The 453,051-nt window shown below is 56.2% G+C and carries 443 protein-coding genes, 8 tRNA genes, 6 pseudogenes, 1 riboswitch and 1 other annotated feature (2 of these 459 cut by a window edge); of the genes and pseudogenes, 169 read left to right on the forward strand and 288 right to left on the reverse strand.

Features of this window, described 5'->3' with window-relative positions:
- Window positions 1-1,039: the 5' portion of an FUSC family protein gene (locus MHZ89_RS07875; RefSeq protein ID WP_311782541.1), read on the reverse strand. 20 nt of this gene lie to the left of the window's left edge; the window shows 1,039 of its 1,059 coding nt (coding positions 1-1,039); it begins with the start codon at window positions 1,037-1,039; its stop codon lies off the left edge, out of view.
- Window positions 1,040-1,247: 208 nt separating this feature from the next.
- On the opposite strand from MHZ89_RS07875, the gene MHZ89_RS07880 reads away from it, so the two are divergent.
- From MHZ89_RS07880 to MHZ89_RS07890, 3 genes are read left to right on the forward strand one after another with little or no spacing between them, the layout of a single operon-like run.
- Window positions 1,248-2,000, forward strand: a complete 753-nt coding sequence (locus MHZ89_RS07880) for a gluconate 2-dehydrogenase subunit 3 family protein (protein ID WP_311782542.1) — start codon at window positions 1,248-1,250, stop codon at window positions 1,998-2,000.
- Window positions 1,997-3,760, forward strand: a complete 1,764-nt coding sequence (locus tag MHZ89_RS07885; RefSeq protein WP_311782543.1) for a GMC family oxidoreductase — start codon at window positions 1,997-1,999, stop codon at window positions 3,758-3,760. The genes MHZ89_RS07880 and MHZ89_RS07885 overlap by 4 nt, the downstream gene beginning before the upstream one ends.
- A complete protein-coding gene (locus MHZ89_RS07890; protein ID WP_311782544.1) occupies window positions 3,757-4,974 on the forward strand; it encodes a cytochrome c in 1,218 nt (405 codons plus the stop codon). Before MHZ89_RS07885 ends, MHZ89_RS07890 begins: the two co-directional genes overlap by 4 nt.
- A gap of 33 nt (window positions 4,975-5,007) precedes the next feature.
- Here MHZ89_RS07890 and dacD read toward each other — a convergent pair whose 3' ends face one another.
- Window positions 5,008-6,171, reverse strand: coding sequence for a serine-type D-Ala-D-Ala carboxypeptidase DacD (dacD, locus tag MHZ89_RS07895; RefSeq protein WP_311782545.1), 1,164 nt, complete (start codon window positions 6,169-6,171; stop codon window positions 5,008-5,010).
- A 64-nt stretch (window positions 6,172-6,235) separates the two neighbouring features.
- Here dacD and MHZ89_RS07900 point away from each other — a divergent pair, with 64 nt between their 5' ends.
- The 4 genes from MHZ89_RS07900 (at window position 6,236) to sbcB (ending at window position 8,650) form a co-directional block, all read left to right on the forward strand.
- Complete coding sequence (locus MHZ89_RS07900; RefSeq protein ID WP_311782546.1) at window positions 6,236-6,364, forward strand: hypothetical protein; 129 nt, start codon at window positions 6,236-6,238, stop codon at window positions 6,362-6,364.
- A gap of 92 nt (window positions 6,365-6,456) precedes the next feature.
- Window positions 6,457-6,615: a type II toxin-antitoxin system HicA family toxin gene (locus tag MHZ89_RS07905; protein ID WP_409373258.1), complete on the forward strand. Its 159-nt coding sequence runs from the start codon at window positions 6,457-6,459 to the stop codon at window positions 6,613-6,615.
- Window positions 6,616-6,678: 63 nt separating this feature from the next.
- Window positions 6,679-7,083, forward strand: coding sequence for a type II toxin-antitoxin system HicB family antitoxin (locus MHZ89_RS07910; protein WP_311782548.1), 405 nt, complete (start codon window positions 6,679-6,681; stop codon window positions 7,081-7,083).
- Between the two features lie 136 nt (window positions 7,084-7,219).
- On the forward strand, window positions 7,220-8,650 hold the full coding sequence (gene sbcB, locus MHZ89_RS07915) for an exodeoxyribonuclease I (protein WP_311782549.1): 1,431 nt from the start codon (window positions 7,220-7,222) through the stop codon (window positions 8,648-8,650).
- A gap of 27 nt (window positions 8,651-8,677) precedes the next feature.
- Here sbcB and MHZ89_RS07920 read toward each other — a convergent pair whose 3' ends face one another.
- The 6 genes from MHZ89_RS07920 to ltnD all read right to left on the reverse strand — a co-directional run bounded on the left by MHZ89_RS07920 (window position 8,678) and on the right by ltnD (window position 14,851).
- Window positions 8,678-9,703 (reverse strand): Gfo/Idh/MocA family oxidoreductase, encoded by a 1,026-nt coding sequence (locus tag MHZ89_RS07920; protein ID WP_311782550.1) that lies wholly within the window; start codon window positions 9,701-9,703, stop codon window positions 8,678-8,680.
- A 96-nt stretch (window positions 9,704-9,799) separates the two neighbouring features.
- Window positions 9,800-11,155 (reverse strand): GntP family transporter, encoded by a 1,356-nt coding sequence (locus tag MHZ89_RS07925; RefSeq protein ID WP_311782551.1) that lies wholly within the window; start codon window positions 11,153-11,155, stop codon window positions 9,800-9,802.
- Window positions 11,156-11,276: 121 nt separating this feature from the next.
- On the reverse strand, window positions 11,277-12,062 hold the full coding sequence (locus tag MHZ89_RS07930; RefSeq protein ID WP_311782552.1) for an HPr family phosphocarrier protein: 786 nt from the start codon (window positions 12,060-12,062) through the stop codon (window positions 11,277-11,279).
- The gene (locus MHZ89_RS07935; protein WP_311782553.1) at window positions 12,062-12,688 is read right to left on the reverse strand and encodes an aldolase; all 627 of its coding nucleotides are present in this window, start codon (window positions 12,686-12,688) and stop codon (window positions 12,062-12,064) included. Before MHZ89_RS07935 ends, MHZ89_RS07930 begins: the two co-directional genes overlap by 1 nt.
- Window positions 12,681-13,949, reverse strand: a complete 1,269-nt coding sequence (gene otnK, locus MHZ89_RS07940; protein ID WP_311782554.1) for a 3-oxo-tetronate kinase — start codon at window positions 13,947-13,949, stop codon at window positions 12,681-12,683. The genes MHZ89_RS07935 and otnK overlap by 8 nt, the downstream gene beginning before the upstream one ends.
- Before the next feature lie 2 nt (window positions 13,950-13,951).
- Window positions 13,952-14,851 carry an L-threonate dehydrogenase gene (gene ltnD / locus MHZ89_RS07945; RefSeq protein ID WP_311782555.1) on the reverse strand — a complete coding sequence of 300 codons (900 nt, stop codon included), beginning with the start codon at window positions 14,849-14,851 and terminating at the stop codon, window positions 13,952-13,954.
- A gap of 262 nt (window positions 14,852-15,113) precedes the next feature.
- Here ltnD and ygbI point away from each other — a divergent pair, with 262 nt between their 5' ends.
- Together ygbI and MHZ89_RS07955 are read left to right on the forward strand one after the other, a co-directional pair.
- Window positions 15,114-15,875: a DNA-binding transcriptional repressor YgbI gene (gene ygbI, locus MHZ89_RS07950; RefSeq protein ID WP_311782556.1), complete on the forward strand. Its 762-nt coding sequence runs from the start codon at window positions 15,114-15,116 to the stop codon at window positions 15,873-15,875.
- Between the two features lie 105 nt (window positions 15,876-15,980).
- Window positions 15,981-17,246, forward strand: coding sequence for a phosphatase PAP2 family protein (locus tag MHZ89_RS07955; protein ID WP_311782557.1), 1,266 nt, complete (start codon window positions 15,981-15,983; stop codon window positions 17,244-17,246).
- Window positions 17,247-17,293: 47 nt separating this feature from the next.
- Here MHZ89_RS07955 and MHZ89_RS07960 read toward each other — a convergent pair whose 3' ends face one another.
- Window positions 17,294-18,649: an APC family permease gene (locus tag MHZ89_RS07960; protein WP_311782558.1), complete on the reverse strand. Its 1,356-nt coding sequence runs from the start codon at window positions 18,647-18,649 to the stop codon at window positions 17,294-17,296.
- Between the two features lie 349 nt (window positions 18,650-18,998).
- Window positions 18,999-20,414 (reverse strand): glutamine synthetase family protein, encoded by a 1,416-nt coding sequence (locus MHZ89_RS07965; RefSeq protein WP_311782559.1) that lies wholly within the window; start codon window positions 20,412-20,414, stop codon window positions 18,999-19,001.
- A gap of 209 nt (window positions 20,415-20,623) precedes the next feature.
- On the opposite strand from MHZ89_RS07965, the gene puuD reads away from it, so the two are divergent.
- Genes puuD through MHZ89_RS07980 form a run of 3 tightly spaced genes read left to right on the forward strand, consistent with a single transcriptional unit; the run spans window position 20,624 to window position 23,244 of the window.
- On the forward strand, window positions 20,624-21,388 hold the full coding sequence (gene puuD / locus MHZ89_RS07970) for a gamma-glutamyl-gamma-aminobutyrate hydrolase (protein ID WP_311782560.1): 765 nt from the start codon (window positions 20,624-20,626) through the stop codon (window positions 21,386-21,388).
- A complete protein-coding gene (gene puuR / locus MHZ89_RS07975) occupies window positions 21,385-21,942 on the forward strand; it encodes an HTH-type transcriptional regulator PuuR (protein ID WP_311782561.1) in 558 nt (185 codons plus the stop codon). Before puuD ends, puuR begins: the two co-directional genes overlap by 4 nt.
- Window positions 21,943-21,966: 24 nt before the next feature.
- On the forward strand, window positions 21,967-23,244 hold the full coding sequence (locus tag MHZ89_RS07980) for an FAD-binding oxidoreductase (RefSeq protein ID WP_311782562.1): 1,278 nt from the start codon (window positions 21,967-21,969) through the stop codon (window positions 23,242-23,244).
- A 10-nt stretch (window positions 23,245-23,254) separates the two neighbouring features.
- Here the strand turns inward: MHZ89_RS07980 and MHZ89_RS07985 are convergent, their stop codons facing one another.
- Window positions 23,255-24,082: an SDR family oxidoreductase gene (locus MHZ89_RS07985; RefSeq protein ID WP_120453354.1), complete on the reverse strand. Its 828-nt coding sequence runs from the start codon at window positions 24,080-24,082 to the stop codon at window positions 23,255-23,257.
- Between the two features lie 147 nt (window positions 24,083-24,229).
- Here MHZ89_RS07985 and hisL point away from each other — a divergent pair, with 147 nt between their 5' ends.
- The 12 genes from hisL to MHZ89_RS08045 all read left to right on the forward strand — a co-directional run bounded on the left by hisL (window position 24,230) and on the right by MHZ89_RS08045 (window position 34,276).
- Window positions 24,230-24,277 (forward strand): his operon leader peptide, encoded by a 48-nt coding sequence (gene hisL / locus MHZ89_RS07990; RefSeq protein ID WP_100396937.1) that lies wholly within the window; start codon window positions 24,230-24,232, stop codon window positions 24,275-24,277.
- Window positions 24,253-24,373, forward strand: a sequence feature (His leader region). It overlaps the preceding gene by 25 nt.
- Window positions 24,374-24,423: 50 nt before the next feature.
- The gene (gene hisG / locus MHZ89_RS07995) at window positions 24,424-25,323 is read left to right on the forward strand and encodes an ATP phosphoribosyltransferase (RefSeq protein WP_120453352.1); all 900 of its coding nucleotides are present in this window, start codon (window positions 24,424-24,426) and stop codon (window positions 25,321-25,323) included.
- Between the two features lie 3 nt (window positions 25,324-25,326).
- Window positions 25,327-26,634 (forward strand): histidinol dehydrogenase, encoded by a 1,308-nt coding sequence (gene hisD / locus MHZ89_RS08000; protein ID WP_311782563.1) that lies wholly within the window; start codon window positions 25,327-25,329, stop codon window positions 26,632-26,634.
- On the forward strand, window positions 26,631-27,707 hold the full coding sequence (gene hisC / locus MHZ89_RS08005; RefSeq protein WP_311782564.1) for a histidinol-phosphate transaminase: 1,077 nt from the start codon (window positions 26,631-26,633) through the stop codon (window positions 27,705-27,707). Before hisD ends, hisC begins: the two co-directional genes overlap by 4 nt.
- On the forward strand, window positions 27,704-28,771 hold the full coding sequence (gene hisB / locus MHZ89_RS08010; RefSeq protein WP_311782565.1) for a bifunctional histidinol-phosphatase/imidazoleglycerol-phosphate dehydratase HisB: 1,068 nt from the start codon (window positions 27,704-27,706) through the stop codon (window positions 28,769-28,771). The genes hisC and hisB overlap by 4 nt, the downstream gene beginning before the upstream one ends.
- The gene (gene hisH, locus MHZ89_RS08015) at window positions 28,771-29,361 is read left to right on the forward strand and encodes an imidazole glycerol phosphate synthase subunit HisH (RefSeq protein WP_120453345.1); all 591 of its coding nucleotides are present in this window, start codon (window positions 28,771-28,773) and stop codon (window positions 29,359-29,361) included. The genes hisB and hisH overlap by 1 nt, the downstream gene beginning before the upstream one ends.
- On the forward strand, window positions 29,361-30,098 hold the full coding sequence (gene hisA, locus MHZ89_RS08020) for a 1-(5-phosphoribosyl)-5-[(5-phosphoribosylamino)methylideneamino]imidazole-4-carboxamide isomerase (RefSeq protein WP_311782566.1): 738 nt from the start codon (window positions 29,361-29,363) through the stop codon (window positions 30,096-30,098). The genes hisH and hisA overlap by 1 nt, the downstream gene beginning before the upstream one ends.
- Window positions 30,080-30,856: an imidazole glycerol phosphate synthase subunit HisF gene (hisF, locus tag MHZ89_RS08025; RefSeq protein ID WP_311782567.1), complete on the forward strand. Its 777-nt coding sequence runs from the start codon at window positions 30,080-30,082 to the stop codon at window positions 30,854-30,856. Before hisA ends, hisF begins: the two co-directional genes overlap by 19 nt.
- Window positions 30,850-31,461, forward strand: coding sequence for a bifunctional phosphoribosyl-AMP cyclohydrolase/phosphoribosyl-ATP diphosphatase HisIE (hisIE, locus tag MHZ89_RS08030; protein ID WP_311782568.1), 612 nt, complete (start codon window positions 30,850-30,852; stop codon window positions 31,459-31,461). Before hisF ends, hisIE begins: the two co-directional genes overlap by 7 nt.
- Before the next feature lie 76 nt (window positions 31,462-31,537).
- Window positions 31,538-32,014, forward strand: coding sequence for a YbaK/prolyl-tRNA synthetase associated domain-containing protein (locus MHZ89_RS08035; RefSeq protein WP_311782569.1), 477 nt, complete (start codon window positions 31,538-31,540; stop codon window positions 32,012-32,014).
- Between the two features lie 62 nt (window positions 32,015-32,076).
- Window positions 32,077-32,871 (forward strand): ABC transporter substrate-binding protein, encoded by a 795-nt coding sequence (locus tag MHZ89_RS08040; protein WP_311782570.1) that lies wholly within the window; start codon window positions 32,077-32,079, stop codon window positions 32,869-32,871.
- Between the two features lie 106 nt (window positions 32,872-32,977).
- Complete coding sequence (locus MHZ89_RS08045; protein ID WP_311782571.1) at window positions 32,978-34,276, forward strand: M14 family metallopeptidase; 1,299 nt, start codon at window positions 32,978-32,980, stop codon at window positions 34,274-34,276.
- A gap of 33 nt (window positions 34,277-34,309) precedes the next feature.
- Here the strand turns inward: MHZ89_RS08045 and gndA are convergent, their stop codons facing one another.
- The 22 genes from gndA to wbaP all read right to left on the reverse strand — a co-directional run bounded on the left by gndA (window position 34,310) and on the right by wbaP (window position 62,385).
- Complete coding sequence (gene gndA / locus MHZ89_RS08050; RefSeq protein WP_120453331.1) at window positions 34,310-35,719, reverse strand: NADP-dependent phosphogluconate dehydrogenase; 1,410 nt, start codon at window positions 35,717-35,719, stop codon at window positions 34,310-34,312.
- A gap of 164 nt (window positions 35,720-35,883) precedes the next feature.
- Complete coding sequence (locus MHZ89_RS08055; protein ID WP_311782572.1) at window positions 35,884-37,098, reverse strand: hypothetical protein; 1,215 nt, start codon at window positions 37,096-37,098, stop codon at window positions 35,884-35,886.
- A gap of 15 nt (window positions 37,099-37,113) precedes the next feature.
- On the reverse strand, window positions 37,114-38,235 hold the full coding sequence (locus MHZ89_RS08060; protein WP_311782573.1) for a glycosyltransferase family 4 protein: 1,122 nt from the start codon (window positions 38,233-38,235) through the stop codon (window positions 37,114-37,116).
- Window positions 38,235-39,137 carry a glycosyltransferase gene (locus tag MHZ89_RS08065; RefSeq protein ID WP_311782574.1) on the reverse strand — a complete coding sequence of 301 codons (903 nt, stop codon included), beginning with the start codon at window positions 39,135-39,137 and terminating at the stop codon, window positions 38,235-38,237. Before MHZ89_RS08065 ends, MHZ89_RS08060 begins: the two co-directional genes overlap by 1 nt.
- A complete protein-coding gene (gene glf, locus MHZ89_RS08070) occupies window positions 39,134-40,285 on the reverse strand; it encodes a UDP-galactopyranose mutase (protein WP_311782575.1) in 1,152 nt (383 codons plus the stop codon). Before glf ends, MHZ89_RS08065 begins: the two co-directional genes overlap by 4 nt.
- Window positions 40,286-40,288: 3 nt before the next feature.
- Window positions 40,289-42,190, reverse strand: coding sequence for a DUF4422 domain-containing protein (locus MHZ89_RS08075; RefSeq protein WP_311782576.1), 1,902 nt, complete (start codon window positions 42,188-42,190; stop codon window positions 40,289-40,291).
- A gap of 11 nt (window positions 42,191-42,201) precedes the next feature.
- Window positions 42,202-42,939 carry an ABC transporter ATP-binding protein gene (locus MHZ89_RS08080; protein ID WP_311782577.1) on the reverse strand — a complete coding sequence of 246 codons (738 nt, stop codon included), beginning with the start codon at window positions 42,937-42,939 and terminating at the stop codon, window positions 42,202-42,204.
- Window positions 42,939-43,706 carry an ABC transporter permease gene (locus MHZ89_RS08085; RefSeq protein WP_311782578.1) on the reverse strand — a complete coding sequence of 256 codons (768 nt, stop codon included), beginning with the start codon at window positions 43,704-43,706 and terminating at the stop codon, window positions 42,939-42,941. Before MHZ89_RS08085 ends, MHZ89_RS08080 begins: the two co-directional genes overlap by 1 nt.
- 302 nt (window positions 43,707-44,008) lie before the next feature.
- Window positions 44,009-45,022: a UDP-glucose 4-epimerase GalE gene (galE, locus tag MHZ89_RS08090; RefSeq protein ID WP_311782579.1), complete on the reverse strand. Its 1,014-nt coding sequence runs from the start codon at window positions 45,020-45,022 to the stop codon at window positions 44,009-44,011.
- A gap of 53 nt (window positions 45,023-45,075) precedes the next feature.
- Entirely contained in the window at window positions 45,076-45,972 is an 897-nt protein-coding gene (gene galF / locus MHZ89_RS08095) for a UTP--glucose-1-phosphate uridylyltransferase GalF (RefSeq protein ID WP_311782580.1), read from the reverse strand.
- Between the two features lie 275 nt (window positions 45,973-46,247).
- Window positions 46,248-47,588: a lipopolysaccharide biosynthesis protein gene (locus MHZ89_RS08100; RefSeq protein WP_311782581.1), complete on the reverse strand. Its 1,341-nt coding sequence runs from the start codon at window positions 47,586-47,588 to the stop codon at window positions 46,248-46,250.
- The gene (locus MHZ89_RS08105) at window positions 47,585-48,808 is read right to left on the reverse strand and encodes a glycosyltransferase (RefSeq protein ID WP_311782582.1); all 1,224 of its coding nucleotides are present in this window, start codon (window positions 48,806-48,808) and stop codon (window positions 47,585-47,587) included. Before MHZ89_RS08105 ends, MHZ89_RS08100 begins: the two co-directional genes overlap by 4 nt.
- Before the next feature lie 4 nt (window positions 48,809-48,812).
- Window positions 48,813-50,075, reverse strand: a complete 1,263-nt coding sequence (gene wcaK, locus MHZ89_RS08110) for a colanic acid biosynthesis pyruvyl transferase WcaK (RefSeq protein WP_311782583.1) — start codon at window positions 50,073-50,075, stop codon at window positions 48,813-48,815.
- A 186-nt stretch (window positions 50,076-50,261) separates the two neighbouring features.
- Window positions 50,262-52,472: a phage tailspike protein gene (locus MHZ89_RS08115; protein WP_311782584.1), complete on the reverse strand. Its 2,211-nt coding sequence runs from the start codon at window positions 52,470-52,472 to the stop codon at window positions 50,262-50,264.
- Between the two features lie 90 nt (window positions 52,473-52,562).
- On the reverse strand, window positions 52,563-53,597 hold the full coding sequence (locus tag MHZ89_RS08120; RefSeq protein ID WP_271152892.1) for a glycosyltransferase: 1,035 nt from the start codon (window positions 53,595-53,597) through the stop codon (window positions 52,563-52,565).
- A gap of 40 nt (window positions 53,598-53,637) precedes the next feature.
- A complete protein-coding gene (locus MHZ89_RS08125) occupies window positions 53,638-54,390 on the reverse strand; it encodes a glycosyltransferase family 2 protein (protein WP_120454182.1) in 753 nt (250 codons plus the stop codon).
- A 65-nt stretch (window positions 54,391-54,455) separates the two neighbouring features.
- On the reverse strand, window positions 54,456-55,373 hold the full coding sequence (locus MHZ89_RS08130; protein ID WP_311782585.1) for a glycosyltransferase family 2 protein: 918 nt from the start codon (window positions 55,371-55,373) through the stop codon (window positions 54,456-54,458).
- Between the two features lie 133 nt (window positions 55,374-55,506).
- Window positions 55,507-56,643: an EpsG family protein gene (locus tag MHZ89_RS08135; protein WP_311782586.1), complete on the reverse strand. Its 1,137-nt coding sequence runs from the start codon at window positions 56,641-56,643 to the stop codon at window positions 55,507-55,509.
- Window positions 56,644-56,881: 238 nt separating this feature from the next.
- A complete protein-coding gene (wzc, locus tag MHZ89_RS08140; protein WP_311782587.1) occupies window positions 56,882-59,059 on the reverse strand; it encodes a tyrosine-protein kinase Wzc in 2,178 nt (725 codons plus the stop codon).
- 12 nt (window positions 59,060-59,071) lie between these two features.
- The gene (locus tag MHZ89_RS08145) at window positions 59,072-59,506 is read right to left on the reverse strand and encodes a protein tyrosine phosphatase (protein WP_311782588.1); all 435 of its coding nucleotides are present in this window, start codon (window positions 59,504-59,506) and stop codon (window positions 59,072-59,074) included.
- A gap of 8 nt (window positions 59,507-59,514) precedes the next feature.
- A complete protein-coding gene (locus tag MHZ89_RS08150) occupies window positions 59,515-60,654 on the reverse strand; it encodes a polysaccharide export protein (RefSeq protein WP_311782589.1) in 1,140 nt (379 codons plus the stop codon).
- A gap of 297 nt (window positions 60,655-60,951) precedes the next feature.
- Window positions 60,952-62,385 (reverse strand): undecaprenyl-phosphate galactose phosphotransferase WbaP, encoded by a 1,434-nt coding sequence (gene wbaP, locus MHZ89_RS08155; protein WP_311782590.1) that lies wholly within the window; start codon window positions 62,383-62,385, stop codon window positions 60,952-60,954.
- Between the two features lie 798 nt (window positions 62,386-63,183).
- Here wbaP and MHZ89_RS08160 point away from each other — a divergent pair.
- Complete coding sequence (locus tag MHZ89_RS08160) at window positions 63,184-64,758, forward strand: TerC family protein (RefSeq protein WP_311782591.1); 1,575 nt, start codon at window positions 63,184-63,186, stop codon at window positions 64,756-64,758.
- 1 nt (window position 64,759) lies between these two features.
- On the opposite strand, the gene asmA is transcribed toward MHZ89_RS08160, so the two are convergent.
- The 3 genes from asmA to udk all read right to left on the reverse strand — a co-directional run bounded on the left by asmA (window position 64,760) and on the right by udk (window position 67,910).
- A complete protein-coding gene (gene asmA, locus MHZ89_RS08165) occupies window positions 64,760-66,583 on the reverse strand; it encodes an outer membrane assembly protein AsmA (protein ID WP_311782592.1) in 1,824 nt (607 codons plus the stop codon).
- A gap of 20 nt (window positions 66,584-66,603) precedes the next feature.
- On the reverse strand, window positions 66,604-67,185 hold the full coding sequence (gene dcd, locus MHZ89_RS08170) for a dCTP deaminase (RefSeq protein ID WP_033750209.1): 582 nt from the start codon (window positions 67,183-67,185) through the stop codon (window positions 66,604-66,606).
- A gap of 83 nt (window positions 67,186-67,268) precedes the next feature.
- Window positions 67,269-67,910, reverse strand: coding sequence for a uridine kinase (gene udk, locus MHZ89_RS08175; RefSeq protein ID WP_081140483.1), 642 nt, complete (start codon window positions 67,908-67,910; stop codon window positions 67,269-67,271).
- A gap of 296 nt (window positions 67,911-68,206) precedes the next feature.
- On the opposite strand from udk, the gene MHZ89_RS08180 reads away from it, so the two are divergent.
- The 3 genes and pseudogenes from MHZ89_RS08180 (at window position 68,207) to yegD (ending at window position 72,969) form a co-directional block, all read left to right on the forward strand.
- Complete coding sequence (locus tag MHZ89_RS08180; protein WP_311782593.1) at window positions 68,207-68,821, forward strand: phosphatase PAP2 family protein; 615 nt, start codon at window positions 68,207-68,209, stop codon at window positions 68,819-68,821.
- A 166-nt stretch (window positions 68,822-68,987) separates the two neighbouring features.
- Window positions 68,988-71,553 (forward strand): annotated as a pseudogene (locus MHZ89_RS08185) (diguanylate cyclase).
- A gap of 63 nt (window positions 71,554-71,616) precedes the next feature.
- Entirely contained in the window at window positions 71,617-72,969 is a 1,353-nt protein-coding gene (yegD, locus tag MHZ89_RS08190; RefSeq protein WP_311782594.1) for a molecular chaperone, read from the forward strand.
- 129 nt (window positions 72,970-73,098) lie between these two features.
- Here yegD and MHZ89_RS08195 read toward each other — a convergent pair whose 3' ends face one another.
- On the reverse strand, window positions 73,099-74,439 hold the full coding sequence (locus tag MHZ89_RS08195; RefSeq protein WP_311782595.1) for a carbohydrate porin: 1,341 nt from the start codon (window positions 74,437-74,439) through the stop codon (window positions 73,099-73,101).
- A 212-nt stretch (window positions 74,440-74,651) separates the two neighbouring features.
- Entirely contained in the window at window positions 74,652-75,611 is a 960-nt protein-coding gene (locus MHZ89_RS08200) for an aldo/keto reductase (RefSeq protein ID WP_311782596.1), read from the reverse strand.
- Window positions 75,612-75,849: 238 nt separating this feature from the next.
- On the opposite strand from MHZ89_RS08200, the gene MHZ89_RS08205 reads away from it, so the two are divergent.
- From MHZ89_RS08205 to MHZ89_RS08265, 13 genes are all read left to right on the forward strand, one after another.
- A complete protein-coding gene (locus tag MHZ89_RS08205) occupies window positions 75,850-77,073 on the forward strand; it encodes an MdtA/MuxA family multidrug efflux RND transporter periplasmic adaptor subunit (protein WP_311782597.1) in 1,224 nt (407 codons plus the stop codon).
- Complete coding sequence (locus MHZ89_RS08210) at window positions 77,073-80,195, forward strand: MdtB/MuxB family multidrug efflux RND transporter permease subunit (protein WP_311782598.1); 3,123 nt, start codon at window positions 77,073-77,075, stop codon at window positions 80,193-80,195. The genes MHZ89_RS08205 and MHZ89_RS08210 overlap by 1 nt, the downstream gene beginning before the upstream one ends.
- On the forward strand, window positions 80,192-83,266 hold the full coding sequence (mdtC, locus tag MHZ89_RS08215; RefSeq protein WP_311782599.1) for a multidrug efflux RND transporter permease subunit MdtC: 3,075 nt from the start codon (window positions 80,192-80,194) through the stop codon (window positions 83,264-83,266). The genes MHZ89_RS08210 and mdtC overlap by 4 nt, the downstream gene beginning before the upstream one ends.
- Before the next feature lie 19 nt (window positions 83,267-83,285).
- Window positions 83,286-84,692 (forward strand): multidrug transporter subunit MdtD, encoded by a 1,407-nt coding sequence (gene mdtD / locus MHZ89_RS08220; protein WP_311782600.1) that lies wholly within the window; start codon window positions 83,286-83,288, stop codon window positions 84,690-84,692.
- Window positions 84,689-86,077, forward strand: coding sequence for a two-component system sensor histidine kinase BaeS (gene baeS, locus MHZ89_RS08225; RefSeq protein ID WP_311782601.1), 1,389 nt, complete (start codon window positions 84,689-84,691; stop codon window positions 86,075-86,077). The genes mdtD and baeS overlap by 4 nt, the downstream gene beginning before the upstream one ends.
- 6 nt (window positions 86,078-86,083) lie before the next feature.
- Window positions 86,084-86,791: a two-component system response regulator BaeR gene (baeR, locus tag MHZ89_RS08230; protein WP_311783015.1), complete on the forward strand. Its 708-nt coding sequence runs from the start codon at window positions 86,084-86,086 to the stop codon at window positions 86,789-86,791.
- Window positions 86,792-86,911: 120 nt separating this feature from the next.
- Window positions 86,912-88,273, forward strand: coding sequence for a tRNA 5-hydroxyuridine modification protein YegQ (yegQ, locus tag MHZ89_RS08235; RefSeq protein ID WP_311782602.1), 1,362 nt, complete (start codon window positions 86,912-86,914; stop codon window positions 88,271-88,273).
- A 222-nt stretch (window positions 88,274-88,495) separates the two neighbouring features.
- Window positions 88,496-89,395, forward strand: coding sequence for a lipid kinase YegS (gene yegS / locus MHZ89_RS08240; RefSeq protein WP_311782603.1), 900 nt, complete (start codon window positions 88,496-88,498; stop codon window positions 89,393-89,395).
- A 322-nt stretch (window positions 89,396-89,717) separates the two neighbouring features.
- Window positions 89,718-90,932 (forward strand): D-mannonate dehydratase ManD, encoded by a 1,215-nt coding sequence (gene manD, locus MHZ89_RS08245; protein WP_120453254.1) that lies wholly within the window; start codon window positions 89,718-89,720, stop codon window positions 90,930-90,932.
- 10 nt (window positions 90,933-90,942) lie between these two features.
- On the forward strand, window positions 90,943-91,950 hold the full coding sequence (locus tag MHZ89_RS08250) for a Zn-dependent oxidoreductase (protein ID WP_311782604.1): 1,008 nt from the start codon (window positions 90,943-90,945) through the stop codon (window positions 91,948-91,950).
- 77 nt (window positions 91,951-92,027) lie between these two features.
- On the forward strand, window positions 92,028-93,311 hold the full coding sequence (locus tag MHZ89_RS08255; protein ID WP_311782605.1) for an MFS transporter: 1,284 nt from the start codon (window positions 92,028-92,030) through the stop codon (window positions 93,309-93,311).
- 64 nt (window positions 93,312-93,375) lie between these two features.
- Window positions 93,376-94,836, forward strand: coding sequence for a mannitol dehydrogenase family protein (locus tag MHZ89_RS08260; protein ID WP_311782606.1), 1,461 nt, complete (start codon window positions 93,376-93,378; stop codon window positions 94,834-94,836).
- A 100-nt stretch (window positions 94,837-94,936) separates the two neighbouring features.
- Window positions 94,937-95,623: a GntR family transcriptional regulator gene (locus tag MHZ89_RS08265; protein WP_311782607.1), complete on the forward strand. Its 687-nt coding sequence runs from the start codon at window positions 94,937-94,939 to the stop codon at window positions 95,621-95,623.
- Between the two features lie 109 nt (window positions 95,624-95,732).
- Here the strand turns inward: MHZ89_RS08265 and fbaB are convergent, their stop codons facing one another.
- The 4 genes from fbaB to MHZ89_RS22670 form a co-directional block, all read right to left on the reverse strand.
- The gene (fbaB, locus tag MHZ89_RS08270) at window positions 95,733-96,785 is read right to left on the reverse strand and encodes a class I fructose-bisphosphate aldolase (RefSeq protein WP_033750266.1); all 1,053 of its coding nucleotides are present in this window, start codon (window positions 96,783-96,785) and stop codon (window positions 95,733-95,735) included.
- A gap of 148 nt (window positions 96,786-96,933) precedes the next feature.
- Complete coding sequence (gene thiD, locus MHZ89_RS08275) at window positions 96,934-97,734, reverse strand: bifunctional hydroxymethylpyrimidine kinase/phosphomethylpyrimidine kinase (protein ID WP_120453244.1); 801 nt, start codon at window positions 97,732-97,734, stop codon at window positions 96,934-96,936.
- Window positions 97,731-98,525, reverse strand: coding sequence for a hydroxyethylthiazole kinase (gene thiM, locus MHZ89_RS08280; protein ID WP_409373243.1), 795 nt, complete (start codon window positions 98,523-98,525; stop codon window positions 97,731-97,733). Before thiM ends, thiD begins: the two co-directional genes overlap by 4 nt.
- A gap of 34 nt (window positions 98,526-98,559) precedes the next feature.
- Window positions 98,560-98,656, reverse strand: a riboswitch (TPP riboswitch).
- Between the two features lie 308 nt (window positions 98,657-98,964).
- Complete coding sequence (locus MHZ89_RS22670) at window positions 98,965-99,207, reverse strand: hypothetical protein (RefSeq protein ID WP_409373244.1); 243 nt, start codon at window positions 99,205-99,207, stop codon at window positions 98,965-98,967.
- Window positions 99,208-99,269: 62 nt separating this feature from the next.
- On the opposite strand from MHZ89_RS22670, the gene MHZ89_RS08290 reads away from it, so the two are divergent.
- A complete protein-coding gene (locus MHZ89_RS08290; protein ID WP_311782610.1) occupies window positions 99,270-100,229 on the forward strand; it encodes an AEC family transporter in 960 nt (319 codons plus the stop codon).
- 60 nt (window positions 100,230-100,289) lie between these two features.
- Here MHZ89_RS08290 and ahpF read toward each other — a convergent pair whose 3' ends face one another.
- On the reverse strand, window positions 100,290-101,858 hold the full coding sequence (ahpF, locus tag MHZ89_RS08295; protein WP_311782611.1) for an alkyl hydroperoxide reductase subunit F: 1,569 nt from the start codon (window positions 101,856-101,858) through the stop codon (window positions 100,290-100,292).
- Between the two features lie 71 nt (window positions 101,859-101,929).
- On the reverse strand, window positions 101,930-102,493 hold the full coding sequence (gene ahpC, locus MHZ89_RS08300) for an alkyl hydroperoxide reductase subunit C (RefSeq protein ID WP_103794092.1): 564 nt from the start codon (window positions 102,491-102,493) through the stop codon (window positions 101,930-101,932).
- Window positions 102,494-102,720: 227 nt separating this feature from the next.
- On the opposite strand from ahpC, the gene MHZ89_RS08305 reads away from it, so the two are divergent.
- On the forward strand, window positions 102,721-103,149 hold the full coding sequence (locus MHZ89_RS08305; RefSeq protein WP_120453215.1) for a GNAT family N-acetyltransferase: 429 nt from the start codon (window positions 102,721-102,723) through the stop codon (window positions 103,147-103,149).
- Window positions 103,150-103,172: 23 nt separating this feature from the next.
- Here the strand turns inward: MHZ89_RS08305 and apbC are convergent, their stop codons facing one another.
- Window positions 103,173-104,285 carry an iron-sulfur cluster carrier protein ApbC gene (gene apbC / locus MHZ89_RS08310; RefSeq protein ID WP_311782612.1) on the reverse strand — a complete coding sequence of 371 codons (1,113 nt, stop codon included), beginning with the start codon at window positions 104,283-104,285 and terminating at the stop codon, window positions 103,173-103,175.
- A gap of 163 nt (window positions 104,286-104,448) precedes the next feature.
- Here apbC and metG point away from each other — a divergent pair, with 163 nt between their 5' ends.
- The 6 genes from metG to sanA all read left to right on the forward strand — a co-directional run bounded on the left by metG (window position 104,449) and on the right by sanA (window position 111,360).
- Complete coding sequence (metG, locus tag MHZ89_RS08315) at window positions 104,449-106,479, forward strand: methionine--tRNA ligase (protein ID WP_311782613.1); 2,031 nt, start codon at window positions 104,449-104,451, stop codon at window positions 106,477-106,479.
- 90 nt (window positions 106,480-106,569) lie between these two features.
- On the forward strand, window positions 106,570-106,959 hold the full coding sequence (locus MHZ89_RS08320; protein WP_120453208.1) for a CidA/LrgA family protein: 390 nt from the start codon (window positions 106,570-106,572) through the stop codon (window positions 106,957-106,959).
- Window positions 106,952-107,644, forward strand: coding sequence for a CidB/LrgB family autolysis modulator (locus MHZ89_RS08325; protein ID WP_311782614.1), 693 nt, complete (start codon window positions 106,952-106,954; stop codon window positions 107,642-107,644). Before MHZ89_RS08320 ends, MHZ89_RS08325 begins: the two co-directional genes overlap by 8 nt.
- A gap of 119 nt (window positions 107,645-107,763) precedes the next feature.
- Entirely contained in the window at window positions 107,764-108,654 is an 891-nt protein-coding gene (cdd, locus tag MHZ89_RS08330) for a cytidine deaminase (RefSeq protein WP_311782615.1), read from the forward strand.
- 153 nt (window positions 108,655-108,807) lie between these two features.
- Window positions 108,808-110,505, forward strand: coding sequence for an NAD-dependent malic enzyme (locus MHZ89_RS08335; RefSeq protein ID WP_311782616.1), 1,698 nt, complete (start codon window positions 108,808-108,810; stop codon window positions 110,503-110,505).
- A gap of 135 nt (window positions 110,506-110,640) precedes the next feature.
- A complete protein-coding gene (gene sanA, locus MHZ89_RS08340; protein WP_120453202.1) occupies window positions 110,641-111,360 on the forward strand; it encodes an outer membrane permeability protein SanA in 720 nt (239 codons plus the stop codon).
- Window positions 111,361-111,593: 233 nt separating this feature from the next.
- Here the strand turns inward: sanA and mglC are convergent, their stop codons facing one another.
- The 7 genes from mglC to MHZ89_RS08375 form a co-directional block, all read right to left on the reverse strand.
- Window positions 111,594-112,604, reverse strand: a complete 1,011-nt coding sequence (gene mglC, locus MHZ89_RS08345) for a galactose/methyl galactoside ABC transporter permease MglC (RefSeq protein WP_120453200.1) — start codon at window positions 112,602-112,604, stop codon at window positions 111,594-111,596.
- Window positions 112,605-112,623: 19 nt separating this feature from the next.
- Entirely contained in the window at window positions 112,624-114,144 is a 1,521-nt protein-coding gene (gene mglA, locus MHZ89_RS08350) for a galactose/methyl galactoside ABC transporter ATP-binding protein MglA (protein WP_311782617.1), read from the reverse strand.
- Between the two features lie 69 nt (window positions 114,145-114,213).
- Window positions 114,214-115,209, reverse strand: coding sequence for a galactose/glucose ABC transporter substrate-binding protein MglB (gene mglB, locus MHZ89_RS08355; RefSeq protein ID WP_120453196.1), 996 nt, complete (start codon window positions 115,207-115,209; stop codon window positions 114,214-114,216).
- 314 nt (window positions 115,210-115,523) lie between these two features.
- Window positions 115,524-116,564 carry an HTH-type transcriptional regulator GalS gene (gene galS / locus MHZ89_RS08360; RefSeq protein ID WP_311782618.1) on the reverse strand — a complete coding sequence of 347 codons (1,041 nt, stop codon included), beginning with the start codon at window positions 116,562-116,564 and terminating at the stop codon, window positions 115,524-115,526.
- Window positions 116,565-116,711: 147 nt separating this feature from the next.
- Window positions 116,712-117,872, reverse strand: a complete 1,161-nt coding sequence (yeiB, locus tag MHZ89_RS08365; RefSeq protein ID WP_311782619.1) for a DUF418 domain-containing protein YeiB — start codon at window positions 117,870-117,872, stop codon at window positions 116,712-116,714.
- Between the two features lie 250 nt (window positions 117,873-118,122).
- Window positions 118,123-118,788, reverse strand: coding sequence for a GTP cyclohydrolase I FolE (folE, locus tag MHZ89_RS08370; protein WP_120453189.1), 666 nt, complete (start codon window positions 118,786-118,788; stop codon window positions 118,123-118,125).
- A gap of 125 nt (window positions 118,789-118,913) precedes the next feature.
- Window positions 118,914-120,041: a YbfB/YjiJ family MFS transporter gene (locus MHZ89_RS08375; RefSeq protein ID WP_311782620.1), complete on the reverse strand. Its 1,128-nt coding sequence runs from the start codon at window positions 120,039-120,041 to the stop codon at window positions 118,914-118,916.
- 104 nt (window positions 120,042-120,145) lie between these two features.
- Here MHZ89_RS08375 and ptrR point away from each other — a divergent pair, with 104 nt between their 5' ends.
- From ptrR to fghA, 3 genes are all read left to right on the forward strand, one after another.
- Window positions 120,146-121,057: a putrescine utilization regulator PtrR gene (gene ptrR / locus MHZ89_RS08380; protein WP_120453185.1), complete on the forward strand. Its 912-nt coding sequence runs from the start codon at window positions 120,146-120,148 to the stop codon at window positions 121,055-121,057.
- 88 nt (window positions 121,058-121,145) lie between these two features.
- Window positions 121,146-122,270 carry an S-(hydroxymethyl)glutathione dehydrogenase/class III alcohol dehydrogenase gene (locus tag MHZ89_RS08385; RefSeq protein WP_120453184.1) on the forward strand — a complete coding sequence of 375 codons (1,125 nt, stop codon included), beginning with the start codon at window positions 121,146-121,148 and terminating at the stop codon, window positions 122,268-122,270.
- 12 nt (window positions 122,271-122,282) lie between these two features.
- Complete coding sequence (gene fghA, locus MHZ89_RS08390; RefSeq protein ID WP_311782621.1) at window positions 122,283-123,125, forward strand: S-formylglutathione hydrolase; 843 nt, start codon at window positions 122,283-122,285, stop codon at window positions 123,123-123,125.
- A 51-nt stretch (window positions 123,126-123,176) separates the two neighbouring features.
- On the opposite strand, the gene MHZ89_RS08395 is transcribed toward fghA, so the two are convergent.
- The 5 genes from MHZ89_RS08395 to MHZ89_RS08415 all read right to left on the reverse strand — a co-directional run bounded on the left by MHZ89_RS08395 (window position 123,177) and on the right by MHZ89_RS08415 (window position 128,097).
- The gene (locus tag MHZ89_RS08395; RefSeq protein WP_120453180.1) at window positions 123,177-123,965 is read right to left on the reverse strand and encodes an ABC transporter ATP-binding protein; all 789 of its coding nucleotides are present in this window, start codon (window positions 123,963-123,965) and stop codon (window positions 123,177-123,179) included.
- Window positions 123,962-125,020 (reverse strand): iron ABC transporter permease, encoded by a 1,059-nt coding sequence (locus MHZ89_RS08400; RefSeq protein WP_033750328.1) that lies wholly within the window; start codon window positions 125,018-125,020, stop codon window positions 123,962-123,964. Before MHZ89_RS08400 ends, MHZ89_RS08395 begins: the two co-directional genes overlap by 4 nt.
- Window positions 125,021-125,244: 224 nt before the next feature.
- Complete coding sequence (locus tag MHZ89_RS08405) at window positions 125,245-126,711, reverse strand: amino acid permease (protein WP_311782622.1); 1,467 nt, start codon at window positions 126,709-126,711, stop codon at window positions 125,245-125,247.
- A gap of 129 nt (window positions 126,712-126,840) precedes the next feature.
- Window positions 126,841-127,707 carry a DNA-binding transcriptional regulator YeiE gene (yieE, locus tag MHZ89_RS08410; RefSeq protein WP_311782623.1) on the reverse strand — a complete coding sequence of 289 codons (867 nt, stop codon included), beginning with the start codon at window positions 127,705-127,707 and terminating at the stop codon, window positions 126,841-126,843.
- 9 nt (window positions 127,708-127,716) lie between these two features.
- Entirely contained in the window at window positions 127,717-128,097 is a 381-nt protein-coding gene (locus MHZ89_RS08415) for a YkvA family protein (RefSeq protein WP_311782624.1), read from the reverse strand.
- A 222-nt stretch (window positions 128,098-128,319) separates the two neighbouring features.
- Between MHZ89_RS08415 and nfo the strand changes: the two genes are divergently transcribed.
- Complete coding sequence (nfo, locus tag MHZ89_RS08420; RefSeq protein WP_120453172.1) at window positions 128,320-129,165, forward strand: deoxyribonuclease IV; 846 nt, start codon at window positions 128,320-128,322, stop codon at window positions 129,163-129,165.
- Between the two features lie 95 nt (window positions 129,166-129,260).
- Here nfo and fruA read toward each other — a convergent pair whose 3' ends face one another.
- The 4 genes from fruA to MHZ89_RS08440 form a co-directional block, all read right to left on the reverse strand.
- Window positions 129,261-130,952: a PTS fructose transporter subunit IIBC gene (gene fruA / locus MHZ89_RS08425; protein WP_311782625.1), complete on the reverse strand. Its 1,692-nt coding sequence runs from the start codon at window positions 130,950-130,952 to the stop codon at window positions 129,261-129,263.
- Between the two features lie 16 nt (window positions 130,953-130,968).
- Window positions 130,969-131,907, reverse strand: coding sequence for a 1-phosphofructokinase (gene fruK / locus MHZ89_RS08430; RefSeq protein ID WP_311782626.1), 939 nt, complete (start codon window positions 131,905-131,907; stop codon window positions 130,969-130,971).
- On the reverse strand, window positions 131,904-133,034 hold the full coding sequence (gene fruB / locus MHZ89_RS08435; RefSeq protein ID WP_311782627.1) for a fused PTS fructose transporter subunit IIA/HPr protein: 1,131 nt from the start codon (window positions 133,032-133,034) through the stop codon (window positions 131,904-131,906). The genes fruK and fruB overlap by 4 nt, the downstream gene beginning before the upstream one ends.
- A gap of 274 nt (window positions 133,035-133,308) precedes the next feature.
- Window positions 133,309-133,563: a YkgJ family cysteine cluster protein gene (locus MHZ89_RS08440; protein ID WP_311782628.1), complete on the reverse strand. Its 255-nt coding sequence runs from the start codon at window positions 133,561-133,563 to the stop codon at window positions 133,309-133,311.
- A gap of 160 nt (window positions 133,564-133,723) precedes the next feature.
- Between MHZ89_RS08440 and yeiP the strand changes: the two genes are divergently transcribed.
- The 9 genes from yeiP (at window position 133,724) to yejF (ending at window position 144,588) form a co-directional block, all read left to right on the forward strand.
- A complete protein-coding gene (yeiP, locus tag MHZ89_RS08445; protein ID WP_103794119.1) occupies window positions 133,724-134,296 on the forward strand; it encodes an elongation factor P-like protein YeiP in 573 nt (190 codons plus the stop codon).
- Window positions 134,297-134,369: 73 nt separating this feature from the next.
- The gene (locus tag MHZ89_RS08450; protein ID WP_311782629.1) at window positions 134,370-135,347 is read left to right on the forward strand and encodes a GTP-binding protein; all 978 of its coding nucleotides are present in this window, start codon (window positions 134,370-134,372) and stop codon (window positions 135,345-135,347) included.
- Window positions 135,348-135,389: 42 nt separating this feature from the next.
- On the forward strand, window positions 135,390-136,091 hold the full coding sequence (locus tag MHZ89_RS08455) for a phosphatase PAP2 family protein (RefSeq protein WP_311782630.1): 702 nt from the start codon (window positions 135,390-135,392) through the stop codon (window positions 136,089-136,091).
- A gap of 545 nt (window positions 136,092-136,636) precedes the next feature.
- A complete protein-coding gene (mepS, locus tag MHZ89_RS08460) occupies window positions 136,637-137,206 on the forward strand; it encodes a bifunctional murein DD-endopeptidase/murein LD-carboxypeptidase (RefSeq protein WP_311782631.1) in 570 nt (189 codons plus the stop codon).
- A gap of 226 nt (window positions 137,207-137,432) precedes the next feature.
- Window positions 137,433-139,013, forward strand: coding sequence for a cyclic di-GMP phosphodiesterase (locus tag MHZ89_RS08465; RefSeq protein WP_311782632.1), 1,581 nt, complete (start codon window positions 137,433-137,435; stop codon window positions 139,011-139,013).
- 50 nt (window positions 139,014-139,063) lie between these two features.
- Window positions 139,064-140,869 (forward strand): extracellular solute-binding protein, encoded by a 1,806-nt coding sequence (locus tag MHZ89_RS08470; RefSeq protein WP_311782633.1) that lies wholly within the window; start codon window positions 139,064-139,066, stop codon window positions 140,867-140,869.
- 10 nt (window positions 140,870-140,879) lie between these two features.
- A complete protein-coding gene (locus tag MHZ89_RS08475) occupies window positions 140,880-141,965 on the forward strand; it encodes a microcin C ABC transporter permease YejB (RefSeq protein ID WP_311782634.1) in 1,086 nt (361 codons plus the stop codon).
- Window positions 141,965-142,987, forward strand: coding sequence for an ABC transporter permease (locus MHZ89_RS08480; RefSeq protein WP_126689993.1), 1,023 nt, complete (start codon window positions 141,965-141,967; stop codon window positions 142,985-142,987). The genes MHZ89_RS08475 and MHZ89_RS08480 overlap by 1 nt, the downstream gene beginning before the upstream one ends.
- Window positions 142,988-142,989: 2 nt before the next feature.
- Window positions 142,990-144,588, forward strand: coding sequence for a microcin C ABC transporter ATP-binding protein YejF (yejF, locus tag MHZ89_RS08485; RefSeq protein WP_409373246.1), 1,599 nt, complete (start codon window positions 142,990-142,992; stop codon window positions 144,586-144,588).
- Here the strand turns inward: yejF and MHZ89_RS08490 are convergent.
- From MHZ89_RS08490 to rsuA, 3 genes are all read right to left on the reverse strand, one after another.
- A complete protein-coding gene (locus MHZ89_RS08490) occupies window positions 144,575-144,895 on the reverse strand; it encodes a hypothetical protein (protein ID WP_311782635.1) in 321 nt (106 codons plus the stop codon). The two genes, yejF and MHZ89_RS08490, sit on opposite strands and share 14 nt — an antisense overlap.
- A gap of 398 nt (window positions 144,896-145,293) precedes the next feature.
- Window positions 145,294-146,490: a Bcr/CflA family multidrug efflux MFS transporter gene (locus tag MHZ89_RS08495; RefSeq protein ID WP_311782636.1), complete on the reverse strand. Its 1,197-nt coding sequence runs from the start codon at window positions 146,488-146,490 to the stop codon at window positions 145,294-145,296.
- A gap of 10 nt (window positions 146,491-146,500) precedes the next feature.
- Complete coding sequence (gene rsuA, locus MHZ89_RS08500) at window positions 146,501-147,220, reverse strand: 16S rRNA pseudouridine(516) synthase RsuA (protein ID WP_311782637.1); 720 nt, start codon at window positions 147,218-147,220, stop codon at window positions 146,501-146,503.
- A gap of 164 nt (window positions 147,221-147,384) precedes the next feature.
- On the opposite strand from rsuA, the gene MHZ89_RS08505 reads away from it, so the two are divergent.
- Both MHZ89_RS08505 and rplY read left to right on the forward strand, forming a co-directional pair.
- On the forward strand, window positions 147,385-149,139 hold the full coding sequence (locus MHZ89_RS08505) for a DEAD/DEAH box helicase family protein (RefSeq protein ID WP_311782638.1): 1,755 nt from the start codon (window positions 147,385-147,387) through the stop codon (window positions 149,137-149,139).
- A gap of 130 nt (window positions 149,140-149,269) precedes the next feature.
- Window positions 149,270-149,554: a 50S ribosomal protein L25 gene (gene rplY, locus MHZ89_RS08510; RefSeq protein ID WP_033750384.1), complete on the forward strand. Its 285-nt coding sequence runs from the start codon at window positions 149,270-149,272 to the stop codon at window positions 149,552-149,554.
- A 70-nt stretch (window positions 149,555-149,624) separates the two neighbouring features.
- On the opposite strand, the gene yejK is transcribed toward rplY, so the two are convergent.
- Complete coding sequence (yejK, locus tag MHZ89_RS08515) at window positions 149,625-150,629, reverse strand: nucleoid-associated protein YejK (protein WP_311782639.1); 1,005 nt, start codon at window positions 150,627-150,629, stop codon at window positions 149,625-149,627.
- A gap of 158 nt (window positions 150,630-150,787) precedes the next feature.
- Between yejK and MHZ89_RS08520 the strand changes: the two genes are divergently transcribed.
- The 8 genes and pseudogenes from MHZ89_RS08520 to MHZ89_RS08550 all read left to right on the forward strand — a co-directional run bounded on the left by MHZ89_RS08520 (window position 150,788) and on the right by MHZ89_RS08550 (window position 155,901).
- The gene (locus MHZ89_RS08520; RefSeq protein WP_033750387.1) at window positions 150,788-151,015 is read left to right on the forward strand and encodes a YejL family protein; all 228 of its coding nucleotides are present in this window, start codon (window positions 150,788-150,790) and stop codon (window positions 151,013-151,015) included.
- Window positions 151,016-151,036: 21 nt separating this feature from the next.
- On the forward strand, window positions 151,037-152,791 hold the full coding sequence (gene yejM / locus MHZ89_RS08525) for an LPS biosynthesis-modulating metalloenzyme YejM (RefSeq protein WP_311782640.1): 1,755 nt from the start codon (window positions 151,037-151,039) through the stop codon (window positions 152,789-152,791).
- Window positions 152,792-152,862: 71 nt separating this feature from the next.
- Window positions 152,863-152,939: transfer RNA gene (locus MHZ89_RS08530), tRNA-Pro, on the forward strand.
- A gap of 509 nt (window positions 152,940-153,448) precedes the next feature.
- Window positions 153,449-153,553, forward strand: a pseudogene (locus tag MHZ89_RS22675) (STM2901 family protein); the annotation flags it as partial.
- 24 nt (window positions 153,554-153,577) lie between these two features.
- Window positions 153,578-153,910, forward strand: coding sequence for a DUF1493 family protein (locus MHZ89_RS08535; protein WP_311782641.1), 333 nt, complete (start codon window positions 153,578-153,580; stop codon window positions 153,908-153,910).
- Between the two features lie 172 nt (window positions 153,911-154,082).
- On the forward strand, window positions 154,083-154,415 hold the full coding sequence (locus MHZ89_RS08540) for a DUF1493 family protein (protein WP_311782642.1): 333 nt from the start codon (window positions 154,083-154,085) through the stop codon (window positions 154,413-154,415).
- A 483-nt stretch (window positions 154,416-154,898) separates the two neighbouring features.
- Window positions 154,899-155,102, forward strand: a complete 204-nt coding sequence (locus MHZ89_RS08545) for a hypothetical protein (protein WP_120453133.1) — start codon at window positions 154,899-154,901, stop codon at window positions 155,100-155,102.
- A 61-nt stretch (window positions 155,103-155,163) separates the two neighbouring features.
- Window positions 155,164-155,901, forward strand: a complete 738-nt coding sequence (locus tag MHZ89_RS08550) for a 4'-phosphopantetheinyl transferase superfamily protein (RefSeq protein WP_311782643.1) — start codon at window positions 155,164-155,166, stop codon at window positions 155,899-155,901.
- A gap of 124 nt (window positions 155,902-156,025) precedes the next feature.
- Here the strand turns inward: MHZ89_RS08550 and MHZ89_RS08555 are convergent, their stop codons facing one another.
- From MHZ89_RS08555 to MHZ89_RS08575, 4 genes are all read right to left on the reverse strand, one after another.
- Window positions 156,026-157,696, reverse strand: a complete 1,671-nt coding sequence (locus MHZ89_RS08555) for a multidrug ABC transporter permease/ATP-binding protein (RefSeq protein WP_311782644.1) — start codon at window positions 157,694-157,696, stop codon at window positions 156,026-156,028.
- An 84-nt stretch (window positions 157,697-157,780) separates the two neighbouring features.
- Complete coding sequence (gene alkB / locus MHZ89_RS08560) at window positions 157,781-158,422, reverse strand: DNA oxidative demethylase AlkB (RefSeq protein ID WP_311782645.1); 642 nt, start codon at window positions 158,420-158,422, stop codon at window positions 157,781-157,783.
- A gap of 17 nt (window positions 158,423-158,439) precedes the next feature.
- A complete protein-coding gene (apbE, locus tag MHZ89_RS08565) occupies window positions 158,440-159,471 on the reverse strand; it encodes an FAD:protein FMN transferase ApbE (RefSeq protein ID WP_311782646.1) in 1,032 nt (343 codons plus the stop codon).
- 526 nt (window positions 159,472-159,997) lie between these two features.
- On the reverse strand, window positions 159,998-160,453 hold the full coding sequence (locus MHZ89_RS08575) for a nuclear transport factor 2 family protein (protein WP_311782647.1): 456 nt from the start codon (window positions 160,451-160,453) through the stop codon (window positions 159,998-160,000).
- A gap of 105 nt (window positions 160,454-160,558) precedes the next feature.
- Between MHZ89_RS08575 and MHZ89_RS08580 the strand changes: the two genes are divergently transcribed.
- Window positions 160,559-161,122 carry a helix-turn-helix domain-containing protein gene (locus MHZ89_RS08580; protein ID WP_311782648.1) on the forward strand — a complete coding sequence of 188 codons (564 nt, stop codon included), beginning with the start codon at window positions 160,559-160,561 and terminating at the stop codon, window positions 161,120-161,122.
- 25 nt (window positions 161,123-161,147) lie between these two features.
- On the opposite strand, the gene ompC is transcribed toward MHZ89_RS08580, so the two are convergent.
- The gene (gene ompC / locus MHZ89_RS08585; protein ID WP_311782649.1) at window positions 161,148-162,260 is read right to left on the reverse strand and encodes a porin OmpC; all 1,113 of its coding nucleotides are present in this window, start codon (window positions 162,258-162,260) and stop codon (window positions 161,148-161,150) included.
- Window positions 162,261-163,191: 931 nt separating this feature from the next.
- On the opposite strand from ompC, the gene MHZ89_RS08590 reads away from it, so the two are divergent.
- The 3 genes from MHZ89_RS08590 to rcsB are packed head-to-tail and all read left to right on the forward strand — an operon-like array spanning window position 163,192 to window position 167,676.
- Window positions 163,192-164,346 carry an MFS transporter gene (locus tag MHZ89_RS08590; RefSeq protein ID WP_311782650.1) on the forward strand — a complete coding sequence of 385 codons (1,155 nt, stop codon included), beginning with the start codon at window positions 163,192-163,194 and terminating at the stop codon, window positions 164,344-164,346.
- Between the two features lie 23 nt (window positions 164,347-164,369).
- Window positions 164,370-167,024, forward strand: a complete 2,655-nt coding sequence (gene rcsD, locus MHZ89_RS08595; protein WP_120454172.1) for a phosphotransferase RcsD — start codon at window positions 164,370-164,372, stop codon at window positions 167,022-167,024.
- A gap of 1 nt (window position 167,025) precedes the next feature.
- Window positions 167,026-167,676 (forward strand): response regulator transcription factor RcsB, encoded by a 651-nt coding sequence (rcsB, locus tag MHZ89_RS08600; protein ID WP_033750421.1) that lies wholly within the window; start codon window positions 167,026-167,028, stop codon window positions 167,674-167,676.
- A gap of 65 nt (window positions 167,677-167,741) precedes the next feature.
- Here rcsB and rcsC read toward each other — a convergent pair whose 3' ends face one another.
- Complete coding sequence (gene rcsC / locus MHZ89_RS08605) at window positions 167,742-170,594, reverse strand: two-component system sensor histidine kinase RcsC (RefSeq protein WP_311782651.1); 2,853 nt, start codon at window positions 170,592-170,594, stop codon at window positions 167,742-167,744.
- A 192-nt stretch (window positions 170,595-170,786) separates the two neighbouring features.
- Entirely contained in the window at window positions 170,787-173,426 is a 2,640-nt protein-coding gene (gene gyrA, locus MHZ89_RS08610; RefSeq protein ID WP_311782652.1) for a DNA topoisomerase (ATP-hydrolyzing) subunit A, read from the reverse strand.
- Window positions 173,427-173,603: 177 nt separating this feature from the next.
- Here gyrA and ubiG point away from each other — a divergent pair, with 177 nt between their 5' ends.
- The 4 genes from ubiG (at window position 173,604) to yfaE (ending at window position 178,485) form a co-directional block, all read left to right on the forward strand.
- Window positions 173,604-174,332: a bifunctional 2-polyprenyl-6-hydroxyphenol methylase/3-demethylubiquinol 3-O-methyltransferase UbiG gene (gene ubiG / locus MHZ89_RS08615; RefSeq protein WP_311782653.1), complete on the forward strand. Its 729-nt coding sequence runs from the start codon at window positions 173,604-173,606 to the stop codon at window positions 174,330-174,332.
- Between the two features lie 395 nt (window positions 174,333-174,727).
- Window positions 174,728-177,013, forward strand: a complete 2,286-nt coding sequence (gene nrdA / locus MHZ89_RS08620) for a class 1a ribonucleoside-diphosphate reductase subunit alpha (RefSeq protein WP_311782654.1) — start codon at window positions 174,728-174,730, stop codon at window positions 177,011-177,013.
- Window positions 177,014-177,091: 78 nt separating this feature from the next.
- Window positions 177,092-178,222 carry a class Ia ribonucleoside-diphosphate reductase subunit beta gene (gene nrdB, locus MHZ89_RS08625; protein WP_120453110.1) on the forward strand — a complete coding sequence of 377 codons (1,131 nt, stop codon included), beginning with the start codon at window positions 177,092-177,094 and terminating at the stop codon, window positions 178,220-178,222.
- Between the two features lie 2 nt (window positions 178,223-178,224).
- Complete coding sequence (gene yfaE / locus MHZ89_RS08630; RefSeq protein WP_081140402.1) at window positions 178,225-178,485, forward strand: class I ribonucleotide reductase maintenance protein YfaE; 261 nt, start codon at window positions 178,225-178,227, stop codon at window positions 178,483-178,485.
- A 184-nt stretch (window positions 178,486-178,669) separates the two neighbouring features.
- Here yfaE and MHZ89_RS08635 read toward each other — a convergent pair whose 3' ends face one another.
- Both MHZ89_RS08635 and elaB read right to left on the reverse strand, forming a co-directional pair.
- Window positions 178,670-179,866 carry a nicotinamide mononucleotide deamidase-related protein YfaY gene (locus tag MHZ89_RS08635; protein ID WP_311782655.1) on the reverse strand — a complete coding sequence of 399 codons (1,197 nt, stop codon included), beginning with the start codon at window positions 179,864-179,866 and terminating at the stop codon, window positions 178,670-178,672.
- A 180-nt stretch (window positions 179,867-180,046) separates the two neighbouring features.
- Complete coding sequence (gene elaB, locus MHZ89_RS08640) at window positions 180,047-180,358, reverse strand: stress response protein ElaB (RefSeq protein WP_120453106.1); 312 nt, start codon at window positions 180,356-180,358, stop codon at window positions 180,047-180,049.
- A gap of 272 nt (window positions 180,359-180,630) precedes the next feature.
- Here elaB and MHZ89_RS08645 point away from each other — a divergent pair, with 272 nt between their 5' ends.
- On the forward strand, window positions 180,631-182,289 hold the full coding sequence (locus MHZ89_RS08645; protein WP_311782656.1) for a glucan biosynthesis protein: 1,659 nt from the start codon (window positions 180,631-180,633) through the stop codon (window positions 182,287-182,289).
- A 120-nt stretch (window positions 182,290-182,409) separates the two neighbouring features.
- Here the strand turns inward: MHZ89_RS08645 and MHZ89_RS08650 are convergent, their stop codons facing one another.
- The 15 genes from MHZ89_RS08650 to lrhA form a co-directional block, all read right to left on the reverse strand.
- Window positions 182,410-182,859, reverse strand: a complete 450-nt coding sequence (locus tag MHZ89_RS08650) for a GNAT family N-acetyltransferase (protein WP_311782657.1) — start codon at window positions 182,857-182,859, stop codon at window positions 182,410-182,412.
- A 63-nt stretch (window positions 182,860-182,922) separates the two neighbouring features.
- Window positions 182,923-184,380 carry an NADH-quinone oxidoreductase subunit NuoN gene (gene nuoN, locus MHZ89_RS08655; RefSeq protein ID WP_311782658.1) on the reverse strand — a complete coding sequence of 486 codons (1,458 nt, stop codon included), beginning with the start codon at window positions 184,378-184,380 and terminating at the stop codon, window positions 182,923-182,925.
- Between the two features lie 6 nt (window positions 184,381-184,386).
- Window positions 184,387-185,907: an NADH-quinone oxidoreductase subunit M gene (nuoM, locus tag MHZ89_RS08660; protein ID WP_311782659.1), complete on the reverse strand. Its 1,521-nt coding sequence runs from the start codon at window positions 185,905-185,907 to the stop codon at window positions 184,387-184,389.
- A 202-nt stretch (window positions 185,908-186,109) separates the two neighbouring features.
- The gene (gene nuoL / locus MHZ89_RS08665; protein WP_311782660.1) at window positions 186,110-187,945 is read right to left on the reverse strand and encodes an NADH-quinone oxidoreductase subunit L; all 1,836 of its coding nucleotides are present in this window, start codon (window positions 187,943-187,945) and stop codon (window positions 186,110-186,112) included.
- On the reverse strand, window positions 187,942-188,244 hold the full coding sequence (nuoK, locus tag MHZ89_RS08670; RefSeq protein WP_120453094.1) for an NADH-quinone oxidoreductase subunit NuoK: 303 nt from the start codon (window positions 188,242-188,244) through the stop codon (window positions 187,942-187,944). The genes nuoL and nuoK overlap by 4 nt, the downstream gene beginning before the upstream one ends.
- Window positions 188,241-188,780, reverse strand: coding sequence for an NADH-quinone oxidoreductase subunit J (gene nuoJ, locus MHZ89_RS08675; RefSeq protein ID WP_311782661.1), 540 nt, complete (start codon window positions 188,778-188,780; stop codon window positions 188,241-188,243). The genes nuoK and nuoJ overlap by 4 nt, the downstream gene beginning before the upstream one ends.
- Window positions 188,781-188,790: 10 nt before the next feature.
- Complete coding sequence (nuoI, locus tag MHZ89_RS08680; RefSeq protein WP_120453090.1) at window positions 188,791-189,333, reverse strand: NADH-quinone oxidoreductase subunit NuoI; 543 nt, start codon at window positions 189,331-189,333, stop codon at window positions 188,791-188,793.
- A gap of 11 nt (window positions 189,334-189,344) precedes the next feature.
- Window positions 189,345-190,322: an NADH-quinone oxidoreductase subunit NuoH gene (nuoH, locus tag MHZ89_RS08685; protein WP_033750471.1), complete on the reverse strand. Its 978-nt coding sequence runs from the start codon at window positions 190,320-190,322 to the stop codon at window positions 189,345-189,347.
- On the reverse strand, window positions 190,319-193,042 hold the full coding sequence (gene nuoG / locus MHZ89_RS08690) for an NADH-quinone oxidoreductase subunit NuoG (protein ID WP_311782662.1): 2,724 nt from the start codon (window positions 193,040-193,042) through the stop codon (window positions 190,319-190,321). The genes nuoH and nuoG overlap by 4 nt, the downstream gene beginning before the upstream one ends.
- Window positions 193,043-193,145: 103 nt before the next feature.
- Complete coding sequence (gene nuoF / locus MHZ89_RS08695) at window positions 193,146-194,486, reverse strand: NADH-quinone oxidoreductase subunit NuoF (RefSeq protein ID WP_311783017.1); 1,341 nt, start codon at window positions 194,484-194,486, stop codon at window positions 193,146-193,148.
- A 2-nt stretch (window positions 194,487-194,488) separates the two neighbouring features.
- Entirely contained in the window at window positions 194,489-195,004 is a 516-nt protein-coding gene (gene nuoE / locus MHZ89_RS08700; RefSeq protein ID WP_120453084.1) for an NADH-quinone oxidoreductase subunit NuoE, read from the reverse strand.
- A gap of 2 nt (window positions 195,005-195,006) precedes the next feature.
- Window positions 195,007-196,806, reverse strand: coding sequence for an NADH-quinone oxidoreductase subunit C/D (nuoC, locus tag MHZ89_RS08705; protein WP_311782663.1), 1,800 nt, complete (start codon window positions 196,804-196,806; stop codon window positions 195,007-195,009).
- Window positions 196,807-196,923: 117 nt separating this feature from the next.
- Window positions 196,924-197,601: an NADH-quinone oxidoreductase subunit B family protein gene (locus MHZ89_RS08710; RefSeq protein WP_033750488.1), complete on the reverse strand. Its 678-nt coding sequence runs from the start codon at window positions 197,599-197,601 to the stop codon at window positions 196,924-196,926.
- A gap of 15 nt (window positions 197,602-197,616) precedes the next feature.
- Window positions 197,617-198,054: an NADH-quinone oxidoreductase subunit A gene (locus MHZ89_RS08715; protein WP_311782664.1), complete on the reverse strand. Its 438-nt coding sequence runs from the start codon at window positions 198,052-198,054 to the stop codon at window positions 197,617-197,619.
- A 662-nt stretch (window positions 198,055-198,716) separates the two neighbouring features.
- The gene (gene lrhA, locus MHZ89_RS08720) at window positions 198,717-199,640 is read right to left on the reverse strand and encodes a transcriptional regulator LrhA (RefSeq protein ID WP_033791641.1); all 924 of its coding nucleotides are present in this window, start codon (window positions 199,638-199,640) and stop codon (window positions 198,717-198,719) included.
- 960 nt (window positions 199,641-200,600) lie between these two features.
- Between lrhA and MHZ89_RS08725 the strand changes: the two genes are divergently transcribed.
- Window positions 200,601-201,818 carry a pyridoxal phosphate-dependent aminotransferase gene (locus MHZ89_RS08725; RefSeq protein ID WP_120453076.1) on the forward strand — a complete coding sequence of 406 codons (1,218 nt, stop codon included), beginning with the start codon at window positions 200,601-200,603 and terminating at the stop codon, window positions 201,816-201,818.
- 68 nt (window positions 201,819-201,886) lie between these two features.
- Entirely contained in the window at window positions 201,887-202,486 is a 600-nt protein-coding gene (gene yfbR / locus MHZ89_RS08730; RefSeq protein WP_311782665.1) for a 5'-deoxynucleotidase, read from the forward strand.
- Between the two features lie 28 nt (window positions 202,487-202,514).
- Here yfbR and MHZ89_RS08735 read toward each other — a convergent pair whose 3' ends face one another.
- From MHZ89_RS08735 to yfbV, 3 genes are all read right to left on the reverse strand, one after another.
- On the reverse strand, window positions 202,515-203,174 hold the full coding sequence (locus MHZ89_RS08735; RefSeq protein ID WP_311782666.1) for a sugar phosphatase: 660 nt from the start codon (window positions 203,172-203,174) through the stop codon (window positions 202,515-202,517).
- A gap of 12 nt (window positions 203,175-203,186) precedes the next feature.
- Entirely contained in the window at window positions 203,187-203,681 is a 495-nt protein-coding gene (locus MHZ89_RS08740; protein ID WP_311782667.1) for a YfbU family protein, read from the reverse strand.
- A gap of 145 nt (window positions 203,682-203,826) precedes the next feature.
- Window positions 203,827-204,279 carry a terminus macrodomain insulation protein YfbV gene (gene yfbV, locus MHZ89_RS08745; protein WP_120453069.1) on the reverse strand — a complete coding sequence of 151 codons (453 nt, stop codon included), beginning with the start codon at window positions 204,277-204,279 and terminating at the stop codon, window positions 203,827-203,829.
- 340 nt (window positions 204,280-204,619) lie between these two features.
- Between yfbV and ackA the strand changes: the two genes are divergently transcribed.
- The 3 genes from ackA (at window position 204,620) to gabT (ending at window position 209,449) form a co-directional block, all read left to right on the forward strand.
- Window positions 204,620-205,822, forward strand: a complete 1,203-nt coding sequence (gene ackA / locus MHZ89_RS08750) for an acetate kinase (RefSeq protein ID WP_311782668.1) — start codon at window positions 204,620-204,622, stop codon at window positions 205,820-205,822.
- Between the two features lie 66 nt (window positions 205,823-205,888).
- Window positions 205,889-208,033: a phosphate acetyltransferase gene (pta, locus tag MHZ89_RS08755; protein WP_311782669.1), complete on the forward strand. Its 2,145-nt coding sequence runs from the start codon at window positions 205,889-205,891 to the stop codon at window positions 208,031-208,033.
- A 153-nt stretch (window positions 208,034-208,186) separates the two neighbouring features.
- Window positions 208,187-209,449 carry a 4-aminobutyrate--2-oxoglutarate transaminase gene (gene gabT / locus MHZ89_RS08760; protein ID WP_311782670.1) on the forward strand — a complete coding sequence of 421 codons (1,263 nt, stop codon included), beginning with the start codon at window positions 208,187-208,189 and terminating at the stop codon, window positions 209,447-209,449.
- Between the two features lie 103 nt (window positions 209,450-209,552).
- Here gabT and yfcD read toward each other — a convergent pair whose 3' ends face one another.
- Entirely contained in the window at window positions 209,553-210,071 is a 519-nt protein-coding gene (yfcD, locus tag MHZ89_RS08765; RefSeq protein WP_120453064.1) for an NUDIX hydrolase YfcD, read from the reverse strand.
- A gap of 113 nt (window positions 210,072-210,184) precedes the next feature.
- On the reverse strand, window positions 210,185-210,826 hold the full coding sequence (yfcF, locus tag MHZ89_RS08770) for a glutathione transferase (protein WP_311782671.1): 642 nt from the start codon (window positions 210,824-210,826) through the stop codon (window positions 210,185-210,187).
- A gap of 172 nt (window positions 210,827-210,998) precedes the next feature.
- On the opposite strand from yfcF, the gene MHZ89_RS08775 reads away from it, so the two are divergent.
- Window positions 210,999-211,919, forward strand: a complete 921-nt coding sequence (locus tag MHZ89_RS08775; protein WP_311782672.1) for a TIGR01777 family oxidoreductase — start codon at window positions 210,999-211,001, stop codon at window positions 211,917-211,919.
- A gap of 36 nt (window positions 211,920-211,955) precedes the next feature.
- On the opposite strand, the gene hisP is transcribed toward MHZ89_RS08775, so the two are convergent.
- The 15 genes from hisP to MHZ89_RS08850 all read right to left on the reverse strand — a co-directional run bounded on the left by hisP (window position 211,956) and on the right by MHZ89_RS08850 (window position 226,063).
- The gene (gene hisP / locus MHZ89_RS08780; protein WP_120453059.1) at window positions 211,956-212,729 is read right to left on the reverse strand and encodes a histidine ABC transporter ATP-binding protein HisP; all 774 of its coding nucleotides are present in this window, start codon (window positions 212,727-212,729) and stop codon (window positions 211,956-211,958) included.
- Between the two features lie 8 nt (window positions 212,730-212,737).
- Entirely contained in the window at window positions 212,738-213,454 is a 717-nt protein-coding gene (locus tag MHZ89_RS08785) for an ABC transporter permease (RefSeq protein ID WP_120453058.1), read from the reverse strand.
- The gene (locus tag MHZ89_RS08790) at window positions 213,451-214,137 is read right to left on the reverse strand and encodes a histidine ABC transporter permease HisQ (RefSeq protein ID WP_311782673.1); all 687 of its coding nucleotides are present in this window, start codon (window positions 214,135-214,137) and stop codon (window positions 213,451-213,453) included. Before MHZ89_RS08790 ends, MHZ89_RS08785 begins: the two co-directional genes overlap by 4 nt.
- Window positions 214,138-214,263: 126 nt before the next feature.
- The gene (gene argT, locus MHZ89_RS08795) at window positions 214,264-215,046 is read right to left on the reverse strand and encodes a lysine/arginine/ornithine ABC transporter substrate-binding protein ArgT (RefSeq protein ID WP_311782674.1); all 783 of its coding nucleotides are present in this window, start codon (window positions 215,044-215,046) and stop codon (window positions 214,264-214,266) included.
- A gap of 270 nt (window positions 215,047-215,316) precedes the next feature.
- Window positions 215,317-215,886: a UbiX family flavin prenyltransferase gene (locus MHZ89_RS08800; RefSeq protein ID WP_311782675.1), complete on the reverse strand. Its 570-nt coding sequence runs from the start codon at window positions 215,884-215,886 to the stop codon at window positions 215,317-215,319.
- A gap of 112 nt (window positions 215,887-215,998) precedes the next feature.
- Window positions 215,999-217,516, reverse strand: coding sequence for an amidophosphoribosyltransferase (purF, locus tag MHZ89_RS08805; RefSeq protein ID WP_120453053.1), 1,518 nt, complete (start codon window positions 217,514-217,516; stop codon window positions 215,999-216,001).
- A gap of 36 nt (window positions 217,517-217,552) precedes the next feature.
- Window positions 217,553-218,038 carry a colicin V production protein gene (gene cvpA, locus MHZ89_RS08810; protein WP_021509181.1) on the reverse strand — a complete coding sequence of 162 codons (486 nt, stop codon included), beginning with the start codon at window positions 218,036-218,038 and terminating at the stop codon, window positions 217,553-217,555.
- A 252-nt stretch (window positions 218,039-218,290) separates the two neighbouring features.
- Window positions 218,291-219,070 (reverse strand): cell division protein DedD, encoded by a 780-nt coding sequence (dedD, locus tag MHZ89_RS08815; RefSeq protein ID WP_311782676.1) that lies wholly within the window; start codon window positions 219,068-219,070, stop codon window positions 218,291-218,293.
- A complete protein-coding gene (gene folC, locus MHZ89_RS08820; protein ID WP_311782677.1) occupies window positions 219,060-220,334 on the reverse strand; it encodes a bifunctional tetrahydrofolate synthase/dihydrofolate synthase in 1,275 nt (424 codons plus the stop codon). Before folC ends, dedD begins: the two co-directional genes overlap by 11 nt.
- A gap of 86 nt (window positions 220,335-220,420) precedes the next feature.
- Window positions 220,421-221,332: an acetyl-CoA carboxylase, carboxyltransferase subunit beta gene (gene accD / locus MHZ89_RS08825; RefSeq protein ID WP_311782678.1), complete on the reverse strand. Its 912-nt coding sequence runs from the start codon at window positions 221,330-221,332 to the stop codon at window positions 220,421-220,423.
- Window positions 221,333-221,482: 150 nt separating this feature from the next.
- Window positions 221,483-222,145, reverse strand: coding sequence for a DedA family protein (locus MHZ89_RS08830; RefSeq protein WP_311782679.1), 663 nt, complete (start codon window positions 222,143-222,145; stop codon window positions 221,483-221,485).
- A 28-nt stretch (window positions 222,146-222,173) separates the two neighbouring features.
- Window positions 222,174-222,977: a tRNA pseudouridine(38-40) synthase TruA gene (truA, locus tag MHZ89_RS08835; RefSeq protein ID WP_120453044.1), complete on the reverse strand. Its 804-nt coding sequence runs from the start codon at window positions 222,975-222,977 to the stop codon at window positions 222,174-222,176.
- The gene (locus MHZ89_RS08840) at window positions 222,977-223,987 is read right to left on the reverse strand and encodes an aspartate-semialdehyde dehydrogenase (protein ID WP_311782680.1); all 1,011 of its coding nucleotides are present in this window, start codon (window positions 223,985-223,987) and stop codon (window positions 222,977-222,979) included. Before MHZ89_RS08840 ends, truA begins: the two co-directional genes overlap by 1 nt.
- A 104-nt stretch (window positions 223,988-224,091) precedes the next feature.
- Window positions 224,092-225,225 (reverse strand): 4-phosphoerythronate dehydrogenase PdxB, encoded by a 1,134-nt coding sequence (gene pdxB, locus MHZ89_RS08845; RefSeq protein ID WP_311782681.1) that lies wholly within the window; start codon window positions 225,223-225,225, stop codon window positions 224,092-224,094.
- A 58-nt stretch (window positions 225,226-225,283) separates the two neighbouring features.
- Window positions 225,284-226,063 carry an AraC family transcriptional regulator gene (locus tag MHZ89_RS08850; RefSeq protein WP_311782682.1) on the reverse strand — a complete coding sequence of 260 codons (780 nt, stop codon included), beginning with the start codon at window positions 226,061-226,063 and terminating at the stop codon, window positions 225,284-225,286.
- Between the two features lie 94 nt (window positions 226,064-226,157).
- On the opposite strand from MHZ89_RS08850, the gene MHZ89_RS08855 reads away from it, so the two are divergent.
- Window positions 226,158-227,054: a DMT family transporter gene (locus tag MHZ89_RS08855; RefSeq protein ID WP_311782683.1), complete on the forward strand. Its 897-nt coding sequence runs from the start codon at window positions 226,158-226,160 to the stop codon at window positions 227,052-227,054.
- A 100-nt stretch (window positions 227,055-227,154) separates the two neighbouring features.
- Entirely contained in the window at window positions 227,155-228,186 is a 1,032-nt protein-coding gene (flk, locus tag MHZ89_RS08860) for a flagella biosynthesis regulator Flk (protein ID WP_311782684.1), read from the forward strand.
- Between the two features lies 1 nt (window position 228,187).
- Here flk and MHZ89_RS08865 read toward each other — a convergent pair whose 3' ends face one another.
- Window positions 228,188-228,631 (reverse strand): rhodanese-like domain-containing protein, encoded by a 444-nt coding sequence (locus tag MHZ89_RS08865; RefSeq protein ID WP_311782685.1) that lies wholly within the window; start codon window positions 228,629-228,631, stop codon window positions 228,188-228,190.
- Between the two features lie 87 nt (window positions 228,632-228,718).
- On the opposite strand from MHZ89_RS08865, the gene MHZ89_RS08870 reads away from it, so the two are divergent.
- Window positions 228,719-230,155, forward strand: a complete 1,437-nt coding sequence (locus MHZ89_RS08870; RefSeq protein WP_311782686.1) for a PLP-dependent aminotransferase family protein — start codon at window positions 228,719-228,721, stop codon at window positions 230,153-230,155.
- Here MHZ89_RS08870 and MHZ89_RS08875 read toward each other — a convergent pair.
- A complete protein-coding gene (locus tag MHZ89_RS08875; protein WP_311782687.1) occupies window positions 230,127-231,302 on the reverse strand; it encodes an arabinose transporter in 1,176 nt (391 codons plus the stop codon). The two genes, MHZ89_RS08870 and MHZ89_RS08875, sit on opposite strands and share 29 nt — an antisense overlap.
- Window positions 231,303-231,397: 95 nt before the next feature.
- Window positions 231,398-232,618, reverse strand: a complete 1,221-nt coding sequence (gene fabB / locus MHZ89_RS08880; protein WP_311782688.1) for a beta-ketoacyl-ACP synthase I — start codon at window positions 232,616-232,618, stop codon at window positions 231,398-231,400.
- A 156-nt stretch (window positions 232,619-232,774) separates the two neighbouring features.
- On the opposite strand from fabB, the gene mnmC reads away from it, so the two are divergent.
- Window positions 232,775-234,787 carry a bifunctional tRNA (5-methylaminomethyl-2-thiouridine)(34)-methyltransferase MnmD/FAD-dependent 5-carboxymethylaminomethyl-2-thiouridine(34) oxidoreductase MnmC gene (mnmC, locus tag MHZ89_RS08885; protein WP_311782689.1) on the forward strand — a complete coding sequence of 671 codons (2,013 nt, stop codon included), beginning with the start codon at window positions 232,775-232,777 and terminating at the stop codon, window positions 234,785-234,787.
- A 31-nt stretch (window positions 234,788-234,818) separates the two neighbouring features.
- Here mnmC and MHZ89_RS08890 read toward each other — a convergent pair whose 3' ends face one another.
- From MHZ89_RS08890 to prmB, 6 genes are read right to left on the reverse strand one after another with little or no spacing between them, the layout of a single operon-like run.
- Window positions 234,819-235,100: a YfcL family protein gene (locus MHZ89_RS08890; RefSeq protein ID WP_311782690.1), complete on the reverse strand. Its 282-nt coding sequence runs from the start codon at window positions 235,098-235,100 to the stop codon at window positions 234,819-234,821.
- A 31-nt stretch (window positions 235,101-235,131) separates the two neighbouring features.
- Window positions 235,132-235,677, reverse strand: a complete 546-nt coding sequence (locus MHZ89_RS08895; RefSeq protein ID WP_126690023.1) for an elongation factor P hydroxylase — start codon at window positions 235,675-235,677, stop codon at window positions 235,132-235,134.
- Between the two features lie 50 nt (window positions 235,678-235,727).
- A complete protein-coding gene (locus MHZ89_RS08900; RefSeq protein ID WP_311782691.1) occupies window positions 235,728-236,525 on the reverse strand; it encodes a sulfite exporter TauE/SafE family protein in 798 nt (265 codons plus the stop codon).
- A 9-nt stretch (window positions 236,526-236,534) separates the two neighbouring features.
- Window positions 236,535-237,359 (reverse strand): penicillin-insensitive murein endopeptidase, encoded by an 825-nt coding sequence (gene mepA / locus MHZ89_RS08905; RefSeq protein ID WP_311782692.1) that lies wholly within the window; start codon window positions 237,357-237,359, stop codon window positions 236,535-236,537.
- Window positions 237,360-237,363: 4 nt separating this feature from the next.
- Entirely contained in the window at window positions 237,364-238,449 is a 1,086-nt protein-coding gene (gene aroC, locus MHZ89_RS08910) for a chorismate synthase (RefSeq protein ID WP_120453013.1), read from the reverse strand.
- A gap of 27 nt (window positions 238,450-238,476) precedes the next feature.
- Window positions 238,477-239,409 carry a 50S ribosomal protein L3 N(5)-glutamine methyltransferase gene (gene prmB / locus MHZ89_RS08915; protein WP_311782693.1) on the reverse strand — a complete coding sequence of 311 codons (933 nt, stop codon included), beginning with the start codon at window positions 239,407-239,409 and terminating at the stop codon, window positions 238,477-238,479.
- Window positions 239,410-239,569: 160 nt separating this feature from the next.
- On the opposite strand from prmB, the gene smrB reads away from it, so the two are divergent.
- Window positions 239,570-240,118, forward strand: a complete 549-nt coding sequence (gene smrB, locus MHZ89_RS08920; protein WP_081140321.1) for an endonuclease SmrB — start codon at window positions 239,570-239,572, stop codon at window positions 240,116-240,118.
- A gap of 33 nt (window positions 240,119-240,151) precedes the next feature.
- On the opposite strand, the gene sixA is transcribed toward smrB, so the two are convergent.
- The 4 genes from sixA to MHZ89_RS08940 form a co-directional block, all read right to left on the reverse strand.
- The gene (gene sixA / locus MHZ89_RS08925; protein WP_120453009.1) at window positions 240,152-240,634 is read right to left on the reverse strand and encodes a phosphohistidine phosphatase SixA; all 483 of its coding nucleotides are present in this window, start codon (window positions 240,632-240,634) and stop codon (window positions 240,152-240,154) included.
- A 204-nt stretch (window positions 240,635-240,838) separates the two neighbouring features.
- Window positions 240,839-242,953 carry a fatty acid oxidation complex subunit alpha FadJ gene (gene fadJ, locus MHZ89_RS08930; RefSeq protein WP_311782694.1) on the reverse strand — a complete coding sequence of 705 codons (2,115 nt, stop codon included), beginning with the start codon at window positions 242,951-242,953 and terminating at the stop codon, window positions 240,839-240,841.
- Window positions 242,953-244,263, reverse strand: coding sequence for an acetyl-CoA C-acyltransferase FadI (gene fadI, locus MHZ89_RS08935; protein WP_311782695.1), 1,311 nt, complete (start codon window positions 244,261-244,263; stop codon window positions 242,953-242,955). The genes fadJ and fadI overlap by 1 nt, the downstream gene beginning before the upstream one ends.
- A gap of 160 nt (window positions 244,264-244,423) precedes the next feature.
- Window positions 244,424-244,720 (reverse strand): YfcZ/YiiS family protein, encoded by a 297-nt coding sequence (locus tag MHZ89_RS08940; protein WP_311782696.1) that lies wholly within the window; start codon window positions 244,718-244,720, stop codon window positions 244,424-244,426.
- A 360-nt stretch (window positions 244,721-245,080) separates the two neighbouring features.
- Between MHZ89_RS08940 and fadL the strand changes: the two genes are divergently transcribed.
- Window positions 245,081-246,352 (forward strand): long-chain fatty acid transporter FadL, encoded by a 1,272-nt coding sequence (gene fadL, locus MHZ89_RS08945; RefSeq protein WP_311782697.1) that lies wholly within the window; start codon window positions 245,081-245,083, stop codon window positions 246,350-246,352.
- Window positions 246,353-246,589: 237 nt separating this feature from the next.
- Here fadL and mlaA read toward each other — a convergent pair whose 3' ends face one another.
- Genes mlaA through ccmA form a run of 10 tightly spaced genes read right to left on the reverse strand, consistent with a single transcriptional unit; the run spans window position 246,590 to window position 254,347 of the window.
- Window positions 246,590-247,354: a phospholipid-binding lipoprotein MlaA gene (mlaA, locus tag MHZ89_RS08950; RefSeq protein ID WP_311782698.1), complete on the reverse strand. Its 765-nt coding sequence runs from the start codon at window positions 247,352-247,354 to the stop codon at window positions 246,590-246,592.
- A 35-nt stretch (window positions 247,355-247,389) separates the two neighbouring features.
- Complete coding sequence (ccmI, locus tag MHZ89_RS08955; RefSeq protein WP_311782699.1) at window positions 247,390-248,601, reverse strand: c-type cytochrome biogenesis protein CcmI; 1,212 nt, start codon at window positions 248,599-248,601, stop codon at window positions 247,390-247,392.
- A complete protein-coding gene (locus MHZ89_RS08960; RefSeq protein ID WP_120452996.1) occupies window positions 248,598-249,056 on the reverse strand; it encodes a cytochrome c-type biogenesis protein in 459 nt (152 codons plus the stop codon). The genes ccmI and MHZ89_RS08960 overlap by 4 nt, the downstream gene beginning before the upstream one ends.
- On the reverse strand, window positions 249,053-249,607 hold the full coding sequence (locus tag MHZ89_RS08965) for a DsbE family thiol:disulfide interchange protein (RefSeq protein ID WP_311782700.1): 555 nt from the start codon (window positions 249,605-249,607) through the stop codon (window positions 249,053-249,055). Before MHZ89_RS08965 ends, MHZ89_RS08960 begins: the two co-directional genes overlap by 4 nt.
- Window positions 249,604-251,562 carry a heme lyase CcmF/NrfE family subunit gene (locus MHZ89_RS08970; protein WP_269950017.1) on the reverse strand — a complete coding sequence of 653 codons (1,959 nt, stop codon included), beginning with the start codon at window positions 251,560-251,562 and terminating at the stop codon, window positions 249,604-249,606. The genes MHZ89_RS08965 and MHZ89_RS08970 overlap by 4 nt, the downstream gene beginning before the upstream one ends.
- Entirely contained in the window at window positions 251,559-252,044 is a 486-nt protein-coding gene (gene ccmE / locus MHZ89_RS08975) for a cytochrome c maturation protein CcmE (RefSeq protein ID WP_120452990.1), read from the reverse strand. Before ccmE ends, MHZ89_RS08970 begins: the two co-directional genes overlap by 4 nt.
- On the reverse strand, window positions 252,041-252,274 hold the full coding sequence (gene ccmD / locus MHZ89_RS08980; RefSeq protein ID WP_120452988.1) for a heme exporter protein CcmD: 234 nt from the start codon (window positions 252,272-252,274) through the stop codon (window positions 252,041-252,043). The genes ccmE and ccmD overlap by 4 nt, the downstream gene beginning before the upstream one ends.
- Window positions 252,271-253,011, reverse strand: a complete 741-nt coding sequence (locus MHZ89_RS08985) for a heme ABC transporter permease (protein ID WP_126690032.1) — start codon at window positions 253,009-253,011, stop codon at window positions 252,271-252,273. Before MHZ89_RS08985 ends, ccmD begins: the two co-directional genes overlap by 4 nt.
- 59 nt (window positions 253,012-253,070) lie before the next feature.
- Window positions 253,071-253,730, reverse strand: coding sequence for a heme exporter protein CcmB (gene ccmB, locus MHZ89_RS08990; protein ID WP_311782701.1), 660 nt, complete (start codon window positions 253,728-253,730; stop codon window positions 253,071-253,073).
- The gene (gene ccmA / locus MHZ89_RS08995) at window positions 253,730-254,347 is read right to left on the reverse strand and encodes a cytochrome c biogenesis heme-transporting ATPase CcmA (protein WP_311782702.1); all 618 of its coding nucleotides are present in this window, start codon (window positions 254,345-254,347) and stop codon (window positions 253,730-253,732) included. Before ccmA ends, ccmB begins: the two co-directional genes overlap by 1 nt.
- 243 nt (window positions 254,348-254,590) lie before the next feature.
- Between ccmA and MHZ89_RS09000 the strand changes: the two genes are divergently transcribed.
- The 4 genes from MHZ89_RS09000 to MHZ89_RS09015 all read left to right on the forward strand — a co-directional run bounded on the left by MHZ89_RS09000 (window position 254,591) and on the right by MHZ89_RS09015 (window position 259,480).
- Entirely contained in the window at window positions 254,591-255,508 is a 918-nt protein-coding gene (locus MHZ89_RS09000) for a formate/nitrite transporter family protein (protein ID WP_120452980.1), read from the forward strand.
- Between the two features lie 435 nt (window positions 255,509-255,943).
- A complete protein-coding gene (locus tag MHZ89_RS09005; RefSeq protein ID WP_311782703.1) occupies window positions 255,944-256,321 on the forward strand; it encodes a hypothetical protein in 378 nt (125 codons plus the stop codon).
- A 535-nt stretch (window positions 256,322-256,856) separates the two neighbouring features.
- On the forward strand, window positions 256,857-258,224 hold the full coding sequence (locus tag MHZ89_RS09010; RefSeq protein ID WP_311782704.1) for a flagellin: 1,368 nt from the start codon (window positions 256,857-256,859) through the stop codon (window positions 258,222-258,224).
- A gap of 131 nt (window positions 258,225-258,355) precedes the next feature.
- Window positions 258,356-259,480, forward strand: coding sequence for a transposase (locus MHZ89_RS09015; protein WP_311782705.1), 1,125 nt, complete (start codon window positions 258,356-258,358; stop codon window positions 259,478-259,480).
- 492 nt (window positions 259,481-259,972) lie between these two features.
- On the opposite strand, the gene MHZ89_RS09020 is transcribed toward MHZ89_RS09015, so the two are convergent.
- The 24 genes from MHZ89_RS09020 to MHZ89_RS09135 form a co-directional block, all read right to left on the reverse strand.
- A complete protein-coding gene (locus tag MHZ89_RS09020; protein WP_311782706.1) occupies window positions 259,973-261,064 on the reverse strand; it encodes a tail fiber domain-containing protein in 1,092 nt (363 codons plus the stop codon).
- Window positions 261,065-261,127: 63 nt separating this feature from the next.
- A complete protein-coding gene (locus MHZ89_RS09025; protein ID WP_311782707.1) occupies window positions 261,128-262,213 on the reverse strand; it encodes a DUF6453 family protein in 1,086 nt (361 codons plus the stop codon).
- Window positions 262,213-265,395, reverse strand: a complete 3,183-nt coding sequence (locus MHZ89_RS09030; protein ID WP_311782708.1) for a host specificity protein J — start codon at window positions 265,393-265,395, stop codon at window positions 262,213-262,215. Before MHZ89_RS09030 ends, MHZ89_RS09025 begins: the two co-directional genes overlap by 1 nt.
- Window positions 265,396-265,455: 60 nt before the next feature.
- Window positions 265,456-266,046 carry a tail assembly protein gene (locus MHZ89_RS09035; protein WP_311782709.1) on the reverse strand — a complete coding sequence of 197 codons (591 nt, stop codon included), beginning with the start codon at window positions 266,044-266,046 and terminating at the stop codon, window positions 265,456-265,458.
- Window positions 266,047-266,114: 68 nt separating this feature from the next.
- The gene (locus MHZ89_RS09040) at window positions 266,115-266,540 is read right to left on the reverse strand and encodes a hypothetical protein (protein ID WP_311782710.1); all 426 of its coding nucleotides are present in this window, start codon (window positions 266,538-266,540) and stop codon (window positions 266,115-266,117) included.
- Window positions 266,541-266,614: 74 nt separating this feature from the next.
- On the reverse strand, window positions 266,615-267,325 hold the full coding sequence (locus MHZ89_RS09045; RefSeq protein WP_311782711.1) for a C40 family peptidase: 711 nt from the start codon (window positions 267,323-267,325) through the stop codon (window positions 266,615-266,617).
- Between the two features lies 1 nt (window position 267,326).
- A complete protein-coding gene (locus MHZ89_RS09050; RefSeq protein WP_311782712.1) occupies window positions 267,327-268,082 on the reverse strand; it encodes a phage minor tail protein L in 756 nt (251 codons plus the stop codon).
- Window positions 268,079-268,417, reverse strand: a complete 339-nt coding sequence (locus MHZ89_RS09055) for a phage tail protein (RefSeq protein WP_311782713.1) — start codon at window positions 268,415-268,417, stop codon at window positions 268,079-268,081. Before MHZ89_RS09055 ends, MHZ89_RS09050 begins: the two co-directional genes overlap by 4 nt.
- A 2-nt stretch (window positions 268,418-268,419) precedes the next feature.
- The gene (locus tag MHZ89_RS09060; RefSeq protein WP_311782714.1) at window positions 268,420-270,942 is read right to left on the reverse strand and encodes a phage tail tape measure protein; all 2,523 of its coding nucleotides are present in this window, start codon (window positions 270,940-270,942) and stop codon (window positions 268,420-268,422) included.
- 196 nt (window positions 270,943-271,138) lie between these two features.
- Complete coding sequence (locus MHZ89_RS09065; protein ID WP_311782715.1) at window positions 271,139-271,624, reverse strand: phage tail assembly chaperone family protein, TAC; 486 nt, start codon at window positions 271,622-271,624, stop codon at window positions 271,139-271,141.
- A 40-nt stretch (window positions 271,625-271,664) separates the two neighbouring features.
- Entirely contained in the window at window positions 271,665-272,168 is a 504-nt protein-coding gene (locus MHZ89_RS09070) for a phage tail tube protein (protein WP_311782716.1), read from the reverse strand.
- Window positions 272,169-272,223: 55 nt separating this feature from the next.
- On the reverse strand, window positions 272,224-272,589 hold the full coding sequence (locus tag MHZ89_RS09075; RefSeq protein WP_311782717.1) for a DUF3168 domain-containing protein: 366 nt from the start codon (window positions 272,587-272,589) through the stop codon (window positions 272,224-272,226).
- A complete protein-coding gene (locus MHZ89_RS09080) occupies window positions 272,586-273,071 on the reverse strand; it encodes an HK97-gp10 family putative phage morphogenesis protein (RefSeq protein ID WP_311782718.1) in 486 nt (161 codons plus the stop codon). The genes MHZ89_RS09075 and MHZ89_RS09080 overlap by 4 nt, the downstream gene beginning before the upstream one ends.
- A complete protein-coding gene (locus MHZ89_RS09085) occupies window positions 273,064-273,396 on the reverse strand; it encodes a phage head closure protein (protein WP_311782719.1) in 333 nt (110 codons plus the stop codon). Before MHZ89_RS09085 ends, MHZ89_RS09080 begins: the two co-directional genes overlap by 8 nt.
- Window positions 273,397-273,401: 5 nt before the next feature.
- On the reverse strand, window positions 273,402-273,623 hold the full coding sequence (locus MHZ89_RS09090; RefSeq protein WP_311782720.1) for a hypothetical protein: 222 nt from the start codon (window positions 273,621-273,623) through the stop codon (window positions 273,402-273,404).
- A 60-nt stretch (window positions 273,624-273,683) separates the two neighbouring features.
- On the reverse strand, window positions 273,684-274,010 hold the full coding sequence (locus MHZ89_RS09095) for a head-tail connector protein (protein WP_311782721.1): 327 nt from the start codon (window positions 274,008-274,010) through the stop codon (window positions 273,684-273,686).
- Window positions 273,958-274,191, reverse strand: a complete 234-nt coding sequence (locus MHZ89_RS09100) for a hypothetical protein (protein ID WP_271153007.1) — start codon at window positions 274,189-274,191, stop codon at window positions 273,958-273,960. The genes MHZ89_RS09095 and MHZ89_RS09100 overlap by 53 nt, the downstream gene beginning before the upstream one ends.
- A gap of 37 nt (window positions 274,192-274,228) precedes the next feature.
- The gene (locus MHZ89_RS09105; protein ID WP_271153006.1) at window positions 274,229-275,392 is read right to left on the reverse strand and encodes a phage major capsid protein; all 1,164 of its coding nucleotides are present in this window, start codon (window positions 275,390-275,392) and stop codon (window positions 274,229-274,231) included.
- Between the two features lie 11 nt (window positions 275,393-275,403).
- A complete protein-coding gene (locus MHZ89_RS09110) occupies window positions 275,404-276,072 on the reverse strand; it encodes an HK97 family phage prohead protease (RefSeq protein WP_311782722.1) in 669 nt (222 codons plus the stop codon).
- Window positions 276,073-276,089: 17 nt separating this feature from the next.
- Window positions 276,090-277,367, reverse strand: a complete 1,278-nt coding sequence (locus MHZ89_RS09115; RefSeq protein WP_271153004.1) for a phage portal protein — start codon at window positions 277,365-277,367, stop codon at window positions 276,090-276,092.
- A gap of 1 nt (window position 277,368) precedes the next feature.
- A complete protein-coding gene (locus tag MHZ89_RS09120; RefSeq protein WP_311782723.1) occupies window positions 277,369-278,901 on the reverse strand; it encodes a terminase TerL endonuclease subunit in 1,533 nt (510 codons plus the stop codon).
- Window positions 278,902-278,912: 11 nt separating this feature from the next.
- On the reverse strand, window positions 278,913-279,347 hold the full coding sequence (locus tag MHZ89_RS09125; protein ID WP_271153002.1) for a hypothetical protein: 435 nt from the start codon (window positions 279,345-279,347) through the stop codon (window positions 278,913-278,915).
- Between the two features lie 182 nt (window positions 279,348-279,529).
- A complete protein-coding gene (locus tag MHZ89_RS09130) occupies window positions 279,530-279,739 on the reverse strand; it encodes a serine acetyltransferase (RefSeq protein ID WP_311782724.1) in 210 nt (69 codons plus the stop codon).
- Window positions 279,740-279,751: 12 nt separating this feature from the next.
- Entirely contained in the window at window positions 279,752-280,042 is a 291-nt protein-coding gene (locus tag MHZ89_RS09135; RefSeq protein ID WP_311782725.1) for an HNH endonuclease signature motif containing protein, read from the reverse strand.
- A 135-nt stretch (window positions 280,043-280,177) separates the two neighbouring features.
- Here MHZ89_RS09135 and MHZ89_RS09140 point away from each other — a divergent pair, with 135 nt between their 5' ends.
- The gene (locus tag MHZ89_RS09140; protein ID WP_311782726.1) at window positions 280,178-280,840 is read left to right on the forward strand and encodes a DUF4145 domain-containing protein; all 663 of its coding nucleotides are present in this window, start codon (window positions 280,178-280,180) and stop codon (window positions 280,838-280,840) included.
- A gap of 10 nt (window positions 280,841-280,850) precedes the next feature.
- Here the strand turns inward: MHZ89_RS09140 and MHZ89_RS09145 are convergent, their stop codons facing one another.
- The 8 genes and pseudogenes from MHZ89_RS09145 to MHZ89_RS09180 form a co-directional block, all read right to left on the reverse strand.
- On the reverse strand, window positions 280,851-281,294 hold the full coding sequence (locus tag MHZ89_RS09145) for a lysis protein (protein ID WP_311782727.1): 444 nt from the start codon (window positions 281,292-281,294) through the stop codon (window positions 280,851-280,853).
- Window positions 281,284-281,787 (reverse strand): lysozyme, encoded by a 504-nt coding sequence (locus MHZ89_RS09150; protein ID WP_311782728.1) that lies wholly within the window; start codon window positions 281,785-281,787, stop codon window positions 281,284-281,286. The genes MHZ89_RS09145 and MHZ89_RS09150 overlap by 11 nt, the downstream gene beginning before the upstream one ends.
- Before the next feature lie 2 nt (window positions 281,788-281,789).
- A complete protein-coding gene (locus MHZ89_RS09155; protein ID WP_081140236.1) occupies window positions 281,790-282,041 on the reverse strand; it encodes a phage holin in 252 nt (83 codons plus the stop codon).
- A gap of 598 nt (window positions 282,042-282,639) precedes the next feature.
- Window positions 282,640-283,452 carry an antitermination protein gene (locus tag MHZ89_RS09160; protein WP_311782729.1) on the reverse strand — a complete coding sequence of 271 codons (813 nt, stop codon included), beginning with the start codon at window positions 283,450-283,452 and terminating at the stop codon, window positions 282,640-282,642.
- Window positions 283,453-283,473: 21 nt separating this feature from the next.
- A complete protein-coding gene (locus MHZ89_RS09165; protein ID WP_311782730.1) occupies window positions 283,474-284,490 on the reverse strand; it encodes a DUF968 domain-containing protein in 1,017 nt (338 codons plus the stop codon).
- Window positions 284,487-284,747 (reverse strand): hypothetical protein, encoded by a 261-nt coding sequence (locus tag MHZ89_RS09170; RefSeq protein ID WP_311782731.1) that lies wholly within the window; start codon window positions 284,745-284,747, stop codon window positions 284,487-284,489. The genes MHZ89_RS09165 and MHZ89_RS09170 overlap by 4 nt, the downstream gene beginning before the upstream one ends.
- Window positions 284,748-284,749: 2 nt before the next feature.
- On the reverse strand, window positions 284,750-285,310 hold the full coding sequence (locus MHZ89_RS09175; RefSeq protein ID WP_311783018.1) for a hypothetical protein: 561 nt from the start codon (window positions 285,308-285,310) through the stop codon (window positions 284,750-284,752).
- Window positions 285,311-285,631: pseudogene (locus tag MHZ89_RS09180) on the reverse strand (ORF6N domain-containing protein); the annotation flags it as partial.
- Window positions 285,632-286,249: 618 nt separating this feature from the next.
- Here MHZ89_RS09180 and MHZ89_RS09185 point away from each other — a divergent pair.
- Window positions 286,250-286,609: a hypothetical protein gene (locus MHZ89_RS09185; RefSeq protein ID WP_311782732.1), complete on the forward strand. Its 360-nt coding sequence runs from the start codon at window positions 286,250-286,252 to the stop codon at window positions 286,607-286,609.
- Window positions 286,610-287,144: 535 nt separating this feature from the next.
- Here the strand turns inward: MHZ89_RS09185 and MHZ89_RS09190 are convergent.
- The 7 genes from MHZ89_RS09190 to MHZ89_RS09220 form a co-directional block, all read right to left on the reverse strand.
- Window positions 287,145-288,467 carry a chromosome partitioning protein ParB gene (locus tag MHZ89_RS09190; RefSeq protein ID WP_311782733.1) on the reverse strand — a complete coding sequence of 441 codons (1,323 nt, stop codon included), beginning with the start codon at window positions 288,465-288,467 and terminating at the stop codon, window positions 287,145-287,147.
- A complete protein-coding gene (locus MHZ89_RS09195; RefSeq protein WP_311782734.1) occupies window positions 288,464-288,586 on the reverse strand; it encodes a hypothetical protein in 123 nt (40 codons plus the stop codon). Before MHZ89_RS09195 ends, MHZ89_RS09190 begins: the two co-directional genes overlap by 4 nt.
- Complete coding sequence (locus MHZ89_RS09200; RefSeq protein ID WP_311782735.1) at window positions 288,586-288,984, reverse strand: PerC family transcriptional regulator; 399 nt, start codon at window positions 288,982-288,984, stop codon at window positions 288,586-288,588. Before MHZ89_RS09200 ends, MHZ89_RS09195 begins: the two co-directional genes overlap by 1 nt.
- Before the next feature lie 15 nt (window positions 288,985-288,999).
- A complete protein-coding gene (locus MHZ89_RS09205) occupies window positions 289,000-289,884 on the reverse strand; it encodes a helix-turn-helix domain-containing protein (protein ID WP_311782736.1) in 885 nt (294 codons plus the stop codon).
- Complete coding sequence (locus MHZ89_RS09210; RefSeq protein WP_311782737.1) at window positions 289,874-290,056, reverse strand: DUF4222 domain-containing protein; 183 nt, start codon at window positions 290,054-290,056, stop codon at window positions 289,874-289,876. The genes MHZ89_RS09205 and MHZ89_RS09210 overlap by 11 nt, the downstream gene beginning before the upstream one ends.
- A 245-nt stretch (window positions 290,057-290,301) precedes the next feature.
- A complete protein-coding gene (locus MHZ89_RS09215) occupies window positions 290,302-290,766 on the reverse strand; it encodes a YmfL family putative regulatory protein (protein ID WP_271153150.1) in 465 nt (154 codons plus the stop codon).
- A gap of 50 nt (window positions 290,767-290,816) precedes the next feature.
- Complete coding sequence (locus MHZ89_RS09220) at window positions 290,817-291,056, reverse strand: YdaS family helix-turn-helix protein (protein ID WP_096073332.1); 240 nt, start codon at window positions 291,054-291,056, stop codon at window positions 290,817-290,819.
- A gap of 71 nt (window positions 291,057-291,127) precedes the next feature.
- Between MHZ89_RS09220 and MHZ89_RS09225 the strand changes: the two genes are divergently transcribed.
- From MHZ89_RS09225 to MHZ89_RS09265, 9 genes are all read left to right on the forward strand, one after another.
- On the forward strand, window positions 291,128-291,844 hold the full coding sequence (locus MHZ89_RS09225; protein WP_311782738.1) for a helix-turn-helix transcriptional regulator: 717 nt from the start codon (window positions 291,128-291,130) through the stop codon (window positions 291,842-291,844).
- 168 nt (window positions 291,845-292,012) lie between these two features.
- Entirely contained in the window at window positions 292,013-292,168 is a 156-nt protein-coding gene (locus MHZ89_RS09230; protein WP_311782739.1) for a hypothetical protein, read from the forward strand.
- 398 nt (window positions 292,169-292,566) lie between these two features.
- A complete protein-coding gene (locus MHZ89_RS09235) occupies window positions 292,567-292,725 on the forward strand; it encodes a DUF1317 family protein (RefSeq protein ID WP_311782740.1) in 159 nt (52 codons plus the stop codon).
- A gap of 10 nt (window positions 292,726-292,735) precedes the next feature.
- On the forward strand, window positions 292,736-293,179 hold the full coding sequence (locus MHZ89_RS09240) for a hypothetical protein (protein WP_311782741.1): 444 nt from the start codon (window positions 292,736-292,738) through the stop codon (window positions 293,177-293,179).
- Window positions 293,172-294,230 carry a hypothetical protein gene (locus MHZ89_RS09245; RefSeq protein ID WP_311782742.1) on the forward strand — a complete coding sequence of 353 codons (1,059 nt, stop codon included), beginning with the start codon at window positions 293,172-293,174 and terminating at the stop codon, window positions 294,228-294,230. Before MHZ89_RS09240 ends, MHZ89_RS09245 begins: the two co-directional genes overlap by 8 nt.
- A complete protein-coding gene (locus MHZ89_RS09250) occupies window positions 294,223-294,846 on the forward strand; it encodes a hypothetical protein (RefSeq protein ID WP_311782743.1) in 624 nt (207 codons plus the stop codon). Before MHZ89_RS09245 ends, MHZ89_RS09250 begins: the two co-directional genes overlap by 8 nt.
- Window positions 294,843-295,073: a hypothetical protein gene (locus MHZ89_RS09255; protein ID WP_311782744.1), complete on the forward strand. Its 231-nt coding sequence runs from the start codon at window positions 294,843-294,845 to the stop codon at window positions 295,071-295,073. The genes MHZ89_RS09250 and MHZ89_RS09255 overlap by 4 nt, the downstream gene beginning before the upstream one ends.
- A gap of 55 nt (window positions 295,074-295,128) precedes the next feature.
- Window positions 295,129-295,419, forward strand: coding sequence for an antitoxin PHD (locus tag MHZ89_RS09260; protein ID WP_311783019.1), 291 nt, complete (start codon window positions 295,129-295,131; stop codon window positions 295,417-295,419).
- Window positions 295,419-295,763 (forward strand): hypothetical protein, encoded by a 345-nt coding sequence (locus tag MHZ89_RS09265; RefSeq protein ID WP_311782745.1) that lies wholly within the window; start codon window positions 295,419-295,421, stop codon window positions 295,761-295,763. Before MHZ89_RS09260 ends, MHZ89_RS09265 begins: the two co-directional genes overlap by 1 nt.
- 212 nt (window positions 295,764-295,975) lie before the next feature.
- Here the strand turns inward: MHZ89_RS09265 and MHZ89_RS09275 are convergent, their stop codons facing one another.
- Complete coding sequence (locus MHZ89_RS09275) at window positions 295,976-297,145, reverse strand: site-specific integrase (RefSeq protein WP_311782747.1); 1,170 nt, start codon at window positions 297,143-297,145, stop codon at window positions 295,976-295,978.
- Between the two features lie 196 nt (window positions 297,146-297,341).
- On the opposite strand from MHZ89_RS09275, the gene MHZ89_RS09280 reads away from it, so the two are divergent.
- Window positions 297,342-297,416 (forward strand) — tRNA-Arg (locus tag MHZ89_RS09280).
- Window positions 297,417-297,578: 162 nt separating this feature from the next.
- Window positions 297,579-298,736: a tyrosine-type recombinase/integrase gene (locus MHZ89_RS09285; RefSeq protein ID WP_311782748.1), complete on the forward strand. Its 1,158-nt coding sequence runs from the start codon at window positions 297,579-297,581 to the stop codon at window positions 298,734-298,736.
- Between the two features lie 221 nt (window positions 298,737-298,957).
- Here MHZ89_RS09285 and MHZ89_RS09290 read toward each other — a convergent pair whose 3' ends face one another.
- A complete protein-coding gene (locus MHZ89_RS09290; RefSeq protein ID WP_311782749.1) occupies window positions 298,958-299,269 on the reverse strand; it encodes a phage repressor protein in 312 nt (103 codons plus the stop codon).
- Window positions 299,266-299,430 carry a hypothetical protein gene (locus MHZ89_RS09295; RefSeq protein ID WP_311782750.1) on the reverse strand — a complete coding sequence of 55 codons (165 nt, stop codon included), beginning with the start codon at window positions 299,428-299,430 and terminating at the stop codon, window positions 299,266-299,268. The genes MHZ89_RS09290 and MHZ89_RS09295 overlap by 4 nt, the downstream gene beginning before the upstream one ends.
- 335 nt (window positions 299,431-299,765) lie before the next feature.
- Here MHZ89_RS09295 and MHZ89_RS09300 point away from each other — a divergent pair, with 335 nt between their 5' ends.
- On the forward strand, window positions 299,766-301,202 hold the full coding sequence (locus MHZ89_RS09300; protein ID WP_311782751.1) for a hypothetical protein: 1,437 nt from the start codon (window positions 299,766-299,768) through the stop codon (window positions 301,200-301,202).
- Between the two features lie 36 nt (window positions 301,203-301,238).
- Here MHZ89_RS09300 and MHZ89_RS09305 read toward each other — a convergent pair whose 3' ends face one another.
- The 51 genes from MHZ89_RS09305 to MHZ89_RS09555 all read right to left on the reverse strand — a co-directional run bounded on the left by MHZ89_RS09305 (window position 301,239) and on the right by MHZ89_RS09555 (window position 334,986).
- The gene (locus tag MHZ89_RS09305; RefSeq protein WP_311782752.1) at window positions 301,239-301,643 is read right to left on the reverse strand and encodes a tail fiber assembly protein; all 405 of its coding nucleotides are present in this window, start codon (window positions 301,641-301,643) and stop codon (window positions 301,239-301,241) included.
- The gene (locus MHZ89_RS09310) at window positions 301,643-303,334 is read right to left on the reverse strand and encodes a phage tail protein (RefSeq protein WP_311782753.1); all 1,692 of its coding nucleotides are present in this window, start codon (window positions 303,332-303,334) and stop codon (window positions 301,643-301,645) included. The genes MHZ89_RS09305 and MHZ89_RS09310 overlap by 1 nt, the downstream gene beginning before the upstream one ends.
- A 27-nt stretch (window positions 303,335-303,361) precedes the next feature.
- Window positions 303,362-304,024, reverse strand: coding sequence for a hypothetical protein (locus MHZ89_RS09315; protein WP_311782754.1), 663 nt, complete (start codon window positions 304,022-304,024; stop codon window positions 303,362-303,364).
- A gap of 1 nt (window position 304,025) precedes the next feature.
- On the reverse strand, window positions 304,026-305,153 hold the full coding sequence (locus MHZ89_RS09320; RefSeq protein WP_311782755.1) for a baseplate J/gp47 family protein: 1,128 nt from the start codon (window positions 305,151-305,153) through the stop codon (window positions 304,026-304,028).
- 4 nt (window positions 305,154-305,157) lie between these two features.
- The gene (locus MHZ89_RS09325; RefSeq protein WP_311782756.1) at window positions 305,158-305,523 is read right to left on the reverse strand and encodes a phage tail protein; all 366 of its coding nucleotides are present in this window, start codon (window positions 305,521-305,523) and stop codon (window positions 305,158-305,160) included.
- A 10-nt stretch (window positions 305,524-305,533) separates the two neighbouring features.
- Window positions 305,534-306,139 (reverse strand): phage baseplate assembly protein V, encoded by a 606-nt coding sequence (locus tag MHZ89_RS09330; protein WP_311782757.1) that lies wholly within the window; start codon window positions 306,137-306,139, stop codon window positions 305,534-305,536.
- Complete coding sequence (locus tag MHZ89_RS09335; protein WP_311782758.1) at window positions 306,136-307,344, reverse strand: type IV secretion protein Rhs; 1,209 nt, start codon at window positions 307,342-307,344, stop codon at window positions 306,136-306,138. The genes MHZ89_RS09330 and MHZ89_RS09335 overlap by 4 nt, the downstream gene beginning before the upstream one ends.
- Entirely contained in the window at window positions 307,254-308,243 is a 990-nt protein-coding gene (locus MHZ89_RS09340) for a hypothetical protein (RefSeq protein WP_311782759.1), read from the reverse strand. The genes MHZ89_RS09335 and MHZ89_RS09340 overlap by 91 nt, the downstream gene beginning before the upstream one ends.
- Window positions 308,244-308,253: 10 nt before the next feature.
- Complete coding sequence (locus tag MHZ89_RS09345) at window positions 308,254-310,566, reverse strand: hypothetical protein (protein ID WP_311782760.1); 2,313 nt, start codon at window positions 310,564-310,566, stop codon at window positions 308,254-308,256.
- Window positions 310,567-310,630: 64 nt separating this feature from the next.
- Window positions 310,631-310,981 (reverse strand): hypothetical protein, encoded by a 351-nt coding sequence (locus MHZ89_RS09350; RefSeq protein WP_311782761.1) that lies wholly within the window; start codon window positions 310,979-310,981, stop codon window positions 310,631-310,633.
- 437 nt (window positions 310,982-311,418) lie between these two features.
- Window positions 311,419-311,859 carry a hypothetical protein gene (locus MHZ89_RS09355; protein WP_311782762.1) on the reverse strand — a complete coding sequence of 147 codons (441 nt, stop codon included), beginning with the start codon at window positions 311,857-311,859 and terminating at the stop codon, window positions 311,419-311,421.
- A gap of 178 nt (window positions 311,860-312,037) precedes the next feature.
- Complete coding sequence (locus MHZ89_RS09360; protein WP_311782763.1) at window positions 312,038-312,412, reverse strand: hypothetical protein; 375 nt, start codon at window positions 312,410-312,412, stop codon at window positions 312,038-312,040.
- A gap of 9 nt (window positions 312,413-312,421) precedes the next feature.
- Window positions 312,422-312,853, reverse strand: a complete 432-nt coding sequence (locus tag MHZ89_RS09365) for a hypothetical protein (protein WP_311782764.1) — start codon at window positions 312,851-312,853, stop codon at window positions 312,422-312,424.
- A 44-nt stretch (window positions 312,854-312,897) separates the two neighbouring features.
- Window positions 312,898-314,454 carry a phage tail protein gene (locus MHZ89_RS09370; protein WP_311782765.1) on the reverse strand — a complete coding sequence of 519 codons (1,557 nt, stop codon included), beginning with the start codon at window positions 314,452-314,454 and terminating at the stop codon, window positions 312,898-312,900.
- 59 nt (window positions 314,455-314,513) lie between these two features.
- The gene (locus MHZ89_RS09375; protein WP_311782766.1) at window positions 314,514-314,717 is read right to left on the reverse strand and encodes a hypothetical protein; all 204 of its coding nucleotides are present in this window, start codon (window positions 314,715-314,717) and stop codon (window positions 314,514-314,516) included.
- Between the two features lie 3 nt (window positions 314,718-314,720).
- The gene (locus tag MHZ89_RS09380) at window positions 314,721-315,542 is read right to left on the reverse strand and encodes a hypothetical protein (protein WP_311782767.1); all 822 of its coding nucleotides are present in this window, start codon (window positions 315,540-315,542) and stop codon (window positions 314,721-314,723) included.
- Window position 315,543: 1 nt separating this feature from the next.
- Window positions 315,544-316,188: a hypothetical protein gene (locus MHZ89_RS09385; RefSeq protein ID WP_311782768.1), complete on the reverse strand. Its 645-nt coding sequence runs from the start codon at window positions 316,186-316,188 to the stop codon at window positions 315,544-315,546.
- A 1-nt stretch (window position 316,189) separates the two neighbouring features.
- Entirely contained in the window at window positions 316,190-316,582 is a 393-nt protein-coding gene (locus tag MHZ89_RS09390) for a hypothetical protein (RefSeq protein WP_311782769.1), read from the reverse strand.
- Entirely contained in the window at window positions 316,582-316,827 is a 246-nt protein-coding gene (locus MHZ89_RS09395; RefSeq protein WP_311782770.1) for a hypothetical protein, read from the reverse strand. Before MHZ89_RS09395 ends, MHZ89_RS09390 begins: the two co-directional genes overlap by 1 nt.
- Before the next feature lie 45 nt (window positions 316,828-316,872).
- Complete coding sequence (locus tag MHZ89_RS09400) at window positions 316,873-317,997, reverse strand: P22 phage major capsid protein family protein (RefSeq protein WP_311782771.1); 1,125 nt, start codon at window positions 317,995-317,997, stop codon at window positions 316,873-316,875.
- Window positions 317,998-318,011: 14 nt separating this feature from the next.
- Complete coding sequence (locus MHZ89_RS09405; RefSeq protein ID WP_311782772.1) at window positions 318,012-318,764, reverse strand: DUF6651 domain-containing protein; 753 nt, start codon at window positions 318,762-318,764, stop codon at window positions 318,012-318,014.
- Between the two features lie 121 nt (window positions 318,765-318,885).
- Window positions 318,886-320,283, reverse strand: coding sequence for a DUF4055 domain-containing protein (locus tag MHZ89_RS09410; protein WP_311782773.1), 1,398 nt, complete (start codon window positions 320,281-320,283; stop codon window positions 318,886-318,888).
- Between the two features lie 11 nt (window positions 320,284-320,294).
- Window positions 320,295-321,782 carry a terminase gene (locus MHZ89_RS09415; RefSeq protein ID WP_311782774.1) on the reverse strand — a complete coding sequence of 496 codons (1,488 nt, stop codon included), beginning with the start codon at window positions 321,780-321,782 and terminating at the stop codon, window positions 320,295-320,297.
- A gap of 9 nt (window positions 321,783-321,791) precedes the next feature.
- On the reverse strand, window positions 321,792-322,310 hold the full coding sequence (locus MHZ89_RS09420) for a terminase small subunit (protein ID WP_311782775.1): 519 nt from the start codon (window positions 322,308-322,310) through the stop codon (window positions 321,792-321,794).
- 43 nt (window positions 322,311-322,353) lie between these two features.
- A complete protein-coding gene (locus tag MHZ89_RS09425; protein WP_255729652.1) occupies window positions 322,354-322,482 on the reverse strand; it encodes a hypothetical protein in 129 nt (42 codons plus the stop codon).
- A gap of 94 nt (window positions 322,483-322,576) precedes the next feature.
- Window positions 322,577-322,750, reverse strand: a complete 174-nt coding sequence (locus MHZ89_RS09430; RefSeq protein WP_311782776.1) for a hypothetical protein — start codon at window positions 322,748-322,750, stop codon at window positions 322,577-322,579.
- Window positions 322,747-323,283: a Rha family transcriptional regulator gene (locus tag MHZ89_RS09435; RefSeq protein ID WP_193406849.1), complete on the reverse strand. Its 537-nt coding sequence runs from the start codon at window positions 323,281-323,283 to the stop codon at window positions 322,747-322,749. The genes MHZ89_RS09430 and MHZ89_RS09435 overlap by 4 nt, the downstream gene beginning before the upstream one ends.
- A 190-nt stretch (window positions 323,284-323,473) precedes the next feature.
- Window positions 323,474-323,671, reverse strand: coding sequence for a hypothetical protein (locus MHZ89_RS09440; protein ID WP_145055753.1), 198 nt, complete (start codon window positions 323,669-323,671; stop codon window positions 323,474-323,476).
- Window positions 323,672-323,723: 52 nt separating this feature from the next.
- Window positions 323,724-324,167 carry a lysis protein gene (locus tag MHZ89_RS09445; protein WP_311782777.1) on the reverse strand — a complete coding sequence of 148 codons (444 nt, stop codon included), beginning with the start codon at window positions 324,165-324,167 and terminating at the stop codon, window positions 323,724-323,726.
- Window positions 324,157-324,660 carry a lysozyme gene (locus MHZ89_RS09450; protein ID WP_311782778.1) on the reverse strand — a complete coding sequence of 168 codons (504 nt, stop codon included), beginning with the start codon at window positions 324,658-324,660 and terminating at the stop codon, window positions 324,157-324,159. Before MHZ89_RS09450 ends, MHZ89_RS09445 begins: the two co-directional genes overlap by 11 nt.
- A 3-nt stretch (window positions 324,661-324,663) precedes the next feature.
- Entirely contained in the window at window positions 324,664-324,906 is a 243-nt protein-coding gene (locus MHZ89_RS09455; RefSeq protein ID WP_033756035.1) for a phage holin, read from the reverse strand.
- 307 nt (window positions 324,907-325,213) lie between these two features.
- Entirely contained in the window at window positions 325,214-325,726 is a 513-nt protein-coding gene (locus MHZ89_RS09460; protein WP_311782779.1) for an HNH endonuclease signature motif containing protein, read from the reverse strand.
- A 566-nt stretch (window positions 325,727-326,292) separates the two neighbouring features.
- Window positions 326,293-326,907, reverse strand: coding sequence for a hypothetical protein (locus MHZ89_RS09465; protein WP_311782780.1), 615 nt, complete (start codon window positions 326,905-326,907; stop codon window positions 326,293-326,295).
- Window positions 326,897-327,664 carry an HNH endonuclease signature motif containing protein gene (locus MHZ89_RS09470; protein WP_311782781.1) on the reverse strand — a complete coding sequence of 256 codons (768 nt, stop codon included), beginning with the start codon at window positions 327,662-327,664 and terminating at the stop codon, window positions 326,897-326,899. Before MHZ89_RS09470 ends, MHZ89_RS09465 begins: the two co-directional genes overlap by 11 nt.
- 123 nt (window positions 327,665-327,787) lie before the next feature.
- Entirely contained in the window at window positions 327,788-328,372 is a 585-nt protein-coding gene (locus MHZ89_RS09475) for a recombination protein NinG (protein WP_311782782.1), read from the reverse strand.
- A complete protein-coding gene (locus MHZ89_RS09480) occupies window positions 328,365-328,562 on the reverse strand; it encodes a hypothetical protein (RefSeq protein ID WP_311782783.1) in 198 nt (65 codons plus the stop codon). The genes MHZ89_RS09475 and MHZ89_RS09480 overlap by 8 nt, the downstream gene beginning before the upstream one ends.
- Before the next feature lie 338 nt (window positions 328,563-328,900).
- Window positions 328,901-329,284, reverse strand: a complete 384-nt coding sequence (locus MHZ89_RS09485; protein ID WP_311782784.1) for a phage protein NinX family protein — start codon at window positions 329,282-329,284, stop codon at window positions 328,901-328,903.
- Between the two features lie 150 nt (window positions 329,285-329,434).
- Entirely contained in the window at window positions 329,435-329,800 is a 366-nt protein-coding gene (locus tag MHZ89_RS09490; protein WP_311782785.1) for a hypothetical protein, read from the reverse strand.
- Complete coding sequence (locus MHZ89_RS09495; protein ID WP_311782786.1) at window positions 329,797-330,231, reverse strand: recombination protein NinB; 435 nt, start codon at window positions 330,229-330,231, stop codon at window positions 329,797-329,799. The genes MHZ89_RS09490 and MHZ89_RS09495 overlap by 4 nt, the downstream gene beginning before the upstream one ends.
- Complete coding sequence (locus tag MHZ89_RS09500) at window positions 330,203-330,400, reverse strand: hypothetical protein (RefSeq protein ID WP_311782787.1); 198 nt, start codon at window positions 330,398-330,400, stop codon at window positions 330,203-330,205. The genes MHZ89_RS09495 and MHZ89_RS09500 overlap by 29 nt, the downstream gene beginning before the upstream one ends.
- Entirely contained in the window at window positions 330,397-330,618 is a 222-nt protein-coding gene (locus tag MHZ89_RS09505) for a hypothetical protein (RefSeq protein WP_311782788.1), read from the reverse strand. Before MHZ89_RS09505 ends, MHZ89_RS09500 begins: the two co-directional genes overlap by 4 nt.
- Window positions 330,615-330,791: a hypothetical protein gene (locus MHZ89_RS09510; protein WP_311782789.1), complete on the reverse strand. Its 177-nt coding sequence runs from the start codon at window positions 330,789-330,791 to the stop codon at window positions 330,615-330,617. The genes MHZ89_RS09505 and MHZ89_RS09510 overlap by 4 nt, the downstream gene beginning before the upstream one ends.
- Entirely contained in the window at window positions 330,791-331,009 is a 219-nt protein-coding gene (locus MHZ89_RS09515) for a hypothetical protein (protein WP_311782790.1), read from the reverse strand. The genes MHZ89_RS09510 and MHZ89_RS09515 overlap by 1 nt, the downstream gene beginning before the upstream one ends.
- On the reverse strand, window positions 331,006-331,455 hold the full coding sequence (locus tag MHZ89_RS09520) for a hypothetical protein (RefSeq protein WP_311782791.1): 450 nt from the start codon (window positions 331,453-331,455) through the stop codon (window positions 331,006-331,008). The genes MHZ89_RS09515 and MHZ89_RS09520 overlap by 4 nt, the downstream gene beginning before the upstream one ends.
- Window positions 331,436-331,699 (reverse strand): DUF3850 domain-containing protein, encoded by a 264-nt coding sequence (locus MHZ89_RS09525; RefSeq protein ID WP_311782792.1) that lies wholly within the window; start codon window positions 331,697-331,699, stop codon window positions 331,436-331,438. The genes MHZ89_RS09520 and MHZ89_RS09525 overlap by 20 nt, the downstream gene beginning before the upstream one ends.
- Complete coding sequence (locus tag MHZ89_RS09530) at window positions 331,696-331,899, reverse strand: hypothetical protein (protein WP_311782793.1); 204 nt, start codon at window positions 331,897-331,899, stop codon at window positions 331,696-331,698. Before MHZ89_RS09530 ends, MHZ89_RS09525 begins: the two co-directional genes overlap by 4 nt.
- Window positions 331,896-332,747 (reverse strand): ATP-binding protein, encoded by an 852-nt coding sequence (locus tag MHZ89_RS09535; RefSeq protein ID WP_311782794.1) that lies wholly within the window; start codon window positions 332,745-332,747, stop codon window positions 331,896-331,898. The genes MHZ89_RS09530 and MHZ89_RS09535 overlap by 4 nt, the downstream gene beginning before the upstream one ends.
- Before the next feature lie 2 nt (window positions 332,748-332,749).
- A complete protein-coding gene (locus MHZ89_RS09540) occupies window positions 332,750-333,628 on the reverse strand; it encodes a hypothetical protein (protein WP_311782795.1) in 879 nt (292 codons plus the stop codon).
- Window positions 333,628-334,320 carry a GIY-YIG nuclease family protein gene (locus MHZ89_RS09545; protein WP_311782796.1) on the reverse strand — a complete coding sequence of 231 codons (693 nt, stop codon included), beginning with the start codon at window positions 334,318-334,320 and terminating at the stop codon, window positions 333,628-333,630. The genes MHZ89_RS09540 and MHZ89_RS09545 overlap by 1 nt, the downstream gene beginning before the upstream one ends.
- A gap of 20 nt (window positions 334,321-334,340) precedes the next feature.
- Window positions 334,341-334,628, reverse strand: a complete 288-nt coding sequence (locus tag MHZ89_RS09550; RefSeq protein ID WP_311782797.1) for a CII family transcriptional regulator — start codon at window positions 334,626-334,628, stop codon at window positions 334,341-334,343.
- A 139-nt stretch (window positions 334,629-334,767) separates the two neighbouring features.
- Window positions 334,768-334,986, reverse strand: coding sequence for a helix-turn-helix domain-containing protein (locus MHZ89_RS09555; protein WP_239315307.1), 219 nt, complete (start codon window positions 334,984-334,986; stop codon window positions 334,768-334,770).
- Window positions 334,987-335,084: 98 nt separating this feature from the next.
- Here MHZ89_RS09555 and MHZ89_RS09560 point away from each other — a divergent pair, with 98 nt between their 5' ends.
- Together MHZ89_RS09560 and MHZ89_RS09565 are read left to right on the forward strand one after the other, a co-directional pair.
- Window positions 335,085-335,717: a LexA family transcriptional regulator gene (locus MHZ89_RS09560; RefSeq protein ID WP_239315308.1), complete on the forward strand. Its 633-nt coding sequence runs from the start codon at window positions 335,085-335,087 to the stop codon at window positions 335,715-335,717.
- 299 nt (window positions 335,718-336,016) lie between these two features.
- Complete coding sequence (locus MHZ89_RS09565) at window positions 336,017-336,964, forward strand: P63C domain-containing protein (RefSeq protein WP_311782798.1); 948 nt, start codon at window positions 336,017-336,019, stop codon at window positions 336,962-336,964.
- Window positions 336,965-337,438: 474 nt separating this feature from the next.
- Here MHZ89_RS09565 and MHZ89_RS09570 read toward each other — a convergent pair whose 3' ends face one another.
- Complete coding sequence (locus MHZ89_RS09570) at window positions 337,439-337,645, reverse strand: hypothetical protein (protein ID WP_033748118.1); 207 nt, start codon at window positions 337,643-337,645, stop codon at window positions 337,439-337,441.
- A 328-nt stretch (window positions 337,646-337,973) separates the two neighbouring features.
- Here MHZ89_RS09570 and MHZ89_RS09575 point away from each other — a divergent pair, with 328 nt between their 5' ends.
- The 19 genes from MHZ89_RS09575 (at window position 337,974) to MHZ89_RS09665 (ending at window position 346,820) form a co-directional block, all read left to right on the forward strand.
- Window positions 337,974-338,294, forward strand: coding sequence for an antitermination protein N (locus tag MHZ89_RS09575; protein ID WP_311782799.1), 321 nt, complete (start codon window positions 337,974-337,976; stop codon window positions 338,292-338,294).
- Window positions 338,295-338,296: 2 nt separating this feature from the next.
- Window positions 338,297-338,974 (forward strand): phage antirepressor KilAC domain-containing protein, encoded by a 678-nt coding sequence (locus MHZ89_RS09580; RefSeq protein ID WP_311782800.1) that lies wholly within the window; start codon window positions 338,297-338,299, stop codon window positions 338,972-338,974.
- 56 nt (window positions 338,975-339,030) lie between these two features.
- The gene (locus MHZ89_RS09585) at window positions 339,031-339,342 is read left to right on the forward strand and encodes a hypothetical protein (protein WP_311782801.1); all 312 of its coding nucleotides are present in this window, start codon (window positions 339,031-339,033) and stop codon (window positions 339,340-339,342) included.
- Between the two features lie 176 nt (window positions 339,343-339,518).
- Complete coding sequence (locus tag MHZ89_RS09590; protein ID WP_311782802.1) at window positions 339,519-339,644, forward strand: hypothetical protein; 126 nt, start codon at window positions 339,519-339,521, stop codon at window positions 339,642-339,644.
- Between the two features lie 111 nt (window positions 339,645-339,755).
- Complete coding sequence (locus MHZ89_RS09595; RefSeq protein ID WP_311782803.1) at window positions 339,756-339,977, forward strand: hypothetical protein; 222 nt, start codon at window positions 339,756-339,758, stop codon at window positions 339,975-339,977.
- A gap of 21 nt (window positions 339,978-339,998) precedes the next feature.
- Window positions 339,999-340,139: a hypothetical protein gene (locus tag MHZ89_RS09600; protein ID WP_311782804.1), complete on the forward strand. Its 141-nt coding sequence runs from the start codon at window positions 339,999-340,001 to the stop codon at window positions 340,137-340,139.
- Between the two features lie 34 nt (window positions 340,140-340,173).
- On the forward strand, window positions 340,174-340,680 hold the full coding sequence (locus MHZ89_RS09605) for an HNH endonuclease (RefSeq protein ID WP_311782805.1): 507 nt from the start codon (window positions 340,174-340,176) through the stop codon (window positions 340,678-340,680).
- 267 nt (window positions 340,681-340,947) lie between these two features.
- Window positions 340,948-341,097: a hypothetical protein gene (locus MHZ89_RS09610; protein ID WP_311782806.1), complete on the forward strand. Its 150-nt coding sequence runs from the start codon at window positions 340,948-340,950 to the stop codon at window positions 341,095-341,097.
- On the forward strand, window positions 341,094-341,264 hold the full coding sequence (locus MHZ89_RS09615; RefSeq protein WP_311782807.1) for a hypothetical protein: 171 nt from the start codon (window positions 341,094-341,096) through the stop codon (window positions 341,262-341,264). Before MHZ89_RS09610 ends, MHZ89_RS09615 begins: the two co-directional genes overlap by 4 nt.
- Before the next feature lie 8 nt (window positions 341,265-341,272).
- Window positions 341,273-341,884, forward strand: a complete 612-nt coding sequence (locus MHZ89_RS09620; RefSeq protein ID WP_311782808.1) for an ERF family protein — start codon at window positions 341,273-341,275, stop codon at window positions 341,882-341,884.
- Window positions 341,884-342,522: an HNH endonuclease gene (locus MHZ89_RS09625; RefSeq protein ID WP_311782809.1), complete on the forward strand. Its 639-nt coding sequence runs from the start codon at window positions 341,884-341,886 to the stop codon at window positions 342,520-342,522. The genes MHZ89_RS09620 and MHZ89_RS09625 overlap by 1 nt, the downstream gene beginning before the upstream one ends.
- Window positions 342,512-342,907 (forward strand): single-stranded DNA-binding protein, encoded by a 396-nt coding sequence (locus MHZ89_RS09630; protein WP_311782810.1) that lies wholly within the window; start codon window positions 342,512-342,514, stop codon window positions 342,905-342,907. Before MHZ89_RS09625 ends, MHZ89_RS09630 begins: the two co-directional genes overlap by 11 nt.
- Before the next feature lie 25 nt (window positions 342,908-342,932).
- On the forward strand, window positions 342,933-343,283 hold the full coding sequence (locus tag MHZ89_RS09635; protein ID WP_311782811.1) for a hypothetical protein: 351 nt from the start codon (window positions 342,933-342,935) through the stop codon (window positions 343,281-343,283).
- A gap of 2 nt (window positions 343,284-343,285) precedes the next feature.
- On the forward strand, window positions 343,286-344,317 hold the full coding sequence (locus tag MHZ89_RS09640) for a phosphoadenosine phosphosulfate reductase family protein (RefSeq protein ID WP_311782812.1): 1,032 nt from the start codon (window positions 343,286-343,288) through the stop codon (window positions 344,315-344,317).
- 33 nt (window positions 344,318-344,350) lie between these two features.
- The gene (locus MHZ89_RS09645; protein WP_311782813.1) at window positions 344,351-344,632 is read left to right on the forward strand and encodes a hypothetical protein; all 282 of its coding nucleotides are present in this window, start codon (window positions 344,351-344,353) and stop codon (window positions 344,630-344,632) included.
- Window positions 344,629-345,216, forward strand: coding sequence for a hypothetical protein (locus tag MHZ89_RS09650; RefSeq protein WP_311782814.1), 588 nt, complete (start codon window positions 344,629-344,631; stop codon window positions 345,214-345,216). The genes MHZ89_RS09645 and MHZ89_RS09650 overlap by 4 nt, the downstream gene beginning before the upstream one ends.
- A 2-nt stretch (window positions 345,217-345,218) precedes the next feature.
- A complete protein-coding gene (locus tag MHZ89_RS09655; protein ID WP_311782815.1) occupies window positions 345,219-345,968 on the forward strand; it encodes a hypothetical protein in 750 nt (249 codons plus the stop codon).
- A 35-nt stretch (window positions 345,969-346,003) separates the two neighbouring features.
- Window positions 346,004-346,261, forward strand: a complete 258-nt coding sequence (locus MHZ89_RS09660) for a hypothetical protein (protein ID WP_311782816.1) — start codon at window positions 346,004-346,006, stop codon at window positions 346,259-346,261.
- A 364-nt stretch (window positions 346,262-346,625) separates the two neighbouring features.
- Entirely contained in the window at window positions 346,626-346,820 is a 195-nt protein-coding gene (locus tag MHZ89_RS09665) for an excisionase (protein WP_311782817.1), read from the forward strand.
- Window positions 346,821-347,262: 442 nt separating this feature from the next.
- On the opposite strand, the gene MHZ89_RS09670 is transcribed toward MHZ89_RS09665, so the two are convergent.
- The 27 genes and pseudogenes from MHZ89_RS09670 to MHZ89_RS09800 form a co-directional block, all read right to left on the reverse strand.
- Window positions 347,263-348,642, reverse strand: a complete 1,380-nt coding sequence (locus tag MHZ89_RS09670; RefSeq protein ID WP_311782818.1) for a VasL domain-containing protein — start codon at window positions 348,640-348,642, stop codon at window positions 347,263-347,265.
- 294 nt (window positions 348,643-348,936) lie between these two features.
- A pseudogene (locus MHZ89_RS22680) lies at window positions 348,937-349,411 on the reverse strand (hypothetical protein).
- A 14-nt stretch (window positions 349,412-349,425) separates the two neighbouring features.
- Window positions 349,426-349,881 carry a type VI secretion system baseplate subunit TssE gene (gene tssE, locus MHZ89_RS09680; protein ID WP_311782820.1) on the reverse strand — a complete coding sequence of 152 codons (456 nt, stop codon included), beginning with the start codon at window positions 349,879-349,881 and terminating at the stop codon, window positions 349,426-349,428.
- Complete coding sequence (gene tssJ, locus MHZ89_RS09685; protein ID WP_311782821.1) at window positions 349,881-350,426, reverse strand: type VI secretion system lipoprotein TssJ; 546 nt, start codon at window positions 350,424-350,426, stop codon at window positions 349,881-349,883. The genes tssE and tssJ overlap by 1 nt, the downstream gene beginning before the upstream one ends.
- Window positions 350,404-351,489: a type VI secretion system baseplate subunit TssG gene (gene tssG / locus MHZ89_RS09690; protein WP_311782822.1), complete on the reverse strand. Its 1,086-nt coding sequence runs from the start codon at window positions 351,487-351,489 to the stop codon at window positions 350,404-350,406. Before tssG ends, tssJ begins: the two co-directional genes overlap by 23 nt.
- Window positions 351,453-353,263: pseudogene (gene tssF, locus MHZ89_RS09695) on the reverse strand (type VI secretion system baseplate subunit TssF). The gene tssG and the pseudogene tssF overlap by 37 nt, the downstream one beginning before the upstream one ends.
- A gap of 219 nt (window positions 353,264-353,482) precedes the next feature.
- The gene (gene tssA / locus MHZ89_RS09700) at window positions 353,483-355,084 is read right to left on the reverse strand and encodes a type VI secretion system protein TssA (RefSeq protein WP_311782823.1); all 1,602 of its coding nucleotides are present in this window, start codon (window positions 355,082-355,084) and stop codon (window positions 353,483-353,485) included.
- Window positions 355,084-358,533, reverse strand: coding sequence for an ImcF-related family protein (locus tag MHZ89_RS09705; protein ID WP_311782824.1), 3,450 nt, complete (start codon window positions 358,531-358,533; stop codon window positions 355,084-355,086). The genes tssA and MHZ89_RS09705 overlap by 1 nt, the downstream gene beginning before the upstream one ends.
- On the reverse strand, window positions 358,530-359,651 hold the full coding sequence (locus MHZ89_RS09710; protein WP_311782825.1) for a hypothetical protein: 1,122 nt from the start codon (window positions 359,649-359,651) through the stop codon (window positions 358,530-358,532). The genes MHZ89_RS09705 and MHZ89_RS09710 overlap by 4 nt, the downstream gene beginning before the upstream one ends.
- 4 nt (window positions 359,652-359,655) lie before the next feature.
- Window positions 359,656-359,916: a PAAR domain-containing protein gene (locus MHZ89_RS09715; protein WP_311782826.1), complete on the reverse strand. Its 261-nt coding sequence runs from the start codon at window positions 359,914-359,916 to the stop codon at window positions 359,656-359,658.
- Between the two features lie 114 nt (window positions 359,917-360,030).
- A complete protein-coding gene (locus MHZ89_RS09720; protein WP_311782827.1) occupies window positions 360,031-360,291 on the reverse strand; it encodes a T6SS immunity protein Tli4 family protein in 261 nt (86 codons plus the stop codon).
- A 304-nt stretch (window positions 360,292-360,595) separates the two neighbouring features.
- Entirely contained in the window at window positions 360,596-361,579 is a 984-nt protein-coding gene (locus tag MHZ89_RS09725) for a T6SS immunity protein Tli4 family protein (RefSeq protein ID WP_311782828.1), read from the reverse strand.
- Between the two features lie 107 nt (window positions 361,580-361,686).
- Entirely contained in the window at window positions 361,687-363,213 is a 1,527-nt protein-coding gene (locus tag MHZ89_RS09730; protein ID WP_311782829.1) for a hypothetical protein, read from the reverse strand.
- A 216-nt stretch (window positions 363,214-363,429) separates the two neighbouring features.
- Window positions 363,430-364,431, reverse strand: coding sequence for a T6SS immunity protein Tli4 family protein (locus MHZ89_RS09735; RefSeq protein ID WP_311782830.1), 1,002 nt, complete (start codon window positions 364,429-364,431; stop codon window positions 363,430-363,432).
- 107 nt (window positions 364,432-364,538) lie between these two features.
- Entirely contained in the window at window positions 364,539-364,811 is a 273-nt protein-coding gene (locus MHZ89_RS09740; RefSeq protein ID WP_311782831.1) for a hypothetical protein, read from the reverse strand.
- A 158-nt stretch (window positions 364,812-364,969) separates the two neighbouring features.
- A complete protein-coding gene (locus tag MHZ89_RS09745; RefSeq protein ID WP_311782832.1) occupies window positions 364,970-365,971 on the reverse strand; it encodes a T6SS immunity protein Tli4 family protein in 1,002 nt (333 codons plus the stop codon).
- Window positions 365,972-366,078: 107 nt separating this feature from the next.
- Complete coding sequence (locus MHZ89_RS09750) at window positions 366,079-367,605, reverse strand: lipase/acyltransferase domain-containing protein (protein ID WP_311782833.1); 1,527 nt, start codon at window positions 367,603-367,605, stop codon at window positions 366,079-366,081.
- A 2-nt stretch (window positions 367,606-367,607) separates the two neighbouring features.
- Window positions 367,608-370,109, reverse strand: coding sequence for a type VI secretion system tip protein VgrG (locus MHZ89_RS09755; RefSeq protein WP_311782834.1), 2,502 nt, complete (start codon window positions 370,107-370,109; stop codon window positions 367,608-367,610).
- On the reverse strand, window positions 370,106-372,757 hold the full coding sequence (gene tssH, locus MHZ89_RS09760; RefSeq protein ID WP_311782835.1) for a type VI secretion system ATPase TssH: 2,652 nt from the start codon (window positions 372,755-372,757) through the stop codon (window positions 370,106-370,108). The genes MHZ89_RS09755 and tssH overlap by 4 nt, the downstream gene beginning before the upstream one ends.
- A gap of 171 nt (window positions 372,758-372,928) precedes the next feature.
- On the reverse strand, window positions 372,929-373,420 hold the full coding sequence (gene hcp / locus MHZ89_RS09765) for a type VI secretion system effector Hcp (RefSeq protein ID WP_023325816.1): 492 nt from the start codon (window positions 373,418-373,420) through the stop codon (window positions 372,929-372,931).
- A gap of 5 nt (window positions 373,421-373,425) precedes the next feature.
- Window positions 373,426-375,138 (reverse strand): OmpA family protein, encoded by a 1,713-nt coding sequence (locus MHZ89_RS09770; RefSeq protein ID WP_311782836.1) that lies wholly within the window; start codon window positions 375,136-375,138, stop codon window positions 373,426-373,428.
- Entirely contained in the window at window positions 375,135-375,824 is a 690-nt protein-coding gene (gene tssL, locus MHZ89_RS09775) for a type VI secretion system protein TssL, short form (RefSeq protein WP_311782837.1), read from the reverse strand. The genes MHZ89_RS09770 and tssL overlap by 4 nt, the downstream gene beginning before the upstream one ends.
- A complete protein-coding gene (tssK, locus tag MHZ89_RS09780) occupies window positions 375,821-377,161 on the reverse strand; it encodes a type VI secretion system baseplate subunit TssK (protein WP_311782838.1) in 1,341 nt (446 codons plus the stop codon). Before tssK ends, tssL begins: the two co-directional genes overlap by 4 nt.
- Before the next feature lie 17 nt (window positions 377,162-377,178).
- The gene (tssC, locus tag MHZ89_RS09785) at window positions 377,179-378,726 is read right to left on the reverse strand and encodes a type VI secretion system contractile sheath large subunit (protein ID WP_311782839.1); all 1,548 of its coding nucleotides are present in this window, start codon (window positions 378,724-378,726) and stop codon (window positions 377,179-377,181) included.
- A 30-nt stretch (window positions 378,727-378,756) separates the two neighbouring features.
- Window positions 378,757-379,251 (reverse strand): type VI secretion system contractile sheath small subunit, encoded by a 495-nt coding sequence (tssB, locus tag MHZ89_RS09790; protein ID WP_311782840.1) that lies wholly within the window; start codon window positions 379,249-379,251, stop codon window positions 378,757-378,759.
- Window positions 379,252-379,434: 183 nt separating this feature from the next.
- Entirely contained in the window at window positions 379,435-379,719 is a 285-nt protein-coding gene (locus MHZ89_RS09795; protein ID WP_311782841.1) for a hypothetical protein, read from the reverse strand.
- Between the two features lie 378 nt (window positions 379,720-380,097).
- Complete coding sequence (locus MHZ89_RS09800) at window positions 380,098-380,949, reverse strand: AraC family transcriptional regulator (RefSeq protein ID WP_311783020.1); 852 nt, start codon at window positions 380,947-380,949, stop codon at window positions 380,098-380,100.
- A 202-nt stretch (window positions 380,950-381,151) separates the two neighbouring features.
- On the opposite strand from MHZ89_RS09800, the gene MHZ89_RS09805 reads away from it, so the two are divergent.
- Complete coding sequence (locus tag MHZ89_RS09805; protein WP_311782842.1) at window positions 381,152-382,051, forward strand: EamA family transporter; 900 nt, start codon at window positions 381,152-381,154, stop codon at window positions 382,049-382,051.
- A gap of 35 nt (window positions 382,052-382,086) precedes the next feature.
- Here the strand turns inward: MHZ89_RS09805 and MHZ89_RS09810 are convergent, their stop codons facing one another.
- A complete protein-coding gene (locus MHZ89_RS09810; RefSeq protein WP_084882889.1) occupies window positions 382,087-382,323 on the reverse strand; it encodes a hypothetical protein in 237 nt (78 codons plus the stop codon).
- 275 nt (window positions 382,324-382,598) lie between these two features.
- On the opposite strand from MHZ89_RS09810, the gene MHZ89_RS09815 reads away from it, so the two are divergent.
- Window positions 382,599-383,819, forward strand: a complete 1,221-nt coding sequence (locus MHZ89_RS09815; RefSeq protein WP_311782843.1) for an MFS transporter — start codon at window positions 382,599-382,601, stop codon at window positions 383,817-383,819.
- A 120-nt stretch (window positions 383,820-383,939) separates the two neighbouring features.
- On the opposite strand, the gene MHZ89_RS09820 is transcribed toward MHZ89_RS09815, so the two are convergent.
- The 5 genes from MHZ89_RS09820 to MHZ89_RS09840 all read right to left on the reverse strand — a co-directional run bounded on the left by MHZ89_RS09820 (window position 383,940) and on the right by MHZ89_RS09840 (window position 387,868).
- On the reverse strand, window positions 383,940-384,815 hold the full coding sequence (locus tag MHZ89_RS09820) for an SMP-30/gluconolactonase/LRE family protein (protein WP_311782844.1): 876 nt from the start codon (window positions 384,813-384,815) through the stop codon (window positions 383,940-383,942).
- A 464-nt stretch (window positions 384,816-385,279) separates the two neighbouring features.
- Window positions 385,280-385,561 (reverse strand): hypothetical protein, encoded by a 282-nt coding sequence (locus MHZ89_RS09825; RefSeq protein WP_311782845.1) that lies wholly within the window; start codon window positions 385,559-385,561, stop codon window positions 385,280-385,282.
- A gap of 248 nt (window positions 385,562-385,809) precedes the next feature.
- Window positions 385,810-386,613 carry a hypothetical protein gene (locus tag MHZ89_RS09830; protein ID WP_311782846.1) on the reverse strand — a complete coding sequence of 268 codons (804 nt, stop codon included), beginning with the start codon at window positions 386,611-386,613 and terminating at the stop codon, window positions 385,810-385,812.
- A 10-nt stretch (window positions 386,614-386,623) separates the two neighbouring features.
- Complete coding sequence (locus MHZ89_RS09835; protein WP_311782847.1) at window positions 386,624-387,076, reverse strand: universal stress protein; 453 nt, start codon at window positions 387,074-387,076, stop codon at window positions 386,624-386,626.
- A 6-nt stretch (window positions 387,077-387,082) separates the two neighbouring features.
- On the reverse strand, window positions 387,083-387,868 hold the full coding sequence (locus MHZ89_RS09840) for an IclR family transcriptional regulator (protein WP_311782848.1): 786 nt from the start codon (window positions 387,866-387,868) through the stop codon (window positions 387,083-387,085).
- A gap of 146 nt (window positions 387,869-388,014) precedes the next feature.
- Here MHZ89_RS09840 and MHZ89_RS09845 point away from each other — a divergent pair, with 146 nt between their 5' ends.
- The 3 genes from MHZ89_RS09845 to ypdK all read left to right on the forward strand — a co-directional run bounded on the left by MHZ89_RS09845 (window position 388,015) and on the right by ypdK (window position 390,923).
- Window positions 388,015-389,619 carry an MFS transporter gene (locus MHZ89_RS09845; RefSeq protein ID WP_311782849.1) on the forward strand — a complete coding sequence of 535 codons (1,605 nt, stop codon included), beginning with the start codon at window positions 388,015-388,017 and terminating at the stop codon, window positions 389,617-389,619.
- Between the two features lie 4 nt (window positions 389,620-389,623).
- Window positions 389,624-390,652 (forward strand): HlyD family secretion protein, encoded by a 1,029-nt coding sequence (locus MHZ89_RS09850; protein ID WP_311782850.1) that lies wholly within the window; start codon window positions 389,624-389,626, stop codon window positions 390,650-390,652.
- Between the two features lie 199 nt (window positions 390,653-390,851).
- Window positions 390,852-390,923 carry a membrane protein YpdK gene (gene ypdK / locus MHZ89_RS09855; protein ID WP_120458224.1) on the forward strand — a complete coding sequence of 24 codons (72 nt, stop codon included), beginning with the start codon at window positions 390,852-390,854 and terminating at the stop codon, window positions 390,921-390,923.
- 40 nt (window positions 390,924-390,963) lie between these two features.
- Here ypdK and alaC read toward each other — a convergent pair whose 3' ends face one another.
- Window positions 390,964-392,199 (reverse strand): alanine transaminase, encoded by a 1,236-nt coding sequence (gene alaC, locus MHZ89_RS09860; protein WP_311782851.1) that lies wholly within the window; start codon window positions 392,197-392,199, stop codon window positions 390,964-390,966.
- A gap of 118 nt (window positions 392,200-392,317) precedes the next feature.
- A complete protein-coding gene (locus tag MHZ89_RS09865) occupies window positions 392,318-392,842 on the reverse strand; it encodes a GNAT family N-acetyltransferase (RefSeq protein WP_311782852.1) in 525 nt (174 codons plus the stop codon).
- Between the two features lie 263 nt (window positions 392,843-393,105).
- On the opposite strand from MHZ89_RS09865, the gene MHZ89_RS09870 reads away from it, so the two are divergent.
- Complete coding sequence (locus tag MHZ89_RS09870) at window positions 393,106-394,797, forward strand: sensor histidine kinase (protein ID WP_311783021.1); 1,692 nt, start codon at window positions 393,106-393,108, stop codon at window positions 394,795-394,797.
- Window positions 394,794-395,519, forward strand: a complete 726-nt coding sequence (locus tag MHZ89_RS09875; protein WP_311782853.1) for a LytTR family DNA-binding domain-containing protein — start codon at window positions 394,794-394,796, stop codon at window positions 395,517-395,519. The genes MHZ89_RS09870 and MHZ89_RS09875 overlap by 4 nt, the downstream gene beginning before the upstream one ends.
- Before the next feature lie 83 nt (window positions 395,520-395,602).
- On the opposite strand, the gene glk is transcribed toward MHZ89_RS09875, so the two are convergent.
- Both glk and MHZ89_RS09885 read right to left on the reverse strand, forming a co-directional pair.
- On the reverse strand, window positions 395,603-396,568 hold the full coding sequence (gene glk / locus MHZ89_RS09880; RefSeq protein ID WP_120458196.1) for a glucokinase: 966 nt from the start codon (window positions 396,566-396,568) through the stop codon (window positions 395,603-395,605).
- 157 nt (window positions 396,569-396,725) lie between these two features.
- Window positions 396,726-398,378 carry a thiamine pyrophosphate-binding protein gene (locus tag MHZ89_RS09885; protein ID WP_311782854.1) on the reverse strand — a complete coding sequence of 551 codons (1,653 nt, stop codon included), beginning with the start codon at window positions 398,376-398,378 and terminating at the stop codon, window positions 396,726-396,728.
- Window positions 398,379-398,595: 217 nt separating this feature from the next.
- Between MHZ89_RS09885 and mgrA the strand changes: the two genes are divergently transcribed.
- Both mgrA and MHZ89_RS09895 read left to right on the forward strand, forming a co-directional pair.
- Window positions 398,596-399,585: an L-glyceraldehyde 3-phosphate reductase gene (gene mgrA / locus MHZ89_RS09890; protein ID WP_311782855.1), complete on the forward strand. Its 990-nt coding sequence runs from the start codon at window positions 398,596-398,598 to the stop codon at window positions 399,583-399,585.
- Window positions 399,586-399,755: 170 nt separating this feature from the next.
- Window positions 399,756-400,097 (forward strand): DUF2502 domain-containing protein, encoded by a 342-nt coding sequence (locus tag MHZ89_RS09895; RefSeq protein WP_311782856.1) that lies wholly within the window; start codon window positions 399,756-399,758, stop codon window positions 400,095-400,097.
- Window positions 400,098-400,126: 29 nt separating this feature from the next.
- Here MHZ89_RS09895 and MHZ89_RS09900 read toward each other — a convergent pair whose 3' ends face one another.
- Together MHZ89_RS09900 and MHZ89_RS09905 are read right to left on the reverse strand one after the other, a co-directional pair.
- Window positions 400,127-400,720 (reverse strand): NAD(P)H-dependent oxidoreductase, encoded by a 594-nt coding sequence (locus MHZ89_RS09900; protein ID WP_311782857.1) that lies wholly within the window; start codon window positions 400,718-400,720, stop codon window positions 400,127-400,129.
- A 142-nt stretch (window positions 400,721-400,862) separates the two neighbouring features.
- On the reverse strand, window positions 400,863-402,101 hold the full coding sequence (locus tag MHZ89_RS09905; protein WP_311782858.1) for an Nramp family divalent metal transporter: 1,239 nt from the start codon (window positions 402,099-402,101) through the stop codon (window positions 400,863-400,865).
- Window positions 402,102-402,469: 368 nt separating this feature from the next.
- Here MHZ89_RS09905 and MHZ89_RS09910 point away from each other — a divergent pair, with 368 nt between their 5' ends.
- From MHZ89_RS09910 to MHZ89_RS09930, 5 genes are all read left to right on the forward strand, one after another.
- Window positions 402,470-403,660, forward strand: coding sequence for a NupC/NupG family nucleoside CNT transporter (locus MHZ89_RS09910; RefSeq protein ID WP_311782859.1), 1,191 nt, complete (start codon window positions 402,470-402,472; stop codon window positions 403,658-403,660).
- A 312-nt stretch (window positions 403,661-403,972) separates the two neighbouring features.
- Window positions 403,973-405,058 (forward strand): LLM class flavin-dependent oxidoreductase, encoded by a 1,086-nt coding sequence (locus tag MHZ89_RS09915; protein WP_311782860.1) that lies wholly within the window; start codon window positions 403,973-403,975, stop codon window positions 405,056-405,058.
- On the forward strand, window positions 405,058-406,038 hold the full coding sequence (locus MHZ89_RS09920; protein ID WP_311782861.1) for an ABC transporter substrate-binding protein: 981 nt from the start codon (window positions 405,058-405,060) through the stop codon (window positions 406,036-406,038). The genes MHZ89_RS09915 and MHZ89_RS09920 overlap by 1 nt, the downstream gene beginning before the upstream one ends.
- Window positions 406,035-406,625 (forward strand): cysteine dioxygenase, encoded by a 591-nt coding sequence (locus tag MHZ89_RS09925; protein WP_311782862.1) that lies wholly within the window; start codon window positions 406,035-406,037, stop codon window positions 406,623-406,625. Before MHZ89_RS09920 ends, MHZ89_RS09925 begins: the two co-directional genes overlap by 4 nt.
- Window positions 406,618-408,231, forward strand: a complete 1,614-nt coding sequence (locus MHZ89_RS09930) for a rhodanese homology domain-containing protein (RefSeq protein ID WP_311782863.1) — start codon at window positions 406,618-406,620, stop codon at window positions 408,229-408,231. The genes MHZ89_RS09925 and MHZ89_RS09930 overlap by 8 nt, the downstream gene beginning before the upstream one ends.
- 119 nt (window positions 408,232-408,350) lie before the next feature.
- Here the strand turns inward: MHZ89_RS09930 and MHZ89_RS09935 are convergent.
- Both MHZ89_RS09935 and MHZ89_RS09940 read right to left on the reverse strand, forming a co-directional pair.
- Window positions 408,351-408,426 (reverse strand) — tRNA-Ala (locus MHZ89_RS09935).
- A 45-nt stretch (window positions 408,427-408,471) separates the two neighbouring features.
- Window positions 408,472-408,547: transfer RNA gene (locus tag MHZ89_RS09940), tRNA-Ala, on the reverse strand.
- A 353-nt stretch (window positions 408,548-408,900) separates the two neighbouring features.
- On the opposite strand from MHZ89_RS09940, the gene MHZ89_RS09945 reads away from it, so the two are divergent.
- Window positions 408,901-409,689, forward strand: a complete 789-nt coding sequence (locus MHZ89_RS09945; protein ID WP_311782864.1) for a formate/nitrite transporter family protein — start codon at window positions 408,901-408,903, stop codon at window positions 409,687-409,689.
- A 109-nt stretch (window positions 409,690-409,798) separates the two neighbouring features.
- Window positions 409,799-410,152 carry a YfeC-like transcriptional regulator gene (locus tag MHZ89_RS09950; RefSeq protein WP_311782865.1) on the forward strand — a complete coding sequence of 118 codons (354 nt, stop codon included), beginning with the start codon at window positions 409,799-409,801 and terminating at the stop codon, window positions 410,150-410,152.
- Between the two features lie 36 nt (window positions 410,153-410,188).
- Here MHZ89_RS09950 and gltX read toward each other — a convergent pair whose 3' ends face one another.
- The gene (gene gltX / locus MHZ89_RS09955; protein ID WP_311782866.1) at window positions 410,189-411,604 is read right to left on the reverse strand and encodes a glutamate--tRNA ligase; all 1,416 of its coding nucleotides are present in this window, start codon (window positions 411,602-411,604) and stop codon (window positions 410,189-410,191) included.
- A gap of 271 nt (window positions 411,605-411,875) precedes the next feature.
- Here gltX and MHZ89_RS09960 point away from each other — a divergent pair.
- The 5 genes from MHZ89_RS09960 (at window position 411,876) to MHZ89_RS09980 (ending at window position 413,132) form a co-directional block, all read left to right on the forward strand.
- Window positions 411,876-411,951 (forward strand) — tRNA-Val (locus MHZ89_RS09960).
- A gap of 38 nt (window positions 411,952-411,989) precedes the next feature.
- Window positions 411,990-412,065, forward strand: a tRNA-Val gene (locus MHZ89_RS09965).
- Between the two features lie 41 nt (window positions 412,066-412,106).
- Window positions 412,107-412,182 (forward strand) — tRNA-Val (locus MHZ89_RS09970).
- A gap of 4 nt (window positions 412,183-412,186) precedes the next feature.
- Window positions 412,187-412,262: transfer RNA gene (locus MHZ89_RS09975), tRNA-Lys, on the forward strand.
- Window positions 412,263-412,784: 522 nt separating this feature from the next.
- Window positions 412,785-413,132, forward strand: a complete 348-nt coding sequence (locus MHZ89_RS09980; protein WP_311782867.1) for a FlxA-like family protein — start codon at window positions 412,785-412,787, stop codon at window positions 413,130-413,132.
- On the opposite strand, the gene MHZ89_RS09985 is transcribed toward MHZ89_RS09980, so the two are convergent.
- Window positions 413,129-414,049, reverse strand: a complete 921-nt coding sequence (locus tag MHZ89_RS09985) for a LysR family transcriptional regulator (protein WP_311782868.1) — start codon at window positions 414,047-414,049, stop codon at window positions 413,129-413,131. The genes MHZ89_RS09980 and MHZ89_RS09985 overlap by 4 nt on opposite strands.
- 95 nt (window positions 414,050-414,144) lie before the next feature.
- On the opposite strand from MHZ89_RS09985, the gene MHZ89_RS09990 reads away from it, so the two are divergent.
- Window positions 414,145-415,155 carry a bile acid:sodium symporter family protein gene (locus MHZ89_RS09990; protein ID WP_311782869.1) on the forward strand — a complete coding sequence of 337 codons (1,011 nt, stop codon included), beginning with the start codon at window positions 414,145-414,147 and terminating at the stop codon, window positions 415,153-415,155.
- A gap of 27 nt (window positions 415,156-415,182) precedes the next feature.
- Here the strand turns inward: MHZ89_RS09990 and MHZ89_RS09995 are convergent, their stop codons facing one another.
- The 3 genes from MHZ89_RS09995 to zipA form a co-directional block, all read right to left on the reverse strand.
- Window positions 415,183-415,401 (reverse strand): DUF3820 family protein, encoded by a 219-nt coding sequence (locus MHZ89_RS09995; RefSeq protein ID WP_120458179.1) that lies wholly within the window; start codon window positions 415,399-415,401, stop codon window positions 415,183-415,185.
- Between the two features lies 1 nt (window position 415,402).
- A complete protein-coding gene (gene ligA / locus MHZ89_RS10000) occupies window positions 415,403-417,421 on the reverse strand; it encodes an NAD-dependent DNA ligase LigA (RefSeq protein ID WP_311782870.1) in 2,019 nt (672 codons plus the stop codon).
- A 66-nt stretch (window positions 417,422-417,487) separates the two neighbouring features.
- The gene (zipA, locus tag MHZ89_RS10005; protein ID WP_311782871.1) at window positions 417,488-418,540 is read right to left on the reverse strand and encodes a cell division protein ZipA; all 1,053 of its coding nucleotides are present in this window, start codon (window positions 418,538-418,540) and stop codon (window positions 417,488-417,490) included.
- Window positions 418,541-418,758: 218 nt separating this feature from the next.
- Between zipA and cysZ the strand changes: the two genes are divergently transcribed.
- The 5 genes from cysZ to crr all read left to right on the forward strand — a co-directional run bounded on the left by cysZ (window position 418,759) and on the right by crr (window position 423,719).
- Window positions 418,759-419,526, forward strand: coding sequence for a sulfate transporter CysZ (gene cysZ, locus MHZ89_RS10010; RefSeq protein ID WP_311782872.1), 768 nt, complete (start codon window positions 418,759-418,761; stop codon window positions 419,524-419,526).
- Between the two features lie 142 nt (window positions 419,527-419,668).
- Window positions 419,669-420,640: a cysteine synthase A gene (gene cysK / locus MHZ89_RS10015; RefSeq protein ID WP_311782873.1), complete on the forward strand. Its 972-nt coding sequence runs from the start codon at window positions 419,669-419,671 to the stop codon at window positions 420,638-420,640.
- Window positions 420,641-421,028: 388 nt separating this feature from the next.
- Window positions 421,029-421,286, forward strand: coding sequence for a phosphocarrier protein Hpr (gene ptsH, locus MHZ89_RS10020; protein ID WP_007889063.1), 258 nt, complete (start codon window positions 421,029-421,031; stop codon window positions 421,284-421,286).
- Window positions 421,287-421,445: 159 nt separating this feature from the next.
- Complete coding sequence (gene ptsI / locus MHZ89_RS10025) at window positions 421,446-423,173, forward strand: phosphoenolpyruvate-protein phosphotransferase PtsI (RefSeq protein WP_311782874.1); 1,728 nt, start codon at window positions 421,446-421,448, stop codon at window positions 423,171-423,173.
- 42 nt (window positions 423,174-423,215) lie between these two features.
- Window positions 423,216-423,719 (forward strand): PTS glucose transporter subunit IIA, encoded by a 504-nt coding sequence (gene crr, locus MHZ89_RS10030; RefSeq protein ID WP_033753703.1) that lies wholly within the window; start codon window positions 423,216-423,218, stop codon window positions 423,717-423,719.
- 80 nt (window positions 423,720-423,799) lie between these two features.
- Here crr and MHZ89_RS10035 read toward each other — a convergent pair whose 3' ends face one another.
- The 10 genes from MHZ89_RS10035 to MHZ89_RS10080 form a co-directional block, all read right to left on the reverse strand.
- Complete coding sequence (locus MHZ89_RS10035; RefSeq protein ID WP_311782875.1) at window positions 423,800-425,167, reverse strand: ATP-binding protein; 1,368 nt, start codon at window positions 425,165-425,167, stop codon at window positions 423,800-423,802.
- On the reverse strand, window positions 425,164-425,844 hold the full coding sequence (locus MHZ89_RS10040) for a response regulator transcription factor (protein ID WP_311782876.1): 681 nt from the start codon (window positions 425,842-425,844) through the stop codon (window positions 425,164-425,166). Before MHZ89_RS10040 ends, MHZ89_RS10035 begins: the two co-directional genes overlap by 4 nt.
- A gap of 167 nt (window positions 425,845-426,011) precedes the next feature.
- The gene (gene cysM / locus MHZ89_RS10045) at window positions 426,012-426,893 is read right to left on the reverse strand and encodes a cysteine synthase CysM (RefSeq protein ID WP_311782877.1); all 882 of its coding nucleotides are present in this window, start codon (window positions 426,891-426,893) and stop codon (window positions 426,012-426,014) included.
- A gap of 76 nt (window positions 426,894-426,969) precedes the next feature.
- Entirely contained in the window at window positions 426,970-428,058 is a 1,089-nt protein-coding gene (gene cysA / locus MHZ89_RS10050; RefSeq protein WP_311782878.1) for a sulfate/thiosulfate ABC transporter ATP-binding protein CysA, read from the reverse strand.
- Window positions 428,048-428,923 (reverse strand): sulfate/thiosulfate ABC transporter permease CysW, encoded by an 876-nt coding sequence (gene cysW / locus MHZ89_RS10055; RefSeq protein WP_311782879.1) that lies wholly within the window; start codon window positions 428,921-428,923, stop codon window positions 428,048-428,050. Before cysW ends, cysA begins: the two co-directional genes overlap by 11 nt.
- A complete protein-coding gene (gene cysT, locus MHZ89_RS10060) occupies window positions 428,923-429,759 on the reverse strand; it encodes a sulfate/thiosulfate ABC transporter permease CysT (protein ID WP_311782880.1) in 837 nt (278 codons plus the stop codon). The genes cysW and cysT overlap by 1 nt, the downstream gene beginning before the upstream one ends.
- Complete coding sequence (locus MHZ89_RS10065; protein WP_311782881.1) at window positions 429,759-430,775, reverse strand: sulfate ABC transporter substrate-binding protein; 1,017 nt, start codon at window positions 430,773-430,775, stop codon at window positions 429,759-429,761. The genes cysT and MHZ89_RS10065 overlap by 1 nt, the downstream gene beginning before the upstream one ends.
- A 242-nt stretch (window positions 430,776-431,017) precedes the next feature.
- Window positions 431,018-431,629 carry an RpoE-regulated lipoprotein gene (locus MHZ89_RS10070; protein WP_311782882.1) on the reverse strand — a complete coding sequence of 204 codons (612 nt, stop codon included), beginning with the start codon at window positions 431,627-431,629 and terminating at the stop codon, window positions 431,018-431,020.
- A 64-nt stretch (window positions 431,630-431,693) separates the two neighbouring features.
- The gene (locus tag MHZ89_RS10075) at window positions 431,694-432,155 is read right to left on the reverse strand and encodes a DUF2919 domain-containing protein (protein ID WP_311783022.1); all 462 of its coding nucleotides are present in this window, start codon (window positions 432,153-432,155) and stop codon (window positions 431,694-431,696) included.
- On the reverse strand, window positions 432,151-432,576 hold the full coding sequence (locus tag MHZ89_RS10080; RefSeq protein ID WP_120458165.1) for a GNAT family acetyltransferase: 426 nt from the start codon (window positions 432,574-432,576) through the stop codon (window positions 432,151-432,153). Before MHZ89_RS10080 ends, MHZ89_RS10075 begins: the two co-directional genes overlap by 5 nt.
- Before the next feature lie 210 nt (window positions 432,577-432,786).
- On the opposite strand from MHZ89_RS10080, the gene amiA reads away from it, so the two are divergent.
- Both amiA and hemF read left to right on the forward strand, forming a co-directional pair.
- Window positions 432,787-433,653, forward strand: a complete 867-nt coding sequence (gene amiA, locus MHZ89_RS10085) for an N-acetylmuramoyl-L-alanine amidase AmiA (RefSeq protein ID WP_120458164.1) — start codon at window positions 432,787-432,789, stop codon at window positions 433,651-433,653.
- Between the two features lie 32 nt (window positions 433,654-433,685).
- Window positions 433,686-434,588, forward strand: a complete 903-nt coding sequence (gene hemF, locus MHZ89_RS10090) for an oxygen-dependent coproporphyrinogen oxidase (RefSeq protein ID WP_271152807.1) — start codon at window positions 433,686-433,688, stop codon at window positions 434,586-434,588.
- Here hemF and maeB read toward each other — a convergent pair.
- Entirely contained in the window at window positions 434,583-436,862 is a 2,280-nt protein-coding gene (gene maeB / locus MHZ89_RS10095) for an NADP-dependent oxaloacetate-decarboxylating malate dehydrogenase (RefSeq protein WP_311782883.1), read from the reverse strand. The genes hemF and maeB overlap by 6 nt on opposite strands.
- Before the next feature lie 372 nt (window positions 436,863-437,234).
- On the opposite strand from maeB, the gene tal reads away from it, so the two are divergent.
- The 3 genes from tal (at window position 437,235) to ampH (ending at window position 441,570) form a co-directional block, all read left to right on the forward strand.
- A complete protein-coding gene (gene tal, locus MHZ89_RS10100; protein WP_311782884.1) occupies window positions 437,235-438,185 on the forward strand; it encodes a transaldolase in 951 nt (316 codons plus the stop codon).
- A gap of 69 nt (window positions 438,186-438,254) precedes the next feature.
- Complete coding sequence (tkt, locus tag MHZ89_RS10105; protein WP_126689521.1) at window positions 438,255-440,255, forward strand: transketolase; 2,001 nt, start codon at window positions 438,255-438,257, stop codon at window positions 440,253-440,255.
- A gap of 145 nt (window positions 440,256-440,400) precedes the next feature.
- Window positions 440,401-441,570 (forward strand): D-alanyl-D-alanine-carboxypeptidase/endopeptidase AmpH, encoded by a 1,170-nt coding sequence (ampH, locus tag MHZ89_RS10110; RefSeq protein WP_311782885.1) that lies wholly within the window; start codon window positions 440,401-440,403, stop codon window positions 441,568-441,570.
- Here the strand turns inward: ampH and MHZ89_RS10115 are convergent.
- The 4 genes and pseudogenes from MHZ89_RS10115 to MHZ89_RS10130 all read right to left on the reverse strand — a co-directional run bounded on the left by MHZ89_RS10115 (window position 441,567) and on the right by MHZ89_RS10130 (window position 445,646).
- The gene (locus tag MHZ89_RS10115; RefSeq protein WP_311782886.1) at window positions 441,567-442,634 is read right to left on the reverse strand and encodes a DUF1176 domain-containing protein; all 1,068 of its coding nucleotides are present in this window, start codon (window positions 442,632-442,634) and stop codon (window positions 441,567-441,569) included. The two genes, ampH and MHZ89_RS10115, sit on opposite strands and share 4 nt — an antisense overlap.
- 245 nt (window positions 442,635-442,879) lie before the next feature.
- Entirely contained in the window at window positions 442,880-443,458 is a 579-nt protein-coding gene (nudK, locus tag MHZ89_RS10120) for a GDP-mannose pyrophosphatase NudK (protein WP_311782887.1), read from the reverse strand.
- Window positions 443,459-443,600: 142 nt separating this feature from the next.
- Window positions 443,601-445,097 (reverse strand): annotated as a pseudogene (gene ansP, locus MHZ89_RS10125) (L-asparagine permease).
- Between the two features lie 276 nt (window positions 445,098-445,373).
- Complete coding sequence (locus MHZ89_RS10130; protein WP_311782888.1) at window positions 445,374-445,646, reverse strand: DUF1471 domain-containing protein; 273 nt, start codon at window positions 445,644-445,646, stop codon at window positions 445,374-445,376.
- A gap of 251 nt (window positions 445,647-445,897) precedes the next feature.
- On the opposite strand from MHZ89_RS10130, the gene narQ reads away from it, so the two are divergent.
- From narQ to acrD, 3 genes are all read left to right on the forward strand, one after another.
- Entirely contained in the window at window positions 445,898-447,586 is a 1,689-nt protein-coding gene (narQ, locus tag MHZ89_RS10135) for a nitrate/nitrite two-component system sensor histidine kinase NarQ (RefSeq protein WP_311782889.1), read from the forward strand.
- A gap of 75 nt (window positions 447,587-447,661) precedes the next feature.
- Window positions 447,662-448,294, forward strand: coding sequence for a response regulator (locus MHZ89_RS10140; protein WP_311782890.1), 633 nt, complete (start codon window positions 447,662-447,664; stop codon window positions 448,292-448,294).
- Between the two features lie 170 nt (window positions 448,295-448,464).
- Window positions 448,465-451,581, forward strand: a complete 3,117-nt coding sequence (gene acrD, locus MHZ89_RS10145; protein WP_311782891.1) for a multidrug efflux RND transporter permease AcrD — start codon at window positions 448,465-448,467, stop codon at window positions 451,579-451,581.
- 97 nt (window positions 451,582-451,678) lie between these two features.
- Here acrD and ypfM read toward each other — a convergent pair whose 3' ends face one another.
- The gene (gene ypfM, locus MHZ89_RS22685; protein ID WP_143806259.1) at window positions 451,679-451,741 is read right to left on the reverse strand and encodes a protein YpfM; all 63 of its coding nucleotides are present in this window, start codon (window positions 451,739-451,741) and stop codon (window positions 451,679-451,681) included.
- A gap of 384 nt (window positions 451,742-452,125) precedes the next feature.
- Here ypfM and MHZ89_RS10150 point away from each other — a divergent pair, with 384 nt between their 5' ends.
- Both MHZ89_RS10150 and dapE read left to right on the forward strand, forming a co-directional pair.
- Window positions 452,126-452,494, forward strand: coding sequence for an ArsC family reductase (locus MHZ89_RS10150; protein ID WP_311782892.1), 369 nt, complete (start codon window positions 452,126-452,128; stop codon window positions 452,492-452,494).
- Between the two features lies 1 nt (window position 452,495).
- Window positions 452,496-453,051: the start of a succinyl-diaminopimelate desuccinylase gene (gene dapE / locus MHZ89_RS10155; RefSeq protein WP_311782893.1), read on the forward strand. 572 nt of this gene lie beyond the right edge of the window; only the first 556 of its 1,128 coding nucleotides appear in the window; the start codon lies at window positions 452,496-452,498; its stop codon lies off the right edge, out of view.

Consider the following 453,051-nt stretch of genomic DNA (forward strand, 5'->3'; position numbering starts at 1 on the left):
GGAGGAGATCGGTCATGCGCTCCAGCTGTTTCGCCAGCTCCAGGCTCAGCCAGACATAGCCATAGATTGGCGTCTCTTCCAGCCGTTCGCTGCCTGCATCGGCAATAAGCTGCTTCAGCTCGCGGGTAATTTCCGTCAGCTCGTGGCTGTTGGCCACCACCTCGTCTGTCTCGCCGCGCAGCGCCAGCACCGACAGCGCGCGCAGCGTCTTTTCGGTCATCTGCTGGGTGCGCCGCAGCGTCGCCGCGTTGAGCAAAATCAGATGCGTTTCGCGCGAGGCCCACCAGGCTTCGATCTGCATCTCGACCGTATTCACCATATTGCGGTTAATGGTCTGAATCGCCTCAAACACCGATTTCGGTATACGCGTCTCTTTACTGGCCGGTACCAGCAGCGCGCGCATTTTCACCACGCTGGTCAGCAGCTTGCCCAGCGGCTTTTTGAGACGCGGCTTCTCAATCAGGTTCGGCGAAAAACCGGCGTGATAAATTTTTGCGATCTCCGCCAGCGAGTCTGACAGCTGAATACGCCAGTGGGTATAAGCGCGCTGCGCCCAGATGGCGCTGAACAGCAGCGCCAGCAGCGAGCCGAGGATCACGTCGCCGCCGCGCCACAGCGCGACGGTAAAATCGCCCGCTGGCGCGCCCACCACCACGCTGAGCGTAATGCCAATCAGCAGCGCCATATAGGGATGTTTCCCTAACGTCAGGTAGCCGCACACCATCATCACGATACCGCACCACGCGAGCATGACCGGCAACGACATCAGCTCCAGCTTGAGCGCGATCAGGCCTGAAATCGACCCGGCGAAGGTGCCGCAGATGCGCTGAATGGCCCGCGGAAAAACGTTGCCCCAGGTCGAAATCGGCCCCATCACCACCACCAGCGTAATCAGCGGCCAGGTGCCTTCCGGAATACCAGTGAGCCGCACCAGCAAAAAGGTGAGTAAAAAGGCGATAGCAATGCGTACACCATGCACGCTGCGGTAGTGGCGGTAGAGCCAGAACTCGATATTCGATATGGGCTTATCTGGGCGCAAGATGGCTTTCCGGGTGAGGATCATAAAGTGCGTTATTTTATCCCATGACGTTGCTAAGGCTTACTGCCGCTTCTACATTTCAATACAGTTTTGACGCCTTCTTACAATTCTCAACACAGCCTTTACAAGCACACAAAACCATAAAAACAACCAGATAACCACTTACTTCGATTTTCGTTTATTTGATAACACGACTAAAGGAAGCGACATGAAGAAAAGAGCCAAAACTCTGCCGGGGGTGACGCGACGGCAGGTGTTAACCTGGTCTACGTTAGGCGTAGCCGCCACCGTCACGCGGGCGGCCGATGCCGTCTCTCTTAAAGGTTCGCCGGGCTGGACGCCCTTCTCCGATAATCCCCCTGAAACCTTCGATCAGCCCGGCTGGCTCTTTTTCACGCAGGAAGAAGCCGAAACCGTTGAAGCTATCGTTGACCGCCTGATCCCCGCCGACGAACTGAGCGTGGGCGGTAAAGAGGCGGGCTGCGCGCAGTTTATCGATCGTCAGCTACATGGTTTTTACGGCACCTTTGAACGCCTTTATATGGAAGGTCCGTTCCAGAAAGGCACTACCGAGCAGGGCGATCAGTCTGCGCTGGTGCCGCAACAGCGCTACCGCCAGGGCCTCGCCGCGCTTAACCGCTACGTCCAGCAGACCTCTAAAAAAAGTTTTAAAGAGCTGACGCCACAGCAGCAGGACGCGCTGCTGGAAGCGATGGAAGCGGGCAAAGTGCACTTTGAAGGCTTTGAGGCGCAGTCGCTGTTTCTTGAGGTGCTGAACAACACCATGGAGGGCTTTTTCGCCGATCCCATCTATGGCGGCAACCGCGATATGGCGTCGTGGAAAATGCTGGGTTTCCCTGGCGCGCGCTACGACTATCGCCCCTACATCGAACGTCATAACGAAGATCTGCATCTCGAGCCCATCAGCATCGGCCAGTGGAAAGCCAAGGATAAGCTATGAAAAAACTACCCAAAACGGACGTCGTGGTGATCGGCCTCGGCTGGGCGGGATCGATTATCGCCAATGAGCTGGCCGATGAGGGGCTGGAGGTCATCGGCATCGAGCGTGGCCCGTGGCGCGACACCGCGCGCGATTTTAATATCGGCACCGTCACCGATGAGCTGCGCTATGTTATGCGCGAAGAGCTGATGCTGCGCACGCGACAGAACACCTGCACCATGCGCAATAATCCTTCCCAGACCGCGCTGCCAATGCGCACCTGGGGATCGTTTCACCCCGGCAACGGCACCGGCGGCGCGGGCAACCACTGGGCGGGAATTACCTTTCGCTTCCAGCCGCATGAATTTCAGCTGAAAAGCTATCTCACCGAGCGTTACGGCGCAGACGCGATGCCCGGCGAGCTGGCTTTACAGGACTGGGGCACCACCTGGGAAGAGATGGAGCCGCACTATATGCAGTTCGAGCGCGTCGCGGGCACCTCCGGCTACGCGGGCAACCTCAACGGCGAGAAGCGCGAAGGCGGCAACCCGTTTGAAGGCCCGCGCAGCGGCGAATATCCGACGCCACCGCTGCGCCAGCCTTACGGCCCGACGCTGTTCGCCCAGGCGGCGAAAAACATGGGCTATAAGCCCTTCCCCGTCCCCTCTTCTCTGGTCTCCGAGGCCTATACCAATCCCTACGGCGTTACCATGGGGCCTTGTACTTTCTGCGGCTTCTGCACTAACTACGGCTGCGCCAACTACTCTAAAGCCAGCGCCATCACCACTGTGCTGCCCGCGCTGATGCGCAAAGAGAATTTTACGGCCTATACCAACTGCGAAGTGCTGGAAGTTCTGACTGACTCCAGCGGCAAAAAAGCCACCGGCGTAACCTATATCGACTCCTCCGGTGATACCTGGGAGCAGCCTGCCGATCTGGTGATCGTCGCTGCCTTTACTTTTGAGAACGTCCGGCTGATGCTGCTTTCCAAAATCGGCGAAGCCTACGATCCGGTCACCAACAAGGGTACCACCGGCCGTAACTACGCCTACCAGACCGCCAACAACGTGACGCTGTTTTTTGATGACAAGAACTTTAACCCCTTTATCGGCGCGGGCGCGGTCGGTATGGGCATCGATGAGTTCAACAACGATAACTTCGACCACAGCGGATTAGGCTTTTTGGGCGGCGGCAGTATCCGCGTCACGCCGATCGGCTCCGCGCCTATTGGTTATCGTCCGCTGCCGCCCGGCACGCCGAAGTGGGGATCAAAATGGAAGCGCGCGCTGAAAGATAACTACCTCAGCACTATGTCTATCGGCTGCGAGGCGAGCAGCTACACCACGCGCACTAACTATCTTTCGCTCGATCCTAACTACAAAGATCCACACGGCCGTCCGCTGCTGCGCATTACCTTCGACTTTTCGCAGAACGATCTGAAAATGGCGCAATACTGCACCGGTAAGGTGGCGGAAATCGCCAAATCGATGAATCCGCGTGAGATGATCGTCAAGCCGATGACCGGCCACTGGAGCAGCGTGCCCTATCAGTCCTCTCACGTTGTCGGCGGCTTTATTATGGGCGCCGATCCAAGCACCAGCTCGGTCAACAAGCATTTGCAGGTCTGGAACGTGCCGAACCTGTTTGTGGTGGGCGCATCCGCCTTTCCGCAAAATCCTGGCTATAACCCGACCGGCACCGTGGGCGCGCTGGCGTTCAAGGCGGCGCACGCTATCCGCACCTGGTATCTGAAACGTCCGGGGGAGATGATTACCGCATGAAAACGCTGAATGCACTCTCCGCCGCCGCGCTGCTGCTTGCCGCCAGCTTCAGCAGCCAGGCGCAGCCGGAATATGACCAGTATGCGCGCGGCAGCTATATCGCCACGCTTGGCGACTGTACCGCCTGTCATACCACCGATGCGAAACAGCCCTATGCGGGCGGCGTCAAGATTAATACGCCTTTCGGCGTGCTGGCTGGCGCGAATATCACGCCGGATCGTGAGACCGGCATCGGCACCTGGAGCTATGACGATTTCCGTCGCGCCATGACGGACGGGATCGGCCACGGCGGCAAGCGGCTCTATGGCGCAATGCCCTTTACTGCCTATACCAAAATGTCCGAGCAGGACCTGCAGGATCTCTGGGCATGGATCCAGACGCTGCAGCCGATCCACCACGAAGTAGAGACCAATCAGCTCCCCTTCCCGTTCAATATCCGCACCAGCCTTATTGCCTGGAACTGGCTTAACTTCGACAAAGGGACTTTTGAACCCGATCCGAAAAAGTCGGCGGAGTGGAATCGCGGTGCCTATCTGGTTCAGGGCCTCGGCCACTGCGGCACCTGTCACACCTCGAAAAACTTTCTTGGCGGCGACAAGAGCGATCGCTTTATCAGCGGCGGCGCGGTGGAGGGCTGGTATGCACCTAACCTTGGCGCGGATGCGCATACAGGGCTGGGCAAATGGACGCAGGAGGATATCGTCAGCTATCTGCGTACCGGCGTGAACCGCTACGCCATCGCCTCTGGACCGATGGCCGACGCAGTACGTCACTCTACCCAGTACTGGCGCGACGAGGATCTGCGCGCGGTAGCGACCTTCCTGAAAGAGGGTAAAACCCACGATGAGAAGGTGCCGCAGCCGCTGGCCGCCAGCGACGATCGTATGAAGCTCGGCGCGCAGATTTATGAAGCGAAGTGCTCAGCCTGTCACAGCCCAGGCGGACGCGGCGAAAGGAACATTTTCCCGCAGCTCGCCTCTAACCCGCTGATCAACCAGCCGGACGCCACCTCGCTGATCCGCGTGGTGAGCGCAGGCAGCCGCGGCGTGGATACCGACGCGCGGCCGACAGCGCCCGCTATGCCGGCCTTTGCTGGCGTGCTGGATGACGAGCAGATCGCCGCCGTACTGACCTATGTGCGTAACAGCTGGGGCAACGCCGCCGAGCCGGTGTCGGCCAGCGACGTCAAGGATGTGAAGGACGATCTGAAGTAAGCGCAGCAGGCGGCAAGGAGGCCGCCTGCTTTGTCAGAACTTCTGCTTCAGGTAATCCTGAACACGCGTGATAATCCCCGCCTCGTCTACCGCAGAGAGCGTCACCAGCGGATAGCTCGCCAGCTGTTTGTCTTTATCTATTACCTGAATCTCGCCAATGGTTTCGTTAGCCTTCAGCGGCGCTTCCAGATCCTTACGATTAATCACATATTTGGCCTTCACGTTCTGGATCTCGCTGCGCGGAAGCGACAGGAAGACATCATTCGCGGTGCCGACGGCGACGCTGTGCGGATTGCCGTACCAGACGTTTTCCGTTCCGATTTTCTTACCTGCATGGAACAGCTGTACGGTATCAAAGGTATTCTGGCCCCAGACTAGCAGCTTACGCGCCTGCTCTTCACGCCCTTTCGCGCTTTTTCCGCCCATCACCACCGCGATCAGACGATGCTGGCCGACGACGTTTGAGGCGATGATATTAAAGCCTGCCGTTTCGGTATGGCCGGTTTTCAGGCCGTCAACGTGCAGATTGTTATCCCACAGCAGGCCGTTGCGGTTGTTCTGAGTGATGCCGTTCCAGCTGAGGGTTTTCTCGCTGTACATGGCGTAGAAATCGGGTTCGCCGCTGATAATGGCACGCGACAGCTTCGCCATATCCAGCGCTGAGGAGAACTGGCCCGGCGCATCCAGGCCGTGTACGGTTTCAAAGTGGGTGTTGGTCAGTCCCAGCTTCTGCACGTACTGGTTCATCATATTGACGAAGTTCTGCTGGCTGCCCGCCACGTAATCGGCCAGCGCCACGCAGGCGTCGTTGCCGGAGTCGATAATCACGCCGCGGCTCAGATCGCGCACCGTTATTTTGTCGCCGGGCTTAATAAACATCAGCGAAGAGCCTTTAAACACCGGGTTGCCTGCCGCCCAGGCGTCTTTACCGACGGTCACAACGTCGTCGCGGGTGATTTTTTTCGCGTCGATGGCGCGGTCAACAACGTAGCCGGTCATCAGCTTGGTCAGGCTGGCGGGGTTGCGGCGCTCGTCAGGATTGCCTGCGGTCAGCACCTGCCCGGTGGTGGCGTCCATCAGTACCCAGGAGGCGGCATCAATCGACGGGGGCGTCAGGGGAAACGGCATATCGTCGGCGTGCGCCAGCGAAGCCAAAAGAAGAGTTCCAGTTACAGTGATCAACAGACGCCTTTTCAACACTTCATCCTCAAGGTTACAGGGAAAACAGCGGCTCGTTTTACGGCAAAAGGCATAAACAGGTTTGAATAAATTGAAAAAAAGTGTGATCGGCGGCGGGCTGCGCCGCAAAACCAGCGTTCTGCGCTTTCTTCAGAAGGTCATGCCGTCCATGCTTGCTGCCGTTCTGTTCTGTATTTCAGCGCTGATTTAATAGCGATCTGTTGGATAATTGTTTTGTGGTTATAGTGGGTATAAAATTGAGCCACATGGCACAGGGAGGTGCTCTTGAGTAGTAAAGAGGTCATGAAGCTCCTCAGGGAGCATGGCTGGGTGCTTATACGCATCAGAGGAAGCCATCATATATTTGTTAAGCCTGGTAAAAATTACCATATAACGCTTCCTCATCCGGAAAAGGACCTGGCTGCCGGTACGTTAAGAAAAATCATGAAGCTGATTAACTAACCTGGACAGGCTCCCGGCTTTTACAGCTCGCTATTTGATGAAGCGATGAAGAAGGACACGGTAATGAGATTTCCGGTTTATTTGCACCAATCCGACTCTGGTAGTTATTCAGGTTTTGTACCTGATATCGAAGGCTGTTTTTTTGCGGGCGAGACGGTAGATGACGCGATTGTCGATGCAGGCGCAGCGATAGATATTCATCTGGAAGCCTTAGCGGAGAGCGGCATGCCCGTGCCTCACACCAAAGGTATGGCATTTTACTTAGAGAGTGACGAGTGCCAGGGCGGCATATGGGCCGTTATCGATATTGATATCAGCAAGTATGAGGGTAAGGCGGTAAAGCTGAATATTACCCTGCCGCAAAGTCTTTTGACGCGCATCGACCGTTTCGTTGAATCACACCAGGAATTTAGCTCCAGAAGTGGTTTTTTAGCCGAGCTGGCGCGTCGCGAGCTGGCAAAAAGATAACTTATCGCTGCGCAATGCTCGGGCATTAATCATGCCCTGAGCCGGCAGACCGCGCAGCTACACGCAACCTGCTCTGGCGTGGTTGTGACTGGCGACGCAAGCGACTATGCTGTGCGTTGTTTTCCCAGTACAGGATATGCTCGTGCCCGCCTCTGAACGCACTTTCTTGTTTCACGATTATGAAACCTTCGGTAAAAGCCCGTCGCTGGACCGTCCGGCGCAGTTCGCCGCGCTGCGCACCGACAGCGACTTTAACCCGGTTGGCGAGCCGCAGATTTTCTATTGCCGCCCTGCCGATGACTATCTGCCACAGCCGGAAGCGGTAATGATCACCGGCATCACACCGCAGGTAGCGCGTGCGCGCGGCGTATCGGAGGCGGAATTCGCCGCCCGTATCTATGCCCTTTTTACCGAAGAGCAAACCTGCGTGGTGGGCTACAACAATGTGCGCTTCGATGATGAAGTGACGCGCAATATCTTCTACCGCAATTTCTACGATCCCTACGGCTGGAGCTGGCAGAACGGCAACTCGCGCTGGGATCTGCTGGATGTGATGCGCGCCTGCTATGCGCTGCGTCCGGACGGTATCGTCTGGCCGGAAAACGAGGATGGCTTCCCCAGCTTTAAACTTGAGCACCTCACCAAAGCCAACGGCGTGGCGCATGAGAATGCGCACGACGCCATGTCTGATGTCTATGCCACGCTGGCGATGGCGAAGCTGGTGAAGGAGAAACAGCCTAAGCTGTTCGATTTCCTGTTTACGCATCGCAACAAAAATAAGCTAATGACGCTTATCGACATCCCGCAAATGAAGCCGCTGGTGCACGTTTCGGGCATGTTTGGCGCGGCGCGCGGCAACACCAGTTGGATCGTGCCGCTGGCGTGGCATCCCGACAACCGCAATGCGCTGATCGTCGCCGACCTGGCAGGCGATATGTCGCCACTGCTGGAGATGGATGCGGATGCGCTGCGCGAGCGGCTCTATACCCGCAAAAGCAAGCTGGACGACAGCGAGTCCCCGGTGCCGATTAAGCTGGTGCATATTAATAAATGCCCGGTGCTGGCCCCGGCCAATACGCTGCGCCCGGAAGATGCGGCGCGACTCGGCATCGACCGCGACGCGTGCCTCGCTAATCTGGCGCTGCTGCGCCAGCATGCAGAGGTGCGGGAAAAGGTCGTCGCGCTGTTCGCTGAAGCAGAGCCGTTTACCCCGTCAGACGACGTAGACGCTCAGCTTTACGACGGTTTCTTCAGCGATGCCGACCGCGCAGGCATGAATATCCTGCGTCAGACTGCGCCCGCTAACCTGCCGGCGATGGATCTCACTTTCCAGGATGCGCGCGTGGCGAAGCTGCTGTTCCGCTATCGCGCCCGCAACTTCCCCGGCACGCTGGACGACGCCGAACAGCAGCGCTGGCTGCAGCACCGTCGTGAGGCGCTGAACGCCGATCGGGTGCAGGCGTTCCTGCTGGAGCTGGAGTCGCTGGCGAGCCTGCACGAAGAGGATGCAGAAAAAATGGCGCAGCTTAAGGCGCTGTACCACTATGCGCAGGAGCTGGTTTCCTGACGCCTTCAGGGCAGGCGCGCCCTGCCCTTAGCTCAGCGTGACCAGCTCGCCGCGCTCGGCGCTGAGCATCGCAGCGTCAAGCACTTCCAGCGTGCGTATCGCCTGTTCAGTCGTGACCGGCGGCGGCGAGCCGGTTCGGAAGGCCTCGGCGAACGCCTCGTAGTAGGCGTGATACCGTCCCTGCTCCGACTCCACACGCGTTTCGCCCTCGGCCGTTCGCAGCACGCCCCAGCGATCCGGCTGCTCGTAGCCCCACTCACTGAGATTGTCCGCCGGACGCTTACCCGCGAAAATAGCCTTCGCTTGCACGTCAGTGCCGAGCGAAACAAAGCTCCCTTCCTCGCCATAAAGACGCCATTCACGCGCGTCGAGGTAGCAGGTTTTGGTTGAAGAGAGATGAGAGTGAACGCCGCTCTTATGGATCAGGGTGATAACGAAGCTGGCGACCGTTGACCCTTCCGGGCGCGCGATCTTGTCCGTCTGGGCGAATACCGCCTTGACCGGGCCGAGCAGCCACACCGCCTGATCGACCAGATGGCTGCCGATATCACGCAGCAGGCCGCCCTGCTCGCCCGCTTCCAGCGTGTCCGGATCGTTATAATCCATGCGGCTGTGGACGCGCCAGAGCCGCCCCAGACGCTGCTGATCCAGCAGCTTTTTCACCGTCAGAATATCGGCGTCAAAGCGGCGGTTATGGTAAACCGACAGCAGCACCCCTTTTTTCTCCGCCGCGGCGGCCAGCTCACGCCCGGTTTCAGCATCCGGCGCAAAGGGCTTGTCGGCGATAACCGCAACGCCTGCGGCGATCGCCTCCAGCACCAGTTCGCGTCGGGTATGGGGCGGTGTCGTAATAGTGACGGCATCGACTCCCGCCTCAAGCAGCGATTTGAGATCGTTATAAACGGGGATATCGGGGAAATCGCGCTTTACTTTAGCGACGGTCGCGGGCGCGCGGGCGACGATCCCCGCCAGTTCAACGCCGCGCGCGGCGCAGATAAAGGGCGCGTGAAAGTGCTGTCCGCCGGTGCCATAGCCTACCAGTCCAATTTTCATCAGGTAACTCCCTCTTGTTGAAGGATTAAGAGTAAGCAACGCGCGGCCGGTTCGCCAGCGCGCGGCGTCTGTCAGGCCCGCACGACGCGCTGAGCGTTACACCAGCGCCCAGACCAGCCAGGTCAGCACAAAGCCCGTCAGGCCCATCAGCGTCGTCAACACCGTCCATGTTTTCAGGCCATCGCCCACCGACAGTCCCAGATAGCGCGTCACGACCCAGAAGCCCGCGTCGTTAACGTGCGACAACCCCAGACCGCCGAAACAGGCCGCCAGCGTCACCAGCACGCGCGCCATATCGCTGGTGCCGCTGACCGCGGAGGTAAGCAGGCCGCTGGTGGTCAGGATCGCCACCGTGGCCGAGCCTTGCGAGGCGCGCAGCGCCAGCGACAGAATAAACGCGGCGGGCACCAGCGGCAGATGCAGCGTCTCCAGCGTCGTGGCCAGCGCCTTGCCGACGCCCGACTCCACCAGCACTTTACCGAAGGCGCCGCCCGCGCCCGCCACCAGGATCACGCTCGCCGATCCCGGAATAGCGCGGCCGGTCAAATCCTCCAGCTTCTCTCTGCTCCAGCCGCGGCGGACGCCCAGCAGCCAGGCCGCCAGCGCCAGGGCAATCAGCAGCGCGATGGGCGGCGTGCCGATAACCGTCATCACTTTGCCCGGCAGGCTGTCGGCCGCCAGCAGCGAATGAGAGAGCGTGCCCACGACGATCAGCAGGATCGGCACCACAATCAACCCCGCGATAGTGAGCGCGCCCGGCGGCGCAGGCTCATTCTTCTTCTCCGCGCCTTCCGGCTTCGCCATTTGCAGCTGCTCCAGCACTTCAACCGACAGATGGTAGTGGCGGCGATTCATCAGCTTCGCCACATAGTAACCGACGATGCCGACCGGCACTGAAATCGCCAGGCCGATCATCATCAGCCAGCCCATATCGCTGTGCAAAATGCCCGCGGCGGCCGCTGGCCCCGGATGCGTTGGCAGCGCCACATGTACGGTCAGCATCACCCCCGCCATTGGCAGACCAAACTTCAGCGGCGAGACGCGCGCTACCTTGGTAAAGCCGTAGATCAACGGGATAACGATAATAAAGCCGACCTCAAAAAAGACCGGAATGCCGAGGATAAATGCCGCCATGGTCAGCGCCGCGACGGTGCGCTTAATGCCGAGGCTTTTACTGAAGCGCTGCGCCAGCGACTCCGCGCCGCCAGAGGCTTCGATCACCGCGCCGAGCATCGCCCCCAGCACGATAATAATGGCGATATGGCCGAGCAGGCCGCCCATGCCGCTCATAATGGTATCCATGATCTTCTCAGCGGGGATGCCTGTCGCGACGGCGACCAGCAGGCTGACGATCAGCAGCGCAACAAAAGGATGGACTCTGGCTTTAATGACCAGCAGCAGCAGTATGACGATGCTGGCGGTCGCAATGGCTAACAGCAGTGCGGTGGACATGGTAATCCTCAGATATCGTTATTTTTTTATGAATAAGGCGTACAGTGCTGCCTGGAACAGGCGCAGGATGACAAACGGATGAAAGCATCCCGACGCCGCAGCGCCGGGCTTAGCAGAACACTCAGCGTTTTTTCGCCCAGGGCGCAAACCAGCCGAGACCGTCCAGCGTGTTGCCGCGCGGGATATATTCGCAGCCGATCCAGCCGTCGTAGCCCACCTCATCCAGCAGCGTAAACAGCCAGGGGTAGTTGATCTCCCCTTCATCCGGCTCATGGCGGTCTGGCGCGGACGCGATCTGGATATGGCGGTAGCGACCGAGGTTCTCACGGATCAGACGGCTGAGATTGCCGTCCACCAGCTGCGCGTGGAACAGATCGAGCTGGGTAAAGACGTTGGGGCGATCGATGCGCGCCGCCATCTCCAGCGTCTGGTACTGGCTGGCATAGAGATAGTTCGGTTTAGTGACCGGATTGAGCGCTTCCAGCAGCAGGTTAATGCCGTGAGGCGCAAAGCGCTCTGCCGCATAGTGCATATTGCGCACAAAGGTGTCGGCGTATGCTGCGCGATCCGCGCCCGGCGGCACCGTCGCGGCCATGATATGCACCTGCGGCACCTCAAGCGCCAGCGCATACTCCAGCGCGCGGTCGATATCGGCGCGCGCTTCCGCTTCGCGGCCGGGAATCGCCGATACGCCCCATTCGCCCGCCGCCACGTTGCCCGGCGCGGTGTTGAACAGCACCAGCTTCAGTTGGTTTTCATCCAGCAGCTGCTTGAGCTGCGCCGCCGGATAGTCGTAGGGAAAGAGAAACTCCACCGCGTCGAAACCGGCCTGCGCCGCGGCGGCGAAGCGTTCGGTAAAAGGAACTTCATTGAACTGGGTGGATAAGTTTGCGGCAAACTTTGGCATTATCGGCTCCTTAATTCCGCCACTTCGCTCGCGCTAAGGTAGCGAATGGCGCGGTCGCCCAGGGTAAACATCAGTCGGGCGGTCTCTTCCAGCTCTTCGGTATTGTCTGCGGCTTCGCGCAGCGATTTACCCACCACAACCGGCCCGTGGTTCGCCAGCAGAAAGGCGCGATACTGGCCCGCCAGCCGCGACAGATCGTCCGCCAGCCGCTGATCGCCGGGTTTGTAGTAAGGCACTACCGGCACGTCGCCAACGCGCATTACCACGTAGGGCGTGAACGGACGGATACATTTTTGCGTATCCAGCCCCTCAAGACAGGAGAGCGCTGTCAGGTAGTGGCTGTGCAGATGCACCACCGCTTTGCATTCGGGATCCCTGGCGTAGAGCGCGCGGTGAAAGGCGATCTCTTTGGAGGGCTTATCGCCGGAGAGCCACTCCCCTGCCAGCGTCACTTTTGACAGGCGATCGGCCTCTAGCTCGCCGAGGCAGGAGCCGGTCGGCGTCGCCAGCAGGTTGCCATCCTCCAGCAGCAGAGAAAGATTGCCCGCAGAGCCGGTGGCGTAGCCGCGGGCGAAAAAGGAGGCGCCCAGCTTCACCATCTCTTCGCGGGCCTGTTGTTCAGTCATATGCAAACTCCGTTTGTGCGCGGCGGAAAAAGTGTTCGTCACCGAAATTGCCGGACTTCAGCGCCAGCGACAGCGGCTGATGGATATCGCGAACCCAGGGCACGCCTGGTGAAATCGTCGGCCCGATATGAAACGCCGTGACGCCGAGACTCTGCGCCACCACGCCGGAGGTTTCGCCGCCCGCCACGATAAAGCGCTGCCAGCCGCGCGCCTTGAGTTCGCGCGTTACGGCGGCAAAGAGCTGTTCCACCGCCTCGCTGCTGCGCTGCGCGCCATACTCGTGCTGAATCGCCTGTAGCTGCTGCGCGTCGGCGGTGGCGTAGAGCAGCGGCGCCAGCGGCTGGTCGCTGTGGGCGGCTACCCAGTCGCATAGCCTTTGCGCGTAGGCCTCCACGTTGTCCAGACAGCGCGCGACTTCAACTTCGCACGACGGCGCCTGCTGACGGTAGGCGCTGACCTGGAGATTGGTCATCTGCGAACAGGAGCCGGAGATGACCACGGCGCGTTTGCCCTGCGGACGCCCTGCGTTTTCCGCCTCGGCGCGGTCGCTGTCGGCCGTCGCCCACTGGCGCGCCAGGCCGATAGCCAGCCCCGAGCCGCCGGTAACCAGACGCATGTCGCGCAGCGCTTCGCCCTGCGTCAGCAAGTGCTGCTCGTGGAGGGCATCCAGCACCACGTAGTTAACGCCTTGCGCTTTCAGCTCGCTCAGCCTGTCGCGCACCGCCTGCGCGCCCTGGTCGAGCAGCGGCGCGGCGATAAGGCCCGCTTTGCCAGCCGCCTGACGCTCCATCAGACGCAGCAGATTGCTGTCGCGCATCGGCGTCACCGGATGGTGGCGCATACCTGAGTCGCTCAGCAGCTGCTCACCGACGAACAGATGACCGAGATAAACGGTGCGGCCATTGACCGGCAACGCCGGAGAGATCGCCGTCTGAGTTTCGCCCAGCGCCGCCAGCAGCGCGTCGGTTACCGGGCCGATATTGCCCTGCTCGGTGCTGTCGAAGGTCGAGCAGTACTTGAAGTAAAAGCGATCGCAGCCCTGCTCCTGCAGCCAGCGCAGCGCGGCCAGCGACTGGGCGATCGCCTGCTCCGCCGGGCAGGAACGCGACTTCAGGCTGATGACAATCGCCTGCGCGGTCAGCGCGTCATGCTGCTGCGGCACGCCGTTAAACTGGATGGTGGGCAGCCCGTTCTGCACCAGAAAACTGGCGATGTCGGTAGCGCCGGTAAAATCGTCGGCGATGATGCCTAAACGCGTCATGCTCACTCCTTCGCCTGCGGCAGCTGAATGCCGCTGAAAATTTTAATCACGGCGCTGTCATCTTCACGGCCGTAACCGGCGTTGCTGGCTTCCGTAAACATATTGAGCGCCGTGGAGGCGAGCGGCAGTGGGAAGTGCAGCGATTTGGCGGTATCCGCCACCAGGCTGAGATCTTTAACGAAAATATCGACGGCGGATTTCGGGCTGTAGTCGCCATCAACTACGTGTCGCATACGGTTCTCAAACATCCAGGAGTTACCTGCCGCGTTGGTCACCACGTCATACATGGTCTCCAGCGGGATGCCGGCGCGCGCCGCCAGCGCCATCGCTTCAGCGCCAACGGCGATATGCACCCCCGCCAGCAGCTGATGAATAATTTTAACCGTCGAACCGAGGCCGATTTCGCTGCCGACGCGGTAGACTTTCGCCGCTACCGCATCCAGCACCGGCTGCAGGCGCTCAAACGCCGCGTCGCTGCCGGACGCCATAACCGTCATTTCGCCCGTGGCCGCTTTCGCCGCGCCGCCAGAGACCGGCGCGTCCAGCATCAGCAGCTGGTGCTGCGCCAGCTGCTGCTCGATCTGCTGCGCATCCTGGGCGGAGATAGTGGACGAGACCATAACCACGGTGCCGGGCTTCAGCTTCGCCGCCAGGCCGTTTTCGCCGAACAGAATCGCTTTAACCTGCGCGGCATTCACCACCAGCAGCAGCACCCCGTCCAGCTGCTCGACAAATCCGTCGGCCGAGGTTTGCGCGTCACGTGCGCCAGCCTGCCGCAGCGTGTCCAGCGCGGCGGGATTAAGATCCACGCCCCAGGTGTTCAGCCCGGCGCGAATACAGGAAGTCGCCGCGCCCATTCCCATTGAACCTAAACCGATAACACAGACGTTTGAGAGTGGCACCGTAAGCCTCCGCTGTTAATTTAAGTGATTATTTGTTGTATGTTGTTAATACTGGCAGGATTACTGATGAAGAAACGTGCTATATGTCACATATTTTCACTAACCAGACTAATATTGAACATTTATTCACAACATACCCATCTCTATGATATTCATGGATTTTAACAGGCTATCCGCGCTTTCAACGCGGCAAAGATTTTCATTCGACTAGCTAAGCAAATGCTTTAAACTGTGAAAAATTGATAAGCAAGGAGTGCAAAAGATGATACCCATTGAACGCCATCAGCAGATTCTGGCGCTGGTCGCCGAACGCGGCGTGGTGAGCATTGCCGAACTGACGGAGCGGCTCGGCGTATCGCATATGACCATTCGCCGGGATGTGCAAAAGCTTGAGGAGCAAGGCGCGGTGCTGTCGGTTTCCGGCGGCGTGCGTTCGGCCGACCGGCTGGCGGCGGAGCCGTCGCACCAGACGAAGACCACGCTTTACAACGCCGAGAAGAACGCTATCGGCCGCTATGCCGCCCAGCATATTCCGCGCAACAGCTGCATCTATCTGGATGCTGGCACCACCACGCTGGCGCTGGCGCGCGAGCTGCTGGACCGTGAGGATCTGCTGGTGGTGACCAATGACTTTATGGTGACCAACCTGCTGATGGAGGCGAGCGGCTGTCGGGTGATCCATACCGGCGGCACTGTTTGCCGCGACAACCGCTCCTGCGTGGGCGAAAGCGCGGCGCGCAGCCTGCGCCATCTGGCGATCGATATCGCCTTTATCTCCGCCTCCTGCTGGGGCCCACGCGGGCTGTTTACGCCCGATGAAGATAAGGTCACGGTGAAACAGACGGTAAGCGACGTCAGCAGCAAGCGCGTGCTGCTGAGCGACAGCTCGAAGTACAACAAGATCGCCACCTTTCTGGCGCTGCCGCTGCACAGCTTCGACAGCATCATTACCGATACGCAGCTTAGCGCCGCCGCCCGCAGCGCGCTGAGCGAGGGGAGCTGGGAGCTGGTGCTGGCGGAGTAGCGACGCGCTAAATCCCCTTGAACCTCAGCGCTGCAATAAAAATGTCATCCTGCAGAGTTACCGTCAAAACCGGCAAGGTAATTCTCTGAATAACAGGATAAAAACATGAAATTACGTTTTACGCTTATCGCTGCGGCGCTGTTGCTGGCGCAGCAGGCGCAGGCAACCACGCTGCCGCAGGCGGCGGCACTGGCGCGCACCACCACCCCCGAATCGAACAGCCCGGCTTTTAACGCGCTGGAGCAGCAGATCCTGCAGGCGGAACGTCAGGCGTTGCAGAACGGCGCGCCGACGCTGACGCGCGACGCGCTGGAAAAGGCGAAGCAAACTCACGCGCAGGCGGACAGCGCCTGGCTCAAGGCGAGCGGCTACGACTTTCAGGTAAAAGCCAACCAGCAGGCGGGTATCGCCCTGCTCTCCAGCTTTACGGCGCTGCCGAAAACGGCGCTGGACGCTAACCGCGCCACGGTAGCGGACATTAACCTTAACGCCACCCAGGGCGCGCGACACCAGGCGCTGGCCGACGCGGAAGGCATCAGCTATCTCTATTTCACCGCCGACGCGCTCGGCCCGCGTCTCGGCAAAGCCTTCCTGGCTGCCTACGATAAAGGCGAGCTTGGCAAGGCGGCCGCGCTGATTAAAGCGACAGAGATCAGCACCAGCGCGGCGAAAAAGCACTTTAACTATCCGCGCCCCTTCCTGGCGGCGGGCAATAGCATCCATCTGGTGCCGGACGATGTGGTGGTAAAAGATGGCAAACTCTACACCGCCGACGGCGGATCCTTTCCCAGCGGGCATACCAATACGGGCGTAACTGACTCGCTGCTGCTGGCGCAGATGATCCCGGAGCGTTTTCAGGCGCTGCTGGCGCGCGGCGCGCGCTACGGCTACTCCCGTATCGTGCTTGGCGTGCACTACCCGCTCGACGTGATGGGTTCGCGCATGGTGGCCGAGCGTAACGTGGCGCACTTTCTTAACGATCCCGCCTATCGCAAGCTGTTCAGCGAGGCGCGTGACCAGCTACGCAGCGCGCTGGAGAAAGAGTGCGGCACTTCGCTGGTGGTATGCGCGCAAACCGTAAAAGGCGATGATAACTATCAGGATCCGGCAATGAAGACGTTCTACCGCTTCACCATGACCTACAACCTGCCGCGACAGCACATTCAGGCGCACGCGCTCAGCGTGCCGCAGGGAGCGGAGGTGCTGCTGGAGTCGGCGCTGCCGCAGCTTTCGGCTGCGCAGCGTCGCGCATTGATGGCGAAGACGGCGCTGCCGACAGGCTATCCGCTGTCGGGCGACACGCCGGAGCAGCAGTTCTGGCAGCGGCTGGATCTCAGCGCGGCCTTTGCGCAGGCGGGACATCGCGGATAAAAAAAAGGGTGAGGCCTGCGCCTCACCCTTTTTTAATCATCAGCGGATTAGACTTCTTCGCTGTACTGCGGCACCGGATTGCGGAAGCTGCGGGTAACAAACGCGAGGTAAACAATCCCCACGGCGGCCCAAATCAGGCCCAGCACCATCGAGCTTTCTTCCAGGTTAATCCAGAGCGCGCCAACCGTCAGCGCGCCGAGCACCGGCAGCACCAGATAGTTCAGGTGGTCGCGCAGCGTGCGGTTACGCTTCTCGCGGATCCAGAACTGAGCGATCACCGACAGGTTAACAAAGGTAAACGCCACCAGCGCGCCGAAGTTAACCAGCGCCGTCGCCGTTACCAGATCGAAACGAATCGCCATCAGCGCAACGGCGCCGACCAGCAGCACGTTCAGCGACGGCGTGCGCCACTTCGGATGGATATAGCCGAAGAAACGCTCCGGGAAGACGCCATCGCGGCCCATCACGTACATCAGACGCGAAACGCCCGCGTGCGCCGCCATACCTGACGCCAGCACAGTCACTACCGAGAAGATCAGAATGCCGAACTGCAGCACATGGCCAGCCACGTACAGCATGATCTCAGGCTGTGACGAATCCGGATTTTTAAAGCGCGAAATATCCGGGAAATAAAGCTGCAGGAAGTATGACGCCACGATAAAGATCAGGCCGCCAATCAGCGCCGTCAGGAAAATCGCGCGCGGAATGGTGCGCTCTGCATCTTTCGTCTCTTCCGACAGCGAGCTGATACCGTCAAAGCCAAGGAACGAGAAACAGAGAATTGTCGCGCCGGTAATCATCGGCACCACATGGGCGTCAGCGGACCAGAACGGCTGCGAACTGGTAAGCGTTCCCGCCCCTTCGCCGTGCGCCACGCCGTAAATTACCATGCCGGTGATACCGATCATCACCACAACCTGCAACACAACGATAACGCTGTTGAAGTTCGCCACGGTTTTAATGCCGCGCAGGTTGGACATCGTCATAAACGCCACCAGCAGCACCACGAAAATCCACGACGGAATGCCGGGCACCAGCGCTTCGAAATAGTTTTTCGCCAGCAGGATATTGATCATCGGCATGAACAGATAGTCCAGCAGAGATGACCAGCCGACCATAAAGCCGACGTGCGGACTGATCGCCTTTTGAGCGTAGGTATAAGCGGAGCCCGCAGATGGGAAGCGGCGTACCAGCTTACCGTAGCTTACGGCGGTAAACAGAATCGCAATCAGTGCAAAGGCATAGGCAGTGGCGACGTGACCGCTGGTCAGGCCTGAGACGATACCAAAGGTATCAAACAGGGTCATCGGCTGCATGTAAGCAAGGCCAATCATGACGACCGGAAGCAGGGTCAGAGATTTTTTCAGGTGCGCACGCTGTGGTGCTGAGGTATCAAGCGACATGTTTCAGACCTCCCTGAGCTGCAACCTGACTGGATTGCATCACGGGAGCAAGGAAGGCGGCATTATGAGCCAGCGCGGCGCCGTAGTCATCACGGAAACGAGAGCCAGCGCGGGCCGGCTGAATGAAAAACATTCCCATCTTTGTATCCTCAGTTCGTACGCTTGCGCGTTTTTTAACGTGTATCTATCCGGGCGCGCCCGGCCTCATGCGAATCGGCTAAGTACATGCAAAAAAAATAACCGAGGCTCTTAAAAGCATCGGTTATATTCGGATTTTTGCAGGCCGCATATTTTGCCCCAAAACGCAGGAAAAACACAAGACCCGCTAATAAGTATAGCCACTTTTTTCTCAGGCGTTTTTTAGCATCCAGTCAATCTCCGTAGCGGTGACCAGACGCTCGAACTGCATCATCTCGTGGCGCTTACAGCTGTGCCACACCGCGCCGAAACGCTCGCCCAGCAGTTTTTGCAGCGGATAGCTGCTTTCAAATTCACAAAGCGCCTCGCTCTGACGCACCGGCAGCGGAATGCCCTCCGCCTCGTGGCCATTGCCCTGTACCGGCTGCGGCAACGGCAGCGCGGTATCCAGCCCGTGCAGAATACCCGCCAGGATTGCCGACATCACCAGGTAGGGATTGGCGTCCGCGCCCGCGACGCGATACTCCACGCGGTGATTTTCCACGTCGCCGCAGGGAATGCGCAGCGCCACGGTGCGGTTGTTATGCCCCCAGGAGGCCCGCAGCGGCACATAGGCTTCCGGCACGAAGCGACGATAGGCGTTGACGTTAGGCGCCAGCAGCGCCATCGACGCCGGCATCAGGTCGAGCATACCTGCCAGCGCGCGCTTTAACAGCGGCGAGTCGCTGCCGTCGTCGGTAGCGAAGGCGTTATGATCGGCGGCGTCCAGCATGCTGATATGCACATGCATGCCGCTGCCCGCATACTCTTCATAGGGTTTAGCCATAAAGGTTGCGGTCATGCCGTGGTTCTCCGCTACCTGACGGATCAGCCTTTTAAGCTGTACCGCATGGTCGCAGGCGCTCAGCACGTCGCGGGTGTGATGCAGGTTGATTTCAAACTGCCCTGGCGAGGCTTCCGCCAGCGCGCCGTCGGCGGGAATATTTTGCTGACGCGCCAGCGCGTCGATATCGCGCAGCACCGCGCCAAAGTGATCCAGGTTATCGACAGAGTAGACCTGGCTCTGCATATTGCGTTCGCTGCTGCCCGGCGCACACGGCGGCTGAATATAGCCTTCGGCGTCGCGGGCCTTGTCTACCAGATAGAACTCCAGCTCTACCGCTACCACCGGAAACAGCCCTCGATTGCGCAGCTGCTGCCACAGTCGGTTAAGGACATTGCGGGGTTCAACGTCAAAGGGAGTGCCATCTTGGTTGCACATGGTCAACAGCAGTTGGGCGATGTGTTCAGGATCGGAAGCAGAGGGAACTAAGGTGCCAGGAACCGGCATACAGAGATTGTCAGGTTCGCCGAGAGATTGTCCGAGGCCGGCTTCTTCGACGGTATTACCGAGGATATCCATGGCGAAAACCGAGGCCGGGAAATAACACCCTTTTTCCAGTTTCGCCAGCGCGGCGACCGGGATGCGCTTACCGCGAAAGACGCCATTTAAATCATTTAATAAGATATCGACATACTGCGTTTCAGGATGGCGTTCCAGCCAGGTTTTCACCTCAAGCTGGAACGCGCTGGTTCGTCTCTCTTCACTGTGACGCGTGAAGTCTTCAACTTCCACGAGGTTCGTCATGTCCCACCCGCCTTCTACCGTTAGTTGGTTTGCGCAATGCTCAAAATAACAGCCACTCTTCTAACATAGCGCCAACACAAAAAGTGTGCAAATGTAACAAAACTGTTTGAGAAACAAACAGTGCGTTGCTAGATTGGAAAAATATTGCACACTTTTACCCTTTGCGTGCTCGATCGGTGAATTTTTTGAACAGCGAGTCGAGGAATGAGATGGGCATTATTTTTAACAACCCCTTGATCGGCGTAGCGATGTGCCAGATCGATAATGGCGGCCATCCCACGCAGTCGGTGCATAACAAATACCTGACGGCGATAACCCAGGCGGGCGGCGTGCCCCTTGCCCTGCCTCATCAGCTCTGCGAGACGCCCCCTCTGCTGGAGCAGGCGCTGGCGGCGCTTGACGGCATTTTGCTGACCGGCAGCCCAAGCAATATCGAACCCTGGCAGTATGGCGAAGCGGGTAAAGAGGCGCATATCGATCCCGGCCGCGACCGGCTCGCCTTCGCCCTTATTACCTGGGCCACCAGCCGCGGGATGCCGCTGTTTGGCATCTGCCGCGGCATGCAGGAGCTGGTGGTAGCCAACGGCGGTGCGCTGTGGCGCGATCTCGACCAGCTAAAAACAGGTCTGACGCACTATGAAGAGGCGACGCAGCCGTTAAACGTACAGTACGCGCCGGCACATGACGTTTTTCCCGAAGCGGACGGGCTGCTGGCGAGGCTGCTGGGAGACGACGCGCCGCTGGCGGTTAATTCGCTGCATCATCAGGGCATCCGCGAGACAGGCCCGCAGCTGCGCATTGAGGCGCGCGCGCCGGATGGCCTGATCGAAGCGGTCAGCCTGCGCCGCCATCCCTTTGCCCTCGCGGTGCAGTGGCATCCTGAATGGCAGCCGGAACATAACGACGCCTCGCGCGCGATTTTCGCGGGGTTTATTCACGCCGCACAGCACTATCACAAGGAAAAAACACCATGAACGATGCCGCTCTGGCGCCCGGACGACGTTTATCGCAAATCCGGCAAGAGTTGGGATTGTCTCAGCGTCGCGCCGCTGAACTGTCAGGCTTAACCCACAGCGCAATCAGCACCATCGAGCAGGACAAGGTTAGCCCGGCGGTCAGCACGCTGCAGAAACTGCTAAAAGTTTACGGGCTGTCGCTGTCGGAGTTCTTCTCCGAGCCTAAAGGTAATGATGCGCCAAAGGTGATTGTCCGCCAGGAGGATCTGGTGGAGATCGGCAGCCAGGGGGTATCGCTGAAGCTGGTAGACAACGGGCAGGCGCAGCGGTCAATCGGCATGCTGCTGGAGACCTATCAGCCCGGCGCCAGCACCGGGGAAAAGCTGCGTCATCCAGGGGAAGAGACCGGCACGCTGCTGGAGGGAGAAATCACCCTGGTGGTTAACGGACAACCTTACCACCTTAACGCGGGCGAAAGTTACGTGATCGATACCGGGCTGCCGCACAGCTTTACCAATCTCTCCGCGCAGCCCTGCCGTATCGTCAGCGCCCATACGCCCGCCAATTTCTGACGCATCCGCACGCAGGAGGTTGTGATGCAACACGTTGAAAGCTACTACGCGGCGTCCGCCAACGATCATGCGCCCTGGCCGATGCTGCGGGAGAGTATCCAGTGTGACGTCTGTATTATCGGCGCAGGTTTTACCGGCCTTTCTGCTGCGCTCTACCTGACTGAGGCGGGCTACGACGTTGTGGTGCTGGAGGCGGCGCGCGTCGGCTTCGGCGCCAGCGGCCGCAACGGCGGGCAGGTAGTGAACTCCTACAGCCGCGATGTAGACGTGATCGAGCAGCGCTACGGCAAAGAGAGCGCGCGTATGCTCGGCAGCATGATGTTTGAGGGCGCCGAAATTATTCGCGACCGCATCGACCGCTACGCCATCGCCTGCGACTACCGGCCCGGCAATATTTTCGCCGCACTCAACCTGCGCCAGATGAACCATCTGCGCCACCAGCAGCGGCTGTGGGAAAAGTATGGCAATCACGATCTGGAACTGCTGGACGAGCGCGGTATCCGGCGCGAAATCGCGACCGACCGTTATGTCGGCGGCCTGCTGGATCGGCGCGGCGGTCATCTGCATCCGCTTAACCTGGCGCTGGGCGAAGCCGAGGCGATCCGTCGTCACGGTGGGCGCATCTATGAAGGCTCGGCGGCGACGGCATTGAAGTATGGCGCGCCGAATCGGATCTCCACCGCCCACGGCGAGGTGAGCGCGACCTTCGTGATTTTCGCGGGGAATGCTTATCTGCCTTCGCAGCTGGAGCCGCGTCTGACGCGGAAAAGCATGGCGTGCGGCTCGCAAATCATCACCAGCGAGCCGCTGAGCCGCGATCGGGCGCTGGCGCTGCTGCCGAACAATCACTGCGTCGAGGACTGCAACTATCTGCTCGACTACTTCCGGCTGACGGCCGATAACCGGCTGCTCTATGGCGGCGGCGTCGTCTATGGCGCGCGCGATCCGGGGGATATCGACGCGCTGATCCGTCCCAAGCTGCTGCGTACCTTCCCGCAGCTGCGCGATATCGCCTTTAGCTATCGCTGGAGCGGCAACTTCCTGCTCACCCTCTCCAGGCTGCCGCAGTTCGGCCGGCTGGAACACAACGTCTACTTTATGCAGGGAGACAGCGGCCACGGCGTTACCTGCACCCATCTCGCCGGGAAGCTGATTTGTGAAGCGCTGCGCGGCGATGCGGAACGCTTCGACGCCTTTGCGAAGCTGCCGCACCTGCCCTTCCCCGGCGGACGGCGCTTTAAGGTGCCGCTGACCGCGATGGGCGCCGCCTGGTATGCGCTGCGCGATCGGCTCGGCGTGTGAGAGGCTGAGATTACGCCAGCGGCATTTTCGCCGGATCGTCGTAGCTGTACTCAAACCCCAGTTCGTTGCAGATACGCGAGCCGTCAATCAGCTTGCCGGTCTCGCCGGATGGCGAAGGCAAAAAGGTTGGCGGCGTCAGGCCCAGCTGGCGCGATACCGCCGGGTAAAAGGCGTCGCGCGACGGATGCTTCGGCGCGCAGAGGTTATAGACCCGGCCGCCTTTCGGCGTCTGCAGCAGCAGCGTAATCGCGCTTACAACATCGTCCAGATGCACCAGATTCACGCCGTGTGAGCCGTTACTCAGCCCGGTTTTCCCTGCCAGAAAGCGGCCAGGATGGCGGCTCGGCCCTACCAGACCGGCAAGACGCAGAATATCGACCTGGGTGCCGGGCAGATCGTGCAGCCAGCTCTCCAGTTCCGCCAGCGTCTTGCCCGCCACCGTTTCGGGCTGCAGCGCGCTGTTCTCTTTCATTACGCCGTTGCCGCTGCCGTAGACCGAGGTCGAACTGGTGAAAATAATGCGCGGCACCTGATTCGCCAGCGCGCTGTTCACCACGTTCTGCACCGCCTGCATATAGCTCTCGCCCCCTTCCGCCGTACGGCTGGCGGGCAAGGTGACCACCAGCGCGTCGACGCTGAACAGCATGGCGAGATCCTCGGCATCGCACTCTGTTTCCGGCGTCAGCCGTAACTGCACCGCGTCAATGCCGCAGCGTCGCGCCGCCTCGACGCCGTCCGGCGTGGTTTTACTGCCGGTGACCTGCCAGCCGCGCGCCGCCAGCGCGAGCGCGAGCGGCATGCCCAGCCATCCCAGACCGATAATTGCGACCTTCTTCATATTCTCTCCTGCGCTTGCCTCACTGCTGTTCATCTTAGTGCGCGCCGCTGCCGAACCGCAAAGATTAAAAAAGGGTTGCGCATCGCAGTTATCTTCGCTAGGTTAATCAGCACGCAAATGAATACTCATTCAGCAACGGAATTTTTTATGACACGCGTTCAGTTCAACCATCATCACCACCATCACCCTGACTAGTCTTTCAGGCGATGTGTGCTGGGAGACATTCAGATCTTCCAGTGGTGCGAACGCAAAGAGAACCCCCGGAAGATCGTCTTCCGGGGGTTTTTTTATGGGCTGGCGCAATACCTTTTCAGACAGGAATGAAAAAGAGGACAGGATCGATGTTAGATAACAAGCGCATTCGCATAGCTATGCAAAAATCTGGTCGTTTAAGCGATGACTCACGCGAACTGCTGGCGCGCTGCGGCATTAAAATCAACCTGCAGCAGCAGCGCCTGATCGCCTTCGCGGAGAACATGCCGATCGATATTCTGCGCGTGCGCGATGACGATATTCCGGGCCTGGTCATGGATGGCGTGGTCGATCTCGGCATCATTGGCGAAAACGTGCTGGAAGAGGAGCTGCTGACGCGCCGCGCGCAGGGCGACGACCCGCGCTACTTTACCCTGCGTCGCCTGGACTTCGGCGGCTGCCGCCTGTCGCTGGCGATGCCGGTAGATGAAGAGTACACCGGCCCGCAGTGTCTGAATAACGCCCGCATCGCCACCTCTTATCCTCACCTGCTGAAACAGTACCTCGACAAAAAAGGCCTCAATTTCAAACCCTGCATGCTGAATGGCTCGGTGGAAGTCGCGCCGCGCGCCGGACTGGCGGACGCGATTTGCGACTTAGTGTCAACTGGCGCCACGCTGGAAGCCAACGGCCTGCGTGAAGTTGAAGTGATCTACCGCTCAAAGGCGGTGCTGATCCAGCGCGATGGCGAAATGGCTCCAGAGAAACAGGAGCTGATCGATAAGCTGATGACCCGTATTCAGGGCGTTATCAAAGCGCGTGAATCCAAATACATCATGATGCACGCGCCGAGCGAACGTCTGGAAGAGGTGATCCAGCTGCTGCCCGGTGCCGAGCGTCCGACCGTACTGCCGCTGGCGGGCGATCAGAGCCGCGTGGCGATGCACATGGTCAGCAGCGAAACGCTGTTCTGGGAAACCATGGAAAAACTGAAAGCGCTGGGCGCCAGCTCGATTCTGGTGCTGCCAATTGAAAAGATGATGGAGTAAGCCATGTCCTTTATGACCCCCATCGAATGGCAGCAGTGCAGCGAGGAAGAGCAGCAGGCGCTGCTGCAGCGTCCGGCTATCGCCGCCTCCGACGCCATCAGCGCCACGGTGCGCGATGTACTGGAGCAGGTAAAGCGCAACGGTGACGCGGCGCTGCGCGAGTTCAGCGCGCGCTTCGACAAGGCGCAGGTAGAGGCGCTGCGCGTCACGCCAGACCAGATAGCGGCCGCTGGTGCACGCCTGAGCGACGCCCTTAAACAGGCGATGGCCGCCGCCGTCGCCAATATCGAAACCTTCCACAACGCGCAGAAGCTGGCGGCCGTGGATGTGGAGACCCAGCCCGGCGTGCGCTGTCAGCAGATCACCCGTCCGGTGCGCTCGGTCGGCCTCTATATTCCCGGCGGCTCCGCCCCGCTCTTCTCTACCGTACTGATGCTGGCGACCCCGGCGCGCATCGCCGGCTGCAGCCGCGTGGCGCTCTGCTCACCGCCGCCGATCGCCGATGAGATCCTCTATGCGGCGCAGCTCTGCGGCGTTGAAGAGGTCTTTCAGGTCGGCGGCGCGCAGGCGATCGCCGCGCTCGCCTTCGGCACCGAGAGCGTGCCGAAAGTAGACAAAATCTTTGGGCCGGGCAACGCCTGGGTCACCGAGGCGAAACGTCAGGTGAGCCAGCGTCTCGACGGCGCGGCGATCGATATGCCCGCCGGCCCGTCGGAAGTGCTGGTTATCGCCGACGAAGGCGCAACGCCCGCCTTTGTCGCTTCCGATCTGCTGTCGCAGGCGGAACACGGCCCCGACTCCCAGGTAATTCTGCTGACGCCATCGCTGACGCTGGCCCAGAACGTCGCCGAAGCAGTCGAGGCGCAGCTACAGGCCCTGCCGCGCGCTGCGACCGCGCGCCAGGCGCTGGCGAGCAGCCGTCTCATCGTCACGCGCGATCTTGAAGAGTGCGTGGCGATCTCCAATCAGTACGGCCCGGAGCATCTGATTATTCAGACGCGCCAGCCGCGCGATCTGGTGGACGCCATTACCAGCGCCGGTTCGGTGTTTCTTGGCGACTGGTCGCCGGAGTCGGCAGGCGATTACGCCTCTGGCACCAACCATGTGCTGCCGACCTACGGCTACACCGCCACCAGCTCCAGCCTCGGCCTGGCCGATTTTCAGAAGCGCATGACGGTGCAGGAGCTGACGCCGCAGGGCTTCCTGAATCTGGCTGCTACGATTGAAACCCTGGCCGCCGCTGAGCAGCTGGAGGCCCATAAAAACGCCGTTACCCTGCGCGTCGCCGCGCTGAATAAGGAGCAGGCATGAGCCGGAATATTGAAGAGCTGGCGCGCGATAACGTGCGCGCCCTGACGCCCTACCAGTCCGCGCGCCGCCTGGGCGGCAACGGCGACGTCTGGCTCAACGCCAACGAATTTCCGCTGCCGGTGGAATTTGAGCTGTCGCAGCAGACGCTGAACCGCTACCCGGAATGTCAGCCGAAGCTTGTGATTGAGCGCTACGCCGCCTACGCGGGGCTGACGCCGGAACAGGTGCTGGTGAGCCGCGGCGCGGATGAGGGCATCGAACTGGTAATGCGCGCCTTCTGTGAGCCGGGCAAAGACGCGATTCTTTTCTGCCCGCCGACCTACGGCATGTACAGCGTCAGCGCGGAAACCATCGGCATTGAGTACCGCACCGTACCCGCGCTGGAGAACTGGCAGCTTAATCTGCCCGCCATCGCGGAGCAGCTCGACGGGGTGAAAGTGGTCTATATGTGCAGCCCCAACAACCCGACCGGCAACCTGATCAACCCGGACGACATCCGCGCGCTGCTGGAGATGACCGCAGGAAAGGCGCTGGTGGTGGCCGATGAAGCCTATATTGAATTCTGTCCGCAGGCGACGCTGAGCAGCTGGCTGAAGGATTACCCGCACCTGGTGATCCTGCGCACGCTGTCAAAGGCCTTTGCGCTGGCCGGTCTGCGCTGCGGCTTTACCCTGGCGAACCCGCCGGTCATCGACCTGCTGATGAAGGTGATCGCGCCCTACCCGCTGGCAACGCCGGTCGCCGACGTCGCCGGTCAGGCGCTGAGCGACCAGGGCATCGCGCTGATGCGCCAGCACGTCGCCGAGCTGAACGCCAGCCGCGCCTGGCTGCTGGAGCAGCTCTCCCGGCTCAGCATCGTGCAGCAGGTCTTCCCGAGCGAAACCAACTATATTCTGGCGCGCTTCGACAATTCGCCTGCGGTGTTTAAATCCCTGTGGGATCAGGGCATTATTCTGCGCGACCAGAACAAAAATCCGGGCCTTGCGGGATGTCTGCGCATCTCAATCGGCACGCGTAAAGAGTGCGAGCGCCTGATCGCCGCGTTACAGGCTTTATCTGTGGAGAGAGCATGAGTCAGAAGACCCTTTTTATCGATCGCGACGGCACCCTTATCGCCGAGCCGCCTGAGGATTTTCAGGTGGATCGCCTGGAAAAGCTGGCGTTTGAAGCCAACGTCATCCCGGCGCTGCTGGCTCTGCAGAGCGCCGGTTACCGCCTGGTGATGATCACCAATCAGGACGGGCTGGGCACCAGCAGCTTTCCGCAGGCGGATTTCGACGGCCCGCATAACCTGATGATGCAGGTGCTCAGCTCGCAGGGCATCCGCTTTGACGACGTGCTGATCTGTCCGCACAAGCCGGAAGATAACTGCGACTGCCGCAAGCCGAAGACCAAAATGGTCGAGGCGTGGCTGGCGGAAGGCGCTATTGACGTGGCAAACAGCTATGTTATTGGCGACCGGCTGACCGATATCCAGCTGGCGCAGAATATGGGCATCCAGGGCATCCGCTTCGGCCGCGAAGGCGAGGACTGGAACGCTATCCAGGCGCGACTGACCCGACGCGACCGCCATGCGCTGGTTAACCGTAACACCAAAGAGACGCAGATTCAGGTCGAGGTCTGGCTGGACCGCGAAGGCGGCAGCAAAATCAACACCGGCGTCGGCTTCTTCGACCATATGCTGGACCAGATTGCGGTACACGGCGGCTTCCGCATGAATATCGAAGTCAAAGGCGATCTCTATATCGACGATCACCACACCATTGAAGATACCGGGCTGGCGCTCGGCGAGGCGCTGCTGAAAGCGCTGGGCGACAAGCGCGGCATTGGCCGTTTCGGCTTTGTGCTGCCGATGGATGAGTGTCTGGCACGCTGCGCGCTCGATATCTCCGGCCGCCCGCACCTCGAATTCAAGGCGGAGTTCAGCTATCAGCGCGTCGGCGATATGAGCACCGAGATGGTGGAGCACTTCTTCAGCTCGCTCTCCTACGCCATGATGAGCACCCTGCACCTTAAAACCAAGGGCAAGAACGATCACCACCGCGTGGAGAGCCTGTTTAAAGCCTTCGGCCGCACGCTGCGCCAGGCGATCCGCGTTGAGGGCAACACCCTGCCCAGCTCGAAAGGAGTGCTGTAATGAACGTGGTGATCCTCGATACCGGCTGCGCCAACCTCTCGTCGGTCAAATGGGCGGTGGAGCGTCTTGGCTACACGCCTGACGTCAGCCGCGATCCTGACGTGGTGCTGCGTGCCGACAAACTGTTTCTGCCGGGCGTCGGCACCGCGCAGGCGGCGATGAATCAGCTGGAAGAGCGCGACCTTGTGGATCTGATCAAAGCCTGCACCCAGCCGGTGCTGGGCATCTGCCTCGGCATGCAGCTGCTGGGCAGCAGCAGCGAGGAGAACGGCGGCATCAATACCCTCGGCATTATCGACGCGGCCTGCGGGCTGATGGATACCCAGGGCCTGCCGCTGCCGCATATGGGCTGGAACCAGATTATCGCTCAGGCGGGCAATCACCTGTTTCGCGGCATCGATGAAGAGAGCTACTTCTACTTCGTGCACAGCTACGCCATGCCAGTGAACGCCAGCACCATCGCCCAGTGCGATTACGGCCAGCCCTTCACCGCGGCGGTGCAGAAAGATAACTTCTTTGGCGTGCAGTTCCACCCCGAGCGCTCCGGCAAAGCGGGCGCGCAGCTGCTGAAAAACTTCCTGGAGATGTGATGATTATCCCCGCGTTAGATTTAATTGACGGCAAAGTGGTGCGTCTGCATCAGGGCGATTATGGCCAGCAGCGCGATTACGGCAGCGATCCGCTGCCGCGCCTGCAGGAGTATGCCAGCCAGGGCGCGAAGGTGCTGCATCTTGTAGACCTGACCGGCGCAAAGGATCCGGCGCAGCGCCAGATCCCGCTGCTGCAAACGCTGCTTAACGGCGTTGAGGCGATTGTGCAGGTCGGCGGCGGCATTCGCACGCGCGACGACGTCAGGGCGCTGCTGGATGCCGGCGCCAGCCGCGTCGTGGTCGGCTCCACGGCGGTGAAAGAGCCGGAGGAAGTGAAAAAGTGGTTTAGCGAGTTCGGCCCCGAGGCGATCGTGCTGGCGCTGGATGTGCGCATCGACGCGGCGAACCGTAAAGAGGTCGCCATCAGCGGCTGGCAGGAAGCGGCGGGCGTCACGCTGGAAGAGGTTATCGCGCAGTTTGCGCCGGTGGGCCTGAAGCATGTGCTCTGCACCGATATTTCGCGCGACGGCACCCTGAGCGGATCTAACGTCGCGCTCTATCAGGAAGTAACGGCGCGCTATCCCGATATTGCGTTTCAGTCTTCTGGCGGCATCGGCGGCATTGAGGATATCGCGGCGCTGCGCGGCAGCGGCGTTAAGGGCGTGATCGTCGGTCGCGCCTTACTGGAAGGTAAATTCACGGTTTCGGAGGCTATCGCATGCTGGCAAAACGCATAATTCCCTGTCTTGACGTGCGCGACGGTCAGGTCGTCAAAGGCGTCCAGTTCCGCAACCATGAGATCATCGGCGATATCGTGCCGCTGGCGCAGCGCTACGCCCAGGAAGGCGCGGACGAGCTGGTCTTCTACGATATCACCGCTTCCAGCGACGGCCGCGTGGTCGACAAAAGCTGGGTGTCGCGCGTGGCGGAAGTGATCGATATTCCCTTCTGCGTGGCGGGCGGCATTAAAAGCGAGCAGGACGCGGCGCGCATTCTGGAATTCGGTGCCGACAAAATTTCTATTAACTCACCTGCGCTGGCCGATCCTTCGCTCATCACCCGCCTGGCGGATCGCTTCGGCGTGCAGTGCATCGTGGTGGGAATTGATACCTGGTTTGACGAGGCCAGCGGCAAATACCATGTTAACCAGTATACCGGCGACGAAGCGCGCACGCGCGTCACCCAGTGGGAGACCCTGGAGTGGGTGCAGGAGGTGCAAAAGCGGGGCGCAGGCGAAATCGTACTGAACATGATGAACCAGGATGGCGTACGCAACGGCTACGATCTGGTGCAGCTGAAAAAAGTACGCGACGTCTGCAACGTGCCGCTGATCGCTTCCGGCGGCGCAGGCACCATGCAGCACTTCCTTGACGCTTTTGAACAGGCGAACGTCGACGGCGCGCTGGCCGCCTCGGTGTTCCACAAGCAAATTATTAATATTGGCGAGCTGAAGGGCTTTCTGAAAGAGAACGGAGTGGAGATTCGCGCGTGTTAACTGAAGAGCAACTGGCCCGCCTCGACTGGGCCAAAACTGAGGGCATGATGCCCGTTATCGTGCAGCACAACGTTTCCGGCGAAGTGCTGATGCACGGCTATATGAATCAGGACGCGCTGGCGAAAACCCTGAGCGAAGGCAACGTTACCTTTTTCTCGCGCACTAAACAGCGTCTCTGGACCAAAGGCGAAAGCTCCGGCCATTTCCTTAAGGTTGTGAGCATCACGCCGGACTGCGACAACGACACATTGCTGGTGCTGGCCGATCCTGTCGGCCCGACCTGCCACCGCGGCACCTCAAGCTGCTTCTCGCCCGCTGCGCCCGACTGGGCCTTTCTTTATCAGCTTGAGCAGCTGCTGGCGTCGCGCAAAAGCGCCGATCCCGCCAGCTCCTACACCGCGCAGCTCTATGCCAGCGGCACCAAGCGTATCGCGCAGAAAGTGGGTGAAGAAGGCGTCGAGACCGCGCTGGCAGCGACGGTTAATGACCGCCACGAGCTGACTAACGAGGCTTCTGACCTGCTCTATCACCTGCTGGTGCTGCTACAGGACCAGGATCTCGACCTTAGCGCCATCATTAATAATCTGCGCGCGCGTCATAAGTAGCCAGGTTACGTTGCTCAAGACCGGGAAATCCACCGGGCCTTGAGCAACACCGAGCGTATATTTCTCAGGAACCGCGATGACTACCCATGAAAAACTGCTCGCCCTGCTGGATCGGCATCAGGCGCGCTATCGGCTGATTACGCATGAAGCGACCGGCAAATGCGAGGCGGTGGCGGCAATCCGCGGCACAGCGGTGGGCCAGGGCGCAAAAGCGCTGGTGTGCCACGTCAAAGGCAACGGCGTTAAACAGCATGTGCTGGCGGTACTGCCCGCAGATCAGCAGGCGGATTTAACCAGCGTGGCGGAGGCGGTTGGCGGTCGGCGCGCCTCGCTCGCCAGCCCGGCGGAAGTGGATATGCTGACCGGCTGTGTGTTCGGCGCTATTCCGCCCTTCTCTTTTCACCCCGATTTGACGCTGGTGGTCGATCCGCTGCTGTTCGAGCGTTTTGAGGAGATCGCCTTTAACGCCGGTCGGCTGGACAGGTCGGTCATAGTCAATACCGACGATTATCGCCGCCTCTGTAATGCTAACGTAGTGAAAATAATCCAGTAATTGTCATCGTGATAGCAGGCAGGTACTCTGCTTAATTCAACATCACGATAAAAGAAGATTAAATGGCTATTTACACTCCCTCACGTCTGCGCGCTGCGCTGATGACTGCTCTGCTGGCAGGCTGCGCTTTTGGCGCGCAGGCGAAAATCGAACAGGTACGCTTCGCGGTCGATCCGACCTATCCTCCGTTTGAATCCAAAACCTCGCAGGGCAAGCTGGTCGGCTTTGATATCGATCTGGGCAATGCGCTGTGCCAGCAGATGCAGGCAAAATGCGTCTGGGTGGAAAGTCAGTTCGACGGCATGATCCCGGCGCTCAAGGCGCGTAAGTTCGACGCCATCCTGTCAGATATGGGCATTACCGAAGAGCGTCTGAAGCAGATCGACTTTACCGTACCGCTCTATGACACCCATACCCAGCTGATTGCGCGTAAAGGTTCCGGCCTGCTGCCGACCGCCGAGTCGCTGAAGGGTAAAACCGTCGGCGTGGAGCAAGGCACAGTGCAGGAGCGTTATGCGCGCGCCAAATGGCAGCCGTATGGCGTGAACGTCGTGCCCTATGGCGATCAGGCACAGGTAGAGAGCGACCTTATCTCTGGCCGCCTGGATGTGGTATTTACCGATGCGGCGCAGGCGGCAAACGGCTTCCTGAAACACCCACAGGGCAAAGATTTCGAACTGGCCGGCCCGATTGTACAGGATCCGATTATCGGTCCGGGAACCGCGATTGGCCTGCGTAAAGGCGATACCGAACTGAAAACCGCGCTGGATAACGCCTTCGCCGAAATCAAAAAGAACGGCACCTTCGACAAGATCCAAAAGCAGTACTTCGCTACTGACATTTCTGTCCAGCCGTAACCCTGGGGCGACGCAACTGGTCGCCCGCTTTAATTCGGCACTATACTTTTCTTCATTTCCAGGGCGCAGCTGCGCCCCTCCTAAATGACAGGATACTCAGCGCCTCATGCATCAACAACATCATCCTCTTCTTAGCGCCTCGCTGGGCACTCAGCGCGAAATCGTCAGCTTTCACTTCGGCGAAGAAAAACACAAGCAGGTTTATATCCAGGCGTCGCTACACGGCGACGAGATCCCCGGTATGGCAGTCGCCTGGTTTCTCAAGCAGAAGCTGGCGGCGCTGGAGTCCGCCGGCAGGCTGCGCGCGAGCTTTACGCTGGTGCCGGTGGCGAACCCGCTGGCGCTGAGCCAGCACTGGAACGGCACGCATCTGGGACGTTTTCATTGCGAGTCTGGTCAGGACTTCAACCGTCGCTTCCCCGCGCTGGGCGAAAAGCTGGCGGCGGAGCTGGCCGGCTCGCTGTCGCCGAACGAAGGCGACAACAAGCGGCTGATCCGCGATGCGATCGATCGCCACTATCGCGATGTAATCGCCAAAAATGAACTTGAGGCGCAGCGGTTTACCCTGATGCGCATGGCGAGCCAGGCGGATCTGATGATTGATTTGCACTGCGACTGGGAAGCGCTGCCCCATCTCTACACCACGCCGCACGCCTGGCCCGATATCGAGCCGCTGGCGCGCTGGCTGGGCAGCGAGGTGCAGCTGCTGGCGCAGGTTTCAGGCGGGGAACCCTTCGATGAAGCCTGCTGCGAGCCCTGGCTGACGCTGGCGGAACGCTTTGGCGACAGCTATCCAATGCCGCGCGGCCTGCTGCCGGTGACGCTTGAGCTACGCGGGGTACGTGATGTCGATCCTGACCAGGCGGAGCATGACGCGGATGCGATTATCGCTGCGCTGCGCGAAGGCGGTTATATCGCGGCTGAAGAGACCCTGATATCAGCAGAAGTGGCCGCCCCGGTGATTGGCGGCGATGAGCTGGCGCTGGTGACGGCCAACGCTGACGATATTGCAGGTATGGCGGAGAGTAGCGCCGCGGCGAGCGCGCTGGAAGCGGTGGATATGCCAGAAGAGATGGGCGTTATTAAGCAGCGTCACACTGAAGGCGCAGCCGCCGTCTCCCCTGCCCTTAAACATCCCGCAACGCCGCTGGCAGGCTGCGAGTATATTCATTCACCGGTATCGGGCCTGATCCTGCATCGCAAAAAACTGGGCGCGCATATTCGTCCGGGTGAAGTGGTCGCTGAGGTCGTCGATCCGATAACCGACAGCGTGACGCCGCTGGTGGCAGAGCATGGCGGCGTGCTCTATGCAAGGCACTGGGCGAAGTTCGCGACGGCGGGCATGCTGGTGGTCAGGCTGGCGGGAGATAAAGAGATTAGGAGCGGGGATTTGCTGGTGGGATAAAAAAAGGCTTCCTTATGGAAGCCTTTTTAATGATTAGTCCAGCCACTCGGTGTGGAACACACCTTCTTTATCGATGCGCTTATAGGTATGCGCGCCGAAGTAGTCGCGCTGCGCCTGAATCAGGTTAGCGGGCAATACTTCTGAACGATAGCTGTCGTAGTAAGCGATAGCGGCAGAGAAAGTCGGGGTCGGGATACCGTTTTGCACTGCATAAGCGACTACGTCGCGCAGCGCCTGCTGGTATTCGTCAGCGATATTCTTGAAGTAAGGAGCCAGCAGCAGGTTCGCGATATTGGCGTTTTCTGCATAGGCATCGGTGATCTTCTGCAGGAACTGCGCGCGAATGATGCAGCCAGCACGGAAAATTTTCGCGATTTCGCCGTAGTGCAAATCCCAGTTGTACTGCTCGGAAGCAGCACGCAGCTGTGAGAAGCCCTGCGCGTAAGAGACGATTTTGCCCAGGTAAAGCGCGCGACGCACTTTCTCGATAAATTCCGCTTTGTCACCGGTGAAAGCCTGCGCCTGCGGGCCGCTTAACACTTTAGATGCGGCAACGCGCTGTGTCTTCAGAGAAGAGAGGTAGCGGGCAAATACAGACTCGGTAATCAGAGAGAGCGGCTCGCCGAGATCCAGTGAACTCTGGCTGGTCCATTTACCGGTACCTTTGTTAGCGGCTTCATCCAGGATGACGTCAACCAGATAGTTACCTTCATCATCTTTCTTAGTGAAGATATCTTTGGTGATGTCAATCAGGTAGCTGCTCAGCTCGCCGTTATTCCACTCGGTGAAAGTTTTCGCCAGCTCTTCGTTGCTCAGACCCAGCGCGCCTTTCAGCAGCGCATAAGCTTCAGCAATCAGCTGCATGTCGCCATATTCGATACCGTTATGCACCATCTTCACGTAGTGGCCAGCGCCGTCTGGACCGATATAGGTCACACAGGCTTCGCCATCCTCAGCGCGGGCAGCAATTTTGTCCAGAATCGGCGCAACCAGCTCGTAAGCCTCTTTCTGTCCGCCAGGCATGATAGATGGCCCTTTCAGGGCGCCCTCTTCACCGCCGGAAACACCGGTACCGATGAAGTTGAAGCCCTGCTCAGAGAGTTCTTTGTTACGACGAATGGTGTCTTTGTAGAAGGTGTTGCCGCCGTCGATCAGGATGTCACCTTTGTCGAGATGCGGGGTCAGGGAAGCGATAGTTTTATCAGTCGCTTCGCCCGCCTGTACCATCAGCAGGATACGACGCGGTTTCTCAAGGGACTCTACAAACTCTTCGATGGTGTAGTAAGGCGCGAGTTTCTTGCCCTGGTTTTCTGCGATGACTTCGTCAGTCTTTTCACGTGAACGGTTGAAGATAGAGACGGTGTAACCGCGGCTCTCAATGTTGAGAGCCAAATTGCGGCCCATTACCGCCATACCTACAACACCAATTTGTTGTTTGGACATTTTCTACTCCTGTCTGAGTTTGAGGCTAATAATCATTCAAAATGAAATGAGCTTTGTTATCATACATCATGATACATGTAACATATAACAATATAAAAAAATCAAGCACTAACAGATAAAATATAGATTAATGAAACTATCAAGTTAGCATTAAAGGCGCTTGTTTATATTTTGGGCCGGTGTTGCTCTAACTCTTCTTCACAGGAGCGTACGCGTTCAATATATTTCTTTAGTTCAGAAGCTAAAACAGAGTTTTCTTTTTTCAGTTGTTCATAAAGATCTATTGCAGCATAAGCATCTAACGTCGACTGTTTTGATTTACGTTGCTCATATTCAAGTCGCCCTTGAAGATCAAGAATTATCGGCATTAAAACATCTGATGGATTTATATGCGAATCGCAATAACCAAAATTAGGATCAAAATTAACTAATGCTTGATCTATAATACGATTAAAATTAGACGGGCAATCGGGCTTTATCCAGTATTTTGTTAAGATAAAAGTAAGTATTTTTTTCTGAAAAATGTCCATCTTTTGAGGTTGCTGTGAGAATGCCTTTTTTAGGTCGTCTTTATCTGATAACGTGTTACAACATTTTTGCCACTCACAACTACCCGCACAAAAAACACTTGCTCCATCTATCAGCGCTTCAATCCCTACCCCTGAGTTAATTGTTATTACAGATTTCGCTTTTCTAATCAAATCATGAACATTACTATTTGTGCGAACAACCCATGGATTCTGTTGAGTTAAAAGGGTTATCTTTTCTTCAACAGCAAACGATTGACAAAAAGGGTGGCGTTTAACAAGCAGGTACACCTCTCTTTCTTTTGCTATTTCAGCAGCATCCTGAAGCAATTGTATACCATCATAATTACTATGCACTGAAACTGGATCATTTTGAACTTGCATAGGATAGAAAACAAAATCCTTAGCAACTTCTGGCAAGGCTTCATCTGATTGCGGATATTTAGAATTGCTTTTTTCAATAAATTCTTGTTGCCATTCCGCAAGAACACGACTAGCCGTATTTTCATCTATTTTCGAAATTTCTTTTTCATAATCATCGAAGTTTAATGCAATATCAGACCATCCAGAATAACCTGAAATATCCATAGAAAATAAGGGAGTAATAGCAGCCTCCTTCATTCTTATAACGTTTTTTTCTGCTCCCCATGAATGGTAAGAAAAAACTAACGTTCCTTTCTCAGGTTTACGAGATGCTTCGTCAGCTCCAAATGGGACTTCTCTAAAATACAGTGGAATTTTTCTTTCGGTTAAAGCCAAAATAAGATTGGTAATAAAAGATTTATGTTTATATCCATCAACCGGGTTTTTTGTCCATGAGACAGGAACTTCCACTACTATTTTATCAGGCATTCACATCTCCGCTTACTAAATTTTTTTATAAATTCCAAGCGTTTTCTGAATTACATATTTTGAGCAAAAGTGCGATTTAACTCTTTCATGAGCATTTAACCCAAATTCTACTCTTAAATTTCTATCATTCATTAAAAGCTCTAACTTTGAAGCTAAATCATCTAAATTCTTATCTACAATGAACCCTGTAAAATTATCAATAATTATGCTACTGCAACCTCCTGTATTATAAGCTACAGAAGGACGCCCAACCGCAGCGGCTTCAATAAGAATTCGTGGAACCCCTTCAGCATAGACAGAAGGTAAAGCAACGATATTTGAATTTTCAATTAATTGTCTTACATCGTTTCGCTGACCTAACCAGGTTATATCATTAGAGTCAGTCCATTTTTTTATCATATAATCAGGTATAGCATCAGGATCATTTTTAACCATGATCCCGGCCACCATTAGTTCACAGTAAATACCTTTTTTTTCGAGGGCCCTTTTCGCTTCAATTAAATCAGCTAAACCTTTGCTCCAGATAAGGCGACTTGCAAAAAAAACCACAGGTTTAGCATTAGCAGGATCCGGCACAAACTTGAATTCTTCAGTATTAATACCGGCCCCATCAATCACAGTTGTTTTTTCAGCATTGACTCCAGTGATAGAAATTATTCTGGCTCTGTCTTGCTCATGCTCGAATATCATGAAAACATCTGGCTTAGTACTTATCCAACGATAAAAATTAGAAACGCATTTTTTGAGGATTTTATATTTCTTAGTATTCGAGGAGAAAACACGTCCTAATCCCACAAAACTCATAACGAGTTTCTTTCGAAAAACTTTTGCATACAAACCACCAATAAGACATGGCTTTATTGTGATACAATGTATTATATCAGGATCTAAAGTGCGAAGAATATTAAAAGATTTTAAAAAATCTTTAATTAAGATTACTGGATTGAGTGATTGTTCTGACATTTTAGAATTATGAACGTTGATACCCGCTGCTTCTAAATGATTCATGATAGTTAAATCTTCGAAGCTACAAACAACGTGAACCTCATAACCAGTTTCTTTAGCTGCCAGGGCTCTTTCTTTCCAGTGTAGATTAAAATACCAGTCAGAATTGATATAAAAACAAAGTTTTTTCATTAAATTCTGCCACTCTTTGGTCCCTTAAACTTATAAGTCATCCCATCCCAAACGCCTCTAGTTAGATATTTAATATAGCTTAGTTTGTTATCAGATTTAATAACCATAAAATAACACTTTACTAGCCGGAGCAGTATGGACAATAAACTGAAAGGTTTGTTTTCTTGAAAATAATTTCTGGATAGAATTAAATTTCTCGATAAATAATAAATCTTCCATGGAGGCATGGCTGTCTTAGACTCCAGCACATCATGATAAAAAGTCAAATCCGGATTATAAATTATTTTATAACCCAATAGATTTAGCTCCCATGAAAAATAAACATCATCAAAATAGACAAATAAGTCTTTATTGATTTTATGATACATTCTCTTCAGTAGAGTAAAGTCGATAAATACCCCAACGAAGGAGAAAGTTACTACTTCTGACTTTCCAGAACGGTTGGCTTCAAACTGACAAGGTTCATTATAATAACGGATCAACTCTCCAAGGCTATTAGGGATTTTAAGCCAGGGAATATTCATTTTACAGCGCGATCCTTTCATATCAACAACATTGGTAGCAATAACGTCAGCGTCCTGTTTGTCACTTGAAATAAAATTGGCGAGTAAAGTAGAGTCCGGATAAGCATCATCATCAAAAAATAGCACCCAGTCTGGGTTGCTATTTTGTGCTAGCCATTCAGAGCCTTTAAAAAAGCCACCTGCTCCTCCCTCATTCACGTCGTTGAAAACTATTTTCAGGCGTGGATCCCGAAGCTCACGAAGCCATTCCTGTGTTGCATCAGTTGATGCATTATCGACAATAAGTATTTCGTGAAAAGGGAGCTGCTCTATTGCAGCCCAACATTTCTTTAATTTTTCGAGACGATTATAGGTGACTATTAAAGCAGCAATTTTCATCTGGGATTAACCACAAAAACTGGCATTTCCTGTTCATTCTGAAGGGCATCACGATACTTTTTGACAACATCTAATGCCTCTTTGATCGTAACATCCATATCCAGATAACGATAGGTGCCGAGTCGACCTATAAAGGTAATATTGCTTTCTTTATCAGCCTCATCCAGATACTGATTCAATAACTGCATTTCCCCCATCTGGCGAATAGGATAATAAGGGATATCTTTTTCTGAGCAAGCACGACTAAACTCTTTATAACAAACGCTCTTGTCATGACTCTCCCATGGCGCAAAGTATTTGTGCTCAGTAATTCTTGTATAAGGAACTTCAACTTCGCCATAGTTCATTACAGCACAACCCTGATAATCACCCTCGGTTTCGAAACGTTGAAAATCTAAAGTTCTATAACCCAGTCGACCTAAAGAAAAACCAAAGTAACCATCTAACGGGCCACTATAAAAAACGTGATCGTAATTATTCTTGTCTTCTTTAACGAAATTCTTATTTAATTCAACACTAATATTTTCATGGTTAAGAATTGATTCTACAATCGGTGTATAGCCATCCTTTGGCATTCCTTGAAACTTATGATTAAAATAATTATCGTCATAATTAAATCTCACAGGTAATCTTTTCAAGATAGATGCAGGTAATTCTTTAGGTTCCATACCCCATTGCTTAATAGTGTAACCTTTAAAAAAAGCCTCATATAACTCTTTCCCAACAAATCGGAGGGCCTGCTCTTCGAAAGTTTTGGGATCAACGATACTTTTATCGCCTTTAGATTCAATTAGCTCTTTAGCCTGCGAAGGATTACAAGTTTTATTAAAAAATTGATTTATTGTGTGGAGGTTAATGGGTAAAGAATAAACACTACCATTCACTGTAGCTTTTACTCTATTAGTATAGGGCATCATCTCACAATGGGCACTGATATAATTCCATACTTCTTCATTGTCTGTATGGAAAATATGCGGTCCATAAGTATGTACCATTACATTAGTATTAACGTCTCTCTCGCTATAGCAATTTCCAGCGACATGAGCTCTTGAGTCTATAATATGTACAAGATGACCGTCTTCCGCTAATTCACGTCCAATAACTGCACCTGAAAAACCTGCACCAACAATTAGAATATTCTTTTTCATAAGTTAACCTAAAATCATACGACGTACTCGGTAATAATTACGAGCGATCAATTGCCTGCGCTTACTGCCAACTGGCGCATACTTATTTAGATAAGGCATAAGCTTTCTTTTGATTTTAGTCTGGAAAAAAATTTTATCGTTGTTTCCAGGCTGCGCCTGCGCGGAAGTACCATTTAAACGATCATAAACTTCTTTTTGCCATGGTGTATTATTTATGTAGGATATAAAATTATCAAAAAAATCAACGTGAGGCGTATCCCACGGTTTATTTTCACCGGCAAAATGTATCATTTTCGGATTTTTTCGTGATTTCAAAAAACCCATATAAGTTTCAAAATTTAAATTAGGGAAGAAATCATCAGTATTACCATTACCATGATAAACGTTCCACTCATTAGGTAAATAATGAACGCGCTCATAAAAAACCTTGTTCATTATGTCTTGATCAAGAAACCAGTAGTTTCGTGATTTCAATGCATGCATTAATTTACCGTAGGTATTCTCTTTCTGCATTTGAACAATGTTAAAAAGAATAATACCGGCCTGAAAATAGCGATGGGAATTCTTCATCTCAAGTACATTTTCAAGATACTCTCTTGCAACTAGATTTTTTGGCTCATCTATATGTGCAATAGCGCCAAATTTGACAAATCCCTCCATTACTATATCTCTAACGGCAGCGATTAAATTATCACCGAGATCAATGTGAACCAGTTCTGCTACATCGCTTTCAACAATAGTATCAGCATCAATGAATAAAACTTTTTCAAACTCTGAGAAAATAGAAGGGATGAATAATCTTGCATAAGTTGCAGCGCTAAAATGCGCTCTTGTGTAAACGCTTTTCATTTCGCTAAACGCATTCACATCAAAAAAGCGAATTGAGAAGTTCTTTTTCCCATTGATTAGCGAGCAAAAGCGAGATTTATTTCTCGTTGAAACACCATTTTCTAAAACAACAATGTCATAGTTATCATCAGGATGGCTATTTTTGATAATAGAATTAATTAATGCACCACCGCTTAATGAGTAGTTCTCATCAAAGCATATTACTACAGGAATATTTTTCTCTTGAAAAGCAGGCTTAAGCTTACCATTAAAAGTTTCTGTTTTAACAAAAGTCCGCTGAAGTTCCTTTTTCTTTAATGAAAAGTTTTTTTCCTTATGTATAAGGAAAATATTAAAAAGCCTTTCAGATATATGTCCTATAACTCTTTTTTCCTGCGCGCTATAATTACGCAATGCAAAATTTCTTTCAAGATCATTGAAGATATTGAAAAGCCATTCTGAATATTCCGAAAAAAGATCAGACCTCATCACAAACATATTTGTATAATAGCCGTCATGTGCGCTATTAAATGTTTTGACTGCGGAAGCATACTCTGGATAAAGATATAGAAGGCTATCGATCGCTGACTGATAATCTTCGATATGTAAATGCTGTGAAATTTTATAATGTTCGTAATTATTTTTACTACCGGCCTGCTTAACGCTCCATTTTTTTGGCAAAAGAATATCGTAATCAGCTATCGCCTCAACTATAACTTTTTCATTGAGACCAAATTTCTCTTCATATTCCGGTGAAATAACATCTTCATTAACCACACCCCATACGTCTTCTGGATAATTTTGATTATTTGAGAAGTTCAGATGGCGCCTGTAGTGCATGAAGCCCACATACTCAGATGAAAGGTCGTTCTTCCAGACCCAATACTGAGCGGTTAATTCACAATAAAAAGGGTTTTTAAAAGAGATATTGTCGCCCGTATTATCACCATCGCAACATATGTCGTTAAAGCTGTTTGCCTTACCAACATGAATAGGCTTAATGACTGGTGACGACAAAAAGGCACTAGGCTTATGATGGCTAGTATAAATTTTTATTTTTTCTTTATAAATACTCATTCGATGTTTCCTTACATTGAAGAACGATACTGTTGCAATACGCTAACGGCATTACCACTCGCTTTTAATCGATGGTTTTCAATCCAGATAACGCGATCGCAAATTTTTTCAATGTCACTGAGGTTATGGCTGACAAATAAAATTGTGACGCCTTTTGATTTAAACTTATTTATGGTTTCCATGCATTTTTTTTGAAATGCATAATCCCCTACAGCTAATACTTCATCAATAATAAGTATATCTGGATCAACTTGAGTAATAACTGAAAAGCCTAACTTAGCTAGCATACCGCTTGAGTAAACACGAATAGGCTCATCAATAAACTCACCTAACTCTGAAAACTCAATAATCTTTTCTAATCTTTCATTTAATTGTTTGCGGCGCAAGCCAAGCAGTGTTGCGTTGAGTCGAATATTTTCTCTTCCGGTAAGTTCTGGGTGAAATCCGCCCCCCAGCTCCAGCATGGATGCAACTCTTCCTTTCGTTGTTACAGTTCCGGCTGAAGGCTTTATGACACCAGCAACTAACCCAAGAGAAGTACTTTTACCGGCACCATTTCGCCCAATGAGTGCTACTGACTCACCTTTATTGACGGTAAAGCTTATATCTTCAATAGCCAGATAACTCCTGCCTGAAAGCAGGGTAAAAGCGCGCCTCGGGTTGAAAATTAACTCTTTTATACCCGAACCAATATGGTGATATAATGGATAACGTTTTGTTACCCCTTTGAATTCTATTGCGACTTCCATTATAAGATCTCAGCAAACCGAAACTTTAATTTATTAAATACCCAAGAGCCAATAAGAAGCGTAATGATGCCCATTCCATATAAAGAAAGAATTTTTTCATAATCAACATAACCATTCATAAATAATTCCCTCCAGCTCAAGACCATATCCGCTAAGGGATTGTATTTAATTAGCCATTGATATTTTTCAGGGATCATATCTCCGGCGTAGAGTATGGGTGTACAATAAAAAAGTAGCATGATACCTAAAGTAATAAACCTTTCTAAATCTCTGAAGAAGAGATTCAAAGTCGAAAGAAAAAGCGCAATACCATATGAAAAAATTAACTGCGCCAGGCCAATTAATGGTATTCCATATAACCAGTTCCAGTGTGGAGTCATATTATAGACCAAAAGGAAAACAATAATTACTGGAATGGTACATAAAAAGTGCAGGCACTCCATCATGACATTACTGAACGGGATAACCGAACGAGGGAAAACTGTTTTTTTAATGATCTGCGCATTAGCAATAAAAGAAAAAAGGGAATTTGATGTTGTACTTGCAAACCATTGCCATGGGAATAATCCTGTTATTATAAATATAGTATAGTTAGGAATCTGTACCCGCATGATAAGCTTAAATATGAAGTAATAAATCATAGCAAAAAGCAAAGGATTTGCTATTGACCATAAATATCCTAAAAAGCTACTTTTGTATCGAACCTTGAGCTCTTTCTCAGTGATAACTGTTACTAAATCAATGAGATAACCTAAACTAAACTTCATACTTTACGCTCTGTATTCTACTTTCAAAAATGATTAATTTATGTTCGGTTAAGTGCATTAAACATGCTACCGCCCCTGGCTTAACAGCTACCAGTAGACTACACACTAAGCCACGCTTTAAGTTCGTTTGATAATGTTTTATAAATGCTAATAAGTAACTATTAATTACTTATGGTAACTGTCGCAACTTCTTTTAAACAGCTGATATTAACATTTCCTTGTAGGACTTAAAAGCACGCAAGTTCATACGATTAATAATGCAAAAAGCCTGCTCTATGACAGGCTTTTGTATAAATTTTCAGTTATTTAAATCCGTTCGGATTCTTCGACTGCCAGTTCCACGTATCCCGCATCATCTCTTCAATGCCGCGCGACACGCGCCAGTCCAGCTCTTTGTCCGCCAGGCTCGCATCAGCCCAGAAGGCTGCCAGATCGCCATCGCGACGCGGTTTGATCTCATAAGGGATCTGCTTGCCAGAAGCTGCTTCAAACGCCTTGATCATCTCCAGCACTGAGTAACCCTTGCCCGCGCCGAGATTGTAAGCCTTGTAACCCTCTACCTTCGGCAGATGATCCAGCGCTTTCAGGTGCCCTTCCGCCAGGTCGACAACGTGAATGTAGTCGCGCTGACAGGTGCCGTCCGGCGTCGGGTAATCGCCGCCGAACACGCCGAGCTGCGGCAGACGGCCAATCGCCACCTGCGCGATATAGGGCAGCAGGTTATTGGGAATGCCGGTCGGGTCTTCACCGATCTCGCCAGACTCATGCGCGCCGACCGGGTTAAAGTAGCGCAGCGCGATGGCTTTGAATTTTGGTTCGGCAAAGGCGAAGTCGCGCATCACGAACTCAATCATCAGCTTGGAGGTGCCGTAAGGGCTGGTCGTGCCGCCAATCGGCGTGGTTTCCACATAGGGAACCGGCGCGTCGGCGCCATAAACGGTGGCGGATGAGCTGAAGATAAAGTCGTAAACGCCAGCGGCGCGCATCTCTTCCAGCAGCACGACAGTGCCAGCGACATTGTTGTCGTAATACTCCAGCGGCATGCGGGTTGACTCCCCTACCGCCTTCAGTGCGGCGAAATGGATAACCGCCGTGATCTCATTGCTGGCGAAAAGATCGCGCAGGCAGGCGCGGTCGCGGACATCGCCTTCGACAAAGATCGCCTTTTTCCCGGCCAGCTTCTCGACGCGATTGATCGCCTCGCGCGAGGCGTTGCACAGGTTATCCAGTACTACAACGTCGTCGCCGCGCTGCAATAACGCCAGCACCGTATGGGAGCCGATATATCCCGCCCCGCCCGTTACTAAAATAGCCATGTGTGCTCCTGTCAAAGCTGCCGCGTCGATGCGCGGCAAAACGTGAGAAAAGGTTATTTTGCCAGAATTTTCTCGATAGCGGCGCGGAATTCCTGTCCCATGCCGTTGCTGCGCAGGCCGTAAGAGACAAACGCCTGCATATAGCCAAGCTTACGACCACAGTCGAAGCTGCGACCCGTCAGCAGCGCGGCGTCAACAGGTTTCTTCTGGCTCAGGCTGGCGATAGCGTCGGTGAGCTGAATACGGCCCCATGCGCCCGGCTCGGTGCGCTCAAGCTCGCCCCAGATGTCAGCGGAGAGTACATAGCGGCCGACCGCAGCCAGATCGGAGTTAAGCGGCGCCGGCTCTTCCGGCTTCTCGACGAAATTGGTGATAGTGCTGACGTCGCCTGGGTTATCCAGCGGCTGCTCGGTGGTGATCACCGAATACTCCCTGAGATCGGAGGTCGGCATATGCTGCGCCAGCACCTGGCTATGGCCAGTCTCTTCAAAGCGCGCCACCATAGCGGCCAGATTATAGCGCAGGTGGTCGGCGGTGGAGTCGTCCAGCAGCACGTCCGGCAGCACAACTACAAAGGGGTTGTCGCCAATCATCGGGCGAGCGCACAGGATAGAGTGGCCCAGCCCCAGCGGTTGCGCCTGACGCACGTTCATAATGGTCACGCCCGGCGGGCAAATTGATTGCACTTCGCTCAGCAGCTGACGTTTAACGCGTGCCTCGAGCAGCGCTTCCAGCTCGTAAGTGGTATCGAAGTGGTTTTCTACCGCATTTTTGGAAGCATGAGTGACCAGCACAATCTCTTTGATGCCCGCTGCAACGCATTCATCAACGATATATTGAATCATCGGCTTATCAACGACAGGCAGCATCTCTTTAGGAATTGCTTTCGTCGCCGGGAGCATATGCATACCGAGACCCGCAACCGGGATTACTGCTTTAAGCTTGGTCATATTTTTTCCATTTCATGAAGTGAATACGTGTGGTCGATTATGCAGTCTCGGCCAGAACAGCAAGTATAATCTTTATCTGAAAATCTGACACTAAATGCCTGTCATCCCTTAGAAATTCATCTTTTTCCCACTGTTCAGACACGCCATAAAGTGAGTAAAGACAAGCGCTAACCTACGCGCTAAAACCCTCGTCAGGGTCGGTTGCTGATAACGCGCAATGCCAGGCTAAAAAAGAATCGGGCGGCACAACGGCCGCCCTGGATAATACCCATTGATTAGAGCCAGCGTTCGAACCACTCTGGCATAATGAACAGGTTGAAATGATTCACCAGCACAATCACCGCGATAAATAGCGCTGACACCGACACCCACTGTCGCGCATAGGGCATAAAGCGGATGCCGATAACCGGCTTAATAAAGAACGGATGCGCGAAGGCAGAGATTAATACCTGCGAGATCGAGAGCGTCAGCGCCACGTAGAGCACGTTTGGCCAGATAAAGGTGGTTGCCAGCACCGCCAGCACCACCAGACTCGCCACGATATTCCAGTAGAACTCGACGTTGGTGCGGCCGTTCGCCTGCGAAATAGCGCCGGTCAGGCCGCCCATCGGACGCAGCATGCCAAACAGCAACATCAGCGGGATCAGATGGTAAACCTGCTCGTGAGACGCGCCGTACAGCACGCGCACAATCACCGGCGAGAGAATCCCGATAGCGAGGTACATCGCGCTGCTGAAGAGCATGATAACGAAGGTGCCCTTCAGGAACAGCTTTTTGAGCTGCTCGGGATCCTGCTGTTTCTCCGCGAAGCGCGGCAGCGCCAGGCGGTTAATCACCGGCGATACCAGCTTGAGCGGCTGCAGGATCAGCTCTTTCGCCAGCGAATAGATGCCGAGCATCTCTGCGCCCATAACCTTACCGACGATCAGAGCGTCCGCCTGAGTGCGCAGCTGGTTGATGGTCTGCGAGCCAAGCTGATAGATGCCGTAACGCACCGCGCTGATAAAGGTGGCTTTATCAAACTCCCAGGTGGGCCGCCACGCCTTTTCGCCGAAGGCGATCATGCAGAGAATGCGGGTGAAGGCATTGATAAACAGCCCAAGGATCGCCGCCGCCACCGTCAGCGATGTAAAGCAGAGCATCGCCACGGTACAGGCAAAAGCAAAGAGTTTGGTAGCCATCTCAATTTTGGCGAGCAACACCATACGTTTGGTTTTGATGTAGTGCGCCTGATACTGCGACAGGTGACCCAGCACGAGGAAGTTGAGGCTGGTCAGCATAATCAGCCCCACCAGCTCCGGCAGATGGTAGAACCAGGCGACCGGATACGCGATGCCGAGCAGGATCAAGCCGGTCACCAGGCTCAGCGAAACGTTAACCCAGTAAATAGTGCTCTGCTCGCGCCGGGTGATCTCCTGACGATGCACGAGATAGCTGCTCATCCCCATATCCTGCAACACGGTGGCGACCGCCAGAATGGCGTTAATAATCGCCAGCAGCCCCAGCTCGTGCGCTTCCAGCTTGCGCGCCAGCACGCTGAGCTGCAATACCTGCAGCAGCGCGGCGAAACAGGTACTGCCAAACAGCCATACCGCCTGTTTTTTCAGTCCGCTCACGCCAGCTGCTCCAGCAGCCGCGCCAGTTCTCCATAGGCGATATGCTGGTTGAACTCCGTTTCGACCTTATGTCGCGCCGCCGCCACCACCGGCGCCACGTCGATATCGCCCTGCGACAGCCTGAACAGCGTATCGGCCAGCGCCTCGGCGTCATCTTCCGGCACCAGCCAGCCTGAAACGTTGTTCTCAATCAGCTCAGGAATGCCGCTGTGGAAGGTAGAAACCACCGGCAAGCCCACCGCCATCGCCTCCATCAGCGCCACCGGTATTCCCTCCATATCGCCATCGGCGGCGGTTTTGGAGGGCAGCAGGAAGATATCCGCTTCGCTCAGGGCGGCGCGGATCTCCTCCTGCGGCTTAAAGCCCGGCATGCTGACGCAATCTTCCAGCCCGGCGTTGGCGATATGCTCGCGCATCATCGCATCCTGATCGCCGTTGCCGATAATGGTGAACTCAAACTGACCGCCACGCTGTTTCAGCAGCTCGCTGGCCTTCACCGCAACGTCGAGCCCCTTCTTCTCAGTGAGACGCGCCACGGAGACGATGCGCAGCGGCGAGTGAAACGCCTTGCGCGGCTTGAAGTTAAACTTCTCCGGCTCGATGCCCATGCGCGTGACGTGGATCTTCTCCGGCGGGCAGCCCATCTCAATCAGCTTGCGCTCCCAAAGATGACTGATCGGCAGCAGCAGCTCACTCTGTTCGAACAGATTGACGTAATCCTGCTTGTGCTCTTCCAGAATATGGCGGCGTGAAATATCCGCGCCGTGAAACACCGTCGCCTGCTTGCCGATCAGCACGCCCAGCTCACGCAGCTTATTCGCCAGCGCGCCCGCGTAGCCGAAATGAACGAGAAACACGTCGGCGGTATAGGGCTGGCGGGTATTCGCCACGATAGAGGGCAGCAGCAGCTTGCTGGACTGCGCGCCGTAGCGGCGTACGTTAAGCGAGCGGATCAGCGCGGGCTTCGCCACTTTCGGCAGCACCAGCTTCAGGCGCTGGTTGAGCTTGTCGATATTTGAGACTTTCTCTTCCGGCAGCAGATAGTGCGTGCGCGCCGCCAGCTGATATTCGTCAAAGGCCGCATGACGGTTCACCAGATCGCCGGGAAATACCGAGATGATCTCTACGTCATAGCCAGCGTCAATAAAATGGGTCACCTGGTTCAGCACGAAGGTCTCAGAGGCGACCGGGAAACGCATGGTGAAAAAAGTGAGTTTCATAGCATTACCCCAATACGTTGAGGATCTCTTCTGTGATCCGGTTACCGACTTCGCGCTCGTGCGCAACCGCCGTATCGACCTGCTGTTTAATGGCGTCATAATTCGCCAGCACGTCTTTGACTTTATCGATCAGCGAGCCGTCCATCAGGCTCTGCACGTCGGTCGCCATCTGTGGCAGGCCGAGCTGATTCATTACGCCCATCGACTTGTGTTCATAGTTGATAGCGACGGCAGGCGTGCCGAAGTTCATTGAAATAATGGCGGAGTGCAGGCGCGTGCCGATGGTGAGGTAGCAGTGGCTCAGCAGGATGCCCAGCTCCAGGTCGTTAAACTCATCCATAATGACATGGTAATGCTCCGGGCGCTCGATGCTGTCGCGCAGCGTCAGCGCCACCATGCGGTCATCTTTGGCGTAGCTGTCGATGCCGGTGCAGGTCGAGAAGGCGACCACCTGATAACCTTCGGCGATCATCGCGTTGATTACGCGGCCAAAAGCGGCTTCATACTCTTTCTGCGTCACGCCAAGACGCTTGTCGAACGGCGCCAGTTCGCGCACGGTAATCGCGATAGTTTTGCGGCTGCTGATAATATTTTGCCAGTGCAGCAGGTTGTGGCTCGGCTTTTCGACGCTGCGCGCGCGCACCAGAAAGGCGGTATCGACGCCCGGCGCGACCTTGCGCGTGGTGACGCCATCCTTTTTCATCAGATCGAGGCTGACCGATTCGCGCAGCACCAGGCTGTCAACCCGGTCAAAGACGAAGTTCGCCAGCGTGTTTACGCGTGGATTTTGAAAGGGGCCGACCGAGTGGCCGATCAAATAGAGAGGCTTCTTCGCCATCAGGGCGCAGAGCGCATGATCGAACTGCGTTACGCCGTAGAGATCGACGAAGAACGAGCCGCCGACCTGAATAATGGCGTCGTACTGCTTCAGGCTGTCGGTAAAGGCTTCCAGATGCGCCGGTACGGCGAAGGATTTAAACAGGCCGCCTTTTCCCAGATGCGCCATCATAATGTTCGGCATCAGCTGGTTGGCGACCTTGCGCTTTACCTTTCCAATCAATCCTTTAGCTGGCTTACTGTTGTGCAGAAACAGCGAATCCTGCTGAATGTCTTGCTGGAGCAAATAACCAGAGCTCGTTGGGTAACGGCTGATCACATCAATCTCTATGTCACTGCGGGCGGCATGTATCGAATCGATCAGCCCGCGGAGAATCGCGCCATCCCCGCGATTCCCACACGTATGGTTACCCACCAGTAAAATTTTCATTAAAAACTCCGAGAAATTTCTTTTTAATTTTTCCCCGACCTTTAGGTCTGCGATGCGCCGGGTAAACAAGCCGCCCTGTCCTGACGGGCAAAAGTAAACTCTGTGTTTAAAAAAATAACCAATATGCAATGTAAAAAAGCTCCAAAGGATGCTGCTCGCGCCCTTCCCTGGGCGCGGTACGTCAAACTAATCTTTCAAGGCGAAATAGGGTACGGCGCACTGTTCACCGTTAATCACCATTGAGATAAAGCCTTTCGGCTGGCTGGTATCGACCTGCTCGGCGCTGAGCGCGCGCGACGCCAGCAGCAGATCGCCCTGCTCATTGCCGCCGATGCCCGCTTTACCGTTGTGCAGGCTAAAGCGCTGCGGCGCGGCCTTGTTGCCGGACGGCGGCGTGCCTTGCACCATACGCGCGTCGACGCGCGCGCAGCGGCCGGTGGCGAAGCGATCGCGGGCGGTGCTTTTTATCAGCACCACGGCGGACGGCGTCCAGCCCGCCAGCTTGACGAAAATACGCGCGTCGGTGTCGTGCGGCGCAAGGTAGCGCACCTCCAGCACCGGCGAGCTGCCCTCCGCCGACCAGCTCGCTTCCGCCCCGCTCTTTTTGCGCTGCACGTGGATCACCGCGCGGCCGCCAGTGGTGCGGTCTTTCAGCGGGTTCATCAGCGGCTGGCTGGTGCTGCCGTTGCTGAAGTCGGCCTGGCCGAAGATTTCGATCTCCCAGCTGTCGCCGACGTCGGGCGAATAGAGCGTGCCCAGATCAAACCAGGTCTGCTGGTTGCTGTTGTTCACCAGCCGCCAGCGCGAGGTGAGATAGTTGTACTTCAGGCTGCCGTCGGTGGCGATGCCGTAGGACTCGACCCGCGTCGATCCCATCTCCCAGGCGCTGAGCAGGCGCTCGCCCTGCGCGGAGTTGTCGATCCAGCTGCCGGACTGCAGGCTGGTCTGGCGCATATTCAGGCGTGAGTTATGGGCGATCAGCGGATTTTTACAATCTTCAATGCTCAGGGCGTCGACGATCCACTGGCCGTTAGAGATATCGCCCGGGTAGTCGCAGTGTTCGATCCAGCCGTTATGAATAATCGACTGGCCGCAGCGCGGCAGGTTCAGCACTTTGGCGCCGCGACAGTTTTGCGCGTTAAAGTTAGAGAGCTCGATGGCGGTGCTGTGGTCCCAGGCGCCCTGTTTGCGGCCTGACCAGCCCGATTTGATAACGTCGCCGGTGCAGCGCGAGGCGTACCACTGGTCGATTTTACAGTCCAGCGTATCCTGCAGGCTTAGCGACACGCCGCCGACCCGGCTGAAGCGCAGGCAGGCGCCGCGGAAGAACTGTCCGCCTTCGCATTTGTTACTGAAAAAACCCTGAGTATTGGGGCGCTTATCAGTGTTGCCGTTGAAGATCAGGTTGGAAAGCTCGACCCAGCGCGCGTCGACCTTAAAGACGAAGTCGGACTGGCCGTCAGAGACGATGGTGGTTGCGGGGAAGTAGCCGAAGTTTACCATCGCGCCAGAGAGGCGGAAAAAGCGGCGCCCCTGCTGCGAGAAATCGATGGCGGAGACAAAAAAAGTGCCCGCGGGAAACTGCACGCAGATCGGCTGATCCGCCTGTTCCGACCACTGATACATCGCCTTGATGGCGGGCGCGGTGTCGGTTTTGCCGTCGGCGATGGCACCGAAGTCAAACAGCGAAAGCCGGTTAAAATCGTCTACAACGCGACGCCAGGAAAAGCCTTCACCGGCAAAGTTGACGCCGCCGTCGTCGCGAACCGTCTGGAAGCTGCCGATAAACTCGCCGCCGCCTACTTCCCGTCCTTCATGCCAGCTTTTCAGCTTGATCTTCGCCCCTTCAAACAGCGGGCGGGTTTTGCGCAGCTCCCCAACCGAGGCGATTTCGCCAATCAGCTGATAGCCATCCGGCTGCGCCAGACGCTGGCTGAACGCGGCCTGGCCCGGTCGGCTGACGTCGGGCATGTTAAACAGCGTGTTGCCGTCGTTATCCTTCACCGTCATTGAGTGGGTCGGATCGGCGATCAGCGCGGCGTTACCCTGGACAAAGCGCGCGAAACTGCCCTTATTGAGCGCAATCGGCTGAGTGATTTGCGCCAGCTTGCCGCTGGCGTCGCGCAGAAAGACCGGGATCTGGTTACCGGCCTGGCTGGCGTCGCTGCCCGCTTTGCCGATCCAGAGCTGGCCTTCAAAGTTCTGCCAGAACTGCGGCGGCATGGCGTAGAGGTTTTCCGGCGTCAGAATCGGCACGTCGCCCTTCGGCACTGCCGACGGGTCTACCGTTTTCAGGGCGACGCCGCTGTTTTTTGCCGCATGGCTGGAAAACGCACTGACGGAGAGTGCGGCAACAATGGAGGAGGCTGCGGTCTGCAAGACTTCTCTTCTTTTCATGCATCTAATCCCGTAGTCGATGGGGCCGCGCAATGGGCCATAACAGTGTTCCCTGAGGCACGTTGCAATCAGGTCCTTCCCTTGCCGCCGTTAAACCAGCGCCAGCCAGCTCTGTTTGATCTGCTTACCGTCGAATTTCAGCGCGGTAATTTTTGTTTTTTGACTCATGGCATAGAAGAGCGCGTCGTCGCTGGCGAGCTGATCCATACGCGCCAGGAAGGTCGCTTTGTCGTTCATCGGCACCAGGAAGCCATCTTCGCCCTGGTTGATAATCTCTTGCGGGCCGGTCGGGCAGTCATAGGCCACCACCGGCAGCGACCAGGATTTAGCTTCCAGCAATACCAGCGGCAGCCCTTCGTAGCGCGAGGTCATCAGCGCCATATCGCTGTCGCGGTAGTAGTCATTGATATTGCTGACGCGGCCGACAAAGTTAACGCTGCCGCTGATGCCGAGCGCCGCCGCCTGATCCTCCAGCTGCTGGCGCAGCTCGCCGTCGCCAGCGATGACCAGCGTCCATTCCGGATGGGTTTGCGCGAAGTCGCGCCAGATATCCAGCAGCAGATCGAACCCTTTCTGGTGATCGAGGCGGCCGACCGCCAGCGCCTGACGGCTGCGCGTCTTGCGTTCAAAAGATTTAAAGACCACCGGGTTAGGGATTTGCTTGCTCGGAATGCGCCAGCGGGAAAAGACCTGATGGTCTTTATCGGTCAGGACGATGACCTGATCGTAGTAGCGCAGCAGCAGGTACTTGAGGAGTTTGATCGGCTTGCTGAAGGAGTTGATGGCGATATGTTCGCAGGCATAGGCTTTAAAGCGTTTCTTCTTGCCGGAGAGCAGGCTCCAGAAAGCGAACATCACGCTCAGGCGTCCCATGCTGATGAGAAATACGCTGTCGACCTCTTCGCTGTGAATACGCTTCACGATGCTTTTGATCGGATTGCTGTGTCCCTCAAAGCTGACGATATTTTTGACATGCTCAAAGGGATAGAAGGTTTTACCGCTGCCTTCCAGCGAGTAGATGGTGACGTCATGCGTTTCGCCCAGACACTCGGACATAAAGTTACAGATGTTCTCAGTGCCGGCGTACGAATAGGCATCTTTGATCACCAGGACGATTTTTTTCATTTAACGCTACCCACCTCAAAAGAGTAAAAAGACAATCCGGTTATCGATGCTTGAGGGTAAACAGCACGCCGTTCACCATATACCAGCCGTAATAGTAATAGATTTTTAAAGGATTGTTTTTATAGATAATTCTTAATAATTCCAGGTGCCATTTAGCCGCTTTATTCTTGTTGCGCGACAGGGAATCGCCCAGTTCGTAATAGTTAACGAGAATGCTCTGGATCACGCGCGCCTGTTTGTAACGGGTGAAGAGTTCATAGAGAAACAAGAAGTCTTCGTGCCCTTTGCGCTGGAAGAAAATACCCTGCGGCGGACGGCGGAAGCAGACAGAAGAGAAGCAGACGCGATACTGCTTCTTCACAAAGCTCTCCTGTTGCAGAAAGGGTTTGCTGTAGGTGATGTCGTGATCGGCGTTTTTGGTTTTATAGTGATATTCGGTGATCACAAAATCATCGCCCGCAGCGATAGCCGCGGCCTGCTGCGCCAGTTTGTCGACGTGCCATTCATCGTCGCTGTCGAGGAAGGCAATAATCTCCTCTTTCGCCGCGCGCAGCCCGACGTTGCGGGTCTCCGCCGCGCCGAGGTTTACCTCATTGTCGAGAATGGTAATGCGCGGATCGTTACAGTGCTCGCGCACCAGCGCCAGCGAATCATCGGTAGATTTGTCGTTGATCAGGTAAAGATGCCAGTCTGGCCAGGTCTGGTTCATCACCGACTGCACTGCGCGTAAAACCGTCTGACGTGCGTTATACATCGGCATCACAATGCCTACGGTGCCAACATGATTCGTCATATTCATACCTGAATAAAAAAGTATCGTTCCGGGAAAACGCTCCCGCGTCGGGGAGCAAGAAAGAGTCAGGAAACCGCTTTTTCACCGCCCAGCCGCGCCCTTAGCTTGTCTTTCACGCGGTTAAGGAAATAGGCCCGGTTGTCTTTATTGGTGAGAAAGAAGTAGCGCGCGAAGGTCAGGCTCGCCATCAGCGACTTGCCGTCCATTTTGTAACGCAGCGGCAGCTTGAAAGCCTTGTAGGTGTCGATATCGCGCGAGGTCAGATGCGGCTTCATGGCATCCAGCCAGAAAAGCGAATATTTCACCGATTCGCCTTTATGCTTGGATCCAAATTTCGTGACCAGATGGTAGGTGGCGAGCGGACGCGCGATCATGACAAATTCATAGCCGAGACGATCGGCGCGAATGCAGAAGTCATAATCCTGATGGCGGATATAGCGCGTATCGAACTGGATGCGCGCGGCGTCTTCGCGCTTCAGCACGATGGTGCTGGTCTGGATAAAGCCGTAGCAGCCGAACAGATACTCCGCCACGGTTTCGTTTTTACCCGGCGTCTGCATCGGCATGACCTTCAGGAAAGTGCCGTCCTGATAGATGTTAACCTGGCTGTAGATAACGAATTTGCTTTTGCCCTGCGCTTCCAGCTCCGCAATTTTGCGGCTGGTCTCCAGAAGCTTGTCGGCGTGCCATTCATCGTCAGCGTCGAGAAAGCTGATATAGTCGCCCGTCGCCAGCTCGATCCCCTTGTTGCGCGCGCCTGCGCCGTTCAGTTTCACCTCAGAGAGCACCAGATTGATGCCCAGATCCTGATAGCGCTCGCTGTTGACTACCTCCGCCAGCGCCGCCGCATCGGCGGATTTGTCGTCAACGATAATCACTTCGAAATTGCGATAGCTCTGCGCCTTGACGCAGTCCAGCGTCGCGACAATCGACTGCGACGCGTTATACGCGGGTATTACAATGGAGAAACGAATGTCCTTCATGCCAGTACCTCTTAAAAACAGGGCTGAAATCTATAAAAAACGGACTGCGTACCGCGCGGCGGCGGCGGACGCAGTCCCGTCAATCAGTAAGGGTTACCGGAGCGATAACTGACCAGGTCGTATTCCTCTTTAACTAATGGAATAGTCTAAAGCCCTGAGCGACTTCGTAGCCGACCACGGCCTGCTTAAGAGAAATCGTGTTGTAGTAGAGATAATACAAAAGGAAAAAAGCAAACATGGCAAACATAGCTGGTTTCAATACGGGCCTGACCTGGTAGATCAGAAGGGAGATGATCACCGGCTCCACCTGCAACAGGTAGTTAGAGAGACGCGCACCTGATGAATAGTTATAAAAGAAGATACGAATAGCGCCGCCGATGGCAAACGTCAGAACCAACAGATAATTGAGGCGATACTGCTGGGGGTTATACTTTTTGATCTCATTGCTCAGCATGAAATAGACAAAAATAAACACCAGCATTACGTTTTTCAGGTTGGAGATTGAAAAGACGCCCCCTTCGGCTCCTGTGGCGTACTGGTTATTGTAGTTTTCAGCCCTTTCTCCTATCGCACCCAGATGTGTCGAAATAAGCGAAACAAAGCTGGTCCCGCCAACTTTGGAAGCGGGAACGCTCAGCACGATAATTGCCACCGGCCACCAACGAGAGTCGCGGATAAACAGGAAAGGTACAATCGAGACCACCATCACTGCGGTATTATGGCTTAAAAATGACAGAACGGTGAAACCTAACGCCATCCAGTAGCGTTTCAGATAGATATACCAGATAACCCCGAGAAACAGCGCCGAGCTGAGGCCGAAGCGGATCTGGTTCATATCTTTGTTGATAAAGATATGCGCCGAGTAGAGCGCCAGCGCCACAATTGGATAGGGCGACATCTTCTTAAAGAAGACCGCGTTTATCGCCACCGCCAGCAGGCAGAAAATAAACAGGAAAATATCGGCGTTGTGTGAAAACAGCGTAGTCAGATACGCCAGAATGAAAATCAGCGGTTCATAGCGGAAAAACGCCACCGTATTGGCAAAGCCGTTGACCTGAATACGGTTGATAAAATCGGCGAAAAAGCTGCGGTACTGATAATCATCCATGCCGGTGCCGAGACCGCGGATACCGCCGAACACCACCAGCGTTGCTGCGGCGATGCAGAGCAGATAAGTCAGGATGTGCGTAGTGCGTTCGTCTTTTTTCAGCAGGATTTCTACGATCGAAATCAGCAGCAGAAACCCTGATATATACCAATATGGAGCCATGGTGTGATTCCTTAATTCCACACGTTGCCAGCCCGACAGGCATTTACGCCCTGGCGCGAAGCTGCGCCTGAAAGCGTCTGCCGGTTGCTGAACCATTCTGTTATGGGCGCCCGCCCGGTTATGCGTGTTATGCGTGGCGTCTGGCGCGAAACACAGAATCACCTGTGTACATCGTTGCGTGTCGTCTTTAAGCGACGATAAAAAGGGGCGGTTACACCGCCCCGTTAATCGTCAAAGTTTAGCTTTTGGTCGGCTTGCCATATTCGTAGTCGTAATAGTCGTAGCCATAACCGTACGAGTTAGCCGCCTTACGCACCACGGCGTTGAGGATCACGCCCTTAATCTCGATGCCGTTCTGCGCGAAGCGCTTGAAGCTGACGTCGATCTCTTTAGTGGTGTTGGTTTCAAAGCGCGCCACCATCAGCGAGGTGCCAGCCAGTTTGCCGATAATTGAGGCATCGGTTACGGCCAGAATCGGCGGCGTATCGATCAGCACCAGGTCGTAGTTCTTGCTCGCCCAGTCCAGCAGCTCGCCCATACGGCGGTGCATCAGCAGCTCCGACGGGTTCGGCGGCACCTGGCCGCGCGGCAGGAAGTCAAAGCCATAAGGACCGCGCTGAATCAGCGCCGGGCTGAACTCGGTTTTACCCGACAGCACGTTAGAGAGACCAGACCGGTTCTCCGCGCCGATCAGCTCATGGGTATAGCCACGACGCATATCGCCATCGATGAACAGCACGCGCTGACCCGCTTTCGCTACCAGCGTCGCCAGGTTGGCGCAGATAAAGGTTTTACCAATGCCAGGGCTCGCGCCGGTGATCATCAGGATATTGTTCTTCGCTTCCATCATGGCGAAGTGCAGGCTGGTACGCAGGCTACGGATCGCTTCGATAGAGAGGTCAGTCGGGTTGCCCAATGCCAGCAGCGTTTCGTGCGGATCGGTTTTCACTTTATGACCGCGACGCGCCAGCGCTTCGGTATCCTTCTTACGCTGCCACTCAGACAGCGGCACGCTGGCATAGACGTTCATGCCCAGCTCTTCCAGCTGTTCCGGGTTCTCGATACCGTGATGCAGCATCGCTTTCAGCAGCACCAGGCCCACAGAGACAATCAGACCCAGCAGCAGGCTGGCGGCGATGATCAGCGCTTTCTTCGGCGCGACCGGCGCGTTGGCCGTTTCCGCGTTATCGATGATGCGCACGTCGCCGACGGTGCTGGCTTTACTGATGCCCAGCTCCTGCTGACGGTTCAGCAGCTGCATGTAGATTTCCTGACCTGACTGTACGTCACGCGTCAGGCGCAGGATCTCTTGCTGCGTCTGCGGCATCTGGGAAATTTTCTTGTTCAGCTGCGCCTGTTCGCCTTCCAGCGTTTTGCGTTTTTCCAGCAGCGCGCGGTAGGTCGGGTGATCTTTAGTGAACAGCTGCGATACTTCTGCTTCGCGGAAGGTCAGCTCGTTCAGCTGGCTCTGCACGCTGACGGAGGAGTCGAGCGCCGATTTCGCTTCCAGCGACATATCCACTGATTCGTTCTGGCGGCGGAAGGTGTTCAGCTTGTTCTCAGCGTCGTCCAGCTTGGCGCGCACCTGCGGCAGCTGGTTGCGCAGAAACTCGAGGCTCTTCTCAGCCTGCTCAGATTTGCGCTCAACGTTTTGCAGCAGATAGTTGTTGACGATCTGGTTCAGCACCTTGCTGATGTGGTCAGGATCTTCACCCAGATACTGCAGGCCCAGCACGCCGGTGTCTTTGCCTTTGTCAGCGACGGTGAGGTTCGCCAGCACTGAGTTAATCGCCTGCAGCTCGTTCAGTTTAGTAACGGTAAAGCTGGTGCCTTTGTCCGCCTGAATGTCGCTGACCAGCATGGTGATTTCGCCGTGCTGCTCAAGACGCCCTACCTGGCCTTTAAACAGCTCGTCGCCATCTTTACTTACGGTATAGGTGGTTGGGCCGGTCACTTCCAGCTCAACGCTGCGCTTGTCAACGGTGCGCGGGATCTCCAGACGCGAGATAGCAAGCTGCGCCGGTTTGTTGCCCATCAGGCGCGACAGCCCTTTCCCGATAACCGGAAAATATTTCTGCTCGACGACGGTATCCAGACCGAGATCGCTCACGGTCTTACCGATCACCATACGTGATTCCAGGATCTGAATCTCCGTATCGGATTCCGGCGTCGCCGGCATGATGCTTTGCAGATCGGAGAGCACGGTGCTGGTGTTTTTCTGCTCCACCTGCACCATAGCGTCGGCGCTGTAAATCGGTGTGGCAAACAGTGTGTAGAGCGTTCCCACCAGCATAAAGAAGGCGGTTACGGCGACAATGATCCAGCGGTGATCGATCAGCTGGCCCAAAAGGTGGCCAAGATCGAATCCCGTCGACTCCTCTCTTGGCGCGGTCATAACCTTATTTTTAATATTCATGGATAATCCCAACTATCGGCTTAGTACGTTGACCCATTTCTGGGTAGCGTTTTCCAGTAACCCGTAAACCTCTTCAAAGGCCTCACGACTCTTTCTGTACGGATCCGCGATTTCCTGTTGGTTGAGCCAGTGCCCAAGCAGCATGGTTTTTCCGCGCGCGGCTGGATCGATGCGACTGACCTGTTCGATGTGACGTTTCTCCATCACCAGAATCAGATCGAAATCGCGGCACATACTGGCGGTTAACTGCTGCGCTTGATGTCCCTCCAGCGAGAGGCCATGACGCGCAGCCACCTCGCTGGCGGTTTGATCCGCCGGATAGCCCTTCAGGGCGCCCAGACCCGCCGAAGCGACTCGTTTTTCCGGCAACGCGCGCTTCAGTAAGCGCTCTCCGGTTGGAGAGCGGCAGATGTTGCCGACGCAGACCACTAACACGGACGTAATCATGGCTAAACCTAGTTCGACCAGTTGCGGAAACGCAGCGCCGCTTCGCTCGCATCGTTGATGCCGGCGATGGTCGGCAGCAGCTGCGAAATCACGCGGTTCCAGCGCGTCAGCGGCGTGGAGGTGACATATACGATGTCGTAAGGCTCAAGTTGGAACTCGGTACCCATTACCATGGCCGCCGCATCTTTGGTGTTCAGCTGATAGATGTTGGCGATCTTGGTGCGGTTGGTGCCGCGAATCGGACGGATAACGAAGACGCCGGTAGCGTCTGCGGCCGTCTGATCCATGCCCTGCGCATTGCCCAGCGCTTCCGCCAGCGTCATGCCGCTGCGGTCCATCTTCAGCGTCGACTGCTGGCGCACTTCGCCCATGACGAAAACTTTGAGATCGTCGTTGCGCGGCACATAGAGGATATCGCCAGGGTAGAGCAGATGGTTCTGGCTCAGGTCGCCGTTCTGCATCAGCGCCTGCAGAGAGACGCGCTGCTCGGTGCCGTTGTGCGTCAGCACCACGTTGCGCCAGTCGGCGTCCGCCGCCAGACCGCCCGCGGCGTTAATGGCGTCCAGCACCGTCAGCGGCACGTTGGTGATCGGCTGCTGGCCGGAGGTGGTCACGGCGCCGGTCACGTAAGTTTTCTGCGACTTAAAGGAGGCGATGCTGACATCGACCTGCGGGCTCTCGATATACTGCGCGAGGCGGCGCGCGATCTCGCTGCGCACTTCGGTGACCGTACGGCCGACCACGCGAACCTTGCCGATATAGGGATAGAAGATGGTGCCGTCGGAGTGCACCCAGTTGCCGGTGTCGCTGGCGCTGCGGTACTGACCGGCAGGCGTCGTCAGCTCAGGGTGATCCCATACGGTCACGTTAACCACGTCGCCAATGCCGATGCGGTATTCATAGTTCTGGATTTCGTTCTGCAGCCCTGGGTTAGCCTGCGCCACCAGCGGCTTAGGACGCATCTGCTCGACCAGGCGCGGCGTTAACGGGAAAACATTGACGTATTTGTCGATGTCATAGTTGCTGTCCTGCTGCTCAACGACATCTTTTCCGCTAGTGGAAAGGTGCTGGCCAGGAACAACCGTACACCCTGAGAGAAATGTGGCGGATACCAGCATGGGTATCAATTTCGTTTTGATTGTAATCATCTAGATCTTCGCTATCAGTTATTGATTGATAGAGGCGAAAACGCCGCTGTGTAAGCGCTGAAAAAAAATAAACTCGCCAGCCTAAGCACTGAAAATGTCTGTCATTATCACTTGCTCCCTAACTCTTTTTGTTGCTGCCGTTTAACAGGATGGAATAAGCAAATGCGTATTATTACCTTCTGCATCAATTAACGGCTTCCTTCAGCCACGATAATGGCAGCTATCGCCAATGACGTTGCCAGCGGCGGCGTCTGAATCAGGGAGCGCCCGTACCGCGCTCCCCGCACTCGCCTGCTATCAATACGCCCCATCGCGCTTCAGTACGACACCCACCGTTTTGAACAAAATGGCGATATCGTTCCACAGCGACCAGTTTTTTACGTACCACGAATCGAAATAGACGCGCGTTTCGTAATCAACGTCGTTACGACCGCTGACCTGCCACAATCCCGTCATGCCTGGCTTCGCCATCAGGTAGTAGTCGACATCCCCGGCATAACGGCAAAGTTCATCTTCAATCACCGGGCGCGGACCGACGAGACTCATATCGCCGCGCACGACGTTCCACAGCTGCGGCAGCTCATCCAGACTGGTTTTACGGATGAAGTGGCCGACTTTGGTGATGCGTGGATCGTTTTTCAGTTTGAAATCTTTGTCCCACTCGGCGCGCGCTACCGGATCGGTGCGAAGCACCTCTTCCAGCACCTCTTTGGAGTTGATCACCATCGAGCGGAACTTCAGGCATTTAAATTTGCGGCCGTTCATGCCGACGCGTTCGTGACCGTAAATCGGCGGCCCACCGTCGCGTCCAACGAGGAAGCCGAGCACCAGCAGCGCAGGCAGCAGCATGATAATGATCGACAGCGCGCCAACGATATCGAACGCCCGCTTCAGGAAGCGCGAGGTGCGTTTCGCCAGATTGTTATTGACGCGCAGGATCATCACTTCATGGCTGAAGATGTAGGCCATGTCGGTACCGTAGAGCGGCACGCCGCGCAGCGTCGGGATAACGGAGACCGAGCGGCAGTTATGCATCGCCAGGTTTTTTAACCAGACGTCGCGGTACTGACTCTGTTCGTACTCGACCGCCACGATAAACTGCGTTTCGCTGTGGGTCAGGTTCCACAGTTCGGCCTCTTCGCGTAGCACCGGCACGCCGGAGATGCTCGCCTGCGGACAGGAGCCATCCACATCGTAAAAGGCGATAACGTCGAAACCCATCACCTCTTCACTCTGCAACGCCTGCCAGGCTTCCTGCGCATTTTTACTGCTGCCGATGATAATGGTCTGCTTTTTCCACAGGCCATAATGATTCAGCATGTGTTTAACCACGGCGCGTGACAGCGGAATTAATATCAGCGCCAGCAGCCAGGTCAGGAACCAGACGAAACGCGACATTTGCCACTGCGACAGCGCGGTAATCGACAGGTCGATAATGGAAAAAATAAGAATGGTACGAAAAACTTCTTTCAGCTCAAACCAGAATGGCTTGCGGTAGGTAAAGTGACGCAGCCTGACCCAGAACCATCCGACGCAAATTACCGACAGGAAAATATGCGTAGCAATTTTCAAATGCAGATCTTTTTCAGAAATATCTGCCAGTGGCGAATCAGACATCATATTAATTAACGCCAGCGCTATGAATAAAGCGGCGTTAAAACAAATTAAATCCGAACCGGCCAACAACAATTTAGTGAAAAGACTTTTAAACGTAATTTCAGTATCGCGCATATTTAACTCTTTATTTTATTTCCTTTAACCCATGACGCCCTGAGCTGTGTAATAATTGAGCGAATCAGTTTCTCGTCGACATATGCGTAACTGAGGGGAGTTCCAGGGTGCGTTCACGCCAATTTCCTTATCAAGCAAACAAGAAAATTTTTATAAATACCAACAGATTACTCTGACTTCACCTGCCGTGACGCACTGATTATTTTCTAAACGTAAAAGGCGTTTCAGGCACGCTACCGCCCTTGGCTGTCGCTGCCAATACCGCTTTTGATATCCTGTTTCCGGCCTGTCATTCCCGGACCGGCTGCCTGATGCATACCCACGGGACAGATCACATTTCACAACATTGGGTGCCAAATCTGTGGGCGAATATCAACATAAGCGCAGACTTTTAACAGCACGTTGCTATACTAGTTATTACTGGCTTCTTTACAAGTAGGCCCCGCCGTCCCCTGACTATTTTAGGAAAAAGACTACCAGTCATTAGTATTGAGGCCCGTCATTCGGCAAAATTGAAAGTGCAATACCCTGCGTAAAAATCAGATTAATTCCATATTCACCACGCTAATAAATTGCCTCGCTGCTGCGATGCATTTCAAATCGATTCATCAGTTATTCACCGGCTCGCAATCTTCTCCTTTACATCACGCTGTCATAATGATGAAAGAAAACGCCCATTCGCTTTCTATTATTATCCCGCGTTGTGCGCAACGTCGGGCGCGGCGACAAGTTGTGCCCTGCGCTTCACTCCACTATCCTCAGATTTTACTGACTTCTATATATTCAGGCGGCTAAGGCATGTTGGAGGTGTTTGCGGATCCCTCGCTGTGGGCGGGGTTAATTACGCTTATCGTTCTTGAACTGGTGTTGGGGATCGATAACCTGGTGTTTATCGCCATTCTGGTGGAAAAGCTGCCAGCCAAAGATCGCGATCGGGCGCGCGTTATTGGTTTACTGCTGGCGTTGCTGTGTCGTCTGCTGCTGCTGGCGTCGCTTTCATGGCTGGTCACGCTGACGCAGCCGCTGTTTACCCTGTACAGCCACCCCTTTAGCGCGCGCGATTTGCTGCTGCTGCTCGGCGGTTTGTTCCTGCTATTTAAGGCGACAACCGAGCTTAATACGCGGCTGGAGGGAGAGGACCACGGGCAGAATCAACATAATCGCGGCGCTAAATTCTGGCCAGTCGTAGCGCAAATTGTGGTGCTGGACGCTATTTTTTCGCTGGACGCGGTGATTACCGCCGTCGGCATGGTAAACCAGCTGCCGGTTATGATGACGGCGGTCACCATCGCTATCCTGCTGATGTTGCTGGCCAGCAAGCCGCTGACGCGCTTCGTCAATCGCCATCCCACCATCGTCATCCTCTGCCTGAGCTTTCTGCTGATGATCGGCTTTAGTCTGGTGGCGGAAGGTCTCGGCTTTGTTATTCCCAAAGGCTATCTCTACGCGGCGATCGGCTTCTCAATCGTCATTGAGGCGTTCAACCAGCTGGCGCAGCGCAACCGCCGCCGCGCCCTGTCAGCCGGGCGTTCGCTGCGCCAGCGTACCGCGGAAACCGTACTCCGGCTGCTGCGCGGCGAGGCGGATCGCGCCGAACTGGACCCGCAGAGCGCGTTACTGATCGCCGACAGCGATCAACACGCGCTGTTTAACCGCCAGGAACGCGTGATGATCGCCCGCGTGCTCAACTTCGCCCAGCGTCACGTCAATACCATTATGACGTCGCGGCACGATATTGAGCATATTAACCTGGACGACGATCCGGCGGAGATTATGGCGCGTCTCGACCGCAATCAGCATACCCGTCTGCTGATCACCGATCAGAGCAATGAATTGCTGGGCGTAGTGCACGCTATCGATCTGCTGCACCAGTCACTACACCACCAGTCGCTGGATTTACGCGCGCTGATCCGTCAGCCGCTGATCTTTCCGGAGCGTTTGACGCTGCTGCAGGCGCTGGAGCAGTTTCGTCAGGCGCGTACCCATTTTGCCTTTGTGGTGGATGAGTTCGGCTCGGTGGAAGGGGTGGTCACGCTCAGCGATCTGATGGAAACCATCGCTGGCAATTTACCGCTTGAAGGCGAAGAGATCGACGCCCGCTATGATGTGCAACCGCAGGGTGAAGGTCGCTGGATCGTTAACGGCAATATTCCACTGGAAGACCTGGCGCTCTACGTCAGGCTGCCGCTGGATGAGCGGCGCAGCTACCATACGCTGGCGGGCCTGCTGATGGATACGTTGCAGCATATTCCTGAAGAGGGGGAAACCCTGCAGGTCGGCAGCTATCTGCTGCGCACGTTGCAGGTGGATAACCATCGCGTACAGAAGGTCGAGATCCTGCAACAGCCGCAGGATCTCGATTATGAGGTGTGACTCAGGGACGCAGCAGCTTACGCAGGCTGTCGTTGTCGCTGTTTTTCGGCTGGCGATCCAGCCACTGGTTCAGACGCGACTTCGCCTCGCTCTGTAGCTGCTGACGCAACACTTCATCGACCGGCAGCGAATACTGAACGTTATTCCAGCTGCCGTACATGCGCAGCGGAATCGCCTGCTGCGACAGCAGCGCGACCAGCCGGTCGTCGCCTTTCCAGCCGGTAAGCGTCAGGCCGAAAGTCACATCCAGCTGCTGTGTCGGTATATTCACTTCGCCGCCGCCCTGTAATTTCAGGCGATCGCCCTCCCCTTTCAGATCGGTAAAGCGCAGCTCGCCGTTATTCAACGCCAGCGTGCCACCAAGCTGGCGGATACCCTGCTCGCTGCTCTCGTCGCTGCTGACCTTATCGCTGGCGCGCTCAACGGCGCGGCGCACCATCTGTTGCAGGTTAATCTGCGCCAGCCTGACGTCGCTGGCGTTCAGCTGCGCCTCACCACGCCAGTGGCGCTTGGCCGCATCCAGCGTAAGGCCTTCGCCGCTCAGGTCGCCATTAAGCGAAACCGCGCCCTGCATTGTCTGCGGCATGTCGAAAGCGGCGAGCAAAGGCTGAATGGCGACATGATTCAGCACCGGCTGAAGCGCGACGCGGGTTTCCGGCTGACGAATATCGACCGTCCCCGGCGCGGAGAAATCGCCGTCGCCCAGCTTACCGTTCAGCGCGCGCAGCGTTATCAGCCCCTGTTGACTGGTTACGTCAAGGGCAAAGTCGCGCAGCGACAGGCCGCGCCACACCGCGCTGTCCGCTTTTAAATTCACCGCCAGGTTCATATCGTTAAGCGGCGAATCGAGATTATTTTGCACGCGCGGGGCCGCAATGACCGGCGCACGCGCCACCGTTGCGTGCTGCTCCCCGCTGTTGCGGATCTGCGGCGCGTTGGCCATCAGGTTGTCGAAGTTAAGCTGCGTAGCGTGCAGCTGAAGCGCCAGCTGCTGCGGCGGCGTCAGGGTGCCGGTCGCCTCGCCCGTCAGCGCGCTGTCATTGGCGCTGAGCTGCATCTGGCTGAGCGTGAACTGCTGCGTATCGGCACGCCAGCTGCCCTGCGCACTCAGCGTGCCCTTAATGCCCTGTGGCGGTATATTGGCACCGCTTAACGCATAGGTAAGCTCGTCAATTTTACCGCTCAGGCGCTGCGGATATTGCGCGGCGTCGAGCTGGCCTTTCAGCGACAGCGTGGCGTTGCGCTGATTGCGCGTCAGGCTGGTGCTTAGCTCAATATTCGCCAGATGGCGATCGTCCTGATTGAGATTGAGATTAAGGTTGCGGAAATTATATTCTTCGCCGCCCGGCTGGCGCCAGATCAGCAGACTATTGGCCACGCGCAGCTGGCTGATATCGAACGACCAGCCGCTGGCTGGCGCGCTGGCATCGCTGCGTCCGGGGGCGATCGGAGCGTTCTGCGGCTGCTGCGGCTCGCTCTCTGGCGTGGCGCGCACTACGGCGTTGCTCAGCATCACCTGGCTGACGCTAAGCTGGTGCGACAGCAGCGGCCAGAGGTTAACGTCAAGCCGCATATTTTCCGCCGTGACCAGCGGCTGCGATGCGCCGGGCGCGGTCAGGCTCATACGGCCGGCCAGAATGCTGAGCTTAGGCCAGACGTGCCAGCGCAGATCGTCGCTCACTTCCAGCCGATAACCACTGCCTTGCTCGACCTGCTTCACCATATAGGAGCGAAAATCGTTAGGATTGACCAGCAGTACCAGCGCGGTCATACCTGCAACGATGACCACCAGTAAAATGGCCAGCGTGGTTATCACTCTCTTCATTCAATCCCCATATTCGCGGTTTAATCTTTGTCGATACGACTGGCGACAGCACCCTGCTGTCCGCGATATTTAGCGTCTTCACGACGGTTATAAGGACGCGCCGCCGGGCCAGAAAGCGGCTCAAAGCTCAGCGCGCCGATCAGCATGCCAGGGCGCAGCGCCAGCGGCAGCTTACCGGAATTATAGAACTCCAGGACAATGCGGCCCTGCCAGCCCGGATCGATGCGGTGCGCGGTGACGTGCACCATCAGTCCCAGACGCGCCAGTGACGAACGGCCATCCAGCCAGCCCACCAGATCGTCCGGAATCGTGACCGATTCGAAGGTCACCGCCAGCGCCAGCTCGCCTGGATGGAGGAAAAAGGCTTCGCCTTCCGGCAGCACAATCTCATCGCTCATCACGCGATCCAGCGCAGCGCTCACTTCATCTTTCGGACCGCTCAGGTCAATAAACGCCGCTGTGTGGCCCCGGAAAGTGCGGAACTGATTGCCCAGACGCACGTCAACGGTCGCGCCGTTGATGCGTTCTACCGGCGGACGCGGATCGATGGCTAAGCGGCCATCATCCAGCCAGGCTTCAATATCGCGGTCACATAATCTCATTAACCTGTCTCCATGATATAAGTGTAGCGAACAGCCTGAATCTCGCTCGTCAGGCGGTTCGCCGCGCGTCAGACCCGACGCGCCTATTCAAAAAACTGGTTTATTTTGGCCTTGAGGATATCAATAGCGATGCGGTTTTTCCCGCCGCGCGGCACAATAATGTCGGCGTACTGCTTCGAGGGTTCGATAAACTGCAGGAACATCGGACGCACAGTTTTCTGATACTGGCTCATCACTGAATCCATAGAGCGGCCGCGTTCGTTAACGTCGCGCTTCATGCGGCGCATCAGGCAGATATCCAGCGGGGTATCAACGAAAATCGAGAAGTTCAGCTCCTGGCGCAGGCGCGCGTCGGTTAACAGCAGAATGCCTTCAAGAATAATTACTTTCTTCGGCTTCAGGTGGATACTGTCGCGCGTGCGGGTGTGTTCGACATAGCTGTACACCGGTAAATCAATATCCTGGCCCGCTTTCAGCGCCTGCAGATGCTGCAGCAGCAGGTCATGATCCATTGCGCTGGGATGGTCGTAGTTGGTTTTTACCCTCTCTTCCATGGTGAGGTGGCTCTGGTCTTTGTAATAGGCATCTTCGGGGATGACACCGATATGCTCGTCACCAACCTGATCACGGATTTCACGATAGAGCGTGCTGGCGATTAAACTTTTTCCGGATGCGGAGGCACCGGCAATGCCCACAATCACGCACTGATGAGACTTGTCAGTCATACTTTTTAACGACCTGATACTGGAGCCTGCGCTGTACGCCGATTAAGCGTTTTGACGCAGGACGGGATGGAGAGGGTTTAGTAGGCGCTAAGTATAGGGATTTCATTCTTTTGACGCCAGAGAAAAGCCGCGGTCGGGATTTCAGAATTTACCCTTTTCAAACCGAAACCATTACCCGATAAACTAACGGGCAGTTTTGTTTTTATTTATGCGGCTGGCGCATCAGGCAGCGGAAGCGCGTTCCCGCCCGCTAATGGCGCGGGAAAATTCATGCCAGCCCACACTAAAGGAAGATTATGCACTGGAGAACATTGACCTATTTTGGCGACAGCATGCTGTTGATCCCGACTGCGGTGATCATCGCGCTGATCCTGCCGTGGAAGAGCGATAATCGCCGTACGGTCTGGTACTGGCTGCTCGCCTTTGGCCTGGCCGGTCTGCTGGTAAGCCTGTCGAAGATCCTTTTTCTGGGTTTCGGCATCGGCAGCGCCCGTTTTAACTTTACCGGCTTTAGCGGCCACAGCGCGATGTCGGCCACGCTCTGGCCGGTTATGCTGTGGCTGGTTTCCGGTCGCTGGCCAGCTCTGTTACGCCTGCTCGCTATCGGCGTCGGCTATCTTATACCGCTTATGGTGGGCTTCTCGCGCCTGGTGATGCATGCGCACTCCGCCAGTGAAGTGGCGACCGGGCTGCTGCTGGGCTTTACCCTCAGTTCCACTTTTCTGCTCAGCCAGCGCCGTACCGCGCTGAAGGGCTTTAGCTGGCCGCAGGTCGGCGCGGCCTTTTTAGTGCCGTTGCTGTTGATGGGCCATGGCCGCGTCGCTACAACGCAGCAGTTCCTTGAACGTTTCTCTGCTGATCTGGCCGGACTGGAAAAGCCCTTTACCCGCGCCGATCTGTTCCGCCAGTAACCCTTTCGCCTCTTTTTACGCGGTGAAAGAGCCGTCAATTAGTTGAATATCGCAGAAATTTGATTTAACAAACCCACGGCGACGGTGATGTGCTAGCATGCCCGCAAGAGTTATGACTGGCGCATTTTTCGTCATATAGACGCCGTGCGCGTTGCCGGGTTAGTGAATGAGTGTTGAACTGTTGCCCTCGCTGGACAAGCCACAAAACCGCCTGCTGAGCGCCCTGATTCTGGCGGTGCTCGCTTTTGTGCTGACGCTTTTTTGTCTGGAGCTGATCGTGTTCAGCGGGCGCCTTTCGCCGCTCTGGTTCTCGACCGCGCTGATGACTATCGTGGCGTTTCGCGCCCCTTCCCGCTCTGTCCCACTGCTGCTGCTGGGCTGCGTGGCGGGCACCGGCCTGGCGACTGCGCTGATAATCGGGCCTGAACTGGCGAATCTGAAATTCACGCTGTTGAATGTGCTGCAGGCGATCCTTGGTGGCGTTGTGCTGCGCGGGCTGCTCAATCGTCAGGCGCCGCTTAACTCCCTGCTCGACTGGCTGCGCTTTGTGCTGTCGGTGGGCATTCTTACTCCCCTGCTGGGCGGGCTGCTGGCGCTGTGGATGCTGAACATCCACGGCAGCGGCACCTTGCCCTTTCTCTTAACCTGGGTGATTTCCGAAGTTATCGGCATGCTGGCGCTGGGCCCGGTGCTGTTACTGATGCCCTGGCCGCTCAGAACAGGCTCGATCAGCCTGCGACGCCTGGCGGGGTTCCTTTTTAACCTGCTACTGACCGCAGGCGCGAGCTGGCTGGCGCTGCGCTTTATGCCCTGGCCGTTCACCTTTGATCGTGGTGGTTTTGTTCTGGTGCGCCGTCCGCCTGCCGAAGCGGGAGGCGTTTCTGCTGTTCCTGCTTAACGCCTGCACTATTTCGCTGGTTCTGGCGCTCGGCCTGGTGAGCATTGAAACGCCCGGCAACGCGCCCGGTCAGATAGCTAACTGGCTCCCCTTTCTGCTGGTGCTGATGCCGAGCCATGTGATGGCGCTGGTAATGGATGCCTTTCAGCGTGAGAAGCACCATATCAGCGAAAGCGAAACCCGTTTTCGCCACGCGATGGAGTATTCCGCTATTGGCATGGCGCTGGTATCGCCGCAGGGCGTCTGGCTACAGGTCAATAACTCCCTCTGCCAGACGCTGGGCTTTCCCGCCGCCGAACTGAAAAAGCTCACCTTTCAGCAGATTTCCCATCCCGACGATCTGGAGAACGATCTGCAGCATGCGGACAGGCTGCTGCGCGGCGATATTGATGCTTATACCATTGAAAAACGTTACTTCCGCAAAAACGGCGAAATCGTCTGGGCGCGCCTGACGGTGTCGCTGGTGCGCGACGCCGCGCGTAAACCGCTCTACTTTATTTCCCAGATTATCGATATCTCAGAGCTAAAACAGAGCGAGCAGGTTAATCGTCATTTGATGGAGCGCATTACGCTGGCGAACGAAGCGGGCGAAATCGGCGTTTATGAATGGAACCTTGTGCGCAATGAGATGATGTGGGATCGCCATATGTACGCGCTTTTCGGCCTGCCCGCGCACCAGCAGCCCAGCCGCGAGCTGTGGCGCAGTCTGGTGCATCCGGCGGATCGCGAGCGGCTCGATCTGGCGCTGCTGACGACACAGGAAAGCGCCGACGTTTTCGATATTGAGTATCGCATTCAGCGCGCCGACGGCGTACGCACGCTGCGCACCCAGGCGCGCCGCTTCTTCAATCAGGACGGACGCCTTGAACGCATGCTGGGCATCTGTCAGGACGTGACCCACCTGCGTAACCTTACCGACGCGCTGTTTCAGGAAAAGGAGCGGATGGCGATCACGCTGGACTCTATTGGCGAAGCGGTTATCAGCACCGACAGCGAAATGCGCGTGACCTTTATGAACCCGGTCGCGGAAAAGATGAGCGGCTGGCGTCAGGAAGAGGCGGCGGGCAAGCCGTTGAGCGATCTGCTGCATATCACCCAGGGACGTCACGGCGCGCCGGTTGAGAACCTGCTGCTCCGCCGCCTGCCGACAAAAAAACTCACCCCCGAACTGGATGACGAGCTGGTGCTGCACGCCGCTGACGGCGGCGTTGTAGAGATCCACTACAGCATAACGCCGCTGCGCACCCTGGCAGGCGAAGAGATCGGCGCGGTAATGGTGATTCAGGACGTCAGCGAATCGCGCAAAATGATGAAGCATCTCAGCTATAGCGCGCTGCATGACGCTTTGACCGGCCTGCCGAACCGCGCCAGCTTCGAACGCCAGCTTCAGCGTCTGCTGAACGACGCCGTTGAGCATCAGCATCAGCATGTGCTGGCTTTTATCGATCTCGATAAATTTAAAGCGGTCAACGACAGCGCCGGACACGCGGCAGGCGATGCGCTGCTGCGCGAACTTGCCGGGCTGATGCAGCGGCACCTGCGCGGCACCGATTTTCTGGCGCGCCTTGGCGGCGACGAGTTCGCCCTGCTGTTGCCGGAGTGCCCGATAGCGCAGGGGTGTGAGGTGGTGCAGCGCATCGTCTCGGCGGTCAATGGCTACACCTTTAGCTGGCAGAACGACACTTTCCAGGTCGGCGCCAGCGCCGGCCTGACGCAGTTCTCCGCCGCCAACGACGTCGGCGCAGAGGTCTTGTCGCAGGCGGATATCGCCTGTTATAACGCCAAAAAAGCGGGACGCGGGCGGCTGACGGTCTATACGCCAGAAGCGCGCTGAGCCGCTTGCCAGCCCCGCTCAGCTGCGCTAAAGTCGCCCCCTTTTTTCCGGGAGGGGCATCAGATGTTCATTGGTTTCGATTACGGTACGGCGAACTGTTCCATTGCGGTGTGCGAAAACGGCGCGCCGCGCCTGCTGACGCTGGAGCAGGGCCAGCGCCTGCTGCCGTCGATGATTGCCGCACCCACGCGCGAAGCGGTGAGTGAATGGCTCTACCGCCATCATCAGGTCGCAACGCCGGATGCGGAAACCACCGCGCTGCTGCAGCGCGCGCTGCGCTATAACCGCGAAGAGGACATCGAGGTTTCGGCCAGCAGCGTGCAGTTCGGACTGAACGCGCTGCATCACTATATGGTCGACCCGGAAGAGACCTGGTTCGTTAAATCCCCCAAATCCTTTCTCGGCGCCAGCGGGCTGAAACCGCAGCAGATCGCGCTGTTTGAAGATCTGGTCTGCGCCATGATGCGCCATATCCGCGAGCAGGGCGAAGCGCAGATCGACGGCGCTATCGACCAGGCGGTCATCGGCCGTCCCATCAACTTTCAGGGACTGGGCGGCGACGAAGCCAACGCCCAGGCGCAGGGCATTCTGCTGCGCGCCGCGAAGCGCGCCGGTTTCCGCGACGTAGAGTTTCAGTTTGAGCCGGTCGCGGCAGGACTCGAATTCGAAGCAACGCTGGATAAAGAGACGCGCGTGCTGGTGGTGGATATCGGCGGCGGCACCACCGACTGCTCGATGCTGCTGATGGGGCCAGAGTGGCGCAAGCTGTCGGACCGTCGTCAGAGTCTGCTCGGCCACAGCGGCTGCCGCGTCGGCGGTAACGATCTCGACATTATGCTGGCGTTTAAAACCCTGATGCCGCTGCTCGGCCTGGGCGGCAAGACGCAAAAAGGCACCGCCCTGCCCGCTCTGCCGTGGTGGAACGCGGTGGCGATTAACGACGTGCCGGCGCAAAGCGAGTTTTACTCTGCCGCCTGCGGCAAACTGCTGCGCGATCTGGTGCGCGACGCGGAACAGGGCGAGCTTGTGGCGCATCTGCTGAAGGTGTGGCAGCAGAAGCTCGGCTATCGTCTGGTGCGCGCCGCGGAGGAGAGCAAAATCGCCCTTTCCGATCGCGCCTCCTTCGACGCCAGCCTCGACTTTATCGCCCCGCAGCTGCACGCTGCCATCAGCGACGGAATGTTGCAGGAGGCGATCAACCAGCCGCTGGAGCGCATTCTGGAGCAGGTGCATCTGGCGCTCGCCAGCTGCGACACAAAACCAGAGGTGATTTATCTGACGGGTGGCAGCGCGCGTTCGCCGGTGCTGCGCGCCGCGCTGCAGCAGGCGCTGCCGGATACCCCCGTCGCCAGCGGCGATGATTTTGGTTCGGTAACGGCCGGTCTGGCGCGCTGGGCAGAGGTAATGTTTCGTTAACGTGCCAGCCTGAACGGGTGTGACAGAGAGCGGAGAGGTTCAGGAAGCGAGAGGCGGAGTGCCCAGAGCAAGATGCCCTGCGACAGGAACAACAATTAAGCGGCCCGTAGCGGGCCGCTTGCTGTTTTATCAGAAGTTGATATTGGCGCTGATGCCGCCAACAAAAGCATCTTTCACTTCGCTTACCGCGCCTGGCGCAACGATATATTGCAGGTTCGGACGCACCTGCAGCCATTTCGCCAGCTTCACGTTGTAGTAAAGCTCGTAGTTATATTCCGAACCATCCTGAATCGGCAGATAGGTCGGGCTGTTGAAGTCCGTCTCGCCGTTGGCGGCGTTCTGCTGACGCTGCGCGCGCGTGTAATCACTGTTGACGTGAATGCGAGCCGCGGCAATGCCGATCTCATCTTCCGGACGCGCGTCAAACGGCCCCGCCCAGGTAAAGGCAATCGACTGATAGTTATCGGTCTTCGAGGTTTTGTGATCGTTCATTACCGCCTGAACGGTCACGCCGATACCGCGGCTAACGTCGCCGCCCTGCGCGGTCAGCTGCTGTTGTAACAGCACATAGCCGCCATAGGCGTGATCTTTATCCTGATAGCCGCCGTCGCGCCAGCTGCCGTAAACGTCGCCGTTAACCGACGAGTAGTAGTAGCCGATGCGGTAGTTACCCGGCAGCTTGTCCGGGCCAAGAGTCGGTTTCCAGCCCAGTTCCACCGGCACCATATTGCCCTCGGAGTTGCTGGTATCCAGACGGAAACCGTCGCCGCGATCGTAGTTGGCGCTGTTCTGGTTATAGAAACCGACCTGGAAGAAGACCTCCGGCGTGATGTTAACTTTTACGCGTCCGCCCCACTGTGATACCGGCCAGTTAAACCAGCGATCGCCACGCCAGTTGCCCGCCTGCCCGCTGCCGAACGCCAGGTTCTGGAACTTGCTGTCGAAGTTATCGAAATCTTCGCCGACGGTGACGCGACCCGCTTTCAGGTTCACCACGTTGTCAAACAGGCCTTTACTCAGCCAGAACTGTGTCAGACGCCAGGTTTGTCCGCGTCCATACACTTCCTGCACTGAAGAGAGCATGCCGGTACGGCGATCGGCCACTTGATCGGAAATATTCTGGCCGTCGCGGTTGGTGATGGTCATCTGGAACTGTGCATCCTGCCAGTCGAGCAGCTTCTGCAGATCGAAATTGGCGCCGAACGCCCACTGATCGCTGTAGCGCATTGAGGTGTTGGTGTCGGCGCCGCCGCCGAGGTTCGATGCGCTTTCCATGGTGTAATTAACGTCAAATTTAATGCCGTCGTTTTCCAGCTGCGTTCGCGTGCCGCCCCAGTCGCCAAACATATAGGGCGAGTCGTAGCTGAACGCGTCTGCGGCCACAGCAGAAGCGCTAAGCATGGCGAACATCAGGGAGCCGGCCGCAACACGGCGCAGCGGGAAATGTTGCACTGCTTTTTTTCTGTTCATAATCGTTCTTCTTATCTGAATGAAGGTTATTTCCACGCAGAGGATAGTGCTGCGAAAAGTTCAACTTTTGTAAAAAAGTGCGCACGAATACGCAAAGAGACAGATTCTTCAAACAAGTGTGAGGGGGATCGCTGAACGGAAACGCGGTCAGGACGACCGCATTATATGGCACGCAAATTAAAGACGAGGCGTAAACGCCCCGTCTAACGTGCTTAGCTGCTGGCCTGCGCCAGTTTTTCGATCTCTTCTCGGGTAAGACGCAGCTGCGTCGCGCCGATCAGATCGTCCAGCTGTGCCAGCGAGGTGGCGCTGACGATGGGTGCGGTAATACTCGGTCGCGCAATCTGCCACGCCAGCGCGACCTGGGTCGGCGTCACGTTATGCGCCTGGCTGATTTCATCAAGGGAGGCGAGGATCTTCAGGCCGCGCGGATTAAGATATTTATCCACCACGCCCTGGCCGCGCGCGCTTTTGCTGGCGTCCGCGGCGCTGCGGTATTTGCCGCTCAGAAAGCCGCTTGCCAGCGAATAATAGTTAATCACGCCGAGGCCGTGTTGCGTCGCCACCGCCTCCAGCGCCGACTCATAGCCTTCGCGATCGTAGAGGTTATATTCGGGCTGCAGGGTCGCGTAGTGGGCCAGGCCCTGCTCTTCACTGATCTTTAGCGCCTCCTGCAGACGCGGCGCGCTGTAGTTAGAGGCGCCGATAGCGCGTACTTTGCCCTCTTTAATCAGCGAATCGAACGCGGCCAGCGTCTCCGCCAGCGGCGTATCCTCATCATCGCGATGCGCCTGGTAGAGATCGATATAGTCGGTTTGCAGACGGCGCAGCGAATCTTCTACCGCCTGACGGATATACTGCGGCTTCAGGCCGGTTTTCTCCGGCGACAGCTCCATGCCTACCTTGGTCGCCAGCACGATGCGGTCGCGTTTGCCGCTCTTTTTCAGCCAGTTGCCGATAATGGTCTCTGACTCGCCGCCTTTATTGCCCGGCGCCCAGCGCGAATAGACATCGGCAGTATCAATAAACCACAGCCCTCTTTCCACCAGCGCATCCAGCAAGGAAAACGACTTTTCCTGATCCAGGGTCCAGCCGAAAACGTTGCCGCCGAACGTCAGCAGCGGCACCTGAATGCCCGTATCACCGAGCTGACGGGTTTCAACCTGACTCATCCTTTTCTCCTTCTGCAGTAAATAACCTGTCCAAAAGCATAGCAAAAGCCAAAACATCTCTTTATACGTAATTCCTCCATAAGTTTGTTCCATGAGGGATACTCAGGCCGTCCTGACAGATATCCTTAATTCCTTCAACTTCTGCCCGCTTTGCGGGTCTACACTCTGCTATTTGCAGGCTGCCGCGTTTCAGCCTGCGTTTTGGGGATTTCGCTACTGCTGGAGAGCAAACGATAAGATGAACCGACCTTCCTTGTTGAAAAAAAGCCTGCTGGTGCTGGCGGTCATTGCCGCCGCCGCAGGGGGATACTACTGGTGGCATCATCCGGCACAGCCCGACGCCGATCCTCAGGCCGCCGCCCGACCGCACCGCGGCAAAGGGGGCGCAGGGGGCGCGCCAGCGCCGGTTCAGGCCGCCACCGCCGTTAGCCAGAGCGTGCCGCACTTTCTCAGCGGGCTTGGCACCGTGACCGCCGCCAGTACCGTTACGGTGCGCAGCCGCGTCGACGGCGAGCTGATGGCGATTCACTTTCAGGAAGGAGAGCAGGTTAAAGCGGGTCAGCTACTGGCGGAGATCGATCCGCGACCTTATCAGGTCGCCTTAACCCAGGCGCAGGGCCAGCTGGCGAAAGACCAGGCGACGCTGGCCAACGCTCGCCGCGATCTCGCGCGCTTTGAGAAACTGGCGAAAACCTCGCTGGTGTCGCAGCAGGAACTGGATACCCAGCGTTCACTGGTGAGCGAAACCCTGGGCACTATCAAAGCGGACGAAGGCAGCGTCGCCAGCGCCCAGCTTAATCTTACCTACAGCCGCATAACCTCGCCGATTGCGGGCCGCGTCGGCCTGAAACAGGTCGATGCAGGCAACTACATCACCAGCGGCGACACTAACGGGCTGGTGGTGATCACGCAGACCCATCCTATCGATGTTCTATTTAGCCTGCCGGAAAATGACCTGCCCGACATTATGCAGGCGCAAAAAAGCGGCCAGCCGCTGGTGGTCGAAGCCTGGGACCGCAGCAACCAGACGCTGCTGACGCAGGGGACGCTGCTCAGCATCGACAACCAGATTGACGCCACAACCGGCACCATCAAGATAAAGGCGCGCTTTGACAATCAGGACGACAAGCTCTTTCCTAACCAGTTCGTTAACGCGCGGCTGAAGGTCAATACCCTGCAGGATGCGATTGTGATCCCCACCGCCGCGCTGCAGATGGGCAATGAGGGCCACTTTGTCTGGGTGGTCAACAGCGACAACAAGGTGAGCAAGAAAAGCGTCACTGCCGGACTGCAGGACAGCCGCCAGGTGGTGATCACCGCCGGGCTTAGCGCAGGCGAACGCGTAGTCACCGACGGTCTGGATCGCCTGACGGAAGGGGCGCAGGTTGAAGTGGTTGCGCCGCAGAGCACCGCGCTGAAAAGCAGCCGCGCGGCGCAGCCGGCGAAAGGAGCGCGTGAGTAATGCAGGTAATGCCTCCTGACGCCAGCGGCGGGCCGTCGCGTCAGTTTATTTTACGTCCGGTTGCCACCACGCTGCTGATGATCGCGATTCTGCTGGCGGGCATTCTCGGCTACCGGTTTCTGCCGGTTTCGGCACTGCCGGAAGTGGACTACCCCACCATACAGGTGGTAACGCTCTACCCCGGTGCCAGCCCGGACGTCACGACCTCCTCCATTACCGCGCCGCTTGAACGCCAGTTCGGCCAGATGTCGGGACTGAAACAGATGGCGTCGCAAAGCTCCGGCGGCGCATCGGTCATCACCCTGCAGTTCCAGCTTACGCTGCCGCTCGACGTCGCCGAGCAGGAAGTGCAGGCCGCCATCAACTCCGCCACCAGCCTGCTGCCCAACGACCTGCCCAATCCGCCGGTCTACAGCAAGGTTAACCCCGCCGACCCGCCGATCATGACGCTGGCGGTCACCACCAGCAGCATGCCGCTGACCCAGGTGCAGGATATGGTGGAGACGCGCGTCGCGCAGAAGATCTCTCAGGTCTCCGGCGTGGGTCTGGTGACGCTCTCCGGCGGTCAGCGCCCGGCGGTTCGCGTGCAGATGAACGCCCAGGCGCTGGCGTCGCTGGGCCTCACCAGCGAACAGGTACGTACCGCCATCAGCAGCGCCAACGTCAACTCGGCGAAAGGCAGCCTCGACGGCCCGGAACGCTCCATTACACTTTCCGCCAATGATCAGATGAAGTCGGCAGAGGATTATCGCCAGCTGATTATCAGCTATAAAAATGGCGCGCCGGTGCGGCTGGGCGATGTCGCGACAATCGAACAGGGGGCGGAGAACCGCTGGCTCGGCGCCTGGGCGAACCGCGAGGCCGCCATCGTGCTTAACGTACAGCGGCAGCCGGGCGCCAATATTATCGCCACCGCCGATAATATCCGCGCGCTGCTGCCGTCGCTCACCGCTACGCTGCCGAAGTCAGTGAAGGTGCAGCTGCTGAGCGACCGCACGACCAATATCCGCGCCTCGGTCACCGATACCCAGCACGAGCTGATGCTGGCGATTGGCCTGGTGGTGATGATTATTTATCTGTTTCTGCGCAACGTGCCTGCGACCATTATCCCCGCGGTCGCCGTACCGCTCTCGCTGGTCGGCACCTTCGCCGCGATGTATTTCCTCGGCTTCTCCATCAACAACCTGACGCTGATGGCGCTGACTATCGCCACCGGCTTCGTGGTGGACGACGCTATCGTGGTGATTGAAAACATTACGCGCTACCTGGAGAAAGGCGAAACGCCTCTTGTCGCCGCGCTCAAGGGCGCAGGCGAAATCGGCTTTACCATTATCTCCCTCACCTTTTCGCTTATTGCGGTATTGATCCCGCTGCTGTTTATGGGCGATGTGATTGGCCGTCTGTTCCGCGAGTTCGCCGTCACGCTGGCGGTGGCGATCCTTATCTCCGCCGTGGTCTCGCTGACGCTGACGCCGATGATGTGCGCGCGTATGCTGAGCGCCGAATCGCTGCGCAAGCAGAACCGCTTTTCGCGCGCCAGCGAAGCCTTTTTCGAACGGGTGATCGCTGGCTATGGCCGCTGGCTGCGTAAGGTGCTGGCGCATCCCTGGCTGACGCTGTCGGTTGCGCTCGGTACGCTGCTGCTTACCGTACTGCTGTGGATCCTTATTCCGAAAGGCTTTTTCCCGCAGCAGGATAATTCGATTATTCAGGGTACGCTGCAGGCACCGCAGAGCGCCTCTTACGCCAGCATGGCAGAGCGCACGCGCGACGTCGCCTCGCTGGTTATGAAAGATCCGGCGGTGCAGAGCATGACCTCTTTCGTCGGCGTGGACGGCACCAATGCGGCGCTTAACAGCGCGCGCCTGCAGATTAACCTGAAGCCGCTAAGCGAACGCGATGACCGTATCCCGCAGGTGCAGCAGCGGCTGCAGCAGCGGGTAAGCCACCTTCCCGGCGTGACGCTGTGGCTGCAGCCGGTGCAGGATCTCACGATTGAAACCCAGTCGAGCCGTACGCCCTATCAGTTTACGCTCCAGTCCGGCTCGCTGGCGTCGCTCAGCAGCTGGGTGCCGAAGCTGCTGGACGCGCTGCGTCAGTCTCCTGAACTGCGCGATATCAGCAGCGACTGGCAGGATCAGGGGCTGGAGGCGTACGTTAACGTCGATCGCGACAGCGCTAGCCGCCTCGGCATCAGCATGGCCGATATTGATAACGCGCTCTATAACGCCTTCGGCCAGCGCCTGATTTCGACCATTTACACGCAGGCGAACCAGTACCGCGTGGTGCTGGAACAGGACAACCGCGCCACGCCGGGCCTGGCGGGTCTGGAAGGCATCCGGCTGGCCAGCGCCGACGGCGGCAGCGTGCCGCTCAGCGCCATCGCGAAGATTGAGCAGCGCCACAGCGCGCTCAGCGTCAACCATCTCGATCAGTTCCCGTCGGCGACCTTCTCCTTTAACGTCGCCGACGGCTACTCGCTGGGCGACGCGGTGAAAGCGGTCAGCGCGGCGGAAGAGCGGCTCGGTATGCCTGCGGAGCTGATGACCCAGTTCCAGGGCAGCACGCTGGCGTTCGAGGCGGCGCTGACCAGCACTGTCTGGCTGATCGTTGCGGCCATCGTGGCGATGTATATCGTGCTCGGCGTGCTCTATGAGAGCTTTATCCACCCCATCACCATTCTGTCGACGCTGCCCACCGCTGGCGTCGGCGCGCTGCTGGCGCTGATGCTAAGCGGCGGCGAGCTGGATATCATCGCCATTATCGGCATTATTTTGCTGATCGGCATCGTGAAGAAGAACGCCATCATGATGATCGACTTCGCGCTGGCCGCCGAGCGCGAACAGGGCATGGCGCCCTTTGACGCTATCTATCAGGCGTGCCTGCTGCGTTTTCGTCCGATCCTGATGACCACGCTGGCGGCGCTGCTGGGCGCCCTGCCGCTGATGCTCAGCACCGGCGTCGGCGCGGAGCTGCGCCATCCGCTCGGCATTGCGATGGTGGGCGGGTTGATCCTGAGCCAGGTGCTGACGCTGTTTACCACGCCGGTGATCTATCTGCTGTTTGATCGACTGGGTCAGGCCGCGCGCCGCCGCTTTAGCGGTCGGGAGGCGGAACAGTGAGGCTATTTGCGCTCTTTATTCATCGCCCGGTCGCCACCACGCTGCTGACTATCGCCATTGCGCTGGCGGGCGCGCTCGGCTTTCGCCTGCTGCCGGTGGCGCCGCTGCCGCAGGTCGATTTTCCGGTCATTGTCATCTCTGCCTCGCTGCCGGGCGCGTCGCCGGAAATTATGGCCTCGTCAGTGGCGACGCCGCTGGAGCGCTCGCTGGGACGCATCGCCGGCGTCAGCGAAATGACCTCTACTAGCTCGCTCGGCAGCACGCGCATTATTCTGGTATTTGACTTCGACCGCGACATTAACGGGGCGGCGCGCGACGTGCAGGCGGCCATCAACGCGGCGCAAAGCCTGCTGCCGACCGGGATGCCAAGCCGCCCGACCTACCGCAAGGTTAACCCGTCGGACGCGCCGATTATGATCGTGACGCTGACGTCGGATATCTATAATCCCGGCCAGCTTTACGACTACGCCTCCACCCAGCTGGCGCAGAAACTGTCGCAGATTGAAGGGGTCGGCGACGTGACGGTCGGCGGCAGCTCGCTGCCTGCGGTGCGCGTCGCGCTGAACCCGCAGGCGCTGTTTAACCAGGGCGTTTCGCTGGATGCGGTGCGTGAGGCGATCGCCAACGCCAACCAGCGTCGTCCGCAGGGCGCGCTGGAGGATCGCCAGCAGCGCTGGCAGCTGCGCACCAATGACGAACTGAAAACCGCCAGCGATTATGCGCCGCTGGTGGTGCACTACAGTAACGGCGCGGCGGTTAAGCTCGCCGACGTCGCCAGCGTGCGGGACTCGGTGCAGGACGTACGCAACGCGGGGATGGCGGACGGCAAGCCCGCGGTGCTGCTGCTGGTGCGTAAAACGCCAGAGGCGAACGTGATCGATACCGTCGACCGCATTCGCGCCGAGCTGCCGACACTACACGAAACCATTCCCGCCGCCATTGATCTGCAGATCGCGCAGGACCGCTCGCCCACCATCCGCGCCTCGCTGCATGAGGTCGAGCAGTCCCTGACCATCGCCGTGGTGCTGGTGATTATGGTGGTGTTTGTTTTTCTGCGATCCGGGCGCGCTACGCTCATCCCCGCCGCTGCAGTGCCGGTATCGCTGATCGGCACCTTTGCCGCGATGTACCTCTGCGGCTTTAGCCTGAATAACCTGTCGCTGATGGCGCTGACCATCGCTACCGGTTTCGTGGTGGATGACGCCATCGTGGTGCTGGAGAATATCGCGCGCCACGTCGAGGCAGGCATGAAGCCTTTGCAGGCGGCGCTGACCGGCGTGCGTGAGGTGGGCTTTACCGTACTGTCGATGAGCCTGTCGCTGATCGCCGTCTTTTTGCCGCTGCTGATGATCGGCGGGCTGATAGGCCGCTTTTTCTCGGAGTTCGCCATTACGCTGTCGGTAGCGATCGCCATCTCTATGGTGGTCTCGCTTACCCTGACGCCAATGATGTGCGCTTACCTGCTGAAGCCGCACAGGGCGCGCAGCCAGCCGCGTCGGCGCGGTGCGGGCCGCATGCTGCTGGCGATCCAGCAGGGTTACGGCCGCTCGCTGGGCTGGGTGCTGAACCATGCGCGCTGGGTGTTGTTGCTGCTTTTCGGCACGATCGCCCTCACCGTCTGGCTGTTTATTCAGGTGCCGAAAACCTTTATGCCGGAGCAGGATACCGGCCGACTCTCCGGCTCTATTTCCGCCGATCAGAGCATCTCCTTTCAGGCGATGCGCCAGAAGCTCCAGGATTTTATGGTGATCGTGAAAGCCGACCCGGCAGTAGAGAGCGTAGTGGGCTTTACCGGCGGGATGCGCACCAACAGCGGCTCGATGTTTATTTCGCTGAAGCCGCTTTCAGAGCGCAGCGAAAACGCGCAGGCGGTTATTGCCCGACTGCGCGCGAAGCTGGCGAAAGAGCCTGGCGCGAATCTCTATCTCAACGCGGTGCAGGATCTGCGCGCCGGCGGCCGCGAATCAAACGCCAGCTATCAGTATTCTCTGCTCTCTGACGACCTCGCCGCGCTGCGCGAATGGGAGCCGAAAATCCGCCAGGCCTTCTCCGCGCTGCCGCAGCTGGCGGACGTAAACTCGGATCAGCAGGATAAAGGCAGCGAAATGGCGTTGCTCTACGATCGTGAAAGCATGTCGCGCCTCGGCATCGATGTCTCTCAGGCGAACGCGCTGCTGAACAACGCCTTCGGCCAGCGGCAGATCTCCACCATCTATCAGCCGCTGAATCAGTACAAAGTGGTGATGGAGGTCGATCCGCGCTACACCCAGGATATCAGCGCGCTGAATCAGATGTTTGTGATTAACGACGACGGCAAGGCGGTTCCGCTGTCGTGGTTCGCCCGATGGCAGCCCGCCAACGCGCCGCTGTCGGTAAACCATGAAGGGCTCTCCGCCGCCTCGACCATCTCCTTCAACCTGCCGGAGGGCGTTTCGCTGTCGGAAGCCTCTGCGGCGATCGACCGCACGATGATTGCGCTCGGCGTGCCCTCCAGCGTGCGCGGCAGCTTCGCCGGCACTGCGCAGGTGTTTGAGCAATCGCAGAGCAGCCAGCTCTGGCTGATGCTCGCCGCTATCGCCGCCGTCTATATCGTGCTGGGGATCCTGTATGAGAGCTACGTTCATCCGCTGACGATCCTTTCGACGCTGCCCTCGGCGGGCGTCGGCGCGCTGCTGGCGCTGACGCTGTTCAATACGCCTTTCAGCCTTATCGCCCTTATCGGTATTTTGCTGCTGATCGGCATCGTCAAGAAGAACGCCATTATGATGGTGGATTTTGCGCTGGACGCGCAGCGCAGCGGCAATCTGAGCGCGCGCGACGCTATTTTTCAGGCGTGCCTGCTGCGTTTCCGCCCTATTCTGATGACCACGCTTGCCGCGCTGTTCGGCGCGCTGCCGCTGGTGCTCACCAGCGGCGACGGCGCGGAGCTGCGTCAGCCGCTCGGCATCACCATCGCTGGCGGGCTGATTATGAGCCAGCTGCTGACGCTCTACACCACGCCGGTGGTCTATCTCTATATGGATAAGCTGCGGCGCAGGCGCGGCAAAGTAGCCTGCCCGGTGGAGAGTTAAGGAGAGGAGAGAAAAGAAGATGAACGCCCAAAAAGCCACGGTTCGCTGGCAGCTATGGATTGTCGCTTTCGGTTTCTTTATGCAAACGCTGGACACCACCATCGTCAATACCGCCATTCCGTCGATGGCGCATGACCTGGGCGTCAGCCCGCTGCATATGCATTCGGTAATCGTCTCCTATCTGCTGACGGTGGCGGTGACGCTGCCGATGAGCGGCTGGCTGGCAGATCGCTTCGGCGTGCGCAATATCTTCTTCAGCGCTATTGTGCTGTTCAGCGTCGGTTCGCTGCTCTGCGCCTTCTCCTCAACGCTGGACCAGCTGGTGATGGCGCGCGTGGTGCAGGGCATCGGCGGCGCGATGATGGTGCCGGTCGGTCGCTTAACCGTTATGAAAATCGTGCCGCGCGAGCAGTATATGTCAGCGATGACCTTTGTGACCCTGCCGGGACAGATCGGCCCGCTGATCGGCCCGGCGCTCGGCGGCGTGCTGGTGGAGTATGCCAGCTGGCACTGGATCTTTCTGATTAATATTCCCGTCGGCATCGTCGGCGCTATCGCCACCATCACCCTGATGCCGAACTACTCCATGAAGACGCGGCGCTTCGACTTTCTCGGCTTTCTGCTGCTGGCCGCCGGCATGGCGACGCTGACGATGGCGCTCGACGGCCAGCGCAGCAGCGGTGGTTCGCCGCTGCTGCTGGGCGCGATGATCCTGATCGGCGTTTTCTCACTGCTGTTTTATCTGATGCATGCGCGCAGCAATGACAACGCGCTGTTCAGCCTGAAACTGTTTGACAGCCCTGTCTACTCGATTGGTCTGCTCGGCAGCTTTCTCGGCCGCATCGGCAGCGGCATGCTGCCTTTTATGACGCCGATTTTTTTGCAGGTCGGCATGGGCTATACGCCGTTTCACGCCGGGCTGATGATGATCCCGATGGTGCTTGGCAATATGGGCATTAAACGCGTGGTGGTGCGCATCGTTAACCTGTTCGGCTACCGCAATACGCTGGTTGGCACCACGCTGGCGCTCGCCGTAGTGGTGCTGCTTTTCCCGGTGGTGGCGCTGCTCGGCTGGATATGGCTGCTGCCGCTGGTGCTGCTGATGCAGGGCATGGTGAACGCGCTGCGCTTCTCCTCCATGAATACGCTGACGCTGAAAGATCTGCCGGACGAACTCGCCTCCAGCGGCAACAGCCTGCTGTCGATGATTATGCAGCTGTCGATGAGTATCGGCGTCACCATCGCTGGCCTGCTGCTGGGTGCTTTTGGCCAGGACGCGCTGGGCAGCAGCGACAATACCCATTCGCTGTTTATGACCGCTTACGCCTGCATGGCGCTGATTATCGCCCTGCCCGCGCTGGTGTTCTGGCGCGTGCCGAAGGAAACCAGTAAAAACGTCGATCTGCGACGCCGGAGAAAACCATGAAGTCCCCTTTGCGCCTGGGCATCAGCGCCAAACTCTTTTTAGCGATTTTTTCTACCTGCATGCTAGTGCTGATCACCATGCACTGGGGCGTGCGTTTGAGTTTCGAACACGGCTTTGTCGACTATATCAAGCGCGGCAACGAGCAGCGCCTCGCCATGCTGGGCGACGCGCTGGCCGATCAGTATGAACAACACGGCAGCTGGGATTTTCTGCGCCATAACGATCGACTGGTATTCACCATGCTGCGCTCGCTGGAGCAGAATCCCGACAGCAGCAACCAGCTGCCGCCACACGGCTGGCGTACCCAGTTCTGGATTATCGACCAGCAGTATAAGGTGCTGGCAGGGCCGCGCGCGCCGGTGCCGCCGGAAGGGTCGCGGCGCAATATCACCACCAGCAACGGCAAAATTGTCGGCTGGGTGGTCGGTTCGCCGCCGGAGCGCCTGACGCGCAGCACCGATATTAACTTCGATCATCAACAGAGGCGCACCAGCTGGCTGATCGTCGGCCTGTCGACGCTGCTGGCGGCACTGGTGACCTGGCTGATGTCGCGCGGCCTGCTGGCGCCGGTTAAACGCCTGGTGGCGGGCACGCACCATCTGGCGGCGGGCAACTTCGCCACGCGCGTCGAAGTCGGCAGCCACGACGAGCTGGGCCAGCTGGCGCAGGACTTTAACCGCCTCGCCAGTTCGCTGGAGAAGAACGAGAGCATGCGTCGCGCCTTTATGGCCGATATTTCCCACGAGCTACGCACGCCGCTGGCGATCCTGCGCGGCGAACTGGAGGCGATGCAGGATGGCGTCCGCCAGCTGACGCCGGAGGCGATCGGCTCGCTGCTGAGCGAAGTCGGCGTGCTGAGCAAGCTGGTGGACGATCTGCATCAGCTTTCGCTTTCAGACGAAGGTGCCCTCGCCTACCGCAAGCAGGCCACCGATCTGGTACAGCTGCTGGAAGTAAGCGCAGGCAGCTTTAACGAGCGCTATCGCAGCCACGGCCTGACGCTGACGCTGCAAATGCCGGACGAAGCGCCCTTTTTCGGCGATCCCGACCGGCTGATGCAGCTGTTCACCAACCTGCTGGAGAACAGCCTGCGCTATACCGACGCGCCGGGCCAGGTTGAGGTGCGGCTCTGGTATGAAGCGCCCTGCTGGCAGATGAGTTTTGCTGACAGCGCGCCGGGCGTGGACGCGCAGCAGCAGGCGAAAATTTTCGAGCGTTTTTACCGCACCGAGGGGTCGCGCAATCGCGCCAGCGGCGGCTCAGGGCTGGGACTGGCTATCTGCAAAAACATTGTTGACGCGCATGGTGGTCATATCGCTGCGGAGCACTCTGATTTAGGTGGACTGAAAATCACGCTACAATTGCGCTATGTCCCCCAGCCGTAACTGATGATGAACCCCGAAAAAACCGACCCGCTGATTCTGGTAGTGGAAGACGAGCCGAAGCTGGCGCAGCTGATGATCGACTATCTGGAAGCGTCTAACTACCGCACCCATCATATCGCCCACGGCAGCGAGGTGCTGCCTTTCGTCCAGCAGACGCCACCTGATTTGATGCTGCTGGACCTGATGCTCCCCGGCAGCGACGGGCTGACGCTGTGCCGCGAAATCCGCCGCTTCTCTGAGCTGCCGATTATTATGGTGACGGCGCGCACCGAGGAGATCGATCGCCTGCTTGGCCTGGAGATTGGCGCGGATGACTATATCTGTAAGCCTTTCAGCCCGCGCGAAGTGGTGGCGCGGGTGAAAACCATTCTGCGCCGCGTCAGACGCGCGCCGGAAGAGGCAGGCAAAACGTCACTGCTGAAAATTGACGAGAACCGTTTTCAGGCGAGCTGGCACGACCAGCCGCTGGAGCTGACGCCCGCTGAGTTCCGCCTGCTGAAAACCCTGGCGCTGGAGCCGGGAAAAGTTTTTTCGCGCGAGCAGTTGCTGAATCATCTTTACGATGACTACCGCGTCGTCACCGATCGCACCATCGACAGTCATATTAAAAATCTGCGGCGCAAGCTGGAAAGCCTCGACGCCGACCAGCCGTTTATCCGCGCCGTATACGGCATGGGTTATCGCTGGGAAGCGGATCTGTGTCAGTTGATCTAGATCAATTGATTCGCTCTCTCTGCCGCCTACAATTCCGCACCTTTTGCAGGGCCGTTAAGGTGACGACCGCTGCACGTGCCGCGCCAGGCGGCATGCTGACCTGACATCAGTGAGAACACCATGAAACCAGAACTGCTTTCTCCAGCGGGAACGCTGAAGAATATGCGTTACGCCTTTGCCTATGGCGCAGACGCGGTCTATGCCGGACAGCCGCGCTACAGCCTGCGCGTGCGCAATAATGAATTTACCCATGACAACCTTGCCAAAGGGATCGCCGAGGCGCACGCGCTGGGCAAGAAATTCTATGTTGTGGTCAATATCGCGCCGCATAACGCCAAGCTGAAAACCTTTATTCGCGACCTGACGCCGGTAGTAGAGATGCAGCCCGATGCGCTGATCATGTCCGATCCCGGTTTAATTATGCTGGTACGCGAAGCTTTTCCGCAGATGCCGATCCACCTTTCCGTCCAGGCCAATGCGGTCAACTGGGCGACGGTAAAATTCTGGCAGCAGATGGGGCTGACGCGCGTGATCCTGTCGCGCGAGCTGTCGCTGGAGGAGATCGCCGAGATCCGCCAGCAGGTGCCGGAGATGGAAATCGAGATCTTCGTCCACGGGGCGCTCTGTATGGCTTACTCCGGCCGCTGTCTGCTTTCGGGCTATATGAACAAGCGCGACCCGAATCAGGGCACCTGCACCAACGCCTGCCGCTGGGAATATAAGGTGGAGGAAGGCAAGGAGGACGAGGCAGGCAATATCGTTGAGGTACAGGAGGTGACGCCGACGCTGGGTATTGGCCAGCCTACCGATAAGGTGTTCCTGCTGGAAGAGAAGATGAAGCCGGGCGAGGTGATGAGCGCCTTTGAAGATGAACACGGCACCTACATTATGAACTCGAAAGATCTGCGCGCGGTAGCGCACGTCGAGCGCCTGAGCGCGATGGGAGTTCATTCGCTGAAAATCGAAGGCCGCACCAAATCCTTCTACTATTGCGCGCGTACGGCGCAGGTTTACCGCCGCGCTATCGACGACGCCGCAGCCGGTAAGCCCTTCGATCCAGAACTGCTGACCACGCTGGAGGGGCTGGCGCATCGCGGCTATACCGAGGGCTTTTTGCGCCGCCATACGCACGACAGCTACCAGAACTACGCGCAGGGCTATTCAATTTCGGAGCGCCAGCAGTTTGTCGGCGAATTTACCGGCGAGCGTCGCGGCGACTGGGCAGAAGTGGCGGTGAAAAATAAGTTTCTGCTCGGCGACAGCCTGGAGATCATGACGCCCAACGGTAATCTGAACTGCAGGCTGGAAGCGATGCAGGATGCGCGCGGCGCGGCTATTGACGTCGCGCCTGGCGATGGCCATCGCGTCTGGATACCGGTGCCTGCGGATGTCGGGCTGGCGTTTGGCCTGCTGCTGCGCAATTTCACCGACGGCAGCAGCACGCGCGATCCCCATAACAAATTACTCACGTCGCGAAAGTAAACGGATGAAGTTAGAACAGGATCACAGACCGCCGCTGCGCGCTCCTTTATAGTCGCGCCTGCTGCGAACGAGTAACAACTAATAGCTGTTGTATCAGGAACCACCTCATTCACCCGCCCGGCTCCCCCGTGCGGGTTTTCTTTTTTCCGCTTTTCTCCCGTAAATTTTCCCTCCTGACTATGCTATAAGCAGAAATCTTTGTGGGTTTTCAAGGAACGGATAATGGAAAAACAATCGCTTACTCTACTCATTCTTAATGGCAAAGGTGCAGGTAATGAGGATCTGCGTGCGGCTGTCACGACGCTGCGCGATGAGGGCTTTGCCATCGCCGTACGCGTGACATGGGAGAAAGGCGACGGCGAACGCTACGTCGAGGAAGCGCTGCGGCTGGGCGCAGAGACTATCGTCGCTGGCGGCGGCGACGGCACCATTAACGAAATCGCCACCGCGCTGACCGCCGTCGATGCCGCCCGGCGGCCGGTACTGGGCATTCTTCCGCTTGGCACCGCTAATGACTTCGCCACCAGCGTCGGCATTCCCGCCGAAATGGAGCCCGCGCTGCGCCTGGCGGTTCAGGGCAAGGCCCACGTTATCGACCTGGCGCGGGTTAATCAGGATCGCTTTTTCATTAATATGGCGACCGGTGGCTTTGGCACCCGTATCACGACCGAAACGCCGGAGAAGCTAAAGTCTGCGCTGGGCGGCGTCTCCTATTTTATTCACGGACTGATGCGGATGGACACGCTGAAGCCCGACAGCTGCGAGATTTCCGGCCCTGAGTTTCACTGGCAGGGCGACGCGCTGGCGATTGGCGTCGGCAACGGGCGTCAGGCGGGCGGCGGCCAGCGTTTGTGTCCGTCGGCGCTGATCAACGACGGCCTGCTGGACGTCAGCATCGTCACCGCGCAGGAGCTGCTGCCCACCCTGCTGCACTCGCTGACCAGCAACGACGACAATCCGAATATCGTGACCGCTAAACTCACCTCGCTGCGCATCGTTTCGCCAAATGAAATGACCTTTAACCTGGATGGCGAACCCCTCTCCGGCCGCGAATTCGACATTGAGGTACTGCCCGGCGCGCTTAGCTGCCGTCTGCCGCCGCAGTGCGCGTTGCTGGCCTGACGTTAACCGCGCGGGCATTGAGTTAAGCTCTGCCTTGACTAAAACCGGCTGCGCTGGCGTGTGCAGCATGGCCCGATGGTAAAAACACAACAGAAATATCCCTGCCTGCTCGTCCCGCGTCATTCACGGCGCGGGACGTTTTGCTTTTCGGGCCATGCTGCCCGCTTGTTAGCTTTTCTGCCGCTGGCGCGGGCTTCAGCGCTGCGCGCCAGCCCTGAAATTCTCTCTGTGATTGTCTTCACAACTCTGCAACCTCAACTTGTATGGTAGTATAAATGCGCGTACTTTTTCAGCATTGATTGCTGAATGAAGGCCACGGAAAATGAAAATTGTTAACGCTGAAGTCTTTGTTACCTGCGCAGGCAGAAACTTCGTTACGCTGAAAATCACCACCGATGAAGGCATTACCGGCATCGGCGATGCGACACTTAACGGCCGCGAACTGCCGGTCGCCTCCTACCTGAAAGATCATGTATGTCCGCAGCTGATTGGCCGCGACGCGCATCAGATCGAGGATATCTGGCAATATTTCTATAAAGGCGCCTACTGGCGTCGCGGGCCGGTCACCATGTCCGCTATCTCTGCGGTCGATACGGCGCTGTGGGATATCAAAGGCAAAGCCGCCAATATGCCGCTCTACCAGCTGCTGGGCGGCGCCTCGCGCACCGGCGTTATGGTCTATTGCCACACCACCGGCCATACCATCGATGAAGTGATGGATGACTACGCGAAGCACAAGGAGATGGGCTTCAAAGCGATTCGCGCCCAGTGCGGCGTGCCGGGCATGAAAACCACTTACGGCATGGCGAAAGGTAAAGGGCTGGCCTATGAGCCAGCAACCAAAGGGAACTGGCCGGAAGAGCAGCTGTGGTCAACGGAGAAGTACCTCGACTTTACGCCGAAGCTGTTTGAAGCCATCCGCGATAAATTCGGCTTTAACGAACATCTGCTGCACGATATGCATCACCGCCTGACGCCGATCGAAGCGGCGCGCTTCGGCAAAAGCGTCGAAGATTACCGCCTGTTCTGGATGGAAGACCCGACGCCCGCTGAAAACCAGGCGTGCTTCCGCCTGATCCGCCAGCATACCGTTACGCCGATTGCGGTCGGCGAAGTGTTTAACAGTATCTGGGACTGCAAGCAGCTGATTGAAGAGCAGCTGATCGACTATATCCGCACCACCATCACCCACGCAGGCGGCATCACCGGCATGCGCCGCATCGCCGATTTCGCCTCGCTCTATCAGGTGCGCACCGGCTCTCACGGCCCCTCGGATCTCTCGCCGGTCTGCATGGCGGCGGCGCTCCACTTTGACCTGTGGGTGCCGAATTTCGGCGTGCAGGAGTATATGGGCTTCTCCGAGCAGATGATGGAGCTGTTTGACGCCAACTGGCGCTTCGAAGATGGCTTTATGCATCCGGGCGACAAGCCGGGGCTGGGTATCGAATTTAATGAAAAGCTGGCGGCGAAATATCCCTATGAACCCGCTTATCTGCCGGTGGCCCGTCTGGAAGACGGCACACTGTGGAACTGGTAAGGAGCGCATCATGAAAAGCGTTGTTATAGAACAACCCGGCACGCTGGTTCTGGCGGAGCGTCCGTTACCTGCACCCGCTGCGGGCGAAGTACGCGTAAAGGTGAAATACGCCAGCATCTGTGGCTCCGACGTGCATATCTGGCATGGGCATAACCCTTTCGCTAAATATCCGCGCGTCATCGGCCATGAATTTTTCGGCGTGATTGATGCCGTCGGCGACGGTGTTGACGCCAGCCGCATCGGCGAACGTGTGGCGGTCGATCCCGTCGTCAGCTGCGACCGCTGCTATCCCTGCTCGGTAGGCCGCCCTAACGTTTGCACCACGCTGAGCGTGATCGGCGTACATCGCGACGGCGGCTTCAGCGAGTATAGCGTCGCGCCCGCCAGCAACGCCTATACCCTGCCGACGACCATCCCTGACAGGCTCGCCAGTATGGTGGAACCTTTCACTATCGCGGCCAATATTACCGCGTTCCTTAAGCCGCAGCCGCAGGATGTGGCGCTGATTTACGGCGCTGGCCCGATGGGCCTGACGGCGATTCAGGTGCTGAAAGGGGTCTATAAGGTAGCGCAGGTGCTGGTGGTGGATCGTCTGCCGGAGCGTCTTGAGCTGGCGCAGGCCAGCGGCGCGGATCGCGTCTTCAACAACGCCGAAGTGGCGCTGGCGGCGCAGCTGGAAGGGGTGCAGCCGACGCTGATTATTGATGCCGCCTGCCATCCGTCGATTCTGGCAGAAGCAGCGGCGATCGCCTCGCCCGCCGCGCGTATCGGACTGCTCGGCTTCTCCGGCGAGCCGTGTAGCATCACGCAACAAAGTCTCACCAGCAAAGAGCTGTCGCTGTTTACCTCTCGCCTTAACAGCCATCGCTTTCCACAGGTCATTGAGTGGATGGAACAGGGGCTGATCCAGCCAGAAAAACTGGTTACGCACTACTTTTCGCTCGATGAAATCGAACGCGCGATGACGCTGTTCGAAAAAGACCCCCGCACCTGCTGTAAGGTCGTTTTAGAGATGTAGCCGCCTTGCCTCACCGGGGATTCAGCCGGCAGTGCGCTGCCGGCCTACTATCACTATAAAAAAGCGTTGGAGCCACTATGTTTAAAAATCTGCGCTGGACAATTGTACTGCTGTTGTTTCTTGTTTACATGATCAACTACCTCGATCGTGTCGCCCTCTCCCTTACCCTGCCGCTGGTAGAAAAAGATCTGGCGATCAACGCTGAACAGTTCGGCATGATCTTCGGCAGCTTCTTCTTCGGCTATGCCTTGTTCAACTTCGTCGGCGGCGTCGCCACTGACCGCTTTGGCCCGAAAATCGTGCTTGGCCTGGCGGTTGGCATGTGGTCGCTGTTCTGCGGCATGACCGCGCTGGCGACCGGCTTCTGGTCGATGCTGATCCTGCGCGTACTGTTCGGCATGGCGGAAGGCCCTATTTGCGCCTCGGCCAACAAAGCGATTAACGGCTGGTTCCCGAAAAAACAGGCGGCCACCGCGATGGGCCTGCTGAGCGCCGGTTCGCCGCTGGGCGGCGCGGTAGCGGGCCCCATTATCGGCTACCTTGCGCTCGCCTTCGGCTGGCGTCCCGCTTTCGTTATTATCTGCCTGATTGGTCTGGTATGGATGGCGGTCTGGCTGTTTGTTTCAGCAGACAACCCGGCAAAGAGCAAGCATGTCTCGGATGAAGAGCGCGCGCTGGTTGATAAACTGAAAGCTGAGCAGCCGGGCGAAGAGGCAGATCTGGCGCAGGCGTCCCACGGCTTCGGCTACTATCTGCGCCAGCCGATTATTCTGGTCACCGCCTTCGCCTTCTTCTGCTACAACTATATTCTGTTCTTCTTCCTGAGCTGGTTCCCGGCCTATCTGGTGCAGGCACACGGCCTCGATATTAAATCGATGTCAATCACCACCATGATCCCGTGGATTGTCGGCTTCGTCGGCCTGGCGCTGGGCGGCTGGATCTCAGACAAGATCTTCAATATTACCGGCAAGTTACTGTTGTCCCGTAAAATTGTGCTGGTGGTCTCACTGTTCGCCGCCGCCATTTGTGTGGCGCTGGCGGGTACGGTAAAAGAGGTCAACTCTGCGGTGATGATGATGTCGATATCGATCTTCTTCCTCTATATCACCGGGGCCATCTACTGGGCGATTATTCAGGACGTGGTGCACAAGAGCCGCGTCGGCAGCATCAGCGGCTTTATCCATCTGGTAGGCAGCCTCTCGGGCATCATCGGCCCGATCGTCACCGGCTTTATCGTGCAGCATACCGGCAAGTTTGACAGCGCCTTTGTGCTGGCTGGCTGCGTCGCCGCCGTTGGCGCCTTCCTGGTGCTGTTCGTTATCCGCAGCCCGAAAGCGAGCAAGAAGCCGGTTTCGGTGTAAGCAGAACGTTTTACATGACTGAATCACGGGGCGCAGGACGCCCCGTTTGCCATAAGGACGGACTATGTTAGAGATTGATCGCCTTCCCGCCGACGTGCAGCGCCCGCGCTACGATCGCAGCAAACTGAAAACCCGCATGGTGCATATTGGCTTCGGCGCTTTTCACCGCGCGCATCAGGCGCTGTGCAGCGACAAGCTGGCGGAACAGGGCAGCGACTGGGGCTATTGTGAAGTCAACCTCAACAGCGGCGAGCTGATTCAGGCGCTGCGTCAGCAGGATCACCTGTATACCCTCACGGAAATGGCTGACGACTCGCTGACTACGCGGGTCATCGGCGTCATCACCTCAGCGCTACACGGCAAAGGCGATGGCATTGAGGCGGTCATCGCCGCCATGAGCCAGCCGGACGTGGCGATTGTCTCTATGACGGTAACGGAGAAAGGCTACTGTCATCATCCCGCCAGCGGCGACCTCAACCATGAACATCCCGATATCCTGCACGATCTGGCCCATCCCGATGCGCCGCGTTCGCTGCCGGGTCTGATTCTGGCGGCGATCCGCCGACGCCGCGACGCGGGACTGCCGCCGTTCAGCGTGATGTCCTGCGACAATATGCCAGAAAACGGCCACGTCACGCGCAATGTGATTGTGCAGCTGGCGCAGCGGCAGGATGGCGCGCTGGCGGACTATATTCAGCAGCATGTCACCTTCCCTTCCACTATGGTCGACCGCATCGTTCCGGCGATGACCGACAGCGCCTTTGCTCAGCTTGCCGAACGCCTCGGCTGTAGCGACCCGGTCGCGGTCGAAGCGGAACCCTTTTTCCAGTGGGTCATCGAGGATAATTTCGTCAGCGGCCGGCCAGCCTGGGAGCAGGCGGGTGCGGAACTGGTTAAAGACGTACTGCCCTTTGAAGAGATGAAGCTGCGCATGCTTAACGGCAGCCACTCCTTTCTGGCTTATCTCGGCTTCCTCTCCGGCTATGAATACATCAGCGACTGTATGGCCGATACCAGCCTGCGTACCGCCGCGCGCAGGCTGATGCTTGAGCAGCAGGCGCCGACGCTGCGCACGCCGGGCGTCGATCTCACCGCCTACGCCGACTCGCTGATCGCGCGTTACGAAAACCGCGCGATTAAGCACCGCACCTGGCAGATCGCAACCGACGGCACGCAGAAGCTGCCGCAGCGCCTGCTCGACAGCGTGCGCTGGCACCTGCGCAACGGCAGCAACTGCGATCTGCTGCTGCTGGGCGTAGCGGGCTGGATGCGCTATGTCGGCGGCGTGGATGAGCAAGGCGCGCCCATCGAGATCCGCGATCCGCTGAAAGCGGAGCTGGCGGAGCGCGTGGCTGCCAGTGCCGAAGGCGAAGCGCGCGTGAAAGCGCTGCTGGGGATGAAAGCGGTATTTGGCCAAGATCTGGCGCAGAATGCGGAAGTCGTCGCCACGCTGACGCGCTTCTGGCTGCAGCTGCGCGAGCATGGCGCGCGCGCCACCGTGGCGCAGATTGTTCATGCGCTGTAATTGTTCAGTAGCAAAAGCGCTGGCGCAGTCGCAGCGCGCTGATTAGACTGACACTTTCCCAACGGGCTGGCTACGGCCAGCCGTAATACGGATATGCCGCATGTCAATCGCCTATACCATCACCACCAGCGAACCGGTTAACCAGCAGATCTATCGTTATCTGCGGAAGGATATCGTGACCTGCGTCATCCAGCCGGGTTCGCTGCTGTCAGAAAAAGAAGTTTCAGCCCGGTTTAACGTGTCGCGCCAGCCGGTGCGTGAAGCCTTTATCAAGCTGGCAGAGGCGGGTCTGGTGCAGGTGCTGCCGCAGCGCGGCACCTTCGTGCGGAAAATCTCCGCGCGCCGCGTAGCGGATGGCCGGTTTATTCGCGAAGCGGTAGAGGTTTCGGTCGTGCGGCGTGCGGCGCTGGAGATTGAACCTGAGGCGCTGATGACGCTGGAGCACAATCTTCAGCTGCAAAAAATGGCGGCCAGCCGTCAGGACAGCCAGGCGTTTCTGAGCCTCGACGATGAGTTTCACCGGCTGATTGCCGAGAGCATTAACTGCGCGCTGGCGTGGGAGACGGTAGAAAATATCAAAGCGGCGATGGACCGCGTGCGCTTCCTGACGCTGAGCGAAGTCTCGCCGCCGGACAGCCTGATAGAGCAGCATGAGGAGATTTTGTCAGCCTTGAAAAATCACGATGCTGACGCTGCCGAAGCAGCAATGCGCCGTCATCTGCAGGAGATGATTTTCTCCATTACCCCCATTGCCGAGCGCAACAGCGAGTGGTTTGAGTCGCTGTAATCTCATAATAAAGAAGGCCAGCGCCCGGCTGGCCTTTTTCATCTCTTCACCTCAGGATCCGTAAGCATCTTATCCAGACCCCTTAAGCCGTCGGCGAAGCCGGGTTTAATCAGGCGATGGTGACCTCTTTAGAGAGATAGACATCCTGCACCGCATTGATCAGCGCCACACCATCCTTCAGCGACTTTTTAAACGCCTTACGCCCCAGGATTAACCCCATGCCGCCCGCGCGCTTATTGATGACCGCGGTGCGCACCGATTCTGCGATATCGGTTTCGCCCGCCGACGCGCCGCCCGAATTAATCAGCCCGGCGCGGCCCATATAGCAGTTCGCCAGCTGGTAGCGCACCAGGTCAATCGGGTTATCTGTGGTCAGGGTGCTGTAAACGCGTTCGTCGGTGTGACCGAACTTCACCGCCTTGTAGCCGCCGTTATTTTCCGCCAGCTTCTGCTTGACGATATCCGCGCCGATGGTCGCCGCCAGATGGTTAGCCTGTCCGGTGAGATCGGCGCTGGCATGATAGTCCACGCCATCTTTTTTGAAATCGTTATTGCGCAGGTAAGCCCAGAGTACCGTGACCATGCCCAGCTCGTGCGCGCGTTCGAAAGCGGCGGCGATCTCTTCAATCTGGCGGCGCGACTGTTCAGAACCAAAATAGATCGTGGCGCCGACGGCGACCGCTCCCATATTGAACGCCTGCTCGACGCTGGCATAGAGCGTCTGGTCGTACTGCGTCGGATAGCTCAGGGTTTCGTTGTGGTTCAGCTTCACCATAAAGGGAATACGATGCGCGTAACGGCGCGCCACCGAGGCCAGCACGCCATAGGTTGACGCTACGCAGTTACAGCCCGCTTCAATCGCCAGCTCAACGATATGTTTGGGATCGAAATAGTGCGGGTTGGCGGCAAAGGAGGCGCCCGCCGAATGCTCCACGCCCTGATCGACCGGCAGGATTGACAGATAGCCGGTGCCCGCGAGGCGGCCGGTATTGTATAGCGTCTGCATATTACGCAGCACCGCAGGCGAACGGTTATTGTCGATCATTACGCGATCGACATAATCAGGGCCGGGCAAATAGAGGTTTTCCGCGGGCAGGGCCAGACAGCGATGCTGAAGAAGAGAATCCGCGTCCTGGCCCAGTAACTGTACGATGTCCGTCATGTTAACTCCTGTCAGAAAAGAGGTGATGCGCCGGCGCAGACCGGCGCGAGCCACCACAGCCTGAACGTCGCAGCATCACGACGCAAATTGCTGACTCCATTTTTCAGACGGATCCGTAGCAAGATTTCTCATTCCAGGGCGTTCTGCCCTACCACCAGCGATGAAAATGGTGCACCGGCCCGATGCCTTTGCCTACTTCCAGCGTATCGGCCTGCATCAGTGCCTGTTGCAGCCACGCTTTCGCCTCGCGCAGCGTTTGCGCCCAGCTGTCATGACGCGGGCGCAGCGCCGCCAGCGCGGCGGAGAGCGAACAGCCGGTGCCGTGTGTATGGCGCGTGTTGACGCGCGGCGCGGTAAAGCGCTCTGCGCCCTCGCGCGTGATCAGCCAGTCCGGGCTTTCGCTGTCGCCAAGATGACCTCCCTTCATCAGCACCGCCTGGCAACCGAGCGCCAGCAGCGCGTTGCCCTGCTCCAGCATCGCCTCTTCACTGCGCGCTGGCGCGCACTCAAGCAGCGCTGCCGCTTCCGGCAGATTTGGCGTAATTAACGACACCTGCGGCAGAAGCAGCTCGCGTACGCTGGCGATCGCGTCTGGCGAGAGTAAGGGATCGCCGCTTTTCGCCACCATCACCGTATCCAGCACCACAAAAGGGATGTCGGCTCGTTTCAGCTTTTCCGCCACTTTTTGCACGATAGCGGTTTCCGAGAGCATGCCGATTTTCGCCGTATCGATGCGTACGTCGCTCAGCACCGAGTCGAGCTGCGCCGCCACAAAGTCTGGATCGATACGATAGACCGACTGCACGCCGCAGGTATTCTGCGCCACCAGCGCGGTAATGACGCTGGTTCCATAGGCACCGAGCGCTGAAAAAGCCTTGAGATCGGCCTGGATGCCTGCGCCGCCGCTGGGGTCGGTTCCGGCAATAGTCAGGGCGTTGATACGCTTCATGCGCGCGCCTCCTGTGCCAGCTGCCATAAGGCATCAATAAACAGCGTGGCGAAGCTGCCCGGCGCGCCTGTCTGCGCAGCGGCGCGTTCACCTGCGCACGCCATCACGCGGCAGGCGCTGGCGACGTTGTGCAGCCGCTCGCCAGGCAGGCTGCAAAAGGCCGCCACTACGGCGGAAAGCGCGCAGCCGGTGCCCACCACGCGGGTCATCAGCGCGCTGCCGCCGGGTACGCTCAAGGTCGTATCCCCGTCTGTGACGTAATCGACCTCGCCGCTGACGACTACCAGCGTTTGCGCGCGCTTCGCCAGGCTGCGCGCCGCCTCCAGCGCCGCTTCCGCCTGATGCTGCGTATCTACCCCACGCCCGCCAGCGCTCTGCTGCGCCAGCGCAAGGATTTCAGAGGCGTTGCCGCGCACCGCGGCAGGCCGCCGCGCAAGAAGCTGCTGGCTGAATTGAGTGCGCAGCCGCAGCGCGCCGACCGCGACCGGATCGAGCACCCAGGGCGTCTGCGCCGCCTCAGCGGCCTGTACCGCCGCCAGCATCGCATCGCGGCGGTCGCAGGTCAGCGTGCCGACATTGATCAGTAACGCATCGGCTATCGCGGCAAACTGCGCGGCCTCATCAGGATCGATCACCATCGCGGGTGAAGCGTGAAGCGCCAGCAATACGTTGGCGGTGAAGTTCTGCACCACGTCGTTGGTCATACAGTGAACCAGCGGCTGCTGCTGAACGAAACGGGCGAGAACGGGCGCGAAATGCGCGTCGGAAAAGCGTTGAGGTTGGTGGATCATCATTACTCCCAACCGGCGAACAAGAAGGCGAATGCGGTCAGGCATCTGACTTCCCTACGCTGGCATTATCCAGATCAGGTAATACGGGTATTTCTCAGCCTTCACGAAGAAGGGCACCCCGAGTCGAATGGTACGCCAGCAGCATAAGAGAGGCGGCCAGCGAAAGCAATATAGCTACCTCTAAAGAGGTATTACCAGTTAGCGTAGTTCAGCATGATCTCGATCAACCAGCCTGGGAGAAAAAAAGGGCTTAATGCTGCGGGTTTTAAATTAAGCGGCTGCCAGCAAAATATTTTATTAAATATTAGCGAGCCAAAAATATAGCGCATGGATCGGTTAGCGAAACCTCTGGTTTCGCCAGGCTGCACTGTCTGCCGCATAAACCCCGCCTGCCTGAGACAGTGAATAATAATGATAATTATCATCGCGTTAAAAACTTTCACTCAATTGCCGCCAGGCTCAGGAAAACAAAATGACGTTTTTTCCATTTATTCCGCATTGTCACCGCTGGCAGGATATTCATATTTCTCGCGCTTACGCCGTTGCGCCTAACGGCAGATCCTATTTTTCTACTTTTATTTCCGCCCGCTGTCGAAGATGCGACGAAATTATTCATCGCATCTATTACCGCGATATCAGCGATGCGCAGGCGCGCCGCTGGCTGGGTTAAAGACTGTTGCAAGGTGACGCTTTTGGCAACGTCATGTTAGGCTGATGTTACCCGATGCAGAAAACAGACGTGCCATGCCCAGCTTGCTTGATACGCTTACCCATCAGATTTACCTTTCCGCTCCGCTGTTTATTTTGATTTTCCTTGGCTATGCCCTGACGCGCATCGGCAAATGGCCGATAACCATCAGCGAAGGCATGAACCGCTTCGTGTTTAACGTTGCCCTGCCCTGCATGCTGTTCCGCGTTATGAGCGACTTCTATAAAAGCCCGCCGGTGGATGTGCGGCTGCTGCTGGCCTTTTTCGGCAGCTGCCTGCTGATTTTTATCCTTGGACGTATTGTGGGCGCGCGTCTGTTTAAGCTCGACGGCGTTGCAGGTACGGTTTTCGCGCTCGGCGGTATCTTCTCTAACAACGTGATGCTGGGTATTCCAGTGGCGACGGTGCTGCTCGGCCCGCAGGCGCTGCCTTCGGTGGCGCTGGTGCTGGTGTTCAACAGTCTTATCCTCTGGACGCTGCTGACGCTTTCCGTGGAGTGGGCGAAACAGGGAAGCTTTTCGCTGAAAGGCATCGGTCATACGCTACTGAGCGTGGCAAAAAACCCACTCATTATCGGTATCCTCAGCGGCACCGCGTGGAGCTTTTTAAAACAGCCGCTGCCAACTATCGCCGCCGAACCGCTGCGTATGCTCGGCTCTATTGCCGCGCCGCTGTCGCTGGTGACGCTCGGCATGAGTCTGGCGCACTACCGCGTGCGCGACGGGCTGCGTGAAAGCTATACCATCTGTTTGTTCAAGCTGATTTTACAGCCGATGACCATCTGGGCGATCGCCTGGCTGGTGCACCTTCCGCCGCTGGAAAGCCGGGTCGTGGTTCTGCTGGGTTCGATGGCGGTGGGCGTAAACGTCTATCTGATGTCGCAGAAGTTTAACGTGCTGACAGGCCCGGCGGCGGCCAGCATGCTCTTTTCTACCCTGTTTGCGGCGGTGACGACGCCGGTATGGATGATGCTGATGTCGATGGCGGGCTATTAAAAAAAAGGCCCCGAGACAGATATCCCGGGGCCGTTGCGTGGCTATCGCAAAAAATTAAACTTATTCAGCCGGTTTGGTGCGGATCAGGTAGTCAAAAGCGCTCAGCGAGGCTTTAGCGCCTTCGCCGCTGGCGATGATAATCTGCTTGTAGGGCACCGTGGTGCAGTCGCCCGCCGCGAATACGCCTTTCAGGCTGGTTTCGCATTTAGCATCAATCAGGATCTCGCCCATTTTGTTGCGCTCTACCGCGCCTTCCAGCCAGGTGGTGTTCGGCAGCAGGCCAATCTGCACGAAGATGCCGCTCAGCGCGATATCGTGCGACGTCTGGCTGTTGCGATCGATATAAGCCAGGCCGGTCACTTTGCTGCCGTCGCCTTTCACTTCCGTGGTCTGCGCGTTAAGGATCACGTCAACGTTTTTCAGGCTGCGCAGTTTGTTTTGCAGCACCTGGTCGGCGCGCATTTCGCCAGCAAACTCCAGCAGCGTAACGTGCTCGACGATACCTGCCAGGTCGATAGCCGCTTCAACGCCGGAGTTGCCGCCGCCGATAACCGCTACGCGCTTGCCTTTAAACAGCGGACCGTCGCAGTGCGGGCAGTAGGTAACGCCTTTGGTACGATACTGCTCTTCGCCCGGTACGCCCATGTTACGCCAGCGCGCGCCGGTGGCGATGATAATGCTGCGTGATTTCAGCACCGCGCCTGAAGCGGTTTCAATCGCGTGCAGGCCGCCCTCTTTCGCAGCCGGGATCAGCTTGATCGCGCTCTGGGTGTCAATCACATCAACGTCGTAGTCGTCAACGTGAGCGCGCAGCGAACCAGCCAGCTTAGCGCCTTCGGTTTTCTGTACGGAGATGTAGTTTTCGATATCCACGGTGTCGAGCACCTGGCCGCCGAAACGCTCGCCCATCAGGCCGGTGCGGATGCCTTTACGCGCTGAGTAAATCGCCGCTGCCGCGCCCGCCGGGCCGCTGCCGACAATCAGCACTTCATAAGCGTCACGCTTGTTCAGCTCTTCCGCTGCGCGTTTCTCCGCGTTGGTATCAACCTTACCGACGATTTCGGCGAGGCTCATGCGGCCCTGACCGAACTCTTTGCCGTTCAGGTAGACCGCCGGAACGCCCATCACGTTACGCTCGGTAATTTCATTCTGGAACATGCCGCCGTCAATCGCCGTGTGCGAGACGCGCGGATTGATAATCGCCATCAGGTTCAGCGCCTGTACTACGTCAGGGCAGTTGTGGCATGAGAGCGAGTAGTAAGTTTCGAAATGCAGATCGCTATCCAGCGAGGCAACCTGGTCGAGCAGGCTCTGCGTCTCTTTCGACGGATGACCGCCGGTCTGCAGCAGCGCCAGCACCAGCGAGGTAAATTCGTGCCCCATCGGCGAACCAGCAAAGCGTGGGCCGCTGTGTGAGCCAGGGTTAGTGATCAAAAACGACGGTTTACGCACCGGACGATCGTTCTCTTCGCGGAAGCTGACTTTTTCAGACAGGCTTGCGATATCCGCCAGCAAATCGCGAATTTCCGCTGATTTGGCGCCATCGTCCAGGGTGGCGATCAACTCAACAGGCCTGGTTAATTTCTCAAGGTAGGCCTTGAGCTGGGTTTTTAAGTTGGTGTCGAGCATAGTGAGTTCCTGTCAGAAGAAATCGGGTGCCGTAGCACCCGATAGAGAAGATCGAAAAGCCGGTACAGAAATTAGATTTTGCCAACCAGGTCCAGAGACGGAGCCAGAGTTGCATCGCCTTCTTTCCATTTAGCCGGGCAAACTTCGCCTGGGTGAGAAGCGACATACTGAGCAGCTTTCACTTTACGCAGCAGGTCAGACGCGTCGCGGCCGATACCTTCAGCAGTGATTTCGATCGCCTGGATGATACCTTCCGGGTCAACGATGAAAGTACCGCGGTCAGCCAGACCTTCAGCTTCGCGCATGATTTCGAAGTTGCGGGTCAGCGCGCCAGTCGGGTCGCCGATCATGGCATACTGGATTTTCGCGATGGTTTCAGAAGAACCGTGCCAGGCTTTGTGGGTAAAGTGGGTGTCGGTAGAAACAGAGTAGATATCTACGCCCAGTTTCTGGAATTCTTCGTAGTGGTCAGCCACATCACCCAGTTCAGTCGGGCAAACGAAGGTGAAGTCAGCTGGATAAAAGAAGAATACACTCCATTTACCTTCAACGTCTTTCTCAGTTACGTCGATGAATTCGCCGTTTTTAAACGCCGTGTTTTTGAACGGTTTAATTTTGGTATTGATGATAGACATCTGAAGTCCTCCGCTAAAAGATGTGATGTACGTTACAAAATTTTCGGGCCAACTTCTAATATGCAGTCGTTATCAATCAGATAAACGAAAGCTATCAAACGCGGCAAGCCGCACCGCTATTGACGCCGCCCCGGCATTCTACACGCAAAGCACATTGATTTAACGTCGTTTATCTTTTCACGGCAGAACTGCTAATTTTGTAGAAAAGGCGTTAAGGGAGTTTATCCGTGCTGATCCGTTCTTATACCGAAGCCGATCGTCCGTTTCTGAGAACCCTGTTTCTGGCCGCGCGCCGTCATAACTGGCGCTGGCTCGACGACAGCCACTGGCAGCTGGAAGATTTTGACAGCGTGATCCTGGGAGAGACCGTCTGGGTCGCCGAGCTTGAGGGTCATCGCGTCGGTTTCGCCGGCGTGCTGGAGAATGATAATTTTCTCCATAGCCTGTATGTCGATCCCGCTTATCAGGGCCGCGGCGTCGGCGCCGCGCTGCTGGAGAAAGTGCAGGCGCGCTTTACCAGCACCGGCGCGCTGAAGTGTCTGCTGATGAACAAGGCGGCGCAGGCGTTCTACCTTAAACACGGCTGGAAGATGATCGCGCAAGGCGAGAGCGAACAGGGAAAATATGTGCTGATGCACTTTCCGCTGGCGTCCTGACGCGACGCCAGCGGTACGCTGGCCTACAGCGCGCGGAAGGCGATATCGCCGGGGATCACTTCGCCCTGCCAGTAGAGCCGCGACGCGACGCGGCCCGCCAGCTGGCGATAGAGCGCGGTAAACTCGCTCTCCGGACGACGGATCACCGTCGGTTCGCCGTCATCGAGATCTTCGCGCAGGTTAATATGCAGCGGCAGCTGCGCCAGCAGCTGCGTCTGATAATCCGCCACCAGCTTTTCCGCGCCGCCCGTGCCGAAAATCGGCTCATGGAAGCCGCAGTGGCTGCAGATATGCAGGCTCATATTCTCTACGACGCCCAGCACCGGCACGTTTACCTTCTCAAACATCACCATGCCTTTGCGCGCGTCGATCAGCGCAATATCCTGCGGCGTGGTGACGACGATGGCACCCGTCACCGGCACGTTTTGCGCCAGCGTCAGCTGAATGTCGCCGGTGCCCGGCGGCATATCAAGCACCAGATAGTCGAGGTCCGGCCACAGCGTCTCATTGAGCAGCTGCATCAGCGCCTTACTCGCCATCGGGCCGCGCCACACCATCGCGTTATCGTCCGTCACCAGATAGCCGATAGAGTTAGTGGCGAGACCGTGAGCCATAATCGGCGCCATATGGGTGCCGTCTGGCGAGGTAGGACGCTCGTGCTCGGTGCCTAGCATATTCGGCACTGACGGGCCGTAGATATCTGCATCGAGAATGCCGACGCGCGCCCCTTCCGCCGCCAGCGCCAGCGCCATATTGACGGCGGTGCTCGATTTGCCGACGCCGCCCTTGCCGGAGCTGACGGCGATAATGTTCTTCACGCCGTTAACGCCGGGCTGGCCTTTGACGCGCTTCAGCGTGGCGATATCGTGGCGCAGCCGCCAGTCGATCGCCTGCGCGCCGGTCAGGCGCAGCAGCTCGGCGCTGGCCTGCGCTTTCAGCTCCTCAAAGGCGCTCGCCCAGGCGAACGGCATAACGAGTTCGATATGCAGCTTGTCGTCCAGCAGCGCCACATGATGCAGCGCTTTCAGCGTGGTGAGATTGTGATCGAGGGTTGGATGCCGGAAGCCGCTTAACACGCCCATAACCACGGCGCGCAGGGCTTCAGGTGAATGTGATGTCCGGGATTGTGCTGTCATCCCCACTCCTTGTTATTTTTTCTGTCGCTGGGTTCAGCGGTAACACAACAATCATATCAGATGTCGGCACCGTCGACGCCAGGCCGCCCTTGTGTTTACGCCCGCCAGGGCATGAGTTACCATCTAAGCCCGTTTTTTCAATCAACAGAAAGCTACGCAAACTATGACTCAAGTCGCTAAAAAAATAATGGTAACGTGCGCCCTGCCGTACGCGAACGGATCGATCCATCTCGGCCACATGCTCGAGCATATCCAGGCAGACATTTGGGTGCGTTACCAGCGAATGCGTGGCAATCAGGTCTATTTCATCTGCGCTGACGACGCACACGGTACGCCGATCATGCTGAAAGCGCAGCAGTTAGGCATCTCACCGGAGCAGATGATCGCCGAAATGAGTCAGGAACATCAGGTCGATTTCGCCGGTTTCAACATCAGCTACGACAACTATCACTCAACGCACAGCGATGAGAACCGCGTGCTCTCCGAGCTGATTTACACCCGGCTGAAAGAGAACGGTTTTATTAAAAACCGCACCATCTCTCAGCTGTACGATCCGGAAAAAGGCATGTTCCTGCCGGATCGTTTCGTCAAGGGCACCTGCCCGAAATGTAAATCACCGGATCAGTATGGCGACAACTGCGAAGTGTGCGGCGCGACCTATAGCCCGACCGAGCTGATCGAGCCGAAATCAGTAGTCTCCGGCGCGACGCCGGAAATGCGCGACTCGGAGCATTTCTTCTTCGATCTGCCTTCATTCAGCGCCATGCTGCAGGCCTGGACGCGCTCCGGCGCGCTGCAGGAGCAGGTCGCGAACAAAATGCAGGAGTGGTTTGAGTCCGGCCTGCAGCAGTGGGATATCTCACGCGACGCGCCCTACTTCGGCTTTGAGATCCCGGACGCGCCGGGCAAATATTTTTACGTCTGGCTGGATGCGCCGATCGGCTATATGGGCGCGTTTAAAAACCTGTGCGACAAACGCGGCGATATCGATTTCGACGAGTTCTGGAAGAAAGACTCCACCACTGAGCTTTATCACTTTATCGGCAAAGATATCGTCTACTTCCACAGCCTGTTCTGGCCGGCGATGCTGGAAGGCAGCGATTTCCGCAAGCCCAACAACCTGTTCGTGCATGGCTATGTGACGGTAAACGGCGCCAAGATGTCTAAATCGCGCGGCACCTTTATCAAGGCCAGCACCTGGCTGCAGCACCTGGATGCCGACAGCCTGCGCTACTACTATGCCGCCAAGCTCTCCTCGCGCATCGACGATATCGACCTTAACCTGGAAGATTTCGTACAGCGCGTAAATGCCGACATCGTTAACAAGGTAGTCAATCTGGCGTCGCGCAACGCTGGCTTCCTGACCAAACGCTTTGACGGCCAGCTGTCGGCCGAGCTGGCGGATCCGGCGCTCTACCAGACCTTTGTCGACGCCTCTGAGAAGATTGGCGAAGCCTGGGCGAGCCGCGAGTTCAGCCGCGCCATTCGCGAAATTATGGCGCTGGCCGATCTGGCGAACCGCTACGTAGACGAACAGGCGCCCTGGGTGGTAGCGAAAGAAGAGGGTCGTGACGCCGATCTGCAGGCGATCTGCTCTATGGGCATCAACCTGTTCCGCGTGCTGATGACCTGGCTGAAGCCGGTGCTGCCGAGCCTGAGCGAGCGCGCCGAAGCCTTCCTCAACAGCGAATTAAGCTGGGACGCTATCCCGCAGCCGCTGCTCAGCCATCAGGTAGCGCCGTTTAAAGCACTTTATGGACGTATCGAAATGACCAAAGTTAACGCGCTGATTGAAGCGTCAAAAGAGGATGCCGCAGCGGCCAGCAAACCGGCCGCTGGCCCGCTGGCGGATGCGCCGATTGGCGACACCATTACTATTGACGACTTCGCGAAAGTCGATATGCGCGTGGCGCTGATTGAAAACGCCGAACTGGTGGAAGGCTCCGATAAGCTGCTGCGTCTGCAGCTCGATCTGGGCGGTGAGAAGCGTCAGATTTTCTCCGGCATTCGCGCCGCCTATCCCGATCCTTCGGTCTTGATCGGCAAGATGACGATTATCGTCGCTAACCTCGCGCCGCGTAAAATGCGCTTCGGCGTTTCGGAAGGCATGGTGCTGTCAGCCGGTCCGGGCGGGAAAGATCTGTTTGTGCTCTCTGTAGACAGCGGCGCGCAGCCGGGTATGCCGGTTAAGTAAGGGGTACAGGCTGGATAAGGGCGACAACCATGTCGCCCTTTTTCATACTGTGTCCCGTATTATGTTGTGCCGTGAAAACAGGAGCCTGCTATGCCCACCGTGCTGTCTCTGTGCTGGCGCTACGTACGCGCCTTCGTCATCATCTATCTCTGTCTCTATGCGGGTAACGCCATCGCCGTACTGCTGCCGATCACTATTCCCGGCAGTATCCTCGGTATGCTGACGCTGTTCGCCCTGCTGGCGACGCAAATCCTCCCCGTGGACTGGGTTAAGCCAGGCTGCCATTTGCTGATCCGCTATATGGCGCTGCTGTTTGTGCCTATAAGCGTCGGCATCATGAACTACACCGATGTGCTGAGCGCTCAGTTCGGGCCGATTGTGGTCTCTATCGTTGTCAGCACCTTTCTTGTTCTGACCATTGTCGGCTGGAGCGCCCATAAAATTCATACGCGAAGCGTGCAGGAGAAACCCGGTGAGTGACATCTGGTGGTCGCTGCCGCTCAGCGTCGGCGCCTTTATGCTGGCGCGCCGCCTGGCGGCAAAGCTGAAAATTTCGTTACTCAATCCGCTGCTGGTAGCGATGGCAATCATCATCCCGCTGCTGCTGCTTTTGCAAATCCCCTATACGCGCTATTTCGCCGGCAGCCAGATCCTTAACCAGCTGCTGCAGCCGGCGGTCGTTGCGCTGGCGCTGCCGCTCTACGAGCAGATGCATCAAATCCGCGCACGCTGGAAGTCGCTTATCGGCGTCTGTTTTATCGGCAGCCTGACCGCTATGGTTTCCGGCACCGCTATCGCGCTGTGGATGGGCGCGACGCCGGAAATCGCCGCCACTATTCTGCCTAAATCCGTTACCACGCCCATTGCGATGGCGGTCTCCGCCTCGCTGCACGGCATTCCCGCCATCAGCGCCATCTGCGTGCTGATTGCCGGGGTGCTCGGCGCGGTATTCGGCCATATGGTGCTCAACCTGCTGGGGATAAAAACCCGCGCGGCGCGCGGGCTGGCGATCGGCAATGCGTCTCACGCGCTCGGTACGGCGCGCGCGGCGGAGGTAGATTACCAGGAAGGCGCGTTCAGCTCGCTGGCGCTGGTGCTGTGCGGCATCATTACCTCGCTGCTGGCACCCTTTATATTCCCGCTGCTGCTGCACGCGTTTGGCTAAAACTTTGCGATTGATCTCGCAAAGTTGAAACGATGCAAATCTGTTGCATTGTCAGAGCGATACAGATCACATATAACCCTTCAGGCGGCAATGGGCCGCCTGATTTTGACGAGGCAATCATGCATCCACGTTTCACCTCCGCCTTCGACGCGCTGCCCGCTGCTCTGCAAAGCGCGCTGCGTCCGGTTCTTGACGACGCGCAGTTTCAGGCGGTGCTGACGCCGGAGCAGGTCGCATCGCTGATGCAGCAGACACAGCTGGACGCCGATGCGCTTGCTCTGGCGCTGCTGCCGCTGGCGGCAGCCTGCGCCGTCGTGCCGCTCTCGCGCTTCAACGTGGGCGCCGTGGCGCGTGGCGTCAGCGGCCACTGGTACTTCGGTGCCAACATGGAGTTTACGGGCGTGGCGCTACAGCAAACGGTACATGCCGAGCAGAGCGCGATTGCGCACGCCTGGCTGCGCGGCGAGCGCCGTCTGGAAGCGGTTACCGTCAACTACACGCCGTGTGGCCACTGTCGCCAGTTTATGAACGAACTCAACAGCGGCACCGATCTGCGCATCAGCCTGCCTGGCCGCCGCGTCAGCACGCTGGGCGACTATCTGCCGGACGCCTTTGGCCCGCGCGACCTGAACATCACCACGCTGCTGCTGGATAAGGTAGACCACGGCTATCTGGCGGAAGGCGATACGCTGGCGCAGGCGGCAATCGCGGCTGCTAACCAGAGCCATGCGCCCTACAGCGGCTCCCACAGCGGCATTGCGCTGCGCACCTCGGGCGGCGCGATAGTCACCGGACGCTACGCCGAGAATGCCGCCTATAACCCGAGCCTGCCGCCGCTACAGGCCGCGCTGATCCTGCTGAATATGCAGGGCGAAGCCTGCGAAAATATCGAGGCGGCAGCGCTGGCTGAAGTGGAAAACGCCACGCTGAATCAGTTCGCGGCCACTCAGGCGACCCTGGCCGCGCTGGGCTGCACCCGGCTCGCACGCGTCACGCTGCGCAAAGGCTGAGGCGCGCAACACGCTTTTCAACAATTGCAATATCTTTTATTTACAAAAGCTGTACATCGGCGAGAAATTTCATAGGATCGTGCGCCAGCAGTACAAAAAAGAAGACTGGCGTCTGAGCTTTGCCAGACAACATCGCAACCGGAGCATCAATTCATGGAACATGAGTACGAAAGTAAGCGTCCGCTGTACATCCCCTACGCTGGCCCGATCCTGCTGGAATTTCCCCTGCTGAATAAAGGCAGCGCCTTCTCGCTGGAAGAGCGCAACGAATTTAACCTCAACGGCCTGCTGCCTGAAGCGGTCGAGAGTATCGAAGAGCAGGCTGAGCGCGCCTGGCGTCAGTTCCAGGATTTCAAAAACAATAACGATAAGCACGTCTACCTGCGCAATATTCAGGACACCAACGAAACCCTTTTCTATCGCCTGCTCGACAATCATCTCGAAGAGATGATGCCGATTATCTATACCCCAACCGTCGGCGCGGCCTGCGAACACTTTTCCGAGATCTACCGCCGCGCGCGCGGCGTCTTTATCTCCTATCCGAATCGCGCCCATATCGAAGATATGCTGCAAAACGCCACCAAGCAGAACGTGAAGGTGATTGTAGTAACCGACGGCGAGCGCATTCTCGGCCTCGGCGATTTGGGCATCGGCGGCATGGGCATTCCTATCGGCAAGCTGTCGCTCTATACCGCCTGCGGCGGCATTTCACCCGCTTATACGCTGCCGGTGGTGCTGGACGCCGGTACCAACAACCAGCAGCTGCTTAACGATCCGCTCTATATGGGCTGGCGTCATCCGCGCATTACCGGCGAAGAGTATGACGCGTTCGTTAATGACTTTATCCAGGCGGTTAAACGCCGCTGGCCGAACGTGCTGCTGCAGTTTGAAGACTTTGCGCAGAAAAACGCCATGCCGCTGCTGCAGCGCTACCGCGATGAAATCTGCTGCTTTAATGACGATATTCAGGGCACCGCCGCCGTGACCGTCGGCACGCTGATCGCTGCCAGCCGCGCCGCGGGCAGCCGCCTGTGCGAGCAGAAAGTGGTCTTCCTCGGCGCAGGTTCCGCCGGTTGCGGCATCGCCGAGCAGATTATCGCCCAGATGAAATCTGAAGGATTAAGCGACGAAGAGGCGCGCGCCCGCGTGCTGATGGTCGATCGCTTCGGCCTGCTGACCGACAAACTGCCAAACCTGCTCGATTTCCAGAGCAAGCTGGTGCAGAAAAGTGAAAACCTGAAGGAGTGGGATACCTCAAGCGATTCAATCTCGCTGCTTGACGTGGTGCGCAACGCCCGTCCCGATATTCTTATCGGCGTTTCCGGCCAGCCGGGGCTGTTTACCGAAGAGATCATCCGTGAGATGCACAAACACTGCGCGCGCCCCATCGTGATGCCGCTCTCCAACCCGACGTCACGCGTGGAAGCGACCCCAGCGGATATTATCGCCTGGACAGACGGCGCGGCACTGGTAGCGACCGGCAGCCCCTTCTCGCCGGTGAGCTGGAAAGGCAAAACCTATCCGATCGCGCAGTGTAACAACTCCTATATCTTCCCTGGCATCGGCCTGGGCGTTATCGCCTCAGGCGCGACGCGCGTTACCGACTCAATGCTGATGACGGCAAGCCGCGCGCTGGCCGACTGTTCGCCGCTGGTGAACGAAGGCGAAGGGCCGGTGCTGCCGGAGATTAAGGATATTCAGGGCGTATCGAAAATTATCGCCATGGAAGTCGGCAAAGCCGCGCAGCTGGCTGGCGTCGCGGTAGTCACGTCGGAAGATGTGCTGTCGCAGGCGGTGGCTAATAACTTCTGGCTGCCGCAGTATCGCCACTATCGTCGTACCTCTATCTGACAGACCAACGCCGGGCCGTCTCAGGCCCGGCAGTCGCGCAAAAATCCATCAGCCAGCCGGCAGTAACTTGCTTCGTGGCAGGTCCTCAAGTAGCCTTGATGCACCGAATTTTCCTGACCTCGAGCGCCCACGCGTATGTTGAAACGCGTTTTTATTGGTCTTCTGTTCATCATCTTACTGGTGGTGGCGACCGCGCTCGGCCTGGATCGCTGGATCAGCTGGAAAACTGCCCCCTATATTTACGAAGACGTCGCCTCGCTGCCGCATCGTCAGGTTGGCGTGGTACTAGGCACCGCGAAGTATTACCGCACCGGCGTCTATAACCAGTATTACCTTTATCGCATTCAGGGCGCGCTGAACGCCTACAACAGCGGCAAGGTCAACTATCTGCTGCTCAGCGGCGACAACGCCATGAGCAGCTATAACGAACCCATGACCATGCGTCGCGATCTGATCAAAGCGGGCGTCGATCCGCAGGATATCGTGCTGGACTATGCCGGTTTCCGTACGCTTGACTCCATCGTGCGCACGCGCAAGGTGTTCGACACCAACGACTTTATTATTATCACCCAGCGTTTCCACTGCGAGCGCGCCCTGTTTATCGCCCTGCATATGGGGATTCAGGCGCAGTGCTATGCGGTGCCCTCACCGAAAAATATGCTCAGCGTCCGTTTCCGCGAGGTGGGCGCGCGTCTCGGCGCGCTGGCCGATCTCTATGTCATGAAGCGCGAGCCGCGCTTCCTTGGCCCGCTGGTGCCAATACCGGCGGTGCATGAGGTGCCGGAAGATGCGCAGAGCTATCCGGCGGTAACGCCGGAGCAGCTGCTGGAAAGCGAGCAGAAAGCGCAGAAATAGAAAGAGCGGATGTCATTTTATTCAGGCAGCTCCGAAGCCTGTCCAGCGGGCGACAGGGGCTGTGGAGCAAAGCGTCCCGCGCCATGGAAGGCGCGGGCCGAGCGGGCAAGGATGCCTTAAGCGCCTTTGCGGAACAGCCCCTGTCGTCCGCTCAGCCTCTGACCCCCCAACCGGTACCGGCCAAATAAAAAGAGCGACCCGCAGGTCGCTCTTTTTTCAACATTCCTTCAGTGTTACTTCTTACGCGAGTACTTCAGCGAATCCAGCGCCACGGCGAAGATAATGATGCCGCCCTTGATAATGTACTGCCAGTAAGGGTTCACGCCGATATAGGTCAGACCGTAGTTGATCACGGTAAAGATGATCACGCCGGTCACCACGCCCGCTACCGTACCCACGCCGCCGGCAAAGGAGACGCCGCCCACCACGCACGCCGCGATAGCGTCCAGCTCATACATAAAGCCGAGGTTGTTGGTGGCACTGCCGATACGGCCCGCTTCCAGCATCCCGCCGAAGGCGTAAAACACGCCGGAAAGCGCATAGATAAGGATCAGGTTAAAGTTCACGTTAACGCCAGAAACCTTCGCTGCTTCCGGGTTGCCGCCGATAGCAAAAATGTTTTTGCCAAAGCGGGTTTTATTCCACAGGATCCAGACGAAAACGATAGCGATAATGGCGTAGAAAGTAATATAGGAGAGCTTAAAGTCGCCAAAGCGGAAGAAGCCCTGCGTGAACTTTGAGAAGCCCGTATCAAACCCGGCAATCGGCGACGCGCCAACAAAATCGTAATAGAGCGAGTTGATGCCGTACACGATAATCATGGTGCCGAGTGTGGTAATAAACGGGGTCACCTTGAGATAGGCGATAATAACGCCGTTCAGCAGGCCGATCAGTCCACCAATAACGCACACCACCAGAATAACCAGCGGAATCGGTACGGTTTCCAGCGTCGGGAAGACCTTATTGGCGTTTTCCATCGACTGCAGCAGCGTTGCCGCCACTACCGCCGCCAGCCCCACCTGACGACCGGCCGAGAGGTCGGTGCCCTGCGTAACGATCAGCCCCGCCACGCCCAGCGCGATAATAATACGCACCGAAGACTGGGTGAGGATATTACTCAGGTTCATCAGGCTTAAAAATGTCGGATCCTGGAAAATAATAATAGCCAGTAAAACCAGCAGAACGACATAAATGCCGCCCTCTTTCAGCCAGGTTAGCGCATTCTTTTTAGTAGTCGCTTTCATGTTAACAGCCCTTGCTTCATTAAAGGTGTAATGACGCTAAACGCAATATTTCGTTCTGCGTGGTTGTCTTGGTATCTACAATGCCCGCTACCTGACCGTTGCTCATCACCAGAATACGATCGGTAATGCCCAACAGCTCCGGCATTTCGGAAGAGATAATAATGATGCCCTTCTCTTTCTTCGCCAGCTCGGCAATCAGCTGGTAGATTTCGAATTTCGCGCCGACGTCAATACCGCGCGTCGGTTCGTCAAGCATCAGTATTTCAGGCTGGGTCAGCAGCCAGCGGCCGATAATAACCTTTTGCTGGTTACCGCCCGAAAGCGATCCAATTTGCGTGTGGTGCCCCGGCGTTTTTACACGCATGGCGTCGATAACCCACTGGGTATCGCTCTTCATGCGTTTATTGTCCAGCAGCCCGATATTGTTTTTATACTTCTTAATATTCGAGATTAACGAGTTAAACCCGATATCCAGATAGGCATAAATACCGGTAGAGCGACGCTCCTCCGTCACCAGCGCAAACCCGTGATTAATGGCTTCGTTGGCGCTGTGGTTATTAATCGCTTTGCCGTGGAGCTTAATAGTGCCGCTAACTTTCTCGCGAATACCAAACAGGGTTTCGACGATATCGGTACGCTTGGCGCCCACCAGCCCGGCAATGCCCAGAATCTCCCCTTTACGCAGATCGAACGAAACGTCGCGAATCGACGGCTGACGCAGCGACGTTAAATTACGCACCTCAAGAATGGTTTCGCCCGGCACGTTAGTTTTGTTGGGAAAACGCTGGTTCAGGGAGCGACCGACCATCATGGCGATGATCTTATCCATATCCAGCCCTTCCAGCGGCTGGGTGGCGATCCACTGCCCGTCACGCAGAATAGTAATTTCGTCGCACAGCTGGAAAATCTCTTCCATCTTGTGCGAGATATAGACAATGCCGCAGCCGCGATCTTTCAGCTTGCGGATAATGGTGAACAGATGGTTCACCTCTTTTTCCGTCAGCGAAGAGGTCGGCTCGTCCATAATGACGATTTTGGCGTCATAGGAGAACGCCTTGGCGATTTCAATCATCTGCATCTGCGAGACAGAGAGCGTCGCCACTTTGTCACGCGGATCGATATCAATATCCAGCTCGTCGAAAATCGCTTTGGTATCGCGATACATTTTATCCTGATCGACGAACGGGCCTTTTTGCGGATAGCGACCCAGCCACATATTGTCCATGACGGTGCGCTGTAAAACCAGGTTCAGCTCCTGGTGCACCATCGAAACGCCATTTTCCAGCGCCTCTTTTGAACTTTTAAAATCTATTTCCTCACCCTGAAACAGGATGCTCCCCGTATCTTTTTTATAAATACCAAACAGGCATTTCAATAATGTCGATTTACCGGCGCCGTTTTCACCCATCAATGCATGAACGGAGTGAGGCCGCACTTTTAAATTCACATTATCTAAGGCTTTAACCCCTGGAAATGATTTTGACACATTCGTCATTTCCAGCAGATATTCACGCTGCGCGGTCGGATTATCACTGGCCATAATTTACCTGGCTAAAAAAAGCGTTGGTCAAGTGAAAACAGGACGCGGCTCAGCCGCGCCCGGACAGGATTACTTCTGGAACTGAGACAGATTCTCTTTATCGACCGGAACGTAAGGTACGCGGACGATTTTGTCGGTAATTTTATAGCTGGTGCCTTCGGTGGCGGCTTTGCCGTCCGCCAGGTTTTTCGCCATATCCAGCGTTGCTTTCGCCTGGTTTTCAGCATCGTTCAGGACGGTGCCCGCCAGCGCGCCCGATTTTACCAGCGCCAGCGCTTCTGGCAGCGCATCGACGCCGAACACAGGAATAGAGGTCTTGTTATGTGCCTTCAGCGCTTCAACCGCGCCCATCGCCATGGCGTCGTTGTTAGCGATGACCACTTCGATTTTGTTGGCGTTCGGGCCAGAGAGCCACGCGTCCATCTTGTCTTTAGCCTGCGCGGTATCCCACATTGCGGTATCCATCGCCAGCTGCTGAGTTTTGATGCCGTCTTTGTTCAGGGTATCGATGACATACTTGGTGCGCGCTTCGGCATCCGGATGGCCCGGCTCGCCTTTCAGCAGCACGAACTGAATCTGACCATCTTTGTTCAGGTCCCAGTTCGGCGAGGCTTTCCAGTGTTTCTCAATCAGCTGGCCCTGAATAATGCCGGACTCTTTAGAGTCGGTGCCGACATAGTAAGCTTTGTCGTAGCTGGCCAGCACTTTCGCGTTCGGCTCTTTGTTGAAGAACACCACCGGCACGTCATTGCTGCGCGCTTTATCGATCACTACGGCTGCCGCAGCCGGATCCACCAGGTTAATCGCCAGCGCCTTCACGCCTTTCGCCATCAGCACGTCAATCTGGTCATTCTGCTTGGACTGGTCGTTCTGCGAGTCATTCATCAGCAGCTGCACGCCGCCGAGGTTTTTGGCTTCTTTCTCGATGTCCTTGCGTACCATCGACATAAAGTTGTCGTCATATTTATAGATGGTCACGCCGATACGCGTGTCCGCTGCGTGTGCCGTTGCGCCGAACATCATGCTGGCAACCAAAGCTGTAAGCGTGAAAACCTTCTTATTCATGGTATCTCCGGTTTTTTGCAGGGTAGTACTGGCTCAGACGCGTCAAACGCGTAAGAGCTTTCGGTAAAATAAGATTCGGCGAGTCAAAAAGAGGCGAGTGGTATCCCGCTACCCCGCTGAATCGCCGTCCAGAAACCTGACTTCCTTGTGCGACAACGCATCCTGAAGATGTGATGAACCTTTTCAACGGGTTGCTGAAACCACGCCAGCTGCGGTTATGGCGGCGTTACATAATGTTTCAGTCCGGTAAGACGCAGCCATCATAGTGAGCGGCATGTTAATTAACTGTGAATACAATCACAGATTGAAAACGGTTACATCAGGCTATCGCCTGAATTAGTGACAGACTCCACATTTTGTCGCTGAGCCACAGAATGACGACGCACCAGCGTCGGCATAAAGACATGCTGCGCGCTGGCGTCCAGCTGGCCCGCCGCGCCGCTCAGCGCCAGCTCTGTCGCCAGTTTTGCCATTGAAACAATGGGATAGCGCACCGTGGTCAGTTGAGGATCGGTGTAACGCGACATGGGAATATCATCGAAACCGATAATAGAGAAGTGCTGCGGCACCTGAATGCCGTTATCTTTCAGCGCGGTAAGCGCGCCGGCCGCCATGCCGTCGTTGTAGGCAAAAATCGCGCTGAGATGCACGTTACGCCCCAGCAGCTCTACCATCGCCGCTTCACCGCCCTGCATATCGGGTTCGGCGCTGGCGATCCAGCTCTCCTGCGGACGGATGCCCTGCTCCACCAGCGCCTGCTCCCAGCCTTCACGGCGCTGCTGTACATCTTCGATCGGATGGCTGGAACAGAGATAGCCGACGCGGCTATGTCCCTGCTGCAGCAGCATTCTGGTCGCCATCAGCGCACCAGCCACGTTATCCAGGCTGACGCAGCGATGGGCGAAGCCCGGCACGATGCGGTTTACCATCACCATGCCCGGCACCTGCTGCATAAAAGAGGCCAGCTCTTCGTCTGAAAGCGTTTTCGCGTGCACCACCAGCGCATTGCAGCGCTGACGGATCAGCACCTCAATCGCATGGCGCTCTTTATCTTCCTGATGCCAGGAGTTGCTGATCAACACATGTTTGTGCAGCCGCTGCGCCACGGTATCCACCGCTTTAACCAGCGCGCCGAAGAAGGGATCGGAGACGTCCATTACCACCACGCCGATGGTATCGCTCACCTGCGTCGCCAGCGCCTGCGCGTTGGCATTGGGGCGATAGCCCAGCGACTCCACGGCCTGCAGCACCGCATCGCGCGTGTCGGCAGTGACGGCGCTGCTGTTATTCAACACGCGTGAGACGGTCGCCACCGACACGCCAGCCAGACGGGCAACATCACGAATCGTTATCATGCAGCTGTTCCACAGAGGAAAAAAAGGCATCACGCCAGGAAGTAAACCCGGCGCTATTCTGTCAGGCGCGGCTAAACAGCAGCGTGAATCACGTCACACTGATGAAAACGGTTACATACAATTATGTAACCTTTGTGATGAACATCATTATCTGAATGAGGGACGATGCGGTGTTTTGCCTGCCGCCAGACGCGTCAGCCGCCGCCAGAGCCACTCAAGCGGCCCCTGCGGGAAAAAGCGCAGCCAGATCACCGAGAAGAGGATATTGACGAGCCAGACAGCAGGGACAAACGCCAGCAGCTGCAGGCGGTCGAAGCGCATAAAGAGGTCAAAGCGATAAAACAGCGTGGTGCAGATCAGCGTCTGCAGCAGGTAGTTGCTCAGCGCCATACGGCCGACGCACTGGATCGCCGCGCTGAAGCGCCAGCGGGCCAGGCGCGGCCAGTAGGCCAGAATAAGCGCGGCATAGCCGAGACTGATAAAGGGGCTGGCGAGATCGCGCGGCACCTGCAGATAGAAGCCGCTCCAGCGAAACGACCAGTGCAGCATCCACTGCGACACCACGCCGGACAGGGCAATGGCATAGCCTGTTATCAGCAAAAGCGCGGCGCAGCGGCGATAGTGCCGCGCGCTGAAGCCGCCGGTCAGCCAGCCGCAGCGCAGCAGCGCCGCGCCCATCATCATCAGGCCTGCCAGCTGCCAGCCATACTGCGCCGCCAGCGCCATCAGGCTGGAAGAGAGATGATCGAGACGGTTATGCACCGCTTCCCAGCCGCCGGCCAGCTTCCAGAAGCGTTCATACTCCAGATCGGCCGCGCCTGGCAGCCATGAACTGCTCGGTTCGGGAGCGGAGATGGAGCCGAAAATAAGCAGCACGCCGCAGCCCACCAGATAAAGCAGCGCGCCGGTATGAAACAGGCTGCGCGTTGAGGGCACGTCGCGCAGCATACGCCAGACGATCAGCCCGATAATGGCGTAATCAAGCAGGATATCCCCTTCCCACATCGCAATGGCATGGAACAGGCCGATAATCGCCAGCAGCGTCAGGCGCGCCGACAGCCAGCGGCCGCCGCGCGGCAGCTGGAGCTGCAGGCCCGCGCCAAACAACAGCGCGAACAGGGTAAGGAATTTCAGCTGCGCCAGGGTATCAAGCACCGCCCAGGTCCAGACCTCGTCGGTAGCCGGCTCGCCGTGCCAGGCAGGATTCAGATAAGCGGCGGAAGGTAAAGCGAAGCCGACGATATTAAGCAACAAAATGCCGAGGATGGCGCAACCGCGAATAAAATCCAGCGCATGATAACGTTGCATATCGGTCCCTGTTGAGGTGAGAAACAGAGGCGGCTTAAAGCCTGCTGGGGGATGGCGCAGACCGAAGAGCAAACGCCCCCGCGTCAGGAACAAACGTCGGAAGCGTTCTTGCACAACGCGGAGCCGTGGCCCGATAATAAAAGCGCCTCAAATAAGGCGCCTGTTCGCGAGCCGCGATCTCCTGTTTGCGTCTTTACGATCGGGCTTTCTCACCCTCGCAGGCGCATAGCCAACAGCCTCGCCCTGAGATTTAAATATGGCGTACCGCGCGCAGGAATTCCTGGCGGGTATTCTGGCTCGACTTAAACAGACCGCCCAGCGAAGTGGTGGTGGTTGCGCTGGTGGCATCCTTCACCCCGCGCGCTTTCACGCAGTAGTGCACCGCATCGATAGAAACCGCAACGTTGTTGGTACCAAGCAGCGTCTGCAACGCCACCAGCACCTGCTGCGTCAGACGCTCCTGCACCTGCGGACGCTGGGCAAAGAACTGGACGATACGGTTGATCTTCGACAGGCCGATCACCTTGTCTTTTGGAATATAGGCCACGGTGGCTTTGCCGTCGATAATCACAAAGTGATGTTCGCAGGTGCTGGTCAGCGTGATATCGCGCACCGTCACCATCTCATCCACTTTCATCTTGTTTTCGATGACGGTGATTTTGGGGAAGTTAGCGTAATCCAGGCCGGAGAACACCTCATCCACATACATTTTGGCGATGCGATGTGGCGTCTCCATCAGGCTGTCATCCTCAAGATCCAGATTCAGCAGCTGCATGACTTCAGTCATGTGGCCAGCGATCAGGCGCTTACGGGTTTCATCATCCATTTCACGCGTCGGCGCGCGTAACGGCGTCTCCAGGCCTCGCGCCAGCAGCGCTTCGTGAACCAGGATAGCTTCCTGACTAAGGGTGCTCATCGTACTCATCTCCGCAGGTGTAACGCCCGCCGGAGAGACCGACGGGTTCAATTCTGAGCGCGTATTGTGAAGCTTTCCGTTTGGGTAATCCAGTAATCAATCCAATCGGCGATGAAAGCTTTTCATTATGATCGTCGCCAGACCAGAAGACCGCCCACGGCCAGCCCCAGACCGGCGATCCACAGCGCCGGCTCCAGCCGGTGCAGCAGCGCGGTGGAGAGCGACGACAGCACCGGCCCCACCAGCTGCCCAATGGCGTAGCCAGTGGTCAGCAGTCCCGCCATATAGCGCGTATGCTGCGGCGCCAGCTCACGCGCACAGGCCAGCGCAAGCTGCACCACGCAGAGAAAGCCGCCACCCACCAGCAGCGCACCAATCAGCAGGCCGCTAAAGCCCGGCAGCCACGCCGCCGCCACCACGCCCAGCGCCTGCGCCCAGAGCACCAGCGCCAGCCGCCGGTGCGTGCTGGCGAGGCCGCGCGTCAGGATCCCCAGCGCAATGCCGACTATCGCCGCGCCGCCGAAAATCGGCCAGACGAACTGGGCGAATGCGCCGTCGGGAAAGCGCGCCGCCGCCATCTGTGACAGAAAAGTCGCAGGCAGAATATAGCCGAAGCCCGCCAGGCTATAGCTCAGCACCAGCCGTCGTAAATTTCTGGTCAGCACCAGCGGCTGCGGCGCCTGATCGGGTCGATGCAGATCGCCGACGCGGCGCGGCAAATTGCGCGCGACAGCGGCGATAAAGAGCAGCGCCAGCAGGCCGTAAGCCGCCCAGGCCAGCGAGGCGGAAACCTGAAGCGCATGCAGCTGCACCGCCAGCAGGCCGCTGATGAAAATCCCCGCGCCGGGTCCGGCGAAGACCGCCGCTGACAGGCTGGGACGGCCGTAATGATGCAGCTGTTCGCTGCTCCAGGCGGCAACCAGCACCAGCGCCATGCCGCTCGCCCAGCCGATAAGAAAGCGCACTGCCCCGTGTAGCCAGGGGCCGCTGACGCAGGCGGAGAGCAGCGTCAGGATCACCGCGCCCCAGACGCCCAGCTGCAGGCGCAGCTCGACGTGGCGCCTGGCGCGCATCGCGTCAAAGGAGCCGCACAGGTAGCCGAGATAGTTAAGCGCCGCGACCAGGCTGGCGCTGGTCAGCGTCAGCTGGCCGTCGTGTATCATCAGCGGCACCTGCGGCGTAAAGGCGAAACGTCCAATCCCCATCACCACGACCAGCGCCAGAAAGGCGCTGAGCGCCACGCGAAAAGCCATTTCCTTACTCCTGCGTTTTATTATCTCTTGCTTATAACATGCCAGCTTATTAAACTCACGAAAACTGAATAATTCATATCAAGTTGTTTACGAGAAAAGAATAAATGGATCTTGTCCAGCTACGTATGTTCTGTTCTGTGGCCGAAACCGGTTCGCTGGCGCGCGCTGCGGAACAACTCCATCGCGTCCCCTCTAATCTCACCACGCGGCTACGCCAGCTGGAAGAGGAGATTGGCGTCGACCTGTTTATCCGTGAGAAACAGCGCATTCGCCTGTCGCCGATGGGCCACAACTTTCTTAACTATGCACAGCGAATCCTGACGCTGAGCGACGAGGCGCTGAGTATGGCGCGCGCCGGCGAACCGGCGGGTAACTTCGCGCTCGGCTCGATGGAGAGCACCGCCGCGACGCGCCTGCCGGGCCTGCTGGCGGCCTACCATCAGCGCTTCCCGAAGGTCGCGCTGTCGCTGATCACCAGCACCTCCGGCGAGATTATCGACAAAGTGCGCGAAGGCACACTGGCCGCCGCGCTGGTTGACGGCCCGGCGCCTTATGACGATCTCAACGGCTGTATCGCCTTCCGGGAAACCCTGACGCTGATCACCAGCCTCGATCATGCGCCGGTGGAGAGCGCGCGCGACGCGCAAAACGATACGCTGTTCGCTTTTCGCAACAGCTGCTCTTATCGCGTGAAGCTGGAAGCCTGGTATCGCGACAGCGGCGTCGCGCCCGGCAGCGTCATGGAGATCCAGTCCTACCACGCGATGATGGCCTGCGTGGCGGGCGGCGCGGGTGTAGCGATGATCCCGGAATCGGTTTTAGCGCAGATGCCTGAGCGCGCCCGCGTGCAGGCGCATGAGCTGCCGCCGGCGTACCGCGATACTGCCACCTGGCTGATGTGGCGACGCGACGCTTTTACGCCCAACGTCGAAGCCCTGAAATATTTGATTATTGATATGTTTGACGACCGGCCGCAGGACGATCGGCTACTGCATCCGCTGCAGGTCGCAGACTAATTACTCAGTTACGCGCTATTTTTATTGATATCACGACCACGGACGCGACCGTTTCGGCGCGTCCTCATCTGACCGCAAGAGGGAATGCATGAACATGATCAAAACCCGCGCCGCCGTTGCCTGGGCCGCTGGCGAACCGCTGAAAATCGAAGAAGTGGATTTGATGCCGCCGCAAAAAGGCGAAGTGCTGGTGCGTATCGTTGCCACCGGCGTTTGCCATACCGATGCCTATACCCTGTCGGGCAAAGATCCGGAAGGCGTGTTCCCGGCGATTCTCGGCCATGAAGGCGGCGGCATTGTAGAAGCGGTAGGCGAAGGCGTGACCAGCGTCGAAGTAGGCGATCATGTAATCCCGCTTTACACGCCAGAGTGCGGCAAGTGCAAATTCTGCCTGTCGGGCAAAACTAACCTCTGCCAGGCGATCCGCTCTACCCAGGGCAAAGGCCTGATGCCGGACGGCACGACGCGCTTCTTTAAAGACGGCAAGCCGATTTTCCACTATATGGGCACCTCGACGTTCTCCGAGTACACCGTCGTCCCGGAAATTTCGCTGGCGAAAATCAGCAAAGAAGCGCCGCTGGAAGAAGTTTGCCTGCTGGGCTGCGGCGTCACTACCGGCATGGGCGCGGTGATGAATACCGCCAAAGTTAAAGAAGGCGATACCGTAGCGATTTTCGGCCTCGGCGGCATCGGTCTGTCGGCGATAATCGGCGCGAAAATGGCGAAAGCCGGACGCATTATCGGTATCGACATCAATACCAGCAAGTTCGACCTGGCACGCAAGCTGGGCGCGACCGATCTGGTGAATCCGAAAGATTATGAGAAACCGATCCAGGACGTTATCGTTGAGATGACCGACGGCGGCGTGGATTTCTCCTTTGAGTGCATCGGCAACGTCAACGTCATGCGTTCCGCGCTGGAGTGCTGCCATAAAGGCTGGGGCGAATCGGTAATTATCGGCGTGGCCGGCGCGGGCGAAGAGATCTCTACCCGTCCGTTCCAGCTGGTCACCGGTCGCGTCTGGCGCGGTTCCGCCTTCGGCGGCGTGAAGGGCCGCTCGCAGCTGCCGGGCATCGTGCAGGACTATCTGGACGGTAAATTCGCCCTGAACGACTTTATTACCCACACCATGCCGCTGGAAGAGATTAATGAGGCCTTCGATCTGATGCACGAAGGTAAATCTATTCGTTCGGTGGTGCACTTTAACAAGTAATCGGGAGGCGATATGGCAACCACGCTGGAACTGCTGGAAGAACACCGGATGTTCGGCGGCTGGCAACAACGCTGGCGACACCAGTCAGACGTGCTGAACTGCCCGATGACCTTCAGCATTTTTTTGCCCAGTCCGAAAGACGACACGCCGCCGCCCGCGGTGTGGTTTCTGGCAGGGCTGACCTGTACGGATGAGAATTTCAGCACCAAATCCGGCGCGCAGCGCGTCGCCTCGGAGCTGGGACTGGTGTTAATTATGCCGGACACCAGCCCGCGCGGCGATGCGGTCGCCAACGACGCCGCTTACGATCTTGGTCAGGGCGCGGGGTTCTATCTCAATGCCACCCAGGCGCCCTGGTCAGCGCACTACCGCATGTTCGACTACCTGAGCCAGGAGCTGCCGACGCTGATCGCCGGCAACTTCAATATCAGCGAGCGGCAGTCGATTATGGGACATTCGATGGGCGGCCACGGCGCGCTGATGCTGGCGCTGCGCCTCGGCAACCGCTTCGCGTCGGCGTCGGCTTTTGCGCCTATCGTCAATCCCAGCGAAGTGCCCTGGGGTCAGAAAGCGTTCAGCGCCTACCTGGGCGAGGACCGCGCAGCCTGGCGCGACTATGACAGCTGCGCGCTGATGCGCGAGGTGCAGTCGCGTCTGCCGATCCTGATCGATCAGGGGGACAGCGATCAGTTCCTGGCAGATCAGCTACAGCCGGAGCGGCTGGATGTGGTGGCAAGAGAGGTGGGATTCCCGCTGACGCTGCGCGTGCAGCCCGGCTATGACCACAGCTACTACTTCATCGCGACCTTCGTCGAGGATCATCTGCGCTTCCATGCGCAGCATCTGCTGGTGTAGAACGTTCAGGGCCGCAATGCGGCCCTGAATTTTAGCTGTGCGTCACGCTATTTAAACCAGCGCTGAATCCGCCAGCCCGTCGATCATTACCTGCGGCATCCCCTGCGAGCAGCGCTCAATACGTCCTTTCACGCCATAGACCTGCGCCAGCGTTTCCGGCGTAATCACCCGATCCGGCGCGCCGTCCGCTATCAACGCCCCCTCTTTCAGCATCAGCGCATGGTGCGCATGGCGTAAGGCGATATTAATGTCATGCACCACCACCACGGTGACGATATTGCGCTGGGCGGTTTCGCGCCGCACCAGATCCATCACATGGAACTGATAGTTAAGATCCAGCGCGCTCAGCGGCTCATCCAGCAGCAGCAGTTCCGGGCGACGGATCAGCGACTGCGCCAGGCCCACCAGCTGTTTCTGGCCGCCCGAAAGCTGATCGAGATAGCGCATCGCCAGATGCGAAATGCCAAGCTGTTCCAGCAGATACATCACTTCCGCTTCGCTGGCAGCGTTATGCAGCCCGCCGGACGCGCGCTGCGCCACGATAATCGACTCCAGCACATGCAGATGCACGCCCGCAGGCAGCGACTGCGGCAGATAGACCACGCGCCGGGCGCGGCGGGCAAAAGGCTGCTGCATCAGCTCTTCGCCGTTCAGCCAGAGTTCGCCCTGCCCTTTGTTCAGCCCGGCCAGCGCGCGCAGCAGCGTCGATTTGCCGCAGCCGTTCGGCCCCAGCAGCACCGTAATTTTGCCGCGCGGCAGCAGCGGTACGCTGAGATCCTCAATGACTTTGCGTTTCGGGTAGCCCGTGGTGAAGTGTTTTAACGTCAGTCCCTGGCTCATACATTCCCCCGGTGGCGCAGAATAATGCTCAGGAAGAAAGGCACGCCAACCAGTGAGGTGACGATGCCAACGGGAATAATCACGCCAGGGATCAGGTTTTTCGACGCCACCGACGCCATCGAAAGCACCAGCGCGCCGGTCAGGGCGCTGGCAGGCAGATAGTAGCGATGATCTTCGCCGAAAATCATGCGGGCGATATGCGGCGCCACCAGCCCGATAAAGCCGATTGGCCCGACAAAGGCAACCGCCAGCGCGGAAAGAATACTGATGCGCAGCAGCGTCGCGAGGCGCAAACGGCGCACGTCGATGCCGAAACTGACCGCGCGGTCTTCGCCGAGGCGCAGCGCGGTCAGCTTCCAGCTGCTGAGCAGCGAGAACGGCAGCAGCAGCGCAAATGCGGCGCTCAGCACGCCCAGCTTCTCCCAGGAGGCGCGCGCCAGACTGCCCATGGTCCAGAATACCAGGCCCTGCAGGGTATCTTCGCTGGCGATAAACTGCATCATCGACACCAGCGCGTTAAAGGTAAACACCAGCGCGATGCCAAACAGCACCACGCCTGAGGTAGAGACCCGCGTCCAGCGCGTCACGCCGTCGAGCATCAGCGCGGCGAACAGCGCAAAGACAAAGGCGTTGGCGGAAATCAGCCACTGATCCGGCACGCCAGGAATGCCGATACCGAGAATAATCGCCAGCGCCGCGCCAAAAGCCGCCGCCGAGGAGACGCCCAGGGTAAAGGGGCTGGCCAGCGGGTTATTCAGGATGGTCTGCATCTCGGCGCCCGCCAGGCCAAGACAAAATCCCACCACCACCGCCATCAGCGCATAGGGCAAGCGGATATCCCAGACGATGACGCGCGTACCGGCGTCGACGGTTGCGGGGTGAAGCAGAGATTGCCACAGCGTCGGCAGCGAGAGTCCAGCCGGGCCAAGCGTAAAGTCCAGCACCAGCGAGGCAATAATGGCCAGCACCAGTACGGCGATCATCAGCATGCGGCGGCGCAATACCTGATGATAGCGGCCCATAGCGCCCTGCGCGGGCAGAGTTGAGTCCGTCATAAAAAGCCTGTTCTAAAGGTTCGGTCGAAAACGCTGCCACAATAGAGCAGATGATAATAATTATCAATTCTTCAACCTAAACAAAAGGGCACCTTAACGCAAAAAGCGCGGCCCCGCCGCGCTTCCTGTGCTACCGCAAATAACAAGGCCCGAGCGCAAAGGCAACCCACGCTTCTGTGAGTCAGACGCTTTGCTCTGCGGGCCTCGTCATCTGTTCTGTAGCCTTACTCTTTGTGGATCGGGAATTCCATGTCGCTGTACTTCACGAAACGGGTGCCTCGCGTCAGCCTGTAGCCGAACCAGATAATCAAAAACAGCGGCAGTCCGATATAGGTAGCGGCGACGCCGTACCAGTCGATTTTGTCGTTAAGGAAAGCCTGATAGTTCTGGCCCAGCGTGATGATCAGACAGAGCACGAAGGCAAAAATCGGGCCGACCGGGAAAAAGCCTGAACGGTATGGCAGATCGTCAAGGCTGTGGCCCTGCGCGATATAGCCGCGACGGAAGCGATAGTGGCTGATGGCAATGCCCAGCCAGGCGATAAAGCCGGTCATACCAGAGGTATTCAGCAGCCACAGATAGACTTCCTGGTTGCCGAACTTCGAGGTCAGGAAGCAGAGACCCGCCACGACGGTGGTCGCCAGCAGCGCGTTGCGCGGCACGCCGCCTTTCGACAGCTGCGCGAAAATGCGCGGCGCTTTGCCTTCGCTCGCCAGGTTATAGAGCATGCGCGTTGAGGCATACATGCCGGAGTTGCCCGCTGACAGCACCGAGGTCAGGATTACCGCGTTCATCACCGCCGCCGCCGACAGCAGGCCCGCATTCTGGAACACCAGGGTAAAAGGACTGACGCTGATATCGGTTACATCGTTATGCAGCAGCTGCGGATCGGTATAAGGCAGGATCAGGCTGATAATCAGGATAGCGAAGATATAAAACAGCAGAATACGCCAGAAAACCTGACGCACCGCGCGCGGAATGTTTTTCGCCGGATCTTCCGACTCCCCCGCCGCGATGCCGATAAGCTCAGTGCCCTGGAAAGAGAAGCCGACTATCATCGCCACGCCAATCATCGCGGCGAACCCACCCGCGAACGGCGCTTCGCCGACCTGCCAGTTATGCCAGCCGGCATGTTCGCCGCCGCGCAGAATGCCAAGGATCATCAGTACGCCGACAACGATAAAGATAATGACGGTGGCGACCTTAATCAGCGAGAACCAGTATTCCGCTTCGCCGAAGCCTTTCACAGAGATGAAGTTAAGCAGGAACATCAGGCAGAGGAACAGCGCGCTCCAGATCCAGCCCGGCGTATCAGGGAACCAGTAGTTCATTACCAGCTGCGAGGCGACGAGATCCACGGCGATGGTGACCGCCCAGTTATACCAGTAGTTCCACCCCAGGGCGAAACCAAAGCCCTCTTCAACATATTTTGAACCGTAGGTGGCGAAAGAGCCGGAAACCGGCATAAAAGCCGCCAGCTCGCCGAGGCTGGTCATCAGGAAGTAGACCATCAGGCCAATCAGCGCGTAGGAAAGCAGCGCGCCGCCGGGGCCTGCCTGAGAGATAGTGGCGCCGGAGGCGACAAAAAGGCCGGTGCCGATCGAACCGCCGATGGCGATCATCGTCAGGTGACGCGCCTTTAACTCGCGTCGTAACGCAGGTTGTTGTGTTGTATTTGTGTCGTTATGCATGTGTAAACACTAGGCTCGCTAAAAATGAGGCGCGATTGTAGCAATTCACCCTGCCCTGTATAGCACTGGCGCCGTGTTATTAGTTACCTTCATGATCGCCGCTGAATTATAAGCAAAAACCTCTTGCGGCTACTCGCGGCAGTAAGAGAGAAAGCGGTTAAGCGCTCTGGAAAGGTGCTTCTGACGATGGTGAATACGGTAGAGGGTGCGCGTCAGGCGCGGCAGCGGAATCGACAGTTCCACCAGCGTTCCCGCCTCCAGCAGATCGGCGATAACGCGACGCGACAGACAGCTGATGCCCATATTGTGCCGCACCGCATGCTTGATCGCCTCTGAATTACCCAACTCCATGCCCAGCTGAAAGGCCGGCAGATGCGAGAGCAGCAGATAGTCGACGATTTCGCGCGTGCCGGACCCGCGCTCGCGCAGGATCCAGGGCGCGTTGCCGAGGCTCTCCAGCGTGACCGGCTGGCGCAGAATCTCCGCATCGGGCGCGGCGAACACCACCAGCTCATCCTCCAGCCAGGGATCGCTCACCAGTTCGGTCATATGACACGGCCCTTCAATCAGGCCGACATCGACGCGGAAATCGGCCACGGCGTTAATAACGTCCTGGCTGTTGCCAACGCTCAGCTCCAGCGGCAGGCCGGGAAAGTCGCGGCGAAAAGCGGCTATCATGCCCGGCAGCAGGTAATTGCCGATGGTGCTGCTGGCGTAAATACGGATTGCGCCGTTGTCCTCTTTAAACAGCTGTTCGATTTCACTCGCCTGCTCCAGCAGGCCAATGGCGCGCGGATAGAGCAAACGACCGTGTTCGTTCAGCACCAGCCGCTTGCCGACGCGATCGAACAGCTGTACGCCAAGCTGGCCCTCCAGGTCCGCCAGCGCCGCACTCACCGCAGACTGCGAGAGCGCCAGCACCTGCGAGGCCTGGGTCGTCGAGCCGCTTTTCAGCACCTCGGTAAACACTTCTATCTGACGCAGCGTGATATGCATGGTTTCTCCTCACATGGCGTAGCGATGCACGAGGTAAAACAGCACCGCCAGCCAGATCAGCACCATTAAAACCAGGCCAAAGCCGCTGACGACCTTTTTGCCGCGCGCGCGCTGCACTTCGGCGCGCTCCGCGCTGCTGATGCGCACGTCGCGCGGCAGCAGACGCAGCAGGATCAGCACGCCCAGCGGAATAATAATCGCATCGTCCAGCAGGCCGATAATCGGGATAAAGTCGGGAATAAGATCGATGGGGCTGAGCGCATAGGCCACCAGCCCAAACGCCAGCAGCTTAAACCACCACGGCGTACGCGGATCGCGGCAGGCGAACCACAGGGTCAGCACATCTTTTTTGATCAGGGCGGCCCAGCGGCGTAAACGGGCAAATAACATCTTTCGGCCTTATCGGTTTATCTGGTTGATTGCAAATATATTAGCAATTTCACCTTTAAGCCAGCGCGGCGCGTGGTTCATATGACATATACCGATCGGTCGATGTTCTGAACGTCGCGATTCCGGCCAGCCAGGTTCAATCTGCTGGCGCAGCATTTCTTGCATCAGGCGCATCGGGTATGATGCGGGCTTCTTTTAGTCAGCCTTTTCAGGAGAAGCGGCATGAAATATATCGGCGCACACGTCAGCGCTGCTGGCGGCGTAGATCAGGCAGTGATTCGTGCCCATGAACTGGAAGCCACCGCGTTTGCCCTGTTTACCAAGAATCAGCGACAGTGGAAGGCGGCCCCGCTCTCTGCCGCCACTATCGACGCGTTTAAAGCCGCGTGCGAAAAATATAATTTTGGCCCGCAGCAGATCCTGCCACACGACAGCTTTCTGATTAACCTCGGCCATCCGGTTATGGACGCGCTGGAAAAATCGCGCGCAGCCTTTATTGATGAGATGCAGCGCGCTGAGCAGCTGGGTCTGACCCTGCTTAACTTCCATCCCGGCAGCCATCTGAATCAGATTGAGGAAGAAGCCTGCCTGAAGCGCATCGCCGAGTCGGTGAATATTGCGCTGGATAAGACGTCGCAGGTTGTGGCGGTGATTGAAAATACGGCCGGTCAGGGCAGCAACCTCGGCTTCCGCTTCGAACATCTGGCGACGATTATCGAGCACGTTGAGGATAAATCCCGCGTCGGCGTCTGTATCGATACCTGCCACGCCTTTGCCGGCGGCTACGATCTGCGTACCGAAGCGGCGTGCGAAGAGACCTTCGCCGCCTTTGAGCGCATCGTCGGCCTGCAGTATCTGCGCGGCATGCACCTTAACGACGCCAAAAGCGCCTTTGGCAGCCGCGTCGATCGTCATCACAGCCTGGGCGAAGGCAATATCGGCAAAACGGTCTTTAGCTGGCTGATGAAGGATGCGCGCTTCGACGGCATCCCGCTGATTCTGGAAACCATTAATCCGGATATCTGGAAGGATGAGATTGCCTGGCTGAAGTCAGAGCAGAAAAGTTAAAGACGCGCTGCTGCTTTAAAGCAGCGGGTAAGGCTGAGGCAATAAAAAAGAAGGGAGCCATCTGGCTCCCTTCTCCTTTTCTGTTACGCCGGGGTTCAGGCTTTCGCCAGCTCCTCTTCCGGGCGTTTCAGAATGGCGTAACCCAGACCCGCTACTGCGGTGCCGACGATAATCGATACCAGGTAGCCCAGCACCGGCGTAATCGCGCCAGGAATAAGCAGCACGAACAGCCCGCCGTGTGGTGCCATCAGCTTCGCGCCGATATACATAGAGATCGCGCCGGTAATCGCGCCGCCGACGATACAACACGGCAGTACGCGCATCGGGTCACGCGCCGCGAAGGGAATCGCGCCCTCGGAGATAAAGCAGAGACCCAACACCAGCGCCGCTTTACCGCCCTCCTGCTGACCTTTATTAAACTTACGACGCGCAACCAGCGTCGCTACGCCCATCGCCAGCGGTGGCACCATACCCGCAGCCATAATCGCCGCCATCGGCGCGTAGGTTTGCGAACTGAGCAGCCCGACACCGAAGGCGTACGCCACTTTGTTCACCGGGCCGCCCATATCGGTACACATCATGCCGCCCAGAATCGCGCCCAGCAGCACCGCATTCGCCGTACCCATATTCGCCAGCCATGCGGTCAGGCCGCTCATGATCGCCGCGACCGGTTTGCCTACTACGTAGATCATCAGCAGGCCGGTGATCAGGCTGGCAAACAGCGGAATAATCAGGATTGGCTTCAGCGCTTCCATACTCTGCGGCAGTTTGACCTTGCCGCTGATCAGCTTCGCTGCGTAACCGGCGATGAAACCGGCGATAATGCCGCCGAGGAAGCCGGCGTTAATGCTGGTGGCGATCATGCCGCCAATCAGGCCTGGCGTCAGGCCGGGACGATCCGCGATGGAGAAAGCGATATAGCCCGCCAGCACCGGTACCATCAGCGCGAAGGCGCTGCCGCCGCCGATCTGCATCAGCGCCGCTGCCAGCGTGCCCGGCTCTTTAAAGGCGGTAATACCGAAGGCGAAGGAGAGCGCAATGCTCAGACCGCCCGCCACCACCATCGGCAGCATATAAGAGACGCCGGTCAACAGGTGACGGTAAGCGCCCGCTTTCTCTTTTTTCTCGTCCTGCTGTTCGCCGCTCTGCGCGCCAGCCGCTTTATAAGGTCTGGCTTCGACAACGGCTTTATCCAGCTCCTGCGCGGTTTTCTTCAGCGCCAGCCCGGTTGAGGTGCGGTACATCGGCTTGCCGGCGAACTTCGCCAGATCAACCTCGATATCCGCCGCGACGATCACCAGATCGGCCGCCGCCACTTCTTCCGGCGTAATCGCATTGCCTGCGCCGACCGAGCCGCGGGTTTCCACTTTCACCCACCAGCCGCGTTTGGTCGCTTCTGCCTGAATAGCTTCGGCGGCCATAAAGGTGTGCGCCACGCCGGTCGGACAGGCGGTGACCGCAACAATACGTTTCTGACCGCCTGACTGCGCGGCGGCTGGCGCCGCAGCGACAGCGGCTGGCTGCCAGGGTTTCGCTTCCGCTTTCGCCTGAGCAAGGAACTGCTCTGGCGCGCGTACGGCCTGCTGCACATCGCCCAGCCAGACCGGTTTGCCGTTCAGCGCGGCGTCGTTCGGCAGCTCGCGGCCGGCAACGATCACCAGCTCCGCTTCCGCCGGGTTTTCCGTCAGGGTTAAGCCAGCCTGCGCGGCGGCCGCCGCCAGACGCTGTTGCGCCATATAGGCAGAGGCCAGCCCAATAGAAGGATCTTTTATCAGCAGCGTTTTCATTATCGCTCTCCTGCTGTCAGTTAACGGGTTGTAAGTCGACGCGCGCCATCATTGCGGCCAACTGGGTACGATCGGTCACGCCGACGTTGCTCTGGCTGACGGCCATCGCCGCCACTGCCGTCGCAAGACGCAGCGTATGCTCGCTGGATTCACGCATCAGCAGGCCGTAGATCAGCCCGCCGACCATTGAATCGCCTGCGCCCACGGTGCTGACTACTTCACACACCGGCGGTTTGGCGATCCATTCGCCTGAGGCGTTAACCCAGAGCGCGCCCTCGGCGCCCAGAGAAATCACCACATGGGCGATGCCCTGCTCGCGCAGTTCATGCGCCGCGCCAATCACATCCTGCAGCGTCGGCAGTTTGCGACCGGCCCAGATTTCCAGCTCGCGGCGGTTTGGCTTCACCAGCCAGGGCGCGGCTTTCAGGCCCGCCACCAGCGCTTCACGGCTGCTGTCGAAAATAATGCAGGGGCAAAGGGTGCGCAGCTCGCTCATCCAGCGGGTAAAGGCTTCCGGCTGTACGCCCGACGGCAGGCTGCCGCTGACGCACACCATGTCGAACTGGCCCAGCCAGGTGAGCGAGTCGCTGGTAAAGCGATCCCAGTCCTGCTGGCTTACTTCAAAACCGGAGAAGTTAAGATCGGTAACGTCGTTGTTCTGCTCGGTGAGCTTGACGTTGATGCGGGTGCGGCCCGGCACCACCTGAAAACGGTTGGCGATGCCCAGCTCGCTGAACAGCTGCTGAAAGCCGTCCTGATTCTCTTTGCCAAGGAAGCCGCCGACCGTCACGTCAATGCCGAGATCCTTCAGCACTTTTGCCACGTTAATGCCTTTGCCCGCCGCGTGCAGTCCGGTAGTTTTCACCAGGTTGACTTCGCCGCGCTCGATCTCCGGGGTAAAACCCACCAGATCGTAGGCGGGATTCAGGGTAATAGTTGCGACGCGTCTGCTCATGCTACCCCCTCGCCCAGGCCGGAATTGATCGCCTCTTCAATGGCGTTCAGCGCCTGCTGCGCATCGTCGCCGCTGGCGGTAAAGCGCAGACGGTGACCTTTCTTCACGCCCAGCGCGACCACTTTCATCAGGCTACGGCCGTTGGCGGGTTTACCGCTGCCGTCGAGGTTAGTGACGGTAATATCACTGTTGAACTGTTTGATAACGCTGACCAGCGCCGTACCGGGACGCGCATGCAGCCCATGCTCGTTACGAATGGTGAACTCTGCGCTCAGCACCTCGGCCTGCTCGTCTACTTCGCTGGTCAGCAGCGCATAGAGGCCCGCTGCGTCCGCTTTCAGCAGGCGATCCGCCTTGCCGTTGAGCAGCAGCGCGCTGAGATAGCTCAATACCTCCAGCGGACGATCGTCGACGGCGGAAACCGTCACCAGCAGCGCCACTTTTTCGCCTTCGTGCTCGCCAGGGGTGGCGGTGCGGCTGACCGCGACCGCGCTGCGCAGATTGCCGCGGCGGCTGTCGCTCAGCCAGATGCCCTGCCCCAGGCTCAGCGGCGTCGCGGCCACTACGTCGGCGACAAAGCTGGCGTCTACTGCGCCAGCCGCCTGCAGGCGACCGGCATTAAGCGCCTGTAGCGTAATCAGATCGTTTGCGGCCACGTCTAAGGTAATCAGCGAGGTGTCGAAGCTGAATTCAGCCGGCTGTTTTTCACCCATCAGCAGCGCGCGCAGATCTTCCGCCGAGGCGGTTTTCAGCTGTTCGGCAATGCTGTCGTCGCTCAGCACATGCGTCAGCTGACGCAGCAGCGCCAGATGTTCGTCAGATTTCGCGGCGATGCCGATCGCCACATACGCGATCTGATCTTCGCCCCAGGCGATGCCCTGCGGAAACTGAAATACCTGTACGCCGGTTTTCAGCACCAGGTCGCGCGTATCGGTGGTGCCGTGTGGAATGGCGATGCCGTTGCCCAGGAAAGTTGAGGTCTGCTGCTCGCGCGCCAGCATGCCGTTAACATAGCCCTCCGCCACGTTGCCCGCCGCGGTCAGCGCCGCGGCGACCTGGCGGATAGCCTCTTCTTTGTTTTGCGCACTGGCTCCGGTGTGGATGGCCTGCAATTCGAGCTGGAACATATTTCTCCTCGCTTACTGAAATTGAATCGTTTCAGCCTGATGGCCGTTTAAAGCGCGGCGACGTTGCGCAAGGCGCGTGTCTGCTACGCTGAAACGTTTCAAGGAGTCTGGTACAGCGCACAAGGCCATGCAAGGAAATGCGTAAAATGCGTAGCAGATTTTTGACGTTACGCACAATTCAGAAGGGCCGGACGAAATTAAGAGGGTGTAAGCTGAAAGCGATGCTGTAACGACGCCTTAACCCGGCGTCAAAACGTCAGCACCGTCAGCAGGCTCAGGGTGCGGTATCCGCTTCCAGCTGCAGCAGGTAGACCATGGCATCGTGGCGAGTCGCGCCGCACATTTCGCGCGACGGCTGCAAGCCAGCGCAGACGGCGGGCCGCAGCGGGGAGCCGAACAGTTTGCAACGCAGATCGGCATCAAGCTGGATGCAGGGCGTATTCGCCGGTTTGCCATGCGGCATACCGGGGATCGGCGAAGAGATAGAAGGCGCGGTACAGCAGGCGCCGCACTGACTACGGCATTGCATGATGCGCTCCAGCGGGTATGAAGCCGCGACAATAACAGCCCGCGTACGCGAAAGCCATGACTGCGTTATGGCGCGCATTTTTTCCAGCGCCATATTGCCTGTTTAATCTGGCGCGAGTAACGTGGCGCGCATCGGAATCCTCCTTTAAGCGAGAGTTGCAATGCCAAGAGCGAATGAGATCAAAAAAGGGATGGCGGTAAGCTGGAACGGCAAGCTGCTGCTGGTCAAAGATATCGATATTCAAAGCCCAAGCGCGCGCGGCGCCGTCACGCTGTATAAAATGCGCTTCACTGATATTCGTACCGGTCTGAAGGTAGAAGAACGTTTTAAAGGCGACGATATCCTGGACGTTATCCAGCTCAGCCGCCGCAGCGTCACCTTCTCTTATATTGACGGCGACGAATACGTTTTTATGGATGACGAGGACTATACGCCTTACTCATTCAAGAAAGATCAGATCGAAGAAGAGCTGCTGTTTATTCCTGAAGGCGGCATTCCGGGCATTCAGGTGCTGACGATGGACGGTCAGGTGCTGGCGCTGGAACTGCCGCAAACCGTGGATATGGAAATTGTCGATACCGCGCCGGGCATCAAAGGCGCCTCCGCCAGCGCCCGTACCAAACCGGCCGGCATGAGCACCGGACTGAGCATTCAGGTGCCGGAATACCTGAGCAACGGCGACCGCATCCGCATTCATATCGCCGAACGCCGCTATATGAGTCGCGCTGACTAACCGCCGCAATTCATGTTATAAAGTAACATTATGGCCGCCTTCGCGGCCATTCTTGTTTAAAGAGGCAGAGAGCATGACGCGCGTAAATCTTATTACCGGCTTTCTTGGCAGCGGTAAAACCACCCTGCTGCGCCATCTGCTGGCGGGCAAGCCGGAGCAGGAAAAGTGGGCGGTTCTGGTTAATGAGTTCGGCGAAATCGGCATTGACGGCGCGCTGCTGCGCGACAGCGGCGCGGCGCTGAAGGAGATTCCCGGCGGCTGCATGTGCTGCGTCAACGGCCTGCCAATGCAGGTAGGGCTGAATATGCTGCTGAAGCAGAACCGCCCCGATCGTCTGCTGATTGAACCCACCGGGCTCGGCCATCCGCGCCAGCTGCTGGAGATGCTAAACGCGCCGGTCTATCAGCCGCACCTGCAGCTTAACGCCACGCTGACCCTGCTTGATGCGCGTCAGCTCGCTGACCCGCGCGTAACGGCGAATGAAAATTTCCGCGATCAGCTGGCGGCGGCCGACCTTATTATTGGCAATAAAAGCGATTGCTGGAGCGAAGATGACCGTCAGCGTCTGCAACAGTGGCAGGACGCCACGCTTAACGGCCGCCCTTTTATCGCCACCCGCTTTGGCGCAATCGACCCTGCGCTGCTCGATCTGCCGCGCACAAACCGTCAAACGCTGCCGCAGCCTGCGCATCATCATGCTCACCTTAAACGCGACAGCGGCCTTGCCGCGCTGCGCCTTGATGGCGGAACGCGCTGGCGGCGCGCGTTAAATGAAGGCCAGGGTTACGTTGCCTGCGGCTGGATCTTCGACGACGCGACGCTATTTGATGGCGCAGCGCTGCTCGACTGGGCGCGTCTTGCGCCGGTCGATCGCATTAAAGGCGTGCTGCGCACGCCGGACGGCTCGCTGCGCATTAATGGCCAAAAGGGCGCTATAGATGTCGAAACGCTCGCTGAGGTTGCGCCCGATAGCCGTATTGAACTGATCCACTCGCAGCCGGTGGACTGGAATCGTTTGCAGTCCCAGCTGTTGAGGCTTCGTTTAAACTAGCCAGGTTAGTTTCTGCCGTTAATTTTTATTTGAGTGAATACGATGCGCGCAACTCGTCTTATCACAATTTTGCTGCTCAACGCGCTTGGCGTTGTCCTGTTTCTTTCCTGGTATCTGCCACCCGATCACGGCTTCTGGGCAGCCGTCGATAAAGGGATCTTTTTCAGCTTCAATAACCAGATGGTCGATCACCCTGGCTTTGCCATGCTGGTGGCGATCACCAACTTCCGTGGTTTCGATCTGGTATCGCTGCTGGCGATGGGTGCGCTTTACCTCTTTTACTGGCGTCGTGAAACGCCGCCGGGCCGTCGTCGTCTGCTGGCGATCGGCATTACCATGCTGTTCAGCGCGGTTATCCTCAACCAGCTCGGCCATCTGTTACCGGTGCAGCATAAAAGCCCGACGCTATTTTTCGAAAATGCGCATCGCGTCAGCGAGCTGACCGGCATCCCGGCCAAAGACGCCTCATCCAACAGCTTCCCTGGCGACCACGGCATGATGCTGATGATTTTTGCCTGTTTTATGTGGCGCTATTTTGGCTTCCGCGCCTTTCTTATCGGCGCGGCTATCGTGGTGATTTTCGCGCTGCCGCGCGTGATGGCGGGCGCACACTGGTTTACCGATATTGCCGTCGGTTCGCTTTCGGTGCTGCTGGCTGGACTAAGCTGGGTGCTGCTGACGCCGCTGAGTGATGCCATTGTCAGCTTCTTCTACCGAAAACTGCCGGGCAAATATAAGCCCTGAATATTCCTGAACAGAACAAGACGAAATAGATTGATAAGCGCGGATGGAAGAATGGCCTTTTTCTTATCCCTCCGCGCTTAATAAAATCAGGTCATTATTATTAGCAAGCTAATTATCTGCTGATATAAAGAAAAGATTATGATGTTTTCTGCTGATAAAGGCGCTTTTTCCTGGCCTGTCCAGCCTCAACGCTCTTAAAAAGCGTCCTACCCGTAGAATTAGCCCTGTTTGTGCCGCTTATTTTAAGGATGATTTCTTAAAATTGTCGATAAAGTAACCACTCTGTTACAGACTGATTTCACATCAAAAAAAGCTATTAGAAATTACGTAAAACCACTCGCCACGGCGTCTGGAATCGGTTAACCTCCCATGCGTTGAGGGTACGGCAGCAGAAAATGCGGTTCTTTTTTATACCAAAACGTGTTCGTTAACACATTTTAGTAATTAAGGAATTGTCTTAGCGAGCATCGCTTATTAATCTCAATCCGTTTTGTCATCTGGCTGGCGACATTCTGTCGTAAGGACATCGAAGGAATATACGAACAATGGTCAAGTCTCAACCAATACTGAGATATATCTGGCGGATTGTGCCTGCAGTAGCGCTGGCAACTCTCCTCTCGGCATGCAGCAGTACCGGTCAACACGCAAGAAACGAGAATCATGACGTTAAAAACCAGAATGGTTTTTTACTTCAGGCGTCTCAGGATGAATTCGAAGAGATGGTGCGGAGCGTGGATGTTAAGTCCCGCATCATGGAGCAATATGCCGACTGGAAAGGCGTGCGTTACCGTCTCGGCGGCGACACCAAGCGCGGCATCGACTGTTCTGCTTTTGTTCAACGTACGTTCCGCGATCAGTTTGGTTTAGAATTGCCGCGTTCAACCTCTGAACAGCAGGACACCGGCAGTGAGATTTCACGCAACAAGCTGCGTCCGGGGGATCTGGTTCTGTTCCACGCCGGTTCAACGGGGCGTCACGTCGGGATCTATCTGGGCAACGATAACTTTGTCCATGCGTCCACCAGCAACGGCGTTATGATCTCCAGTTTGAACGACAGCTACTGGAAAAAACGCTACCGCGAAGGGCGTCGGGTATTAAGCCGTAATCCCAGCTAATTCCTGACCTTTGATCGTTTCTCAGCCAGAGAAAACAGAACGCTGCTTCGGCAGCGTTTTTTTATGCCCCTGTGCCAGATAAATAAGTAGTAATAACGTAAAAAGCGATTGTTTATCAGAAGAATAACGAGACATTTCCTGTCATCTCGTTATATTCTCATGACCTTCGCCAGAGAGCAGTCGTGCACAGTCAATAATAAAAGATAAGACAAGGGGAAAGCACTTCATGCCACTGTCCAGGGCGCTGATGCGCCAGGCCACCTATCCTCGCCGCATCGCCTGGAGCAGCGCGATTTTCGGTAGCCTGTTCTTTATTCTGTTTACCCTGACTCTGCTGACTTACACCTGGCATAAGCGGCAGAATCAGCATCAGCAACTGCTGCACGACAGCCGCGCAGATTTGCAGCAATCGCTGGATACGCTTGTCGCCAATACCCTGAATCCCCTTCTCTCTTTTACCCGTTTTGACTGCCATGCCATTAGTCAGGAGTTGACTTCCCGCGCCGCTTTCGCCAACGATCTGCGGGCGATTTTACTGGTGCGCGAGGGCAACGCCTTTTGCTCCTCGGCAACCGGGGCGTTTTCCCTGCCGCTTAATGCCATTTCAGACCAGACCGATCTCAGCCGGGATCGCGACCTCCGCCTGCTGAGCGGCACGCCTTTACAGCCCGGCAAGCCTGTTTTTGCGCTCTGGCTGCGTAATCCGCAAAGCGTGCAGTCCGGCGTGTTTGCGACCATTAACCTTAACCTGACGCCCTATCAGCTGCTGGCCTCTTACCATTCGGAAATCTCCGGCATGGCGCTGGTGGCGCAAAGCAGCGCGCTTACCAGCTGGCGACAGACCGTTATCCCCAACAGCGAACTGCCGCAGCAGCCGCTGATGCAGCTGCCGCTCGACGGCTATCCGCTGCAGTTTGTACTCTATGGCGATACGATATCGACGCGCGATATTCTTATGATTGTGCTGAGCGGCATTCTGCTGTCGCTGCTGGTCGGCGGCGGCTGCTGGTTGCTGCTCTCGCTGAATCAGCGCCCCGGCAAAGAGATCCTGCTCGGCATAAAACGTGGCGAGTTCTATGTGGAATATCAGCCGCTGATCAGCACCCATAGCGGACGCGCTTACGGTCTGGAGGCGCTGCTGCGCTGGAACCATCCCAGCGAAGGCATGATCCCGCCAGATATGTTTATCAGCTACGCGGAGTCGCTGAACCTGATTATTCCGCTGACGCGGCATCTGTTCGAACTGGTGGCGCGGGACGCGCACAGGCTCAATCCTTACGTGCCCGCCGGCACCCATATGAGTCTTAACCTTTCGCCGCTGCACCTGGCGTCGGAGAGTTTTCAGCAGGACGTTAAGCGCTGGATAGCGGCGATGCCGGATAACCATTTTAACTACGTATTTGAAGTGACTGAGCGCACTATGGTGCGGGATAAAAACGCCGGAGAAATTTTCGCCTGGCTTCATCAGAACGATATCCAGATTGCGATAGATGACTTCGGCACCGGCCACAGCGCGCTGATCTATCTTGAAAAATACCCCTTCGACTATCTCAAGATCGACCGCGGCTTTGTGCAGAGCATCGGGACGCAGACCCTGAACTCCCCGGTGCTGGACGCCGTACTCCATCTGGCGAAAAAGCTGAATCTGAAAACCGTGGCGGAAGGCGTGGAGACGGGCGAACAGGCGGCCTGGCTGGTGAAACACGGCGTCTGTCATATGCAGGGCTATCTGTTCAGCCGTCCCCTGAAGCCGGACCGCCTGATTGACTATTACCGCAGCCGCAGCCTGGCGACCCTGGCAGGATAGCGGGCCGCGCCGCCCCGGATGTTGAATGACGACAGGAGAGCGCTAACCTTATGCTGTTTCGCCTGATAATGCTGTTACTGGTCGCCCTTAGCGCCCCGCTGCGCGCGGAAGTGGTGCATGAAAGCCGCGCATTTGCCACGCTGGGCGAGCCCAAATATGCGGCCGACTTTAGCCACTTCGACTATGCGGATCCCGCTGCGCCTAAAGGCGGCAGGCTTATCCAGGCGGTAGTCGGCACCTACGACAACTTTAACCGTTACGCCTCGCGCGGCAATCCCGGCGCAGGCACCGAGGCGCTCTACGATCGGTTGTTTGTCGGTTCTGACGACGAGCCGGGCAGCTACTATCCGCTTATCGCCGAGTCAGCGCGCTATGCCGAGGATTTCCGCTGGATGGAGATACGCCTCAATCCGCGCGCGCAGTTTCACGACGGCACGCCGATTACCGCGCAGGACGTCGCCTTCACCTTTGATAAATTTATGCGCGAAGGCGTGCCGCAGTTTCGCGTCGTTTATCGCGGCGTGACGATCAAAGCGCTGGATAACCAGCGCGTCCGTATTGACCTGCCGAAGCCAGAAAAAGATTTGATGCTGGGGCTGCTGACCTTGCCGGTGCTGCCGCAGAAAGAGTGGCAGGATAAAAAATTCAATGAGCCGCTCAGTTCGCCGCCGCTCTCCAGCGGCCCTTACCGCATCAGCCGTTACAAGCTGGGTCAGTATATCGAGTACAGCCGGGTGAAAGACTACTGGGCGGCCGATCTGCCGGTGAACCGGGGCCGGTTTAATTTCGATACCCTGCGCTATGACTACTATCTTGACGATAACGTCGCGTTCGAAGCTTTTAAAGCGGGCGCGTTCGACCTGCGTGAAGAGACCTCCGCTAAAAAATGGGCGACCCAGTATCGCGGCCGTAACTTCGACGATCAGCAGATTGTCAAAGAGACCACGCCCAACAGGGTGTCGACCAATACCACCTGGCTTGCCATGAACAATGAAAAGGCTCTGTTCCGCGATCGTCGGGTTCGCCAGGCGATCACCCTGGCCTTCGATTTTGAGTGGATGAACAAAGCGCTTTTCTATGGCGCCTGTCAGCGGGTCAGCAGCTATTTTCAGAATACCGAGTACGCCGCGCAGGGTCTGCCGGATGCGGCGCAACAGGCGCTGCTGACGCCTTTTAAAGATCAACTGCCACCTGAGGTTTTCAGCGCGCCCTACGCGCCGCCGCGCACCGATGGCAGCGGCTACGATCGGGCTAACCTGCTGAAAGCGCTGGATCTGCTGCGTCAGGCGGGCTGGCAGGTGAAAAACCAGCAGTTGGTGAATGACCAAACCGGCCAGCCGATGCGCATTGAACTGCTGCTGCGCAGCGGCGCCAGCAACGACTGGGCCCTGCCCTTCCAGCATAGCCTGTCGCGTCTCGGCATCAGCCTGACGCTGCGCGTGGTGGATGCCTCACAGTACCTGCGCAGGCTGCGCGAAGGCGATTACGATATGATCGCCCGCGTTTATCTGGCGATGCCTACGCCCAGCTCAGATCTCCAGACCAGCTGGCAATCTGACTTTATCGACTCCTCATGGAACAGCGCGCGGCTCAAAGATCCGCTGGTCGATCACTTTGTCAAAGCCATCGTGGCGCATCAGGGCGACAAAGCGGCGCTGTTGCCGCTCGGCCAGGCGCTGGATCGCATCCTGCTGTGGAATGCGTATATGATCCCGATGTGGTACAACGCTGAAGATCGCATGGCCTACTGGGATAAATTCTCCCATCCCACGGTAAAGCCCGCCTATGCCAGCGGTCTGGAAAACTGGTGGTATGACGTGAACAAAGCCGCGCGTTTGCCGGCCGAACGACGCTGAGGAGCCTGAGTTGGCCGCCTATTTCTTGCGCAGAATGCTGCTGATTATTCCCACGCTGTGGGCGATTATTACGCTGAACTTTTTTATCGTGCAGATCGCGCCCGGCGGCCCGGTTGACCAGGCGCTGGCTAACATTCAGTTCGGCCAGACCACGGGCCTGCCCGGCGGCGGCGAGAGCGGCGCGCGCGCGTCCCTGAACCGCGCCAGCCCCGGCGATAACCAGTACCGCGGCGCGCGCGGCCTCGACCCGGAAGTGATTGCTGAAATTAAAAAACGCTACGGTTTCGATAAGCCGATGTGGCAGCGCTATGTCGAGATGCTCTGGAACTATGTGCGGTTCGATTTTGGCGACAGCCTGTTCCGCAGCGCATCAGTGCTGCAGCTGATTAAAGAGAGCCTGCCGGTTTCCATCAGTCTGGGGCTGTGGAGCACGCTGATTATCTATCTGGTATCGATTCCGCTGGGCATCAAAAAAGCGGTGCGCAACGGCAGCGCCTTTGACGTCTGGAGCAGCACCTTTATTATTATCGGCTATTCGGTGCCCGCCTTTCTGTTCGGCATTATGCTGATTGTCCTGTTCGCCGGCGGCAGCTATCTCGACTGGTTCCCGCTGCGCGGTCTCACCTCGCCGCAGTTTGACTCTTTCTCCTGGTACGGCAAAATCGCCGATTACCTGTGGCATATCAGCCTGCCGGTGCTGGCGACGGTGATTGGCGGCTTCGCCACTCTGACGATGCTGACCAAAAACAGCTTTCTCGATGAGATCCGCAAGCAGTATGTGGTGACGGCGCGCGCCAAAGGCGTGAGCGAGCGACGCATTCTTTATCATCACGTGTTCCGCAACGCCATGCTGCTGGTTATCGCCAGCTTTCCCGCCACCTTTATCAGCATGTTTTTTACCAGCTCGGTGCTGATAGAGGTGATGTTTTCGCTGAACGGGCTGGGCCTGCTGGGCTATGACGCCACTATTCAGCGCGACTACCCGGTGATGTTCGGCACGCTCTATATTTTTACCCTGATCGGCCTGCTGATGAATATCCTCAGCGACCTGACCTATACGCTGGTCGATCCCCGTATTGATTTTGAGGGCCGCTGATGCGCTTGTCTCCCGTCAATCAGCAGCGCTGGCTGCGTTTCCGCCACAACCGGCGCGGCTACTGGTCGCTGTGGATTTTTCTGGTTATCTTCGTGCTTTCACTCGGCGCCGATCTGCTCGCCAATGAAAAGCCGCTGCTGGTGCGCTACCAGCAGCGCTGGTTTGTGCCGCTGCTGGTCAGCTACAGCGAAAGCGACTTCGGCGGCGCACTGCCGACCGCCGCCGATTATCAGGACCCCTGGCTGCAGAAACAGCTGAATGAGAAAGGATGGGCGCTGTGGGCGCCGATCCGCTTTAGCGACAGCACCATCAACTTCGCGACTTCAACGCCCTTTCCCTCGCCGCCTTCGGCGCAAAACTGGCTGGGTACCGACGCCAGCGGCGGCGACGTGCTGGCGCGCCTGCTTTACGGCACGCGCATCTCGCTGCTGTTCGGGATTATGCTGACGCTCTTTTCCAGCGTTATCGGCATTATCGTCGGCGCGGTTCAGGGCTATTTCGGCGGCCGCATCGATCTTATCGGTCAGCGCGTGATCGAAGTCTGGTCCGGCATGCCCGCGCTGTTTTTACTGATCCTGCTCTCCAGCGTCATCCAGCCCAACTTCTGGTGGCTACTGCTGGTAACGGTGATTTTCGGCTGGATGGGACTGGTCAGCGTGGTGCGCGCCGAGTTTCTGCGCACGCGCAACTTCGACTATATTCGCGCCGCGCGGGCGCTGGGAGTCAGCGACGGGCGCATTATGCTGCGGCATATGCTGCCCAACGCCATGGTCGCCACCCTCACCTTTCTGCCGTTTATCCTGTGCGGTTCAATCGCTACCCTGACCTCGCTCGATTTTCTCGGCTTTGGGCTGCCCGTGGGGTCACCGTCGCTCGGCGAACTGCTGTTGCAGGGTAAGAATAATTTGCAGGCGCCCTGGCTGGGGCTGGCGGGCTTCTTTACGCTGGCGATCCTGCTGTCGCTGCTGATCTTTATTGGCGAAGCGGTACGCGACGCCTTCGATCCCGCCTGGGGAGGCTGATTATGTCGCTGCTGGCCATTCATCATCTTTCCGTCGCCTTTACCCGCGGCGGCGTGACGCGCACCCTGGTGGAGGATCTCTCCTTCAGTATCGACGCCGGCGAAACGCTGGCGCTGGTGGGCGAATCCGGCTCGGGCAAAAGCGTGACTGCGCTTGCGGTGATGCAGCTGCTGCCTGCGCCTCCGATGCACTATTCGGGCGGCGAAATTCTGTTTAACGGCGAGGATCTGCTGCGCGTCAGCGAGCGCAGAATGCGCGGCCTGCGCGGCAACCAGATGGCGATGATCTTTCAGGAGCCGATGGTCTCTCTGAACCCCTTACACACCATAGAGAAACAGCTTTATGAGGTGCTCTCCCTGCACCGCGGCATGCGGCGCGAAGCGGCGCGCGGGGAGATCCTCGGCTGCCTCGATCGGGTCGGCATCCGCCACCCCGCCTCGCGGCTGAACGATTTTCCTCATCAGCTCTCCGGCGGCGAGCGCCAGCGCGTGATGATCGCCATGGCGCTGCTTACCGAACCTGCGCTGCTGATTGCCGACGAGCCAACTACCGCGCTGGACGTCACCGTTCAGGCGCAAATCCTGCGCCTGCTGCGCGAGCTGCAGCGCGAACGTAATATGGGCATGCTGTTTATTACCCACGATCTGGGTATCGTGCGGCAGCTGGCGGACAACGTCAGCGTGATGCGCCAGGGTAAAATCGTCGAGCACAACAGCAGCCATGCGCTGTTCAGCCAGCCGCAGCATCCCTATACGCAGCAGCTGCTTGCGGCGGAGCCGGAAGGTCGCGCCGTACCGCTGCGTCCCGACGCGCCGCTGCTGTTGCAGGTGCGCGACCTGCGCGTGAGCTTTCCGGTCAGGCGCGGCCTTTTCAGACGGCAGGTGGCGGAAAAGGTCGCCGTCAGCAACCTCAGCTTCTCGCTGCGGCGTGGCGAGAGCCTCGGGCTGGTGGGCGAATCTGGCTCCGGCAAAAGCACCACCGGTCTGGCGCTGCTGCGGCTGCTCAGCGCGCAGGGCGAGATCTGGTTCGACGGCCAGCCGCTGCACGATCTGTCGCGCAGAGATCTGTTACCGCTGCGCCGTCGCATACAGGTGGTGTTTCAGGATCCGAACTCATCTCTGAATCCGCGTATGACGGTGCAGCAGATCATTGCCGAGGGGCTGGCGGTGCACGAACCCGCTCTCGACGCTGCCCAACAGGAAGCGCGCGTGATTGCGGTGATGGAGGAAGTCGGATTAGATGCGGCGAGCCGCCATCGCTATGCGGCGGAGTTTTCCGGCGGTCAACGCCAGCGGATCGCTATTGCGCGCGCGCTGGTGCTTGAGCCGCAGCTGATCGTGCTGGACGAGCCAACCTCTTCGCTGGATCGCTCGGTACAGAAACAGATTCTGACGCTGCTGCGCAGGCTACAGCAGCAGCACCAGCTGACCTATCTCTTTATCAGTCACGATCTACAGGTGGTGCGTTCGCTGTGTCATCAGGTGATGGTATTACGTCAGGGTGAAGTCGTGGAGCAAGGCGACTGCGAGAAGCTGTTCGCCGCGCCTGCCGCAGGCTATACGCGCGAGCTGCTGGCCTCAGCGCAACTCAGTGACCGTTAAAGGTTTCCGCGATCGCCACGCCCTGGTTTTTCAGGCAGCAGTTAGTCGCGCTTTCGTCGCTGCGCAAAATAAAGAGACAGGGCGACCCTTCGCACTCCGCCACTTTGCACTCGACCTGAATCGACGCCAGCGAATCCTGCAACTGATGCATGATCTCCCAGCCAAGATGGCCGTCATGGCTAATCAGGCGCAGCGCAATAAGATCCTGCTCGTTGGCGACGCCCTCTTCCGCCACGATAGCGCTATGAAGCTCGCTGGCCCAGCGAAAGCGCTGCGGCAGGCGATGCACGATGGAAAGTTGCAGCATAGTTAACAGATATCCCCAGAGCGATTAACTTCAGTCACGATGAACGTTGCATGCTGTTGCTGCTAAACGGCAGAAACGGACGTCAAGGCCTCCTCTCTCGTTTCCCACTAAACGAAGTGTGGAAAGATTGTTATTTGCGAGTCGGCTCGCATTTTGGCCTATTAGTACCGCGTTCATCGACAGTTAACAATCAGTTTAGACGCATTTCAGTTACTTTCTTAATCATTAATTTTCACATATAAGAAACATAACGGCTGTTGTGTCAGAGAACGAAGCGGGGAAAATGTAAAAAAGAGCGAGCGAAAGGTGCTGTTGCAACGGCGTTGACGCTGAAGGGGTTACCCCTGTCGCAAGGCCGCTCAGGACATTCCTGCGCGGCTTTACGCCAGGGCTGGCGCTTAGCGTCTGATTGCGCGGGGTCGCGACGCGTAGATAAAAAAGAGAACAGAGAGCGTGGCGCACGCCGCGATGGTGCCTACCATCGGCCAGGCGCTGTTAAAGCTGGCCGTTGACAGCAGCGCGCCGACCAGCGCGCCGACGCCAAAGCGCAGCGTGCCCGCCAGCGATGAGGCGGTGCCCGCCATATGGGGAAACTCATCCAGAATAACCGCCATGGCGTTAGATGAGACCATCGAGACGCAGCCGATAAACATGGCGACGCCCAGCACCATCGGAATAAAGCCCATGTGCAGCGCGCTAACCGCCAGCAGCCAGATGCCCATCGCGAACTGGATCAGCAGCCCGGCGCGGAACATCGCCAGCGGGCCAAAGCGGCGCACCGCGCGGCTGTTGATCAGCGTCATCACAAACAGAAACACCACGTTCAGCGCGAAGTAATACCCGAAGTTCTGCGGCGAAACGTGGTTTACCTCGATATAGACGAACGGACCGGCATTCAGAAAGGTAAACAGCCCGGCAAAAGAGAAGCCGCTCGCCAGCATATAGCTGAAGGCGCGCTTGTGGCGGAACAGCGTGACGAAATTACCCAGCATGGTGCGCAGGTGAAAACGCTGACGCTGTTCCGGCCTGAGCGTCTCGCGGATCTGCGTCATCACCATTACGGTGGTGATCAAGGCGGCGATTGCCAGCGTCCAGAAAATGGCGTGCCAGTCCCATGCCAGCAGCAGCCAGCCGCCGATAATCGGCGCCAGCAGCGGCGCGATGGTGGTGATCAGCATGACAAAGGACATCATGCGCGAGAAATCCTCTTTCGAGTAGCTGTCACGCATCAGAGCGTTAATCACCACGCTGGCCGCAGCGGCGGAAAGGCCGTGTAGAAAGCGCATAAGAATCAGCTGGTCAATCGACTGCGACAGCGCGCAGGCGGCGGCCGCACAGGCGAAAATTAGCGTGCCGAGCACAATCACCGGTTTGCGGCCGTAGCTGTCCGCCAGCGGGCCATATACCAGCTGACCGATGGCGAAACCAAGGATATAGAGATTAAGCGTCATCTGCACGCGACCCGCCGCTACGCCGAATTCGCGGGCGATCTGCGGCATCGCGGGCAGATACATATCAATGGAAAGCGGCATCAGCATCGCCAGCAATCCCAGAATCACTACCAGTCCTACCGCTGAGTTTTTATCCTTGCGCACGGCCGCTCCGCTATTTCTGTTTTAACTCGTCGGGCAGCCCGACGCTGGCAATTTCATCTTCCGTCAGCGGACGATATTCGCCCGGCTCCAGATCCGCATCCAGCACGATGCCGCCGATGCGCTCACGATGCAGCCCGACCACGCGATTGCCAACGGCGGCAAACATGCGCTTCACCTGGTGGTAGCGCCCTTCGCTGATCGTCAGCAGCACCTCGGTCGGCGTAATCTCTTCCATCTGCGCCGGTTGGGTCAGGGATTTTTCGCCGTGTAGCTGAATGCCTGCGGCGAACTGCTGCGCCACCTCTTCGGCGACGGGATGCTCCAGCGTGACGCGGTAGGTTTTCTCGCAGTGATGGCGCGGCGAGGTAATACGGTGCGACCACTGACCGTCATCGGTCAGCAGCACCAGACCGGTGGTATCGATATCGAGGCGACCTGCAGCGTGCAGCTTCCACGCGGTCGGCTCTTCAATAAAAAACAAGATGGTCGGATGATCGGGATCGTCCGTAGAGCAGACGTAGCCCTGCGGCTTGTTCAGCATAAAATAGCGCGGCCCTACCTGCAGCTGCAGCGGATTGCCGTCATATTCCACCTCATGCTCGGGCAGGATTTTGAAGGCGGTGTCGCGCACCACTTCGCCATTAACGGTGACTTTTTGCCCCCGGATTTCACGACCGGCAATTGCCCGGCTGACTTCCAGTTGCTGAGAGATGAATTTGTCGAGTCGCATGAATTCGCTTTGCCTGTTACTGCGGAGGGAAACTGAAACGGGGTTTTACCCGTTGAAAAAGTAGGGGAAGTATAGCCGGAACCGAGGCTGTCGCACAGAGCCGTTCCTGCGTTTCCTCTATTTTCATGGCATAATCTCGCTCAGTTTCGCAAAAGTGATCGGCAATGGCTTTTACTCTACGTCCCTATCAGCAAGACGCGGTTAACGCGACTCTCAATCATTTTCGTCGTCACGCCGAACCGGCGGTGATCGTACTGCCGACCGGCGCAGGCAAAAGCCTGGTGATCGCCGAGCTGGCGCGGCTGGCGCGCGGACGCGTGCTGGTGCTCGCGCACGTCAAAGAACTGGTGGAGCAGAACCACAGCAAATATCAGGCCTATGGCCTTGAAGCGGATATCTTCGCCGCCGGTTTGCAGCGCAAAGAGAGCCAGCGCAAAGTGGTATTCGGCAGCGTGCAGTCGGTGGCGCGTAATCTGGATCAGTTCGACAGCGCCTTTTCGCTGGCGATCGTGGATGAGTGCCATCGCATCAGCGATGACGACAACAGCCAGTATCAGCAAATTTTCAATCATCTGCGCCAGCACAATCCACAGCTGCGCCTGCTGGGCCTGACGGCGACCCCTTTCCGCCTCGGCAAAGGCTGGATCTATCAGTTTCACTATCACGGCATGGTGCGCGGCGACGAGAAAGCCTTTTTCCGCGACTGCATCTACGAGCTGCCGCTGCGCTATATGATCAAACACGGCTTTCTGGTGCCGCCGGAGCGGCTTGATATGCCGGTGGTGCAGTATGACTTTAGCCGTCTGACAGCGCAGGCCAACGGGCTGTTCAGCGAGTCCGATCTCAATCGCGAGCTAAAGCAGCAGCAGCGCGTGACGCCGCATATCATCAGCCAGATCGTGGAATTTGCCGAGGATCGGCGCGGCGTAATGGTGTTTGCCTCGACGGTAGAGCATGCGCGCGAGATCCTCACGCTGCTGCCGGACAATAGCGCGCTGATCTCGGCGGAGACCCCCGCTAAAGAGCGCGATGCGACGATCGCCGCGTTTAAGGCGCAGCAGCTGAAATTCCTGGTTAACGTCGCGGTGCTGACAACCGGCTTCGATGCGCCCCACGTCGATCTTATCGCTATTTTGCGCCCTACCGAGTCGGTCAGCCTCTATCAGCAGATTGTCGGGCGCGGCCTGCGCCTGTCGCCGGGCAAAACCGACTGCCTGATTCTCGACTACGCCGGCAACCCGCACGACCTCTTTACCCCGGAAGTGGGCGCGCCGAAAGGCGCCAGCGATAATGAGCCGGTACAGGTGTTCTGTCCCGCGTGTGGGTTCGCCAACACCTTCTGGGGCAAAACCACCGCAGACGGCATGATTATCGAGCACTTCGGCCGCCGCTGTCAGGGCGTGCTGGAAGATGACGAAGGCAACCGCGAACAGTGCGATTTCCGCTTCCGCTTTAAAAGCTGTCCCGACTGCGGCGCCGAGAACGATATCGCGGCGCGCCGCTGCCATCAGTGCGATAAAGTGCTGGTCGATCCCGACGATATGCTGAAGGCGGCGCTGAAGCTGAAGGATGCGCTGGTGCTGCGCTGCGGCGGCATGACGCTGGCGCATGGCCGCGATGATAAAGGCGAATGGCTGAAGGCGACCTATTTCGACGAGGATGGCACCAGCGTCGACGAACGCTTTCGTCTGAGTACGCCCGCTCAGCGTAAGGCGTTCGAACAGCTTTTTATGCGGCCGCATCAGCGCGCGCCGGGCGTGCCGCTCGGCTGGCAAACCGCGGCCGACGTGGTCGCGCTACAGCCGCTGCTGCGCCATCCCGATTTTGTGGTAGCGCGCGCTAAAGGGCAGTTCTGGCAGGTGCGCGAGAAGCTGTTCGACTATCAGGGACGCTTTCGCCGCGCCAACGAGCTACGCTAAACGGCGGAATCATTTGCCCGCCCCGCCCATTACCGCTATACTGCCGCCCGCTTTTGCATTCGCATTAGCCTTTGAACAACCCTCCTGTTGCTGGGTCGCCTGTAGCAGGAATTATTAAAGAGACATGATAATGTTGACCATCAACGCAGAAGTACGTAAAGAGCAGGGTAAGGGTGCGAGCCGCCGCCTGCGCACAGCGAACAAATTCCCGGCCATCATCTATGGTGGTAGCGAAGCCGCTGTTTCTATCGAACTGGACCACGACTCAGTAATGAACCTGCAGACCAAGCCAGGCTTCTACACTGACGTTCTGACTCTGGTTGTTGACGGTAAAGAAACCAACGTCAAAGTGCAGGCTGTTCAGCGTCACCCGTTCAAGCCAAAACTGCACCACATCGACTTCGTACGCGCCTAATCGCCTGCGAATCGATATAAAAACGCCGCTTATGCGGCGTTTTTTTTGCTGGCTGACAGCGCCTGCGCGCTTATTTGCCGCTGGTGCGTCGCTGCAGCTGATCGCGCAGGTTCGGCGGCGTGCCCTTAATGGTTAAGGTGTCGGTGGCCGGATCCCAGAAGATGCGCTCTCCCAGCAGCCCGGCGTCGAAGTTCAGCGTCAGACCGCCGCCGCTGCCAGAGAATTTGGTCAGCTGGCGCAGCGTGCTGCGATCCGCCGGAAAGTGCTCCTCCAGCTCATAGCCCTGCTCCTGCGTAAAGGCCTGAAAGGATTTCTCGCCAAGCGGCGGCAATTCCTTCGACAGATCCTCCAGCGCGATCTCCTCGCCCGCCTGCAGCTGCTCGTTGCAATAGCTGTAAACCTGCTGGCGATAGTTCTGCCGCTCGTTCTTATCAAGCGCCGATTCCGCGCAGTAATCATCCACCGCCTGCAGCAGGCCACGGTTTTGCGCTTTCGTATCAAGACCGACGCTGGCACCGAGGAAGTCCATAAAGAAATCGGCGACTTTGCGCCCTACGCGGCCGCGCAGAAAAGTCAGATAGCGCGTGGAGTCCGGCGTCAGCTCCCACTCGGTTAAGTCGATGCGCGCCACGATATCGGCATGGTTGATGTCCAGATAGTGGGTGCTGCTGATGTCGAGCTGCTCATTGACGCGCATGCTGCTCTGGCTGTTGAGCACCGCCACCAGCAGATACTCCACCGCCAGATAGCGATAGTGCACAAACAGCACTACGCCGCCTTCGGCGAAAGGATATTTGGCCAGCTCGTCGCGCAGACGGCCGGTCGCAGCGCGGCTGAACGCCAGGAAGTCATCATTGCCCTTCCGGCAGTTGCGCAGCGCTTCGGCCAGTTCGCTATCTTCGTTAAACAGACCGTAGGCTTTATTTTTAGCGCTGTAGACGCGGTGCAATTCCTCTACCATCGCTTCCACGGTAGCGTTGGCGGGCAGCAGCGTATCGCGCAGCACCAGCTCAAGCTGATTCTCGTCGCGCTTGATAAGCTGATGCAGGGCAATCTGGTCGATATCCAGACTCATGGTAGACTCTCCTTTTGGTTCAGGCGCGTATTCAAACACCGCCCGCACCGGCTTTCAACTCCATGCGATAGCCGATCGGTGCGCTTTCGATAAAATTGCGGTAAAAACCCTGTTGTTACGGTACTATATCGCCTTTTGAAACGAGATTAGTCGACGATATGCCACAATCATCCCGTTACAGCGACGAACGCGTGGAAAAACTCCTCGCGCAACTGGCCCAGGTGCTGCAGAAAGACAATGCGCCGACCGACCTTTCCCTGATGGTGCTGGGGAATATGGTAACCAACGTGATCAACAGCGACGTTGCGCCGGCGCAGCGCCGTTCACTGGCACGATCTTTCGCGGAAGCCCTTCAGGCCTCCGTACGTGACGACAACGCCCATTAATCGCTGATTTGACCGCATAATATGGTAACCAACCGGCAGCGCTACCGCGAAAAAGTGTCCCAGATGATCAGTTGGGGGCACTGGTTTGCTCTGTTTAATATTTTATTCGCGTTGATTTTAGGCAGCCGCTATCTGGTGGTCGCCGACTGGCCTGCTTCGCTCGCCGGGCGCATTTACGCCTTCAGCAGCTGGATCGGCCACTTCAGCTTTATTGTTTTTGCCGTCTACCTGCTGGCGATATTTCCCCTGACCTTTGTTGTGATGTCGCAGCGGCTGCTGCGCGTCCTGTCGGCGATTATCGCCACCGTCGGGCTGACGCTGATTATGGTCGACAGCGCGGTGTTCAACCGCTTCCATCTGCACCTTAATCCGGTGGTGTGGGAGCTGGTGATCAACCCGGACCAGAGCGAGATGGCGCGCGACTGGCAGCTGATGTTTATCAGCGTGCCGCTGATTTTCCTGGTGGAGATGCTGTTCGCCACCTGGAGCTGGCAGAAGCTGCGCAGCCTGAACCGGCGCTCGTTCGGCAAGCCGCTGGCGGCGCTGTTTATCAGCGCCTTTTTCGCCAGCCATCTGCTCTATATCTGGGCCGATGCCAATTTCTATCGTCCGATTACTATGCAGCGCGCTAACCTGCCGCTCTCCTATCCGATGACCGCCCGACGTTTCCTTGAGCGCCACGGCTTGCTGGACGCGCAGGCTTATCAGCAGCGCCTGATCCAGCAGGGCGATCCAGAGGCGGTTTCGGTGCAGTATCCGCTTAGCGATATCACCTTCCGCGATGGCGGCACGCGCAATAACCTGCTGGTAATCACCGTGAAAACGCTGAACGGCGGCGATATGGCAAAAACGCTGCCGCAGCTTAATCAGTTCGCCAGCGATAACGTGCGTTTTACCCAGCATTACAGCGCGGGCGATATCCCGGAAAAAGGGCTGTTTGGCCTGTTCTACGGTATTTCCGCCAGCTATATGGACGGCGTGCTGGCGGCGCGCATGCCGTCGGCGCTGCTTGGCGCATTAAGTTCGCAAGGCTACCAGTTTGGGCTTTTCTCATCGGAGGGCTTTAACCAGCCGCTCTATCGCCAGGCGCTGCTGACGGACTATACGCTGCCGAATACCGACAGCCAGCCCAACGCCAGCACTGTCACCCAGTGGCAAAACTGGCTGAACGGGCAGAAAGGCGACGGCAATCCCTGGTTCTCCTGGCTTGCGCTGGACGGCGTCGATCTGAACGGCACGACGGTAAAAACGCGTCAACGCAGCTACTTGCGTCAGGCTGCGACGATTGATGAGCAAATCCATAACGTGCTCGCTACGCTGGAGCAGCGCAATCTGCTGAAAAATACCGTGGTAGTGATTACTGCGCAACAGGGCGTGGCGCTGGACGGCGCCGCTGGTAACGTGGGCAATCGCGCGAACCTGCAGGTTCCGCTGGTCATTCACTGGCCGGATACGCCTGCGCAGACCATCGATCGTCTGACCGACCATCAGGATGTGATGGCGACGCTGATGCAGCGCCTGCTGCATGTGCGCACCAGCCCGGTGAATTATTCGCAAGGGGAAGATCTCTTCGCCGCGCAGCGCCGCCACGACTGGGTCGCCAGCAGCGAAGATAACCGTCTGGTGGTGACTACGCCTCAGGTGACGCTGGTGCTCAACAATAACGGCAGCTATCGCGCCTACGATGCGCAGGGCAATCTCCTGAAAGATCACCGGCCAGAGCTGGCGTTATTGCTGCAGGTGCTGACGGAAGAGAAGCGCTTTATCGCTAACTGATTATTTATGAGGCAGTTAGACGCCAGCTGCTTGCATTCCGGCGAAGAAACAGTAGACTAAGCCCCACTGTTCGGCACGTAGCGCAGCCTGGTAGCGCACTGTCATGGGGTGTCAGGGGTCGGAGGTTCAAATCCTCTCGTGCCGACCAAAATTCCCAACTAAAGCAGCCTGTTAAGGCTGCTTTTTTTATGCCTGGATTTTACGATGACAAAACCAGAGCAAGAAAATGCGTCTATGTAATGGCTTTACAGGCTCGCTATCCTTCCAGACGCGCATAATGATGTAAGTTACGTTTCCGGCACACTGGCCTCAGCGGTCGCCTTGCCCGCAATGTTTTATCCGTCGTCTGTGCGCCCTTCCAGGTTTTTAACCTGCTTAGTACCTCTTCGCCGCGCTCTGTGAACGGTGTGCTTCGAACTTACACGCCATGACGAGTGCTTCATCGAAGGATGGATACAAAAACAGCCAGAGCACGCGAAATTTTATCAGGTTAATTTCATTCTCAAATAAGAAGGAATACGTTCACCTCTTCTGTTTACTGAAGAGAGAATTTTCTTAATATAGAAAACGGTTCGCTGGTCGCCCCTTCTGGAGAATTGTATTCTGATAATCCTGCGGCCAGTTCCTCCTCCACAAGAAAAGCGTCGAGGGCAACGTATGGATACAGTTGAAGAGCTTAACGGAACATATTTCTATGCAGGACGATCAAACCTTACCGCCCCTGAGCTTTTTTTCATGGTTTTTGTAATGAATACTGCGAATTACTGCACGAGGTAAGGATAAATCATGGCAGATGATATTGAGAAGCGTATTTACTCGTTAGTCAGACGCTACAACGGCGTTTATTTATTTAATAACGAGAAAAAACAAAGAAAGCTCAATCCAAAGACCGATTTAGATACAGATATGCAGTTAGATGTAGGTGAAGCCGAAGATCTTATGGACGATTTTTTTACAACTTTCAACATTGATAAGGGCAACTTTAAAATAGAGACCTATTATCCTGACGTGCCTGTTTCATGGAACCCCTTTAAAAAAGTCCCGCCGATACCCGTCCCGGATTTCACCATCGGTATGCTGATTGAATCAGCGAAGGCCGGTCGCTGGTTATACGATTAAACACAAGCAAGGAGCGTCAGGACGGCCAAACTGATAACGGTGCGTAAGGTCAGTACCTTCACTGGGCGAACGGTTCCGCTGACTGGTGAAGTTATTTTAATTACCGATGTCTCCCGTATCATTTACTGCTCTGTACGTGACTACAAGGCTCTGACACAGAACAAAGTAAATTATGGTAGATGATATTGAACAACGTGTTATCGCTTTAGTTACCCGCTATAGCGGGAAATATATGTTCAGAAAGAAAAAGTATGACACCTACACAGCCTCCTCAAGCATTCATTTTGACGTAAAGTTAGATCAGGATGATGTTGAAGCGTTTGTCGAAGATTATTCACGCGATTTGAGTGTAAACATGTCAGATTTTGATATGCAAATCTATTATCCTGAAGTGAAATTTTCCTGGAACCCATTTAAAAAACCAGAGCCGGTTGATATTCCTGATCTCACTATTGACATGTTTATTCAGTCTGCGAAAGCAGGAAAATGGTTATATAAAAAATGAAAAGCATGAAGCGTTACAATGGGCGTAACTGTTCACTTATTTTTTGACCGATGAGGACGGTTCAGTGAGCCAGGGAGCTTGCCGCCCCCCTTTTGTTACTGCTGTGCCGGGCCTGAACCGCTCCTTTCCGCCATCGGGTCAGAAACATGGTCTATACTGACCTTTGTGTGTGGGTAACAAGAGGAGAGTTTATGCATTACATAGAAAAAGACGATCCAAACAACGCGCCGGAGTCAGGCGATAAACGTCCTGAGCCGGATCAGAAGCAGTAACCCACCAAGGCCGCCATGCGCGGCCTTTTTAATGGCTGTAATATATAAGAGAGTAAAAGATTTCTAACCCCTTCAGCTGCTTACTCTGTGCAATTATCCCTGACCGGTCTCACAAAAGTCGCAAGCCGCCGCGCTTTTTAACCTTAGTGAAACAAAAATGTCATAAAAAGTGATTATTCTAAAGTCCTCTGAATTTCGGATGGATATCACAATGGTTATCAAAGCGAAGAGCCTGCAGGATGCAGAAGAACTGCTTCATTCAGGCGTCAGTAAAGTGGAACTGGCTTACAATATCGGCAGCGACGATTTTTTTCGGCTGGCCTCTCGCTGGTGCGATCGCGGCGCGCGCATCACCAAGGGTCACAACCATTTCGTCGTTTCCGTGAAGGGTTTTGCCATTCCGCCTAACGACTAAACGGTTGTCGCAACCATGGCGGGCTGCTTTAATGCCCTTTTGCGCACTGCCGTGGAACCTCATGAATCTTCAAATGATTTCCCTGCCGCCTCCCGAAGGCGGCTTTATTTATGCTTCCCATATGCGCTGTGGCGATAACGTGCTGGCGCAGGCGCGCTTCGATCTAAACCTGTATGACGACGGCCTCAGCCTGCGCTGGAACCTGCCCATCCCTCCCGCTTTGCGCCGGGCAGTGAAAAAGCGTCGCGCCGAGTACCTTGCCAGCCGCTGGCTGACGCGCGAAGTGATGCGCGGCTTTGGCATCTCTGATTTCCTGCTGCAAAATCACAGCGATCGCTCTCCTGTCTGGCCGCCGGGTATTCAGGCGTCGCTGTCGCACACCGATGACGCGGTGGCGCTGGCCGTTACGCAGCAGCCGCGCTGCATTGGCGTCGATATCGAAATGACCATGAGCCAGCGCACCGCCGAGGAAACCGCCGCGGTACTGATGAGCGATGATGAGAATGCACGACTGCGCGCGCTGCCGCTGCCCTTTCCACAGGCCGCGACGCTGCTCTTCTCGCTGAAAGAGAGCCTGTATAAAGCGCTGTGGCCGCAGCTGCATCAGCCGATGGATTTTCATCAGGCGAGCCTGCAGGAGATCGACTTAACAACGGGCAAGGCGGTAATTTGTCTGAATGACTCTTTTAGCCAGGCTTTTGCCGCGGGTACGCGGCTGGAGGCGGAATTTCAGCTGGAGGCGGATCGGGTGCTGACGCTGCTGACCCATCCGCTTGTGGGCAATAAAAAACCGGCTTAGCAAGAAAGGCTAAACCGGTATAAACACAAGACGACAGAAAATATTCCAGGGAGGCAAAAACAGCTGTTTTTGCTGAAGCACAGCTTAACGCCAGCGCCAGGCCCCCCGCCACTAACCCTTTACGCTAAGCTTTTTCATTTTGCGGATAAGACAGATCGGTGCGCTGTACCGCATCCAGCGTCGCCATTTCACGCTCGCGTCCGGTCAGTTCGCTGAGTTTACCTTCGCGCATTTCAAGCAGACGGTCAGCATGAATAAAGTAGTGATCGTCGTGGCTGATAGCGAACACGGTTTTGCCTGACGCCTGCAGCCAGGGCAGCAGTTCACGATAGAAGACGCGGCGGAAATGGGGGTCCTGATCCGCTGCCCACTCGTCCAGCAGCAGCACGTCGCGCTCCTCAGCCGCCGCCAGCAGCAGCGCCACCCGCTTGCTCTGCCCTTTTGACAGCTGCAGGTTGAGTATTTTGTTGCCTTCGATTTTCAGCTTGTCCTGCATTTTCAGACGCTCAAGCCAGGCCTGTACCAGTTTAGGATTAGCGGGCACGCCCTCCCGGCCAATCAGCCTGTCGAACAGGTGCACATCGGTAAACACGGCGGAGAAATGCTTGCGCCAGTGGTCAAGCGCTTCCGCGCCGATCGGCTTGCCGTCCAGCAGCAGCGTGCCGGCGTGCGGCTGATAAAGGCCCGTCAGCAGCATCGCCAGCGTTGACTTGCCGCTGCCGTTGCCGCCAATCAGAAACACCAGCTCGCCGCGTCGCAGCGTCAGGTTGATCGGCCCGACTTCAAAGCCGTTTTTCCCGTAGTGGAAACTGACGTCGCGCAGCTCCAGCGTGCGCCACTCCGCCAGCGGCGGCAGCGTATGGAAGCCTTCCTGATAAGGAGCAAGATCGAAGGCGTTAAGCTTGCGAAACGCCACCTGCGCGCTGAGCAACGTCGGCAGCGCGCCAACCGCCGACAGCAACGGCGTGCGCAGGAACAGCAGCGTCAGCGAGAAGGTAGCCGCCACTGCGGTGTTCGCCCAGCCAAGACTGTTCGCCATAAAAAACACCATGCCGATAGCGCCAAGCGTCATGATATTTGACCAGTTCACCGCGCTGAGATGGTAGGTATCGGCGCGCACAATATGGTGACGATAAGCCTTCGCGTCCTCCTGATAAACGGTCTCGTAGATCAGCTGGGCGCGCTCGCGGTTAAGATGCAGCTCTTTGCGCCCTTCCGTCACCGTCTGGAAATCACGGTAGAGATCATCTTCAACCTCGCGCAGTTTCGCCATATGGCGATAAACGCGCGACACCAGCAGCCAGCCGCCCACCAGCGTAATCGCCATCCACAGGCTGGAGACCATCAACATTTTCGGCGACAGCCAGGCGAGATAGAGAGCAGAGCCCAGCGTGATGATGATGCCCTGAATCAGCTCCGGCAGGCGGACAAAGGCGATCGTAATCGCGCGGATATCGCTGGTCAGCCCGGCCAGCAGCTGCGCGTTGCCGATCTGCTCCAGCCGTTCGAGGCGGGTATCAAGAATGCGCTTAATAAATTCGCCGCGCAGCCGCCAGACAAACTGGTGCCCCAGCAGCGTCAGCGCCAGCTGTGCGGCGAGCGTCACCGCCATCAGCAATACCAGCTGCAGCAAAAAGCCGGGCAGGACGGAGAAAGAGGTATTGATGGCCGAGATCATTTCGCTGTTGATATAGGCGATCATGGCGATGCCGAGTACGGCGCTGAGCAGCGTCAGCAGAATGACGCCGATAAAAGGCCAGCGAAACTGGCGGAAAACAACCTTGAGCAAAGCCATAAATAAATCCAGCAGTCAGGAAAGCAGCCAGCAGTTTAAAGCGATGCGGAATGATAGCAATAGTTATTCGCAACAACGCCGCGCTCAGAAGGCGCGGCGGAAGGTCAGGTTGTAGCGGAATGCACCGGTAAGCGGATGGTCGCCAGGCTTGAGCGGTAAAATCCCGTGATAGCGCAGGCGCGACGGCCCGCCCCATACCACCACGTCGCCATGCTCCAGCAGCACGCGCTGGGTGGCATCACCACGCGCGAAACCGCCGAACTGAAACACCGCCGGTAGCCCCAGCGAAACCGATACGATCGGCTGATGCAGATCCTTCTCATCTTTGTCCTGATGCAGCGACAGCTTTGCGCCAGGCTCGTAGCGGTTTATCAGGCAGGCGTCGGGATTAAAGTGCGGGAACCCCGCCTCGCGCGCACAGTCGAGCGCCAGCTGACGAAACAGCGGCGGCATTGGCGGCCACTTGCGTCCACTCTCGCTGTCCTGTTCGGTGTACTGATAGCCGCGCGAGTTGCTCGACCAGCCGAAATCACCGCAGTTAGTCATTGCCACCGACATGCGATGACCGCCCGGCGTGATGCGATGATAAAACGGATTTTGCTGCGCTACCGCCAAAATTGCCGCCATCAGGGCAGGCGACTCTTCGCGCGCGCGACGGCGCAGGATCACCGCGCCTTCAGCCAGCGGCTCCTGCCACGGCGCTTCTTCGCTAAACAGGTCGAGCATTATTCCCCCTTGCGCTTTTATTCGCTGTCGATCAGAAATGCAGCAAACTGAGGCGACATCCAGCTGACGAATTTATCGCCCTCTTTACTGATAAGGTAGACCGCCAGATGCTGCTGCAGCGCCAGCGCTTTCGCCTTCTCGCTGCCCAGCACCATCAGTCCGGTATCCCAGCCGTCCGCCTCCAGCGCCGTCGTGGCGATAACCGTGGCGGAGACCAGCTTGTGCTCGATGGGACGGCCGGTCGCCGGATCGATGACGTGCGAAATGCGTTTGCCATCCAGTTCATAATAGTTGCGATAGCTGCCGGATGTGCTGATGCCGTGTCCCTGCAAATCGACGCGCGCCTGTACGGCGTTCTCGCTGTCGGTGGGCTTCTGAATTGCCACGCGCCAGCTCTGTCCCTGAGCATTCTGGCCGCGGCTCAATACCGCCCCGCCTACCGAAACCAGATAATTATTGATCCCTTCGCGCTCCATCAGCCGCGCCAGATGGTCGGTCGCGTAGCCTTCGCCCATCGTAGAGAGATCGACATAGAGTCCGGGTAGATCTTTTTGCAGCCACTGCCCTTCCACCGTTTCGATCACGCGCAGGTGCTGCAAGCCGGTTTGCGCTTTCGCCGCGGCGATTTCGGCATCCGTTGGGGTGTGCGCAGGCTGTTTTGCCGGGCCGAAGCCCCAGAGATTGACCAGTGGCCCCACGGTGATATCCATCGCGCCGCCGGTTTTCGCGCCGATACGCAGCGACTCAGTCACGATATCCGCCATATCGGCACTGACCGGCTGCGGCGCGCTCCCCTGATAGCGGTTAAAACGTGACAGCACCGAATCGGGCTTCCAGGTTGAAAGGGTCTGGTCGTCCGCGTCAAGCTGCTGCTGGATCGCCTGCTGCAATCCCGCTTTGCGAGCGGCGTCGACGCCCGCCAGCGATACGCGCCACACTGTCCCCATGGTTTTGCCTTCCAGCACCATCGCCTGTTGCGGCGTCGCCTTATCGCAGGCGCTCAGGAGGCAGATCGCCGCTGTCATTAGCAGAATATTCCAGTATCGCATTCTTCCCTCATCTGTAACGCTATATTCCAGCCTTAAACAAAGCATAACTAGTCAGTAAAGTAACCAAAAGCGGCTTGTAAACCCGCACAGCCTGGCACACTCTCTGGTGCTGTCCCGGCTGATAACAGGAGGCTTCTATGATCTATCTGATTCTCGCCATCGCTGGCGGCGTATTTATCTTCAGTATCATCAAGCTGCTGCAACAGCGGCGTCAAAAGCGGCTCGCATGGGGCGCAGCGCGCCAGCGCTGAGCAGAGCTGCACCAAAATGCTGCGGCAGTGTAGCAAAGTGCGCAAAGAATCCGTGGCTGTGAGAGCGATCGAGCTGGCATGAATAGTGCACTGTTTAGACCGGGTTTAATTCCGGGAGGTGCAGCATGCATAAATCATCGTCAAGGTTCAGCCAGTGGCAACAGTGGCTGAGTTTTTCCGCGTTTACTCTGGCAGGAACAGGATTTGAAGGCAGCGTGCCGCCGCAGCCTGAGAAAAAACAGGCGGCAAGGCGCAGGCGCATGCCGCAGTCATAATCACATACCCAGCTCGCTAAGCCCCGGATGGTTGTCCGGGCGCCTGCCGAGCGGCCAGTGGAAACGTCGTTCGCTGGCCGTAATCGGCAGATCGTTGATACAGGCGAAACGCTCGATCATCAGGCCATCAGCCCCGAAGCGCCAGTTTTCATTACCGTAGCTGCGAAACCAGTTGCCGCTGTCATCATGCCATTCATAGGCAAAACGCACCGCCAGCCTATCCTCATGCCACGCCCACAGCTCTTTGATCAGCCGGTAATCCAGCTCTTTCGCCCATTTGCGGCTGAGAAACGCTACCACCGCGTCGCGCCCCTGCACGCTTTCGCTGCGATTGCGCCAGCGCGTCTCCAGGCTATAAACCTGTGATACCCGCTGTGGATCGCGGCTGTTCCAGGCATCTTCCGCCATACGTACTTTTTGTATTGCACTCTGTTCGCTAAACGGAGGAAGCAGCATTGTCGTCTCCTGTGGTTGAAGTCAGTATGTAGACAGGTTTGTCTACTTGCTTTACTCTGCTGCATGTAGACAATTCTGTCTACTAAAAAAATCGCAGGCCTGATTATGCTCGCTCCGCTCCTTTTTGATCCTGACGCTTCGGCTCGTGACCGCATTCTGACCACGGCGCAGCGGCTCTTTTACCAGCAGGGTATTCGCGCCACCGGCATCGACAGAGTGATTGCAGAGGCTGGCGTGACCAAAGTGACTTTCTATCGCCATTTCCCGGCGAAAAACCAGCTTATCGCTACGGTGCTGGATTTGCGGCATCAGCGCTGGATGCAGGGATTTCAACAGGCGCTGGCACAAATACCCCTGTTACAGCACGCCCTGCCCGCCGCGCTGAAAAGCTGGTTTGATGAAGAGGACTATCGCGGCTGCGCCTTTATTAACGCCAGCGCAGAACTGGGCGATAGCCTGCCCGATATCAGTGTGCTGATTCGGCGGCATAAGCGAGAGATGGCGGACGCCATTGCGCTGCGGCTGGTGCCAGAAGAGCGGTGGAAAACCGGACAGATTATGTTGCTGGCGGAAGGCGCCATTGTGCGGGTACAGCTGGGAGAGGAGGCGGAAGCGGTAACGGCGGATTTAGCGGCTGCGCTGGCGGCCATTCTGCAAACGGGAGCGTAGCCCGCAGGCTACGCTCCTGACGGGTTTAGAACTGATAAACCAGGCCCAGCGCGACGATATCGTCGGTATTGATACCGGCAGCGTCGGTGAAGGCGTTGTCGTCCAGCAGGTTGATCTGGTAATCAACGTAGGTCGACATGTTTTTGTTGAAGTAATAGGTCGCGCCTACATCAACATATTTTTTCAGGTTCTGTTTGCCCCAGTTCTGCACGTCGGTGCCGCGTGAGCTAACGAACGCCAGAGACGGACGCAGGCCGAAATCGAACTGATACTGCGCCACCAGCTCCCAGTTATCCGCTTTGTCAGCGAAACCGTATATCGTATCGTCTGTAGAGCCGAAGCGCGTCGCGTTGTAGGAACGGCTGTACATCGCCGCCAGGTAGATGTTGTTGGCATCATACTTCAGGCCGCCGGTATAGACTTCCGCCTTGTCGCCGCGTCCCAGGACGCCTGGCGTTGCGCCGTTCTGGTTGTTGGTGCGGTCAGACTGGAACATCGCCGCGCCGATACCGAAGCCGGAGCCGAGATCGTAGGTGGTGCTCAGGCCCCAGCCGTCGCCGTTCTCACCCAGCACGTTACGGCCAGAGGTTTCACGGCTCGGGTTGTCGTTTTTGCCCTGATACTGAACGGCAAAGTTCCAGCCGTCCACCAGACCGAAGAAGTTAGAGTTACGGTAGGTTGCCATACCGTTACCGCGCTGGAACATAAAGTTGTCCGCGCCGTAGGTGTCGCCGCCGAACTCCGGCAGCACGTCGGTCCATGCGCCGATATCGTAAGCTACGCCGTAGTTACGGCCGTAGTCGAAGGAGCCTGCATCGCCGAACTTGATACCGGCGAAGCCAACGCGGGTGTAGCTGTCAGCGGTGCCTTCATTTTCCGACGTGTTCAGCGCCGCCTGATACTCCCACTGGCCGTAGCCGGTCAGCTCGTTGGAAATCTGGGTTTCGCCTTTAAAACCGAAGCGCAGGTAAGACTGATCGCCGTCATTACCGTCGTTATCTGAGAAATAGTGCAGACCGTCGACTTTACCAAACAGGTCTAATTTGTTGCCGTCTTTGTTGTAAATTTCCGCTGCGCTTGCAGAACCTGCTGCAACCAGCAGCGCGGGGATCATCAGGGAGAGAACGCGACGTTTCATTTTATTTACCCTCTGTTATGTGCCTTATTTTTGCCACTGCGAGCTGAACGCTTAAAAATTCAGCCGGCAAGCCATTGTTATTTTATAAAGGGCAATAAGCTATCACGAAAATGCTACGAAATTTCCAAAACTGTTTCATAGTTCGAAATAGTTATTTCTAATTGTAATTTTTGCGGAACTAATAACCAGCACGTATCGGTAAAAATTATCGCACAAAATAACAAGTGAATTTTTTCTCCTTAAATTTCATGTTATTAGAATCACTAATTTCTGAGCACTGAATGATAAAACACAGACGTCATCTGTGAATACAATAGATCCCGCTATCATCATTTATTTCATTATTACCTTCATTCACCCCGAATGAGATGTTTACCCTAATTCCCGCCGGGCCTGTATGCCCGGCATTTTTTTGCCCGAAAATTCCTTTTTAACCTGCCTCGTAAGTCAAAGCGGTAAATACGCTTAAAATATTAGCGCCTCGTCTTAGCACTTATTGTTAATAATCGCACATCAAGTTAATCGTTGTGTTTAATATTCTCACTAATAATTTATCACGGTAATAAAGCGTTATTTCTCTTGTGGCTACTGGACTTATTTCTCTTCAGCGCTGCGTTCGACGGGCTATATTTCGCTGAAAAATGCGCATCTCCTTATCGCTTTGCTTATGACCAGAACGGCCATTGTGCGCCCTGCCTCGGGCGAGGTTTTAAACGCGCTAAACAGGCTTTGGCAGAGAGGGGGCCTGGCTTTAGCGTCGCGGCATGTCACAGATGAGCCAGGAAAGTTCTGGAAAAGCGTTATGGCGGGGTAAAAGTCGTTAAAATGCCGGTTCTTATATGGAATTATCGTTACCCTGCCTTTACCGGCAACGCGTGCGGCTATGGCTTTAATGCTACACTTCGTCGCTTTAACACTCACGAAAATGACTATGACCGCACTGGACGCCGCATCACCCAGGAAACTTCACAACCGTGTCAGTCTGGGGACACGCCTCGTTTTTCTTATTGCCGGTCTCGGCATGTCCTCCTGGGCGCCGCTGGTACCCTTCGCCAGCCAGCGTCTGGCGCTGAGCGGCGCTTCGCTGGGCGCGCTTCTGCTCTGTCTGGGTATCGGTTCGCTGGCGGCAATGCCGGTAACCGGATCGCTGGTCGGCCGTTTCGGCTGCCGCCGGGTGATGCTCGGCTCTACGCTGGTGATCCTGGCGACGCTTCCGCTGCTGGCGACGCTGAACGTCATGTGGATGATGGCCGCGACGCTAATGATCTTCGGCGCCGGGCTGGGCATGCTGGATGTCGCCATGAACGTGCAGGCGGTTGAAGTGGAAAAAGCGGCACGCAAACCGATGATGTCCGGTTTCCACGGCTTCTTTAGCCTTGGCGGCATCCTGGGCGCAGGCGCGATCAGCCTGCTGCTGGGCGTTGGCCTGTCGCCACTCATGTCGGTCACGCTGGTGATGGCTCTGATGCTGCTACTGCTGGCTGTAAGCCTGCCGACGCTGATGAGCGAGCGCCTGCACCAGCCCGATCAGCCGTGGCTGGTGGTTCCGCGCGGCTTCGTCGCTTTTCTTGGCCTGCTCTGCTTTATTCTGTTTCTTGCCGAAGGCGCCGTACTCGACTGGGGCGCGCTGCTGCTGTTGCAAAGCCCGGATATGACGACCGCGCACGCGGGCCTGGGCTATGCGCTCTTCTCGGTGGCGATGACCATTGGCCGTCTGACCGGTGACAGGATCATTCACCGTTTCGGCCGTTTTCTCGTTATGCTGACGGGCGCGCTGACGGCGGCGGCCGGTCTGGCGCTGGCGGTATTTCTGCCCTGGCCGCAGATGGCCCTGCTCGCTTTTCTGCTGGTGGGCTTTGGTTTATCCAATACGGTGCCGATGTTATTTAATGCCGTCGGGAATCAAAAGGATATGCCCTCAAATCTGGGGATTTCCGCCATGACAACGCTGGGATATGCGGGTATTCTCTCAGGTCCGGCCTTAATCGGATTTATTTCTCAATGGCTGAGCCTCAGCGGTGCCTTTCTGCTCATCGCGCTGCTGCTGCTGGCTGTGGCCGCCAGTGCCCGACTGGTTGCGCGATGATTTCAGGTGCCTGACACGCTATGTTGCCCTTTAAGTTTCCACTGACATCCGGCAATGTCACTCGCTTTTTTGTGATTTTTAATCTGGTGCTGCTGCTGGCGCTGGGCTTTATGGTACACAACTCGGTCAACGCCTGGCTGACCGAGAAACGCTATGCTATGACCGATCTGGCGCGAGCGACGCAAAAACGTATCGACGCCTATCGCTTCGCCACCTGGCAAATCTATGAAAATCTCGCCACCAGCGCGGCGGGAAGCTCGCCGAACAGTAGCCTGCAGGAGACGCGGCTGCGTCCGGACGTCTACTATCTGGAAAAAACCCGCCGCAAGACGGAAGCGTTGATTTTCGGCTCGCACGACAGCAGTACGCTCGATATGACAATGCGCATGTCGAGCTACCTGGATACGCTGTGGGGCGCGGAGAATCCGACCTGGTCGATGTACTTCCTCAACGGTCAGGACAACAGCCTGATTATGATCTCTACCCTGCCGCTGAAAGATATGGCGACACGCTATAAAGAGAGTGCCATCAGTTCGCTGGTGGATGGCCGTCGCGCCGAGATGCTGCAGCAGGCCAATGCGCTGGACGAGCGCGAAAGTTTCTCGCCGCTGCGCCATTTCGCCTTTCAGAACGATCACTACTTTACGCTGCGCACGACTTTTAACCAGCCGGGCCATCTGGCGACGGTGGTCGCCTTCGATCTGCCGATCAACGATCTCACTCCGCAAAACATGCCGATTGAGAATTTCCAGCTGCGCCAGGACGCCACCCTGCCTGCCGCAAACGATCAGGAAGAGAGCGAGAACACGCAGATCGCTATCGTTAATCCTGACCTGGAGATAGCCGCCACCCTGCCGAGCACGCCGCTGCAGCTGGTCTACCGCGTGCCGCTTACCAGCCTGATGATGGATACGCTGCATAATCTGCTGTGGCCGCTGCTGGTGAACCTGGTGCTGTTTCTGCTCTCTTTCGCCGGCATGACGCTGCTGCGCCAGCAGTCGCTGCGCCCGAGCGAAAACCAGAGCGCAGAGCTGGATTCGCTGCGCGTGCTGAACGAAGAGATTGTCGCCAGCCTGCCGGTCGGCCTGCTGGTGTATGACTTCGCCAGCAACCGCACCATTCTCAGCAATAAGATCGCAGAACATCTTTTGCCGCATCTGAACCTGCAAAAAATCATTAATATGTCTGACCAGCATCAGGGCGTTCTGCAGGCGACCATTAACAACGAAGTTTATGAGATTCGCCATGCGCGCAGCGTGCTGTCGCCGCATACTCAGCTCTTTTTGATGCGCGACCAGGATCGCGAGCTGCTGGTGAACAAAAAGCTGCAAAAGGCGCAGCAGGTGCTGGATCGCAACCATCAGATGCGACAACAGCTGCTGCAAAACCTCGGCCACGCGCTGAATCGTCCGCTGGAGAAAGTGGTGGCGCAGCTGGTGCAGCTTAGCCAGCGCGACGAAGATGAAACCGTACTCGACCTGCTGGACCAGAGCCAAAGTCTGGCGCGGCTGGTAGACGATATTGTGCTGCTTAACCGGCTGGAAGCGCACGACTGGTCGCCCGACGCCAGCGTTTTCAGCCTGCAGGAGCTGCTGGACGAGATCGCCCTGGAAAGCCTGCCGCTGATGCGGCGTAAAGGGCTGTCGCTGGTAGTGAATAATCTGCAGCCCAATGATGAACAGCGGTTCGGCGACCGCCGCGCGCTGCGTAAAGTGCTCGCCACACTGATGCACTACGCGCTGACCACCACGCGCTGGGGCAAGATTTCCCTGACGGTGAGCGCCGATGAGGCCCGTCCGGAGCGTCTGATGATTGAGCTGGTGGATACCGGCGCGGGGCTGACCGTCGACGAGCTGGCGAACGCCGACTTCCCGTTCCTGGGCGAAACCAGCCAGGATCGTTACGGTCAGGCGTCCGGCATGGCCTTTTTCCTCTGTAAGCAGCTCTGCAAGCAGATGGGCGGCAGCCTGGACATTATCGCCAAGCCGGATATCGGCACGCGCTACTCTATTCAGCTTCCGCTGGCGGTAGAGCCGCAGACGGAAGAAGAAGAGGAGAAGCTGCTGGATGGCGTGACTGCACTTATCGAGATTGAGGTGGAAGACGTATACAAAATCGTCTGTCGCCATCTGGAAAACTGGGGCGCGCGCTGCCTGTCCCCTGAAGAGCGGCTGTCAGGCCAGGAACATGACGTGCTGGTGACCGACGATCCCGCCAGGCTGAGCGGCTGGGCGCTGCTGCTGGCGGAGGATGAGTTGGGACATCACGCGCTAAACGATCGGCAATACCGGGTCAACTTCAATCTCAGCAATGCGCTCCAGGATGCGCTGCTGGCTCTGATTGAACAACAGCTGGCCCATGATTCCATGGAGGAGAGTACAGAAGACGAGGAACTGACCCCGCTGCTCAGCGGTGGCTACTTCCAGCTGTTTACCGAGACAGTACCGCCTGATGTAAAGAGACTGTATACTGAGTCGGCGGAAAAGGACTACGCCATGCTTGCTCAGACAGCGCATCGCCTTAAAGGCGTGTTTGCCATGCTCAACCTGACGCCGGGCAAACAGCTTTGTGAAGAGTTAGAACAGCACATCAAAGCATGTGACGATTCAAACATTACAAATACCACCAGTGCCATCGACGCTTACGTCAATGAACTGCTGCAGCAAGGTAACCAATAAGATGAATAACTTAAATGTAATTATTGCCGATGACCATCCAATTGTTCTTTTCGGTATCCGAAAGTCTCTGGAGCAAATTGAATGGGTCAACGTTGTAGGTGAGTTCGAAGACTCAACAGCACTGATTAACAGCTTGTCAAAGCTTGACGCCAACGTCCTGATCACCGATCTCTCCATGCCTGGTGAGAAATATGGCGATGGCATCACGCTGATCAAATACATCAAACGTCACTATCCCGATCTGTCGATTATTGTTCTGACCATGAACAATAACCCGGCAATCCTCAGCGCCGTACTGGATCTCGATATCGAAGGCATCGTGCTGAAACAGGGCGCGCCAACCGATCTGCCGAAAGCGCTGGCCGCTCTGCAAAAAGGTAAAAAGTACACGCCGGAAAGCGTGGCGAAGCTGCTGGAGAAAATCAGCGCCGGCGGCTATGGCGACAAGCGTCTGTCACCGAAAGAGAGCGAAGTGCTGCGCCTGTTTGCCGAAGGCTTCCTGGTAACAGAGATCGCCAAGAAACTGAACCGCAGCATTAAGACCATCAGCAGCCAGAAAAAATCGGCGATGATGAAGCTGGGCGTAGATAACGATATCGCCCTGCTGAACTACCTCTCTTCCGTCAGCGCCACTCAAATCGACAAGGATTAACGCGCTGCACAGACGGCGCTAACGCGCCGTCTGTTTTTCCTTTCTCAAACCACGCTGACGCCAGCCTACCCTTCCCGCGTTTTTCTTACGCGCTCGGCGTAAATCGCCAGCGTGGTTTTCAGCACGTCCAGCGTTACGGGTTTCGACAGGCAGTTATCCATACCGGCTTCCATACAGCGCTGCTTCTCTTCCGCCAGCGCGTTAGCGGTCACGCCGATCACCGGGAAAGCATGGCCGAGCTGGCGCAGACGCTGCGTCAGGCGATAACCGTCCATATTTGGCATATTCACGTCGCTCAGCACAATATCGATCTCGCTGCGGCTGATTACGTTGAGCGCATCGACGCCATCCTGCGCGGTTTTCACCTGATAGCCCAGGGTGCCCAACTGTTCCGACAGCAGCATACGGTTGATAGGATGATCGTCGACAATCAGAATCATAATGTCGTCGTTGCTGATCACCTCCTCCGCTGGCGCAGAGAGCGCCAGGTTGGTCGCCGTATCGCTCTGGATAGCGATGCGGTAGATGCGCGCCAGCAGGCTCGGCAGCTCGTGCGGCGTCGCCGTACTGTGCAGCCAGCGTCCCGGCGCGATTTCACGCGGCATATCGATATGCGCGCCGCTGAAGATAATAACCGCGTGCAGCGGCTGGTCGGTTTCGGGTTCGTAGTCGGTGATCAATACGTCGTCGCTGCCCGCCTTGCCGGTATAGGGCTGGATATAAATGCCCTGCTGTTGCAGATCGCGCTCGATAAAGCTGGCGAGATAGTCGTTGCGCATATCGATCCACAGGGTTTTATCGTGCAGCCCGTCGAGAAGCGGCGGCGCAGGATGCTGGCCGTTATAGATCGGAATACGCACAATAAACTGACTGCCCATGCCAGGCTCGGAGTCCACTTCGATATCGCCGTCCATCATATTGGTCAGCTTTTCACAAATGGCCAGCCCCAGCCCGGTGCCCTGGAAGTTACGCTGTACGCCGTTACCCACCTGGAAAAAAGGATCGAACAGTCGCGTAATCTCTTTCGCAGGGATGCCGACGCCGGTATCGCGAATGCGGAACGCCAGATACCCCTCTTTCACGCTGGCATGCAGGATAATGCAGCCGGTGTGCGTGAACTTAATGGCGTTACTGAGCAGGTTGGAGATCACCTGCTGCAGCCGCAGCGGATCGCCATCCAGCGCCAGCGGCACGTCATGCTCGATAAAGCAGTAGAGCGTCAGCCGCTTTTTCATTACCAGCGACAGGTAGTTGCCCGCGATATGGCTAAGAACCTCACGCGGCGAGAAAGGACGCGGCTCGATTTTCAGCTGTTCCGACTCGATTTTTGAGAAGTCGAGAATATCGCTGATGATCTTCAGCAGCAGGCTCGACGAGTTATTCATCGCGGTCACCAGCGAATCGACCTCTTTCGGCAGCTGTTTGGTCTGCAGCAGGTCAAGATTGCCGATAATGCCGTAGAGCGGCGTGCGCAGCTCATGGCTGACGGTGGCGAGGAACATCGACTTCGACTGGCTCGCCTGCTCCGCCGCCTGCGCCATCTCCTGCAGCGACTGCTCCATGCGCACGCGCGCGGAGACATCCACCAGCACGCAGATCGCCACATTCTCATTGCGATAGCGCGAATGCACGAAGCTGATTTGCAGGTTGGTGTTGCTGCCGGTCAGCACGTCGACGAAATTAACCTGCTGGCTGCCGATAATTTCATTGAGCCGCTGGCGGTCTTCCTGCGTCAGCAGCGTCAGATAGTTATGCGCCAGCTCGTTACTGAGGATATTCGTGCCGTCGCGGGTGCGTAAAATACAGATGCCCACCGGCGCCGACGCGACGATTTTGCGGTTGAACTGCTCATGCTCCTCCAGCCGGTGCGCATTCTCTTCGGCCGGCAGGAACATCCGGCGCTCGAAAAGCCAGGCCAGGGTGAAAAGCACAATCGCACTTAGCAGATTCAGCAGCAGCGCGTTAATGATCATCAGCTTGAGCTGATCGACCAGCACGCGCGTCGATACCGACCACACCACGCTTAAATCAGAGGGCGGCAGCGGCTTTTTCAGCACCAGCTGCCGGTAGCCGTCAAGATAGCCGAACCAGCTTTTATCATCCGACAGATCGTCCAGCGAGAAGCCAGCGCCACCGCGGCGCGACGTCAGCAGCGGGCGATAATTCTCATCAATAATGGTGGCCACCACCGGCAGGCTGCCCGGCTGGATAAACTCGTCCAGGCGGATATTCTGCTCGACGCCCAGCAGCGCCTGCAGCTTATTAGCGACATAGACCGGCACCATCATATAAAAGGTGCCGACGCCGGGCTGCGCGCTGGCGTTGACCCAGTAGATCGGGTTGCGACGCTCTTCGTCGTTGCCGTTGCGATAGCGCAGCACGCGCTCGCGCAGCGCCTTCAGGCTGCGTTCGCGATCCACCTTGCTGCTGCCGATGCTAAAGTCCGCCAGACACTGGCTTTCGCCGCCGATAAAAAATACGCGGTTCAGCTCATAGGTTGAGGCGAAGTTGCTTTTCCAGTAGTTGATGTAGTAGCTGAGGGTGTCCAGCGAGTTGCGCCAGGTATTGCTCATCGAGGAGCAGTCGCCGTCGGAGAAGAGCGGCGTAAACTGCGGCAGCGTCGATTTGCCCGGCAGCACGCCGTTAAGCATATCCAGACCGCTGCTGGCGCTGGTAAGGCGGTTTTCAGTAATGTACTTCAGTTCGCGCATCACGTCGGCGGAGTGGCGCACATACCATTCCGCCTGACCGTAGTTGCTGGCGAACTCTTGCCGCACGCTGCTCTCTTTATCATGCAGCACGCTGATGATAAAGAAGGTGGTCAGCACCGCGCCCAGCGTCCAGAGCAGCAGCGCCAGCGCACGGAACAGGTAGCGTGAGATACGCAGCGTGGTTCGGAAAGAGACCAGATATTTCAAGGGAAACTCACTACGGCAAGGTTAATGACGGGCTGGCTTCAGAATGCTCATTACACTAGCTTTATCAGGGAAGAAAAGCCAGTCGGCATCTGCGCGTAACAAGCCGCGCCGTAAAAAACAACGGCAGGTCGGGTTGCCCTTTCCTGCCGTAAAATTCAGTGCCGCCCTCCCTGGCGGCGTGAGCCTGAAGCGTTACTCTTCTTCGTCCGCTTCCGGCGCGTCGTCGTCCGTTTCAGCTTCCGGCGCGATATCCTCTTCGCCTTCCGCCACGCTGCCGTCGATGGCGTCGAGCTCTTCCTCTTCCACCGGTTCGGCTACGCGCTGCAGGCCAACCACGTTCTCATCTTCCGCAGTACGGATCAGGATAACGCCCTGGGTGTTACGCCCCACGATGCTTACCTCAGAGACGCGGGTGCGCACCAGGGTACCGGCATCGGTAATCATCATGATCTGATCGCTGTCGACAACCTGTACCGCGCCAATCACCGGGCCGTTACGCTCAGTGACCTTAATGGAGATCACGCCCTGAGTCGCGCGCGACCGGGTAGGATACTCGCTAATCGCGGTACGCTTGCCGTAGCCGTTTTGCGTCACGGTGAGAATCGCGCCCTCGTCGCGCGGCACAATCAGCGACACCACGCGATCCCCTTCCGCCAGCTTGATGCCGCGCACGCCTGATGCCGTACGACCCATGGCGCGGACGGCGCTTTCCGCAAAGCGCACCACTTTACCGCCGGCAGAGAAGAGCATCGCCTCGTCGTTGCCGTTGGTCAGTGCGACGCCGATCAGCTCGTCATCTTCGCGCAGGTTCACGGCGATGATGCCCGCGCTGCGCGGACGACTGAACTCCTGCAGCGCCGTTTTCTTCACGGTGCCGCTGGCGGTCGCCATAAAGATATTGAAGCCTTCGGTATATTCGCGCACCGGCAGGATGGCAGTAATACGTTCGTCAGGCTGCAGCGGCAGCAGGTTGACGATCGGGCGGCCACGCGCGCTACGGCTGGCTTCTGGCAGCTGGTAGACCTTCATCCAGTAGAGGCGGCCGCGGCTGGAGAAGCAGAGGATAGTGTCGTGGGTATTGGCTACCAGCAGACGATCGATAAAGTCCTCTTCCTTGATGCGCGCCGCTGACTTGCCTTTGCCGCCGCGACGTTGCGCTTCGTAATCCGAAAGCGGCTGATATTTGACGTAACCCTGATGCGACAGCGTTACAACCACATCTTCCTGATTGATCAGATCTTCGATGTTGATATCGGCGCTGTTGGCGGTGATCTCGGTGCGGCGTTCGTCGCCGAACTGGTCGCGCATGGCGATCAGCTCTTCCCGGATCACTTCCATCAGACGCTCGGCGTTCATCAGGATATTGAGCAATTCAGCAATCTGTTCCAGCAGCTCTTTGTACTCGTCGAGCAGTTTTTCATGCTCAAGTCCGGTGAGCTTCTGCAGACGCAGATCGAGGATCGCCTGCGCCTGCTGTTCGGTCAGGTAGTAGCGACCGTCGCGGATACCGAACTCTTCGTCCAGCCATTCCGGACGCGCGGCGTCATCGCCCGCACGTTCCAGCATGGCGGAGACGTTGCCCAGATCCCACGGCTGCGCGATCAGGCCCGCTTTCGCCTCGGCCGGGTTCGGCGCGCGGCGAATCAGCTCGATAATCGGATCGATGTTAGCCAGCGCGATCGCCAGACCTTCAAGGATATGCGCGCGGTCACGCGCTTTGCGCAGTTCGAAAATGGTGCGGCGCGTGACGACTTCACGACGATGGCGCACAAAGGCTTCGAGGATCTCCTTCAGCGTCATGATCTTCGGCTGGCCCTGATGCAGCGCCACCATGTTGATGCCGAAAGAGACCTGCAGCTGCGTCAGCGAGTAGAGATTGTTCAGCACTACTTCGCCGACCGCATCGCGCTTCACTTCGATCACGATGCGCATGCCGTCTTTATCGGACTCGTCGCGCAGCGCGCTGATGCCTTCGACGCGCTTCTCTTTCACCAGCTCGGCAATTTTCTCAATCAGGCGCGCTTTGTTGACCTGATAAGGGATCTGGTGCACCACGATGGTTTCGCGGCCGGTTTTGGCGTCGGTTTCCACCTCGCCACGCGCGCGAATATAGATTTTGCCGCGCCCGGTGCGGTACGCCTCTTCAATGCCGCGGCGGCCGTTGATAATGGCCGCAGTCGGGAAGTCGGGACCCGGGATGTGCTCCATCAGCCCTTCGACGCTGATATCTTCGTCGTCGATATAGGCGAGACAGCCGTTGATCACTTCCGTCAGGTTGTGCGGCGGAATATTGGTCGCCATACCTACGGCGATGCCGGATGAACCGTTCACCAGCAGGTTAGGGATTTTGGTCGGCAGAACTTCAGGGATCTGCTCGGTGCCGTCATAGTTCGGAACGAAGTCGACGGTCTCTTTTTCCAGGTCAGCCAGCAGATCGTGCGCGATACGCGACATACGCACTTCGGTATAACGCATCGCTGCGGCGGAGTCGCCGTCAACGGAGCCGAAGTTGCCCTGTCCGTCCACCAGCATGTAACGCAGGGAGAAAGGCTGAGCCATGCGGACGATGGTGTCGTAAACGGCGGAATCCCCGTGTGGGTGATATTTACCGATAACGTCACCGACCACACGGGCGGATTTCTTATAGGGTTTGTTCCAGTCGTTACCCAGTTCGCTCATCGCGTAAAGTACGCGGCGGTGGACAGGCTTCAGGCCGTCACGAACATCGGGTAAGGCTCGGCCAACAATGACCGACATGGCGTAATCGAGATAGGAGCTCTTTAACTCTTCTTCGATATTGACCGGTGTAATTTCTCTTGCAAGGTCGCTCATGGAGCCGCTTTCCCTCTACATATGCCCGGATTTTAAAGGTGCGAAAGTATATCACACCCCAGCCCGCTGGTGAACGTTAACCACCGTTTTCACGCGCTTTTCCTCGCGCCGGAAAGGTGCCCCCGGCGGCAATAAGCGTTTATACTCAGTCAACATTTTTTCCGGAGTAATGATTCAATGAATGCACAACCGCAGGAAACGCAGCCCAACGTCGATGCGCAGGAAATCGCTAAGTTTGAGGCCGTCGCCTCACGCTGGTGGGATCTGGAAGGCGAATTTAAACCTTTGCACCGCATTAACCCGCTGCGTCTGGGCTTTATCGCGCAACACAGCAATGGTCTGTTCGGCAAGAAGGTGCTGGACGTAGGCTGCGGCGGCGGCATCCTGGCGGAGAGCATGGCGCGTGAAGGCGCAGAGGTTACCGGTCTCGATATGGGCGCCGAGCCGCTGCAGGTGGCGCGCCTGCATGCGCAGGAAAACGGCGTGACGCTCGACTACGTGCAGCAGACGGTGGAAGACCACGCCGAGGCGTTCGCCGGTCGCTATGACGTGGTGACCTGCATGGAGATGCTGGAGCATGTACCCGATCCCCGTTCGGTGGTGCACGCCTGCGCGCGTCTGGTGAAGCCGGGCGGCGAGGTTTTCTTTTCCACCATCAACCGCAACCCGAAGGCCTGGCTGATGGCGGTGTTCGGGGCGGAATATGTGCTGCGCATGGTGCCGCGCGGCACGCACGACGTGAAAAAGTTTATCCGCCCTTCTGAACTGCTGGGCTGGGTCGATGAAACTGCGCTGCGCGAGCAGCACATCACCGGCCTGCACTACAACCCGCTGACCAACAAATTTCGTCTGGGGCGCGGCGTCGACGTGAACTACATGGTGCATACCCGCCACGTCAAAAAGTAACCCTCTGGCGCGCAAGCTTTTTGCGCGCCTGTCATCTCGCTGTCATCACTTTTTCTTACCCTGCCGCTCCTTCGGTAGACGGTTGTCGGGAAAAAACACAGCGATGTGCGAAAAATCAGCGGTCGATCAAAATCTCGAATTTTTTACCGCGGCAGTTGACACGCCATTGAGCCTTATAAGTCGCGGGGTTAAGAAATTCCGCAAAAAATACAAGTCCCAGAGGCATCATTTTTCCGTCTTGTTATCTGGCGTCAGGTCACTAGAATAACCCCCATATTGTTACTTAATCTCTCCCAACCCCCAACATATAGTGTTTATCCACAGAATTATTCACATTGAATAACCCTGTGAATAAACAGGGGACTCTTTTTCACTTACGGATGGTATAACGCGACATGAATCAAAGTCTGCTCGTTACTAAACGCGATGGCCGCCAGGAACGCATTGATCTCGATAAAATTCACCGGGTACTCGACTGGGCCGCTGAAGGGCTGAACAACGTCTCTGTTTCCCAGGTTGAACTGCGCTCCCATATCCAGTTTTACGATGGCATCAGAACTTCTGATATTCATGAGACCATCATCAAGGCCGCAGCAGACCTGATCTCGCGCGACGCGCCGGACTATCAATACCTTGCTGCCCGCCTGGCGATCTTCCACCTGCGTAAAAAAGCGTACGGCCAGTTCGAGCCGCCGAAGCTTTACGATCAGGTGGTACGCATGGTGGAGATGGGCAAATATGACCGTCACCTGCTGGAAGACTACACGGCTGAAGAGTTCGAGCAGATGGACGGCTTTATCGACCACTGGCGCGATATGAACTTCTCCTACGCGGCGGTAAAACAGCTGGAAGGCAAATATCTGGCGCAGAACCGCGTCACCGGCGATATTTACGAGAGCGCGCAGTTCCTCTACATCCTCGTCGCCGCCTGCCTCTTCTCCGGCTATCCGCGCGATACCCGTATGGACTACATCAAGCGCTTCTACGACGCGATTTCGACCTTTAAGATCTCGCTGCCGACGCCGATCATGTCTGGCGTGCGCACTCCGACTCGCCAGTTCAGCTCCTGCGTGCTGATCGAGTGCGGCGACAGCCTCGACTCTATCAACGCCACCTCCAGCGCCATCGTGAAGTATGTGTCGCAGCGCGCCGGGATCGGCATCAACGCTGGCCGCATTCGCGCGCTGGGCAGCCCGATCCGCGGCGGCGAAGCCTTCCATACCGGCTGTATCCCGTTCTACAAGCATTTCCAGACCGCGGTGAAATCCTGCTCGCAGGGCGGCGTTCGCGGCGGCGCGGCGACGCTGTTCTACCCGATGTGGCATCTGGAAGTAGAAAGCCTGCTGGTGCTGAAAAACAACCGCGGCGTTGAAGGCAACCGCGTCCGCCATATGGACTACGGCGTGCAGATCAACAAGCTGATGTATCAGCGCCTGCTGAAGGGCGAAGATATTACTCTGTTCAGCCCGTCCGACGTGCCTGGCCTCTACGACGCATTCTTTGCCGATCAGGAAGAGTTTGAGCGTCTGTACACCAAATATGAGCAGGACGAGAGCATCCGCAAGCAGCGCGTTAAAGCGGTCGATCTCTTCTCGCTGATGATGCAGGAGCGTGCCTCCACCGGTCGTATCTACATTCAGAACGTCGACCACTGCAACACCCACAGCCCGTTCGACGCCAGCATTGCGCCGGTGCGCCAGTCTAACCTCTGCCTGGAGATCGCGCTGCCGACCAAACCGCTGGAAGACGTCAACGACGAGAACGGCGAAATCGCGCTCTGTACGCTGTCGGCGTTTAACCTCGGCGCGATTGAAAGCCTGGACGACCTGGAAGAGCTGGCGACCCTGGCGGTACGCGCGCTCGACGCCCTGCTCGACTATCAGGACTACCCAATTCCAGCCGCCAAACGCGGCGCGATGGGCCGTCGTACCCTGGGTATTGGCGTTATCAACTTCGCTTACTATCTGGCGAAGAATGGCGTGCGCTACTCCGACGGCAGCGCTAACAACCTGACGCACAAAACCTTCGAAGCGATTCAGTACTACCTGCTGAAAGCCTCGAACGAGCTGGCGAAAGAGCAAGGCGCCTGCCCGTGGTTTAACGAAACCACCTACTCGCAGGGCATTATGCCGATCGATACCTATAAGAAGGATCTCGACAGCATTTGCAACGAGCCGCTGCACCTGGACTGGGACGGCCTGCGCGAGTCGATCAAGACTCACGGCCTGCGCAACTCTACGCTCTCTGCGCTGATGCCTTCTGAGACCTCTTCGCAGATCTCCAACGCCACCAACGGCATTGAGCCGCCGCGCGGCCATATCAGCATCAAAGCCTCCAAAGACGGCATTCTGCGTCAGGTGGTGCCTGAGTATGAGCGTCTGAAAGATCAGTACGAGCTGCTGTGGGAAATGCCGTCCAACGACGGTTATCTGCAGCTGGTCGGCGTTATGCAGAAGTTTATCGACCAGGCGATCTCCTCTAACACCAACTACGATCCGTCGCGCTTCGCCAACGGCAAGGTGCCGATGAAGCAGCTGCTGAAAGACCTGCTGACCGCCTATAAGTTCGGCGTCAAGACGCTCTACTATCAGAACACCCGCGACGGTGCGGAAGACGCGCAGGACGATCTGGCGCCTTCCATTCAGGATGACGGTTGCGAAAGCGGCGCTTGTAAGATTTAAGGTTGGGCGGGAGCGCGTCTCCCGCCTGCGTCATTTCACGGGGCTGCGCTGCGCCCCGTTCACATTTGGACAGTTTGTATGGCTTACACTACGTTCTCACAGAATAAAAACGATCAGCTGAAAGAGCCGATGTTCTTTGGTCAGTCCGTCAACGTGGCGCGCTTCGACCAGCAGAAATATGACATCTTTGAAAAGCTGATTGAAAAGCAGCTCTCCTTTTTCTGGCGTCCGGAAGAGGTAGATGTCTCGCGCGACCGCATCGACTATCAGGCGCTGCCGGAGCATGAGAAGCACATCTTTATCAGCAACCTGAAATATCAGACCCTGCTCGACTCTATTCAGGGCCGCAGCCCGAACGTCGCGCTGCTGCCGCTGATCTCGATCCCCGAGCTGGAAACCTGGGTAGAAACCTGGGCCTTCTCCGAGACTATTCACTCGCGCTCTTACACCCATATCATTCGTAATATCGTTAACGACCCTTCGCTGGTCTTCGACGATATCGTGACTAACGAGCAGATCCTCGCGCGCGCGCAGGATATCTCGAAGTACTACGACGATCTGATCGAGATGACCAACTACTGGCATCTGCTGGGCGAAGGCACGCATCAGGTTAACGGTAAAACCGTGACCGTGAATCTGCGCGCGCTGAAAAAGCAGCTCTATATCTGCCTGATGAGCGTTAACGCGCTGGAAGCGATTCGCTTCTACGTCAGCTTCGCCTGCTCTTTCGCCTTCGCCGAACGCGAACTGATGGAAGGCAACGCCAAGATTATTCGTCTGATCGCACGTGATGAGGCGCTGCACCTGACCGGCACCCAGCATATGCTGAACCTGATGCGCACCGGCGAAGACGATCCTGAAATGAAAGAGATTGCCGCCGAATGCCGTGAAGAGTGTTTCGATCTCTTCAAGAAAGCGGCCGAGCAGGAGAAAGAGTGGGCGGAATATCTGTTTAGCGGCGGTTCGATGATCGGCCTGAACAAAGATATTCTCTGCCAGTATATTGAGTACATCACCAATATCCGTATGCAGGCGGTGGGCCTGGATCTGCCGTTCCAGACGCGCTCCAACCCGATTCCGTGGATCAACTCCTGGCTGGTATCGGACAACGTGCAGGTGGCACCGCAGGAAGTAGAAGTAAGCTCCTATCTGGTGGGTCAGATTGACTCGGAAGTGGGCGAAGACGACTTCAACGATTTCCAGCTGTAAGTATGAGCCGTGCCGTTGTTATCCTGCGCAGTTCCGGTCAGCGACTGGAGTGCGCAGAGCATCATCCCAACCTGCTGACGACGCTGGAAGCGCATAATCTGTGCGTGGAGTTTCAGTGCCGCGAAGGCTACTGCGGTTCGTGCCGCACGCGGCTGCTGAAGGGCGAAGTGCACTACGCCGAAACGCCGCTGGCGTTTGTTCAGCAGGGGGAAATTTTGCCCTGCTGCTGTCTGGCGAAGGGTGAGATTGAAATCGAGCTATAGCTAGCCTTTTTTCTCTGACAGGCCGCGCAATAATCCAAAACGCGGATGGCAGGGAGCGAAGAGCAAAGCGTCCCGCGCCAGGGAAGGCGCGGGCCGAGCCGGCAGGGATGCCGCTTTTGCGTCTTTGCGATCGCTCCCTGCCATCCGCGTTGGCTCTCGAAGCGACAGACGCCTCCACACCCCACTACAGCTTTACTGACTCCAGAATATCAATCCAGCCGTGACCGGTGCTGACCTCGCTGCCATGTAGCCAGCGACGCAGCATATTCATCGCCATCATCGCCACCACCTTCTGCCGCGTCTCCAGATTATGGCGACCGTGGGTGAACTTCACTCGCTGTCCCCAGCTCGCCTCCGGCGTATGCAGCGCCAGCGAGACCTCGCCCTCTTCCAGCGCGCCGGTCGACAGCGCCAGCACTGTGCCGTGATGCGCCGCCAGCGCGCGCGTACGCTGAACCTGCTCTTCCAGCCCCTCCTGATGCGCCGGGAGGATTTCCGCCGCGCTAAGCGGTACCTCTGCCGCGGCCAGCTGCCAGTTCAACAGCCCGGCGGTGTACTGCTCGCTGAGCGCCAGACGGAAACCGCGCTCCTTCAGCTCGCGCGCCAGCAGCGCTGGCAACCCTTCGGTGCCTTCAAAAATAGTGCACTCCGCCAGCAGCAGACGCACCTGCTGCCAGACCTGCTCCATGGCCACGCGCTGGCTGGCTGGCCCGGTCAGCTTTATCTCGATAATCGGCATTGAAGAGCGATAACCCATTACTACGCCCTCGGGGAGCGCCAGCGGCTCCAGCTCGGCGGCAATGTCGCTTTCGCCGCGACCGAACGTCGTCAGGCGCAGACAGAGCGGCGGCTCCGGCAGATCAAAATGCTGTTTGAGGCGCGGCAGAATCTGCTGCTCCACCATCACCTTAAATTCAGACGGCACGCCAGGCGTAAAGAAGATCCAGCAGCGGTTAAGCCGCAGCGCAAAGCCGCAGGCGGTGCCCACCGGGTTATCGATCATCTCAGCATTGGCGGGTATCTCCGCCTGCTTGCGGTTGCTTGCCGCCATTACGCGTCCGCGGCTGGCAAACCACGCCTCGATGTTATCGAGCCATTCCTGATGCAGCACCAGCTCGACACCGCTCGCTTTCGCCGCCGCCAGCGCGCTGAGATCGTCGCTGGTTGGGCCGAGGCCGCCATTCACGATAAGCACATCTGCGACTTCGCTACGCGCCTGAAGCGTTTCCACCAGCGATGACAGCGAATCGCCTACTGTGCTGCGGCTGGTCATTGGCAAACCGTGTTGAAACAGCAGATCCGCCAGCCAGGCGGCGTTGGTATCCACGATTTGGCCGTGTAGCACCTCGTCCCCTGTAGACAACATCTCGACTCTTATCACGTTTGATCTCCTTTTGTCCGTCGATCTACTGTAGGAAGCGCGCTGATTAAACTCAACACTATCCTGCGCTTTTCGCATCAGGAGCATAGAGAGAGGGAGAAGAAGAACGGCGCGGGGGTAATACGAGGAAGGTAGCAAAACAAACGGCGGGAAAGTCCCGCCGTTTTCAGTGGCGTAGCCTTAGCGACGCGCCAGCAGCAGACCGAGCACCAGGCCAGCGGCTGCGCCGATGCCGATACCCTGCCATGGCTTCTCATGCACGTAGTCATCGGCGCGGTAAGCTACATTTTTAGCGCGATAGTAGTAGCTGTCAGAGGCCTGGCTGACGCGTGATTTCACATCTTCCAGCGCCTGCTCCGCTTTGGTTTTAAGCTCAACGTACTTCTGATCGGTCGGATCGCCTGATGACTTCAGCACCTCTTCCAGCGTCTCGGTCAGCAGCGCCAAATCATCATCCAGATTGGTGTCGAAAGCTTCTGTCTCTTTTACCATCATTTCCTCCGTGTCATTTATAAAGCAGTCTCTTAACTATAGCGGCTAAATCGCCGTTTGCAGGATGGTTTCGCCAGGATTCTCCTGAGTTTCCTGCTGAAGGAGTCAATACGAAATTCCTCAGCCTTCTTGATTAATCTGATAAATTTAAGGCGGATTGAATTTTTCATCTACCAGACTGTCGTACCCTGCTGTTATCTGCGCTTTTGGCTCACCTGGGCGCAGAGCTGGACAGTCACAACACACTCGAACGCTAAGGAATAATTTCTGGCATGAATCGAAGAATGTTTATGAAAGCGTCAATGGCCTTTTCCGCCGTCAGCGGCATGACCGGCCTGTCCACGCTGTTTGCACAATCCGCCTGGGCAGAAGATGGCATTGCTGACGGCGCCGCTGTGCGCTTCGATTTCGATGTACTGAAAAAGAAAGCCGCCGCGCTGGCGAAACAGCCCTGGGGCGGAGCGCCAGGCGCGCTGCCGGAGACGCTGGCGACGCTGACGCCGCAGGCGTACAACGAAATTCAGTACGACGCCGGTCATTCGCTGTGGAACACCATCCCCGATCGTCAGCTCGACGTGCAGTTTTTCCATGTCGGCATGGGCTTTAAGCGTCGCATCCGCATGTTTTCCGTTGACGCTGACAGCCGTGAGGCGCGTGAGATCCATTTTCGCCCTGAGCTGTTTAACTATAACAACGCGAAGGTAGATACCCAGCAGCTGGTGGGCAAAAACGATCTCGGCTTCGCCGGTTTCCGCGCCTTTAAAAAACCAGAGCTGGCGCGGCGCGATATTGTCTCCTTCCTTGGCGCCAGCTACTTCCGCGCGGTAGACGACACCTATCAGTACGGCCTCTCCGCGCGCGGCGTGGCGGTCAACACCTTCAGCAACGGCAGCGAAGAGTTCCCCGACTTCACCGCGTTCTGGTTTGAGACGCCGAAAGCGGACGACACCACGTTTGTCGTTTACGCCCTGCTGGATGGCGCCAGCGTTACCGGCGCCTATAAGTTCACCATCCACTGCGAAGCGCAACGCGTAGTGATGGAGGTGGAAAACCATCTCTTCGCGCGCAAAGAGATCCGCCAGCTCGGCATCGCGCCGATGACCAGCATGTTCAGCTGCGGCACCAACGAGCGCCGCATGTGCAACACCTATCATCCGCAGATCCATGACTCCGATCGCCTGGCGATGTGGACCGGCAGCGGCGAATGGATCGCGCGTCCGCTGAATAACCCGCAGAAGTTACAGTACAATGCCTATCAGGATGAGAACCCGCGCGGTTTTGGCCTGTTACAGCTTAACCACGACTTCAAAGATTATCAGGACGTTATCGGCTGGTACGACAAGCGTCCCAGCCTGTGGGTCGAGCCGGTGGGCAAATGGGGCAAAGGCGCTATCAACCTGATGGAGATCCCGACCACCGGGGAAACGCTGGATAATATTGTCTGCTTCTGGCAGCCAGCCGAGCCGGTGAAAGCCGGCAGCGAGTTCAGCTTCTCCTATAAGCTCTACTGGAGCAGCCTGCCGCCGGTTCGCAGCGGACTGGCGCGTGTCGATGCGACCCGCACCGGCATCGGCGGCTTCCCGGAAGGCTGGGCGCCGGGCGAGCACTTCCCGGAGCAGTGGTGCCGTCGCTTCGCCATCGATTTCGTCGGCGGCGATTTGAAAGCGGCTGCGCCGAAGGGCATCGAGCCGGTCATTACTCTCTCATCCGGCACTTTCAAACAGGTCGAGATCCTCTACGTCGAGCCGATGAACGGTTATCGCATCCTGTTTGACTGGTATCCCAACAGCGACGCTACCACGCCGGTAGAGATGCGCCTGTTCCTGCGCACCAAAGATGAAACTCTGAGTGAAACCTGGCTCTATCAGTATTTCCCACCGCCGCCGGACCAGCGCAAATATGTGGATGACCGGCAGATGACGTCAGGCTAAAAGCGAGAGCGGCGAGCCAAGGCTTGCCGTTTTAAGTCAGCTATCGAACTGCGCGGGTGCTGTAGCCATCTCACCTGCTTAGCTGTCTGTAACGGCGAGTCGCTGCTGGCTCGCCGTTTTTTATTTACGCATATCAATATGGGGAATATTGTCTTCGAGGTAGATATCCCCGACCGCCTGAAAACCAAGACGCCCATAGAAATTTTGCAGATGCGCCTGCGCAGAGAGATAAACCTCGCGCCCTGGCCAGTGCTGTTCGCAGCTGAGCAGCGCCTGCTCCATCAGCCGGTTTCCGAGGTTCAGACCACGCGCGCTGGCGGAGACAATCACGCGCCCTATCGCCACAGGCGCAGCGTCATCCGCAGGGGTAAGAATACGCGCATAAGCCACCAGCTCATCGCCGCGCATCCCCAGAATATGGCGGTTATCGGCCGTCAGATCCTGGCCGTCCACATCCAGATAAGGGCAGGTTTGCTCGACGATAAAAACGGCGCAGCGCAGCGCCAGCACCGCATAAAGCTGCTTCGCGCTCAGTTCGCTGTGATGCTTATCTTGCCAGTTAATCTCCATAGGCTCTCCTGAAGGCAAAAAAAATCAGGCCCGCGGGCCTGATTTCATCAAGGGAAAAACAGTTTACATCAGCGGCTGAGCCATCTGCACCAGCGTAATCAGCGGCTGCGGATAGACGCCGAGCAGCAGCACCAGAATCGCTGAAATCAGCACGACTACGCCGCCCGCGGTAAACGCCCAGTTAGCTGGCGTATCGCGCGTATGCAGCTCCGGCGGGCTGAGGTAGAGGCTCACAGTCACGCGCAGGTAGTAGTAGAGGCCGATGGCGCTGCCGATAACTACAGCTGCCGTCAGCCACCACAGGTGCGCATTGACGCCTGAAGCGATAACGTAAAACTTGCCGATAAAGCCGAGCGTCATCGGGATACCCGCCAGCGACAGCATCATCACCGTCATTACCGCCGACAGCACAGGACGGTGCCAGAACAGGCCGCGATAGGAGTAGAGCGAATCAGCATCCGGGCCGCGGTAAGGGCTGGACATCAGGCTGACGACGCCGAACGCGCCGAGGCTGCTGAACAGGTAACCCGCCAGATAGACGCCCGCAGTTTCCAGCGACAGCTGATGGGTTTTCACCGCAATCAGCGCCACCAGCAGGTAGCCGAGATGCGCGATAGAGGAGTAACCCAACAGACGTTTGATATTGCTCTGCGAAATCGCCATCAGGTTGCCGAACAGAATCGACACGAAAGCGATCGCGCCCAACACGGTGCGAACGGCTTCGCTGTCGGTCAGCGGTGCGTACATAAACAGACGCATGATAACGCCGAAAATAGCGATCTTGCTGGCGGTCGCGAGGAAAGTCGATACCGGCGCAGGCGCACCCTGATAAACGTCCGGCGTCCAGAGATGGAACGGCACCAGCGACAGCTTAAAGCCCAGCCCGATAATCATCATGCCCAGACCAACCAGCAGCAGCGGCTGTTGGATCATGGTGTCGTTCAGGCTCTCTCCCAGCTTAACGAAGCTCAGGCTGCCGGAATCGGCATAGACCAGCGCGATGCCGAACAGCAGGAAAGAGGAGGCAGCCGCAGACAGAATGGTATATTTCAGCGCCGCTTCTAAAGAACGCTTCTGACGGAAGGCGTAGCCAATCATACCGAACAGCGGCAGCGACAGCAGCTCGACGCCGATAAACAGCGACGCCAGATGGTTGGCGCTGGCCAGCACGATCCCGCCCAGCGCCGCGATCAGCACCAGCAGATAGAACTCATCCTTGTTGTCCGGGAAACCGGCCAGCCAGGGATAGGCGAAAGTACAGGTTGCCAGGCTCGCCAGGATCACCAGCGCGGTATAGAACACAGAGTAAGGATCGACCCGCAGCAGCGGCGTCACGTCCATTGCGCCCGCGTGCGCCACAAACCAGAGCGAAACCAGCGCCAGGTTCAGGCCAATGACCGTCAGCGTGGCGTTAACAAAGTGGTTGCGTCGCCAGGCAATGGACAGCATCACAACTACCACCGTCAATCCGACGATCAACAGCGGCAGTAGCGCGATCAATTGTTGAAAAGTTATTGTCATGGCGAATTACGGCCTTGTAGTTGAAATTGAAGCGGTAAACCACTGCTGAATATTGCTCATGGCGGCATGGGACGTATCCAGAATCGGCTGTGGGTAAACGCCCAGCAGCACCAGCAGAACCACCAGCACCATGATCATCGTGAATTCACGCGGCGACATGCCCGGCAGCGGATCTTTCGATTTCGCTTCGCCGTAGTAGGCGCGCTGCATCATGATCAGCGAGTAAACCGAGGCGAAAACCAGGCCGAAAGTACCGATCACGATAATCACCGGCACCACCTGGAAACTGCCCGTCAGGATCATAAACTCGCCCGCGAAGTTGCCGGTACCCGGCATCCCCAGGTTCGCCACTGCAAAGAAGAGCGACAGGCCCGGGATCCACTTAATGCGTGACCAGAGACCGCCCATCTGACGCATATCGCGCGTATGCAGACGCTCATAGAGCTGACCGCACAGGATAAAGAGCGCGGCGGCGGAGAGGCCATGCGCAATCATCTGCACGACTGCGCCCTGGAAGGCGAGCTGGCTGCCGGTGTAGATGGCGATCAGCACAAAGCCCATATGCGAAATCGACGTGTAGGCGATCAGGCGTTTAATGTCGGTCTGCGAGAAGGCCATCCACGCGCCGTAGAAGATGCCGATAATGCCCAGCCACATAGCGATCGGGGCAAACTCCGCCGAAGCGTTGGGGAACAGCGGCAGGCTGAAGCGCAGCAGACCGTAGGCTGCAGTTTTCAGCAGGATCCCCGCAAGGTCCACCGAACCAGCAGTCGGCGCCTGGCTGTGTGCGTCAGGCAGCCAGCCGTGTAGCGGCACCACCGGCATTTTTACCGCGAAGGCGATAAAGAAGCCCAGCATCAGCAGATATTCCACCGTGTGTGACATCGGTGTTTTCAGCAGCTGCTCGTAGTTAAACGTCCAGACGCCGGTCGCGTTATAGTGCACAAACACCAGCCCCAGAATCGCAATCAGCATCACCAGACCCGAAGACTGGGTATAGATGAAAAACTTGGTGGCTGCGGTGATACGGGTTTTGCCGTCGGACGCCTTATGACCCCAGAGCGCGATGAGAAAATACATCGGCACCAGCATCATCTCCCAGAAGAAGAAGAACAGGAACATATCGATAGCCAGGAAGACGCCGATGACGCCGCCCAGGATCCACATCAGGTTAAGGTGGAAAAAGCCCTGATACTTTTCGATCTCGTTCCAGGAACAGAGTACCGCCATCAGACCGAGCAGGCCGGTCAGCACCACCATCAGTAGCGACAGACCATCCAGCGCCAGATGGAAATTGATGCCGAAACGCGGGATCCAGGAGGCGGAGAACTCCGACTGCCACTGCGGCATGCCCGCTGCCTGCGTCAGTGAATAGCCGCCCTGCAGCCAGAGCTGCAGCGAAATCGCCAGCGTCAGGCCCATGGTAATCAGGGCTATCCAGCGCGGCGTCTTCGCGCCAAGGCGCTCAGCCAGCCAGCAGAGTAAACCGCCGACGAATGGAATGATTATTAGCCAAGGTAATAGCACTGAAGTCTTTCCCTTATATGTCCTTTGTATAAGCTATCCAGCTTGCCGTTTCCGCCGCCGACAGCGCTTGCAATCTTTACGTAGTTAAATACGTTCCGGTTGCTGCGCGCTGCCGACGAAGAACTGGCTGCGCCGATAACGCTTACTACTCAGGCACTTTTTGCATATCCGATGAGATGAAAATCTTTCATCCCGCTCATCTTTAAACCACCAGCATCAGCGCCAGCACCACCACGGCGCCCACGCCCATTGAGGCGACATACCAGCGCAGATAACCGTTTTCGCTGACCACCAGACCTTTATTGGCGATTCGCGACACCAGCGCGGGCAGGTTCATCACCGCATTCAGCGGATCGCGCTGCAACAGCCAGGCGATACCGAGATAAGGTTTGACGAACACTTTGTCATACAGCCAGTCGAAGCCCCATGCGGCGAACCACCAGGTGCCGAAGAAACGGCCCGGGGCGCTGTTGGCGACGCGGCTGACCAGCTGGCGTTTACCCAGCCAGAGCGCAGCAGCGATCAGGATGCCGACCACGGCGACTACGCCAGAGGCAATCTCCAGTCCAACCTTGCCCGCTTCGCCCGGTTCACCCTGCGGCAGTACGCCAGCCAGCGGCGGCGTAATCAGCGCGCCGACGAAGGTCGACAGCACCAGCAGCACGATCAGCGGCAGATGATGAGTAATACCTTTACCCGCATGCGCGTGGATCTTCTCTTCGCCGTGGAACACGATGAAGATCATGCGGAAGGTGTAGATTGAGGTCAGGAAAGCGCCTACCAGACCAGCCACCATCAGGTTGATGTGGCCGTTCGCCAGCGCGCCAAACAGAATTTCATCTTTACTGTAGAAGCCTGCCGTAATCAGCGGCAGCGCAGCCAGCGCGGCGCCGCCCACCAGGAAGCAGACATAAACCAGCGGAATGCTCTTACGCAGGCCGCCCATTTTAAAGATGTTCTGCTCGTGATGGCAGGCAAGGATCACCGAACCCGATGAGAGGAACAGCAGTGCTTTAAAGAACGCGTGCGTCATCAGATGGAAAATCGCTGCGTCCCACGCCTGTACGCCGAGCGCCAGGAACATATAGCCGATCTGGCTCATGGTCGAGTAGGCCAGCACGCGCTTGATATCGGTCTGCACCAGCGCGGCGAAGCCCGCCAGCACCAGCGTAATCGCGCCGACGATACCAACCAGATGCAGGACTTCCGGCGTCAGCAAGAACAGGCCGTGGCTGCGGGCGATAAGGTAAACGCCCGCCGTTACCATGGTCGCGGCGTGGATCAGCGCCGATACCGGAGTCGGACCCGCCATCGCGTCCGCCAGCCAGGTCTGCAACGGCAGCTGCGCGGATTTACCTACCGCGCCGCCCAGCAGCATCAGCGTCGCCCACTGCAGCATATGGTTATCCGCCGCGAAGTGCTGCGGTGCCAGTTCCATCATTTCACGGAAGTTGAGCGTACCCAGTTCGTTGTAGAGGATGAACAGGGCAAAAGCGAGGAAGACGTCGCCGACGCGGGTGATGATAAAGGCTTTCATCGCCGCTTTGCCGTTTTCCGGATTGCTGTAGTAGAAGCCGATCAGCAGGTATGAGCAGAGCCCTACCCCTTCCCAGCCGAGATACATCAGCATCAGGTTATCGGCCAGCACCAGCACCACCATGCTCGCGATAAACAGGTTGGTATAGGCGAAAAAGCGCGAGTAGCCCTCTTCGCCACGCATATACCAGGAGGCGAACATATGGATCAGGAAGCCGACGCCGGTCACCACAGAGAGCATGGTGAGCGAAAGCCCGTCCAACGTCAGGTTAACCTTAATGTCGAAATTGCCGACCTGCATCCAGGTCCAGAGCGCCTGAGTAAAAGGCTGCTGACCATTAGCAAAAAAGTCGATGCCGACATAGAGCGTCACCAGCGCCGCCAGGCCCACCGAGCCCATGCCGATCGCAGCCGACAGGTTCTCCGACCAGCGACCACGGGAAAACGCCAACAGCAAGAAGCCGATCAGCGGAAACAGGATTGTTAAATAGAGAAGATTCATCCGCGCATCTCGCTCACAGTATCAATGTTCAGCGTCAGACGACGACGATAGAGCTGGAGCAGCAGCGCCAGGCCGATGCTGGCTTCCGCCGCCGCAAGGCTGATCGCCAGGATATACATCACCTGTCCATCCGCCTGTCCCCAGTAGCTGCCCGCCACAACCAGCGCCAGCGCGGCCGCGTTGATCATAATCTCGAGGCCGATCAGCATAAACAGCAGGTTGCGACGCAGCACCAGTGATGTCAGTCCAAGGACAAACAGCACGGCGGCCAGAATTAAACCGTGTTGTAAAGGGATCATGCATGCTCCTCCTTATTGGCGTCACGATTGCTCATCACTTCGCCCTGACGCTCTTCGCGCCCGACGTGGAACGCCACCACCAGACCCGCCAGCAGCAGCATTGAGGCGAGTTCCACCGCCAGCACGTAAGGCCCGAACAGGCTGATACCTACCGCTTTGGCGTCGATGACCGTACCGTCGATGCCCTGATCGTTAGCGGTCAGAATGGCGTAGACCATGACCACCAGCAGCAAGAGCGAAACGATGCCAGGACCAATCCACAGCGAAGGCTGCAGCCATTCGCGCTCCTGCTTCATGGTGGCGTTGCCCATATTGAGCATCATCACCACGAAGACAAACAGCACCATAATGGCCCCGGCGTAGACGATGATCTCCAGCGCGCCGGCGAAATAGGCGCCGAGCGAAAAGAAAACGCCCGCGACGGAGAGCAGCGACACGATCAGATACAGCAGCGCATGTACCGGATTGGTGTGGGTGATGACGCGCAGCGTCGTCAGCACTGCCACCAGACCGCAAAGATAAAACGCAATTTCCATGCCGGGCTCCTTAAGGTAACAAACCTTTGACGTCGATAGGTTTGGCTTCGTTTTCGGCGTCGCCCTTATCTTTCCCTTCGATCGCCATACCTGCCATGCGGTAGAAGTTGTACTCGGGGTATTTGCCCGGACCAGAGATCAGCAGATCTTCTTTTTCATACACCAGATCCTGGCGCTTGAACTCGCCCAGTTCGAAATCGGGCGTCAGCTGGATCGCGGTAGTCGGACAGGCCTCTTCGCACATCCCGCAAAAAATGCAGCGTGAGAAGTTGATGCGGAAAAATTCCGGGTACCAGCGGCCATCTTTGGTCTCTGCTTTCTGCAGCGAAATACAGCTGACCGGACAGGCCACCGCACAAAGGTTACAGGCTACGCAGCGCTCTTCACCGTCGGGATCGCGCGTCAGCACGATACGACCGCGATAGCGCGGCGGCAGATAGACCGGCTCCTCCGGGTACATCTGAGTTTCGCGCTTGGCGAAGGCATGCATGCCTATCATCCAGATACTGCGCACTGTCGTGCCGAAGCCAACGACAATATCTTTTAAAGTCATCTCAACACCTCTTACTGCGCGTTGTACAGAATCACTGCGGCGGTCGCCAGCAGGTTCAACAGCGTCAACGGCAGACAGACTTTCCAGCCGAACGACAGCACCTGGTCATAGCGTGGACGCGGAAGCGCAGCACGAATCAGGATAAACATCACCATAAAGAACGCCGTCTTAAGGGCGAACCAAATGAACGGCGGCAGGAACGGGCCTTGCCAGCCGCCGAAGAACAGCGTCACGATCAGCGCTGATACGGTGGTGATAGCCACATACTCGCCGACGAAGAACAGGCCGAACTTCATCCCGGCATATTCAATATGGTAACCGTCCGCCAGCTCCTGCTCCGCTTCCGGTTGGTCGAAGGGATGACGGTGACACACCGCCACGCCCGCGATACAGAAGGTCAGGAAGCCGAAGAACTGCGGAATGATGTTCCACAGATGCGCCTGGCTTTCAACGATAGCGGTCATATTGAACGAGCCCGCCTGCGCCACCACGCCCATCAGCGACAGACCGAGAAACACTTCGTAGCTCAGCGTCTGCGCGGAAGCACGCATCGCGCCCAGCAGCGAGTATTTGTTGTTACTCGACCAGCCGGCGAACAGCACCGCGTAAACCGCCAGACCCGCCATCATCAGGAAGAAAAGCAGCCCGATGTTGAGGTCGGTTACCATCCAGCTCGGCGATACCGGCACGATGGCGAACGCCAGCAGCAGGGAGACGAACGCAATAACCGGCGCAAGGGTAAAGATAAAGCGGTCGGTAAAGGGCGGAACCCAGTCCTCTTTAAAGAACATCTTGATCATATCCGCCGCGAGCTGCAGCGAACCGCCCCAGCCCACGCGGTTCGGCCCGTAGCGGTTCTGCCACAGACCGAGCAGGCGGCGTTCGGCAAAGCTCATAAACGCGCCACACGCCACGACGACCAGCAGAATGACAATCGCCTTTACCACGGTCAGAATGATGTCGATAACGTCCGGTGTTAACCAGCTCATCGCGCCGCCTCCTGCAGTTTGTCAATGTGCGCGCCCGCCAGGAACGGCGGAACGCCCGGCATACCCAGCGGCAGGCCAATCTGGCCCGGCTGCAGCGCGCTGGAGAAGCGCACCGGCAGACGCAGGGTCTCGCCTGAACAGGTGAACTCAACGGCCGCGCCTTCATTCACGCCCAGCTTCGCCGCATCATTCTGGTTAATCACCAGCATCGGCTGCGGCATACGCTTCTGGAACACCGCCGAACGCTGGGTCATCTCCTCGCTACCGAACAGCTGGTAGTAAGGCGCGACGCGCCACTGCTCGCCGCCGACAAAGGCGGTCGGGACCTCAGTGAACCACGGCAGGGACGCATCGCCTGCTTCGAACAGACGCACACCCGGGTCGCCGTTGCGCAGCTTGCCGCCCACTTCGGCCTGGAACTTGTTCCACGCCTGCGGGGAGTTCCAGCCTGGCGCCCAGGCGAACGGGATTTGCGAACGCGGCGCGCTCGGCTGGTTGTTACCTTCCATAGAGAAGGCGAACATGCTGTCCCGATCCTGCGGCTGACGCGGCTCGTGCACGCTGATATTGGCGCGCGCGGCGGTACGTCCGCTGGAGCGGTTTGGCGAGCGGGCCAGTTTTTGTCCGCGAATGCGGAAGCTGGCATCCGGCGCGGCTTCTTTAATGCCTTTCAGCTGCGGCAGCTTCGCCACCACGGCGTCGATGACGTGATCGAGCTGCGTCCAGTCGGGATGGCGGCTTTCCAGCGTGCTGTGCAGCGAGTGCAGCCAGCGCCAGCTCTCCAGCATCACGATGCTGTTGTCGTAGTAAGCCGGATCGTAAACCTGGAAGAAGCGCTGCGCGCGGCCTTCATGGTTGATCGAGGTGCCGTCGCTTTCGGCGAAGCTGGCGGTAGAGAGCACCAGGCCCGCTTTCTCCAGCGTCGCGGTGCGCTGATGATCGACCACAATCACGTTCGTGGCGTTAGCCAGCGCGGCATCTACCTGCGCTTTCGGCGCATGACGATAGAGGTCGTTCTCCAGCACCACCACCGTATCCGCTTCGCCGTTGCTCAGCTGTTCCAGCGCGCTGTCGAGCGTGTTGCCGCCCATCAGGCCCAGACCCATGCTGTTCGCCGCACCGGCCAGCAGCGTAATGCCGACGTCGGCACCACGCGCCTTCAGCGCTTTAGCGACGTTGGCCGCCGCTTCGATCATCGCTGTGCTGCCCGAGTGGGTGCCGGAGATAATCAGCGGTTTTTTCGCACCAGCCAGCGCCTGCACCACGACGTCCAGCTTGCCGCTAAGGCTGCTGTCGAAATCGCTGACTACCGGCGCGCTTTCATCCAGCGCGCTGGCGATGGCGAAGCCGAGACGCGCCTGATCTTCCACCGGTGCGCGATAGCTCCACGCGGCGATATCATCAAGGCGGGTTTCGTCAACGTTAGTGACGAACAGCGGATGTTTAGCGTGCTGACCGATATTAAGAATGGCGGCGATCTGCCAGTCGGCGACTTTCTGCGCCGCGGCCATTTCGCGCGCTTTGCCTTTTACCGCCTGACGCACAGAGAGTGCCACGCGCGCGCCGACCTGGGTCAGATCTTCGCCCAGCACCAGCACAGCGTCATAGCTTTCCATTTCGCGCAGGGACGGCGTATAGATGCCGCTTTCGCGCAGAATTTTAAGCATTAGTTCCAGACGCGCCTGCTCCCCCGCCGGCATACCGGTAGAGAAGTTTTCCGCACCCACCAGCTCACGCAGCGCAAAGTTGCTCTCCACGCTGGCGCGCGGGGAGCCGATGCCGATAACGCGCTTCGCCTGACGCAGCACGTCAGCCGCCGCGTTAACCGCCTGCTCCGCATTCAGCGTGACCCAGTCGTTGCCGCGCAGCAGCGCAGGATGACGAGGACGATCTTTACGGTTGACGTAGCCGTAGCCGAAACGGCCGCGGTCGCACAGGAAGTAGTGGTTTACCGTACCGTTGTAGCGGTTTTCGATACGACGCAGTTCGCCATAGCGCTCGCCGGGGCTGGTGTTACAGCCGACGCTGCACTGCTGGCAGATGCTCGGCGCGAACTGCATATCCCATTTACGGTTATAGCGCTCGGAGTGCGTTTTGTCGGTGAAGACGCCGGTCGGGCAGATCTCCACCAGGTTGCCGGAGAATTCGCTCTCCAGCGTGCCCTCTTCCGGACGGCCGAAGTAGACGTTATCGTGCGCGCCGTAAACGCCCAGATCTTTGCCGTCGGCATAATCTTTGTAGTAACGCACGCAGCGGTAGCAGGCGATACAGCGGTTCATTTCATGGGAGATGAACGGGCCGAGATCCTGATTCTGGTGGGTACGTTTCGTAAAGCGGTAGCGACGGAAGCTGTGGCCGGTCATCACCGTCATATCCTGCAGGTGACAGTTGCCGCCCTCTTCGCATACCGGACAGTCATGCGGGTGGTTGGTCATCAGCCACTCCACCACGCTTTCGCGAAACTCTTTCGCTTCGCCGTCGTCAATGGAGATAAAGGTGCCGTCGGAGGCCGGCGTCATGCAGGACATGACGAGACGGCCGCGGGTATCTTCGGCATTCTGGAATTGCTTCACCGCGCACTGGCGGCAAGCCCCAACGCTTCCCAGCGCCGGATGCCAGCAAAAATAAGGAATATCAAGGCCCAGAGAGAGACACGCCTGCAGCAGGTTGTCCGCTCCGTTCACATCATATTCTTTACCGTCTACATGGATTGTAGCCATAGTGAACATGCTTCCGTAAGGCTCGTCAGAGACGAGCGTTAATCATATTCTTGCCCCGGTTTTGGGGCAGCGGCGCAGAGCCGATTCCGTGTGCTGCGGTGAATTACCAGCGTGCTTTCAGCAGGTTAGGCTGAATACCGCCGATTGCGCGCGTATTGCCGAAGACCTGCGGCGCAATGCCGGCTTCAAACTCTTCACGGAAATATTTAATGGCGCTCTGCAGCGGCTCCACCGCGCCAGGCGCGTGGGCGCAGAAAGTTTTGCCAGGGCCAAGCTGGCGGCAAAGCTGCTGCAGGGTTTCGATATCGCCCGGCTGCCCTTTGCCCTGCTCCAGCGCGCGCAGGATTTTCACGCTCCACGGCAGGCCGTCGCGGCATGGCGTACACCAGCCGCACGATTCACGCGCGAAGAACTCTTCCAGGTTGCGCACCAGCGACACCATATTGATCTCGTGGTCGACGGCCATCGCCAGCGCCGTACCCAGGCGGCTGCCCGCTTTACCAATGCTGGCGAACTCCATCGGCAAATCGAGATGCTGCTCGGTCAGGAAGTCGGTACCCGCGCCGCCCGGCTGCCAGGCTTTAAAGCGCAGACCGTCGCGCATGCCGCCTGCATAATCTTCCAGGATTTCACGCGCGGTAATGCCGAACGGCAGCTCCCATACGCCTGGATTTTTTACGCGGCCGGAGAAGCCCATCATTTTGGTGCCGGCATCGTCGCTTTTCGACAGGCCTTTGTACCATTCGACGCCGTTGGCCAGGATCGCCGGTACGTTGGAGAGCGTTTCCACGTTATTAACGCAGGTCGGCTTGCCCCACACGCCCGCGCTTGCCGGGAACGGCGGCTTGGAACGCGGGTTGGCGCGACGCCCTTCCAGCGAGTTGATCAGCGCCGTCTCTTCGCCGCAAATGTAACGACCCGCGCCGGTGTGCACGATCAGCTCGAAGTCGAACCCGGTGCCAAGAATGTTTTTACCGAGGAAGCCCGCTTCGGTCGCTTCCGCGATAGCGCGACGCAGGTTCACCGCCGCTTCGATATACTCGCCGCGCAGGAAGATGTAACCACGATAGGCTTTCAGCGCGAAGGCGCTAATCAGCATGCCTTCCACCAGCTGATGCGGCATCTGCTCCATCAGCAGGCGGTCTTTATAGGTGCCCGGCTCCATCTCATCGGCGTTACACAGCAGGTAACGGATGTTCATGGATTCGTCTTTCGGCATCAGGCTCCACTTCAGACCAGTGGAGAAGCCTGCGCCGCCGCGTCCTTTCAGACCCGAATCTTTCACCGCCGCGACGATTTCGTCCGGCGCCATGCCGTTCAGCGCTTTTTCCGCGCCCGCATAGCCGTTTTTACTGCGATATTCTTCAAACCATACCGGCTGTTTGTCATCGCGCATACGCCAGGTGAGCGGGTGCGTTTCCGCAGTACGAATGATCTGTTTGATGGTCATTGATACTGCTCCAGTAATGAGGCGATGCCTTCCGGCGTCAGATGAACGTGGGTATCTTCATCCACCATCATGGTCGGGCCTTTGTCACAGTTGCCCAGACAGCAGGTCGGCAGCAGCGTAAACCGGCCGTCCGCCGTGGTCTGGCCAGGCTTGATATTGAGATTCTGCTCAAGCGCCGCCTGAATGCCCTGATAGCCAGTGATGTGACACACTACGCTGTCGCAATAGCGGATAACGTGACGGCCGACCGGCTGACGGAAAATCTGACTGTAGAAGGTGGCGACGCCTTCGACGTCGCTCGCCGGAATGCCCAGCACCTCGGCGATAGCGTGAATAGCGCCATCCGGCACCCAGCCGCGCTGCTTCTGCACAATCTTCAGCGCCTCAATCGACGCCGCGCGCGCATCTTCATAGTGGTGTTTTTCGTGCTCGATAGCGTGATGCTCTTCCGCGCTCAGCACGAAGACCTCGTTCGGGTCGATCGTATGAATGGCAATTTTTTGATCGTGCATAATTAGCGGTCCACGTCTGACATAACAAAATCGATACTACCGAGGTAAACGATCAGGTCGGATACCAGGCTGCCGCGGATCACCGACGGGATCTGCTGCAGGTGCGGGAAGCTCGGCGTGCGCACGCGGGTGCGATAGCTCATGGTGCTGCCGTCGCTGGTCAGGTAGTAGCTGTTGATCCCTTTGGTCGCCTCAATCATCTGCAGCGATTCGTTGGCCGGCATCACCGGGCCCCATGAAACCTGCAGGAAGTGAGTGATCAGCGTTTCAATATGCTGCAGCGTACGCTCTTTCGGCGGCGGCGTGGTCAGCGGGTGATCCGCCTTGAACGGGCCTTCCGGCATATTGTTCAGGCACTGCTCAAGAATACGCAGCGACTGCCACATCTCTTCCATCTTCAGCTGTACGCGCGTGTAGGCATCGCTGATGCCAGCCCCAACCGGAATTTCAAAGTCGAAGTTTTCATAACCTGAATAGGGACGCCATTTGCGCACGTCGAAATCCAGGCCGGTGGCGCGCAGCGCAGCACCGGTGGTGCCCCAGGCCAGCGCCTCTTCCATGTTATAGGCGGCAACGCCTTTTGAACGGCCAACCAGCACGCTGTTGCGCAGCGCGGCTTTGTCATACTCTTTCAGGCGCTTCGGCATCCAGTCGAGGAACTCGCGCAGCAGACGCTCCCAGCCTTTCGGCAGATCGTGCGCTACGCCGCCGATGCGAAACCAGGCCGGATGCATACGGAAGCCGGTAATGGCCTCAACCACGTCATAAATCTTCTGGCGATCGGTAAAGGCGAAGAAGACCGGCGTCATTGCGCCGACGTCCTGAATAAAGGTCGAGATATAGAGCAGGTGGCTGTTAATGCGGAACAGCTCAGAAAGCATGACGCGAATAACGTTGACGCGATCCGGCACCACGATGCCAGCGAGTTTTTCCACCGCCAGCACGTAAGGCATTTCGTTTACGCAGCCGCCGAGGTACTCCACGCGATCGGTATAGGGGATATAGCTGTGCCATGACTGGCGCTCGCCCATCTTCTCCGCGCCGCGGTGGTGATAGCCGATATCCGGCACGCAGTCGACGATCTCTTCGCCGTCCAGCTGCAGAATAATACGGAAAGCACCGTGTGCCGACGGGTGGTTCGGACCCAGGTTGAGGAACATAAAGTCCTCACTGTTGGTGCTGCGCTTCATGCCCCAGTCTTCTGGCTTGAAGGTCAGCGCCTCCATCTCCAGATCTTCTTTCTGTTTGGTAAGCGTGAAGGGGTCGAACTCTGTGGCGCGCGCCGGATAATCTTTACGCAGCGGGTGCCCTTCCCAGGTCTGCGGCATCATGATGCGCGTCAGGTGCGGGTGGCCATCAAAGGTCACGCCGAACATCTCCCAGGTTTCGCGCTCGTACCAGTTGGCGTTCGGGAAGATTTTGGTCAGCGTCGGCAGGTGCAGATCGTTCTCCGACAGCGCCACCTTGAGCATGATGTCGCGGTTACGTTCGATCGACAGAAAATGGTAGAAAACGGAAAAATCCGCGGCGGGCAGACCGGCGCGGTGGGTACGCAAACGCTCATCCATGCCATGCAGGTCATAGAGCATGACGTAAGGTTTTGGCAGTTTACGCAGGAAAGCTACGATCTCCAGCAGCTGCTCGCGCTTTACCCAGACCACGGGAAGGCCCGTACGGGTAGGCTGAACGGTAAAGGCATCCGGCCCAAAACGGTTACGCAGCTCGCCGATCACCGGGTCATCCAGGTGATCCCGGGTTTGCCATGCAGGCTGAGCGAGATCGTGCGTGGTTAAATCTGTCATACGTTACTCACCATTCCGGCCTGTCGCCAGGCACTCAAAAGAAGGCGTCAGGATGGGGCCGCGCATTAAGTTGTGGTGTTTTGCCGCGGCCGTGGAATCCATCCATGTACGGTGTTCTTACACTTCGTCAGGCGTGCGAAGATTCGTGACGGCGATGCGCTCGCCGCGTTTTCTTTCACGTTCCGACTGCATATTGGCGCGATAAACGCCCTGATCGCCAACGACCCACGACAGCGGACGGCGCTCTTTACCGATCGACTCGCGCAGCAGCAGCAGCGCCTGCATATAGGCTTCAGGACGCGGCGGGCAGCCGGGGATATAGACATCGACCGGCAGGAACTTGTCCACGCCCTGCACCACGGAGTAGATGTCGTACATGCCGCCTGAGTTAGCGCAGGCGCCCATGGAGATCACCCACTTCGGCTCCAGCATCTGGTCGTACAAACGCTGAATCACCGGCGCCATTTTGGTAAAGGGCGTACCGGCGATTACCATAAAATCCGCCTGACGCGGCGAGGCGCGCATAACTTCCGCGCCAAAACGCGCCACGTCATGCACGGCGGTAAAGGAGGTGGTCATCTCTACATAGCAGCAGGACAGACCAAAGTTATAGGGCCACAGGGAGTTTTTACGGCCCCAGTTCACCATGTCATGCAGGGCATGCTCGAGCTTGCCCATGTAGACGCTGCGATGAACGTGCTGCTCAAGGGGATCGGCTACGATCTCCTGTTTTTGCAGAGGGTAACGGTCGTTCTCACCACCGTTGGGGTCTATGCGGGTGAGCGTATAGTCCATCAGATTGCCTCGCTTTTACTGCTTATGAGGGTTGGTGTGACCGATCGGGCTGGATTTGACCACCACGCGACGACGTGCAGGCGCCCAGTCCAGCGCGCCGATACGCACCAGATAGACCAGCCCCGCCAGGAGCACCAAAATGAAAATTGCGGCTTCGACAAAGCCGACCCAGCCGCTTTCACGGATAGAGGTCGACCATGCGTATAGAAAGAGCGCTTCAACGTCGAAGATGACGAAGAACATGGCGACGAGGTAGAACTTCGCCGACAGGCGGATATGGGTGTCGCCAACGGATTCGATACCAGATTCGAACGGCGTCTCTTTATGGCGAGCCTTAGCACGGCCACCTAAGAGCCATCCTCCGGCAAGCATAAAGGCGCAAAGGCCGAACGCGATAATAACAAATATGATAAACGCCCAGTGGTGAGCGACGACTTCGGTGGCTGTTGACATACTCTTTGCTTACTCATCAAAAGTGGCGATGGCATCCTGCGCAGGTCACTTGCAGCAAACGCACCACATCGATTTAAGGGAAGGAAAAAAACCTTATAAATTATGCTGTCATTATCAATTAGGCAGCAATTTTATGGGGTCTTTTACTCCTTTCTATAACCTTTTGTCAACTTTGACAAAAGTATCCAAACATTATTTTACACGCGCATCAAAATTTTAACATATGATGCGCGCGATGCCAGCTAAATCGCTTCAGTCTGTATGGGCTTTTAGAATATAGCTGGAATGCAAATGCATGGATCGTGCATTTATCCGACGTATTCTGGCAGGCTTTAGCGAATTTTCCTTCCCCTTATCAGGGTTATTTTTTTGATCCAGGACACAAAACCTGCCTTTTTGTCCCTTTTTTCAGCAAATGTTACACAGATACGGAACAACCCTTTCAAATTTTTAGTGCGGAAATTCCATTCCTTACTTGACTGAAACGCGGTTTTGTTTTTGGAGGGATAAGAGAGAGGCTAGCAGGTAAAGTGGAAGTAAGCGTTCGTTTTAAACGAATAAAAAAAGCCCTTCGGATGCATAAGCGTAACGAAGGGCCTTTTTATTACAGTTTGACGAACTGGCAACGTGATCAACAAGAAACCGACAATGTTATCTGCCGGTTACTCTTCATCATCGAGCAACAGCGTCCCGTCCGGGTTAGCACTCAGATTATAGGGATCGTTGGTGGACTGCATGGCGTTAAAAATCGCCAGCGCCAGCTCGTTATCGCTGTCAGGATTGCGGCACAGCAGATATTGCGTATCCGGCAGCACAGGCAGGCCTTCCGCCGCGCCCATTACGCGCAGTTCAGGACTCATCATCTCTACCGGACGCGCAGTAACGCCCAGCCCCGCTTTCACCGCGGCGCGTACCGCAGCAAGCGTAGAGGCGACGTAAGAGATACGCCATGGAATGCCCGCCTCGTTGAGGTGATCGATCGCCATATCGCGGTACGGGCTGGGCTCATCCAGCAGCACCAGAGGAATCGCTTCGCCGCGCTGAAAAATATAGTCTGCCGCGCAGTACCACAGCGTCGGCGACGTACGCAGCACCTGATGGGTAAAGCTGCCGGGGCTGGAGGTCGTGACAACCAGATCGACTTCGCCCTGGTTCAGCATCTCCATCATAAAGGGGTTACGCTTAACACGAACGTCGATCGCCAGCTTCGGATAGACCGAGGTCACGCGGTTCAGCAGAAACGGCAGGATGGTATCAGAGGTATCATCTGAAGCGCCGATGGTCAGTACGCCCTGGATGTTGCTGTACATCAGCGATGTGCAGGCCTCGTCGTTAAAACGCAGAATTTTCCTGGCGTAGCCTAAAAGCTGAATACCGTGCTCAGTTAATAATTTATTACGTCCATGTCTGGCAAACAGCTCTTTACCTACCAGTTGTTCCAGACGTTGCATCTGCTGGCTGACGGCAGACTGGGTTCGGCACACAGCGGCAGCGGCGGCCGCGAAAGTGTTCAGGTCCGCAACGGCAACAAACGTTCTCAGCAGATCGAGGTCGAGATTCAGTATCGGACGATTTGCATTAGTCATGTTTTCTTCACTTATAAGATTTTTAAAAAACTACTACCCTGGTGTTATTACGCTACTTATCAAAGAGATAAGCGGTAATGATGCTCATTGCCGGCCCTGTGTTAGACCGCCAAAGAAATTCGTGTCAGACGTATACCGACAAACGCGCATCCCGAATAGCGGGAAAGCAGCGTTAAGTAGACAGAAACAACTTCTGGACCGACAGCGCGGGAGCGCAAATGCAGGAAGCTGCGTTGGTGTCTAGGGTTCCGTACCTTCAGAGGACGGAAAAAAGCCAGCTACCGGATTATGAATTGCGTAGCGGCTAAATGCGACAAATAATAAATTATACTTAATCATTTTTACGTTCAAAATGGAAATGATTTTGTGAAAAGCATCGTAATTTTTGACCAGATCGCATTTCAAGTCCATCCTGGCATATCGCTGCGCAATTTTTAACCTCCCTGTTTCTGAAAAGCGAGATAAAGTGCGAAGATAGGCCTTAAATACCTTTTATTGGGTAAGCACTGGACCTTTCGCACAGGGAACTTTTCCGGCTATTTACAGCCATGAACGTGCCCCAGCAGGCCTGTTCGCTTCCGGGTTGGCTTATCCGTCGATCAGGCCGGACGTTTTTTTAAGCATTTATGTAAAATAGCTTAACTATTTCCTTGTTCATCTACCTGCGTTTCGGGTGCGAATCCAGCTTAAAACTTCTTGATCGCTTGTTAGCGCAGCGGACAGCGGGGTTTACAGCTAAAAGCGCGTCTCGTAGAGAAAAATATCGGCTGGAAACTTAAAATCAGTTTTTGTAACCAGCTAATTGCAAAGAAATTATGCATTCCGCTATAGCTGCCGTAAAAAGATGGCAAAGACGCCAAAACCTGCCGCTGCCCTTCTTTTGTCGCCAGGAGGAGAGTACATTGTGCTGGTTTGATTTCTGCGGCAGCAAAAGGATTCTGCCCACAAAGGCGATTAAAAATGACTTTTCAAATTGATAAATCCGGCAAGCTGGAAAACGTCTGTTACGACATTCGCGGGCCGGTACTTAAAGAGGCTAAACGTCTCGAAGAAGAAGGCAACAAAGTCCTCAAGCTTAATATCGGCAACCCCGCCCCTTTCGGTTTCGAAGCACCGGACGAAATTCTGGTCGATGTGATCCGCAATCTGCCCAGCGCTCAGGGCTACTGCGACTCAAAAGGCCTCTATTCCGCGCGTAAAGCCATTATGCAGCACTACCAGGCGCGCGATATGCGCGACGTCACGGTTGAAGATATCTATATCGGCAACGGCGTTTCAGAACTGATCGTGCAGGCGATGCAGGCGCTGCTGAACAGCGGCGACGAGATGCTGGTGCCCGCGCCCGACTATCCGCTCTGGACGGCGGCGGTGTCGCTCTCCAGCGGCAAGGCGGTGCACTATCTGTGCGACGAATCCTCAGACTGGTTCCCGGATCTCGACGATATTCGCAGTAAGATCACGCCACGCACGCGCGGCATCGTCATCATTAACCCGAATAACCCCACCGGCGCGGTGTACAGTAAAGAGCTGCTGCTGGAGATCGTAGAGATCGCGCGTCAGCATAATCTGATCATTTTCGCCGACGAGATTTACGACAAGATCCTGTATGACGAAGCGCAGCACCACTCGATCGCCGCGCTGGCGCCCGATCTGCTGACCATCACCTTTAACGGCCTTTCGAAAACTTACCGCGTGGCGGGTTTCCGTCAGGGCTGGATGGTGCTTAACGGGCCGAAGAAGCACGCCAAAGGCTATATTGAAGGGCTGGAGATGCTGGCGTCCATGCGTCTGTGCGCCAACGTGCCGGCGCAGCATGCGATCCAGACTGCGCTGGGCGGCTATCAGAGCATTAGCGAATTTATCGCGCCCGGCGGTCGCCTCTATGAGCAGCGCCAGCGCGCCTGGGAGCTGATCAACGATATTCCCGGCGTCAGCTGCGTGAAGCCGAACGGCGCGCTCTATATGTTCCCGCGTATCGACGCGAAAAAATTCAACATCCACGACGACCAGAAAATGGTGCTGGACTTCCTGCTGCAGGAAAAAGTGCTGCTGGTTCAGGGCTCCGCCTTTAACTGGCCCTGGCCGGATCACGTACGCATCGTCACGCTGCCGCGCGTTGACGATCTGGAGATGGCTATCGGTAAATTTGACCGCTTCCTGCAAGGGTATCGCCAGTAAAACCTGCCGCGTATACTGACAGCATTTGGGGAAGCGCGACGCTTCCCCCGTTGCTGACAGGATAACGCATGACCCGAAGCCACTTTTTCGCCCATCTTTCCCGCCTTAAACTGATCAACCGCTGGCCGCTGATGCGCAACGTGCGCACTGAAAACGTCTCTGAGCACAGTTTGCAGGTCGCGATGGTGGCGCATGCGCTCGCCGTGATTAAAAACAAAAAGTTTAACGGAAACCTTAATGCCGATCGCATTGCGATGCTGGCGCTTTACCATGACGCCAGCGAAGTACTGACGGGCGATCTGCCGACGCCGGTTAAGTATTACAACGCGCAAATCGCCCATGAGTACAAAAAGATAGAGAAGATCGCTCAGCAGAAGCTGATCGAGATGCTTCCCGAAGAGCTGCAGGAGGTTTACCGTCCGCTGCTTGATGAACATCAGCACAGCGAAGCGGAACAGTCGGTGGTCAAACAGGCGGACGCGCTCTGCGCCTATCTGAAGTGCCTGGAGGAGCTATCCGCAGGCAATAATGAGTTCCTGCTGGCCAAGGCGCGTCTGGAGAAAACCCTGCAGCAGCGCCGTTCGCCGGAAATGGACTATTTCGTCGAGGTGTTTATTCCCAGCTTCAGCCTGTCGCTGGACGAGATCTCGCAGGATTCGCCGCTGTAGCGCGGCGGCTTGACGCCGCCGTCTGGCTTTAGCTTTTCAGGCGCAGGGAAAAGCCGCCCTGGTCGTGCGGTGTAACCTGCAGTGACGCCAGCGAGTTAAGCTGCATCAGAGTTTCCGTCAGATGGGGCGTATCGGCGGGTGCATTGACCGCGATAACCGCGCAGCGGGCGTTCAGGCCAGAGAGGATCCCGGCTGGCGCGTCCTCCACCACCACGCACTTCTCCGCCGCCAGCCCCAGCTTTTGCGCCCCTAGCAGATAGGGATCCGGCGCTGGCTTGCCCTTCTCGACCTGTTCGGCGGTAATAAAGATCGACGGCATCGGCAGACCCGCGGCTTGATGGCGCGCCTGCGCCACCGGCTTTGTGCCGGACGTTACGATAGCCCAGGGGATTTGCAGCGCATCTAAATGTGTCAGCAGCGCGTGCGCTCCTGGCAGCGCGCGCACGCCGTCGGTGTCCTGCGCTTCAGCTTGCTCCAGCGCGCGAAACTCCGCCTGAATGGCCGCCTCCGGCTGACCCGCCATAAAATGGCGCAGCGAGGCGATCGCCTGCTTGCCGTGAATAAAATTCAGAATTTCATCGGCTGCGATGCCGTGTCGCGCTCCCCAGTTGCTCCACGCCCGCTCTACGGCAGGCAGAGAGTCCACCAGCGTGCCATCCAGATCAAACAAAAAACCGCAATAGATCACAGGCTACTCCCGTCAGGCGTTAATAATCTGCGCGATTTCAGTCGCGCTCAGGTGATACTGACGCGGACAAGTGTGCCATACCGCTCGCATACGTTGATACTTTTCCCACATCGGCGTCTGCGCATTAAATCCGTGGGTGCCGGAATCGAAGTGGGTATAACGCCCTTCGGTATTCACCATAAAGCGTACGTAGCCGAGAAAGCGCGCTTCGGTGGCGGCATCAAAGCCGAGGAAAGCGAGCCGACGCTCATCCAGCGAGGCTTTATCGCCAAGATTGGCAAAGGAGACATGCAGAGCATGGTGCATCTCCATAATGTCGATAATGGTACGACAGGTTTCTTCCGTCATTTCACCGAACTCTTTATCCAGCTCGCGCATCTGCAGCCCGTAGCCGCGCTCGATTATGGTCTGATAACGACGATAGCGCTCGGCGTTATCCGGTTCCAGCATTGCCATAATCTTGTACTGGTTAGAGAGAATCAGACGCTGTGCGTGGGTCATTTCCATCGGAGGCTCCTGGGCCGAATGGCCGCTCAAGAATTAGACGGGAAATGATGGCATAAGGAGGGTGATGCGGGTACGCCCGCATCACTTTTCTTTGATTTGACCCCGGCTGAGCGGCAAATTCTCTCAGCGGGAAAACGGCTGTCGATCAAAGATCGTCAAGGAAGGTGCGATCCAGCTGCTTAAATGCCCGCTTGAGCAGATCGGCAAGCGCCTGATAGGTCGGCTTACCCTCGACCGGCGCAATCGCCTGGCCTGCTTCTTCCAGCCGGGCGCGCACCTCATGGAACCAGTGCAGCAGCGTAGGCGGCAGCGGCGTCACCGAGCGCTTGCCGAGCCACCACAGACCCTGCATCGGCAAGCTACAGGCAAAGAGCGCGGTAGCCACAGCCGGCCCCAGCTGTCCGCCCAGCGCGATTTGCCAGCTCAGCGTAAAAACAGCCAGCGGCGGCATAAAGCGGATCGCAAAACGGGTCACGCTCGATACGCGGTTTTCAGGAAAGACAGGCGCGAGGCGTTTGTCATTCGGCCAGGTCTTCATATAGTGCTGGCCGTTTTGAAAAATACGGAACCAGCCAGTAGTGCCAGAATCATTCGCCATGGCGGACCTCAACTAAAACAGCAAAAAATAAAATTATTTTATAACTACACAACTTTACGTGACATCCTTCAAAAATTTTTGTCTTTAAAGGGGACTCTCGCTATTCTGACCCAGCCTTAATAACGTACTGGAAGCGGGTAAGAAGGTAAACGACAAACGTAACGGCCAGCTTTCGCTAAGCATTTCTCAAAAATTTGCGTAAAATTAACGAAATTTTTTTGCGGAGAAGCAACATTTTGACTACCGCAACGGGGTTATCATTAATCTCCCCCGCTTTCATGGGCTACGCTGATAGTCTGATTGCCTTATTTTTAGCCACTTTTAACAAATAGGTACTTCCATGTCGAGTAAGTTAGTACTGGTTCTGAACTGCGGCAGCTCTTCACTGAAGTTCGCCATCCTGAATGCCGCCAGCGGAGAGGAATACCTGTCCGGTCTGGCTGAATGCTTCCACCTTCCGGAAGCGCGCATTAAATGGAAACTGGACGGAGAAAAACACGAAGCCCCTCTTGGTGCCGGCGCCGCTCACAGCGAAGCCCTGAATTTCATCGTTAAAACTATTCTGGCACAAAAACCAGAGCTTTCGGCACAAATTGCTGCAATTGGTCATCGCATCGTTCACGGCGGTGAGCAACTGACTGAATCCGTTGTTATCACCGATGCTGTGGTGCAGGGGATTAAAGACAACGCCTCTTTCGCGCCGTTGCACAATCCGGCGCACCTGATCGGCATTGAAGAAGCGATGAAAAACTTTCCGCATCTTTCCGATAAAAATGTGGCGGTTTTCGATACGGCGTTCCATCAGACTATGCCGGAAGAGTCTTATCTCTATGCCCTGCCCTACCATCTTTATAAAGAGCATGGCGTTCGCCGCTACGGCGCACACGGCACCAGCCACTACTATGTGACGCACGAAGCGGCCAAAATTCTGAACAAGCCGGTCGACGAGCTGAACATCATTACCTGTCACCTTGGCAACGGCGCGTCAGTCGCGGCGGTGCGCAACGGTAAGTGCGTCGATACCTCAATGGGTCTGACGCCGCTCGAAGGTCTGGTCATGGGCACCCGCAGCGGCGACATCGATCCGGCTATCGTCTTCTATCTGCACGACACGCTGGGCATGAGCGTCGACGCCATCAACAAGCTGCTGACTAAAGAGTCTGGCCTGCTGGGTCTGACCGGCGTCACCAGCGACTGTCGCTACGTTGAAGACAACTACGAAACCAAAGAGGACGCGAAGCGCGCCATGGATGTATTCTGCCATCGTCTGGCAAAATATATCGGCAGCTACAGCGCCATGATGGAAGGCCGACTGGATGCGGTGATCTTTACCGGCGGCATCGGCGAAAACGCGGCGATGGTGCGTGAGCTGTCGCTGAAAAAGCTCGGCCTGCTCGGCTTCGAGGTTGACCACGAGCGCAACCTGGCGGCGCGCTTCGGCAAATCCGGCTTTATCAATAAAGAGGGCACTCGCCCGGCTATTGTAATTCCGACTAACGAAGAGCTGGTGATCGCCCAGGATGCGGCGCGTCTTACCGCCTGATTTTTCCTTCACCGTCAGCTTCGGCTGACGGCGTTGTTTTGACACTACCTAAAGCGAGGTTCAAACGTGTCACGTACAATTATGCTTATTCCTACCGGCACCAGCGTCGGCCTGACAAGCGTCAGCCTCGGCGTGATTCGTGCCATGGAGCGTAAAGGCGTTCGACTCAGCGTCTTTAAACCTATCGCGCAACCGCGCGCTGGCGGCGATAAGCCGGACCAGACTACGATGATCATCCGTAAGAACTCGTCGATTCCCGCTGCCGACCCGCTCAAAATGTCGCGCGTGGAGTCGCTGCTGGGTGCTAACCAGCAGGACGTGCTGATGGAAGAGATCATCGCTCGCTACCATGAAAACACCAAAGATGCGGAGGTGGTGCTGGTAGAAGGTCTGGTGCCGACGCGTAAGCATCAGTTCGCCAACGCGCTCAACTATGAGATCGCCAAGACGCTTAACGCCGAAATCGTATTCGTTATGGCGCTTGGCAACGACTCCCCTGCCCAGCTTAAAGAGCGTATCGAACTGACGCAGAGCAGCTTCGGCGGCAGCAAAAACAAAAACATTACCGGCGTCATCATCAACAAGCTGAACGCGCCGGTAGATGAACAGGGACGCACGCGCCCCGATCTGTCGGAAATCTTCGACGACTCCACCAAAGCCAGCGTCGCCAATATCGATCCGAAACAGCTGTTCGCCGACAGCCCGCTGCCGGTGCTGGGCTGCGTGCCCTGGAGCTTCGATCTGATCGCCACGCGCGCCATTGATATGTGCCGCCACCTGAATGCCGAAGTGATCAACGAAGGCGAGATCGCTACTCGTCGCGTCAAGTCGGTGACCTTCTGTGCGCGCAGCCTGCCGCATATGCTGGAGCATTTCCGTCCAGGCTCGCTGCTGGTAACCTCAGCAGACCGTCCCGACGTGCTGGTGGCCGCCTGCCTCTCCGCGATGAACGGCGTGGAAATCGGGGCCATTCTGCTGACCGGCGGCTATGAAATTGACAACCGCATCGCGAAGCTGTGCGAGCGCGCCTTCCAGACCGGCCTGCCGGTATTTATGGTGAAAACCAACACCTGGCAAACCTCGCTCAGCCTGCAGAGCTTCAACCTTGAAGTGCCCAGCGACGATACCCAGCGCATTGAAAAAGTGCAGGAGTATGTCGCCAGCTATATTAACGCCGACTGGATCGAGTCGCTGACGGCTACCTCCGAGCGCAGCCGTCGCCTGTCGCCGCCGGCCTTCCGCTATCAGCTGACCGAGCTGGCGCGCAAAGCGGGCAAACGCATCGTGCTGCCGGAAGGCGATGAGCCGCGTACCGTTAAAGCCGCCGCTATCTGCGCCGAGCGCGGCATCGCTACCTGCGTGCTGCTGGGCAATCCAGATGAGATCCAGCGCGTCGCCGCCGCACAGGGCGTCGAGCTGGGCAAAGGCATCGAGATCGTGGATCCGGAAGTGGTTCGCAACAACTATGTGCCTCGTCTGGTGGAGCTGCGTAAAAATAAAGGCATGACCGAAGTGGTGGCGCAGGAGCAGCTGGAAGACAACGTGGTGCTCGGCACCATGATGCTGGAGAGCGGCGAAGTCGATGGCCTGGTGTCGGGCGCAGTGCACACCACCGCCAATACCATTCGTCCGCCGCTGCAGCTGATCAAGACCGCGCCAAACAGCTCGCTGGTCTCCTCAGTGTTCTTTATGCTGCTGCCGGAGCAGGTGCTGGTTTACGGCGACTGCGCCATCAACCCGGACCCGACGGCGGAGCAGCTGGCGGAAATCGCCATTCAGTCTGCGGATTCCGCGCATGCCTTCGGCATCGAACCGCGCGTGGCGATGATCTCCTACTCGACCGGTACCTCCGGCGCAGGCAGCGACGTGGAAAAAGTTCGCGAAGCTACGCGCATCGCGCAGGAGAAGCGCCCGGATCTGGTGATCGACGGGCCGCTGCAGTATGACGCGGCGATTATGGAAGATGTGGCCAAATCCAAGGCGCCGAACTCTGCGGTCGCAGGTCGCGCTACGGTCTTTATCTTCCCGGATCTCAACACCGGCAACACCACCTACAAAGCGGTGCAGCGTTCGGCAGATCTGATCTCTATCGGTCCGATGCTGCAGGGTATGCGCAAGCCGGTTAACGACCTGTCGCGCGGCGCGCTGGTCGACGATATCGTCTACACCATCGCCCTGACCGCGATTCAGTCGCAGCAGGCGGAAGGCTAAGGTCTCTCCACACAGGAATCGATCTTTACCTTTGAGTCCTCTAAAGAGCATGCGCGCGCGTGCTCTTTTTTTATCCCCTTCTCAACTGGCGAAACTCGCCCGCCACGCTAACACTGAAAAGATCCCGTTTCAGCGCACCAGCGAGGTTCCGCCATGATCGACAGCGAGTTGCATACCCGTCGCCTGAACGCAACGCCGCGCGGCGTGGGCGTCATGTGCGATTTCTTTGTAGTGAAGGCTGAAAACGCCACGCTCTGGGACAACCACGGACGGGAATATACCGACTTCAGCGCGGGTATCGCCGTCCTTAATACCGGCCACCGCCATCCTGACGTTATCGAGGCGGTCAAGGCGCAGCTCGACTGCTTCACCCATACCACTTTTCAGATCGTCCCTTATGAAATCTACCTGACGCTGGCGGAGCGGCTAAATCAGCGCGTACCCGTTAACGGTCCGGCCAAACCCGCCTTCTTCTCTACCGGCGCTGAAGCGGTAGAAAACGCGGTAAAAATCGCCCGCGCCGCCACCGGACGTCCCGGCATTATCGCCTTTACCGGAGCTTTTCACGGGCGCACCCTGATGACGCTGTCGCTCACCGGCAAAGTCACGCCCTATAAAGAGGGATTCGGCCCGTTCGCCAGCCCGGTCTACCATGCCCGCTATCCAGACGCGCTGCATGGCGTCAGCGTTGAAGATGCGCTGGCGAGCCTGGACGCGCTGTTGCGCAGCGACATTAGCCCACAGCAGGTCGCCGCTATTATCTATGAGCCCATTCAGGGCGAAGGCGGATTCTACGTCGCGCCGCCCGCATTTGTTCAGGCGCTGCGCCAGCTCTGCGACCGACACGGCATTCTGCTTATCGCCGACGAAATCCAGAGCGGTTTCGCGCGCAGCGGCAGGCTGTTCGCCAGCGACTACGTGCCAGAGGCGAAGCCAGATATCGTCACGATGGCGAAAAGCCTGGCGGGCGGCATGGTGCTGTCAGCGGTATCGGGACGCGCAGAGGTAATGGACGCGCCGCAGCCAGGCGGACTGGGCGGCACCTACGCAGGCAGCCCGACCGCAATCGCCGCCGCGCTGGCGGTACTGGAGATAATCGACAGAGAGCAGCTGTGCGAACGCGCGCTGCGCCTGGGCGATCAGCTGCGCGAAACCCTGCTCGGCGCGGGCTGCCGCGCACTGGCGGAGGTACGTGGACGCGGCTCAATGCTTGCGGCGGAGTTTCATAATGAAGTGGGCAAACCCTGCGCCGCTACGGCGAGCGCCATCCAGCAAAGAGCGCTTGAGCAAGGGCTGCTGCTGCTTACCTGCGGCGTGCATGGCAACGTCATCCGCTTTCTCTATCCGCTGACGATACCCGACGCGCAGTTCAGCGCCGCGCTAAGCCTGCTGGCGACTATTCTGGCAGACTATTAAAAAGTTTGCGCGGCTTAAAACCGACGCGCGCCCGTTACCCACGTCTGGAAAGTTGCGCAAAAACAAAAAACGCCCAACAGGGCGTTTTTTTAACAGGTATAACTTACGCGTCGCCGTTACGTGTCAGCCAGAGCGACAGCGCCTTAAGAGAGTCATCGGTAAACTCATCGCAGCGCGCGGTAATCTCGTCCGCGGTCATCCAGAACACCTCATCCACCTCCTCTTCCTGCATGGCGAACGGGCCGTGGTAAACGCAGCTGAACAGACCGCCCCAGACGCGGACATGCTCATCTTCGAAGTAGAACTTGCCGTGCTCGGCGAAAGGCACATCTGCAATGCCCAGCTCCTCCTCGGCCTCGCGGCGCGCCGATTCCAGCAGATCTTCGCCGCTCTGCACCACGCCGCCTGCGGTGGCGTCCAGCATGCCGGGCATGAAGTCTTTAGTCTCGGTGCGGCGCTGCACCAGAATCTTGCCTGCGCCGTCATGCACCACGATATAAGTGGCGCGATGGCGCATACGCTGCGCGCGCATCTGCGCGCGTGTCGCCTGCGCAATCACTTCATTCTCTTCATTGACGATATCGACCCACTCGATGCCGTCGCCCGCGGTTTGATCCACCATCCGGTAACCCTTTTCTGTTCTGGCGTGCCGTGCGACACGCACCTGATTGCCACGTCGTTGTTATAGTGTGCTGTAAGGTAATCACTTCCGCTCGCCTGAGCAAGCGGCGCAAACTATCGTTGTTTGCCGCTTTCCGCCAGCCAGAGCTGAACCGAGGCGCGCTGCCACTGAAATTCAGCATATTCCCTGAGCTTATCGGGCAGCGCGTCGCCGTGCAGCGCCAGACGATTCAGCATCACCGCCAGATCCGTGTCGGCAACAGACCACTCGCCAAACAAATTCTGCTGGTTATCCGGCAACAGACGCAGACACGCCGCAATCAGTTTCTCCACCGCCTGCGCGGCCGCCGGCGTCAGCGGCGGGAAACGCTCGCCCGCAAACAACACTTCAGTTGGCCGCTCCTGACGGATCGGCATGAAATCGCTGCGCAGCCAGGCCTGCACCTCGCGTGCCCGCGCGCGCTTCTCGCGATCGCGCGGATAGAGTCGCTCAAACTCAGGGGCAGGAAAACGCTCTTCCAGATATTCAGCGATAGCAGAGGACTCGCTCAGTACAAACTCGTCAACCTGCAGCGTCGGCACGCGACAGGTCAGCGACAGCGCGCGGTAATCGCTGGCGAACTGCTGATTTTGCGAGAGATCGACGCGTTTAAGCGTAAAGGGCACACCTTTTTCGGTGAGCGCAACGTAAACGGACATGGCGTAAGGACTAAAAAACGATGAATCAGACCACAGGGTGATGGACGGGTAATTCATCTGCTACCTCAACTGGCTTTTCCGGGTAGCCTGATATTTACCGACTTTTTTTCAGCAAAGCAATCTCCCGCTGGTCCGATCTTCTCAAAGCGCGACGCAGTGCAGCAGCGCGCGGCCGCGCTTCTTCTATGCTGAAACAGTGCGTATCAGAAAAATGATAAGGAGACGCGAGATGCACATACTTATGACCGGCGGCACCGGGCTAATCGGCCGCCATCTTATTCCACGTCTGTTAACGCTGGGACATCAGGTCAGCGTTGTTACGCGCGATGTTGCCGCCGCGCGCGAAAAGCTCGACGCGGGCGTCGCGCTCTGGTCAGGACTGGCGCAGCAGCAAAACCTGGACGGCATCGACGCGGTTATCAACCTCGCGGGCGAGCCCATTGCCGACAAGCGCTGGACCGAACAGCAGAAGCAGCTTTTATGCGAAAGTCGCTGGCAAATTACCGAACGCATCGCCTCGCTGATTAACGCCAGCCACTCTCCGCCGCGCGTGCTGATTTCCGGCTCGGCGACCGGCTACTACGGCGATACCGGTGAGCTGGTAATGACAGAGGAGGATCAGGGCCAGGAAGAGTTTACCCACAGCCTCTGCGCGCGCTGGGAGCAGCTGGCGCTCAGCGCCCAGAGCGAGCGCACCCGCGTCTGCCTGCTGCGTACCGGCGTGGTGCTGGCCAGCGAAGGGGGCGCGCTAAGCAAAATGAAGCTGCCGTTCAGGCTCGGCGTCGGCGGCCCCATCGGCAGCGGTAAACAGTATCTGCCGTGGATCCATATCGACGATATGGTGAACGCCATCCTCTGGCTGCTGGGTCATGACGAACTCAGCGGCCCGTTCAATATGGTGGCGCCCTACGCGGTGCGCAACGAGCAGTTCGCTGCCACGCTCGGCCATGTTATGCATCGCCCGGCTTTTATGCGCACGCCCGCCAGCGCCATCAAAATGATGATGGGCGAATCGGCGGTGCTGGTGCTTGGGGGACAGCATGTGCTGCCGAAACGGCTGGAAGCCTCCGGCTTCGGCTTTCGCTGGTATGATTTACAGGAGGCGTTGCAGGATGTGGTCGGGAAACCGGCAGGCAAAGGCGCGGCTTAACGGCCGCCTCCTCCGCGTAACGGAGGAGGCGGAAGCCTACTTCAGCGAGCCTTTCAGAAACTGCTGCAGGCGCGGGCTTTTCGGGCTGCCAAACAGCGCGTCCGGCGGCCCTTCCTCTTCAATCTTGCCCTGATGCAGAAAGATTACGTGGCTGGAGACGTGGCGCGCAAATTCCATCTCATGGGTGACAACCACCATGGTTTTGCCCTCTTCCGCCAGCTTCTGCATGATACGCAGCACTTCGCCCACCAGTTCAGGATCGAGCGCCGAGGTCGGTTCGTCGAACAGCAGCACCTCCGGCTCCATCGCCAGCGCGCGCGCGATAGAGACGCGCTGCTGCTGACCGCCGGAAAGGTGCACCGGATATTTCGCCTGCGCACGTTCGTCGATGCCAACCTTGTTGAGATAGTTGATAGCGCGGGTGCGGGCCTCCGCTTTACTAAGCCCCAGCACCTGGATCGGCGCCTCCATTACGTTCTCCAGCACCGTCATGTGGCTCCACAGGTTAAAGTGCTGGAACACCATGGTCAGGCGGGTGCGCAGCGAACGCAGCTGCTCTTTATTGGCGACCTTGAGCTGACCGTCCGTGTCGCGCACCAGGTTGATCGGCTCGTTGGTGACGGAGATAGTGCCTTCGCTCGGTTTCTCCAGGAAATTAATGCAGCGCAGGAAGGTACTTTTCCCCGAACCGGACGATCCAATGATGCTGATGACATCGCCCGCATCGGCCTGTAAGGAGACGCCTTTTAATACTTCATGGTCACCGTAACGCTTGTGCAGTTCGGTCACGCTCAGTTTGTTATCAGCCATAGTTCCACTCAATGCGATGACGAAGGTTTGATGTGTGCGAGGAAGCGGCGCTCCGCCAGACGGAACAGGCTAATCAACACATAAGAGATAATCAGATAAAGTACCGCCGCGAGGCCGAACGCGGTAAAAGGCTGATAGGTCGCCGAGTTAATATCGCGCGCGATCTTCAGCAGGTCCGGCACCGTTGCGGTAAAGGCGAGCGCCGTAGAGTGCAGCATCAGGATCACTTCATTGCTGTAGGCGGGCAGCGCAGTGCGCAGCGCCGACGGCAGGATGATGCAGCGATAGAGCTTGAAGGTCGAGAAGCCGTAAGCGCGCGCCGCCTCGATCTCGCCGTGTGGTACGGCGCGGATCGCCCCGGCGAAAATCTCCGTGGTATAGGCGCAGGTGTTAAGGGTAAACGCCAGCAGCGTACAGTTCAGCCCGCTGCGGAAAAAGGCGTTAAGCAGCTCCGAGCCTTTCACCACTTCCAGCGTATACATGCCGGAGTAGAACACCAGCAGCTGCACATAGAGCGGCGTACCGCGGAACACATAGGTAAAGAGCCAGACCGGCATGCTGACAAAGCGGTTCGGCGACACGCGCGCGATCGCCAGCAGCACCGCCAGACAGCCGCCGATGACCACCGACAGGATCAGCAGCCATAAGGTAATGGCGACGCCAGTAAAGCGGTAGCCGTCGGTCCAGAGCAGGGATTTCCAGTACTCCTGAATAATGTCGATCATAGCTCTGCCCTTTTTACGCCGACCGAGTAGCGGCGATTCAGCCACCACAGCACGCCGTTAGACAGCGTGGTAAAGATGAGATAGATAGCGCCCGCGACAATGGCGAAGTAGAACGGCTGCCAGGTACTCTTTCCCGCCAGCTGCGTCGCCTTCACTACATCCTCCAGCCCCAGCAGCGACACCAGCGCCGTGGCTTTAAGGATCACCTGCCAGTTGTTGCCGATGCCCGGCAGCGCATAGCGCATCATGCCGGGGAACAGAATACGGCGAAACACCTGCGAACCGGTAAAGCCGAACGCCGTAGCGGCTTCGATCTGCCCTTTCGGCACCGCGAGAAAAGCGCCGCGAAAAGTTTCAGTAAAGTAGGCACCGTAAATAAACCCGAGCGTGATAATACCGGCCACCATCGGGTCGATATCGAACTGGGCGAGGCCCATAGCGTCGGTGAGCGTATTAAGCGCGATCTGCAGACCGTAAAAGATCAGCAGCATCAGCACCAGATCGGGCACGCCGCGAATCAGCGTGGTATAGCCTTCAAACAGCATCGCCAGCGGGCGACTGCGGGAGAGTTTCGCGCCCGCGCCAATCAGGCCGAGCACCACCGCCAGCACGACTGAACTGAGCGCCAGCTCCAGCGTGACCAGGGTGCCTCTAAGAATAACATCGGAATAGCCGTACAACATTTAATCAATCCTGTCGTGGAGAAAGATGAATGTCCTGCCCGCGGGCGCACCAGCGGGCAGTCCTGACCGGGTTTTGCGTTGCGCCGCGCGGCTCAACGAAGAGGGATCAGGCAAAGGTCGACAGGGTTAGTCACCGTACACATTGAAATCAAAATACTTTTTCGCGATCTTATCGTAGGTGCCATCTTTGCGCATCGCTTCGAACGCCTTATCAATAGCCGCTTTCAGTTCGCTGTCATCTTTACGCAACCCCATACCGGTGCCGACGCCGAAAATCTTGTCGTCTTTAACCGCCGGACCGGCGAAGGCGTAATTTTTGCCAACCGGCTGCTTCAGGAAGCCTTCGCTCGCCTGCACTTCATCCTGGAATGCGGCATCGATACGGCCTGCGTTCAGATCCTGATAGACCAGATCCTGGTTAGCGTAAGGCGTAACGTTAACGCCTTTGGGGCGCCAGTTTTGATTGGCGTAGGTTTCCTGCGTGGTGCCCTGCAGCAGGCCGATGTTTTTACCCTTCAGCGACTCGATGGTCGGCTGGATCGGCGAGCCTTTCGGCGCGACGAGACGGGCATTGGCCGCATAGAGTTTGTCGGAGAAACCGATCTCTTCCTGACGTTTAGCGGTAATAGAGAGCGACGAGATGATGGCGTCGATTTTCTTCGCCTTCAGCGAAGGGATCAGCGCATCGAAGTCGCTTTCGACATAGGTGCACTTCGTATTCATGCGTTTGCAGATTTCGTTAGCGAGATCGATATCGAAGCCTACTAACTGTCCTTGCGCGTTTTTCGATTCAAACGGCGGGTAAGTTGGGTCAGTCCCAATGCGAATCGACGACGGCACCGCGGCGAAAACGCTGGCGGCGCTGGTCAGGCCCAGCATGAGAGAAAGAGCCAGAACTCGCTTTTTCATAGATTACCCTCAGTGAAGTGCTTTTTGTTATGGGTGCGTGATGTGTGTTTGCGCTTGTTAAGCCACATATTTCTTGCATATTTCATGCCAGCAATGCAAGCCGTTAGCGCGCCCGGCAAAGCGCCAGCGAGGCGATTCCACCGGGTTTGTGAGGGGAATATATCAGTGATGTAAGAGAGAAAAAGCGACTTTGTTAACTTTTGGTGCATCAAATGCACGAAGAGTGATCGCCCACGCGCATTTGCACTTCAATAGTGCAAAATCTGACGATCATGCACCGTTCCAGCGCGCAAAAAGATCCTGCGGCAGCGTGATATCGAACTGATCAACCACGCGATTCACCGTCTGATCCACCAGTTCCATGATCGACTGCGGCCGGTGGTAGAAGGCGGGCACCGGCGGCATGATGACCGCGCCCAGCTCGGCGGCAGTGGTCATCATGCGCAGATGGCCAATATGCAGCGGAGTTTCACGCACGCCCAAAACCAGCTTGCGCTGCTCTTTCAGCACAACGTCGGCGGCGCGCGTCAGCAGGCTGTCGCTGTAGCTGTGTACGATGCCGGAGAGGGTTTTCATCGAACAGGGAAGGATCGCCATGCCAAGGGTCTTGAACGACCCTGAAGAGATGCTGGCAGCAATATCGCGCACGTCATGCACCACGTCCGCCAGCGCCTGCACTTCGCGCAGCGTATAGTCCGTCTCAAGACTCAGGGTCTGTCGCGCCGCCGGACTCATCACCAGATGGGTTTCCACCTCGCTAACCTGCTGCAACACCTGCAGCAGCCGCACGCCGTAGATAGCGCCGCTTGCGCCTGAGATGCCAATGATGAGTCGTTTCATACTTCTTCCTTGCCGTTTCAGTGAGGCGCTATGATAGCGCGTGCCGGATCGGGAAAACAAACGGGGCGGATTTCTCCGCCCCGTGTTCATCTCATCATAGCTGAGAACGCGGTTAACCTTCGTTATGCAGCTCGAGGTTCTCGACTTCGTTCTGACGCTGAAGGGCTTTGGCGTCGTCGTTGCGCAGCGACTGGAGATACTCCAGATACTGCTGATCGACATCTTTAGTGACATAAACGCCGTTAAACACCGAACATTCGAACTGAGCGATATCGGGGTTCTCTTCGCGCACCGCCTCAATCAGGTCATCCAGATCCTGGAAAATCAGCGCGTCAGCTTTAATTAACTGGCAAATCTCTTCCACTTCACGACCATGAGCGATCAGCTCGGTCGCGCTCGGCATATCAATACCGTAGACGTTCGGGAAACGAATTTCCGGCGCGGCAGAGGCCAGATAGACGCGTTTCGCGCCCGCTTCACGCGCCATCTCGATAATCTGCTCAGAGGTGGTGCCGCGCACAATAGAGTCATCTACCAGCAGCACGTTCTTGTCGCGAAACTCGGCGCGGTTGGCGTTGAGCTTGCGGCGAACGGCGCTGCGGCGCAGCTGCTGGCCCGGCATGATAAAGGTGCGGCCGACGTAGCGGTTTTTCACAAAGCCCTGACGATAGGGTTTGTCGAGAATGCGCGCGATCTCCAGCGCGATATCGGTAGAGGTTTCCGGAATCGGGATCACCACGTCAATATCGAGATCTTCCCACTCGCGGGCAATTTTTTCACCCAGCTTGGTGCCCATGCGCACGCGCGCGCTGTAGACGGAGATCTTATCGAGGAACGAGTCCGGACGAGCAAAATAGACGTACTCGAACAGACACGGATTGCTTTTCGGGTTCTCGGCGCACTGGCGCGTAAACAGCTGGCCCTGCTCGGTAATATAGACGCCCTCGCCCGGCGCGACGTCACGCAGGAACTCAAAGCCCAGCGTATCAAGCGCCACGCTCTCAGAGGCGACCATATACTCAACGCGGCTGTCCGGCAGTACGCGCTTGCCCAGCACCAGCGGACGGATGCCGTTGGGATCGCGGAAGGCGACCATGCCGTGGCCGATGATCATGGCGACGACGGCGTAAGCGCCGCGCACCTGCTGATGCACCGCCGCCACCGCAGCGAAAATATTGTCCGCTTCCAGCGGGTCGTTCTGAAAACGGTCCAGCTCCTGCGCGAAAATATTAAGCAGGATTTCAGAATCTGAGGTGGTGTTGACGTGGCGACGGCCCTTTTCGAACAGATGCTTGCGCAGCTCGTGCGCGTTGGTCAGGTTGCCGTTATGAGCCAGGGTAATACCGTACGGCGAGTTAACGTAGAACGGCTGCGCTTCAGAGGCGCTAGAGCTGCCTGCGGTTGGGTAGCGAACGTGGCCGATCCCCATATTGCCCTGCAGACGCTGCATGTGGCGAGCTTCAAAGACATCGCTGACGAGGCCGTTCGCCTTACGCAGACGGAAGCACTTCAGCGCATCGATAGTACAAATGCCTGCGGCGTCCTGCCCGCGGTGCTGAAGCACCGTTAACGCATCATAGATCGACTGGTTGACCGGCATAAACCCGGTGATACCAACAATACCGCACATGTTGTCATTTCCTCATTAGCCGCACTCCCGGTGGCGTCACCGGGGTAAAAAACTCGACGTGCTTTTCAGGTAGTCAAAAAACCATCTGATTATATAACTGAACTGGGGAATGAGCTGGGACTGCTGCCAGTCCGGACTTTTGGAAAAGCCGGTGAATGTGTCGAGGAAGAAAAGAATCGCGCTAACGATCAGCACGCCGCGTAACGCCCCGAAACAGACCCCCAACACCCTGTCGGTTCCCGACAGGCCGGTCTTTTCAACCAGCGAGCCGATCACATAGTTGACTATCGCGCCGACAATTAGCGTCGCGACGAACAGCACCGCGATGGCGATACCGTTACGCACCAGTTCGTCGTCAAAACCTGTAAACCAGACTGCAAGGTAGGCGTAGTAATGACTGGCGACAAAAAACGCGCATCCCCAGGTAACGAGAGATAAGGCTTCGCGGACAAACCCTCGAATCAGGCTGACCAGAGCCGAAAAACCAACTACCGCAATAATGACGTAATCAATCCAGATCATGAACTCTTCCAGCGCCAGTGCGTTTGCACCCCTGCATCCAGTTCGGGGCGCATTCTAACAGAAAAAGAAAACGTTTGCGTAGCGCTTTTCCTTTTCACCTTCCATAAAAAGGGCGATGAAAAAAACTTTCCTCGCCCGACGGAGACTCACCCGGACAAGCCGTTGAATCTAAACAAATTATATTAGCCAGCGTCGCTTTAACACTGCGTGCGGCGCCGCCTTTTTATGCAATCGGCGACGCCTGTTGATGCTTTAATGCGCGCTATAGGGCTTCACCACGCCGCCGAGGCCGGAAACGCTCTGCAGCTCCGACAGCGAGCTTTGCAGCTTCGCTTTTGAGGCGTCCGGACCGACATAAATACGGGTGATTTGCCCCTGTACCGGCGTCGATGGTACGGTGAAAGCGCGATAGCCAGACAGACGCAGCTTCGCGACGATCTCATTGACCTTCGCTGCGTTTTTCAGCGCACCGAGCTGCACCACGTAAGCCTGACCGGCAGGCGCGCTCTGCTCCGCTGGCTTCGGCGTTTCCGCAGGTTTCGCCGGTTCACTCTGCTTCGTTTCCACCGGCTTAGACTCAACCGGCTTCGGCTGCTCTACCGGCTTCGGCTGCGTTTTCGGCTGCTCAACGGCTTTCGCTTTCGGCTGTTCGACCGGTCTGGTTTTTGGCTGCTCAACCTGACGCGGCTTCGTCGGCGCGCTCTGATGCACCGGCGGCGGCGTCACTACGCTCGGCTCGCTGTTGCTCTGCGGCGTGGCGTTACCCTGCTCGGCGACAGGATTGCTGGCACCGCTGTTGCCGCCGCTTACCGCGCTGCCCGCGCCCTGCGGCGGCTGAGCAGGCAATGGCTGCGTAACCGGCGGCACCATCTCGCTGTCCTGTTGGTCATCGGGCTTCGGCACCAGCGGGATCGCCGCGAACTCCTCTTTATAGTGCTTCTTTTTGCCGTCCAGCAGGCCCGGCAGCACAATCACGCCCACCGCCACCAGAATAATGGTGCCGACCAGGCGGTTCTGAAACTTACTCGCCACGACCTTTCTCCATCTCTGTCGATTCCATGACCTGCGCCACGGTATGGAAAGATCCACATACCAGCACAATGTCCTGCGCCTCGGCCTGCTGACGCGCCGCCTGCCAGGCGCTGTCCACGTCGGCAAAAGCCGTCGCCGCGTCGGCCGGCAGATGCGCCATCAGCTCGTCAGCGGTAGCGCCGCGCGGGCCGTCAAGCGGTGCGCAGTACCAGCGGTCGATTTGCGGCGCCAGCGCCTCAAGGGTGCCGGCGATATCTTTATCATGCAGCATTCCCACCACCGCATGCACGCGGCCGCTATTCGGCAGCTGCGCCAGACGCGACGCCAGATAGCTCGCCGCATGGGGGTTATGCGCCACATCGAGGATGACGCGCGGCGATTCGCTTACCGTCTGAAAACGGCCAGGCAGGATCGCCAGCGGCAGATAGTCGCGGATCGTCGCATCGCTGACGTTCAGCCCGGAAGCGCGCAGCGCCGCCAGCGCCGTGGCCGCATTCGGCAGCGGCACCTGCGGCAGCGGCAGATCGTTCAGCTCGCCCTGCGCGTCGCGAAACGCCCAGCTTTCCGGCTGCTGGGTGTAGCACCAGTCGCGGTCACGCTGCAACAGTCGCGCGCCCTTCTCCGCCGCGACGGCGGCGATGCTGGCGGGCATATCCGGTTCCCCGACCACAGCGGGCCTGCCGCCGCGAAAGACGCCCGCTTTCTCGCGGCCGATGCTTTCACGATCCGGGCCGAGCCAGTCGGTATGATCCAGCGCGATGCTGGTTACCACTGCCACGTCGGCGTCGACGATATTGGTGGCGTCCAGGCGACCGCCCAGTCCTACTTCAAGGATCACCACATCCAGCTGCGCCTGTTGAAACAGGTTCAGCGCGGAGAGGGTGCCGAATTCAAAATAGGTCAGGGAAACGTCGCCTCGCCCCGCTTCGATTTTCGCAAAGCTGGCGCTGTGCAGCGCGGGATCAAGCTCTTTGCCCTGTACGCGCACGCGTTCGGTATAGCGCACCAGATGCGGCGAGCTGTAGACCCCGACGCGATAGCCCGCCGCCATCAGCAGCGTCTCAAGCGTGCGGCAGGTGGTGCCTTTGCCGTTAGTACCGGCGACGGTGAACACGAAAGGCGCGGGCTTCAGCAGGTCGAGGCGCTGCGCGACGCAGCGAATGCGATCCAGGCCCAGCTCAATGGTCTGCGAATGCAGATCCTCAAGATAATAAAGCCACGTGGCCAAAGGCGACGTGGCTTGAGGAAGGTGAAGAGTGTCCATATGTCCCGTTTAACAGATTTTGACCCGGTTCAGCCGGTTCGACGGTGCATTGGTGAAAGGCGCGCCGCGCGCGCCTCTCTCTCCTGTCAGGCCTCGTTGCTTTCCGGCTCACCCGCAGGCGCGGTCGGTTCGCCATCATGCAGCGGCGCGGGAAGATTCATCATCTTCGCCAGCAGGCTCGCCAGTTTATAACGCATTTCCGGGCGACGAATAATCATGTCGATCGCGCCCTTCTCAATCAGGAACTCGCTGCGCTGGAAGCCCGGCGGCAGTTTTTCGCGCACGGTCTGCTCGATGACGCGCGGGCCGGCGAAGCCGATAAGCGCCTTCGGCTCGGCGACGTTCAGATCGCCCAGCATCGCGAAGCTGGCAGAGACGCCGCCCATGGTCGGATCGGTCAGCACCGAAATATAGGGCAGACCGCGCTCCTGCATTTTGGCCAGCGCGGCGCTGGTTTTTGCCATCTGCATCAGCGACATCAGCGCTTCCTGCATACGCGCGCCGCCGCTGGCGGAGAAGCAGATCAGCGGGCAGTTATCTTCCAGCGCCTGCTCAACCGCACGCACGAAGCGCGCGCCAACCACGGAGCCCATTGAGCCGCCCATAAAGGCGAACTCAAACGCCGCTGCGACAACCGGCATACCGTGCAGCTGACCTTTCATCACAATCAGCGCGTCTTTCTCTTCCGTCTCTTTCTGCGCGGCGGCAAGACGATCTTTATACTTCTTGGAGTCGCGGAACTTCAGGATATCCTTCGGCTCCAGCTCGCTGCCCAGCTCGGTCTGCGTGCCCTGGTCGAGCAGGCTGTTGAGGCGCTCGCGGGCGTGCATGCGCATGTGATGGTCGCACTTCGGGCAGACCTCAAGATTACGCTCCAGCTCGGCGCGGTACAGAACCTGACCGCAGCTGTCGCACTTAGTCCAGACCCCTTCAGGGATGCTGGCACGACGTGCAGGCGTAACGTTGCTTTTATTAAGAATGCGTTCAATCCAGCTCATTGAAGACCTTTTTATTTAAAACTGACCTGGTCCAGTCATCTTATTTGCCGCTGAAAACCGCTTCAGCGGACATGAAATGTCGCTCATTAAACCACAACCAATTCAGACTGTGGATAAAAATCTGGTCTAACCGCGGCGCGACCGCCCCCTTTACGGCTGTTTGTGCTGTTTCGCCTGGCGACGGTGACGCCAGACCTCAATCACGCCGGGCAGTACCGAAACTACAATAATCGCTACGATCAGCAGCTTAAGATTCTGCTGCACTACCGGCAGGTCGCCAAACAGATAGCCCGCGTAGGAGAACAGCAGCACCCACGCCAGCGCGCCGGCCACGTTAAACAGGGCAAAATGGCGATAAGACATATGCCCCATACCGGCAACGAAAGGCGCAAAGGTGCGCACAATCGGCACGAAACGCGCCAGGATAATCGTTTTCCCGCCGTGACGCTCATAAAAACCATGGGTTTTATCGAGATAGCTGCGGCGGAAGATGCGAGAGTTCGGGTTGCTGAAAAGCCGCTCGCCGAACAGACGGCCGATAGTATAGTTCACCGCATCGCCCAGTACGGCGGCCACCACCAGCAGCGCCGCCATCAGGTGGATATTAAGATCGTTGCCCGGCAGCGCCGCCAGCGCGCCCGCTACAAACAGCAGCGAATCGCCCGGCAGGAACGGCGTAACCACCAGACCGGTTTCACAAAACAGGATCAGGAACAGAATGGCGTAAATCCAGATGCCGTACTGCGCAACCAGCTCGGCCAGATGCACATCAATATGCAGAATAAAATCAACCAAAAAGTGGACGAACTCCATAACGCCTCTCTGAAAATGACCTGCTAAATTAATCCACCAGGAACAAGGGTCCCATGGGCGGTTCGGGTAACGCAAAATGCGACGGATAATCCACCGCAACTAAATAAAGTCCTTCCGCTCTGGCCGTCGCCGCCGCCTGCGTGCGATCTTTCGCCGCCAGCAGCGTCGCCATCCACTCCTCCGGCTGGTTGCCGCAGCCGATCTCCATCAGGCTGCCGACGATATTGCGCACCATGTGATGCACAAAGGCGTTGGCTTTGATGTCGACAATGACAAACGCGCCCTGCCGCGTGACGTTCAGATGCATCAGGTTACGCCACGGCGTGCGCGACTGGCACTGCACAGCGCGAAACGAGGTAAAGTCGTTTTCGCCCAGCAGGCACTGTCCGGCGCGGTGCATCTTCTCTGCATCCAGCGGATGATAAAAATGCGTCACGCCGCGGCCCAGAATCGCCGGACGCAGCCGCTGGTTGTAGATCAGATAGCGGTAGCGGCGCGCCGTTGCGCTGAAGCGCGCGTGAAACTCATCCGGCACCGCCTTTACCCAGCGCACCGCGATATCTTCCGGCAAATTGGCATTTACGCCCAGCGTCCAGGCGCCGTCGGCGCGCTGCGAAGTGGTTTCGAAATGCACCACCTGTCCGGTGCCGTGTACGCCGGCGTCGGTGCGGCCAGCGCAAAACACGTTTACGTCATGGTTCGCCACTTTCGACAGCGCTTTTTCCAGCTTTTCCTGCACGCTGCGCACTTCCTGCTGGCGCTGCCAGCCGTAATAACGGCTGCCGTCATACTCGACGCCAAGCGCCAGCTTATAGGTCTGACCTTCCGACATTAATAGAGATACTCCTGCACCAGCTTCTCAGCGGTTTTGACTGCCATCAGCGCGCCGCCGAAGCGAATATTGTCCGCCACCGACCAGAACTGCAGCAGTTCAGGAATGCCGTAGTCGTTGCGCACGCAGCCGACGCTGAGCTGCTCATTGCCGGAGGCGTCGCCGACCTGCGTCGGGTAGTCATCTTCGTCGCTCAGGCTGATATCGGCAGCCTGCGCCAGCTCGGCGCGCGCCTCATCCGCCGACAGCGGACGCAGGCTCTCCAGATGCACGATCTGCGCGTTGCCGTAAAAGACCGGCGCCTGCACGCTGCTGACCGCAATCGGCAGGCCTTCGTCCTGCAGCACTTTACGCACCTGATCGACCAGACGGCGCTCGCTGGCGACGCTGCCCTCCGCGTCGGCCAGCTGCGGCAGCAGGTTAAACGCCAGCTGACGGCCGAAAAAGTGCTCTTCCGCCGGAACGCCGTTAAGCAGTCGCGCGCTCTCACCCGCCAGGCCGTCTACCGCGCTTTTGCCGTGGCTGGAGGCGGAGATCAGATTCGTGACCTGCAGGCGGCCTAAGCCAGCCGCATCCACCAGCGGTTTGATTGCGCTGAGCAGCTGACTGGTGAGGCTGTCGGCGACGCTTATCAGGTTACGATTGCGGTAGTCCGCCAGCACGTGCGGGTTGACGTCCGGCACCACCAGCGGCACATCCGGCGAGAGCGCGAAGCAGTCGCTGCTGTCGATCACCAGGCAACCGGCACTGGCGGCCTCCTCGGCATAGCGCGCCGACGCGTCGCGCCCGGCCACGAAAAAGGCCAGCTGCGCCTGCGACCAGTCGAAATCCGCCGCGTTCTCGACGCGCAGTGAACGTCCCTCAAAGCGCAGGGTCTCGCCGGCGCTGTTTTCGCTCGCCAGCAAATACAATTCACCAACCGGGAACTGGCGTTCCGCCAGCAGTTCCAGTACAGCGTTCCCTACTGCGCCTGTCGCGCCAAGTAGCGCAATATTCCAGCCGTCAGACATGTTGGTTTACTCCAGACAATGACATAAAAACAGAAGGCGGTGATATTCACCGCCCAGGTTTCGGAATTATCCCTCGCCATATTTGGTACGGCGAGAAGTTTAATTTAGCTGTTGTTGAGACGCGCGCAAAACCCCAGGGCATTCAGCAGGCTGACGGTCTCTGCGTCGCTGCAGATCACCTCCAGCGATGACCACTCGCGGCGCTCTTCATACTCTTTGCGCAGGCGGTCGAATTCGCCGGGTTTAGCCGCCACTTTACGGAGCGGCGCGTCGTCGCGGCGCACATCATACACCAGATGCGCCAGACGTTTCAGCGTTGGCTGATCGAGCGGGCCGTTAAGGGTGATGCTGCTGAATTCCGGGGTCGGCAGCAGCTCGCTGAGCGGCACCTGCTGCGGCTGGCCAAGAAAGTCGCACCAGGCTTCAAACACCTGCGTCGTGCCGCGCGCCTTGCCCTCCAGGGTATAACCGGCAATATGGGCCGTACCGATATCCACCTTGTCCAGCAGGTCGAGCGACAGCGCCGGTTCCGGCTCCCAGACATCCAGCACCACGCTGAGATCGGCGCGCATTTTCAGCACCTCCAGCAGCGCGGCGTTATCCACCACCGGCCCGCGACAGGCGTTGATCAGAATGGCGTTGGGCTTCAGCGCCATCAGCAGCGCCGCATCGGCGAGATGCCAGCTTTTATAAGGCCCCTCTTTAAACAGCGGCGTATGGAAAGTCAGGATATCCGCCTCCGCCACCAGCGCGTCAAGAGAATGGAACTCTCCCTCGTCGCCGCGATCGGCGCGCGGCGGATCGCACAGCAGGGTTTTCACGCCCCAGGCTTCCAGCCGCTTTTGCAGTCGTCCGCCCACGTTGCCCACGCCGACGATACCGACGGTGCGGTCGCGCAGCGCGAATCCGTCGCGCTCCGCCAGCAGCAGCAGCGCGGAAAAAACATACTCCACCACGGCAATGGCATTACAGCCCGGCGCGGCGGAAAAGGCGATGCCCGCCTGTTGCAGCCACTCTTCATCGATATGGTCGGTGCCCGCCGTGGCGGTGCCGACGAATTTGACCGGCTTGCCGGCGAGCAGCGCTTCGTTCACCTGCGTGACCGACCGCACCATCAGGCCGTCGGCATCGTCCAGTTCCTGCTGCGGCAGCGGACGTCCCGGCACCGCCAGCACCCTGCCGGTACGGCTAAACAGTTCACGCGCATAGGGCATATTTTCATCGACAAGAATCTTCACCACGGCCTTCCTGCTGGTTGCATTATTAAGATGCGCTATTGTGGCACAAACGCGCCTGTTAACCCAGGCGTGCGCGGTAGCGATCGGGCGTGGTGCCCGCCTGCTGCTGGAACATCACAATCAGCGCCGACGCCGAGCTGTAGCCGAGATCGTGCGCAATCGCCTGCACGCTTTTGCCCTGCCCCAGCTGCGCGACGGCGTGCAGAAAACGCAGCCGCTGTCGCCACTCGCTGAAGGACATATGCAGATCCTGCCGACAGCGACGCGCCAGCGTACGCTCGGTGGTAAAGACGCGCGTGGCCCATTCCGCCAGCGTGGTGTTGTCGCCGGGATGCGCCTCCAGCGCCTGCAGCACCGGCGCGAGAAACTTATCCTGCGAACCGGGCAGATAGCTCTCCTGCACCGGCGCCAGCCGCAGCCGATCGCGCAGCACCTCGCACAGCCGCCACTGCTCCGGGCTTTCCGGCTGCTCCAGCCCAAGGCGCGCGAACTCATCCATAATCGCATGTACGATAGCGTCGGCATTCAGCAGGCACGCCTGCTGGGGCAGGCCGTCGCACAGCGAGGCGGCGAGATTAAACGTGCGAAACTGCGCCTGCTGATGGTTATAGCTGGCGTGCCGCTGGCGCGGCGGGATCCAGATAGGGATGCTGGCAGGCGTTAACAGCCGCTCGCCCTCGACGTTCATCTCCAGTACGTGACGCGTCACGAATATCACCTGTCCCCATTCATGGGTATGCGGCAGATATTCAGTTTTGGCGTTGGTCTGCTCATAGCGCATAAAGTAGTGAAGCCGCAGCGCATCTTCGGGCGGCTGGTATTCAACCTGTAAATTCATTCTGTCCGGTCAGCAACATTTTTTGTCTGGTTTTAACTATCTCCTTAAAAGCAGTCAAAAGTAAACTGAACGCATTACTTCTCAGGAGCCCATCATGAATTTACTTTTTCCGCTGCTGGCGGTGCTGATCTGGTCGGTGAATACCATCGTCAGCAAGCTCTCTGCCGGGAGCATCGATCCCGCCGCTATTTCGTTTTACCGCTGGCTGCTGGCGCTTGTCGTGCTAACGCCTTTCGCGCTGCCGGGCGCGTGGCGGCATCGCCATACTATTCGGGCCAACCTGGGACGGCTGCTGATCCTCGGCCTGCTCGGCATGGTGCTGTATCAGAGCCTGGCCTACTACGCCGCGCACAGCGTCTCGGCGGTCATGATGGGCATTCTCGGCGCGACTATTCCTCTGCTGACCATTCTGCTCAGTCTGGTGGTGCTGCGGCTGGCGCCGACGCGCGGTATTCTTATCGGCGGTCTTCTGTCGTTTGCGGGCCTGGTATGGCTGGTGAGCGAGGGCCATCCTGCGCAGCTGCTGCAGCAGCGTCTCGGCAGCGGCGAACTGATGATGCTGGCCGCCTCGACCTCTTATGCGCTCTACGGCGTGCTGACCCGGCGCTGGGCGATTCCGCTGCCTAACTGGCAGAGCCTCTATGTGCAGATCTGCTTTGGCGTCCTGCTGCTGCTGCCGGGCTTTCTGCGCGCGCCTGACGTCGCGCTTAACGCGCAAAATATCCCGCTGGTGCTGTTTGCCGGGCTGTTCGCTTCAATTATCGCCCCCTTTCTGTGGATCCTCGGCGTACAGCGCCTGGGCGCCAGCACGACCAGCATCTTTATGAATTTTATCCCGGTCTTTACCGCTATTATCGCGGTGCTGTTCCTGCATGAGCAGCTGCACGCCTATCACTGGATCGGCGGCGCGATGACGCTGACTGGCGTGATCCTTGCGCAGCGTCTGAAAACCCCGCTCAGGCGTCGTCAGGCGGCAGTGACGCATAGCTGAATAAACAGAGGCCCCCGTGTGATTTCCCGGGGGCTTTTGCTATCATGGCGCATCTTTTTTCCGGCGCACCCCACGCTGTTCTGTTTTCAAGGATTCCGCCATGCAACCTCTTAGCGGCCCCGGTGCGCCGATGGGCGATCGTTCTGCTGTCACGCCGTCAACTGGCGCGCCCCGTCCCGGCGCGACGCCTGGCGATCAGCCTCTTTCTCCGGCCCAGCGCACCACGCTGGAGCGCCTGATTGTGCGCATTATGTCATTCAGCACGCTAAAAGCGCCTGAACTCTGGGCGGGCGTACAGCGTGAAGTGGGCGTGAAAAGCGAAGCGGAGCTGCAGTCGCGCCATTTTCCGGCGGCGGAGCAGTATCTGAACAACCGCCTGACGCAGGCGGAAAACGGACGCGCCACGCGCCAGTTGCTTACTCAGCTCACCGACCTGCTGCCGCAGGGCAATAACCGTCAGGCGGTAAGTGATTTTATCCGTCAGCAGTTCGGCCAGACGGTGCTGAGTTCGCTGTCGCAGGATCAGCTGCGTCAGGTCCTGACGATGCTGCAAAACGGTCAGATGGCGATCCCGCAGCCGCAGCAGTCGCGCACCACCGACCGTACGATGCTGCCTGCCGAGCATCAGACGCTGAACCAGCAGATCGCCCGACTGGCGGCCGCTACGGGCGAGTCCACCGGAAAAATCTGGGCCTCAGCGCTTAAGCTGGTCAACCTCACCAGCGGCGATCCTATCCCGTCGCGCCATTTCCCGCTGCTGACGCAGTATCTTCAGGTGCGCCAGACGCTGAGCCAGCACAGCGCGCCTACTTTGCAGATACTGGAAGTCTCTCTCAAGCAGCCGCTCGATCGCAGCGAACGTCAGCAGCTGGAGGATTACAGCCTGCAGCGTTTTCAGGCGACGCCGCAAACGATCCTGACGCCTGCCCAGACGCAGGATCTGCTCAATCAGCTCTTTGCGCGCCGCGCCGAAAAAAATCAGGAGCAGCCTCTGGCCGACAGCGCGCTGCGCCCGCAGCCGATCTGGGCGCCCTTTATCGCCGCGCTGCCGCAGCCGCTGGCGCAGCGCCCGCTGCTGGGGGTGGCTGTCGCGCTGATGGTGGTCGCTCTGCTGCTGTGGCTGCTGCTCTGAGTTAACAGCCGCACTGCGCGCCGGGGGCGGCTGCAGGCCATTCGCCCGGCGCGTCGCCCCAGCCCATCGGATGTCCATCGCGTCGCCAGAAATCCAGCCCGCCAATCAGCTCCTTCACCTGAAAACCCAGCGCCGTCAGCTTATATGCCGCTTTGGTCGATCCGTTGCAGCCGATGCCGTCGCAGTAGGTGACATAGACTTTGCTGCGATCCAGCCCTGCCGTACTTTCGGCAGTCATGTTGCGATGCGGAAAACTCAGGGCGCCGCAAATGTGCCCCGCGCGGTAGGCTTCCGGCGAACGCGCGTCAATCACCACGATATCCGTTACCTGATGAGCCAGATCGTCCGCGACATCCCAGGCGTCGGCGTACCAGGCAAGTTTGTTTTGCAGATAGTCGAGGCTTTGCTGCGGCGACGGCGGCGGGAAACGTAGAACCTGTGACATAGTTATTCTCCTGTTGTGGTATGCGGTCAGTTTACGGCAAAGTGGACTGCTCCCTGAGACCCATATCCACGATGAGATAAGACCATTATGAGTACGCCGCTGCTGACGCTTTTCAGCCATCACGCGCAGGGCGGGCTGCGCGAACGCCTGTGCGCCACGCTGCGCCAGGCGATTGCCGCAGGCCATCTCAGCTTCGGGCAAAAAGTGCCGTCGACGCGCCAGCTGGCGGGCGATCTCGGCCTGTCGCGCGTAACGGTGGAGGCGGCCTATGCGCAGCTGGAAAGCGAGGGGTATCTCAGCCGCGAGGTCGGCCGCGGCACCTTTGTCGCCATCGTGATGCCTACGCAGACGCCGCGCGCCGCGCCTGCGGAGCTGCCGCGCTTCTCCTCGCGCGGCAGCGCGGTTATTGCCACCGGCGGCTGCCAGGATCCCCCCTTCCCCCACGCTTTCGCCGCCGGTTCGCCGGAGCTGCGCGCGTTTCCACACCGCCTGTGGCGGCGGCTGAGCGCCAGCGTGCAGCGCGCCGAGGGAAGTCAACTGATGGGCTACGGCGATCCGCTCGGTTATCTGCCGCTGCGCAGCGCGGTGGCGGACTATCTGGCGCTGTCACGCGGAATGCGCTGCCGTCCAGAGCAGGTGATTATCCTGACCAGCTCGCAGCAGGCGTTACAGCTGCTGGCGATGATGTTTCTCGATCCCGGCGATGAGGTGTGGCTGGAGACGCCCGGCTATCCCGGCGCGCGCAACGCCTTTGTGGCGGCAGGCGCGCGCTGCCGCGGCGTGCCGCTGGATAGCGAAGGCGCGCAACTGCAGAGCGGCGCGGCGAAGCTGCTCTACCTGACGCCGTCGCACCACTACCCTGGCGGCGTCGCGATGAGCCTGCCCCGCCGCCTTGCATGGCTGGCGTGGGCGCAGCGCCACGGCAGCTGGATTATTGAGGATGACTATGACAGCGAGTTTCACTATGACGATCGGCCGACGCCCGCCATGCAGGGGCTGGATCGCCATGCGCGAGTGATTACGCTTGGCACCTTTTCCAAATCGCTTTTTCCCTCGCTGCGGCTGGCGTGGATGGTGGTGCCGCCCGCGCTGGTCGCCCCGCTCGGTCAGGCGCGCAGCGTGATGGATGGGCACAGCGCTCTGCTACCGCAGGCGGTGACGGCGGCCTTTTTGCAGCAGGGACATTTCGCCAGCCACCTGCGGCTGATGCGTCAGCTCTATCGCAGCCGCCGCGACCTGCTGCTGGCGCGGCTGCAGCCCCTTTCGCCCTGGCTGACGCCGACAGCCTCACCCGGTGGGCTGCAGTTAACGGTCAGGCTCAGCGCAGGCGAAGATGAGGCGGCGCTGACCGCGCAGGCGGAAAGAGACGGGCTGATGCTGCCGCGTCTCAGCCCGCTGGCGATCGACACGCCAGCGCAGCCAGGCTGGATCCTTGGGTTTTCCGCGCTGGCGCCCGGCGAAATCGCCTCAGGCTGCGCGAAGCTGGCCGCGCTGTTCAGGCGCGACGGGAAAAGCGCCAGGTAACGACTATGCCCAGCAGCGCGCAGCAGGCGCCCGCCAGGTAGACTGAGCCGTAGCCCAGCGCGGTTGCGATAAGTCCGGCAATCGGCCCGCTGGCGCCGTAGGCAACATCCTGAAAAGCGGAGAACCCCCCCAGCGCCGTACCGCGCACCTGCGGCGAGACGCGTTTCACTACCTCGACGCCAAGCGCCGGGAAAATCAGCGAGCAGCCGCAGCCGGTCAGCGCAGCGCCGATCAGCGCCATCCAGCCATTGACGGCAAACGCCAGCAGCAGCAGACCCGCCGCCTCCACCAGCAGCGAGATCAGCGCGACGCGGATGCCGCCGTGGCGGTCAGGCGTACCGCCGAAAATCAGACGCACCAGCACAAAGGCGACGCCGAACGCCGTCAGGGTAAAGCCCGCGTTGCCCCAGTGCTGGACGGCAAAATAGAGCGAAGTAAAGGTGCCTATCACCGCAAAGCCGACGCCCTGCAGCGCCAGCGCCAGGCCCGGCTGGAGCACAGCGCGGATCACGCTGAACAGCGAAGGCCGCTCGCCGCCCATCACCGGCACCGGGCGGATACCGCTGTTGAGCGCCAGCGCCGCCAGCGGCAGCGCCGTGGCGACCGCGCCCAGCAGCGCAAAGCCGCCGTGCTGGTGCAGCAGCAGACCGAGCGGCGCCCCGGCGGCCAGCGCGCCGTAGATCGCCATGCCGTTCCATGACATCACCAGCCCGGATCGCTTCGCGCCGACCAGTCCCAGCCCCCAGGTCAGGTTGCCGGTAAGCAGAAAACTTTCGCCGAAGCCGAGCAGCAGACGCCCCAGCGCCAGCAGCGCGAACTTAATCAGTGCCGGAACCGGCAGCAGCGCGGCGGCAAGATAAGCGACGCCCACCAGCATAATCGCCAGCATCCCCTGCTGCGTGGTGCGCTTCGCGCCGTGCCGATCGGCGCGGCGACCGGCAAAGCCGCGCGTCAGCAGCGTGGCGAAAAACTGAATGCCGACCGCGACGCCGACCATCACGTTATTCATGCCCAGTTCCTGATGGACGTAGAGCGGAATAACCGGCAGCGCCAGCCCGGCGGTAAGATAGGTGATAAAGACGGCCAGCGAAGAGCAGGCCAGCGGCAAGGTGGAAGCCGAATGCGGCTCGGTTGCAGTTGTGGTCATGACGGACGTAGCTCCTTGTTATAAACGTCTCTGCTTCTGCCCCACAAAAGAAAAAGGGCCGGTCAGACCGGCCCTTTATAGAACATTTTTAGCGATTACGCCTGGAACTTACGCATTGTCAGGGTCGCGTTGGTGCCACCGAAGCCGAAGCTGTTGGACATCACGGTGGTGAGTGCTTTTTCGGTCGGTTTAGTGACGATGTTCATCCCTTCCGCCGCCGGATCTGGCGTTTCGATATTGATGCTCGGCGCGATAAAGCCGTGTTCCAGCATCAGCAGGGTGTAGATCGCTTCCTGCACGCCCGCCGCGCCCAGCGAGTGGCCGGTCATCGCTTTGGTGGCGGAGATAGCCGGAGTGTTGTCACCGAAGACTTCACGGATTGCGCCCAGCTCTTTCACGTCGCCTACCGGCGTTGAGGTGCCGTGGCTGTTCAGGTAGTCGATCGGCGTATCAACGCCTTGCATCGCCATCTTCATGCAGCGCACTGCGCCTTCGCCTGATGGCGCAACCATGTCCGCGCCGTCAGAGGTCGCGCCGTAGCCGACGATCTCTGCATAGATATACGCGCCGCGCGCCAGCGCGTGCTCCAGCTCTTCAACCACGACCATGCCGCCGCCGCCTGCGATAACGAAGCCGTCACGCTCGCTGTCATAGGTACGAGACGCTTTTTCCGGCGAGTCGTTATATTTGGTAGAGAGCGCGCCCATTGCGTCGAACTCGCACGCCATTTCCCAGCACAGCTCTTCGCCGCCGCCGGCAAACACGATGTCCTGTTTGCCCAGCTGGATCTGCTCGACCGCATTGCCAACACAGTGCGCGGAAGTCGCACAGGCAGAGCTGATCGAGTAGTTCACGCCGTGGATTTTAAACGGCGTGGCGAGACAGGCGGAGACGCCGGATGCCATCGCTTTGGTTACCACATAAGGGCCGACCGCTTTCAGGCCGCGCGGGCTGCGCATAGCGTCAGCGCCGAATACCTGGAAGCGCGGCGAGCCGCCGCCGGAACCGGCAATCAGACCCACACGCGGGTTGCTCTGATACTGCTCGTCGGTCAGGCCAGAATCTTTGATCGCTTCTTCCATGGAGAGGTAAGCATAGATAGATGCATCACTCATAAAACGCACAACTTTGCGATCGATAAGGCCGGTGGTATCCAGTTTGACGTTACCCCAGACGTGACTACGCATACCGGAATCCTTCATCTCCTGAGAGAAGGTGATGCCGGAACGGCCTTCACGCAGAGAAGCCAGCACTTCCTGCTGGTTATTACCAATGCTGGAAACAATCCCCAGGCCAGTAATCACTGCACGTTTCATTCAGTATTCCTCATTCCACTTCTTTTTGGATTGACGTGCACTCTAGCTTACACTTGTACGCCGAACAAGTCCGATCAGCCATTTCCTTTTGTAAATTTGCGTCATGTGACCCTGGTCGCTAAAATCGCGCCATTGCCTGAAAAATGAGCCTTTACCGTGAAATTCTCCCCGGTTGAACACGCCCAGCTAAGCTGGAATGAACAGGGTACACCTGTTTCCCGAGCCTTTGATGACGTCTATTTTTCCAATGACAACGGTCTTAAAGAGACGCGTTACGTCTTTCTGGGCGGCAACGATCTGCCGGAGCGATTCACGCGGCATACGCGCGATCTCTTTATCGTGGCGGAAAGCGGCTTCGGCACCGGCCTTAATTTTCTGGCGCTATGGCAGGCGTTTGATGCTTTTCAGCAGGCGCAGCCTGACGCCACGCTGCAGCGGCTGCACTTTATCAGCTTTGAAAAATTCCCGCTGACGCAGGCTGATTTAGCGGCGGCGCATCAGCGCTGGCCGGAACTGCAGCCCTGGGCCAGTCAGCTGCAGCGGGAGTGGCCCGTCGCCCTGCCCGGCTGCCAGCGCCTGCTTTTCGACGGCGGCCGCGTCACGCTCGATCTCTGGCTCGGCGATATTAATCCCCTTATTGAAACCTTTGATGACAGCCTCTTTCGCCAGGTAGACGCCTGGTTTCTCGACGGCTTCGCGCCGGCGAAAAATCCCGATATGTGGACGCCGCAGCTGTTCAGCGCCATGGCTAAGCTGGCGCGGCCCGACGCCACTTTCGCCACCTTCACCGCCGCCGGTTTCGTGCGTCGCGGTTTGCAGGAGGCGGGCTTTGAGGTCACGCGGCGCAAAGGCTTCGGCCACAAGCGCGAGATGCTGTGCGGCGTGCTGAAGCAGGCACCGGATCTGCCCGCCGCGCAGCCCTGGTATGCGCGTCCCGCCGCGCAAGGAAGCGAGGCGGCGATCGTCGGCGGCGGCGTAGCGAGCGCGGTGCTGGCGCTCGCCCTGCTGCGCCGCGGCTGGCGCGTCACGCTCTACTGCGCCGATGAGGCTGCTGCGCTGGGCGCGTCGGGCAATCGCCAGGGCGCGCTCTATCCGCTGCTGAATCAGCATGACCCGGCGCTGGCGCGCTTCTTTCCCGCCGCCTTTAGCTTTGCGCGTCGGCTGTATGACGCCGCGCCGGTAAGCTATGAGCACCACTGGAGCGGCGTACTGCAGCTCGGCTGGGATGAGAAAAGCGCCGACAAAATAACGCAGATGCTGGCGATGGGGCTGCCAGAGGCGATTGCGCGCGGCGTGAGTCTGCAGGAGGCGGAGGCGCTGGCGCAGGTTGAGCTGGGTGTCAGCGGCATTTTCTATCCGCTCGGCGGCTGGCTCTCCTCCGCCGAACTTACCAGCGGCCTGCTGGCGCATGGTGAAACGCAGGGGCTGCGCATTCACTGGCTGCACCGCCTGACGCAGCTTTCGCAAACGGATGAAGTCTGGACGCTGCGCTTCGCCGACGGTAAAGAAGCGCGACATCAGAACCTGGTGCTGGCGACCGGCTACCAGCTCAGCGCCCTGCCGCAAAGTGCGCAGCTGCCGACCTATGCGGTTTCTGGCCAGGTGAGCCATGTTCCCAGCACGCCGGGTCTGAAGGCGCTGAAAACCGTACTCTGCTATGACGGCTATCTGACGCCGGTCAGCCCGCAGTTCGGCACCCACTGCATCGGCGCCAGCTACCATCGCGGCGATACCGCGACCGTCTATCGCGAAGAGGATCAGCAGCAGAACCGCACGCGGCTGCTCCACTCGTTGCCCGGCTGCGGCTGGGCGGAAAAGGTGGACGTCAGCGCGGGCGAAGCGCGCATTGGCGTGCGCTGCGCCACGCGCGACCATCTGCCGATGGCGGGCGCTATGCCCGACTACGATGCGACGCTGGCAAGCTATGCGGATCTTCCTGAGCAGCGCGTGCGCGGCGAAGCCATCGCCGCAGCGCCGCACTATGCCGGGCTTTTTCTGCTGGGCGCGCTGGGGTCGCGCGGCCTGTGCAGCGCCCCGCTTGCCGCCGAAGTGCTGGCAGCGCAGATGAGCGGCGAACCGCAGCCGCTGGATGGCGCGACGCTGGCCGCGCTCAGCCCGAACCGCTACTGGGTGAGAAAGCTGCTGAAAGGGAAAAAAGCGGGGAAATAGTACCGGGGCGGCATGGCGCCGCCCCGCTGTATCAGGCGGTCTGGCGCGCCTGCTGGAACAGGTTGTCCCACATGCCGACCACCAGCACCTGATCGCGCGGCGACAGCTCGCCGGCAGCAATGGCGTTTTGCAGGCTGTTGGCGACCTGGATCTGCAACGCTTCCGGCGTATGCTCGCCCGACTGTTCGATTTCCGCGACCGCGAGGGTCAGGTGACCGCGCAGATAGCCGCTGGCGAACAGCTCGTCATCGCTGGCGTGATCGACCATATCGTCAATCAGGGCCAGAATACGCGCTTCAAATTCTGCGATCATCTCAATTCCTCTTTAATAATGTCTGCACTCATCACAGATCGTCTGGCCAGGGAAACTGTGCTGACGTCAGTGCAGGCGTGCCATAAAAGTCCGCCAGAGCGGTGATAAAACGCGCGGGCCGCGCAGGAATGCCATTCTCCAGATAAGAGATAACCTGAGCATGGACCTTGCGCTGAAACGCGATGCGATCGGGTTCACAATCTCCGTCGAGATTGTCACAGCTGACGTTGAACGGGAAGCCCGCCGCGACGCAAAACATCCACTCCAGCGCCTGCGGCTTGATCTCCACGGATTCAAACTGATTTTGCGTCTGAGCGTCGCGTCCGTCCGGGCAGTACCAGTAGCCGAAATCCACCAGCTTGCGCCGCGCCTCGCCGGCGATACACCAGTGAGAAATTTCGTGCAGCGCGCTGGCGTAAAAGCCATGCGCGAACACCACGCGGTTCCACGGCGAACTCTCGTCTGCCGGAAGATAAATGGGTTCGTCGTCGCCTTTAATTAGACGGGTCTGAAACTCGTCGCGAAAGCAGCTATCGAAAATCGTAATCAGTTGTTCGTAATGGTGCGTCGTGTTCATGGTGTCATCGTAAAAACGGCGTCATTATCGCGGCGCCGGGAATGAATGTATTACAGCGCGGCGATCCATGCCAGCAGCGCGCTGCCGTGAGCGTCCCACAGCAGCTTCGCGCTCATTACCGCAGAAACGATCACCACCATCGGGCGGATCAGCTTCTGTCCGCGGCTCAGTACCAGCCGCGCCCCAAGCCGCGCGCCGCAGAAGGCACCGAGCAGCATAATAAAGCCGGTTCCCCAGATCACTTTACCGCCAAACATAAAAAACAGCAGGCTGGCAAAGTTAGAGGTGAAATTCAGAATTTTGGCATGCGCGGTGGCTTTGGCGAGGTTGAAACCGCACAGGGTAACAAAGGCGAGCGCGTAGAAAGAACCCGCGCCAGGCCCGAAGAAGCCGTCGTAAAAGCCGACGCAGCCGCCGCCGACCAGCGCATAGGGCAAGCCATAGAGGCGGCGCGCGCGATCTTCTTCGCCGAGACGCGGCATCAGCAGAAACCACAGGCCGATAGCGATTAACAGCAGCGGCAAGACCTGACGCAGCGCATCGGCGTTAAGGTGCTGGATCAGGATGGTACCCAGCACCGCGCCGATAAAGGTCATGGCGATATTGAGCCGCTGTTCGCTCAGTTTTACCGCGCCGCGGCGCACAAAGTAGAGGCTCGCGGAAAAAGAGCCGCCCACTGACTGCAGCTTATTGGTCGCCAGCGCCTGCGCAGGAGAGAGACCGGCCGCCAGCAGTGCGGGTACGGTGAGCAGCCCGCCGCCACCGGCGATGGAGTCAATAAAGGCCGCCAGCACAGCGACCAGAAACAGAATCCCGACGACCATCGGGCTGACGACAAACCACTCCATGGAGATCCCTTATAACAGATGTTTATCCAGCAGCGCCTGACACGCCTGCGGCAGTGGCGGCGGTTCGCGCTTCACAGGCGCGCCGCTGCCCGGTTTCTTCGGCAGGAACCAGCTCTCCAGCTCGGCGCCGCAGCCGTCGCCCGGCGGCGGTGCAGGCTGATCTTCACAGCCGATACTGTTGGCCGGACAGCGCAGCCGCACATGCATATGCGCGCGATGAGCGAACCAGGGGCGCACCTTGCGCAGCCAGTCGCGGTCGGCGCCAGCGTCGGCGCAAAGCTGCTTTTTAATCGCCGGATTGACGAAGATGCGCGTAACATCGTTATCTTTCGCCGCCAGTTTGATCAGGCTGTCGATCTCCGGCTGCCAGTGACGCGCCACCACGCTTTTGTCATCCGCCGTCACCAGGTCGAGCGGCTGCGGCTTCAGCAGCTGCTGCGCGCTCCAGCGGGTTTTGGGCAACTGTAGCCAGATATCGACGTCGAGCCCGGTCTGATGGCTGGCGTGCCCGCTGCTGAAGCGCCCGCCTGCCGCCATGCCCATATCGCCTATCAGCACGTTGCCGAGCTGCAGGTTGTGCGCCTGCGTGCTGAGACGCTGAATAAACAGGATCAGATCGGGATGGCCGAAATAGCGCCGCTGGTCCTGGCGCATCACCTGATAATTAGGCGCGTTCAGCGGCAGCGCCTGCGCGCCGACGATACAGCCGTTAGCGAAGGAGCCGATAGACTGCGCGCTTCCCGGGATCGGCTGCTGAATACGCTGCCACGGCGTCGCGGCCAGCCCTGAGGCGCTGAAGATCAGCGCCGATAAGAGAATAAACAGTGATTTCATGGCGTCACCAGCGCGGTACGGTGCTGTTAACGTCGGCGTTCTGCGCACGATGGCGCAGCAGATGATCCATCAGCACGATCGCCATCATCGCTTCGGCGATCGGTACGGCCCGGATCCCTACGCAGGGATCGTGACGTCCTTTGGTGATCATCTCTACCTCTTCGCCGCTGCGCGTAATGGTGTTGCCCGGTACGGTGATGCTGGAGGTCGGCTTCATCGCCAGGTTAGCGCTGATGGTCTGGCCGCTGCTGATGCCGCCGAGGATGCCGCCCGCATGGTTGCTCTGGAAACCGCTGGCGCGGATCTCGTCACGATGCTGGCTGCCGCGCTGGTTCACCACCGCAAAGCCGTCGCCGATCTCCACCCCTTTCACCGCGTTAATGCTCATCAGCGCATGCGCCAGGTCGGCGTCAAGGCGATCAAAAACCGGCTCGCCGAGGCCCGGCGGCACGTTTTCCGCCATTACCGTGACTTTGGCGCCAATAGAGTCGCCCTCTTTCTTCAGGGCGCGCATCAGCTCGTCCAGCGCCTCCAGCTTGCTGGCGTCCGGGCAGAAGAAGGGATTCTCTTCAACGATGCTCCACTCTTTCAGCTCGCACGCCACGTCGCCAATCTGCGCCAGATAGCCACGAACCAGGATGCCATGCTTCATCTGCAGATATTTCTTGGCAATCGCGCCCGCCGCGACGCGCATCGCGGTTTCACGCGCCGATGAGCGGCCGCCGCCGCGATAGTCGCGCAGGCCATACTTTTGCTCATAGGTGTAATCGGCATGACCGGGACGAAACAGATCTTTAATCGCGCCGTAGTCCTGCGAACGCTGGTCGGTATTTTCAATCAGCAGGCCGATCGAGGTGCCGGTGGTGACGCCCTCGAAAACGCCGGACAAAATTTTCACCTGATCCGGCTCGCGGCGCTGCGTGGTATAGCGCGAGGTGCCGGGACGGCGGCGGTCGAGATCGTGCTGGATATCCGCTTCGGTCAGCGGAATGCCAGGCGGCACGCCGTCAACGATGCAGCCCAGCGCGAGACCGTGTGACTCGCCAAAGGTAGTTACGCGAAAAAGTTGTCCGATGCTGTTTCCGGCCATGGTGATTCCTTGTTACGAAGCGTTCGCTCAGTCTTTATAAATAGAAAAGTGATGTTGTGCGTCGACGATCTGCTGGCGCGTCAGCATAAAGACGCCGTCGCCGCCGTTATCGAACTCCAGCCAGGTAAAGGGCACGTCGGGATACTGATCGATCATATGCACCATGCTGTTGCCTACTTCGCAGATCAGCACGCCGTTGTCGCTCAGATAGCCAGGCGCGCAGGCGAGAATGCGGCGCACCAGCTTCAGGCCGTCGCTGCCTGCCGCCAGGCCCAGTTCCGGCTCGTGGTGATATTCGTTCGGCAGATCTTCCATATCTTCCGCATCGACATAGGGCGGATTGGAGACGATCAGATCATATTTCAACGGCGGCAGTTCGCGGAACAGATCGGCGCGGATCGGCGTCACCTGTTGAGTCAGGCCATGCTCCTCAATATTCTGCTCGGCCACCGCCAGCGCGTCATAAGAGATATCCACCGCGTCGACTTCCGCTTCCGGGAAGGCGTATGCGCAGGCGATAGCGATACAGCCGCTGCCGGTACACATATCGAGGATATGACGCGGCGCTTCGGGAATTAATCCGGCAAAGCGGTTTTCAATCAGCTCGCCGATGGGCGAGCGCGGCACCAGCACGCGTTCATCGACAAAAAACTCGTGGCCGCAGAACCAGGCTTTATTGGTGAGGTAGGCCACCGGAATACGCTCGTTGACGCGGCGGATCACGCGCTCAACGATACGATGACGCTCGCTGGCGGTAAGGCGCGCGCTGCGCATATCTTCCGGAATATCCAGCGGCAGCCAGAGCGTGGGCAGGACCAGTTGCACCGCTTCGTCCCAGGGATTGTCGGTGCCGTGACCGTACCAGATCCCGGCGGCGGAAAAACGGCTGACCGCCCAGCGCAACATATCCTGAATGGTGTGCAGTTCGTTGACTGCCTCATCGACGAAAATTTTGTCCACGTAGCCCTCCGCAGGCCCAATTGCTAAATCGGCCGATAGTGTGCCATGAAGCCGGGGAGAATTCAGCGCAGCAAGGTGAAAAAGCTGACAATTAGCGGATCGGGCGGTAAGGTAACGCCATTCGCTGTTTTCCAGCCTTATCAGACAAGATTCGCCTGAAATGAGTAAAAAAAACCCTCTGAATGACGACGACAAAGCGTTGTTTCGCCAGCTAATGAGCGGCACGCGCAAAATAAAGCAGGATACCGTGGTGCATAAACCCGCGGTGAAAAGCCGCGAGCTGCCGCTAAAGCGATTAATTTCCGAACAGGTGGATAACAGCCACTACTTTTCCGACGAGTTTCAGCCGTTGCTGGCGACCGAAGGCGCGACGCGCTATGTACGCGCCGACGTCAGCCATTACGAGCTGAAAAAGCTGCGGCGCGGCGACTATACGCCGGAAATTTTTCTCGACCTGCATGGCTTAACGCAGCAGCAGGCTAAACAGGAGCTGGGCGCGCTGATCGCCGCCTGTCGGCGCGAACATCTGTTCTGCGCCAGCGTCATGACCGGCCACGGCAAACATATACTCAAGCAGCAGACGCCGCTCTGGCTGGCGCAGCACCCTTACGTCATGGCCTTTCATCAGGCGCCGAAAATGTTTGGCGGCGACGCGGCCTTGCTGGTGCTGATTGAGGTTGAGGAGTGGCAACCGCCCGAGCTGCCTTAAGAAGGGATGGGCCGTCTGCGCGGCCCGCGGGCATTATATGGCTTTCGCCAGTTTAGAGGGGCTGACCTGCCACAACAGTTTGCCTTCACAGCTGGCGGGATCGAAATCCACGCAGGCGATGGCAGAAGTGGCGAACATCGGCGGCGCTTCCTGCGGGCAGAGTTCTGAAACCAGATAGCCGACCAGCGGCAGGTGCGAAATCACGATAGCCGACTTCACCCCTTCATTCCCCAGCGCCTGCAGATAGCAGGCCACCAGACCGGGATCGCCGCCGGGCGTCAGTTCCGGCAAAATATCCTGCCCCTCCGGCAGATTTAACGCTTCGCGTACCGTCGCCAGCGTCTGCTGGGCACGAAGATAGGGACTGACCAGCACACGTTCTACGTCCACCGTCTGGCTGTTAAGCCAGCTCGCCATCTGGCGTGATTCATCACAGCCGCAATGGGTAAGAGGTCGCACCGAATCACTGGCGGCTTCAAGAGCAGCATCGCCGTGACGCATGATAAAAACTTGCATAAAGCACCGCTGTTGTTTGTCGATATCGCCCGGCGCGGAGGCGCCTGACTCTTCATTCTGCGAATGAACGCTGTGTTGTACCCCAATGACTTGAGTATAGTCAACCGGTTGTTTATTAAATAAGCGCTTCTCAGAAACGCGCCGCGCCGCCTGCTTCGACGGCGCTTTTCTAACCCGCTGAATCGGTACGGTTATTCCATTCGGTCAGGAAATGTAAAATTTCCTTTCCTGCTGTTCCATCTTCAGCAGCCCCTCGCAAGGGGCGAAGCGATCGCCATACCGGCCCATTAACGCGCGTAATGTTTGTACAATATTTGCCGCACCGCGCTGGTCCATATAGCGGAACGGGCCGCCGAGAAAAGGCGGAAAGCCGATGCCAAATACCGCGCCGACGTCGCCGTCGCGCGCGCTGCGGATTACCCCTTCATCCAGGCAACGCACCGCCTCGTTAAGCATCATCATCATGCAGCGCTCGGCGATCTGCTGTTCACTCTGTTTCGCCGCAGGCTGCAGCCCCAGCAGCTGATAGAGTGAGGGATCGGGCTTTTTGCCGCGCTGCCTGCCGCCATACAGATAGAAGCCTTTGCCATTTTTCCGCCCTTTGCGATCGTCCTTCAGCACCGCTTCAAACGCGGCGGGCGCGGCGAAGCGTTCGCCATACGCCTGATGCAGAACCGGCGTGATCTTACTGCCGACGTCAATGCCTACCTCGTCCAGCAGCTGAATCGGGCCGATGGGAAAGCCCGCTTTGACCAGCGCGCGATCGATATGCTCAATGGGCTCGCCTTCCAGCAGGCAGCGCATCGCTTCATTTATGTAGGGCGCGAGGATGCGGTTTACATAGAATCCGGCGCGATCCGCCACGACGATGGGCGTTTTGCCCTGCTTTTTAGCCAGCGCGACGGTGGTGGCCAGCGTCTGCTGCGAGGTGCCGCTGTGCGGGATCACCTCCACCAGCACCATTTTTTCCACCGGACTAAAATAGTGCAGCCCGATAACGTTTTCCGGCCGCTGCGCCTGCGCGGCGATATCCGCAATGGGCAGCGACGAGGTATTAGAGGCAAAAATGGTATGCGGCGCGCAGTGCGTTTCCACCTCGCGCACCATCTGCTGTTTGAGCGGCAGATCTTCGAATACCGCTTCAATCACCAGATCGCGCTGCGCAAAGCCCTGATAATCGATGCCGCCGGTGATGCGCGCCATCTGCTGCTGGCGCTGCGCCGCGCTGATATGCCGCCGTTTCACCTTTTCGCTCAGTCCATACCAGCTGGCTTTCAGCGCATGGTTGACGCCCTGCAGGTTGATATCCTTGATGCGTACCGGCAGACCGGCATTAATCGCCGTTACGCTGGCGATACCGCCGCCCATCAGGCCGCCGCCCAGCACGCCGATCTTTCTTAGCGCGCGCGGTTCGGCATCTGCCCCCCGCTCTTTTTTCATCGCCGTACTGGCGAAGAACAGGCTGCGCAGCGCCGCGGATTCCGGCGTCATCGCCAGTTCGCCGAACGCGCGCGCCTCAGCCCGATGCCCCGCCTCGCTGCCCTGCTCGATGCCGGTGCGCACCACGTCGATAATGCGCTGCGCGGCCGGATAGTTCCCATGTGTTTTACGGGCGGTTTCGCGCTGCGCCAGCGCGAAGAACGCATGGCGCGCCAGCGGCGCCTGCATAACGCGGTCGCGCAGCGGCAGTTCGCGGGCAGAGTGCCTGCCTTTCAGTACCTGCGCAACTGCCGTTTCCAGCAGGATCGCCTGGGGTACGGCATCATCCACCAGCCCCAGCCTGCGCGCCTGTTTCGCCCGCAGGGTTTTGCCGGTCAGCATCAGCGGCAGCGCCTGTCGCAGACCCACCAGGCGCGGCAGACGCTGCGTGCCGCCCGATCCAGGCAGCAGCCCCAGCTGTACTTCCGGCAGGCCGAGCCGGGTCTTATCGTCCAGCGTACAGATACGCGCGTCGCAGGCGAGTGCCAGCTCCAGCCCGCCGCCCAGGCAGGCGCCGTGAATCGCCGCCACCACTGGAAAAGGCAGCGCCGCGATCGCCGCCATCGCTTCCTGTCCCTGGCGCGCCAGGGCCTCAGCCTCCTGCGCGCTGCGGCAGTCGGCGATCATGCTGATATCGGCGCCGGCGATAAAGTTATCCGGCTTGCCGGAGATGAGCACCAGGCCAGCCAGCTGCGTATTGCGCCGCGCCTCGTCAATGACCGCCGCCAGCTGCTGCGCAAAAGCCGCGCGCAGCGTATTCATTTTTTCGCCCGGTACGTCGATAACGATGACGCCAACCTGATCCTGCCGCATCTGTAAAGAGAAAGCGCTCTGCTCCATTATTCCGCCTCCAGAACCATTGCCGCGCCTAAGCCGCCTGCGGCGCAGGCGGTAACCAGCCCCAGGCCGCCGCCGCGCCGCCGCAGCTCGTGCAGCGTTTGGGTGATCATGCGCGCACCGGTGGCGGCGAAGGGATGGCCGTAGGCGATAGAGCCGCCGAGAACGTTAAAACGCTCTTCATTGACCTCGCCCAGCGCGTGCGGGCGGTTGAGTTTTTCACGCGCGAAGCGTTCGTCGCTGAAACAGCGCAGATTGCAAAGCGTCTGGGCGGCGAAGGCTTCATGCATATCGATCAGCGTTAAATCGCCAAGCGCGACGCCAGCACGATCCAGCGCCAGCGGCGAGGCGTAGGCGGGACCGAGCAGCATGTCCTGCTGGACGTCAGTGGCGGTAAAAGCGTAGCTGCGCAGGTAGCCTAGCGGCGAGAGGCCCAGTTCACGCGCGCGTCCTTCGCTCATCAGCACCACCGCCGCCGCACCGTCGGTAAGCGGCGTACTGTTGGCCGCCGTAACGCTGCCATGCTGGCGGTCAAAGGCCGGACGCAGTCGCGTATAGTCTTCGATTTTCGCCGCCATGCGTACGTTATTGTCCTGCTCAATCGGCGCTTTCCACGGCGGCGCGAAGGCGGGCATCACCTCCTGCTGCAGTACGCCGGACTGCCAGGCGCTGGCGGCGCGCTGGTGCGACCGTAGCGCCAGCTCGTCCTGCGCGGCGCGCGTTATGCCGTGCGTTTTCGCCATCTGCTCCGCCGTATCGCCCATGCGCAAACCGGTGGAGTACTCGGCGACGGCAGGCGGCACCGGCAGCAGATCGCGCGGCCGCAGCCGACGCAGGATCTGCGTCTTCTGGCCGACGCTGCGCGCCTTACTGAGGTCGAGCAGCGCGCGCGCCAGGGTTTTGCTGACGCCAATCGGCAGCACCGATGAGGAGTCCGCGCCCCCTGCGATACCCGCTCTGATGGTGCCCGCCATCAGGCTCTCCGCCACGTTGGCGACCGCCTGAAAGCTGGTGGCGCAGGCGCGGCTGACGCTGTAGGCGTCGGTGTGCACGCTCAGCCCGCTGCTGAGAACAATCTCCCGCGCGATATTGGGCGCTTCCGGCATCTGGATAACCTGCCCAAAGACTATCTGCTCTATTACCTCGACCGGCAGTTCGCTGCGCGCCATCAGTTCGCTTACTACCATCCGGCCGAGCTCCACGGCGGGAATGCCATGAAAACCTGTTGCCTGGCGCAGGAACGGCGTGCGAAGTCCATGAGTGATGGCGATGCGATCGCCCGCACGCGTCAGCAACGGCTGCGCTTTGCTCATCTTTTCACCTGTGAAAGTTGACCGGGCATCATTGCCCTGAGAGGTCTGACCTGATCCACAGTGTTAACGACAAGCGGGCGTGCCGCCAATCAGGAAAGAAAAAAAGTGCGAGGGGAAACACGAAAATGAAAAACGCCGTTTAGCAACGGCGTTCAGAGGCTTAGCGCAGGCCCAGCTGAAAAATTAAAGTTTCAGCCTGGCAGGCGAAGGTGAAACTGATATCAAGCTGTACGCCGTTGTCGCGCTCATCGAAGCGGGCGTCAATCTGGCAGGGATCGGATTCAACCTGCTGCGCTTTTTTTGTCAGGCTCGCCAGTTTCGCTTCGGCTTCGCTACGCTGCGCAAACCATTCTGACCAGGTGGCGGTACAGTCGCTGTTATCCATCACGGTGCCGACATCCACGCAACAGCAGGCGGCAGTTTCATTAGCGCTGCATTTATTCATGGTATTGGTCATTGTTTTCTCCTGGGAATAAAGCGGTTAGCGATCTGGATTAACGCCCGGAATTTTACGCCCGCCGCTAAAAATGCGCCATGAGAGTCTCGCTAAGTGACGAATATCACAATAAAATTTGATCCAAAACAAATTAGAGTCGCTATGCTGCTCTCAACCCCGCCCGTTTTGTTAAGCGGATCGAAATTTTGCAGATCAATTCAGAAATATTTTAAAAACAATATTGCAACATCTACACAGGTCAGACCTATACTTGCCGCACTGGTCTGATTTGTCAGCTTCTGGTCAGTCCCTACAATCCGCCGACCCTTGTTACGCCATGTAACAATTACAGTTAATAATAATTCATATGAGATTGTGGTCATGAGCCATAAAAACCTGTTCGCAAAGTCAGCCGTGGCGGCTGCAGTGGCGCTTGTCTCTTCACACGTATACGCAGCGGGCTTTCAGCTTAACGAATTTTCCTCTGCTGGTCTGGGGCGCGCCTACTCTGGTGAAGGCGCGATGGGCGACACTGCCGCATCGGCCAGCCGCAACCCGGCGACGATGGCGCTGATGGATCGCCCGGCGTTCTCTATCGGCGCGGTTTTTATCGATCCCGATGTCGATATTTCCGGCAACAGCTCGTCCGGCCGCAGCCTCGACGCCAGCAATATCGCACCGACGCAGTGGATCCCCAATCTTCACTATGTGCAGCCAATTAACGATCAGTGGTGGGTCGGCGCATCCGCAACCTCAAACTATGGTCTGGCGACAGAATTCAACGATGACTATACGGCGGGCGGCTACGGCGGCAAAACCGATCTGATGACCGCCAACTTTAACCTCAGCACCGCTTATCGTCTTAACGAGCATTTCAGCTTCGGCGTCGGTTTTGATGCCGTTTACGCACGCGCCAAGATTGAGCGCTACGCGGGCGAATCCGGCGCGGCGCTGGGCATTCCCGCCGATACTCAGGTCGCTCATCTGAAGGGCGACGAGTGGGGCTACGGCTGGAACGCAGGCATTCTGTATGAAGTGGATAAAAACAACCGCTTTGGCTTTACCTATCGTTCGGAAGTTAAAGTCGATTTCGACGGCGATTATAAGAGCAGCCTGCCTACCGCCATTAATCGCCTCAACTTAGGGCTGCCTTATGCCACCGGCGGCACGACCATTCCGGGCGCGCTGACGCTAAACCTGCCTGAGATGTGGGAAGTGTCCGGCTGGCATAAAGTGGCGCCGCAGTGGGCGGTACACTACAGCCTGGCCTATACCAGCTGGAGCCAGTTCCAGGAGCTGAAGGCCACCGGTTCAAGCGGTCAGACGCTGTTCTATAAAGATGAGAGCTTTAAGGATGCCTACCGCATCGCGCTGGGCACCACCTATTACTATGACGATAACTGGACCTTCCGCACCGGTATCGCCTTTGATGACAGCCCGGTTCCGGCTGACAAGCGTTCTATCTCTATTCCGGACCAGGATCGTCTCTGGCTGAGCGCGGGCGCCTCTTACGCCTTTACGCAGGATGCCTCTGTGGATGTGGGCGTCTCTTATATGCATGGCCAGCACGTCACGGTGCAGGAAGGCCCTTATACCTTTAACTCTGTAGGTAAAGCCTGGCTGTACGGCGCGAACTTCAACTATAAGTTCTGATTGCTGAAGTGAGTGAAAATGGCGACCTCTGTGGGTCGCCATTTTTTTGCGTGCACCGAACGTAAAACGCAAGTGGCATGGGCAGAAGAGCAAAGCGTCCCGCGCCAGGGAAGGCGCGGGCCGAGCTGGCATGGATGCCGCTTTTTGCGTCTTTGCGATCGGCCCATGCCACTCGCGTCGGCTCCCAGCCTGAAAAAAATGGCGACCCTGAGGTCGCCATTGCATCTGTTGCCGCCGTTACTGCGCGTCGATATCTTTTAAATCGTCCTGAATCGCGCTGGCGTTCGGGTTCTCTTCCGGCTTCAGCCGACCGCCGTTCGCCAGGAAATCATGACGCTGGAAATAGGCGTTGCGAATAAAGGCGTAGGGATCCGACTGCTGCTTCAGCAGCGCATCGGAGTCGAGCAGCTGCGCGCGCGTCTCCACCCCTTCCAGCGTCCACTTAGCGACAGACATCGGCCAGGTCAGCCAGCCGAGCACCGGATAGAGCGTATCCACGTAGTCGCCGCCATCTTCGCGAATGGTAAAGCTGCCGTAGGCCGGCAGCTCGACGTAAGGCCCATAGCCGACGCCGTAGTGGCCGAGCGTGCTGCCGAAACGGTGCGGCACTTCACGCGCCAGCTCCGGGTTCGCCTTGCCCGCGACGTCGATAAAACCGCCCAGACCCAGTATCGAGTTCAGGAAGAAACGGGTGAAGTGAATGCCCGCCTGGCGCGGCTCGCCGACCAGAATCGAGTTCACCATACTCGCCGGCTCTTCGAGGTTGCCGAGGAAATTGCTTAAACCGGTACGCGCCGGTACCGGCACGTAATCGCGCCACGCCACCGCGACAGGGCGCAGCACATATGGATCCAGCACGTTGTAGTTAAAGTTAAACATCGTGCGGTTAAAGCCTTCAAGCGGATCGCTGCGCTGCGCAGGCGCCTCGCTGTCCGGCTTTGAGCTGGCGCATCCAGCCAGCATGACACTGGCCAGGACTAGGCTGGTCAGGCGGTAAGCCATTGTTATCTCCCTGTGCGGTTTAATGATGTATCGCTTCAGGGCTGCTGTTGATTAATCTCCACAGCCATGTGCTGATGACCGTCCCAGGGCGTTAACGCGCTCAGACCAAACCAGTCGCCCGATTGCGGACTGGCGCTGCCGTCGCGGGAGATACGCACCCGAACCTGTACCTGATGCTGCGCCGAAAGCAGGCGCTCCGGCATCATGGCGTTGCTGTCATCCAGCGTAAGCGATAACGGAAAGTGGCTCAGCGGCAAGCGCTTAACGGCCACAGGCACCGGTGAAACACCGTCAGAAACAGAAATATACATTACTCCGCCCGGCGGTAACATTTTTTCTGCCTCCGGCGTCAACGTCACCGTCAGCGCCAGTTGCGTATTCTGCTGGCCCGCGTCGGTTTTTGCTTGTTCAATGCTGCGCTCGATCATCGCGCGGCGTCGATCCTCTGCCGGGATCTGTTTCAGCATAGCCTGCCACGCGCTGATAGCCTGGTCATACTGTTGCTGTTCATAGGCGTTAAAAGCCAGCAGGCCGAGCGTACGCAGATTATTGCCGTCATCTTTCAGCATATCGCGCAGCATCAGGCCAGCCTGGCGGTTATCCTGCGGATCGCTGGAGCGCGTCAGTACTTCAGCATAGTCCTGTTTCAGCGTGAGGTTATTGGGCGCGAGCTGTAGCGCATGCTCAAACGCCTGGCTGGCGCTGGCGGCGTTGTTCAGTACCATGCCGAGGCGTCCCAGCATGGTCCAGTCGTTAAGGTTGTCCGGCTGCGACTGCAGCGCGGTGCGCAGGCCGAGCTGCAGACGCGCCAGCTCCTCCATAGTCAGCGGTTTCGCCTGCGGATCCATCACCCGCGCACGCAGCGCCGGATAATCCTGCTGCACCTGCATCCAGCCAGCAACCTGCGCCAGCCCGCCGCTTTTCAGATACATGCCGAGCGACACGGCGATAAGCACCACGACGCCGGGCAGCAGCGCCAGACGGCTGCTGGCGCGCGACGGCTCGGCGCCCTGCTGCGGAATATCGGTCAGCAGCGTCTGCTGCAGCTCGCTGACCATCGTGGCGCGCTCGCCGATAACGCCCTGCGCCTCATCCTCTTCCAGCTCGCGCAGGCGCTGATGATAAAAATCGGTATTAAGGCGATCGCGATCGGCCTCGCTCGCCTGGCGCTGACGCCATCCGGCACCGAGAAACAGGGCGCTGGCGGCCGCCAGCAAAATAATAATGCTTAGCCACAAAGCGGTCATTTCAGCTTCCCGTCGCGTTTAAGTATCGCCGCAAGGCGCTGTTGATCGGTATCGTCCAGCTCGCTGCGCGTTTTACGCTGGCGGCTGCGCAGGATAATAGTCAGGCCGCCCAGCAGCGCGAACAGCGCCGGGCCGACCCAGAGGATCAGCGTCGACGGCGTTACCGGTGGTTCATAGGTGACGAAATTGCCGTAGCGCGCCACCATATAGTCGATAATCTGCTGGCGGCTCTGGCCCTGCTTCATCAGCTCATAGACCTTGAGGCGCATATCCGCTGCGATCATCGCGTTCGAGTCGGCGATGCTGTTGTTCTGGCATTTCGGGCAGCGCAGCGAGCCGGTCAAATCGCGATACTGCTCTTCCTGCGCCACGGAGTCGAACTGGTATGTATCGATCGCTGCCCACAGGCTGAAGCTAAACAGCAGACCGCAGAGAATAAGAAGAACGCGTTTCATACGCCCTCCTTACTGTATTTCCGCCACAGCGGCAGCACTTCCTGCTGCCAGACGCGCGCGTTCAGGTCGCTCGCGTGGCGATAGCGGATAATGCCGTTGCCGTCGATCAGAAAGGTTTCCGGCGCGCCATAGACGCCGAGATCCAGCCCCAGCATACCGTCGCCGTCATAAAGGCTGAGCGCGTAAGGATTACCCAGCGAGTTAAGCCAGGCGACCGCTTTAGTGCGATCGTCTTTATAGTTCAGCCCCACCACGCGGATACCCTGCTCCGCCAGCGTGTTCAGATACTGATGCTCCGCGCGGCAGGTCGGGCACCATGTCGCCCAGACGTTCAGCAGGATCGGTTTGCCGTCGTTCAGGATCTTCTGGTCGTAGATCTTGCCGGGCCGATCGAGCGCTTCCAGCTTAAACAGCGGCACCGGCTTGCCGATCAGCGCCGATTCAAGACGCGTCGGATCGTCACCGCTGGCGTTGCGCGACAGCTGCCAGAGCAGCGCCGCCGCCAGCAGTAAAAAGAGAATCAGCGGAATAAAGAGGATTTTTTTGTTCATGCCCGTTCCTCCCGCGCGGCTTTTTTCCGCGAGCGGTAACGCGGATCGAGCAGACAGAGCAGGCCGCCGACCGCCATAAACACGCCGCCGAACCAGATCCAGCGCACAAAGGGTTTGTAGTAGATACGCACCGCCCAGGAGCCGTTATCCAGCTCTTCGCCCAGCGCGGCGTAGAGATCGCGCGTGAAACCGCCGTCGATCGCCGCTTCGGTCATCATGGTGCGCGCAGCGGTGTAGAAGCGTTTTTCGGCGTGCAGCACCGCTTCAGGCTTGCCGTTGCGGCTGACGTCGATAATGCCGACGCCGCCGCTGTAGTTCGGGCCCTGCAGGTTATGCACGTCGCGGAACACAAAGTGATAGCTGTGGATATCGACGCTGTCGCCCGCTTTCATGCGTACGTCGCGCTCGACGCTGTACTGCGTGCTGAAGGCGATGCCGATCACCGTCACGCCGACGCCAAGATGGCCCAGCACCATGCCCCAGTGGCTGCGCGACAGATGACGCAGGCCGCGCAGCAAGGAGTGACGATGGGTGGCGCGCTCGTGTAGCTCCATCAGCGTCAGCACGATAATCCACACCGACATCAGCAGCCCAACCACCGTCATCGCCTCGATGCGATCCTGCAGCAGCCAGGGGAGCAGAATCGAACAGGCCAGGGTCACTGCCAGCGCCAGCGCCAGCCGACGCCACAGCTTCTGCGGCTCGTCACGACGCCAGCGCACCAGCGGCCCAATGCCGAGCATCAGCGCGAACGGCGCCATCAGCCAGCTGAACATGGTGTTAAAGAAGGGTTCGCCCACGGAGATGCTGCCGAGGCCGAGCTGCTTGTGTACCAGCGGCAGCAGCGTCCCGAGCAGCACCACCAGCATGGCGGCGATCAGCAGCACGTTGTTGCCGAGCAGGAAAGATTCACGCGACCAGGTTTCGTTCTGCACCCGACTGCGCACCTGTCCGCCCTTAATGGCGTAGAGCAACAGCGAGCTGCCAATAACAATCACCAGGAAGGCGAGGATAAACATGCCGCGCGCCGGGTCTGAAGCGAAGGAGTGCACCGACACCAGCACGCCGGAGCGCACCAGAAAGGTCCCGAGCAGGCTAAGGGAAAAGGCGGTAATCGCCAGCAGCACTGTCCAGGCCTTAAAGGTGCCGCGTTTTTCCGTGACCGCCAGCGAGTGCATCAGCGCGGTGCCCGCCAGCCACGGCATAAAGGAGGCATTCTCAACCGGGTCCCAGAACCACCAGCCGCCCCAGCCGAGTTCGTAATAGGCCCATGCCGATCCCAGCACGATGCCGATGGTAAGAAACACCCAGGCCGCGGTGGTCCAGGGCCGCGACCAGCGCGCCCAGGCGGTATCCAGCCGTCCTGCCATCAGCGAGGCGATGGCGAAGGCGAAGGCGACCGAGAAGCCGACATAGCCCATATAGAGCAGCGGCGGATGGAAGATCAGGCCGATATCTTGCAGCATCGGGTTGAGATCGCGCCCGTCAATGGGAAAGTCCGGCAGCGTGCGGGTAAAGGGATTTGAGGTAAGGATAATAAACAGCAGAAAGCCGAGATTGATCATCCCCATAACCGCCAGCACGCGCGCCAGCGCATCCTGCGGCATGCCGCGGCTGAAAATCGCTACCGCCAGCGTCCAGGTGCTGAGCAGCAGCACCCACAACAGCAGCGAACCTTCATGCGCGCCCCAGGTCGCGGCGATGCGGTAATAGACCGGCAGCAGCGTATTGGAGTTGGCGGCGACATAGGCGACGGTAAAGTCGTTGACCACAAAGGCGTGTACCAGCACCAGGAAAGCGGCGGCGATGCAAAGAAACAGCCCGCTCGCCAACGGACGCGCCAGCCCCATCAGGCGGCCATCCTGACGTAGCGCGCCCCACAGCGGATAGACGCTTAACAGCAGCGCGATGCCCATCGCCAGGCAGAGCAGAAAACTTCCAATCTCAGGCATCATGACTGCGTTCTCGCCTGTTCCGCCAGCGCCTGCGGGCTCTTGTGGTTCTTCTTCATCGCATCCTCGATTTCCGGCGGCGTATATTTCTCGTCATGCTTCGCCAGCACCTCTTTGGCGTTGATCAGATTGCCCTCTTCCAGCACGCCCTGGGCGACGACGCCCTGCCCTTCGCGGAACAGGTCCGGCAGGATGCCTTCGAAGCTGACGCTCACCACGCCGTTGGCGTCGTAAAGCTTAAAGGAGACCGCAAGCGTATTCGGGTCGCGCTTCACGCTGCCCGGCATCACCATCCCGCCGACGCGCAGGCGCTGCCCCGCCTCCGGCTTCTGATGATCTTCCCCTTTGCCGTAAAGAATTTCACTTGGGGTGTAGAACAGGTCGATATTGGAACGCAGCGCATACATAACCAGCGACGTGGCGAGGCCCAGCCCCACCAGTATCGCGATGACAACGTACAGGCGCTGACGACGACGGGTATTCACATTGGATCTCCTGCCGCTTCACCGGCGGCCTGTTTCATTTTCGCCGAACGGATACGGCGCTCCCTGGACTGACGCTGGCGGATCTCGGCCAGCAAGCGGCGACGCTGCAGCAGCGTATGCAGCAGCAGCGCGCCAAGCGAAATAAGGGTGCAGATCACCGCCAGCCAGACGTAAAAGGCGTAGCCGCCCATCGCAAAAAAAGCAGAAAGGGAAGAGAAAGCGGGCGTCATGCTTTACGACCTCCGTTAGCGATCTCCGCAACCCAGGGGCGGTGACGTTCGGTGTAGAGAATGAGATTGCGCAGGCGCATCAGCGTCAGCGTGATGAACAGCAGCAGATAGCCGAGGATTGCCCAGCGCAGCGGCGTGCGCATGCTCGGCGCGATCGCCTGCTGCAGAATGCCCGACGATCCCTGATGCAGGGTATTCCACCACTGCACCGAGAAGTGAATAATCGGCAGATTGATGACGCCGACCAGAATCAGAATGCCCGCCGCGCGTCCCGCTGTGCGGCGATCGTCAAACGACTGATAGAGCGCCATCACGCCCATATAGAGGAAGAGCAGCACCAGCTCCGACGTAAGACGCGCGTCCCAAATCCACCAAGTGCCCCACATCGGCTTGCCCCAGGCGGAACCGGTGATAAGCGCGATAAAGGTAAAGACCGCGCCGACCGGCGCCATGGCGGTCGACACCAGGTCGGCCATCTTCATCTGCCACACCAGCCCGGTAAAGGCGGCGACCGCCATCGCTGCATAAACGCCCATCGACCACATCGCCGCCGGAACGTGAATATACATAATGCGGAAGCTATCGCCCTGCTGGTAATCAGCCGGCGCGAAACCGAAGCCCCACACCCAGCCGAGCAGCAGCGTCGCCGCGCTCGCCACGGCAAACCAGGGAATTAAACGCCCGCAGAGCTGATAAAGCCGCTCCGGCCTCGCCAGCTGATGTAACCATTTCCACATGTTGCATTGCTCACAGGTTAAAAAATTAGCATTCCCGACATGTCTGACGCATGTGCAGTTCAGTGCAGCGCGATACGCAGCGCGGCGGCGGTGGCGAACGGCGCCAGCGTCGCGCTGGCTGCCAGCATTGCGCCGAGGATCGCCAGATAACCGCCGATCGGTAAGCCCTGCCCCGCCGCGTCGATCGCCGCGCTGGCAAAAATCAGCACCGGCACCGCCAGCGGCAGAACCAGCAGGCTCAGCAGCACGCCGCCGCGCCGCAGCCCTACCGTCAGCGCGACGCCTATCGCGCCGAGAAAGCTGAAGGTCGGCGTGCCGAGCAAGAGCGTCAGCGCCATCGCCAGCCAGCTGTTGAAATCGAGCGACAGCAGCAGCGCCGCCAGCGGCGACAGCAGGATCAACGGCAGCCCCGTCACCAGCCAGTGGGCGATCACTTTGCCCAACACGGTGACCGGCAGCGGCGCTGGCAGCAGCAACAGCTGCTCCAGCGAGCCGTCGAGAAAATCATCGCGAAACAGCCGCTCCAGCGCCAGCAGCGATGAGAGCAAGGCGGCGACCCAGACCACGCCCGGCGCGATGCGCGCCAGCTGCTGCGGCTCCGGCCCGATACCGAGCGGAAACAGCGTTATCACAATCAGAAAGAACCAGAGCGGGTTAACCACCTCCGCGCCGCTGCGAAAGGCGATGCGCAACTCGCGCTGAATAACGCGCAGGGTCATCAGATTAGCTCCGCGCCAGTAAGCCGTATTTTACGCACCCGCGCATGGCTTTTTGGCAGATCCTGATGCGTGGTGAGAATAACCGCTCTGCCCTTATCGGCATGTTGCGTAAAACGCCTCATTAATTTTTCCACACCCTCTTTATCTATCGCCGTCAGCGGCTCATCCAGAATCCAGAGCGCGGCGTCGCTGAGCCAGAGCCGGGCCAGCGCCACGCGCCGCTGCTGTCCCGCCGAAAGCTGCGCCACCGGCACCTCTTCGTAGCCCAGCAGATCGACGCACTCAAGCGCGTCGAATATCTGCGATTCGGCGCGGTCCGGATGATAAAAGCGCAGATTTTCCAGCGGCGATAGTACCGCTTTTACGCCCGGCTGATGACCAAGAAAAAGCAGGCTTTGATGCCACTGTTCGCGCTGTTGGCGTACAGGCTGGTTTTGCCAGCGCACTTCGCCCTCCTCCGGCCGACTCAGCCCGGCCAGCAGGCGCAGCAGCGAGGTTTTTCCCGCGCCGTTCGGCCCTTCGACCTGCACGATATCGCCTGCCGCCACTTCGAACGACAAACCCTGAAACAGGATGCGTTCGTCGCGAACGCAAGAGAGATTAATGACTTCGAACATGCAGGAAGTGTCGCGCCTGGTAAAAAGAGGCCAGGATAATAGCACAAGGTTGTTATGGTCCGAAGCCCATGCCGTGCGGCGCGGCGCGCCAGGCTTGATGGTTATGCCTCTTCCGCAGCGAATATGCCCAATAAATAGCCAGCGTTAAAACTTTGTAACGCTTCATCGGAAAGCCAGTTACATTTCGCCCCCGCCAAAACAGACTACGCTTATTGCGCGCAGCAATAATAACAAGGAGTAAACATGAAACCTTCCCCATCTGTTCACCAGGATGAAAACGATGTCGACAGCGAAGAGAAAGAACAAGGCACTGAAATCGAGGTAAATGAAGACGCCCTGCCCTCGCGCGCGGCGGCGATACATGAAGAGATCCGCCAGGATGGCGAAAAGGAGCTGGAGCGTGACGGCATGGCGCTGCTCTGGTCAGCGATTGCGGCTGGCCTGTCGATGGGCGCCTCGCTGATGGCGAAAGGGATTTTCCACGTGCATCTCGATGGCCTGCCCGGCGCTTTTCTGCTGGAAAACCTCGGCTACACCTTTGGCTTCGTCATTGTCATTATGGCGCGCCAGCAGCTCTTTACCGAAAACACGGTGACGGCGGTATTGCCGGTGATGCACAAACCGACGCTGGGCAATATCGGCCTGCTGCTGCGGCTGTGGGCGCTGGTGCTGCTGGGCAACCTGATCGGCACTGCACTCGCCTCGCTCGCCTTTGCGGAGATGCCGATTTTTGACGACGCCACGCGCCACGCGTTTAGCACCATCAGCCTGAAGGTGATGGAAAATACGCCCGGCGAGATGTTTGCCAATGCGGTAATCTCCGGCTGGATTATCGCCACGATGGTCTGGATGATGCCGCAGGCGGGCGCCACCAAGCTTATCGTGATCGTAATGATGACCTGGCTGGTGGGGCTGGGCGATCTGGCGCATATCGTGGTGGGTTCGGTGGAGGTCCTTTATCTGGTCTTTACCGGGCAGGTTAGCTGGCAGGCGTTTATCTGGCCGTTCGCGCTGCCGACGCTGCTCGGCAACCTTACCGGCGGCACGCTGATTTTCGCGCTGATTAGCCATGCGCAAATCCGTAACGATATGAGCGAGGCGGCGAAAGAAGAAGCAAAATCGAAGCAGCGTGAAGCGAAGCAGCAGGAAGAGCAGCGCTAAGCTGTTGAGGAAATGAGCAAACGCGCCGCAGTTGGGTTATTCTTGCGGCGCATTTACGCTATACTGCGCGCCGCCGTCCCCTTAGTTAAATGGATATAGCACCTATCCGGAACAACCATCTGTATTGTATGTTTTTTACCTAGAAACACTCGCATAAATGTACGGTAATATGTACTCACCCATTGCAAAGCATGCAATCGACCTCATATAGGTATGATGACAATTCTCATTCTTGACTTATCGCAGAAATCAGGAAAAAGCGTAGGTTGATTTTTCAGCAAAAGCGCTATACTCGTTTTACTTGGTTTGTTCTGTTTTTTTTCTTGACGTTTGTGATGATTCGAAAATTTCATCATAAAGTTTGTTCAAAGTTTGCCGATTTTATGAATATATAGGGACTGTAAAACGAATCTGCACACTATGGACTACTATTAGATGAACGATATCCAAAAAAAACAATACGATCAGATTATCGAATCTGTCAGTTTTGCCTTGAAATCGTTAGAGCAACTTTTCGAAGCTCACGGAATGCATGGCATGTATACCCTGGCAAATCCTGATCTTGATGGGTTGAAGAACGTTTTTGCTAAAATGAAAGAAGGTATAGACCTTATCGCTAAAGATTTTGAGCATATGGTTTCTACTGCAAAGGACATGGATGCGGCAAATGCCAGCATCAACGTAATGAACATCAAACAAGGACTTGTTTTTGCAGAATCACTGCTGATTGCTGTCGAGAAACTGGATCATGATAAGTGCTTAGAAGCGCACAACCGCATTAAAGATCATGATCTCTCTCCAACTCAGTGGTAGAATTTTGCGCAATTAATTTCAGGATGCGGGTGGTTCCCGCATCTTTCCACATCATAACAGGAGCACTCACATGTCTAATCTGACCAAAATGCATGCCGATTCTAAAGAACTGCGCAAGCTTATCAATAACTTACTGGAGCGTTCTGCAGCAACCAAGCAGAAAGCCGCGTAAGAGAAACCCGGCGATTGCCGGGTTTTTTATTTTGAGGGTTAAGTGCTTTCATGGGGTGTCAGGGGTCGGAGGTTCAAATCCTCTCGTGCCGACCAAAATTCCCAACTAAAGCAGCCTGTTAAGGCTGCTTTTTTTATGCCTGGATTTTACGATGGTAAAACCATGGTGAAATGGTGGCAAAATCAGCCCACTTAAGAGTGAATTATTAGTGGTGCCCTACCTTCTAAAAGTAGTTTTTTAAAATTCCTAAATTTTGTATTAAAGAATTTTTGGGTCATGACGATACTAGGTTTGACGGCGCAGAAGCCGAAGGGGTTTAAGCCCAAACCTAACCAAATGACTTGATTAATAGGAACTTTTACCATGGCTCAAGTAATTAACACCAACAGCCTCTCGCTGATCACTCAGAACAACATCAACAAGAACCAGTCCGCTCTGTCTACTTCTATCGAGCGTCTGTCATCTGGTCTTCGTATCAACAGCGCTAAAGATGACGCTGCTGGTCAGGCAATTGCCAACCGCTTTACTTCTAACATCAACGGCCTGACTCAGGCTTCACGTAACGCCAACGACGGTATCTCTGCTGCGCAGACTACTGAAGGCGCGCTGTCAGAAATCAACAACAACCTGCAGCGTGTACGTGAACTGACCGTACAGGCACAGAACGGCACCAACTCTGACTCCGACCTGTCATCAATCCAGGACGAAATCAAATCTCGTCTGGACGAAATTGACCGCGTATCAGGTCAGACTCAGTTCAACGGCGTGAACGTACTGGCTAAAGACGGCAAAATGTCTATCCAGGTTGGCGCTAACGATGGCCAGACCATCGACATCGACCTGAAGAAAATTGACTCATCTACTTTAGGCCTGAGCGGTTTCAGCGTCTCTAAAAACGCTCTGAAAACCAGCGATGCCATTACTCAGGTTAATGGTGCAGCCGATGCAGCGCCTGTAAGTGTTGATTTGTCAAGCGCTGCTAAAGATTTGGGCGTCGATGCCAAGTCTATTACTCTGCATAACGTAGAAGATAAAAACGGTAACGCAACTAAAAACTATGTCGTACAGTCTGGAAGCGATTTCTATGCTGCTTCAGTAGACCGTACTTCAGGTAAAGTTGTTCTTAACAAAGCCGATGTTAAATATACCGATCCGGCAAATGGTCTTACCGCGACTGCTACACAAGCAGGTCAACTTGTAAAAGTTTCAACTGACAAAGACGGTAATACTGCATCTTATGTAACTTTCCAGGGTAAAAACTATGCAGCATCATCTGCTTCATTAACAGATACCGGAAGTTCTGTAGCTGCTGACCAGACTACCGCCGCCTCTACTAACGCCGTAACTATCCAACTGAGCGACAAAGCGGCTGTAGCGGACGATCCAACTACTACGGGCACTGATGAAACTGCTGCTGCTGTACCAGCAACTGCAGAATTTGAAGGAGCAGCAACCGCTAACCCGCTGGCTCTGCTGGACAAGGCTATCGCATCAGTTGATACCTTCCGTTCAAGCCTGGGTGCGGTGCAGAACCGTCTGGACTCTGCTATCACTAACCTGAACAACACCACGACTAACCTGTCTGAAGCACAGTCTCGTATTCAGGATGCTGACTACGCGACCGAAGTTTCAAACATGTCTAAAGCACAGATCATCCAGCAGGCTGGTAACTCCGTGTTGGCGAAAGCTAACCAGGTTCCGCAGCAGGTTCTGTCTCTGCTGCAGGGCTAATCGTTCAAGGCTCCCCGCTTTTCGGGGAGCTTTATTGTTTCAACCGTAAAAGCATTGCTAACGCAGTGTGTTTACTGGTGAAATAGCCGGGTACTCGAACAAACCTCAACCTTAGATTAATTGTACTCCAAATGATAAGACGCCAAGCTTTTAAGTTTCAGCTGAAACCAAACCCCGAACAGATTGCTTCTATGAAGTCGTTCGCTGGTGCTTGTCGTTTTGTCTACAATCGCGCCTTGACTATGCAAAGCGGCATTTGGAGAAACGGTGATCGGTACATTCCTTACAACAAAATGGCATCTTGGCTTGTTGAATGGAAAGACCAGGAAGAAATGTCATGGTTAAGCAATGCGCCTTCACAAATTCTTCAACAATCACTGAAGGACCTTGATAAAGCATTCAATAATCTTTTCGCAAGAAGAGCAACCTTCCCTTCTCCCAAAAAGAAAGGGAAAAATGATGCTTTCCGTTATCCGACTCAGCGCGTAAAACTCGATGAAGGCAATGAAAGAATTCAGTTGCCTAAACTGGGATGGGTGCGTTACAGGAAAAGCCGCAACATTACTGGAGTAATCAAAAACGTCACAGTTTCTATGAAGCTGGATAAATGGTATGTCAGTTTACAGACTGAATCCGAGGTTGATACACCAGCACCGCAGCAGTCTTCGATGATTGGACTGAATACCTGCAATATTGAATGTATCACCACTTCTGGAGGCACGGATTTTTTGTCTCAAGCATCTTTACCGAAAATGGAAAAGTCTCTTGAGAAAAGCATCAGATGTCTGCGCAGGAAGAAAAAGTTTAGCTCTAACTGGGTAAAACAGAGACATAAAGTAAACCGTTTGTTGAATCGCATATCTAATATGCGTAAAGACCATTTTCACAAGATTTCAACGGCACTCAGCAAAAACCACGCAATTGTCGTGATTGAAAATCTTGAGCATGCAACTTCGCTTCCTAAGCGTTCTAAACACAAAAAAGCTGCCGCAGTAAACGATACCTATGAATTGAAACGTCAACTTGATTACAAATTATCTTGGAATGGCGGAGAGTTAGTGACAGTGCATGAGCGGGATGACAATTTTAAACCAGCCCAAGATGAAAGCACTTACACACCTTATGGCTTATTAAGAGCTAAGAAAATTTTAGCGGCAGGGCATGCCGTGATTGCCTGTGGAGGAGTGGATATATTGCGCCATCCGTCGAAGCAGGAACCCTCAGAAGATAGTGGTATTTCCGCTAACTTGCTGTAAGCTCGGATTAGTCCGCGCCGGATGTCAACGTCTGCCCTTAACCCTTGAGGTTGCTAATTAATTAGCCATTTTGGTTAAATAATTATAAGAGTGCCGGCCTGAACCCAAGTCAAAACTATCGCATCCTTTATTAAACCAAATCGCTCAAGTCTGAATTTATGATGGCCTATGGCTTTTTTATTCAGATGATTTATTAAGACTCATGGACACGGCACAGTGTTCAGGCACGTTATAAGAAATTTAAAAAACTCCATCTGCCCGCCTTCGCGCGGGCTTTTTTTATGTCTGTGCTAAATTTTCAGGCTTTGCTGCCGTTAATCTCTAAAGACTGCAATTGCAGCGTACCTATAACGACAACGTGTAAATAGCTGGTTGGCCCGCTCGCAGCGGGCTTTTTTTTCAGTGCCAAAAATGACTAAACTGTAGTCACCCACTCCGCAGCCTGCTCAGATGGGCGCGGTACGTGTCTGCCCCGTCGCCGGGGCTTTTTTATCACGCGCCGGGAGTCAGTATTGTGGCTTTGATTTCGTCAATGTGCTTCAGAGCAGTGTCCGGCTCAGTCAGAGCTAATTCTACCAGGCTGAAAAGCGCCTTGATCGCTTCGGTATGGTAAGCGGCGGCGACGCCTGCTGTATTGAGTGACTTGAAGTCTTCAATAACTTTTCCGTCCGAAAACTCTCTACGACCAATATTGATTACCGCTTTAGGGCAGAATGACTCTACGTCCTGGGCGATTAGACCTACCTCAGAATCTCCGTCCAGCTTATCGTAAGTACAACCACGCCATGAAAGAACCGCAGTGAGAGGGTTCTTCACGCATTCGATATTACTTTTGTGCCTTTCATCCGATCCATTAACCCATGATCCAGGGGCATTGGCGTTACCAGAAACGTAAAAGTTCCAGTATTTAGAGCCGTAACCCGCCCAGTCCAGGGTGATAAGCCCATACACCCCATTTCCACCTGATGCACCAATTGCCTCTCCACAACTTAACGCCGCAAATCCACCTTTAGTAGATGAGTTAGCCCCCCGACCTTTAATGGTGGCTCTGAAAGATGGAGAGTTATTGTATGAACCTGAGGAGCCTGATGGGTTAGCTGGCCCCACAATCTCAAGTGTGTTTACAATCCCGTTAAGAGCAGTTATGTCACCGTTTGACCCTGAGGAAGCCTTGCTATTTATTGAGCTAATTACGGAAGGCCAGGAAGGTCCGGTGAACTGATTGCCATCCGGAAGCGTCACCGTAATATTACCCAAAGCGCTAAAAACCTGCTGCCAGTTCGCTTTATCCAGGTTTAATCCGCGAATAGCTTTAGCAACATCAGCGGCCACCTGAGCGGTAATTCCCACAAGCGCTGCATTCGGGACTGCTGTCCACGCAATCCCGGAAGCAGTCGATCCGTTATAAGCTGTGATGAGCGTTACGCCGGTTGCTGAATCTACAGACTTAACGCCAAGCGTATATGTCACGCCGCCGACGATAGCGACAATAAAGTCATTCGCCTTTAACTCTGTGGTGAAGCTTGTGCCTGACCCGGTAACTGAGGTCGAATTATTCGTGAGTGTGATAGTGCCTGCTGGCATAATTTTCTCCGGGTAATAAAAAACCCGGCACGATGGCCGGGTTATATTCATTTATGGGCTAAATCAGAAGTAGTAGCTGGCTTCAATGCACGGAAGCTGGCAGGCCGCCTGAACAGCCTTTGGGTACTGGTACACTGCAATTTCCCTGCCCGTAGATTTGGCCCGGGCTGTGGAAATTGCGTTGCCGTTCATTTTCATGCCGGACTCAAGGCATTTCCTGAAGCTGTAAGTGCTGTTGTTCCTTGAGTAATCGCCCCTCTGTACGCCGAGGCTGCATAAAGGCACCATCGGCTGCGAAACAGAACCGGTCGGATTTACCCATGAAAGAACTTCGCCAGTCGAGCCGTCGAAATTTTCATAAGCGCCCATGTCATAATAAGCATCGGTCCACATGACGGGCGGGTATTTACTGGAGTAGGTTACCTGGTTAGAGGCATTCCTGATAACCATGCCGTAGCCCGAAACAGGAAGCGATGGCGAGAAACCACAGGAAACAATGACAATCTGAACATTGCTTACCGAGCCGCCCTGCACCGAACCGTCAATACTGCCAAACGAGGTATATGTCCTTATGGCATTGGTTGCCCTGTCAAGGTAAAGCGGCGTATCTGTATTTGACCATCTGGCAAAAACGATATAATTCCCAAGGTTCAGCACGTCAGAGGGAATTGCCCATTCGCCGCTGATATTTATTGTTGCCCTGTATGTCACAAATCCCAGATATGAAACATCCCCTATTTCCATAAAGTTGGAGCCATTGGTGATTCGAACTCCATACTGAACGGCGGGGTTAGCTGCATAAGACACAGAAAAAACGTCTGCATACCCGGCCTCAACTGCAGATGGTGTATTTCCATTGGGGCTAATATATTTCGCGCTATAGATTAATGAGCTTCCGTCAAATGACAGACTTTTGATATAGGTCATCGGCGGCCCTGCCGGGTTTGTTCCCTCATAAACCCTCACCAGATTACGCGGCACAATCAGCGCCCGGCTGCCCGCAGGCTGCTGCTTAAAACCGCCAGCAGAGCCTGCGTTTGCCATCATTGATGCGCTGCCGAGATAAGATGCGTACCGCATTGAGGCGTCGAGTATTATTTGCTTTCCGCCATCATCTGGCGTGATTCTCACTCCGTAAATATCCGCCATCAGTTTAATTTCCCCGCCTTGAAGCGCTCTACGCCGCTTGTATCATATACTGCTAAGCCATCCGCATTGAAAACAGAACCACCACCAACGCCATTATTACTGTTAATTTCCAATCCCCCGCCTTTATCCAGACGCCAGCCTGCGCTTCGGGCAGCATAGTTATTAGACTGGATGTAATCGCCGATTTTGGCATTGGTAATTGTACCGTCAGCAATAAACGCCTGATTGATGAAAACTTGCCCGTTCTGAACGGCAAATGGAGAGTAGAAGTTATTTCCTGCGGCCGACATGATCGCAAATCTGTCAGCCAGGAAAAGCACCTGCGTCTGCATTCCAGTTGGGGTGTTTTCCACCCCGATACCCATTCCTGCTGCATACTGACGGCCGTTACTGTCCACTGCAACCTTCACAGAATATTGCGCTGAGAGCTTGCCGTTCGTGTCGGCCAGCGCGGTAGACGTCTGTTGAATAGCTACTGTATTGTCCCCTACACTAGCCTGAACCTGCTCGAATTTCTGCGCATACGCCATGTCATTTGTTGCAATGGTCTGCTTCACCGTAAGAATATCAGCGCGGTTCTGCCCTGCTTCTGCCATCTGATGATCAACAATGGCGTCCAGGTTAAGTGCGTTCTGTAGCATCGCCTCGATGCCGGTGTCTACCTTCGAAACGAGCTGCTTGCCTGCATCTGTTTCCAGCACCTGGTCAACAATATCACCCAGATAATCATCCGCGTTATCGTTTGAATATCCTCTTACCCAGTCCGTCCAGCCTGACTCATTCCCGGTTTTATCTACCAGTTGCGCGCGGTAGAAAAACTCCTGCCCTGCTCGTAACCCCATCTGCGTATACTCATGCTGCGGATAAGCTACGTCGGTAAGCAGCATCGGGTTATCACCGGTAGCTGTGGCACTGTATTGCAGGACGGTTTTTAATGAGTCCTCAGTACCTTCAGGGAAGCCCCACTTGATGACAATTCCCCAGTTAATACTGGTTGCTGTTAACCCAACAGGTTTCGGTGGGTTGCCTACCTTGCCAGTTAGCGTTTTCTCCTGAGAATAACCCCAGCCAGATGAAATCTCGGCGGCGTTAATTGCTCTGACGCGCACCAGATAGCGGCCAGCATAAATGCTCGGAACCTCGAATGATGTGGTTGAGCTGCGGGGCACGTTTACCCAGTTGCCATCGTTACGGCGCCATTGAGCCTCGTAGCTGATAGCGTTCGCTACCGCGCTCCATTGCACGCGCATCGTCTCCAGGCTGATGCCTTGTTGCACAACAGAGTAAGAGTCGATGACAATGTTTGAAGGTGCAGCTTGATTGCCCGGAGGAATTACGCTGACTGGCCGCTCATCAATCACCGCGCCGGTATCGATGCGGGCATATTTATCCGGATCGTGTGCCGCGGCGGTAATGGTAAAGGTGCCATTATCGTTTTCAGCAACAGAAGTGACACGATACTGCTGAGCGTATAGTTCTGATGATTCTACCACCCAAACGCTTTCCGGCTCTGGCGTCTGCGAGAAAGCGGTCGTGACTGTCACAATATTACCATTCAGGCTCTCTATGGTTCTGGCCTGTGAAATCCCGCCGGGTAGGTTCACCTGCAGGCGATCGCCGTCTTTCGCATCCGGCGCGCGATCCAGTGTGATAACCCGACCATTAACAGAACTGATGCGGCCACCCGCAACACGACCAGAAAGGTATTCATCAGCGACTGCAATAACATAGCCAGGCATCGGGATATCACCATCCAGACCAACCGAAAAGGCAACTACTCGGTCCTTGTTATTGGTGAGGATTCCCCAGCGTCCTTTTCGGTTTGCTTCTGACTGCCGGGTACACCCAATCGCCGTTACTTCCAGTTGGTTATAGACCTTGTAGCGTGACACCAGGTCCCTTTCGAATACAGGCTCTATGGCATCGGCATAGCCGTTATCAGGGTCCGAGTACGAAACCAGCGCAGAGGTGTAGCGCGTTTTGGTAGTGCTGCTTGAATATGCAAAATCACCATCCACTACGTTGGCATTTGTAAAGTTGTAATCGACATCACGCGGCATATCGGCCAGCGCAACTATCTGATCTCCGCCCCAGTATGTCATGCCCCGGAAAATGGCCGCGAAGTCACGCATTACGGTGTAAGCATCATTGCGGGTCTGCACGTAAACGTCGCACTTATAGCGCGGCTCGGTTCCATTTCCGCCTTTCCCGTCAGGCACAAGCTGATCGCAATACTGCGCTACCTGGTACAGGGTCCATTTGTCGATGTTGGCAGCGGTGAGGCGGTCGCCCAGCCCGAACCGTTCAGTAACAACCAGATCGTAAAATATCCACGCCGGATTATCTGTCCATGCCCATTTGAATGTGCCTTGCCATGTACCGGTGTAAGCGCGCGTTACCGGGTCATAGTTATCAGGAACGCGGATTACACGACCTTTTGGCTCGCACGTGATCTGCGGGATACTGCCGTTGAACTGGCTGGAGTCGAACTCGATATAAAGAAGCGCTGTATTTGGGTAGCGCAGCTTTGCATCAATGACCTCGGTATAGCTCTGCAGGGTCATGGTGTCGCCAATTTTTGCACTATTTGCATCCTGAGTTACTTTGCGAACGCGTATAGTCCAGGTGCTGCCAGCCTGGGGCAAGTCAATGCGGAGACTGCGCTCGTATCCCGTGGTGGTTTTTCCGGTAACAGCCGTGTTCAGCACGGTCGTCCAGGTTCCGCCGTTGGTCTGTAGGTCTACCGCATAGTTAATGCTGTAACCTACGAGATCGCCATCGTCTTCCTGCCTGAACAGCGCCGGCCACTTTAGGCGTAGGCGGATAGCTGACAGTTGCGTATTGGTGAAGGTATGAATCCACGCGGTTGAGCTTGAAATATCAGTCCCTACCGATATTTCATTTTCAGTTCCGGGGATGCCCTGAATGTAATTCTGCGCTTGTGTGCCAGCACGAAACTCCCACGCAACGCCGCTAAAATTCTGCGAGCCGTCATCATTTTCAAGTGCGGTTCCGTCCAAAAAAATTTGCCTGCCAGACAGGCCGCCATAAAATTCGCCTTCACCCAACGCCAGGAGAATTTTTGCTTTTGCTACGGATTGAAGGTCATCTGGCTGTTCGGTAGGCGTGCGGTTTTCTGATGAACCGCCTTTGCGGCCTTTGATAACGTTAGCTGTAGCCATATTGCGCCCATAAAAAAAGAGCGCCTGAGCGCTCTTAAGAGTGGTGGGAATTAAATTAGGTTATTGCTGATCTTCAACATAGATACCGGCAGAGATGATTGCTCCACCGATACGGCGCTGGCCATAAAGCAGTGGAACAGGGTAGCCCTGAGCCGCCGTATTGGTTGGGCTGCCAAAGGCATAAGATGCCTTGTTGTCAGCATCTTGCTTGCTCGCAATCCCCGGAGTTTGTGGAGAGAGCATTTGGATTACTCCACCAAGTGCCATCGCCCCGCCTATTTGATACAAAAATGGCGAAGCTGCCGCAAAAGGAGTGAAATTAAGTACGACGCCAACTGCGATAATGACTGCACCCAAAATAGTCTGTAAAGCTCCAGATCTCTTACTGCCGATAATTACAGGCATAAATCTGACAATCTCTCCATTAACTGGATATCCTAAATCATCCTTACCTATATTTTTCTTTCCCTTAAACACTGCAAATGTGAGCCCACGCTTTTTACTATTGAGCATATACTTTTCAAATCCAGGAATAGTGGCTGATAGCGCCCTTGCCGCCTCGCTGGCTTTAGTAATTTGCCGGTAATGAACCTTGCCGAATGCTTTACCCAAAACCCCGCCAAGCTCAATTCTTGTCATTACTTCTTGCATAAATCCCCCAAAATAAAACCCGACAAATTTGTCGGGTTTATGAATTAGATAGGTTAAACCAGTATGGCTTAATTAAGCGTAGTTGGCTTAATATCCATATTACCGCTACCATCCGTGAAAATTCTCACTGATTTACTCTCTCCATTTTTCAGAGATATATATCGTTCTTGCCTGTCGTTCGGGGCGCTACATAAGCCCCTTCCTTCGAGATTTGTTCCTATAGACCATTCACCAGAAGGAAGAAAGAATGTAGCTTTTTCTTGCGTTTCCAGTTTGGCTACTCGGCCCCCATTGATATAAATGGTTGCATAACATGCGCTTCCCACCATTCCACTATCTCTAACCACAATGAGCGTAGAATTGTTCTGGTCAGTTCTGTTTTGGTATTGATAGATACGATCAACTGGAACCGGCTTGGCCTTGCTGGGCAAAATCGCCTGTGTTGCGCATCCCGCCAGCGAAATAGCCGCCAGCATTAAAGTTAACTTTTTCATTCCCTTTCCCCATAAGTAATAGTGGACTAGATCCTAGCATGGAGTAGGCGAAAGGTGCTTCAAGTCCACACTCGTCAGAAACAATCTTTGTGCCTGAGCACTTTCATGGTCCTTTCTTGCCAGTAACCACCGTAGGGGATGCGGTTACTGACGCGGCCAAAAAGGTGATGAAGCATCATGTTGCCTTCCAGCAGCACGCCAGCATGATTCCACTTGTTCGACTGTACCTGCATGATGATCAGGTCGCCTTCCTGCGGCGGCCCGGTAAATTCCCGGAAGCCACATTCATACCAGCAGTCATGATAAAAATTGTCGGTGTGATCGTCTTCCCACCACGGATAATCAACACGATAATCCTGAAGCTCAATGCCGTGCTCTTGCCGGAAATAACTCATAACCAGCCCCCAGCAGTCACTGTGTCCGAGCACAAACGGCCGGCCAATAAGTGGCAGCTCATCGCGCGGCTGAATAGTACGGAGATCGCCCTCCGGCCAACTGACTATATGCCACGGTACGCCGCTGGCGTCACACATGGCTTCGTCAAGCGGGCTTGGACGTGTTGTAGCGTCGGGATGGCTGTGAGCAATGGCAATGACCGTGCCCCATTCCTCCGCCGCTGCATAATCCTCTGGAGACAGGTGAAATTGCTCTGCTGGCTCAGATGCCAGATTTCGGCATGGGAAATAACGTTCAACGCGGCTTTTCTGCGCCACAACGCCACAACATTCGCGCGGATACTCGGACTCTGCGTGCGCTAACAGAGCCGCAATTGTTTTTTGCCGCATATCAACTCCGAATGAGTGACGTGCCGGGGAAACCTCCGAACGAAAGCTCTTCGTTTTCACCGAATCGCAGCTTGCAACCAGTCAAAGTTCCGCTGCATTCATCCAGTGATGGATCGTCCACAGGATTGTTGAATTTGTCGAAGTACCGCGTGCCAGCATAATCACACCCATCACCTGAGCGATATTTCCCGCGAATGCACCACGTGCAAAGAGAGTGAAGCTGGCGTGTCGGTATCATCAGCCCCTGCAGGTCCATTGGGCTGCTGAGTGTGAATTCCACCTGGGTCTTTGTTTCCGTGCTTTTGCTGTCGATATAGAATACTTTCAGCTTTTCCTGCGTCGGATCGGCGGACGAATTACCACCTTCGAAGTTTCGCGCATCAAGATACTTCGCCAGCGTGTCGTGAATAGATACTTTTGCCTGAAGCATGTCGTCATATGCCAGGCAGAGCGCGGTGATGGAGCCATCTAGGTTTGCTACGGTCAGTTTCGGCTGTGAGGCACTGCCGGTAGTTGAGGACTCCATCCCCTCGATCTTGCAAGGCCAGGCTGAATACTCCTTGCCCTGCCACCAGATAGATTTAGCCGGCAATTTGGATTCATCTCCATCAGCAGAAATTATTTCCGCCTCGGTGTGAGGGATGTTATAGGAGTGAAAACGTAGCACTTCGCCCGTTCCGAAGGCGGTACCATCCACTTCATAAAGCCGCACAACGTTACCCGGCTCCAGCTTCTGATAATCGCTGCTCAGACTCATGGTTTAAACGCCTGCTCAAAAGTTGCGGTTAGTTCAAATAAACCGGCTCCCAACGCTACCGGCTTATAATTATCGCAGCGGTAAAGGCCTACCTCTTCCAGCGGAGGTTGCCACTGAAAGGATCGAACGCCCTGATGGTTGTCGAGGAATTGTTTTATCGCTCTGATCATCGTTTCATTGCCGGTAAAAGTTAGATCCCAGCTCTGCGTACGTGGGTTAATACCATTACCTGATACCTGCGTATAACCATCGCCAAACTGTACTTTTCTGGTACTGAATTTTGCTTCACCAGCAGCATTTATACGGGCGCACCAGGTAAATACTTCAATTGCCATAATTAACGTCCTTTCATCGCATTCCAGATATCTCCCCCAGGCCGGATATCACGCATCATGTTTTTCTTATAACGCTGGTCCACAAAGTTCCCGATTTCTGAACCAAACTGCTCCCATCCTGAAGATGACTGTGTGGACGTATTGCCGTTGCTGTCGATAGTGATATAAACCTGTGGTGCCCCACTGCCTGATGGTGCTGCATTACCGGTACCCAGCGCCCGTACGCCAAGCGAGCCATCAGCAGCTCGCGTCAGGGGCATGATCGCTTCCGGTCCAGCTTCACCCATTAATCCTGCGCCTTTGGCAAACGCGAACAACGTTGGAGAGCTGACAACAGAACCGCTGTACTGACTCAGGTCGTGAGAATCATATACGCCACCATTCGCGTTTAACGTCAGGTTGTTGTATGCGCCGGATGAAAATGCGCTTGAGCTGGATGCTGCTGCGCTGCTGCTGCCGCCAAAGTAGCCAGCGATACCTGATGCGAGGGTGCTAAATATTCCTCCTGATGATGAGCCACCTCCCATCGCACTGACCACCGCCATCTGAAGCGCGACCTTCTCAATGATCTGCAGAACCGAGATTCCCCATGATTTCCAGCTAACCTTGTTGCCTTCAAGCATTGACGTAACGTTACTGAAAACGCCATCTAGGGAAGATTCAACGCCATCGGAAACGGTTCCTGACACGTCGCTGATTTCATCAAACCAGTCAGCAAATCCATCCTGGGCACCTGCTACCCAGTCAGCCTGGAGGGAATCCAGCTGTTGATAATAGTTCTCTTGAATGCGCAGTCGCTCTGCCTGCGCGTCCCGCAGAGCTTGCGTTTCACGGTCATATACCGATCTGGTGATGTCGCCGGACTGATACTGTGTTTGCAGGTCACGTTGCTGATCGAGGTATTCGCGCTCAATGTTCAGCCGCTCTTTCATGCGCTGGCGCGCTTTATCACCGAGCCCGGCCCCCTGAACGTCAATATTGAGCGAGGATTGCGCATTACTGTTCTGCGCCTGCAGATTGGCAACGAACGCCGCCACTTTGGCATTTTCCTCGTTGGCTTTTTTAACCGCGTTAAGGCGGTCAACTTCCTGCGCCAGATATTCAAGTCGCTTCTTCTGCGTTTCGTTGAGGCCCTGCAGCTTGCCGTCCGCAATATCGAACTGAAGCTTTTGCTGCTCGGTAACAATCGTTACTTTCTTGCCAGTCGTGTCGATAAGCTCAATCTGACGCATGTAGCTGCGCTCAGTTGCCTTGAAGGCCGACTCTATTTTTGCAGCTTCGGTATCTTTTTTGGGCTTGGTGGGCTTTCCGTTGGTTTCGCCGGGGGCAAGACCAAAACTAACAAGAGAAGATACGGTGCCTGGAGTGACGCTAGACGGAATGTCCAGAGCCTTTGATTTCTTTTTCAGCTCAGTCAGGCGGCTGTTAAGGGTAGCGATCTCATCCGACACGGCTTTAACGCTGTCGTCTTTCCCTGAAAGCCAGCCCAGAAAAGTCTGACTTCCCCCGTACATGCCGCCAGAGCGTCCTTCCTGAGTTTTATTCAGCCAGTCAATTCTGGCCTGAATCTGGTCCGGGTTGTTCATATCAATCCGGTTGCCCATAGCCGCCATGCGGTTACCGGATGAAGTGGCAAGTTGCCCCGCCCCGGCAGCAGCTTTGATAAGCCATCCAGCCAGTTGGGCAACTTCGCTTACCAGATCGGCCAGTCCCTGAAGAACGGCCGGATCGGTCAACACATTGTGAATTTCGGAGAGAGAATTATTCAGCGGGCTCAGGTCTACGTGCGCGAGACCAGCCGCAATTTCCATCTTCAGGCCTTTGACCTGCGCCTCCATGTCCTGAAACAGGCTGTTTACCTTTACCAGGTCATCGATAGACTGCGGGTCAGGTGCAACGCCATAGTCTTTCGCCAGCTGAATAAACTGGTTCAGCTTTGCATTGTTATTATCGAAAAGCGGTAGCAACTTCGACAGGTCATTGCCAAGGCTCTCCAGAATATTGACCTTGGCGGCGTTAGTGCTGATTTTCCCTAACGCCTCGCCAATAGCCAGCATCTGCTTATCCGGCGAGACCTTTGACAGTTTTTCTGCGGATAGGCCCAGCGCGTTCAGGGCATCAACCGCCTCGCCTGATTTATTCAGGACGGCATCACCAATTTTGTCGCTGAGGTCTTTGAAGATGTCAGCCATGTTGTCGCCAGCGACCCCGGCTTTTTCAGCTGCAAACTGCCAGGCCAATAGCTCCTGCGTGGACATCTTCAGTGACTTTGCCCACTGGTCAGTAGAATTTACCTGATCGGCAGTCGTTTTCAGGAGTGCAAACCCGGCGGTGCCAGCGGTGAGCGCAGCCGCCTGCAGCGCTCCGCCCACGGACAGTATGGCGGCTGACGTGGTCGCAGCGTCTTTCTGTACCTGCTTTGCCCACTTGTCAGAAGCGCGCTGCGCTTTATCCATACCTGACGTAAAACCGCCCACTTTGGCGACGAGGTCAATTGTCAGCGTCCCCAGTGATTTGGAAGCCATAAACTCTCCGTTGGCGGCAGTTATACCCAGCTGCTCATCGCCTCCTCAAGAGAGACAGGCTCGTTGGCAGCAGTAACTTTAGTAAAATGAAGAGTGAAATCGGTTGGGCTGAAAGGCGGGCTTTTGGGGTCGCGGTTCACGTTTGCGATTGTGCTGGCCACAATACCCGATCCCCATTCGAAACTCATCATCGGGTTCAGGCTGCCGTATTTTTCCCGGTATTTTGCCCAGAGCTGGAACTCTTTGAGGCTGATCGCTTCCCGCGCTTCTGCGATTGTGCGTCCGCCGATTCCGTTGAGGACGAGTTCGCACCAGAACTCGTCTTCGGCGCTGAGCTCGTACTCTTTCCCAGGTCATTAACTTCCTGAATGGCAACCAGCAGCGCAACAGTAAGAGCGCCATCCAGCGCGCCACGATCCTGATCGGCTTCACCGGTAATATCTGCCGGGGTAAACACGGGCTTGCCGTGCTCATCGCAGACAGAGGCCGCAATGCGCCCGGCCACGCCGTCAACTTTCCCGCCCATTGCCAGCACATCCGAAGTAGCGGTGTGATAACCCATCGGACGAACATAGACTGTGGCAGTAAACTCTTTATCGCCCTGCTTCCAGGTGATTTCTTTTTCAACCGGACGGCCCGTAAAAGCACCGGCGTTTTTCAGTGATTCGAGAGTCAGTTTCATTGGTTATTCTCAGAAAATTCGGGGCAGCGCCCCGATATTATTACGAGCCAGAAGCCGCTTTTGGCACCCATACAGCCGCGCCGGAACGCTGAATAGAGGCGGATGAAGACACAACGGTGTTAGCTGCGAAATCAAACGGGAAGTCGGACACATAGCCCTTAAAAACAAACCAGGTGCGACTGTCAGGAAGTACCAGACCATCAACAGCACCTGCTGCGCCATTTGCAGCGGCAGTAGGTGCCTCTTCACCATCAGCCCAGCCAATCGCAAAGGTGAGGTCCTGATCGGCTTCATCATCTGAAATGGACAGGTTATAGAGCATGATGTGGCTGGTATTTTTGGGATCGGCGTTCAGCGTCAGCGATGCCTGTCCAGGCGTTCGCAGGCCGCGCTTATAGGTGCGATCGGTTTTCTCAGAAAGACAGGTGTCTTCAATCTGGTCAGCCGGATTGCTGCCGGGGGAAAACGCAGTGATGCATTCCACTTCGCTCACCGCGCCTTTTGCGAGCACGTAAAGCTGCGTGCCTTGAGTCAATACAGACATGGGTTATCTCCGGTTATAAAAAAACCGGCTCGAGGCCGGTGGGTAATGTGTTGGGTCAGCGGGTGACTATCCAGTCAACGTCGAATGAATAGCGGTAGCGTTTGGTTTCGCCATCTAACTCCTGATTCCCCCAGCGGCTTATGTAAGCGTGAGGTTCAATAGCGTCGCGAAGCGCTGCGGCCACGGCGATAACTTCATCTGGCGTGTCAGCATAGGCATCTACCTGAAGCGTAAAGCTGTCAGCGTCTGGCCGCTGCGCCAGATAGTTTTCTGGTTCGCCGCTGACGTTCTGCCATACGACGTAGGGGTAGATAACGTTATCGTCCTGCATGCCGAACGGGTACAGCCGTAGCGTTTCTCCGCCAATCAGGCTGTTTACCTGCTGACTGGCTGCGCATACGGCGAAAATTGGTGCGATCATGGTGACACCCCTTTCTTTCTGGCGCGCTCAATCGCCCGGTCAATCGCCTGTCCATACTCCTGAGTGAAGGTGTTTACTACCTCCCCTATACTGCTTTCTGCAGCAGGACGCATAAACGGCTGAGCCCGCATATTTTCGGTGCCGAATTCCAGCAGACGCCAGTGCGGCGTCGGTGCGTTTAAAGCTTTATCAGGATGTTTTTTCAGAACCGCACCATGCAAAACCCCGACGCGAAAGCCAAGATCCCCGGTCTGTTTAAACAGTCGGCCATTCCAGCGAATAGCAACGTTATCGGCGATGCTGCGCCCGGTTGCCGGGTCGTCCAGGCGCTGCGCATTGGCTTTTGCCTTATTAACAATGACGTTACCGGCGCGTCGTAGCGCTGCTCGCCCCCCCTTGCGGCGTAAATCGTTGCTTATCTCATCCAGTTTACCCAGTAGCGAATCAAGCCCGGTCAGAGTGAAATCAACGCCATCAGCCATCGTTTACCCCCTGAGAACATGGCAGGGTGAGATATTCCACCCCGCTTTTGTCATCCGCCAGAACGCCATGGATGTTATAAATTCGGCCACGGTAAATGATCCGGTTTTTATTGGTCACATCATCGCGGTAACGAATGGTGATGCGCGCTGTGACCTCACTCTGACCAGCCTGGGCTGCTACGAACTCGCGTACTGACACATCGGTAACATCAGCCCATAGCGTTGCCACGTCCGCCCATGTGTTGATAACAGCGCCTGTCGCCGGGCTCTGAGTTTTTACAGGCTTCTGAAGCGTTATGCGGTGACGGAGTTTTCCAGCCTGCATGATGACTACCCCTTTGGCTTGCCGCTGAGATAGGTTGCCTGCGGCATAGTATCCTCTTCATCCTCCGCAGCCATTGACTGGTAAATCAGCGCTGACAAGGTCTCATTGGATTCAGCTAGGCGATTTATTGCTGCTGTCTGATCCCTCATCCCCTCGGCCACCTGATGAAAGCTCTCGGCCAGTTTTTCCAGCGTCGTCGCCAGCAGACTTACCTGTAACTCTTTCATGGGCAATCGCCATCCATTTTTTTAGCCATTCGCGGCGCTTTTGGCATCCTGAGCAAGCCATTAGTGCCACTTGCGGTGTCGGTACAACAGCGCCTCCACTCCCAAAGGAATTTCCGCCTGGCTTTCCCCGACCGCTTCACGACTGGCGTAGTAGTGACCGATAAGAAGGAGCATTGCCTGCCAGATGCCGGGAGAAAAAAGAACCTCCCGAGGAGGCTCTTGATCTTCAGCAGTAGGCGTCAGCTCAGTGACAAGCGAGCCATCACAATAATTTTCGACGTAATCGACTGATGATTCGGCGTAGCCTTTAATCAGATCGTCCTCGTCGTCGTGATCAACTCTCAGATGCTTCTTTATCAGCACCATCTGCGCCGGGCTTATTTCCACTTTTGCCCCCTTTCTTTGCGGGTTTAGAGGTCGAATCATCAGTTGATTCATCTGCGACAACTTCAGCCAGGCTCATACCCACCAGCGCCTCGCCGATTTCTTTTTTCACAACCTTCACCTCACCCTGTGAGACGGTGCCAAGGTGATAATGAGAAAACATACGCAGGGCTTTAATTTTCATATCAGAACACGCGGCCATTGCTGACCGCGCCCTTCAGTTACGCGCCAGTGGAAACAGCGATATCGCCGGTAACGATCGCAGCCGGACGGTAATGCGCCAGAGCCAGGCGCTCTTCGCACAGAATGGTCAGCATGTTTTTAACGAAGTTGTCGCGGTCCTGGTTGCTGACCTCAACAGTGGCGTCCATGCGGTCCCAAACCTGAGAAGCCAGACCAAAAGCGCCTACGGTGAACTTGCCCGCCGCCTGCGCCGTGGTCGATACAACCGGCAGCCCCCAGAGGACCTTGGACGCAAAGGCCTGCGGACCGCCGAGGATATAATTGCCGTTCGCATCCTTCAGCAGCGCGATACGGTGCCAGTCAGCCGGGTTGAGGATAATGCCATCCGCCTCGAACTCGCTGAGTGACACCTGGTAGATCGCATGGGCCAGCACATCGGCACCGGTATCGCCGGTGGCGTTCAGAGTGGTTTCGTAACCAGAAGCAACTACGTTCAGGCCCTGCAGGTTATCTCCGGTGCCGTCTCCGTTCAGCATCTGGTTTTCTTCCACCAGCGCCAGGCCGTACATCATGCGGGAATTGATATAGGACTGAAGCGCAGGTGCATCGTCCATGATCTGGCGAGACGCCTGCATCCAATGCGCGATAGTTTTCACGTTGGCCGTTTCTTTGGTGAACGTGATGTTACTTTCCGGCTTCAGGGTGCCCTCAGCAACTGGTGCAGCGGCATTGGTGAACACGTTCTCGCGAACATATTCCAGCGCATTACTGGAAATACGGCCCTGCGCCAGCAGGTCACGCACTGTCAGGCGGCGCAGCCCCGGCATCAGAATGCCCGGATTCTGTTGCGGCTGAACCAGCGCGCCAGCAGAAGTCGCGCCTGAACCAATAGCTTTGTCAAAGCTGGTGACTTTCGCTTTAGCGCGGTCACCGTTCCAGCCTTTGATAAGGTCTTCGGACACACGCTCAGCAAAGGACTTCTGCGCGGTCTGCTCCGGCGAGTTACCGGCCAGCTTCTGTTCAAGATCGAACAGGCGGGTGCCGGTCGCTTTCAGCTCGTCCTGTGCTTTTGCCAGATCAGTCTGAAGCTGCTGATTAATCTTGCCGTTTTCGTTGATAGATTTACGCTGTTCTTCGATGAGCTGTTTCACTTCTTTCTGTGAATTCTCGATCGCTTTTTCCAGGGTGGCTAATTCAGACATGTAGTGCTCCGTTATGCATTCCGCAGGTTAGCGGCAAAGGAAGTTATGCGCTGTGCAAGCGCGTCAATGTCGCCGCCACCGAACTCGCTTCGGTCTGCGGACTTAACGCGGGCGATAAACGCCTGCGCTTCAGAACGAGAAAGCCCGACTGAATCCCTCAGCCAGGCCTCCGCGTCACGTACTGATTTGATGGTTTCGATACTCTTCATGGCTGACACGCCAGCGAGCTCGTTCGCCGGGAAGGTGCAAACGCTGATTTCGCGCAGATAAGAGATGTTTTTGAAAATCATCCCCGTAGGGCTGACGCTGTAATCATCTTTCGTAACCGAGAAGCCAACCGACATACCCTCAACAGTTCCATGCTGCATTGCTGCTTTGAGATCGGCCGAAACGCTTTGCCCCGGAGTCAGCTGGCCTCGCACATACAGGCCCTTTTCATCCTCCTGCAGCGATTCCCACTTCCCGACCGGCATTTCATAGGTGCGATGGTTAAAAAACATCGCTACCTTGCGGCTCTGGTTAGCCAGCACATTTTTGAATGCGCCCGGCAAAATGATGTCGCCGTCTGAGTCGATGTTATTAAATACCGAGGCATAACCTTCAAAAATGCCTTGGCTGCCATCTCCCGCGAACTTAATTTCCGACTGGTCAAAGGCCAGCGTCTTCTTAATTTCAGGCATTGAAGCCCCCATAAAAATTAAGCCCCGTCAGTGCGGGGCTTAGTGTTTGTGCCGAGGTCGGTAATGGGTATGTTCTGTGACTGACGCGTTGCCACGTCGCCACCCGGAAGAGGCGGCAAATTATCCAGCCGACGCACTTCGTTGATGGTGCGAATGCCGGTATTGACCATGCCCTGCATAAACGCGGCGCGGCTTGCTGAGTCACCGCGAAGCAGTCCGTCAAGGTTGTGTTCCGCATGCAGGCGTCCCTGATCTTCCTCCTTAACCAGCCAGCGTTCTATGCTGTATTCCCAGCGATCGAGGTAAGGCTTCAGGGTGTACTGCAGAAAGCCGAGATTCTGCTGTTCGATGCCGCTGCCCCATGACGTAGTTTTCTCCACGTCTCCCACCAGATGAGGCGGAACGCCATAAAAGCGCGCCAGCTCGGCCACCTGAAACTTTCGCGCCTCAAGCATCTGCGCATCCTGCGGTGATACGCCGATGGGTTGCGTGGTAAATCCGCTCTCCAGTATCCAGAGGCGCTTTCGAACCGGTCCGCCAGCGATTTCTTTAAAGTTTTCTTCAAGCTGACCGCGCTGCTCTTTGGTGAGCACTTTGCCGTCGGTCATCAGAATCTGCGGCGATTTCGCGCCGTTTGCGAAGAATTCCCGCTGGTTATCTTCCATGGCAATAGCCACACCTGCAGATTTAGCGCTGAATGCCAGCGGCGAGAGGCCCACCAGGCCGTTAAAGCCAAACCCCTTCAGGTGAAAAATTTCTTTTGGCTTAAAATCCGCGTATTCGGTATCGCGACGGTAGCGATAGATAACGTTTTTGCCGTTGTCGCTGAGGCGGACATCCATATTTGCGCTCATCAACGGCAGCATGCTGATCACATCGCCGACGCTGTTACGCTCCACCAGCGCATACGCATTACCGTAGGCGCACAACTGCATGGTCATGGCCTCGCGAAACTCCAGCGCAGTCATAAAATTATTTGGCCGGAAGCGGAGAAGCTTTGCCAGTGGGTTACTGTTATCCGCTTTTTGACGCTGGTCATTCACGGTTTCGTAAACATCCAGCGGCAGCGAGGCTGTCACTGTCGAAATAAGCCGGATACAGGCCCAGACCGTGCTGATCTGCATGTTTCGCTCATCAGTGACGACTGATTCGCCGACGGTGCCGTGCGCTGACGTGCCCGCCATCTGCGAGCCTTTATCCGGCGATACCAGCCGCCCACCCGTCAGGATGGAAGCCATACGCGCCCAGAATGGCGAACGCGTTCGCAGGTCAATGCTGTAATCGGTATCTGCCATGTTAGACGCTCAAAAAGTTGTAAATGAAATCGTTAACGTCGCCCTGTTCTTCTACCTCATCGCTGTTCTGCGCACCGACTGACATCGCCAGCGCGACCATGCCGTCTATTCGTCCACTGGACTTGCCTTTCACAAACTTTCGATTGCCCGCCGGGTCGGTAATGACCGTGGCATTTTTGGCGCACATTTCCAGAATGGGGTGATTACCATGTCTGAGTTGTGCGCCAAGAAGTTTTGTTTCCAGCTCGCGCAGGGCCGGTGACATCGATACGAAGCCCTGCCCGAACTCAACGAATCGTTCAAGCTCAGACTCGGTGAAACCGGCATCAATCAGGTGCGGGCGCAGGAAGCGCATGTTGTAGCGGTCAAAGGCGATAGCCCGGACATTGCAGGTGTCGAAGGTTTTACGAAGTTCTCTCGCAATAAAGGCATATTCAATGGCCTTGCCTGGCGTCGTGTTCAAAAATCCCTGCCGTGCCCAGATGTCATAGGGCACCCGATCGTTACGCGCTTTATCCGCCAGGCCTTCTTCAGGTAGCCAGAATTTGCTGTGGACGTCACCTTTCGCTGTGGTCAGTATCAGCGCAGTCAGGTCCGATACGCTCGACAGGTCAAGCCCGCCCCATACCGTTTTACCGGTGATATCGTCAGGTTCTTCTTTGTTCATGTGCCAGACGGTCTGGCTGACAAAGGGACTTTTTGCCTCAACCCGCCGATTTAACACCAGGTTTTCAAATTCAGCCTGGCGCGACGGAAGGCGTTTGGCGCTGGCGGCCATGTCCAGCACTTCTTTCTGGTTCATGAACACATCAAAAGCCGGATTAGCCAGCCTTATCGCTTCAACCGAGAAAGGGTCGATATCTTCAGGCGCGGTTTGCAACCTGACCACCGTCCGCGGGTCAGCGCCGGTAAGACCATCGTCAATCAGCAGGCTGAGCAGGTCACTCGCATCGGGTGCCTGTGTGCTGATAATGACAGAAATCGGGTTATCCTGAGCTGCGGTTGCAGTTTCCAGCGCCTCATACAGTGGGTCACGGGGTCCGCGCACCTGCCCAAGCTCATCGTGCGCCACAAAACGCGGCGAGAACCCATAAGCCGTGGTGGCTTCGGCGCTCAGCGCGCGGTAATAAGAGCCTAAATCCGGGCAGTGAATTTCTTTCGCCGAGTCCTTAATTGCTACGTACTGCATGAGCGAAGGGTTCATGCGGCACATTTTCGACGCCAGGTTAAACAGAATGGCCGCCTGATCACGAGAGCGCGCGGCGGAATAGAGCTGCGAGTTGTGCGCTGCCTCCGGCCCTACCAGATAAAGCAGCATCAACATGGCTGTTTCAACAGTTTTGGCGTTTTTACGCCCCCGGCTGATGATCGCCCGGCGCGTGCCGTGCTCGTTGTCGAAAATAGCTCTGAAGTCGTCTTTCATGAACTCAGCCATTTTTAAAGGCTGACCGACATATTTACCTTCAGGAATGAGGATGTGCTTTTCACACCAGGCGATATTCCGTTCCGCCCTCGTCAGAATTTTTTTAGCCATCCGTAACAGCCTTAATCAATTTCCCAGGGCTTTTTCTCCCGTGCGAGGTTGTTATTAGCGCGGCCGACCGTCTTCGGGTCTGCCGTTGCCTGCCGGGTAATCCTTAGTCGGGTTGCCAGAGAGGATGCTGAACGAACTTCACGTTCTCGCATGGTAAGTAACTTGTCGTATCGCTTAAGGCCGTCTTCACGGGACAGCCACTCCATCTCAAAATCTTCGATCTGCGTGGTAAGCAATCGGGCCTGCACAACGTGCCTGCAATACATTTCCAGCATGTCGCGGTGCGTTTCGGTAAACGAGCTTGCCGGGTTATCGTTAACGAGCCTGACCCAGACATTTATTTCGGGATCACTGAGGTGCAATGACGGCTGTAACCTGCTTTCAGCCAATGCTGGCAGCGAGACAGCCGACGTCGCGGCAAGAGATTTTCTGCCTCGCTGAGCCATCGCATTTTTCCTTTTTTTCTGGACGTTTTTAAAAAAAAGACTGAGGGCGCGGTCTTTAAGATTTTGCTGCCAGAGTTTTACCCCTCCCCCCTGCCAGCGCCCACATCAGATGAGAATAGATCTCATTTTCATGAAATAGCACCATTTTGGTGAAATTCCGCAACATTAGATGAGAATGGCTATTATTTCTTAATGACCTGCAGGTTTTCCCGCGAAAGGCTGGCTGGCACCAGAGTCTTGCCGATTCCGATCGGGATCGACATGCTGACAGATGGCAGATTCTCACCAACTTCATGGCTGAATCCGATAGCTGTTACCGAATTGAACTGGATGCCGTCGATGCTGAATTCAATTAACTTTCCGTCACGGTATTCAATCTTGAGGTCTTTCATTCAGTGCTCCTGTTACCAGATAACGCGCCCTTCATCGTCGAACTCAGTCACCGTCCCGCCCTTCTCCATGCGCTGCTTCACTGAGTCGTGGCAGCGTTTGCAAAGTGACTGGAGGTTATCGGGATCGTGAAATAGTGTGTCATCACCTTTGTGCGGTGTGACGTGGTCAACGATAGAGGCTGATACCACTTGGTTACGCTTCAAGTGAAACTCACACAGCGGCTGCTTTTGCAGTTGGTGGTAGCGCAAACGATACCAGCGCTTAGTGTTATAGAGGTTGTGCCAGGGTGAATTGGATGCCATAAAACTTAGCTGGTTAAGATTAAAATGATCAAGTAACAAGCAATGCGTTATCATAAACTCTTTGCTTATCGCTTTTGTAGAGCAACCATCCTCACAACGCATAGAAATAATATTTCAATAAATTAGGAGATGATAATGGGTATTTTGACTTTTGATATTACTTGCCCGCACTGCCTTAGAGAAAAGGCCATGCTTGAAGCATTTGCAGAAAAAGCTATTGACAATGGGCCGTTTACAAATGTTGCCTTCTTTTGCAGAAGCTGCGAACAAGCAGGTATCTGTGTTGTCAGATCAAGGCGAGCAGGCATCCCTAAACCATTATCAAAATCTAAGGAAAATGGCTTTGTTAATGTTGTCATCCCAGGTCATGCCGATTATGAATTGAACCAAATTTATCCAAGCCCCCAACATCACTCGGCTCCTGATAATACTCCTAAAAGAGCAGCTGAATTCTTTATCGAATCAAAAGACAATTTACAAAGACAGAGATACGATACAGCAGTAATGATATGCCGAAAAGTGTTAGATATAGCCACCAGACAGCTGCTTGGAGATAAATCTAATAGAGAAACTTTAGTGCAGAGAATCACTATGCTTCACGCGCAAAACCTTATAACAGAACAAATGAAAGATTGGGCGCATATAGTCCGTATAGATTCCAATGGCGCTGTTCACTCTGATGAAATATTTACCAAAGAAGAAGCTGAAGAAATTATTGGCTTCACCGAAGTCTTCTTAATTTATTCCTTCACCCTGCCTGCGATGGTTGAAGCAAAAAAAGTTAGCGAAACTCAGTAAATCATAATCCTTAATTAATACATTGTTCTTTAACGTACTGTTGCAAACCAGCTATTATTTTTCCGGCGAGTTCGATTCGACTTCTGAGGGTGAAATAATCCCGTTCAGCGGAGTCAGTAAGTCCGGGGCTGGCTGCATCATCCATGCTGGCGGCGCCGGAGGTGGATTGCTTCGCGCAGGTGGCGTTGAGCTGCAACCGGCGCTTGCCAGAAGCAACGTCACGCTCAAGCTGGTCGATAGTTGCCTGAGCATCGGCTAATTCCTTCGTGTATTTGGCGTCGAGCGCGGCAACATCGCGCTGGCGGACCTGCATATCGTCAATCGTCTGCTGTCGCTCGGTAGCCAGACTGTCAGCGGTAACGTATTTTCCATGGTAAAGAATTGCTACCCGACATATCACAATGAGCGCCACCAGCAGCAGGCCGATTATTAATGCCCGCCAGCTAAAGGTCATTGGGACCATCCGCCAGGCACATTGAGCGCTCCATGTCGCGCCGGTTCATCAGGCCCCTGAATTTCATACCTCCGGCATAGACCCAGCGGCGAAGCTCTTCGCATGCTCCTTCCTGATCGCCCGCATTCAGCTTTTTAAGAAGTGTCGATTTAGAGAACGCGCCGGAGCCTACGTTGTAGGTGAAGCTGTAGAGCGAAGCGCGTTGATATTCATTCAGCGGAACCTTAACCAGACCATCAACCGTTTGCTTTACCGGCTTCAGGTCATTCCACAGCAGGCGATCACATTCCCGGTCGGTATACTTCTTACCTTTGATAATGTCGTTGCCTGTATGCCCATCACAGACCGTCCAGACACCAGCCACATCTTTGTAAGGATCGTATACGCGTCCCTCTACGCCGTCTTTACCACCGATGAAGAGAGAGGCGATAAGCATGGAGCCGCCGCCCGCTGCGGCAATCAGTTTGTTACGCAAGCTGGCTGACATAGCCATAATTATTCCTCTCCCAGCTTATCGGACGGGATATAGCCGCGCTGCTCCAGCGCCCTTATCTGAGCGAGAGAAACTTTGCGCTTAAAATACGCGTTGATAGCAAACGTCATCAGGGCCAGAACAATACCGGCAATAACGCCTACCGCACTCCATTCATCCGGGCTGAGTCGCGTTAGCACGCCATTGGCTACAGCCGAACCTGCCGCACCGTATGCCGCTCCTGATGCTAGTTTGCTCATATGGTTGATACTCATGGTCACCTCCGTGATTACGGTCGGTGCTGTCTGTAGTCAGAAGAAAATGCGCCTCAGCCACATGAGGTAAGGGTCAGCTTTAGTTAATTGGCTGAGCGCAAAAACGAAAAAGGCCCGCCGAAGCGAGCCTTTGTGAATTTTTTTATTCAATTGAACTGGTTAGCATCTTTTGTACAAAAGATAAAACCATGGCTATTACCTTGTAACTGTCAATTAATGAAAGTTGACAGAGTGAAACTTGTTTCTTTTGCGCTTACCTCTGGTCCTCCAGCAGTAAGCGTTTTTTTTTGGCTCCCTGACGCAAATCGCGGTAACTACTCTGCCCGTCGGCACAGGGAAAATTTATTGTCTCAAGTAATTTCAAAAGCGGTAACTTTTGATTTTGCGCTCTCCACAATATGAAAGGCTCTTCGTGTTTGCAGCACGGTGCGCACGCCTCAAAGCTGGTGGCATGTAGCGGTAAGCGCCTTTGGTATTGTGTGGAAGTTAAAACAGAAAACCCCGCCGGTCGGCAGGGTTCTTTTTGCGGGTGGTGGTGTTTTGTATGCAGTACGCCCACCATGAGAGAGATATTAATCCATTTTCGGACAAAATCAATCTATTTATTTACGTGCTTTGCCAATTCAACAGCGGCTGCAATATCGCTGTGCGTTGTCACTATTTTGAAGATCGTGTCAGCATGGCTTTCCTCAGCTTCCAGTTTAACCACCAGCGATTCAAAGAATGGCCTCCAGTTTCTGGTCCATGTACGAACATGCAGGTCTGGTAAATGATGGCTAATAACTTTGAAAGCCTTAGTGCCGGTACTCCTGCGAAAACCAATGCCGCTACAACGATCGCACTCTTTCTCTACGATTGCGCCGAGCATTTTTGATTTTTCAATATCTCTCACACGCCCTGTGCCATTACAACGACAGCGCGCGCTAATAACGCCCCTGCCGTGACATGTCACGCATTTCTCTTCTACTGTATCGACGCGGTATTTTGCTGCGGTCTTCTCTCCGCAGCCAGGGTGAACCATTACATTCGCCAAAAAATTTATTACGCCGCGCCCGTTACATTCTGGACAGGCATGCTCGGTAGCAGCCGACCGTGTATATTCCTCGAACGCCAGCTGACACATTACCTTCAGGCATGGCAGAAGCTTTTTACCTGCAGCTTTCACGATCAGTCTTGGCACCGTTCTTCGCGCATGCTCCATCAGTAATTCAACTGCCCGCGCCTTATCCTCTTCACCTATCCCTGCCTTTGCGAGAACAGCAGCCACACCTAACGGAGATTTTGACTGGCACATGCCGAAGGCACCCATTACGTCTGTTCCAGTCAGCGCTTCTGATGCTGTCGCACGCGACGTGTCGCTGATGTTCATAGTCTTCGGGCTGAAATGCTTTAAAGCCGATTCAATTTTCATGCTAATCCTTCTCCACACCCTTTATTTTTTATCTGCCCCGATAACGCCGACTGCAATCGCGTGATCGAGGAACCTGAACAGCAGCTCAATCTGGCTGCCATATTTGCTTTCAAACCCCCTCATATCCCGGTGCAGCTCATCGTGATGCGCTCTGCAAAGCGGTATCACAAATAAGTCATGCGCCTTGGTCCCCATTCCCCCTTGACCGTGTCCAATGATGTGGTGCGGATCGTCTGCCTGCTTACCGCAGCACGCGCACTTTTGCGACTTAACCCAGCGGGTGTATTTCTCGCTTTCCCAGCGCTTACGCTTTGGACGAAGCATAAACGATTCCGGCGACTCCGGGTCTGCTACCAGGCTGATGACCTTCTTCACAACCTCCCCGGCTTCTTGCAAAACCTCCCGCCCAGGACGCTCTGGCGTAATCAGAGAATCCTTCAGCGTGCCAGTAGACACCAGTTCGGCTTTCATCTTCAGAACGCGGCGTGCTGGCGCTTCGGGGATCAGGTCGATTACGTCTTTGATGGATGCCCACCAGCACAGTTCCGGCAACGTCAGAGGGTGGTTAAGAGGCAGGCCAATATCGAGGCAGGCGCTGTGGATGATCCACGCAGCAACGTTCGCAGCGGCAACCTCCTCCATCTCGCCGGATACGCCGTTATTACGCAGCTTGTTGTCATGATGGTAGCAGAGCGACAGCACGGCCTGTTCTGTTTCGAGCGTTGTCATTTCGTGGAAGTGGAAGCCGTCACCGTCATCGCACTGGCATGCATTAATCATCCCTACCCAGACAGTGAGATCGGGAAAGCCACCAGCGGCGGCAATAACACGCTCATGACGGAAGAAGGAATTCAGCAGCGGCTCATCCAGCAAGGGCTGATTGCCATCGTTGATTTTCCCTGACGGCAGGTCAGCCATGTCACCAGTCGGCGTGCTGATGAGTACGCGGCCACGAAACAAGCTCATCAGTTCTGAGCCAGGCTTGAACAGGACTATCCCGGTGCGCGGTGCCACTTCTGGCGTAAGAAGCGCCCTCATGCATTACCTTCCAGGGACTTACGAAGGGCTTTCTTGGCCTTTTTGTCTCCAGTTAAATGAAGATATCTCAGAGTAAGCTCTGGAGAAATGAAAATGCCATCATTAGTCTGACTGTAAGAGTCTGGGTTGTCCGCTATATATTTCTTAGTCTCATCAAGCGCAAGGAACTGCTCTGCACTTAGGCTCGTGTGTGACCTTTTTTTAATGCGATGCGTCGATGAGCACCCAAAAGTTGTTACTTTATTTTGTGCCGCCATGCTTAGTTACCTCCCGCCAGTTCTTTATCGTGAGTGTATTCGCCATTCCATGACTGCTTCATTGGCAGCTGGCCTTTGAGGTAGCGGCGATAAAGCCACACTGCGCCTTCACGCAGCAGAACAGGCTGATGAGTGATGAAGCTGGCCGCCGATGACGGGTTAATCTGGCTACTCTTCTCTGTGAGGTATTTATCGCGCGCCTGCGAGCGAACACGCCACTGCACATGGTTCCCGTTAGGGTTGTCGTCATAGAGCCAGTTGGAGTCCTGCAGGAACGCGCTTACCTTGCTGACGTTAACGCCATTCAGACGTTTGCAGAACTGGACAGGGGAAAGCCCATCGCTAAACAGGTTCTCAAGGTGATCGATATACTGCGCCTGTCGATGGGTAAGCACTTCAGCCTGCTGTTTCGCCTCCATGGCATCAGCCCACGCGCGCGCCAGCTTAATCGGGTCGTTCATGTCTGGCAGCATCACGCCGTGAACATCTCGCAGGTGAAAGTAGCTCTCTTCCAGTCTCTCAAAGAATGTCCAGGCTTCGTCGGTATCCACAATTTTGGACATCCGCGCCGCGCCCTTCTCAGTCCATAACGTCAGGCTTCTGGCTTTGGATGAAATTTGTGCGTGACTATTAGTCACTCGCAAATCGCGGAGATCATCGCCCTCTACAGTGAATATATGGATGCCCTCTAAGAAACGGCCAGCGTTGCGAGAAAGGTTTTTACGAACGTTGGCTTCGTCAGTGCCATAGCCTCTGGCCAGCAGCTCTGTCATGATTACCCGCTGATCGCGGTACATGAGAACGGGAACGCTGACTGAAGCGTTCGAAGAGATAACAACGGGATTAACGCCAGACGCAGCTGCGCCCAGTATCTGATTCGGCATATTTTCTTCTCCACACCTGTTTTAATCCGGCCCCGCCCCCTCATCTGCAAATGAACGGGACCAACCTTTGCCGGTAGCGTCTGCAAACGTCTACCGGCTTATCCATCATAACGGCTCAAAAATAAATTTCACGACTTAAGTGTATTCACCGATTTTTATATGCGAAGCCAACGTCCTAAGGCAACAAGGCTATACCTTAATCAAGACGCTCATTCTTCAAAACAAGGGTTACCTGACCGAGCCACTTACCAAAAAGTGCTGAATTTTTGAATACATAATATTATGCAACGTGTGTATTTTAACTCAACTAGTACCATTCTTGCTAAACTAAAAAAAATTAAATATTAACTAATGAAGGCTTTAACTAACGGAAATTCAAAGGATCAAGCAATCACACTGAAGAACATTGCACGCTAGGTTCAATTTTTTTGATTTATTAACTGTTAGTTTATTTCACATGTATCTAAAAATGGAAATGTAAAAATCATCAATTCCAGCTTATCGCTATTTTTTTAATTTTATCACTTTAGCTTAGAGCATATGTTCTGTGAAAAAAATATTTGTTTAATCTTGAGTCATGCTTGAAAATAGCCACATATTAACAGAGGGAACTTTAATATGAGTCAGGACTTGAAGGTTGGAGCTTTAGCAGTACTGGGTGCTTTTTTTCTTTTAGGGGGTATTAACGCTTACTCGAAAAAGCAAAGCGCAATTAATGAAATTAGTTCATGTGCAACTATAAATACAAGCAATGCAGTATCTAATGTCGAAAGAGACTTATTAGCCAGGCATGATAAAAGCTTATTTGGAGAGGAATTTATTACGCTTGATTCCATCCTCTTCCATAATGAAACGATTGGTAAACAAGGCACAAGGGTCATCGTCCCTTTCACTTTGATTCGCTCTCAAGGTCAAAGTGAATATGAGGCTGAAGTAAGATGCTCCGACTTTAATATCATTAAATACACTAAATTATAAATGTAAAACGATTTCAAAATACTCGCTTCTGCAGCCAAAACAATATTAATATAGTTATTTTATCTTTGAAATTTATAAAGACTCACACAGCAATCAGGTGATTATATGTTAAAACCATTGAAATACTACGTTGGCAAGGACAGGTCAAACAACCTCCTTTTACATTGCGAAGACTGCAAGCATTTGCCCGCTTCAGATTGCCGTACCTTTATTGGTAGTTTTTACACACCGAATCAGGCATTTTCATTAGCGGTTAGGAAATTCTCATCGCTAGAACATTGTGCCTTCTGCCAAGATGAATCGAAACATTTCGCAAACGATGAAACGCATTTTCCATATGTATATTGCGACGCTTCGATTTCATTAAGCAAAGGCAAGAAAACATTAAAACCAGTACATCATTCCCCCTCTACAAAGAAACCAAAATTTTGAGTTCCTTTGTTTTAACATGAAAGCGCCCGAAGGCGCTAATTTCTAAAATGCAGACTGGAAAACTATCACTAATCGTACATTATCGGAAAAGGCAGAATTAACTTTATCCAGTTTCTCCCATATCTGGGATCGTCATCTGTCCCGCCAGTTCGGCGACAGCGGCGCGGAGCATGCGGATGTTTTCCCATGTTGCCTTATCGGCACGCTCCACCAGGGCGATAAACTCTGCCATGGTCATTTCCGTATTAAGACGGGTCTCTATCGCTACTGAGCTGAAGCGGTTGAACTTCTCCATTACCTGCGCATCGTCCAGGTCAGGATACTGAGCAGAAACCCATGCTTTCAGCTCCGCGTTCTCCAGCTTCTTCTGCTTCAGGCGCTGCGCTTTGGCAATGATCTCAGCGGGCACAACAACTACCGTAGGGTTATCAAACGAGTCTGCCGCCCAGGTATGGGCGAAGCGCGATTCATTAAACGGGTAAATATCCTTGTCGCCAAACATCGCAGCTGCGCAGGCCCATACTTCAACACCGCTTTGCTCAATGATACCGGCGCGGGTCAGCGGCATGTTTTCGTCATACTGGCTATCAGCGTTTACGGCAGGCTGCGACGCGTTAACAGGAATGCCTGAGCGGTATTCGGCGATGATTGACATAACTTCTTCAACGCAACTCTGGTCGATAAAAAGTACCGTGTGCCCTTCATCGGTTTCGCCGTTCTGAGCATCACAAAGCAGCTCTACCAGACGGCGGGCACGTGCGGCGCTGAATTGCGGCATTGCATCGGCTTTGGTCAGCTTCTTCTTGCCAGTCGCCTTCGCCTTCTCCAGCTGCGTTTTTGCTACGCTCCCGGCTTTCACACCATGCTCGCGCACCAGCGCTACGGCGGTAGTCGCGGCCAACTCTTTGTTTTTCACCATAGCGATTAACTCGTCACCGGAGGTCAGCAGCTGCAGGTGATGTTCTACGTCAGCAATCGAGCGCTTCACCTTCTTCGCAATTTCCGCCGGTTCCATGCCCTGATTCATCATGCGCTGATAGGCTGCTGCACGCTCCAGAGGTTCCAGCGCGCGGCCCTGGCTGCTTGTGACCATGAAGGCGATGCGGTCTGCTTCGCTGCCCACAAAGTCTTTGCACTCCAGACGGATGTCATAACCAGCCTCTTTAGCCAGCTTCGCACCGTGATAACGGTGATGGCCGTCGATGATCTTAATGCCCTGCTCAGTGACCTGCACAGCGAGCGGAGGCACATGCTCACCAGCGATAAAGGCGTCGCGGAATTCTTCGACGTGGGTCTGGTCAATCTCCCGAATGTTGTAACCACTTTCGACATACAGCTCATCGACGCCCAGCAGGTAGGTTTTGCGGGTTGTGATGTTGGTTTCTGTCTTCGCTTTGTTGTCGTAAATTCTTGCTAAGTTAGTCATTTGTTTGCCAGCTCCCAAGCCAGGGTAACGATCAGCGCGGCGATCATCAGGGCCGCAGTGCGAATGCTTTGGTAAAAAATTACGTTGCGCTCAAAGTGGCGCAGTACATGGGCTTTCATCAGATTCCACCCCACGCGTCTGCGCTCGGCTTCGGCCTTAAGGCTTTGGCCTTCTGCATGCACATACGACGGCGCGCTACAGCCTGGTCACGGAATCGAGGCTTAGCTGTGGCATCCATCGCGTTTAGCCAGACGGTTGCCGCGCGGCTCCAGCAGTTGCGAGCCTGTAAAGACATAGCCAGCTTGCTCAGGCGCGAGTATTCGGCGTCAACAGCCGTAGCCTCTTCAACCAGGTAATAGCGAAATTTCATGTCAAGGTAGACTTCACCCATCGTCACCAGTGTTTTCCCCGCTTCGCGCACAGTCCGCACGTTCGCCTTCATCCCCTTAGCCAGTTCGGAAGCCGTCAGGCCCGGATGCTCTTTCAGGTACGCCAGAATCATTTGCTCAGTATTCATCGTCGCGTCTCCTGTTTAAGCGCCACGGAAGCCATCAGGAATGGCGTAATCAGCAGACGGCACGACAGTAATGTCACGCTGCCCACCAGCTTTGGGTAAGTCGTTCGCGCGCTCTTCCTTGACCGACAGGTAGCAGCGTTCGGTGATCAGGTAGTCGAAGTTCTTTTTGCGCCATGTACGGCCTGACGCGTTGTCCGCGCGGTTCTCGCACATCCAGCGGCAGTTCTTCGCGATGTAGCGCAGATACGCCACCCAACGCTCTTGGGTAAAGTCGAATTTACGCCAGAAGGTGCGCAGCTTGTCGCGACGACCAATGGTCATTTCGACGACTTTTGGCATTTCGGGAAGCATGTTGTGATAGGCATTAACAACATCCTCGTAGCCAATTTTTGCTTGATGAAGGTCGGCTGGCGAAGCGAGTCGACCAATAGGTTTTTTATCTGATGGTTCTTGTTTTGAATTTACTGACGGATCGTCGCCAGATTCTGGCGGGTGAAAACAGGTATTTTTGCTGGATTCTGACGGGTCAAATTTTGATGCGTCAAAATTCGATGCACCGGATTTTGATGCGTCAGATTCTGACGCGTCAGAATCTGACAGTTGAGTAATAGCGGCCTCGCGCAGCTTTTTGACGTTCAGCTGATACATGTTTGATGTGTTTCGATTGCCTTTGCGTCTTGATGTACTGGTCAGCCAGCCTTCACTCTCCAACTTGCGGATTGCGGTTCTAACAGTGCTCGGCCCGGCGCCGATCTGACGAGCAATGGTCGCTATGGATGGCCAGCAAACGCCTTCATCACTGGAGAAATCCGCAAGGCGGGCCATAATGGCCACCATCGTGATCTTCATCCCTGAGGAAGCGCAGCCGTCCCAAACAAAGGAAGTTAATTTAACGCTCATTAGTGCCCTCTACTTCCCTGAAATAGCGCTGAAACTGGTCAAGTGGGCTGAAGCATTCGCCATGCTCGTAGTTGTCGCGCAAGTAGATAACGCGGTTTGTTTCTGGCTCCCACCTAACGACACGGACGACAACGCCGCGCTTGTCTTTGAAACGCCGGTTAACTTCACGCATTCTTCGGTCTCCGGCTTACGGTAAAACTCTGACCATGCCGCTTCGACTACCCGGCGCGACGTCTCCTGGTAGTTGTTGGCACCACCAGCGACGCGTATGATCTGCTCATACCAGCAAATGCCGGCAATTAAACGGCAACGAAATTGCCCTGTTGGTCTGTTCTGGCTTACAATGGACATGCGATTATTTCTCCACACCATGCTGATTTGATCGCTCCGACGCCTGGGGGCTGCAACCTCCGGGCGTCACTTTTTTAAGGCCTTCTTACGGCTGAATGCCGTGATAATCGAACGCACTTCTTCATCACGCGCCGCCAGATGTTTGCGGTGGTGAATCATGATTTCCTGTGCTTCCTCCTCATCAATCACGCCATCTGCAACTGCCTGATCGATAATCTGGTCTACGTGCCCGCGCTGCGCCGCAGTTCTGACGGACTTGTTAAAAAGCTCAACCATGTCCAACTCTTCAAACTTCGGAATGTCCACCAGCATTGCGCCACGGCGTGCTGCAAAATATTCAGCCAGGTAGTTAGTGCCTGACAGGTCCTCCATCGCTTCCAGCTCGTGATGCTCGAAGAAACGGCAGCCGTTTTTCTCATACAGGTTGTTGTTGAACTGCGTCAGGGTCATGCCCAGCGCGCCAGCCATGGCAGAACGACCGCCCGCATAGGCTTTGCACATCGCTTTTACTGTCTCTTTGATGTCTACCATCATGTTTTTCCTTTGGTAGTTATGTTGAAAGTGATGCTGTTTTATCCTGCTTACTTACCCGGCATGCCGTCTTTAGCATTTGGGTAAATGTCAGGTCGAAGCTGATGTGGAGTGACAGACCAACCTCCCCACTGGCAAAGCTTTATCACTCGTTCAGGTGGAACCCGGTCTTTAGATATCCAGTTAGCAACGGACTGGACTGAACTGAAGCCAAAACGGCGAGAAACCTCTGACATAGAACCAACAGCCCTTACTGCCTGTTCGCTGACATTTTTGAAACTTTGCTGCATCTCACTGCCCTCATAGATGGGATGCATTAGATACTACTTAAAGTAGCAAAAAAATACAACTTAAAATAGAAATGACAACTATGCTTTGTGCGCTTAATCTTCCACTTATGGTGGAAGAAGCTAAATACAAAGACTTTGCCGACAGGCTTAATAAGTCGCTCCAGAACATGGATTTTGGAGTAAAAGAACTTTCAGAACTTAGTGGCGTCTCGTATGAGATGGCGCGGCGCTACACGCTTGGTACAGCAAAACCAAGAGATGAGAAGATGATGAGAATTGCCGAAAGGCTTTCAGTGTCTCCAGCTTATCTTGACTATGGGGTAACGGATGACAGTGACAGGCCTGAAAAAGGAACCGTCAGAATCAAGCAGTTAGACCTGCATGCATCTGCAGGACATGGTTATATCAATCAGCCGTTCCCCACTGTTATAAGCTCTATTGAGATACCAGAACCTCGCATCTATGAACTTTTTGGACGTCGAACACTGGATGGTATCGAGCTAATAAATGTTGATGGCGACAGTATGATGCCGACATTAAATCCCAAAGATTTGCTATTTGTTGATAGAAGTGTCGATCACTTCAATGGCGATGGGGTGTATGTGTTCAACTTTGAAGACTCGACCTTCGTGAAGCGACTACAAAAAGTAAAAGGCCGCAAGCTGGCAGTGCTGTCCGATAACGAGAAATATCCCCCGTTTTTTATCGAAGAGCATGAAATGTCTGACCTTTTCATCTTCGGGAAGCTTATAAGATGCTTACCACTCAAGCTTATTGACTTCGGCTAATCCAAAGTTATTCACTAAACCGGCGTAAGCCGGTTTTTTTATGCCTAAATATCAATTAGATGCGTGGCAATGTACCATGCCGCCAATATTTTCTACTTTTTGTAGTTGATTTTCTCTACTTAAAGTAGCTATATTCAACTCACAAGCTTTACTACCTGAGTTGAACAAATGAACATCGCGAAGCAGATGGCTAACACTAAATTTTGGGACCTGATCACCTTTCTGTACCTGTTCCCGGATGCCGAGCTGGTTTGCGATGGTGACGGCGGGATCGTGTTGTTGGAGTGCTGTGTCGATAGCCCGGCAGTGAAGCCGGTTTTTTGATGGATGGCGGTGTGTTGTTTGGCGGTTTCTTCAGTAACCCATTCTGATTAAACCGCCCTCTTTTTCACAACGAAAAGGGCGTTTGCAAAGCGGGTGTTTTCGAACGCTTAGAGACGCCGAGTGAATGCCCTCCTCGTTGTGGTGAATGCGGCTAGCGCACGCGGAGAACTGGCATCGTAACTATCGTGCGATGCTATGAGTCTAGAAGTCACCGCTCTGGAGTTTGCCAGTTCGGCCGGAGCACCGGGAGGCACCCGGCACCGCAACCCTCTTTCGGTGTGGAGAAATCAGGCTGTGGGTTATTGCAGTAACCCACCAGCCATTTAAGCGAATCCCTCAGTTTTTTATTGCCGTCACTGGCAAGGGATTCATGCAATCAAAAATCGTGTGGAGAACATATGCAGAAGCCAGATGACGATATCAAAGTCGGGATAATCATTTTCCCGTACTCCAAAATTTTCGGTGGTTGGATCGCCCCGGATGGTGAATTGGTTAAGAACCCGATTAAAGCTCAGCGCATGGCTGAGGAAATGAACCGCAACATCACCATCCACTGAGGCGCCCAACATGCTCCACGCAAAATCGAATAAAGAAATTGTTGCCGCTGGTCATTCCTTTGCGAAAAACCTCTCAGCTGATACCGGCCTGATGGACATGGCAAAGATGGTAAGCGAGCTCGCTACGCGTCTCGACGTCGCAAACGCGCGCGCCAGTGTGATGGCAGGTGAAGTGCTGCGTATAAACAGCATTATGCCGGACGCGATCGCTGCGCTGAATGCTACTGGCGACCATATGAGCCTTGTCGCCAACCTAAACGCCGCCATGGTAACGCCAGCTGCTAATGAGTGGATTAAGGCTCTCCAGGCTGAAGCAGTCGTTCAGACGCGCAAATACGTTCAGACCATGACCAACCACCAGCAGCCCGGCGTATCTCACGTTATTAACCTCATCTCGCAGCTGGAGATGGACATGCTGCGCACCAGCGCTGGTAAGGATGGTAATAATGAGTAAGCAGACGATAGACATGACGCCGCATGATGAAACATCACGCCGTATTGCTGCATGCGTTAATGCTTTTGAAGGTATCCCCACCGATCGCATTGAGGGTAAGAATTTAGGTGAAATCCTCGCTGGCGAGGTGCGGCTTAACGGCGCGGGGCCGCGCGCTGATGGTGGGTTTGGCTTCGAGTTTTCCGGCGGTGTTTGCCAGCTAATGGCAGAAGCCTATGCAGAGCAATTCAGGCAATCAGGCGCCATAAATTATCTTGAGCTGCTTTTTAACCATTCTGATATCGGTCCGCTGACTATCACCATGCAGCGTGTTGAGGGGCTGACGCCAGCCCAAAAGTTTGCGCAGGCTGAGGCGCAGCGTGATGAGTTGCAGCAAAAGCTGGATGCGCTGCTCGGCGGATTCGAAGAGGCCATCAGGCACAAGAATAAGCTTGCGGCAGAGCTTAACGCGCTGGCGGCAGAGAATGCGCTGATTCATAGCGAGCCTTCGCTAGCATCAATGATGGAGGCGCTAGATATCTTTTACGCGGATGAGGACGTGCCGGAACGGGCAATGCTTGCCGCGCATAAAGCATTGCTACCGAAGCGCGCGCCAGCCGCCGACGGCTACCTCAACTCTGTGCGGGCTGATGCCATACCGGAAAACCTGAAAGTCATTGGTGAACTAATCCGTACCCAAGATAACCGCATCACCGATCAGCCGATGTTTGTCGTGTTCGAAAAACGAGAGATTATTGGCAGCGATGATCACTCACCAGACCGCATTGTCTGGGTATGGGAAGGCGAAGAAGTAGATGAGCTGCGCGGTAAGCGTCTTGAATTGCTGTATCGGAATGGTCGTGATACTCGCGGTTATGACCGCTATGCAATGCAGGAGATCGATGTGTTTGTCACCGCCTGCTTCACAGAGCAGGGATGCAAAGATTTCCTGAGCCAGAACGGCCACAACCTGCGCCAACCCTTTATCTATGCCGCTGGCTCGTTTCGTAACAATGAATACAGAGCGGTTCGCAATTGGTTGATGTCATTGTCGGAGGCCAGCCATGCGTGAGCGCCCAATCCTCTTAAACGCCGACATGGTGCGCGCCGTACTGAACGGCAGCAAGACGCAGACGCGCCGGATCATAACTCCGCAACCGAAATTAACAGAGCGCTCTGGCTTTGAATGGAAGGGGTATCTGTTTGGTGCTGGTAGCGATGACCGAGAAACCAATCGTAATTTTTCGCATGTCAAATGCCCGTTCGGCCAGCCCGGCGATCGCCTCTGGGTGCGTGAGACGTTTTCTGTCGTTCCGCACACCGCCTATGCAGCCAGTGAAGGTGTTCAGCAGGTTATCTGCCCGGATGACAGCCATGAAGCGGCAATCTTCCGAGCTGGCTGGGAGCATTCAACAGGCGGCATCCGCTGGCGCCCATCCATCCACATGCCGCGCTGGGCCAGCAGAATAACGCTGGAGATAACCGGCGTTCGGGTTGAGCGGTTGGCATCAGTGAGCAACGATGACGCGCGCGCCGAAGGCTATCCAGCAGAGCGCGCAGCAGACGGCAGCAATATCGATCCTTGGCTCTGGTTCCGCGATTTGTGGGACGGCATCTATCCAGAGCAGTCGTTCAAGGTGAATCCGTGGGTGTGGGTGATCGAGTTTAAGCGCATGGAGGGTGAATGATGCAGGCATATACGGAAGAGCAGAGAAAGGCGCTGATTGGGCGTCTGAATCAAATCGCAGAGAAGCTGAAATGGCATAACGCGGCATACGCGCAGGATGTTCTGCTGGCTGTAGATGCTCTGAACGCCACCTCGCCGCAGCCGGTGCTAGCTGGAAGCTCGTGCCTATTATCGCTTTCCCTTCACAGTGGGCAGCAGGTCAGAAGGCATTTGACTCAGCAGGCATGAACAAGGTTGATGCGGTTTATAAGGCCATGGTGGCAGCAGCGCCGGAGGTGGAGTGATGCCGACTAAGGCAGATTTGCAAGCCAGGGTTGATGAGCTGGAAAGGGATAACCAGTCTCTTAAAAACCTCCTGGCGCGGGCAGAACGCGAGTTGAATGACAAGCTTTATCCCGAAGAACTGCCACCCTTGCCAGTTCCATACCTCATCACCTGCCAGATGAAGTATTACCGTATGCCATGGGAGCCGTTCTGGTGCTATGAGCATCTGCAATGGTGTGATGAGTTAGACAGTAGCTTCCCTTACTCGATGGCTGAAAACTCATGCCCGATTTGCAGAGAGGGGGCCTGATGCCTAAATCCCCCGCCGAACGCAAAGCCGCGCAGCGCGCGCGGCAGTCTGCCAGCGGTGAGAAGAAGCTGGAGCTGAAACTGGATAGTCAGGAAGTCGATATGCTGGCGCAGAACTGCGTCGCACGCCGCCCCGGTCGCGCCCTGTATGAGCTGAATGAGTACATCACGATGCTCATCCGCAAAGATAACGCGGAGCTACAGCAGCAGCTTGCAGAGCTGGCAAAGCGCCAGTGCGGGAAGTGTGGCGATCGCCTGCCGGTCAGTTCGTGCCCGTGCCAGGGCGAATCGGCATGTTGGGCCACCAGCGGCTGGATTGAGACTAAATTAAACATCACGCCGTGACATGTCACCGCAGATTTAACCTGTTGCAGCAGGAGTGGAGAAAATAATGAATTCAGATTTTATGACCGAGAAGGAAGTGATGCAGGAGATTGGCAAGGCTCGAACCGCGCTTTGGCGGCTACGTAAATGCCATGGATTCCCATCGCCGGTGCTTACCCATCCCGCGCGCTACAGCCGTAAAGCAGTGCAACGATGGATAGAATCAGGCGGTGTTACCCGAGCTGTTTGACATGCCAAAATATCTTTTCAGCGTAGAGCTCGTAGGCTTTACGCTGCTCTTCTAACCAGTCGTGCTTGTTATAAACCGCCATTACCCCGCCCAGCTCATGCCCCAGCATCTTCTCCGTAACGTGAGGCATAACCCCTTCGCTGGATAGATTAGTCACCAGCGAGCGGCGAAAGTCGTGCGTTCGCCATTCAGGTATTTCAATTCCGCTTCGAAGCTTTTTCATATAGAGATTGGCTGACGATCTATCTATCGCTTTATCCAGTTCCTGCCCCGGAAAGAGCACGCTGTTTTTCGTGGCAAGCAGTTGCTCAATGTAGGGCCTCACCTGTTTGAAGATTGGGCGCCGGATAACGTTTCCCATCTTGGAGTGAGCGGACGGAGTGGTCCAAATCAGGTCGTCCATATTGAACTCTGATGCGTTTGCCAGGCGCAGTTCTGATAGTCTGGCTCCCCAAAGCAACAGCAGCTGATGAAGCACGCGATTTGAGGTGACGATTTTGCTGTTCTCAAGCGCTAGCCATATTTTTGCCAGCTCGGTATAAGTCAGCACGCGATCACCCACATCGGGCTTTTTCCCGATGTTTTTCACGCTGAGCTTTGTAAGTTCGCATGAGGGAATCAGCTGCCGGCTGATGCACCAGTTGATGACAGACCGCAGTTGTAGCAAAAGAACCCGCGCCTTTTTCTTATTCAGCTTTTCCTGCTTATCGAAGAACAGTACCCATTGCGAAACAGGAATATTGGTCACCGGCATATCTTTAAATTCTGTGTACATGGTGTTGTACACGACGGATTTGTACAGAGTGCGGGTGTTCTGTTTCAGCCCCTCGACGTACTTTTCCCACCACTGATCGAGGCACTCCTGAAGCGTCAGCTCACCTTTACTACTGGCAAAGTAGGTTTTAGGGTGGATGCCCTTCGTGTACAATCCGCGCATCTCACCGATGATGACGCGGGCGTCTTTGAGTGTGGTTCCTGGGTAACGGCCTACAGTAAGGCGTACAGGCTTGCCGTTCCATCGAAACCGAAACTGAAAGGAGATGGTGCCAGTGGGAGTAATGCGTGCGCTGAGCCCGTCGCTATCAGTTACCTCAGCGGGGCCGCTGTAAGGTTTGCCGTTAATGCTTCTGAGTTTGGTATCACTAAGCGCCACTGTCTTTATATCCTGTACACACCGGTCTGACGCATTCTGTACTCAATGTGTACGCAAAGGCAAGTGAACGAAGCGATTACAACCCGAAACGAGACGAAACAAACAAGAACGCATCGAATCGTAAAGCTTGTTAAAAATTGAGGTTTTACGGTAAGATAGGAACAACTGAGAACAAGCAAGAAAGATTAGAAACAAAGTCCCCTTAGTTAAATGGATATAACGAGCCCCTCCTAAGGGCTAGTTGCAGGTTCGATTCCTGCAGGGGACGCCATTTAGCAGTTCGCACCCCTCCGAAGCAGTTCGCAAAACCCCTGTCAAACCTGACTTTATCAATAACAACCGTTCGCCACAGTTCGTCATCGTCCGTTGACAGCCTGACTTTTGTCTGGGTAAATTCTGGGTAAACGTATTTTACCCACCGGATTTTTACCCAATGCTCACCATTAAGCAGATTGATGCAGCAAAGCCCAAGGATAAGCCGTACAGGATTGCTGACGGCAACGGGCTTTATCTCTACATTCCGGCGTCAGGCAAGAAGGTCTGGCAGCTCCGGTATCAGTTCGAAGGGAAAGAAAAAATACACACGGTGGGTAAGTATCCGGAGATCGGCCCTGCCGATGCCAGAAACATGGCTTTTGAGGTAAAGCGAGACCTCGCTATTGGGCTTAACCCGGCAACAAAGAAACGCCAGCAAGAAAAGGCGCCTGACACTTTTTCCTCTATATATGAGGAGTGGTACAAGCACAAACGTCCTGTCTGGTCAGAGGGGTATGCAGTGGAGCTTCAGCGAATGTTCGAAGCCGACATACTTCCTTATATAGGCAAGATGGCGATGGATGAGATTGAACCGATGACACTTTTAAAGGTGCTCAGAAGGTTCGAAGATCGCGGGGCAATGGAGCGGGCTAACAAGGCGCGTCGCCGCTGCGGTGAGGTTTTCCGGTATGCGGTTGTTACCGGTCGGGCAAAATACAATCCTGCGCCAGATTTGGCTGATGCTATGCGAGGCTACAGGAAACAGAACTTCCCTTTCCTTCCGGCTGACCAGATACCGGCCTTTAACCAGGCACTGGCCGGTTACTCTGGAAGCATCATTTCAAAGGTTGCGACACAGGTTCTGCAATACACCGCCATGCGTACGAAGGAACTCCGGAGCATGCAATGGGTAAACGTCGATTTTGAGAACAGGGTTATCAATATTGACGCTGAGATGATGAAAAAGAAGCGCACTCATGTAGTGCCCATGTCTCAACAGGTTTATGACTTACTTCAGATGTTGAAGCCAGTAACGTCCGTGTCACCATACGTTTTCGCCGGTAGAAACGATAAAAGCAAGTCGATAAGCGAGAACGCCGTATTGCTTGTCATTCGTCAGATTGGATATGAAGGCCTGGCAAGCGGTCACGGCTTCCGGCATCAGTTCAGCACAATCCTCAACGAGCATGGCTGGTCATCAGATGCCATCGAGAGACAACTGGCGCACGTAGACAAAAACAATATTCGCGGCGTCTACAATCATGCGCAGTACATGGATACGAGACGCGAGATGATGCAATGGTGGGCCGACTACTTAGATGGAAAGGTTAGCTGAGGATTAGCAATCATTGGCTCTGCGGCTGTGAGATTACTCTATATTAGAAGCGGGACCTTATAATCTTCTCCGCAAAATCATAACATTCGTTCGCACACAGCAGCACAAACAACCATAAAGTAACACGCCTTCATGATTGCCCGCTTAAAGCGGGCTTTTTCATGCCTGCAGCCTGTCGGGCATCTATACTGTACTGCCCCAAGCTACACTCAGCACCCCATTCATATCGTCGGCCGGTACGGGTCCTCATCGTCGAGAATCGTAGCTGTCACTTTACCCAGCACGATAATCCTGTCCATCACCTCCCCTTCCAGCGTTTCGCCGTCTGGCGTAATCAGCCCGGAAGAAAACAAAATCCCAATCATCGGATAGCCATCGTACTGAAACGCCACCTCGTCACCAGGATTTGCCCGTTCCGCGCTGTCCACGATGACAAAGCCATCCTGCGTTTCGATGCGGAAGCTGCTTGATGTGAAATGGGCATAGTCAGGCTCAGAATGATGTGTAGCGTACGGCTCAAATGAGGCTGTCACATCACGTACCCCATGTTGCGCAGCGCCCACGTCTTGTTTTCCTTCACAGCGTCTATCTCAAGGAAATTCGACTGATAGCGCAGGATATACTCGTTGCACTGATCCAGCGTCCAGTGATGATTGACCGCCTCCAGCTGTGCCTGAAACGCGCTGGTTGTCACTATCTGCCTACCCAGCCGGTCCAGTGATATCGCCTGTACAAATGCAGGCCGTATCTCGTAGTTTCGCGGCATAACAAATCCTCCCCTGATAAATACTGTATGCATGAACAGTAATATCGATCAGTGAATTTGATCAAGGCAAATCGGGAGCAAGAATTGTAAAGCTACTGATGGTGCTGAAGTTTTAGGCTGATGGAGTGGTTTTTACAGTTCACTTATTAGAGTTTTTGTTGAGGCTACATAAGATCAGTGACATCATATGCCGAAGAATGAACGGACTTCATAATAAACTTATTTTATTAGGATATTCATATAAAATGAAATTCAGAAACCTCATGTCAACCAGAGATATATCGGCATTAATATTTATCTTGGTTGCAATATTGGCGGCATATATCCCATCCTATATTAGCACTTATGGATTCTCTGATGATTACTCGACTTACTTCGCCGCGAACCTTTCTCATACAAACTTTATAAAATGGGATGTAATGTCTGGTAGGCCTGCATATGCCGCTATGCGCTATATAGCAGGAAAATTCATAGAAACAACATCAGACTTTACTTTGTTCAGGCTGCTATCCGTGATAAGCATAGCCGCATTGGGTGGATACCTATATTTCTTCTTAAAGAAAGTTTCATTTCCTGGAGGAGTGGTGGCATGGGCGGCCACCCCTGTTCTACTTTGCAGCCTGCCTTCGATATCTCTTTTTGGTGCCTGGGCTACTTGCTTCCCGTATGTCGCTTCTATTATTTTTTGTGGAGCATCATACTCGACGCTAAATCATTGCAAAAATTTAAAACCGGTATCTGGGTTTTTAATTTCTCTCTTTCTGCTTTCTGTGGCTTTTGCCATATATCAGCCCACAGGAATGGCTTTCTCTTTCTTTATGCTGATAGACAACTGTCTTAACAACAACTCTATTGAGTATAAAAAGATCACTAAGAATGCTATCATGATGGCTTTGGGAATGGTTGCTTCACTGGCTTTCTCAAAATTTATACCGACTGCTGTATATGGTGAAACTTTCGCCAGAAGCGCTTTGGCTAATTCCATTGAGGAAAAGGCATCCTGGTTTTTTGATAAACCATTCCACGATGCCATTTCAAACTACTCTATCTTTCACTCGCCACTTTACTTTAACCTGTCACTGGCTTTATTTATCATTTCTTTGATATTTGTAGGCCTACAGAATGATGGATTTAAGAAGGCAGCGTTAGCAATAGTGATTATCATTGGGAGCTTCTCGCCAAATCTTATAATCGCTGAGAGCTGGGTATCTTACCGTTCTCTGGTAAGCCTTGAGCTCTGTATCGGAGTTGTCATGGTGTTCGGAATGGCAAGTTTCACGAACAGGTTTAACATCAGAAGTGTAGCCATGTCTGTTGCCGCTGCCTATGCAGTGTTCAGCTGCGCTAGCTTTATATATACAAATTTCGTTAGGCAGTACGACCAAGAATCAATAGTTTTAAAAGCAGCCATAAAAGATAAGATAACTAAAGATTATACTGGATATTTGATGTTCGATATATCCAACCCTGAATGGAATGTATTCTCTCCAACTAAATATGATGAGATTGGCGCGCCATCAATACAGATAGCATGGGCCATATCTGGACTTGCTGACTCTGTAAGAAAGGAAATGGGATATAACTTCAGGATCAGTAATGCAGCCACGGATGCCTCAGTTTTAAGTGCTGACGGTAAATCATGCTCCAAAGACTGCACTATTATCAAAGTTACTGATAGATTGCGGCTTATCAAAGATTGAAATTAAGAAATGGCAGGATTAACCCTGCCATTCTTATCAAGGCTTACTCGGCCAAGAGATGTTTTTACCCGAGGCGTCAACCCTGTTAAGCAATACTCTGTATTTCTTCCAACTGCTCAAACTTGCTTTTTCGTCATCCGTGGCCATTTCCATGTCAACTGCATCCTGAAGAATCGAAATATTCAGCGTGGCTTCATCTATTAGGCGCTGTTTCATGGCGCTAACAGATTCGATATTCTGCTTATCAATGATAGCCTGCTCTTCATCTGTTAAAGGTGGTCGTGAAAATGACTTTCCATCATAGAGATAGCCTGGCCCCGCAATATTGCTATCATCATATTCAACCAGCGTGGTTCCCTCTTCATGTTGATAGACACCTTCTCCATCCCATAAAAAGGTGTTGATTACCACTCCATCCTTAATTATTGCCCACGATTTCATTATGCATACTCCCAAACAATAACAAGACCCTGCGAACCATCACCGCCAGCAACAGCAGCATTCCCACCATTTACTTTAGATGGACCACCTCCGGCCCCATATCCAGAACCATTAACTCCTTTTGAGTTAAATGCAGTAATGAATCCGCCAGCACCAAATTGTGAAGAACCACCAGGGCTTTCTACTACCACAGATGCGCTGACAACAATAGAGGCTGACGCTGCCTGACCGGGAGTGCCAACAATATTTGCGCCAGTTGCGCCGGAAGAGACCACAGCCGCTACCGTTGAAAAAGGAAAACTGTTTGTAGGACCTGCCGGCTGGCCTGATGAACCTCCAGCAGCGGAAAGCAAACTGCCGAACGATGATGTCCCGCCGATTGTTGCGTAGGGTCCAGTAGTCGTCCCGCCAGCACCCTTGGAGCCAACAACAACCTGAACGCCATTAAAATTCTGGGTGAACTGACCTTTTGCATACGAGCCAGCACCACCGGCCCCACCAACTGAGATATTGCCCGTATCTGCCGCGCGAGAGCCAGCGCTTCCACCGCCACCACCAACCATTTCAACAATGACTTTCTTGGTGCCGATGGTTGCTGTATAGGTTCCTGAGGTATAAAAAACCTGAACATTCAGCAGGCGCCCAGTAGCCTGCGCTAACTGAAGAGCATGATTATCCTGTGTTGCCGGGGCAACAGGAAGTGCACCACCACTGTTGCCGCAAAGCACCCATGCCGTCAGGGAGCTATTCCATTCAACCTCAACCAGCCCATTAGAAATGATCTCTCCACCCTGCAATGCCTGATTAGCATGCGAGTAAAGAGGGTACGCAGTCCCTCCGTTTGCCGCAAAGGTGCTCGGCCCGGTATTGGCTGTTTTAGCTTTGAACGTCAAACGCATGCCGTCCACTGGCGCAGGCAGATTTGGAATAAATGACGCTGCATAAGTGTTTGCAGCTCCGGTGTCTGCAGCAAAGGTCATGCTTCCCTGTTGTATGGCAGAAAAAATACCAGTTGCTGGCAGAAAAGGTGCGTTCGGCGCTACTGCTATGTTGGCTGCAGTTACAGATGTTGCGCCCTGCGCTACGGTAATTACCCACGCAGCGGTGTATCCGGTGTCTGCTACAGGCGTTGCTTGGGTTCCGGTAGTTGCGGCAACACCCGCTTTAAGCGCCACGGTACAAACGCCAGAGCGTACCGTATTTTGTGCAGTGCCAGCATTGTTGGGGCCGCTGTATGCTACAGATGGATTAGCTGCATTGTAATAAGGCAGTACAGTCGCACCTGAGTCGACATCGTTGTAGGCCACCTGAATCAGGTAGTTGATACTCTGCCCTGCGGTTGTCGGCGCCGTCAGGGTGAACGCTGTTGAATTGAGGATTACCCCCTGTTTAAGAATGGTATTGGTCGTATCCGCAGCAAGCGAGGAATAAGCGGTACCGTCAACGTTCTGCAGGCTGTAAATCTGCCCTTTGGCGACGTTAATTATCATCGATGCCGGTGATGACGGAGTGCAAGCCAGACCATGCAGATAAGTATTCGAGCCCATCATGGCAGCGGCAAGTTTTGCCAGCCCCATCATGGCGTATTTGTTGGTATTGAGCAGGTCGGTTTCGAGCGGAATGGCGCCCGGATATACAATCTGACGATCCATAGTTTGTCCCATAAAAAAGGCCGCCAGATGGGCAGCCATATTGATATTGTTTGCTGTGTTAATACGCTACTGCAGTTTTACCCACACAATAGTGCCTTCCATTTTCACTGCCGCGACGGCTTCGTAGACCTGTGCATCCGTGACTGTTCCGGTAACCATATCCTGTGAAACGTACTGCCCTCGCGACGGGCTGCTGTAGCCCGCCGGGGTTGTCTGGTAACCCGCAACATAAGGTATTCCTGTGCCTTTTGGACGGTAGGCGATGACAAAAGCCTGGTAAGGGATCATCACTGACCCGTAGCCTCCCGCCACGCCATAGCCGATCATCGGCCCGCCATATGAACCAGTATCTAGCGGCCGCTGCGGCTCAAACACGCTCGGCGTGTTGCCTGTCAGCTCTTCCAGTATGTCGATGATGGCCTGCCGGGTACCGCGCTCCCGAAACAGGTTTATCTTCATCTGATTACGGAAGAGGTCGTCACTCATTCCGGAGGGTCGGAGCAGGCTGGTACCAAAGAAGTCATAGGCGGCAATATCCAGCCAGCCGCCCGTTGCGGTTGATATGCGAGTCTGCGTTTTAGCGTAGAGGTAGAGGGAGTAGCACCATGCCAGCGCATTCGCGCAGGCTGTCAGTGCGCCGTCAAGTAAAGGGCTGTCGTCGCCAAACCACGTCGGCGGCAGTAAACCCTTCAGGCGCGTATAAATATCGTTCTGATCGCCCATTGCCATATCAGCTCACCGAAATCGTGCCAGCGCGGATGACCTGTTTGGCCGAGGCAGCAAGGTCAGCGGTACCAGAGTTAAGCGTAAGGGCCGTAACGTTAGTGACCAGCGGGCTGGCCCCGTAGGCCACTTTCACCAGTTGGGTATAAGCCAGCAACTGGCCAAGTGACAGACTGGCGATGTATTTATGAATGGCGGCCTGCACGAGCGACACGATATCGGAGTGATTACCGGATGCGTCCGTTGTGATGACCAGGGCTACATTTGCCGTCACGATGGAAGGCGGGAACACCCCAAACGACACCGTAAATCCGCGAACCGCATCAATAGCGGCATAGGCCTGACCGAGAAAGGTAGATGAAGGCGTTCCGCTGCCGTCGTCCACCACTGCGTAAAAATACCCAGGCTGTGCGGTCCCGTTGTAGGCATAATTTTCGGTCAGCGTATAGGTGACGCCGCTTTGCATGCTACTCAGAGCGTAGCCAATAGCCGCCTTCGTTGCCTTCGACAGGGACGCAATCCACAGCACGAAGCGTGCCCGGAAAGCATCGTCAGACTCGGCATCCTCGCCGCTGGCAAACGTGGTGCTGTTGGTTACGGTATCGACGTACTGAATGCTTCCAGAAATGACCGTGACTGTACCGGCCTGCGCATTCCCTGCCGCCCCAGCGATATTTGCTTGCGCCGGAACGGTAAGTGAGCTCACTCCCGCACCGATGACGTAGCCAGCCTGAGTCGCATCGTAGGCCGAGCTGGTCGTGTCGCCGATGACCGCATAGGTTTGCGTGCCGTCTGTAGTGGTCACCACCGAACCTACCGGGATCAGCGCCTGGTTGGTTGCCGTAAAGCGGCTGAAGGTCACCTGTCCCGTGGCCTGCACCGCTGAGAGACGGGGAAAGCTGAAATCTGCCATCCAGCTGTCAAGATCATCCCCGGAACAGGTCGCCGCGCGGGTGGTGACCAGAAGATTCACTATAAGCTGCTGTATCCACATTGCCACGCCAGCGTTTGACTCTGCCAGTGAGCGCAAGATACTACCGATTGCCAGATCAACAAGCCCGGCAGCTTTTGCCTGCATTGCTGTGACCTGGTCACTGACCAACGTAGCGAATGTTTTAATATTGAGTGATGCCACTGAGTTACCTCGTTACGTCAAAGCTGAGTGTTTCCGGCGTACCGGTAGAAGCGTCGGTGTATGCTACCGCCACGCTGACGCCGCCCTCTATAAGTGACAGCGCTACTGTCGGCGGCGGGCTGGCCGCCACCGCGTCCTCAAGCAGCATTTGCCCACTGATAAGCGTTTTCCATTCGTTCAGGTTGACGTTCTGGCCGACTTTCTGGCCCAGCCCGGCCCCGTAATCGGGGTGAAAGACGTATTCGCCCGGATTGGTCATAAGCCGACGAAGTATCCGCTGCCTGCCGCGCTCCGTCCCGGAAACCGGGCGGAGGTCGCCCGCAGGCGAGGTGCTCAGGTCACCGCCTACATAGTGATGAATGTCGTACATAGGTTGTCCGCTAAGAAGAGGTCAGTTGCTGGTTAGGCTGGCTGGTCGTACCGCCGCCGGTGCCGTTTTCGGGGTGGTTATGGCCGTTGTAGGTAACGCGGATTTGCTGAACTGTTCCGTAGCTGCCGTTGTTATCACTGATTTGCTTCACCACGACGAGGTTATTGTCCATCAGCACGTCACCGCCGGTAAAATGATGCGCTGGCGCGTCATAGGTAAGCTTCGCCTTTGCACTCAGCAGCACTTCGCCATTGTTGAGGAATTTCAGCAGTGAGCCGCTATTATGAATCAACCAAAACTCGCCTGACGGCGGCCCTGGGCAGCGGTCTTCGTCATTATAAAACTGCCCCGCCGCCATGCCTGCACCCATCAGGCCGGAATCGAACTCTACTTCTACCACTGCGCCGACCATCGGACCGGCGGCCATGCCCCAGCCATTTCCCGCCCAGGGCGTGCTGAGCGGTATCCAGCCAGTTTCCTCGCCGGTTGGCTGCAACTGCACTTTCACGGCATACGTGTTCGGATCGTATGCAGTAATAACACCTTGCCGCGTACCGCTTTCGCCAGCGGTTGCCTGCCGCGACGTTGCCGCCATCGCATTCAGTAATGCTTTCACTCACTCACCTCCAGCGCAGGACTGTGGTTCTTCCCTGATATGCTCATCGTGTAGCCGTTATCCCAGCTAAGCGTGCGCCTGACGCTGTCACAGTAGTAAAGCTGGTCAAAGGGGCTTTGCGTGCCTTCAATGCGCACTAGCGTCTGCGGCGTCAGCAGATTGTCGCCAGCAGTAGAGCCGCTGAATTTCATTTCGTGCTGCACCACCTGGCGGTAAATGGTCTGCGCCAGCGCTGTCGCCGATTCTGGCGTCAGACCGTTGCGGATAACGCGGTACACCTGCGTTTTTGCCGTGGCGTTACCCGGTGTCGTGCCTTTGGCGTTCTTCGGATAAGAAGCGACAAACTGTTTATTTTTGCGTTTCGCGTTCCAACTCAGAACCTCTACCGTCACCCCCTTGGAAATCGTCAGCGCGCGCGAGAAAGATAAATCGTCAGAGGCGTTGCATTGCGGGTACGCCAGCGAGCCGGGAGGCTGCCAGCGGATAACGTAATTATCAGCGTCACCAGGCTGAGTTACCGGTTCGAAATGCAGCGAGTCGCCATCAACGTACACAGAATAGTTTTCGATACCAGCAAGCGTGGTGATTAAGTCCCATTCGGTCTGTTCGCCGGTGAGGTGTGCAGAGTCAATCTGGTAAAACTCGCCGAAGCGCTGCGTGGTTGTCGTGACAACCGGCGTCAGGCCGTGCCGTTGCGCCAGCATCGTCGCAATCTGCGAACTGGTATAATTCTTGAAGCTCTCACCAGCCGATTTGGCGTCAATCAGCAGAGCTGTAAAGTCGCGCCCGTCCGCCGTTATCTCGAAGCGAGCCGGGTCGTAATGCCAGTTATCGATATTGCCGGTGATAAGCCTTTTTTCGTTGGCCCCAGATTTCGTGATTATTGAAGCGGACAGTTCCACGCGGATTGTGGTCTGCGCCGCCCACCAGTTCAGCATCTGCATAGTGGCTGGCAGAGAGGAAGTAGCCAGCACCAGGTCAAACGTAGACGCGCCACGAAACGAGTTGCTTTCCACGCTGAACGAAACAAATGGCACCTCAGTACCGTTCAAAAGACAACGCCCGCTGATATGGCGGGCGCTGGATTCGATTATCGCGTTGTTAACGTCCATGGCTAACTCGTAGGGTTTGATGGAATGGTCAGTGTATTGATACCGCTCAGCTGTGGATCGGACAGACCATTTACGGAAGCGATGCTGCTCCACAGCGAGGCGTCACCGTACTGATCTGAGGCAACCTGGTAAAGATTTCCGCCGGAAAGCGTTACCGTTCGCACGCCGTCCGCCGTCTGACCGGAGCTGACGTTTTTATTCAGGCGCCCCAGCACGTTCTGCAAGCTGTAAAGCGCCGGGATGCGTGTGCTCTGATCTGCCTGGATCAGCAGATTACTGACGGTTTTGGATATAGGGTTGCCCGGCACCAGCCCGCCTAGCGTGGTGATGTCATTTGCTGCCGACTCCAACTGGGTAATTTGCTGCTGCACCAGTGTCTGCGCGGCGATAATTGGCCGAACCACCGATTGCACCTGTTCTACCGTAGCGTGAGCAAAGTCAGTTACCTGTGTAACCGCGCTCTGCACGGTGGTTACAGCACTTGTAACGGAGGAAACGTTGATGGTATCCGACAAGCCAAGCGCCTGCCCTACATCGCTGTTTAAAAGCCCCTGTAGCGCGCCAGTGAGTGCATCAACTTTTAGCGGAGAGGCATTGTTAGCAACAATCGCCACTTCGATGCTGTACGGCCTGCGGTAAATGAATTCATAAACAGGCACAAAGCTGGTGATCACCACCTTAAAGCTGTACTCGTCGAGCGTAAGTGTCAGTGTCTCGCCAGCGTCGCGCATCTGCTCCAGCGCCTTAACACGATCACCAGACTGCGAGCCAGTGATGACGCCAGACCACGTCAGCGGGTCATATTCGACGCCCAGCACATCAATAACGCGTTTTCCGCCGACCATCTGGTGCAGCACCGTTTTTTGACGGCCGGGGATGGCGATACGCTCAGGAACTTCAAAGTCGAGAAACTCGAAGTCACCGAGCCTGAGGCGCGTTGCAGTCGGATCTAAACCCTGCGCGAAGTTATTCAGGGCGCTGATAAACGACATGGATACTCCGTTATTGTTGGGTTGAGAGTTTGCTTACCTGTCCTGGGTAGGTCATCAGCATTGATGAATCGAATGCGCTGGTCGATGATGGCGCTTTATTTGCCTGCTTACCCATGCCATTCACTACCGTTGCTACAAGGACCTGTCGGCCTTCATGCGTCATCATTAAATTCACAGGCTGGCTGGAGCTATTATTCTGGACTGGCGGGATAGATGGATACTTACCGGTTTTACGGTAGGTCTGTTCACGCGCACGCTGATTGTCGAAGTCAGCCTGGCTCGGAGACCACGGCTTGTAAGCAACACCATGATCTGCTGAGTTCATCTCTCCCCAGCGAGCCTTTTCAGCATTTTCCTGACTCTGCGAGGCAGTGCTTGTTGGATAGAGCGCTGCAGCAATCACTGCGCCGATCAAAGCTGGCAGCCCGCCTAGCGCTCCTGCTAAGCCAGTCAGTCCTGTGGTTGCGCTACGACCAATCAACAAGTCGATACCCCATCCCGCAAGCTTGAGCGGAGAATACAGCGCACCAGCAGCGTGCTTGATAATCCAAAAGCCTCCGCTAACCGCCGCAAGTCCAGTAACAGCAAGTGCAGCCTGCCCAACGAACTTCGCCAGTTCCGGGTTTTTATGAGCTATTTCAGTCATGCGTTGCATGGTAGTGGTCAGGCTATCCAGCCCTTTAGTGAAGGTATCCAGCAGCCCACCGTCTTTACCCATAACCAACTGCAGGTTTTCCCATTTTTTCTGGAAGTCTACTACCTTACCGTTATATGTACTGCCAACCGCGCCGTATGCATTGTTAAGATCGCGCGCCATTCCATATGACTCTACGGAATGGTGAATTGTCGTTAACTGCTTGTCGATGAGGTTGAACATCTTGCCGCCGGTGCGACCAAATATCAGGGCGTTCTCGCGCTGGATCTGGTCTTCCGTGTAATTGTTTTTGCGGTAAATGGGGAGAATCATTTTCTCATAGTATTCAACCGGTGACTGGCTGAACAGCTGCGAGTTAATGAGAGGATTCCCAAGGAAGCGCTTCACGCCACCCATATTGTTTAGTTCGATCTTGCGGGCATCCCATACCCCCATCTTCATAAGGTCGTGAGTTACTTGGTTCGGCAACTTAACAATACCGTTAAGACGATTGTATGAGGTCATCAGCGCATCCCCTGCTGAGCTACCCTTCAACTCACCGATAATTGGCTCAAGTTCAGCAAACAGCGCCTTGTTGCTCAGATTGAAAGCTGACGTACCCGCTTTTGCCATAAACTGACGATACTGAGTGAAGTCGACGTTGCCACCTGACGACTGTATCGCCTTGAACCCAGCATCCATCAATTCATTAAAACGCTGAGGGCTTTTCAGACCGCCAGCTGTCTCAACAAAGCGGAGCATATCCATCTGCTTAGCAGTAGTCATCTCTTTGGCGTGCTCATCAAGGCCTTGAGACGCGAAGTTGATACGCGCCAGAACCGGCGCAGCCATTTTGGCTGCACGCAATTGTTCATCAAGGGTTGAAGCACCTGATTCGCGGAATACACCCTGCGCTTCAGTGAAATACTTCAGCATGTCAGTGGTCGAGGTGCCGAGAATTTTGGTGGTTTGAGCGAAGCTCTCCGCATCTTTCCGGGCAGCCTCACCCATGCCGTACTGATTAAACTTCTCGGTCATAGTTTGGTATTTGGCAGCCTCATCAACAAAGCCATCCAGCATCTTGAACCCGAAGTAGCCAGTTGCAAGATTAGTCATGCCGTCAGAATGTGAGCCACGCCTGCCACCATCACTGCCGCTGCGCCCACCACTTGCACCGTCATTGCCGCCTCCTGAGCTGCCGCCGCCCCACCCACCTGGAGGCACCCCGTCGTTCCAGCCATTCCAGCTTTTCCCTGACCCTGAGGGTGATGGCAAAGCCAGCATTCCGCCTGTGCTACCGTAACCCGCTCCTCCTCCGCCTCTTGAGGTTGCAGCTCCGGCCGCCAAAGCAGGGAGCGCGATTGCTGCTCCGTAGCCACCGGCTAGCGCTGGTAGGTTTCTGGTTGCGTTACTTGCACGAACCGCATGGTCAGCAGCAGAACGCATTGCGTTGACATACTCGCCTGCTCCGCGCACCGCTCCAGAAAACTGATTGCTTAATGAGTTGTTCAAGGACCGAATTGCTGCACTGGCTTCTTTGGCTGCACTGGTGACCGCTTTTATGTTCTTTGCCATCTCAACGAACTTTTTGTTTAGTTCGATAGCATCGCGGCTAACCTGCATCATATTTCGCGTAATCTGGTCATCAAGCGCGAGGCGCACGGCTACGCGGTAAGCCTGAACGTCCATAGAAACCTCGTTTTGCAGATATAAAAAAACCCAGCCGGAGCTGGGTTAGATGATTCTTAGCATTCTACTTGTCTGGAGCGCACTCACCGAAAACATACCCCTCTTTTTCATTTCGAAGGACATATGAATTTTTTAGTTTTACAAAGAGTAGGTTGTTACGTTTAGCGGCCAATACCGTCTCGCCGTCTTCTGCTTTTACTGGTTGCAGTTCTGGGCTGGTAATTTTGTTTTTGCCATCTGTTGAGAACGTGAATGTTTTGCCCATATCTAATACAGCAGCATCACGGCTGATTATCTCAACCTTTGGATCTGCATCCACGCTATCAATGTTATGTGTGAGGCTACATTTAAACATCTGCGCTGCTGAGGCTGTGATAGAGAAAGCCAACAAACCGATTGCTAATAAACTTTTCATGGAGATCCTTTCTGTTTAGCTGATGAAGGAAATCCTAGCGGGAGCACGCTGCAAATGAAAGCAAGAAAAAACCCACCTAGTGGTGGGTTAGATTTAAGCAGGCATCTCTTTTCCAATTTCGTAAATGACATTCCCTAGAACCCCACATAATGCATTGTAACCAGTGGTTTTTATAAAACTGCTATGTGAGTTAGTTTTGGTTTCTTTCATAGAGAACTCCTTATTTTCCAGACGTTTAGTTTTTTTCGATTTGATGAAGCTTTTTATCAATTTGTAGGCAGCAAATCCTGCCAAAACTGTTAACGTGGGATCTAAGGAAGCCATTACGTGGAGACTCGAACTCGCAGAGATGCATAATTCGGTTGCTCTTTCGTAAAGCAGAAAAAAGAGATTATACGTTTCTTTTAAGCTGTCAACTGGAACAGCCTACACGGCCATTAAAATGCTTTAAAGCCTCGTGAAATTGCCAGACCAATCGACTCCATCAAAGGATCAATCTTGCGTACATATGCCGGTCCGATGAAGGGCCTCGGCGGGATACGGTCGGTACCAACTTCCAGCCATAAACCGATCTCGCTTTTAGTCCCAACAATGGCTGCCAAGCCTGTCACTTCACTCTCAATAGATTCACGAAGGCCACCAGAGCGTAGTAGCGGCTCGTCCTCGGCATAACCTGCGCGGGCCCGATCAGCCTTTGTGGATTCAGTTAGAGGCGACCAGGCCTCAAAAGGGCCAACGGCTGGCTGGTAAACACCCAGCTCTTCTTTTGCCGTTTCTTCTATCTCTTTGACGATTACATGGAAACCCAGCTCCACCTCGGTGGCAATTTTGGCGGAGGCTAGCGATATCTCCCTTGCAAACATATCAAGATCCATCATTTCACCTCCTCCCAGGTCCCGGTATTCCAGTTATAACGCCCGCCCTCGAACTCACGAAGCACGACACCCATAGCGATGCGCTCATGGGTCATCAGCTCGTTTAGCCCCGGAAAAATCACGCTGAAAGGAACCCCGGATTTCATCAGCCAGCACTGGTTAATAAATTCGGGGTTCTGCGCTAGTTTTTTGCTGCGGCTTCCGTGACATCATCCTCTTCTTGCTGTGACTGCTCGCGCAGCCAGGAGGATACGGCCTTAAGCCCTGACTTGCCGAGAATAGCGAGCATGGTTTCAACCTGTTTCGCATTCTGGGGGACAGGATATTCGTCACCATCAATTTCCGCCACGGCTGCAACCGGGAATGCATACAGATTCATATACATCACGTTCATTGCCATTTCCGGGCCGACTGCCACGGTAAGGCGTGACTCTTGCACCGGATCGAGTTCCCGCATGGTGATCAGGCGGCCTTTGGCATCCTTAACCTGGTTGGTCTGAACATTGGTTTCCGCCGCTGCCGACTGTTTGTTTTCGTGCACTGTTACCTGAGCCATTTATTTCCCTTAATTTACTTTTTTGCGACGATTAGCGGTAAAGGACAGCGTCTGGTTGACGGTCTTCTCGCCTTGCTTGTTACCGGCGTCGGTAAGGTGGAACGATACGCCTTCATAGCGGTAGACGCTTACGGTGCCGTCCGATTCGGTAATGCTCTCAGTGATGGTCCCGCGCTGCTGGTCGATGCCGTTAAAATAGTTGTCTTCCCACTGCGCCCAGAAGTCGTCCAGCGTGCCATCCATGCGCTCTGCGGTGATAGTGCCGTTCCATCCAGTCGGAATTTGCAGTTCGTCGCTGACGCCGTTCAGCGGCGTGATTTTCTGGTTGGAAACCTGCGGCTTTGCATCGAACGTCATGATTTTTGGGATGCGCAGTTTTCCGGTAGGCGTAGTGATATCGACCGCGACGTCGCGGCCTACTGTGTAGCCAAGTTGCGGCATGTTTTTTCTCCAGAGAAAGCCCCGCGCCAGCGAGGCCAGAAAGGTTAACTGGTGGCGTTATTCGACACGGAAACCGTCACGCTACCGCCGCCTTCCAGATTCACCAGGAAGTAGCGCACCACATTGAGATATTTCACCTGTACATCGGCAACCATGTAGCCCAGCGCGACCTGCGAATCAGGGTTGTTCGACGCGTCGATCTTCACCGAGAACGCCGGGCCGCCGTTCGGGTCGCCGATCATCCCCTGCAGCTCAAGGTTAGAGAGGAACGATTCGATGGTGCTTTTCGTCTCGCGCCGCAGCTCAGCGGTATGGTTCTGCCCCACCACATCACCAAAACTCGCTGCAATAGTCAGCGACAGGTAGTTGGTCATGCGCGTGTAGGTATCGTCGTTCTGGCTCTGCACCGAGCTGCTGTTGCGGCCGGAGCGCATACCAAAGTAATTGCCACCCGGACACGGGTTGGTAATGACGTCCAGGCGGGCCGAGTTGATGGCCCCGATTTCGGAAATCGAGTACGGCTGGTTGGCCAGCTGACGCTGCGTGGCGATAACGTTGCTGATGCGCTTATTCAGCGTGGAAATATGCGGTGAACGGGACGCAATATTTGCTGCCTCAAACGTGGCCGGTGCAATCATGCGGTTAATGCCGTTGACGGTGTCTTTCCAGTAAGGCCAGTCACCTACGATTGCCTTAAAGTGCCAGTCGTCAACGCCAGCATTGTTCAACAGCGTGCTCAGCGCGGAATACGTACTGCCCGCCGCGCCCTGGCTGATTGCATAGGCACCTTCAGAGGCGGCAAAAGTAGCCATTGTCGGCCATGCGCTGCTGTCGGTCAGATCAACCAGGTTAATCACCTGCGAATTGGTCCCGCGCAGCGCGTACATGCCCTTACGCGTGGTGCTGGTGCCGTCTGTTCCGAGCAGCGTTGAATCGGTGATTGTGGCAACGCCATCGGTACCGCCAGCCATAGTGTAGGTTTTAGTCACGTCAGGTTGCGCGACACTCCCACCCACGTTTGCCACGGCCAGCTGGCTTGCGCCACGGACGCTGGTTTGCCCGTTATTAACCGCATTGACGATGTTTTGCCACAACGTAGCGCCGGTACCAGTGATGTTGTCGAAGACTTCAGCGCTCTGGCCAGGCAGGTTAATTGTCAGTTTGTACGAATTAACTGCAGTGCCTGCGGTAATGGCAGCCTGAATGGTATTGCCGCGAGTGCCTGTGTAGATGGCAGTCAGTGTCATGCCGGTTGCGGGTGTACTGGCAATGTCTTTCAGCGCAACGCTAGCCGCCATGTCTGTGCCATCAGTGACACGTACGCAGTAAAGATTAGATGCGCCCAGCTGCAACGAGATTGAAACAGCTGTTGAGAGGTCGTATTTACGCACCTGCGGCGATCCAACATACAGCGCCTGGTCAGTATCAGAACCAATCAGAAATGCGCTGTTGACCGGCCCCCAGCTGCCAATACCGACGATGCCGAGGCCATCTGTCGCCACACCATTGATGTATCGCGTTTTCGGCGCTACAACCTGCACATACAGGTCAGGAGCCGAAAGCGCCGTTGTATTCAAACTGCCCGCTTGATAGACCGGCATGTTTTTCTCCAAATAAAAAACCCGCCAGTCAGGCGGGTAGTGGTATAGCTAAGGAAGGCTCAGGCGGCGCGTTTGATAACGTAAACAGCCTGGTCGCCGCTCAGAATTTCTTTGATCTTCGCGTTGTCTGTGATTTCCTCACCGATCTGATAATCAGCAAAGGCGATGCGGACAACGAGGATGTAGCCAGGCGATGCCGGTTTTGCAGCAGTGGTGGTCGTAGCTGCGGAGGTCTCAGCCTGTGTGCCGTCAGTGTCAGCCATGAATTACTCCAGGATGGTTTTAATTACGTTGCCGGAGGCGTCGGTAAGGTGCATGACCGGCGCGATAACCTGCGGCGCTGCTATGGTTTGGGTGGTGGCGTAATTAACCGTATAAATCAGGTCTCGCCGGTAAATCAGGTAGTTTTCGCTGGCGTCCGTATCAAACTGTCGAGCGTAGAGCAGTAAAGCCGGTGCACCGTCACCCAGGGAAATGTTGCTGCTTTCCGATAGCATCTGGTCAACTGCCGAACCCACCAGCGCACGCATGGCAGGCGTGGGTGCCCAGACAGTTACCTGAAAGTCCTTAGCCTGTCGGCGCAGCTCGCGCACTGCTGTGCCTACGCCGCCGGTTCTTGCAGTAATTGAATTACCGCTTTCAAGGGTGATGATCGCCCCGCTGCTCGTCGCGCCAGGTATTTGGTTAGCCAGCGCAGTTGCGACGGTGGTTAGCGTGTCGCCGCTCTGCACCGGGTAGTGATAGCCCGTACCGTCAATCAATAGATAAACGTTTGTCGGCACGGATGCCGCACCGGAAAGCGTGACGGTCAGACCGTTAACCGTGGCGACCATTGGCGGTTCGCCCTTCTCAACCACGCGATACGGCCTGCCAAGCTCACTGCCTATCTTCCGCTCGGCGGGAAGCGCCCAGAGGGAGATGTGCACGCCGCCTGCGTTAATATCCTGCTGAAGCACGTTCGGCACTGGCCAGCCCGGGTAAATCTTGATGACAGAGCCAGAAATGCTCGCCTGTGATGTGCCATTAGGATAAGCCGCGGCGGCTATCATCCCGGCCAGCGTGTTGCTTACGTCAGATGAATCAGCCATATCACACCAGAGCCTGCATTGCGGTTACACGCCAGCCCATGTCAGTGAGTTCAGCGCTGGAAATTACGTAGCGGCGGCCTATGTCGTCGGTAATGATGTCGCTGGTACGCAGCACGATGTCGCCGAAACCAGGAAACAGAACTGCATACCACGGGGTTTTAGCATCCGCTGGCAGGTTGACCGGGCTTTTCTCCCCTTTAGTGCCCTGCAGGACGCTGGCAGGCCAGCCTGACATGATCGCAACTTCATTTGCTGCTGTGGTGCCACCATAGCCCTGCACGCCGCCGCTGCCGGGCTGCTGGGTTGTCCTCAACACATTGATGGTGCGGTTGGTCTGAACACAGTAGATCGGTAGTGTAGTCTGCATTGCCGCTACGAAGAACGTTCCGTCCTGCGGCGACACCAGAAAATCACCCGGCATAAACTCACGCCCGTCAAACACCCCAAGCCAGGTAGCCTGTCCGTATTTGTTTGGAGCGCTATAGGTGAAGTTAGTGGTGAAGGAAACTGGCAGGGTTTGCAGCGGTTCTGTTCCGAGAGGATCCATTGCGCTGGTCGCCCGGTACTGCTGTGCTTCATACCCGATGCGCTTTGCCGCCTTTCCGTAGCCGATGTAAACCTTTGCCCTCAGCTTTGCAGCGTCCATTTCAGCCTCTGATTATTGCCGTGGTGCCGTTACCGAGGGCGGGCCCCGGAGCAATACCGATGAATCCACATAGCTCTCGCCGCCACTGATTGAACAGCCTTGTGCGGTCACGAACTTCATTTGCGTTTCGCTTCCACACCGCAGCCTGATCTGTGTCGAGGTTGTCGCCAGCGCCGGTAATTGCTGACTCTAGCGTTTTTAACGTGGTGACATAGTTCACCACCACGGCCTCTTCCTCAGCACTTAACGTTGTAAGGCGGTGATAAAGCGTCTGCCAGGCACCTGAGGATACCCAGCCGTAAGCCATATCGCTGGTATCCGTGGCAGGAATATCACCCTGCATTGGATAGCCCATAAATCGGCGCACATCCACAAGTTGACCGGCAGTCAGCATTATTCAGCCTCTTCCTGTTTTACCGCCCAGCCACCTGAGTAGTAGTTTTTCACTTCCTCAGGATGTACCTGAGCGGTGTGTGGTGCCGGATGAACTTCCGGATCACGCACCATCGTTACAAACGCAACGGATGATGCATTCTGCACGTCTGCACCAGATTCGGCGTTAGTGGCAGTCGTGACTTCACTGCCATCGGTAATGACTTCAGGGGTGTTGTCTTCGGTTCCGTCAGCTTTCTTAGCCATGTTTATCTCCGGATTGCAGCCGCCGGTCTCCCGGCGGGTTAAGGATTAGCCCAGCAGCAGCGCAGTGTGCTCACTTTTGATGTTGGCGCAGCCCCACGCGGCGGCAATTTCGTAATGCACGCGCTTGTACTGGCGGTACATCGACACTTCGAACGCCATGCCGGTGCGCGGATCGGTGATGGTGATGCGGTCATCAGCCATATCACCTTCCTGCGGTAGTGCCGGGGCGCGGGTTGCCAGCAGAATTGCTGAGCGGCTGAATGCGAAGTTAGCGGTGAAGCTGGCCGCCAGCGTTACGGCGGCACCAGTCGCAACGTTTTCGCGGAGGCCCGGCGCGCCGATGGTCAGAGAGCCACCTGACAGGACGCTGGTCACTACGTACTTGTAGTTGCCGATAGTGATGATGTCGCCTGCCAGAATGGTGCCGGTACCGGTCTGAACCGGGATGACAGTGGTACCCACAGCAAGCGCACCATTGGTCACATAGCTTGCGCCGGTGCCCGGGGCGTGAGTGACTACACCTGCGGATTCACGCACTTTGAAGCCGTGGAGTTCCAGCAGCGTACCCTGAGCGCGCAGCTCATCGGTGCCCGCTTCGTTCGCTTTGGTCAGTTGCGCCAGCGTACGCAGGTTGGCACCCGCCGTGGTGTCGATAACACACTGCAGATCGCTCAGCGGTGCGCCGTTATCAGACAGAATCTTGCGGACCTGCGCGGTATCGCTCAGGTTGGTTGCAAATGGCGTAGTGCCAGCGGTACCGGCTGCGCGGGATGAGATCAGTGCCAGTTTACCCAAGTCTGACTCCATCTCGTTGACCAGCGTACGCATTGCCTGCGCAATCTGGTTGCGGCGGATATTGGCGTAGCCCGGACCGTTGTTCACGCCCTTCTGCTCTTCACCTGTCCACTGGAACGGCACCATGCGAGACTTCTGAATGGTGAATGGCGTGTTACCGATGTTCTGGTCACCGGTATTGGGTGGCAGTTGACCAGGTACGACATCCTGCGCAGCAGCAGCAGGTGCAATCGGGATGCGAATCGCTTCGCCCACCGCTGCACGTTCAGCAGAAGGGTCCAGCGTAACAGCAGGGATGAAACCGGTCAGCTCGCGGGAGACGATATCGCGCGCCGCGAACAGATCAGGGATAAGGCCGGTGAGGTTGTTAGCCATTCAATTTCTTCCTGTTAATCAGTAATTGTGACACCGGCACCGATCTGGCTGCTCTGATCCTGAGGACTGAGCGACTCAAACTGTGCGCGGCTGATAGTTTTGCCACCCGTACCACCATTGCCACCGCTGGAGCCGCTGCCTGAAGCGCCGGTTCCTTTGAGGATTTGGTCTTTGTACGGGTAGTGCTCGACGAGGATGCCCAGCGCTTCATCGAAACCAGCCGGTTCACCGGGGTTGCTGGCGCTGAAAATCTTGTTGCCTGATTTGTCGTAAGCGATGACGCTGTCGCCTTCGAGTTTGAAGTTGCTGCCGAATCGGGCTTCTACCATGTCAGCAGGGATACCCATTTTTTCGGCAATAAACTTCGAGCGGGCAAAACTGCCACCCACTTTCTCGGCGATCAGCTTGCCGCTGAGTTCGTCGCGCTCTTTAACGATGGGCGCGTACTTCTCTTCAACAGCCTTGATTGCTTCTGCGCGGACCTTGTCGACTTCACCGGCATCCACCAGCTTTTTAGCGTCGAGGTTTTTAATGGTTTCGAGAGCCTTCAGCGCCTCTTTTGGGTCTTTGATACCCTCAAAGGATTTCACAGCGGCTTCAGCAGCCTCCGCACGCTCGCGGTGTGACTTCGCTTCACCGTTCAGCCGTGAAATCGTCTGGACAGTGCCGGGTGCGTCAAAAGCTACTTCTTTGCCATCGTCCTGCACATAAACAGGCTTGCCATCGGCTACAACTACATTGCCGTATTCGTCGAGTTTCAGTTTCATATCTGGTCATCCAACCTTATCGGTGAGCCATCCGGCCCGTTGCGCCGGTCTGCATCCGCAGATTTCGGCAATAAAAAAGGCCCACGCGTTAACGTGAGCCTGTGTTAGTCCGACCCCTATATCAGCCGGTCAGTGTGGTTTTTGTTTCGCCTGGCCGAGGCGGCTGCGCAGCAATGCGCGCCCGCTCATCAGCCCAGTTGAGTTCGATATCGATCAGCCCGCGACGCTGCATTTCGTTGAACAGCGTTTCGTTCGACAGGGCGTTCGCCACGTTCATGTCCATCAGCAGGCTGGCGGAAGCCTCAGCAAGCGTTGCCGCGCCGAAGTCGCGGAAGATGGTCACGGTGCCGCCATCCTTCTCCTTTATCCACTCGGCGATGTATTGCAGCGCCTGGTTTGCGGCGTCGTTAAGGTCGCCCACGATGCGCTGTAGGGCACAGGTTCCGGCCTCGTTATCAGCAACCGTCTGCGCCACCGTCTGACGGCCCGGCTTGACCACCAGCAGCTCTGCGCCGATTTGCCGCATGAGATCTTCAAGGTCGCGCAGGTCAGTGCGCCCGGCCTCGATTGCCTTGCCGGTGTGCTCGACATACTTCAGGTCGGCATTATCGTCATCAGCAGTAATTGCCGACGCAGCACCAACCGTAATCGGCCCGTCGCCCAGCTTGCGACCAAACAGGATCGGCACGCGGGCAACATGCAAAATCGTTTGCTGGTCGCTTTTCGACTGCCAGTGCTCGACATTCAGGAAAGCAAGTTGCGCCAGCGGTGGTCGTGACTGCATAAAACCGCGCTTGTCACCGTATACCGGCACGAACGCAATTTTATTCAGGCTGGTCTTACCCTCTTCGTGCAGTTGCCACTCCATTACGCCAGCAGCGTTAAGCTTCTCGCGATAAGTGCGCCATTGACCCGGATTCAATACTCTGACCTGCTCGATTTCCTTTTCCACGAACTCATTTGCCGGATCCCGTTCGCTCACCATCTCCACGAAGCGCAGCATGGTGAACGTTTCTCGGCCATTGATGCGAGTTGAGTCAAAGTCCAGAAGGCTATTCGCCGCAATCTTGGCGAAGTAAGGACGCAAGCCGCGCTGTTTCTCCTCCGCAACGGTCAAGTTGCCTTCTGCCGGAGGATGCTCTACCAGAATCCCGCAGATGCCGTAGGAAACAGCCTCCTCGCAAATGTCAGCCAGGAAGGAATGCAGGTTGGTGCCCTGCAGGTCGATATCCTGAAACATCTGCTGAATGCGCGCCGGTACCTTTTTCTCATCCCATGAAACCGGGCGGGAAAACGGCTTACCGCTGAGCACTTCAACGGTGCGGGAAAACGCCGGAAACAGCGTTGCCGTAGAAAGGCGGTTTTTATAAAAACTCGCGTCTTCGTTCGGCCACTGCGGCATATAGGCTTTACCCGCCGCGCGCATGGCTGACGTACCGCCGAGCAAGGCGCTAATCATCGGCCAGCATTCGGCAATGGCCTCGATTTTGGCGGACCGCTTGCGAACGTCATTACTCATAATTTATCCAGTTATCCAGAGAATGGGCGGACGGTGGTTTTGTGAACTTTCTTGTTCTGCTTGGCGGCGGCGAAGTATCTGAATCCGTCGGCACCATGAGAGGTAAAATCATGCAGGGGCTTGTCTTTCCAGCATCCGCGCTTGTCATCCCATTCCTTACGGTAGCCTTCCAGGTGCGATATGCCTTCTGAGCATTTATTCTCGTCAAAGGCGCACCGGGGAAGGATTTCACGCACCGACTCAATGCCGGTATCAACGCCAACTTTCGGCACAACCTTGAAAATCATGGAGTACCGCTTGCCGTCGATTTCATAGCCTTCCTTTGCCAGCTCTTTGCGCGACTTGGCATCAGATCCAAACTCTCGGTTTTCGATATCGTGCGGCCCCCAGTGCTCACCGTACTGATAGCCACGGTCTTTCAGCACTTTCATGTAATGCCGCAGGCCTTCGCCGGAGTTTTCGTAATAGTCAATGATGTGGAACTCTTCCCCCACTTCACGCACGAACCAGATCGCCGTGGAGTCGCCCACGCCAATATCCCAGAACGTGTGAACCGGCAGATGTGAATTATCCGGCAGCGCGCCGATGCGTTTGTTTTCATAGAGCCAGCGGAACTGCTTGGCGTAATAGGCGCCCTCGACCGACTGCTGGAAAGCCTCTGCCGGAATCGACGGGTATTCGCGCTTCATGTCATCGCCGAGCGTTTTCTCTTTGGCGTAATACCAGGCTCTCTGACGCTCGTTTGTCACGACACCGTGCTTAGCCTCAAGCTCACCGAAGTAATCGCTCAGGCGCTGCGGGATTGGCTCTACAGGGTCGATTGCATACAAGGGGTTCTTCCACCACGGGTAGAAGAAAAACTTCCAGTCGAGATTGGAAAGAATCTTCCCTTGCAGCAATGCTTTCTCTGCTGCTTGGCAGTAATCGAAGAAGTAACCAGATCGCCCTTCTGCTGTGCTTTCGAGGGTTATCTTCCCGCCGATTGGCACAGCCTCAAAAGCACCGGATACAATTTCTTTAGCCTTATCTGGGTGCTTTGCACATATCTTCCCGAATTCGGAAACGTGAAGGCTGTACAGCGTGCCGCCACGAAATGAGGTCGACACCGTGACGCTCCCGCCTCGCTTGAATACATACTCGCTGGTTGTCTCTTTTACTAGCGGGTTTGCCTGCTTAACGTCATCAGTCATTCGATCGTAAGCAAATTGAGTTTTATTTCGGAATAGCCTTTCTGCATCAGGAAGTGTGTGCGCAATTAGCGCACATTCCTTGTCATGGAATACCGCTAAATCAAGCTGAATAATGCAAACTTCTGTTGTGAAACCAAGTTGGCGAGCTTTTAGGATTACATTCCGGTCGTGCATGCCCTCAAAATACTCCAATTGCTCAGGGGTCATTTTAAAGGTCACACACTTCCCGTTCTTATCTTTAATCTTGTATAGATTATTGAGACGCCAGAGCCTGTTTTTCAGGAGCGCTTTCTGTTTTTCAGTTAACAAAATCACTCCTTACAAGTCTTCATCTCCTATCTCATCCATCACTGATGCCACAGAGCTAATTGCCATGCTGCCTGAGTGCTCAATCTTATCTTTGAATGCCTGGACGGTAACGTGCTTGCCAAGCAGTTCGAGGTTCTTGACCTTGTCCGGCCATTTAATCTTTTTCAGCAGCCCAGCAGCATCGCCAGCCGTCTCGGTGACATCCATTCCAGACAGTGTTGTGCGCCAGACCTTAGGCCAGTCTTTGATGGGCTTGAGCTCGCCGTTTGCAAGCAAGATATCGAGGACATCCATCTGGTCTATTTCAACCAGTCGACGTAATACATAAGCCGCATCGACACACACCTGCTCATTCCTCATTGTTTTGAGTTCCGATACCCGGTTTTGAATGTCAACTTTTGACAATAAGTTTGCGGCGATCCGGTTGGCAGTGCTTTCGCTGTACCCCGCCCGAATAGCCGCCTGTGTAGCGTTTAAATCGATGAGGTACTCGCGACAGAACATTTCTTGTTTGTCTGTGAGCGCCATGTTTACTCCAATAAAAAACCGCCCGGAGGCGGCTTAGCATGATTCAGAATTTATCTCCTGACTCAGGTGCTTTATGTGGATCGTCTTTACCTTCACCTTTTTCATCTGGATTAGGCGAGACTGGTTTAGGGTCATAGTCAGGGTGATCTCCTTCGACCGGACGCTCAGACATGAATCCTCCTTTTTTATGAAACACGTTACAAAGTGTAGGAGGTAGTTCAGGCGCACGTCCAGCAGCGGACAAAGAGCCGTTGTGAAATAGGCTCTCAGTTGGTCTTTCTTTGCTTTGCGTCTTCCATTGCCAGGAGGGCATTGAGAAGAACCTCTGCCTTTTCGACATTAGACATGCCTATCGCAATGCGACCGCAATTTAAATCCTGAAAACCATCCTTTAGGTATCGACAGATGGTTTCCAGTTGCTGTTTTTCGCTTTTGGTCATTTTGCTACGCCGGGCAAACCGATCTGACCTTGCTGCTCAAGCCGTTCGATACGGGCCAGTAATTGCGGCTTCTTAACTCGACCCCAGCGATTTAGAAGTCTTCCTGACATGCTGGCTACGTCCTTCTCTTTCATGTACTCCAGCATTACCGCGTTACGCTCCGCTTCGTAGCTTTCGCTGTACTTTCTCAACTCTGCCGTCATCCAGTTGAAGGCATTGATATAAGCTTCCTTGACGCGAGCGGCATGCGGGCCACTAAAGCCCATTACCACCATCACAAAGCCACTAAAGTCCATACGGTAAAACTTCTGCTTTTTATCAAAAATACCTAAGTCATTGATTTTCTCGGAAGCCCAAAAATGGGCCGTCGAGAACTCAGCAGAGCATTGCAGGTTTTCAATTGCTCGGATTACATGCTGATGTCGTTTGCCGAAAGCTTTTGCGATCTGGAAAGTATCAGTTACTGGCTCCCCATCGGCAGCTGTCACTAACTGGCGAAAATCAAACTCTGGAATAACTTTCAGTTCTTTCATGCGGTAGTTACCTTATAGAAACGAGCCTTGTTGCCCAGAAACGCCAGCGCATAGAGAAGGCTACCGGCCTAAACCAGCGTTTCTCCAAGGCTTGTTTCTGTAAGACTCTATGCTTTTGAATGCGCCGGGCATGGCGCGAGGGTTTACTGCGGACATAAAAAAGCCCGACCGAAGCCAGGCTCTGTTTTGTTTACTGGAATGTTGCGACGGTGACGCCTTTTTCGTTACAGACGTAAGCCACTTCGCCTTCGTCCAAGAGCATTTCATCATCGCCGCCTGACCAACCACGGAAGAAAATCATTCGCGATTCACGAACGAAGCTCACATCGCCGGTTGCCTGCAAAACTGAAATGTCATTGTCTTTGTTGATCGTCTTGATAGTCAGCATTTGTGGTTCTCTTTGTTGTGGTAATAAAAAGCCCCGCTATTGCGAGGCTGGTTTACTTCAGACACTGCTCATTGATGTACTGCTGCAGACCAGCTATTTGCTTTCCGGCGAGCTCGATTCGACTCCTGAGGGTGAAATAATCCCGTTCAGCGGAGTCAGTAAGTCCGGCGCTGGCTGCATCATCCATGCCGGCGGTTCCGGAGGCGGATTGTTTCGTGCAGGTGGCATTGAGCTGCAACCGGCGCTTGCCAGAAGCAACGTCATCATGCAGCCGATCGATAGTTGCCTGTGCATCGGCTAACTCCTTCGTGTATTTTGCATCAAGCGCGGCAACGTCACGCTGGCGCACCTGCATGTCATCAATGGTCTGCTGACGTTCAGTCGCCAGGTTGTCTGCGGCAGCGTATTTACCGTGGTAGAAATAAGCCACCCGACAAACTGCTACCAATGCTACCAGCAGCAGGCCGATAATCAGCGTTCGCCAGCTAAATGTCATCTGGACCATCCGCCAGGCACATTGAGCGCTCCATGTCGCGACGGTTCATCAGGCCGCGAAATTTCATGCCGCCGGCATAAACCCATCGGCGCAGCTCTTCACATGCACCATCCTGATCGCCTGCGTTGAGTTTCTTCAGCAGCGTCGATTTAGAAAACGCACCGGAGCCTACGTTGTAGGTGAAGCTGTAGAGTGCTGCGCGCTGATATTCATTCAACGGCACTTTGACCAGGCTATCGACCGTCTTCTTTACCGGCTGCAGATCATTCCACAGAAGGCGATCGCATTCGCGGTCGGTGTACTTCTTGCCTTTGATGATGTCGTTGCCTGTATGGCCGTCACAGACCGTCCAGACTCCGGCTACATCTTTGTAGGGCTCGTATACCCGCCCCTCTACACCGTCCTTACCGCCAAGGAATACCGTAGCGATAAGCATGGCTCCGCCGCCCGCGGCAGCAATCAGCTTGTTCCGCAGTGAGTTTGACATTGCCATGGGTTATTCCTCGGTGAGTCCGGGTGCGGTGGGCCAGCGCTGAAGCGCCTTTATCTGCGCCAGTGTGGCTTTGCGTTTGTAATACCAGTTGATGCCGAGCGTTAGCAGGGCGACCAGAATACCGGCCAGGACGCCTACAGCGCTCCACTCATCGGGACTAAGCCGGGTCAGAAGACCGTTGGCAATCGTCCCGGCTGACGCGCCATACGCTGCGCCCGAAGCCAGTTTGCTCATATCGATACTCATGTGACCCCCTCTATTTTTGAGGGAGCTGGCTCAATTAGGAATTGTCTACTTTCTGAACTGAGCAAGCCCGGTTAGCTTTCATCTTGTCGAGAGAAAAAAGCACCGCCCTGCCGTTGCGTAGTCAACGTTGAAGAATCCGCCTGAGCGCGGATTTTTTTATGGATAAAAATCGCCCTCTGCCACAGGTCGCTAAACCGAAGTGTGCAGTGATTGGCAGGGGCGAAAACAGAAAGAGGCCGCTCATAGGCGACCTCTTGTAATTTGGTGTTTAAGTTGTGGTGTCGGGTGCTTATTCCCGATGTTGTGATCAACAGAAGCCAGTATTCACCACTTTCTTTTCGTAATTCCCAAAAATTTTAGCTCGCTCAGAAGTCACAAACTCAACGGCATCATCCTTATCTTTGAAGGTTTTAAAGGCAACAGCTTTTCTGCCTACAAATACACGAGCGTGCCAAAGTTTATCCCTTTTATGAAAACAAACTCCTCTGCATCCGGATTTGTTCTTCGATGACACTATCGAGTTCATGTTGTTTTGGGATCGAGTTGCCAATCGTAGATTTGAAATGCGGTTGTCATCCCTTATTCCGTTAATATGGTCAATATCGAACCCATCAGGGAGTTCTCCGTAAAAGAATAACCAAGCTAATCGGTGAGCAAAATATCTTTGATGGTTAACTGATATTAGTCGGTAACCATGTGAATTATACGATCCAGCCAAGCTTCCCGGAGAGCACGGGCCTGCCTTTACTTTCCATTTAAATACGCCAGTCTCTGGGCTGTACGACAAAACATCAGAAAGATATTCTTTGGTTAAGCTCATGCGTTTACCTTCCTTTGAAATGAACCTTTGCCGCAATGGAAATCAGCCCGTCGAGGCTCGCCAGCACTAACTGACTTCCTCAAAGGCTCACTTCAAAGGGACCGGTCGACTTGATTGCGCATTGCGGTGCGCATTTTAAGGGGAGTGCCCATTATTAATCACACCGGGCCAGTGCGCCGAATTCGGTGGCGGGGAATCGGAAGACCCCGTGGCGTCTGGTTTCTTAGGCCGCTGCCAACATCAGATCATCGTTTGCATTTATCTTTAGATGATAAAAACAGCCGCTTGATTGCTGACGAAAACTATCCGTTGTGGCGACACAACGGAAAGGACACTTAGCACCGGCCGGCGCACCGCAATTTGTCGCAGCTGCATAAATGCCCTTACCTGTTGCGCAGAACGTAAAAAAGCCCCGCAGGTTGGTGAGACCGTGGGGCTTTTCTGTAATCCACAAGATTTTTTGCAACTGACCGCTCAACGACAACTGCCGCGAGCATACATGAAAGTTACCAGGTCCACGTGACGTTTGCAAGTCTCCTCGTGAATATTTTTACGATTTATCGCATTTACGCCGCTTTATCGAATCTTTTAGCCTCCATTTCATGCCTGATAGCGTGAAATACAGAAGCCTCGAGAAGCTCTCTGCACCACTTAACTCTGGTACGACTGTTTTCGATATGAAGGCCAGTAACGCGAGTAAGGTGGAGAGCGATATCTTGCGAGCATTTGCGCTCACAGTAGTATTTAATTGCTACATGTCGGATCGGGTTGTTTGGTGCAAAGAGACGGCAGATTACAGTTTCAACCAGGTCGGCATCTTCTTGCTCGTTGGCGCGCTCGAGAAGATTGCTGACTGAGTTCTGTGGGTTGATGATTTGCTTTGCCTTGATGAACAGGTCATCGCCGCGGTATCCCTGCTGATGTAGGTTCTCCACCACTTCCATAATCCGCTCTGACTCCCTGTCGTTCCACTCCTTACGAATCATCAGACGCCCTATCACGCTTACCTTGCCGCTGTCGGGCCCGACGTGGCCGCCGTACTTCTCTCCCCACATATCGAGCAGGCAACGCACCCATGCGGACTGCAGTGGAGTGATGAGCTTTACAGGGTGGAGGTATCGCTTCTTCAGGTCTGATTTGCGCATTACCTGCGCCAGCTGTGCGAGTGCGTCAGATTGCATGCTTAACCCCCAGTAGTTTTGCTGTGTTGCGGAGATCGGATTTATAAAACTCTCCAAGATTTTTTTTGCAGTACTGCTCGCGCGCCTGTGCAGCTTCAAACGGATCAGTAAAAAGTCCCAGATAAATCCTCTGCCCCTTTACGGTAACCATCGCCTCCCATTTTTTTGCCTTCGCATGCCAGAGGACACCTGTAAATCCGGAGGCGTTATTACTTAGAGATGAACGATTTATCGTGTTTTCTCGCTGCGTTGCTATGCGGAGATTTGAAATGGCGTTGTTTGACCTATTTCGGTCAATATGGTCAAGAAGCTTGGGTTGATCCCCATAAACGTAAAGCCACGCCAAGCGGTGAGCTTTTCTGTTTTTGTTGAATATTCGAATAACCCTATAACCCTGTTTGTCGATACACCCCGCAATGTCTCCAGGCTTAACGCACCCTTTTATCTTCACCTTCCAAGTAAAAACTCCTGTATCTGCTTGGTAATGGAGAAGTTGCTGAAGCGTTTGTTGATTGAGTTCTTTTACCTGACTTGATTTAAGCTCAAGATGCCCTTCCCTTAACATCCTCTGTCGGTGCATATTGCAATACCCATGTGCTGCATGCTTTCGGTCGCAACCAGGCGCTGCGCATAGCTTCATGGCTTTTTCTCCATTCTGATTTCGTACATGCCCCGCAGCTTCAGGATGCGGAGCCTGAGCCACTTTTCTCTGAGGTAGTCGTTCATGCGAACCACCAATCAAGAATGCGTTGCCCAAGAGGCTTTCGCGGCCTGGGGCTGTACTGAACCAGCTCGATATTTTTGTTCACGATGGATAGCTGCTTTTCCAGTCTTGCTTTCTGGCCCAGAAACACAGCCAGCCGGTAATGGTCTATTGGTTTCATGCTGCCTCTCTCTGCTTAACCAATGCGCGCAGCAAAGCCCTGTAGCGCGCTCTGATGGCGTCCAGTTCTTCGCGGGTGTATCGGTGAAGCTCGTTGTTTGATTCGAGCGCTAAGACGCGCTGAAGGCCGATTTTGGTGATGAGGTTGATGCGGTAAGGACCGATAGCGCCGGAGTGATGCACATTGCATGCTGCACACTGGCTGTGCACGTTGTCCTCGTTGAATCGTAACTGTGAAGCCGCTGCCGTTGTCCTGTAGTGCCCGGCGTGATAGCTAACTGCCGTTGTGCTGCCGCAGCTGATGCAGATATCCCCGTCCCGCGCCCTGATATAGTCGTTGAATGCCCGCTGAGTCATGTTGATCCAGTGGCTTAACGGCTTCACATCGGCTTTTCGTTTGTTCCATGCCGCGCGCTGCTCTTTCTCCAGGCGCTTTTGCTTGCGCTCGGATAGTTGGTTAGCGAGCCGGATGGCACATTTGGGAGAACAGACGGTCTGGAGGATATTGCGGGGGATGAACTTTTCAGGACAGCATTTGCACTTCTTCGGCTTGGGCGGCTTCGGCGTGATGCCTTTAGCCATTTCTCTCTTGCTCCTTCTCAGCGTGTGCTGCACTGTATGCTGCAACCTTAGCGACAACGATGGCGTAGATGCTCATCAAAGAAACCCAGAGGATGCTCTCTTTCCACCAAATCAGCGTCGGTAGTGTCAGAACGGCCCAGGCAAAAGCAGCTATCAGGTGAAACTTTGCGAGCGATTTTGCTTTGAGCATTACCTTCTCCCTCCCATGCAGCCAGCGATGATGATGCTCAACAGAAATAACCCAATAATGTCGTCATTAGTCATCGTCTACTCCCATCAGGCCGTTGGGGTCTGTCATTAGCCAGAAGTCGAGACATTCGCTGCAGGCATAAACTTCCGTAGGTTTTAGGGCCGAACTGCAGCCAGCGCACACAGAAGCAGATGGCTCGCCAGCGCCAGTAGGCTGATTTAACGGTTCGGTCTCTTTCATGGTCTTCCCACTCCATATCGCATTGGCAGTTTTCGCAGCTAATCGAATAGTGATAGATATCTTCAGAGGTAAGGATTGTGTAGCAGCGTTGGCAGCGTTCACTCATTGACCTTCTCCTGCATCATCAGGAAGGAAATCATCGCAGCTCTCAGTGGGTTGTCGTGCCGCACCCTTTCGCTATCCCACCCATAAGCAGGCTGAGCGACCCACTTGCCACCATCTTGAGGCTCTGCAAAAACATCAGCTGCCAGGCAAATCATGTGGTTCTCAATAATTGGGCCGGCATCAGACCATGAATGGCAGGGTTTGAACGCAATACCGCGAGAAATACGAATATCCCCATCGATTGCACCCGAAGCCACATTCCATACTGGGCCTCGACAAATAGAGCTATCAACATCGAAGAACAGCATGCTCTCGAGGCTCATAGCTCGTGCGACAGCGCAGTTAATTTCGAAATCACTCATTTCGCTGTAATTCATCTTGCTTTCCTCTTTCTGTCAGCCACAGCCCGACGCAACCGTGCAACGTAATTGCAGGTCGTCACTTCGGATTCGATTGGGATTTTGTGGCTGCGGCGTTTCTGGCGGGGATGCTTCAGCTTGGCGTGTTCACAGGCTAAGAAAGTGATGCTAATTTGCCGGCGCATGTCCACCTCTCGCAGCCTTGAGCAGTTGGTCCAGCTGATATACTTGGCTCTTGCGCTTGCAGGTAGAAACTACACTCTGCTTTCTGGTTTTCGGCTCTGCTTCGTAACGAGTTCCCCAGCGCGGATATTTGCTTGCGAGGCGGTACTCGTAACCACAGGCGCTCTTTAGCTTTCTCCGGTGTGTAACTCTGTTTTTATAGGCATGGTGAAGGGTCTGCTCAACGAGTCTCCCATCAACGCCCATGCTGGCGAAATAGACCTTTATCTCGTGAGTACTGAGTGAACCCTCTACTGCAAGAAGCTCACGAATCATTTCTATTCTTGCTGCTAAGCCTGCTTTTTCTTTCATGCTGTAGCTCCAAATCTGTTAGCCCACTCTGCAGCTCGCGCGGATTCATCGCTGAATCTGACGTTATGCTCTGCGCCGAAGGCATGGATAATTGTGATCAGGTCGCGCATCTCGCTGACGCGCATTTTGCTGGTCGACTGACCGAGGACTACAAAGCCGCCATTGATACCGGGCACTGTCTCTTGCTGCTTAAATGCGGCGCTGAAGACGTGCTTCCAGCATTCCGAATCGAGCTTTCTGCCGTACCACACCACCTGTTGCGAAACGTCATGCAGGCAGGCCCAAAGCATGCGGTTTTGCGCAAGGCTTCTGGTGTCTTCCTGGATGGTTATTTGCAGAGGCTTTTCGGGACTGGCGGGGAGTTGCTGGATGGCGGCAATGCAGTTCTGTTTGACGATGCTGTTACGAAGCAGGTATGTCTGTTTCTCCATCGCGCTTGTCTCTCTTCAGTGCGTCGCTGAGTAGCTTCCTGATGCCCGCTGGCAGGCACATCGAGTTCGGATAGCGATTGACGAAGCGACTGATGTCACTTGCCAGCTTATCCAGCTCAGCATCGGATATGACGTGCTCAGGACGCTTTAGGGGGATTACGTTGCTCATGGATACTCCTTAACAACTTTTCCAAAATTGGATTTACCTGCTTCCTCCAGTCTGTCTCGCGCTACGAATGCGTCGCAGGCCTGCTCGTCTTTCAGTGAATTGCTTATTGGAAGGTATTTAGATCCGGTTACAAGGAACATCCACCAAGGGAATAGCTTTTCAACAATAAGTCCGCCTTTGCCGTCCATCACTATTCGATATTTAGCTTTTCGCCTCATGGTTCCTCCTGCTTGCTGCTAAGCGCTGCCTGGTATCCATCACGCCAAATCTCCCAGCTGGTTTCGACAACGTTAGGGCTTGGGTAGTCGTCAGGATGCCATCCGGTGTGGTCTTCGAAGCTCTCAGCGAATAGCTCTCTCTGCTGCCGCTCCAGCTCATCTTTGTCGCTCATCAAACTGGCTCCTCTGATTCGGATAGAATGTTGTCATCTCTGAACACTGCCATTTCGAGGTCGCCGCCATACATGCGGATAATCATGTTGTGCAGTGGGACGCCATCACATTCGCGCTGGAAGGTTGAGTGGTATTCGGCTCGGCCATGCAATACCCAGTCATACTCACGCGTTACTTCGTACGTCCTGCCTTTAATCAATGTCAACTTATCGCTCATTCTTCCTCTCCTCGCTCGCGTTCCTGCTGCACAACCCGATAGGCGATGATGTCGCAGTTGTTTGGTTCGTGATACCAGCGATAGCCCCCAGAAGGTTGCTCGTCATCGACAAAGCCGTCCCTGAACTCAACCTGAACAAGCTTTCCTTCAGCAGGGTTTTCACCACCCGCCCACTCAATCCAGCCATCATTGTCCTTCACCTGCTGCTCAAACTGGCAATCGCATTCAACCAGTATTTGCTCACCCCACGGCTGAATGCCGCCACTGTCTGCCATGCCAGTTCCGCCACATTTCGGGCATACCTGCTCCTGCTGCTCCAGTACAGGGAGTGCAATCTCCAAAGCCTCAAGGTAGTCCTCTTCAGCCATAGAAACTCCGAGCATTCTTTTGGCTCGGCTCAGGTGGGTAATTCGCTCTCTGCACTTCTCAGCGGTTAGCTTTTTCATTGGCGACTCCTTGGTTTAGAGGCTTCATGCTCAACAGGACGTAGCCAGGAAGGTAGTCGCCAACGTCTGCGATGTGCGTTACCACTCTTTCACACGCATCGCCGGTGTATTCGCCATTCCATTCCATCAGGAGAAGCGTGTCGCCAACGGCATATGCTCGGTCGTTCTTGCGAAGCTCCGCTGTCTTGAGTTCGTCTAAAACTGGAATGAAGTGTTGCGGTAAAATTTTCAGTTCGTGCTTCAAAATCCACCTCCACCCTTCTTGCCGCCTTTGTCGGAACGGGAATCACTCATCATATCCAGCGCCTCAGTAGCCAGCGTGCGGATGTGCATCAAAGCTTCATGCGAAGGAGGTTGTTTCTTCGCGATGTCGATGATTGCCCGCACGAGGTTGCGCGTCTGGTCCTGTGTGGGCCGGATAATCAGCTGTGTTACCTGTGTCATGCTGCACCTCGTGAGCGGTAAGAGTCCCATGTGAAAGCCAGTGTGCATCCGCCGCCATCGTTCATTCGGTCTATAACACGTTCGCCGATAAATGCGGCCAGTTCGTCTTTCGGCAGGTTGCTAATCAGGATGGTCGGCATCATGCGCTCGTAACGGGTGTTGATGATTTCGAAAAGGATGAGCTTTTCCGCCTCGCTGCCAAATTGCACGCCGACTTCGTCGATAATCAGCAGCTCAGGATCGGTGTAAATCCGGATCACCTCGGCTTCGGTGCGCTCAGAATTTTTCGACCAGGTAGATTTAAACAGGCGCGCAATGCGCAGCGCGGTGGTGAACAGAGCTGAGTTCTGGTGCTCGTTGATGACGTGCTTTGCAATCGCCAGTGCAAGATGGTTTTTGCCTGTGCCAGGCTTGCCGCACATCACGAGGCCACCACCCTGTTTCAGGCGTTCCGGCCACTTAGCCGCATACGCTTTGCATAGTTTCAGGCAGCGTGCTGCCTCTTCGTTGACCGGCTGGTAGTTTTCCAGAGTTGAGCCGGCGAAGCGCTCGGGCAGTTGCAGGTCTGACATCAGTCGGTCTATCTGGCTTTGCTTCCAGCGCTCTTCAGATGCGGCTTCTTCCTGCTGAAGTTTCTCCAGTTTTTCCTGGAGGCATGCCGGACATTCGCTTTTTGTTTCCATCACGGTGGTCATCAGCTTAGTTTTCTTGCAGCGCTGCTCGAATACTCCGTGCCTGTCACACACCGCATGGATTACTTCAAAAGTGACGTGATCCAGTTGCTTTGGAGGATGGTTCAGGTCATCCAGCTTTTTGCGTACCGATTCAATTTCAGTTCTGTATCCCATTGTTAACCCTCCATCCAGGCTGGCATTTCAGTGGTGCCGTAATTTTTAGACGAGAAGTTTTCGTTCACTGCCCGGCGCGCTGGCTGCGCTGGTCTTGATGCGGCCTGCTTGTTCTGGTAGCTGAGCTTCTGGCTTGCAGTGATAAACCAGTTCTTTGGCTTCTCATGCGTGAATTCGATATCCAGCTTCTGCAATTCGTAGTTCAGGTCGATGTTCGGATAGAGCAGCTTCCAGGCTTCGTAGTCCTTGTGATTTAGCCGAACGATATTTCCTTCGAATGCATAGCGACCTGACATGGCATGAACCGTCGCCTGACTTTCCCCTTCGCAAGTCGCGTCAGCGGCTTGGGTGTTATAGGGAATCAGGTTAAGGGAATCAGGAATCAGGTTAAGGGAATCAGCAGGATTTAAATTGTTCTCGTCTGATGCTTGCACCGTACTTGCACCGTGCTTTTCTGGTGCTTCTGTATTTTCAATAACTTGAGGCTTAATGTCTGCTTCTTCTACCGGTTCAGCATCGTGCTTTACTGGTGCTTCTTCCGGTTCAGGTTGTGATGCGCATGGTTCTGGTATCTCGCTAGGTGCTTCCTTGCAGTGTGGATTCTGGTGCTTCTTCCAGTTCGAAATCTGGATGTAGGCGTTGCCTTCAACTGTATAGCGATTGATGAACTGGCGGTCATGAAGTTGCTTCAGGCATTCATCGCAGTCCACATTATCGAAAGGCAGAACGAGAGCCTTAATCTTCTTAGGGCGATCATCTAAGCGCCCCTCTTTGTCAGCAATTGTCCACAGCCCTGCAAAAAGCAGTCGAGCGAGCGGAGAGCATTCGGCCAGTTCATCGTTTGTGAAAAAGCCTGGTTTGATGTTTCGAGATCTGGCCATTAGAAGTCCACCGGTAGTTGAGGGCCATAGATTCCAGCTGCAAGCTTTTCAGCTTCATACCTGGCTTGTTCTTCCTCCATAAGGGTGAAGAACTGGCTATCGCTGTTTTCTATGGCATATGCTTTGTTTTCATTGAGGACGAGAGACTGATAATTGTCAGTCATCACCTTAAATACCCTTTCGGCGCCAAGGCGGATTAGCCTTTCGGCAATTGCCATTTTGTCGCCAAACACATTCAGCCCAATATCCTCAAAAAGAGATGCAAGATTGAGGTGATCTAGCTTTTCAAAAGAGATGATGTGGTAGTCATTAGCTAGGTCTTGCACAGAGCGATTCACATTGGCTTCGCAGCACGCTTCGCAAGCGTCGGTTAGCTCTTCAATTTCTAATTTGAAGAACTCACGCGACTCATTTATGCGATAGCTGGCAAGCTCTTCGTGAGCGTCTCGCTCTGACTGTGCTGGGTCATTGCAGTGGTAAGCAGCAACTATTTTAAAGGGGGCCGGAACCCCAGTTGCAGACGAAAGCTCTTTGGCGCGTATTTCAGGGCTGGTCGTTGTCATGCCGACTTTGTAGATGTCAGGCATAAAGTCGTTGCTAAGAACGTATACCCAACCAGCCATCCTGAAATTTGCAGGAATGTTCATTTCCTTAAGCACGCCATGTTGCCTTTCTATAGGCTCCAAGTGCATAATGTCTCCTGTGAATTTGTTCAGAATTCGATAGTGATTTGAGAAGCCTCGGTTGCCGCCGGGGCTTTTTGCTTTTTAGGCATCACTGCTTCTACAGCCTGCCTTGCCACTTCCCTGATTAAGCTCGTCTCCCATACCTTCTCCAGAAGAACGAACGTCACGGCCATGTCGTGGATGTTTAACCGGCTAACTTTCGAGTCAGCCCATCCGGCCATTTTTGCGAAATTGCCCTGCCCCATAGTTACCAGGCGGGATCGCATTTCGCTTTCTACCTCGCGAATCCTTTTGCTGTGTTTTGCAATGTCCATGTTGGATAATTCTCTTGTTGGTTAAGTGTTTAGACGTGACAAAGCCGCAGCTATTGCCACGAACCATTTGTTGTTTCGTTTGGATTTCGCTTTTCAGCGACGTAGGACTTCATGTCCGTTGTAAAAAGAGCGGTGTTGCTTAAGCGGCTCGAGAGCCGCGTTTCTTGCCGTACTGTAACCAGAGCGGGTCGCACTGGAGGGCTGCGGCAAGTTCAAACAAGAAGCGCGGGCGTTGTGTGGAACCTGCTTCAATTTGCTGTATTGATTGCTGCTTCATTCCAGCTTTCTCAGCTAATTGCGCCTGTGTCAGATTTAACTCCATGCGCTTCTGTTTGAGGCGTTGAGAAATTGTGTCCATTACTCACCTCCACAGTTTTATCTGTATTGTCTAACAGTTACTTCTGTTTGTCAAATACAGCTTTAACTGTGAGGATGTAAGGAAATGGAGAGGATGCTATGAGCCTTGCAGAACGAGTAAAGCAAAGAAGGGCCGAGTTGGGCCTAACTCAGGCTGAAGCCGCAGAAAGGGCTGGTATCAGGCAGCAGTCTTGGGCGAGTATTGAGGAAGGTAAAACATTAAAGCCGCGCAACATTGTGGGTATTGCTGAATCTCTTAGCTGTGATCCGTCATGGCTAGTTAATGGTGGTAACTTCCAGCCTGTTAGCGAGGTGAACACAAGGAGGATTCCATTGATCAGCTATGTACAAGCTGGAGAGATGGCTACTAAAGGCCCTATAGAAGCGCTTGATGGCTCGTGTGAGTACGTCATGACTGATATGGACTGGTCGCAATATACCTTTGCATTAAAGATTATAGGCGACTCTATGGAGCCTGATTTTAAGGCTGGCGATGTCATTATCGTCGATCCGGAAATAGAGCCTGCACCTGGAGAATTTGTTGTTGCGAAGAACGGCGAGCATGAAGCCACCTTTAAAAAGTACCGCCCAACTACTCTTGCAGAAGATGGCAGACAGCACTTTGAATTACTCCCCCTGAATGATGATTACCCAGTAATGCGCAGCATTGAAAAGCGCATCCAGATCATCGGTACCATGGTTGAGCACCGCATTTACCGCCGCAAAAGATAGCATACGCATCATCGGTAAGGTGGTTAAGGCTCAGTGGCCGGAAGAGACGTTTGGGTGAGAAGAGGTCGCAGAGATGCGGCCTTTTTTGTGAAAGATCCAAATCCTTTGCTTGATGTATATAAGCTAATAATCTTAGCTAAAACCAAACTAAGCTAAAAAAGTTAATACTTATTATTACAGTACAATCAATAAGTTACCAGAAAAGACCTGAAATATAGCTAAATTATAATTTAGCTACTATTTACAGCTAATTTTTTATTAGCTAAAGTGCCATCACACCCACAAATGAGGCACAAAATATGGACCCTAAGAAAAGGGCAGTTAAAGCAGCGGCCGTCTCTGCTGCTGTGAGATCCGCACCAAAACCAACTCATACTGGATTAATGTCTACAGGGGTTTCGTGTGCCGTGCTTCCTGATGGTAGACGAGTTGTTTCAATGCAGGGTAACAATGGTCTCGCTGAGACATTTGGAGTATCTGTAGGCTCAAAAATGCCAAGATGGGTACCAGGTGGTGAGGCTGGCCAGCTTCCATATGTTTTACAGGCAGCTGAACTGCAACCTTACATTTCTGATGAGCTGCGAGACGCTATTTCAGAGCCTATCGTTTTCAAAAATACCTCAGGTGTGGGCGCCGCGTATGGATTAGATGCTACTCTTCTTCCTGAGCTATGCGAGGTTTGGTTATCAGCAGAAAAAGATGGAGCCTTAAAACAGAGGCATCATCTCAATACGGCCAGAAAAGCAGAGGCGCTTTATAAGGCATTAGCTCGTGTTGGTGCTGTAGCCCTTGTTGACGAAGCAACTGGCTATCAAAAAGAGCGAGAGCGTGATGAGCTTGCCAAGTTACTTGAGCAGTTCATTGCAAAAGAGATGCGACCCTGGGTAAGGGTATACCCACCGGAGTTTTTCGAGGAGTTATGTCGATTACGTGGTGTACCTTTTAAAGCAAATATGCGAAAGCCTCAGTATTTCGGTCATTTAGTTAACAATATCACTTATGACCGAATGGCTCCGGACCTTAAAGCCATCCTCAAAGAGGAGCGGGCAAGGGCCAATAAACAAGGTGCAAAAATGCATCAATTTCTTTCTGAAGGCGTTGGCAATGAAATGCTCCAGAAAAGATTTGCTGGGATCGTAACATTGATGAAAGTCTGTGATAATTATGATGATTTTATTGAGTTACTCGAACGCGTTCACCCGGTTCTGAAGGGCGCTGACCTTGATGCATCAGACGTAACAGAATGAAGAACTTACCCCGGCCACAGCGCCGGGTTTTTTATTGCGCCGATCCCCATATGACCGCCACCCTATCTCGTTGATATACCAGTAGAAGATCTCAATACCTTCAGTTTTGCCCGCCACACCGATCCCTATGGTTAACGATGTCATTAATGGTAAACGGTTTACCAATGGTGAACTCGTTGCCACTCCTGCACCCGCCACCGCACCGGGTTTTTCATGCCCACCCCTAAAGCTATCTCCTGCCGTGCCGATAACACTAATGTCCAGAGAGACACGGCCTCAGGGCCGGAACAAGCTGATTGTCCGCATCACTCTTGCCCGCCGTGTGCGGGCTTTTTTTGCCGCTTACGCTTGCAGGTAAAAAAATATCGGCCAATAATGAAAGTGAAATATATCCATCACTTTGCTTGTTGCTCGACAAGTTACCGCCAGCGCTGGTCTGGCGGTTTTTTTTGCCCGCAATCCTGACCTGCACCGTCAGTGCGTCGTCGACAGCAGAGCCAGCGCCATCTGCACTACTATGTCATCTGCTTTATCAGCATAAAGACCTGTTATCTTCTCCTTTATTGCCAGATTAGTTATCGCCCGCCCCTCCCTCAGCAGCTCCATAGTCCCCCTACCAAGAACCTCTCCCACCTCAGGCATCATCTTCCTGTGCAAGTCAGCCACATCTTTGTTTCTCATGCCACCAACCTCCTCCTGTTAAGCCATGAAATCGTAGCACTGAGTCCAGCTTTGTGCGGGATTTTTGCGGCTGTAGAAAATTTATTTCCGTTTAAATACATATATATATGTATTTTCATATCAATTTTACAGTTTTATCTGTTGACGGTAATACAGTTTTATCTGTATCTTTAATCCATCAGCAGGACGCTGGCGCAGTACGAAACGGATAGCACGCTCTTTTAACAACGGTGACGGATCACCTACGTGGCTGAAAAGCCAGTTAGTACCAAAGCGTGAGTTTTGGGATGGATAAGCACCATCGCCAAAATTCACTCAGGAGGTATCTATGACACGCAGAACTCAATTCTCTGGTTCAGCTTCAGGTCGTCGTCGTGAACGCCGCGCTCACCTTCAGAGTGAAGCCAGCGTTAGCGCAGAAGCGTTACACCGCCCCACTCCAAGCCGCGTTGTATTGCAGTGCAAGCGACCGGCAGCTGACCGCGTAGTTAAAGCCGTCGAAACCGAGACCGAATATCACAAGCAGATTCTGGCGGGTGCCGCGAAATACATGGGCGGTGAGGTGCAGGACGGCATGTGCTTACCGCATGTTGCTGTCTACGCAGCAGGACATCGCAAATCTAAAGACATCGTAACGGCACGGGGGTGAGTATGTTAACAGTGGTCGGAAATGAAGAAATGAAGATGTCCAGTCTGGAAATTGCGGAGTTGTGCGAGAAGCGGCACGACAATGTAATGCGAGACATCACCAGCATGCTGACTGAGCTTGGGGTGGGCCTCCTCAGTTTTGAGGACACCTACATAAATAAACAAAATGGGCAGGAGTACAGATGTTTTAACCTTCCCAAAGACTTAACTCTGACCCTTGTTGCTGGTTACAACGTGCGGCTGAGACACGCAATTGTCACTCGCTGGCAGGAGCTTGAGCGCAGCAACAGTCTTCCCACTGATTATCTGTCGGCATTGAAGGCTCTCACTGCTGAGGTTGAGCAGCGTCAGGTGCTTCAGAACCAGCTGGCAATCGCCGCACCCAAGGCAGAATTCTATGACCGCTACGCTGACGCATCCGGCACCTTCGGTTTCCGTCAGGTGTGCAAGGCGCTTAACGAGAAAGAGCATCTGGTGCGCACGGTGCTGGTTGAAAAAAGCGTGATGTACCGGCTGGGCGGCCAGCTTACCCCTTATCAGAATCACATCGACGCCGGACGCTTTGTCGTCAAGACGGGTGAGGCAGATAACGGGCACGCCTTCACTCAGGCCCGGTTCACAACGAAGGGTGTCACGTACGTGGCTGGACTGGTTGCTGAATATAAATTATCGGCTGCCTGATGGTGGGTTTTTATTGGCTATCGCAAATCTAAAGACATCGTAACGGCGAGGTAGTTATGGCGGGTGAAATGAAGGCGTCCATACGGATAGACGCCAGTGATTTAATTGAACAGGTTAAGGGTCTGGTTGATTTACTTAAGCTTGAAGCCGGTTCCCTTGAAAGCATCCCTGAACAAAGCATCGATTTGCTGTTTAGCCACGTCAGCACCCTGCTGGACAACGTCGTCGCGAGTGATTTCACGACCACAATCGGCGCAGGAGACGTCAGTGAAATTACTGTCAAAGTCAAAATCATCGGGCCGCTTGATGAGCTCGCTGCCGCAATCCGGGCAGGCGACCTTCAAAGTTTTACTCTCCAGCATAATTAGTTCCTTTCTTTACTGTTGGGGAGTTCAGATTTTATACAGATTTCTGCTGTTGGGGAATAGCAGGAACCACCTCGCCTGATGTGGTTAAAAGCAGGCATCGAATCGAATACAGGTCGCCACGGCAGCCTTTTTTTATTGCCTGAATTCAGGCCAACAACGTAGAGAGCGAGGTAGTTATGGAACAGAAAGCAGTTGAGTTTGCTAAGTGGATGGCAGAGCAAAACATTGATGGAGCTGACGCAAAGGCGGTGCAGATGATGGCTTACGTTTGGTTGCTCAAAGCTAAACAGGTCTTTGAATAGCCGCTCCGAGCGGGTTTCTTTTTACTGGAGCCAACATGAGCAACACAGACTGGATTATCTGCTGGATAGTCACCGGGGCGCTTATGGTGGCGGGTTATTTAGGAGGATGAGATGAGTAAAGAAAAAGATGTTTCAGCTTTTCCGTATCACATCGGCAATAAGGGTGCATTAGGCATGACGCTGCGCGACTACTTCGCAGCAAAACTGATGCACGCAGTAATTGGGTCTCTTAATGGTTCGGTTACTGGTGAAGAGAAGCCTGGCGATTTCGATTACTACGCTGAATGCGCATACCAAATGGCCGACGCAATGCTCCGCGCGCGGGGCCAGTAACCACTACAGGAGAGAGAGAGGATGAACGATTGGGGAAAAGTTTTCAAAACGCGCAATAAGGCAGAGCGTTCAGATGAACGTCGCAGCGTTGTTAAGTCGCTGATGGCAGCAGGTCACTCACGCGCAGTAGCAATTAAGAAAGCAAAATCAATGGTCAAGTAGCAGCGCAATGGCTTGTCACGACAGGAGATAGAAGATGACGAGAAAAAATGAGAAGTACTTGAAGCACAGTTATCTTCTCTCTGTGCTTGATTACTCTCCCGATACTGGATTGTTTACATGGAAGATATCGCCTTCTTTTTCCATAAAGGCCGGCGATGTGGCTGGAAGCAAGGGGAAGAATTATGTCGTGATCGCGATAGACAAAGAAACACATGCAGCTCATCGATTGGCATTCTTTTATATGACAAAAAGGTGGCCTGCGGAATTCATCGATCATATTGATAGGGATAAGCATAACAACAGATGGGGCAATCTTCGGGAGGCAAACAGGGCTGAAAACTCTGTCAACAGGAAGGTGCCATCCAATTCCAGCTCTGGCGTAACCGGCGTGACATTTTATAAAGCAAATGGCAGATGGCGTGCCCACATTAAGGTTAAAGATAAAAAATTGAGTCTGGGTTACTTCAAAACGCTAGATGAGGCAGCTGCAGCAAGAAAAATGGCCGAAGTTAAGTATTTCGGGGATTTTTCTCCAAGTTAAATCCAACGCCTTTAGAGGGCTTGAAATAACCAGACAGTAACACTCCCTATGGGCACAGCAATGGTGCCCATCTTTTTGACACCAACCACTAATTCAATGAGGTATCCCCATGCGTCTTTCTTTCGCAGGGGCAGCATCGGGCTGCCCACAAGACACCATGTTCGCATTCAAATTAACCGGCGCCGACGTTATGTCGTGGAAGCCGAAGAGCCGCCTGCAGAAGCTTGTAGAGCGCCTGATTCAGTCAGTAAATCAGGTCGGTCAGCCATGAACGCGCCGGCAGCAGTTGAGCAGTACCGCAAGCAGCAGGAGGCGAAGGAGCGTGAAGAAAAGCAGCAGGCAGAGTATGAGCGCTTGCAGGGCTTCGATTTCTTCCGCGCTCTGTATGAAATGGCCTGCCCTGGAGTGAAGAAATGAGCCTTGCAACAACAATCGAAGAAAGCCGCGCTATGCGTCACCAGCATGTCCTTAACGCTATCCACTATCGTCGCAACGGCATGCGCAAGTCGATGCTCGCAGCTCTTAACCTTTCCCGCTGCGAGCGAATTAACAGCAAATACTTTCTCGGGCCATGCCCGTTTTGAGGTGAATCGTGAGTAAGGAGTTCTACACCAAGCTGGCTGAAATACAGCGCACGCTGAATGCCCCAAAGAATCAGGAAAACACGTTCGGGAAATACAAATACCGAAGCTGCGAAGACATTCTTGAAGCGGTAAAGCCGCTGCTCAATGGCTTGTTCCTGTCTATCTCTGACGAAATTGTTCTCATTGGCGATCGCTACTACGTCAAAGCCGCGGCTTCTATCACCGATGGCGAAACCACACATACCGCCACCGCAATGGCGCGTGAAGCTTCTGACAAGAAAGGAATGGACGCTGCGCAAGTTACTGGCGCAACCAGCTCATACGCTCGCAAATACTGCCTGAATGGATTGTTCGGCATTGACGACGCGAAAGATGCAGACACGGACGAGCACAAGCATCAGCAGAACAGCGCGAAGCAGCCAGCGCAGCAGAAACCAGCACCGACACCTGAAGCTGTCCTGAAGGCTTTCACTGAAGCGGCGCATACCAAGTCAACCCTCCCTGAACTGAAAACTGCTTTCGCCAAAGCCTGGCAGATGCTGGAAGGCAAACCAGAGCAGGCTAAGGCGCAGGAGGTGTACGAAATCAAAAAGTCAGAGCTTGAAGGAGCTACAGCCTAATGACCAAGAAGCGTCGCTCTAAATTATGCAAAGAGTGCGGCGCTCAATTCGTTGAGAGTTATGGGGATTCAGAATCTCAGTGGATTGACCGCTGCTTCTGTTCAATCAAGTGTGTTTCAGTACATTTCGCCAAAATCAGAGCTAAACCAATTTTCGAAAGACTAGAGGAAAGGCAGGTAAAGCTGGGAGCAGATAAGTGCTGGCGATGGACTGGGACAAAGGATGATAAAGGCTATGGGATTCTGTCAGGAAGGCTTGGTCGAAGCTCAAAACAGCGAAAGGAGAAAGCTCACCGGGTTAGCTACGAACTGCATCATGGAGAGATACCGCCAGGAATGGTCGTAAGGCATAAATGCGACAACCCTGAATGCACAAACCCTAATCACCTGGAGATTGGCACTCAAAAAGACAATATGCGGGACATGAAGGAAAGAAATCGTCACAACCCGATAAGCAGCGCCAACCTGAATCACCAGCCAATCCTGTCCAAAGAGCAAGTACAGCAAATACGGTCCATGAAGTTTGTCGCCAAAAACGGGCGAGGTGAAGGCGTTCAAAAAAGGCAGATAGCGAAGCAATTCGGTGTCTGTGAAGACACAATTAGAGCTGCATTAAAAGGAGACTACATTGGCTATTAATAACTGCACATTCAGCGGGAATATAGGGAAAGATTGCGAGCAAAGATGGACGCCAGCAGGAAAGCCGGTTGCTCAATTTTCGTTGCCAGTGAAGCAGGGATTTGGCGATCACGAAAAGACCACATGGATTACCTGCAAAATGTTCGGCACTAAGGCGGAAAAACTACCGCAGCACCTAATCAAGGGGGCCAAGGTAACAGTGGTTGGGGAATTCCTGATTGAAGAGTGGGAAGACAATCAAGGACAGAAAAGAAGTATGCCAGTTCTAATAGTCAACCACTTGGACTTTTCATCAAAGGGCTCTACTGCTTCAACACCAAACCAGCAGCAATCTCGTGGGCCATCTACATCAGATGACCAGTATGATGAGCGGATCCCCTTCTGATTTAACCCTCCACTAAGGCACCTGTATGACTCTAACACCGCTTGAATCGGCGCATTACGCACGTCTGTCAGAAATACAAAAGGAAAGGTTTCTGTGGCGCACAAAGCAGATGACGCCGCGCGAAAGGAAGTGTCAGCAGGTTGCCTTAGCAGCTGTAGCTGCAATGGAAGCGGCTAAGCGGGGAGAGGAGCATCAGCGCCGGTTAACGCCAGAAAGGAAGTATCAGCTCATGGAAGAGAGCTGGTTGAGGAAGGTGGCGCTGGATACGTCAGTGCGCCCTCCTCTGCCTCGCATCATCGTCACAACGCCTCAGGTGTTCTGGCTCGATTACAAAACGGCTCGACTTGGTCTCGGTGGGGCTATCAGGCAGGAGTAACCATGAACACAGCAAAGAAATTAGAAGCCTTCAGGGCAGACCCTCGCTGCTATGAAAATAACGTCATGAACCTTGTTACCGTTTCGGGAGGAAAGGACAGCCTGGCGCAGTGGCTGCTGGCGATCGAGTCAGGCGTAGAGTTCGAGGCTGCGTTCGCTGACACGGGGCATGAGCACGCGCAGACAATGGAATACCTCGGTTATCTGGAATCGAAACTGGGCCCGCTACGACGTGTCAAAGCTGATTTCACGCGTCAGATTGAAGGTAAGAGACAGTTCGTTGCGGAGAAATGGCCCGCCTCGCTGGAGAAGCTTGGATTTAGCACTGAAGAGTCAGCGAAGACCATTCAGCGAGCACTCAGGGCGCTTAAGCCATCTGGCAACCCGTTCCTCGACATGTGCATCTGGAAAGGCACCTTCCCTTCAACAATGCGTAAATTCTGCACCTTCGAGCTGAAGCAAATACCGATGGATCAGCAAGTGGTTCAGCCAATCATCACTTCAGGGAAAAAAGTAGTGAGCTGGCAGGGCGTCCGGGCACAGGAGTCGCCTAAGCGCGCCCTGCTTGCTGAGTGGGAGGAAGGATTCGATATCGGCCCAAACCTCGCGCTTTACCGTCCCATTTTAAAATGGACGCATGATGACGTTTTTGCCCTTGCGAGGCGCCACGGAATAAAGCCGAACCCACTGTATCAGCAAGGATGCAGCCGTGTCGGGTGTATGCCATGTGTCAATGTAAACAAGGCCGAACTGGCTGAGATATTCACGCGCTGGCCGGAGGAAATCAGCCGCGTTGCTGAATGGGAACGCATCGTAGCCCAATGTTCAAAGAGAGGTAATGCGGCGTTCTTCCCGTCAACGCTCGATCCGATGAGATCTGAGGGTGATGGCACGAAGGTGAGCCTTGATTCTCACGGTATAGAGACATACCGGGACTGGGCACTGACAACCCGCGGCGGACGACAGTTCGACATGCTGGGTGCGATGGATGACAAGAACGTCTGCAGCAGCGTTTACCTGGGCGTGTGTGAATGACTATTTCGCCGCTCAGCGGCACAGGAGATAAAGATGAAGCAGCAGGTGTTATTTGAAGGCGGACGCGCAGCTGTAGTGCTTGTAGATGACAGCAAAGGCCAGAGGCACCTTATCAACCTGCGCAATGTCACCGCTATCACAACGCGCGAGCATGACAGGGAAAAGTGCCTTCAGGAAGTTGAGGTTGTTACGGATGGCGGCGTCGCTGCATTCATATTGAATTGCGACCTCTATACCGGCCTTGTTGATGCCTGGCTGTTTGTTAACGCAGAAAATTGGCCGAAGCTGACCGTGGCAGAGGGGCTTAAATCATGATGCAACTTACCGAAGAGCAGAGAAATGACTTGGCGGCAGAGTGCCGCAGATTAATCGCTGAAGGAGAGAAGCCAGCCGCAGGATACAGAACCGTGGCAAAGGGGAAGGTTGCAGAAATCGCGCTGGCGTCGCTGACGGCGGAGCCTGTTTATCAGTTCATCGCAAATAACCCTGACAAAGATGGATATGTCGAATGGGCAGACTGCAATCCTGACTATTTCAGCAAAGAGCCTTCTGACAGGCGTCGAATCCTCTACACCGCGCCGCCCGCCCCGACCCAAACAGCGCCTGACTATAGCGAATGCCCGCTATGCGACAGTTCATATATAGCGGGTATGCGGGCGGGATTTAACTTCGGCGACTCTGGCGACAACGAGGGGTTTAACAAGGCAGTGAACTCTCGTCGCAAACAGATTTCGGATAGCCTGAATGCCACCGCGCCGCAGCCTGTGAAGCTGCCGAAGTACACGCAGGAGGTTTACCCGAATCACCTGCTGGAGAACCAGAAAATTAAGTCGCGGAATGAAGCAATCGGCGAGTGTGCCGACGCCATCCGCGCCGCCGGATACAAGGTGGAGGGGTGATTATGGAAAAGCTGAATGAGTTAGCTGAGCTTGCTCAAGCAATGATGGATGCTGAAACACGCAAGGAAGCGTTTAGCATTGGAGAGAAATTTACTCTGGCTGCAAGTCCTGATGCCATCCTCGCCATTGCCGAAGCATTCCGGGCGCTGGAGCGGGGGCAATGCGGCGAAGCGCTTCTGGAAAGAGAAGAGCACCACGTGGGGGTTGTCACTGAACTGCTCAAGAGAATCTCTGAGCTTGAGCAGCGCGCAGACGCAGCAGAGGCGGAGCTGGAAGTTGAAAAGGATATCCACGACGACACTTTGCAGGCTATGCATCTTTGGTGTGAGCGCGCGAAAGAGGCAGAGGCGAAGCTGGCAGATCTGGAGAAGCAGGAGCCTGTTTTGTACGCCTTGAGGTTTAAAAACAGTCGTGGTGAGCCTGAGAAATTAATCAATGAAAACTGCTTATTCCGTGACAGTGAGAAAGCGGCTGCTTATGGGCTGGGCGGAAACTACGTTACTCAGCAAAGCGGCAAAATTGAGTGGATGCCGAATCCCCTACTTAACCCTGAAGTTATCCCGCTATTCACCCGCGCCGCGCCCGCTATCAACCTGGCGGAGCTGGCGCCCGAAGGCTGGAAGCTGGTGCCGGTTGTGCCGACGCAGGAAATGGTTTTGGCGGGGAAAGGCGGCTGCGTTACCGGCGATATGGCGCGTGAAGTCTATGAAGACATGTTGGCAGCAGCGCCTTCCCCATCTGACACCCTCTGATATACTGTTCGCATATACAGTTTACTGGTGAGTATATGCGCAAATTCGTTAGCGCCGGCGCAGCGTTCTACATGCTCGATAAGGGTGATAAGCTAACTAAGCACGAGATTTTCCACCGTTACGATCCGGTGCGCTTCGTCATCTGGCCGCGCCGCGATAAGTGGGATGTGCTGGAGCGCGTAGGCAACGACTGGGTGCGGTTAACCGACAGGCTGTTCGATAGCGAGAATGCAGCCTTCGTGTTCGCGTATGAGAAGTTCTGCGATGAACAGGACAGAGCGCGACGAAAATAGTTACAGAGATGACCGCCCATTGAGGCGGTTTTTTATTGCCTATAGGAAACCGAAATGACACATCCAGATCCGATAGATGAAGCAGCAGAACGCGAGCAGCAGTTGATAGCAGTGGCGCTGGCTAATCGCCCGCGGCCGGCGGTTGAGTTCACCGGCAAATGCCACTACTGCGAGGAGACGATAAGCAAGGGGCATTACTGCTCGGCAGAATGCAGGCAGGACGATGAGCGAGCGAGGTGGGCGGCCAAGCAACGCTCAGTCGCATGAATAGCATCAGCGACATCACACAAGGCGAGTTCACTCTGTGGCTCGTCTTTTTTATTGCCATTTTTGTGGCCTGGAACTGGCCGTATAAGGAGTAGATATGGAATTGCGTGACGACACACTCGTTGACCTGAAATTCATCATGGCCGATACTGGTTTCGGCAAGACCTTCATTTATGACCGCGTGAAAGACGGTACACTCTGCAAGCCCATCAAAATCAGCGGCCGCTCTCGCTGGAAATATCGCGATCACATCGAGTTCAAAAACAAGCTCATCTCCGGCTGCAATGGGTAAATATCTGGGTAAATTATTTTCAGATGCAGAGAAACTCTATATGGCGCAACCCCTTACGTGCTGAGTTAGATGTCTGCAGGGGACACCATACACACCTCTCCTGACATTTACCTAATTCAATAAAACCCTCTTATAATCATTGATAAACCCTCTATTCTGGCTATGCGACGACAACTGATATCTACCCATTTCAACGTGAATCAATAAACGTTTGGGGGCCTTAGTGGGGGGCTTATCCTGTTTAATGAAAAATGAGGCCCCAAAAATGACCTTAAATGACCGTCCATGGGGACAGATGGTTTCGGCCTCGCCCGTCTTCTCTGACATCGGATCTTATCCTTACTCCGGTGATAGCTCTGTTGCAAATGCTGTCAGCAGGCAGGGACAGTAATCTGATCAACCCAGTATATTTTTTTCACACTAACAGAATGCGGGTAACAGACTACTGGCCTGCCGTCACCGTCGAGTAGCTAGTGATTAGCTGCTTCAGGCGCAGCTCTGTCTGGATTTTTTGCGCGGCCGGAATCATCCCTGAGTTTTCCAGAATGCTCATCTGCCGTAGCTGTTCTTCAACGGGCACTGTTTTACTGAATGCCTGGGTAGCAGCAAACACCTTTGATTTCAGCTCGCTGACGGTAATATACTTTCCTTTTTGCCTATCCAGGGTATTGAGCTGTGTCGCCAGCTCCTGCAATTTGAGCATCCCCTCATGCCATCCATTCATTGCATCAGTTGACAATGCTGAGGCGTTAACCTGTTGCTGCCATTGTTGTGTCAGAGGTTTAACCTGCTCCGGCCACAACGACTGAGCCTGTTTGATGAGTTTTCTGCTGTATGCAATATTCCAGTCAGGAGGCAATTTATCCAGCCGTGCAACCTGCTGCTGTGTCCGGGCGATAAAGTCCTGCGGCAACGGGATCTGCTGGCGCAACACATCAATCTGCTCAGGCGCGAGGGGTGCAGGGAATGGAGCCAGAGAAGCAGCAAGCTGAGTCTGTAGAGGGTCTGGCCGGTGAAGAAAATGCCAGCCCCACACTGAGACGGTGGTTATCATCAGCATTGTACACATCCCGGCGGAGAAGGATTTCCATTTTTTTATCGGAGTGGGCATAGCTGCCAGCACTTCCACGTTCGGCTGCTGTTCCGGCTGCGCAACGTAAACCCACTTCACTGCACTCTCTGGCGTATCTTCAGCAGGGCAGCCAGTAAGGTCCCTCGAGGCTGCTGTCGCAGCATTCATCACGGTGGCAGGCAACACCATACCAGGCTGAATATTCGACCCGGTGCTGGTAATGCCATCGCTGTTTTCCAGCCGGACAGCACTGTTGTGCATCTGAGTACGCAACGTATCGAGCTGGCTCAGATGCTTAAGCTCCAGACGCTGCAGCACCTCTCCCAGAGCGGCAAGCAACTGCTCTGCCCGATACAACTGGCTGAGGTCACTGTAATTCAGCGGGAGCGAACGCATTCGTTGCTGCAGGCGCTGACTCAGACTGCTGAGGATTTCCATCCGGGCATGGGCTGGCTGAGGCCACAGTGCCCCCCACTGATGGTTTATCAATGCCTCAAGTATCGTCAGCCCTTCATTGAGTCCGAATAAGCCGGCCAGTTGCGTACGGGCCAGGGTGTACCAGGCCGCAGTCTGTAAATCCACTCCGTTCTGCTCAAACAGTGAGAGGCAGAGTTTTTCGACATAACGCCAGTTCACATCCGGGCGAGCCGGATGTGTCAGCTTGCTCAGTTCATCACGCAGGGCGGCATAATCCGCCAGCATGCGTGGGTCACCGCCGGTTTTTATTTTACGCGTGGGGATATCATTCATGACCAGTTGTCCATTCGAGGAGTCTAATGCTGTGGAGCTATTAGTGTTTGTGCGGTTTCACTTTCAGCTTGATTAACCAAGAGTCTTATAAAGGGCCATGGCCGATGAAACAAACCACAGCGCCAATAAAGAAAAAATTGCCTTATAAAATATAACCTTTGCCCCACTCCAACGTTCAACAAGAGTGCGAACACTGTAATTTATTTCGGGATTTTCCCCGTCAGCTTTGAGTGTTTCTCCATGTCAATATGCAATGACTGACAGGTAAACAAACTATTACTCATTCCGGTTCCGCTATGGAAGGAGCGCCAGAATCAAACCAAAAAAACGTGCTTTCATCAAAAACCTGCCCATGACGGGATAAAGCCCCTGGCGGAGTAAAGTCCACTTGTTCACCATTCCATACCGCATAAATAATCGCCCCAGAGGCGTCACGAGCCCTCCCTTATGGAAGGTCGTCTCCACACACCGGGTTACACCCTGACCATAAAGGAATGTCGGCACAAATTTTACAGACCGGTCGTCGATACGCAGAACGAGGGTCGCAATATCAAATGTTCCCCCCTCAACCAGCAGGTCCGTAACGGTTGTATTGAGTGAGCGTCTCCACATTCAGTCCGGTGCCCACCAGCCACGCGCCCATCTGCTCCTGAAGCTGCGTTATTCGCAGGCAAAGCTCTGCGATATCAGCTTGAGTCTTGCTGACAGATGAAGCCGGAGCAGGCTGTTGGGCCTGCAGTTTTTCGAGAAACTTTGATTTTACTGACAAGGTGTTATCTGGCCTTACATGCGGGTTGCTGCGTTGAGATACTGCTGTTGCCTCAGGTGTCTCAGCATCACTCGCCCCTCGGGCATAAACTCGGTTCCGTAACGCACGAGGCCAATGCCCTTAAGCTCGGCATCAATGGCGTAACGTAGTTCACCGGGAACGTTCTGCTCCAGCAGGACAACGGCTATTTTTTTCAGACGCGGCTCATATTTGAGCAGAACAGCCGACAGGGTGCCCATCAGCTCATGGGCGGTACCCGGCATGCCCTGGAGAACTCTGGTCATATCGGGCAGGCCATAGTCCGGCAGATGCGCCAGCGTGCCAGCGCGACAGTTGAGGATGCGCTGCATGTTATCGAGCACGGACAAAATCACCTGATTTTGTTCACTGACCTGATGGAGATCGAGGCCGCCGGTGAAGTTGCCGGTCAGCATTTCATACAGTGAAGGTGTGTGGTGTCCCTGGGGCATCAGTCGTCCTTGAGAGGTTGCAGCGTCAGATGGTTGTTACCGGCTTCCAGAATGCGCGGCTTATCCGGGTCAAGGTCTTCGCGCCCTATCACCAGCCTCCAGGTGTTGTTGACCATATCCGGGTGACGGAACAGACCCACCACCGCCACAAACTGTGCATCCACCTCCATCGGCATATTCAGGTTCGCATCACCGCCCGGCTTCACCACCACATCACGGCTTGCCAGCAGGTCAGCTTTCAGAATGCCCTCCCCGTCTTTCAGCAACTGCTGGTAGACCGTTTTGTCGAAGGTTTTACGGTCTTTCAGTTGATAGACACGAATAACCACCGACTCAGACAGCGAGTCACTCTCGCGGGAATCGGTATTCAGTGCTTCACGGGCGGTGAAATCCAGGTGCAGCACCTTAATCTTTTTGTAGAACACGGCGTTAAAGGCTGATTTGGTGCCATCGGTGATGCCCTGCGTCACCCCACAACCCACCAGACTGAATGCCAGCAGGGGTAACAGCCAGCGCGCTGTTTTAGGTAAATTTATACGTAACACGTCGGTTTCCTTGTTGTGGTATCGCGGGCTGAAGGCCAGTGTAATAGCCCAGTTCCGTCGTAAAGGTCTGCGGGATATCGTCCGGGAAGGCTTCGTCTTCCGCGCCCAGCACGCCATTCATCCCAAGCCAGAAGGGGCCTTCGCCGAGCGGTGGAGCGGCCAGCAGTCGGGTTCGGGTAGTCAGGGTGATTTTTGCCTTGAAGCGCCAGCCCAGATACACCCGCAGCATCACCAGAAAGTCCTGATACAACAGACCGTCCGGCTTCCAGCCCTGCGCTTCCTGTTCGTTATCCGTCTTGAGTGCAATCAGCAGCTGGCTGTTGGCATCCATCGCTTCGTCACCCAGCGGCGTATTACCGTCGAGAAGAAAATCATCATCGCCATAAAAGCCCAGCGGCTGGCTGACCTCCACCGGGCGCAGGCAATACGGGCTCACCTGGACCGTCGTGTCAGGTGCCAGCAGGCTCACCAGGGCCTGTATCCCCTCCTGGGTTTTACCGGGCTGCTGCAGAACGCCAAGCAGCGACAGAAAACGGGATACCGGAGTAGCGATTTGCTCTGCGGTGCCTGGAATGCCCAGCCCCACCAGGCCCAGCAACGACTGCGAGATGCTGTCAGTCCCGCCAGGCTCGAATGTGGCCGGGTAGGAATATTTTCGCCAGATACGATAAAACTGCGTCAGGATGCGGTGGCTGAAGATATCCAGAAAACCCTGTAGTGCCTCATGCCCTTCGCGACGCTGGGTGATGTCATCGAGATAGGCGGTCGGTAGCGGCGAATCAACGCCGTACATGCCCATAAACGTGGTGCGGATAAGCGGTGGTTTACCTTCATCCTCTTCGTCATACTCAACGGCTTTGAGTTCGCTCGCCGGAAAGCCCATCCCGGGATGCGGCACAAAGCGCACCGGGTCGTCACCGGGATGGCTGGTAGAGCCCATCAGCGGCCGGGCCGGATTCAGTTTCTCCAGCAGCTGGCAGAAACGGTAAAAGTTTATCCGGTTAAGGTTAGCCTCCAGCCGCGGGGTCAGCCGGGAATACGGCGGTTGTGCTTCTCTTCCCATTCCAGGCGCTCTCCAGTCGGTTGCAGGATGATAATCAGGCGGTTAAAGAGATAGATATCGGTGTAGAGCGCAAAGAAGCGGCTCAGCATCTCGCCAAACAGGCAAATATCGCCGCGCCCGGCAAAGCCGTGGCTGTCCAGCGTCACCTCTATCTGCACGCCGCGTACCAGATAGCCCTGCTCAAAACGCTCGGTTTCACTGTGCTTAACGTCAATGATGGTACCAGATAGCCCTGCTCAAAACGCTCGGTTTCACTGTGCTTAACGTCAATGATGGCTTCCAGACGACGGCGGTTCATCTCACTGTCAGTCCACTCGTACAGCGCCAGGGTGCCACGCAGCACGTCGGCATTATCCATCATCGACAGGAAGCCGCTCCCAAGATGACTCAGCACACGCCAGTGGAAACGATCCTGTGCCGGGGGATAACAGGGTAACGTCGGCGCACACAGGTTACGGACAGCAATAGTGGTCGAGGTGGTTTTCATTACCGTATCAAGCACCGTGCTCTGCAGTGCTCGTCGTGGCAACTGGCCGTTGGTGCCGGTGAGCGTCAGTGACAGGCTTTCATCCTCCGGCACCGTGTGGTTATCAAACGCTTCACCGCCGAGGATAAGCCAGGTGTTATGCAGCCCGGACGGACTGCGGCGCACGCGGGTGTGGTAGTAATATTCCGGGGCTTCATGGCGCATCATCCCCCCCTTGTGGCGGAAGCTGGAGAACGGCACGTAGGTATGATGGCTCGATGACATCACCGAATCCACGGTGTAAATCTCGGTATGACCATCCTGCACGCGCATCGGACGCAGCATGTATTCGGTCTGCAGGGAGTTGAGCGTCAGCGGATCGGATTCCAGCGGGAACAGGTTAATCACCGGCACACAGTTCAGGCGCAGATGCTTTTCGGTAAAGCTGAAGTCATGCTCCCAGCGCTCCGCCAGCACCACGTCGATTTCAAACCATGGGAGCTCAGCCGGAAAGGCTACGGTCTCCAGCCCACGCAGCCCCGTGAACATGAATTTCTCACGGAAGGTGAAGTACTCCAGCAACAGCTGGTAGCCGCTAAAGCTGCTGCTTCCCCTCGGCCACAGGTCGTCATCGTCGCCAAATCCCAGCGCAGTGAAATACCCGTCGAGCGGTCTTCTGTCCATGTCACTCGGCATCCGCAGCCAGAGACGCGCCGCGTTCATGGTAAAAGCTTCATGCATGGCGCAGGCCAGCGGTGCATCCGCGTTGAAGTAGAACGGGATCTGGCTGAGATCGACACGGCTCCAGTCAGCAAGGTGGCTGCAGTTAAACCGCAGGCTAATGACCGAACGTCCGTCAGGGTCAGTCGACTGGCGGGCGTGCTCCAGCGACAACGGCTGAAGGGTGATTTCTTTGGTGGTGGTGTACCGGCAACGCGTGCCCTTCTCACCGATCGGCCGCGAGTTCACCTCAAAGCCTTTGACGATGCGCATCTGCTCTTTCATCTCACGCCAGTCAGGGGTGAACTCCACCACCGACATTGACGGTATGGTGCGCAGGTAATGCGGCCACAGCAGGCTGACCAGCCCTTCGGTCAGTTCGGGCAGATCGTCATCAAGCTTCTCACGCAGCCGTCCCATCAGGAAGGCAAAACCTTCAAACAGGCGCTCCACGTAGGGGTCGCGCGCGCCCGCTTTATCGAGGTTGAGCATTGCCGCCTGCTCGGGGTGAGCGCGGGCAAACTCTTCACCGGCTTCCAGCAGGTAGCGCATTTCAGCGTCGTAATAACGTAGGGTTAAGTCATCCATATTTATTTTTGCTTTGTTATTCCGGGATTCAGGGCACAACGGATCCCTGTAATATGTTCAGTCTGTGATGAAGGAACATCACGATGAGTGGCAGTGTGATTATCCACCGTAAGTACGTTCATGCCGGGAAGGGATAAATTTTGCGCCGCAGGTGGTCATGTCACCCTTTACCAGATAATAACCTTTCGCCATTTTTCACATCCTGAGTTCATCAACCATTCAACCGCAAAGCACTGCACTGCTTGCCGGATCGAGCGCAACCAAGCCGGACAGAAGCAAATCCATCTCGGGTTGAAGTCGTGATTTATCGGTTTCACTACGTGTGGCTTTCATACGCAGCAGTCTGAGGCGACGTGATTTCACTTCAAACAACAGCGCCGGTGTCCACTGCGTGAGGGTGATTGACTGTGCGGCACTGTCGAGCTCTCCCAACAGATGCAGGGCCAGTTCATTCTTGCCCTTCTGCTCAGCTACACGAGCCATCACCAGACGCAGCAGCCATTTGTCTTTTGTGGAGTCGGCACCAGGGCGGGTCTGGAGCCAGTAAAGGGTGGCGTCCAGTCCCTCATTGTCGGCTTTCTCCAGCGCTTCTGGCTCGAGGGCCAGGATATCGTTGTCAATCATGCTGGCGGCACTGACCGGCTCATCCCGCCAGCCGGACATGTCGTCCAGCACGCTCTGATTTATCCAGTTCAGCGTGACCTCATCGGCAAACGGCGTACCGTCATTAAAGGCCAGAGTTTCTAGCCCGGTAAGGCGGCGCAGCAGCCCTTTCAGGTCTGCGGCGATGATGTCGGCCAGTACATCCTGCCCCGATTTCATCAGAGCCTGATGGATATACCACTGCAAATCCAGCCAGAGGTGATTGGCGCCACGCGAGAAGGTGCTGTCCGCCTGCTCCAGTATCTCCAGCCAGCTCTGCTGCAGATACAGGCGTTTCAGCATCGCACGCTGGTCAGCGCGCGGCGGTTCGATGCGCGTTTTCCCTTCGGCATCCGGGGCCGGAATAGCACTCAGGGTGTCATGACGCAGGCTTTTCATCAGCCTGTGTGCGGCGAGCCAGCCATCAGGCTGCTCACGCAGATATTCCGTCAGTGTACGGGCCTGGGCCAGCAAATCCTGACCAGAGGTAATGCGGCTCAGAACCGGCGCGTCAGACTCGGCAGTATGCGTGGAGGTCTGTGACTGTGCCTTATTACCTGCGTTCTGCGGTACCACAGCATCCACACCACCAGCCTTCATCAGGCGAGACTCCAGTGCGCTGTAAAGAGCATTCAGCTCTGCCCGTGATGCTTCCGGCTCTGTCTCCAGACTGTCAGTGATGAGCAGCAGCGCCCCGGCGGTACGCTGTGCATCCTCGCGTACGACCTCCGGATACAGTGACAAACTGTCCAGCACACGGGTACCGCTGAGCCATTCCAGTGCGGCCTTGCGGCTGCGAGCCCGCTGCGGGTGAAGCTGCATGCCGTAGAGCTGCAGTAATCCCGCCAGCAGTTCAAGCCCTTCGGCAAAGCCGGCTTCGCCATCCTGGTGAAGGCGCGCCCAGCAGTAATAAGTCGCAACCCGGATATCTTTGGCCCCGGTGGTCAGTAACTTTTCGGCAAGCGTGCATATCAGTTCGGTATCAATGCCGGAAAGCTTATTAACCTCTTCGCGGATAAGCTGAAAATCATCGTCATATCTCGGGTCTTCCCCGGTCGGACTGGTAACGCTTACCGGAGCAAGCCAGGGCTGCCAGTTTTCCGTGCGTGTCTGCGCCTGTTGTCGCAGCCGAGCATCGTCAGCCTGACAGGCGGCAACCAAATTCTGCAGGGTGCTCATTATTCAACTCCCTCCATGTCATTGCTTCCCGTATTAACCATCAGCGCCTGCGCGGTGGCCGCGCTGTCGACGCTGAATATTTGATCCGGCAGCGTAAAACCACGCAGGTCCAGCAGCGCCAGCGGACCTTTTCCGAGTTGTGAGCGCAGCACCCACTGCAAAGTCCGGCCATCAGGGGCAGTGAAACTCATCATCCACTGACTACGGTCAAGCTGCGCACGCTTGCCCTGTTCCAGCCAGCGAATGAAGCCCCAGGTTCCACTGTAATCCCCGAACAGACGCGCACCGGCATTGACCGTGGTCCAGGTCAGCATCGTACCCGGCTTGTAGGTATCTCCCGGCCAGCGGAAGCTTTGCCAGTCGGCCATCTGGTTAAAGTAGTGCAGCTTTTGTCCATCAATGGTCAACTGGGTTTCTACCACCTGCGGCACAGGACGCGCCTGCAGCTCAAAGCTGATGCCCTGGCTGCCATCGGTGAACAGAATATCTGACAGCTGGCTCAGTTGGTTAATGGCCCGCAGGAAGGCCGGGTTAAAATTCAGCCCCTGGCTGTTGACCTTATCCGGCACCCACTGGCTGCCCTCTTTGTGCAGCACACCGTTGAGCTCTGTCGTCAGGAAGCGCTCTATACGTCCGCTGTCCTTACGCACAAATTCAGCCAGCATCGGCAAAGAAGCATCACTTTTGCTGGCGGCAAACGGGAAGCGTCCGTCAAAGGCAGTTTGCCAGTTCGCAACAACCGAGCGGCTCCATTTATCATTCAGGCTGGCTGCCGACGGCTGAAGCACCGTCTCCCAGGCCTGGGTCAGCGGCTGCACAAACATTGTGCTGCCAAATCCGCTCCACTCCTCGCCAAGACTTGCCGAAATCAGACTGCCATATTGCTGGGTGTCGGTGAGGTCCACGCTTTTGCCCTGGAACACGGTCTGCGCCAGGGTCTGCATCATCGCCTGCGGATCAGAAGCGCTGGCCACCTGTTGCAGTCGCAGACGCACGCGGGTGATGCGGGTCAGATACGTCTGCAGGCTCAGGGAGTTGTCAGCCGACATGACGTTGCTGCCTTTGTTTTTACCCAGAAGCTGAAGCAGCGGGCCAAAGGTTTCATCCAGCGGTCCCTGCGGCCCTGACGCAGACTGGTCAATCGCAGGTTTATCTTTTCCACCTACAAGATCTTTAGCCGATTTGATGATGGAGTCCGAAAGACCTTCGCTTTGCTGGCCGGTCTGTCCCTGCCAGGCGAGGGTATTCATCAGGGCAATCAGCGGCGACTGGCGGACATCACTCATCAGCGTCAGCTGGTCGGTCACGTCAGCAATGTTGTTTGCCGGGTTAAGTCGCAGGCTGTTGAGGAAGCTCAGCCAACTGCCGGCAAAGTCAGTGAAGTAACGTTGCGTCAGACGTGCTTTTAGGGCTTCAGGCGACAGGTCTGAGGAAACCGCTTGCCGGCTGTCACTCAGTACCCAGTCAATTTCATCCCGGCGGGAATTTGCGGCCTTTTCGATAGCCTGCTGAACGCCCCCTTCCCACGCCTGGCGGGTGAACATGCCCGGCACCACTTCATCGGTAGTGAACAGACGCCGGGCATCGGTGCCGTTAGTCATGTCTTCCAGAGAGACATCGGCAAAGTTACGGCGCACCGATTTGAGCATATTTTTATACAGGGTGCTTTCCGCATTGCGTCGGCCAATTTGCTGCAGCAGCACCTGGCGGCTCTGGCTGACCAGTTGGGCATCAGGGGTGATCTTCCACTGCGGCTGCTTTGGCAGTTCGGTAATGTAGAAGGCCCACAAATCCGGCGACAGGCTTTGCCACAGGCCAGTAGAAATACCCATTCGCGTCGGCTGCACGGCTTTCAGAGTCTGTGCGTAAAACGCGCCGTCGACTTTATCCGGCCGGGCCATCATCAGCCAGGCTTTCAGCTGGTCATAACCGGGTTTCGCCAGCTGTGCTCGCTGGTCACTGTTGGGGGCAGAATTTGCCAAAGCGTTGAGTTTCTGTGTCAGCGCCTGATTCGCCGGGTCGCGTATCAGGCGGTTGTTCGCCACGCCGTACCAGGGCAGCATCGCGTCGAGCAACTGCTGGTTATGGTCCAGCCCGAAGCGCTGATACCATGGCGCACCTTCCTGAATACGGTGCTGCAGACGGCCGGCATCATTACGCAGCGTATGCAGGGCCGTCAGCTGGTAATCCGATACAGAAGGATGCTCCACCAGGGCATGAGCCTGCCCGGCAACAGAAACTATCTGCATGCGGTTGACCGCGAACGACAACAGTATTCCTGCCCCCCAGACACTAATGATCGTCATCAGTGTCCAGGCAAGGGTCTGCTCCCAGGCCATACCGACACGGCGGCCACGCACGCGAGTGCAGTCATCCACGATGCCCTGCCAGGTTGCCGACAGGATCAGGGCATGGCGTTGTGATTCGGGGATATATTTCTCAGGGTCGGCTGTTCCCTCAGACGTATGAAGAGGGTGACTGTCCGGCAGGCTGAACATCAGACCACGCAGCGGAACACGCTGCTGGGAGGCAGCCAACCATGGCACCAGTTGTTGAGTCCAGCGGATGATACCGCCGTCTTTGAGGTGCTGGCCCAGGCGCAGCAGGAAGTCGTTGCCGTTGTTCTCAATGACCTGACTCATCCCCTGCATGCGCAATGCAGGCAGCATCAACTCAAGCTGACGGGTAATATCGTCAGCTTTGGCACGCAGCGGGAAGCTGGCTCCTACCGCCTGTTCAGTACGTTTCTCCTGCGTCCATTTGCTGTCACACAGTTGCCACAGCCAGACCGGCGCAGAATAACGCAGCAACTCACTGATTTTTTCCAGTCCGCGTAAATCGTTGTCACTAATCTGAGAGGTGAGGTTAAGCGACTGCGGTACGACGCGAATTATTCCGTCCAGAGGACGACCGCGACGCAGTTTACGCAGCGCGGTGTATTTCTCCTTATCCGGTTCAGCAGTCAGACTGCCGCCGTAAATCAGAACGGTACGGCTGCCTTCAAGCCACTGGTTTTCCTGCAGGCCAGGAACCAGTTGCTCTATAGCGGCTTCATTGCCAGTGACCAGCAGCAGGCGGACTTTGCGTCGCCAAAGGACACCATAACGAAGATTAAGAAGCTGTTTTAAGTCAGTATAATCTCTGAGGGTTGTGATCACATCAGGAATTGGTTTAGTTTCAGCACCCAAGGGATCCGGTGGTAAATAAATGAGTTGTTGTTTTCTTTGCTTCCATCGCCAATAAAAAGGAGAGCAAATAGTTCCTAAGAACAAAAAACCAAATACACCACCCCATACCGACCAAATTTGGCGATATGTCAGTCCATAATTAAGCAAGGCATCTTGATTAATAAACAGTAAAAATGCCGTTATACCAGCAAGGCCAACAATTAAAAAAAGATACCCCCAAAATCCATAACGTACCGGCTGTAATTCCTTTTCCTGTGTCATAAGTAAAGTTCCCGAGCAATCAAACAAAGCAGTCTGGACTGAGGTGATGCCTGAATAATTAATAATTGGTTAGCTTCAGTCTTTTGAGCCGCGTCAACCAACAATGCGAGTGAAACAGGGAATATCATTTCACCAGGAGGACCAAAAGAAAAATCAATTAAATAAAAAGGATGTTTCGCTGGAAGTTTCCACTGACATCGATCGGCATACTGCATTAATTTTGAAGTAACTTCCGCAGGAATGCCAGAAAGCCAGACATGGCGTAAATCACGCTTATCAATTCGATTGTATTCAAAAAGCATTTCTAAATCTTTTTCAAGATTGTCATTTTCCACAGGCATAACACGGCCTAATGCAGCAAGTACTGGTACAGCATGTCGCCTGGAAAAAATGGAGGATGATATAAGCTGGGCAGAAACCATTTCGCTGGATTGCTTCGGGAGACCTGTCAACCAGCATTGAAAGCTAAGAACTAATATCAAACCATCAAAATTAACGTTGTCATGGAATTTTCCAATACACTCAACGGAACAATTTACTTCAGGAAGTAGATCCCATTGTGAAAGAATAATCTGGCTTACACTCTTTTTGTCCCAACCGGAGGGTTGTAATACATAAATAGTATGCAAATATTTCCGATAACCAGGATACTGTTGCTCAAGCTGTTTATCGATCATATCAGACAAAACACGGAGGGAACCCCAGGAATGTGACAACGGCCTGACTTTATCCGGATATGCTGGAATATCAGACAGAGGCCCAAGAAAACTCGCAGCCCCTTTTTCCTCAGGAGTAAGGATTACATTTCCAACTACTGACAACTGCTGTCGACTCCAGTGTTGCCAGAAAGCCTTAGTTCTGTCAGTTTCCTCTTTCCAGGCAGAAAGAGCGATCCTTGACTGTTCATAACGGTTTAGCGCTGCGCCAAAAAGACATAACCATATGAAAAATGCCGGGAGTAGCAGGAGAAATACTATTTTCTTATATGCCTCAGTTCCCCACAAAGAAAAACCTAAAACAGAACAAACCATTAACATAAAAATAAGAACAATCCCCCATCGTTTGTATGACAAGCTGGCAATTGTACTTTTTTCGGGTACTTCGGGGATAGGCCACATAATATTAAGACTCAATAGTATTTTCGATGTGTGAACTAATCACTCTGCACCCACAGGCACAAGCGCAGTTATTAACAACAACGTTCACCCCCTTTTCTGATGCTCCTGGATCTCCTTCTTTTATCGGATTGACTCCGTGTTCCGGGCAAGAAACCAAATCACCGACCAGGGCAACCTGAATACCATTGATAAACATAGTCGACGACGCGGTAATAACCTTTCCACCATGGGTGGTATCATCACCCAGGCAAACAATTCCAAACATATCATCCTCTCTTTGAAAATTAATTTACGACAATATGATGGTTTGCGACTAAGGCAGCATCCCACTTAATTATTATCGATATACTTTTAATTTCCGCCGTGTGAAAATATATACTCAAAACGAGCCGGGGCGCATGTGTACAATTCGGCTGATCGTGTCCCAGAATGCGATAATTTCCTCCTTGCTGTAGGAGATCGGCGGCATGGAATCATTCCCCAGGGTCAGAATAAAATTGGGGGTTTTGTAGCTGGCTGTCATTTCAATGATAAACATAACAAAGCCGAAACGCGGCTCGTCCTGAGATACCTGTAAACCCGTTGCCAGAAACTCCTGGGCCTGCAGCCCGTTATCACTAAAGGTCCCTTTTCTTTCCACATGACCACGGTACAGGTTACCCTCTACTCACCTGCTCTCTCTAGCACCGTGTCTTTTTCACGGGTAAAGCTGTCGGCGGAAAGAGTAATTCTCATATTTTTTCATTGATTTACTTTAAAGCCCACCGGAGATGTCTTCCCGTTCCCTTGCCGTCGGGCCAGTGGCAATAAACGCATGGGTATTGGGATGATATTTTCCGTTTAAATTTTCTATATACTTTATGACATCATATTTGCTGATGTCCGTATATCTCTCCCATTCCATATTCACTCAATACTGGGTATTCCTACTATTGATAACTGACTCAGAACGTACCTTTTCGATACCTGAACGTTCTGGTGATTCTGTCCCAGATATCAACCAGCTGTGAATCCGTATAGGTTTTCGTTTCCAAACCAGAATTATTCAACTCAACGGAAAATACCGGATGCCTTGAGTCGGCAATATCCTCATTGCCATAAAAGGCGAATCTGTAAGCAGGAACTATTTTCTCTTTCGGATGATAGATATCCTGTTTGCCTTTCATCAGCCACTCTTCTGCATTTATCTCCGGTAGTTTTACTGCCCCTTTCTTCAGAGTGTGTGCGCCAACTCTGATGAGGGCAGGATTGATTTCATCAGACCTTTCTAAGAGCGATTCAGATTTTCGAAGCGTATTATCACTGTTAACAATAAGGCCAAAATCATCACTGTTATATATAATATCGATAACATCGTTCGATATCACCTCCGAATCACTAATAAACCCTTCCGGAATACAGATACCAGGCAGTGTTGGCACTTCTTCATCCTTTCTTCCCTTTAATCTGGAAAGCAGGCTTTGCATTTCAGCCAGCTTCTGAGGCTTATTATTTAGGCTAGATTCACTCAACCCCGCATTTTTTAACATATTTTTCTTTTCAAAATATTTAGGATTTGTATGATCTAAGAATTCTGCATATATGATGAATGCAACCCCTTTGCTATACAGATGCCCTTCTAAAACCCGCATTCCTCCTGCCACACTTTCATTTACATTACGATCAAAAATGACCGCATTTTCATTTATCCGATATACCTGTTTCAGATAAGGAAGGTCTTTGGGATCAACTGTACGACTATTTTTTAATTCCTGTTCACGTAACCGGATACGTTGTGCAAACGCCGGAGGATACAGCCGCTTGCTGGCAATTCTCATTTCATTGATCTTTACCTGCCCTACGTCAGCGTTATTGAATGAAGCGGGCACATCAAAAAGATAGCGGCCAATGCACTGAGGTCTGGTCTGTTCAAATAGTTTATCCGTCATTTGTTTTTCCTTTGCCGTTAAGGGGGCTACCGGCCACGAACGGGTGAGCAACCAGAAAACTGTAGAGAGAATAAGGACGACAACAAGAAATCCCATCCATAAATGCCTTACCCGCATGAGGTGACCTCCCCGACCATTTTGATAATCGAGCGTAACGTGAACTTCATCGCAACGGAAAGACCGTTTTCCGTAGTGGTATCCCCCACGGCATAGGCACCTTCATGATCGACATCGGTGGCAAGCAGCGAGCGGATCCCGGCAAATCTAATCCTGCCGGCCCGTACTGGTACGGTTCCGTCCCCGGCGCTGCCGGACGAGGTCAATTCAAACGTGTTCCCTGCTGCATGGCGATAAACGGGAAGCTCCAGCGGTACGCCCATAACCGGTCTCGGTGCCGGGATCTGCTGCCATATCAGATGATCGTCTGAAGGGTATTTTTCACTGGCACCATAAAATGCACAGGTATTGGGATGATATTTGCCGTTTAAATTTTCAATAAAATCATAAGTCGTATAAGTAACGCGATTAACATAATTACTCCATTCAATTTCTATATCATCCAGCAGCAATTCTTTCTCACACAGCCGCCACCAGTCATTTTCATTCAGATAAATTTCCGTGTAAGGGTCAGACTCCGGCTTATTCATATTTACCGTGCCGTTAATTTTCAGCCAACCCGGCCCGTAGGCTTTACCCGGCAGCAGTTGCAGAGGGCCGGGCGACTGGGCCAGTACCGGCATCAGGTTTGCTGCGTCAGCGCCAATTACCGCTCCGACAATACCCCGCTCTCCGGTCTTCATTCGGCGATACGCCGCCGGCGATCCCAGATCAGGCATAACGCCGTGAACAATACCCAGGATATTGTCTCTGCCGTTCATTTGTTCTGAATAATGTCGGGCCACCAGGCCCCCCATGGAGTGAGTGACCAGAATGACTTTATTGACAGCAAGCCTGCCGTGATAAGTGCCTAAAGTCTCACTGATATATCGCTCGAGAGACGCGGCCGAATCAGCGTTTGACTGCAGCCAGTTATAGCCAAAAACATGCACGGGAAAAAGGTAATCATAACTCCGCCTGACCTCAGGCTCAGTCAGCGCATCTTCGCCTTTCTCTGCACCTAAATTTTCACCAATCAGTAACTGGCGGGGCGTTCGCCTGCGGGTGCCATTGATCAGGTTATCAATCAGAATATGACCGTCATTCAGCGTGCACTGAAGCACATGGAGAGATTCACCATAGCTTTTGTAAAGCGCACTGCCCCAGCCACGGGCCGCTCTGGAGGGAAACCCTCTGCCGTCAATATCGTCGTAAAGTATCTTTCCCGTTAAATCGACTTCGGTGGTAAGAGGATCCAGCAAGGCTTTTCTTTGTTCTTTTGACCTAGACAGCCATGCCAGCGCATCTACGCCCTGATACATGTCTGCATGCCAGACCTTATCAGGGGATTTTATCTTTTTAAGATTCGACCCCATGACTCCCGGCAGAAAAATAACCGGGATCACCTTTTCCGCCACCTTAGGACAGGCAACCACCAGATTATCTTCCGCTCTGCCATTAGGCAGGTTGTAGTACGCTCGGCCATTTTCATCATATTCTGGTCGGATCACGATCTCGTTTTTTGCTGCTTGAGTCATGGTTATTTTTCTCCCTCGAACCACAATTTATCTGTAGTGGGCCACAAAATCAGGAAACCGGAATAACCTGTATCCACTACATTTATTCACTCCAGCCAGGCATCAGTAATTGCAGTTTCAATTTATGGGATCCTGTAGATTAGCAGCAGGTGGTTATCTCAAAATTAAAACCAGCATCTGAAATATTTTTAGACCTCTCTCTTATTTAAGATACATTTACTGCCTGGTGTTTCCCGGAGCTGATCCAGTTCGATACCTGAACGTTCTGGTGATCCTGTCCCAGATATCAACCAGCTGTGAATCCATATAGGTTTTCGTTTCCAAACCAGAATTATTCAACTCAACGGAAAATACCGGATGCCTTGAGTCGGCAATATCCTCATTGCCATAAAAGGCGAATCTGTAAGCAGGAACTATTTTCTCTATCGGATGATAGATATCCTGTTTGCCTTTCATCAGCCACTCTTCTGCATTTATCTCCGGTAGTTTTACTGCCCCTTTCTTCAGAGTGTGTGCGCCAACTCTGATGAGGGCAGGATTGATTTCATCAGACCTTTCTAAGAGCGATTCAGATTTTCGAAGGGTATTATCACTGTTAACAATAAGGCCAAAATCATCACTGTTATATATAATATCGATAACATCGTTCGATATGACCTCCGAATCACTAATAAACCCTTCCGGAATACAGATACCAGGCAGTGTTGGCACTTCTTCATCCTTTCTTCCCTCTAATCTGGATAGCAGGCTTTGCATTTCTGCCAGCTTTTGAGGCTTATCGTTTAAATCGCTTTCCTTCGAACCACTATTTATATAATCCTCTCTGTCCTTTTTATATTTTGGATCGGACAGGTCAGTAATCTCAGTTGTTACGATGAATGCCACGCCATTACTATAAAGATGCCCTTCAAGAACTCTCCCAAACCCAGGAACACTCCCGTTTTTATTTCGATCAAAAATGACTGTATTATTATTTATTCGGTATACCTGTTTCAGATAAGGACGGTCTTCGGGATCAACTGTAGGACTATTTTTTAATTCCTGTTCTCGTAACCGGATACGTTGTGCAAACGCCGGAGGATACAGCCGCTTGCTGGCAATTCGCATTTCATTGATCTTTACCTGCCCTACGTCAGCGTTATTGAATGAAGCGGGCACATCAAAAAGATAGCGGCCAATGCACTGAGGTCTGGTCTGTTCAAATAGTTTATCCGTCATTTGTTTTTCCTTTGCCGTTAAGGGGGCTACCGGCCACGAACGGGTGAGCAACCAGAAAACTGTAGAGAGAATAAGGACGACAACAAGAAATCCCATCCATAAATGCCTTACCCGCATGAGGTGACCTCCCCAACCATTTTTATAATCGAGCGTAACGTGAACTTCATCGCAACGGAAAGACCGTTTTCCACATTGGTATCCCCCACGGCATAGGCACCTTCATGATCTACTTCAGTCGCAAGCAGAGAGCGGATCCCGGCAAATCTAATCCTGCCGGCCCGTACTGGTACGGTTCCGTCCCCGGCGCTGCCGGACGAGGTCAATTCAAACGTGTTCCCTGCTGCATGGCGATAAACGGGAAGCTCCAGCGGTACGCCCATAACCGGCCTCGGTGCCGGGATCTGCTTTTATTCACCCAGCCAGGCATCAGTAATTGCAGTTTCAATTTATGGGATCCTGTAGATTAGCAGCAGGTGGTTATCTCAAAATTAAAACCAGCATCTGAAATATTTTTAGACCTCTCTTATTTAAGATACATTTACTGCCTGGTGTTTCCCGGAGCTGATCCAGTTCGGTACCTGAACGTTCTGGTGATCCTGTCCCAGATATCAACCAGCTGTGAATCCGTATAGGTTTTCGTTTCCTTACCAGAGTTATGTAACTCAACAGAGAATACGGGATGTTTCAAATCACCATTTTTTTCATTACCGTAAAATTGAAACGTATAGTAATTAACTTTTTTCTCTTCTGGTTGATAGATGTCCTGCTTACCTTTCATCAGCCATTCTTCTGCATCTATGTCTGGCAACTTTACAGGGCCTTTCTTGAGAGTATGGGCACCAACCCTGATGAGGGCAGCATTTATTTCATCACCTCGTTCCAGTAATGTGTTGTCTTTACCCAGAGTATTATTACTGTTAACGATAATCTCAAAATCAACTGGCTTATATATCAAAGTAATATCATCTTTCGATGTCATATTTGTATCAATAATAAAACCTTCCGGAATACAGATACCAGGCAGTGTTGGCACTTCTTCATCCTTTCTTCCCTTTAATCTGGATAGCAGGCTTTGCATTTCAGCCAGCTTCTGATGTTTATTGTTCAGTGCATTTTCAGAAGTTCCACTGTTCAAATAATCTTCTTTGTCTTTTTTATATTTAGGATCAGATAAATCCCGAATCTGAGTTGTTACGATGAATGCCACGCCATTACTATAAAGATGCCCTTCAAGAACTCTCCCAAACCCCGGAACACTCCCGTTTTTATTTCGATCAAAAATAACTGCATTATTATTTATTCGGTATACCTGTTTCAGATAAGGAAGGTCTTCGGGATCAACTGTAGGACTATTTTTTAACTCCTGTTCACGTAACCGGATACGTTGTGCAAACGCCGGAGGATACAGCCGCTTGCTGGCAATTCTCATTTCATTGATCTTTACCTGACCCATCGCAACATTATTGAATGAAGCGGGCACATCAAAAAGATAGCGGCCAATGCACTGAGGTCTGGTCTGTTCAAATAGTTTATCCGTCATTTGTTTTTCCTTTGCCGTTAAAGGGGCTACCGGCCACGAGCGGGTGAGTAACCAGAAAACTATGGAAAGAATAAGAATGACAACAAATAAGCCCATCCATAAATGCCTTACCCGCATGAGGTGACCTCCCCGGCCATTTTTATAATCGAGCGTAACGTGAACTTCATCGCAACAGAAAGACCGTTTTCCGTAGTGGTATCCCCCACGGCATAGGCACCTTCATGATCGACATCGGTGGCAAGCAGCGAGCGGATCCCGGCAAATCTAATCCTGCCGGCCCGTACTGGTACGGTTCCGTCCCCGGCGCTGCCGGAGGAGGTCAATTCAAACGTGTTCCCTGCTGCATGGCGATAAACGGGAAGCTCCAGCGGTACGCCCATAACCGGTCTCGGTGCCGGGATCTGCTGCCATATCAGATGATCGTCTGAAGGGTATTTTTCACTGGCACCATAAAATGCACAGGTATTGGGATGATATTTGCCGTTTAAATTTTCTATAAACTTTATGACATCATTTTTGATTATGTCCTTATATCTCTCCCATTCCACAACCCTGTCATCCAGCAGCAATTCTTTCTCACACAGCCGCCACCAGTCACTTTCATTCAGATAAATTTCCGTGTAAGGGTCAGACTCCGGCTTATTCATATTTACCGTGCCGTTAATTTTCAGCCAACCCGGCCCGTAGGCTTTACCCGGCAGCAGTTGCAGAGGGCCGGGTGACTGGGCCAGTACCGGCATCAGGTTTGCTGCGTCAGCGCCAATTACCGCTCCGACAATACCCCGCTCTCCGGTCTTCATTCGGCGATACGCCGCCGGCGATCCCAGATCAGGCATAACGCCATGCACAATACCCAGGATATTGTCTCTGCCGTTCATTTGTTCTGAATAATATCGGGCCACCAGGCCCCCCATGGAGTGGGTGACCAGAATGACTTTATTGACAGCAAGCCTGCCGTGATAAGTGCCTAAGGTCTCACTGATATATTGCTCGAGAGACGCGGCCGAATCAGCGTTTGACTGCAGCCAGTTATAGCCAAAAACATGCACGGGAAAAAGGTAATCATAACTCCGCCTGACCTCAGGCTCAGTCAGCGCATCTTCGCCTTTCTCTGCACCTAAATTTTCACCAATCAGTAACTGGCGGGGCGTTCGCCTGCAGGTGCCATTGATCAGGTTATCAATCAGAATATGACCGTCATTCAGCATGCACTGAAGCACATGGAGAGGTTCACCGTAGCTTTTGTAAAGCGCACTGCCCCAGCCACGGGCCGCTCTGGAGGGAAACCCTCTGCCGTCAAGATCGTCGTAAAGTATCTTTCCCGTTAAATCGACTTCGGTGGTAAGAGGATCCAGCAAGGCTTTTCTTTGTTCTTTTGACCTAGACAGCCATGCCAGCGCATCTACGCCCTGATACATGTCTGCATGCCAGACTTTTTTATCAGAATCTATCTTTTTAAGATTCGACCCCATGACTCCAGGCAGAAAAATAACCGGGATCACCTTTTCCGCCACTTTAGGACAGGCAACCACCAGATTGTCTTCCGCTCTGCCATTAGGCATGTTGTAGTACGCTCGCCCATTTTCATCATATTCTGGTCGGCTCACGATCTCGTTTTCTGCTGCTAGAGTCATGGTTATTTTTCTCCCTCGAACCGCAGTTTGTCCGTCACCACATTAACCTGCTTCATTAAATTGCCTTTTCCATCTTCAGAGGTTGAGACGGTTTGACTGGCTGCATCCTCACCCTGAATGGCCATTTTCTGCGCTGCCAGAGCTGACCCATCGTAGGCATCAATCGCCTTAGGCGTATAAGAAAAATTCGCGTTTTCCCACTTCTGGGCCGCCTGGCTTATACTCTGTCCACCAAACTTCTGCCACACCGCCCCGCGCTCGATGATTTTGTCCGGCGCCGCACACTCCACCGTTCCGTCCGCTATCCGGATATAACCGCCTCCGCTGGTGAGAATGATTTCCTGCTTCGCGCTGATGATGAGCTTTCCCTCGCTGCTGCTGATACGGATATCCTTCAGCGCATCCAGCGTCATCTCATCCCCCTGCGCCTGGATCTCCACCTTCCCTTTGCCGGCAAACATTTTGATGCCCAGCCTTTGCGCATACAGACTTACCCGCTCCCCGGCCGCCACGGTGAATCTTTTCAGCGCGCTGAAATCTGTATGCCCGCCGCTGGTGCTGATGATGTTGTCTCCCGCCGACTGCTGCAGGCTTTTTCCTGTCACCTGCGCTATCCCTTCCGGCGCCGAGACCAGCAACGCCGCCTTCTTTAAATCCGTCAGCGCTTCTGACAGCAGCGCCTTCTGCGTCTGTACATCTGCCAGTTCTGCCCTCGCCGCTTCTGCCGCGCTGCGTAACGATTCAACCAGCGACCGCGCCTGCTCCAGATGGCTCATCGCTGCCTGCATATCCAGCACCTGGCCCTGCGCTTTCGTCTGCCCGTCAGCGCTGATAAACATCCCTTTCTGCGCCCGGATGGCGCCCCAGCTGTCGGTTCTGAGTTCAAAACCCTCACCGCGCTTCTGCTTTTCACTGTCGACCAGGTGCCCGAGGTTCAGCTGGCTCTTGCCGCCGTACTCCGTGCTGACCTTGATATGCTCTTTTCCGCGCTCGTCGTCGAGGCGGATTTTGTTGTTCGCCGGGGTACGCAGGACGTTGCGTTTGTAGTTGCGGATGGTGACGTGGTCGCCGTGCGCCGAGTCGTGCAGCACGCCGGCAATGTACGGCCGGTCCGGGTTGCCGTCCTCAAAGCCAATCGCCACTTCGGTGCCCGCCAGCAGCGGCAGGTGCAGACCGTAAGTGTCCCCTGCATACGGGCGGGACTGGCGCACCCACAGGCTCTCGGATCCGGTTTCCCAGGTATCCCGGTCAAACAGCATATTGACGCGATAACGACCGTCTTTATCGATATGGCCGTAGATGTCGTTTTCAGTGGTGCTGGTGACGCGGGCCGGCAGGGTACCGGCCATCACCGGCTGGTTGCCGGGTTCCGGGCGGAAACCAAAACCGGTGTTATCCGGAATACCGTCAAAATCAACCGCAAAGTCCTTATCACGGCGGGCATGCGTGCGCATCGCCGTAATGACCACGCCCTTGCTGAACACCTCGGCCACTTCGTAACCGCCGGTGACCTTCAGCACCTGACCCGGAAAGAGGGTCGGACAGCTGGTGATGGCCTTCGTCCGGGTCTGGCCATTCAGGTAGCGCTCGTGACGAATGCGGGCATAAAACGCCCCGGACTCCGGAACCGGATTGCGGTCATGCGCGCTGCCCGGCGTCAGATAATTGTCGGCATAGTGGTACGCTTCCCCGTACGTGGTCGCGTCCCCGCGGGCCGCATCCACCAGGGTGTTCATGTCCTGCGTGGCCTGACGGTAGTTGTAGTCCCGGGTGCTGACCTGCTTCTGCACCACGTTATGATGGCATTCCATTCCCCAGACCGAATCCACGCCTTTTGAATGCTGGCCCGACGGCGGTACTGACGGCAGGGTCGGGCCTTTCTCGTAACCCTGCTGGCTGTCGTAAAACGCCACCACGTCAATGTTGAGGCGCGTGTCGGTGGTGAAGCGAAACCAGATGCCGACTTCCCCCAGCAGGCGGGTGATAAAGTGCAGGTCGTCCTCGGCGTACTGCATCACCTGCTCACGGCGCGGGTACGCTTTTGAAAGCGAGAACAGAAAATCCTGGCCGCGCATACCGTGACGTTCGCGCAGGATTTTTTCCACGACTTGCGGAACGGACATGTCCTGATAAATGGCGTTCTGGTGCGAACGGTCGAGCAGCGCCAGGCGTGGCTGCAACGTCAGGGCATAGTGGGTTTCATCTTTTGAGGTGTTGAGACGTTCAAAACCCGTGACCACGCCCTGAATCACCCGCACTGGCTGCTGTATTTTGATGCCGTAACCCTGGTCAACCGGGGCCTGCAGCGTCAGCGAGCCGGGCTTCATCAGCATCATCTCTTTGCTGATGGCATGGTCAGAGCTTGTGAATTCAATACGGTAGCTGAACGGCGTGCTCAGGGCTTCGTCGCCTTCAAACGCCAGTACATCGAGCTCTGCGTCACATCCCTTCACCGCCAGCAGGTGATGGTTGTGGCTGAATCTGATCGGGGGATTACTGCTCATGCGCGCACTCCTTGTGTACGGTCAAACTCCAGCACGATCCCCTCTTCATCACTCCAGCTAAGGCATAGCGACTGTGGTTTCTGTCTGGCGGCCATGTGGCTCAGCAGCTGCTGACTCAGCACTGGCAGAATTTGTTGATTGAGCAGACTGTCGACGTTGCGTGCGCCGGTGTCCGGCAGCAGGCAGGCGGCGGCCAGCGCGTCATACAGGCTCTCATCAATCTGCGTGGTCAGGCCGTAGTGACGATGTAAGCGCTTGCTGACCTGTGACAGCTTCATTTCCACGATGGTACGCATGGCCGCTTCGGCCAGCGGGCGGTAAATCACGGTCTGGAAGCGGGCCAGCAGCGCCGGCTGGAAGTGGTCGCGTAAAATCGGGCGCAGCAGTTCGTGCAGGTCTGCTTCAGTGGCGTCCGGCTGCTCATCCAGCAGCTGCATCAGTTGGTCGCTGCCGAGGTTCGAGGTCATCAGGATAACGGTGTTACGGAAGTCGATTTCACGTCCTTCGCCGTCGCGCATAAAGCCACGGTCGAACACCTGGTAGAACAGGTTCATTACGTCGCGGTGAGCTTTCTCTACTTCATCCAGCAGCACCACGCTGTACGGACGCTTGCGCACGGCTTCGGTGAGAATGCCGCCCTGACCATAACCGACATAGCCCGGCGGTGAGCCTTTCAGCTGAGAAACGGTATGCGGCTCCTGGTATTCGGACAGGTTGATGGTAATCAGCGATTTTTCACCGCCGTACAGCACATCCGCCAGCGCCAGCGCGGTTTCGGTTTTGCCGACACCACTCGGGCCGACCAGCAGGAACACGCCCTGCGGACCATTCTCTGATGTCAGCCCCGTATTTGCCGCGCGAAGGCGCTGGGCTATAGCCTCAAGGGAAACATCCTGGCCGACAACACGGCTGCCGATTTCATTTTCCAGCGTCAGCAGTTCGGTCTGCTCGTCTTTCATCAGGGAAGACAGCGGCACGCCGGTCCAGTCGGCAATCACGTTCGCGACCGTACGGGCGTCCACATCCACCTGAACCAGTACGTCACCTTGTTGTGCCTGTCCGAGCTGATACAGGTCGGATATCTCAGCCTGCTGGCTGATGCCCTGGCGGCTGGCCATCAGCTGCTGTGCCAGTGCCTTTTCGTTGCTGAAACGCGCTTCCTGTTCCGCAATACGCGCTTCCAGTTCTGCCCGCTGCTGCTCAATGACACCCAGGCGGTCACCATCGCGGTTGCTGCCGGCTGCGATATCTTCCAGCAGCGCCTGTTCTTCCAGCGCCAGTGCATTCAGCTGCGCTTTCAGGCGCACAATTTGTTCCGGCACCGTGTCGAGGCTCATGCGCACGCGTGCCGCGGCGGTATCCAGTAGATCAACAGCCTTGTCCGGCAACTGACGACCGGTCAGGTAGCGGCGCGATAGCGTGACCGCGGCACGGACTGCGTCATCGGTGATATGTACGTTGTGGTGCTCGGCATAGCGGGATTTCAGGCCGCGCAGCATCAGGCACGCGGCGTCATCATCCGGCTCGTCCACCTTCACCATCTGGAAGCGGCGCTCCAGCGCGGCATCGCGCTCAAAATACTGCTTGTACTCAGACCAGGTGGTGGCGGCGATGGTGCGCAGTTCACCACGGGCCAGCGCCGGTTTCAGCAGATTAGCCGCATCCGCGCCCCCCGCCTGGTTACCGGCACCGATAATGGTGTGGGCTTCATCGATAAACAGCAAAATCGGGGTGGGTGACTGCTGCACGGCATCGATGACGTTTTTCAGGCGCTGCTCAAATACGCCTTTCACGCCCGCGCCCGCCTGTAACAGGCCAAGGTCGAGGGTACGCAGGATGACCGGCTTAAGGGATTCCGGCACATTACCTTCGGCGATACGCAGTGCCAGGCCTTCGACCAGTGCCGTTTTACCGACACCCGGCTCACCAACCAGGATTGGGTTGTTTTTGCGACGGCGCGAGAGAATATCCACCATCTGGCGGATTTCCGTGTCACGGCCGAACACCGGGTCAATCTTGCCCTCTTTCGCTTTGGCGGTGACATCGAGGGTGAATTTATCCAGCGCGTTCTGCAGCGCAGGGCTCAGTTCCCCCTCTTTCATTTCCACACCAGCCGGACGCCCGACAAACTCCACCTCACCACCGTGGCTCTGTGCCAGTTCATCTTCACGCTGCATTTCCGGACGTTCATCCGATTGCGCATCCAGCAGAGGTCGCAGGCGCTCCAGCTGGCTCTGACCAAGTGTTAATAGCGGCCAAAGGCCGTCACAACGTGCCAGTTTCGGTTTTTCCGTCAGCGCCATCAGCAGGTGCACACTGCGGATACTTTCCTCTCCGGCAAGTGAGGCCTGCATCCAGGCTTCCTGCATCAGTTTCTGAATATCCGCGGATAGCTGCGGGCGGCTGCGTACCGTACGCGGTTGATTATCCAGCCAGCCGAGTAACACCTGCCACAGTGCATCCATATCCCACTCGTAGCGGCGTGCCAGCACCGTCAGGTCACCTTCCCCCTGTTCGAGCAGCTTCAGCAGCCAGTGTTCCGGCAAAATTTCCGCATGGGCACGGTTCTGGCAGAGCGAAGCCGCCCCTTCCATCGCACGGGCACAGTAAGGGTTCAGACGTCGCAACAGGATGGCTGGATTTTCCATGAATCTCTCTCTTTGTCGGTTCCTGGACACGCTACCGCCCATCGCTGTTTCCCGTGAAGGGGACCAAAGCGCATATGGTCAGGCTGGCAGTTTGTGGTTTTCTTTGCTGAAAGCCCGTTTCAGACAGGCACTCAGCAAAAAACTGCGGACAGGGCCCTGTCCGCATCGGGCTTACGCGGTGGCGCGTTCGTTCCAGGAATCGGAATGAATGATGTTGCCGTCTTTGTAGGTCCAGGTGATTTTTTCGTAACGCAGTTCAACGCGTTCAAGATGGTTGTGCTTCTCTTTAGAAGGATCCTTGATGTCGTACATTTCAGGATTCACTTTCACCACCTTCACGTTTTCCAGTTTGGTGTTGAAGTACTCCACTTCCTGGCCCGCGTCGTTGATTTTGTACCACTTGAATTCCGCAGACTTGAGGGTCTGACCGGTGGTCACAGCCTTGTAGAGGTACGGGCTGGAGGAGTCGATTTCCTTCGTGAACAGGAACGGCGTGTGGATACGGGTGCCGGTCAGCTTGCCGGTGTTGTTATCAGTCGGGATGTAGAGGTTATGCTCCTGCGCCACCACTTCGATGCTGCCTTCACGATCCTGGACGTCCACAGAACCTTTAATGTCCGCACCGCCGTCGTCTTTCAGCCAAAGATAAACAGGAATTGCCATAAGATTTACTCTCCATTTGATTGTGATGCGCCATCATCCTGCGATGGCGCCGGGTGTTTGCCGGGTATCTGACAGGCGTTCGCCTGCGGTACCAGACTGATTTCGACACGACGGTTGAGCGCACGGCCTTCCGGGGTGTCATTGGTTGCTATCGGGCGGTTCTCGCCATAACCCTGCACTGCAAAACAACTTTCCGGCACGTCGCCGGTGTCACGCATCCAGTTGCGTACCGCTTCAGCACGTTTCAGGGACAGCGTCTGGTTCAGTTGCGGATTGCCGGTGTTATCGGTATGCCCGGACACGACAATCAGCCAGCCTGGCTTCGCCTTAACGCCGACCAGGGAATTAACCAGCATTTTGGTGGAGCCCGCTTTCAGCACGAACTTGCCGGAATCGAACAGCGACATGCTGTCGAGCCTCACAATTGTCGGTACCGGTTTTGGGGTCGGCTGCGGTTTGGGTGGCGGAGGTGGCGGCACATACGAGCGGATCGCTTCCAGCACCGGCATCCGTAGACGTTCCCCCTGATACAGACCGAGGCCCATCCGCATCGGTACGCCATTGCGCGCCTGGCCATCCAGCTCTGCCGCATCGTCACGCAGGACGGCAACGGCGTCGGCTTTTGGGCCGAAATCATGCGCCGGGATACGGTCATAGCGGGCAATATCGAAACTCACACGCTGCAGCAACTGGCGATTGTTCCAGCCACTACTGAGCAGCGCTGCAATCGCCGCCAGCGTGAAAAGCCAGAGCGCACAACGGAAGGCTCGCCCACGAGGCGTCAGGCCTCGCCCTTCCGGTAGCAGTGGCAGGATAAAATCCGGGAAGGGGGAGATAACCGTACTGTCCGTTCCCACTGGCCGCCAGCCCGCCACCTGCTGCATTGCAGTGTGACGGGAAAGCCAGGCCGTCCAGGCCGATGTGGCCAGACTTCCGGCGAGGATCGGACCCATTCCCCACAGCACCGCAACAGGTACAATGACCGGTACATCGGGGTTCTCATCCATAAAGACAGCCTGGACGTGCTGACGGAACCAGCCTGTCAGGCTGTTCATCAACACCTGTTGCTGCATCGCAGGCGACCCACCGGTGGTGACCCATGCAGCGACTGAGGCTGGCGCTGAAGACTCATGCCAGACCCTCACGCCTTCTCCCGGGATAGCCGCCTGCCAGAGCAGGTCATTCGTCATCGCGCTGCCAATCTGACCATTCAGAACCAGCGGCACAGAATGACCTGTTTCTTTACGCAGTCGGCTGATTTGCCAGCGCAGGGCCAACAGACGACTGGTAAGGCGCTCGCTGTCGGCGTGTTTCTGCGGACAGACGCTGACCATCACCGACAGCTGGCGCCCCCAGTCAGGGCGTAACCCCAGTACCTGGCGGGCTGCCTGCTCCAGATCCTGATGATCCTCCACGCGGATCCAGCATCCCTGCGTGACCGTGAGCACCGGTGAGTGCTGCATACATGCCAGCGGCAGATCGCCACAGACCAGCACCACGGGCTGACGGTAAGTGGCTTCGGGGAGGTCATCCAGACACAGGGTGACGTTATACCCCGCACGACGACTGCCGATAGTCCAGAACGCCAGGATAAGCCCAAGCACTGCCAGCAGAATGAGCAAAGAAACCAGGCGAGAGCCCGGCAGGAAACCCAGGCAGACCACTGCACTCAGCAGGGCGGCCCACAGCGCAAGCCCGCGCTGTTGTGCAGGACTCATTTCACGGCTCCCGGCAGCAGACTCAACAGCGTCTGATCCAGCCAGTAATCCAGTCCCCACCAGAGTGCGGCGACCACCACCACGCTCAGGCCGATACGCACGGGCCATGACGCCAGCCAGCCGCCCATACCTCGTCCGGTACGGCTTTCTGCCAGTACCGGGTGAGTCTGCGGATAGCTAAACGGGGGGACATATTCACTGAGGGCACTGACGAGTTTCTGGCGCTCCGGGTCGTTCAGAGAACGGAAACTGCCGAGGAACCCCAGCATCATGACCCGCTGGAAGCAGGTCACAACAACGTGGTTGGGCGCCGGTTCACGCAGCACATCACGCATCCGATCGCACAGCGTATCACCGGCGTCCATGGTGCCGAGGAAGTGCCCCTGCAGGGGAATGTCATACCACTGCACACAAGCGTCATCTTCCACGCCACGACCTTTGACCGCCTCATCAAGCAGCGCACACTGTGCAGTGAGAATATGCTGACAGCTGGCTTCATCGAGTTCGCTCGCTTTCAGCTCACGCTGCACGCGTTCGACATCAGCAATGCAGCGCTCCCACAACGTGCGCCCTTCTCCATCCTGAAATGTCGGACCGTGACGCAGGCTGATTACCTGCAGCCAGGTGTCCTGCAGAAGGGCATCAATATCAATCGACGCAGCAGTGCTGCGTTTAGGCTCACTCATGTTCTCATTACCGCAAAGAGCTCAAGTTCTGGCTCGCCGAGCATGCCCGGCACGTAAAACATACAGGTGCCGCCCTGCAGCATTTCGCTGGCCAGAGGATGAGAGATATCAAGGCTGAAATACTGGTTTTCCAGACGCAGTGGAATGGCGGCCGGCACATGACGCAGCGGCGTCAGCGGCACGCCCACCCGAGATGAATTGACGATACTCCTGACATGATCGGGACTGCCGACCTTGCACTGGCGCGGGAACTGTTCCTGCAGCTGTGCCACCGGTATCGGTGAACGCACGGAGAGGTAGTAATCCGCCCCTTCACGCAGGCGTGGGTCATGCAGACGGGCCTGCCAGAAATGAAGCCGGGCATCATGCTCAAGCTCAATCGCTACCACCCGCGACGGCAGGCTGGCTTCCAGCAGATCGCCCAGTAGGTCAAAGAGCGGCGGGAAGACGTTATTCAGTTGCTCATGCTGCCAGACCGGAATATCACTCACCTGATGCTTAAGCGAGAAGGTCAGCAGACTGCCCGCAAGGCGTGCCAGTTCCGGGTACAGACGCTCTGGTGGACTTTGCGGGTGGCGCTGAAGCTGTCCGAGCACGGGTTCTGCGCTGTTCAGGGCATTGAGCAGCCAGAACAGAGACACATCAGCTACGGCAAAATCGGCCATGCGTTCGTTACTTTCACGACGCATGGCCATCAGTCGACTCAGACGGGCACGCAGTTGCGTCATCAGCTGTTCCAGCTGAGTTACCAGCCAGCGACTGCCCTGGATGGTCAGGAGCGGGGGGAGAAACGTTTCATCCAGCCCCCATGCGCCCTGAGAGTCTTGCTGCAGACGGGCTACCGGGCAGGTCAGGTAATCACTGTTGTTCTGATGGGCGAAACGCAGCGTCAGCTCGGGCTGCATCACTGCAATCTGACGGGTATCGTCCCCGAAGATATTGCGAACATCCCGCCAGCGCTGGCGATAGCGAACAGGGCGATCTGCCACCTCATCAGATTTAAGACAGTTGCCGCCATTCGCCCGAAGCAGCGGAAGGGCCAGAACCACCACCACATCCCGTGATTCGCCCTCAAGCGCCAGCACCGGCGGCAGGTCGTCAGCATTATCCGTGTCGATAAGCGTGCCATCGGGAAAACGGATGTGCAGATGACGGGCCTGCAGGCGGCCCAGCTTCAGTGCATCCGTTTCGAAAGTGGCCCCAATCATTCCCCAGGGATGAGAGAGACTCAGTCGGGCAATGCACTCCGCAGACCAGGACGCGTACGCGGCCTGTTGCTGGAAGTGCTGGGGAGAGACCATAACGCCCCTGCCCCAGAACGGTTGTTCCGTTTTCATTGGCTTCCTGCCTTAGTTTATGATTTCGCCTTCGGCATCTGGGAAACCAGCGACAGGTTGACGTCCATGCCTTCTACCTGGAAATGCGGAATAGCGAACAGCTTCACGCGGAAGAAGCCCGGGTTGTCTTCAATGTCTTCCACCACCACTTTGGCGTCACGCAGCGGGTGAGAAGCCTGCAGCTCGTCGCCCGGGTCGGTCATTTCGGTCACCAGACTGCGAACCCAGGTGTTGAGCTCAAGCTCTAGCAGACGGCGATCTTTGGTGGTGCCGATGTTTTCCCGCTGAATCAGCTTCAGGTAATGAGCAATGCGTGACAGCAGGAAGATGTAAGGCAGGCGCGCATTGATACGGCTATTGGCCGTGGCATCCGCCGTATCGTACAGTGCAGGTTTCTGAGTGGAGTTAGCGCTGAAGAAGCAGGAATAATCTCTATTTTTATAGTAACTTAGAGGAATAAAGCCCAGATTCGCAAACTCAAACTCGCGGGTTTCCGGGATCATCACTTCTGACGGGATCTTGACCTGGTTGCCGGTGCCGAGATCGTAGAGATGAATCGGCAGATCCTGCACTGCGCCGCCCGCCTGCGGGCCACGGATCTGTACGCACCAGCCGTTGTTGATAAAGCTGCGCACCATATTGGCGGCGAAGGCAAACGAGGCGTTGGTCCACAAATATTTGTCGTGATCGGGGCCTTTGACCTCCTCGACATAGTTAAAGCTGCGTACGGGCACGGTGTCCGGGCCATACGGCAGGCGACCAAGCACACGCGGCATCACCAGACCGATATAGCGGGCATCGTCCGTCTCACGGAAGGATTTCCACTTGATATATTCAGCGCGGTCAAAGTAGTTGCCGATATCCTTAATGGCTGCCACCTCTTCCATCGAATCCTTGAGGAAGAATTTCGAGCCGGCAGAGCCGATAAACGGCATATGCGCTGCGGCAGACACTTTTGAAATGTTGCGCAGCAGGGCAACATCCTGCGCAGACGCATCGAATTCATAGGCAGAAATCAGCGCAGCGATAGGCTCTCCACCTGGGGTGTCATACTCATCAATATATGTATGTTTATACAGTCCGCTCTGGATGATTTCAGGGCTGTCTTCGAAGTCCTGACGCAGGTCTTCTTTGGACATATCCAGCAGTTCAATCTTCACGTTCTGACGAAAATCCGTTTTGTCTACCAGCGACTTTACGCCGCGCCACAGCGACTCCACGGCCTGGAAATCTTCATGATGCATCACCGCATCCAGCTGACGGCTAATCTGGTAGTCCAGCTCGGCGATATGGTGATCGATCAGGGTTTTATCCAGCTTCCTGACGGTTGAGCCTGCTTTGCTCAGGCACTCCAGAAAAACCTGCATGCCGGCGGTCAGACGTTCATCGGCGGTAGCGTCAGACATGGCTTGCGCATCCTGCCAGATATCCAGCGCGCTCAGCTTTGAGACGGGGTTTAAATTGATTTTCCTGAACAACGAAGCGTAAACGCTGCCCGCTTCCGGACGCTCCTGCACCAGGCTTTCGCCGCCAGCCGCATTTTCATTTTGAAGAGTCATAAGCATTCCCTTTCATTCATTAACTTGTTGATGCCGTTAAGCCTTCGGTGCCAGTGCCGACAACTCGCTGCGTAGTTCCGCGCTCAGCGCCGGGTCGAGCAGGATTTTTTCCAGCTCTTTACGGAAAGCCTGGTTATCCAGCAAATTCGCTTTCAGATCGCGGAGCAGATTACGCATCGCAAGCATCGCTTTAAGCTGTGGGATCTGCCGCGCCACCTGCTCCGGCGTAAAATCTTTCATATCCCGAAAACCCAGGTGGATATTCTCCTCGCTGCCGTCGTTAGCCAGCGTATTCTTAATGGTGAGATTCACTTTTGGAAAATATTCAGAAAGCGCGCTGTTAAAGTTGTTTTTATTTACGTTTATTTTCTTCCGCTCCGATAATGGCGCGGTTTCCTGACCATGACTAAAATCGCCTGCAATCAGTAACTTCAGCGGTAATTCCGTCTTTTTAGTTGCCCCGCCCGTATGGAGATCGAGCTTAAGGTTAATACGTGCTTTAGGCACTTCGCTCTGGAAGCTATCAGCCATTATTCTGTTCCTCATTGAATTGCTGTTTGACAGGGATCGCAATGCTTTTGCAGCCGAGATAATAGAGCAATGAATCTCCAGGAATCAAACCACCAAACATTTAACCCGTTATTAGAAACTATTAAATGTTTTGCACACGAAGTTAATAAAAAGTTATTAGCCCGGAGAGATTACCTGACCACTTTAAAACTTCTGCTTAGCGCTCTGGCCTGCAAAGAAGACCCTGATTAAAACCCTGTCGCATCGCGGTTTAGTTACTGAAATAATTATAAAAATACCACTGGGCAGGTAAGCAGATACGCCACACCATTCGTTGCTAGCCAGCAGATTTTTCCAGCCAGGATTAATGGATGCCCTCTTATAAAATAAGCCATAATTTGAAATTACCTGAATCAATAACTTATTATCAGTCGCGTCCATGACCGACCAAAAGCCATCACAAACGGAAAACTCATTGCCAAAAGACAATCATTTTCCCGCTTCGAGATAATAAATATTGCAAAATGAGAATGCAAATATTCAGACAGCTACACTCTGTTTAAGTTCGAGCTGTAATTTCAATGGATATTTTTCTATCTGCAAAATGCTATTATTCCGCACATATAAAGAAAAGCGAGCGAAAGGATAACGTTAAGAATAAGAAATATATTTAACCCACCCAACTTCAGAATATAATGATTCTATGCGTTTTTATCTGGAAAGAAGGCTAACGGGTTTTGTTAAGCGTTGAATTAATTTCGTTTATCTGAACAGGGGAATATCAGTTTAAAGGCTACTCTCGGCGGGATTACCCTTCTCAGGCGTTATATCCGCCCTGCTCAGGGTTCTGAAGGGATAGCGTCCGGCTTATACGCCACGCTGGCTGTTGCGGTAGACCGAAGGCGAGACGCCATGTATCTGCCTGAAGCGGTTGCTGAAATGGCTGGGCGAATGAAACCCGCAGCTAAAAGCGATAGCCGTCAGAGAGAGCGAATTGTCTGCCAGCATCTCTTTTGCGCGCTGCATGCGACGCCGCATCACATACTGATGCGGCGCTTCGCCCAGCGAATGGCGAAACATACGCGCAAAGTGAAACTCGCTCAGCGACGCCTGCTGGCTAAGCTGCGCCAGCGTCAGCGGCTGATCGAGGTGCGCTTCAATAAAGGCCAGCAGATGACGCAGCACAGCAGGCGCCAGACCGCCCCGCGTCTGCGGCGCGTGCCACCGCACCTCGCTGTAATGCTGTAGCAAATGGGTCAACAGCAAGGTCGAGGCGCTGCTCAGCATGAGCTGATTGGCGGGCTGTGCCCAGTCGCAGCTGAGCAGAAAATGACGATAGAGCTGCGTAATGCGATCGTCGCTGGCAAACACCTTCTCGTGCAGCTGAAGGTGCGCCGGGCTGCGGTCCCATATCTCTTCCGCCATCTGGCGCAGATGCGCTTCAGTACAATAAAGATGGACGAATGAGAGATCGGAACGCAGATCCCAGGTGGACTCCACGCCAGACGGCATCAGGCAGAAGCGATCCGGGCCACCACCGTTCCGCCAGCCGTAAGGTGTTTTATGCCAGGTATCATAGCCGTCAGCGATATAGAGGCTGAGAGTATGGTGATTGCTGAGATTAGTGACCCGATCGCCGCTGTTGAACCAGTGCGCCAGCTGAGTGCCGTCATTAAGCCGGGCGTGATGGCGCAGCTGGGCTTTATGGCGTTGCAGCATATCAAAAGTCTGATAGGTCGGGGTGTTCACGGGCGCTCTCCTGCTGACAGATCCCCAGTGTATGAAGAGCCGCATAAAGAAAACAGCCTTATCCGGCGCGACGGCGAAAAAAGCGCAAGAATTTGCAAGTGCGCCGCAAGTCCATGTAAGCCGGTTTCTCCTTTACTGGCGATACTGCTGCCTCAGCTCAAGGAGGCGTGCCATGAATCTCTGTTTATACCTTTCCGTCGTGCTTATCTGGGGCACCACCTGGATCGCGATTTACGCCCAGCAGGCGGCAAGCAGTGGCAGCGTCGGCGCGGCGGTGTTCTGGCGTTTTATCGTGGCGTCGCTGGTGATGCTGATTGTGCTGAAGGTAGTTAAGCGTCTGCGTTCGCTGACGGCGCGCGATCACCTCTTCTGTCTGCTACAGGGCTGCTGCGTTTTCGGCCTGAATTTTCTCTGCTTTTATCACGCGGCTGCCTGGATCAACAGCGGTCTGGAGTCGGTTATCTTCTCCATGGCGGTGCTTTATAACGCGCTTAACGGCTGGCTTTTTTTCCGGCAGCGCCCTTCCGTACGCCTGCTGCCGGCTGCGATGCTCGGCATCGGCGGAATAGTCGCGCTTTTCTGGCACGATCTACACGGCAGCGAAGCCTCTGCGCAGCTTTTATGGGGCGTCGGCCTGAGCGCTCTGGGTACGCTGGGGTTTTCGCTGGGCAATATGATTAGCCTGCGCCATCAGCGTTTGCAGCGCGATGTGCTGACGACCAACAGCTATGCGATGCTCTATGGCGCGCTGATGATGGCATTGCTGACCTTATCGCAGGGCGAATCACTGCAGCCGGTCTGGAACCGGCAATGGATGGGTGCGGTGGCGTATCTGGCTATCTTTGGCTCCGTGGTCGGCTTTGGTGCCTATTTCACCCTGGTCGGCCGCATCGGCGCCAGTCAGGCTGCCTACAGCACGCTGCTGTTTCCGCTGGTGGCGCTGGCGCTCTCAACGATCTATGAAGGGTATCAGTGGCATACAGGAGGGTTTGTAGGATTGGCGATGATTCTGGCGGGTAATCTGGTGATGTTTGCGCGCTTGCCAGCGCGGCGATCTCGCGTCCCTGCGTGAAGCGAAGAGCGGGCTGCTGCCCGCCCCGCTTAGCGTCATGCCCGGCGCTGCACAGGTGTCAGTTGATGAGGCCGATTAATTGCCTTGCGCGCTATCCAGTAAAGCAACACGCGCTCATCGTCATTATCCTGGTCGGCCATGGAGAGCAGTTTCAAAGCCAGTGTTGATTTGGTCACAGGCTGCTGCTCATCGCTGAGCTCAATCACTGCCTGACCGATAATGCAGCGTACCTCATCCTCACAGCTAAGGGATTCATATGCTCGGTCTTTCATATTTCCTCCTGTTAAGTGAGTTGTAAGCCTGGCAAATATTCTGTCACTCTGCTGCTGAAACCCGTCGAGAGACATATCTGCTTACGTCAGGTAACCAATAATTATCAGGTTGTCGCATTGGTCATATATTAGCGAAGCGGATTCGCTGCCGTTCATACCCTGAAAGCGGCATTTCATGACGCGTTTCCCTCCATTCATGCCTTTTTTTACGCGCGCGTGTAGCCTCGCCCTAATCTGGCGTTAGTTTCCAGATTCCCAGACGGGAGAGAAAAATCATGAAGCAGATAACAGCATCCTCTTATCAACGCACCCGGTGGCTGACCCTGATCGGCACAGTTATCACCCAGTTTGCGCTGGGCTCGGTCTATACCTGGAGCCTGTTTAACGGTCAGCTGGCCTCTAAACTTGAGGCATCAGTCAGTCAGGTCGCCTTCTCTTTCGGGCTGCTCAGCCTGGGACTGGCGGTGGCCTCATCGCTGGCAGGCAAACTCCAGGAACGTTTCGGGGTGCGTCGGGTCGCTATCGGCGCGGGTGTCCTGATGGCGGCCGGTTTCTGGCTGACTGCCCATGCCGATAATCTGATGATGCTCTATCTCAGCGCAGGCGTAATGGTCGGGTTAGCCGATGGCGCTGGCTATTTAATGACGCTGTCGAACTGCGTGAAGTGGTTCCCGGAGCGTAAAGGGGTGATCTCCGCCTGCGCTATCGGCGCTTACGGGCTGGGCAGCCTGGGTTTTAAATTTATCTGCGGCGCGCTGCTGAGCGCGGTCGGTCTGGAGCAGACCTTTATTATCTGGGGCCTGGCGGCGATGAGCATGATTATTCTGGGCGCGCTGCTGATGCGCGATGCGCCTGTTCAGCGCGCAGCGGATCAAACCGCCCGGCAGGCGCGTGACTATACGCTGGCTCAGGCGGTGCGCCTGCCGCAGTACTGGATGCTGGCGCTGATGTTTTTAACCGCCTGCATGAGCGGTCTCTATGTTATTGGCGTTGCAAAAGATATCGGTGAAGGACTGGTGCATCTTAGCGCGCAAACAGCAGCCAACGCGGTAACGGCGATTGCCATCGCTAATCTGAGCGGCCGTCTGGTGCTTGGCGTCCTGTCCGATAAGATGGCGCGTATTCGGGTTATCACCCTGGCGCAGATTATCTCGCTGGCGGGAATGGCCATTCTGCTGTTTACCCGCATGAATGAGACCACCTTTTTTGTTTCGCTGGCCTGCGTCGCCTTCAGCTTCGGCGGTACCATTACCGTCTTCCCGTCGCTGGTAAGCGATTTCTTCGGTCTTAATAACCTGACCAAAAACTATGGCCTGCTCTACCTGGGCTTTGGCATCGGCAGCGTACTCGGTTCGCTCATCGCCTCGCTGTTCGGCGGCTTTACCGTGACTTTTAGCCTGATTATAACGCTGCTGGTCATGTCGCTGCTGCTGTCACTGATGATTCGACTGCCGCAGCGCGAACCGCTGACCGAACAGGTGCTACAGCGCAGTTGAGGTTAATGCCAGGCTGAAGCGCAGAAGTAGAAAGCGGCCCGCGCCAGAAAAGGCGCGGGCCGCTTTTGCGTCATTACGATGGGCCGAGCCGTCCGCCCGGTGAATCGCAATCGCTGCGCGTTATCCCGGAAACAGCGGTTCCGCGACGCCCGCAACCTCAACCTCTACCGCGAAAATATCTCCCGACTGCGGATAGCGCGCCAGCTCCTCGGCGGTGCGATCCTCGCGCGAGCTGGTGATATAGAGCGTCTTCAGGTCAGCGCCGCCGAAGGCGACCATCGTCGGCCAGCGTACCGGCAGGGCAATCTCATCCACAATCTGCGCGCTGACGGGATCGATACGCACGATGCGTCCGCCATCAAACTGTGCAGACCAGTAAAAGCCTTCGCTGTCTACCGCCGCGCCGTCCGGCAAACCGCCGTCGGCGTCAAACTGGCGGAAAAGCTCGCGCGCGCCCGGCTCGCCATTTTCATCCAGCGGATAGCGATAGAGCACTTCATTTGGCGTATCGCTGTGGTACATCCAGCGGCGGTCGGGTGAAAAGGCAATGCCGTTGGAGATTTTAATATCGCGCGCCTTCACTTCCAGCTGCAGCGACGGCGTTACGCGACAGAGCAACGCGCCATCCTTGTCCTGCGGCTCCCACAGGCTGCCGCACCAGAAATTGCCCCAGGGATCGACGCGCCCGTCGTTGAAGCGGCTTTTCGCCGCCTCGCCTGGATTATCCGCAATCTTACGCTGCGGCCTGCCCTGCTCATCCAGCAGCCAGACGCCGCTGCGCAACGCTGCAATCAGCCCGCCCTGCTCGCGCAGGCCGATACAGCCGACCTCTTCCTGCTGCGGAAAACTCTCCAGCGCGCCGCTGCGCGGATCGAAGCGATGAATAGCAGGCTCCAGAATATCAACGCACCACAACACCTGTTCGCGCGTCGACCAGGTGGGACACTCTCCCAGCTCCGCCTGCAACGCCAGTACATTTTTTACTTCGCGCTTCATACTCGCCTCTTTTTATTTCGCATCAACATACTTTAGCCTGAATTCGATACTGCGGGGGAGAACGTCGCGCTTGCTTTTCAGAATTATCTTGTCAATAATCTTTTTTATTCAGCCTGTTCCGATAGGCTTATTTAAAGCGCCTCTGGCTGCTGCTGGCGCTGAAATATTCCGAAATATCTCTCTAAATAACTCTACATTTGCTGCATCATCACTCCACTATTCCGGCGTAATGTCATACCTATCGGAAAAGAGGAGACCTTCCTGTGAAAAAAATCGTTAAAGTTGCAACCGTTTTTGCCGTTATCTCTATGCTAAGCGGATGTATCATTGACAGAGGGCATGGCGGCGGATGGCATCACGGCCACGGTCATGGCTGGCACCATTACCGCTAAGGGCAAAGATTTCACACAGCAAAAAATAAAAAAAGGGCGGGATATTACCCGCCTATTTCACTATTTTATCGTTTAGCTTTTTACGGCATAGTTGCACTGGAACCAGCTGGTTTTCAGTCCTGGAATATGACTGTCTTTTGGCGTCAGCGCCTCAACTTTATCAAATCCTTTCCTGCTGCAATAATCTGCCAGATCCAGCTGCATCGCATCTTTGTTTAATTTCTGCGGATCGTAACGATACTGTACGGTATTTGCGCTTGGATCTTCATCGACGCGTTCAAATCCCCCCGGCTTGCTGACACTACAACCGGTCAGCAATAACAGCGCCATTGCGCTGACGATAATAGATTTCATTTTTCTTCCTCACAGTGCTGCCGCAGTTTAAGCCGCGTCGCTTACGTCGGCTATCGGAAAACGGCCCAACATAAATCATTTTTCTAAGTTTTTACCGATTAATGCGATACAACCAAACGGTTATCGCTATCACTCAAAGGGTGCGATGATGCACTCAGACAAAACAGCGTCTGCACCACACCAGGTGATACTCAAGAAGACATTCAGATTGATTTTAGGCCCGCGCTGAGCGGGCTTTTTTTCGCCCCTCAGCCAGAGAGAGCCACCATTCTACGCAACAGATTCGCGGCGCGTTTGTCCGGCAATGCGAGAATAGCGCTGTAGAGATCGACAGACATCGCGCACATAGACGAGCGATCGACCGCCGTATCGGCGGGCATATTGAGCTGCTGCAACTTGTCGCCCCATTTTTTATAGAGCCTGCCAACGATGCGCTGCAAATCCTGCTGCGCCTGCGGCTGATCTACGGGCAAATCTGCGCCGCGGCTGGCCAGCAACAGCTGCTCCGTCGCCGCCGCGTCCTGGGCGTTAAGCGCAGGCGGCAGCGTCTTCACCAGATTGATCCCGCCGCTGACCTGCGGGTAGAGAAAGCGAAAGCAGAGCTGCGGATCCTGCTGTCCCAGCGCCTGCATCTCATTAACCGAGACGCGAATATAGCTGACCACGGCATCATCCGGCGCGCGCATCAGCCGCTGGTTAATGATATCGGCCAGCCAGCCGCGCAGCTCGCCCGTCGCCTGCTGCGGTGATTCTCCCAGGCGCAGCTTGTGCTGTAACTCCTGCACCAGCAGCTGCCACAGCGCAGGCTCCTGGGTTTGCAGCACGCGATAGCCCGGCGTTTGCGCCAGGTAATCTATCGCCGCCTGCCGCTGCGCGGCGCGCTGCTGCTGCGGTTTCAGCCAGCTGAACCAGAGCAGATTCGCCAGCATAAGCGGCAGCAGGAAAAGCACAACGCCCTGCCAGGCGCGCAGCCGGGTGGTTTTTATCAGGACAACGATGATAAGCGCCAGCAGCGCAAAGGCTGCCAGCGTGACGATCCACAGCGAGGTCATGCGAAGTTGCTCAATCCTTACGAACGTCGATTAATACCGGACAGTGGGCGCGCTCGATAACCGCCGCGCTTACCGATCCTTTCAGCAGTCGATTAAAAGAGGAGAGATGACGGCGTCCCATGATGATCATCTGCGCGTTAAGCTGCTGCGACTGGGCAACAATCGTATCCGCCGCTTCGCCAGCGACAATCAGCCCGCGCGCGTCGACGCCGGCGCGCAGCAGCGGCGCCAGCGCATGGCGCACCACCAGCTCGGCGGTATTCTGCTCATCCTGCGCCACGGCGAAATCTTGCGGATCTTCTCCGGCGGTAATATCTATCGGCTGGTTGCAGGAGGAGTAAGCGGGATCGACGCAGCACAGCACCACAACCTGCGCCTTGTGCGCCAGCGCCTCTTCTATCGCCGTCGCGATCACCTTCTCGGCGACCGGCGAATTATCAACAGCCATCAGCAGTGTTTTCATCAGAGTTTATCCTTCAACAGCGGCGATTTTGCCAATTTCGCGTATCAGCGCCTCTTTGCATCTGAGCATCTCTTCACGGTACGCCTCTTCATTTTTCTGAAAACGCGCCGTCGGCACCAGCAGAGAGACAGAGAAACGGCCAAACAGCGTATCCAGCGCCACCGCCATAGTGGAGATGCCTTCAAGCGTTTCGCCGCGATCGTAAGAGATGCCGGTTTTACGCACTTCATTAATGAGCGTCAGCAGCTGCGGCAGCGTTTTTACGGTTTTATCCGTCAGCTCGCGCCAGGCTTCGCCCACCATTACGCGTACGTCGTCGTCGCACTCCAGCGCCAGCAGCGCGCGGCCGCCCGAGGTGCTGTAAAGCGGCAGGTTCAGCCCCATGCGCGGCACAACGCGTAGTTCGCGCGACGCCACCACATAGTGAATGATAGTCAGTTGCGTGCCGCTGGCGCGCGACAGCGAGACCGTTTCATTGGTCGCCGCGCACAGCGCTTCCAGCTTGGGCCGCACCAGATCGACGACGTCAGTATGCACGCTTGAGATAAGCTTCAGCAGCGCCGGGCCAAGACGCAAGCCGCCCGCGCCGCTGCTGCGCACCAGCTGGGCGCTGTCGAGCGCGGCGACGATGCGCTGTACCGTTGAGCGCGGCAGATCCACCGCCTGCGCAATTTCGCCAAGACTCATGCCGCCGGGATGCTCTCCCAGCGCGTTGAGGATTTTTGCCGCGCGCGCGATGACCTGAATACCACCTGATTTTTCATCTTCGCGGCTGGATGGAAGTTTTGCCATGGGTCGTCCTTTTCAGCTGCCTTACTCTACCGCGAAAAAGGCACAATTTACAGCATGTACCACATTGCAATACAGCATATCGGAATGTAAGATCGCGCCCTGTATCACATCGCAATACACTGCATCATAATAACGAGAAACCTGCTATGACCGCTCAGCCTGCCGCTGCGCCGCCGCCGCACCCCTTTACGCTTCGCCTCGCCCTGGGGCTGATCGGCGTGCTTATCGCCGCGCTGACATCGGGCCTTAATGACCGCGTGACCGATATCGCGCTGGCTGATATCCGCGCGGCCATCGGCGTCAGCTATGACCAGGGCAGCTGGATCGTCTCCTCTTATCAGGCCGCCGAAGTGGCGGCGATGATGATCGCGCCCTGGTTCGCCGTCACCTTCTCACTGCGCCGCTTTTCGCTGACGGTTTCAACCGGCTTTCTGCTGTGCGGCATTCTGCTGCCGCTGGCACCCTCGCCCGGCAGCTTTATCGCCCTGCGCGTTCTGCAGGGGCTGTTCGGCGGCGCGCTGCCGCCAATGCTTATGACGGTCGCGCTGCGCTTCCTGCCGCCGCCGCTTAAGCTTTACGGGCTGGGCGGCTATGCGCTTACGGCCACCTTCGGCCCCAATATGGCCGCCTCACTGGCGGCGTTCTGGACGGACGACGTCAGCTGGATGTTTGTGTTCTGGCAGGTGGTGCCGCTGATGCTGATCGCCATGCTGCTGTTCGGCTGGGGTCTGCCGCAGGATCCGCTGCGCCTGGAGCGTTTTAAGCAGATCGATCTGTTCGGCATGCTTACCGGATGTAGCGGCATGGCGCTGCTGGTGCTGGCGCTGACGCAAGGGGAACGTCTGGACTGGTTTGACTCGCCGCTGATCGCCGCCATGCTGCTGGCCGCCTTGCCGCTGCTGCTGGTGTTTCTGATTAACGAGTGGTTTCATCCGCTGCCGCTGTTCCGGCTGCAGATGCTGTCGCGTCGCAACCTGACCCACGGCCTACTGGCGCTGGCCACCGTACTGATTGTCTCGCTTTCCGGCTCGGCGCTCCCTTCCGCCTATTTCGGTCAGGTAGAGGGGTTCCGAACCCTGCAGTTCGCGCCGCTGGCGCTAACCGTCGGCCTGCCGCAGCTGCTGATCGCGCCGCTGGTTGCCGCGTTGCTCAATATTCGCTGGATCGACTGCCGCTGGGTGCTGGCGGCGGGCGTCGCGCTGCTGATTACCGCCTGCCTGCTCGGCTCGCAGATCACCAGCGACTGGGCGCGTCAGAACTTCTGGACGCTGCAAATTTTACAGGCGTTCGGACAGCCAATGGTGATCCTGCCGATTCTGATGAGTGCCACTAGCGTGGTCGCGCCGCCGGAAGGGCCCTTCGCCTCGGCGATGTTTAATACCGTACGCGGCTTCTCCAGCGTGGCGGCCTCGGTGCTGGTAGAGGTTTTTCTCAGCCACCGGGAGAAGATCCACTCCAACGGTTTGCTGGACCAGGCCGCCAGCCGCCCCTGGCTGATGAGCGCGACGAGCAGCGCCGACGCAGACGCCAGTCACCCGCTGCTGATGGATGGCAGCGTCAGCAGCAGCGAGAATCTCAGCGGCTTCGCCACCCTGGTCAGGCATCAGGCTACGGTGCTCGGCCTGAGCGACAGCTGGCTGCTGCTGATCGCCTTCGCTGTGCTGCTGCTGCTGCTGACCGCCTGGCTGCCGAAGCGCGTCTGGCCGCCACAAACCCTGATTCAACCTGCCTCTTCGACATCGAGAAAATAAGATTATGCGTGCTTTAGTAATGAGAAAATCCGTGCTGCTGAGCCTGTTGTTGCTGGTTCTGCTGGCCATCGCGTTTTTTATCTGGTCAACGATGACCGGCAACGATCACCGCACCAATGATGCTTACGTCAACGCCGACTACACGCTGGTGGCGCCGAAAGTTTCCGGCTATATCGCCGAGGTGAAGGTGCAGGATAACCAGCAGGTGAAAGCGGGCGACGTGCTGGCGACGCTGGATGACCGCGACTATCGCGTGGCGCTGGAGAGCGCCGAGGCGGATTTGCAGGTCAGCCAGGCGAAGTTACTCAGCAGCCAGGCGCAGCTGGAGCAGCAGCAGTCGGCTATTGAGCAGTCAAAGACGACCCTGGCGGCTAACCAGGCGACCGCGCAGTACGCCGGTCAGAACGCCGAGCGCTATAACCGCCTGTATAAAAGCGGCACCGTTGCCGCCGACGATCAGCAGAAGGCAAGCTCGACCCAGCGCTCTGCCGCGGCGGCGGTGCGCCAGAGCCAGGCTGCCCTACTCTCCGCCGTGAAAGAGATCGGCGTGCTGCAGGCGGCGGTTCGTCAGGCGCAGGCGGATGTGGCGGCGGCGCAGGCGAGCGTGGATCAGGCGCGCCTCAACCTCTCCTATACGCGCATCGTTGCGCCGGTGGATGGCATGGTGGGTCAGCGCGCGGCGCGCGTCGGCGCTTACGTTTCCGCCGGGACGCGTCTGCTGGCGGTCGTACCGTTACAGCAGACCTATATCACGGCGAACTATCTGGAGACGCAGCTCAGCGACGTGCGTCAGGGACAGCGGGTGAATATCACCATTGATGCGCTGCCGGGCAAGCGTTTTACCGGCCATGTCGACAGCATCGCGCCGGCGACGGGCGCGACCTTCTCGGCGATTTCACCCGATAACGCAACAGGTAACTATACTAAGGTCGTCCAGCGGCTTCCGGTTAAAATCGCGCTGGATACGAACCAGCCTGGCCTGTCGCTGCTGCGGGTTGGTATGTCGGCGATCCCTGAAATTGAAGCTGAGTAAAACGTGATGCATCTCTCACAATGGTCCTATTTATTTTAGGATCGATTACGCGTAAATTAGCGCTCGATCCTGTTCTGAGTTACTCAGAACGACCTGAGAAAATGCCTGAGGCGATGATGACCTGATGCGTTTTTCTCATTCTGTTCGCGTTGCGCTGGCCTGGGATCGCTCTCGTCGTAACCGCTCAGAGGAGTTGTTTGTGAAATACGCCTTGATGGGAATCTCTTTCTTTGTGTTGCTGTGGGTCGGCACCTTTGTGCTGATGATGTAGCGCAAGCACCGGGGCGACAGCGTTGTCGCCCCGATTAGTTTTATTCAGCCTCTTCCACCGCTTTTACGCTGCCCGGCAGAATACCGTCCGCGCGGAACATCGCTTTAATTCCCCGCACCGCCTGACGAATGCGATCGCTGTTTTCTATCAGCGCGAAACGCACGTGGGTGTCACCGTAATCGCCGAAGCCGACACCCGGCGAGACGCAGACTTTCGCCTCCTGCAGCAGCTTTTTGGCGAACTCCAGCGAGCCGAGAGAAGCGTAGCGGTCAGGTATTTTCGCCCAGACGTACATTGACGCTTTGGGATTCTCCACCATCCAGCCCGCCTCATGCAGCCCTTTCACCAGCACGTCGCGGCGACGCTTGTACTGTTCGGCGATATCGCGCACGCACTGCTGGTCCCCTTCCAGCGCGGCGATAGCTGCGACCTGCAACGGGGTGAAGGTGCCATAGTCGTGATAGCTTTTGATGCGCGCCAGCGCGGCGACCAGCTCTTTATTGCCCATCATAAAGCCGATGCGCCAGCCCGCCATGTTGTAGCTTTTCGACAGCGTGAAGAATTCAACCGCCACGTCGCGCGCGCCAGGCACCTGCATAATCGAAGGCGCTTTCCAGCCGTCGTAGACGATATCGGCATAGGCGAGATCGTGTACCACCAGCACGTTGTACTGTTTCGCCAGCGCGATAACCCGCTCGAAAAAGTCCAGTTCGACGCACTGCGCGGTGGGGTTCGACGGAAAGCCGAGGATCATCATTTTCGGTTTCGGGTAACTTTCGCGGATCGCCCGCTCCAGCTCGGCGAAGAAGTCGATGCCCGCCACCAGCGGCACCGAGCGCACCTGCGCGCCAGCGATTACCGCGCCGTAGATATGAATGGGGTAGCTGGGATTGGGCACCAGTACGGTATCGCCGTGATCCAGCGTCGCCAGCATCAGATGCGCCAGCCCCTCTTTCGAGCCGATGGTGACGATAGCTTCGGATTCCGGATCGATCTCCACCTGATAGCGTTCGGCGTACCAGCGCGAAATGGCGCGGCGCAGACGCGGAATACCGCGCGAAGTCGAGTAGCCATGCGTATCCTCACGCTGCGCCACCTGACAAAGTTTTTCCACGATATGCGGCGGCGTAGGGCCGTCAGGGTTCCCCATCGAGAGATCGATGATGTCTTCGCCGCGCCGACGCGCAGCCATCTTCAACTCAGCGGTAATGTTAAACACATAGGGGGGAAGGCGATCGATACGCGAGAAACGACGGGGTGTGCTGTTATCAGCCATAATGTCCTCTTGATTACGTAAGCGCCCGGACCGTCCGAGCGACGCAGGTCACTGCTGTGACCGAAAAAAGAACATAACGCGGCGATGACAAAGCTGTCGAGAGGAGAATAAAATTTTTTTAATTTTCCGGATTCAGGCGGCCAAACACCCAATCGTTCACCCACTCGCCGTTTAGCAGATAATTATCCCGTAATGTACCCTCAAGCACATAGCCATTCTTCTCCAGAATACGGCGCGACGCCACATTTCCCTCTACCACCATCGCCTTGAGCTTATGGAAACCCGCCTTCAGCAGAAACTCGCTCAGCCCGGCCAGCGCTTCGCTGCCGTACCCCTTGCCGCAGAAGCGATGCAGCAGCATATAGCCCACCTCAGCCTGGCGGTAGGGCTGCCATTCCGGGCTGCAGCCGAACAGACCGATCGGCTCGCCGCTGTCGCGCAGTCGCGCCACTACGCAGAGCATATGAAAACTGCTGACCTGCCAGGGCGCGAGGCGCTCATTGAATCGCTGGCGCAAGTCGGCTTCGTCCGGGATTTCGCTGACCCAGGTCATAGTGGCCGTATCTTCATGTACGGCGCGGAACAATAGCCAGTCTTCGGGCTTGAGGGTCGTAAGCGTAAGACGTGGCGTGGTTAACTGCATGTAATTGCTCCTGGTGCGGACAGCCATAATGGCTGTCAAAACATAACAAACACAATGCCTGCTCACCAGCCTGCGACCGGCAAAAAGGCTTCCCCGTTTTACCAGTCAGGTTTCCTCTTTTTACTATTTTACCGGACAAAGTTGATCCAAAACATGAAGGTGACGCGCACCCTTGTAGCAGGCTGGCGCATCGCGATCACATTTTTTATGATAAGCCTCTCTCTGTTGCTACCTGAAGGCTGGCTGTGATCTCTCACTTCGATATGCTGTTAGCGGTGTTCGACCGCGCCGCCCTGATGCTGATCTGCCTCTTTTTCCTGACCCGCACCCCGCTTTTCCGTCAGCTGCTGCAAAAAGATGAACATACGCCGCTGGAGAAAGGTGCCGTTATTGCTATTTTCTCGCTGTTTGCGCTCTTCAGCACCTGGTCAGGCATTAACGTTGACGGTTCACTGCTGAACGTGCGGGTGATCGCCGTAATGGCTGGCGGCATCCTGTTCGGTCCCTGGGTCGGCATCACTACCGGCGTTATTGCCGGACTGCACCGCTTTCTTATCGATATTCACGGCGTTACCTCGGTGCCCTGCTTAATTACCAGCATTATCGCGGGCTGCGTTTCCGGCGCCATTGCCCGTCGCGTACCGAAAGCGCAGCGCTGGCGCATCGGCATTATCGGCGGCATGCTGTGCGAAAGCCTGACTATGCTGCTGATTGTGCTGTGGGCGAAGCCGATGTCGCTTGGGCTGGCGATTGTGTCGGAGATTGCCCTGCCGATGATTCTCGGCGCGTCGAGCATCGGTCTGATTGTGCTACTGGTGCAGAGCGTCGAGGGAGAAAAAGAGGCGATTGCGGCGCGTCAGGCCAAGCTGGCGCTGGAGATAGCCAACAAAACGCTGCCGCTGTTCCGCGATGTCAACAGCGACTCGCTGCGCCGCATCTGCGCGATTATCTGCCGCGAGATCAACGCCGACGCCGTCGCCATTACCAATAAAACGCATATTCTCGCCTATGTCGGCTATGGCGAGCAGAACTATCAGAACGGCGACGACGGTATCAGCCCCACCACCGCGCAGGCGATGTCCAGCGGGAATATCATCATAAAAAACAATGATGAAGCGCATCGCACCAAAGATATTCACTCGATGATCGTTATCCCGCTGCGGGAGAAAGGCAAGGTCACCGGCACCCTGAAAATTTACTACCGCCGCGCGCACCGCATTACCGGTTCGCTGAAGGAAATGGCGATCGGCCTGTCGCAGCTTATCTCTACCCAGCTGGAGGTCTCACGCGCCGAGCAGCTGCGCGAAATGGCCAATAAAGCGGAACTGCGCGCCTTGCAGAGTAAAATAAATCCCCATTTTCTGTTTAACGCGCTGAACGCCATCAACTCCTCTATTCGCCTTAATCCCGATACTGCGCGCCAGCTGGTTATCAATCTTTCTCGCTATCTGCGTTACAACCTTGAACTGAACGATGATGAAACCATCGATATCAAACGCGAACTGTGGCAGGTGAAAGACTATATCGCCATTGAGCAGGCGCGCTTCGGTGACAAGCTGTCGATGATCTATGACATTGACGACGATCTTCACTTTTCGCTGCCCAGCCTGTTAATTCAACCGCTGGTGGAGAACGCTATCGTGCATGGCATTCAGCCCTCGCGGGGAAAAGGCGTGGTAACGCTGAGCGTTAAAGCGATCGGCGATCGGGTACGCATCGCGGTACGCGACACCGGGCCGGGCATCAGCGATGAGGTGATGCGCCGCGTGGCGATGAATGAGATGCCGGGCAACAAGATCGGCCTGCTGAATGTGCACCACCGCGTCAGGCTGTTGACCGGCCAGGGACTTGAAATTACCCGCCTGCAGCCCGGCACCGAAATCGCCTTTACCCTGAGCAGAAGCGGACAGCTGCTGACCGAATCGCCTCTTAGCGTCGCGGAGAATATCCAGTGAAGGCCATTATTGTAGAAGATGAGTTTCTGGCGCAGCAGGAGCTAAGCTGGATGATCCATCAGCATAGCCGGATCGCTATTGAAGCCTGCTTTGACGACGGGCTGGAGGTGCTGAAATATCTGCAGCAGCACCGCGTGGACGTTATCTTTCTTGATATCAACATTCCGTCGCTGGACGGTATGCTGCTGGCGCAGAATATTCGCCAGTTCGCGCAGCGGCCGCTGATTGTGTTTATTACCGCGTGGAAAGAGCATGCGGTAGAGGCTTTCGAGCTGGAAGCGTTTGACTATATCCTCAAGCCCTATCATGAGGCGCGCATCGTCACTATGCTTAACAAGCTGGAAGCGGTCGGGCAACAGCAGGCTGTCACGCAGACGCCGGTTTCCGGCAGCCCGCAGACCGTCAATCTGGTGAAAGATGAGCGTATCATCGTGACGGATATCAACGATATCTACTACGTGGAGGCGCATGAGAAGCTGACGTTCGTCTATACGCGGCGCGAGGCCTATGTGATGTCGATGAGCATCAGCGAGTTCTGCGCCCGGCTACCGGAGCAGAGCTTTTTCCGCTGTCATCGCTCTTACTGCGTTAACCTGAGTAAAATCTCCGAGATAGAGCCCTGGTTTAACAATACTTACCTGCTCAGGCTGCGCGATCTGGCATTTCAGGTGCCGGTCAGCCGCAGCAAGGCGAAGCGCTTCCGCGAGCTGATGCGCCTGTAGCTAAACAGGCTTTGAAACTTATGCGCGTAAAGATGTCAGCCGCCATCTAAAAAAAACGGCCCGCAGGCCGTTTCAGAAGCGTATTACAGGATACGTCCCAGCGTCTGGCGCAGATGCGCGCCTGCGCCCAGCAGGCCTGGCTGATCGTGGGTGATCATATAAACCGGAATGCGGGAAACGTAGTCGCGGAAGCGTCCTTTATCTTCAAAAGCGGCGCGGAAGCCGGAAGCCTTGAAGAACTCCAGGAAGCGCGGCACGATGCCGCCAGCGATATAGACGCCGCCGAAGGTGCCGAGGTTCAGCGCCAGGTTGCCGCCAAAACGGCCCATAATGACGCAGAACAGCGACAGCGCGCGACGGCAGTCGATGCAGCTGTCGGCCAGCGCACGTTCGGAGACATCCTTCGGCTTAAGGTTTTCCGGCACGCGATTGTCCGCCTTCACGATAGCGCGGTAGAGGTTCACCAGACCGGCGCCGGAGAGCACGCGCTCAGCAGAGACGTGGCCCAGTTCGGCGCGCAGCACCTCCAGAATCAAATCTTCCTCATCGCTATTAGCGGCGAAGTCGACGTGGCCGCCCTCGCCCGGCAGGCTGACCCAGCGGCGGTCGACGTGCACCAGATGGCTGACGCCCAGCCCGGTGCCCGCGCCATAAATCGCGATGGGCTTATCCTTCACCGGCTCGCCGCCGCCGAACTGAATCACATGATCGGCGGTCAGCATCGGGATCGCCATCGAAACGGCGGTGAAGTCGTTAATGATTTCAAGGTGATCGAAGCCAAGGCTGGCTTTCATTTTGCTGGTGGAAAAAGCCCAGTCATGGTTGGTCATTTCGACCCAGTCTTCCGTGATAGGGCAAGCAATAGCGATGCAGCCGTCTTTAACGTCTTTCAACTGCTCGCCAAGATAGTGGCGGATGACGGCTTCGAGGCTGTCATAATCTGAAGTTGAGAATGTTTGGGCCTGGGAGATGCTGCCGGTTTCCACCTCACACAGGGCGAGTCGCGCGTTGGTGCCGCCGACGTCGCCGACCAGGGCATAAGTTGTCATTCTTTTGTTGCTCCGCTTGGGGTCCCTAAGATGCAGGACACTATAAAAGTCTGCCGGTAAAACAACAACGCTCGCCGCGACAAAAGACGAGCGTTGATGGTGGTGCGCACAGCCTACCCGTCCGGCAAGCCGCTTGACAGCGGCAACACTCCGAATCTTATCCCCCGTTGCGTTGCGCCAGACAAGCCGTAACCTTACGCAACAACGGCGGCAGATCGTCTTTGTGCATTGCCACCTCGATCAGCGTCAGGCAGTCAGGCGTCTGCAGGCGCGCCATCACCTCTTCCAGCTGCACGCACTCGGTGACGCGCCAGCTCTGCGCCTGCCCATGCAGACAAAACGCCTGCGGCAGCGCGGTCCAGTTCCACTGCGCAATATCATTATAACGCTGCGTCGCGCCGTGGATGGCGCGCTCCACCGTATAGCCCTCGTTGTTCAGCAGGAAAATCACGGGCCTCTGCCCGTCCCGCAACATCGAGCCTAGCTCCTGAATGGTCAGCTGTGCCGAGCCGTCGCCTGTTATCAGAATTACCCGCTGCGCGGGCGCGGCGGTCTGCGCGCCAAAGGCTGCGGGTAAAGTATAGCCAATAGAGCCCCAGAGCAGCTGCACCAGCAGCTGCGCGCCGGGCGGCAAACGCAGCGCCGCCGCGCCGAAGGCGGCAGTACCCTGATCGGCAAAGATAATATCGCCCGGCTGTAAAAAGTGCTGCATCGCGCGCCAGAAGGCGGTCTGACTGATATACGCCGCCTCATCCTCCGCTTCGACAAGCGGTGTGTGCGGCGCCAGCGCCCAGCGTTCGCCGTAACGCGAGAAAAGCGTTTCCAGCTCGCTTAGCGCATCCGCCATAGTGAGCGGCGCAAAGCGTTCGCCCGCCACGCTGGCGGCGAAAGGCTGGAGATCGATTAGCTGTGAAGTGGCAAAGTTTTGGGTAAAGCCCGCCGTCAGAGTATCGGTGAAACGCACGCCGACGCAGAGCGTCACATCCGCCTGCTCAATCGCTTCGCTGACCCCGCTTTCACTGCCCGCCGCAGCGTAGGTGCCGACGTAGCCTGGCTGCTGCTCGTCCAGCACCCCTTTGCCCATCAGCAGCGTGGCGCAGGGTATGGCGCGCTGCTGGCGCAGACGGGCCAGCGCCTCCTGCTGCCCCCAGCGCCCGGCAAGAAAATCAGCCAGCAGCGCGACGCGACGCGCCTGCCCCAGCAGCCGTTCGGCAGCGGTACGGAACGCCAGGCGCGCCTGCTCGCTGGAGAGCGGCGCGGCGTCGAGCGGCGCGGCTGGCGGCGCGACCTCCGCCTCAGCGACATCTACCGCCAGCATCAGATAGCCGGGACGCTTTTCCCGCATCGCCGTGGTCAGCACCCGATCGATCTCTGCCGTGGCGTTGCCCGCGCTAAGCTGCGCCGTCGCCGCGTTAACCTCGCCCGCCATACGCAAAAAATGACGAAAATCGCCGTCCCCCAGCGAATGGTGCACGCAGTCGCCCCGCTTTTGCGCCTCGCTCGCGGGTGCGCCCACAATTTGGATCACCGGCACATATTCGGCGAAGCTGCCGGCGATGCCGTTGATGGCGCTCAGTTCGCCGACGCCGAAGGTAGTCAGCAGCGCCGCCGCGCCGCGACAGCGTGCGTAGCCGTCCGCGGCGTAAGCCGCATTGAGTTCGTTGGCGCAGCCGACCCAGCCAATATCCTGATGCGCAATAACGCGATCGAGAAACTGCAGGTTATAGTCGCCCGGCACGCCAAACAGATGGCCGATGCCTATCTCCTGCAGGCGCGTCAGCAGATAATCTCCTACGGTAAAGCGTTCCATATGCCACTCCTTTCACCAGATGTCTGATTTGAGTATCTACTATGCTGCCAGACCGGCTAGAAAGCAGCGCAATCCACTGAACAAAAAAGTGGCAACCCGGCGTTACGATGGGGGATTATTCTGTAAGTAAGCGATCTGCGACGCGTTGTGACTGTGTGTAAACGTATACACTGCTATTCTTGCGCTTGAAAATTCTTCCCTGAGACAGGAACGCCGTATGACCTACCTTCCGCATCCCGGCCGTTATCAGCAGATGGAATACCGCCGCAGCGGCCGCAGCGGGCTTAAGCTGCCCGCGATTTCGCTTGGCCTGTGGCATAACTTCGGCGACAGCACGCGCGTCGACAACAGCCGTGAACTGCTACGCCATGCGTTCGATCGCGGTATTACCCATTTTGATCTGGCGAACAACTACGGCCCACCGCCTGGCTCGGCGGAAGAGAACTTTGGCCGCATTCTGCGCGAAGATTTTCGCGCCTGCCGCGACGAGCTGGTGATCTCCACCAAAGCAGGCTACACCATGTGGGACGGCCCTTACGGTGACTGGGGCTCGCGTAAATACCTTATCTCCAGCCTCGATCAGAGCCTGAAACGCATGGGGCTGGAGTATGTCGATATCTTTTATCACCATCGCCCCGACCCGGAGACGCCGCTGGAAGAGACCATGCGCGCGCTGGATCAGGTGGTGCGTCAGGGCAAGGCGCTCTATGCCGCTATCTCTAACTATCCGGCGGATCGCGCGGCGGAAGCGATCGCGATCCTGCGCGATCTGGGCACGCCCTGCCTGATCCACCAGCCGCGCTATTCGATGTTTGAACGCGGCCCGGAAAACGGCCTGCTGGATACCTTAGGCGACAATGGCGTCGGCTGCATCGCCTTCTCTCCTCTGGCGGGCGGCGTGTTGACCGACCGTTATCTGCAGGGCATTCCGCAGGATTCGCGCGTTGCCAGCGGCAGTAAATTCCTGCGCGAGGAGCAGCTCACCGATGAGAAAATGGAAAAAGTGCGCAGGCTGAATGAGATTGCGCAACAGCGCGGCCAGAAGCTGGCGCAGATGGCGCTGGCGTGGGCGCTGCGCGACGACCGCATGACCTCGGTGTTGATTGGCGCAAGCAAAACCGCGCAGATCGACGACGCGGTGGATATGCTGGCGAATCGCCACTTCACCATCGCCGAGCTTTCCGCTATTGAAGGCGTACTGCTGTAACTGTTTGTCCGCCCGGTTCGCGCCGGGCGTTTCTGCAGCCGGAATTGTCTCAATCCCCCTTTTCTTCAGATTTTCCTCACAATTGTCAGCGACACTCTACTTGTCACACAGGCAATGCGCGGGCATAACGCCTGCACCGCAGCGGCTCTGCCGCTGATAAGGAGAAGAAAATGAAACCTGCGATAATTTTTGCTGCTTTGCTGACTATGCTGTCGCCTTTGGCGATCCAAAACGTCCAGGCTGCCGGCGCCTCTATTAGCCTGGCGCCCGGCGTAACGCTGCATCTGGGAGACCGCGATCGCCGCGGTTACTACTGGGATGGCGGCCGCTGGCGCGAGCCGCGCTGGTGGAACGACCGCTACCAGTACAATAATCATCGCTGGTGGCGCCATGAAGAGTGGCGACGTCAGAAGCAGTGGGAACACGAGCGCCGCTGGCATGAGCGCGAACGCCGTCACCACTGGCGCGAGGCGCAGCGCTACCACGAGCGTTACGATCGCCACCATTACTAAGCTGGCTTATTCGCCTTTGCGCTATGCGCTCAGAGAGGCTTCTCTCCGGGGAACAAACGGCGTCCCGTCTGCCGCGCCGTTTCCAGATGCGTTTCAGGCGAGTCGGCGTCAGGCAGTAAAATCAGTTCCGACGTTTTCACCGCCGCGCCAACATAGTCAAAAATCCCTTCGTCGATCTGCGTGCGCATCGCGGCATAATAGCCGCGGCGCGCATAGGTACGCAGATTCGCCCCGCCTATGCCCAACAGATGCACCTGCAGACGACCCAGCTTTTTGTTAATTTTGCCCTCAGGCGTCTCCCCATACGCCCATTCGCTGGTAAATACGCGGTCGATCCAGCCTTTCAGCACGCCAGGGAAAGACCACCAGTAAACGGGATAAACCAGCACCAGCGCGTCGGCGCGGTCAATGCGCTTTTGCTCGGCCAGCACGTCGGCAGGCGGCGCAGACTGGTTGCGGAACAGCGCCAGGTCAGCCTCGCCATAGCGTGGATCGAACCCCTCCGCTATCAGGTCAGCGATTTCAACAGTGTGCGGGGAGCGGATCTCGTTTGCCACCGCCGTGGCAACAGCGTGCGTGAATGAATCTCGATCGGGATGGGCGACCACTATCAAAGCATGCATATGCTGACTCCTGTTCGAAGAAGAGGAAACGACTGCATATCGATAGTAGATGAGTTGAGACGGGCCGCAGAGACAGGCGCACATGCGGTTAAAGAGAAAGAAACGCTGGCCTGTGATAAGTCAGGCCAGCTTTTTAGCAGCTTTACAGACCGAGGATCTCGCCAACCAGCAGATAAGCATTGAGCGCCACCACCAGCACCACGATGGCGCGGCCGGTGTTCTGCATCAGGCGCGAGTTAACCATCTCACCCATAATTTCGCGGTTGCCGGTAAAAGAGAGCAGCGGCACCAGCGCCAGCGCAATGCCGAAGCTCAGCAGCACCTGGCTCATCACCAGAATGCGCGTCGGGTCCCAACCCACCATAATCACGATAAAAGAGGGCAGCATGGTAACCAGACGACGCACCCACAGCGGAATATGGAAGCGGATAAAACCCTGCATCACTACCTGGCCGGCCAGGGTGCCCACCACGGTAGAAGAGAGGCCCGCCGCAACCAGACTCAGACCGAACACCGTTGCCGCGGCATGGCCGAGCAGCGGCGTCAGCGTCAGGTAAGCCTGATCAAGCTCGGCGATACCGCTGTGGCCGCTGAAGTGGAACGCAGCGGCGGCGGTCGCCATCATCGCCAGGTTAACAAAGCCTGCAATGGTCATGGCGATCGCCACATCCAGCTTGGTCGAGGAGTAGCGCTGACTTTTATTGCCGCTTGCCCCGAACTGCGTCAGCGCCGAATGGAGATAGATAACGTGCGGCATAATGGTTGCCCCCAGCACGCCCGCCGCCAGGAATACCGCATCTGATGTCGGCAGCGACGGCAGCGCCATCCCCATCACCAGCTCGCTGACCTTCGGCTGCGAAAAGAACAGCTCGACGATATAGGCCGCCGCCACGAACAGCAGCAGGCCGCCAATCACTACTTCCAGCGGCTTCTGGCCGCGGCTTTGCAGCATCAGAATTAAAAAGGTGGCCACGCCGGTCAGCACCGCGCCCTGCAGCAGCGAAATGCCGAGCAGCAGCTTAAAGCCGAGCGCCGCGCCGATAAACTCCGCCAGGTCAGTCGCCATCGCGATGATTTCCGCCTGTACCCAGTAGAACCACACCGCCGGACGCGGAAAGCGATCGCGAATATGTTCAGCAAGATTTTTACCGGTAGCGATACCCAGCTTGGCGGACATCAGCTGAATGACCATCGCCATGATATTGGCCCAGACCACCACCCACAGCAGCTTGTAACCATAGGCTGCACCAGCCTGAATATTGGTGGCGAAGTTGCCTGGATCGATGTAGCCGATGGCGGCAATAAAGGCCGGCCCCAGCAGCGCAAGCTTGATTTTTCTGGCTCCGCGAGCGGCACGCTCGGCGGTACGGCTCTCAAACATAATTATCTACCTGTCTGAACGCGTTTTAACCCTGCCAGATTATGGCCTGATCGCAGCAAGTGAAATGTGGTTGTCGTTATTGCTGTAATAGATAGTGCTATGAAGTATAGCCATTGCTATACCTTACGGTAAAGCAAGACTTGTTAAAAAATGTGCAACGCGTCTCACTCTACGCCCTGCATATATTATAGACAATATTTTTGTGGATATTTGCTGTGAACGTTTTGTGAACAGGCTGTGACGGGTGAGAGTTTTCTGAGAAAACGGGTGATAGCGAATCCTTATAATGTGGATTTGATCTCGTTTTTAAGTAACGCGTTACATAGAATACGCAGCAAATTACAACCCTCCTCAAATCTGGAGCAAGCATGTCCCATATTTTGCACTTCCTTTTAGCACTGGTGGTGGTAGGCGTGCTGGCGTTACTCGTCAGCCATGACCGTAAAAGTATTCGTATTCGCTACATTGTCCAGCTTCTGGTCATTGAAGTGCTGCTGGCGTGGTTCTTCCTGAATTCCGAGGCAGGGCTCGGATTCGTTAAAGGTTTCGCCGGCCTGTTCGACCATCTTCTCAAGTACGCAGGCGAAGGCACCAACTTCGTATTCGGCAATATGAACGATAAAGGCCTCGCGTTCTTCTTCCTTAACGTGCTGTGTCCGATCGTCTTTATCTCTGCCCTGATCGGTATTCTGCAACATTTCCGTATTCTGCCGTGGGTGATCCGCGGTATCGGCACAGTGCTCTCTAAAGTCAACGGCATGGGCAAGCTGGAATCCTTTAACGCTGTCAGCTCTCTGATTCTGGGACAGTCAGAAAACTTTATCGCCTATAAGGATATCCTCGGCAAAATGTCGCAGCGCCGCATGTACACCATGGCCGCGACCGCGATGTCGACCGTTTCTATGTCGATTGTCGGTGCCTATATGACCATGCTGCAGCCAAAATATGTGGTCGCCGCGCTGGTGCTTAATATGTTCAGTACCTTTATCGTGCTGTCGCTGATTAACCCCTACCGCGTCGACAGCGAAGAAGATCTGCAGCTGCAGGATATCCATAAAGGCCAGAGCTTCTTTGAAATGCTGGGCGAATATATCCTTGCCGGTTTCCGCGTGGCAATTATCGTCGCGGCAATGCTGATCGGCTTTATCGCGCTGATCTCCGGCCTGAACGCGCTGTTCGACTTTATCTTCGGCATCAGCTTCCAGGGCGTGCTGGGCTACGTTTTCTATCCGTTTGCCTGGGTGATGGGCGTGCCGGCTCACGAAGCGCTGCAGGTCGGCAGCATTATGGCCACCAAGCTGGTTTCCAACGAGTTCGTGGCGATGATGGATCTGCAGAAGCTGGCGGGCCATCTGTCACCGCACTCCGAAGGTATCCTGTCGGTGTTCCTGGTCTCCTTCGCCAACTTCTCTTCAATCGGCATCGTTGCAGGCGCTATCAAAGGCCTGAACGAGGAGCAAGGCAACGTGGTGTCGCGCTTCGGCCTGAAGCTGCTCTACGGCTCAACGCTGGTTAGCGTGCTTTCCGCCGCCATTGCCGGTCTGGTGCTGGCGTTCTGACGGACAGACGGGAGAGAACGGAAAGCAAAGCGCCCCGCGACAGGATGTGGCGGGAAAAGTCGGCAGAGACGCCGCCATCTGCGCCTTGTTGAACCATTCACTTCCGCGCTGCCTCCGGGCAGAGCGCTGCAGGGCGAGACGATGTCTCGCCCTTATTCTTAATTATTCCTGCTTGATATAACGCCTTTCGCCTCGTCTCAGCCGCGCTGCGCCGCCCTTCCCCGTTTCCCGCAAATCCTTTGCACAATATGGAATTTCATCTCACGCCCGCCGCCCCGTAGTTTTCTGGTAACTCAACATCAGGAGAAGCGCATGAGCATTCAGTTTCTGGGCATGATCGGCCATCGTCTGGCCTCTGAAATCATTCCGGCCAGCGGGCCGTTATTCGATAAAAAGTACATTGCTGATTTCGCCCGCGCCCATGAAGAGGCGGGATTTGATCGGGTTCTGGTGGGCTACTGGTCCGATCAACCAGACGGCTTTTTAGTCACGGCGCACGCCGCCGCCAGCACCTCGCGCATTAAGTTTTTACTGGCGCATCGTCCGGGCTTCGTGTCGCCGACGCTGGCGGCGCGTAAGCTGGCGTCGCTCGATCACCTCACCAACGGACGCCTGGCGGTGCATATCATCAGCGGCGGCAGCGACAGCGAGCAGCGCCGCGACGGCGACTTCCTCAATAAAGCGGAACGTTATGCGCGCACCGACGAGTTTCTCAGCGTGCTGAATAAAAGCCTGACCTCGGCGGAAGCCTGGGATCACCAGGGCGACTTTTACCGCGCCGAGCAGGCCTTTTCCGCCATCAAACCGCTGCAAAGCAAACTGCCGGTCTACTTTGGCGGCTCTTCGCCAGAGGCGATTGAGGTCGCCGCGCGCCACGCCGACGTTTTCGCGCTGTGGGGCGAGCCGCTGCAGGGCGCGGCGGAAACTGTGCAAACCGTACGCGCCGCCGCGGCGAAAAGAGGCCGCGAGATTAAATTCAATATCTCTTTCCGCCCGATTATCGGCAAAACCGAGAAAGAGGCCTGGGAGCGCGCGGAACATATTTATCAGACGGCGCAGAAGCAGCTGGCCGAGTCGGGCTACTCCTTTGGCCTGCCCAAGCCGCAAAGCGTGGGCGCGCAGCGCTTGCTGGCGGCGGCTAACGAAAGCGACCGCCACGATAAAGTGCTGTGGACCGGCATCACGAAGCTGGTGAGCGGCGGCTACAACTCCACTGCGCTGGTGGGCACCGCGGATCAGGTTTCCGACGCGCTGCTGGATTACTACAACCTTGGTATCGACAGCGTACTGATCCGCGGCTTCGATCCGCTGAACGACGCGGTGGAGTATGGCCGCGAACTGCTGCCGCTAACGCGCGAAAAAGTCACCGCCCTGACGCGCGGCAAGAGGATCGCCTGATGCGTCTCGCCGCCCTGTTTGCCGGTATCACGCTGGCGTTAAGCCTTCATCACGCCCTCGCTGCCGAAAAAGTGACGCTGCGCCTTGGCGACGTGAAAGGAGATCGTTTCGCCGCGCTGAAGGCCTCCGGCGAGCTGGAAAATCTGCCCTATGAGCTGAAGCTCACCGCGTTTGACGCTGGCGCGCCGGTGCAGGAAGCGCTGAATGCGGGCGCGCTGGACGTCGGCTTTACCGGCGATTTGCCGTTCCTGTTTGTCTATGCCGCAGGCGCGCCGGTTAAAGCGGTCGGGGCGTGGCAGAACAATCCAGACAGCATCGCGCTGCTGACGCGTCCTGACGCCGGGGTCCACAGCCTGCAGGATCTGAAAGGGAAGCAGATCGCCGTTAACCGCGGCGGCTGGGGACACTATCTGATCCTTGGCCTGCTGGAGCGCGCCGGCCTGAAGCCCAATGAGGTGACGCTGCGTTTCCTCGGCCCGGTGGATGGCCGCGCGGCGCTCACCTCTGGCGCGGTTTCCGCCTGGGCGCCCTGGGAGCCTTATATCGCCACCTCAACCCAGGTCGACGGTACAGTACGCGTGCCGCAGGGCGGCGGCAGCGGCATTATGTCCGGTTACTCCTATGCGCTGGCGCGCAAAGAGGCGCTGGGCGATCCAGAGAAACGCAAAGCTATCGCCGATCTGCTGACGCGACTGGCGAAGGCGCAGATCTGGGCGGCGCAGCATCCGCAGCCGTTCGCACAGGCGCTGGGAAAATCGCTCAATATGCCGACCGCCATTACCCGCAGCTGGATCGACGACGCGCGCATCCGTCCGCTGGTATTCGACTCCTCGCTTATCGCTACGCTGCAAAAATCCGCCGACTTCTTCCATCGCTATCAGGTGCTGCCCAACGCGGTGGACGTCAGCGGCGCCTTTGATTTCAGTCTGGCGGAGGGCGCTAACCAGGTGGCGCGTCACTATCAGGAGAACAAATCGTGAGCGATCTTAATTATCATCGGCTGCGCGATTTTGTGGCGCAGCTCGCCGCCCTGCTCGACCAGCAGCCGGACGAGGCGACTCTTCTGGCGCGCGGCAGCGAGCTGCTGCGTCCGCTGTTGCTGAACGACGACTGGCTGGACGAGGCGTTTACCCAGCCGCATCCGCAGCATTACCAGCAGTATCTGCTGCATGCCGACGCGCAGCAGCGTTTCTCGGTGGTGAGCTTTGTCTGGGGGCCTGGTCAGCAGACGCCGGTGCACGATCACCGCGTCTGGGGATTGATCGGTATGTTACGCGGTGCGGAAGTGTCGCAGGGCTTTACGCAGACGCGTGACGGGCTGGTGCCGGACGGCGCGCCGGTACGCCTGGACCCCGGCCATATCGAAGCGGTATCGCCGCGCGTCGGCGATATCCATCGCGTGAGCAACGCCTTCGACGATCGCGTATCCATCAGCATCCACGTTTACGGTGCCAATATCGGCGCGGTAAAACGCGCCGTATACCGGGAAGACGGCAGCGAAAAACCCTTTATCTCCGGTTACAGCAACCGCTACTTACCTAATATCTGGGATCTCTCACATGGCTAAAACCTTTCCTCTGCGCGACGCCGCAGAGATTCAGCAGGCGCTGCGCCAGCAGCAGGAAGTGGCGCTGGTGGACGTGCGCGACGAGGCGCTCTATGCGCAAGGACATCCGCTGTTTGCGGTGAATATCCCTCTCTCAAAACTGGAGCTGGAATGGCTGGATCGTCTTCCGCGTCGCGATACCGCAATTACCCTTTACGATAACGGCGAAGGTCTGGCGCAGACGGCGGCGGCGCGCGCGGCGGCATGGGGCTACAGCAATATCACCCTGCTTAAGGACGATCTGGCAGGCTGGCGTGCAGCGGGCGGCGAGCTGTTTATCGACGTGAACTCGCCGAGCAAAGCCTTTGGTGAGCTGGTGGAACACCATAACCATACGCCGTCGCTGGCGGCGGAACAGGTTGATGCGCTGCTGCGCGACAAGGCTGACGTAGTGGTGCTCGACGCACGCCGTTTCGATGAATATCACACCATGTCCGTTCCCGGCGCCATCAGCGTACCGGGCGGAGAACTGGTGCTGCGCGTGCGCGATATCGCTCCCTCCCCCGATACCATGGTGATTGTGAACTGCGCAGGGCGTACGCGCAGTATTATCGGTACGCAGTCGCTCGTTAACGCGGGGATAGGTAATCCGGTCTATGCGCTGCGCAACGGCACCATCGGCTGGACGCTGGCCGGCTTACCGCTTGAGCAGCAGCAGAGCCGCCGCTATGGCGCCACCAGCGACACTGCTCATCGTCATGCCGTCGCGCAGGCGCGTCATGTGGCAGATCGCGCGGGCGTCGCACGCATTGATGCCGCTCAGCTGGCGTGCTGGCAGCAGGAAGCCCGCACCACTTATCTCTTCGACGTGCGTGACGCCGATGAGTTCGCTGCCGGTCATCTGCCGGGCAGCCGTCACGTTCCGGGCGGTCAGCTGGTGCAGGAAACCGATCACTACGCCAGCGTGCGCGGCGCGCGTATCGTGCTGATCGACAACGACGGCGTGCGCGCCAGCATGACGGCCTCCTGGCTGGCGCAGATGGGCTGGGAAGTAGCGGTGCTTGAGGGTTTACAGCCGCAGGATTTCAGCGCGACGGGCGGCTGGACGGCGCAGGTGCCCGCCGTAGCGCCCGCAGAGCACGTATCGCCGCAGCAGTTAGCCGACTGGCTGAATCAGGGCGACACCCAGGTGCTGGATTTCACCACGCGCGCCAACCATGTTAAAAGCCATATTCCCGGCGCCGCCTGGCTGCTGCGCTCCACGCTGCAACAGCAGGGAAAAGCGCTGCTGCCAGAGGCCGAACGCTATGTCTTAACCTGCGGCAGTAGCCTGCTGGCGGGCTATGCGGTAGAACAGGTCGCGGCGCTGACCGGCAAGCCGGTTTATCTGCTGGAGGGCGGCAATACCGCCTGGCGCAACGCCGGACTGCCGACGGAGGCTGGTGAGGATACGCTGCTGTCGCCCGCCATCGATCGCTATCGCCGTCCTTATGAGGGCACCGATATTGAACCTGAGGTGATGCAGGCCTATCTCGACTGGGAGTATGGGCTGGTGGCGCAGCTGGATCGCGACGGCACACACGGCTTTCGCGTCCTGCGGCCTGAAACGCAAAGCGTGACGGCGTAGACATTGAGGGCATGAAAACAGGGCGGCAGCGATGTCGCTCTTTTTCTTGGGCGCGCAAATACGTTAAATGACTGGTCTGCTGCTTAAGGAAGTTGCCTGAGAAATCAGGTCTTTGAAAATGGTGGAGATAAGCGGGATCGAACCGCTGACCTCTTGCATGCCATGCAAGCGCTCTCCCAGCTGAGCTATACCCCCACATCTGGAATCGTTTTTTCAGTGCCAAATCGTTGGGATGCGATTTGGTGGAGCTAAGCGGGATCGAACCGCTGACCTCTTGCATGCCATGCAAGCGCTCTCCCAGCTGAGCTATAGCCCCGAACCGAAAAAACCGTCGTGTTACTCGACGGACGGCATGATATGAAACCGTCCTCAGGGTGTCAACGGCAAAATCAAAAACTGCGTTTAATCGCTGAAAAAGGCGGCAAATAGCGGAACACGCTGTTTTCAGCCGCTTTTATTCAGCCATTACAGAAGGCGCTAACCAGCGCGGTTACGCACCCGGTTTTATCTGCTTTGACAGGTTAAATTACGGTTAAACAGCCTTTAGGATTTTTCTTGTTTTCCGTTAAAAGCCGTGTAAAACTTAGCCCGCTAACCAAGTGGTCATCGCTGCCCACGCCTTAAAACAACACCATCCCTGTCACAACTATCAATAATATTCGAGATACTATGTCGCTGCATTCACCTAAAGAGATCGCTCAACTGGCGATTCAGGCTGGCGTCACTAAAAGCCGCGCCTCCATTCCGACGTTATTAATTCTTGGCTTTATGGCCGGCGCCTTTATCGCCACCGGCTTTCTGCTTGATCTGCACGTGATCAACTCATTACCGGCTGAGTGGGGCTCATTTGGCGGCCTGCTGGGCGCTGCCGTGTTCCCGGTCGGCCTGATCCTGACCGTACTGGCGGGCGGCGAACTGCTGACCGGCAATATGATGACGATGCCGGTTTCCTGGTTTGCGCGCCGTATTAGCGGTTTCGCCGTACTGCGCAACTGGTTCTGGGTCACTATCGCTAACTTTATCGGCAGCCTTGCTATCGCCTGGTTCTTCGGCCATATGCTGGGCATGACCGAAGGCGACTATCTGAAGAAGACCGTCGCTATCGCCAGCGCGAAAGTGCATGCGGATTTCCTGCACGCCTTTATCTCCGGCATCGGCTGTAACTGGCTGGTTTGCCTGGCAGTATGGCTGGCCTTCGCCAGTAAAGATGTGGTGGGCAAAATCTTTGGTATGTGGTTCCCGGTTATGGCGTTCGTCGCGATCGGTTTTCAGCACGTCGTCGCTAACATGTTTATCGTGCCTGCGGCCATCTTCGCTGGCCAGCTGACCTGGGCAGATTACCTGCCTAACTTCGTTGCCGTGTTCCTGGGTAACGGCGTCGGCGGCGCTGTTTTTGTCGGCCTCGCTTACTTCCTCGCCTTCCGTCCTTCTGCTGAAGCAGTAGGTACCGCGCAGTAATTTCTTTGCCTTTTGTCGCCAGGCAAAAGGCAATTTCCATTCGTGTTACTTTCACGCATTACGTTTTGCTGTAATATGTATAGCTAATGTATTACACAGGGACAGCATCGTGAAAAAGGAATGGTTAACCCCCGAAGAACTCGCGAACGAAACAGGTTACAGTCGTCAAACGGTCAATAAATGGATTAAGCGCGAAAACTGGACCACCACGCCGAAGCCCGGCGTACAGGGCGGTAAAGCGAGATTGATTCATATTGACGAGCGCGTTAAAAACTTTATTCAGTCCATGCGCAACCTGAACGAACCCAACGCCTCCTACACCACGCAGCAGAACTCTTTACCTGCGTTACTATTAAGTTCTGTACAGCAAATGTCGCAGAGTGAACAGGATCAGCTTATGGCGCTCATATTGCGTGAAGGGATTAAAGGCGTGCTTCAGCGGCTGGGGATTAGCGAAGAATAAAAAAACCGGAAGCATCGCGCTTCCGGTTTTTGTCTGTCAGGCCTGCGCTTCGCGTTCAGCGATAAAAGCCAGCGCTTTTTCGATACGCGCTACGCTACGGCGCTGCCCGATGGCTTCAACAGTGACGTCCAGCCCTGGCGACTGGCCTGCGCCGGTGACGGCGACGCGCAGCGGCATGCCGACCTTACCCATCCCGACTTCCAGCTCATCCGCCGTACTTTGAATCGCATGGTGCACGTTTTCCGCTGTCCAGTCGCTGATGGCGGCCAGTTTATCGCGCACCACCTCCAGCGGCTGCCGCGCAACCGGGCGCAGATGTTTTTTCGCCGCGTCAGCATCGAACTCATCAAACTCTTCATAGAAGTAACGGCAGGAAGCCGCCATCTCTTTCAGCGTTTTGCAGCGCTCGCCCAGCAGCGTGACCAGCTTCGCCAGTTCCGGGCCGGTGCGGGTGTCGATATTCTGCTGTTCGATATGCCACTGCAGATGGGTCGCCACATATTCCGGCGGCATGCTGTTAATGTAGTGGTGATTGAGCCACTGCAGCTTTTCGGTGTTGAACGCGCTGGCAGATTTGCTGACGGCGTCCAGCGTAAACAGCTCTTTCATCTCTGGAACAGAGAAGATCTCCTGATCGCCATGGGACCAGCCCAGACGCACCAGGTAGTTAAGCAGCGCTTCCGGCAGGTAGCCGTCGTCGCGGTACTGCATAACCCCTACCGCGCCGTGACGCTTGGAGAGCTTTTTGCCGTCGTCGCCCAAAATCATAGAGACGTGCGCGTAGATCGGCACCTGCGCGCCGATCGCTTTAAGGATGTTGATCTGACGTGGCGTATTGTTGATATGGTCTTCGCCGCGAATCACATGGGTGATGCCCATATCCCAGTCGTCAACAACGACGCAGAAGTTATAGGTCGGCGAACCGTCGGTGCGGCGGATAATCAGGTCGTCCAGCTCCTGGTTGCTGAACTCGATCGGGCCGCGGATCTGGTCGTCAAAAATAACTGAACCTTCCTGCGGGTTGCGGAAGCGCACTACGCAAGGCTCGTCCGCCGCGTGATGTTCATGGCTGTCGCGGCAGTGACCGTCGTAGCGCGGCTTTTCGCCGTTCGCCATTTGCGTTTCGCGCAGCTGCTCCAGGCGCTCTTTCGAGCAGTAGCATTTATAGGCGGTGCCCGCTTCCAGCATGTCGTCGATAACCGCGTTATAGCGATCGAAGCGTTTGGTCTGGTAGTAGGGACCCTCGTCCCAGTCCAGGCTCAGCCAGTTCATGCCATCCATAATGGCTTCGATGGCTTCCGGCGTGGAACGCTCCAGATCGGTGTCTTCGATACGCAGGACAAATTCGCCCTGGTTATGACGTGCGAAAAGCCAGGAGTAGAGCGCGGTGCGTGCGCCGCCAACATGCAGGTAGCCGGTCGGGCTGGGCGCGAAGCGAGTTTTGATTTTCATTCAGCAGTGCCTTAGATGCGCAGGTTCTTTGTCTGGATGACAAAAAACGGGTTAGACGCGAAAAACTGTGCGCACATTCTAGCACCTGGCGTTGAATCCTCAATGACTGCGCGCCTGCGCAAAGGGGGAAAGCGGCGGGTTTCTGCTAATAAAACCAGCACATTGGCTAAAAGCAGCGCGGGATGTCTAATTTTGAAGCGAACGCGCATTTTAGTTTTAAAAAGCGTTGACTCACTTCGAAGGATCCCTATAATGCGACTCCACACAGCGGGGGTGATTAGCTCAGTTGGTAGAGCATCTCCCTTACAAGGAGGGGGTCGGCGGTTCGAGCCCGTCATCACCCACCACTCTAAAGGTGGCCCGCAGTGAACAAGAGATAAGATATGGGTGATTAGCTCAGTTGGTAGAGCATCTCCCTTACAAGGAGGGGGTCGGCGGTTCGAGCCCGTCATCACCCACCATATCTTAGTCAGATGACACTCTTGTTAAGCAGTACCGAAGTGGGTGATTAGCTCAGTTGGTAGAGCATCTCCCTTACAAGGAGGGGGTCGGCGGTTCGAGCCCGTCATCACCCACCACTTCGGGTCGTTAGCTCAGTCGGTAGAGCAGTTGACTTTTAATCAATTGGTCGCAGGTTCGAATCCTGCACGACCCACCAAATTCAGAGAAAAGCGCCCAACGGGCGCTTTTTTCGTTTCTGTGCACCTGAGCTTAGCGTGCAGGATGAGAACCTGCGCAGGTTCGACTAAATCGCCGGAGCGATTCAGGCTGATGCGAAGCATCACCCCCAGGGCGAGGCCCCGGACGGGCCGAGGCAAATCCTGCACGACCCACCAAATTCAGAAAAAAGCGCCTTATGGGCGCTTTTTTCGTTTCTGCGCACACAAGGTCAACGTGCAGGATGAGAAGCTGCGCAGGTTCGACTGAATCGCCGGAGCGATTCAGGCTGATGCGAAGCATCACCCACAGGGCGAGGCCCCGGACGGGCCGAGGCAAATCCTGCACGACCCACCAAATTCAGAGAAAAGCGCCCAACGGGCGCTTTTTTCGTTTCTGCTGCTGTGTAGCAACCTGCACAGCCCCGACAATACCTTTTCCAAACCTTAACGCTTTCTTGCCTCAAGCCTTTTTCTTCTGAACCGATAACGATTTTGTCTATTTGCATGCAAGGAGAAAAAAGATGTCAGCAATATCCGCTTTATCTGGCAGTACAGGCAGTAGCGCCGGTAGCAGCAGCGCCAGCGTCTCGTCGCAGATTTCCGCGCTCAATAAGCAGATCCAGAGCATCACGAAGCAGGTTAAAGAGCTGTCGGATAATCAGGATATGACCGACGAGCAGAAATCTGAAATGGAGCAGATGTACCAGTCGCAAATCGCTATGCTCGAAGCGCAGATCGCTCAGCTTGAACAGAAGCAGACCGAGCAGGCGCAGCAGAACAGCGAACCGGCGAAACAGGCTGCAGGCGTTCAGGCTGCCGACGGCATTAATCGGCCGACCGCTACCAATCAGGTTAACGTCTATATCTAAAACGCCGGATTTATCGCGCGTTGTTGCGTCAGCAGCGTCGCCTGCTGACGCGCTTCCTGCCAGATCGCCTGCGCCGCAGGCGTCAGCGACCGGTTCTTGCGCTTAACCAGCACCAGGCTGCGGTTGATTTCAGGATAGAGTCGGCGTACGGTCAGCGCCCTGCCCGCCGGAAGCGGCAGCGCCAGCGCCGGTAAAATACTGATGCCGATACCCGCATCGACCATGGGAAACAGCGTCGCCGGATGACCAATATCCTGCACAACGTTTACCTTGACCTGCTGCTGTCGCAGCGCCGCGTCGATTAACACCCGACTGCCAGAAGCGTAATCCTGCAACACCATGGTGCGTCCCGCCAGCATGCGCCACTGCGCTTTTTCCACCGAAGCGAGCGGATCGTCGCTGCGGCATAACAGCAAAAAAGGCTCGTCCAGAATCGCCTGGCAGTCGAGATCGCTGTCGTTAAGCGGGCCGATAACAATACCGAAATCGACTTCGGCATTGCGTACGCTCTGCAAAACCATCTCCTGCACTCGGTCATGCAAAATAATCCTGATGTCGGGATAGCTTTGCTGGCTCGCGGCGAGGCATTGCGGCATCAGATGCGCGGAGATGGTCTGGCTGGCGGCGATGCGCACCGTACCGCTGCGCTGTTCGCCGTAGCTGCGAATATCCAGCAGCGTAGAGTTCATCTCTTCCAGCAGGCTTGCCATGCGCGAGGCGAGCTGCTGCCCCGCTTCCGTCAGCATCACTTCGCGGGTCGTTCTGTCGAGCAGCCGCACGCCGATAACGGCTTCCAGCTCTTTAATGCTGTGGCTGACGGCGGACTGGCTTAAACCAATCGCCTGTCCGGCCTGGCTGAATCCGCCATAGTGGGCGACGGCGACAAAGGTGCGCAGCTGGCGTAAAGTATAATTCATCGAAAGTGCTCATAGATTGATGCAATAAATCAATTTTATTTCTAAACCCGCATCCCGCACAATCACACCATGTAAATTTTAACCGGATTTTAACAATGGGATTTCTGCGACTCGATCCGATGATGATCAAACTGATCATCACGGTGCTGCTGGCCACCTTTCTGCCTGCTAAAGGCGTCTTTGTCGATATTTTTGAATACCTGACCACTGCCGCTATCGCCCTGCTCTTTTTCATGCACGGCGCCAAGCTGTCACGCGAAAAGATCATTGCGGGCAGTAGCCACTGGCGGCTGCATTTGTGGATTATGTTCAGCACCTTTGTGCTCTTTCCGATTATCGGCCTGCTGATCGTCTGGTGGCACCCGGTTAAGGTCAGCGCAGAGATCTATACCGGCTTTATCTATCTCTGCATTCTGCCCGCCACCGTACAGTCCGCTATCGCCTTTACCTCAATAGCGGGCGGCAACGTAGCAGCGGCGGTATGCAGCGCCTCGGCGTCGAGCCTGCTGGGCGTCTTTATCTCTCCGCTGCTGGTGAATCTGGTTATGGACGTGCACAGCAGCGCGCCCACCAACGGGCTTGAGCAGGTCGGCAAAATTATGCTGCAGCTGCTGGTGCCCTTTGTGCTGGGTCACCTGTCGCGCCGCTGGATTGCCGGCTGGGTGGAAAGGCATCGCAGCCTGATCGGCAAAACCGATCAGACCTCAATTTTGCTGGTGGTCTACTCCGCCTTTAGCGAAGCGGTGGTTAACGGCATCTGGCATCGCGTTGGCATTGATACCCTGCTGTGGATCCTGGCGGGCTGTCTGCTGCTGCTGGCGCTGGTGCTGACAATTAATCTCTGCGCCTCGCGCCTGTTCGGCTTTAACCGCGCTGATGAAATCGTGGTGCTGTTTTGCGGTTCGAAAAAGAGCCTGGCGAACGGCGTGCCGATGGCAAACATTCTCTTCCCGGCCAGCGCGGTGGGGATTATCGTGCTGCCGCTAATGATTTTCCATCAGGTACAGCTGATGATCTGCTCTTATATCGCGCAGCGCTACAAAGCCAGCCATGAGAAGAAGCAGAAGCAAGAGATGAGGCCGACCGTCGTGGAGTCGCAGAAGTAATAAAAAAGCCCGCCGAAGCGGGCTTTTTTACGCGTTGCGTTTAAGCGGTTTGACCAGACCTTCCAGGCCTTCAATTTTGATAGCGAGCGTCATCTGCATCAGCTCGCCTAAATGGCCGGAGGGAAACTCCGCTTTGCGCGCGAACCACAGCAGGTAAGGCTCCGGCAGATCGATAAGCAGGCAGCCTTTATACTTGCCGAACGGCATCGCCGTATTGGCGATCTCTACCAGGAACGCCTTGTCCATATCAGGCATCCAGCAGCCGAATCATTTCGGCTTCGTCGATAACCTCAATGCCTAGCTCCTGCGCTTTAACCAGCTTGGAGCCAGCCGCTTCGCCCGCGATGACCAGATCGGTTTTCTTCGATACGCTGCCGCTCACCTTCGCGCCAAGCGCGGTCAGACGATCTTTCGCCTCATCGCGCGTTAGCTGCGTCAGCGAGCCGGTCAGCACTACGGTTTTACCGGCGAACGGGCTGTCGATCTCTTCCGCCTTCACCACCTCAATGTTGGGCCAGTGCACCCCCGCCTCTTCCACCAGCTGGCGAATGACTTCGCGGTTGCTCTCTTCTTCCATAAAGTTGCGTACGTGGGTGGCGACAACGGTGCCGACATCCTGAACCGCAATCAGCGCCTCCAGGTCGGCGTCCATCACTTTTTGCAGCTCGCCGAAGTGATTCGCCAGATTGGCGGCGGTCGCTTCGCCCACTTCACGAATGCCGAGCGCGTAGAGGAAACGCGCCAGCGTAGTCGATTTCGCTTTCTCCAGCGCGTTTACCACGTTTTGCGCGGATTTCGGCCCCATGCGATCCAGGCCAAGCAGCTTCTCCGGCGTCAGGCGGAACAGATCCGCAGGCGTTTTGACATATTCGGTCTCCACCAGCTGATCGATAATTTTATCGCCCAGGCCATCGACGTCCATCGCGCGACGCGAGACAAAGTGCTTCAGCGCCTCTTTGCGCTGCGCGCCGCAGATTAGCCCGCCGGTACAGCGCGTCACGGCCTCACCCTCGACGCGCTCAACGTCAGAGCCGCATACCGGGCAGTGCGTGGGGAAAACCACTTCGCGCGCATCGGCCGGACGCTCGGAGAGCACCACGTTTACAACCTGTGGAATGACATCGCCCGCGCGGCGGATCACCACCTTATCGCCAATGCGCAGGCCGAGACGCTCGATTTCATCCGCGTTGTGCAGGGTCGCATTACTCACCATCGCGCCCGCCACCAGAACCGGCTCCAGACGCGCTACCGGCGTCACGGCGCCGGTACGGCCTACCTGAAATTCTACGTCGCGCACGAACGTCATCTGTTCCTGCGCGGGAAACTTGAACGCCACCGCCCAGCGCGGCGCGCGCGCCACAAAACCGAGGCGCTCCTGCAGCGCCTGCGAATCGACTTTAATCACCACGCCGTCAATATCGAATCCCAGACCGGGACGCGTCTCTTCTACATTCCGATAAAACGCCAGCGCCTCTTCCGCGCCCTGTACCAGCCTGATGCGGTCGCTGACCGGCAATCCCCAGGCTTTAAACTGCTGCAGTCGCGCATAGTGGCTGCCCGGGAGTTCGCCCCCTTCCAGCAGGCCGAAGCCGTAGCAGAAAAAGGTCAGCGGGCGCTTCGCGGTGATGCGCGGGTCGAGCTGACGCAGCGATCCAGCGGCGGCGTTACGCGGGTTGGCAAAGACCTTGCCGTCGGTGCGACGCGCTTCGGCATTGAGCTTTTCAAAGCCGCGCTGCGTCATAAAGACTTCACCACGCACTTCCAGCCGCGCAGGAAAATCATCGCCCTTCAGGCGCAGCGGGATCGCGCCGATGGTGCGGACGTTAGCGGTGATGTTCTCTCCTGTGGTGCCGTCGCCGCGGGTCGCGGCGCGCGTCAGCAGGCCATTTTCATAGAGCAGGCTTACCGCCAGGCCATCCAGCTTCAGTTCGCAGCAGTAGGCGATATCATCGCTGCTTTTCAGGCGATCCTGTACGCGCTTGTTGAAGGCGAGGAAACCAGCTTCGTCAAAGGTATTGTCCAGCGACAGCATTGGCACCTCATGGCGCACCTGTTCAAATACCGTCAGCGGCGCCGCACCGACGCGCTGGGTCGGTGAGTCGGGCGTAATAAGATCGGGATGCTGCTCTTCCAGCGCGCGCAGTTCGCGCATCAGGCGGTCATATTCGGCGTCCGGTATCTCGGGCGCATCCATAACATGATAAAGATATTCATGATGGCGCAGCGTGGTGCGCAGTTCGGTGATCTGGTCCTGAACGGATTTCATATTGCCCCATCAGATAAAAAACCCCCGACAGGCGGGGGTTTGGTTAATCAGGATTAATGGCCTGGATTATTCTCTGGATTCAATGACCTCGCGGATGCGGGTCTTGTAGGTTTCCAGCTTCTGCGGCGTCATCATACGACGCTCATCGTCCAGCACCACGCCGCCGACATCATCGGCGATGCGCTGCGCGGACTGCAGCATTAGCTTAAAGTTTTGGTTCGCATCGCCATAGGAAGGCACCATCATAAAGATAGAGATACCCGGCGTGGAAAAGTCAGACATCTCGTCCGGATTAAACGAGCCAGGCTTGACCATATTGGCCAGGCTGAACAGCACCGGGCCGCTGCCCGCAGGGCTGAGATGTCGATGGAAAATATTCATTTCGCCAAACTGGAAGCCCGCCTGCAGAATGCCCTGCAGCAGCGCTTCGCCGTTCAGCGTGCCGCCGGTATGCGCGGCGACGTGCAGCACCAGCACCGTCTCCTTCGGCTTGCCCGGCGCTTTCGGCGCCTCCTGGCGAACCGGCTCCTCGTGCTGAGGCTCCTGATATTCCGGCTGGTGATGAACAGCGTGCTGCGGCTGCGGCTCATATTCCGGCTCGGCCTGGAACTCCGGCTCAGGCTGGACAGCTTCCAGCGGATCTAAATCAAGCAGCGGATCGGCCTGAATAGGCTGCGCTGGCGCAAAGCGCGGCGCAGGTTGCTGCGGCGCTGGCGTCTGAACAGGCTGAGGTTGCGGCTGCTGAGTACGCGGCTGTTGCGGCGTCAGCAACGGATCGTTTTCCGGCTGCGGCTGAGGACGCGCGGCTGGCTGACGCGGCTTCTCCGGCGTCGCGCTGAAAGGAGGCGTATCATCCTGCGGCTCGTCGCGGAAATTATCGATGCGCGGCTCCTGATGCGGCCGTTCATGGCGCACGCGAACGTCGCCGACGCCCTCTTCATCGTCAGTCAGGCTATCTTCATCATCGTCGCGCTGGTCGCGCTGTTTGAGCCGTTTGTGCGGGCGATCGCGGAACACTGACGAGCGCTCTTTACGGCTGGTCCACAGCCCGTGAAGAAGGAGCGCTATAATGGCGATCGCGCCAACAACGATTAATATCAGACGCAAATCCTGCATCATTGTATTCTCTGTTGTTCCAATACCTTGCCACCGCGGCAAACTTTATCTTCTAACTGTATTTGCCCAGCTAAACAAGTGCAAGCTCGTGCAGTATTTTCTGACAAATAAGATAGTCACCCCACGTTTTTTTGCTGTTTTTTCACACAATCGCCTCATGGTCAGGAGAAAAAGCCAGGTTATCATGGTCTCGCCTGATTATTTTCTGGAGAGTTGCCTGTATGGCCCACAAGAACACTGTCTCAAGTTTCAACGGCGTGCACTATTTTAGCGAAGGCTGGAGACTGGTTCGTCTGCCAGGCATCCGACGTTTCGTCATTATCCCGCTGCTGGTCAATATCCTGCTGCTGGGCGGCGCATTCGTCTGGCTGTTTTACCGGCTGGGCAGCTGGATCCCGCAGCTTATGGCGCATATCCCCGACTGGCTGCAGTGGCTGAGTTATCTGCTCTGGCCGCTGTCAGTTATCTCTATCGTGCTGGTATTCAGCTACTTCTTTTCTACTATTGCCAACTGGATCGCCGCGCCGTTTTGCGGACTACTCGCGGAGCAGCTGGAAGGTCGCCTGACAGGCAAAGCGATGCCGGACAGCGGCTGGCTGGCGATGCTGAAAGATGTGCCGCGCATTATGAAGCGCGAACTGCAAAAGCTCGGCTACTATCTGCCGCGCGCGCTCGGCCTGCTGCTGCTCTACTTTATTCCAGGCTTTGGTCAGACGGTGGCGCCGGTGCTGTGGTTCCTGTTCAGCGCATGGATGCTCTCTGTGCAATATTGCGACTATCCGTTTGATAACCATAAGGTGAGTTTCCAGCAGATGCGCAGCGCCCTGCGCAGACATAAAACGGCCAATATGCAGTTCGGGGCGCTGGTCAGCCTGTTTACCATGATCCCGATTCTTAACCTGGCGATAATGCCGGTCGCGGTGTGCGGCGCAACGGCGATGTGGGTCGATCGCTATCGCGGGCAGCTGGCTCGCAGTGAGCTACGCTAGTACTCATCAGAACGCCTTATGCATTTTTTGCAGAGGCTTATTGCGCGGGGACATATAGATATGCGTTTTCTTTCCTTCCGCGCGCAGACAGAAAGGGTATGCTCAGAGGGCTCCCAATAATTCATACAGTTAAGGACAGGCTATGAGTAAGATCTATGAAGATAACTCGTTGACAATTGGTCATACGCCACTGGTTCGACTGAACCGCATCGGTAACGGCCGCATTCTGGCGAAGGTAGAATCCCGTAACCCGAGCTTCAGCGTAAAATGCCGTATCGGTGCCAATATGATTTGGGACGCAGAGAAACGCGGTATTTTGAAACCAGGCGTCGAACTGGTCGAGCCGACCAGCGGCAATACCGGCATCGCGCTGGCCTATGTCGCTGCGGCGCGCGGCTACAAGCTGACGCTGACCATGCCAGAGACCATGTCCGTTGAGCGCCGTAAGCTGCTGAAAGCGCTGGGCGCTAATCTGGTGCTGACCGAAGGGCCAAAAGGGATGAAAGGCGCAATCGCCAAAGCGGAAGAGATTGTCGCCAGCGACCCGGACAAATATGTGCTGCTGCAGCAGTTCAGCAACCCGGCCAACCCGGAAATCCACGAGAAGACCACCGGCCCTGAAATCTGGGAAGATACCGACGGCGCTGTGGACGTGTTTATTGCTGGCGTCGGTACCGGCGGCACGCTGACCGGCGTATCCCGCTATATCAAGAATACCAAAGGCAAAAAAGATCTGATTACCGTGGCGGTTGAGCCTACCGACTCGCCGGTTATTGCTCAGGCCATCGCAGGCGAAGAGATCAAACCCGGGCCGCATAAGATTCAGGGCATCGGTGCCGGCTTTATTCCTGGCAACCTGGATTTGAATTTGGTTGACCGCGTGGTAGCTATCACTAACGAAGAGGCGATCAACACTGCGCGTCAGCTGATGGAAGAAGAAGGCATTCTTGCCGGTATTTCATCCGGCGCAGCCGTTGCGGCAGCGCTGAAGCTGCAGGAAGATGAGGCGTTCGCCAACAAAAACATCGTCGTCATTCTGCCCTCCTCCGGCGAGCGCTATCTGAGTACCGCACTGTTTGCCGATCTTTTCACTGAAAAAGAGCTGCAGCAGTAACGCCAGATTCTGAAAATGCTGAAAAAAGCACCCGAACGGGTGCTTTTTTTGTGGCGGAGATCTCACTTTCGCCACCGCCCACATTGATTTCAGTGACGCTGCTCTGGTATTTAAGCTGCCAATTATTTCGGTGCCTGAAATTAATCCGCCTTTGAAGTGGATCAAGCTGAATCGATTTAAGGATTTGGCGATATGGCGAATCACGGCATAATTAGCAGCTGAAGCGCTCGACAGGGAATTTGACCCTTCAACTGGAATGACGTACTCATTCAAGCGCATTTATTGGTCAGCGTAACGCTATACCCGCGCACCTACACAGGCTAAAGTTACGGCTCCAGGCTAGACTTTAAGTCCATAACACCAAACCTGATAACGTTGGGGAAACAGAATGTTCCAGCAAGAAGTTACTATCACCGCGCCTAATGGTCTTCACACTCGCCCTGCCGCGCAGTTTGTTAAAGAAGCGAAAGCGTTCCAGTCAGAAATCACCGTCACCTCTAACGGCAAATCCGCCAGCGCCAAGAGCCTGTTCAAACTGCAGACGCTGGGTCTGACTCAGGGTACGGTTGTTACACTCTCTGCCGAAGGCGAAGATGAGCAGCAGGCCGTAGAGCATCTGGTTAAACTGATGGCTGAACTGGAGTAATCCACTCAGCTTTTGCTGTATACCGACTCCTTTGCCCCATTGAGTGCAAACATCTTGATCGCGGACAACTTGTCCGCGTTATCACATCCGTAGAGTACAGCTCCCGCGACAATGGCAACGCATTGGGTCAAAGAGCCATCGTGATTAAAAGGTAGGGTTATGATTTCAGGCATTTTAGCATCACCAGGTATCGCTTTCGGCAAAGCTCTGCTGTTGATTGAGGATGAGATCGTCATCAACCGCAAGAAGATTTCTGAAGACCAGGTCGACCAGGAAGTAAAACGCTTCCTCGACGGCCGCGCTCAGGCTGCGCAGCAGCTGGAAGCGATCAGAGTGAAAGCGGGTGAAACGTTTGGTGAAGAGAAAGCAGCCATCTTCGAAGGCCACATCATGTTGCTGGAAGACGAAGAGCTGGAGCAGGAAATCATCGACCTGATCAAAAAAGATCACGCGTCGGCCGACGCTGCCGCCTACTCCGTTATCGACGGTCAGGCAAAAGCGCTCGAAGAGCTCGATGACGAATACCTCAAAGAACGCGCCGCTGACGTTCGCGATATCGGCAAACGTCTGCTGCAAAACATTCTCGGTCTGCATATCGTTGACCTGAGCGCAATCCAGGACGAGTCGATTCTGGTAGCAAAAGATTTAACGCCGTCGGAAACCGCGCAGCTGAACCTGAAAAAGGTGCTGGGCTTTATTACCGATCTCGGCGGCCGTACGTCGCACACGTCGATTATGGCGCGCTCGCTGGAGCTGCCGGCGATTGTCGGTACCGGCAACGTGACCGCGACGGTGAAAAACGGCGACTTCCTGATTCTGGACGGCGTTAACAATAAAGTTTACGTCAATCCGTCAGAGAGCGAGCTGGAAGAGCTGAAGGCCGTTCAGACCCAGTACCTGAGCGAAAAACATGAGCTGGCTAAGCTGAAAGATCTCCCGGCGATTACGCTGGACGGACACCAGGTTGAAGTGTGTGCCAACATCGGCACCGTACGTGACGTCGCTGGCGCAGAGCGCAACGGCGCGGAAGGCGTCGGCCTCTACCGCACCGAGTTCCTGTTTATGGACCGTGACTCACTGCCAACCGAAGAAGAGCAGTTCCAGGCGTATAAAGCAGTTGCGGAAGCCGTTGGTTCGCAGGCGGTTATCGTGCGCACCATGGATATCGGCGGCGACAAAGATCTGCCTTACATGAACCTGCCGAAAGAAGAGAACCCGTTCCTCGGCTGGCGCGCGATTCGTATTGCCATGGATCGTAAAGAGATCCTGCATGCCCAGCTGCGCGCGATTTTACGCGCCTCCTCTTTCGGTAAGCTGCGCATTATGTTCCCGATGATTATCTCTGTTGAAGAAGTACGCATCCTGAAGGGCGAGCTGGAGCTTTTGAAAGCGCAGCTGCGCGAAGAAGGCAAAGCGTTCGACGAGACTATCGAAGTCGGCATTATGGTGGAAACCCCTGCTTCAGCAGTTATTGCGCGCCATCTGGCTAAAGAAGTGGATTTTTTCAGTATTGGGACAAACGACCTGACGCAGTATACTCTGGCAGTCGATCGTGGTAATGATTTGATTTCGCACCTCTATAACCCGATGTCGCCGTCGGTGCTGGGCTTGATCAAGCAGGTGATCGATGCCTCTCATGCCGAAGGTAAGTGGACCGGCATGTGTGGTGAGCTGGCTGGTGATGAACGTGCTACACTACTGTTACTGGGTATGGGGCTGGACGAATTCAGCATGAGTGCCATTTCGATCCCAGGCATTAAGAAAATTATTCGTAATACGAATTTCGAAGATGCGAAAGCTCTGGCGGAGCAGGCTCTGGCTCAACCTACAGCGGAAGACCTGATGAACCTGGTCAACAAGTTCATTAAAGAGAAAACACTCTGCTGATCCACGAGACGCTGGCCCAACAATACTGTTTAGGAGAAGAATATGGGTTTTCTTGACAAGCTTTTTGGCAATAAATCAGAAAGCACATCTGGGACGATTGATATTGTTGCGCCTCTGTCAGGCGAGATCGTAAACATTGAAGACGTACCGGATGTGGTGTTTGCCGAGAAGATCGTTGGCGACGGCATCGCCATCAAACCAACCGGCAACAAAATGGTTGCGCCGGTCGATGGCACCATCGGCAAGATTTTCGAAACCAACCATGCGTTTTCAATCGAGTCTGACAACGGCATTGAGTTGTTTGTGCACTTCGGCATCGATACGGTCGAGCTGAAAGGCGAAGGCTTCAAGCGCATCGCCGAAGAGGGCCAGAAGGTCAAGAAAGGCGATGTGGTGATCGAGTTTGATCTGCCGCTGCTGGAAGAGAAAGCCAAATCGACACTCACGCCTGTTGTGATCTCCAACATGGATGAGATCAAAGAGCTGGTTAAGCTCTCTGGTCAGGTTACCGTTGGCGAAACGCCGGTGATCCGCATCAAGAAGTAACAGATTCAGCTAAAAGAAACGGCACCCTCAGGGTGCCGTTTTTATTTGTCTGTTCCGGACGCTGACAGCGCGCAGCCCTCTTACGCGCTCTTGCTCTGAGACTGCCAGCGCGGCAGGCGGATAGTCAGCTCCAGCCCGCCTTCAGGACGATTCACCGCCTGCACCTCGCCGTGATGCGCCAGTACCACCTTACGCACGATAGCCAGTCCCAGACCATAGCCTTTACCCAGCAGCGGTGAGTTAACCCGCACAAAGGGATCGAAGATGCTGGAGAGCTTTTCATCATCCACGCCCGGCCCCTGATCGCGTACGCGGATCGCCAGCCACTGCTGCTCCGCCTGAAGCCTGACCTGAATATGCTGACCAGGCAGCGAGAAACGCAGCGCGTTGCGCAGCACATTCTCGATGCCGCGGCGGATCAGCTCGGCGTTGCCGCGCACCGTGTAATCGGCGCTTTCATCAACCTGAAAATTAACGTTTACGCCGGGAATCTGCGCCTCGTAGCGCACGTCAGTGACAACCGCGTGCACCAGGCCAGTCAGATCAAAATATTGCTCGTCAGGCATACTCTCATGCCCGGCGCGCGACAGCGTCAGCAGCTCGCCAATCATCTTATCCAGCCGCCGCGCCTCTTCGTCGATGCGATCGAGAGAGGCGTTAACGCTCTCCGGCGTCTGGCGCGCTAAGCCGGTCGCAAGCTGCAGACGCGCCAGCGGCGAACGCAGCTCATGCGAAATATCATGCAGCAACTCCTCGCGCGCGCGAACCAGCGTATCAAGCCGCTCTACCATGGCGTCGAACGCCTCGGCCACGTTAGACAGCTCATCATGACGCTTGCGCATCATAGGATAGAGCCGCACGCTGAGATCGCCGTTCGATACGCGTGTAAAGCCTTCGCGCAGCTGGCGCATCGGCCGCGTCAGGTTCCACGCCAGCAGCAGACTAAAGAGCAACCCGACCGACCCGGCAAACACGAACATCGGCTCAGGGATATTAAGAATGTGCCGCGGCCCGGTCATTCCCATCGAGCTGTCTTCCCGCAGGCCTTTGACGTCATAGCGCAGTTCATACTGTTTGCCGTCTGCGCCTTTCACCCAGCGCACAATAACGTCAGGGAATTTGCCCTGAAAGGGCGGGTTAAAGGTTTCCGGCAGCGGCTCGCTATGGGCAGGCCGCGCATGCTGGATAACGGAAAAGAACTGACGATCGTTCGGCTCCCAGTCCGCCATCATATTGTCCAGCGAGCTAAGCCCCCCGCGCTCCAGCACCGATACCGCTGATGCCATCTGCAGATTAACGATGCGGCGCGTAGCGATGATCTCCGGCGGCTCATGGTGATTCCCGGCAAACGTAAAACCGAGCCAGAGTAGCTGACTGATAATAACGAACACGATCCAGAAGCCGATTAAGATCTTCCAGAACATGCGTCCGCGATAGTTTTGCTTCATCGAATGCGATAACCGATGCTGCGCACCGTTTCGATATTGACGCTGTCAGCGGTAAGCGCCGACAGTTTCTGACGGATATTGCTGATATGAACATCTACGCTGCGGTCGTAGGCCTCACGCGGACGGCCCAGCCCTTTTTCCGACAGCTCATCTTTTGACACCACGCGATCCGGCGAACGCATCAGCAGCTCAAGCAGATTAAATTCTGAGGCGGTGAGATCGAAGGGCTTGCCCTGCCACTCGGTAATGCGCGTAGCGGGATTAAGCGTCAGTTCCCCCCAGCGCAGCAGCTCTTTTTTGTCCGGCAGAGGCGCCTGCTCTTCAAAGCGGCGTAGTACCGCGCGCAGACGCGCTACCAGCTCGCGCGGGTAGCAGGGCTTCGGCATATAGTCGTCCGCGCCCATCTCCAGCCCGATCACGCGGTCGATATTGTCGCCTTTGGCGGTCAGCATGATTACCGGCAGGCGGCTGTTTTGCCTCACCTGCCGCAGCACGTCGATACCGCTCATATCCGGCAGCATAATATCAAGGATCATTGCGGTGTAATGGCCGGAAAGCGCGCCTTCAATGCCTGCGCTGCCCGTTAATACCAGCTGGGTTTCAAAGCCCTCTGCAATAAGGTACTGGCTGAGCATGGTGCCCAGCTCCACATCGTCATCAACTAACAAAATTTTCATGGTGGTCTCTCGCCTGTATTGACGCTATTTTGTCCTGAGCGAGCGCCGGACGCAGCCGGTTTTACGCGTTCCTTACAGATTCGACGTCAGACGATGCTCAGGATGACTATAGACAAAAACGGCCCGGCCCCACCACTCTGGCGCTGCCGGGCCGCTCAAGAGAGGATTTACCGATAGATGCCGGTTGAGAGATAGCGGTCGCCGCGATCGCAGACGATAGCGACGATCACGCTGCCTGGCTGCGCCTGGGCGATGCGTAAGGCACCCGCCACCGCGCCGCCGGAACTGACGCCGCAGAAGATCCCCTCACGTCGCGCCAGCGCCCGCATCGTCTCTTCCGCCTCGGACTGTCCCATATCCATCACTACATTGACCAGCTCGGGTCGGTAGATGCCAGGCAGATAGGCCTGCGGCCAGCGGCGGATGCCGGGAATAGCGCTCCCCTCTTCCGGCTGCAGGCCGATAATGGTTACGCTGTCGCTCTTCTCTTTCAGGTAGCGGCCAACGCCGGTAATCGTGCCGGTGGTGCCCATGCTGGAGACGAAATGGGTGAGACGCCCGCCGCTCTGCTGCCAGATTTCCGGGCCGGTAGTCTGGTAATGGCCGAGCGGATTATCAGGGTTATTGAACTGGTCAAGCACGCGACCTTCGCCGCGCGCCATCATCGCCAGCGCCATGTCGCGGGCGCCCTCCATACCTAGCTCGCGGCTTACCAGCACCAGCTCCGCGCCGTAAGCGCGCATCGCATCCTGCCGCTCCCGGCTCATATTTTCAGGCATCAGCAAGCGCAGCGCGTAACCTTTCATCGCGGCGATCATCGCCAGCGCAATGCCGGTATTGCCGCTGGTGGCTTCAATCAGGCGATCGCCCGGCGTGATTTCGCCGCGCAGCTCCGCCTGGTTAATCATTGACCAGGCGGCGCGATCCTTGACGGAGCCGGCAGGATTATTGCCCTCCAGCTTGAGCCAGATTTCGCTGCCGTTGGCAGGCGTCAGGCGCTGAAGTTTGATCAGCGGCGTATTGCCGATGGTGTTTTGCAGAGTGGTCAAGATGCGTTTCCCGGCGAACATAAGCGAGCAAAAAAAGGGGCGGGACAAGTCCCACCCGCTGTCGCGTGAGAAAATATCAGGCGCTTTCGGCAAAGGCAACAGCGCGCAGCGGCGTCGCGCCCTGATAGAGACGCGCCTGCTGCAGGCCGACGAACAGACGTTCGCCGCGTACCGGCGCGCTTCTGTCGCCGTCAAACACCAGCGAAAAAGGTTCGCTCTGCCATCCGGTCGGCTGGACCACCAGCTGCCAGAAATGACCACGCGGGCTAACTTCAAGAACCTGTACCGGCAGCGGCGTCTCCAGGCTGCTCTGCCGCGAAACGTCAATCTCCCACGGGCGCAGGAAAAGTTCGACCGCACCCTGATGTGCCGGTGTATAGCCCAGAGGCCAGTGATGCGCACCGACGTGGAATTGCGAGCCGTGGATCTCCCCGTCAAAGCGGTTCACCTCGCCGAGAAACTCCAGCACAAAGCGGGTGGCGGGATCGCGCCACACTTCGTCCGGCGTTCCCACCTGCTCGATATTGCCCTGGCTCATTACCACCACGCGATCGGCTACTTCCATCGCCTCTTCCTGATCGTGGGTAACGAAGACGCTGGTAAACTTCAGCTCCTCATGCAGCTGACGCAGCCAGCGGCGCAGCTCTTTACGTACCTGCGCGTCCAGCGCGCCGAAAGGTTCGTCGAGCAGCAGGATCTGCGGCTCGACCGCCAGCGCGCGCGCCAGCGCCACACGCTGTTTCTGGCCGCCCGACAGCTGCGCCGGAAAGCGGTTTGCCAGATGCGCCAGCTGCACCATCTCCAGCAGGCGCGTCACGCGCTGTTTGATTTCAGCCGAGGAAGGCCGTTCGCGGCGCGGCAGCACCGTCAGGCCAAAAGCGATATTGTCGAATACCGTCATATGGCGGAACAGCGCATAGTGCTGGAACACGAAGCCAACCTGACGGTCGCGGGCATGCAGGGCGCTGACATCTTTATTGTGAAAGCGGATTTGCCCGCTGTTCTGATGCTCCAGCCCGGCGATAATACGCAGCAGCGTGGTTTTCCCCGAGCCGGACGGCCCCAGCAGCGCTACCATCTGGCCAGAAGGAATATCCAGAGAGATATCGTTCAACACCGAAGTGCGGCCGAAAGATTTGTTGATCTGTTTAATCTCAATGCTCATGATTTTCCTCCTGTTGCAGGCGATGCTGCTGCTGCTCTAAGCGCCACTGCAGCATGCTTTTCAGAAACAGCGTGACGATGGCCATCAGCGTCAGCAGCGCAGCGGCGGTAAAGGCGCCTACCACGTTGTAATCCTGATGCAGTAATTCAATCTGAAGCGGCAACGTGTAGGTCTCGCCGCGAATCGATCCCGATACCACCGAGACCGCACCAAACTCACCGAGGGTACGCGCGTTGGTCAAGACCACGCCGTACAGCATCGCCCAGCGGATATTCGGCAGCGTAACGCGGCGGAACATCTGCCAGCCGGAGGCGCCAAGCAGCACTGCCGCCTCATCTTCGTGGCTGCCCTGGCTCAGCATGACCGGCACCAGCTCGCGCACCACAAAAGGACAGGTAACGAATACGGTCGCCAGCACCATACCGGGCCAGGCGAACATCACCTGAATGTTATGCGCATCCAGCCAGCTTCCTGCTGGCCCGTTAACGCCCCAGAACAGCAGATACATCAGACCAGCCACTACCGGCGAGACGGCAAACGGAATATCGAACAGCGTCAGCAGCAGCTGGCGACCAGGGAAGTTAAAGCGCGTCACCAGCCAGGCGAGCAGCGTACCGAACACCAGATTGACCGGCACTGTAATCAGCGCGACCAGCACCGTCAGCCAGATGGCGTGCAGCATGTCGCTGTCGCCGAGATTCTGAAAAGCGACGCCCAGCCCCATCTTCAACGCTTCATAGAAGATAGAGATCATCGGCACCACCAGCAGCAGTAGCGATACCAGCACGCCGATGCCGATCAGCAGCCATTTGCTCCAGTTGACCGGCTGGCGGTCAGCGGCGTTGATGTGGGAGATATGCGCCATTAGTGGCCTCCCAGACGGCGGCCGAAGCGGCTCTGTAGAGTGTTAATCGCAAACAGCAGCACCAGCGACGCCGCGAGGATCACCGACGCGATGGCGCTGGCGGCCGGGTAGTCGAACTCCTGCAGGCGCACGAAAATCATCAGCGAGGTGACCTCGGTTTTCCAGGCGATATTGCCGGCAATAAAAATCACCGCGCCGAATTCGCCGATGCTGCGGGTAAAGGAGAGCGCGGTGCCCGCCAGCAGCGCGGGCGCCACTTCCGGCAGCACTACGCGGCGGAAGCTCTGCCAGGGTGTTGCGCCCAGCGTCTGTGCCGCCTCTTCATATTCTGGCCCCAGCTCTTCCAGCACCGGCTGTACGGTACGCACCACAAAGGGGATGCTGGTGAAAGCCATCGCGACGGCGATGCCGAGCCAGGTATAGGAAACTTTGATGCCGAAGGCGTTGTAGATCCACTCGCCGTACCAGCCGTTTACCGAGAAAAGACCGGCCAGCGTCAGGCCCGCGACCGCCGTCGGCAAGGCGAACGGCAGATCCACCAGGCCATCCAGCAGCGTGCGGCCAGGAAAGCGATAGCGCGTAAGGATCCACGCCATAATCATGCCGAACACCGCATTAAACAGCGAGGCAACGGCTGCCGAGAGCAGCGTTACCTTATAGGCCGCCACCAGCTGCGGGTTGCTGATCACTTCCCAGTACTGCGCCAGCGTCATCTTCGACAGCTGCATCAGCAGCGCGCTGATTGGCAGCAGCAGAATTAAACAGGTAAACAGCAGGCTGGTGCCGAGGCTCAGACCAAATCCCGGCAGCACGCGTTTCTGAGTTAACGCAAACATTATCCACGCCCCGCTGATAACAGTTGATCCAGCTCGCCGCCGCTGGCGAAGTGGCTCTTCATTGCCTTATCCCAGCCGCCAAACTGATCTTCCACGCGGAACAGCTGTGTCTGCGGGAAACGATCTTTGTGCTCGCTCATCAGCTGCGGATTGTTTACGCGGTAGTAGAAGTCAGTAACGATTTGCTGCGCCTGTGGCGTATAGAGATAGTTAAGATAGGCTTTCGCCGCGTCGGCGGTATTATTGTGCGCGACGTTTTTATCGACCCAGGCCACCGGGAATTCGGCGAGAATATCCGTTTTCGGCACCACCACTTCATACTCATCTTTGCCGTACTGGTTACGAATATTGTTGACCTCGGATTCAAAGCTGATCAGCACGTCGCCCAGACCGCGCTCGGCGAAGGTGGTGGTCGCGCCGCGTCCGCCGGTATCAAACACTTCGACGTTCTTCAAAAATTTCGCCATAAAGGCGCGGGTTTTCGCCTCGTCTCCGCCGTTGGCTTTGCTGGTCGCGCCCCAGGCCGCCAGCCAGGTATAACGGCCGTTGCCGGAGGTTTTTGGATTAGGAAAGACCAGCTTCACGTCGTCGCGGCCGAGATCGGCCCAGTCGTGAATCTGCTTTGGATTACCCTTGCGCACCAGGAACGCCATGGTGGAGTAAAACGGCGAGCTGTTGTTCGGCAGGCGGCTTTGCCAGTCCGCGGCAATCAGATTGCCTTTATCGTGCAGCACCTGCACGTCAGTCACCTGGTTATAGGTGACGACATCGGCACGCAGCCCCTGCAGGATCGCCAGCGCCTGTTTTGAGGAGCCGGCGTGCGACATTTTAATGGTGAGTTTGTCACCGGGATGGCTGGCATCCCACTGTTTTTCGAACGGCGCATTCAGGGCGGCAAACAGCTCGCGCGCAACGTCATACGAGCTGTTGAGCAGTTCGGTGGCGCTGGCCGCGCCTGCCAGACTGAGCGACAAGGCGATACCGCCAACGATATTTTTCATCGTTCTTTTGGTCATTGGGCACCCTGAGAAAACAAGAGATCCGGCTTATGCCAGCCGTTTGCCCAGTGTATTTATAACCCTGTGAAAAGCAGTAGCGGTTTTATATATCGTTTGATGATTTCAAAGTCGAAAATGGCATAAGACAGCGCAATAGTTTATGCGCCAGGCAGCAAAGGCGCGGGCCGCGTCAGGCGGCCCGGAGAGCTTACAGCGGCTGTTATGACGCTACGCCCACCCCCTTGGGCACCGCCGCTTTTTTAACGCTGCCAGATAATTTTGCTCAGCTTCCAGCTTTTCAGCACGTCGTCCGACGGCATCAGACCGTCCGGGCCATGCCAGTCACCGCTATAGACATAGGAAAGATGCTGGCTACCTGGCGCGCGGCACTCCACGTCGTGGTTGCCCGCGCCGCCCGCCAGCTTGCAGTTGTTAAAGGCCTTGCTGAATTTGTCGCTAAAGGCGTCGCCAATTTTAGCGCCATCCTGCGCGGCAATATCGCTGTCCGTCACCTCAATACGCTCTACGCTGCTGCGCCCGCTGATCTGCAGTTTCACTTTATCGCCGTCCAGCGCCTGCCAGAAGGCGATGACATCGCCGTTCTCGCTACGCATGCCCTGACGCAGCTTATAGTTGCCTTTCAGGCCGTCGCCGATCGCGCTTTCGCTCATTGCGGTCGCGCTGCCGACGCCGCCGACGCCCTGCTCGGTAGCGGTCAACGATGAGCCAAACCAGTTCCACGGCAGCGCCGACGACCAGTGATAGCTCAGCGGGTTATACCAGCTTACGTCTGACTCAGAGGCGGAGCCGGTACTGGCACAGCTGCTAAGCAGCGTAGCGGCCACCAGCAGCGAATAGGGTAACGCTTTCATTAAAACTCCTGTTAACACGGTGCCAAACGGCAGAACTCATTGGAGTCGCCAGCAGCAAAAAAGTTTATTCCGCCAGCTGATGTTCCGGCAGAAAGCAGTCGCGCAGCCTGACGTTGAGCAGCAGCCACAGCAGCGCCAGGCCATCGAACAGCGTGAGCAGCAGCGGCCAGGGCGAGGTAAGCAGATCGCCGGATGCGAAGGTCCCGCCCTGCCACGCCAGATTGACCGCCAGCGACAGCACCAGCACCCAGCGCCACATCTGCCACAGCCGCGGCCAGCGTGCGCGGTAGCCGGTCAGCAGCAGGCCAATGAGCGCAGGCGCGCCGAGCGCCAGTCCGAGCCAGAACGCCTGCCGGTCGGGATAGAAGAGTCCCAGCAGATCGCTGCCCTGCTGGCGCGACGCCCCCGCCATCACCAGCAGGATCCAGGTGCGCGCCAGCAGCAGCAGCGTTAGCCAAAAAAGAAACGGCAGCCGCAGCTGCCCTTTCGCATCATATTCGTCCGGCAAATATTTCACTGCATCAATACTCGCGGTCTTCAATCAGCCGCTTGCCGAGCAGCACTGAATCCACCGGTTCGTAATCCAGCTTCTCATAGAAGGCGACGACCTGATCGTTCTCTTCACGCACCATCAGATTGATTTTGGGGCAGCCGCGGGCAATAAGCTTTTTCTCCAGCCGGTTCATCAGGGCATTGGCGAAGCCGCGGCCCTGATAGTCGGGATGCACCGCCAGATAGTAGGCGGAGCCGCGATGACCGTCATAGCCACCCATCAGCGTGCCGACCACTTCGCCGCCCACTTCCGCAACCAGAAAGAGGTCAGCATCGTGGTTCATCTTGCGTTCGATATCCAGTTCCGGGTCATTCCACGGACGTAACAAATCGCAACGCTCCCAGAGCGTAATCACCTCTTCAAAATCTTCCTGGCGGAAGGCGCGGATTTCCATCTTCTTTACCTTGCAAATAAGCACAATTCGCTGATTATCACGCATTCAGAGCCGCGTGCAACCCCGGCTAGCGCAGCCTGGAGCAAAAAGCGCCAGTTTTCCCGTTAGCAACCTGACATACAAAGTAAAGAGCTGAAAGGGTTAGGTCCTCGCAGCGGACAAAATGTTACGATATAACACTCTGCACAATTTCCGCTAATGGACCGGCCTATGCCCACACTTTCTCTGCTTAAGCGTCTTACCAACCGTCGTCAGCTGCTGCTCTCTGGCCTGGCGCTGGCAGTGCTCTCCCCGCGCGCGGTTCAGGCGAAAGAGGAAAGCGCCCCGCTGCGCGCCAGCCCGCGCCATGCGCAGCCTGCGCCGCCGCAGAAAAACGGCAAGCGCATCGTGATGATCGATCCCGGCCACGGCGGCATCGACTCCGGCGCCGTAGGCAGCGAAGGCTCGGAAGAGAAACATATCGTGCTGGAGATTGCGAACAACGTGCGCCAGCTGTTGCAGTCGCATCCGCGCATTGAGGTGCGGCTGACGCGCGACAGCGACCACTTTATTCCGCTGTATCAGCGCGTTGAGATCGCGCACCAGCACGGCGCGAACCTGTTTATGTCGATTCACGCCGACGGCTTTACCAGCCCTGAAGCGAGCGGCGCCTCGGTGTTCGCCCTTTCGAACCGCGGCGCCAGCAGTGCCATGGCGCGCTATCTGTCAGATAAAGAGAATGCGGCGGATAAAGTCGGCGGCGCGAAGGTTGAGCAGCAGGATCACTATCTTAACCAGATCCTGTTCGACCTGGTGCAGACAGACACCATCCGCAACAGCCTGACGCTGGGCAAGCATGTGCTGGATCAGATCCGCCCGGTGCACCATCTGCACAGCGAGCATACCGAGCAGGCGGCGTTTGCCGTACTGAAATCGCCGTCGATTCCGTCGGTGCTGGTCGAGACCTCCTTTATCACTAATCCGCGTGAAGAGCAGCTGCTCGGCACCGCCGCGTTCCGCAGCAAAATCGCGACGGCGATCGCTGGCGGCATTACCCGCTATTTTGATGAGTACGATCGCCGCAATGGTCAGGTATAATCGCGCCACTTTTTTGCAATGAGTCAGATGTCATGCCCGATATTTCCCGCGTTAAAGCCTTTCTGCTGAACCTGCAGGAGACAATCTGTAATCAACTGGCGGCAGCCGACGGCGGCGCGCAGTTTATTGAGGACAGCTGGCAGCGTCCCGGCGGCGGCGGCGGTCGCAGCCGCGTGCTGCGCGACGGCGCGGTATTTGAACAGGCAGGCGTTAACTTTTCGCACGTTCACGGCGACCAGATGCCAGCGTCGGCGACGGCGCACCGTCCAGAGCTGGCGGGCCGCAGCTTTGAGGCGATGGGCGTGTCGCTGGTAATCCATCCGCACAGTCCCTATGTGCCGACCAGTCATGCCAACGTGCGCTTTTTTATCGCTGAAAAGCCGGGCGCCGATCCGGTGTGGTGGTTCGGCGGCGGCTTCGATCTGACTCCCTACTACGGCTTTGAGGAAGATGCGGTGCACTGGCATCAGACCGCGTTCGATCTCTGCCAGCCGTTCGGCGATGAGGTCTACCCGCGCTACAAGAAATGGTGCGACGATTACTTCTATCTGAAGCATCGCGACGAGCAGCGCGGCATTGGCGGCCTCTTTTTTGACGATCTCAACACGCCAGACTTCGACACCAGCTTCCGCTTTATGCAGGCGGTGGGTCACGGCTTCCTCGACGGCTATCTGCCAATTGTCGAACGCCGCAAAGCACTGACGTGGGGTGAGCGCGAGCGCCAGTTCCAGCTCTACCGCCGCGGACGCTACGTGGAGTTCAACCTGGTGTGGGATCGCGGCACTCTGTTTGGCCTGCAGACCGGCGGCCGCACCGAATCCATTCTGATGTCGATGCCGCCGCTGGTGCGCTGGGAGTATGACTATCAGCCGGAGCCGGATTCGCCGGAAGCCGCGCTGACGCGCGACTTTTTACCGGTGCGCGACTGGCTATAAAGGCGCGGTTTGCGCTTCAACGACGGCAAGCGCAACCATATTCACAATCCGCCTGACCGAAGCGATGCGCGTCAGCACATGCACTGGCTTGCTGATGCCCATCAGCACCGGGCCGACGGTGACGCCCTCCGAACTGGAGACGCGAAGTAGGTTGTAACTAATGCGCGCCGCTTCGACGTTCGGCATGATCAGCAGGTTCGCCGCCCCCTTCAGCGGGCTGTCTGGCATCAGCTCGCGGCGTATACTCTCAATCAGCGCCGCATCGCCGTGCATCTCGCCATCCACTTCCAGCTCTGGCGCGCGACGCTGAATAATCGCCAGCGCTTCACGCATCTTGCGCGCGCCGGGCGCGTTTGAGGTGCCGAAGCTGGAGTGCGACAGCAGCGCAACGCGCGGCTCAATGCCGAAGCGGCGCACCGTCTCCGCCGCCAGCAGCGTCAGATCGGCCAGCTGTTCCGGCGTCGGATCCTCATTGACGTAGGTATCGGTAATAAAGGTATTGCCGCTGGGCAGCAGCAGCGCGTTCATCGCGCCCGCCACCTTCACGTCGTCGCGCAGGCCGAACACTTTCTCCACTACGTCATAGTGCTCATGGTAGTCGCCAATGGTGCCGCAGATCATCGCGTCCGCCTCGCCGCGATGTACCATAATGGCGCCGATCAGCGTTGGATTGCCGATCACCGCGCGCTGCGCCTGCTCTGGCGTTACACCGCGCCGCTTCATCATCTGGTAATACTCGTTCCAGTACGCCTTGAAGCGCGGATCCGATTCGTTGTTCACCACGTCAAAATCTTTGCCCGCTTCGATCTTCAGACCCTGCTTCTGCAAACGCATGGCGAGCACGTTGGGACGACCAATCAGGATCGGCCGCGCCAGGCCAAGCGTCACCAGCTCCTGCGTAGCGTGCAGTACGCGTACCTCCTCCCCTTCCGCCAGCACCACGCGCTTCGGCGCTTTGCGCGCCTGGGAGAAGATCGGCTTCATAAACAGATTGGTTTTGTAGACGAACTCGGCGAGCTTCTCGCGATAGGCATCAAAATCCTCTATAGGACGGGTCGCCACGCCAGATTCCATCGCGGCGCGCGCCACCGCCGGGGCAATCTGCACAATCAGGCGCGGATCGAAGGGCTTCGGTATCAGGTAGTCCGGCCCGAAGCTGAGATCCTGATCGTCATAGGCGGAAGCAACCACATCGCTCTGCTCCGCCTGCGCCAGCGCGGCGATAGCGTGCACCGCCGCCAGCTTCATCTCCTCGTTGATGGTGGTTGCGCCCACGTCGAGCGCGCCGCGGAAAATAAACGGGAAGCAGAGCACGTTATTGACCTGATTCGGGAAGTCAGAACGGCCGGTGCAGATAATGGCGTCGGGGCGCACCGCTTTGGCCAGCGGAGGCATAATTTCCGGCTCGGGATTGGCAAGCGCCAGAATCAGCGGATCGCGCGCCATCTTCTGCACCATTTCCGGCGTCAGCAGCCGCGGCCCCGAGCAGCCGAGAAAGATATCCGCGTTTTCGATTACCTCTTCCAGCCTGCGCGCGCCGTTATCCTCTACCGCATAGGCGGCTTTAGTGGGCGCCATGCTGGCTTCGCGGTCGCGGTAGATCACCCCTTTCGAGTCGCACACCACAATGTTCTCTTTTTGCATGCCGAGCGCCACCAGCAGATTCAGACAGGCGATAGCCGATGCGCCCGCGCCGGAGACCACCAGTCGCACCGCGGCAATCTCTTTGTTAACGATGCGCAGCCCGTTAAGCACCGCCGCGGTACAGATAATCGCCGTACCGTGTTGGTCGTCGTGAAATACCGGAATCTTCATGCGCTGGCGTAGCTGCTGTTCAATATAGAAGCACTCCGGCGCTTTAATATCCTCCAGATTAATGCCGCCAAAGGTCGGTTCCAGCGCGGCGATAACGTTGATCAGCTTTTCCGGGTCTTGTTCATCAATCTCGATATCGAAGACGTCGATACCGGCGAATTTTTTGAACAGCACCCCTTTGCCTTCCATCACCGGTTTGCCCGCCAGCGCGCCGATATTACCGAGTCCAAGCACCGCAGTGCCGTTCGAGATCACAGCCACCAGATTGCCGCGCGCGGTATATTTATGTGCCGCCAGCGGATCCTGCGCAATTTCCAGACAGGGCGCGGCGACGCCGGGCGAGTAGGCCAGCGCCAGATCGCGCTGCGTGGCGAGAGGTTTGGTGGGGGAAACCTGGATTTTGCCCGGAGTGGGATACTGATGAAAATCCAGCGCGCTCTGCTTGAGTTGGTCGTCCATCGTCGGTTCCTTTTTCAGCTTCAGTGCGCTGGCAGTATAAAAGGCGGACAGAAAGGAAAACGTCGGAGGGATCGCGATAAGGCAGATCGATACGTAAAGGGCGCGCAGGGCGGAAAGTGCGGTTAATCCGGCAGAAATCGTCAGTTCTGCTAACCTTTGAGATGCGCGATTTTCGCCCCCCGGCTGACTGACAGGATGTTGCAGCACGCTATCCCTGTTTGACGTCACGCTCTTTTCGCCGCGCGGGGCCCCGATGAGTTCAGCCCATCGCAATAATCAGAAAAAGAGTATTTTCATCATCGAACGCCTGATGCACTGTGTTGCAGGGTGAAATCATTCGCAATAAAGAATTGCTCATCAAGGAGTTAAAAGATGAACCAGCTAGAGGCACTAAAACAGTTCACAACCGTCGTGGCGGACAGCGGCGATATCGAATCCATCCGCAACTACCATCCTGAAGACGCCACCACTAACCCTTCTCTGATCCTGAAAGCTTCCGGCCTCGAAGGCTACAAGCACCTGATCGACGACGCCATCGACTATGCGAAAAAGCAAGGCGGCAGCAAAGAGACGCAGATTATCAACGCCAGCGATAAAGTCGCGATCAATCTCGGTATGGAGATCCTGAAAAGCGTACCGGGCCGTGTTTCGACCGAAGTAGATGCGCGCCTCTCTTTCGATCGTGGCATGTGTGTGACCAAAGCGGAAAAACTGGTTCGCATGTATGAAGATCACGGCATCGACCGCTCGCGCATTCTGATCAAGCTGGCTTCTACCTGGGAAGGTATCAAGGCGGCGGAAGAGCTGGAGAAGAACGGCATTCACTGTAACCTGACCCTGCTCTTCTCCTTAGCTCAGGCGCGCGCCTGTGCGGAAGCGGGTGTTTTCCTGATTTCGCCGTTCGTCGGCCGTATTTACGACTGGTACAACAGCCGTAAACCGCTCGATCCGTACGTCGTCGATGAAGATCCGGGCGTGAAGTCAGTGCGTCGCATCTACGACTACTACAAAAAGCACCGTTACAACACCATCATCATGGGCGCGAGCTTCCGTAAAGTAGAACAGATTATCGCGCTGGCGGGCTGCGACCGTCTCACTATCTCCCCGAACCTGCTGGAAGAGCTGCAGAACAGCGATGCGCCGGTTGAGCGCAAGCTGGAGCCATCTACCGAAGGTTTCCATCAGCCTGCGTCGCTCTCTGAAGCGGAGTTCCGCTGGGAGCACAACCAGGATCCGATGGCGGTAGAAAAACTTTCCGAGGGCATCCGTCAGTTTGCCGTCGATCAGCAGAAACTCGAAGACGTGCTGGCCGCACGCCTGTAGTTTTTGTCTGTTTAACTTTGTCGGGCGGGTTTTCCCGCCCGCACTTCTGCTCAACGAAGGGAGAACCCTATGTCATCACGCAGAGAGCTGGCGAACGCAATTCGCGCGTTAAGTATGGATGCGGTACAAAAAGCAAACTCAGGTCACCCGGGCATGCCAATGGGCATGGCGGACATCGCCGAAGTGCTGTGGCGCGACTACCTGAAGCACAACCCGACTAACCCCGCCTGGGCCGACCGCGACCGTTTTATCCTGTCCAACGGCCACGGTTCGATGCTGCTTTACAGCCTGCTGCACCTTACCGGCTACGATCTGCCGATGGAAGAGCTGAAAAACTTCCGTCAACTCCATTCGAAAACCCCAGGCCACCCGGAAATCGGCTACACGCCGGGCGTTGAAACCACCACCGGCCCGCTGGGCCAGGGTCTGGCTAACGCCGTAGGTCTGGCGATCGCCGAACGCACGCTGGGCGCGCAGTTCAACCGTCCGGGCCACGATATCGTCGATCACTTCACCTATGTCTTTATGGGCGACGGCTGTCTGATGGAGGGGATCTCCCACGAAGTCTGCTCGCTGGCGGGCACGCTGGGCCTCGGCAAGCTGATCGGCTTCTACGACCACAACGGCATCTCCATTGACGGCGAAACCGAAGGCTGGTTTACCGACGACACCCATAAACGCTTTGAAGCCTATAACTGGCATGTGGTCGGCGAGATCGACGGCCATGACGCCGAGGCGGTAAGCCGCGCCATTAAAGAGGCGCAGAGCGTAACCGACAAACCGTCGCTGATTATCTGCCGCACCATTATCGGTTTCGGCTCGCCGAACAAAGCTGGTAAAGAGGAGTCACACGGCGCTGCGCTGGGCGACGCGGAAGTGGCGCTGGCGCGTAAAGAGCTGGGCTGGACTTCACCGCCGTTTGAAATCCCGCAGGAAATTTATCAGCAGTGGGACGCCAAAGAGGCGGGCGCCGAGCGCGAGCGCGCCTGGAACGACAAGCTGGCGGCCTATAAACAGGCGCATCCGGAGCTGGCTGAAGAGTATCAGCGCCGCATGAACGGCGAAATGCCGTCAACGTGGGAAAAAGAGACCCTTAAATTCATCACCGACCTGCAGGCTAATCCGCAGAAGATCGCCAGCCGTAAAGCGTCGCAAAATACGCTGGAGCATCTCGGCTCGCTGCTGCCGGAGCTGCTGGGCGGCTCGGCGGACCTGGCGCCCAGCAACCTGACTATCTGGTCTGGTTCGAAGCCGATTAAAGAAGATCCGGCGGGCAACTATATTCACTACGGCGTGCGCGAATTCGGTATGACCGCTATCGCTAACGGCATCGCCCACCACGGCGGCTTTGTGCCCTACACCGCGACCTTCCTGATGTTCGTGGAATATGCGCGTAACGCCGCGCGTATGGCGGCGCTGATGAAAGCGCGTCAGATTATGGTGTATACCCATGATTCCATCGGTCTCGGCGAAGATGGCCCGACGCACCAGCCGGTCGAGCAGCTCGCCAGCCTGCGCCTGACGCCTAATTTCAGCACCTGGCGTCCCTGCGATCAGGTTGAGACGGCGGTAGCGTGGAAAGCCGCTATCGAGCGCCATCACGGCCCGACCGCGCTGATCCTGTCGCGTCAGAACCTGCTGCAGCCGGAACGTACCGCTGCCCAGGTCGAAAATATCGCGCGCGGCGGCTACGTGCTGAAGGATTGCGACGGTACGCCGGACGTTATCCTGATCGCGACCGGTTCGGAAGTGGAGATCACGCTGGGCGCGGCGGAGAAACTGACCACTGACGGCCATAAGGTGCGCGTAGTGTCGCTGCCGAGCACCGACGTGTTCGACAAGCAGGATATCGCCTATCGCGAATCTGTGCTGCCGTCCACGGTGCGCGCGCGCGTCGCGGTGGAAGCGGGCATCGCCGATTACTGGTTCAAGTATGTCGGCATCGACGGCAAAATCGTCGGTATGACCACCTTCGGCGAATCCGCGCCGGCAGGCAAGCTCTTCCCTGCCTTCGGCTTCACGATTGAAAATGTCGTGGCGCAGGCGGAGTCGTTACTCAAGCCAGCGTAATGCTTAAGGCCCTCTCTCTGCGGAGAGGGTCTTCTCCCTTCACACAGCCTGAAACAGAAAAAAATCGCTTTAGCCCCCTTCACCGCTTGCGTAAACCCATTACTATAGGATCCTTCCCTGACTCATCTGGCTGGATGCTTTCCCGTTGAAAAAACGTACTCCTTATTTACTGGCCTTAATGGTTTCCCTGATGCCATTAGCAGGCAAAGCGCAGATCGCGCCCGATCCGCTGCTCTCTTCCCAAATTGTCGATCGTTACGCTGAACACATTTTTTACGGCAGCGGCGCTACCGGGATGGCGCTGGTCGCTATCGACGGGAACCAGCGCGTTTTCGCCAGCTTTGGCGAAACCCGACCAGGCAACAACGTGCGCCCGCAGAAAGATTCCCTGATCCGCATCGCCTCGCTCAGCAAGCTGCTGACCAGCGAAGTGATGGTGAAAATGGCGGAGCGCGGCCAAATTCGCCTGGACGATCCGCTGAGCAAATACGCGCCGCCGGGGGCGCGCGTGCCGAGCTACGCTGGCCAGCCGATTCGCCTGATTAACCTCTCTACCCATACCAGCGGCCTGCCGCGCGAACAGCCCGGCGGTAAACCGCATCGTCCGGTCTTTGTCTGGCCGACGCGCAGCGAACGCTGGGACTGGCTGGCGGGCGCGAAGCTGAAAGCCGCGCCGGGTACCAACGCCTCCTATTCGAACCTGGGCTATGACCTGCTGGGCGACGCGCTGTCGCGCGCTGCCGGTACGCCCTATCCGGCGCTGCTGCAACAGCTCATTACCCGCCCGCTCGGCATGAAAGATACCACCTTCACCCCTTCGCCGGAGCAGTGCGACCGCCTGATGGTGGCGGAGAAAGGTGCCAGCCCCTGCAATAATACGCTGGCCGCTATCGGCAGCGGCGGCGTCTACTCGACGCCGGAAGATATGGGCCGCTGGATGCAGCAGTTTCTTAACTCGGCGGTTAGCCCGCGTTCGCCGCAGGTCGATCGCATGCAGACGTTAATCTATCGCCGCGACCAGCTGGCGAAGGTGGAAGGTATGGACGTGCCGGGCAGAGCCGACGCAATTGGCATGGGCTGGGTCTATATGGGGCCGAAAAACGGCCGTCCCGGCATTATCCAGAAGACCGGCGGCGGCGGCGGTTTCATCACCTATATGGCGATGGTGCCGCAGAATAACGTCGGGGTGTTTGTGGTGATCACGCGCTCGCCGCTGACGCGCTTTACCGCGATGAGCGACGGCGTTAACGATATGCTGGCGGAGCTGGTCGGCAACCAGAAAGGTTCGCCGATGATGATACAGGCGATGCGCTAAGGCGCGGTCGCGGGTGACGGCTGGGATACCCACAGGGTCGGCCAGTCGTCACTGCTGTGCCAGGCGTCGCAGGTGGACTCCTCGGCATATTCCGCCAGCGTGAAGTCGCTGCCGTTAAAACGCCAGCGTGTGGCAGAGCCGCAGTCGCCCAGACCGCGCCCTTTGCTGAAGGTATACAGCTGGCCGGTGTTGGCGTCATAGTCGGCGTTGATCAGCTCCAGCTGTCGCTCGCCGCGCGGCGGCGTAAAGGGCAGCGTCAGGCTAATGCCGCGCGCCACATAGGGCGCGGCGCGCGTCACTTCAAACGCCAGATCGATCACGTTGTAAGCCCCCATTTCGCAGCTCACCATCAGCAGCGCCTTGCTGTCCGTCAGCGGCGCAACGTTGACTTCGCGCCGCATCGGGTCGAGCGAGCAGGCGTCGCTGTTAAGTCGCCAGGTGCCGTAGTCAAGCAGCCCGCTGGTTTCTTCATGCGTCAGCGCGGCTGGCGGCGTTCCCTGGGCGGGCAGCTGCGGCAGCTGCGGCGCAGGCGGCACATCCCACAGCGCGCGTGAGCCGCGCTTAATCCAGGCGCTCATGCCGTTAACTCTGCCCTGCACGTCATCTATCAGCAGCAGCGCCGCTTTCAGGCCATGCAGTGAAATAGACGCCTGCGCGTTGTAGGTGAGCTGTATCGCATCCGCGTCGAGGATTTGCGCTAAAAATTCATCAATGGCGATGGCATTGCTGGTGGCGAGATGGTGTGGCTCTACCGTCCAGTGCTTAAAGTCAGGACGCAGGCGACGCTGATCGAGCAGCAAATTATCCTGCAGCGGCGCGCCGGGAATTTCTCCGCTGTAGGCGCTGCCGTAGTCGATGCGCAGCAGCGGACGATCGTTAACGCCGGCATGACGAGCGATAGTCATCACCAGCCCTTTGTCGCCCGGTATATTGCGCGCCACGCAAAACCCGGCGTTATTGCAGGTCACCTGCCAGTCGGAAAATGACTTTTGCAGTGGATCGGCTTTAACGCAGGCAATGAAAAGGAATGGCAATACCAGCAGTGACTTCGTCCAGGTCGGCATCAGGAAAAACGGTCCCCAAAATCTCAGAGTGGAGATGATAGCGCAACGGCCGGACATCCGGTGGACCTAAACTGTGACCACGTCCGGAAAGCGCACTTAACTGCTGAAAAAGCATACGATATTGCGATGCGGCGCCACAGAAATCACCGTTTACACTATCTGTAGCGCGCGGGTTTATCTCAATCAGATTTATCGGACAATACGCCAGGACGCGTCGCCCTGCCCTGCCGCATCGCCCAGCATAATCAGGCTTTCAGCCAGCCCGCCAGCAGGGCATGCTGCAGCAGCATAATGGTTTTGCCGTCGCGGATGCGGCCATCTTTCACCATCGCCAGCGCCTCGGGGAACGGCATTTCCAGCACGTCGATATCTTCATCTTCTACGCCGCCGCCGGCATTATCGCGCAGCGACTCATTATATTCGGCGGCGAAAAAATGGATAAGCTCGGTGACGCCACCCGGCGACATATAGGCTTCGTAGAGTTTTTCCACCTCGCCCACCGCATAGCCGGTCTCTTCGATCGCCTCTTTGCGAATGCAATCTTCCGGCGTGTCGTTATCCAGCAGCCCCGCGCACGCCTCAATCAGCATGCCGTTAGCGTTGCCGTTGACGTAAGTGGCGATGCGAAACTGGCGCGTCAGCACCACGCTGTTTTTCTCGCGGTTATAGAGCAGGATGGTGGCGCCGTTGCCGCGGTCATACACCTCGCGCTTGTGGCGCACCATTTCGCCGCTTTTGGTAGCGAGCTCATAGGTGTAGTTACGCAGAATAAAGTAGTTTTCGGAGAGAAGTTTGTCTTTGATGATGTTGATCTTGAACGACATGATGGCTCCACTGCCGATTTGAGGGAGCCTGCAATCATAGGCGGAAGCGTGCGGGAAAACTATAAGAGGCGGGATGAAAAAAAGCCTGCCGTTAGCGGGCAGGCTTTTGCAGCACAGGCGGTATCGCCCGTATCAATGTCGCTTAGCGCGCGGCGTCGTCCGCCAGCGCCTGCGGTTTTTCGTCGTTATGCAGATGATCGTGCTCGGTCTGGGCGACAGCCTGAACGCGCTTGCGCACGCCGAACCAGCCCAGCACCAGGATAACCGCCAGCACTGGAATAGCGGCGATGGTATAAGTGCCGTTCGGGTAGTCAAACGCCATCAGCACCAGCACGCTCAGCAGGAACAGCAGCGTCAGTCAGGAGGTGACCGGCGCGCCCGGCAGCTTGAAGCTGACGTCGTCCGCCTTGCCTTCTTTGATCGCTTTGCGCAGACGCATCTGGCAGATAACGATAAAGCCCCAGGAGGCGATAATGCCCAGCGATGCAACGTTCAGCACGATCTCGAATACCTGTGACGGCACGTAGTAGTTGAGCACCACGCCAATGACATAGACCGCAATGGTGACCAGAATGCCAGCGTAAGGCACCTGCTGCTTGCTCATTTTCGACATGAACTTCGGCGCAGAGCCGCCCATCGCCATCGAGCGCAGAATACGGCCGGTAGAGTAAAGGCCAGAGTTAAGGCTGGAGAGCGCCGCGCTCAGCACCACGATGTTCATAATGCTGCCAACGTAGGGCACGCCCAGCTTCGAGAAGAAGGTTACGAACGGGCTCTGTCCCGCCTGATAGGCGTTCCACGGCAGCAGCATCACCAGCAGCACCACCGAACCGACGTAAAACAGGCCGATACGCCAGATAACGCTGTTAATCGCCTTCGGCAGCATGGTCTCTGGATCTTTACACTCGCCTGCGGCAGTGCCCACCAGCTCGATAGAGGCGAAGGCGAACACCACGCCCTGCACCAGCACCAGCGCAGGCAGCAGGCCGTGGGGGAACAGGCCGCCGTTATCGGTGATTAAGTGGAAGCCGGTGGCGTTGCCATCGAGCGGTTTGCCGGTGCCGAGAAACACCACGCCCACCACCAGAAAGATGGCGATAGCCAGCACTTTCACCAGCGCGAACCAGAACTCCATTTCAGCAAACCACTTCACGCCGATCATGTTCATGGTGCCGACGATAGCCAGCGCGCCCAGCGCGAACACCCACTGCGGCACATCACCGAACGCGCCCCAGTAGTGCATATAGAGCGCTACGGCGGTGATATCGACAATGCCGGTCATCGCCCAGTTAACGAAGTACATCCAGCCCGCGACGTAGGCGGCTTTTTCCCCAAGGAATTCGCGCGCGTAGGAAACGAAGCTGCCGCTTGACGGACGGTGCAATACCAGTTCGCCCAGCGCTCGCAGGATAAAGAACGAGAAGATGCCACAGACCAGATAGATTATCGCCAGTGCCGGCCCCGCCGCCTGCAGACGTCCGCCTGCGCCGAGGAACAGGCCGGTGCCGATCGCGCCGCCGATAGCAATCATCTGAACGTGACGATTGCCCATCGCCTTGTGGTAGCCGGTGTCATGTGAGTTCAGCCAGCGTCTTTTCGCAGCACGCATTTCGGCTGCGGTTTTTTTAGTAGATTTCATAGCCTTCCTGTTTGTCCTGACCATCAATCACGGCGATCACAAACGATTGCGCGCGCCATGCGAAATGGGGTAACTGCCCGACTTAATCTGCCTGTGAGTTATAGGTAAAGCGGCAGGGGAAATTACGGCGATGAATCCTACCCGTTCTGCGTGAACGAAGCAAAAGATACCGGCAAGGCGCACAAAGTGTTTTGTAATAATCGGGTTTGCTGCACAAAAAAACCGGTCGCTAACGGACCGGCAAAGGCTACAGGGAGGGAAAATCAGGGCTGAGGGTTAGCGATAAATCTCTGCGGTGCCGCGCCACAGGCTGGAATCGCCGGGGTTTTCGACGCCGATAACGCGGTAATGGCTTGCGCCCATCTCTTCAGCTTTTTGCGACAGCTGGCGCGTTGCATTATCCAGCGAGCCGCGCGCGTTGGTGACGGAGACGCTGCCGATGCTTTGCAGGCCTTGCGCCTCGTCCTGGCTTACCGGCGTAGCCGCCAGCGTGGAGAACGAAGCGGTTGCTAACAGAGCGCCAGCCAGAAACAAAACAGGTTTTTTCATCGCATGCTCCTTGGTTCGCAGGTGGTTTGCTTAATGCTGTTTAGAATTATTAGCGCCACAATGAAAGCCAGTCTCTGGACGATGTAAAGCTGTCTCCTTTTTAGGCATCGCACTGCGCGTTCTCCTGGCTTATGTCAGCAGAGCTTCTTTTTTGTGCAGAATGTAACCCATCGTGTCGATAGCATCAGAGTGGCCTGGCGGCTTTCCGCCCCCTCCTTTATAATGCCCGCACCAAAAACAGGGGTATTGTTGTGATTGTGAAACGTTCAGTGACCCGCAGTATCGCACAGGCGTTGAGTGCTATCGTTCTGCTGGCGCTGCTGACTACCGGACTGGCGCTGATGACGCTTTCCAGCAGCCTGCGCGACGCCGAGGCGATCAACCTGGCTGGTTCGCTGCGCATGCAGAGCTACCGGCTGGCCTGGGACAGCGCCAGCGATCCGCAGCAAATCCGGCAGCATTTGCTGGAGTATAAAGAGACGCTCAATAAACCCGCGCTGCGCGATCTCGATCGCCCCTGGGTGCCGCAAGAGGTTATCCACCGTTATTACCATCTGCGTACCGCCTGGCCCGCGCTACAGCAGCAACTGGAGCGCGGCGACGCACGCCTCTATCAACAGCAGGTGGCGAGCTACGTCGGCGAAATAGACCGTTTCGTCATGGGGCTGCAGCGCTACAGCGAAAGGAAAATGGAGCTGGTGGCGGCCAGCAGTCTGCTGGGCCTGGTGTTGATTGTGGCGCTGGCGCTGGCCACCATTCGCTACAGCCGCCGCCAGGTCGTGCGTCCGCTCAATGCGCTGGTGACCGCCAGCCGCTATGTTGAAAGCGGCAACTTTGACTTTCCGCCGCTGATGGTCGAGCAGAACAACGAGCTGCGCGTGCTGGCGCAGACGTTCAGCGCCATGGCGGCGCGTCTGCATTCTCATCATCAGGCGCTCGCCAGCGCGGTAGAAGAGAAGACGCGTGATTTACAGGAAGCCAACCGCACCCTGTCGCTGCTGTATGAAAGCTCGCAGATGCTGACCGCCCGGCCGCTCAGCGCGGCGCTGTTTGAAAGCGTCATGGCGCAGGTGCGCGAACGCGAAAACCTGCGCGTGCTGGTGCTGGAGAGCGCGCATGGCCGGTTTAGCACAGGCGAAAGCGATAAGACGCTCCGCTGGCACAGCGTGCCGCTGCAGCAGGATGATGAGCAGACCGGCGCGCTGCGCTGGCAAAGCGAGCAGGCCCGGCCGCGTCAGGCGCTGATGCAGAGCCTGGGAAATATGCTGTCGCGCGCTGTCTGGATCTGGCAGACGCAAAAGCAGGTTCAGCAGATGCTGCTGATTGAAGAGCGCGCCACTATCGCGCGCGAGCTGCACGATTCGCTGGCGCAGGCGCTCTCCTTTCTGCGTATACAGTTTACGCTACTGCGCCGCGCCCTCGGCGACTCGAACAGCGAGGCGCAAAGCATTATCGCCGACGTTGACCGCACGCTTTCAGACGCTTACCGCCAGCTACGCGAGCTGCTGGCGACCTTCCGCCTGACGATTGAGCAGGCCGATCTGGTCGCGGCGATGCAGGCGATGATCGCTTCGTTGCAGGAGCAGGTTACGGCTAAGATTAGCTTTAGCTTTCAGCCCGGCCTGGAGACCCTGGATGCGCAGCAGCAGGTTCATCTGTTGCAGATTGCCCGCGAGGCGGTGCTGAACGCCATCCGCCACGCCGATGCCGCGACGATAAGTGTCCGCTATGAGCGCAATGCAGAAGGTGAGCATTTACTTACGGTGACTGACGACGGCGTCGGTATCGCCACTACAGAAGAGCCGCAAGGCCATTATGGTTTAACCACTATGTCGGAGCGCGCCGCGCGGCTGGCGGGCGAGCTGAAGATTCAGGCGCAGGCGCGCGGCACCCAGGTGGCGCTACGTTTTCCGCCGCAGCCCGCCACGCGGCTGACGTAGTATTATCGCGTTGACTGCAACGCGCCTTTTTAACCTTTTCAGAAGCGCTTTTTGCGTAATTCGCCGGGAGTCAATATGCAACAACCCACGCTGACGGTAATGATTGTGGACGACCATCCACTAATGCGCCGCGGTATTCGCCAGCTACTGACGCTGGAACCCCGGCTGGAAGTGATCGCCGAGGCCAACAACGGCACCGAAGCGCTGGCCGAAGCGCGCCGCCTGGCGCCAGATATCATTCTGCTCGATCTGAATATGAAAGGCATGTCGGGGCTGGATACGCTAAAGGCGCTACGCCATGAAGGGATTAGCTCGCGCATTTTGATCTTTACCGTGTCGGATGCGCGCAGCGATATCGACACAATGGTGGACGCTGGCGCCGATGGCTATCTGCTCAAAGACAGCGATCCAGAACTGCTGCCTGGTCAGATCCTGCAGGCGGCACACGGCGAGAAAATCTTCAGCGACGCGGTGCGGGACTATCTCGCCACGCGCCAGCACAGCGCCAGCCCGTTTCGCCAGCTGACCGAGCGCGAGCGTGATGTGCTGCAGGAGGTGGCGCGCGGCCTGTCGAATAAAGAGATCGCCGCCACGCTGCATATCTCTGAAGAGACGGTAAAAGTGCATATCCGCAATCTGCTGAAAAAACTCGACGTTCGCTCGCGCGTCGCCGCCACCGTAATGTGGCTGGAGAGCCGCAACAGCTGACCTGACGGGTGATTTACACTTTCTCCACAATTTCTCCACGATATCCTGACTGACAGCACGTAGAGTAAGTTTCGGCAGAAACCGTCTCTTTCCCTGCCCGCCCGACCCGCGCCATGCGCGGGCCGCATTCTGATAATAAAAGCGAAACGCTGCTGAGGAGTGTCGACTCGATGTCGAATTTTTTCATCGACCGTCCCGTTTTTGCCTGGGTGCTGGCGATTTTAATCAGCCTGTGCGGCACGCTGGCGATTATTTCTCTGCCGATTGAGCAATATCCCGACCTCGCGCCGCCCAATGTGCGTATCACCGCCAACTATCCGGGCGCCTCAGCTGAAACGCTGGAAAATACCGTTACTCAGGTTATCGAGCAGAATATGACCGGCATCGACAACCTGATGTATATGTCCTCCAACAGCAGCAATACCGGCCAGGCGCAGATCACGCTCACCTTCTCTGCTGGCACCAATCCCGACGAAGCGCGGCAGCAGGTGCAAAACCAGCTGCAGTCCGCGCTGCGCAAGCTGCCGCAGGCGGTGCAGTCTCAGGGGGTGACGGTCAATAAAACCGGCGACAGCAATATCCTGATGCTCGCCTTCGTCTCTACCGACGGCAGTATGGATAAACAAGACATTGCAGATTATGTCGCCAGTAATATTCAGGATCCGCTGAGCCGTATCGATGGTGTCGGCCAGGTCGATGCCTACGGCTCGCAGTATGCGATGCGTATCTGGCTCGATCCCGCCAGGCTTATCGCCTACTCGCTGACAACTGACGATGTGGTAAGCGCTATCGAAGCGCAAAACGCGCAGGTCGCCGTCGGGCAGGTTGGCGGTTTACCGTCAGTAGACAAGCAGGCGCTGAACGCCACGGTCAATGCGCAGTCGCTGCTGCAGACGCCGGAGCAGTTCAAAGCCATCACCCTGAAAACCAATCCCGATGGTTCGGTCGTGACGCTGGGCGACGTGGCGCAGGTGGCGCTGGGCGCGGAAAAATATGACTATCTGAGCCGCTATAACGGCCAGCCGGCGTCGGGTCTGGGCATTAAGCTCGCCTCCGGCGCGAATGAGATGAATACCGACAAGCTGGTGCGTCAGCGCGTGGAAGAGCTGTCGCACTTTTTCCCCCACGGGCTGGAAGCCAAAGTCGCCTATGAAACGACGCCGTTCGTTAAAGCCTCCATTATCGACGTGGTGAAGACGCTGCTGGAGGCGATCGTGCTGGTATTCGGCGTGATGTACCTGTTTATGCAGAACTTTCGCGCCACGCTAATCCCCACCATTGCGGTGCCGGTGGTGCTGCTCGGCACTTTCTCTGTGCTCTACGCCTGCGGCTTCAGCATCAATACCCTCACCATGTTCGCGATGGTGCTGGCTATCGGCCTGCTGGTGGATGACGCCATCGTAGTGGTGGAAAACGTCGAACGCATTATGAGCGAGGAGGGCCTCTCGCCGCGCGCGGCGACGCGAAAATCGATGGGGCAAATCCAGGGCGCGCTGGTCGGGATCGCGCTGGTGCTGTCGGCGGTTTTCGTACCAATGGCCTTTTTCGGCGGAACGGTCGGCGCTATCTATCGTCAGTTCTCGATTACTATCGTCTCGGCGATGGTGCTGTCGGTGCTGGTGGCAATGATTTTGACGCCTGCCCTGTGCGCCACGCTGCTCAAGCCGCTGGCGCAGGGAGAACATCATGGCCGTCGCGGTTTTTTCGGCTGGTTTAACCACCACTTCAACCGCAATGCCGACCGTTACGAGCGCGGCGTTGCGCGCATTCTGTTGAAAGGCGGCCGCTGGCTGCTGCTCTACCTTGCCATTATCGGGCTGATGGCGTTCCTGTTTATCCGTCTGCCGACTTCGTTTCTGCCGCTAGAGGATCGCGGCGTCTTTCTGACGCAGGTGCAGCTGCCGCCGGGCGCGACGCTTCAGCAAACCTCCGACGTCGTGGCGAAAGTCGAAAACTACTATATGACGCAGGAGAAAGAGAACGTGCTGTCGGTGTTCTCGACCATTGGCGCAGGGCCGGGCGGCAACGGTCAGAACGTGGCGCGGCTCTTTGTGCGTCTGAAAGACTGGGAAGCACGCCCCGGCGCGGATCGCACCTCTTTCGCCATTATCGAACGCGCCACTAAAGCCTTCCGCGCCATTAAAGAGGGTCGCGTCATCGCCAGCAGTCCGCCAGCGATTACCGGCATGGGCAGTTCGTCTGGCTTTGATATGGAGCTGCAGGATCACGCCGGTATCGGGCACACACAGCTAATGGCGATGCGCGATAAGCTGCTGGAGATGGCGGACAGCAACCCGTCGCTGTCGCGCGTGCGCCACAACGGCCTGGACGACAGCCCGCAGCTGCAGATCGATGTCGATCAGCGTAAAGCGCAGGCGCTGGGCGTCTCGATCGATACGATCAACGATACCCTGACGACCGCCTGGGGATCGACCTACGTGAACGACTTCCTCGACCGGGGACGCGTGAAAAAGGTTTACGTACAGGCCGCGCCGGCATTCCGCATGCTGCCGGACGATATTAATCAGTGGTACGTGCGCAACAGCAGCGGCGGCATGGTGCCCTTCTCCGCTTTCGCTACCAGCCGCTGGGAGACCGGCTCACCGCGCCTGGAACGCTACAACGGCTACTCCTCAATCGAGATTGTCGGCGAGGCGGCGCAAGGCGTCAGCAGCGGCACAGCAATGGACGTGATGGAGCAACTGGTAGCGAAACTGCCGCTCGGCGTCGGTTTTCAGTGGACCGGCGCCTCTTATCAGGAGCGGCTGTCTGGCTCGCAGGCGCCTGCGCTCTACGCCATTTCGCTGCTGGTGGTGTTTCTCTGCCTGGCGGCGCTCTATGAGAGCTGGTCGATTCCCTTCTCGGTAATGCTGGTGGTGCCGCTCGGCGTGGTCGGCGCGCTGGTCGCCACCTGGCTGCGCGGGCTGGAGAATGATGTCTATTTCCAGGTAGGGCTGCTGACGGTCGTGGGCCTCTCGGCAAAGAACGCTATTTTGATCGTAGAGTTTGCCAACGAGATGAACAGCAAAGGCAGCGAGCTGATCGAGGCGACGCTCTCCGCTTCGCGCCAGCGCCTGCGCCCGATTCTGATGACCTCGCTGGCCTTTATTTTTGGCGTGCTGCCGATGGCGATCAGCGCGGGGGCCGGTTCCGGCAGCCAGCACGCGGTCGGAACCGGCGTCATGGGCGGCATGATCTCCGCCACGCTACTGGCTATCTTCTTTGTGCCGCTGTTTTTCGTGCTGGTGCGTCGTCGCTTCCCGCTAAAGGCAAAACCGCAAGACTGAATGCAAAAGTAAAGGCAGCCACCGAAGTGGCTGCCTTATTGCTATGTGTGGTCAGAATCAGAGCAAGGGGGAAGTTTCCTGCCTGTTTCGCCGCGCGTTACTTGTTGCGTAACATCGCCGCGATGAATTCTTTCCAGTTCCCCATTTCAGCGTCAATCATATAGACCTCTCTCTTATAGTAGTGTCGATTCTACGCGTAAATTTTCGTCAGGTGAATACGGTTACACCTGTTTTCACTATCGGCAAAGGCGATTAATTACTGTAGTTTTTTCGATCTGCTAGCTGACGCACATTTCAGCAACCCGCTATAAACGCAGAGAAAAAACCTTAATTGACCGGACCAGCCCGCTTGAGCGCCTTCTAAGATAATTCTTAACAGGATCATGATAAACAGCGTGACAATAACCCGCAAAAATGAAAGCGGTTACTAAGACAAATCCTAATGATTTTATTCGCGTTATTTCGCTGCTTTTCCCGCGAGGCGGGTTAGCAGGCTGGCTCACTGTGGTAAACTGATGCCCTGATTTTCTGACGAGGGATCCTGATGACAGCGCAGTGGGTGATGTACGGCATAAAAAATTGCGACACCATAAAAAAAGCGCGCCGCTTTTTAGAAGCCGCCGACATCGACGTCGAGTTCCATGATTACCGCGCCAGCGGGCTGAGCGATACGCTGCTGACGCAGTTTATCGATCAGCTAGGCTACCAGACGCTGCTTAATACGCGCGGCACCACCTGGCGCAAGCTGCCGGAAGCGGAACGCGACGCCATTACCGATAGCGACAGCGCCAAAGCGCTGATGCTGGCGCAGCCCGCCATCATTAAACGCCCCCTGCTGCGCGCGCCGGACGGCACGCTGCTCTCCGGCTTTAGCGAAGCCGCTTACCATGCGTTTCTCCAGGAGAAGTCATAATATGTTCTGTCCTGTAATCGAACTGGCGCAGCAGCTCATCCGCCGCCCTTCGCTGAGCCCGGATGACGCGGGCTGTCAGGCGCTGCTGATCGCGCGTCTGGAAGCGATTGGCTTTCACGTAGAGCCGATGCACATCGACGACACGCTAAACTTCTGGGCGACCCGCGGCCAGGGCGAAACGCTGGCGTTCGCTGGTCATACCGACGTAGTGCCGCCGGGCGACGCCAGCCGCTGGATCAATCCCCCCTTCGAACCCACCATTCGCGACGGTATGCTGTTCGGCCGCGGCGCGGCGGATATGAAAGGTTCGCTGGCGGCGATGGTGGTCGCAGCGGAACGTTTTGTCGCGGCGCACCCCAACCATAAAGGCCGTCTGGCGTTTTTAATTACCTCTGACGAAGAGGCGAGCGCGAAAAACGGTACGGTGAAGGTAGTAGAGCGTCTCATGGCGCGTAACGAGCGTCTGGATTACTGCCTGGTTGGCGAGCCATCCAGCACCGAAGTGGTGGGCGATGTAGTCAAAAACGGCCGGCGCGGCTCGATGACCGCCAACCTGA

It is taken from the genome of Pantoea sp. ACRSB (genome assembly GCF_022346905.1).
Lineage (GTDB): Bacteria > Pseudomonadota > Gammaproteobacteria > Enterobacterales > Enterobacteriaceae > Pantoea > Pantoea piersonii.

Excerpts from the sequence above, each read along its gene's own strand:
- MHZ89_RS07880 (WP_311782542.1), top strand. The coding sequence starts at position 1,248 with ATGAAGAAAAGAGCCAAAACTCTGCCGGGGGTGACGCGACGGCAGGTG.
- MHZ89_RS07885 (WP_311782543.1), top strand. The coding sequence starts at position 1,997 with ATGAAAAAACTACCCAAAACGGACGTCGTGGTGATCGGCCTCGGCTGG.
- MHZ89_RS07890 (WP_311782544.1), top strand. The coding sequence starts at position 3,757 with ATGAAAACGCTGAATGCACTCTCCGCCGCCGCGCTGCTGCTTGCCGCC.
- MHZ89_RS07905 (WP_409373258.1), top strand. The coding sequence starts at position 6,457 with ATGAAGCTCCTCAGGGAGCATGGCTGGGTGCTTATACGCATCAGAGGA.
- MHZ89_RS07910 (WP_311782548.1), top strand. The coding sequence starts at position 6,679 with ATGAGATTTCCGGTTTATTTGCACCAATCCGACTCTGGTAGTTATTCA.
- sbcB (WP_311782549.1), top strand. The coding sequence starts at position 7,220 with ATGCTCGTGCCCGCCTCTGAACGCACTTTCTTGTTTCACGATTATGAA.
- MHZ89_RS07920 (WP_311782550.1), bottom strand. The coding sequence starts at position 9,703 with ATGAAAATTGGACTGGTAGGCTATGGCACCGGCGGACAGCACTTTCAC.
- MHZ89_RS07925 (WP_311782551.1), bottom strand. The coding sequence starts at position 11,155 with ATGTCCACCGCACTGCTGTTAGCCATTGCGACCGCCAGCATCGTCATA.
- MHZ89_RS07930 (WP_311782552.1), bottom strand. The coding sequence starts at position 12,062 with ATGCCAAAGTTTGCCGCAAACTTATCCACCCAGTTCAATGAAGTTCCT.
- MHZ89_RS07935 (WP_311782553.1), bottom strand. The coding sequence starts at position 12,688 with ATGACTGAACAACAGGCCCGCGAAGAGATGGTGAAGCTGGGCGCCTCC.
- otnK (WP_311782554.1), bottom strand. The coding sequence starts at position 13,949 with ATGACGCGTTTAGGCATCATCGCCGACGATTTTACCGGCGCTACCGAC.
- ygbI (WP_311782556.1), top strand. The coding sequence starts at position 15,114 with ATGATACCCATTGAACGCCATCAGCAGATTCTGGCGCTGGTCGCCGAA.
- MHZ89_RS07955 (WP_311782557.1), top strand. The coding sequence starts at position 15,981 with ATGAAATTACGTTTTACGCTTATCGCTGCGGCGCTGTTGCTGGCGCAG.
- MHZ89_RS07960 (WP_311782558.1), bottom strand. The coding sequence starts at position 18,649 with ATGTCGCTTGATACCTCAGCACCACAGCGTGCGCACCTGAAAAAATCT.
- MHZ89_RS07965 (WP_311782559.1), bottom strand. The coding sequence starts at position 20,414 with ATGACGAACCTCGTGGAAGTTGAAGACTTCACGCGTCACAGTGAAGAG.
- puuD (WP_311782560.1), top strand. The coding sequence starts at position 20,624 with ATGGGCATTATTTTTAACAACCCCTTGATCGGCGTAGCGATGTGCCAG.
- puuR (WP_311782561.1), top strand. The coding sequence starts at position 21,385 with ATGAACGATGCCGCTCTGGCGCCCGGACGACGTTTATCGCAAATCCGG.
- MHZ89_RS07980 (WP_311782562.1), top strand. The coding sequence starts at position 21,967 with ATGCAACACGTTGAAAGCTACTACGCGGCGTCCGCCAACGATCATGCG.
- MHZ89_RS07985 (WP_120453354.1), bottom strand. The coding sequence starts at position 24,082 with ATGAAGAAGGTCGCAATTATCGGTCTGGGATGGCTGGGCATGCCGCTC.
- hisG (WP_120453352.1), top strand. The coding sequence starts at position 24,424 with ATGTTAGATAACAAGCGCATTCGCATAGCTATGCAAAAATCTGGTCGT.
- hisD (WP_311782563.1), top strand. The coding sequence starts at position 25,327 with ATGTCCTTTATGACCCCCATCGAATGGCAGCAGTGCAGCGAGGAAGAG.
- hisC (WP_311782564.1), top strand. The coding sequence starts at position 26,631 with ATGAGCCGGAATATTGAAGAGCTGGCGCGCGATAACGTGCGCGCCCTG.
- hisB (WP_311782565.1), top strand. The coding sequence starts at position 27,704 with ATGAGTCAGAAGACCCTTTTTATCGATCGCGACGGCACCCTTATCGCC.
- hisH (WP_120453345.1), top strand. The coding sequence starts at position 28,771 with ATGAACGTGGTGATCCTCGATACCGGCTGCGCCAACCTCTCGTCGGTC.
- hisA (WP_311782566.1), top strand. The coding sequence starts at position 29,361 with ATGATTATCCCCGCGTTAGATTTAATTGACGGCAAAGTGGTGCGTCTG.
- hisF (WP_311782567.1), top strand. The coding sequence starts at position 30,080 with ATGCTGGCAAAACGCATAATTCCCTGTCTTGACGTGCGCGACGGTCAG.
- MHZ89_RS08035 (WP_311782569.1), top strand. The coding sequence starts at position 31,538 with ATGACTACCCATGAAAAACTGCTCGCCCTGCTGGATCGGCATCAGGCG.
- MHZ89_RS08040 (WP_311782570.1), top strand. The coding sequence starts at position 32,077 with ATGGCTATTTACACTCCCTCACGTCTGCGCGCTGCGCTGATGACTGCT.
- MHZ89_RS08045 (WP_311782571.1), top strand. The coding sequence starts at position 32,978 with ATGCATCAACAACATCATCCTCTTCTTAGCGCCTCGCTGGGCACTCAG.
- gndA (WP_120453331.1), bottom strand. The coding sequence starts at position 35,719 with ATGTCCAAACAACAAATTGGTGTTGTAGGTATGGCGGTAATGGGCCGC.
- MHZ89_RS08055 (WP_311782572.1), bottom strand. The coding sequence starts at position 37,098 with ATGCCTGATAAAATAGTAGTGGAAGTTCCTGTCTCATGGACAAAAAAC.
- MHZ89_RS08060 (WP_311782573.1), bottom strand. The coding sequence starts at position 38,235 with ATGAAAAAACTTTGTTTTTATATCAATTCTGACTGGTATTTTAATCTA.
- MHZ89_RS08065 (WP_311782574.1), bottom strand. The coding sequence starts at position 39,137 with ATGAAAATTGCTGCTTTAATAGTCACCTATAATCGTCTCGAAAAATTA.
- glf (WP_311782575.1), bottom strand. The coding sequence starts at position 40,285 with ATGAAAAAGAATATTCTAATTGTTGGTGCAGGTTTTTCAGGTGCAGTT.
- MHZ89_RS08075 (WP_311782576.1), bottom strand. The coding sequence starts at position 42,190 with ATGAGTATTTATAAAGAAAAAATAAAAATTTATACTAGCCATCATAAG.
- MHZ89_RS08080 (WP_311782577.1), bottom strand. The coding sequence starts at position 42,939 with ATGGAAGTCGCAATAGAATTCAAAGGGGTAACAAAACGTTATCCATTA.
- MHZ89_RS08085 (WP_311782578.1), bottom strand. The coding sequence starts at position 43,706 with ATGAAGTTTAGTTTAGGTTATCTCATTGATTTAGTAACAGTTATCACT.
- galE (WP_311782579.1), bottom strand. The coding sequence starts at position 45,022 with ATGGCTATTTTAGTAACGGGCGGGGCGGGATATATCGGCTCCCATACG.
- galF (WP_311782580.1), bottom strand. The coding sequence starts at position 45,972 with ATGACCAAGCTTAAAGCAGTAATCCCGGTTGCGGGTCTCGGTATGCAT.
- MHZ89_RS08105 (WP_311782582.1), bottom strand. The coding sequence starts at position 48,808 with ATGAAACTCACTTTTTTCACCATGCGTTTCCCGGTCGCCTCTGAGACC.
- wcaK (WP_311782583.1), bottom strand. The coding sequence starts at position 50,075 with ATGAAAATTTTACTGGTGGGTAACCATACGTGTGGGAATCGCGGGGAT.
- MHZ89_RS08115 (WP_311782584.1), bottom strand. The coding sequence starts at position 52,472 with ATGAAAAGAAGAGAAGTCTTGCAGACCGCAGCCTCCTCCATTGTTGCC.
- MHZ89_RS08120 (WP_271152892.1), bottom strand. The coding sequence starts at position 53,597 with ATGAAAAAAATCGTCCTGGTGATCAAAGATGCCTATTCGTACGCCGGC.
- MHZ89_RS08125 (WP_120454182.1), bottom strand. The coding sequence starts at position 54,390 with ATGACGAATCATGTTGGCACCGTAGGCATTGTGATGCCGATGTATAAC.
- MHZ89_RS08130 (WP_311782585.1), bottom strand. The coding sequence starts at position 55,373 with ATGAAGGACATTCGTTTCTCCATTGTAATACCCGCGTATAACGCGTCG.
- MHZ89_RS08135 (WP_311782586.1), bottom strand. The coding sequence starts at position 56,643 with ATGGCTCCATATTGGTATATATCAGGGTTTCTGCTGCTGATTTCGATC.
- wzc (WP_311782587.1), bottom strand. The coding sequence starts at position 59,059 with ATGAATATTAAAAATAAGGTTATGACCGCGCCAAGAGAGGAGTCGACG.
- MHZ89_RS08145 (WP_311782588.1), bottom strand. The coding sequence starts at position 59,506 with ATGATTACGTCCGTGTTAGTGGTCTGCGTCGGCAACATCTGCCGCTCT.
- MHZ89_RS08150 (WP_311782589.1), bottom strand. The coding sequence starts at position 60,654 with ATGATTACAATCAAAACGAAATTGATACCCATGCTGGTATCCGCCACA.
- wbaP (WP_311782590.1), bottom strand. The coding sequence starts at position 62,385 with ATGCGCGATACTGAAATTACGTTTAAAAGTCTTTTCACTAAATTGTTG.
- MHZ89_RS08160 (WP_311782591.1), top strand. The coding sequence starts at position 63,184 with ATGTTGGAGGTGTTTGCGGATCCCTCGCTGTGGGCGGGGTTAATTACG.
- asmA (WP_311782592.1), bottom strand. The coding sequence starts at position 66,583 with ATGAAGAGAGTGATAACCACGCTGGCCATTTTACTGGTGGTCATCGTT.
- dcd (WP_033750209.1), bottom strand. The coding sequence starts at position 67,185 with ATGAGATTATGTGACCGCGATATTGAAGCCTGGCTGGATGATGGCCGC.
- udk (WP_081140483.1), bottom strand. The coding sequence starts at position 67,910 with ATGACTGACAAGTCTCATCAGTGCGTGATTGTGGGCATTGCCGGTGCC.
- MHZ89_RS08180 (WP_311782593.1), top strand. The coding sequence starts at position 68,207 with ATGCACTGGAGAACATTGACCTATTTTGGCGACAGCATGCTGTTGATC.
- yegD (WP_311782594.1), top strand. The coding sequence starts at position 71,617 with ATGTTCATTGGTTTCGATTACGGTACGGCGAACTGTTCCATTGCGGTG.
- MHZ89_RS08195 (WP_311782595.1), bottom strand. The coding sequence starts at position 74,439 with ATGAACAGAAAAAAAGCAGTGCAACATTTCCCGCTGCGCCGTGTTGCG.
- MHZ89_RS08200 (WP_311782596.1), bottom strand. The coding sequence starts at position 75,611 with ATGAGTCAGGTTGAAACCCGTCAGCTCGGTGATACGGGCATTCAGGTG.
- MHZ89_RS08205 (WP_311782597.1), top strand. The coding sequence starts at position 75,850 with ATGAACCGACCTTCCTTGTTGAAAAAAAGCCTGCTGGTGCTGGCGGTC.
- MHZ89_RS08210 (WP_311782598.1), top strand. The coding sequence starts at position 77,073 with ATGCAGGTAATGCCTCCTGACGCCAGCGGCGGGCCGTCGCGTCAGTTT.
- mdtD (WP_311782600.1), top strand. The coding sequence starts at position 83,286 with ATGAACGCCCAAAAAGCCACGGTTCGCTGGCAGCTATGGATTGTCGCT.
- baeS (WP_311782601.1), top strand. The coding sequence starts at position 84,689 with ATGAAGTCCCCTTTGCGCCTGGGCATCAGCGCCAAACTCTTTTTAGCG.
- baeR (WP_311783015.1), top strand. The coding sequence starts at position 86,084 with ATGAACCCCGAAAAAACCGACCCGCTGATTCTGGTAGTGGAAGACGAG.
- yegQ (WP_311782602.1), top strand. The coding sequence starts at position 86,912 with ATGAAACCAGAACTGCTTTCTCCAGCGGGAACGCTGAAGAATATGCGT.
- yegS (WP_311782603.1), top strand. The coding sequence starts at position 88,496 with ATGGAAAAACAATCGCTTACTCTACTCATTCTTAATGGCAAAGGTGCA.
- manD (WP_120453254.1), top strand. The coding sequence starts at position 89,718 with ATGAAAATTGTTAACGCTGAAGTCTTTGTTACCTGCGCAGGCAGAAAC.
- MHZ89_RS08250 (WP_311782604.1), top strand. The coding sequence starts at position 90,943 with ATGAAAAGCGTTGTTATAGAACAACCCGGCACGCTGGTTCTGGCGGAG.
- MHZ89_RS08255 (WP_311782605.1), top strand. The coding sequence starts at position 92,028 with ATGTTTAAAAATCTGCGCTGGACAATTGTACTGCTGTTGTTTCTTGTT.
- MHZ89_RS08260 (WP_311782606.1), top strand. The coding sequence starts at position 93,376 with ATGTTAGAGATTGATCGCCTTCCCGCCGACGTGCAGCGCCCGCGCTAC.
- MHZ89_RS08265 (WP_311782607.1), top strand. The coding sequence starts at position 94,937 with ATGTCAATCGCCTATACCATCACCACCAGCGAACCGGTTAACCAGCAG.
- fbaB (WP_033750266.1), bottom strand. The coding sequence starts at position 96,785 with ATGACGGACATCGTACAGTTACTGGGCCAGGACGCGGATTCTCTTCTT.
- thiD (WP_120453244.1), bottom strand. The coding sequence starts at position 97,734 with ATGAAGCGTATCAACGCCCTGACTATTGCCGGAACCGACCCCAGCGGC.
- thiM (WP_409373243.1), bottom strand. The coding sequence starts at position 98,525 with ATGATCCACCAACCTCAACGCTTTTCCGACGCGCATTTCGCGCCCGTT.
- MHZ89_RS08290 (WP_311782610.1), top strand. The coding sequence starts at position 99,270 with ATGCCCAGCTTGCTTGATACGCTTACCCATCAGATTTACCTTTCCGCT.
- ahpF (WP_311782611.1), bottom strand. The coding sequence starts at position 101,858 with ATGCTCGACACCAACTTAAAAACCCAGCTCAAGGCCTACCTTGAGAAA.
- ahpC (WP_103794092.1), bottom strand. The coding sequence starts at position 102,493 with ATGTCTATCATCAATACCAAAATTAAACCGTTCAAAAACACGGCGTTT.
- apbC (WP_311782612.1), bottom strand. The coding sequence starts at position 104,285 with ATGACAGCACAATCCCGGACATCACATTCACCTGAAGCCCTGCGCGCC.
- metG (WP_311782613.1), top strand. The coding sequence starts at position 104,449 with ATGACTCAAGTCGCTAAAAAAATAATGGTAACGTGCGCCCTGCCGTAC.
- MHZ89_RS08320 (WP_120453208.1), top strand. The coding sequence starts at position 106,570 with ATGCCCACCGTGCTGTCTCTGTGCTGGCGCTACGTACGCGCCTTCGTC.
- cdd (WP_311782615.1), top strand. The coding sequence starts at position 107,764 with ATGCATCCACGTTTCACCTCCGCCTTCGACGCGCTGCCCGCTGCTCTG.
- MHZ89_RS08335 (WP_311782616.1), top strand. The coding sequence starts at position 108,808 with ATGGAACATGAGTACGAAAGTAAGCGTCCGCTGTACATCCCCTACGCT.
- sanA (WP_120453202.1), top strand. The coding sequence starts at position 110,641 with ATGTTGAAACGCGTTTTTATTGGTCTTCTGTTCATCATCTTACTGGTG.
- mglC (WP_120453200.1), bottom strand. The coding sequence starts at position 112,604 with ATGAAAGCGACTACTAAAAAGAATGCGCTAACCTGGCTGAAAGAGGGC.
- mglA (WP_311782617.1), bottom strand. The coding sequence starts at position 114,144 with ATGGCCAGTGATAATCCGACCGCGCAGCGTGAATATCTGCTGGAAATG.
- mglB (WP_120453196.1), bottom strand. The coding sequence starts at position 115,209 with ATGAATAAGAAGGTTTTCACGCTTACAGCTTTGGTTGCCAGCATGATG.
- galS (WP_311782618.1), bottom strand. The coding sequence starts at position 116,564 with ATGATAACGATTCGTGATGTTGCCCGTCTGGCTGGCGTGTCGGTGGCG.
- yeiB (WP_311782619.1), bottom strand. The coding sequence starts at position 117,872 with ATGCAACGTTATCATGCGCTGGATTTTATTCGCGGTTGCGCCATCCTC.
- folE (WP_120453189.1), bottom strand. The coding sequence starts at position 118,788 with ATGAGCACCCTTAGTCAGGAAGCTATCCTGGTTCACGAAGCGCTGCTG.
- MHZ89_RS08375 (WP_311782620.1), bottom strand. The coding sequence starts at position 120,041 with ATGGCTTTTCGCGTGGCGCTCAGCGCCTTTCTGGCGCTGGTCGTGGTG.
- ptrR (WP_120453185.1), top strand. The coding sequence starts at position 120,146 with ATGGATCTTGTCCAGCTACGTATGTTCTGTTCTGTGGCCGAAACCGGT.
- MHZ89_RS08385 (WP_120453184.1), top strand. The coding sequence starts at position 121,146 with ATGAACATGATCAAAACCCGCGCCGCCGTTGCCTGGGCCGCTGGCGAA.
- fghA (WP_311782621.1), top strand. The coding sequence starts at position 122,283 with ATGGCAACCACGCTGGAACTGCTGGAAGAACACCGGATGTTCGGCGGC.
- MHZ89_RS08395 (WP_120453180.1), bottom strand. The coding sequence starts at position 123,965 with ATGAGCCAGGGACTGACGTTAAAACACTTCACCACGGGCTACCCGAAA.
- MHZ89_RS08400 (WP_033750328.1), bottom strand. The coding sequence starts at position 125,020 with ATGACGGACTCAACTCTGCCCGCGCAGGGCGCTATGGGCCGCTATCAT.
- MHZ89_RS08405 (WP_311782622.1), bottom strand. The coding sequence starts at position 126,711 with ATGCATAACGACACAAATACAACACAACAACCTGCGTTACGACGCGAG.
- yieE (WP_311782623.1), bottom strand. The coding sequence starts at position 127,707 with ATGCATATCACGCTGCGTCAGATAGAAGTGTTTACCGAGGTGCTGAAA.
- MHZ89_RS08415 (WP_311782624.1), bottom strand. The coding sequence starts at position 128,097 with ATGTTATTTGCCCGTTTACGCCGCTGGGCCGCCCTGATCAAAAAAGAT.
- nfo (WP_120453172.1), top strand. The coding sequence starts at position 128,320 with ATGAAATATATCGGCGCACACGTCAGCGCTGCTGGCGGCGTAGATCAG.
- fruA (WP_311782625.1), bottom strand. The coding sequence starts at position 130,952 with ATGAAAACGCTGCTGATAAAAGATCCTTCTATTGGGCTGGCCTCTGCC.
- fruK (WP_311782626.1), bottom strand. The coding sequence starts at position 131,907 with ATGAGCAGACGCGTCGCAACTATTACCCTGAATCCCGCCTACGATCTG.
- fruB (WP_311782627.1), bottom strand. The coding sequence starts at position 133,034 with ATGTTCCAGCTCGAATTGCAGGCCATCCACACCGGAGCCAGTGCGCAA.
- MHZ89_RS08440 (WP_311782628.1), bottom strand. The coding sequence starts at position 133,563 with ATGCAATGCCGTAGTCAGTGCGGCGCCTGCTGTACCGCGCCTTCTATC.
- yeiP (WP_103794119.1), top strand. The coding sequence starts at position 133,724 with ATGCCAAGAGCGAATGAGATCAAAAAAGGGATGGCGGTAAGCTGGAAC.
- MHZ89_RS08450 (WP_311782629.1), top strand. The coding sequence starts at position 134,370 with ATGACGCGCGTAAATCTTATTACCGGCTTTCTTGGCAGCGGTAAAACC.
- MHZ89_RS08455 (WP_311782630.1), top strand. The coding sequence starts at position 135,390 with ATGCGCGCAACTCGTCTTATCACAATTTTGCTGCTCAACGCGCTTGGC.
- mepS (WP_311782631.1), top strand. The coding sequence starts at position 136,637 with ATGGTCAAGTCTCAACCAATACTGAGATATATCTGGCGGATTGTGCCT.
- MHZ89_RS08465 (WP_311782632.1), top strand. The coding sequence starts at position 137,433 with ATGCCACTGTCCAGGGCGCTGATGCGCCAGGCCACCTATCCTCGCCGC.
- MHZ89_RS08470 (WP_311782633.1), top strand. The coding sequence starts at position 139,064 with ATGCTGTTTCGCCTGATAATGCTGTTACTGGTCGCCCTTAGCGCCCCG.
- MHZ89_RS08480 (WP_126689993.1), top strand. The coding sequence starts at position 141,965 with ATGCGCTTGTCTCCCGTCAATCAGCAGCGCTGGCTGCGTTTCCGCCAC.
- yejF (WP_409373246.1), top strand. The coding sequence starts at position 142,990 with ATGTCGCTGCTGGCCATTCATCATCTTTCCGTCGCCTTTACCCGCGGC.
- MHZ89_RS08490 (WP_311782635.1), bottom strand. The coding sequence starts at position 144,895 with ATGCTGCAACTTTCCATCGTGCATCGCCTGCCGCAGCGCTTTCGCTGG.
- rsuA (WP_311782637.1), bottom strand. The coding sequence starts at position 147,220 with ATGCGACTCGACAAATTCATCTCTCAGCAACTGGAAGTCAGCCGGGCA.
- MHZ89_RS08505 (WP_311782638.1), top strand. The coding sequence starts at position 147,385 with ATGGCTTTTACTCTACGTCCCTATCAGCAAGACGCGGTTAACGCGACT.
- rplY (WP_033750384.1), top strand. The coding sequence starts at position 149,270 with ATGTTGACCATCAACGCAGAAGTACGTAAAGAGCAGGGTAAGGGTGCG.
- yejK (WP_311782639.1), bottom strand. The coding sequence starts at position 150,629 with ATGAGTCTGGATATCGACCAGATTGCCCTGCATCAGCTTATCAAGCGC.
- MHZ89_RS08520 (WP_033750387.1), top strand. The coding sequence starts at position 150,788 with ATGCCACAATCATCCCGTTACAGCGACGAACGCGTGGAAAAACTCCTC.
- yejM (WP_311782640.1), top strand. The coding sequence starts at position 151,037 with ATGGTAACCAACCGGCAGCGCTACCGCGAAAAAGTGTCCCAGATGATC.
- MHZ89_RS08535 (WP_311782641.1), top strand. The coding sequence starts at position 153,578 with ATGGCAGATGATATTGAGAAGCGTATTTACTCGTTAGTCAGACGCTAC.
- MHZ89_RS08540 (WP_311782642.1), top strand. The coding sequence starts at position 154,083 with ATGGTAGATGATATTGAACAACGTGTTATCGCTTTAGTTACCCGCTAT.
- MHZ89_RS08545 (WP_120453133.1), top strand. The coding sequence starts at position 154,899 with ATGGTTATCAAAGCGAAGAGCCTGCAGGATGCAGAAGAACTGCTTCAT.
- MHZ89_RS08550 (WP_311782643.1), top strand. The coding sequence starts at position 155,164 with ATGAATCTTCAAATGATTTCCCTGCCGCCTCCCGAAGGCGGCTTTATT.
- MHZ89_RS08555 (WP_311782644.1), bottom strand. The coding sequence starts at position 157,696 with ATGGCTTTGCTCAAGGTTGTTTTCCGCCAGTTTCGCTGGCCTTTTATC.
- alkB (WP_311782645.1), bottom strand. The coding sequence starts at position 158,422 with ATGCTCGACCTGTTTAGCGAAGAAGCGCCGTGGCAGGAGCCGCTGGCT.
- apbE (WP_311782646.1), bottom strand. The coding sequence starts at position 159,471 with ATGCGATACTGGAATATTCTGCTAATGACAGCGGCGATCTGCCTCCTG.
- MHZ89_RS08575 (WP_311782647.1), bottom strand. The coding sequence starts at position 160,453 with ATGCTGCTTCCTCCGTTTAGCGAACAGAGTGCAATACAAAAAGTACGT.
- MHZ89_RS08580 (WP_311782648.1), top strand. The coding sequence starts at position 160,559 with ATGCTCGCTCCGCTCCTTTTTGATCCTGACGCTTCGGCTCGTGACCGC.
- ompC (WP_311782649.1), bottom strand. The coding sequence starts at position 162,260 with ATGAAACGTCGCGTTCTCTCCCTGATGATCCCCGCGCTGCTGGTTGCA.
- MHZ89_RS08590 (WP_311782650.1), top strand. The coding sequence starts at position 163,192 with ATGACCGCACTGGACGCCGCATCACCCAGGAAACTTCACAACCGTGTC.
- rcsB (WP_033750421.1), top strand. The coding sequence starts at position 167,026 with ATGAATAACTTAAATGTAATTATTGCCGATGACCATCCAATTGTTCTT.
- gyrA (WP_311782652.1), bottom strand. The coding sequence starts at position 173,426 with ATGAGCGACCTTGCAAGAGAAATTACACCGGTCAATATCGAAGAAGAG.
- ubiG (WP_311782653.1), top strand. The coding sequence starts at position 173,604 with ATGAATGCACAACCGCAGGAAACGCAGCCCAACGTCGATGCGCAGGAA.
- nrdA (WP_311782654.1), top strand. The coding sequence starts at position 174,728 with ATGAATCAAAGTCTGCTCGTTACTAAACGCGATGGCCGCCAGGAACGC.
- nrdB (WP_120453110.1), top strand. The coding sequence starts at position 177,092 with ATGGCTTACACTACGTTCTCACAGAATAAAAACGATCAGCTGAAAGAG.
- yfaE (WP_081140402.1), top strand. The coding sequence starts at position 178,225 with ATGAGCCGTGCCGTTGTTATCCTGCGCAGTTCCGGTCAGCGACTGGAG.
- elaB (WP_120453106.1), bottom strand. The coding sequence starts at position 180,358 with ATGGTAAAAGAGACAGAAGCTTTCGACACCAATCTGGATGATGATTTG.
- MHZ89_RS08645 (WP_311782656.1), top strand. The coding sequence starts at position 180,631 with ATGAATCGAAGAATGTTTATGAAAGCGTCAATGGCCTTTTCCGCCGTC.
- MHZ89_RS08650 (WP_311782657.1), bottom strand. The coding sequence starts at position 182,859 with ATGGAGATTAACTGGCAAGATAAGCATCACAGCGAACTGAGCGCGAAG.
- nuoN (WP_311782658.1), bottom strand. The coding sequence starts at position 184,380 with ATGACAATAACTTTTCAACAATTGATCGCGCTACTGCCGCTGTTGATC.
- nuoL (WP_311782660.1), bottom strand. The coding sequence starts at position 187,945 with ATGAATCTTCTCTATTTAACAATCCTGTTTCCGCTGATCGGCTTCTTG.
- nuoK (WP_120453094.1), bottom strand. The coding sequence starts at position 188,244 with ATGATCCCTTTACAACACGGTTTAATTCTGGCCGCCGTGCTGTTTGTC.
- nuoJ (WP_311782661.1), bottom strand. The coding sequence starts at position 188,780 with ATGGAAATTGCGTTTTATCTTTGCGGTCTGGTGGCAGTGCTGACGACG.
- nuoI (WP_120453090.1), bottom strand. The coding sequence starts at position 189,333 with ATGACTTTAAAAGATATTGTCGTTGGCTTCGGCACGACAGTGCGCAGT.
- nuoH (WP_033750471.1), bottom strand. The coding sequence starts at position 190,322 with ATGAGCTGGTTAACACCGGACGTTATCGACATCATTCTGACCGTGGTA.
- nuoG (WP_311782662.1), bottom strand. The coding sequence starts at position 193,042 with ATGGCTACAATCCATGTAGACGGTAAAGAATATGATGTGAACGGAGCG.
- nuoE (WP_120453084.1), bottom strand. The coding sequence starts at position 195,004 with ATGCACGATCAAAAAATTGCCATTCATACGATCGACCCGAACGAGGTC.
- nuoC (WP_311782663.1), bottom strand. The coding sequence starts at position 196,806 with ATGACAGATTTAACCACGCACGATCTCGCTCAGCCTGCATGGCAAACC.
- MHZ89_RS08710 (WP_033750488.1), bottom strand. The coding sequence starts at position 197,601 with ATGGACTATACGCTCACCCGCATAGACCCCAACGGTGGTGAGAACGAC.
- MHZ89_RS08715 (WP_311782664.1), bottom strand. The coding sequence starts at position 198,054 with ATGTCAACAGCCACCGAAGTCGTCGCTCACCACTGGGCGTTTATCATA.
- lrhA (WP_033791641.1), bottom strand. The coding sequence starts at position 199,640 with ATGACTAATGCAAATCGTCCGATACTGAATCTCGACCTCGATCTGCTG.
- MHZ89_RS08725 (WP_120453076.1), top strand. The coding sequence starts at position 200,601 with ATGACTTTTCAAATTGATAAATCCGGCAAGCTGGAAAACGTCTGTTAC.
- yfbR (WP_311782665.1), top strand. The coding sequence starts at position 201,887 with ATGACCCGAAGCCACTTTTTCGCCCATCTTTCCCGCCTTAAACTGATC.
- MHZ89_RS08740 (WP_311782667.1), bottom strand. The coding sequence starts at position 203,681 with ATGGAAATGACCCACGCACAGCGTCTGATTCTCTCTAACCAGTACAAG.
- yfbV (WP_120453069.1), bottom strand. The coding sequence starts at position 204,279 with ATGGCGAATGATTCTGGCACTACTGGCTGGTTCCGTATTTTTCAAAAC.
- ackA (WP_311782668.1), top strand. The coding sequence starts at position 204,620 with ATGTCGAGTAAGTTAGTACTGGTTCTGAACTGCGGCAGCTCTTCACTG.
- gabT (WP_311782670.1), top strand. The coding sequence starts at position 208,187 with ATGATCGACAGCGAGTTGCATACCCGTCGCCTGAACGCAACGCCGCGC.
- yfcD (WP_120453064.1), bottom strand. The coding sequence starts at position 210,071 with ATGGTGGATCAAACCGCGGGCGACGGCATCGAGTGGGTCGATATCGTC.
- yfcF (WP_311782671.1), bottom strand. The coding sequence starts at position 210,826 with ATGAATTACCCGTCCATCACCCTGTGGTCTGATTCATCGTTTTTTAGT.
- MHZ89_RS08775 (WP_311782672.1), top strand. The coding sequence starts at position 210,999 with ATGCACATACTTATGACCGGCGGCACCGGGCTAATCGGCCGCCATCTT.
- hisP (WP_120453059.1), bottom strand. The coding sequence starts at position 212,729 with ATGGCTGATAACAAACTGAGCGTGACCGAACTGCACAAGCGTTACGGT.
- MHZ89_RS08785 (WP_120453058.1), bottom strand. The coding sequence starts at position 213,454 with ATGATCGACATTATTCAGGAGTACTGGAAATCCCTGCTCTGGACCGAC.
- MHZ89_RS08790 (WP_311782673.1), bottom strand. The coding sequence starts at position 214,137 with ATGTTGTACGGCTATTCCGATGTTATTCTTAGAGGCACCCTGGTCACG.
- argT (WP_311782674.1), bottom strand. The coding sequence starts at position 215,046 with ATGAAAAAGCGAGTTCTGGCTCTTTCTCTCATGCTGGGCCTGACCAGC.
- MHZ89_RS08800 (WP_311782675.1), bottom strand. The coding sequence starts at position 215,886 with ATGAAACGACTCATCATTGGCATCTCAGGCGCAAGCGGCGCTATCTAC.
- purF (WP_120453053.1), bottom strand. The coding sequence starts at position 217,516 with ATGTGCGGTATTGTTGGTATCACCGGGTTTATGCCGGTCAACCAGTCG.
- cvpA (WP_021509181.1), bottom strand. The coding sequence starts at position 218,038 with ATGATCTGGATTGATTACGTCATTATTGCGGTAGTTGGTTTTTCGGCT.
- folC (WP_311782677.1), bottom strand. The coding sequence starts at position 220,334 with ATGGACACTCTTCACCTTCCTCAAGCCACGTCGCCTTTGGCCACGTGG.
- accD (WP_311782678.1), bottom strand. The coding sequence starts at position 221,332 with ATGAGCTGGATTGAACGCATTCTTAATAAAAGCAACGTTACGCCTGCA.
- MHZ89_RS08830 (WP_311782679.1), bottom strand. The coding sequence starts at position 222,145 with ATGGAGTTCGTCCACTTTTTGGTTGATTTTATTCTGCATATTGATGTG.
- truA (WP_120453044.1), bottom strand. The coding sequence starts at position 222,977 with ATGTCGGAAGGTCAGACCTATAAGCTGGCGCTTGGCGTCGAGTATGAC.
- MHZ89_RS08840 (WP_311782680.1), bottom strand. The coding sequence starts at position 223,987 with ATGTCTGACGGCTGGAATATTGCGCTACTTGGCGCGACAGGCGCAGTA.
- MHZ89_RS08850 (WP_311782682.1), bottom strand. The coding sequence starts at position 226,063 with ATGAATTTACAGGTTGAATACCAGCCGCCCGAAGATGCGCTGCGGCTT.
- MHZ89_RS08855 (WP_311782683.1), top strand. The coding sequence starts at position 226,158 with ATGAATTTACTTTTTCCGCTGCTGGCGGTGCTGATCTGGTCGGTGAAT.
- flk (WP_311782684.1), top strand. The coding sequence starts at position 227,155 with ATGCAACCTCTTAGCGGCCCCGGTGCGCCGATGGGCGATCGTTCTGCT.
- MHZ89_RS08865 (WP_311782685.1), bottom strand. The coding sequence starts at position 228,631 with ATGTCACAGGTTCTACGTTTCCCGCCGCCGTCGCCGCAGCAAAGCCTC.
- MHZ89_RS08870 (WP_311782686.1), top strand. The coding sequence starts at position 228,719 with ATGAGTACGCCGCTGCTGACGCTTTTCAGCCATCACGCGCAGGGCGGG.
- MHZ89_RS08875 (WP_311782687.1), bottom strand. The coding sequence starts at position 231,302 with ATGACCACAACTGCAACCGAGCCGCATTCGGCTTCCACCTTGCCGCTG.
- fabB (WP_311782688.1), bottom strand. The coding sequence starts at position 232,618 with ATGAAACGTGCAGTGATTACTGGCCTGGGGATTGTTTCCAGCATTGGT.
- MHZ89_RS08890 (WP_311782690.1), bottom strand. The coding sequence starts at position 235,100 with ATGATCGCAGAATTTGAAGCGCGTATTCTGGCCCTGATTGACGATATG.
- MHZ89_RS08895 (WP_126690023.1), bottom strand. The coding sequence starts at position 235,677 with ATGAACACGACGCACCATTACGAACAACTGATTACGATTTTCGATAGC.
- MHZ89_RS08900 (WP_311782691.1), bottom strand. The coding sequence starts at position 236,525 with ATGGAGTGGTTTGTCGTCAGCCCGATGGTCGTCGGGATTCTGTTTCTG.
- mepA (WP_311782692.1), bottom strand. The coding sequence starts at position 237,359 with ATGAAATCACTGTTTATTCTCTTATCGGCGCTGATCTTCAGCGCCTCA.
- aroC (WP_120453013.1), bottom strand. The coding sequence starts at position 238,449 with ATGGCCGGAAACAGCATCGGACAACTTTTTCGCGTAACTACCTTTGGC.
- smrB (WP_081140321.1), top strand. The coding sequence starts at position 239,570 with ATGAGTAAAAAAAACCCTCTGAATGACGACGACAAAGCGTTGTTTCGC.
- sixA (WP_120453009.1), bottom strand. The coding sequence starts at position 240,634 with ATGCAAGTTTTTATCATGCGTCACGGCGATGCTGCTCTTGAAGCCGCC.
- fadJ (WP_311782694.1), bottom strand. The coding sequence starts at position 242,953 with ATGGAGCAGAGCGCTTTCTCTTTACAGATGCGGCAGGATCAGGTTGGC.
- fadI (WP_311782695.1), bottom strand. The coding sequence starts at position 244,263 with ATGAGCAAAGCGCAGCCGTTGCTGACGCGTGCGGGCGATCGCATCGCC.
- MHZ89_RS08940 (WP_311782696.1), bottom strand. The coding sequence starts at position 244,720 with ATGACCAATACCATGAATAAATGCAGCGCTAATGAAACTGCCGCCTGC.
- fadL (WP_311782697.1), top strand. The coding sequence starts at position 245,081 with ATGAGCCATAAAAACCTGTTCGCAAAGTCAGCCGTGGCGGCTGCAGTG.
- mlaA (WP_311782698.1), bottom strand. The coding sequence starts at position 247,354 with ATGGCTTACCGCCTGACCAGCCTAGTCCTGGCCAGTGTCATGCTGGCT.
- ccmI (WP_311782699.1), bottom strand. The coding sequence starts at position 248,601 with ATGACCGCTTTGTGGCTAAGCATTATTATTTTGCTGGCGGCCGCCAGC.
- MHZ89_RS08960 (WP_120452996.1), bottom strand. The coding sequence starts at position 249,056 with ATGAAACGCGTTCTTCTTATTCTCTGCGGTCTGCTGTTTAGCTTCAGC.
- MHZ89_RS08965 (WP_311782700.1), bottom strand. The coding sequence starts at position 249,607 with ATGAACAAAAAAATCCTCTTTATTCCGCTGATTCTCTTTTTACTGCTG.
- MHZ89_RS08970 (WP_269950017.1), bottom strand. The coding sequence starts at position 251,562 with ATGATGCCTGAGATTGGAAGTTTTCTGCTCTGCCTGGCGATGGGCATC.
- ccmD (WP_120452988.1), bottom strand. The coding sequence starts at position 252,274 with ATGACGCCCGCTTTCTCTTCCCTTTCTGCTTTTTTTGCGATGGGCGGC.
- MHZ89_RS08985 (WP_126690032.1), bottom strand. The coding sequence starts at position 253,011 with ATGTGGAAATGGTTACATCAGCTGGCGAGGCCGGAGCGGCTTTATCAG.
- ccmB (WP_311782701.1), bottom strand. The coding sequence starts at position 253,730 with ATGACCCTGCGCGTTATTCAGCGCGAGTTGCGCATCGCCTTTCGCAGC.
- ccmA (WP_311782702.1), bottom strand. The coding sequence starts at position 254,347 with ATGTTCGAAGTCATTAATCTCTCTTGCGTTCGCGACGAACGCATCCTG.
- MHZ89_RS09000 (WP_120452980.1), top strand. The coding sequence starts at position 254,591 with ATGAAACCTTCCCCATCTGTTCACCAGGATGAAAACGATGTCGACAGC.
- MHZ89_RS09005 (WP_311782703.1), top strand. The coding sequence starts at position 255,944 with ATGAACGATATCCAAAAAAAACAATACGATCAGATTATCGAATCTGTC.
- MHZ89_RS09010 (WP_311782704.1), top strand. The coding sequence starts at position 256,857 with ATGGCTCAAGTAATTAACACCAACAGCCTCTCGCTGATCACTCAGAAC.
- MHZ89_RS09015 (WP_311782705.1), top strand. The coding sequence starts at position 258,356 with ATGATAAGACGCCAAGCTTTTAAGTTTCAGCTGAAACCAAACCCCGAA.
- MHZ89_RS09020 (WP_311782706.1), bottom strand. The coding sequence starts at position 261,064 with ATGCCAGCAGGCACTATCACACTCACGAATAATTCGACCTCAGTTACC.
- MHZ89_RS09025 (WP_311782707.1), bottom strand. The coding sequence starts at position 262,213 with ATGGCGGATATTTACGGAGTGAGAATCACGCCAGATGATGGCGGAAAG.
- MHZ89_RS09030 (WP_311782708.1), bottom strand. The coding sequence starts at position 265,395 with ATGGCTACAGCTAACGTTATCAAAGGCCGCAAAGGCGGTTCATCAGAA.
- MHZ89_RS09035 (WP_311782709.1), bottom strand. The coding sequence starts at position 266,046 with ATGCAAGAAGTAATGACAAGAATTGAGCTTGGCGGGGTTTTGGGTAAA.
- MHZ89_RS09040 (WP_311782710.1), bottom strand. The coding sequence starts at position 266,540 with ATGAAAAAGTTAACTTTAATGCTGGCGGCTATTTCGCTGGCGGGATGC.
- MHZ89_RS09045 (WP_311782711.1), bottom strand. The coding sequence starts at position 267,325 with ATGCGGCAAAAAACAATTGCGGCTCTGTTAGCGCACGCAGAGTCCGAG.
- MHZ89_RS09050 (WP_311782712.1), bottom strand. The coding sequence starts at position 268,082 with ATGAGTCTGAGCAGCGATTATCAGAAGCTGGAGCCGGGTAACGTTGTG.
- MHZ89_RS09055 (WP_311782713.1), bottom strand. The coding sequence starts at position 268,417 with ATGGCAATTGAAGTATTTACCTGGTGCGCCCGTATAAATGCTGCTGGT.
- MHZ89_RS09060 (WP_311782714.1), bottom strand. The coding sequence starts at position 270,942 with ATGGCTTCCAAATCACTGGGGACGCTGACAATTGACCTCGTCGCCAAA.
- MHZ89_RS09065 (WP_311782715.1), bottom strand. The coding sequence starts at position 271,624 with ATGAAACTGACTCTCGAATCACTGAAAAACGCCGGTGCTTTTACGGGC.
- MHZ89_RS09070 (WP_311782716.1), bottom strand. The coding sequence starts at position 272,168 with ATGTCTGTATTGACTCAAGGCACGCAGCTTTACGTGCTCGCAAAAGGC.
- MHZ89_RS09075 (WP_311782717.1), bottom strand. The coding sequence starts at position 272,589 with ATGATCGCACCAATTTTCGCCGTATGCGCAGCCAGTCAGCAGGTAAAC.
- MHZ89_RS09080 (WP_311782718.1), bottom strand. The coding sequence starts at position 273,071 with ATGGCTGATGGCGTTGATTTCACTCTGACCGGGCTTGATTCGCTACTG.
- MHZ89_RS09085 (WP_311782719.1), bottom strand. The coding sequence starts at position 273,396 with ATGCAGGCTGGAAAACTCCGTCACCGCATAACGCTTCAGAAGCCTGTA.
- MHZ89_RS09090 (WP_311782720.1), bottom strand. The coding sequence starts at position 273,623 with ATGAAAGAGTTACAGGTAAGTCTGCTGGCGACGACGCTGGAAAAACTG.
- MHZ89_RS09100 (WP_271153007.1), bottom strand. The coding sequence starts at position 274,191 with ATGAAAATTAAAGCCCTGCGTATGTTTTCTCATTATCACCTTGGCACC.
- MHZ89_RS09105 (WP_271153006.1), bottom strand. The coding sequence starts at position 275,392 with ATGTCTGAATTAGCCACCCTGGAAAAAGCGATCGAGAATTCACAGAAA.
- MHZ89_RS09110 (WP_311782722.1), bottom strand. The coding sequence starts at position 276,072 with ATGCCTGAAATTAAGAAGACGCTGGCCTTTGACCAGTCGGAAATTAAG.
- MHZ89_RS09115 (WP_271153004.1), bottom strand. The coding sequence starts at position 277,367 with ATGGCAGATACCGATTACAGCATTGACCTGCGAACGCGTTCGCCATTC.
- MHZ89_RS09120 (WP_311782723.1), bottom strand. The coding sequence starts at position 278,901 with ATGGCTAAAAAAATTCTGACGAGGGCGGAACGGAATATCGCCTGGTGT.
- MHZ89_RS09125 (WP_271153002.1), bottom strand. The coding sequence starts at position 279,347 with ATGGCTCAGCGAGGCAGAAAATCTCTTGCCGCGACGTCGGCTGTCTCG.
- MHZ89_RS09130 (WP_311782724.1), bottom strand. The coding sequence starts at position 279,739 with ATGAAAGACCTCAAGATTGAATACCGTGACGGAAAGTTAATTGAATTC.
- MHZ89_RS09135 (WP_311782725.1), bottom strand. The coding sequence starts at position 280,042 with ATGGCATCCAATTCACCCTGGCACAACCTCTATAACACTAAGCGCTGG.
- MHZ89_RS09140 (WP_311782726.1), top strand. The coding sequence starts at position 280,178 with ATGGGTATTTTGACTTTTGATATTACTTGCCCGCACTGCCTTAGAGAA.
- MHZ89_RS09145 (WP_311782727.1), bottom strand. The coding sequence starts at position 281,294 with ATGACCTTTAGCTGGCGGGCATTAATAATCGGCCTGCTGCTGGTGGCG.
- MHZ89_RS09150 (WP_311782728.1), bottom strand. The coding sequence starts at position 281,787 with ATGGCTATGTCAGCCAGCTTGCGTAACAAACTGATTGCCGCAGCGGGC.
- MHZ89_RS09155 (WP_081140236.1), bottom strand. The coding sequence starts at position 282,041 with ATGAGTATCAACCATATGAGCAAACTAGCATCAGGAGCGGCATACGGT.
- MHZ89_RS09160 (WP_311782729.1), bottom strand. The coding sequence starts at position 283,452 with ATGAAAATTGAATCGGCTTTAAAGCATTTCAGCCCGAAGACTATGAAC.
- MHZ89_RS09165 (WP_311782730.1), bottom strand. The coding sequence starts at position 284,490 with ATGAGGGCGCTTCTTACGCCAGAAGTGGCACCGCGCACCGGGATAGTC.
- MHZ89_RS09170 (WP_311782731.1), bottom strand. The coding sequence starts at position 284,747 with ATGGCGGCACAAAATAAAGTAACAACTTTTGGGTGCTCATCGACGCAT.
- MHZ89_RS09175 (WP_311783018.1), bottom strand. The coding sequence starts at position 285,310 with ATGTCCAAAATTGTGGATACCGACGAAGCCTGGACATTCTTTGAGAGA.
- MHZ89_RS09185 (WP_311782732.1), top strand. The coding sequence starts at position 286,250 with ATGAGTCAGGACTTGAAGGTTGGAGCTTTAGCAGTACTGGGTGCTTTT.
- MHZ89_RS09190 (WP_311782733.1), bottom strand. The coding sequence starts at position 288,467 with ATGACTAACTTAGCAAGAATTTACGACAACAAAGCGAAGACAGAAACC.
- MHZ89_RS09195 (WP_311782734.1), bottom strand. The coding sequence starts at position 288,586 with ATGAAAGCCCATGTACTGCGCCACTTTGAGCGCAACGTAATTTTTTAC.
- MHZ89_RS09200 (WP_311782735.1), bottom strand. The coding sequence starts at position 288,984 with ATGAATACTGAGCAAATGATTCTGGCGTACCTGAAAGAGCATCCGGGC.
- MHZ89_RS09205 (WP_311782736.1), bottom strand. The coding sequence starts at position 289,884 with ATGAGCGTTAAATTAACTTCCTTTGTTTGGGACGGCTGCGCTTCCTCA.
- MHZ89_RS09210 (WP_311782737.1), bottom strand. The coding sequence starts at position 290,056 with ATGCGTGAAGTTAACCGGCGTTTCAAAGACAAGCGCGGCGTTGTCGTC.
- MHZ89_RS09215 (WP_271153150.1), bottom strand. The coding sequence starts at position 290,766 with ATGGTAGACATCAAAGAGACAGTAAAAGCGATGTGCAAAGCCTATGCG.
- MHZ89_RS09220 (WP_096073332.1), bottom strand. The coding sequence starts at position 291,056 with ATGCAGCAAAGTTTCAAAAATGTCAGCGAACAGGCAGTAAGGGCTGTT.
- MHZ89_RS09225 (WP_311782738.1), top strand. The coding sequence starts at position 291,128 with ATGACAACTATGCTTTGTGCGCTTAATCTTCCACTTATGGTGGAAGAA.
- MHZ89_RS09230 (WP_311782739.1), top strand. The coding sequence starts at position 292,013 with ATGAACATCGCGAAGCAGATGGCTAACACTAAATTTTGGGACCTGATC.
- MHZ89_RS09235 (WP_311782740.1), top strand. The coding sequence starts at position 292,567 with ATGCAGAAGCCAGATGACGATATCAAAGTCGGGATAATCATTTTCCCG.
- MHZ89_RS09240 (WP_311782741.1), top strand. The coding sequence starts at position 292,736 with ATGCTCCACGCAAAATCGAATAAAGAAATTGTTGCCGCTGGTCATTCC.
- MHZ89_RS09245 (WP_311782742.1), top strand. The coding sequence starts at position 293,172 with ATGAGTAAGCAGACGATAGACATGACGCCGCATGATGAAACATCACGC.
- MHZ89_RS09250 (WP_311782743.1), top strand. The coding sequence starts at position 294,223 with ATGCGTGAGCGCCCAATCCTCTTAAACGCCGACATGGTGCGCGCCGTA.
- MHZ89_RS09255 (WP_311782744.1), top strand. The coding sequence starts at position 294,843 with ATGATGCAGGCATATACGGAAGAGCAGAGAAAGGCGCTGATTGGGCGT.
- MHZ89_RS09260 (WP_311783019.1), top strand. The coding sequence starts at position 295,129 with ATGCCGACTAAGGCAGATTTGCAAGCCAGGGTTGATGAGCTGGAAAGG.
- MHZ89_RS09265 (WP_311782745.1), top strand. The coding sequence starts at position 295,419 with ATGCCTAAATCCCCCGCCGAACGCAAAGCCGCGCAGCGCGCGCGGCAG.
- MHZ89_RS09285 (WP_311782748.1), top strand. The coding sequence starts at position 297,579 with ATGCTCACCATTAAGCAGATTGATGCAGCAAAGCCCAAGGATAAGCCG.
- MHZ89_RS09300 (WP_311782751.1), top strand. The coding sequence starts at position 299,766 with ATGTCAACCAGAGATATATCGGCATTAATATTTATCTTGGTTGCAATA.
- MHZ89_RS09305 (WP_311782752.1), bottom strand. The coding sequence starts at position 301,643 with ATGAAATCGTGGGCAATAATTAAGGATGGAGTGGTAATCAACACCTTT.
- MHZ89_RS09310 (WP_311782753.1), bottom strand. The coding sequence starts at position 303,334 with ATGGCTGCCCATCTGGCGGCCTTTTTTATGGGACAAACTATGGATCGT.
- MHZ89_RS09315 (WP_311782754.1), bottom strand. The coding sequence starts at position 304,024 with ATGGCAATGGGCGATCAGAACGATATTTATACGCGCCTGAAGGGTTTA.
- MHZ89_RS09325 (WP_311782756.1), bottom strand. The coding sequence starts at position 305,523 with ATGTACGACATTCATCACTATGTAGGCGGTGACCTGAGCACCTCGCCT.
- MHZ89_RS09340 (WP_311782759.1), bottom strand. The coding sequence starts at position 308,243 with ATGTCGTTTATCAGCGCCCTGAATAACTTCGCGCAGGGTTTAGATCCG.
- MHZ89_RS09345 (WP_311782760.1), bottom strand. The coding sequence starts at position 310,566 with ATGGACGTTCAGGCTTACCGCGTAGCCGTGCGCCTCGCGCTTGATGAC.
- MHZ89_RS09350 (WP_311782761.1), bottom strand. The coding sequence starts at position 310,981 with ATGAAAAGTTTATTAGCAATCGGTTTGTTGGCTTTCTCTATCACAGCC.
- MHZ89_RS09355 (WP_311782762.1), bottom strand. The coding sequence starts at position 311,859 with ATGATGGATCTTGATATGTTTGCAAGGGAGATATCGCTAGCCTCCGCC.
- MHZ89_RS09360 (WP_311782763.1), bottom strand. The coding sequence starts at position 312,412 with ATGGCTCAGGTAACAGTGCACGAAAACAAACAGTCGGCAGCGGCGGAA.
- MHZ89_RS09365 (WP_311782764.1), bottom strand. The coding sequence starts at position 312,853 with ATGCCGCAACTTGGCTACACAGTAGGCCGCGACGTCGCGGTCGATATC.
- MHZ89_RS09370 (WP_311782765.1), bottom strand. The coding sequence starts at position 314,454 with ATGCCGGTCTATCAAGCGGGCAGTTTGAATACAACGGCGCTTTCGGCT.
- MHZ89_RS09375 (WP_311782766.1), bottom strand. The coding sequence starts at position 314,717 with ATGGCTGACACTGACGGCACACAGGCTGAGACCTCCGCAGCTACGACC.
- MHZ89_RS09380 (WP_311782767.1), bottom strand. The coding sequence starts at position 315,542 with ATGGCTGATTCATCTGACGTAAGCAACACGCTGGCCGGGATGATAGCC.
- MHZ89_RS09385 (WP_311782768.1), bottom strand. The coding sequence starts at position 316,188 with ATGGACGCTGCAAAGCTGAGGGCAAAGGTTTACATCGGCTACGGAAAG.
- MHZ89_RS09390 (WP_311782769.1), bottom strand. The coding sequence starts at position 316,582 with ATGCTGACTGCCGGTCAACTTGTGGATGTGCGCCGATTTATGGGCTAT.
- MHZ89_RS09395 (WP_311782770.1), bottom strand. The coding sequence starts at position 316,827 with ATGGCTAAGAAAGCTGACGGAACCGAAGACAACACCCCTGAAGTCATT.
- MHZ89_RS09400 (WP_311782771.1), bottom strand. The coding sequence starts at position 317,997 with ATGGCTAACAACCTCACCGGCCTTATCCCTGATCTGTTCGCGGCGCGC.
- MHZ89_RS09405 (WP_311782772.1), bottom strand. The coding sequence starts at position 318,764 with ATGAAACTGAAACTCGACGAATACGGCAATGTAGTTGTAGCCGATGGC.
- MHZ89_RS09410 (WP_311782773.1), bottom strand. The coding sequence starts at position 320,283 with ATGAGTAATGACGTTCGCAAGCGGTCCGCCAAAATCGAGGCCATTGCC.
- MHZ89_RS09420 (WP_311782775.1), bottom strand. The coding sequence starts at position 322,310 with ATGGCGCTCACAGACAAACAAGAAATGTTCTGTCGCGAGTACCTCATC.
- MHZ89_RS09425 (WP_255729652.1), bottom strand. The coding sequence starts at position 322,482 with ATGTCTGAGCGTCCGGTCGAAGGAGATCACCCTGACTATGACCCTAAA.
- MHZ89_RS09430 (WP_311782776.1), bottom strand. The coding sequence starts at position 322,750 with ATGACCAAAAGCGAAAAACAGCAACTGGAAACCATCTGTCGATACCTA.
- MHZ89_RS09435 (WP_193406849.1), bottom strand. The coding sequence starts at position 323,283 with ATGAAAGAACTGAAAGTTATTCCAGAGTTTGATTTTCGCCAGTTAGTG.
- MHZ89_RS09440 (WP_145055753.1), bottom strand. The coding sequence starts at position 323,671 with ATGCTGACTATCAAGACGATCAACAAAGACAATGACATTTCAGTTTTG.
- MHZ89_RS09445 (WP_311782777.1), bottom strand. The coding sequence starts at position 324,167 with ATGACATTTAGCTGGCGAACGCTGATTATCGGCCTGCTGCTGGTAGCA.
- MHZ89_RS09450 (WP_311782778.1), bottom strand. The coding sequence starts at position 324,660 with ATGGCAATGTCAAACTCACTGCGGAACAAGCTGATTGCTGCCGCGGGC.
- MHZ89_RS09455 (WP_033756035.1), bottom strand. The coding sequence starts at position 324,906 with ATGAGTATCGATATGAGCAAACTGGCTTCGGGCGCAGCGTATGGCGCG.
- MHZ89_RS09460 (WP_311782779.1), bottom strand. The coding sequence starts at position 325,726 with ATGAGCTTAACCAAAGAATATCTTTCTGATGTTTTGTCGTACAGCCCA.
- MHZ89_RS09465 (WP_311782780.1), bottom strand. The coding sequence starts at position 326,907 with ATGCAATCTGACGCACTCGCACAGCTGGCGCAGGTAATGCGCAAATCA.
- MHZ89_RS09475 (WP_311782782.1), bottom strand. The coding sequence starts at position 328,372 with ATGGCTAAAGGCATCACGCCGAAGCCGCCCAAGCCGAAGAAGTGCAAA.
- MHZ89_RS09480 (WP_311782783.1), bottom strand. The coding sequence starts at position 328,562 with ATGCTCAAAGCAAAATCGCTCGCAAAGTTTCACCTGATAGCTGCTTTT.
- MHZ89_RS09485 (WP_311782784.1), bottom strand. The coding sequence starts at position 329,284 with ATGAATTACAGCGAAATGAGTGATTTCGAAATTAACTGCGCTGTCGCA.
- MHZ89_RS09490 (WP_311782785.1), bottom strand. The coding sequence starts at position 329,800 with ATGAAAGAAAAAGCAGGCTTAGCAGCAAGAATAGAAATGATTCGTGAG.
- MHZ89_RS09495 (WP_311782786.1), bottom strand. The coding sequence starts at position 330,231 with ATGGAGAAACAGACATACCTGCTTCGTAACAGCATCGTCAAACAGAAC.
- MHZ89_RS09500 (WP_311782787.1), bottom strand. The coding sequence starts at position 330,400 with ATGAGCAACGTAATCCCCCTAAAGCGTCCTGAGCACGTCATATCCGAT.
- MHZ89_RS09505 (WP_311782788.1), bottom strand. The coding sequence starts at position 330,618 with ATGAGGCGAAAAGCTAAATATCGAATAGTGATGGACGGCAAAGGCGGA.
- MHZ89_RS09510 (WP_311782789.1), bottom strand. The coding sequence starts at position 330,791 with ATGAGCGACAAAGATGAGCTGGAGCGGCAGCAGAGAGAGCTATTCGCT.
- MHZ89_RS09515 (WP_311782790.1), bottom strand. The coding sequence starts at position 331,009 with ATGAGCGATAAGTTGACATTGATTAAAGGCAGGACGTACGAAGTAACG.
- MHZ89_RS09520 (WP_311782791.1), bottom strand. The coding sequence starts at position 331,455 with ATGAAAAAGCTAACCGCTGAGAAGTGCAGAGAGCGAATTACCCACCTG.
- MHZ89_RS09530 (WP_311782793.1), bottom strand. The coding sequence starts at position 331,899 with ATGACACAGGTAACACAGCTGATTATCCGGCCCACACAGGACCAGACG.
- MHZ89_RS09535 (WP_311782794.1), bottom strand. The coding sequence starts at position 332,747 with ATGGGATACAGAACTGAAATTGAATCGGTACGCAAAAAGCTGGATGAC.
- MHZ89_RS09540 (WP_311782795.1), bottom strand. The coding sequence starts at position 333,628 with ATGGCCAGATCTCGAAACATCAAACCAGGCTTTTTCACAAACGATGAA.
- MHZ89_RS09545 (WP_311782796.1), bottom strand. The coding sequence starts at position 334,320 with ATGCACTTGGAGCCTATAGAAAGGCAACATGGCGTGCTTAAGGAAATG.
- MHZ89_RS09550 (WP_311782797.1), bottom strand. The coding sequence starts at position 334,628 with ATGGACATTGCAAAACACAGCAAAAGGATTCGCGAGGTAGAAAGCGAA.
- MHZ89_RS09555 (WP_239315307.1), bottom strand. The coding sequence starts at position 334,986 with ATGGACACAATTTCTCAACGCCTCAAACAGAAGCGCATGGAGTTAAAT.
- MHZ89_RS09560 (WP_239315308.1), top strand. The coding sequence starts at position 335,085 with ATGAGCCTTGCAGAACGAGTAAAGCAAAGAAGGGCCGAGTTGGGCCTA.
- MHZ89_RS09565 (WP_311782798.1), top strand. The coding sequence starts at position 336,017 with ATGGACCCTAAGAAAAGGGCAGTTAAAGCAGCGGCCGTCTCTGCTGCT.
- MHZ89_RS09570 (WP_033748118.1), bottom strand. The coding sequence starts at position 337,645 with ATGAGAAACAAAGATGTGGCTGACTTGCACAGGAAGATGATGCCTGAG.
- MHZ89_RS09575 (WP_311782799.1), top strand. The coding sequence starts at position 337,974 with ATGACACGCAGAACTCAATTCTCTGGTTCAGCTTCAGGTCGTCGTCGT.
- MHZ89_RS09580 (WP_311782800.1), top strand. The coding sequence starts at position 338,297 with ATGTTAACAGTGGTCGGAAATGAAGAAATGAAGATGTCCAGTCTGGAA.
- MHZ89_RS09585 (WP_311782801.1), top strand. The coding sequence starts at position 339,031 with ATGGCGGGTGAAATGAAGGCGTCCATACGGATAGACGCCAGTGATTTA.
- MHZ89_RS09590 (WP_311782802.1), top strand. The coding sequence starts at position 339,519 with ATGGAACAGAAAGCAGTTGAGTTTGCTAAGTGGATGGCAGAGCAAAAC.
- MHZ89_RS09595 (WP_311782803.1), top strand. The coding sequence starts at position 339,756 with ATGAGTAAAGAAAAAGATGTTTCAGCTTTTCCGTATCACATCGGCAAT.
- MHZ89_RS09600 (WP_311782804.1), top strand. The coding sequence starts at position 339,999 with ATGAACGATTGGGGAAAAGTTTTCAAAACGCGCAATAAGGCAGAGCGT.
- MHZ89_RS09605 (WP_311782805.1), top strand. The coding sequence starts at position 340,174 with ATGACGAGAAAAAATGAGAAGTACTTGAAGCACAGTTATCTTCTCTCT.
- MHZ89_RS09610 (WP_311782806.1), top strand. The coding sequence starts at position 340,948 with ATGAACGCGCCGGCAGCAGTTGAGCAGTACCGCAAGCAGCAGGAGGCG.
- MHZ89_RS09615 (WP_311782807.1), top strand. The coding sequence starts at position 341,094 with ATGAGCCTTGCAACAACAATCGAAGAAAGCCGCGCTATGCGTCACCAG.
- MHZ89_RS09625 (WP_311782809.1), top strand. The coding sequence starts at position 341,884 with ATGACCAAGAAGCGTCGCTCTAAATTATGCAAAGAGTGCGGCGCTCAA.
- MHZ89_RS09635 (WP_311782811.1), top strand. The coding sequence starts at position 342,933 with ATGACTCTAACACCGCTTGAATCGGCGCATTACGCACGTCTGTCAGAA.
- MHZ89_RS09640 (WP_311782812.1), top strand. The coding sequence starts at position 343,286 with ATGAACACAGCAAAGAAATTAGAAGCCTTCAGGGCAGACCCTCGCTGC.
- MHZ89_RS09645 (WP_311782813.1), top strand. The coding sequence starts at position 344,351 with ATGAAGCAGCAGGTGTTATTTGAAGGCGGACGCGCAGCTGTAGTGCTT.
- MHZ89_RS09650 (WP_311782814.1), top strand. The coding sequence starts at position 344,629 with ATGATGCAACTTACCGAAGAGCAGAGAAATGACTTGGCGGCAGAGTGC.
- MHZ89_RS09655 (WP_311782815.1), top strand. The coding sequence starts at position 345,219 with ATGGAAAAGCTGAATGAGTTAGCTGAGCTTGCTCAAGCAATGATGGAT.
- MHZ89_RS09660 (WP_311782816.1), top strand. The coding sequence starts at position 346,004 with ATGCGCAAATTCGTTAGCGCCGGCGCAGCGTTCTACATGCTCGATAAG.
- MHZ89_RS09665 (WP_311782817.1), top strand. The coding sequence starts at position 346,626 with ATGGAATTGCGTGACGACACACTCGTTGACCTGAAATTCATCATGGCC.
- MHZ89_RS09670 (WP_311782818.1), bottom strand. The coding sequence starts at position 348,642 with ATGAATGATATCCCCACGCGTAAAATAAAAACCGGCGGTGACCCACGC.
- tssE (WP_311782820.1), bottom strand. The coding sequence starts at position 349,881 with ATGCCCCAGGGACACCACACACCTTCACTGTATGAAATGCTGACCGGC.
- tssG (WP_311782822.1), bottom strand. The coding sequence starts at position 351,489 with ATGGGAAGAGAAGCACAACCGCCGTATTCCCGGCTGACCCCGCGGCTG.
- tssA (WP_311782823.1), bottom strand. The coding sequence starts at position 355,084 with ATGAGCACCCTGCAGAATTTGGTTGCCGCCTGTCAGGCTGACGATGCT.
- MHZ89_RS09705 (WP_311782824.1), bottom strand. The coding sequence starts at position 358,533 with ATGACACAGGAAAAGGAATTACAGCCGGTACGTTATGGATTTTGGGGG.
- MHZ89_RS09710 (WP_311782825.1), bottom strand. The coding sequence starts at position 359,651 with ATGTGGCCTATCCCCGAAGTACCCGAAAAAAGTACAATTGCCAGCTTG.
- MHZ89_RS09715 (WP_311782826.1), bottom strand. The coding sequence starts at position 359,916 with ATGTTTGGAATTGTTTGCCTGGGTGATGATACCACCCATGGTGGAAAG.
- MHZ89_RS09725 (WP_311782828.1), bottom strand. The coding sequence starts at position 361,579 with ATGACGGATAAACTATTTGAACAGACCAGACCTCAGTGCATTGGCCGC.
- MHZ89_RS09730 (WP_311782829.1), bottom strand. The coding sequence starts at position 363,213 with ATGACTCAAGCAGCAAAAAACGAGATCGTGATCCGACCAGAATATGAT.
- MHZ89_RS09735 (WP_311782830.1), bottom strand. The coding sequence starts at position 364,431 with ATGACGGATAAACTATTTGAACAGACCAGACCTCAGTGCATTGGCCGC.
- MHZ89_RS09740 (WP_311782831.1), bottom strand. The coding sequence starts at position 364,811 with ATGGGCGTACCGCTGGAGCTTCCCGTTTATCGCCATGCAGCAGGGAAC.
- MHZ89_RS09745 (WP_311782832.1), bottom strand. The coding sequence starts at position 365,971 with ATGACGGATAAACTATTTGAACAGACCAGACCTCAGTGCATTGGCCGC.
- MHZ89_RS09750 (WP_311782833.1), bottom strand. The coding sequence starts at position 367,605 with ATGACTCTAGCAGCAGAAAACGAGATCGTGAGCCGACCAGAATATGAT.
- MHZ89_RS09755 (WP_311782834.1), bottom strand. The coding sequence starts at position 370,109 with ATGAGCAGTAATCCCCCGATCAGATTCAGCCACAACCATCACCTGCTG.
- tssH (WP_311782835.1), bottom strand. The coding sequence starts at position 372,757 with ATGGAAAATCCAGCCATCCTGTTGCGACGTCTGAACCCTTACTGTGCC.
- hcp (WP_023325816.1), bottom strand. The coding sequence starts at position 373,420 with ATGGCAATTCCTGTTTATCTTTGGCTGAAAGACGACGGCGGTGCGGAC.
- MHZ89_RS09770 (WP_311782836.1), bottom strand. The coding sequence starts at position 375,138 with ATGAGTCCTGCACAACAGCGCGGGCTTGCGCTGTGGGCCGCCCTGCTG.
- tssL (WP_311782837.1), bottom strand. The coding sequence starts at position 375,824 with ATGAGTGAGCCTAAACGCAGCACTGCTGCGTCGATTGATATTGATGCC.
- tssK (WP_311782838.1), bottom strand. The coding sequence starts at position 377,161 with ATGAAAACGGAACAACCGTTCTGGGGCAGGGGCGTTATGGTCTCTCCC.
- tssC (WP_311782839.1), bottom strand. The coding sequence starts at position 378,726 with ATGCTTATGACTCTTCAAAATGAAAATGCGGCTGGCGGCGAAAGCCTG.
- tssB (WP_311782840.1), bottom strand. The coding sequence starts at position 379,251 with ATGGCTGATAGCTTCCAGAGCGAAGTGCCTAAAGCACGTATTAACCTT.
- MHZ89_RS09800 (WP_311783020.1), bottom strand. The coding sequence starts at position 380,949 with ATGCTGCAACGCCATAAAGCCCAGCTGCGCCATCACGCCCGGCTTAAT.
- MHZ89_RS09805 (WP_311782842.1), top strand. The coding sequence starts at position 381,152 with ATGAATCTCTGTTTATACCTTTCCGTCGTGCTTATCTGGGGCACCACC.
- MHZ89_RS09810 (WP_084882889.1), bottom strand. The coding sequence starts at position 382,323 with ATGAAAGACCGAGCATATGAATCCCTTAGCTGTGAGGATGAGGTACGC.
- MHZ89_RS09815 (WP_311782843.1), top strand. The coding sequence starts at position 382,599 with ATGAAGCAGATAACAGCATCCTCTTATCAACGCACCCGGTGGCTGACC.
- MHZ89_RS09820 (WP_311782844.1), bottom strand. The coding sequence starts at position 384,815 with ATGAAGCGCGAAGTAAAAAATGTACTGGCGTTGCAGGCGGAGCTGGGA.
- MHZ89_RS09825 (WP_311782845.1), bottom strand. The coding sequence starts at position 385,561 with ATGAAATCTATTATCGTCAGCGCAATGGCGCTGTTATTGCTGACCGGT.
- MHZ89_RS09830 (WP_311782846.1), bottom strand. The coding sequence starts at position 386,613 with ATGACCTCGCTGTGGATCGTCACGCTGGCAGCCTTTGCGCTGCTGGCG.
- MHZ89_RS09835 (WP_311782847.1), bottom strand. The coding sequence starts at position 387,076 with ATGAAAACACTGCTGATGGCTGTTGATAATTCGCCGGTCGCCGAGAAG.
- MHZ89_RS09840 (WP_311782848.1), bottom strand. The coding sequence starts at position 387,868 with ATGGCAAAACTTCCATCCAGCCGCGAAGATGAAAAATCAGGTGGTATT.
- MHZ89_RS09845 (WP_311782849.1), top strand. The coding sequence starts at position 388,015 with ATGACCGCTCAGCCTGCCGCTGCGCCGCCGCCGCACCCCTTTACGCTT.
- MHZ89_RS09850 (WP_311782850.1), top strand. The coding sequence starts at position 389,624 with ATGCGTGCTTTAGTAATGAGAAAATCCGTGCTGCTGAGCCTGTTGTTG.
- alaC (WP_311782851.1), bottom strand. The coding sequence starts at position 392,199 with ATGGCTGATAACAGCACACCCCGTCGTTTCTCGCGTATCGATCGCCTT.
- MHZ89_RS09865 (WP_311782852.1), bottom strand. The coding sequence starts at position 392,842 with ATGCAGTTAACCACGCCACGTCTTACGCTTACGACCCTCAAGCCCGAA.
- MHZ89_RS09870 (WP_311783021.1), top strand. The coding sequence starts at position 393,106 with ATGCTGTTAGCGGTGTTCGACCGCGCCGCCCTGATGCTGATCTGCCTC.
- glk (WP_120458196.1), bottom strand. The coding sequence starts at position 396,568 with ATGACAACTTATGCCCTGGTCGGCGACGTCGGCGGCACCAACGCGCGA.
- MHZ89_RS09885 (WP_311782854.1), bottom strand. The coding sequence starts at position 398,378 with ATGGAACGCTTTACCGTAGGAGATTATCTGCTGACGCGCCTGCAGGAG.
- mgrA (WP_311782855.1), top strand. The coding sequence starts at position 398,596 with ATGACCTACCTTCCGCATCCCGGCCGTTATCAGCAGATGGAATACCGC.
- MHZ89_RS09895 (WP_311782856.1), top strand. The coding sequence starts at position 399,756 with ATGAAACCTGCGATAATTTTTGCTGCTTTGCTGACTATGCTGTCGCCT.
- MHZ89_RS09900 (WP_311782857.1), bottom strand. The coding sequence starts at position 400,720 with ATGCATGCTTTGATAGTGGTCGCCCATCCCGATCGAGATTCATTCACG.
- MHZ89_RS09905 (WP_311782858.1), bottom strand. The coding sequence starts at position 402,101 with ATGTTTGAGAGCCGTACCGCCGAGCGTGCCGCTCGCGGAGCCAGAAAA.
- MHZ89_RS09910 (WP_311782859.1), top strand. The coding sequence starts at position 402,470 with ATGTCCCATATTTTGCACTTCCTTTTAGCACTGGTGGTGGTAGGCGTG.
- MHZ89_RS09915 (WP_311782860.1), top strand. The coding sequence starts at position 403,973 with ATGAGCATTCAGTTTCTGGGCATGATCGGCCATCGTCTGGCCTCTGAA.
- MHZ89_RS09920 (WP_311782861.1), top strand. The coding sequence starts at position 405,058 with ATGCGTCTCGCCGCCCTGTTTGCCGGTATCACGCTGGCGTTAAGCCTT.
- MHZ89_RS09930 (WP_311782863.1), top strand. The coding sequence starts at position 406,618 with ATGGCTAAAACCTTTCCTCTGCGCGACGCCGCAGAGATTCAGCAGGCG.
- MHZ89_RS09945 (WP_311782864.1), top strand. The coding sequence starts at position 408,901 with ATGTCGCTGCATTCACCTAAAGAGATCGCTCAACTGGCGATTCAGGCT.
- gltX (WP_311782866.1), bottom strand. The coding sequence starts at position 411,604 with ATGAAAATCAAAACTCGCTTCGCGCCCAGCCCGACCGGCTACCTGCAT.
- MHZ89_RS09980 (WP_311782867.1), top strand. The coding sequence starts at position 412,785 with ATGTCAGCAATATCCGCTTTATCTGGCAGTACAGGCAGTAGCGCCGGT.
- MHZ89_RS09985 (WP_311782868.1), bottom strand. The coding sequence starts at position 414,049 with ATGAATTATACTTTACGCCAGCTGCGCACCTTTGTCGCCGTCGCCCAC.
- MHZ89_RS09990 (WP_311782869.1), top strand. The coding sequence starts at position 414,145 with ATGGGATTTCTGCGACTCGATCCGATGATGATCAAACTGATCATCACG.
- MHZ89_RS09995 (WP_120458179.1), bottom strand. The coding sequence starts at position 415,401 with ATGGACAAGGCGTTCCTGGTAGAGATCGCCAATACGGCGATGCCGTTC.
- ligA (WP_311782870.1), bottom strand. The coding sequence starts at position 417,421 with ATGAAATCCGTTCAGGACCAGATCACCGAACTGCGCACCACGCTGCGC.
- zipA (WP_311782871.1), bottom strand. The coding sequence starts at position 418,540 with ATGATGCAGGATTTGCGTCTGATATTAATCGTTGTTGGCGCGATCGCC.
- cysZ (WP_311782872.1), top strand. The coding sequence starts at position 418,759 with ATGGCCCACAAGAACACTGTCTCAAGTTTCAACGGCGTGCACTATTTT.
- cysK (WP_311782873.1), top strand. The coding sequence starts at position 419,669 with ATGAGTAAGATCTATGAAGATAACTCGTTGACAATTGGTCATACGCCA.
- ptsH (WP_007889063.1), top strand. The coding sequence starts at position 421,029 with ATGTTCCAGCAAGAAGTTACTATCACCGCGCCTAATGGTCTTCACACT.
- ptsI (WP_311782874.1), top strand. The coding sequence starts at position 421,446 with ATGATTTCAGGCATTTTAGCATCACCAGGTATCGCTTTCGGCAAAGCT.
- crr (WP_033753703.1), top strand. The coding sequence starts at position 423,216 with ATGGGTTTTCTTGACAAGCTTTTTGGCAATAAATCAGAAAGCACATCT.
- MHZ89_RS10035 (WP_311782875.1), bottom strand. The coding sequence starts at position 425,167 with ATGAAGCAAAACTATCGCGGACGCATGTTCTGGAAGATCTTAATCGGC.
- MHZ89_RS10040 (WP_311782876.1), bottom strand. The coding sequence starts at position 425,844 with ATGAAAATTTTGTTAGTTGATGACGATGTGGAGCTGGGCACCATGCTC.
- cysA (WP_311782878.1), bottom strand. The coding sequence starts at position 428,058 with ATGAGCATTGAGATTAAACAGATCAACAAATCTTTCGGCCGCACTTCG.
- cysW (WP_311782879.1), bottom strand. The coding sequence starts at position 428,923 with ATGGCGCATATCTCCCACATCAACGCCGCTGACCGCCAGCCGGTCAAC.
- cysT (WP_311782880.1), bottom strand. The coding sequence starts at position 429,759 with ATGTTTGCGTTAACTCAGAAACGCGTGCTGCCGGGATTTGGTCTGAGC.
- MHZ89_RS10065 (WP_311782881.1), bottom strand. The coding sequence starts at position 430,775 with ATGACCAAAAGAACGATGAAAAATATCGTTGGCGGTATCGCCTTGTCG.
- MHZ89_RS10070 (WP_311782882.1), bottom strand. The coding sequence starts at position 431,629 with ATGAAAGCGTTACCCTATTCGCTGCTGGTGGCCGCTACGCTGCTTAGC.
- MHZ89_RS10080 (WP_120458165.1), bottom strand. The coding sequence starts at position 432,576 with ATGGAAATCCGCGCCTTCCGCCAGGAAGATTTTGAAGAGGTGATTACG.
- amiA (WP_120458164.1), top strand. The coding sequence starts at position 432,787 with ATGCCCACACTTTCTCTGCTTAAGCGTCTTACCAACCGTCGTCAGCTG.
- hemF (WP_271152807.1), top strand. The coding sequence starts at position 433,686 with ATGCCCGATATTTCCCGCGTTAAAGCCTTTCTGCTGAACCTGCAGGAG.
- maeB (WP_311782883.1), bottom strand. The coding sequence starts at position 436,862 with ATGGACGACCAACTCAAGCAGAGCGCGCTGGATTTTCATCAGTATCCC.
- tal (WP_311782884.1), top strand. The coding sequence starts at position 437,235 with ATGAACCAGCTAGAGGCACTAAAACAGTTCACAACCGTCGTGGCGGAC.
- tkt (WP_126689521.1), top strand. The coding sequence starts at position 438,255 with ATGTCATCACGCAGAGAGCTGGCGAACGCAATTCGCGCGTTAAGTATG.
- MHZ89_RS10115 (WP_311782886.1), bottom strand. The coding sequence starts at position 442,634 with ATGCCGACCTGGACGAAGTCACTGCTGGTATTGCCATTCCTTTTCATT.
- nudK (WP_311782887.1), bottom strand. The coding sequence starts at position 443,458 with ATGTCGTTCAAGATCAACATCATCAAAGACAAACTTCTCTCCGAAAAC.
- MHZ89_RS10130 (WP_311782888.1), bottom strand. The coding sequence starts at position 445,646 with ATGAAAAAACCTGTTTTGTTTCTGGCTGGCGCTCTGTTAGCAACCGCT.
- MHZ89_RS10140 (WP_311782890.1), top strand. The coding sequence starts at position 447,662 with ATGCAACAACCCACGCTGACGGTAATGATTGTGGACGACCATCCACTA.
- acrD (WP_311782891.1), top strand. The coding sequence starts at position 448,465 with ATGTCGAATTTTTTCATCGACCGTCCCGTTTTTGCCTGGGTGCTGGCG.
- MHZ89_RS10150 (WP_311782892.1), top strand. The coding sequence starts at position 452,126 with ATGACAGCGCAGTGGGTGATGTACGGCATAAAAAATTGCGACACCATA.